Below are 407881 nucleotides of genomic sequence, written 5' to 3'. Positions count from 1 at the left end.
TCACGCATTACTCACCCGTTCGCCACTCTCACCACCAAGCAAGCTTGATGGATCCCGTTCGACTTGCATGTGTTAAGCACGCCGCCAGCGTTCATCCTGAGCCAGAATCGAACCCTCCACAAAAAAAATGCGAAGAGACATCGACAGATGACTCTCAAAACAAAAATTGACGAGCACGTCCTTAAGGAAGGACGCCCTCAAAAAACCTCACCCCTCATCAAACCCTCCCGGGTACCCGACCACCACGACAGGCAATCAGGCGAGGAATGAACTGGCAATCATTGACTATAAAGAAGTAGTACAAACACGCTCTTGAGTTCTCAAACCACCACCACACCAGCCAGACGGGAAACCAACCAGAGGAAGGAACCCGCCGCGCTGAGCGGCAACAGGTGAATAACTTACACGCATGTCCGGATTCACGCAAATCAAGGCACACAAAAACCCCAGGAATCGGCATAACAGCGCGGTTCCCTCGGCGTGTCGCACAGAGCCCACTTTGCTCTGATGAGGCTAGGTTAACCCCTCAAATGTTTCTGAAAAGCATCAAATCCACTATTCGGCTGGCGTGTCGCGAGAGTTTTCAGCTTGTCGGCCCTGCGTTCATCTCTCGGCAACCACACTGCCGGCGCACAATCGGCGCATGACAGCGCTCCGTCATCGGATTTCGTTCATGAATCGCGGGTATACCTGTAGTTATGACCAAGAAGATTGCTGTATTAACCGGGGCGGGCATTTCCACGTCCGCTGGCATCCCTGATTTCCGCGGTCCAGACGGTGTGTGGACCAAGCATCCTGACCAAATGAGCGTTTACGACATCGATCTGTTTCTGCGTAACAAAGAAGACCGTGAGTACTCCTGGCGCTGGCAGAAGGAATCACCAGTATGGAACGCACAGCCCGGCACCGCGCATAAGGCGCTGGTCAAGCTGGAACAAGCCGGCATGCTGACGCTGCTGGCCACGCAGAACTTCGATGCGCTGCATGAGAAGGCCGGCAACAGCGACAGCGTCATCGTGAACCTGCACGGCACCATCGGCACCTCGCATTGCATGAAGTGCCATCAGGAATATGCCACGGCGGACATCATGGCCCGTTTGGATGAAGAACCCGATCCACATTGCCATCGCAAACTGAAGTATCGCGGCGATATGCCATGCAATGGCATTGTCAAAACTGATGTGGTGTATTTCGGTGAGGCACTGCCGGACGGAGCGATGGAGAAGTCGTACGGCTTGGCCACCAAAGCCGACGAACTATGGGTAATCGGATCGACCCTTGAGGTGTACCCGGCAGCGAGCATTGTGCCGGTGGCCGCGCAGGCGGGCGTGCCCATCACCATCATGAATATGGGTCACACGCAATATGACCATCTTGCGAGCCGCTTGATTCATGAGGATATCGCCGTCGCGCTGCCGAAGTTGGTGGACGAGACGATTGCGGAGAACAAGTAGTCCTCAGCATAACGAAAGCGCCGGTGGGTGGTTAAGCAACTGATGATTGTTGGTTAACCATCCACCGGCGCTTTCGCGCCACCTCCCGCTAGCGGGAGGTATTGGAGCACACTTCTGCGCGGCCTCCCGCCAGCGGTATTGGAATCAGTAGATGCGCTTGGGCTGGAATCCAGCTTCCCTGAGTGCCACGAGGATGCGGTCGATGTGCTCGGGGCCGTTGGTCTCGACCGTGACGCCGAGAGACACCGCGTTGGTGTAGTGGCCGGATGCCTTGAACTGGTCGTGGTCAAGCTGAATGACGTTGGCGCGCTGCTCGGCAAGCAGGGTGGCCACCTTGACGAGCTGGCCCGGAGTATCCGGCAGCTCGACCTCGAAGTTCATGATGCGACCGCGGGCGATCATACCTTTCTGAATCACCGCACCCATGGTCACGGTGTCGATATTGCCGCCGGACATAATCGGCACCACCACGTGCGGGCCGGTGGCGGCGGCGAACTTGCGCGAACGCAGGTTCAGGTGTTCCAGCGCGGCCAGCGAAACGGCGCCGGCCGCCTCGACCACCAGCTTGTGCTTCTCGAGCATGAGCAGAATCATTTCGTTGATGTCGCGCTCGGTGACGGTGACCAGATCGTCCAGGAACTCGTTGATCAGAGCGAAGGGCAGGTCGCCGGGGTGCTTGACCGCAACACCTTCGGCGGAGGTAACCACATGGTCAGCCGGAGACACACGACCCGCGGCCAGCGAGTCCTTCCAGGCCGGGGAGCCCTCCGGAATCGCACCGATTACGCGCACTTCAGGCTTGAACGTCTTGATGGCGAGCGCCACGCCGGCACCCAGGCCACCACCACCGAGCGGCACGACCACGTCAGTGACGTTCGGCACGTCTTCGAGGATCTCCAGACCGATGGTGCCTTGGCCGCAGATGACTTCGTAATCGTCGAATGGCGGCACGTAAATCATGCCTTCCTTGTCGGCGAGCTCAGCAGCGTGGGCGGCGGATTCGTCGAACACATCGCCGTACAGCACCACATCGGCGCCGTAGGCCTTGGTGGCATCGACCTTCAGCGGCGGGGTGATCTGCGGCATGCAGATGGTGGCCTTCGCACCACGCTCACGGGCCGCATAGGCCACGCCCTGGGCATGGTTGCCTGCGGATGCGGTGACGATGCCACGGGCGATCTGCTCTTCGGTGAGCGATGCGATCTTGTTGTACGCGCCGCGAATCTTGAAGGAACCGGTGACCTGCAGGTTTTCCGGCTTCAGGAGAATCTCATGACCGGTCATCTCGCTCAATACCGGCGAAGGGATAATTTCCGTATGACGGGCAGTCCCTTTGAGACGTTTGGCGGCCAGCTTCAGTTCGGCTGCATGATCACGCTGCAGCGCCTTCAAAACATCCTTTTGTTCCATAGCTTTCCATTGTAAGCACCACAATGCCGAGAGACACCGGCTATCTCGCTTCACAGAGGTACATTCGGCCTCTTGCAGACAGCTATCTGTTTTCATAGGGGTACCGAGAAGCAAAAACCCCGGGTATAAGCCTTGATTTTCAATGCTTATACCTGGGGTTTCGACGTTACGGTACCTCTCTCAAGACAGATAGCATTTCGGGATAGCCCCGAAGTACCTCTTTGAGCGGAGAAAGGCACTCAATGCACTACAACTGGATGACGGCTGCCTCCCACGGGTCGAGCTCGCGGTTGGCAAGGGAGGCCACGGTGTGCGGAGCGTCATACGTGCTGATCACCACATTCGGCTCGGCGATTCCGACGGCGGTTAGTTCGGCAGCCTCACGTGGCAGGTCAACGGTTCGACTGGACATATTGACTACGACCAACAACTTCTCAGCGTCGAGCTCACGGGTAAAGGCATAGACGTGCGGATCAGCGGCGTCAATCAGTCGCCAGTCGCCGGCGGCCACGACCGGGCTGTTGTGACGCAGCGCAACGAGTTGCTTGTAGAAGGAGTACACCGAATCCGGATCATCGAATTCACCGGCGGCGTTGATCTCGGCATGATTCGGATTCACGGAAATCCATGGCTCAGTGGCGGCGTCCGGAGCGGTGAAACCGGCGTAGCCGGAACCGTCCCATTGCATCGGAGTACGCGCGTTGTCACGGCTGCGCGCGGCCAGACCGGCCATCATTGACTCAGACGACTGCACCTTGGCCTCCTCGACCCTCTGCCGGTAGGCATTCAAGGATTCAAGGTCACGGTACTGGTCGAGACGCGTGAAGTGGGCGTCGGTCATGCCCAGTTCCTCACCCTGATAGATGTACGGGGTGCCGCGGTGCATGTGCAGCATCAGGCCAAGTGCCTTGGCCGAACGGACGCGGGATTCCTCCGCGGAGTCGTCGCCCCAGCGGGAGACCACGCGCGGCTGATCATGATTGCCGGTGAACAAGCTGGCCCATCCTGCGTTCTGCACGGCAGTCTGGTAACCGGCCATAATGCTCTTGAATTTCGGCAGGTCAAGCGGCAGCGGCTTCCACTTGGTACCTTCGCAATCAAAATCAACATGCTCGAACAGGAAGAGCATGTCCAATTCACCGTTGCCCGGATCAGTGATGTGCTCGTTACGCTGAGCCGTGACGCCTGGCGCCTCGCCCACAGTCAGGAAGCCTTCACGCCCCTCGAATACCTCACGTCGCATTTCAGCCAGGAATTCATCCTGACGGGGGCCGTCCGCACAGAACGGATTCGGGTTGGAATAGCCCTCCTCGCCCACAGGAAGATCCTCAAGCTCCGAGCCGTACTCGCCCGGCAGCTTGCCGTTCGAATCGGTGCGCTTGGAGATCAGGGTGATGACGTCCATGCGGAAGCCGTCGACGCCTCGGTCAAGCCACCAGTTCATCATGTCGTACACAGCGCGGCGCACGGCAGGGTTCTCCCAGTTGAGGTCCGGCTGCTTCTTCGAGAACTGATGCAGGAAGTATTCGCCACGCTCGGGGCAGTATTCCCATGCGGAGCCGCCAAAGTAGGAGCCCCACTGATTGGGCTCGGCGCCGGGCTCGCCGGGCGTGGTGCCGGGACGAGCCGGACGCCACCAATACCAGTCGGCGTGTTCGTCGTCTTTGTTCTTGGATGCTTCAAACCAGGCGTGTTCATCGGAAGTGTGATTGACAACAAGATCCATCACGATCTTGAGCCCACGCTTGTGGGCCTCGGCCAGCAGCTCGTCCATATCGTCGAGCGTGCCGAACAGAGGATCAATGTCCTGATAGTCGGAAATGTCATAGCCGTTGTCGTCTTGCGGAGACTTATAGACCGGGGATAGCCACAGCACATCCACGCCAAGATCAGCTAAGTAATCAAGACGCGACGTGATGCCCTTAAGATCGCCGAATCCATCGCCGTTCGTGTCTTGGAAAGAGCGCGGGTAAATCTGATAGACCACCGCGTTGGACCACCACGGATTGGGGGTGGCGCCGTTGGTGCGGATGGCGTCGGGGATTATTGCGCGGTTGAAAGTAGTCATCATTGGCTCCTTATTGATATCTATATTGCTCGTTGCTCACAGTCTAAAAATTGGCGAATTACATTCCCATTGGAGAACTGCGTTGGTGTGCCGGAAAATAAATATCAATCGGCATATGCGCTTTCATGATTGCACCCGGAAAACACGCAGTCGGCCGTACTCGATCTCGCAAGTATGGGTTTCTCCCGGATTCATATCAATCGTCGCACCATGGTCATCGATGATGCGGCAAGAGCGACCGCTAGCCGTAATAATGCCGATTTGTGGCTGCCGGCGCAATCCGACGAAAGCGATGACCTGTTCTGCGCCGAATCTTGCTGTGACACCGAGCGCATAGTCCGTATGTTCGGGGTCATTGAGCAGTGACGCAATGACTGGTCGGGCCGGCTCATCAGGACGCGGTAATGTACCATCTTCGGCAAGTAAATCACGCAAGACAGCCGCATCAGTGTGACCGCAGGCATCGGAACAATACACTGGTCCGCCGCTAAGCAATCGGAGCACGGCATGGACTCGCGCATGGGGATGCTCCGTCCAGAACATGTCCCAATCACAGTGGTACAGCTCCCCCATCAGCAGTGCACAGTATGCGTTCTGGATAAGGTGTTCGCCCAGCGAATCAGGATTGTGCGGTAGATAGTCGTCGCTACTACGGGTGATTGGCGATGAAGGACGATGCCAATAATCCTCCGGTGCCATGCCCATGCAGTTAATCAATGCGCCGCCGAATCGTCGTGAGGTCACTTCATCAAGCGCCTGATGGCGTCCCCAGGTGGCTTCACCGTAACTTTCGGTGCCACGAACCATTACTGACGTGGAACTTTGCGAATCCACTTTGACGAAATCGACGCCGGCTTCGGCGAGTTCGCCGTCCCAGGCATCCCAGAACTGTGCGGGTTGTTCAGCACGACTTCCAGGAATCAGGCAACCATTCGCCGTGGTGGTTATTGCGGTCGGGCAGCTGGCCGCGGCTACACCCGATTCGTCCAAACCATTCCAATAGCCTTGGAACGCCTGCCACACGCCTACGCTGCGCACGCCATAATGCGTTTTGAGCAGCGCAATGGTGTGGGCAAGCCCGTGGGGGAAACGTTGGCGATCCGCGCCAAAGTCGATCAGGGTTTCCTTTGTGCGATCCGTGTTGGACCAACCGTCATCGATAAGCACCCAGGAAATGGGCACATGCTTGGCTTGGAACTCCTCCATCTTGTTGACGATAGCCTGCTCGTTGACATCTCGCCCCAATGAATCCCAAGTACACCATCCCAACCCGGTGAGCGCATCCGGGAATGGACGCTCCTTACGGGTGCGAATACCCAGCTGGCGTGCTGCCGTTTGTGTGGCAGCTCGAATGGCCATATACGGGTCGGATGCGCAAGCGATATATGCGGCAGTGTCACATAGAGTCGTGCGACCAACCCGGTTGGAAGACAGCACGAGCCGCAAAGCCGTGTCATCAGATTCTGTTGCGGGCTGCCCACTGAAATCAGCCCGAATATCCGTGCCGCAGATAGCGACCAACACTAGCCACTCGGCATCTTCGGCATCGTTGTTGCGGCGTAACAATAACTGCGTGCGTTCAGGCAGTTCAGATGGTGTACGCACCCAGGTCGGGCGCATCCACCACTCCTTGTGCTGGTATAGCGCCAGCATGGTGTCATCGTTGCCGCTGTCGACGCCGGCCATGGTGAGCGACACGTCAATCGCATGGTGGGGCTCAAACGCTTGTTGTTCCTGAAAGGCAGCGGCGCGGTCCTTGGGCTGGGGTGCATGCGCGTTCACATCGATACGCCAGAGTCGCACCTGAGCATCACCCTGGATACCCGCACTGGACGTGCACTCATCTTCGCATGATTCGGGAACGATTGTGACGGCTTCTACCGGCAGTTCACAGATTGCCGAAGCCTGTTCGCCATAGACGGCACGACCGGTATCAAGATGGGCCGTTACCGTGCGAACGGTTATTGGACAGGTTTCGGCAATCATTGGCGTAACTCCTTGGTGTTCTTCAATGAGATTATGCTGGCAAGGCCCAGACGGTAGCAGCTGGAGGAACGCTCTCGACCTGAGTGTTCGCCTGCACAGTCGCGTCAGACACAAGTAGCACGGTCATCGGCTGCGGCAAGGCGACTGGTTGACTGTCAGAGAAGTTCGCCATCACAACCATGCCGGACGGCAAGCGCCAACCAAGCAGCGGCGCCGGACACTCTTCGTTGGTAAGCCACGAGAACTGGAAGTCCGTGCCGTTGGCCACCCACTGTTTGCGCAATGCGACAGCAGCACAATACAGGTGCAGGACGGAAGCCCCGTCACCAATCTGACGATTAGTGGCATACTGCGCAAACCATGCCGGCTGGGGCAGCCACGAAGCACCGGTGGCATTGAAGCCGAACGCCGGGCCGTCTGACTGCCACGGCAGCGGTACGCGGCAACCGTCGCGCCCCTTGAAATAATGACCGGAACGTTCCCAATTGGGATCCTGAATTTCATCTTCGGTCAAATCAAAGTCCTCCGGCAAACCAAGCTCTTCACCCTGATACACAAAGGCGGTACCTGGCAGGCCGAGCATCACCAGCGCTGCTGCACGGGCACGACGAGCGGCGAGCGCGGGGTCAATCGGCGGATTCGTGCCGTTGGACGTCACCCACTGCTCGATGTTTGCACCGCTCGGCAGTCCGAGACGCGAGGCGATACGTGGCACATCGTGGTTGCCGAGCACCCAGGTGGGGGCGGTTTCGGCAGCGAGAGCATAGCGATGCGTGCGCTCAATCGTGGTGCGGTATTCTTCGCGATTCCAGGCGGCCTTTGACATGGAGAAGTCGAATACGGCACCAAGTTCATCAGGCTTGGCGTATTGGAAAATACGGGTGGTGAATGGCGACCACGATTCGCCGACCGCATACTTGGCTGGCGTGTACTGATTGAACAGGTCGCGCCATTCACGGTAGATATCATGCACGGCGTCGCGGTCCCAGAGCGGATCGGAGCCATCGGTAGCCTGTGGAGACATCAGTGTCGGGTCGATACGGTCGCGCAGCGGCTCACGCAGGTCTTTGGCCAGACCGTGCGAGACATCGATGCGGAAACCGTCCACACCGCGATCGCACCAGAATGTGAGTACACGCAGGAACTCATGCCGCACCTCGGGATTGTCCCAATTGAGGTCCGGCTGCTCCTTGGCGAACAGATGCAGGTAGTACCAGCCGTCTCCACACGACTCCCATGCGGAACCGCCGAAGTTACTCAGCCAGTTGGTAGGCGGCAATTCGCCGTGCTCCCCCTTGCCCTGCCGGAACACATACCGTTGTGCCGCTTCCGATTCCGGACCTTGAGCCAGGGCCTCTTGGAACCAACGGTGCTGATCGGACGTGTGGTTCGGCACGATGTCCACGATGATGCCGATACCGCGTTCGTGCGCTTTGGCCACTAATTCGTCGAACTGATCGAGTGTGCCAAGGCGGGGATCCACATCACAATAGTCGGCAACATCATAACCTCCATCCGCCAGCGGCGATGGATAGAATGGAGAAAGCCAGAGCGCGTCCACCCCGAGCGCCTGCAGATAGTCGAGACGATCGATCACGCCTTGGAGATCACCGTTGCCGTCTCCATTGGCATCGCTGAATGAGCGGGGGTAAATCTGGTAGATGACGGCGTCGCGCCACCAGTCATTGTTGGTGAAAGTCATATCGTTCCCCTGTCCGATTGCTCGGTACGTATGGTTTTACCAGTATGGCCGCACGAAACACTGTTCCGGCGGCCATACCCTACATCCTCTTGCCTTCGGATCAGCCCTTAACCGAGCCGGCAAGCATGGCGCGGATGAAGTAGCGCTGGAGGAAGATGAACAGGATCATCGTCGGTGCCATGATGAGCAGTGCGCCCGCGTTGAGCAGCACCACGTCGGTCTGATACTGGCCAACGAACGACTGTAGGGCACCTGCCATCGTGCGCTTGTTCGGGTCGTTCTCCAACACCACAGCCAACAGGAACTGGTTCCAGGTGGCCAGGAAGGTCAGAATACCGAGCGAGGAGATGGCTGGCAGTGCCAACGGCAGCTGAATGGAACGGAACGTGCGCAGATGGCCTGCACCATCGATGGATGCGGCTTCGATCAGATCACGCGGCATCTGCTCGAAGCAGGAGCGCATCCACACAATACCGAACGGAATATTCAGGCCGATGAGCGGCAGGATCAGGGCAAGACGGGTATTCAGCAAGCCCATGCCACTGATCTCGTAGTACAGCGGAGTGACCAAGGTTTCGAACGGAATGGTCAGACCGACGAGGAACAGCACGTAGATCAGGCCCTTGCACGGCACCTTGAGCTGAGCGAAGGCATAACCGCCGAGCGAGCAGAAGATCACCACGCAGGGCACGACCACGATCACCAGAATGCAGCTGTTGAGCAGCAGCGGGGTGATGTTTGCCATGTTCCAGGCGTCGATGAAGTTCTCCCAGTGCGGGTGGGCAGTGAACTGGATACCTTCGGGCATGGAACCTTGCGGCTGCAATGCCGCGGAGAGCATGCTCAGGAACGGCAGTACGCAGAAGAGGACGGTCAGAGCGAGCATCGCCGTGCCGGTGATGCGAACGGCTTTGGATTGCTGCATGGTCACTGCTCCTTTCCGTTGACCAGACGCTGCAGAGGTCCGACGACCAGCAGCACGAGAATCATCAGGGTGACGGCGAGTGCGGAGGCCAAGCCAACGCTCTGCTGGGTGAAGGCCAAGCGGTAGACCTGCACGCCGGGCACCATGGTGGAGGTGCCGGGGCCGCCCTGAGTGGACATGTACACCACGTCGAAGCTGGCGAGCGCGGAGATGATGGTCATGGTCAGGCATACGCCGATTTGGCCGCGCAGACCGGGCAACGTGATGGAGAAGAGCTGACGCCACCAGCCGGCACCGTCAAGACTTGCTGCCTCGTACAGGGACTGGTCGATGCCGCCGATGCCCGAGAGCAAGAGCACCACACAGAAGCCGAGCTGCAGCCAGAAACCAATCACGCCTACCGCGTTCAGGGAGGTGGATTGGTCGCCGAGCCACACGTGGGCGAAGTCGCCGAGGCCTACTGCGCGCAGCAGCTGATTGGCGGTGCCCTTGTCGGCCAGCATCCAGGTCCAGGCCACACCGGCTGCAGCGCCTGGGATAACGCGCGGCAGGAACAGGCAAACCTGCGCGAAGGAACGACCGACCTTGGACTTCATGTCTTTGATGAGCACGGCAATGATCAGGCCGAGCACAATCGGGATGATGGAGAAGAAGATGATCAGGTAGAAGGAGTGCAGAATCGATCCGTACAGATCGGGGTCGGTGAACACGGTGATGTAGTTTTCGACACCGATGAAGGTGCTAGCATCGATACCGTTCCACTCGTAGAACGAGTACCAGATGGTCTGAATGATCGGCCACAACTCGAAGGCGATGTAGAACACAAGCGCCGGAGCGAGGAAAAGCAGGCTGACCAGACCGAGGGACATATTGCGCTTGGGCTTGACCGCCTTGGCTGCCTTATGGGAATCCATGATTGTCACCACGCTTTGCTGGTTTGGTGTGAACTGGGAATCGAACATCGCACACAACGTCGTGCGCGCGATGGGAAGGAACCAAGCGGAGCGGGAAAAAGGGAAGAACACTCCGCCCGGTAAGTGCAAGGGTTACTTGACCTCCTTCTCGTACTGAGCCTGAATGGATTCGACGAATGCCTTGGGGGTCATCGTGCCGTCAATCAGGGACTGGAAGCCGGGGATAATGGCGCTGGCCTGCATACCTGCGGTGGCGTTGTTGATGTAGTCGGTGGTGTTACCGGTCTTCACCAGACCTTCGTAGGCGGTAAGGACCTGGCCGAGAAGCTGGTTATCGGTGCTCGGAGTCTCGCCTTCGCCGACCGGCGGGTAGCCGTTGTCAACTGCGATCTGGCGGGCTTCGTCGGACTGGAGGAAGTCGAGGAAGGCGGCTGCAGCGTTCTTGTTCTTGGCGTTGGCCGGGATACCGAAAGCGGTCACGGCGTTGGCTGCGGCAGAACCGGAATCGGCCTTTTCGCCGGGGAAGGCGATCCAGCCGGCGTCATCGCCAAGTGCATCGTTGATGGAGGCGGAGTACCAGCTGCCGGAGGGGAAGAACAGGGCTTCGCCGTTGCAGAAGCGGCTCAGTGCAGTGGAACCGTCAAGGGCGAGCGCGTCGGAGGAGAAGTAACCGGCATCCTGCCAGTCCTTGATCTTCTGTGCAGCCTTCACGGCACCGTCGGTGTTGAAGGTGGCGCCATCCTTCTGGATAATCCAATCCTGCACGGTATCGCGACCCTCATAGTTGGTGAGCAATGCCTGGTAGATGTAGGAAGTGCCGCCTTCCTTGGCCGGCATCATCATGGCGAGCTTGCCAGCGTCGGAGGCCTTCTTCATATCGGCCTCGAGCTCTTCGACAGTGGCCGGAGCCTCGGTGATGCCGAGTTCCTTGGCGACTTTCTTGTTCCAGTACAGGCCGGTCATCGAGACACCGTCCGGCACTGCGTAGAGGCTGCCGGAACCGATCTTACCGTCGGAGCCCACGCGGTAGACCTGAGTCTGGGAATCCGGCAGCTTCCAACCGTAAGCATCGGCGTAAGCGTCAAGATTGACGACATGGTTGCCACGCACAGCGGAGTTGATGTCGGTGATACGGGCAATGTCCGGGGTGTCGGCGGCGGAGATGATGCGCGGGCCATTCTGCTGGGAGGTGTTGTCCGGATCGTAGGTGGCCTTGATGGTGATGTTCGGGTACTTCTTCTGGAAGGCTTCGATCAGCTGGTCATCAAAGGTCTTCAGGCCAGCGCCGTCCCACAGCTTGAGCTCATACTTGGTATCGCCAAGATCAGTGCTCACCGCTTCGGTTTCGGTGTTGGCTTTGTTGCTGGACGAGCCCGGGCCGCAAGCGGCGACGGATGCCAGGCATGCCACAGACATCAGACCGGCAATAACGGTTTTGGCGGTTCGTTCAATCCTCATTGATCATTCCTTTCTTCCTTCCGGGCGATCCCGGCTATGTCTTCCTTGGCTATCTCGGCTTAGCGTATTTGCTAAGCGCTTATGCATGAGGATAACAGATGTCGAACCGGTTCGTCAAATCCGCAACACGCAAACAAATGGCCGATTCCCGAAGAAATGAGGAAGGCTTGACGTTCCCCATAGGCAAGCACTTCCTTCTCGCGAAATTGCAACATCGGTCCCTTAAATACCTAAGCGCTTATTCATTCACCTAGGATGACGTTTCGAAGGCTCGGGCAGCTCGGGAAAAATTGAATGTGGCTCAATTTGATACCAGTACGCCACGCTAGACACATCATCCTGACGCTCAAATGCACCTTCATATCCTGAACCAATTTGTTGAAGCGTGACTCTAAGCTCACTATCAAACCTGATGGGATCAGGAATATGCCATCGGTACAAGCCACGCATAGGTGGACAATAATCGTCATGATATTGGTTTGCTATAGCCCCATCGCGCACAGAATAAAATGGATATCCTACATATGGGGCACAAAAAGTACGCTCGCGCGTATGACCATCTCGCTGCTCAGCGAAGCTCCATGCACCGCCAAAATAATCTTCGGTGCCGGTACTACACACTGTGGGATAATCGTTATCGCCATCTAGGAAAAACTTAATCTCTCCCTCACCCCACCAATATCGTTGCAACGTAGAAATAGCAAGATATGTGCCGACGTAATGGCCCCGTCCGCTGACTCCATCGAGGATTACATAGTCCTCGCCTAAAGTAGTGATTGGCTGTCTGCGCCATTGCGCATGGAAATAAGCCATTTCACGGGAGGAATACGCATTACCCAATGCATAATCAATCTGATAAAACAAAGCCGGAATAGCATGAGCGTGGTCATTGCGCACTACGATACGTGCCCGTTTACGAAACGGCATCGTGAAATAACAATTCATACCTCGTGTAGGTGCCACCACAATAGGCTCTGAGAACACATCGCAACTTTGTCCAAAGCCGCAACAGAAGAAGTCTCCTAGGGGACATTCCACAGAAGGTCGCTTTTCATCATCCCAATAGATGGCAAGCACCGCATCGCGCAGAACGTATCGATCAGCGTCACTGGTGCGATCCGTAACGGTAAACCACATGTGCCGAATACAACCGGGGCCTTCAATATCTGCCAATGTCACAGACTGCCCGGGAGCAATGTCATTCAAACACGGCTTTCCCTTGCGCGACGGCCCCAACGGACCAGTTTCACGGCAACCAAAACCCTTGGCTCCCGTTGGGTTCTCCGCATTAATCGAACATGTTACTTCGTCGCGGACAGTCGGCAAATCCGATAAAGTTCCCGCGTACGGTCCTGCCATCATCATAGGTTGACTCTCCTCAAATCAAGCGTCGCTAGCGAAAGCGGCATATAAGTTGAAGCTGTTTCTACCGCTTCGCTTCTTTGTCATATTGCGCCTGCACATTCTTTGTGAATTCCTGAGGCGTGATGCTGTTATCCAGCAGTAACTGGAAGTTAGGGATTAGCCCACTTGACTGCATTCCCGCAGTAGCATTATTAATGAAATCGCTAGTATGACCGCTCGTCAGCACGTCGGCATAGGCATCAAACATACTCTGCTGCAATGCGCTATTCGCCTTGAGATCCAAAGTAGATGATTTTGGCAAATAGCCAGAATTGTCAACAATAATCTGTTGCGCTTCGGCACTTTGCGTATAATCGAGGAACGCCGCAGCAGCATCACGGTTCTTAGCATTCACCGGAATACCATAAAATGCACCTGCATTAGCAGCAACGTTCGGCTCATCTTCACTGGTGGCACCCGGGAAAGCAAAGAACTGAACATCATCACCCAGCGCTTTGGCCACAGTATCCAGATTCCAATTACCGCTCGGGAAAAATAGTCCTTCACCATTGCAGAACCTGCTCAGAGCAGTAGAGGCATCCACTGCGTTAACACCTTCAGGCATATATCCCTTGTTATTCCAATCCTGCAAGGTGGACGCAGCGTCCTGCGCCGCCTGATTGTCGAAGGTACCAGATTTCTGCAAAATCCAATTCTGCACATCTTCCGCAGAACTGTTATTAGCCATTAACGCCTGAAAGACAAAAGAGGTACCGCCATCCTTGGCATATGTCATCATCGGCAGTATGCCGGCATCCTTGGCTGTCTGCATATCCGCCTCAAACTCCTCGACAGAGGTAGGAGCTGCATCAATACCTAGCTGCTCGGCAAGCTTGGTATTGAAATAAATGCCAGTCACCGAATAGGAGTTCGGCAATGCGTACAAATCACCGCTGCCGAGCTTGCCATTTGAATCCACTCGATACAATTCAGTCTGCGAATCGGGAACATCCCAGCCGTACGCATCCACATATGCCTCTAAAGACACCAAATGGTTGCCACGAACCGCTGAATTCATGTCGGTGACGCGGGCGATATCCGGCGCATCTTTTGCTGAAATCACACGCGGGCCATTTTGTCCAGAGACATTATCCGGATCATATTGTCCCGTGATGGTGATGTTTGGGTATTTCGCTTCGAACCCGGCAATCAGCGCCTCATCTACAGCCTTCAGACCCGCTCCATCCCACAAAGTCAGCTCATATTTTTTATTACCTAAATCAGTGCTGACCTCAGTAGGATTTGTATCACTTCGTGAGCTACTTGCCGAGCCGGGACCACATGCAGTCAGACTTCCAGCGATAAATATCGCAGCAAGCGCCGCGCCGCTGTTACGCATAATCCTATTCATCGGTTACCTCCTTGCATCCTCATCATATGCAATCGATATTTCTCTTTACTGTCACCATTTTTCGGCGGCAATAAAATATATTTGCGATATCGATTACGCACATCGTACATCTTTTTGCGGAACCCGTCAACCTTGCATCACACCAATGGTGGCCTTAACTTCAAAATCCAGATACAATACAATCGATTACGCAATGCAGGAGATCCCATGAGCGAACCAACAATCTATGAAGTAGCCAAGGAGGCTGGAGTCTCTGCGGCGACCGTATCTCGTGCAATCAACGGACGTGACCGCATATCGGAAACTACTAGGCAAAAGGTATTTGATGCATGTGCAAAGTTGGGGTTTTCAGCATCGAAAACAGCCTCCATGCTGCGAACGGGAAAGACAAATCGTATAGCACTTACCGTAGGTAACTCACTGGCTGGCTGGTTCAGTTCACAACTAGCCGAAGGCGTATATTCCGTGCTCGCATCCCAAGGATATGACTTGCTATCATACCGACTTGCAAACGCCGATCAAAGACGCGATTTCTTTTCCTCAATGCCAGTGAAGCGCAACGCAGACGCGGTCATCATCTCCTCCTTCGACATCAGCGAGACAGAGAGGCGAACCTTAGAACAACTCGGTATGCCAGTCATCGGTGTCAACACCATCGGGCTTACGGAACAGCGAGATATGATTTCCATCGGCGTAGACGAAATTATAGCAATGCGACAAACCGTTCATCAGCTCGCAGGACTGGGACATCGCAATATCGCCTTTATCTGCAAGCAGCAAGACAGTAACGGATTCATATGGGAAGCTGACCAACGTATAGAAGGGTTCCGTCTTGGCATGGCGGCTGAGGGACTCAACTTGCCCGACGGATACATCATCGCAGTACAGGACAACGAATTTGCCGGAGCAGAGGCACTCAGTAGCCTGCTCGCACTCTCCCCTCGCCCAACCGCCGTATGCTGCATCAGCGACGAGAATGCCATTCCTCTAGTCCATGCGCTTCGCTCATACGGATTCCGCGTACCTGAGGACATATCCGTCATCGGATTCGATGACTGGCCAATGGCACAAGCGCTCAATATATCAACCGTTCGGCACGACCCTCGGTCCTACGGAGCATTAGCGGCAGATGCCGCAATCCGATTATCACGAGGCGAAATTCTGACAGAAAGTTGCATCGTTGTTCCCACGACGCTCATGTTGCGCGGCACCACAGGCCCAGCACCTCGAGATTAAACATCGACAACGTCCGCATTTGATGATGTGCATATCATTATTGCAACAGCGAAACAACAGGTACCAGCCAGAGGAAGGACGACCGGGTAACAGCCACAAGGCGGCCACCCATTCACCATGAAACGCGCGACCATCAACGACGTAGCTCTCACGGCCGGAGTCTCAACTTTTACCGCATCCCGCGCTTTGCGAGGTAAGGATCACGTGGCAGCAGCTACGCGGGATAAGGTGCTGAAAGCGGCCAAAGAGCTGAATTACACCGCGTCTCGCTCGGCGGCGGCGCTGGCAAGCGGACGCACCAATCGCATTGCCATGCTGGCTCGCGAACGGCTGGCCGGCTGGTTCATGGGCGAATTATTCGACGGGCTGTATGACGAACTGAGCCGCGCACGCTATGACTTGACCGTATACCGAGCCGGCAGCGTCGAGGAGCGTGCGGAATTCTTTACTCGGCTGCCAGCCAATCGTAACGCCGACGCCCTCATCGTATCCGGATTTTCCGCCACCGATGAGGAAGCCGACACGTTGGCCAGCATGGGTATGCCCATCGTCTCGGTGAATTCGCCGTATATCAGCTGCTGCCAAGCCTCCGTGGCCATTGATGACGAGGCGGCCGAAGCCATGGCAGTGCGTTATCTTGCGGCCCTCGGGCATCGTCGTTTCTGCTATGTGGGGCGCACCGATCCGCTGACCGGCAAGGAATGGGGATTCGATGCACGCGCACGCGGATACAAAGATGAGATAGTCTCGCTTGGCCTCACCGACTGCGGCATCCACTTCATCGACTCGGAATCACCACGCTCGGCCAAACAAGTCATCGCCACCATGCTCGCGCAGCCTGAGCGGCCGACCGCTATCTGCGTGTGGTCTGACTACTACGCATTGCGCGTGGTACATGAGTTGCAGGCAATCGGAGTACGAATCCCCGAAGACGTTTCGGTCTTTGGCTTTGATGGGTCCGACGTGGCGGAATCCATTGGATTAAGCACCATGGTGCCAACTCCCCCGCGCGAAATCGGACAGATTGCCGCGCGCAAGGCACTGAATTTGGTTGAGGGGAAGACCTTGGACGACCCTCATACGACTGTACCTGTGGCGGTCGAGCCCGGCGCGACCAGTGGGCCAGTGCGGGAATAGGCGATATGGGAAAAGCCCCCCTCGGCGGAAAACCGAAGGAGGCTTGGGTGGAGCTGCACTACTTCACAGCGCCTCGCATGACTCCACCGACGACCCACTTTTGGGCGAAGATGTAGACGATGAGGATCGGGGCCATGGCCATCAGGTAGCTGGAGAAGGCCATCGGGTAGTTGGTGGCGAACTGCGAGCTGAAGACGTACTGGGCGAGCGGGATGGTCTGGTTCGACTGGTCGGTCAGGATGATCAACGGCAGGAGGAAGTCGTTCCAGGCCCACAGTGCGGTCAGGATGGCGATGGTGGCGTTAATCGGGCTCATCAGCGGGAAGATGATGGTCCAGAAAATGCGCCACGTGGATGCGCCATCGATTCGGGCCGCCTCTTCCAGCGAAACCGGAATCGAACGGATGAAGCCAGTGGCGATGAACAGGTTCGTGCCCAGGCCGAGCACCGTGTACAGAATGATCAGGCCGACCTGGTTGTCCAGGTGCAGGGAGCCCATCTGCTTCGCAATCGGCAGCATGACGACCGGGAACGGCACGAACATGGCGGCGATGAAGAAGTAGTACAGGAAGCGGAAGAAGCGCTTGTCCATGTTGCGGGCCACGGCGTAGGCCACGAAGGTGTTGGTCAGCAGGGTGAGCACCACGGCGGCCACCGTGATGATCGCGGAGTTGAGCGCGGCCTTCGGGTAGTTGACCTTGGCGGAGGCGTCGGCGAAGTTGTGCCACTGCCACGAGGTGGGCAGGGCGAAGGTGCCGGCTTCGGCCGGAGTCTTCAGCGCGGTGACGATGGTGAAGTAGAGCGGGATCAGAATGGTCAGGCTCAGCACGGCCACGGCGGCGGTCAGCCACCAGTTGATCTTGTGGTCCCTGCGGAACTTGGCGGGCTTGCCGGACTTGGACGGGGTAACTGTTGCAGTAGTCATTTCTTATCCTCCCCTAAATCAGATCTGTTCCTGGCTGCGGGAGATGCGCAGCTGTACGAAGGCGATGATCGCCAGCACGATGAAGAAGAGCACGGCGTTTGCGGTCTGGTAGGCGTACTCGCCACCGGTCAGGCCACCCTTCCAGATGAGGTAGGTGACGGTTTCGGTGGAGGAGTTCGGACCGCCCTCGGTCAAGGCGACGACCTGATCGAAGGTGCCGAGCGCGTTCTTCATGGACAGCACGAGGTTGATGGTGAAGAACGGTCCGATCAGCGGGAATGTGATCTTCCAGAACTTCTGCCAGGCGTTGACGCCGTCGATGGCGGCGGCCTCGTAGATTTCGTCGTCGATGGTCTGCAGGCCGGCGAGGTAGATGAGTACCGAGTAGGCGATGCCCTGCCAGACGGCGAGGAAGACGATTGGGATCCAGCTGAGTTGCTCATTGGTCAACAGCGAGGTGGACAGCCACTTGATGCCCAGCGCCTTGCCGAGCTCGGGCAGCGGGTTCATGAAGATGTACTTGAACACGTAGCCGATGACCAGCACGGAGAGGGTGTAGGGGATGAAGAAGATGGCTCGGAAGCCATTCTTGAAGGCGATCTTCGAGTTCAGCAGCACCGACAGGAACAGGGCGATCACATTAATCAGCACCGTGATGAGAATGGCGATGAGGAACGTGAACAGGTAGGCATGGCCCACTCGGTTGTCCTGGAAGAGGGCGATGTAGTTCTTCAGTCCGATGAACTTGTAATCGCCGTAGCCCTGCGAGTTGGTGAAGGAATACTTTACGCCATCAAGAAATGGCAGGTACAGGAAGAAGGCGAAGATGATGGCCGCCGGAACCACCATCCAGTAGTAGGCGGGGTCCACTTTGCGGGTGGAGAAGGCGGAGACCTTCTTCTTGGCCGGTTTCTTGGCAGCGGTCTTGGTTGCGGTTGCGTGTGACATGATGTTCTCCTCTCCTACCGATCACTCGAAGGTCCTGGCTTGGACCTTGTCCCATTCGGTCTGCATCTGGTTCAGGAAGCGGTCGGTGTTGCCGGAGGTCACCATGGTCTGCAGGTAGCCGCCGATGTTGATGGACGAAGGAATGTAGTGGTCGCAGAAGTCGGCCAGTCGGTTTTCCTCGAAGAACGGGCGCACGGTTTCCAGCGCATCGTTGCCGAAGTAGGTGTCCTTCAGCGGCGTGATGGCGGACTGGGCGTCGGCGTAGGCGTCAAGCTGATCCTTCTGCATGAGGAACTCGACGAGCTTCATCGCTTCCTTGGGGTGCTTGGTGTTCGCACCGATGGTGAGCATCACGTCGTCGCCGGCGGTGAGGATCTGCTCGCTGGCGTCATCGGTGGCCGGCATCTGGGCGAAACCAAGTTCGATATCGGGGTTGATCAGCAGGATCTGCGGGATGGCGTAGGTGCCGAGCGGGATGATCGCGGCCTTGCCTTGGGCGAAGTTCTGCGTGCCCTGCTGGTAGGTGACGCCGGTGTCCGCAGTGGAGTAGGTGAAGAGCTCGGATTCCTTCTCGACTGCGGTCTTCCACAGTTCCTGGAACGTGGTCTTGCCTTGCTTGAGCTCGGTGTACTTCGACTCGGGAACCAGCGTGCCGGTCAGGGAGGCGAGCGGTGCCTGGGTGGTCCAGGCGTCGGCCACGGAACCCTGCAGCGGGTTGATGCCGGCGTCCTTGAAGGTGTTGAGCATATCGGTGAACTCGCTCCAGGTGGTCGGCGGATTCTCCGGGTCAAGGCCAACCTTGCGGAACAGAGCCTTGTTGTAGATGTAGCCGGAGGCGTTACCCGCGAAGGGCAGGCCATACAGGCGCTTCTTGGAGGAATCGGTGGTCTGCACCAGATTCTTGGCGATCTGCACCATGCCGGGGTTGAGGGTGTCCACAATGGGTTCATCGGTGAAGTCGTAGAACACACCGGAGGCGGCGAAGTTGCCGAAGCTGATGTCGCCGTTGAAGGTGATCACGTCCGGCACACGATTCTTGACGAAACGGGTGCGCAGATCGGTCTGGGCGTTGGCGGAGTTGTTGATGTTGACCTTGATGGTCGGGTTCTGCTTCTCAAAGTCGGCGACCATGGACTTGAACTGGTCGGCGGCCTCGGACTTGAACTGGAAGAAATCCAGCGTGACGGTGCCTGCGGTGCTGGAGCCGCAGCCTGCCAGGCCGAACCCGACGGCGATCGCGCACATCACGGCGGCGGTGCGCACGGCCAGACGCTTCAGTCTAGGCGTTGCATGCGGGGAATCGGACAGCATAATTGTTGACTCCTTTATCTTTCTTTTCCTCCGGCTTCGGTGCCGGCGGTTCTTCCACTTTCCAAGGTAACGGTTCGGCCATTTCATTCCCAGCGCCAGCGAGCCCACTTGCGCAAGCAACAAAAAGCGCGGTATTTTGTGATTAACGCAATAAATACAGCGAAGGGGCTTGCATGTCTGATGTCAACGCGATTCCACAGTGGTTTTCCGGATCCGAGCATACGCATCGCGTGGCGGCGGCAATTGCCCAATACGGGCCGATAGCCCGCACTACGTTGGCACAGATGCTGGGACTGAGCCAAGGGGCCTTGTCCCGCATCACCAGCGATCTGATCTACGCCGGGGTGATCGAGGAGCTTCCGGCCGAGGCCGGCCCGTCAGGCAAGCTGCCCGAGCGATTCACGCCAAGGGAAAGTTCGGATCGTCGCGGACGCCCGCAGACTTCGCTGGTGTTGTGTTCGAACGCACGCACCTTCATTGGTGTCAAGGTTCATGGGATGTCGATTGTGGCCGCTGCGGTGAACGCGCATGGCGAGGTGGTGTCCGGCCGGCACGAGGTGCCGATCGGGGCGGATCAGTCGGCTGAGTATGTGGTGTCGGCCATCACGCGGCTGGTGCGCGAATGTTCCGCCGATATCGCCTCTTCCGGACTACCCTCCCCCACTGCGGTGGGCGTTGCGGTAGGTGGGCATGTGGTCGACGATTCGATTGTGACGTTCGCGCCGTTCCTGCATTGGGACGGGGCCACGGACTTGGGGACGATGGTCACAGAGGCGACCGGCCTGCCGTGCGGGGTGTTCAATGATATCGATTCTCTGCTGGTGGATGCCTCCTGGTTCGGGCCGGGTGTCGGCGTGGATATGTTCGCCGTGGTGACCATCGGCGTGGGTGTTGGTTATTCGCTGGCCGTGAACGGCAAGCCAGTGCAGTACCCGGATAAGAGCTATGGTCTGGTGGGCCACGTGCTTATCGATCCGGAGGGGCCGCGCTGCACCAGCGGACATATCGGCTGTTCACAATGCTTGACTGACGATTCAATCGCCGAACAGTACTCTGCGATTGTGGGTCGCGCGGTCAGTTTTGAGGACTTTGCGCGCGATGCCAAGGAACGCGTGCCGCAGGCCACGCAGTTGGTGAACCGGACGTGTTTCCGGTTGGGATCGCTGGTGGCTACGGTGGCGAATATCGCGATGCCCGGGCATGTGATGATTGCCGGGGAGTCCGCGTTTTTGGCCAAGCTCGGCACCGATTCGCTACGTGACGGCATTCGTTTCTACCGTCACAGCCAGACCCAGCCGGTCAAGTTCACGATTATGAACCACGACTGGCAGCTCTGGGCCAAAGCCGCCGCCAGTCGCGTGATTGTGAAGCATATTGGGTAGGCCGTTCTTGGCTCCCCTCAGAGAGGGGAGCCAAGAACGTTGCTTCGCCACAGTTACTCCGCCACGACCAGCAATTACGGACTTGCCTATCGGCAAGGCTCAATCCCACCTTCGCTCAGCTGTCGCTTCGCTCAGGCCGCGGCTACTGACAGCCTACTAGGCTGTCAGCTTAACGCCACAGCCTTGAGCAATACTGCCTGCTGGGGGTGGAGGGACGGGGGACGAATGCCGTAGCGCTGCAGGGCTTCGCCGGTCAGGACTACGCCTTCCTCGTTCCACCAGCCGAGAGTGCTCTGGCCGTTGGTCAGACCGGTCAAATCCAAGCTCGGGTCAAGCGGGCTGACACGGTAGGTGCGCTCGGGGTCAAGTCCGGGCAGATGCACGGGCGCGGCCGGATAGGTCTGGCTGGTGGTCAGCTGGGTGAAGCGGTAGATGGCGGCGTCACGGTTCGGCATCACCATACCGTCCAGACGCACGGCCGGATCGTTGGAGTCGGCGTGCACGCAGGTGTCGATGGCGAACCAGTCGCGGTGCTTCTTGAATTCGGCCACCCACACGGCCAGCTTGGCGAGCGCCTCGTCCGGCTCCTTCAACAGGTTCCATTCGATGCCCATGTGACCGAAGAACGCCATGGCCATGCGCAGTTCCTGGCTGGTGGCGCGCTGGGTGGAGTGTGCGGGGCTGGCGCCCACGTGCTCGCCCATCATCGCCGGCGGCACCAGCAGCGAGGTGTAGCGCTGGATGTCCGCGCGCTCGACCGGGTCCACGCAGTCGGAGACCCAGATACGATCGGCGTGCTCCAGGATGCCAAGATCCACGCGGCCGCCACCAGAGGAGCAGCTTTCGATCTCAAGGCCCGGATGTGCGGTCTTGAGGCCCTTGAAGATGTTGTAGACGGCAAGGGTCTGCGCGTGCACGGCCGGGCGGCCGGAGCGGCGGGAACCGGGCTCGGTGACGAGCTTGTTGTGGTCCCACTTGATGTAGTCGATACCAAGCTCGCCGACAAGCTGGTCCATGCAGCCGTAGATGTAGTCGAACGCATCCGGATTGGTCAGATCGAGCACCTGCTGAGTGCGGCCCTGCAGCGGCAGTCGGCCAGCGGTGGGCGAGAGAATCCAATCAGGGTGGTTACGGGCCACATCGGAATCGGGGTTGACCATTTCCGGCTCGAACCACAAGCCGAATTCCATACCCTTGGCGTGCACGTAGTCGGCGAGCGCCTTCAGGGACTTCGGGCCATCGGGCCAGACGTCCTGCGCAATCTGCCAGTCACCGAGGCCGGAGGTGTCGTCGCGGCGGGAACCGAACCAGCCGTCATCCACCACGAATCGTTCCACGCCGGAGTCGGCGGCCTTGTCGGCGAGCGCCTTCAGCGTATCGAAGTTGTGGTCGAAGTACACGGCTTCCCACGTGTTGAGGATCACCGGACGGCCGTGCGAGAACAGGCGCGGATGCAGGGAGCGCACGTAGGAGTGGAATCGGGCGGCGATCTCATTGAGGCCATCGCCATAGGAGCCGAACAGCCACGGGGTGTCGTAGGAGTTCTGGCCTTCGCCAGGGCCAGCGAGCGTCACTTCGCCGCCGAACAGGAGTTCGCCGCCGCCGATCACGCCGGTCGTGTAGGGCAGACGTTCGGCGGACAGCACGGAGTTGCCGCTCCAGCCCACGTGCACCGAATAGGCGTCGCCATGCTCGAAGCCGAAACCGGGCACGCCGGCGGTCAGGAGCAGGGATGCGTCGAAGTCAGGGCGGCCGGCGAGCTGCGGCTTTTCGAAACGGCCGACGGTCAGCGGCTGGCGCTGCGGACTGCGTTCACGTAGATGGTGACCGGTGGTGGTGAGGATTTCGCCGGCGGATTCGGGCAGCGGGAAGCCGAGCTCGATCTTGCCGATCTCGAGCGGGGCTCCGGCGTCTGCACCGAACAGGTTGGTTACGGTGGCCTTCTGACGGACCAGGCCGCCGGGGAGCAGTTCAAGGTGCCATTCGACTTCCACGCCCTGCTCCTCATCGCGCGCGGTGACTATGACGCCGGGCACGCGGACCGGACCGGTGGCACGGGCATGGCCGGCCACATCGGTGTAGCTTTCGCCGGACACGGCATCGAGGGTGGCTTCCAGCACGCCGCCGGTCTCGATGTTGGTCACGGTGAACTTGGGGAAGAGCTCGACGCCGGCGCGGCGCAGCACCACGCGTTGCTCGCCGATCCAGCTTTCGGCCTGGGTGGGCAGGATGGACGGCCAGACGGTGTCGTCGAGCGCGCCGGACACGCGCTGCGGCTTCAGGGCGTCATAGGCGGCCAGCAGGGTGTCGGGCTTGGCCAGCGGGCGACCCCAGTGGACGATGCGCGGCAGGTCGCTGCCGGCAAACACCAGACCGATCGCCACATTGGCGGCGGGCTGGGTCAGGTAGACGGCGGTGAGTGCGGTACCGTCAGCGGCGGCACCGGTGAAAGTCGAGGTGTTCTCGGCCATATTGTCTCCTTCGACGTGTGTGGATTGGCATTGCACTACTGGTTTCGATGGTAGAAGAAATGGAATATGTTGCCTTGGTGCCGCGTGTTGGTTGCGTGAGGTAAGTAATGCGTCCGTGTCTATCGCCGCTGGGCGAAGAAATCAGTCAGGATGGACTGACACTCGCCTTCCAACACGCCGCCGTGCACTTCAGGACTATGGCCGATATGCGGATCGCGCGGAATATCCCAAATCGAACCGCATGCACCGAGCTTGGGATCCCAGGCACCGAACGCGATGGTGCCGATATGGGTCTGGATGCAGGCACCCGCGCACATCGGGCACGGCTCAAGTGTGACGGCCAGCGTGCAATCGGCGAGATTCCAGGCGCCCAAGGCTTGGGCCGCCTGACGCATGGCGATGATTTCGGCGTGGGCAAGCGGGTCACCATCAGCCTCACGCGTGTTGTATCCGCGCCCGACAATCTGGCCGGCCGCATCCAGCACCACCGCACCAACCGGTACGTCACCAGCGGCTGCAGCCTGACCGGCCAGTTCCAGTGCGCGGCGCATCGCCTCGTCATATTCCATACCAACGAGTGTATGCCTTTTCTCATATCGTCTCATGATGTGCATAATCGGCCGCAAGCTTAACGTTTTCTTCATGGTTCCCATATACTTTTGGTGGAGAAAAATTTAAGGGAGAAGGCGGCAACATGGCGGTATTTGAGCTCATCCTATGCATCATTGCGGCGGTGGTGGTGAGCTCGTTTGCCAGTCGCTTCGTACCGAAGGTTTCCACACCGCTGGTCCAGATTGTGCTGGGCGTGCTGGTTACGTATCTGCCGTTTTTCCCGGATGCAACGCTCGACCCGGAACTGTTCATGGTGCTGTTTATCGCGCCGCTGCTGTATCTGGAAGCGCACGAAATCGATAAGTCGGCGTTGCTGAAAACGCTGGATCTGAGCCTATCGCTGGCTATCGGACTGGCTATCGTCACGATGGCGGCGGTCGGATTCACTTTGCATGCCGTCTGGCCGTCCATCACCTTAGCCTCAGCCTTAGCACTCGGCGCGGCACTCGGCCCGACCGATGCGGTGGCCGTCAGCTCCCTAGGTAAAGAAGCCTCGCTGACGCAGCGTCAGCGCAGCGTGCTGAAAGGCGAATCACTCTTCAATGACGCTTCCGGCATCGTCGGCTTCCAGTTCGCTCTGGCCGCCGCCTTCACTGGCGAATTCGCCGTGGGGCAGGCCGCCGGCGAATTCGTGATCTCCTTCTTTGGCGGCACCTTATTTGGCCTGGTGATAGCAGCAGCGGCCAACTGGCTATTCGAGACCGTGCGATCCCTCGGTTGGGAAACCACCACCACACGTATTCTGATGGAACTGTTCCTGCCCTTCCTGCTGTATTTGGGCGCGGAGGAATTCAATGTGTCCGGCATTCTGTCGGTGGTGGCCGCTGGCCTGTTCATCCGATTCGACCGTACCGGCGTGGGGCCGAATGTGGCACGTACGAATATCGTTTCCACTTCAGTATGGGGTGTGCTGAGTTTCTCGCTCAACGGTGCGGTGTTCATTCTTCTGGGCATGCAGCTGCCGCGCGCCATGAGGGCCAGCTGGTCTGACCCGTATATCAGCAATACCGTGCTGATCGGCATTATTCTGCTGGTCACTCTGGTGGTAATCGCACTGCGGTTCTTCTGGATAGTGGCCATGCTGCGCGTGGCGCGCGACGTGCATACACGGCGACGGCGCAAGATGACCCCCGAACGTTGGCGGTCCGCGACGGTCATGACCTTCGGCGGACCCAAAGGCACCATCACCCTGTCGCTGATGTTCACCATCCCGTATTATCTCGCCGGGGGCGCGCCGTTCCCCATGCGCAACGAGTTGATCTTCATCGCATCGGGCGTCATCGTCGTGACGCTGATGCTGGCCAATTTCTTGCTGCCTTTGCTTGCACCGAACCACGGCAAGGACCCGGTCGCCGAGATGATTCCGGTGACCATCGATGTGTTACGCGCCACCGTGGAGGAACTGACCGGACGCATCACGCCAGAGAATCGCCGTGCGATTCTGATGGTAATCGACCAGTACACCAAACGCATCGGGCGATTGCAGCAGCGCATCGGCGATACCGATCCTCAGGGATTCGAGCAATTGCAGATCGAAGCGCTGCATTGGGAAAAGGAATTCGTGCGCGACCGGCTTGCCGACACCAAGGCGCATCCAGCGGCGGATACGGCCACGCAAGAGCTGAACGTCGAAGCCTGCGAGCGCATGCTTGACCAGATTATGAATACGCTGCGTCACACTTCCACTGATCCTACTTCGGGGCATGCGGTATCGCAGATTCGCGGTCGCTTACGCATGTTCCAGCGGCAGATGAGCAACTACGCCAAACGCACGGTGTCCAAGATTCGCCATACCACGCCATTGGTGAGCGAGGATCGGATTTTCGCGCGCACCCGCGAACTGCAGGTCGAGGCGATTCATCATGTTATCGGCCAGCTTATTGACGAGATGGGCCAGGATACGTACAACACCGAGCATTGTTCGGCGCTGTTGCTGGATTATCGTCGCGCGGCGGCTTCATTGCAGGCACGTCCGAATATGAGCGGCACTACGGAAACCATCACGCAGGTCGAGGACGTAAAGCGCGAGAGCTACGGCATCGAACTCGGTGTGATTCAGGACATGTACGAAGCCGGCGACATCAACCGAACCCAAGCCCGCTCCCTGAGGCGCAACATCTACGTTATGCAGGTCGATGCTGATTCCGGCATCTAGTTTCCTTGGCTCCCTTCTCTGAGGGGAGCCAAGTTGGGGATTGCTATTTCCGTGTGATTCTCTTCAGTATGTGCAGTAGTGCTTGCAGTGCTCACTTCGCCCATGGGAGAACAGTCTATGACCGAGTCAGCCACAAGCGCCCTCGATGTCCGATTGCTGCGACGGCCGCGCCAATTCCAGTGACGGCGGCTGACTACAGCACGCCAGAAGTAATGTCGTTGTCAAGTAGCCACTGGCGCAAATCGGCGAACTCCTCAAGACTCACATTGTGATCCAGACCGTGGTAGCTCTTGGTCTTCAGCCACGTATGCTCTTCCAGCCAAGCGGCGGTGGCGAACAGTTCGTATTTCGGGATTACGCCATCGTTCTTGCCGTACGTATAGAACACGGGGATATCGTAATCGGCCAGGCGAGAGTCGGCGGGGGCCGTGCCGGGCACCTGACCGGGTGTATTGAAGCCGGACAGGGAGACGACGGCCCGGTACCGCTCGGGATTGATACGCAACAAATGCACGGCGACCAGCCCACCTTGTGAAAACCCAAGCGGCACCACGTCACGGTCGGCGGGAATGTTGTCGGCCACCCATCGGTCGACTGCTGTGGCGGCGGCATACGCGTCGTAGTCACGATCATCGCCGATAGGCAGGGCATCGTGGAACCACGCGTAGTTGCCGGGGTCGGGACTGCCCTCACGGGCCGACGCGAGTGTCAGCGGCCCGCGCAATGCCACGAAATCGTTATATGGAGCGATGAGGCGCATGATGTCCGCCATGTCTTCTTCGCTGGATCCCCATCCATGCAGGCACAGGAACAGCGGATGCGTGGCATGCTGGTCGAAGCCGCCGCGCGAGGTGACGCTGTGTTCCACGGTGAGTGGCTCGCCAAAACGTCCGGGTACAGTGGTGGATTCGCGGCCGATCAGGGGCTGGCTGGCATTCGCTTCTTTGCTCATACCAATCCAATATAGAGGTCTTGCGCGCTGTGCGAAAAACGATGGACCATGATTTCAATCACATTGGGTAATCCGCGCCGACTCGCCTTGGGACTTTCCAAGGGATACCGGCAATCTATCAGGCGTTACCGCTGTTTGCGGCTGCGGTGTCTGCGGCTGCGGTGATTGTCTCAAGTTCGCCGCCCCACTGCTGCTGCAGTGCGGTCATCTTGCTGGCCTCGCCGAACACCATCCAACGTTTGCCGCTCAGCAATCGCCAATCACCTTTCGTTTGCTCATTATCAGCGTATTGGCTCAGCAGTTCGGAAATCTTGCTTTCGATAGGTGCCCGGCTGATGGCTGCGGACGATTCCGATTCAAAGGACACGAAGGCCACTCTCGGATCAGTGCACATCTGTACGGTGGTGATGCCTGGCAAACCGCCCGTATCAAGCCCCTGCCATCCTTCTTTGCACGCGCCAGCAGCTTGTTCTATGCCTTGCTCCATCTGTGCGGTATCTTCGACGGGTGCCTTGTCGTTCGACTGCTGAATCAGTCCTTCCGGGAACAATACGCCCATGGCCACGCCGATAACCAAGCAAACTATGGCGCACACCAGTGCGATGATGCCGCCCGCACCCACTCCCCCGTGAGTGGCGTACCGAGGCATGGTAGCTCGCGCAGCGATGACCAGAATCAGGGTGATGCCGATAAGCACCGCCGCCGTCAACGCAATGTATCGTCCTGGCACTGCCGTCATAAAGGAAATGGCGTAAGGCGCGATTTCATGAACCGCCGAGGTGGCCGATACCACGACGGCTAGCAGTCCGCTGACAACGGCAAGTCTGCGGCACAACATCGACGTTGGGCTGCTGGCTTTTGTAGCGGCGAATCGCCGGCCGGCATTCCGCCTGGATGGGCGTCGATTCTGTGCGCGACGTGATCTGCGCGAATCGTCATACTGACCATCGCCGAAGAAATCGTAGTCCTCATCGTTGCGCGCCATCGGTGCCCCTTCCTGCCGATTACACAGCCAGTGTACCGCTATGGCTTGGGAATGGCGGTCATTCGGGGGAATGATTCAGGGCAAAAAAAGAACCCCGGCGGTTGCCCGCCGGGGAGAGAAAGGAGAGAGAAGAAGAAAGGGGATTCAATTGTCGGGAACTGCTGCGGCTCCTGATCAGCTTTCCGCTGACATCTTTTATATAACCACTGCTTTCTGGGTCTACCTCTAAGTTTCTCTGAAAAAAACCTGAGAATACTTGCGATTGATGGACCGCGGAAGCGTGAGGAGCCTCTCATGTTTCCGCCCAAGGCGCTAGACTTGAAGGCAGTATTTATTTGCCCAAGGAGTTTTTTCACATGCTGCTGTCCGACCGCGACATTCTCGCCGCACAGTCCGCAGGTCATATCTCACTTGATCCGTGGACCCCCGAAATGGTGCAGCCCGCCTCCATCGACGTACGACTGGATCGGTACTTCCGTTTGTTCAATAACCACGCCTACACCTATGTCGATCCGGCGGAAAACCAAGGCGCACTTACCGAACAGTTCGAGGTGGCTCCCGACGAACCGTGGATTTTGCACCCCGGCGAGTTCGCACTGGGTTCCACGTGGGAATACGTCAAGTTGGACCCGTCCATTGCCGCCCGCTTGGAAGGCAAGAGCTCACTGGGTCGATTGGGTATTCTGACCCATTCGACTGCGGGCTTCATTGACCCCGGTTTCGAGGGGCATATTACGCTTGAGCTGTCTAATGTGTCGACGCTGCCGGTCAAACTATGGCCTGGCATGAAAATCGGCCAGATGTGCTTCTTCCAGCTGAGCTCGCCCGCTGAGCACCCTTATGGCTCCAAGGGCACCGGCTCGCATTATCAGGGCCAGCGGGGTCCGACGCCGAGCCGTTCCTACGAGAATTTCTACCGCGCGCACATCGACGACTGAGCGTTGCGACGTACCATTCGGCCGGCGGATGCCGGCCATTTGCTTAATCCCAAGGAGATGTCATGACCAACAGCGATGGTGGGTTCCAGTTCGACTTCCAGCAGCACGAAAAGCCGGTCAGGCCAACGGTTCCTCCGATTCCCGGGCAAGAGACGGCAGCATATAGCACGGAGCCCACGGCACAGGCCACACCGGCTCTGCAGTTCCCGCAGTCTGTGCAGTCTGTGCAGCCGACGCAGTTTGCACAGCCGACGCAGCCCATCGATCAGGCCATGACGCAACCGTTCTCGCCGCAATTCCCGGCTGCGGTTGCCGCACAAGCACCACAGCCGGCGGCAGCCACACAGCCAGCAGTATCCGAAACACCAATCGCCGCTGCGCCCGGCCAGCAGCAATACGTTTGGGATCAGGCGACGCAAAGCTTCCGCCCGGTGGAACCGACAGCGCCGGTGACACCAGCAGCACCAGCGGCACCGGCGACATCGCCTGTTTCGGCAGCTTCAAACGCCGCGACACAAGCGTTCCAGCCCAGTCAGGCCGAGCAGCCTGCGGTAGATGCCGAAGCAACACAGGTGTTCCAACCTGATTCAGCTGCGGCCACACAGGCATACGGCGCATCATCCACCGTATCCGGTGAGACCGTTGCCATGCCTGCAACGCAAGTAGCGTCTGCCGATGATGCCGCAGCCACACAGGTGTTCCAACCGGCCGCCCTGGCCGCTTCGGCACAGGCTCAGCCTGCTGTGATGCCTCCCTCCATTCCGTTGGCTCAGGTCTCCGATGAGGACGATTCCGATGGCGCCGAGCCTCGTCACGGCGGTAGCGGCAAAAAGAACACCCTCAAAATCGTCGGCATTGCCGTAGCGGTAGTCGCCGTGATAGCGCTGGTTGTCGCCGGCCTGCTCTGGTGGCATTCCGACAGCAGTAAGGCGAGCCAAGCCGTGGCATTGGCCGAGTGCAAGGTAGCGGCCAAGCAGTACACGAATGCGCAGAAGAAGCTCACCACCGCCATATCCAATGGCCAAACCAGCGCGCAAATATCCACCAGTGATGTGGCCGATGCCAATACGCTCACCACGCTGAATCAGGCGTTGCAAGACGCCGGCAACCCGGCTGACACCGCCAAGTGCGATTCCAGCCTCAACGCCACTGAGTTGAAGTCTCACATTAAAGAGCTGCAGAATGATGCCAGCGACATGGCTGACAAGACGGATGCCATCAACAATGCGATCAAGGCCGTTAACACTTCAAAGGCGACGGCCGATACCGACACACTGAAATCGAACCTGAGCTCGGCTATTTCGCAGGCGCAGGGCACGCTGGATAATTCCGCGGGCAGTGTGGCCGATGAAAACACCCGCACCGCGCTGCAAAACGCCATCACCGAGGCCAATACGGTGATGAACGGGACCAGTCCGTCCGAATCCGACGTCAACAATGCGATTTCTAAACTGCAGAAAGCCGAGTCCGACATCACCGCCTCGATGCAGGCCAAGCAGCAGGCAGATGCCGCCAAGCAAGCTCAGGAAGAGGCTCAGCGGAAGGCCGACCAAGAGGCACAGCAGAAGGCCAAGCAGCAGGCACAGCAGAAGTCTCAAGACGGGTCCACCTCTACTGACGGCCCCGACGGCAGCCACAACTGAGGTCTGCAGCGTTCTCCCGTTTCCCATGGGGCGGTAACTTCCCCATGGGGCGGTTAGCGCATTTTCCTTTTTCGCGGAATAATGCCGTTTTCAGCGACCGCCCCATGAGGAAATCACCGCCCCATGGGATAATTACCGCCCCATGAGGAGCCGTTTGGATATAGCAGTGGGCCGGGCCCTGAACACCAGAGCCCGGCCCACTGCTATATGCCCACAATCAGGGCTATTGCGATGGCTTAACGCTTGGCCATCGCGCGTAGCACAATCTTGCGCAGCTCGGAGGCGAGCAGCACGATTGCGGCCAAGCAGATGCACTCCACCCACGCCATCGGGCTCAGCGCCACGGTGCCGAACGGGCCATTGAGGAACGGCACATAAATCACCGCAAGCTGCAGCACCACGGACAAACCAATCGCCCCCCAGAGCCACGCATTGGAGAACAATCCCACGAACGCGGACTGCAGATGCGAACGGGAGGCAAGCGCGTTGAACAACTGGGCGAACACCAGAATCGTGAAGCCCATCGTACGGGCCTCGGTCATCTGCGCCTCATGGCCGATGGCCTCCACCGAACGGTCGGTGAACAAGCCGCCGGACAAGTGCATATCCATGCCAATCAACGTAACTACCGCCATGATGACGCCGACGAAGATGATGTCGCCCCACATCGAAGCATCGATCACACGATCCGTCATCTTGCGGGGTTTGCGGCCCATCACATCATCGGTCTGAGGATCGACGCCCATGGCCAACGCCGGAGCGGCATCGGTCAGCAGGTTGATCCACAACAGCTGGGTGGCGAGCAACGGCACCGTGACACCCACGGTCTCCGGCTGGCGGATGCCGAGGAAGCCGGCAAACACCACGCCAAGAAACACGGTGAACACCTCGCCCACATTGGAGCTCAGCAGGTAGCGCAAGAACTTGCGGATGTTGTCGAAGATCACGCGACCCTCGCGTACGGCGGCCACGATCGTGGAGAAGTTGTCGTCCGCCAGAATCATCTTGGCGCTCTGCTTGGTCACCTCGGTGCCGGTGATGCCCATGGCCACGCCGATATCCGCGGACTTGACGGCCGGCGCGTCGTTCACGCCGTCACCGGTCATGGCCACGATATTGCCTTGCCGCTGCAAGGATTCGACGATCCTGAGCTTATGCTCGGGCGCCACACGCGCATACACGGACACTTCGGCGGTGGCCTTGTCGAACGCGGCCTCGTCGGGCAGGCGATCAAGCTGGTCGCCGGTCAACGCCTGACCGTCCTTGGCGATGATGCCAAGATCGGAGGCTATGCGGGCGGCGGTCAGCGGATGATCGCCCGTGATCATCACCGTACGGATGCCCGCACGATGGGCCTCGGCCACGGAATCACGCACCTCGGTACGCGGCGGATCGATGATGGCGACCATGCCGTTCCAGATAAGATCGGTTTCGATGGCCTCGGCCTGATCGGCGATGTCGGACACCTGGCCCGCGGCGTTGACGCTCACACCGGGAACATCGGCCAAGACGCTGGTCTCCAGCGGACGGCACGCCTCACCGAGCGTGCGATACGCCTCGGAGGAAAGACGTTCGACGGCGGCGAGAATCGACTGACGGTCGCCTTCGGTGAGTTTGCGGACCTGTCCGCCCACGCGGATACGCGAGCAGTAGCTCAACAGCACGTCCGGCGCACCCTTGGCGAACACGGTGAGATTGTCGGCATCGGCGCTGTCCTTGGCGATGATGGACATGCGCTTGCGCTCCGAAGTGAACGGGATCTCGCCCACGCGCGTGTATCGCGTGATCTTGCGATCGGCCTTGACCTTGCGGGCGGCCACGATAAGCGAGACTTCGGTGGGGTCGCCCACGATCTCCCAGCGGCCGTTCTCCTCACGCAGTTCACCGTCGTTCGCAAGCGTGCCGGCCACAAGCGTGGCGACGACCTCATCGGCCATGATCCGGGCCTGCTCGGACTCGGGATCGACGCCGCCGGCCAGTACCATACGCCCTTCGGGTGCATAGCCGGTGCCGGTGATCTGCACTTCGCCGGACGGGGTGACCACACGTTCCACGGTCATCTCGTTGCGGGTCAGCGTGCCGGTCTTATCCGAGCAGATCACGGAAGCGGATCCCAGGGTTTCCACCGAATGCAGCTTCTTGACGATCGCGTTGTGGGCCGCCATGCGCTGCACGCCAAGCGCCAGCACCACGGTCAGAATGGCGGCCAAACCTTCCGGCACGGCGGCTACGGCAAGCGAGACGGCCAGCAGCAAGGAATCAATCACGTCATGGACGTCGTTGAAGCCTTCCAGCACGGCGAGCGCCACCAGCACCACGACGGCGATGACGCACACCGCAATGCCGAGGATCTTGGAGACGTAATCCATCTCCTTCTGCAACGGGGTTTTCTCGTCCTCTGTGGCGGAGAGCATGTCGGCGATCTTGCCGACCTGCGTATTCATACCGGTGCCGGTCACGATTGCGCGGCCGGTGCCTTGCGTCACGGAAGTACCGTTGAAAATCATGTTGGCGCGGTCGCCCAGCGCCTTGGCCTCGGTGAGTGTGTCCGGCTTCTTGCCAACCGGCACGGATTCGCCGGTCAGTGAAGCCTCGGCGATGCGCAGGCTGGCCGCGTTGACCAGTCGGCCATCAGCGGAGACCGAATCGCCTTCCGCAAGGACGATGATGTCGCCGGGAACCACGTCGGCGGTGTTGATGCGCATGACCTTGCCATCGCGCAGCACCGAGGTCTGCGGGGCCGTCATTTGTGCGAGCGCTTCGACGGCCGCCTCGGCCTTGGCTTCTTGCATGTAGCCGAGCACAGCATTGACAATCAGGATCAAGATGATCACGATGGCGTCGAACGGAAGCGCCTCGCCGCCTTCCGCGCCGGGCTGCGCATTGGCTTTTTCGATGAACCAAGCGATCACCGAGATAATAGTGGCCGCGATCAGCAGGTAGACCAGCGGATCCTGGAATTGGGCCAGGAATTTCTTCCATTTCGGTACGGGCGGGGCGCTGGCGAGCTCGTTCGGGCCGAATTTGGCCAGTCGGCGCTTGGCTTCTTCCTCGCTCAGGCCGTGGGATGGGTCGACGTTCAGGGCTTTGGCCACGTCGTCGGCGCTGGTCAGACTCGGATCGGCATCCCCCAATAACGCTTCCTGTGCGCGCACTTCTTCCGATTCCACGACCCCGTTCGTTGCGGTCGCGGACTTTGCGGATTGATCGTTACGATCATCCATGGTGTTCTCCTTGGTATCGCCGCGGAGTAGTCAGCCTCGCGCCGGCACCGGGTTGTCTCTCCCGGGCGGCGCAGGACTGCGCGGTTATGGGCATCGACGCAATTGCAGCCGATGCGTACGATGCCATTATTCCATAACCCGGCGGCACACTGGTCAAGCCATGACGGGCGAGCTGGGCGCGGACATCGTCGAGCGGTACAACGACTCGTCCATCGCTGCGGCCGCGCTGCCCGCCCTGACCTCGGTGCGTCCGCCGTACGCGCGTATCGTCACCGAGGTCTTGCGTCTCATCGAAATCGGGCCCGGGAATCCCACGCACATCTCGTTGCCGCCGGAACTCATCGTGCGCGTCTCGAGCTCGAATCGGTTTATCTGACGGTGAGGGCGCCCACTTGCGCGCCGACGGCCACCGTACCGGAACCGGTAAGATCCAGAGCGGCGATGCTGGCCGGATTGGTGAACACCACGATGACGTCGGTGGCTTTGCCCGCGGCCTTGACCGCATCGAGATCGACCTTCTCGATGGGATCGCCGGCCGCGACCGTCTGCCCGGCACTCACCAGCATCGTGAAAGGCGCACCCTTGAGCTGCACGGTATCGACGCCGATATGCACCAGCACCTCGACGCCGCCCGGAGTGGTGATGCCCACGGCGTGTTTGGCATCGGCCACGGTGGTCACCGTTCCGGAAACAGGGGCGACGACCAGTCCGGAGGACGGCACCACGCCGAACCCATCACCCAGAATCCTGGCAGCGAACGTATCGTCGGGCACCTTCTCGATGGACTCCCACACACCGTCGCATGGGGCGAGAACCGAGGTCGCGGCGGCGGGGGCGGGCGACGTCTCATCGCTGTTGTGGAACAAACCGGAGAACAATCCCATAATGACTCCTTGAAAATCAATGATGGACGATAACGGACGGTTGCGTGACGCCGATCATGTCGACGTCACGCAACCCGATCATCATGCCATGCGCCAGACTGCCAAGCGCTAGGCTTTGTGCAGCTCCTCCATGGCATCGGCCACGGCCTGTACCTGCGTGCCGACCACGACCTGGACATTCTTGTCGTCGATGACCTTCACGCCGGGCACCAGCTTGCGGATGGCGTCCACATCCACCTTGGCGGTGTCCTTGACGCCCAGACGCAGACGGGTCACGCAGTTCTCGATGTCGACGATGTTGGCCTTGCCGCCAAGCAGCGCGTAGAGCTTCGCGGCCAACGCGGCGTACTTGTCGCGGGAGACCGCGGCGGCCGGGGCGGCGGGGGCGGCACCGGTGTCGAGAATGCCCGCCACGGCGGCGGCGCCTTCGTCGTCAACGCCATCGCCACGACCCGGGGTCTTGAGGTCGAACTTCTTGATCATGAACGTGAACACGAAGTAGTAGATGACCGCGAAGACCAGGCCCTGCACGATGAGCATCCACGGCATATGCGCCTGCGGCACACGCAGCGAGAGGAACCAATCGATGAAGCCGGCGGAGAAGTTGAAGCCGGCGATCCACTGGAAGGATGCGGCGATGAACACCGACAGGGCGGTGAGCAGCGCGTGCACCACGTACAGCGGGAAGGCGGCGAACATGAAGGAGAACTCCAGGGGCTCGGTCACACCGGTGAGGAAGGCGGCCAGACCACCGGCGAGCATCAGGGAGCCGACGGTACGACGATTCTCCGGCTTGGCGCAGCGGTAGATGGCGAACGCGCCCGCGGGCAAGCCGAACATCATGATCGGGAAGAAGCCGGCCTGGTACATGCCGGTGACGTACTCGCCCCACGGCTGGAATCCGCCGGTGGCCAGCACGGCCTTGGTGGTGCCGTTGAGACCACCCACACCGTTCCAGAACTTGGTGATGTCGTCAATGCCGGCAAGGTTGAACCAGAACACGTTGTTGAGGGCGTGGTGCAGACCCGTGGGGATGAGCAGACGGTTGAAGAAGGCGTAGATGCCGGCACCGACCGCACCCATGCCCATCAGGGACTCGCCGAAGGCGACCAGACCGTTGTAGACCAGCGGCCACACGAACAGCAGCACCAGGGAAATGACCGACATCAACGCGGCGGTCAGAATCGGCACGCAGCGACGGCCGGAGAAGAAGGCCAGGAAGTCGGGCAACTTGGTCTTGCTGAAACGGTTGTACAGCGCACCGGACACGCAGCCGACCATGATGCCGAAGAACACGTTCTTGTTGCCGATGGCGCCAGGAGCAAAGGCGGCCGGCGGGTTCTCGGCGTCGAAGCCCAGGAACATGGAGGCCGAGCCCATGATCGTGGTGATGGTCATGAAACCGACCAGACCGGACAGGGCCGAGGCGCCGTCCTTGTCACGGGCCATGCCGACGGCCACGCCAACGGCGAACAGCAAGCCCAGATTGTCGAGGATCGCCGAACCCGTCTTGCACAGATAGGCGGCGATGACGTTGCCGCCACCCCAACCGCTCGGATCGATCCAATAGCCGATGCCCAGGAAGAGCGCCGCGGCGGGCAGGCAGGCGACGGGCAGCATCAGCGCGCGGCCTAGTCGCTGAATATAGGCTTTCATTTCTTTCTCCCTTCATGCGGGTTTTCCAGCGGTGGAGTACTTCTCTGTGCCCTGCTCCGCCGTCACGCGCCGACCCTCCATTGGACCGGCCGATATCCGGCGGGGCGAGTACCGCTTTCAACGGATAATGGTACGCCACAGACGTCATACGTCGCAACTCGCAGCAGTACGCAGCGGCATGCCGAAGATGTAGAGGAAGGAAACATGCCGCCGCGCACGTATTGTTCATGGGCGGGCCGCAATCGCCTGGGCAATCGCCTGATTGATGGCGTCCCGCCGGCCCAGCAGCCAATCGGCGCTTTGCGGATAGTCGGCAAAGGTCAGCGGCGTGCCCAGCCCCTCGCTCACGATGGCGAGCGTGCGTTCACGGCCTATCAGCGATTCGAGCAGACGGCAAGCGCGCAGGTCGTTCAAGGCCTCCTCCACCACCATGATTCTGATGGATTCCTCCGGCGCACCGCCAGGCCCCGGATAGACCAAGAACGCGTCGCCCGCGGCGAATCCCTCCGGCGTGCCCGCCTCGGTGTACGGGTTGATGGGGCGCAGCGAGTACTGGGCATTGTAAAAGTTGAAGCCCCAGTGCAGGAAGCCGGCCAGATCGTAGGTGTACAGCAGCAGGCCGAGCACGCGATTGCGGTACGAGGGCATGGCCATGAACCGGTTGGGCACGTTCGTGGTCTGCGCGCAGCAATAGTAGGTCCACAGGTCCGGCACGTGGGCCTGAACGAACGGCTCGATGGCGTCGTCCGCTGGAATCGGGTGCTCGCACGCGCCGCTTTCGTAGAATTCTACGTGACTCAACGCGTCCATGATCCGGTAGTCCTTGAGGTACGGGGCCACCACGGCTTTGGCCTTGAGGTACGAGCCGAGCTGGTCGGCGGTCGGTTCGTCGGACACATGAAACACGGTGTTGTCGGCGATGCCGAGCCGGTGCAGCTCCCGGTCCAGCGCCGTCAGGAACGCGGCCAGAAACTCCGGGTAGCCGTCGGCCGGGTCGGTGGCCGAGGCCCGCCAGCCGAACGGCCGCCGTTCTTCACCGTCGATGGCGGCGATGATTTTCGGGCAGTGTGCGGCACCCCACTGGGTGAACAGGTGGCTCATCTCGAACCAGCGGATGCCGGCCGCTTGGGCCATGCGTACCCAGCGTTCGAGTTTGGAGAAGTCGAATTGCCAGGCTGCGGTCGGGGTTGCGGCGGAATCGCCAGAAGCCCCTACAACACCGGGGGCGATGTCATCGGTGTCAGCTGTGCCAGTGGCGGCGGCAGAGCTCTCAATGCGCGTGACGCCGACCAGCTGCGTGGTCAGGCGTTCGCCGCCGACCACCGTGTCCAGCGGCGGCGTGAACAGCGGGGTGTAGAGCATGGTCATGCCGCGTTTGGCGGCCAGACGCACGAATCGCTCGACGATGCGCCAGTGCTCCTCGCTCCACACCGGCACCCCGTACCATTGCGCCAGACAATCGGCGTGCAGCCATTCGGTATGGGCGATGGTCAGCTCCGGCAGTTGCGCGGAAATACGGTGGACGCTCACGGCGGTTGCGGCGACTGTCGTGCCGGCCCGGTCGGTAAAGGTGAAGGTGAGATCGCTCGCGTTCGGAATCTCCTGCGGCTCATCCATCGCCGGCAGTTCGACATCGACCCATAGCGAGCGCCACTGGCCCGGCATGAACGCCACCCAACCGTCCGTGTCCTGCAGCAAATCCGGGTACTGGCCGGGCTGGTCGGACAGGTAGGCGTCGTCGACGGTGCCGGGGTAGGCCGCGAAGTCGACCTGCACATTGCGCACCGCACGCACGCGGGTGCGGTCGGCGAGCGCGCCGGACACCGTGACATGCGTGACGAACTGGTTGACGCAGGTCTGGCGCAGTCGGTCGGCATCGTTCGGATCCTGTGTCTCCGGCTCAACCCGGTAGGCGAGCTGGAAGGAGACGGTCTCCCCCGCCAGGCCGGTCACCTCGCGAATCAGCGCGACATGCAGCGGGTTAGCGGTCGCCGGTCCGGCGGGTGATGGCCCGCCGGCCGATGGTCCGGCTGCCGTTGGCCTACTGGTCGGGAAGATCTTTTCCAGTGCGCTGACTGGGGTGACGGTGAATATTGCCACAGTCATGGGTCCTTTCTGCAGTCGGGCTTGGGTCGGCTTCGATGCCGGTGACCGGCTGGGTACATTTGATCGGGTTGTGCTGCGGAAGCGCAATTTCGCGTGGGGAGCGGTGCGGATGCGCGTTATTGCACCGCAATCACGCCGCCGACGTCGAACATCTCGCCGCCAGACAGCAGGCAGCGTTTGAGGTTGCGTTGCAGGCTGGTGCGTTCGGGCAGGTCGGCCGTCGCAAGATTGTCGGCGCCCCAGCCGAAGACGCGCTCCACGATCATCGGGCGGGCGGAAAAGACCGGGAATTTCGCGAATCGGCGCATGAAGCGGCAGATGTTGCCGTCGGGCGATTCCAGTCGTTCCAGGTTGGGGTCCAGCAGCCAGCTTTCGCAGAACCATATCGAAGTGCGACGGTGCAGTCGTGAGAGGAGCTGCACGGCTTCGGCGAACGAGGCGCCCACGGCTTCCGGGGACAGCGAGCCGTCTTCGGGAATGTGCACGCTGGTGGTGGGCAGGCCAGGGGCCATCAGCAGGTCGTATTCGCGCTGGTCCAGATTGACCTGCTCGGCCTGGATCGTGCCCTGGGTGGTGTCCACGGGATAACCGATTACGGTGGTTGCTTCGGCGGTGAGCGTCGTGGTGAAGCCTGCATCCGTACGCACGCCGTTGGTGCCTTGGAGGCGGCCGTCCGGGCGGACCTGCAGGCCGAACGCCGCGAGTATGGCGAGGCGGCCGCTGGCTTGGTGCCGGTACACGTAATACGGATCGAGGAAGGTGATCGACTCGTATTGCAGGCGTCCGATGCGCAGGATGTTGCCGGTCAGCGACAACAGGTTCCAGTCCGTCTCGCCAATGCCCAGCCGGCCGGTTTTGTCCCGATAGACGCGGGCCCAGATGGCAAAGTCGCGCAGAGTGGCTTCGATGATGTCGTCCGGCACGCCGGCGGACTGCATGCTGCGCACGGCTCGCGGCAGGCAGTAGGCCATCGCGGCGGCCAGGGTCAGGTCTTCGGCGGTGGTGTGAGTTGGGGCGGACGGGTCACGGTCAGTGTCGGACGGATAAAACACGACGGCATGATCGCGCAACCGACTCAGCACGGCGCCGGCGGCAGGCACGTTGCGCTCATCGAGGAGCAGATCGCGCACACGATCCAGCATCGCCGCGCCGGCCTCATCCGCCTGCAGCCATTGCAAGAGCCGCGCCATCGGCTCGTACATGGCCCGCTCCATACCAAAGTAGCGGGCGCACATGTTGTATTCGGCCAGCTCGGTTTGTGTCATGGTTGCCCTCATTTCGTCGCTCCCTGCAGAATGCCACTCACAATATGCCGCTGCAGGAATATCACCACGATGAATGGCGGCGCAAGAAAGTGCGGAGTACGCTTGCGCCGCCAATATTTATGTAGTTGTCATTTCCAATACATTCATTAGGGTGTGTTTACACTATGTAGGTTTTGTGTGATGATTGTCGTATGTGTACGCCGGGGTATGGCATCACGCTTGACCGGTTCATGAGGATTGCGCACCTGCTGCCGCGCCAGAGGGGCAACGTGGCGGTCGACAACTACACGTTCGTCAACGCCCTGCTGTGGATGTGCCGCACCGGGGCTCCGTGGAGGGACCTGCCCGACTGCTATGGCAAGTGGATCACCGTCTACCAGCGGTTCAACCGCTGGTCCAGGAACGGCGCGATCGAGCGCCTGTCCGCGGCATTGCAGGAGGAGCGGATCATCGCCGTCGAGGTCAGGGTGCCTGCCATGGACTCCACGAGCGTGAAGGTCCATCAGCACGCCGGGCGACGCGACCCGCCTGTTGGCCGAATCGTTCGGCCCGGCACCGGTCGTGCCGCCCAAGAGGAACCGCACGGACCCATGGGACTACGACAGGCAGGCGTACAAGGGGCGGAACATGGTCGAACGCGTCTTTCGACCGCATGAAGCACCACCGCAAGGCCGCCACCCGCTACGACAGGCTCGACGCCACCTTCCTCGCCAACCTCCAACTCATCCTCATCGCCATCCAACTCAAAAACACCAGCAAAAAACAACTAGCGTAAACACACCCTAATATCCCCAATCACATCTTGACTGCACCGGAGGCTAATCCGGACTTCCAATACCGCTGGGAGAAGATGAAAATCAAAACCAGCGGAATCAGGGAGACGAATGCTCCAACTAGCGAGAACGTGCCAAGCTGAGCCACAGAACCGGATTGGTTGTTCCAGTCGACCAAACCAACCGTCAATGGATATAGCTTCGAGTCATTAAGAATCATCAACGGCAACATGTAGTTGTTCCAACTAGCGGTGAACGCGAATAGAAACACCGTTGTCATGCCAACACGCATCATCGGCATCGCAATTTTGAAGAAAATGCCCATCTCTCCAGCACCGTCCACACGTGCGGCCTCGACAATCTCTACCGGTATTGCAGTTTGCACATTAAGCCATGACAGCATGACACCAAATGGATATACCAAAGCCGGCAACAGTATCGCCAAGATATTGTTGCTCAATCCCATCTTGACCAGCAACAGGTACAACGGTTGCGTAAGCGCAGCACCAGGCACGAGAAAGCTTAAGGTGACGGCAGCCAGCACTACTGACCTTCCGCGGAATCGGTATATTGCCAAACCGTAGCCGCACATGGTGCTTACCAACACAGTGAGTATCGACCCGATGACCGAGTAGATCACTGAGTTGATGATCCATCTCAGGAAGATGCCATCCTGATAGGAGAACACCGCCTTCAGATTTTCAATCAACCGGAATCGGGCAAAGGCGAAGCTCGGCGTGCTGTACAGGTCACCCGCACTTTTCGTAGAAGCAATGAACAGCCAGATTACCGGAATAACAAAGTAGATAAAGGCAATCACGAAAAGCAATACTGTCAATGTTCGCGCCCACAGCGGTGATGAGACGATGCGCGATCTCTCTGATCGCACAACTGCAAATCCCGCATGATGTGGAAGACGAGCATTTTTCCGTACATTCATCTGAGTCTTGCTCATTGATGGTCCTCTCCCTTGCGCTGTGCCAGAGAAACCGATGCTGACAATACGAATGCAACGATTGCGATGATGATTGACATTGCAGATCCCATATTTTGGTTCTTCTGGGCTACGGTGGTGTCGATCACGCTCATCATCGGAGTGAAACTGCTAGTAACATTGCTAGTGACAGCTTTCAACACAGTTGGCTCATTGAATAGCTGTATCGTGCCTACAACAGACATGAATAATGTGACAATCAGCGAAGGCATTACCATCGGAATTTTGACGGACCATGCGATACGAAATTCACTAGCACCATCGATACGAGCAGCCTCGTACAACTCATGGGGAATGGACTGCAACGCTGAAAAGATAATGACCATATTCACGCCGACATATACCCATGTGGTGATGTTCGCAGCCGACCATAGCACTGAACCCGGAGCCAAGAAATCGGCATCCACGCCTATTAAATGCAGACCTTTGACGATAGGACTGACACCAGGCTGGTACAGAAAGCCCCAGAGTAGAGCCGCGACTACAGTCGGTACCGCGTAAGGCATGAACACTATAATCTGCGCAGTCTTTTTAAATCGGACCAGCGAGGAGTCGATAAGCAAGGCGAACAACAACGACAAACCAAGCATGACAGGCACCTGGACGACACCGAACAGCAGCATGCGACCGAACCCAGTAATAAACTCTTTGTTCTGCAGCGCTGTTATGTAGTTGCCCAGTCCCACAAAATGCACTGTTTTCCCAGCATCGCCAAACCCTAGTCCAGAACGTTTGACCGAAAATAACGAATCCCATATCGCGGTGATAAGCGGAACCATCATGAAGACAATGAACGCGATGGAGAAAGGACCCACAAACACATAGGGAATCCACGCTCCTCGCCGCTTGTAACGACGCGAAGATACCGTCTTAATGTCGTTGCTCATTGCACGCTCAATCCCTTGTCAACTGCAGCTTTCTTTAACTTGGCACTGGTATTGGTCAACGCTTCCTTGAATGTTTCCTCACCATTGCCCACTTTGCCGAACTCGTCTTTCAAAGCCGTGTGGCCGACTCCGATGGCTGGGCCGCCAATACCGCCCTTGGTATTCAGATTATTGGCTGATTCAATGAACTTTTCATACAACGGCTGGCCCCCAAAGTAATCGCTCTTCGCAACCATCTCGCTGCTTTTCAACCCAGTCTTGGCCGCAGGGAACAGACCACCCTTGGTAATCAGAATGTCCACTGACTCCGGGTCAGAATTTAACCACGTAATGAACTTGGCCGCCTGTTCCGGGTATTTGCAGTTTTTGGTAATCCATTGGCACCGCCGCCATCATCACTCCACGGGCCATTACCACTGTCAGACGGAGACTGTGCGATCGCCCATTTCCCCGACAGGTCAGGCGCATGTTCCTTGAGAATAGTCGTGAACCACGGAAGGTAGTTAAACGAGGCAATTTCACCGTTGTTGACAGCGGACCAGAACTCCGGAGTGGAACCCTCCATCGTTTTCACCAGACCTTCATCCAACAGGGTTTGATATCGCTCAGCAATTTTTCGAGTCTGAGGGCTATCAAGAGTTACTTTCCACGTATCGTCTGCCACGGTGTACCAAGAGCCTCCCTCTTGGAGAAACTCGCTTTCGAAAAAATCGATAACATTAGGCGTGAATGCTGCGATATACACGTTCGGGTTAGCCTTATGCAACTTGCGTGCGGCAACTAAGTATTCGTCCCATGTTTTTGGCGCCCTAACGCCGTATTGTTCGAAGATATCTTTACGGTACATAAATGCAGTGGGGGCAGAATCTTGAGGAATCCCGTAGATTCCACCGTTGATTGAGACCGTGGACCAAGTACCATCCGTGAATAAATCTTTTTTATCACCGACATACTTGCTGATATCCATAATCTGTTGATCAATGACATAATCAATCATTTCGAAAGCAGACATCTGCAAGATATCTCCTGCGGTTCCTGCTTCAATCAGCGTCGAGTAGTTCTTACGCGATTCGCTGGCGATACGCTTAAAGTTCACGTGAATATTAGGATTATTCTTATTCCACAGGTCCACGGCTGATTCAATTCCCGGAACCCAACCGGTAAAAGTGAGTTGAATCTTTCCGTTAGATTGCGACGCATTGTCGTTCTCACCAGCCGTACCGCAAGCTGTCATCGTCAACATTGACGCAGCCACACCTATCGCAATAATTGCACTTCCGACTTTTCTTCCATTACGCATGTGATCATCCTTCCTTGATGTAGAGTGACGCCATCATCACTCCGTTGCAATCACGCGTTTATAGTAACGGCCCCGTCATGTTGACGTCAACATTTTCGGCGTGTTGACGTCACATTCACCAAACTATCTAGAACTTATTGAGGAAAGAGCCTTTGAGACTCACGCTCCCTTCAGACGGGCTGTCGATTCACGTACAATCAGCTCCGGTGAAATCACTGCACGGGAACCCCGCAATGTGACATCTCGCAACATTTTCATCAGAAGTTCCATCGCGCAGTACCCGGCCTCCAAGAAATCACATCTGACTGAAGTCAGAATGTTGTTAGGCACGAAGTCACCCAACACATCATCCACGCCGACTACGCTGACATCCCGTCCAACCACCAGGCCTCGTTCCTGACATACCGCCATAGCACCACTTGCGATGGCATCATCAGACGCATAAATCGCCGTACAGTCAGGATATCGGTTGAGCAGTTGACACGCAGCCCGATAACCATCATCAGGAAACCAATCAGCGGACTCCACTGGCTTTGGGATAGGCGCACCATGCGCCTGCAACGTTCGTTGCCAATACTCCACTCGGGTCACCGCAGCCGGACTGAACAATGGACCACTGATATGATGCACGGTCTTATGCCCCAAACCCAATAGATGCTCGACGGCCAATTCACTGATACGCGACCCTTGCGTGTCTACAAACGACCACTCGTTCGGAAAAGTGCGCAGAGACCCCAGCACCACCGTCGGTAGGTGCCCCACATGATCAGCTGAAGACTCAGAAATATCCTCGTCAGAAAACACAATCAGTCCGGCAAGGTTCAAACTCGCGATATAGCCGGACTGTCTTAACAGTATTTCCTCAATATCTTCTCCCGCGGGCACTATCACAATGCCGTATCCGAGTTTCGCCGCCGTGGAAGTAATTCCTTCCAGCAAATCTGACAGCACATTATTGCGATGATAGTTAATAACCAGGCCGATCATCTTGGAGCGGCCGTTGCGCAGGGCGCGCGCTTGACGGTTGGGGGAATAGCCCAGTTCCTTCATGGCCGCCTGAACTTTGGCGCGGGTCGCTTCACGCACCAGATTGCTGCCGTTGGCCACGCGGGACACGGTCTGTTGGGAAACGCCGGCCAGTCGTGCGACGTCAATGATCGTTGCCGTCTTCTTTGATTTGGAACCGCCTGCCGCCATCGTCCGCCTTTCCTATGTTGACGCCAACATTACCGGCCGAACCAAACAAAACCGCACATCACCACCGACCATGCAGAGCAGTTGTCAATAAGCCCGATGCGGGATACCGCACCGCCTAATCCATAACCTAGAAATCGTGGAAATCAGTACAATCTATAACTTAGGAATCGTGTGTATATCAGCATTTTATAACTTAGGAATCGTGATAAAATAGCAGGAAAATCCTTGAAGATATTGAGAATGTGAGCTCATCATGTATAAGCGGAAAATATATAACCGCTTGCGGCAGTGGAAATCTGAAAGCAATGGGGCTACCGCACTGATGATCGAAGGAGCCCGCCGCGTCGGTAAAAGCACAGTTGCCGAGGAATTCGCGAAAAACGAATACCGCTCATACATCCTTATCGACTGGCAGAAGGCTCCGCAGGCGGTACGAGACTCGTTCCGCAACAATCTGGATCATTTGGACACGCTGTTCATGGACCTTTCCGTCTATTACGGCGTACGCCTGTATGAGCGTGACACCCTCTTTATTTTCGACGAAGTACAGCTCTTCCCATTTGCCCGCAGCGCGGTTAAACAACTCGTTGCGGATGGTCGATATGACTTCATGGAGACTGGCTCCCTGATCTCCATTAAGAAGAATGTCGAAAACATCTTGATTCCCTCCGAGGAAGAATCGGTGAGCATGTTTCCCATGGATTTTGAGGAATTTCTATGGGCCAGAGGAGAAGAACTACTCGCCGATGCGATACGGCAAGCTTTTGCGGACAGGCGAGCGATGTCTCCGCTGCTGGACAACAAGGCGGAACGCCTGTTCCGTGAATACATGCTGGTGGGAGGCATGCCGCAGGCCGTAGAGCGTTATCTGGGAACATCCGATATGGGCAATGTCGATCGAGTGAAACGCCAAATTCTGCGCCTGTACGCTCAGGACATCGAGAAATACGGCGGAGATTCGAAAGAACGAGTCAAACGTATCTTCGATGAAATTCCAGGGCAACTTTCCAAGCATGAAAAGAAGTTCACGCTTTCGTCTTTAGGCGAAAACGCACGCGAACGTGAATATGGCGATGCTTTCTTCTGGCTGGATGAATCGTTCCTGATCAACCGCTGCATGAATGCCACGGATCCGCATGTAGGCCTGCGCCTACACCAAGAGGACTCCACGATGAAATGCTATATGGGAGACACCGGCTTGTTAGTAACGCAAGTGTTTGCCGACCGCGCATACACGTCGAATGAGTTGTACCGCGATATCCTGTTCGGCAAGCTGGAAGTGAATGAAGGCATGCTGGTGGAGAATGTCGTTGCGCAGCAGCTCCGGGCCTCAGGCCATCGTCTGTTCTTCTATTCCCGATATTCCCGTCAGGCGAAGGACCGCATGGAAATTGATTTTCTCCTTATCGGGGAGTATTCAAATGCTGCCATGAAGGCCAGGGTCTGCCCCGTGGAGGTCAAATCGACAAAGAGATACAAAACCTCATCGCTCGATAAGTTCAAGAATAAATTCGACAGCCGGGTCGGCATGCAATATGTGCTGCATCCTAGACCAATGCGCGTTGAAGGAGACCGCCTATATCTGCCGTTGTATATGGCGCATTGCTTGTGATGATTCTAGAACGTATCGCAGAGAATGGTTCTCAATAAGAAAAGCGTGAGGATTACGGTGCCTCAATCGCACATGCAGAGCGTCATATCAGTGAGATCCCGCCGTTGCGGACCATGTTTGATTGTGCGGAAAAGTTCGGATGCCTCACACTTTTCTTGACGGGAATTATTTACTGTGAGGCATTGCGCAGGTTGGCGGCCATGGCGCGGTCGCGCGAGCCTTTGGTGAGCTTGAGACCGAGGGTTACGGCGATCAGGACTATCGTGCAGGCAATCCACAGCGTTCGACCGCCGAAGTTGCTGATGGCCCAGCCACCAATCAGCGGCGCCAGCGCAATCGATACCGACCACACCACGTTATAGACGCCCTGGTACGTGCCGCGGGCGGTGGCGGGCGCCATGGCGGCGACCGTGGTGGTGGCGATGGGGAACGTGCCCAGCTCGCCCAGCGTCCACAACACCACGGCGATGGCGAACCCGCCCCATGAATGGGCCACGGCCTGAACCGCGTAGCCGATGGCGGTCACCGCAAGGCCCATCACGAGCACACGCGAATTGCCCATGCGCGCGAACAGTTTCATGGCGGGAATCTGCAGCAGACACAGCATGCCGCCGTTGATGGTCAACAGCACCGAATAGTCGCCCAACCCCAGACCAAGGTCCGTCATGGCAATGGGCAGGCCGGAGGTGCTTTGGAAGTACACAAGGAAGTAGCCGAACATCAGCAGGGAGAAGCCGAGGAACGGCATATCGGCAAGCACGCGCCGCCAATTGCGCGCCATGGAACCCTCGGGGCGGGCCGCCGGCGCCGAAGTCGTCAGATGCCTCACTTCGCGGAAGAACACGATCAGCAATATCGTGACGGCGATCATCACCGCCGCCTCGACGTAGAACATCAGCGAATAGGAGATCTTGATCAGCTGATTGGCCACGATCGGGCCGATCGCATACCCGAAATTGATGGCCCATGATTGCAGCACGTAGGCGCGCTGTTGACGCTTGGGAGGCACCACGTCGGCGATGTATGCGGCGATGGCCGGACTGGGCAGCGAGGCGAACGCGCCGTATACGAACAGGGCCGCACCCAACGCCACGGGATCGACGAGGACGGAAACGACCAGAAGGGCGGCGGCCGCGCCGATTTCGCCGATGATGATCATCGACTGGCGGCCGAACCGGTCGGACAGCGCGCCACCGAAAAGACAGCCGATGATGGCGCCGAAGCCGTACATGGCCACGACCGCGCCCACAACGCCTTCGTCGAGGTGCAGCGCGGAGACCAGGTAGATCGACAGGAACGACGTCACGAAGCGGCCCATCCACAGGATCAGAATCGCCAACCACAATCCCCAGTACAGCGGGGATAGTCCGAATATCATGCGTTGCTTCTTCACTCCCAATACCTTACCGGCTTCCGATGGCGGAATGGCCGTGTCTTGGCGCGGGGTGCTGGGACAATGGCACCTATGGCTAACAAAAAAGGACCGACCAAGGGGTCGGGTGGCAAGCATCGCAACAAACTGAAGGGTTACGGCCCCACTCCGAAGGCCGAGGACCGCGTCTACCACAAGGCATACAAGGCCAAGAAGGCGGCGGAACGCCGGCAGATGGCCGACCCGCGTCTGGCGGCTCGCCGCCGAGTGGACAAGTTCGCTTCGGCGGACACCTCGGATCTGGTGTACGGCCGTAATTCCGTGTTGGAAGCACTGCGCGTAGGCGTACCTTCTTCCACGCTGTACATCATGTCTCGTATTGAGCATGACGACCGCACCCGCGAAATCGTGAAGATCGCCGGCATGAACGGCCTGCACATGCTGGAGGCCGATCGTCTGGAGATGGATCGTATCGCCCGTTCCGGCAACCATCAGGGGGTGATCCTGAAGGTGGATCCGTTCCAGTACTCCTCGTTGAACGAACTGGCCGATCGCGCGGAGAAGAAGGCCAAGGCAATGGAGGCCGCGAATTCGGCGGCCGCCCGTATTGCCGCCCGCCCGCTGTTTATCGCCTTGGACGGCGTGACCGATCCGCAGAACCTGGGTGCCGTGATTCGTTCGGCGGCCGCATTCGGTGCCAATGGTGTGATTCTGCCGGAACGCCGTTCCGCTTCAGTGAACGCCGCCGCTTGGAAGGTGTCTGCCGGTGCGGCCGCGCATATGCCGGTGGCGCGCGTGGTGAACCTGACTAAGGCACTTGAGGGCTTGAAGGAGCGTGGATACTACGTTGTCGGCCTTGACGGTGGCGGCGATAAGCTCGTCGGCGAGACTGGCTTTGAATCCGATCCGCTCGTTGTAGTGCTCGGTTCGGAAGGCAGCGGTTTGGGCCGACTAGTGCGCGAAACCTGCGACGCGATTGCCGGCATCCCGATCAGCTCGTCTGTTGAGTCGCTGAACGCTTCAGTGGCGGCGGGTATCAGCCTGTACGCGGTGTCCAACGCACGGCGCAAGGCTGCGGCGGAGTGATTGTCGCTTGAGGCCGTAATAGGTTGTACATACACGGAAGCCCCTCTATTTGAGGGGCTTCTTTGTGTGATGGGCTCACCTACAGACAGTCCATTGGATTGTCCGCTTAATGACTCCACACTGCCGCATCCGGATCGTCATCGGGGTTGTAGCCGTCGTCGTCCGGGTCGCTGTAGGTGGATTCGTCGTCAATGACGCCGGAATCGGCCTCTTCGTTAAGTTCGGCGAGTGCCTTGGAATCAAGGTTGTAGCTCGGCAGAACGTTGTCGATGTAGCTGGTCACGGCCTCGCCCATCGGCACGTCGTGGCCGGCCTTCTCCGCCAGGAACCAGCGATGGTCAAGCACCTCATGGAAGAACTGAGCAGGCTCGATCTGGGAGCGATATTCACGCGGAATCATACGCACGGTCGGCTCGAACACCTCACGCATCCAATCGGTGGCCACGATCTCCAGCTCCTCGCCCTCACGCCATGTGGAGGCACGGTAGGCGTCAAGATCGTTGAGCAGACGACGGGCCTGATTCTCCTGCACGTCAAGGCCGGTGAGGCGCAGCAGCTTGCGGTTGGCGTATCCGGCGTCCACCACGCGCGGGCGGACCAGCACACGCTTGCCGTCCTCGGCGGTCTTCATTTCCAGCTCGTCCACATCAAAGCCCAGATCGTTGAGCTTGTTGACACGCTGCTCGATCTTCCACATCTCGTCCGGGTTGAACTTGTCGGTGTCGGTCAAGGCGCTCCACAACGAGTGGTAGCGTTCGACCAGCCGGTTGCCCACCTCGATCTCATCCACGTCGCCGGGCAGCAGCTTGCCGGACGCCAAATCCATAAGTTCGCCGATGATGTTGGTGCGGGCCAAGTCGATATCGTATTCGCGCTGGCCATCGGTGAGCTGGACTTGCAGGTCACCGGTTTCGGCGTCCACCAGGAAGGCGGAAAAAGCGTCGGCGTCGCGCAGGAACAGGACGTTCGACAGAGACACATCGCCCCAGTAGAAGCCGGCCAGGTGCAGGCGCACCAGCAGCACGGCAAGGGCGTCAATCAGTCGTTCGGCGGTGTCCGGGCGCAGGTTGCGGGCGAACAACGCACGGTACGGCAGCGAGAACTTCAAGTGCCGGGTGACCAGAATCGCCTCCAGCGGCTCCCCTTCACGGGTGTGACGGCCGGTGACCACGGCGATCGGGGTGACGGTCGGCAACTCGAGCTTCTGCAGTCGGCGCAGGATCTCGTACTCTCGCTCGGCCACCTGGCGCGTGATCTCCTTCATGGCGTACACCTCGTCGCCCACGTGCACAAAACGCACCACGTGGCGGGAGATGCCTCGCGGCAGGTTGGCCAGCAGGTCCTCGGGCCAGGTGGCCAGGGGCTTATGCCAGGGCAGCGTGAACATCTTCGGGTTCGAGCTGGCGGCGGTGATCTTCAATGCTTGCGGCTCAGCTGAACTGGCGTGATCGTCTTCGGCTTTGACGGACGTGGCCTTCAGCGCACGCGGATCCATCTGGGGTAATTCGTTCAACTCCATGTGTTCGATTTTACGTGTCGTTCGCGATGTGTGCTCCTTGGCCACGACTTCGGCGCGTTATGTTTACGGGAAAACACCGTTTGGTCTCTCCCTCAGACCGTCTAGAAGGCAAAAGAAAAGCCCCGCAGCTATGCAGGGCTTTTCCAACGAGGCCATAAGAGAGGAAGAGAATAACCTCGTTTAATGGTTGACGAAGCGATTAGACCTCGCCAAGTATCTACTAGTTCAGACGCAGCTCAGTCGACGGAGCGAACAGGTGCATCTTGGCCGGGTCGATCTTGATCTTGACGGTCGCGCCGACCTTCGGCAGCGCACGCGGATTCACACGAATCGTGGTGAGCTTGTTCTGATCGGACATGACCTGGGAGGCCTCGGCGGCGGAACCGTCGGTGACGATGGTGCCGTAGATGTAGCCATCGGAGCCCAGATCCTCGACGTTCACGACCTTCAGGGAGAAGGCGTTCGGGTCATCGACCGGCGCCAGGCCCGCGTCCTCGGGACGGAAGCCGACCACGATCTGGCCGTTGTCTTCGGCGGTGAGCTTGTTGACGGCCTCAGCCGGCAGATCCACGGTGTCCTCACCGATCTTCGCCTTGCCGTTGACCACCGGGTGGGTGTTCAGGTTCATCGACGGGGAGCCGATGAAGCCGGCGACGAAGACGTTGGCCGGACGATCGTACAGCTCGGTCGGGGCGCCGACCTGCTGCAGGATACCGAGCTTGATGACGGCGATGCGATCGCCCATCGTCAGGGCCTCGGTCTGATCGTGGGTCACGTACAGGGTGGTGACGCCCAGCTGACGCTGCAGGGCAGCAATCTGGGTACGGGTCTGGACACGGAGCTTGGCGTCGAGGTTGGACAGCGGCTCATCCATGAGGAAGACCTTCGGCTCACGGACGATTGCACGGCCCATGGCCACACGCTGACGCTGACCGCCGGACAGGGCCTTCGGCTTGCGGTCGAGGTACTCGGTCAGGTCGAGGATCTCAGCGGCCTTCTCGACGCGCTTGCGGATCTCGTCCTTCGGAGTGCCGGCGATCTTCAGGGCGAAGCCCATGTTGTCGGCAACGGTCATGTGCGGGTACAGAGCGTAGTTCTGGAACACCATTGCGATGTCGCGGTCCTTCGGCTGCATCGTGGTGACATCCTTGCCACCGATGAGGATGCGGCCCTTGTTGACCTCTTCCAGGCCGGCGAGCATACGAAGGGTCGTAGACTTACCACAGCCGGAGGGGCCGACGAGGACGAGGAACTCGCCATCCTTGATATCAAGATTCAGGTCATCCACGGAGGGCTTATCGTTGCCCGGGTAGATACGAGTGACGTGGTCGAAAACGACTTCTGCCATAGTTACTAATCCTTTCAGAGGCAGGTACGTGCCTCACGATCCGTTGTAAAGGGATTCGTTCTTTACTGTGCTTCCGCCCTCGCCACCGACGTACAACTTTGCTTTCGGAAACTGCAAGCTTCAGCGTTTACTTTTTTCCGGTTCAGTGAAGGTTCTCTTCGTTGAGCCGAGAACTACTATACACGGGCCGTGGGCCAAGGCAAGTGGCGTGTCTGAAATGTAGGTAACATTATGGGCGTTTCTGGGGGTGTTGTGTGGTTCGGCCCATGACACGCCTGTTTCTCGAACGTGCGAACCGGTACGCCCGACGTAGAGCAGGCCTGCTCTTCCCGGACTGATGGATTCCATCAGTCGCCGACTAATGCGATACAGACTCGAAGGTGACGCCGTTGCGGGCGGCTTTGCGCTCGGCCCTGCGCTCCTCGGCGTTTTCGATGCGCTGGATGCGCAGCTGGCGCCAGTCCTCGCGCATGTCGCGGAAACGGTCGGCCAGCGTTACGTCATCGTTCTCGGCATCGTCATCAGTACTGCTGCCATCGGCCTTACCGAACGTGCCATCGGCCACCTTGGTGATGCCCAGCTTGAGCAGTCCGAGCAACTCACGCAACGTTTCCGGTACTGGCTCATCGCCCTCATCGGCGGACTTGGTCAGACCCTCGATGCGGCGACGAAGCGCATCGGCGTCCTCGGGATCGATCTTGAGCCCGGCGATCAGCGACTGGCGCATGGTCTCGTAATCGAGGTTGGCAAAGAAATTCAGCTGTTGCAGCGTCATGAAGCCCTTGAGCTCGGGGAATCGGTGGACGATGTATTCCTCGCGGTCGTCGGCGGCGCGGGTCCAGTCGCGGGTGAGCTGCGGATCCCAGCTGGCGGTAATCGACCCCTCGCGCATGCGGTAGTGGTACAGCGCCTTGGGCAGACGGACCACGCGCGTGGCCTCGCCGATCACGTTGCAGATACGGGAGAGATCCTCGATTTTGCGACCCACCGGGAAGGAGAATCCGGTGCCCTGATAGGTGGAGGCGGGTGCCAGGAAGGCCCAGAAATAGCCGTCAATCTCAGCCTTGACTTGCTTTTTGATGGCCTCGACCGGGGTCAGGACCTGCACCTCGGTGAAGTCGTTGTGGCGATAGTTGGACAGCAGCGGCTTGTTGTTCTCGGAGATGGTGTCGAACTGGAACATCACCAGATCGGCATCGTATTCACGCATGGCATTCAGGCAGTCTTCCACCAGCGTGGGCGCCACAGTGTCATCCGAGTCCGCAAAGTAGATGTATGAGCCGGTCGCCTGGGCGATGCCGGCATTGCGTGCGTCGGACAGTCCGCCGTTGGGCTTGTGAATCACCCGCACGCGCGGGTCGCGGGTGGCCCAAGCGTCGCACATGGCCGGGCAGTCGTCAGGCGAGCCATCATCCACCAGCAGAATCTCGAGGTTGCGATAGGTCTGCGCAACCACAGACTTCACGCATTCATCAAGGAATTTCTCGACCTTATATACCGGGATGATGATGCTGACCAACGGCTCCTGTTCCATGCCTCCAGCGTAGCGCCGTCGCGCGAACGCGGCGGCGCTGCGGGTTCGCGGACCGCGAAACCCTTAGAAGTCCCAGTCGTCGTCATCGGTTTCTTCGGCTTTGCCCATCACGTAGGAGGAGCCGGAGCCGGAGAAGAAGTCGTGGTTTTCGTCGGCGTTCGGGCTCAGGGCGGCCAGGATCGCGGGGTTCACATCGCAAATCTCAGCCGGGAACAAAGCCGGGTAACCGAGGTTCATCAGCGCCTTGTTGCCGTTGTAGCGCAGGAACTTCTCGACGTCATCGGTCAGGCCCACGCGATCGTACAGCGACTGGGTGTACTCCACCTCGTTGTCGTACAGCTCGTTGAGCAGGTCGTACGTGTAGTCCTGCAGATCCAGGCGCTCGGCATCGCTCAGCTGGGCGATGCCCTTCTGGTACTTGTAGCCGATGTAGTAGCCGTGGACGGCCTCATCGCGGATGATCAGACGAATCACGTCGGCGGTGTTCGTCAGCTTGGCGTGCGCGGAGAAGTACATCGGCAGATAGAAGCCGGAGTAGAAGAGGAAGGACTCGAGCAGGGTGGAGGCCACCTTGCGCTTGTACGGGTTGTCGCCCTCGTAATAGTCGAGCACGATCTCCGCCTTCTTCTGCAGGAACTCATTGTTCTCGCTCCAGTCGAATGCGGCATCGATCTGCTCGGTGGAGCACAGGGTGGAGAAGATGGACGAGTAGCTTTTGGCGTGCACGGATTCCATGAAGGCGATGTTGGTGTACACGGCCTCCTCGTGCGGGGTGAGCGCGTCCGGAATCAGGGAGACGGCGCCGACCGTACCCTGGATGGTGTCAAGCAGGGTCAGGCCGGTGAACACGTGCATGGTGAGCGTGTGCTCGTCCTCGGTCATCTTCTGCCAGCTGGGGATGTCGTTAGAGACGGGGACTTTTTCGGGCAGCCAGAAGTTGCCGGTCAGGCGGTCCCAGACCTCAAGGTCTTTCTCATCTTCGAGGCGGTTCCAGTTGATTGCGGAGACGCGGTCGATGAGTTTCAGCGGTTTGCGCGGAATGGAGATAGGTGCCATGAGTAGTGTTCCTTTTACTCGTTGTCGTTATCGTCGTTGGATTTGTTTTCGAACTCCTCCGGCGCGGTCAGCCGGAGCAGTGCTCTATAGACGGTTCGTGACATTGTTGGTTCCTTAGATGGTGGAGCCCCCCCTCAGTCCGCTTCGCGGCCAGCTCCCCTCTCTGAGGGGAGCTGTCGGCGTTAGCCGAGTGAGGGGAGTAACAACGGCTCTCTGGTTGTTCAATGCGTGCGGAGACCGCCGTCTGAGGCCGAAGGCGTACGAAGGTACGTCGAGTGCCGAAGAAAGGCGGTATACGCTCCCTCGAACGATCAGAGCATGCAGGAGACGCAGCCTTGGACTTCAGTGCCTTCCAGGGCTTGCTGGCGGATGCGGATGTAGTAGAGGGTTTTGATGCCCTTGCGCCAGGCGTAGATCTGGGCCTTATTGAGGTCGCGGGTGGTGGCGGTGTCCGGGAAGAACAGCGTCAGCGACAGTCCCTGATCCACGTGCTGGGTGGCCTCGGCGTACGTGTCGACGATGGCCTTCCAGCCGATCTCGTAGGCGTCCTTGTAGTACCCGAGGTTGTCGTTGGTCATGTAGGCGGCCGGGTAGTACACGCGCCCGATCTTGCCTTCCTTGCGAATCTCGATCTTGGAGGCGATCGGGTGAATCGAGCTCGTGGAATGGTTGATGTACGAGATCGAGCCGGTGGGCGGCACGGCCTGCAGGTTCTGGTTGTAGATGCCGTCCTTCAGAATCGCGTCGCGCAGGGCCTCCCAGTCGGCCGCAGTCGGGATCGCGATGCCGTACTGTTCGAACAGCGCACGGACCCGTTCGGTGCGCGGAGTGAGCGAACGACGACCATCGGTGTACTTGTCGAAGTAGTTGCCCTGACCGGCCGGCTTGGCGTAATCGGATGTGGCGAAGCTCTTGAAGGCCTGCCCGTGTTCCACGGCGAGCGCGTGCGAGGCACGGTAGGCGTGGTAGGCCACGGTCATGAAGTACATGTCGGTGAAGTCGAGGCCCTCTTCAGAACCGTACTGGATGCCTTCGCGGGCCAGGAAGCCGTGCAGGTTCATCTGGCCGAGACCGATGGCGTGGCCCTCCTCATTGGCGCGGCGAATCGAAGGCACCGCGTTGATGCTGGTGTGCTCGGCCACCGAGGTGAGTGCGCGGATCGCCGTCTCCACCGTGTGGCCCAAGCCGCCATCCATCGCCTTAGCGATGTTGAGCGAACCCAGATTGCAGGAGATGTCGCGGCCGACATGCGCATACGTGAGGTCCTCGTTGTATGCGCTCGGCTCCTGAACCTGCAGGATTTCCGAGCACAGGTTGGACATGGTCACGCGACCTTCGATCGGGTTCGCGCGGTTGACCGTGTCCTCGAACACGATGTACGGGTAGCCGGATTCGAACTGCAGTTCGGCGATGGTGGTGAAGAACTTACGGGCGTCGATGTAGGTCTTCTTGATGCGGTCGTCGGCCACCATCTCGTCGTAATGCTCGCTGACGGAAATGTCGGCGAACGACTTGCCGTATACGCGCTCCACGTCGTACGGGCTGAACAGCGCCATCTGGGCCTTCTGCTTGGCCAGTTCGAACGTGATGTCCGGAATCACCACGCCGAGTGCCAGCGACTTGATGCGGATTTTCTCGTCCGCGTTCTCTCGCTTGGTGTCCAGGAAGCGCAGGATATCAGGGTGGTGGGCGTTGAGGTACACCGCGCCTGCGCCCTGACGTGCGCCGAGCTGGTTGGCGTAGGAGAAGGAGTCCTCCAGCATCTTCATGACCGGAATCACGCCGCTGGACTGGTTCTCGATGTGCTTGATCGGGGCGCCGAGCTCACGCAGGTTGCTCAGCAGCAGGGCCACGCCACCGCCGCGCTTGGAGAGCTGGAGGGCCGCGTTGATGCCGCGCGAAATCGACTCCATGTTGTCTTCGATGCGCACCAGGAAGCAGCTGACCGGTTCGCCACGCTGGGCCTTGCCGAGGTTCAGGAAGGTCGGGGTGGCGGGCTGGAATCGGCCGGCGAGCATTTCGTCGGCGTATTCGGTGGCCTGCGCTTCGTTGCCGGCGGCGAGTTCCAAGGCCACTGCCGCACAACGCTGCGGGAAGTCTTCAAGGTAGAGATGGCCGTCGAATGTTTTGAGGGCGTAGGACGTGTAGAACTTGAAAGCGCCGAGGAAGGTGCCGAATTCAAAACCGGCGGACTCGACGTGCTCGTAGAAGCGGTCGAGGAATTCAGCGGAGTACTGGGCGAAGACGTCGGGGTTGTAGTACTGGTTGCTGATGAGGTAGTCAAGGCGTTCGGCGGTGGAGGCGAACTGCTTGCTGTTGGCGGCCACGTGCCCAGTCACGTATTCGCGTTCGGCGGCCTTGTCTTTGTCGAACTGGATCTTGCCGTCGGCGTCATAGAGGTTGAGCATCGCGTTGAGCGCGTGGTAATCGTGCGCCGGGTCGTACTGTTCCGCTGCGGTATCGGCAGTGTTGTCGAGCGGCAGGACGGTGGCGGTGAGGTCAGTCATTGGAAATCCTTGGAATATGGCAGAAGTGTGTTTACTCAGACAGTTGCTCCCCCAGTCAACTTCGTTGACAGCTCCCCTCGGAGAGGGGAGCCAATGCCTCGAGGGGGTCAAGATTTACTGTTCGGTGAAGAAGCGGACAAGGCCGTTTCGCACGGCGGCGGTGTCTTCTGGGGTGCCCATGAGTTCGTAACGGTAGAGGTAGGGCACCTTGCATTTGGCGGCGATGATGTCTCCGGCGGCACAGTAGGCCTCACCGAAATTGGTGTTGCCTGAGGCGATGACGCCGCGAATCCACTCGCGGTTGGCTGGATCGTTGAGGAAGCGTTTGACCTGAATCGGCACTGCTTTCTTGACCACGCCGCCGCCATAGGTGGGCACCATGATGACGTACGGTTCGCGGACGTTCAGCGCCGGGTCGGCGGCCCGCAACGGGATGCGGTAGACATTGATGCCTTCGTCCTGCAAACGGCATCCGGACACGAACCGTGCGGTGTTTTCGGAGGCCGACGAGAAGTAGACCAATGCGCCGATCGTCTTGCCTTCGGCCGCGAACTCGGCCTGGCTCACGCGGATACCGTGGCGGCGGCGCGGTTGTCGGCGGCCACCTGCTGGGCGACTTCGCGAATCAGGTCGGGGCGGTAGCCGGTCCAGGAGTTGTCCGGCGTGATGACCACCGGAGCCTGCTGGAAACCGGCGGCCTGCAGCTGCTCAAGGGTGGAGGGGTTCTGCGTCAGGTCCACAGTTTCAAACGGCACACCCAGCTTGGTGAGCTGGCGCTTGGTGGCATCGCACTGCGGGCAATGCGGCTTGGTGAACACGGTGACGGTCATGGCGACTCCCCTTAATGTGGTTCTGATGGACAGTGAAGCGAAGGCCATATTACAGCGATGTGATTTGAAATCAAGGCACTATATGTAGTGGCGTGTACCATACAACAAACCTAGATATAGTGATTTCGTTGATATTCCGCCATTCCTAAGCAGCCCCGAAAATCGGCGTGCAGCGACCCGCCCAATCACATGTGGCATTGTTCACATTTGCGCTTCAACCGCCATACTCGCGTTTCGAGGGGCTGATTTGGCCTTTTCCGGAGATCTATCTCCGTTTCGAGGGGCTGGTACTCAAGTAAGCGCATCCCCAAAATGGCGGAATGGCGGTGGGGCGAAGCCGTTTATACCCGTGTTCTAGCGGGCCACCAGCCCCTCGAAACGGGAGTAAACCTCTACGGAAGGCCAAATCAGCCCCTCGAAGCGGAGAACGGATACCTCGGCACCCCGTGTGGAGCCAGAAGACCCGGTCGGATGTCCAAACGAGCATCCGGCCGGGCCTTAAAAGTAGTTGTTCAGTTATCAGAATCGATGCGGCGCGATACTACTCCGCGTCTTTACGGCTCCAACAGATCTTCGATGCGGCAGCCAAGCGTGCGGGCTAAAGCGAGCACGGTGGAGACGGCAGCTTTGCCGAGGTCTTTGCGGCGCTGCTCGTACATTTGGATGGAGCGTAGGGCAACGCCGGAGTGACGGGACAGTTCGGATTGGCTGAGTCCGGCGCGAACGCGGACTGTGTGCAGCCGGGAGTCGCCCTCGGTGCGATTATGGGCGGCCCGCTCGTCGTACACGTCGACGAATCGGCTTTCGTCGGCTTCGTGCAGAGTCGGGTACAGTCGCACGATATCGTCGAACGACAGCACATCGAGAATGTCCGCGAACCGCACTCCCCTGGCCCATTGGCAGTATGCGAGCGCCCAGCCGGCCCAGTATTCGGGTGTTGCGCCGGTGCGCAGTGCGGCTGGCGGCATATCGATAATGCGCGCCCAGCCGGTCTGTCGCATGATTTCGACCACCAGCTCCTCGCCGGACATGCCACACACATATTTGGGTACGCCTCGCCCGAAAAGCGCGGCCGCCTCGGAGGTGGCGAAGAAATCCGTGAATAGGCCGACCGGCAACCCGCAATCGTTCAGCGCGTAATCGAAGGCGCCGGCCAAGTTGGCCATGGCGTCCGGCAGATACGTCTTATCGTAGGCGAGGATCATCGTTGGTCACTTTCTCGCGGATAATGTCGCGCATGAACAGGCCGTCGAGATCGGCTTCCACACTTTTGCGGCGGTAGGCCTCGCGAGCTGTGCGGTCGCGCTCGTTACGCAATACGTGGTAGGTCGAAGCGTGGGCGATTTCGCAGCCTTGGAACCGCAGTGCCGCGAATGCCTGAGGACTGGCGAGTACGATCTGCTTGCCGAGCTCACCCAACCGCATCGCCTCGGCGAGTTGGTCGAGAGAAATCGCGTTATTGACAAAAGCGCGGGCGAACGAGAAATACGAATCGTCGGCACGATATCCGACGATGACGTCAGCCTGACTGGCATCCGGCAGAAACACTTGTTTCAGATATTCGATGCCTTGCGCGGCGACGGCGGCGGTCGGCTGGAAACGACGGTTTTCGACCAACAGGGCCAACCAGTTCAGGATGGTGTAGGGCGACTGGGATAGGTCCAGGAAGGTGAGCCCGTTGGTGGCCAATGTGTACCGATTCGCGAAACCGTCATCTAGTCCCGCGCACGCCCATTCCTTGGCCAGCTCGATGCTGCGCGTGCAATAGAATCCGCGGCCATAATCGTTGTTCGGCTTGACCAGCCCGTATTCAGGATGCTTGATGACATGCGAAGAGCCATGCCACAGTTCGATCGATGCGGTCTCCATTGGCCGGCTCCTTCTCTCTCCTTACATGTTCTTGATTATATCACTGTGGTGATAGTCATAAGGGAAATACGAGATGAAAAATACCGCTGTATACGTTCGTACACAACGTGAAATGTATACGAACGTATACAACACTGATGTCCGGAGTCATGCTCCGCAGTGGCGCAGCGGACGCGACACTACAATCGGAATATGGGACTGAAGACGTGGAAGAAGTGGACGGACTGGCCGCTGATGGTGCTGTCCGTGGTGTTTCTGGTGGTGTATTCGTGGGAAATTCTCTCCCGCACGCATATCGCGCTGTGTGAAACCGTCATCAACGTGATCTGGGTGGTGTTCGTCGTCGATTATGTGGTCTCGCTGTGGTTGGCCGACGATCGCTGGCGGTGGTTCAAGCACAACCTGTTCACGCTGCTGACCATCGCGCTGCCGATGCTCCGGCCCTTGCGACTGTTGCGTTTGCTGACCGTGCTGCACGTGCTGAACCGCACCTCCGGCATGGCGGTGCGCGGGCGCATCACCGTATACGCGGTCGGCGCGGTGGGAATGCTCATGTACGTGGGCGCGCTGGCCGTGTATTCCGTGGAGCGCGGGGCGTCCGGATCCACGATCACCGACTTCGGCACGGCGTTGTGGTGGGCGTTCGTGACCGTGACCACCGTGGGATATGGCGACTTCTCGCCGGTCACCTTCCAAGGCAAGATCATTGCGGTGGTGCTGATGTTCACCGGCATCGCGTTGATCGGTATTGTGACGGCCACGCTGGCTTCGTGGATCGTGGATCAGGTCAATCTGGAGACGGATCGGCGCGAGGACGCTCGGGAGAAGGAAGTGGCCAAGGAAGCCGCGCAAGAGGCTATTGCAACATCAGCCAATCCCGAAATCGACCTATTGCGCGAGGAAGTGCGTGAGCTGACCGCTACGGTAGCCGGTCTGCGCACCGAACTTGAGCGGCGTTGATTGGCGAAGCGGGACAAACAACGATTCTGCCAAGAAGGTCCGCGTCAGTTGTTGTCACCGCGGATTGCGGCAGAATCATTGTCGCCACGGCTGTTTTCTTCAGTCGGCTCAACCCAACTTTTGATATTTTTTATTTTTTTGATATTTTTGATAATTTTTATTTTAGGTTGATTCAGCGAGGAGGCGGTCCACATGAAGGCAAAGGAAAACCCATTCAAGCCAACGGCAGGAGGGGAACCGCCCCACTCCATACCGATGTAGTTGAAGGCGCTCATCACGGCACCCGCGCCGCCCTGCTTGACGCTCATCTCGAAGGGCTTCAGGTAGATCTCGCGAATCGACTGCTCGTTGGCCCAGGTGGCGAGCTCGCTCAGTCGGTTGGTCTCCTGGTCGTTCAGCGCGAAGTGCTTCATGAAGGCGTACACGCCCTTGGCCTGAGCGCCAGACCTGCTGGGAGGCCATCACGCCGAACAGGTAGCCGTCTTCGGAGAAGTATTCGAAGGTACGACCGGCGAAGTCGCGGCATTCGAATCTGATATCGTTATCGATTCGATCAGCGGCTCACGATACTGCCCTTGCATCGCTGTGCCACTGTTGAATGTGCCCGGCTGGCTCACCTTTGGGTCACCGCCGACACATCCTTGATGCCGATGGTTATAGAGTCGCAAATTCACGACTGGCGTACCTGCCCACGCACCTATCCTGTCATTTCGAGCGCATAATTTGCTACCACATCCGGTCAGGGCAATCGACCTTAATGGCGTAAACGGCACTTCTCAATACGTAAACGGCACTTATTCTTGGCTCCCCTCTCAGAGAGGGGAGCCAAGAAATATCAAGCTCGGCCTCCCAGGAGAGAGCCAGAATAATGCACCAGCAAGGCATTAGGATGGAGGGCATGAGCGATTTGAACGCGTTGAATCTTGAGCCCGGCGAAGTGGTTGGTGGGTATACGCTGATTTCCCGGCTCGGCTCAGGAGCTATGGGGTCGGTGTGGCGTGTCCGCGACGGCGGTGGCACCACCTATGCGATGAAGATTCTGCGCGATTCGCTGGCCGACGAGTCGGTGGCAGGCTCCGGCTCTGCGTCCGCGGCCCTGCACGACCCCGACCTCAAGCCCGATGTCACGCCGCGCGAACGTCTGCGGCGCGAGGCCATGGCCTTGAAGAAGGTCAATCATCCAGGCGTATGCGGCATCGTGGATATGGAACTCGACGATACGTTGGCGTTCATCGTCACTGAACTCATCGAGGGCAAGAATCTTAAGGATGATGTGGCCGCCAATGGCCGGTATGTGGGCGACGATCTGGAACGCTTGGCCCGCAAGCTCATCGAAGCCACCAAAGCCGTACATGCGGCCGGCATCGTCCATCGCGACATCAAACCCACCAATGTGATGGTGTCGGCCGCCGGACCGGTATTGGTCGATTTCGGTATCGCGATGGGCGAGGGCGAAAGTCACGTGACCCGCACCGGCCTAGTGATGGGTACACCCGGATTCATCGCACCCGAGATTATTGACGGTGCCGAATCCGACGACGCCACCGATTGGTGGTCGGTGGCGTCCGTGCTCGCTTTTGCCGCAACCGGCGCGCCTGTGTTCGGCACCAAGCCGATGATGGCGGTACTTGAGCGCGAGGCCTCGGGCAACGCGAATCTTTCCGGACTACCGGCCGGCACATTGGCTGCCTTCCGTTCTGCACTGGACCCGGATCGCAGGGATCGTTGCACGCCGGATCAATTGCTGAATGCCATCGCCTTGGATGCGTTGAATCCCAACGCTTGGCAGGGCGAGCAGGCGGGACCGTTCGCCGCGGGAGCCGTGGCTGGACAACCGGCTGCGATCGTTGCCGAAGCCGCGGAGGCGATGCCCCCTTTTGGCGCGGCCGGCGACGTTGACCGCAATAATCCCCGAACCATCTGGCGCGCGGCCGAGGAAGCCGCTGAGGCTCCCACCATGGCCGTGTTCTCCGGCAATAAGGGCGATAACGGCGATGGCGAAACCGCCGTATTCTCGCCGGCTGGCGCCGCTACCGCCACGCTGCCCTTAGCCGATATGCCGCCACGTCCGCCGGCCGGTGCGGAGCAGGCCACGCAACTGTTGCCCGACGCTGCTGCCGATTTCACCGACGACGCCGGCACACAGGTACTCACCGGCGCGACCACACCGATGCCGGACCAAACCACACCAATGGCCGGCGCCACCACACCAATGACCAACACCGATTCGACTCCGGCCCCGACCACGCCGCTGGCCGAGCGCACCACCGTACTCCCCACGCCGCAGCCGTCATCATTCCCCCCGTCCGGCACCGCCCAGAGCAGCTGGGATCCCGCAAGCAACCAGCCCACAGCGGTGGACCCCGCCATTCGCCCGGCATTGCAGCGCATCATCGACCAAACCGCCCAAGCGGCCCCCACCGAAACCATGGTCCAAAATCCTCCCATGCCCAATCCGGTGGACGTGAAGCGAGGGGAATATCTGCAGCGCGGCACCCTGCCATTGATCCTGCTGGCGGCGCCGCTGGCGGCACTGGCGGCAAATGCTCCGCTCGTGGCCATCATCGCGGCCACTGCGTTGTTGTGGCTACTGCTCACCCTGGCCTATAACACCGAACCCCAGCTTGAGCGCGAGGGCAAACGCGGCGGCGAGCGCAAAAACTCCGATTCGTGGATTCGCGTGGCGACTTTTCCCTGGCATCTGGTCAAAGCCCTGCTGCTGGCCATTCCCCGCATACTGCTGCTAGTCATCATCTATATGGCGGGAACCGCCGTGGCCACCGCGGCTCTGGCACTGCCCGTTCACACCATCTCCTGGTATTTCACCGCGGATTGGGGTATTCCGGTGCCGTTGCTCAATGATGTGCCGTTCTCCGCTTCCGGGCTGGCGCTGGGCGGTTTCATGGCCATCGGCTGGCTGGTCACTGTGTTCGCCCCACAGTCGATGATGATTCGGCTGGGGGGCGGTGTACTGCGCGGGCTCAAACACAGTCGCCCGGCGGGCGCGCCATCCACCGAAGTGGGTGGGGCTCCACCTGCTCCAGTGGCGCCGGCGCCCAAGGGCGGCGGGCGCGGCACCGTGCTGTTCACCATATGGGCCATCATCACCGTGGCCTTGTGCGCGATGCCGATTCTGGGCATGCCGATCAACTGGATGCCGTTCGCCTAGAGCGGGGCGGAATCTCACACATCAGCCATCCGCACACATGGCCGTTGTGTATCCGATACGTTCGTTCCGTCACACTTTTACAGGGAATTCACCTCAGATCAGCTCTGGGCGCAGTCCTCCTCAGGCCCGGTCATTATGATGGGGCCCAAACATTGAAGCGATTGCAAGGGGATAGCTATGTCAGATCCGAAGCGTCAGGCCAAGCGTGTCACACGCGCTGAGCGCCGAGCGGCCGAGGAGGCCGCCCAGCAGGCACGGGCCGAGCAGGCGGCTAAGGAACGTAAGCAGCAGACCATCATCGGCTGCATTGTGGTGGCCATTATTGTGGTGCTGGTGGCCATCGCTGGATTCGCCGTATACAAGGCTATGCGGCCGTCCAACACCAGCAGCAGTAGCCAGCAAAGCAACATGACCGTGGACGAGGCCTATAGCAAGCTCAAGAAAGTCAGTACCCAGCCGGCCAACGCCGATGACAAGGCCGGCTTCGTGATCTCGAGCAAGGGGTACGGTCAGAAGGCCGAAGGGGCGCCCACCGTTTCCATCTACATGGAGCCGCTGTGCCCCGGCTGCGCCTCGGTGAACCGCCAGCTTGACCCGACGCTCGTCAAGCTGATGAACGCCGGCCAGCTCAACATCGATTTGCACTTCCTCAATTTCCAGGACAACAAGAGCTCCGACAACTACTCCAACCGCGCGTTCAACGGTGCCATCTATATCGCCGAGCATGACGACGATCCCGATCACCTGATGCAGTACCTCTCCAACATCTACGCTGAGGATTTCCAGCCCGGCGAGCTGTCCAACTATGTGTCGGTCAGCGACAACAAGCTGAAGAAGCAGGCCATCAATGCCGGCGTAAGTGAGGACGTGGCCGCCGCCGCCTTCAGTGGCGACAACGAATATGTCGACTGGCTGACCGCCTCCAACAACTACACCATCCTTCGCCCCGAACTGTTCAACAGCTCCGGCGCGTTCTCCTCCCCCACGCTCACCATCAATGGCGAATACTGGGATCTGAAGCAGCTCACGCTGGCGGACACCAGCATGGTGGACGGATTCCTCAAGTCCATCGGCTTGGACTCCGATCAGGTGGGCGTGGAAGGCCAGATGCCATCGATCGGCGCCAACAAGAAGCCGATTTCGCTGGCCGATTAATTACCGGCGCGGCTCGGCCTGAATTGACCACTCGAGAACTACCGGTATACTAGAGATTTGTTCAAAACGATTTACGCGTTAAGAACAATCGCCTCTTTAGCTCAGATGGCCAGAGCGGCCGCCTTGTAAGCGGCAGGTCGTCGGTTCGATCCCGACAAGAGGCTCGCCGCGCAGAAAAAATGGCGTATTATGTGATACGTAGGCTTTTCTACGCATATAATTCTTACCTTGGGTAAGTACTCCAGGAGCCTTCCCCCAATTATGGGCTTCCTGGAATGAGGGCGGAGCGTCCCCCAACCAGCTCCGCACCTTCAAGGGGGCGGGAACATCCCCTTCTCTCCCGCCCCCTTTTTTCTTTTTTTGAGTTCAGAACAATCTGACGAGCAGGAATGGTGACGGTGGCCGGTGAAACCGCAGTACGGGTCCGAACAACCGTTACGATGGGTGGCGTAATCGTTCACCCAGCAGGAAGAGTATGGCAATGGCACGGCGTTGGACCCCGCAGCGGTTTGTTACACTGCGTCGCATCCGCGTAATCGCCTGTATCGCGGCGACCAGTATCGCGCTGGCTGGATCATTCGCGTTCACCGCGCGTAAATCCGTAGCCCTGAACATCAACGGGCAAACCACCCAAGTCACCACATATGCGATGACGGCCACCCGTCTTCTGGAGGAACAAGGGGTGGATATCAAGACCCACGATATCGTCACTACCTCGTCCGGCGACCAACTCGCCAATCATGCCGTGGTCACCGTACAGTCCGCCTACCAGACCACTATCAACATCGACGGCACGTCCGTTCCCTTCTGGACCGTGGCCACCAGTGCCGACCAGCTGCTGGGATTTTTCGAGGAAAACCAGAACAACGCCACAAAAATCACCGTCGACATCGACAATGTGTACAACCAGCTCACCGGCGGACTGGTCATCAATCAGGATGGCCCGGTCACCGTCATTGCGGACGGCAAGACTTCCGTGGCCCCCAACGGCAAACTGCCCGCGGCCTCCATTCTTGACTCCAAAGGCATCGTGCTGAACAAAGAGGACCGTGTGAGCGTCGAAAAGGACGGCGATACCACTATCCTGCGCGTACGGCGCGTGACGCATGGCGAGGAAACACGCACAGCCATAGTGCCATACTCCACACAAACCATCATCGACTCCAATCTTCCTGAAGGCCAGTCGGAGATCCGCCAGCAAGGCGTCAATGGCGAGAAAACCCAGGTGTATAACGTCACGTATGTCGATGGCGTGGCCGAATCGGAGACGCTGGAATCCGAAACCGTCACCACGATGGCCATCGACCAGATCATCGCCGTAGGCGCCGCCAAGTCTGATACCGATAAAGGTTCCGACAAAAAATCCGACTCCGCCGATAACGGCAAGGCCGATTCCGGTTTCAACAATCAGCACGAGTCGTCCGGTAACAATGCCAACAACACAGGCGACAAGAACAACAGCAGCTCTGGCAGCAACACGAACACCGATACCAACAACAATGCCGGCAACACCGGCGGCAACAACTCCGGTAACTCCGGTAACACCGGTAACACCGGTAACACCGGCAACACCGGTAACACCGGCAATTCCGGTAACACTGGTAATTCCGGTAACACCGGCGGCGGTACGAACAACAATTCCGGCTCTTCCGGCTCCGATTCAGGAACAACCACCACGCCCTCCGGCCGACTCTGGCACGCCACCGTAGCCCAGGCTCAGGCCTATGCCGCCGGTGCCGCCGCGCAGCGCGGGTGGACAGGCAACGACTGGGATTGCCTGGTCAAACTATGGAACCGCGAGTCCAGGTGGCTGTGGTATGCCGAAAACGCGAGCTCCGGTGCCTACGGCATTCCTCAGTCGCGACCAGCAGACAAAATGGCTGCGTTCGGCGCCAATTACCGTGACGATGCCGCCGTACAGATCGATTGGGGTCTGTGGTACATCGCACAAGCCTACGGCAGCCCGTCCAAGGCATGGCAACATTCCGAACAAATCGGTTGGTACTGATCGGTTACGAAGCCCACAAGGAACACACGCTTATGAACGACACCATTCCCGCCACCGGTCACCTGTTAGGTGCCGCCGATATCCGTCGTATCGCGGCCGATGCCGGCATCAGCCCCACCAAGAAATTCGGGCAGAACTTCGTCATCGACCCCGGCACGGTCCGTCGTATCGTACGCGAGGCGGGAGTGACCGCTGCCGATCATGTCATGGAAGTCGGCCCCGGCCTGGGATCGTTGACGCTGGCGATTTTGGAAACCGGCGCCACCATGACCGCAGTCGAAATCGATCCGCCGTTGGCCGAACGACTGCCGGGCACAGTCGCCGAATTCATGCCCGAAGCCACGTCACGACTCACCGTCGTCAATCGGGATGCCTTAACCGTCACCCCGGAGAACGTGCCTGATTTCAGCGATGCCGCATCGTTTACGCTGGTCGCCAATCTGCCGTACAACGTGGCCACACCAATTCTGCTCACGCTGTTGGAGCGTTTCGACAACCTCGTCTCGTTCTTGGTGATGGTGCAGAAAGAGGTGGCCGATAGACTCGCCGCCAAGCCCGGTTCCAAGATCTACGGCGCGCCGAGCGTGAAGCTCGCCTGGTATGGCACCGCCGAACGGGTGGGCACCATCGGCCGCAATGTGTTCTGGCCGGCTCCCAATGTGGATTCCGCGCTCGTCAAATTCACCCGGTATCAGGCCGATGACCCGGCCGCCCCGGGAGCCTCGAACAGCACGGCCGACGGCGGCGCACAACGGGAACTCGTATTTCGTCTGATCGATGCGGCGTTCGGTCAGCGTCGCAAGACCCTGCACGCGGCATTGAAGACCATTGCGCCCTCCGAGGCATTCTCCATCGCCGGCATCGATCCGACCCGTCGAGGAGAGACGCTCACCATCGCCGAATTCACCGCTCTGGCCAAGGCCATCGAATCGTGTGGAGATGGAGATGAGGCACAATGAGTCCGGTAATTTCACATCCACGCCCAGCCGCTGCCCGACATCAGTTCGATGAGCTCTCCCCCATCACCATTACGGTGGATTGCCCGGCTAAAACCAATCTCACCTTGGAAGTGGGGCCTGCTCACGACGAGTGGGGCGGACGCCACGAACTGGACACCATCTACTGTGCAATCGGTGTATACGACACCGTCACCGCAACCGCCAAGCAACCCGGAGCAGGATTCTCTCTGGAGCTCGAAGGCGCTTATTTGGGCGACTTGGCCTCCTCACGCAGCGACATGCGCCGCAACCATGCGGTACTGGCCCTCTTCGCCATGGCCCAGGCGGCCGAGCGCGAGCCGGATGTGGCGTTGACCATTACCAAGCGCATTCCCGTGGGTGCCGGACTAGGCGGCGGTTCAGCCGACGCCGCGGCGACCATGCTGGCGGTCAATCGTCTCTGGGATCTGAACTGGCCTATAGAGCGCCTGCGCACCATTGCCGCCACGTTGGGCGCGGACATGCCGTTCTGCCTGACCGGTGGCCTTGCATACGGCACCGGTTTCGGTGAACGCATCACGGATATCACCCCCGGCAGCCGCGATGAGCTGGCGCTGATAGAACAGGGATTCAGCGGCGAAGTATTGGTCGGCGCATACCAGTCGCAACTCAGCACTCCTGAGGTCTACCACACCTTTGACATCGTGGGAGCCGCAGAAGGCGACCGCAATCATCTGCAGGCTGCGGCAATCAGCCTGCATCCCCGCAGCGGGCAGGCCATCGACGCCGCCACGCAGGCGGGTGCCAGCCATGCATTCGTCTCCGGATCCGGCCCCTCAGTGGTCGCTTTCGCCGCCGACGAGGCAGCGGCACAACGCATTATCGATGGGTGGCGCGATACGGCTGTGGTCGATCGCATTATTCGAGCCAAATCTCCCGCACACCCCAATATCGGCGTCAGACAGTGACGCTAAGGTAGCAACCAGCCACCCGACCCATGAAAGAAGTCCACCGATGACGTATCAGGTTGATGAACGTGAAGCCCGCAAGGCGTACGTGCGCCGCCGCCAGACCATCGTCTTTTCCATCAGCGGCGCGGTATTGGCAGTAGTGATGGTCATAGCCCTACTGTTCAATTTCCACGTTTTCGGCCTCGGCGAAGTGGAGACTCCGGCCCGCCAGCCGAATTACGGCAACGCGGCGCCGTGCGCGGTCAAGGACAGCAGCGGCAAAGCGCAATACGTGTCCAACGCTTCGGTCGGCATTCGCGTGATGAACGGCACCTCTCACGGCCAATTCGCCAAGGCCGTGGGTGAAGCTTTGGCTGATCGTGGATTCAGCGTGCAGAAAATCGATAACTATTCCAGCACCAACGTTGAACGCACCACCATCTACTTCGGCAAGAACGCCATTAATCAGGCGTATACGCTGATCGGCAATTTCACCGACGCCACCATGATCATGACGGCTCGCGAGGATCAGCTCATCGATGTGGTCATCGGCGCCACGTTCAACGATCTGCAGGACACCAAATCCTCCCCGCGATCCGGTAAGACCATCACCAATATCGAGGGTTGCAAGGCCGCAGATAGCATGACCAAGCTGCCCGCCGACACCAAACACGACGCATACACGGCGAAGTAAGGCGCATACAGCTTCATCTTCGCGAAAAACCGTACGCTGACACGTATTCAGCGTACGGTTTTTTGGTATCGGGCTAGTATCGGACTACTGAATCTCGGCGTACCAGCGCTTGAGTTCTTCGACGGCCACATCGTGGTCCACCGGACCGTTATCCAGGCGGTATTCCAGCATGTGCTTGTAGGCGCGGCCGATCATCGGGCCAGGCTCCAGGCCCAGCAACTCCATAATTTCGTTGCCGTCCAGATCCGGGCGAATCGCGTCGAAGTCCTCCTTCTTCTTGAGTTCGCGGACGCGCTCCTCCATCTCATCCATGGCCTGGGAGAAGATCATCGCCTTGCGCTTGTTTTGTGTGGTGGCATCCGCGCGCGTGAGCCTGTTCAGCCGCTCGTAGAGGTGCCCGGCATCCTTGACATACCGGCGTACGGCCGAATCGGTCCACGGCTCGTCCACATAGCCGTGGAAGCGCAGGTGCATATTCACCAGTTCCGAGACGTCCTCGACCAGATGGTGGTCAAAACGCAGCGCCTTCAAGCGCTTGCGGGTCATTTTGGCACCCACCGCGTCATGGTGGTGGAAGCTCACCTTGCCGCCCGGCTCGAACCGGCGGGTCTTCGGCTTGCCGATATCGTGCATCACGGCGGCCAAGCGCAACGTCAGGTCGGGGGCGGGCACCGGGCCGTCCGGGCCGGTTTCCAGGGCGATAGCACGTTCGAGCACAATCATCGTGTGCTCGAAGACGTCCTTGTGGCGGTGGTGTTCGTCGATCTGCAATTGCAGGGCCGGAATCTCCGGGAAGACGATGTCCGCAAGACCGGATTCGACCAACGCCTCAAGGCCGGCGCGCGGACGGTCGGAGAGCAGCAGCTTGGTCAGTTCGTCGCGCACGCGCTCGGCGGATACGATGTCGATGCGGTCGCGCATCGAGGTAATCGCCTCGGCCGCGTCCGGCGCGATACGGAAGCCCAGCTGGGCCACGAATCGCACGGCGCGCATCATACGCAACGGATCGTCGTCAAAGGACTGTCGCGGGTCCACCGGCGTGCGCAACACACCCTTGGACAGATCACTGGCACCACCGAACGGGTCCACGAATTGCAGGTCGGGCACGCGCAGGGCCATCGCGTTGACGGTGAAGTCGCGGCGGGACAGGTCGCCCTCAAGCGTGTCGCCATAATTGACCTCGGGCTTACGCGAGTCCGGATCGTACGTGTCGGAGCGATAGGTGGTGACCTCCACCTTGACCTCGGTGCCGTCCGGGCGGCGGCGCATGGCACCCAGCGTGCCGAACTTGCGCCCCATGTCCCAGAAGCCGTCATGCCCCCACCGGCGCAGTATCGGCTCGAACTGCTCAGGCCGTGCGGATGAGCAGAAGTCCAAATCGTGGCTCCTTCTATGGAGCAGCAAATCCCTGACCGGGCCGCCGACCAATGCCAGCTCGTAACCCTGTTCGGCGAACAGTCGACCAAGTTCGATGGCTTCGGGCCATACTTCGAAATCCAATGGGCACCTTCCCGCGTGCGACGTTTTTCTGCCCTACCAGCATACCGTTACCCCACCTGCACACGGGGTTGAGTAAGGTGGAGAATATGATTACGCCCGCCGACCTTGCCCGCATGCTGGGGCAAACACCAGATTCGGCGGATAGCCATACCCAAGACCACCTGCTGTATACGTCCGAAACTCCGCATCATTCCGCCGATTCGGGCGATTCTTCCGATGTCGGCGGCACCGCGAGCCACTCCACCAATCAGGCCGTTCATCAAGACGAAGTAGACGCAGTACCGACTGCGCAACATTCCGGTGTGCCCGGCACGCCCGCAACGCCCGTCACGCCCGCACCATCCGAATCCGAAATATCGGACGCCGCCAGCGACATGCCCGCACCGAAGCCGATGATGCCCACACCGGCCACCGTCTTCGGCATGCATGCCACCGTCACCATCGCCACTACCAGCGGCACTATCGAAGGGCAGGCCGATGGTATCGCCGGCGAGGCCGGTGCCGAGACGATTGCCGAGGTCGGGCCGATTATCGCCACGGCACAAACGTCCGTAACCATCGTCACGAACGATCCCGCGGCGACCGCCCACGCGGCCGTAGATGCTGCCGTTGCGGTCGCCAAGGCCGCCGCCGCGCACACCACAGCGATACCGACTCCGCGCGACGTGCTGATGCCGCCTGCGGCACGTACCGCACCGGCCGCAGTGCCGGTCTCAGCGCCGTCTGCAGCACCGTCTGCAGCACCAGTGAGGCCCGTAACGTCAGCGCATCCCACGCCGGCCACGGTCTTCGGCCGGCATCCGTCCGCGGATGTTGCCTCGCCGGAACCGGCAGTGCCAGTAGAACCGGTGACGCCATCCGGCCCGACTCCGGCCATGATGCCGCAACGCCGTACGTCGGACGGTCCGACCACATTCGCTTCACTGGATGCCCAGGAACTGCCGGTCGTACGCGAATATTCGGCAGGCGGTCTGATTTTCGATGACCAGAACCGCGTGGCCATTATCGCCCGTCATTCCCGCTCCGGCCATCTCGAATGGTGCTTGCCGAAGGGGCATATCGAGAAAGGCGAGACCCCGCAGCAGACCGCTGTGCGCGAAGTGCATGAAGAGACCGGCATCCTGGGCGAGGTGATCGATTCCATCGCCACCATCGACTACTGGTTCACCGGCACCACGCAGCGCGTGCATAAGCTGGTCCATCACTTCGCGCTCAAACAGACCGGCGGCGAACTGACGGTGGAAGGAGACCCGGATCATGAGGCGGAAGACGCCCTCTGGGTACGTTTTGAAGATTTGGATGACGTGTTGAGCTATCCCAACGAACGCAAAATCGCGTGGCTCTACGCCAGGAAGAAGAACAGGCAGGCAAACGAGTGAACCTACCCGGAGTCTTACGACATTGCACACGTCTGGCACACGCACTGGCGGCTGGCGTCGCCGTTGTGGCGATGCTGGCCGCTCCATTGACCGTCTACGCGAACGATACGACGGACACGACCGATTCATCATCCGATACGACGGACGCAACGGGCAATCAGACCGAGAATCAGCCCAAGCAGAGCATTGCCATCACGCAAAGCACCCCCATCGTCACCTCCAAATCGGGCTATCATGTCACCGCGGTCATCAGCAATACGGACAGCACGGCCACGTCAAGCGGCACACTGCACCTGACCACCAATACGCTGTTCACCTTTGTCTCGCGCACCGATATTCAGAATTGGGCCGAGAACAACGCCCCCATCCCCACCCCCAACGAGTTGGGTTCCGTTGACGTGCCATCGATTCCCGCCGGCGGCACTGCCACCGTTACCGTCGAGGTGAACGCCAATCAGCAGACCCTTGCCTCCATAGGGAGCTGGGGACCAAAGCCGCTGATGCTGTCGTATATCGTTGGCAATCGGATACTCGCCGATTTGCCGAGTTTTCTGACCCGATCTTCGGATGGGCTCAACACCGCGACAACACCGGCCATGAACCTGACCGTGGCCATGCCCTACACCGCCAGCGGCTGGCAGGTCGATAATAAGGCCATCAGCAATCGCATTGCCGAAACCACCACTTCCTCGACATCAACATCGTCCAAGTCCAACGGCACGGACAAGGCCGACAAGTCCGATAACGCCGACGCCAGCAACGCGGCCAAAGGCACTGATACGCAAGCCATATCCTTATCCGGGCAGGATGCCGATACCGCGCGATCCCTTGGGCAGACATTCGCCAAGCACCGCTCGCTGCAAGTGATCGCGGATCCTCTGTATTGGCGTCAGTCCGCAGTGCAACCGTCCATTGCCGGCATCATGCAGCCCGCCGACTTTGACATCACCGCCTATACCGCGCTGGGTGATACCGCGGCCTACGAAAAGGCAGGCATCACCACTGAGCAGTGGAACGCCAAGCAGGCGGCCGCATGGTATGCCGACGGAGGCGACTCCGAAACACCCTCCGCGTACGCATGGCAGGGCAACAACTGTTGGACGTTGGATGCGCTGACCGCAGCACGCGAGCAGGGCTATGACACGGTGATTGCCGATGCCTCTTTCGATGCCGACCAGACTGAAGCCGTACACACAGGCACCTACGTGGTGGATACGCCTGCCGGCGATGTCACCGTGCTGAAGGAGCAATCGACCTTGGGCACGCTGGCCAAGGGCCAACCCACCAGCACGGACGCGCAGGCCGAGTCCAGCGATGCCGGTCGGTTGGCCCGACTGGTCGCTCAGAGCGCGTTCTACCAGATGGAACAGCCCTATACATCCCGATACCTGCTGATGACGTTCTCCCGCACCACGGAGGCCAGCTGGATCGATCAGGTGATGAGCGCCTTCGAGCAGGCCTCTTGGTTGAATCTGACGGATCTGAAGACCATGGCCAAGGCCGATCCGTACAATGTCAGCGGTTCGGTCAATCCCGACAAGGCCGATGATGCCAACACCGCCAATACCCGGTCGGCATTGAGACAGTTGGCCGACAGCCGGCATGACATCATGCGCATGGCCACCTCCATATTGAGGAACGAGATTGATTCCGACGAGGTCTCGTCGTTGGCCCCGCAGGCCCTGGCCCGGCAGGACGCCAATGACACCGCCTCACATAGCAACGATCCGATGCAATGGATTGGCTCTCTACTGGTGCTGCATGACGATATGGCGCTGCGGTCCATGTCTGGCTCCCCCCAGCCGACAGCCACGCGAAAAGCCATGGTCAACGCCGCGAAAACACTGGCCAGCGATCTTCTGAACGGCGTACGCATCAACCCATCGGAATCGGTATCCGTGTTCAGCGAATCCGCGAAAATGCCAATCACCATCAGCAATGACCTTCCCTACGCCGTCAGCGTGCAGGTCAACTCACTGACTGACTCCATGCAGATCGTCACCTCGCGAACCGCTGACATCGATATTCCCGCGCATAGCGACGCTCAGGTGACCTTCACCATCCGCGTTTCCACTTCCGGCTCATCGACGGCCCATGTGTCGTTGACCGACCGGGAAGGCAACAGATTCGGCAACACGCAGGACACCGCGATCACCAGTGTGATGCGCATCAGTGATGCCAGCGGCTTCATTATCATTGGCTTCGCCGTGCTATTGGGCATTATCGGCCTGTGGCGGCAGTTCCATCGGAAGAAGGACCCCGACGAATGAGTTCAACCGTAGGTCGTAATTCCCTGATCATGGCCACGGGAACTGCTGCTTCCCGTGTGACCGGTCAGCTCCGCACGATTCTTCTCGCTGCGGCCATCGGCACCACCGGATTGGCGGCCAACGCCTATCAGGCCGGTTCCATGATTCCCCAATCCGTGTTCACGCTGGTGTCCGGTGGTATTTTCAACGCCGTGCTGGTGCCCCAGATCGTGCGCACGTTGAAAGAAAAAGACGCCCAAGAACGACTAAATCGTCTGGTCACGTTGGCCATCGGCATCCTGTTGGCCATGACCGTGGTGATGGCGGCGGCCAGCCCTCTGCTTGCCCGCCTGTACGTGGGTAGCGACGATCACCAGATGATAGCCCTGACCACCTCGTTCACCCTGTGGTGTATGCCTCAGGTGTTCTTCTACGGCCTGTATACGGTATTGGGTCAGATCCTGGCCGCCAAAGACCATTTCCTCACGTATGCGTGGAGCTCAACCGGTGCCAACATTATTAGTTGCGCCGGTTTTACTGGTTTTATTCTGCTGTTCAGCAAGGCCAATGAACAGCCCCTCGAATTCTGGACCGCCGACAAGATCGCGCTTACCGCAGGCACCTGGACTTTGGGCGTGGCCTTCCAAGCGCTGATACTGTTCCTGCCACTGGCCCGTATCGGGTTCAAGTACAGACCCAGCTTCGGGCTTGGCGGCTTTGGACTCAGGTCTATGGGTCCCGTGGCGTTAGGCTCTTTGGGCGTGGTGGTCACCAGCGAGATCTGCGGCATTATCCTTACCCGTATCGCCACATCCGCACCGCAGCGCGCCCACGAACTGACGGGTGCCAGCCTGTTCAGCGTGGCAGGCAACGCGACCTATCAGAATGCGTACACACTGTTCATCCTGCCCTATTCGCTCATCGCCGTATCGGTATCCACGGCTATGTTCCCCAAAATCTCCCGTTCTGTCGCAGCTGCGAATCTGGATGAGGCACGGCACGACCTAGTCAACGCACTGAATAATGTGGGCCTGCTCATCATATTTTTCGCCGCCGCCATGATTGTGTTCCCCGAACCGATTATCCGCGCATTGCTTCCGTCCGTCTCGATGGACGAGACCATGCTGATTTCCTACGCGCTTATCGCCCTATCTGTGGGCACTCCTTTGGGATCGGCGTTCCTGCTGATTCAACGTACATTCTATGCCTTTGAGGACGGCCTGCACCCCTTCCTGTCCGCGGTGATGCAGTATGGGTTCACCTCGGTATTCATGATCATCGGCATGATGGTACTTCCTCCTGAGCATTGGGTACTCGGCATCGCCTGCTCGGTGACACTTGGCGGATTACTGGCGTTGCCGCTGACGTTGATGATGTTGCGCCGCAAGTTCGAAGGCAATCTTGGCGGTCGGGAGATCACGAGGACATATGCCAAGGCCATTGTGGCGGCACTGGCTTCCGGAGTTGTGGTCTGGCTGATCAAACGACCGGTAGTCGCACTGTTCGACGCGGATATTCGACCAGTAGGCGGGCACATGAGCTGGTGGTCTGCGCTGGCTATCTGCGTGGCGCTCACCATCGTGCTGACCATAGTATATGTGGCTGTGTTGTGGGTGGTACGCACCCCAGAACTCATCAGCGCCTATCACTCGATACTGGCCCGTCTACACAAGACTCCGGCCAGTGAGGACGTTGCTGTGACAGCCCAGCCGGAAAAAGTCGACGATACGCAAATCAATCCTGAGACGGAGCCCGTCAAGGATAGCCCCGCACGTAGAATATCTAAGACCAGTCTCGAACACCAATCACACGGAGCCGAACGCACTATGAAACCGCAACTCGGAGACACAATTCTCAACCGATACACCTTGGTATCATCGTTGCGTGCGGAGCCTGGCATTCAGGCATGGAAAGCCAACGACCGTGTGCTGGCAAAGGATTGCCAGCTGTTCATCATTACCAATCGCAGCGCTTTCGCCGCAATCGATGAGATCGCTGGTCGCATCGCCGCCACTCGCCCTGATCGTGTGATTCCCGTACTGAAATACCGTATGGAATCCGACGTACTTCTCATTGTCATGCCGGTGGATAGCGGCCAATGCCTGACTGACTACATGGTGGATACCGCCAAGCCGCTCAGCTACAGCGCCATCCGGTCGATTATCGGAGAATGCGCCAACGTGCTGCGCGAGATCATTGCGGATACTCCCAGCAGCATCGTCATCACAACCGACACCGTTCGAGTGACTACCTCCGGTGTGCAAATTGCCGATGCACCATGTGCCACGATGCTGGCCGATACGTCCGCTACCGATCTGCGTACGGACAATCCTGAACGGTATGCGATCCGCCAGCTTGCGGCATTACTCTATACCCTGCTGACACGCACGCCAAGCCAAGCGACACCCACATTCAATCTGCGTGCCTTGCCGCAAGACACCCCTGGCGAATTCCGCGTGATTTGCAAGCGTGGATTGGCCTTGAGCGAGCCCGACGAGCATACGTTGCCAATGGCTGCCCTTGTAGAACTCGACGCCTTGTTGGGTAATTGGAAGCCGCTCTCTGAACTGAGCGATGCTGATATTGCTTTGCCGAGCGTGGAAAGCGATTGCTCGATTACCAAGGCGATACTGAAGCCTGCCAACGAGACTGATATCGTGCCTATTCCCAGCACGTTGATTAACAGCAGCAGTCTTCCGGAGTTGTCTATTACCCCTTCCCTGCCGGTTCAGCCGGCCGCCGTCCCCGCTCCGCACGTGATGTCACCGGTTCCTCTGACTGATGGGTCCAGTATTGCTGACGGCGACCAGTCTCAGTCTGATGCCCACCGTCTGTTTGACTTCAACCTTTCTGACGCCTGGGAGCACGAGAATCTTTCCGGTGAAGACACCGGTGACTGGTACAGCGAAATGAATCCGGCCCCCATCGGCGGTCCGGGTGATAATGCTCGGTTGACAGTGCCTATTGTTACCGGCGGTATTTCCGACGCCACCGTGGGAGAGACAACCAGTCGTATTCCCATGTTCCTCGCCAGCGGCCGTGCTGTGGCTCCTGGTGAGGAATCGCTGCGTGCCTTGGAAGAGGAGCAGGCCCGCATTGCCGAAGTAAGCGCCATTCCTCCGAGCTTCACACCGAAGGATGTGCCGGATGACGAGGATGACAGCAAGCTGCCCGATGAACATCTGTTCGGTAAACTGTCGACCAAGGTCGTTGCCATCATTGTGGCTCTGATATTGGTAGTGGCAGCGGCTGTTTGGGCAGTGTATGCGTTCCGATCCTCCGGAGACAATCCTGCCGATGCTTCCAGCAACTCCAGTGAAGGTGACTGGCCTGATATCAATGCTGACGCTGTGCCATTCGGTGGCAGCAAGAACGCGACGAACGGTGACACCACTGACGATTCTTCAAAGTCAAGTGATGCCACTCAGAGCGAATCCAAGGACTCGGCATCAGACAAGTCCAAGAAGTCCGAGACTGCTGATTCGTCGTCCAAGAAGACCAAGGCCAAGAAGTCCGGCGATAAGGATTCCAGCGCTGCTCCGCAACCGCGCCATGAGAACAACACGGCGTTTACGATTTCCAGCGCCAACTTCCTGTCGAATCCTGGCGGCCAATCCGGGTACGCATACTACATGCACCTTGACCAGCCGCAGGATGCGTACCGCATGGTTATCACCATCCGCACATCCGGTGGTAAGGGCTATATTCGCGCGAATACCACTGGAGACCCCACTCAGGGCGAGCAGGTGGCCGAATTCACCTTTGCTGAAGGTGGCACCACTGAAGTGAAGTTCACCAAAGCCGTCAATACGCAGGATCTGCTGCTGTGGGTGCCATCGGGTAGCCTGCCGCAGAACCAGCTGTACATCGAGAAGGTGGAGGTCTTCTAATCGGCATCTATGCCGATAACTGACCCAAGAAGGGCGGTACCGTTCGCATACATTCGACGGTGCCGCCCTTTCTTCGCGTCTGGCTGAATGACACGGAATATCGTATGGGGGTGTGACAATGTTTCACGTGAAACATAACGTCATCATTATCGGTTCTGGTCCCGCTGGCTACACGGCCGCCATCTATCTTGGCCGTGCAGGTCTTAATCCTGTTATGGTCACTGGTGCGTTGTCGCCAGGTGGACAGTTGGTCAACACCACTGAGGTGGAGAACTTCCCTGGATTCCCGGAAGGTATTCTTGGCCCGGATCTTATGGATCGCATGAAGGAACAGGCCAAGCGCTTCGGTACAACCTATATCGCAGACGATGTCTCTTCCATCGAGGCGTGTGAAAGTGATTCGGTCAAGCCGACCTATCGTGTAACGCTCTCCGATGACTCCCAGTTGGAGGCATCGGCGCTTATCATCGCCACAGGGTCGTCATTCCGTAAGCTTGGGGTGCCTGGCGAACAGGAGCTGTCCGGACATGGCGTCTCGTACTGCGCCACCTGCGATGGCTTCTTCTTCAGGAACAAGCCTATCGTGGTCGTAGGCGGTGGCGATTCGGCTTTTGAAGAGGCATTATTCCTGACCCGGTTCGGTTCTTCAGTCACCTTGATTCACCGACGCGATAGCTTCCGTGCCTCGCAGATCATGGTGGACCGAGCCAAAGCCAATCCGACCATCACCCTGCTGACCAACACAGTGGTGACCTCCATTACCGGCACCTCCTCCCCCACACAGAACACCGGTGCACCTATTGCCATTCCTGGCTTGACAATCAAACGACCGGCTGTGGCACCGGCCAGTGTCAGCAGCATTGCCGTACGTAACGTGGTGACCGGAGAAGAAAGCACGCTGGACACCAACGCCGTGTTCGTGGCTATCGGCCATACGCCGGCCACTGATTTTGCGGCCGGTGTTGTGGACCGTGACGATGATGGGTATGTCGTGGTGCAGGGTGCCAGCACGGTGACCAGTGCGCCAGGCATCTTTGCTGCAGGCGATTGCGTGGATCGTACTTATCGTCAGGCGATCAGTGCAGCGGGCATGGGCTGCCGTGCAGCGCTGGATGCGCAGGCCTATCTTACGGACTGATTGCGGCGGACTGATTGCGGCTTGCTGTTCTGTCTGCTGCCTGTGACATAGGAGCAACGTTAGGTCAGTGTTACAGCATGCCGCCCTTGGATAGTACGTACCAGTCAGAGGCATAGAAAGACCCCTCAGGCGACGGAGAATCATGATGTGTGATTGTCCGTCGCCTGAGGGGTTTTCTATTGCGACAGGGGCTACAGCGCGGGCATACGCCCCTGCCAGGAATCACGCAGAGGCTATACGTCTTGTGTTGTACACCGCACTGCACAGCAATAATGCCAGTGACAACACGAATGTTCTTATCGCGTTACACCCATTTGGAATCGGCATCGCCTTGGCTCGGCACCAGCAGCTGCAGGATACGATCCATATCCTCTGGTGACGAGAAGACGATTTCGATGCGACCATGCTTGGTGCTGCCCTTAATCGACACCTTGGTATCGAAATGATTTTCCAAACTCTGCTGGATGGCGGAACCAACCCAAGGATTGGTCTTAGACGTCTTAGGCTTCTTCGGCTGCTCACCCGACGCAACCTTCATGGCGACGATCTCTTCGGTGCTGCGTACAGAAAGACCTTCCGCAATAATACGAGAAGCCAGCTTGTCCATTTCCTCCGGATCGCTCAGGCCCAATAGCGCACGCGCATGACCGGACGATAGCACACCGGCAGCCACTCTCTTTTGCACAGCGGCCGGCAGGTTCAGCAGTCGCAAGGTATTGGCGATTTGCGGGCGAGACTTGGACACCGACTTGGACAGTTGTGCTTGCGTCAACCCGAACTCTTCGATCATCTGCTGGTAGGCAGCCGCCTCTTCCAGCGGATTCAAGGCCACACGGTGCAAGTTTTCCAGCAACGCATCGCGGAGCATATCATCATCCGCAGTGGTTTTGACGATGGCGGGAATCGTCTCCAACCCAGCCAACTGAGAAGCACGCCAACGGCGTTCACCCATAATAAGCTCATACGGGCTGTCCAAATGACCGGCAAACGGATTCGTGCTGGATTCCGTCTCGTCGTGCTTGGCGGCTTTGGCCGCAGCAATCCGGCTTGCCGGACGCTTGCGCACGACTATCGGTTGCAGCACACCAACTTCCTTAATGGAAGCAGACAGCTCATTCAACTCATCCTCGTCGAAGATGGTACGAGGCTGATGTGCATTGGGCCCGATATCAGACAGTTTGAGTTCAGCCAGATAACCACCGGCTACCGGCTTGAGCTCGTCCTTCTTATCTGTGTCAGCGGTCTTTGCCGCCGATGCAGTCTGAGATGTTTCACGTGAAACATCTTTGACAGTGACGGATGCACGATGTGCCGTCTGAGGCACAGACGACGTGCCGCCCTGCTGAGGCGCGGCGACCTTACCGGTTTGAGGTTTCTCCGTACCGAAAAACAGGTCGCTAGGATGAGTAATGATGTCCAATGCGGGCATGGATGCGCGTTTACCGGCGGCTTTCTTGGCTGCCTTGCTGGATGATACCGTCTGAGGCACGGCAGGCTTTGATTCCTGCTGGGCAGTAGCCTTCTTGGCGGGGGTTATGTCAGCAGTGGCCGCCGGAGTAGACGAATCCTCCGCAATCATTGCGGGCTGCTCCGCCACTGGTTCCTCCCCTGGCAATGTGGGGAACAAAGCGCCAAGGCCCTTACCGAGTCGTGATTTTGATGCCATTACTTGTTCCTCCTCGCATCAATGGTGTCAAGGACTTGTTGCGAACGCTGTGCGATTTCCAAAGCTGCTTCACCATACGATATGGCACCTATGCCACGAGGATCATAGGCAATCACCGATTGGGAGAAACTCGGCGCTTCGGAGATCTTGACTGAACGCGGGATGGTAGTATTCAGCACAATGCTGGGATAGTGTCCCTTAACCTCGTTATATACTTCACGGCTCAATAACGTTCGGCGATCAAACATCGTGACGAGCATGGTGGACACCAGCAGTACGGGATTGAAATGCTCTTGCACCAAACCAATCGTGTTAATCAGCTGGCCAAGACCCTCCAATGCGTAATACTCAGCCTGGATAGGAATCAGCATCTCGGTCACTGCACACATGGCGTTGATGACCAACAGGCCCAAGCTGGGCGGGCAATCAATGAACACGTAATCATAGTGTTTATCTGATTGACGTAGGTAGAGGTCTAGGGCCTCCTTCAGCAAGGTGTTTCGGTTGGGCAGATCGGCCACTTCCAACTCAGCACCGCTGAGATCGATTGATGCAGGCACAACATCAAGTGTGGGAAAATCAGGACAGACCGTGATGACATCCCCCAGATCGGAACGCCCCTCGATAACGTCATAGACCGAGGGCTCTCCCGATGCATGAGATACACCCAACGCCGTAGAGGCATTGCCCTGCGGGTCCATATCGATGACCAACACCTGCGCGCCCTTGTCTGCCAGCGCCGCAGCGGTGTTCACCGTGGATGTGGTTTTACCCACTCCCCCCTTCTGGTTGGCCACGGCAATACGACGGGTACGTTTAGGTTTGGGGAAATCGGTTTTCTTGAGTACATCGTAGCGTGAGCTTTCATCAGCCATCTGGCTACCAAGCACTGAACCGTGACCATCGAATATTCGCTGAAGCGTTTCGGAAGCCGATTCTATAGGTTCCGACTGATGATCCTTGGTGGCCATCGCTCCTCCTTGCACAGACGTAAGTTCCAGTGTTCTCATTCGTATGGACATGATGCTCGTTATCCACAATTGCGATATGCAATGTGGATAAGTGTGGATAAGTGTGAATGATGTTGGGTGTTAGATTGTGTATTCACAGACGAAAAGCATTGAAAAATCAATGTTTTCATCATTGTGCACATCGTCCCGTAAAAATGTGGATAATTTTTACGCACATACGGAAATGTGGATAACTTAATCAGTACTCCACTCATCGCTTATCCACAATCACCACGTGGGTAGGCTCAAGATCCGGTCCGACAGCCGCTTCAACGACGCGTGGACGACGACCACCGAATTTTGCAATCTCCTTGCCAGCCTTGTCAATTTCAGCCTGAGCAGACCGTCCCTTCAATGCGATCAACTGTCCTGACGGTTTCAGCAACGGCAACGTCCAGCCAGAGAGTTTGGTCATAGGAGCAACCGCACGACACGTGACAACAGCGAACGGATGAATTTCCCGCTTCCGTACCTGCTGGATGACGGCATCGGAGCGTCCACGAATAATCTCAACGTTCTGCAGTTGCATCAGGTCAACACATTCATGCAACCATTCGATTCGCCGCTCCATCGGTTCAATCAGCGTGAAGTCATGATCCGGCAAACACGCGGCAGCCACCAATCCGGGAAAACCACCACCACTGCCGACGTCGGCAACTGTTTTGAAGCGAATACCATTCGTTGCATTCCGAACGTACGGCACAATCGCAGCGGAATTCAGAATATGCCGTTCCCAAATGATATCGACGTCACGGGGGCCGATCAATCCACGAGGTTCACCCTCTTCGGCAATCTTGGCATGGAAACGCTCCAACTTCGGCAACGCATCACCCAAGACCTCAGCAAGTACAGGTGACTCCTGCAGCTGATCCGTCATAGCCATCTCCCTCACCATGTTTCACGTGAAACAATCAACATGGAAAAGGCGTCGCTCATTACGACGCCATTCCCCCTGCGGTCACTCTTGTCTGTTTAGAGACGACATCCGTTGAACGTCCCTGTCATCTCAAAAACTCGTCGACCTATTACTCCTGATCAAGCTCGTCTTCTTCGGCAACATCCTCGACTTTGTTCTTGAGATACACCGTCACGTAACGATGAGGCTCCTCACCGTGCGAGCGAGACTTCAGCCCTTCTTCCCGAACCACATCGTGAACGACTTTACGTTCGAAGGAATTCATCGGCTTCAAGTCATACGGCTCGCCGGAATCCCTCACTGCGTCAATGGCATCCAGGGCGATATCACAGAGGTGCTGACGCTTGCGCTTCAGGAAACCGTCGACATCCACAATCAGATGAGAACGCTCGCCGGTCTTCTGCTGTACAGCCAGACGAGTCAATTGCTGCAGAGCATCAACGACTTCACCATTACGGCCAATAAGATGTTTGATGTCGGTATCGTCATCAGCAACGATTTGCACGGTGGGGCGGTCATTACGCACGCCCATCTCAATGTCGCCCTCATAGTCGGCGATATCCAGTAGGCCCTCAAGGTAATCCGCGGCGATATCAGCCTCTTCGTTGAGCTGATCAATCGACTTCACGTCATCCTGTGCCATACGCTACTCCTTCATGTCGTGTTTGAATTACAAGTCTAAGCCCTGCTCCCCCGAACAGAGAAAGTAATGTCGGTGTGTGTTCGATGTTTCACGTGAAACACCGAACACACGCCGACATAGTCGTCACTTCTTTCTGCGCTTACGCACGGGCTGTTGACGCTGGTAGCCATGAGTGGCCTTACGCTCGGCCTCTTCCTTGGCCTTGGCCAATGCTTCTTCTTCCAGAGAGGGCAAGCCGGCCTTTGCGCGGCGAGCATTCTCATTACGATGATCGCGCTTTTCCTTGTCCGCCGCAGCCGGAGAGCCAGGGGTCGGGAATGCGTACACCTGCCACAATGTGCGGCAGAGGTTGCACACGTTGTTGGTCAGCCAGTAGACCAGCACGGCGAACGGCATGGTGGCACCAGAGAAGATGTACATCACCGGGAAGAGCCACAGCATAGCCTTCTGCATGGTCTCGGCCTGTTTGTTCATCGATGCGGCGGGCATGTTGCGCTTCATGTTGAAGTACTGCATAAACCACAGGCAGAAGCACATCAGGAACACGAAGGTACCGATGACCACCTTGCCACTAGTGGCAGCCCTAGAGAAGTTATCGGTCACGCTGACAATGCCGAACACATCGGTTTGGGTGAATTGCTTGGCGGTTGCTACGTCGAACGCGCCCAACGCACCGCGTTTACCGTTGGCAATGTAGGGAATGGCCGACAGCGTATAGAACATGGACATGAACACCGGGCCCTGAATGAGCATAGGCAAGCAGGAGCCAGCCGGATTGGCGTCATTGTCTTGATACAGTTTCATGGTTTCACGGCTCATGGCCTCCTTGGAAGCCTGATCCGTCTTGCCTTTGTACTTGTTCTGGATGCGCTTCATCTTCGGCGCCAACGCCTGCATCTTGCGCATCGACTTCATCTGCTTGCAGAACAGCGGGAAGATACACGCCTGCACCACCAGCACCAGGATGATAATGGCAAGCACCCATGAGACACCAATCGGGCTCATGCCCAGCATCACGAAGAAGTCATGCACGATCTTCATGATCCAGGTCTGTAACCACTCAACGGGAGTCAGGATTTTATATAGAAATCCCCAAAACCCGCTATCAAGCAGAAATTCATTTGAGTTCATCGTTGGGCCTCTCTTTGGGTTGTGGCCAATGGTGTCAGTCGGGGCTCTTCATGAGCCTTCGACCACGAAAATCTGTAAAAAATGGAATACCGTTGTGGAACATCGTCGATTCCCCCACGACTCCACGGCCGGCAACGCAGTAATCTCAGCACGGCGAGCACTCCCCCTTTGAACGCGCCATACCGTTCCAACGCCTCAATGGCATAATTCGAGCACGTTGGATAATACTTGCAACAAGGCGGTGTGTTTGCCGAGATGCGCTGTTGATACCAGCGCACCCCACCAATCATCACCGCCTTGAAAGAAGCTGTCATGCCTCAGCCACCTTATGCGCCACTGTGGCAAAAGCCTTCGCGATCTGCTGATCTAGCGAAGCGAACGATGCGGTCGCGGCACTGGGCTTGGCGCGCAAAACGATATCGCAATGCGTGGGCAACAGATCCTCATGGGCTCTGGCCAATACACGAAACCTACGCTTCACCGTATTACGGGTGACCGCATGTCCTACCGATTTGGAGACAGCTAATCCCAAACGGCGATGCACCGTCCGGTCGTCATCATCATGATGGTCGTCGGGCACCAAATAGTGCACGACGATATCCTTGCCACCTGCTTTGCGCCGGCGTTTCAGCACGGTGACGAAATCACGATGGCTTTGAAGCCGCTCCACCTCGACTATGCCTGTGGCACTGATCGGAATGATCAGGCGGAGAGGGACTTGCGGCCCTTGGCACGGCGACGGTTGATCACCGCACGGCCAGAACGGGTGCGCATGCGCAGGCGGAAGCCGTGCTTCATGTGGCGACGACGGTTGTTCGGCTGGAACGTCCTCTTCATAATCCATTGCTCCTAGGTCTATTCGGCAACGCTTCGCGCTGCCCTCACGTGAGTCAAGCTATATCAAAGTACTCTCACCCCTACCCTCAAGTCAAAACGGACGGAGTATTTTCACATTTCGACACGTTGCGAGACACGCCTCAGATCTCTTATAATCGGCGGAATACCAACCATTCACGGCCAAAAGTTATCCACAAATTACATGTTTGTTATTCACAATCCAATTATTTCAACACGCGACACGGTGGATAACTTGTCTAAACCAGAGTAAATATTATCTGTTGTACATATTTCGCCACAGCGACAGAAGGGGCCACCATGGTTAACGCTTCCGGCGACCCCGTAATCGAGGCCGCCCACATCTGGTCAGACACGCTGACGGTGCTCAAACACAGCGCTTCGCTCAGCCCACGAGAAAAAGGCTGGTTGGAAGGCGTTGTTCCTGAAGGCGTCTTCGGTTCGACCATCGTGCTGTGTGTGGACAACAACGACACGCTTCAAGCCATTCAGGGTGATTTGAACGATTCCCTGCTTCAGGCATTGCGTACGGTAACCGGCGAAAATATGTTTCCCGCGTTCAAGGTCGTGCCGAAAACCGAGCCAGAACCGCTTTCGGCGGCAAAGCCGGCGCAGCCATATCCTTCGGAAATTTCTCCGACTGTCGCCGAGTTCGGTAAAGAATCCTATGGCGCAAAGCCGGTAGCCGCACCGCGGGAACCGATGCCCGCCACCGAGTCGCAGTTCCCGGTCGGTCAGCAGAAGATGAATCGCGATCCCGAGACTCATCTCAATAAGAACTTCACGTTTGATTCCTTCGTGCCCGGCGATTCCAACCGTTTTGCCCGTACGGTCGCACTGGCCGTGGCCGAAGGTTCCGGTCAGGATTTCAACCCGTTGTGTATCTATGGCGGATCGGGACTGGGCAAAACCCACTTGCTGAACGCCATCGGCAACTATGCACTGGTCAAGGATCCCGGGCTGAAGGTTCGATACGTCACGTCTGAGGAATTCACGAATGAATTCATCGACGCGCTGCAAAACCCGAACCAAAGCCAAGGTCAGATTGCTGAATTCAACCGTCGATACCGACAGGTTGATGTGTTGCTTATTGACGATATCCAGTTCCTCGGCGGCAAGGAAGCCACCTTGGATCAGTTCTTCCATACGTTCAATGCACTACATCAGGCAAATAAGCGTATTGTCATTGCTTCCGATGTGGCGCCCAAGAATTTGAAGGGTTTCGAGGCTCGACTCATCTCGCGCTTCGAATCCGGCCTGACCGTAGACGTCAAGCCGCCGGATCTGGAGACCCGAATCGCCATTCTTCGCATGATCGCCTCGATGAACGGGTCGAAAATCCCCAGCGATGTGTTGGACCTCATCGCCGAACGCTTCACCGAGAACATTCGTGAACTTGAGGGCGCGCTTACCCGTGTTACGGCCGTGGCCTCGCTGAGTAATCAGCCGGTGACCCGCGCCTTGGCCGAGCAGACGTTGCAGGACTTCTTCACCACCGATGTGGAAATCAAGCCCACGGACATCATCAGTCAGGTGGCGAAGTACTTCCACCTGACGTTTGAGGATCTTGTCGGTAAATCACGAACCAAAAACGTGGCTGTTCCTCGTCAGATCGCCATGTATCTGGCTCGCGAAATGACCAGTATGAGCCTGATGGATATTGGCCAGGTCTTTGGCGGACGCGATCACACCACAGTAATGCATGCCTGCACTCGAATCAGTGACCGAATGCAGCAAAAACAGGAGATCTATAACTACGTTATGGAGCTCACGGTTCGCCTCAAGCAAAGCAACACCAACTGACACAACGCTTCTGAGAGACGAAAAACGGCACTTTTTGGACTGACTTTCCGAAAAGTGCCGTTTTTGGTTGCTCAGGCGGATTCTGGTGGATACGTCGAGGCAACGGATTCGAGACATCAGATTCCTCATGGCTCCCCTTTGTGAGGGGAGCTGTCGTCGCAGACGACCGAGGGGAGTTTCGAAGGGGAATACGCAAAAACCCGTGAAACGAGAGAATCGATTCTGAGGACCGATTTTGCGGGTTTGGGCGAGCGAGACGAAAAAAGTGCCGAAAACGGTCTCCAGAATCGATTCTCCTCGACGAAAAACAGCCTTCAACACGCCGTGCGAAAGTACGAAAACCAAAAAAGTTATCCACATAGTTGTGCACAGATGTGGGTAAACTCGGCGGATAACTCGTGGATTACCCACTATTTTGTTGTGGAAAACTCGTGCATAACTGCGACCTCGATGTGGAAAACCCAAATCCGACGAACTGGCTGTGGAAAACTCGCCCACTTATCCACAAGCCATGCAGAATTTGTCCACAATTTTCAGGGACTTATGAACCGTTGCATTTGCAGGGCTCAACCCTACTTATCCACACTATCCACCGGCCTTATTATGGCGATTACTTACTCAGTTACGTGAAAAGCATCATCGCCACAGTAACAGCCGGTCACCCATCGTACGTAAGTTCGCCACCCAACGGCTAGAATATTTCTCAGCCAATCCGACGAAGGGAACAATCACACATGAAAGTCGAAATCGATACCGCAGCCCTGGCCGACGCCGTAGCCTGGACCTCCCGAGTCATCGACGCACGTCCCTCCAACCCGATTCTCGCTGGCGTCAAGCTGGAAGCCATTGAAGGAACGCTGCAATTCTCCGCCTTCAACTACGAGATTTCCGCTCGCCACCACATCGAAGCCGGCGTTGACGAAGCCGGTTCCGTACTGGTTCAGGGCAAACTGCTGGCCGATATCACCAAATCGCTGCGTTCGGAGAAAACATACCTGGTTACCGACGGCTCCACGCTGACCATCACGTCCGGCAAGTCGAAGTTCACCTTGCAGCTCATGCCCGACACCGAGTACCCGGATCTGCCTGTGGTACCGGCCATGCTCGGCCAAGTCGATGCCCCGACTTTCGTTCAGGCAGTGAACCAAGCATGCGTTGCCGTCTCCCGCGAAGAGAACCGCCCGGTACTGACCGGCGTGCGCATGCAGTTCCAAGGCGACAAGGTCGTCATGACCTCCACCGATCGCTTCCGTTTGGCCCGCGCCACCTTCACTTGGACTCCGCAGAACCCGGACGTCGACACCACCACGCTGGTTCGCGGCTCACTACTCAAGGATGTGGCCCGCGCTCTTGACGAGCACCAGAACATCCGCCTTGATTTCGACGCCGATAGCCCGACGCTGCTCGGCTTCGAAAACGCCGGCCGCGTCTCCACCTCCCAGCTCATCGACGGTGAATTCCCGGCGGTCGACCGCCTGTTCGCCGACGAATACCCGATTCAGGCCGTAGTCAACAAGCAGGATCTGCTCGACGCCATCAGCCGTGTGGCTTTGGTCGCCGAACGCAATGCTCCGATTCGCATGACCTTCACCGGTCAGGAAGTGGCGCTGTCCGCCGGATCGGTCGACGAGGCCCAGGCCAACGAGACACTGGACATCGACATGGATGGCGACGATATCACCGTGGCATTCAACCCGTCCTACCTGAAGGAGGGTCTGTCCGCCGTGACCGAACCATTCGTGCGCATCAAGATGACGACCCCGGTCAAGCCGGTCGAGTTCAACGGCCAGCAGGAAGCTGATTCCGACGAGTCCATGGACTACCGATACCTGCTCGTGCCGATGCGCTTCAACAACTGAAGTCCCTGAATTTCCAACGATTCGCTAATGCACATCTCCCGTCTCGCACTCGACCACTACCGCTCATGGAGTCAGGTAGTGGTCGATTTCGTACCAGGCGTGAATATCCTGTTCGGCAAGAATGGCTTGGGCAAAACCAATCTGGTGGAAGCCGTCGAAGTGCTGTCCACCGGATCGAGTCATCGCACGTCCAGCACGTTGCCGCTGATCGAACGCGGGCAGACCACGGCCACCATCCGCGCGAACGTCGCTGATGATGCCGGTCAAACCACTACGTATGAAGCGTCGATTCATGCGCGTGGTGCCAACCGAGCCCGCATCAACTCGGGGTCGTCGCTGTATCTGCGCGATATCATCGGCAAGATTCCCAGCGTTTCCTTCACTCCCGAAGATCAGCGATTGGTGTCCGGCGATCCGGGAGCACGCCGCGTCATGATGAATCAGGCTGCGGCTCTGCTCGAGCCCGGATACATGCAGACGTTGCAACAGTTCACGCGCATCGCCAAACAGCGTGCCACATTGTTGAAGCAATTGAATGCCAATGCCAACAATGGACAGCCGATGGATGCGGTTCTGAGCGGTTTGGAAATCTGGACCGGCCAGTTCATCGAAGCCGGTGTGGCGTTGACCCGTATGCGAGCCCATGTGATTAGCCTGCTTGCCGAGCCATTTGCCGCGATTTACGCCGACTTGGCCGGTGCCGACGAGCAGGTGACGCTCACATATGCGCCTTCATTCGACGAAGTGCTGATGTTCAACGATCCGCATCCGCAGATCAGCGAGCATTTCCAACGCATCTACCCCGGTGAAGTGGCTCGCGGCGTGAACCTTATCGGTCCGCAGCGCGATGACATGAACCTTGACTTGGCCGGTATTCCCGCCCGCGAGTTCGCTTCGAACGGCGAGATGTGGACGATGGCGTTGGCCTTGAAAATGGCATTGTTCGAAATCGTGCGTGACCGGTTGGGATTGCAGCCGATTGTGATTCTCGATGATGTGTTCGCCCAGCTTGATGACAGCCGGCGCGCGCAGATTCTTGATTTCGCCAGAAAACAGGATCAGGTGCTGATTACCGTGGCCGCTGAAGGCGATGTGCCCGACTATGAATCGGCCCATCGCATCGACGTGGCCGCACTGGCCGAACCAGCTTCCGTGATACTGCCAACTCTGGGCAATTTGTCCGATTTGCGGGAAAACGAGAGTTTGGGTAAGTATGACGGAAAAACCGCGGTGGACAGCGCGTCCGTAGAACGGAAAGTGTCATGAACCCGCCGATCGCCCGCCAACTCAACCTGGACGAGACCAAACTGCCGGCCGAAATATTCGAGCGGATCTCCCGTCGCGGGGCGACCTTGAAGGACTACAGACGCCGCCGTGAAGAGGCCATCGAAAACTTCGGCAAACCGGGGCGCGATCCGGCTGAACTGGGCAGCGTGATGACCACCATCGCCGGCAATGGCGTCTGGGCGGCGAATATGAAGCTTGCGCAATTGCGCAACCATTGGGACCAAGTGGTGGGGCAGGCCATCGCCAGCCATTCGGCAGTCGCCGATTTCATGGACGGTGTACTGACCATCCGTGCCGAATCCACGGTCTGGGCCACGCAGCTGACCTACCTTATCCCCCAACTCACCGATACCATCCGTCGCAATCTCAGAGGATTGACCATCACCGAGATTCGCGTGACCGGCCCGGCCGCCGGATACACGCGCAAATGGGCTCGGCGGCGGTAGCCAAGATACCAAACAAATTCGCAGAAGCCTCGCTATGGCGCTCGTCGGGTTAGACGAGTAAAATCACATGCAGTATGGTCAAATGGCTAGAAGAGTCCTTTACGGGCCTCGTAAGCCATATCACCTCCGTGAATGACCTTCATGACGGAGGTTGACCCTGTAGTCACGGAAGGAAGCCTGTTGGCAGACGAAACCAGCAAAGAGGAGCAGCTGAAGGCGGCTGCGGAACGCATCAACAATGCGGAATTGACCGAAGGCGAACTTGACGAATCCATGGCTCCCGAGCATTATGAGGCCTCTGATCTGAGGGTGCTCGAAGGACTTGAGGCCGTGCGTATCCGCCCCGGTATGTACATCGGTTCCACCGGGCCGCGCGGTTTGCACCACCTGGTCTATGAGATCGTCGACAACTCGGTCGACGAGGCGCTGGCCGGATACGCCAGCCATATCGAGGTCTCCATTCTGCCGGACAACGGCATCCGCGTGGTGGACGATGGTCGAGGCATCCCGGTCGATGAGGTGCCCGGCGAGGGCGTCTCCGGTGTGGAGACCGTGATGACCAAGCTGCACGCCGGCGGCAAGTTCGGCGGCGGCGGTTATGCAGTGTCCGGCGGTCTGCACGGCGTGGGCATCTCCGTGGTCAACGCACTCTCCACCCGCGTGGACATCGAAGTGCGCCGTCAGGGCTTCCACTGGACCCAGACGTACATCGACCAGCACCCCACCGCGCCCTTGAAGCAGGGCGAGCCGATGACCGAAGGCGAGTCCACCGGTACGTCCGTGACTTTCTGGGCCGACCCGAAGATTTTCGAGACCACCATCTACGACTTCGAGACGCTGCGTTCCCGCTTCCAGCAGATGGCCTTCCTGAACAAGGGCCTCAAGATCAGCCTGACCGACGAGCGTGAGAACGACCAGGCCGGCGACGAGGTGGCCGGCGACGCGGCGGACGAGCCGGGCGCAAAGCACCAGACCGTCACCTACCAGTACCTCAACGGCATCAAGGACTACGTCGACTATCTGGTCAAGGTGCGTAAGGCCACGCCGGTGGAAGAGGACGTCATCAGCTTCGAGGCCGAAGACTTGAAGCTCGGCATCTCCGCCGAACTCGCCATGCAGTGGACCACTGCCTACTCTGAGGCCGTGCACACCTTCGCGAACACGATCTCCACCACCGAGGGCGGTACCCACGAGGAGGGCTTCCGCGCCGCGCTGACTTCGCTGGTCAACCGTTACGCGCGAGACAAGGGCATCCTCAAGGACAAGGACGAGAACCTCTCCGGCGACGACGTGCGCGAGGGCCTGACCGCCGTGATCTCCGTCAAGCTCACCAACCCGCAGTTCGAAGGCCAGACCAAGACCAAGCTCGGCAACTCCGAGGCCAAGACCTTCGTGCAGCGCGTGATGACCGACAAGCTCGGCGACTGGTTCGATGCCCACCCGAACGAGGCCAAGAACATCATCCAGAAGGCCATCGAGGCATCCCGCGCCCGTCTGGCCGCCAAGAAAGCCCGCGAGAACACCCGCCGCAAGTCCATCTTCGAGTCCGCCGGCATGCCCGACAAGCTCAAGGACTGCCAGTCCTCCAACCCGGAAGAGTGCGAGCTGTTCATCGTGGAGGGCGATTCCGCAGGCGGCTCCGCCATCCAGGGTCGTAACCCGATCACGCAGGCCATCCTGCCGCTGCGAGGCAAGATCCTCAACACCGAGCGTGCCAGCCTGGACCGCATGATGAAGTCCGACACCATCGAATCGCTGATCACCGCGGTCGGCGGCGGCTACGGCGAGGACTTCGACATCTCCAAGGTCCGCTACCACAAGGTCATCATCATGGCCGATGCCGATGTGGATGGTGCGCATATCGCCACCCTGAACCTGACGCTGTTCTTCCGTTACATGCGCCCGATGATCACCGCCGGCTACGTGTACGTGGCCATGCCGCCGCTGTACCGCCTGAAGTGGACCAAGGGCCCGCACGACTTCGTGTACACCGACGCCGAGCGCGACCGTGTGCTCGCCGAAGGCAAGGCCAACGGACGCCAGCTGCCCAAGGGCGAAGGCATCCAGCGCTACAAGGGTCTGGGCGAGATGAGCTACCAGGAGCTATGGGAGACCACCATGGACCCCGAGCACCGCATTCTGAAGCAGGTGCATATCGAGGACGCCGCCGCGGCCGACGAGACCTTCTCGATGCTGATGGGCGATGAGGTCGAACCCCGCCGCCTCTTCATCCAGCGCAACGCCAAGAACGTGCGTTGGATCGATGCGTAACGGAATCCTCCAACCTCCCTCGTCAGAGGGAGGTACACAACGGACTTAGACAACTAAAGGAACAACAGTGGCAGATGAAAACAACACCGGCGACGAGCAGTTCACGCCGGACGGCTCGATGGAGCCGTTGAGCCCGCAGGAGGCGGACACCACCGACTACGGCCTGATGGACACCGGCGAACGCATCCAGCGCAAGGACCTGCAGCAGGAGATGCGCGAGTCCTACCTGGCGTATGCCCTCTCCGTGATCGTCGAGCGCGCCCTGCCGGATGTGCGCGACGGCATGAAACCCGTGCATCGCCGCGTGATCTACGCGATGTACGACGGCGGCTACCGTCCCGATCGCGGCTACAACAAGTGCTCCCGTGTGGTCGGCGACGTGATGGGCAAGTACCATCCGCACGGCGACTCCGCCATCTACGACACCTTGGTGCGTATGGCCCAGTCCTGGTCGATGCGCAACATGCTCGTCGACGGCCAGGGCAACTTCGGCTCCCCCGGCGACGACCCGGCCGCCGCCATGCGTTACACCGAATGCCGCATGGCCCCGCTGGCCATGGAGATGGTGCGCGATATCGACAAGGACACCGTCGACTTCGTGCCCAACTACGACGGCAAGACCCAGGAGCCGACCGTGCTGCCGGCCCGCTTCCCGAACCTGCTCGTCAACGGTTCCGCCGGCATCGCCGTTGGTATGGCCACCAACATCCCGCCGCACAACATGCGCGAGGTGGCGGACGGCGTCCACTGGGCGCTCGACCACCCGGACGCCAGCCGCGAGGAACTGCTGGAAAACCTGATCCGCATCATCAAAGGACCGGACTTCCCCACCGGCGCCACCATCCTCGGCCACAAGGGCATCGAACAGGCCTACCGCACCGGCCGTGGCCTGATCACCATGCGCGCCGTGGTCAACACCGAGGAGATCAACGGCCGCATGTGCCTGGTGGTCACCGAACTGCCGTACCAGGTCAATCCGGATCGTCTCGTCGTCTCCATCCGCGAAGCCGTGCGCGACGGCAAGATCCAAGGCATCGCCGACATGCGAGACGAAACCTCCGGCCGCACCGGCCAGCGTCTCGTGCTGGTCCTGAAGCGCGACGCCGTGCCGAAGGTGGTGCTGAACAACCTGTACAAGCACTCCCAGCTGCAGCAGACCTTCGGCGCCAACATGCTGGCCTTGGTCGACGGCGTGCCGCGCACGCTGAGCCTGGACGCCTTCATCCGCCACTGGGTGAACCACCAGCTCGACGTGATTGCCCGACGCACCGCGTACCTGAAGCGCGAGGCCGAGGAGCGCGACCACATCCTGCAGGGGTATCTCAAGGCCCTGGACATGCTGGACGAGGTCATCGCCCTCATTCGTGCCTCCGAGGACACCGATACCGCCCGTACCGGCCTTATGGAGCTGCTGGACATCGACCAGGTGCAGGCGGACGCCATCCTGGCCATGCAGCTGCGCACGCTGACCCGCATGAACCGCGACAAGATCGTGGCCGAGCATGAGGAATTGCAGCGCAGGATCGCCGACTATATCGACATCCTCGCCAAACCGGAACGCCAGCGCAAGATCATCGGCGACGAACTCGACGAGATCGTGGCCAAGTACGGTGACGAACGCCGCACCCGAATCCTGCCGTTCTCCGGCGAGATGAACGTCGAAGACCTGATCGCCGAAGAGAACGTGGTGGTCACCGTGACCCACTCCGGTTTCATCAAGCGCACCAAGGCCGACGAATACCGCGCCCAGCATCGTGGCGGCAAGGGCATCAAGGGCACCAAGCTGCGCGAGGACGACGTGGTGGATCACTTCTTCCTGACCTCCACGCACAACTGGCTGCTGTTCTTCACCAACAAGGGGCGCGTGTACCGCATCAAAGCCTACGAGCTACCCGAAGGCTCGCGCGATTCCAAGGGCCAGCACGTGGCCAACCTGCTGCAGTTCGCGCCCGACGAGACCATCCAGACCGTGCTGTCCATCCCGAACTATGAGGTGGCCAGATATCTGGTGCTCGCCACCCGATCCGGCAAGGTCAAGAAGACCCCGCTGGCCGAGTACGATTCCCCGCGTCAGGGCGGTCTGATCGCCGTGCGACTCATGGCCGACGAGAACGGCGAGAACGCCGACGAGCTCATCGGTGCCGCGTTGTGCAACGCGCAGGACGACATCATCCTGGTGTCCAGGCTTGGCATGAGTCTCAAGTTCCAGGCCGACGACGAACAGCTGCGCCCGATGGGCCGTCAGACCGCCGGTGTGCAGGGCATGAAGTTCCGTAACGACGACAGCCTGCTGGCGATGGATGTGGTGCCGAGCGACTCCGACAAGGACCTGTTCGTGGTGACCAACGAAGGCTTCGCCAAGCGCACCGCCATCGGCGAGTACCGTCTGCAGGGGCGCAATGGTCTGGGCGTCAAGGCCGTGCAACTGGTCGAAGGCCGCGGCGCGCTGGTGGGTGCGCTCGTGGTGTCCGAAGACGATCAGGTCATGGCCATCATGAAGTCCGGCAAGGTGATCCGCTCCAACGTGGATGAGGTCAAGCGCACCGGGCGCAACACCCAGGGCGTGACCTTCGCCAAGCCCGACAAGGGCGACATGATCCTCTCCATCGCCCGTAACGAGGAGAAGGACGAGCCCGAGGAAGACGGCGGTACGGCGGCGAACGGAGCCGGTGATACGGCGGCGAACGGAGCCGGTGAGACCGTGCAATCCGACAAGAATGTGAACAACCCGGACGAGGCGTGAGCAGCGTCCCGAAAAGCTGGTAGCCTCGCATACAACAGAGGCTGCCGTCCAGCCTGGTAAGGAGAAACGATGAGCGAGAATCTCGAAGACAACGAGACCCGGATCATTCCGTCGGAAGACGGCAATACACAGAACGATTATGCCGAGCCGCTGATCGGCGCCGACCGCGCTCCCCGTGTGGCCCGCTCCGTGTCCAGTGATCCGGAGGAGTCCGCGTTGCCTTCGGGAGGTGCCGCCACTCCTGTGCGTCCGGCACCTCGCCGTAGCGCCCCCAGGGCTCGCCGCATGAGCTTGTCACTGACCCGCGTGGATGCTTGGTCCGTGGCCAAGGTGACGTTCATGCTGTCCATCGCCGTGGCGATTATTCAGGTCGTTGCCTCCGCGATCGTATGGGTGCTGCTTGATGTGGTCGGTGTATTCAGCCAGATTACGCAGATTGTGTCTTCCACCGGTCTTGATGCAGGCGGTTTCGATCTCAAGAACGTGTTGTCCCTTACCACCGTGGTGTCCGGCGTCACCATCTTCTCGATTGTTGAAGTGGTGATCTTCACCCTGCTGGCCACCATTGCGGCACTGATCTACAACGTGGTCAGCTCGCTGGTCGGCGGCGTGCACGTCACGCTCGGCGACGACTGATATAGCGATACTGACGGAACTCCCCTCAGTGAACCGCACCCCGGTTGTTGGACTGAAGTCATTCAGATTCGATGATCGGAGGTGCGGTTTCTTATATGTGGGGATCGCAGGCGTCGTTGCTGGGCCGAGACTTGGGACTCCGGCGACGCTGGGGGTGGCAGGCGTCGGTGTTGGGACAGATTTTGTATCTCTGACGACGCTGTGGAGGGCTTACCGTCGTCAGCGGTACAGATCTTGGAGTTCTGCCGACGCTGAGGGTGTGTTCTGTGTCGTTTGCGTCCAATTATTGGCCCTCTGCCGACGCTGGGCACAGCAAGCGTCGTTGCTGGGCCAAGTTTTGGACTGCCGTCGACGCAGAGAATGCACACAGCGGTGTTGGTCTGCCAGCGTGTGGCAGCTTGGCGCCGTTGAGGAAGGTCTATGTGGTGTGGTTCCACCAAAGGACTGGCAGGTTGGCGCTACTGAGGGGGCTTTACGGGCTCTTACACACCAAAATGCGAAGAGCCGGTTTCGCTAACTAGTGCCTATATACCTGCAATCAGGCTGATTTGTGCTGTCAGGTTGGCTGGCGTCAGCGGTTGATCTGCCGATGTTGTTGCTCGTCAGTCTGGACTGTTGGGCTTTCGTTTTGACAGCGGAAGGAAGATCCTCCTCGCGGTAGGGCAACAATTATTAGTATCGTAATTAAGGTAATCGTGATTACATTAACCATGATACTCTTATTATTGGGCGGTATACGGATCGGAGGGCTGCAATGTTTGTCGCACGAGAGCACGAGTTACAAGTGCTGGAAAAGCTGTTTACCAGTGATTCATTCGAAATGGTGGTGCTGTACGGTAGGCGGCGTGTAGGGAAAACGGCGTTGATCGACGAATTTGTCAAAGATAAACGCGTGCTGTACTTCACGGCCATACAGCAAAGCGCCAAGATGAATCTTGAAGATTTCTCAAGAGCGGCATTGTCGTTCTTTGGTATGCCGGATTCCACCCCGTCGTTTGGCAGGTGGTCTGATGCGTTATCGTTTGTTGCTGAACGTGCTGCACAGACTGACGAACGTATGGTGTTCGTATTCGATGAGTTCCCTTATGCGGCTGCCGCCGAGCCGGCATTACCCTCCATGTTGCAGATAGCAATTGACCATGGATTCCTCGCCACAAAAGTGACGATGATTCTATCCGGTAGTAACGAGGGATTCATGGAAAACGACGTATTGGGGCGTAAAAGCCCGCTATACGGGCGTCGTACAGCACAGATTCGACTCCTGCCATTCGACTATGCGGATGCGGCAAAATTTCTAACGAACACATCTCCGCAAGAACTGGTCCAATACTATGCGACTTTCGGCGGTACGCCATATTATCTGGCCCGTATACAGGAAGCCGATGGCTTTGGATCCAATGTGCTGCGCTTGATGTTCGACAACTTGGGCGTACTGCGTGAGGAACCTATGATGCTGTTGCGTCAGGAGCTTCGTGAACCGGCATCGTATTATTCGATATTGCAATCTATTGCGGGTGGTAATTCCTCGCCAAAGCTTATCGCTGAACATGCGGGTGTCGAATCTGATTCGATTGGAGCATATCTGAAAACGCTGGTCGATTTGCGCTTAATTGAGCGAAAAGTGCCGTTTGGTGAAGATCCGAGTAAATCGCGCAAGGGAATGTATGTGGTGAGCGATCCCTTCTTTGCATATTGGTTCCGCTTTGTGGGGCGCAACATGAGCATTTTGGATGGTAATATCAGCGAGGAGGTTACGAGCAGACTCGCTTTTGGACCATCGTTTGATACCTATGTTGGGCAACAATTTGAGACGATTTGCCTGCAATGGCTTATTCGAAACAACGCTATGGGCAACCTCCCCTTTGTTGCCACTCAATTCGGCAAATGGTGGGGCAATGATCCGATTGCTCACGAGCAAACCGATATCGATGTGATTGCTGCGGATTCGCTCGATAAAACGATTCTGTTCGGTGAATGCAAATGGCGTAATTCATTCAACGAAACGGAGGCTATTGAAAGGCTCCATCAGCGTGCTGGCTTAGTCCGCGGCTATCAGGCCGGTAATGCGTGGCTTATGCTGTTCACCAAGAATCCGGTGAGTGAGTCCACGCGAACCCGCTACATGGATGATGAACGAATGGTATTCGTTTCTGCGGAAGAGTTATACACTGCGTGATGCATTACTGGGTGATTGTGACGCGGGATATCCAGAGTCCTGCCGACAGCCACGTGGCAATTACGCCGACTCACGCACCGCCAAATCGGTGTTCAGGTGCATCACGTGCGGTGAAGAGACTCCGTTGATGGCTTTGATGACCACGTCGGCCATGGTCCAGCCGCACTGATCCATGTGCTGATCGACGGTGGTGAGTTTCGGGGTTATGGAGGTGGAAGCTGAGCTGTTATCTGCAGAAGGCCGAATGTACCCCTCTGAAAGCAGATAGCTTGGATTGATGATCATATCCAAGAATTCACTCGTATAGTGGTGCGTAATGCTTACGTATTTGGGGATAGCACTTGTTGCTCGTTGTACATATAGCAATGCCCTTGCCTCCTCACGGGGAAGCAAGGGCATTACGCTACTGCTCAGTACTGCTTAGTACTGCTTAGCGGCAAGCGTCACAGCACGCCCTGGGCAACCATGGCGTTGGCAACCTTGACGAAGCCGGCGATGTTGGCGCCGGCCATCAGATCGCCTTCCTCGCCGTACTCCTTGGCGGCGGCCAGGGAGTTGGCGACGATGGATTCCATGATGGACTTGAGCTTGGCGTCGACCTCCTCGAAGGTCCAGCTCAGACGGTAGCTGTTCTGGCTCATCTCCAGGCCGGAGACGGCCACGCCACCGGCGTTGGCAGCCTTGGCCGGGCCGTACAGCAGCTTATTGGACTTGTAGACCTCGATGGCTTCGGGGGTGGAAGGCATGTTGGCGCCCTCGCACACCACCTTGCAGCCGTTGGCTACAAGAGCCTTGGCGGATTCCTCGTCGATTTCGTTCTGAGTGGCGCACGGCAGCGCGATGTCGCACGGCACGGTCCACACGCCGGAGCAACCCTCGTGGTATTCGGCGGACGGAACGCGCTCGGCGTACTCCTTGATACGGCCGCGCTCGACTTCCTTGATCTGCTTGACCACGGCAACGTCGATGCCGTTCGGATCGTAGACATAGCCGTTGGAATCGGACACGGTCACGACCTTGGCGCCCAGCTCCTCGGCCTTCTGCGCGGCGTAGATGGCCACGTTGCCGGCACCGGAGATCACGACGGTCTTGCCCTTGAAGGAGTCGTTGCGCAGCACGCGCAGGGCTTCCTGGGTGTAGTAGCACACGCCGTAACCGGTGGCCTCGGTGCGGGCCAGGGAGCCGCCGAATTCCAGACCCTTACCGGTCAGGACGCCGGAGTACTCGTCGCGGATGCGCTTGTACTGGCCGAACAGGTAGCCGATCTCACGGCCGCCCACGTTGATGTCGCCGGCGGGAACGTCGGTGAACTGGCCGATGTGACGGCACAGCTCGGTCATGAAGGCCTGGCAGAAGCGCATGACCTCGGCGTCGGACTTGCCCTTCGGGTTGAAGTCGGAGCCGCCCTTGCCGCCGCCCATCGGCAGCGTGGTCAGGGAGTTCTTCAGGATCTGCTCGAAACCGAGGAACTTGATGACGCTCTCGTTGACGGTCGGGTGGAAGCGCAGGCCGCCCTTGTACGGGCCGATGGCGGAATTGAACTGCACGCGGTAACCACGGTTGACCTGCACCTTGCCTTCGTCGTCGGTCCAGGCGACGCGGAACTTCACCACGCGCTCAGGTTCGACGATGCGCTCGAGAACACCGTTCTTCTCGTATTCCGGGTGCTTTGCGACGACCGGCTGAAGGGTGTCGAGCACTTCGTAGACGGCTTGCAGAAATTCGGGCTGATCGCCATCGCGGGCCACGACCTGGTTGTAGACGCGCTTGACGTACTCGTCAGTGAGCATTGTTCTCCTCGATTCGATAGATAGATAAGACGTTCTTATTCTATGCACCCGACCCTGTGTTGCATAGAGGGCGCTCGGATAACGGGAAAGCGTTCAGCGCAGCGCGGAAGAGACGTCATGGCTCAGGTTGAGTGCGATGCGCAATCGCATGGTTGTGGACCGGACGCCGGCACGATTGACGGAACCTTGGTGTTGCTGGGTTTTGGCATGAAAAAGGGCTTTCGGACTCCGCCGAAAACCCTGACCGTGGAGCCAGGGATTCCCGGTGTTTGTTGCTATTTCGCCGTTTTCTCGGTGTATCACGACATTGGGTGCCTTGCTGCCCACCCTGCCTTGGTCGGGCCCCTGTCCCGGCTTTCCTTTGTCCGTATCCCGTTATTTTCCGAAAAGGTCACTATGGGTGCCCGTTCGGGTCAGAGTGAGCACCAGCACGTCCTTCTCTATGAGATAGACCAACAGCAGGTCTGGTGTGATATGGCACTCCCTGAAGCCGGTCATATTGCCTGTAAGCGCATGGTCATGATATCGGTCGGGCAGTGTGCCGCCCTCGGACAGAATGGATACAACCTGTTTGAAAAGGCCGGCGTCCAGTCCGCGTCGTCTGGCGAGTTTGAAGTCCTTCCTGAATCTGGACGTGGTCTTGACCGTGTACTGGATGCCGCTCATGCGTCCAAGTCCTTGAACAAGGCGTTCAGGTCCCGGTAGCCCTTCACGTTCCCGTCCCTTGCGATTCGCTTCGCCTCCAACATGGCGGAGACGGTCTCCCTGTTCGGCTCATCCAACGAGACGTTGAACGGTATGCCGCCCTGTCGCAGGGATTGGCGGATGAATATGTTGACTGCGGTGGTCAGGTTCATGCCCAGCTCCCCGAACAGTTCCTCGGCTTGTTTTTTCAGCTCAGCGTTCATTCGGACGTTGACGGTGGTTGTCGTTCCGCTCATCTTTGGCTCCTTCCTTGGAAGACGTTCATATCATATATCCCTTGTCTATAGAAAACAACACATCATGTATATAGCGTTTTACATCGTATGTAAAACGCTGGTTTCTATTAGGCTCTGTTGCACCAGAATTGGTATGACGGAGTCGAAAGATTTCTTTCCTGTGCGTATGGTTCCAGTGTCGTTCATCGGGTACCCATTTTGAGTATCTCGGTGGATACCCAAAACGCCGACATCTACGGACTTCCGTATGTTCGCCGTTCTCACCGTATACTTTGAAATCATTGGTACTTCGCCGTTTTGATATGAGAAAGGGCTTTCGGACTCCGCCGAAAACCCTGACCGTGGAGCTAGCCGGGTTCCCACGCCGCAGCCTCATGGTCCCGCCCCTCGAGGCCGGGTCCCACGAGCAACCCGCCCGTGTCATGCCCGGACGCTGCGACGAACCGGCCCGGACCCGATGCCATTACAAGCTATTGGACGTGCCCATTATGGAATGCTTCGACGAGGACCGGAAAGCGTTGATGCCCCTGCCATCCACACGTTTCGACCCGATCCGTTGGGAAAGCGGGAAAGCCGACAGGTACGGGCGTATCGAGATCGACTCGAACCGGTACCTCGCCGGCGGCAAGTGGCACGGCGGGAAACTTTTGGCCGCGGCCGGGTGGGACAGCGTGCGGATCACCGATCCCTCGTCCGGCGAGATGATCGCCGAATATCCTAGGCGATACGGCGGAGCATCCAGCACGCTGCAGGACCCGGCTCTGGTCATGCCGATGCTCACGGCCTGCCCGGGCTCGTGGAAGGAAACACCGATACGTCCTGATTTCCCCGAGGACGTGCGCGCATGGCTCGACCAGGCCGACAAACAACGTTTGCATGACAGCCTCAAAGCCATCGCCCGAGCCACGAAAGCAGCAGGCTTCGATAACGCCATGCTCGCCGCGTCCGATTCGATCGACCTACGTCCAGAGACCGGTCCGGCGGACACGGACCTGGTCTCGCTCGCCCTGCGCCGCCGGGCCGACACCATCGCCAAAAGCGAACGCGTCCATCGCCACGACCCTCACACGCTCGCGGAACGCCTGGCCGCGTTCCTGGAGCCATGTGGCGAACGCCTTCTCGCTCCTGCCTTCGACCATGTCCAGCAGGCGGGCCGTCCCGCCTTTCTTCCTGGGCGTCAGGTCCACGATGATGGTCACTTACCTACTGCCGAACGGGGTGTGTCACCACACGTGCTCGTCCACGCCGATCTCCTCGACCCCGTCGCACTGGGCGCAACACCGTGCGGCGGGCCCCTCCGGCTCGCAGCGTATCTGCCACACGCCCCCGCGAGTGCCCATGGCCAGGTGCCGTTGCACCAGGGGACGCAACTCCAATCCGTCCAGGCCGAGCAACACCCATCCGTCGAACGTGCTAAACTCAATGCCAAGCCGCCCGGTATCCTTCACTTTTTCTTTCACACAACGAATGAAACCGCACGGCCCTTACACACCAAAATCGGAAGAGCCGGGTAAATCAACGATTCAAGGAAGAATCAAATGAAAAAAGTAAGGAAATACCTCGCACGAATCATCGCATGTATCTTGTCGATGGCGACATTGTTGGTGGTGGCTCCCGTTGCGAATGCAAGTGTCCCGGATGCTCAGTCCGATGGCTACGTTCCTTGTGCAGTACCGTCAGTGGATACGGAACTCGAGAACCTGCTCTGGAAAATCGTTGATGTCGGTGAATATTTCAGCTTTGAAGGTGATCGTCTCACCGTCTCGCTGTCAGAGGAGCAACTGAAGACCGATTACGGTTTCTCCGATGCAGAATATGTGTTCCTAGTCGATAACGTCCTCAATCCACCCACGGAGGACATCCAAGACATAGAGTCGCTTCCAACGACCTATGCCAGTTGCAGCGGCGTATACATCTCCTACATAGATTTCACCGTAGGATTCGCGGCAGCGCTTTTCGCGGCTTCCTCGGTTAGCCCGGCGGCTCTTGCCGCAGCATTCACCGCAGTTGCCTCGGCAATCAGTGGGCCCGTCGGTACCATAATCGCTGGAGGCGTCGCTGTCTTGGGCATCGGATTCTTTGCTGATCTCGCCACAAAAATCATCGGCGCAGTTGCTCAAGGAAAGGGAGTATGCCTCACACTGGCTTGGGAATTCCCACCGTTGAAATCTGAAATCATATGATGCAGTTGTAAGGCATTACTGTGATGAAAAAGTGGGATTGGAAGTCATGGCTCTGTGCATGGCTGTTCGCTTCTTGCTCAATTAGTGGAGCAACGGAGATCAAGCGCGGGGCCATGACCCCATTCGCAGTCGCGTATCTGATTACTGCCGTTGTGGCATTGATATTGTTTGTGTGGTCGTGCCTTAAAACACAGAACATAAAGCTTTCGGTTATTCTTACGACAGCGCTTATAGTGCCAGTAGCCGTTATGTTGATATTCAACGGGTCTCTCAGCAGATTTCTCGTCTACATCTATTTCGTAGCAATACTTTTGGCCGCGTTAGTGCACAAGTATGGCAGACCACAGAAAAAGCAGTAGCAGCCATGCACTTGCAAACAAGAAAGGCCCGTCCGGGTGTTGAAACTCGGACGGGCTGGCCGTTATCGACGGCTGGGTGTCATCGCCCAGATGGCGATTGCCATCACGACGATGTCGGCCGCGATGGAGTGCATCGCGGGTGCGAGGCTGATGACGATGACCGCCATCAGCCACACGTGCAGGCTGACCACTTCTCCGATTCGTAGGTCAAGGATAGCCCCCAGCCATACGGAGATTCGTGTGGTGTTGGGCATGGCGGCATAGATGGTTTGAAGTTCCTCGGCTGTGGCCGGTGGTATTTGAGCTTGCCGGGATTTTGGGATTGCGGGGGCTTTCATGGTGACGGGTGATTTGTCTACGGCTCCTTCGGCCACTGCTTTCGTGTACACGGCTTTCAAGAGGTGGAACGTTTTCTTGCGGGGCGTCGCTCCCCCGAAATTGTCTAAATTGGCTAGCCACCGGTTTATGTCTTCGGTCGTTATTTTTGTTAGGGGATATTTCCAGAAGAATGCGTGGGGCAGATGCGCAAGGTATTACCGATGCTTTCTTTTGCTTCCTGCGGTTAGTTCGGCTCCGTCGGAAGAATAGTTGAGCCATGTGGGTGCGAATTCTTCCATGACGTAATCGCATAATAGCGTTCTACGCCGTCTTACGGCCTCTTCCTGCCGTTTACGGTCGGCTGGGCTACTCCACCCCGTTGGATTCCAGCCCTATCGGCCTCTACGAGGGCTTTTTCGGCGCTCAGCCACGCCTGTGCCGAACGTTCGTCTTTGAATGTTTTCGTGATGACCTCACCGTTGTGGGTGTATTTGGCCCTGTAGGAATCCCGGTCGGTCCGGTGGGTGACTGACCCAAATGTTTTTTCTTTTCGGTGCGCATGGTTCCAGTATCGTTCGTTGGGTACCCATTCCAGGTACCTTGCTGGGTACCGGAAAAGTTGACATTGGCCGCCTTTTCCGTACATTCTCTGTTTGCGCTGTATGCCCTGAAATCGTTGGTATTCCGCCGTTCTGGCGTGAAAAAAGGGCTTCCAGATTTCTCTGAAAACCCTGACCGTGGAGCTAGCCGGGTTCGAACCGGCGACCCTCTGCTTGCAAAGCAGATGCGCTACCAGCTGCGCTATAGCCCCGTGAGAAAAAAAGAGCGGCTCGCGGCCGCTTCATTTTTCCTGTGGGCCCGGGAGGACTTGAACCTCCGACCTCATCCTTATCAGGGATGCGCTCTAACCAGCTGAGCTACGGGCCCGATCCATACGCTTCAAAAGCGCACAAGTGATTACAATACCATTGAACGGCGGTATGTCAATAACGGCGTGTCGTGATTGTCGCTTGCGCCATGATTGCCGGCGCGGCGGTCAATGTCCAGCAACACAGCGGTCAATGTTCAGCAACGCCACAGCCAATGCCCAGCTACGTAACCTTGCGTTCTCACACCGTAATGCTGCGGTTACACCTCCCGCCCTGCACAGAAATGTCCAATACACAGCCAAAAAACCAACTAGTGTAAACACACTCTAGAAAAGGGATACGGGGTTGCGGACCCTATATTTCTATGATCAGGGCGAGCCACCAAAGAATCACCGCATGTGACCGGCACTGCGAATCCAGGATTACATGCGGCGCGTAGGCTCATGGCCCATAGCGCTGTTCGACATGATCGTCGCGTGCATACGTCATATGAAACTGAGGTTTAGGGAGAAGAAGCCGGAGCACGACTTATCTCCCCAAACCCTTATTGCTTCAGCCAGTGTAGGTATTCGTCGAAGAGGTTGTCTACTGTTCGGCTTTCCAGTCGGTATGTGGGGAATGCCTCGGGTGTGTTGGTGATGACTTGGTATCCGCCCAACGGTGCTTCCGTTGCGGGGATCATGTCGGCTTGTATCAGGCCTTGGTCGATGCAGGTCCGGAGTTCTTCCCAGGTCAGGCGGAACACGGATGCGGTGTAGGGTTTGGGGAAGCTGTGGTGGAATTCGCGGATGGTCGTGGTTCCGTCGCTGGTTTTCCGCCAGATGAATCGTTGGAGTCTGATGCCGGTTTTCAGCGTGATGTATTCACCGAACCGTCCGGTGTCGATGGGCTGGTCCAGCCAGGTCCTGTATTCGTCCAGCTTGAGGTTCATCGTCGTCGGATCCAATGGTTCCAGCTTGTCAGTGGTCGGGTGCAGCATCGCGGTCTCGTGCCGGCTGATTCGCCTTTCCTTGAACTGGTAGGAGATGAATCCGACGGAGTTTCCCTGGTATCCGGGTTGCACGTAGGGGATGCCGTGGCATTCGCCGTGGTTGGTGCGGTGTTGGTGTCCGCAGATCAGCCCGTCGATGCCGGGGATGGTGGAGAGGATGCGGTATGCCTGGTCCTCGCCGGTGTCGTATTGCGTGGGTCGTCCGCTGGCCATGTCGCATTCGATGCCGCCGTGGTAGGCGACGATGAGCAGGTCCACGTCCGCGCGTATCCGGTTGACGGTGGTCCTGATGCTTTCGACCGCGTCCAGGACGTGGATGTGCTGTGTGTTGCGGAACGCGGTGAGTTGGGGCAGGGCTCCGGTAACCGCGCCCACGATGCCCACACGGATGCCCCGGGCTTGGACGAGTCGGTATGGATGGAAGATCGGGTGGCCTTCCTCGTCCGTCACGTTGCAGCACAGGAGCCGTTCGTGCAGGTGGGGGTTCTGGCTTGCGGGCAGTGCGGTGCCGTGGTCGAAGTCGTGGTTGCCCAGGGCCATGGCGGTGTAGCCGCAGGCGGAGGCGACGCGGGTGAGCGGGGATTCCCTCTCGGCCGATTGGGCGGTGAAGGTGGCGTAGGCGCTTCCTAGCAGGTAGTCGCCGGCGTCGATGAGCAGCGTGGCGTCGTCCACGCCCGTCATCCGCTTGGCGGCGTGTGCGGCGAGTATGCCGGCCGCGTGGGCGTTCGCGGCGGACGGGTCGCCGGGCACGTCCGCGAGGGTGTCGGGCAGGAAGCCGTGCAGGTCGCTGGTGGCGAGGATCGTGATCGTGGTCATGTGGCAGGCCTTTTAGAGGAGTTTCTTGCGTAGCCATCCGGTCGCCGCGTCGATGAGCGCGACCACGATGATGATGCCCAGCAGGATGATGCTGACCCTGCTCCATTGGCGGCTTTGGATGGCGAAGATCAGGGGCGCGCCGATGCCGCCGGCGCCGACCAGGCCGAGGGTGGCGGCGCTGCGCACCGCAATCTCGAAGTGGTTGAGGGACAGTGACGCGAAGATGGGCATGAGCAGGGGGATGCGTCCGAAGAACGTGGTCTTCCAGAAGTTGGCGCCGACCGATTCCATGGCTTCGGCGGGCCCGTTGTCCATGGATTCGATGTTCTCGGCGTACAGTTTGCCCAGCATGCCGACCATGTGGACGCCCAGGGCGAGGACGCCGGCCGCGGGGCCGGGGCCCACCACCTTGACGAAGATGATGGCGTACACGAGTTCGGGGAACGCCCTGAGCAGGTCGGTCACGAACTTCGCCGCGCCGGCGACGGCGGGGGTGTGCCGCCACAGGGTGGTCGCGCTGATGAAGGACCAGGGGAACGCGATGACCGTGGCGATGACCATGCTCAGGAAGGCGATGCAGATGGTCTGGAGCATGAGGCTGACTAGGTCCTCGCCGCTGCCGTCGTAGACGTACGACCAGTCGGGGTGGAACAGTTGGCTGATGGTGTCCGACAGGGAGGTCCAGGACATGGGGGCCTTGTCGGACCAGTTGGTGGTCGCGAAGCAGACGATGACCGCGATGCCTATGAGGGCGGCCATGAGGTGGTGTGCGGTGAGACGGATACGCATCAGCGGAGCCTCTTTCTGATGATCTCGCTGACCCAGTCGACGATGACGACGAGCACGAGAACGGTGAGTATGACGAGCGACACGCGGTCGTAGCGCATCAGGCTGAGTGAGGAGTTCAGCAGGACGCCCACGCCGCCGGCTCCCACGTATCCGAGGATCACGGAGGCGCGGATGTTGATCTCGAAGGCGTACATGGCGTAGCTGGCGATGTCCTGCCCGATCTGCGGGAGGATCGACCATGTGGCGATCTGCATGCGGTTGGCGCCCACGGAGCGGGCGGCCTCGACGGGGCCGGGGTCGGAGATCTCGATCGACTGGTAGATCAGCTGGCCGACGATGCCGAAGGTGAACACGGCGATGGTGATGATGCCGCTGACCTGTCCGATGCCCATGAACGCGACGACCAGGGCGGCGAGCAGCAGCGTGGGGATCGTGCGGATGATGTCCATGACCACGCGGGCGACCATGGCGACCACGCGGTTGCCCGTCACGTTGCTGGTGCACAGGAACGCGAACGGCACGCCGAACAGGAGTCCCAGCGACGTGCCCACCACGGACATGCGGATCGTCTGGACGAGGGGCATCCACACCTTGGCGAAATACGCCCAGTCGGGCGACAGGAGGTTCGAGAAGAAATCCGCGGCCTGCCCCATGTTGGCGATCGCCTCGCCGAAGTCGGTCTCGGTCGCGTCCTTCGCGGCGAGGAAGCAGACGACGAACACTATGACGGTGGCGAGCCGTTTCCACAGGTTCCGGTGCACCGTGTCCTTCAGGGGGCGGCCGGCCGACGGTGTGCGGGTCATGATCGCTCACCCGTCTTCCCGGCGTCGTCGCCCTCGTAGATGTGGCGGAACATGTCGTCGGTGAGTTGGGCGGGGGTGCCGTCGAACACCACCGTTCCCCGGCGCATGCCGATGATCCGGTCGGCGTATTTCTTGGCGAAGACGACGGAGTGGATGCTGATGAGCACCGTGGTCCCGTCGTCCTGGTTCATGCGTTTGAGGTCGGTGAGGATCGTCTCGGAGGTGACCGGGTCCAGGGAAGCGACCGGCTCGTCGGCGAGCACGATCCTGGCCTGTTGGACGCGGGTGCGGGCGATGGCGACGCGCTGCTGCTGGCCGCCGCTGAGCTGGTCGCTTCTCGTCTGGGCCTTGTCCGCGAGGCCCACGGTCTTCAACGCGTTGTCGATCAGCTGGTAGTCGGACTCCGGGAAGAGGCCGAGCAGTGACTTGAGGGTCCCGTACCGGCCCAGCCGGCCGGACAGCACGTTCTTCTGGACGGTGCTGTTGCCCACGAGGTTGAATTGCTGGAAGATCATGCCGATCGAGCAGCGCATCGCCCTCAGTTGTCTGCGGCTGGCCTTGGTAATCGACTGGCCGTCGATCATGATGTCGCCGCCGGTGATGTCGTTGAGTCGGTTGATGGAGCGCAGCAGCGTGCTCTTGCCCGCGCCGCTGGGGCCGATGATGGCGACGAACTCGCCGTCCCGGATGGTCAGGTTGACGTCGTTGAGGCCCAGCACGCCGTTGCCGTATTCCTTGGTCACGCCACGTATCTCGATCATGGGTTTTCCTTTCCCCGTAACGGGCGAAGGGGCGGCCGCCGGCGTCGCGTGGACGGGCGGCCGCCCCCGTCAACGGTCAGTTGGCCGCTTCCTTGATGTATTCCTCGATGGTGTCGTAGTTCTTCTCCTCGGCCTGCGTGTAGCCCTTGTGGCCCCACATGGCCATGGCGGTCTTGCCCTCCTCGTCGTTGGGCATGTCGAGGAACGCCTGCTTGATCTTGTCCTGCAGGGCCTGGTCCATCGACGGTTGGACGGCGATGGCGTCGTTCGGGATGTCGCCCTCGGTCAGATAGAGGACGCGCAGCTCCTTGAACAGGTCCTTGCCGGCGAACTTGGAGGCGAACACGTTGCGCGCGCCCTCGAACACGAAGCAGGCGTCCTGCTGGCCCTCGAGCACGGAGGTGATCTCGCTGGGGATGTCGTTGACCGTGGTGAGCGTGGACTGCGTGGTCGGGTCGACGCCGGCCTTCTTCAATTCGACCACCGGGTAGATGTAGCCGCTGGCGGAGGAGGGGCTCAGCGTGGCGATCTTCCTGCCTTTGAGGTCGGTCAGCTTCTTCAGGTCGCTGTCGGCGCGCACGAGCACCTCGCCCTTGAACGATCCGGACAACTTGCCCTCGACCGGCTTGCCGGTGGTGCGGTCGTAGGCACCCAGCTCGGAGGTGAGGATGGCCTTGGCGGCCTGCTTGTCGCGCGCCTGCACGTAGGCGGCGGGCGGCATGATGCCGATGTCGACCTTGTGCGAGGACATGGCCTCCACGATGGTCGTGTAGTCGGTGGCGAGGGTCACATCGACCTTGCGTCCGAGCTTCTTCGACAGGTAGTCCGCGAAGGGCTTGGCCTTGGCCTGCATGCTGCCGTCGTTGTTGGTGGGCACGAACTGGAGTTCCAGCGCCTTGTCGGCGGAGTCGGAACCCTTCGACGAGCCGCAGGCGGCCATCGTGGCGCACAGCGCGACCGTGGTGGCGGCGACCGCGATGGTCCTCAGCATCTTGTTCTGGATGGAAAAAGGCATGGTTCGACCTTCCTCAATGGGTTTTCGTTGTGAAAAAAGGATTTCCGCGTGATGATGGATGATGCGCGGGCCCACGGCGGGACCCGCGGCGGATGATGAAAGGAAGACTGGCGTCCGGCCGATGCCGGCACCGGATGATGGGTGAGGTGTGGTGTTGCGGCTCCTATCTGTCCAGGTGTTCGGAAATCTGTGAGATGACCCCCGGGTCCTCCTCGCCCCTGCCCAGCTGCCCGGTCAGGGATTCGATGACGATGTCCAGGGGAAGACGCGACGTGTCGATGAGCTCGTCGTTGAACGTGGTGGCCGGCGTGGACGCGACCAGGGTCGTCGTGGCCCGCGTGGCCAGGGAGGAGTTCGCGAAGCTGGTGACCGCCAACGCGTCGGCCCCGTTCGCCGTGGCGACCTCGACCGCGTGGACGGTGTGCCTGTTCTCCCCGGAACCGGAGATCGCGATGATCAGGTCGCCCGGTTTGAGCAGGGAGGCGCTGATGTCCTGGCCCAGCGGGTCCCGGACGAAGGTTACGAGACGGCCGTACCGCAGGAGACGGCTTTCAAGGTTCGCCGCGACCCCGCTGGACAGGCCCGATGCCACGATGACGATGCCCCGCGCGTCGCGGATCATCTCCAACGCCCGGTTGAACGCCCCGGCGTCGAGGCAGTCGGGCAGCTCCCGCAGCATGTCGAGCATGCCCTGGATCCTGGCGATGATCCGCTCGCCCTCCGAGCCGGCCTCCCCGTCGGCCCGCGCGTGCCCGCGCTGCTCCAGCAGGCTTCTGATCGCGTTGTCGCGTGCGATGAGGATCCTCATCTCCCGGTACCCGTGGCACCCCAGATCGGCGCAGGTCCTCACCACCGTGCCCGCCGACACGCCCGTCTCGCGCGCGACCGTCGCGATGGGCAGGTCCCCGATGACGTCGGAGTTCTCCAGGAAGAAGCGCGCGACCTTGCGCTGCGCCGGATCCAACGCGTCCAACGCAAGCCGGATGCGGGCGAGGATCGATTCGGCCGGCCCGTTCGCGTTCACCTGTCCCATGACGCGCATCCCTCCAATATCGCCCCGTACATGTCGGGGAGGAGCGCCGCCCGGTACGTCGCGCCGCCATGCCGGCCCGTGCCGCCGATGTACGCGGCCTCGCGGCCCGCGGCGAGCACCGGGGCGATGTCGTTGTCCCAATGGTCGCCGATGCTCAACAGGCGCCCACGTCCCGAGAGACGGTCGAACGCGGCGATATGATCGCCCCAGCGTCCGGGTTTGCCCGCCCCGTCGACGATCAGGTCGAAACGACCCTCCAGCCCGAACCGTCCGACGGTCTCGCGCACCCCATGCAGCGGCGAATTGGTCAACAGCACGCGAACGCAGCCCAACAAACCCAGATCGTCCAGGAAACCGGGAAGACCCTGCGGCATGTCCACGTGGACAAGACCCCGGGCCAGCTCGTCCCGGCTGGAAAGATACGCCTGCTGCAACCCATCCGCCGGCACATGGCCCGCGCACATGTCGCTCACCACATCGTAACCGTCGTTCCAATGCCGGCCATCATCCGTGACGGCGCCGCCAAGATAGAGATCCAGCGTCCTGACGGCCCGTTCGCGCAACCCCGCGGGCAACCGGGCGAAGGCATGGCGCGCGTAGGAACGCACAGGCCCGTCGCCCAGGCTGATCGTCCCATCGAAATCGAAGACGACCGTGCCGACCGGCCGGCGTCCGTCGGTCCGTGACCGCTGCTCTTCATTGCTCATGCCTCCATTAAAACACGAAATGAAAAACGTTCAATGACTTTTGAACATAATTTCGACATGGTTGGCCTACTGTTCATCTTCCTCTGCTTGACGTGGCGCGGATCGAATGGCGGGATGATTCTCGGTGCCTTGCGATTCCGAAGTGCGGCCGGGCACCCCGATGTGACTTGGTATCTTGCCATGTGCCACTTGAGTGTTTGAGGTTTGCGGCGGACCGGGCGGATACGTGATGATGCCAAGCCCCGATAAGGGGGTCTGCGTTCCGGGGCATTTGCCGACCGTCCGGCGTCACATCGTCAGGCTGTCCGGGTCGAGGAGGAAATCGTAGACGCTCATCGTGAGGATGCCGTGCTCGTCGCGGACGGGTTTGACCACGTCGCATACGAGGACGATCTTCTGGAAGCTGTCGTCGATCTCGAGCAACGAGGCCTTCTCCTGCGCGACCTTCTCCGGTGTGGGCAGTTGGTACGCGGATTGGATGTAGCAGCGCCGGTTGCCGAGGTTCGCCACGAAATCGACCTCGAGGCGTTTGCGGTACGGCACACCTTCACTGGCACCGCGCCGGTCGACCACGCCCACATCGACGTTGTAGCCGCGTGTTCGCAGCTCGTTGTACACGATGTTCTCCATGATGTGCGTCTGCTCGATCTGGCGGAACCCCAGTCGCGCGTTGCGCAGCCCCATGTCCTCGAAATAGTATTTCTTCGGGCTGCCGATGTACTTGCGTCCCTTGACGTCGAACCGTCTCGCCTCCTCGATGACGAACGCGTCCTCGAGATGGCCGATGTATTGCATGATGGTGTTCGTGCTGATGCCGGAATGCAGCACGCTGGCGAACGTGGCCTTGATCTTGGGCGGATTGGTCAGGGCGCCGATGGAGGAGGCCAGCACGTCGACCAGGTCGTCGAGCTCCTGCGACCTGCGCAGCCCGTTGCGCGAGACGATGTCCTTGAGATAGGTCTCCTCGAACAGGTTCTTCAGATAGAGGGACTTCTGCTCGTCGCTTCTCATGGACAAGGTGAGCGGCATGCCGCCGAACATCACGTATTCGGCCCAGCCGTGTTGGACGTCGCCGTCGTACGCCTGCATGAACTCGACGAACGACAGGGGGCGGACGCGGACCTCGTCGCCGCGGCCGCGGAACTCGGTCATCACGTCGGTGGACAGCATCTTCGAGTTGCTGCCCGTCACGTACACGTCCACGTTGCGCATGCGCAGCAGCCCGTTGAGCATCCCGTACAGACGGGGCGGTTCCTCGCCGCGCATCTCCTCGTCCGAGATCGCGTACTGCACCTCGTCCAGCAGCACGTAGTACGGTTCCTCGCGATTCGTGATACGGGATCTCACATAGTCGTACAGGGCGAGCGGGTCGCGGTAGCGCTCGTACATCAGATCGTCCAGTGCGATCTCGATGATGTGGTCGTCGTCCACGCCCTGCGCGCGCAGATGGTCCTCGAACAGGTCGAACAGGAGATAGGTCTTGCCGCAGCGCCTCGCGCCCGTGACGACCTTGACCATGCCGTTGCCTTTGCGCGCGACGAGATCGTTCAGGTACTTATCCCTGGAGATGCGCATCGTGTTCTCCGATCAATGTCCTGTTCCCATGCCGCTATCGCGTGGATTTGACATTTATGTCAGTTTCACTCAATAGGAACTCATTCTATTGCGCGATTTTGACATAAATGTCACTTTCGCTCAATAGGATGGGTGAATCATGGGAGGACAGGGCGTGCGCGTGGGGGTAAGTGGCGGTTGCCGATTCGTGAGGGGCGGCATTGTGTGCCGCTTGTTGTCCGCCGTTGTGTGAGAATGACTTGCATGCCTTATCGCCGTCGTCAATCCACCGCTCCGAAGTCCGGTGCGCCGAAATCCGTTCGGTCCGCTGCCGCCGAGCAGTCGTTGGATATTGATGGCATCCATCTGCACCTGACGCGCAAACCCATCAAAAACCTGTATCTGCGCATCAAACCGCCGAGCGGCCGCGTCGAAATCTCCGCACCGATGCGGATGAGCGAGAGTCGTATCGCGGATTTCGTCAAAGAGCGACATTCGTGGATTCTTGCCCAGCAGCAGCGCATGGCTGAGGCGCAACGGCGCTCCATCATGGCATTGAACGAGGGTGCCGGCTTCGAGAACGGAGGTCGTGGCGTAGCTGGTGCCAGCGGCCATGATGGAGGCGTTGCCGGTCGTCCGAAAACCGGTGATATCAGTCGTCCGGGAATTGGTGACGCCGGGCCAGGCCAAGCTGGTACGAATGTCCAACCGTATTTTGACCGCTCCCAAATCTGGACCGACGAACGCAAACGACAAGCGGCGGCCGCGATCAACGCCGCGTTGCCACAGCTGCTGGCCAAGTGGGGGCCGGTTATTGGCCGGCAGCCCACGCATATCACGCTACGGGTCATGACCTCGCGCTGGGGATCGTGTACGCCGCGAACCGGCCGCATCCGTCTGAACCTTCAATTGGGAGTGATGGAACCGCAATTCCTGGAATACGTCTTGGTCCATGAGATGACGCATCTGTGGGAAAGCGGCCACGGCGCAGGATTCCAACGCCGCATGACCGCCTACCTACCCGGCTGGAAGACGCTACGCCGCGACCTCAACCGCCGCGTGGTGCTGTGACGATGACAGGTCAGGCTTCAGTGCCGGCGATGTGGCTGATGGCCTGATCGGATTCGTTCGCATGGTCCGAATGCGCCACCATCTCGATGGCCGCCGGACACCCGCTCACCGACGAAGACCGCTGGCCTTGGCTCGACACCATCGCCGCGTGGATCGACGAGCGCGTGGTCGCCGGCGAGCCCGCCGTGGTTACCTGCTCGGCGCTGAAGAAGATCTACCGCGACAAGCTGCGCCGCCAAGGCGCGGTGTTCGTCTACATGCAGGGCACATTCGACGAGGTAATGGAACGCCTCTCCCACCGCCAAGGCCACTTCATGAAACCGAGCATGCTGCAATCCCAGTTCGACATTCTCGAAGAGCCGGGCGATGACGAAATTCACGTCAACGTACACATCGGCCAGGCCGATCCCGAACACGAGGCCGTGGCCGTGGCCGGTGCCCTCGGCCTGTGAGCCATCTCTCGGCTCCCCTTAGTCTCACTTCGCCACAAGTGCGGCGCATCGATGAACTCGAACGGCGCATCAGCGAACTTCAGCTGGAGCTGAAGCAGTGTGAAGGCCAGCAAGGGCGAACCGATCGGTCCAGCCGAGCTACTCAGACCAACCAGCCCAGCCAGTCCGTTCAGACCAACCTAACTATCAGAGCGGGCCCTCTGACCAGTCCGAACCATCTGACCGGCCTGTACTTGTTGACTAAGTGTGCGGCCCGTCATTCGTTATGGAACATGCCGGCCATGTATACAGGCAGGTAGGTTACATTCCCTTCGACTGAGACGTTGCACGGGCCAAGCACATAGCCTGTATTGAGATGGTATTCAGGGTGGGCGAGCACGTTGTCCATTGCGCGATGGCGTTTGTAGGATTTGCCGGACTTCACCTCAATCGGCAGCACGTGATCGTTGCGGTCTTGGATGAGGAAATCGAGCTCGCCAAGCTTCTTACTGTTGTAGTAGTACAGGTCAAATCCGTGAGCGCGTAGCTCTTGGGCCACCGCATTTTCATAGATTGAACCGTAGTTGATATCAGGGTTGCCGTCGAGTACGTCGAGCGCGGTTTTCTTGAGAAACGAGCCGGTAAGCAGACCCACGTCGTTGTAAAAGAGTTTGAAGAGGTTACGTTCCTTGCTCATCTCCAACGGTGTGCACGGTTCATCCACGTTGTACGCGGCGACGGCTACATCCGCATTGACCAGCCAATCGAAATCGGAAGCAACCGATTGGAATCTCATGTTCTTTTCGATTTTGGCGAAGGTGAAGCGCTTGTTTGGGTTATTTAACTCGCTGGGCACCAAATCGTAGATAGCGCGGATATGCAGCCGGTCTTCTTTGCGCGCGTATTGGCTGATATCGCGGCGATATTCACGCTTTATGTTCTCTTGTATAGTGCGCACGTCCGCAACGCTGCCGTTTGCCACGAACGAGTCGACCGCGGCAGGCATGCCGCCGATGACCAGATATTTGGAGTACAGCTCCATGAGCTGTTGATGGATGAACTCATCCACTTCCTGGTGCTTGGCAAAGCATTCGGCAAGCATGTTGAATACGTCGTTGCCGATATGCTGCGACCAGCAGAACTCTTGGAAATCCAGTGGATACATATCCAGCTCGGTCAGGTACCCGACCGGTACCGAGCGTATATCTTCGAGCTCGACTCCAAGTAGCGAGCCGGAAAGCGCGTAATCGAACCGACCATCATCTACAAGGAACTTAATTGCGGTGACCATTTCCTTGCAACGCTGGACCTCGTCAAAGAAAATCAGGGTTCTGCCGGGTACTAATGGCGTGTTTACGGCCAGTTCCAGCCTCATCAGTAGGTTTTTGGCATCGCGGGGCCGGTTGAATAATGCAACGAGGTCGGGGTTCTCGATGAAATTGAGCTCGGCGATATGGTCGTAATGCTGTTGGGCAAAGTGCCTGATGATATAGGTTTTGCCAATCTGACGGGCTCCGGTGACCAGCAGTGCAGTGCGTTTCGGTGCGGATCTCCAAGCTTCCAGCTGTGTCTCGATTTTTCTTCGCAGCATGAGAGTCTCCAGTCATTTGTAGGCCTTGCATCTATGCTGGGCACGTTTTCCAACTGTTTATAGAGCATATTTTACACTTTTCCAACCATAAGAATGCGGTTTTGGCTACGTTTTCCAACCTCAGAATGGGGAGTTTTATACACTTTTCCAACTTATGTATGTGGAGATTCTCTATTTCACGTGAGACGAAAGTGGCTCCCCTCTTTGAGGGGAGCCATGGAATACAGCTTTTACTTATGCCAGGTGAGAGCGCATGAACCACTGGAACTTTTCGAGTTCCTGCACGTGATCCTGAATAACGTTGGAGCTGATGACGTCCAGCTCATCCAGCTCAGCGATGGCCTTGCGGTCGTCGGCGATGAAGGCGTCGTAGTACTCGATCAGCGCCTTGAGGTACTCCTCGGTGCCTACGCGGCCCTCGGCGTCGAACGACTTCCACGTGCGGTTGCGCACGATGGCGTCCGCGCGGCCGTCCGGGGTGCCGCCCAGCGTAGCGATGCGCTCGGCGGTTTCGTCAGCCTGGGCCAGCAAGGCCTCGACCTCGGGGTCAAGCATCTCGTGAACGGCGATGAAGTTCGGGCCGGTCACATTCCAGTGAGCGTGCTTCAGGACCAGAGCAGCCTCCTGCTCCTGGCTCAGTCGGTTCTGCAGAATCGCGATGGCCTTCTCGCTGGTCGCCTCATCGAGTCCCGGCACAACAAATGCAAGTGTCATAATGTTCCTTCTTTCTATCGGTGGAACGTTGCTCTTCAATTCTACGATCTGCGGTTCTGCCCCGGGCCGAACAAATAGGTGGTGAATATCACGTGACTATTAGGACCAATTGCAAAAAACTCTCACTGGCAGCGGCTCAGTGAGAGTTTTTGCAAAACGCGGTTAGTTGGCGTCGTCGGTTTGGGGTTTCTCCGGCAGCGGCGCATGGTCCGGGGCGCCGGCTTTGCGGACTTCGATGGTTTCGATGCGGCGGCCATCCACCTTGGTGACGACCATGTTGTAGCCGTCGTCGGAATGCAGCACGTCACCCACCGCACCCATCTTGCCGGTCTTGGACAGGAAGTATCCGGCGACCGTCTCATACGGGCCGTCCTCCAGCTCGATGCCGGTCAGATCGGCGAAGTCCTCAATGGTCATGCTGGCTTCGATCGTGGCCACGCCATTGACGAACGCGGTGCGGGTGGTGCGTTCGCCGCCCTTCTCGCTGGGCAGATCGTACTCATCGCGAATATCGCCCACAAGCTCCTCAGTCATATCCTCAAGCGTCACGATGCCGTCCGTGCCGCCGTACTCGTCGATGACCACGGCCAGATGGATGCCGCGCTTACGCAGCAGTTCCAGGCTCGGCAGCAGCTTGGAGGTGCCGGGCAGGGAGATGCCTTCGCGCACCACATCGCGCACGATCTTGGCGTTCGGATCGCGCACGTCCAGCAGATCGCGCACATGCACGAAGCCGATCACATCGTCGAAATCCTTGCCGGTCACCGGGTAACGGGAGTACGGCTGGTCGCGTACGAACGCGGCGGCCTCGGCCAGGGGCTGGTCGCCCTCGATGAAGACCACGTCGGCACGCGGGCGCATCACCTCGGCGACGATGGTTTCGGACGCATCGAACACATCGTCGAGAATCGTGCGTTCGTCCTTGGAGAGGTTGGTGTTGGAGCTGACCAGCACGCGCAGCTCGTCGTCGGACACCTCGGACTCGGTCTGCTGCGGGTCGAAGCCGAGCAGGCGGACGATGCCGTTCGTGTTCTTGCCGATGAGCCAGATGATCGGGCGGCAGACGGCGGCGAAGGCGTCGATGGCGGGCACCACGGCGCGCGCGATCTGCTCGGTGCGCTGCATGGCGATGCGCTTGGGCACCATCTCGGAGATCACGATGGAGCAGTAGGAGATGATGAGGGTCAGGATGATGTTCACCAGGCCGCCGGCGATGCCGGGGTGCACACCCCAGCTTTCGACCACCGGAATCAGGTAGGGGGCGATGGAAGAGGCGCCGAACGAGGCGGACAGGAAGCCGGAGAGCGTCACGCCGATCTGCACGGTGGAGAGGAAGGTGTTCGGGTCACGTGCGATTTTGGCGACTTTGGCGCCGCGAGCGTCCTCGTGCTCCATTTGCTCGATCTGCGAGCCGCGCAGAGAGACCAATGCCAACTCGGTGCCGGAGAACACGGAACCGATAACGAGAAATACAAAAATCAGGAGGATGTTCAAACCAAGTGACATGCCTTTAACTCTAGGGGAGTGGCACGTCAAATTGGGGTGTGCTGGCTGGGCAGGGTTTGCTAGCTGCGCTGGCTATGTGAGGCGTGATGTGTGTTGACGTGTGTGATGGTGTGAAAGAGTACGCAATGATACGCAATCGTGTCATATGGTGTAATTTCGTGTAATTTGGTACGCAATCGTGTAATTTGGTACGCAATCGTGGCAGATGGTATGTGTTGTGGGCAGGAGTGTGGTCATGGCAGTCAATCCCTTCAAACCAACCGCCGGTAAAATGCCGCCGATTCTTATTGGCCGGCACTCCATTATCGAAGATTTTTCCGAGGCGCTGACCAACGGGGTAGGGGCTCCTGGGCGCATCATGCTGGTCACCGGGCAGCGCGGCTTCGGAAAGACGGTTATGCTCACCGAATTTCGGCGCATCGCCAAAGCGCAGCATTGGGAAGTCATTGGAGAGACGGCGTCCGCAGGACTGGTCACGAGACTCATAGCGGCATTATCGCCTTCGGGATTGCGTCTGGATCAGGCCAATATCAGTCCTTCCATTGGAATTTCCGGCATTGCCACGGCGAGTCTCGGGCAAGCGCACTTTTCCGCGGAATCCAATCCACTGACGTTGCGCAACGCGTTGAACAAGCGGCTGGGCAGTAAGAAACTTGGCAAAGGGAAGGGCATTCTCATCACCATCGATGAGACGCAAGCGGCCTCACACGATGATTTGGTTGCCATTGCTACAGCCGTGCAGCACGTCATTACGGATGCCGATGAAAGTGATACGCCTGATGAGGATAAGAAGGGCGTTGCCATCGTATTTGCCGGCTTGCCGTATATGGTCAACGATTTGCTGGATAACGAGGTAACCACATTCCTGCGCCGTGCGCTACGCCGCGAATTGGATAATGTGCCGCTTCCAGACGTCAAGAATGCGTTCCTGGAAACAGTTGCGGATTCCGGCAAGACCATCAGTGGGGAAGATGCGCTTGAAGCCGCTCGCCAGTCTGAAGGATACCCGTACATGGTGCAGCTTGTTGGCTACTACATGTGGCAATCTGCGCAGCGTCGAGGTTCAGATGTCATTACCGCGGACGACGTGTCGACCGGTGTTTCCGATGCGTTGCTCGCCTTCGACGATGCCGTATGCGCTCCAGCGCTGGATGGCACCACCAGTGCAGAGAGGCTGTTCCTCGCGGCCATGGCCAAGGATTCGCCAAATCCCACGCAGGTGGGTGATATTGCGGATCGCGCGCGCAGAAGTCGAAGCTGGGTGAGCAAGTACCGGGCGGTTCTTATCAAGGATAACCTCATTCGCCCGGCAGGTCATGGGCAGCTGGAATTTGCGGTGCCGCATTTGGGGCAGTATTTGCAGTCGTTGTAGCACCGAATATCGGGTTGGGTTCATTCATTAGGTCAATTATGCGTTCATTTGGTGGGTTGCCGGCATGGTGAGGCGTTGGAATGGCAGCATTTCAATAGTCGGTATCGGGGTCCAGCGACCAAATGAACGCATAATTGACCTAATGAATGAAGTAAGCCGGTTGCAGGCGAGTTGCAATCCGGTTCTACGAATGCCGACGCATCTTGGCCACGGCATTGCTGACGCAAATACGCAGCACAATGGTGAAGACGACCACCATAATCCCCAGAATGCCAATGTTGAACCAGAACTGATCCGTGGTGTGCTCCCATAGATCATCCTTTTTTTGAACATCGGCACCTTGGTGGGGCCATACAGCAGATCGTTGAGCCCGATATCCGAGGCGGCGGCGGAGAAGCCCCAACGCCCGGGGAAGATCATGCTGACCAATTCGAGACTGTCGCGGCCAGTGACCGGAATCATGCCGCCGGAGAACACCAACTGGGCCATAACCAGCACCACCAGCAATGGCATCGTCTGTTCTCCTGACTTCACCAACGCCGAGCCGACCTCGCCCAACAATGCGGAAGTCCACGCAGCCAGCCAGATCGCCAACACCAGTTCGGGTATGCCGGAATCAGTGACCACACCATGGTCCGGGCCGGGCTTGCCGAGGCTGACCGCAGTGGTCAGAATCGCCGCCTGCAACAAGGTTTGCAAACCCATCACGATGAGTTTCGAGGCGGTGTATGACGTGGGCGCCAAGCCCACCGCGCGCTCGCGGTCGTAAATCGCTCGCTCGAAGACGATGTCTCGCACGGACAAAGCCGATCCCATAGAACAGGCGCCCAGTATGACGAGCACAAGCAGTTGACGAATCACCAGAGTGATGGTCTGTTTGATGCGGAATGGCTTTGCCGGTTACTCATGCTCGGTGTGCCGCATGATGGTGGATTCGGCCTGCATCCGCCAGCTGGCGCAACATGGTCATCACCATAAGATCCAGCGCCGGGTCGAGGCCCGAGGTCGGTTCGTCGAGAATCAGCAGTTCGGGGCTGAAGGACCCGTGCACGCGGTTGGCTGTGAGCTGGGACTCGAGCCTTACCGCTTGCGTGCTGCCTGCCAGAACAGTGCCGACGGCATCCGATGGGGAAGGGGATGCGGAGGAAGATGCGGGTGACGGGGATACGGGTGATACTGGCACTGGCGATACTGTCGTCGTTGCCACTGCTGCTGGGCGGGGTTGCTGTTGCAGATGTGCGAGGGCCGGGTTGGCGGTATATGTGGCAGATCCATAATGGATAGTAAGGGTAGGCGGCATTGGTTCAGATTTCCGTGTACTTCAATCTCTCTTAACACAGATGTACCGCGAACACATTGTACCCGGCAAACAAGTCCTGACTGATGGTCAGAAACTCAGCACCTCGACCTTGCCGGTGCTGAGCTGGTAACGGGCGCCGACGATCATGAGCTTGTCAGCGGCGAGGGCCTGCTGGATGACAGGAGACTGTTCCACCAGCGTCTCAATGGTGTGGGCCACATGCACACGCTCGATATCTTCATGCGTGTCGAGCTCGGCTTCGCGCGCCTGCCAGACGGACATGCCGGCCTGGCGCAGAATAATCGATTCGGCGGCGGCGATGTGCTCGTCGAGATCGTCCATCGCGTCCGCGGCCTCCAGTGAGCCGTCGGCTTCGGAAGTGATGGTGTGCATCAGGTCATCCAGCTCCTGCTCGGCGGCCTCGATTGCGCCGCAGTGCTCGTGACCGAGCACACAGATCAGGCTGACATGCAGTTTCTTGACCGCGTACTCCAGCGAGGCGATAACTGCACTATCGATGAGTTGCCCAGCGGTGCGCACGGTGAACAGATCGCCCAGGCCCTGATCAAAAATGATTTCCGGAGGCACGCGCGAGTCCGAGCAGGAAAGCACCGCGGCATCCGGGTTCTGGCCATCAAGCAACGTTTGACGGGTCTCCTGATCCTGCCATGGATGGTCGGGCTTGCCCTCGGCAAAGCGCCGGTTGCCTTGCAGCATGCGACTCCACGTTGCGTTTGCGGTCGATTCCTGTTCAAAGTCTGACTGAGCCATGAAACCTCCATTATCAGCGGGCTGCTGATTGCCATATTAGCGAGTATTCGCGCATAGTCGTGATTGGGGCAACGGCCATTTGGGCACAAGGGTTGCGGGTGGTGTGATAAGGCTCATACGTTACACCCGCGCGAGCCGTGGCTCACCACATTACGATAGGTGGTGGTAAACGCTTGAAGATTAACAATTCCCGAAAGGACCGATGATGACTCTTCTGCAGCATGAACTGACCGATTTCAAGGTGAACGCATTCCAGAACAACGAGTTCCACGAAGTGACCAAGGACGATGTGCTCGGCCACTGGTCCCTGTTCTTCTTCTACCCGGCCGACTTCACCTTCGTGTGCCCCACCGAGCTTGAAGACCTGGCCAAGAACTACGCCAAGTTCAAGGAAATCGGCTGCGAGATCTACTCCGTCTCCTGCGACACCCACTTCGTGCACAAGGCTTGGCACGACGCCAACGAGAAGATCGCCAAGATCGAGTACCCGATGCTTGCCGACCCGACCGCCCTGCTGGCCAAGGATCTCGACACCTACAACGAGGCCGATGGCATGGCCGAGCGCGGCGACTTCATCGTGAGCCCCGAGGGCAAGGTCGTGGCCTACGAGGTCATCTCCTCCAACGTGGGCCGCAACGCCGAGGAGCTGCTGCGCCGCGTGCAGGCCTCCCAGTTCGTCTACGAGCACGGCGACCAGGTCTGCCCCGCCAACTGGACCCCTGGCGAGGAAACCATCGAGCCCAGCCTCGACCTCGTCGGCCAGCTGTGATCGACACTGAATAGGCGGTAACCTTGGCTCCCCTCTCTGAGGGGAGCTGTCGCTGAAAGCGACTGGGGGGAGTGCTCGCGAGAGCTAGCCTGATCCGATATGCTTCCCTCAGTCTCACTACGACAGCTCCCCTCAGAGAGGGGAGCCAGTGTATGTAAGGGAGTTTTCATGACTCAGACCAACAATCTCTATGACGTCGTCGTCATTGGTGGCGGGCCGGCTGGCCTGACGGCCGGCCTGTACTTGGCCCGCGCTCGCTACCGTGTGCTGATTCTTGAAAAAGATGATTTCGGCGGCCAGATCACCATCACCAACGAAGTCGTCAACTATCCGGGCGTGGGCCGCACCACGGGCCGCGCGCTCACCCAAACTATGCGTCAGCAGGCTCAGGACTTTGGTGCCGAATTCCTCTCCGCCGAAGCCACCGGTCTCGACGTGGATGGTGACATCAAAACCATGCACACCTCACGCGGCGACCTCAAGACGTTCGGCATCCTCATCGCCACCGGCGCCAGCCCGCGCAAGCTGGGCTTCGAGGGCGAGGCCGAATACGCCGGCCGTGGCGTGGCCTACTGTGCCACCTGCGACGGTGAGTTCTTCACCGGCAAGGAAGTGCTGGTGGTCGGCGGCGGATTCGCCGCGGCCGAGGAATCCGTGTTCCTGACCAAATACGCCTCCAAAGTCACCGTGCTCGTGCGCGAACCGGACTTTACGTGCGACGCCGCAGTGGCCGCCGAAGCCAAGAACAACCCAAAGATCGACGTGCGTTATCAGGTCGAGCTGAAGGGCGTCACCGCCGGCCAAGGCGGCCTGCGAGAAGCCTCGATCCTGAACCTTGCCACCGGCCAGACCGAAACGTGGAAGCCCGCCGACGCCGGCACCTTCGGCGTCTTCGTGTTCGCCGGCTATGTGCCCGCCACCGATCTGGTGCGCGGCGTAGTGGAGCTCGATGATCACGGTTACGTGGTCACGCACGACTACCTCGAAACCTCGGTGCCGGGCGTATACGCGGCCGGCGATCTGCGCGTCAAGAACCTGCGCCAGGTGGTCACCGCCACCGCCGACGGCGCGATTGCCGCCGTGGAACTGGAGCGTTATGCCAAGCAGATGAGCGAGAAAACCGGCTTGGTGCCGCCGCGTCCCACTGCTTCCGCTTATGAGGAGTCCGAGGCCAAAGCCGCCTCCGCCGCCTCGGCCGCTGGCACGACGCCCGCCCCGGCTCCCGCCAAACGCAGCGCCGATGCCGCAGCCGCAGCCAGCGCCGCCAAGAAGCCCGGCGAACTGTTCTCCGCCGCCATCAAGCAGCAGCTTGGCGTGGTCTTCGGCCGCATGACCCGCCCGGTCACCCTTGCCCTTGAGCTGGACAGCACCCCGCTTTCAGCGGAATTGCAGGGCTTCATCGGCGAGATAGTCGCGTTGTCGAATGGCAAGCTGAACTCGGTCGCCGTCGATGCCGCAGGGCTGATCACGGCGGTGGATGGTGCTTCTGTGCCTACTTCTTTGGTGGTTGGCGAGCCATTGGCCGTCACTTTGCCGGACGGCACCGAACTGCCCACTTATGGTTCGTTGGACGATTCCGGCCGCGCCACATTCGACGTCGCCGGCGTCCTGCCACTCGCCCGCCCAACTGTGCGCATCTGCGTGCCGGCTGAGGGCGACGGCAAGGCCGGCAAGGACGGCAATGGTTCACTGGTCTTCACCGGTCTGGCCTTCCACGGCATACCTTCCGGCCACGAGTTCAACTCGTTCGTGCTTGGCCTGTACAATGCGGCCGGTCCCGGCCAGCCGCTGGGTGATGACCTGGTCGAACGCGCGAAGTCCATCACGGACCCGCTGAACATCATGATCCTCGTCTCGCTCACCTGCACGATGTGCCCGGAAACCGTGCTTGCTTCCCAGCGTATTGCCTCCCTGAGCCCGGCCGTGCGCGCCGAAGCCTACGACGTCTCGCACTTCCCCGAACTTAAGGACCAGTACGGCGCGATGAGCGTGCCCTGCATCGTCATCACCCACGCCGACGGCACCCAGCAAGTCGAATTCGGCAAAAAGAGCATCCCCCAAATGCTCGAACTGGTTGGCGCGTAAGCCGCACGACCTCAGGTACTCAACAGCAACAACAACGATTCTGCCAAAATCGTGACGTACATCGATTGATGCGATCGATGCGCCCGACTCCGGCAGAATCGTTGTTTTGCGGCAGCTCAGCCTCGGTCTTCGACGGCCTTCGTGACGTTTCTGTCGCCGAGGTACTTGACCAGGCTGATGCTGATCAGGGCCACAACGAACAGGCCGGTGAGCACCGGGATGAGTGCGGCGTAGCGGTGGGCCTGATCAGGCGCGTGGGCAACTACGAACGAGGCCAACTGGTTGCCGGACAGACCGGCGAACGCCCAGGCGCTCAGCGTCAGACCGTGCGTGGTGGAGACGGTTTTGGTGCCGAAGTGCTGATCAAGCAGCACGGGCAGCGTCGAGAAACCGCCGCCATAGCCCGCGTTGACGAGGAACAGCATGGCCAGCACGGCCCACAGCAGAGCGTTGTCGATGCTGTTGGTGAAGATCTGCAGCAAGCACACGGCAATCGACATGATGAAGATTACCTGATAGACGGTCTCGCGGCGCTTCAGGTGGTCGGAGAGTGTGGAGAAGCCCACGCGGCCAGCCGTGTTGAACACGGAGTCCACGGCGAGCACCAGTCCGATGATGCCGGAGATGGCGGCGGCAAACTTGGCGGGGCTCAGGTTGGCATACTGCGGGAAGGCCTTGAGCACATCGTGCAGGATGTCCTTCTCTTGACTGATGAGGGCCAGGCCGCAGGTGATGTTGATATAGAAGGCTATCCAGATGCCCCAGAACACGGGCTTCTTGAGGATTGTCTTGCGGCTGACGTGTGAGGTCGCGGGATCGTACACCCAGCCGGCCGGACGCTTGATGAGCAGGAAGCCGACGAACATCATCACCGCGTAGACCGCGGCGAGGATGAAGAACATGCTGACCAGGCCAACCGTGCCGATGAGATATTCCATCAGTGGGCTGGCAATGGCCTTGGCCAGGCCGAAGCCGGCGACGGCGATGCCGGTGGCGAGGCCCTTGTTGTCGGCGAACCAAAGCATCAGGTTCTTGACCGGAGTCAGATAACCGACGCCCAGGCCGATGCCCATGATCGCGCCATAACAGATGAACACGCCCGGCAGGAAGTTCAGGGCGATGCTCACGCCCGTGCCGGCGAAGCCGACCACGAAGCAGACCATGGAGACGAGTGCGGATTTCTTGATGTTTTTCTCCACCATTGGCCCGGCAAACGCGGCGGACATGCCGAGGAAGAAGATGGCGAGTGAGAAGCCCCATTCCACGGAGGCGGGGCTGGCGTGGAGATGGTCAGCGATAAGCTGCTTGAACACGCTCCAGCAATAGACGGTACCGATTGGGATATGAATCAGCAGTGCGGGAATAATCGCGCTGGTCCAACGATTCTCGGTAAACCTTGCCATATATGGACGGATCCTTTCGTAACTGGTGTACGATGACCTGCCGACCCGAACGAGAGTCGTATCGCCCATATCCACGCACATCACGACGGCATGCCCCCGTGAACCATCCGGGCTGCACGAATCGAATCAAATCGAATCGTGCGAACTGCGAACAATTCGCTAAACATCCTTGGTGTGCATTTCATCGGCGCTGCTGGCTCTTGTCGACGCCGACAAACAGAACTATAACGCTGTTATGGGGTTGCTGTGGCTGGTTTCTGCGGTTGGAGACCGTGAGCTTTCTCACATCGAAAACAGTTATATGAGGGTATTGATGTGGTCGATACACGACGTCTGCTCGTGGACGCGGCATATTCCTTGGAACACAACGGTTCTGCCAAAATCGCGACGTGCATCGATTGACACGCCCGATTTTGGCAGAACCGTTGTTTCACCCCTGGCAATGCTATGGTCTAAGCGTTCTGATGGGGGCCACCATGACACCGTCTCGGCGGGTGAAACTGTATTCACCTGTGCCTGTCGCCACCATAAGGAAACTGGGTTTTGACATGGTGGTGGTGTCGATTTTGTCGGCGAGCTTTATTAGGTTGGCAGCACCTTCTTCAATGAGTCGGTTCCCTCCCAGCTTGACTTCGATGAGCCCGTATCGGCCATCCCGCAGGTGAAGGACCGCATCGCACTCAAGCCCAGTTCTGTCGCGGAAGTGGAACACATCGCCATCGAGGGCGTCTGCGTATACGCGGAAGTCTCGTACGCACATACTTTCAAACAACAGTCCAAAAGTCTCGAGATCTTTGATGAGGCCGGCTGGCCCGATTCCTAATGCTGCCGCTGCGATGGAGGGATCGACAAAATGTCTGGTATCTGAAGTGCGTATTGCACTCTTGGAGCGCAAATTTGGATTCCACGCAGGCATATCCTCAAGAACGAATATTTTTTCTAGTGCGGATATGTAGGATTGCACGGTTTTGTCGCTGGGACTTTCGGCACTGCCTCGCACGTCCGCGGCAATTTGTGCTGACTGAGCCTGCGATGATTCCATACGGGCATACGAACGCAATAAACGACGTGCCAGATGAGAATCTCGTTGCACATCATCCACTCGGGAGATATCCGACTCGACAATGGCATCCAAGTAATCTCGAGACTGTTGTAGCGCGATGCGCTCTGTTTGGTCGATTGCCTTCGGCCATCCGCCACGGCACAACAGGAAAGCAATGTGTTCAATGTTGGAGTCCACTCGGGAGAGCGGCATAGATTCACCTTCGAACAGTGAAGCGAACGATACCGCACCTGTAGAATCTCCGGACTCATACAAGCTCATAGGCCTCATGCGTAGGCGAGCTATCCTGCCGGTTCCTGTGTGGGCAATGTCTGTAAAGCTGGGCGGCACACTTGAGCCGGTAAGGAGAAACTGATTGAATTCGTCGCGTTGATCGACTTCGAAACGGACAGCATCCCACAGTTTGGGTGCAATTTGCCACTCATCGATGAGTCGCGGTGTCGCTCCTTGCAGAAGCAGCGAAGGCTGCATATCCGCAAGCATGATGTTTTGCTCGCGGATATCAGGTTGTGCCATGTACAGCACGCTTTGTGCTAATTGCAGACAAGTCGTTGTTCTCCCGCACCATTTCGGTCCCTCGACCAAGACCGCACCTTTGGCTTCAAGACGGTGCCGCAGCACTGTATCGTAAATTCACTTTCTATATTGCTTCATTGCGGCAAACTCCTGAAAAATCAACGATTATCTGTTCTTGCTTCCTACTATGACATAGTTTCGTTTCCCGGTTTGACATGTTTTCGTTTCCGACTTTGACATGATTTTGATTCTTAGGATGACAGAAATTATAAGAGATTATAAAAACTTTCAGGTGGATGGCGATGAGGATGAGCCGGAGATTGGCGAGGGAGGTCTCGTCGAGCCTGTCGTGGCGGGTGGCGGCTTGCGGTAGTGCTTCATGCGGTTGAAGACGTGTTCGATCATGTTCCGCCCTCCCGGGAGACGCCGACGGACCGGGAGCCCCTTTTTCGACGCCCCGGCCGTGTGCCGGTGGACCTGTGGAATCTGCTGCGGCATGGCTTCGTGCCCTCGTCTCCAATCGCGGTTTGTTTTGTTTGGCGACAGAAAATCGTACACAGGACACGGGCCATGCCCCTATCCCAAGCCCAGACCAAAGTGCGCAAAATCCCGGGCGTTGGGGGCTGCGGACGTTTTCTTGGAGATAATCACGCGGCCATTCCTTGGCTTTGACGGTATTGTACCGGGCTCATCCAACCAAGCGACTGTTTGATGCGCTCGTGGTCGTGCCAGCGTATGCACTCATCGACCAAGGCGAGCACCTCGTTGCGGGTGTGTTCCTCCCACTTCTCGGGGTGGACCGCCTCGGTCTTCATCCCGCCGAAGAATCCCTCCGCGGCCGCGTTGTCCGGCGAACAGCCCTTCGCGCTCATGGAGCGCGTCAGCCCGAAGCGTTCCATGAGCCCGAGCCATCCGGGCCACCGGCAGTGGCGGCCACGGTCGGAATGCACCAGGGGACGCGCGTTCCCCGGCAGCGTCGAGGCCGCTTTCTCCAGCATCCGGTTGGCCGGCTCCGCGTTGGGGCTGAAGCCGGCGGTGTATGCGACGATCTTGCCATCGAAGCAGTCGATCATCGGCGAGAGGTACACCTTCCCGTCCCTGGCCTTGATCTCGCTGATGTCCGTCAGCCACTTCTCGTTCGGACGCTCGGCCGTGAAGTCCCGGTCGACGAGATTGGCGGGAGCCGGCGTACTTGTCAACGCCGAGCCGGGCGTGGTGGCAGTAGGTGGCCGCTCGGCGCGATGCCGGGCAAGCATGTCATCGAGCCGGGCGAATACGCCGGCCTCAACCGGTCGATCAACAGGGTCTTCTCCCTGTTCGACAGGCGCCGCAGGTCGGCGCCGGGGTCTTTTTCTGCGAGCCTCCACCACCTCCCGCATCAACGCGTTCCCCCGGTTCCGGTTCCTCGACCCTGCGGCGCGACGCCTCCGCGTCATCATCATCGGCTGCGGACGGCCGGCGGCGGGAGTCAGCGGGCTTATTGCCCTGCGCGGCGTTCCTGTTTTTGGGCTGCAACGCGGCCATGCCGCCCTTGCGGTACGCCCTGACCCAGCCATGCACCGCGCCGACGCCCGCGCCGAGCCTGTTTGGCGGCCTGCTTCTGCACGCTACCCGGCACCAGCTCGACTGCCCTTCGCCGTGTCTCCAGTGGGATGATGGGTTTGGCCATATGGCCGGCATACCGGGAATCCATCGCCAGCCAACGCTCCAGGCACTGCCTGGTCGGATAACCCAGATGCTCCACCACCTGGGCCGTCGTCATCGACGTGGTGAAATACAACCCCACCGCACGCTCTCGTTCCTCAAGACCGGACATACGAAAATCTTTCCGTTCGGTCTCCAAGAAAACGTCCGCAGCCCCTATTCCGAAAGCATAAAAGAGTTGTTATCTTCGTGTGAAGGTATCATTGAGGTACAAACTTTTGAAAACCTTGTCCGTATCGGCTTGCCGGTCGGTCGGAACGGGCTGAGAAGGTTTGCAAATCCGCAAAGAGGGTTTCCGCCGTACTACTTGTCCTACGTTAGAAGTGGCTAGGCTAGGGGCGGGTCGAAGCGACCTTGTGTCGAGCGCCTCCTAGGGTCCGATGGGAATGGGATCGTCCGTGCGGAGGGACGGTAAACAAAGCCTTCGATGGCGCGGTAATTCCGGGAGCAAGACCCATCGTGCTCCCGGTTTTTATACATATGGCAAGGGGTTGCGTTGGCGGATGGCGGCAGGTGGAAGACAATCCGCGCGCAAGCAGTTGCATATGCGCAGCGTTTATCCCAGAAGAGAATGGTGTTGCGCTGCTCAAACAATGTTGTCATCGAAATCAACTAGGACGCAGATAATTTTCTGCACCTTCTAGGGGTGGATTGTCTGCTGCCACGAAGCGTATATCAAGACAAGAATAATCGACGGAAATCGGTTTCTAGGCTTTTCGTTGAGTTATCTCAAAGTACTTTGAGTGATGAGACGTTACTTTCGGGTATGCGCTGTCTTCATGACGAGGCGACCATTGACAAGAAAATCGCGGTCATGAATTTCATGCTACAAGCCGAGTCCGCTCGATTAACGTCGGTGCTAAAATGCGCGGAAAATGATTCAGTTTATTCGTTTTTCATAGGCGATGGCAATCATTGCGTTGGAATCACGTTGCATAAAGTGCAAAATCCGATCGATCCAGATGGAAAGGTCTATTTTCCGAGATCTTTTCAGTATTATGCCCGCGGAATTGAGTCCATGAAGGATTTTGCAGACAAACTTGACGTGTCGAGCATAACTTTGGTGCCTGTCCCATCGCCGGTTGATACAAAACCTGTCCGTCACAGAAAGCGAAAGAAGTAGCTGCAAAATCTGCGGTAGTTTGTTTGTTCCTCTTATTATCGGGGAATGATGGGCAGGCGTGTCAAAACGTTTGACAAATCGGAGTTACTGTTTTACGATTAGTGAAACGTTTCGACGAAACGATTCGATAAATTTGTCGAACAGGGTCCGTAGGAGAGATTCCGGGAGACTTGGCGGATGGTTTCGTTGGATGATGAGTGAGGATTGCGGCACGCGCAATGTGTGGCGCAAGCGATTTGGAGAGCCGAAGGAGGCGGAAGATGGCGGGCATCAAAGATGTAGCCCAGGAGGCGGGAGTGTCGGTTAGCACCGTTTCGTACGTGCTTTCCGGCAAGCGTTCCATCTCCGCCAAAACCACCGATAAGGTGATGGCCGCCGTTGAACGACTTGGATATACTCCGGATGCCAGCGCCCGTAAAATGCGTGGTATGCGCAATCATATTTTTGCGCTCAGCGCGCCGATTCGCGGTGATATCAATCAGGCCAAATACAACGCTTACTTTCTGCAGACCGCATGGCAGGCAAAGAACCGTGGCTACGATGTGCTGTTGCTTACCGGCGAGGACGCGGTGGCCGACATTCGGCGCGTGACGCAAAGCAACTTGGTTGATGGCGTGGTGCTGCTCGACATTGAGGAACATGACGAGCGTACCGCCCAGGCTGGCTCATATTCCAAACCCTGTGTGGCCATCGGTTACCCTGCAGAGCATGAAGGCTGTGCCTGTGTCGATATCGATTTTGCCACGGCTGGTCGTATGGCTGTGGATTGCCTGTATTCCAAGGGGCATCGGAGTGCTATGTTTTTGCGTGACAATGAGACCGATTACGATCGCGGTTCGGGCTATGTGCTGCTGTTCCGCAAGGCTTTGCTGGAACGTGCCGAAGAGTTGGGCATGACGATTCATGAATCCTCCAAGCATCGTGACGATCGCTTTGATGCCGTGGAATTCGTGCGTGAGCTTTGTTCTTTGGATGAGCGCCCCACGGCGATTGTCAACCAGGCGAACGCCAATGTGCTGAAGTTGGTATTGCAGCAATTACAGGCTTCGGGATTGCGGGTGCCAGATGATATTTCGGTATTGTCGTGCGGCACGTATTTCGAGGGAGAGCTGATGCCGCAGCCGATTACCGAGATGCCGGTCATGCCGCAGGAATTATGTTCTAAGGCTGTGGATCTGCTGGTCGACGCCATCGATGAGCGTCGCGACATCAAGGGATTGGTGGAGCTGTCCGCTCCGGTCATGCATAGTCGAGGTTCCGTTACCAAAGTTGGTGACGTGTGAAAAGAAAACTGTAGGAGTATGTCCGTGAAAGGCGGACGGATTTCCGTATCCATAATCGAAACGATTCGAAAGTAAGTGAAGGCGTTGTAGCCGAAGCGAAGATGGTGATTGCCGAATTGAAAAGCGCTAATCCGCGGCCATCGTCGAAACGTTTCGAAAAAAGGAGGCGACACATATCAATCTTCATAACTGAAAAACAACTTGAGACATAACTCAACAACACAACCACCAATAACAAAGGAGAAACCATGAAGATCACACGAGGCATCGCACTTGCGGCCGCGGTGGCAATGTCGCTGACCACGCTCGCTGCATGCGGCAGCGACACCGCGCAAGATGAGGAAACGCCAGACAGCCTGTCGTTCTGGTATTACGAGGAAGACGACGCTGGCCAGACCCAGGCATGGCGTCGCGCCGCGGAAGCCTTCGAAAAGGAAACGGGTGTCAAAATCAATTTCGAACGCAAGTCGTTCACGCAGATCGCGCAGAACGGCAGCCAATTCCTCAATTCCGATGAGGCGCCGGATCTTATGGAATCCAATCGCGGCAACGGTTCGGCCGGCGTGCTCTCCACCATGGGGCTGCTCACCGATTTGGGTGATTACGTCGATCAATACGGTTGGGACAAGAAGGTGACCGGCGCCAATGCGGCCGTGGCCAAGTATGATGAAAACGGCATCATGGATGGTGACACCTGGTACGGCATGACCAGTTACGCGGAATTCCAGCGCGTCTACTACAACAAGGATCTGTTCGCCAAGTACGGGCTGGAGATTCCGACCACCTATGACGAGTTCGTGGACGTCTGCCAGAAATTCGTGGATGCCGGAGTGACGCCGATCGCCGCCGACGCGCAGGAATACGGCGTGATGTGGCTGTGGTGGCAGCTGGTTTCCAAGGAGGCCGACGCCAAATTCATCGACAACTGGCAGCTCTACAAGGGCGATGTCGACTGGAATTCCAACATTCTCACCAATTCCGTGAGCACCATCAACGACTGGCTCGACAAGGGCTTCATCTCCCGCAACGCCACCGGTATGAAGGCCGAAGACACCACGCAGGCATTCATCAAGGGGGAGTATCCGATCTATCAGACCGGCACCTGGAATCAGGGACGTTTCGTCAAGCAGATCACCACTTTCGATTGGGACGCCGCGGTGATGCCGGAATCGAATTTCGCGATTGGCTGCGCAGGCAATCTGCTGGTGATTCCGGAACGCTCGCACCACAAGGATCTCGCTGCGAAGTTCATTGACTACGTGCTTTCCGACGATGTGCAGAACTACCTCGGCAACGCCGGCGGAATTCCGGTGGCGGGCGACGCCAGCAAGATCAACGACGAGAAGAGCAAGGCCATGATCGAGGAATACGCCTCCTACGCCAATGATGGCAAGCTCAGCTACTACCCGGATTACGCCGCTTCCAACCTTACCGATGCTGTTCCGGCGGAATTCCAGGAACTGGTGAACGGCACCAAGAAGCCGGCCGACGTGCTCAAGGGTATCCACGAGAAGTACGACGTCGGTGTGGAAGACATGGGCGTCAAGACCAACTGATCGTATATCTGATCTCATATCCGACATCGCACGGGATTATTCCGGTTTTGCTCAGTATCAATCATGAATAATCCCGTGCGGTATCGCAAATTACAACTTGCGAACCAATATCGCAATCGTCAATATTCACAGGCAACGCAGCGCAACCAAAGGAAAAGCCAAAATGTCAAAGAAGACCAAAAACGGGGGAGTCTCAATGTCAAGGCTTCCCGGAAACCGTTCCGCAAAATTCGTACCATATCTTGTTCCCGGACTGGTAGGTCTGCTCGTTATCGTCGTTATTCCATTCGCATGGAACATTTATTTGAGTTTCACTCGCTGGCGCGGAGTTGGTCCTGCTAAATTCGTCGGATTGCAGAATTGGAAACGTCTGTTCGCTGATTCCACGTTCTGGATCTCATTCGCTAATTCATTCTGGATTATTGTGGCTATCGTAGTTATTCCTACGATTCTCGGACTTTTTATTTCGTCACTGTTGACTGACGTTATTCAGAAGAAATTCGGTGGAAAGACGGCTTCTTTTCTGCGGGCCATGTTCTACCTGCCGCAGCTGCTGCCAGTTGCGGTCGCGGCCATCATCATGGGCTGGATTTTCCGCCCGGAAGATGGTGCGGTGAACGCGCTGCTCGTTAAGCTCGGCCTGGGATCACTGCAGCATAATTGGCTCGGTAGTCCTGATAGCGCGCTTCCGGTACTGATGTTCATCCTGGTGTGGATTCAGCTGGGCTATCCGATAGTGATTTTCATGTCCGGTCTGCAGCGCGTGGATCCTGAACTTTACGAGGCGGCTGGTCTTGACGGAGCCAACTGGTGGCAGAAATTCCGTGTGGTCACGCTGCCATCCATTATTCCCGAACTGCTGGTGGTCATCCTTACTGCCACCATCGGTGCGCTGAAAACCTTCGCACCGGTCTATCTGCTCACCAAAGGCGGGCCGGGAACGGCAACTACCGTGCCATCGTACTATTCCTACAATCAATTCTTCCAAGTGCAACAAGTCGGCTACGGCGCGGCCATCTCCACAGCGCTCACCGTGGTCATCATCGTGTTCTCCATCGTGTTCACCATGGTGCAGAAGCACGTCGAAAAGGAACTGGTCTGAACGGTCCAAACCGTAACAGACCCGCCAAATGTAAGACTCGCAAGACTTCGAAAGCCGAGGAAAACAACCATGACGCAAACCATGACCGCATCGGCAGCGCGGAAAGCATCCAAGAAAACCCAACATGTGCGCTCGACCGGCGATTGGATCACCCTCATTGTGCTCATCGCAGCCGCACTGCTCGTGCTTTTCCCGCTGCTCGTACTCACCATCAACGCATTCAAAACGCCTGTCGATTACAATGCCACCGGTCCGCTTTCTCTGCCGAAACACTTCACCATGGATGGCATTATCTCCTTCTGGACCACCACCAAATTCCCGCTGAAATTCTGGAACAGCCTGGTTATTTCACTGGTAGTGGCAGTGGCCGCCGTCGTGCTTTCCGTGCTGAACTCTTTCGCGCTCGGCATCGGCAGGGTCAAAGGCAACACATGGATTGTGCTCGCCATCATGCTCGCCAATATGATGCCGCAGGAAGCGCTGCTCTACCCGCTGTACACCATGTTCAAGCAGGTCGGACTGTACAACACCAAACTGGCGATCATCATCATCTTCACCATCATCCAAAGCGCATACGGCACATATCTGCTGTCGTCCGTATACGGTACGTTTCCGCAGGCCATTCTCGAAGCGGCGGCCATCGACGGCGCCTCGCGCTGGCAGATTCTGCGCAAGGTGGTGCTGCCGATTTCCTGGTCGACCATCAGTGTGCTGTTCGTGTTCTTTTTCGTGTGGACATGGAACGAATACATGATTCCGATGGCGTTCCTGATGAGCGATGACGTGCAGACCATTCCGCTGGCGCTCGCCACCTTGCAGGGGCAGCGCACGATGGATGCGACCACGCTTGCTTCGGCTTCGCTGCTCAGCATTGTGCCGACCATTATCTTCTTCATTATTTTCCAGCGCAAGTTGTCGCAAGGCATCACCGCCGGTGCCGTAAAGTAGCAGAAAAGGGGCGCCGATGACTCAACATAACGATTGGAGAGCTATGCAGCAAAGTTCGTATCATGATATGCAGGTCGATTCGTCGGGTGCGTTCGCCGCGCGCAGTCCGATGGACTCGCTTGCGGTTGCGGTACCAGGGCGCACGCGTTGTGTGAACGCCGAGAATCCCACGGGCGGCAAGGGCACTGCGGCCAGTGCGGCCAGTGCACTTGGCCCGTCGCGCAAAGGCAGCCCCTGCATCCAAACCGTGAAAGCGGGGGAGAACGTCACTTTGATGGATGTGGACGGTCCGGGCGTGATCCGCCATATTTGGATGACCGTCACTGACCGCACGTCGCCTACCGGTCCGAACGTGCTTCGTAACCTGATCTTGGAATTCTATTGGGATGGCGAGAAAACCCCGTCCGCGCAATGCCCGATCGGCGACTTCTTCTGCTGCGGCCACGCGCAGGCCTGCCGAGTCAATTCGGTGCCGGTGGTGGTCGTACCCAATCGCGGCTTCAACTGCTATTTCTCCATGCCGTTCGAACATGCGCGCATTGTGCTCCGCAACGATCATAATGAAGACGTTCCCGCGTTCTTCTACCAGATCGACTACACCGAATATGACTCGCTTCCGGCCGGCACCATGCGCTTTCATGCGCAGTGGCGTCGCGAGCGCGTCACCGAACCGGCCCGCGATTATGTGGTGCTTGACGGCGTGCACGGTCGTGGCGCGTATATCGGCACGTATCTGGCGCTCACCGCGTTAGAAAGCCGATGGTGGGGCGAGGGCGAAGTCAAGATGTACATCGATGGAGACGATCAGTACCCTACATGGTGTAGCACCGGTGCCGAGGATTATTTCGGTGGCGCGTGGAGTTTCGCTGATTTTGACGAGCGTGGGCGCATGCATGAGCAGACATTCTGTGCGCCGTACGTCGGATTCCCGTTCTACTCGCAGCGTCTCGCCTCGCATCGCGAGAGCGCGTATTGGGATGTGAATACCCCTGTGACCCGCGGACTATATCGCTGGCACATTCCCGATCCGATTTATTTCGAGCATGATTTGCGCGTGGAATGGCAGCAGATCGGCACTGAAGAGGGTGGCAATTTCGAACGTCAGGACGACGTCGCTTCCGTCGCGTACTGGTATCAGCTCGAGCCGCACACGCCGTTCGATCCGATTGGAGATCGTCATTTCCGCCAGCCCCGCTGATTTTCACCCCCGAACCTGTGATTTCCGGTCTATCCGGTCGGTCCGGGGGTGTTGTGCTGTCTGCACGACTTGCGTTCTGTGTCTGCACAACCCGGGTTTTAACCCGATTTTGTGGGTTGTGCAGACGCAGGGTGCGGGTTGGTGCAGACGGGAAATGCGACTTGTACAGACGGGGTCAGATATCACGGCGTCTGCGGCGCTGATTATCGTGCGAACGTTCTGCGCATCCACGCGACAGCCAGTTGCGTCCAGATCTGCATGCTCGGTTCGATGCCGTCGATGCCCTGCCATGCGGTTTCCGCAATGCCCAACGACAGTCCGTGACCGCCCTGCGGGAACAGGTGCGCCTCCACACTGACGCCAGCCTTCTTGCAGGCGTCGATCAGCATCAGTGTGTTCTCATATGGCACGACTTCGTCGGGAACGGTGTGCCATACGAACACCGGCGGTGTTTTAGTGTCGATATGGTGTTCGATCGATACGGATTCGAGCGTTTCCGTATCGTTTCGGCGCTCGCCAAGCAGCGAGTCGAAGCTACCGCGATGCGCGAGCGGGCCGGACGTGATCACCGGATAGGCGAGCATTAAACCATTCGGGCGCACCGCATCCGGATCGTAACCATGGGCGGCGAGCACGTCGTCGCTGGCGGACGTGGCGAGATTCGCAGCCAGATGACCACCTGCGGAAAAACCGATCACGGCAATCGCTTCCGGATCAACATGCCATTCGGCTGCATGCTCGCGAATCATCTTCATCGCATCAGCGGCTTCCAAAAGCGCAACTGGAAAAACGGAAGGCTTCACCGAATATCGCAGCACAAAAGCGTTAAAACCTGCCGCCAGAAACTGCATTGCAATCGGCTCGGCCTCGCGATCCGACGTCATTTCGTAACCGCCGCCCGGAATCACGAGAACGGACGGACGCACACGATCGGGAACGATTTCTTCACTGTTATCAAGGCAATATCCGACGAATTTCACTGCGCTGCCGTCGATGCCGGAAATTTCTATTCGAAATATTTCATATATCCATCATAGGTGGAACACGGCGCACGTTATGCAGGAATTATTTGGTCCCGCTATTTTTCGTACGGGGCTGCGGACGGCCGGCGACGGGAGTCAGCGGGCTTATTGCCCTGCGCGGAGTTCCTGTTTTTGGGCTGCAACGCGGCCATGCCGCCCTTGCGGTACGCCCTGACCCAGCCATGCACCGCGCCGACGCCCGCGCCGAGCTGTTTGGCGGCCCGCTTCTGCTGCATGCCGCCCAGCACCAGCTCGACTGCCCTTCGCCGTGTCTCCAGTGGGATGATGGGTTTGGCCATATGGCCAGCATACCGGGAATCCATCGCCAGCCAACGCTCCAGGCACTGCCTGGTCGGATAACCCAGATGCTCCACCACCTGGGCCGTCGTCATCGACGTGGTGAAATACAACCCCACCGCACGCTCTCGTTCCTCAAGACCGGACATACGAAAATCTTTCCGTTCGGTCTCCAAGAAAACGTCCGCAGCCCCTTGTCCCACTGTTCCCCATTTATGGAAGCGTAATTTACTAAATCATGATTCCATAAACCGAACGATGGCTGTATTCATCTTCGAGAGCGGTTGAAACCACGTCGACACGCCGAAGGGGTGCTCGCAGAACCGCTGTTGCCGAAAAGCAACTATTGGAATTCCGCCATTGTGCGAAACCTATCCGCCGTTCTGTGAGCACCCCTTCGGCGTGTCGTCGTATCCGGCGCGTTCCTACGAGCAGAGCCAATCCATGACGTTGGTGATATGGATGCCTTCGTCGGTCATGCCCTCGCTATGCCAGTCGAGGGTGAGCACCGTGCGGGGGAATGCGTCGCCCAATCGCCGCAGCGGGGCTAATTCCCGCTCCCGGGTCTGCTCCTCGGTCATGTTCAACGTGACCTGAATGTACTGCTTGTCGTTTCCGCGCTTCGCGATGAAATCGATCTCGCCGTCGGGCAGCGATCCGATGGTGACATCGTAACCGCGTCGCTGCAGTTCCATGAAGACGATGCCTTCGAGCTGTGCTCCGCGATCCGAGCCGTTGAAACCCGTGGCGAGATTGCGAAAACCGTTGTCGACGGGGTAGAACTTGCGTTGCGGGCGCAGCAGTTCCTTGCCTCGCATGCGTTCCTGTTGCGCGCTGTAGACGATGAACGAGCGTTCGAGTGCGCTGATCTGGTTGTCGACGGTGGCGTAGGAGGCGTTCGCGCCGGCGCTTGTGAGCGTGTTGGCGACCTTGTTGACGGAGAACAGGTTCCCCGACGTTGAGAACAGATATCGGCTGAGTTTTTCCAATGTGGCGATGTCGCGGATGCCGTACCTTCCCGCCACGTCCTTCATCACAATGGATTCGTAGATTGAGGTGAGTATCTCGGTCGCCTTGTCCTGATCCGGCTGGCCGGTGACGAACAGGCCGGGCATGCCGCCGAACATCATGTATTCGGAGAACAGCTGGTCCGTGGAATCCGTGGTTCCCTGAGCCCGATGATGGCGTTGGTATTCGTCGAAGGAGAGCGGATATACGGGGATGGTGATGTAGCGACCCGTCAGATGGGTCGCCAGTTCGCCGGATAGCAGTCGTGCGTTCGATCCGGTGGTATACACGTCGGTGTCGTCACGGGAATGCAGCCGGCGAACCACTTCCTCCCATCCGGGAACGTCCTGTATTTCATCAAGGAAAACGTAGAAGTGGCCGGGTTGAGCTTCTTGCGTGGCTTGCATCAGGTCGGCGTGCAGGTCGGTCGCCGAATATCCGATGGGCGTGTCGAAGGAATCGAAGCGACGGGTGAAGATATTGCTCGCGGGAACGCCGTCGTCGAGCAGTGATTGCGCATAATGTTCCAGCAGCGTGCTTTTCCCGCACCGTCGGACGCCGGTAAGCACCTTGATCTCCGGGGTGTTCCGGTGGCTGCGCAGCGTGTCGGTGAGCTTGTCTCGTGCGATATATCCCGTCATCTCCACGCCTCCGATTTCTAGTGTATTGCAAAACAGTCGTTAAATCGACGTTGATTTTCAGTATACTTGAAATTGTGCGTTCTGGGGTAATGATTCTATAGTGTACTCGAAATCGTGTGGTGGGTGTCGTCCGTCGCTGTCGGCTGACGGATGCTGTGATATCAGGGTTCCGTTACTGTTTGAGCGGCGCTGCCACTGCCGACTCACACATTTCTTCTTTGATCTCGGCTTCATACTTGCCGACTATCGGCCATCGGCTGATAGCGAATATGTCGAAAGCGGCGATGATTAGATTTACGTTACTGGATATGGCAGTATGGGTGTCTTTTTGCCCCTTTCACCATCTTGCAATAATTCTTACATGTAAGAACTCTCTGTTAACATGTAATAATTATTGCAAGATGGTGAAAGGGGATGCTCATGTTGCCGACTAAAGAAAGTTTGACAGTTGAGTTCAAGAGCGAGCAGAAGCGTCCTCAATCGCATGATGAAATTGTTGACAACGTAGTGGCTCTAGCCAATACTGAAGGCGGCACACTGTATCTCGGTATTGAAGACGATGGCACTGTGACCGGCGTATGTGAAGAGCATCGCAATATCAATGGACTTGCGGCACTAATTTTCAATAAGACTGTTCCGCAGCTTCCCACTCGCGTGACGCTCTTGTATGAGAACGAGGTGCCGATAGTCAGTATTGAGGTGGATAACAGTCAGCAAATCGTGTCTACCAGTCAGGGGAAGACATTGCAGCGCCGGCTGAAAGCAGACGGCTCGCCTGAGGTCGTTCCGCTGTTTGTTTCCCAATTCATTAGCCGTTTATCTCAGCAACGGTTCTACGATTTCAGTGCGCAACCTGCCCCAGAGGCTCGGTTGGACGATTTGAATCCAGACTCACGGAACAAGTTGAGAAGCCATATTCGCAGTGCCAATGCGCAAAACTCGTTGTTGTCTTTTACTGATGAGGATTTCGATCGGGCACTTGAGCTGGTTGTTGATGGCCCGTATGGATTGCAGCCATCTGTTGCTGGTCTGCTCACCATTGGTTCGGTTGATGCTATTCATCGATCGGTTCCAGCCGCATCGGCTGTTTTTCAAGTGATGAAAGGCATGTCTCCAAAGGTCAATATGGATCCGTTCGTGTTGCCCTTGGTGGATATGTTTGATCGTGTAGGCGAGCTGATGGAGCCGTGGAATCCCAGCCACGAAGTCATGAGCGGCTTGATTCGTGTCGATCTGCCAGACTTCGATCGAGGGGCATTCCGTGAGGCAATGATTAACGCTTTCTGTCATCGCGATTATGCACGAATGGGTTCGGTGAGGTTCCTGGTTGATGATGATGGGTTGACCATAGCCAACCCCGGAGGATTCATAGAGGGTGTCTCCGAAGATAACCTGCTTACTGCACAACCGCGTTCCCGTAATCCGCAGCTTGCTCTGATTTTGAAAGCTGCCGGATATGTTGAACGTACCGGGCGAGGTGTGGATACCATCTATGCCGGGTCGATTGCGGCAGGCGGTTCTTTCCCGGATTACTCGCAGTCCAGTGCCGAAGAAGTCATTCTGTTCCTCCGCCGTGTGGTGCCTGACGAGGCATTCGTGACCATGATTGGAGATGAGGAGCGTCGGCGAGGAGCGCCGTTGCCAGTCTGGTCGCTGATTGTGCTCTCACTACTGCGCGAGCATCGTAGGCTTACTATGGTCCAGTTGTGCGACTTCTCCCATTTGGAGCATCGACGCATCGTGTCTGCTGTTGAGAATTTGGTGGAAGCTGGTTTGGTAGAGGGGGTCGGCAGTGGGAGCTCTCGCTCGTATATGCTGAGTGCCCAAGTGTACAAACGTTCAGAGGGGTTGGCGTCTTACGTGCGTCAGCGTGACATCGATGCCACCCGGCGCAGTGGCCTTGTTCTGGAGTTCGCTGAAAAAAATGATGGTGTCGTCACTACGGCGGATGTCATGGATCTATTCGGCCTGAGCTATATCAGCGCATACCGGTTGTTGAAGAAGCTCGAAGATGTGGGCAAGTTGCGCCGCGAGGGGAATGGGCCGTCATCCCGATACGTGTTGGGATGATTGACGCGCGTGAAAGTAAGTTCTTTCATCACCTTTCAATAATTCTTTCATGTAAGAACTCTCTGTTTACATGTAAGAATTATTGCAAGATGATGAAAGATGCACACAAAACGGGGAAGCCCCGCTCGATGTGAGCGAGGCTTCCCCATATGCGCTGGTGTGTAGATCAGCCTGTGTTCTGCAGGCCGGCAGCAACACCTGAAACGGTGCAGAGGATCAGATAGATGAATCCTGCCTGCTGGCTTTGCGAGAGCTCTTCCTTGTCCACCTTCTTGCGCAGCGACTTGAGCGCCAGCACCTGGGTGACGGACAGCGCGTCCACATACGGCGAACGAATGCGGATGGCCTGGCCGAGCACGTGGCGGTGCTGCAGCGGCCACTTGTCGTCCACGATGCGCTCAAGTTAGTCCGGTCGAATGGCTTTGGAAAATCATGGGGAGTGCGGCTGCACGGGTTCGCTCCTCGACAAGGTGACTTGATTTGGGACCGCCGTTAACTTTCGTCAGACACATCGTAAATCCCGTCCAAGTATCCGTATCGTCCGTTGTGCTTGTCTTTTGAAAATCGCCGGATGGCGTCAATCTATGACCGATGTTTCCGGCGAGCAGGTGGACTTGGCCCATATGTGCGTCACGACGCTTGGTTATCTCAACGGCCTGCTCATCCCAGACGTATGGACCGGGTGGGCGGGCGATCTTGCGTCCGCTATGGGGAACGTGAAGACCGTCATGGAATGGAATCCCGGTGCTGACCTTGCCGCCGTCTGTGAGGCATTGGTTGGACAAGGGGATGTGACTATCGTTCCCATCCCGGCATCAGGAACCTTGTTCTTGGAAAATACTAACGTTCATCATCAGAGACTGGTGCTTCGTTTGATCAGGCTGCGGAGCGCCAGCCCAATCCCATAGATGATGGTGGGCCATCCTTGCAATCCATAAAAGGTAATCGCCGGTGTTGGCTGATCGATAAAAAGCCAAATATTCCGCAAACCTTCGAGTGCTGCGTCTTTCCGCCAACACCACAACTCGTTCAGAAATACACCCAATATGGTCAAACAGTAAGACAGGACTATGATGCAGATAATCTTCTTCCAAGACAGCCTGTCATGAAGGAAAGCCGTAACCAAAAGGGCCGTCATTGGGGTTATAAGCAGGCCGGGGAAGAAATAGAGAATATAGGCTAGGCTTAATCTGCTGAGAAGGTAAGTCTGACCGAACCAGTTGTATAGGACCACGATGGCTGTCAGTGTCGCGGCGTGGGTAAACACGGACAGCCCCGGGTTACGTCGGATGATCGCGAGTTTGTCGCCCGGCCTAGTGTCTGGCTTGCCGCCCTCGCCCTCCATCCCGGCACTGTTCGTGGGCGTGTGGTTCCCCTCGTGCGCGTCCATCGTCCCGTCCGTGTCCTTCTCCTCATTCATATGTCCCCTTTCGATCATCCGAGTCTGTCGCTCGGCCCGCGCGCCCGCCCGGCGTGCTCCGTCGCCGGCCAGTCTAGGGCCGTATGACGCGAGCGGGGAGGTTCCGCGCCGCTTATCGGCATGGAACCTCCCCGCTCGTCAAGCGGTCGGTCAGCCGCGGATCAGCCCGTGTTCTGCAGGCCGACGGCACGCGACGGGTCGAGTTCGGCAAGAAGAGCATCCCGCAGATGCTTGCACTGGTCGGCGCGTAGGCACGGCTCGGCGCGGACGTTCCCGGGCCGTGCGATACTGGTGAGGAAGCCCGTTGCGAAATCACCATCATGGAATCCTATACTATCAGGAATCCTGATGGCCTCCCATAAGAAACGGTGAGTACCTACAGCGAGTGTCTGCTTTCCACCTTACGTACACTGTGCACAGATACATCGAGAAAGGGATTGTGGATGTATCTCAAGGTAAGGGATTCGCGGTTCGGGGGATTGAAAGAACACTGACATTCTTTCGGTGACGCGAATCCCCGATACAACGCAAGGAGGGATTATGCGTAAGCATCTTGTGGCTGTGGTCGCGGCGGCGGCAGCATTGCTGCTGGTGGCTGGTTGTGGCGGCACGAGCGGCGGCAGTAATGCGGAATCCACGGAAACCACCGTCGACGGCAGCCTGAACAAGGTCGTGGTCAAGGGCGATCCAAGTAAAAGCCCCGCCAAGGCCAACGGCCGTAAGGACACATTCATCGCCACGATCAATTCTCCGAGCGGTGTGTTCTTGCCGGGGTTCAATGACAATGGCTGGGATGGCAACGCGCAGCAGCCGATTTTCGCGAGTCTGGTGGTGACCGATGATTCGGGACAGTATATTCCCGACTTGGCCGAGAAATGGGATATCTCCAGTGATCAGCTCACGTACACCTTCCATCTGCGCGACAATCTGAAATTCTCGGATGGGTCGCCGCTGACCGCGGACGATGTGGCTTTCAGCCTGACGCTGTTCAATGACCCGGCTTACTCGGGCGGCAGTGATTTCTCCGACATCGGCATCAAAGGCGTTGATGCATACAAGTCGGGCAAGGCTGATTCCATCTCCGGCATACGGGTGATCGACGAGCGGACCATCACCATTGAGACCACGAAAGCGAACCCGCTGACATTGGGCATTCTTGGCGGCCAGGTGCTGTCGAAGGCGTATTACGGCAAGGACTACCAGCGAGGGCACCTTGATTATCTGAAGGATCTGTACGGCAAGCCTTTGGGCGCCGGCCCCTACAAGCTGTCCAAATATGTGGATGGTCAGGAAGTGCGGTATGTTGCCAACAAGTACTACTATGGCGGCGAACCGAAGATCAGGAATCTGATTTTTAAGGTCACCTCCAAGGACACGGCGCTGTCGAACTTCCAGAACGGAGAAACCGATTTTGATGGTTTCAGCCCGGACAAGGATAATCTTGACGCACTGAAGCAGCTTGGCTTCGCCAGTGTGCGCGAAAGCACGGTGCCGGACATGAGTGAGATCTGGATCAATAACCTCAAGGCCCCGTTCAACGACAAGCGAGTCCGTCAGGCGTTGATCTATGGTCTCAACCGTCAGCAGATCATCAACGTGGCGTATAAGGGATTCGGCCAGGTGGCGAACGTGTATGCCGCTCCTACGCAATGGTCGTACACCGATAAGGGAGTCAACAAGTACAAGTTCGATCCGGACAAGGCGGGCAAGCTGCTTGACGAGGCCGGTTGGAAGACCGGCTCGGACGGGATTCGCGAAAAAGATGGCAGGAAGCTCACCGTCCGGTACCTGACTTCCAAGGACACGGATGAGACGATTCCGATTGCCACGGAGAACTACAAAGCCATCGGCATTGACTTCCAGCCTGAAGTGCTCGATGGCGACACCATCATCGAACGATGGACGCAGGGCGGCGATTGGGATTTGGTCGGCGGATTCCGCACCAACGGTTTGTCGGATCCGAACGACGCGATTTCCGAATTCGTCTCGCACGACAAGTCCATCAACCTCACGGGCTACCACAATGAGGAAGCCGACAAGCTCGCCAAGGAAGGGCTGTCCACTCAGGATAAGACAAAACGCAAGGCCATCTATGCGGAGCTCTACAAGGTTCTGAACAATGATCCGCCCACCATTCCATTGAGCTATCGGCAGTCCATCACGGCATGGAACACCCGTGTCAAGGGTGTTGAGAACTATTCGACCGGCAATAGCGATGCGGCGCTCGTCCTCGCGAAGCTTTCGATCGAATAGGCGGTCGGCTGCGTTTCGTGTCCAAAGCGTCGGATAACCGCTGATCGGCATGCATCATCGTCGTGGCCCCTTGCGAGGTCGGCTTGGGGCCACAACGTTCTGCGGTGTTTGGATACGCCGCTGTGATTGTTGATCATGCCTGAAAGGAAATTCGGTTCATGTTGCGATATACGTTACGGCGATTCGCCCAGATGGTGTTCATGCTTTTCCTGCTTTCCATCCTGGTGTTTTTCCTCTTTGCGTTGATGCCCGGTGATTTCTTCTCGGGAAACAGGAAGCTGAAACCCGCTCGACTGGCTGAGCTGCGCGCATTATACGGACTTGATCAGCCCACCATCGTTCGCTACTTCATATGGCTGAAGAACGTCTTCCACGGTGACTTCGGATGGTCGTTGCAATACAATGAGCCGGTCACGCGCCTCCTGAAGACGTACATGATGAATTCCTTCATCGTCGCTTTGGCCGCTGTGGTCATTGCGTGGACCGTTGCCGTGGTCATTGGCGTGTTCTCCGCGACTCACCAATACTCTCTGGTCGATAAACTGGTCACTGTTGTCGTCTTCGCCTCATTGTCGTTCCCTTCCTTCTTCATCGGTCTGCTGGCCATCAAATTCTTCGCGGTCGATCTTCGTTGGCTGCCGACCGGAGGCATGGTCGATACGGGGTCGAACAGTACCGGGTTCGCGTACGTTCTTGAGGTATTGCGGCACATGATCATGCCGACACTACTGTTGGCGTTCTTCTCAGCCGGTTCGTTGACCCGCTATTTCCGTTCCGGAATGTTGGATGTGCTGCGCATGGATTTTGTCCGTTGCGCGCGCGCCCGCGGCATCTCCGAGCGGTCGGTCGTCTTCGGCCATGCGCTGAGAAACGCCTTGTTGCCGGCTATCACGCTGCTTGCCTTCGAGATTCCCGGATTGTTCTCAGGCGCGATCATCACCGAACAGATATTCAATTGGCCGGGTATCGGCAGCATTCAGCTGGCGGCCTTGAACGCGCGTGACTATGAGGTGCTGATGACTTGTACGCTGCTGCTGTCGTTTTTAACGATTCTGGCCAATTTCCTGGCCGACATCATGTATGCCGCTGCGGATCCACGTGTCCGGTTGGCGCAGAAAGTTCAGGGTTGACATGGAACTACGTCGCAGTGAATCACGATCACGGTCGCAGCGATCAGCCAATGGGGGAAAGATGCGGAATTCTGGCGTTCGACCGTTATGGTATCGCAATCTTGTCCGGTTGGCGCACACACGTGCCGCGGCCGTCAGCATCGCCACGCTGGTTCTCGTGCTGTTGCTCAGTGTTCTGGGGCCTTTGTTCAGTCCATACGGGCAAAACCAGTTGGATGTTCCCAATGCCGAACAGGGCCCTACTCTGGACCATCTGCTTGGCACGGATGATTACGGGCGAGATATCCTTACACGATTGATGTATGCCGGTCGTATTTCCTTGACCATCGGATTGGCGTCCACGGTCCTTTCCGTGGTGCTTGGCGCCACGATCGGCATTGCGTCCGGTTATTTTGGCGGATGGGTCGATGCCGTTATCATGCGTTTGGCGGATTTGCTGATGTCGATTCCAAGTCTGCCTTTGTTGATCATCATGGCCGCATTGCTCTCGGAGTTCAAGGTTCCCGCGAGTTCCCGCATCTATGTGGTGATGGTCATGTTGTCGATTATCGGCTGGCCGGGTATGTCGCGCATGATCCGCGGTGAAGTGCTTTCATTAAGGGAACGTTTGTATATGAAAGCCACCGAGGCGTTGGGCCTGAGCACAAGGTCGAGGCTGCTTCATCATCTGCTGCCCAATGTGCTGCCGCTGTTGATTGTGCAGACCACGTTAAGCGTCGCCGGCGGCATTCTCATGGAATCCACGTTGAGCTTCCTGGGGCTTGGAGTCGTGCCGCCGAATGCGTCGTGGGGAAATATGATGGCGGCGGCTTCCAACCTCATGGACTTTCAGAAACGTCCATGGCTTTGGATTCCGCCGGGGGTCGCCGTATTCGTTACGGTGGTGGCCATCAATGTCTTGGGTGATCGGCTACGCGACATCTACGATCCGAAGAAGGAAAGGGCGTGAGGCATGGTTATTGCTTACGATACGGGAAATGGTTCGGATACGCATGAGCCGTTGCTGCGCGTGCGTGATCTGTGTGTCGAATTTCCTCTGGATGGAGGAGAGGTCCGCCATGCGGTCAATGATGTGAGCTTCGATGTTCCTCAAGGTTCGGTGACGTGCTTGGTGGGTGAGTCCGGTTCCGGAAAATCCGTCACCGCCATGTCCACGATTGATTTGGTGGATGAGCCTGGACGAATTGCGAGTGGAACCATCACCTTTGATGGTCGTGACGTGTTATCGCTCAACCACAAGAATCTTGAGCGGCTGCGTGGTGAAGGAATCTCCATGATCTTCCAGGAACCCATGCATTCATTGAATCCGGTGCTGCGCGTAGGAAAGCAGCTTAGCGAGACCATACAGGTGCATAGCGGTGCCTCCAGGGAATCCGCCTGGAAGCGTTCTGTGCAGTGGCTGAAGCGTGTGGGATTACCGAATCCCGAGCGCGTCATGAACATGTACCCGCACGAATTGTCGGGAGGCATGGCCCAGCGTGTGATGATCGCAATCGCCTTGTGCTGTGGCCCGAAACTGTTGATTGCCGATGAGCCTACGACCGCGCTCGATGTGACCATCCAGGCTCAGATCATTCATCTGCTGTTGAAACTGAAGGAGGAGATAGGCCTTTCCATCCTCTTCATTACGCATGATTTTGGCGTGGTCGCGGAAGTGGCGGATTACGTCGTGGTGATGTATGAGGGCAAGGTCGTGGAACATGGCGATGTGTATGGTATCTTCGACCATCCGCAGCATCCATATACCAAGGCATTGCTGGAAACTCGTCCGATGATCGGCGCGCGTCGTCATCGCCTGCCCACGGTCCATGATCTGGTGCCTCAGTTCTCGGCGTTGTCTGGTGGGAATTCCCTGGCTGTGCTCGATGATGCCTCGGTGCCCGAGGACGGGGAATGGAATCATGGGCGCAATGATTCCCGCGAAAGCCCGATAGCGTTGGCGAAGCCGGATGAGCCTTTGGTGGAGGTCAAACATCTTAAGAAATACTTTGTGCCGCAAGAAGGTTTCTTCTCTCGCACCACCCATACGGTGCGTGGTGTCAATGACGTCAGTTTCGAGATATTTCCCGGAGAGGCAGTGGGCTTGGTGGGAGAATCAGGCTCGGGTAAGACGACTTTGGGGCAGACCATCCTCCGACTGCAGAACAAGACCAGCGGGGAAGTCAGGTTCCGGGGGCGGAATATATTCGATCTGGACCGCGATAGTCTGCGTGATTTGCGCCCGCAGATGCAGTACATCTTCCAGGATCCATATAGTTCCCTGAATCCTCGTCTACCCATCATCACGGCGATTGGCGAGCCGATGCTCGAGCATGGACTCGCCGACAGGACGAACGTGCGTGATCGGGTGGCGGACGTATTGCGGCTATGCGGCATGGATGCCGATGCCTTGGATCGATATCCGCATGAGTTTTCGGGCGGTCAGCGGCAGCGTATCGGCATTGCTCGGGCGATGGGTTTGAAGCCGGATTTCGTGGTGGCCGATGAACCCGTGGCTTCACTGGATGTATCCGTGCAGGCGCAGATCATCAATCTTTTCAGTGATCTGCAGGAGCGGCGAGGCACGACTTTCATGTTCATCTCGCATGATCTCAGTGTTGTGGAGCACTTGTGCTCACGACTGATGATCATGTATCTGGGTGTGATCGTGGAAGTCGGAAGTCGAGAGGAGATTTTCTCCAATCCGATCCACCCTTATACGAAGGAGCTTTTGGATGCGATTCCTGCGGCGAATCCGAAGGGGAGGCATGCTCTGCGGAAGTCGGATTCCGAACCCTTTGCGGTTCGAAGATCGTATGCGCATGACATTCGTGAAGGGCAGGTGCCGGAGTTACGCAAGGTCAATGAGCATCATTGGGCGGCTTGGAGCTGATACCTGCAGGATTATGCATTGCGTCTTTCCTCTGTTGGAGTGGATCGGGTTCACAACGAGTGGGAGGCGGTGCCGGTCCTAGGTCTCGGTGATCTGGGCGGATGGGCCCTGGATTTGTTGCAGATCTGGGGAAGCTACCTGGCGAATACCCCGAAAGAGGACCTGGCGTCATGGCTGCACACTCATCTCGGCGAGCAAGACGCCCGTATGGGATTCAGTTACAGCGATGTTCTCGCGGACTGTGATGCATGGTTGCTGGCGCGGTCCATGCAGAGCAATTCCTCCGAAAGGTCTTTGTCCACCGCTATGCGGGACGCTTTCGCGCACTACTTAAGATTTGGGCAGGCCTGTTCGTTTATATATGCATTGTAAGTATGCCTAAAAAAAGAAGAGGCAAAGATACGCAGAGCATGAAAAATGACACAATTCCGATTACGACATGTGAAGCCATCGACGTATCCAAGTCGGGCACATTGGGATATAAGCTTCGAATGACGGATTTCACGCAAGAAACAACCGGTATCATCACCCAACAGAGAAAACCTAAGCCCAGCACTGCTGTAAGTCTGGAGCCATACGTATTCAAATCACTGCAGGGTGGGGGAGAAAGTGTCAACACGCTGCAAACGAGGCTGTAATTATCGCGTTCAGCCCATGTCATTACTGCTGGTGAAAGCAGCAGTAATCCCAGCCACCACAGCACACGTCTGGCCTTGCCCAAAACCACATAGCATCTACTCGCCTTATGGAATTTGGTAGCTGCTTTCGGTGCCAAAGCACATTTCTTGCCGGAAAAATTTTCTGACGTATCTTCCAAGCCATGTTTCTTCCCAATGTCATCGATCATAGCCGGATTCGCTTTGCAAGCGTGGCGTTCGTTCCCGGCGTCGCCCCCCGTCCTGATGCCGTCCGTGGACCCGGTGTTCCCGCGCCCGTCCGCTGGCTTGCCCATGTCCCCTCCGATCTGTCGAGGTGCCCGTTCCGCGCGTCCGTTCTCTGCGCGCCCGCCCGGCGTGCGCCGTCGCCGGCCAGTCTAGGGCCGTATGACGCGAGCGGGGAGGCCCGCGCCGTTTATCGGCACGGAACCTCCCCGCTCGCTTTTGTCGATCGGTCGGCCGGGAATCAGCCCGTGTTCTGCAGGCCCGCGGCGACGCCGGAGACGGTGCACAGGATGAGGTAGATGAATCCTGCCTGCTGGCTTTGCGAGAGCTCTTCCTTGTCCACCTTCTTGCGCAGCGACTTGAGCGCCAGCACCTGAGTGACGGACAGCGCGTCCACGTATGGGGAGCGGATGCGGATGGCCTGGCCGAGCACGTGGCGGTGCTGCAGCGGCCACTTGTCGCCCACGATGGCCAGAACCCACTTGCGGGTGAGCTCCATCTCGTTGAGCACCTTCTCATTGAGGTCCTCGCGGTCGCCGAGGGCAAGGTACATCCTGGCGATGCGCTCATCCGTCTTGGCGATGGACATCTCGATGTTGTCGATGAACGTGGAGAACAGCGGCCATTCCTCGTAAGCCTGACGCATGGTCTCCAGATCGCCGAACTTCTCGCATGCGGTGCCGAGACCGTACCAAGCGGCCAGGTTGATGCGGGCCTGGGCCCAGGAGAAGATCCACGGAATCGTACGCAGGTCGTCGAGTGACTTGGCGCCGAGGCCACGCTTGGCCGGGCGGGAGCCGATCGGCAGCAGGCCGATTTCGGTCAGCGGCGTAACGATCGAGAACCACGGAGCGAAGCCATCGGTGTTCAACAGGTCGAGGAAACGGTTGTGCGCGGCCTCGTCGAGCTGAGCGGCCATGTCGGCGTACCTCTCGGTCATCTCGGTGTTGCGCTTCTCCACACTCGGCGCGGACTGCAGCAAGGTCGCCGCAGCCACGGACTCGACGTGGCGGATGGCCAGCACCGGGTTGCCGTAACGGGCGAAGATGACCTCGCCCTGCTCGGTGAGCTTGAAGCGGCACTTGACGGAACCGACCGGCTGGGCGAGCACCGCGCGGTTGGCGGGGCCGCCGCCACGACCGACGGCACCGCCGCGGCCATGGAACAGGGTCAGGTCGATGTCGTGCGACTCAGCCCATTTGGCGATGCGCTCCTGAGCGGAGTGCAGGGCCAGCGTGGCGGAGGTCGGGCCGGCGTCCTTCGAGGAGTCGGAGTAGCCGAGCATGACCTCGAGCTTGTTGCCGGTGGCCTTCAGACGAGCCTGAACCTCGGGGATCTTGATCATTTCCTCGAGCACGTCCACCGAGTTCTGCAGATCCTCAAGCTGCTCGAACAGCGGGATCACGTCGATGGTGGGCACGTCCTCCGGGTGGGAGAAGGCCAAGCGGTTGAGCTCGTAGACATCCTTGATGTTCTGGGCGCTCTTGGTGAAGGAGATGATGTAGCGGCGGGCGGCCTTGAGGCCGTTGCGCTTCTGGATGGCGCCGAGGGCGCGGAAGGTGTCGAGCACCTCGTGCGTCATCGGCTGCAGTTCGCCGCGCTCGCCGTGCAGGCCGTGCTCGCGGATATCCGCAAGGGCGCGGGCGTGCACCACGGAGTGCTGACGGAACTCCATCTCCACCATGTGGAAGCCGAAGGTCTCGGTCTGCCAGATCAGATCCTGCAGCGGGCCGTAGGCGGAACGCTTGGCACCGGCGGCGGCCAGCGAACGCTGGACCACCTTGAGGTCGGCGAGGAAGTCGTCGCAGGAGTGGTACATGAGGTCGGCATCGCGCTCGATGGTGTAGTGCAGACGATCGGCCATCACCAGCATGACCGCGCGGTGCATCTCCTTGGTGGAGATCAGGGCGGCCTTGTCGGTCAGGCGCTCGCTCATTTCCTTCTGGTGGCTCCAGAGGCTCTTGAGCTCGGCGCTTGGCGGCGTGGTCTCGGCTTCCATCGTGAGGTTGCGGCCCACGGTGCGGGTGGCTTGCTCAAGGGCGGCGATCACGTGATCGGAGAACTTGCGGGCCACGGCGCGGCTCACCTTGGCGGTGACGTTCGGGTTACCGTCGCGGTCGGAGCCGATCCAGCTGCCCGGGTGGAAGAACGCGGGGCAAGCGGGCTCGACGAGACCGGCCTTATCGCCCAGGACCCAGTCGTCGAAGCGACGGTAAACCTTGGGGATGGTGTTGAACAGCGTGTTGTCGAAGATGTCGAGAATCGTGTCCGCTTCCTCAACCGGGGTCGGCTTCTTCAGCGCGATTGGAGAAGTGCGGAACAGGGCGTCGATCTCGTTGTAGAGACGGCGCAGGCATTCCTTCTTATCCGAGCCGCCGAGGCGCTTGTACTCCTCAAGCAATTCGGAAACGCGGCGAATCTTGCCTTCCACGGCCTTGCGACGGGCCTCAGTGGGGTGCGCCGTGAAGACGGGGTGGAATTCGAGCTGGTTGAGCAGTTCCTTGGCCTTGGCCGGGCCAGTCTCATTGATGAGCTGGTGGTAGGCGACGGTGAGCTCGTTGATCGGGTCGACCGCCTGGTCAACGGACACGTTGTTCTCGCGCTCGTGGAGCACGGAAACGCGGTAGTTCTCCTCGGACAGGTTTGCCAGATGGAAATACGTGGCGAACGCGCGGGCCAGCAGCTGGGCGTCGTGCAGCGTCATGTTGTCGATGACGTTCACGGCCTCCTTCAGGCCATCCTGGTCGGGGTTCGGATCCTTCAGCTCGGCGAAATGCTCGGCGCTGGCCTCCACCGCGTAATGACGCACGGTGTCGAACGTAGACAGCAGTTCGGGGTTGTATTCGCCCAGTACGTTACGCAGGATCTCAAGACACAGATCCATGTCGTACTTCAGGCTTTCGGGAAGATCATGCTCCTCCGGGCCCTTTCGGCCGGTCCCGGTAGTGACGATGGCGGCGTCAGCGGGAGTGATCTGTTCTTCAGGTGTTGCCATATAACCTCCTTTGCCGAATAACAGGTTGCTCGGTCTACCGGTCGTCTGCGGCTCCTCCGCAGTTGTTGAGGCCAGTCGTTGCGAGCCCACAGCCCATATTCAACGTGGTTGTTGTGTGGGCAATAGTGTATCCCCGCGAAATCGCTATTTGCGTTACGAAGTCCATATAGTGCTCCAAGTTGTCCACCTATAGAGACCGAATATCGGACAGCATATGAGATACTGTCCGATTCGCGGAAGATTTGAGCACCTTACGATTGCTGGCGGGGAAGGCAGGGAGTAGTAATGAAGGATGTGAGCGAACAGAAGAAAAAAAGTGCGCCCGAAGCGAAAGGCGCAACGGCTGTACGTAAATTCCACACCCACTCCATTCCGCTGGACATGGAAGATATTGCACGCGATTGGGAAAAACCGGTGGTGGACGCCGGTATCGCCGCCAAAGCCAGCGTGATTGTACGGGTCGGCATGCTGGACTTGGGAGCCGGCACCGGCTCCTTCCGCGTGCGTGAAATGATGCACCGCATCGCCTACCCGCTGGGCGTGCACGTACGCGCCGACGTGAACCTGACGGATATCGAGGCCACCTGCACGGATGGTCGTAACCGCATCACCGAAGTCGTGGATTTGCCGACCACCGGCGTGAACACCGAACGTATCTGGCTGCTGGAACATTTCGCCGACTGGTTCTCCGTGAATCTCGGCAAGGGGTCGATGTATCACGTCGATTCGCAACTGTCCGATGGCGTGGTCAAGCATTTGGACGAACGTGACGCTTCGCAGTATTCTGCTGATCTGGCCAAGCGCCTGCGCGAACGTGCCAAGGCCGAGGCTGAGGCGGCCAACGGCAGCGTGGACGAGGCGCTGGATCTTGCGTTGAAAACCAAGGTACTCGTGACCTCCGTGGCCAAGTCCTTGGATGATGACAATGAAGAAGCCCACCGACTTTTGGCGGACAGCGCGGAAATCACTCCGGTCGAAGACAAAGCGGCCGAAGAGAAGGCCTACGACGATGCCGAAGTGTTTACCGGTGACTCCAATGAGTCGGTTGAATCGGCGAACGCGGCGAATGCCAAGGCGGGCGCTGAGGGCGCGGCGGCGAACGGCGCAACCGCCGAAAGCCCTGCTGCAAGCAGTACGAAGCGCAAGAATCGCGTGCCCAAGGAATACGCCGAACACTTCAACGAGCGCTCCGACGAAGAGAAGGCCAAGGGCGGTATCACCGTGCGGCAGGCGCACGAGCGGCTCGATCTGATTGAGCGTCGCAAGCCGCTGTACAAGCCGTGGTTCTCCGGTCTGGCCTCCGCCTTGGCCTGCGCGGCCTTCGTGTTCCTGCTCGGCGGCGGCCCATACGACATGGTCGGTGCGTTCGTGGGCGCGGGCCTTGGCCAGTGGATGCGTCGCCGGCTGTTTGCATACCATCTGAACCAGTTCTTCGTCACCTTTGTGTGCGTGGCCGCGGCGGCGCTCGCCTGCACCGGCACCTTGCGACTCATCGGCATTTTCGACCCAGTCGCGCTCTCGCACGATACGGCCTACATCGGCGCCATGCTGTTCGTGATCCCCGGTTTCCCGCTCATCACCGGCGGACTCGACATGGCGAAAATCGACTTCCCTTCGGGCATCCAGCGCGTGGCGTACGTGCTGTGCATCATCCTGATGGCCACACTGGCAGGCTGGGCCGTGGCCGTGATGGTGCACCTGCACCCGGAAGGCTTTGAGCCACTGGGGCTTGACCCGTGGGTCAACGGATTGCTGCGGTTCGTAGCGGCGTTCGTCGGCGTGTGGGGCTTCTCCGTGCTGTTCAATTCGCCGCAGCGCATGTGCCTGACCGCCGCCCTAATCGGTGCGATCACGGACACGCTGCGCTTGGAATTGCAGGACTTCAACGTGGCACCCGAGATGGCTACCTTCATCGGCGCGTTTCTGGCGGGCATTCTGGCATCGGCGTGGCGTTCATCCGTGCGACGTGGCTGGCTACCGCCGCACCTCGGCTACCCGCGCATCTGCCTGACCGTGCCGTCGATCGTGATCATGGTGCCCGGTCTGTATATGTATCGTGCCATGTGGTACCTCGGCAGCTTCCAGACCATGAATGCGCTGGACTGGGCGTTCCGTGCGTTCATGGTGATCATCTGCCTGCCGATCGGCTTGGCGATGGCCCGCGTGGTGACCGACAAGTCCTGGCGCTACGACGTGTGACGTTTTGGCGCGCGTGGCGTGCGTTGAGTCATTGAATGGACGGTCTGATCGGCCGTTCAATGGCTCAATATATCTACAACTCGCATTGTGCAACCATCGTTGTATGATGTGTGATTATGGGACAGAACATCGATCGCACCAAGGCGAAAGCCGAAGAAGTTACTGAGATTGCCAGGGAATCCGTCCTTCTGGCGATTTCAAATTCTCAGCGGATGAGGGTGTTGGGTTTGCTGAGAGTGAAAGGGCCGATGACCGTCGGCATGATTAGCGATGTCACCGGCATGGCTCCGGGCAGTGTGAGTTTTCATTTAAAAAAACTTTTCGATGCCGGTATGGCAGAGAAGACAGATTCTGCAGATGGTGATAAACGAAAAAGCTGGTGGAAAGCCAATCATCGTTCTATGCGTCCTGCTCCTCGTGATGATGGGCGTATAAGTGATGCGGAATATACTTATTTCCAATCCGTTGCCGTGACTTATGAGTCGTTGTATGAGCGATATTTGGACTCTGTCAATGACCTTCCTCAGGAGTGGAGAGAAGTGGGTCTATGTGAAGATCGCACATTTGATTTGACCCCCGAAGAGACAGAGCAAATGTGTCTGGAATTGGATGCGGTGGCTCAAAAATGGCAGCAACATTCATCCGGGGAGCAGCGGAATACAGCCAGACATAATATGCGGAAAGTGCAGATTGTCATGCAGGCTTTTCCGTGGATTCCGTGATTCCGATAAGTTCTATGGCGTTGACAGGCAAAGTTTTCAGCGGATGTGAAATTGACGATGAAGATTGAATGTTGGCCGAGAACGAGGCCAATGATGGGGAGGATGGGTGAAAGATGTCAACTAATCTGTGGAGAACGCCGGGATATCCGTCATGGTTCACTTCGGACACGGCCAGTGCTATAGGTGCCGCGATGCAGGGCTTCGGCGTATCGCTTGTAGCCTATAAGATATCCGGCTCCCTGATTGCGGCCGGATGGGTACCTACATTAACCGGTATCGTGCGGCAGCTTGCAAATGTATTAGGCGGTACGGTCGTTGATCGTCATGATCGCAAGCATTTGGTTATAGCCAATTGCATAACCGGTGTTCTATTATGGGGGACCACGGGGATATTGCTGCTTTCCGGGTCGCTGACGTTCTCCGTGTTCCTTGCCATTATGCTTACTTCGTCATTGTTTACGGGCTGTTTGGGTGGGGCGACTGATGCGATGTTGCGGTCCATTATCGATATCCGCGAATATCCGAAGGCGAGAAGCGTCAATGAGGGCAGAGATGCGACCATCACCATGATTGGCAACCCCGTTGGCGGAATGCTGTATTCATTTGGCGCATGGATGCCATTTATTGTTTCGGCAATTCTGTATATGATTGCTGGAATTTCTGCTTCCCAGATACGGATCAGTAAAAAATTGACCATGAGAAGCAAATTATCCTCTGAGGATGAACACATTGGGAAAGGGGCTATTGCGTCATTCTGTACTGACTTTGTTGATGGGTGGCGTTTTGTTCTTACCAGTAGACTCATGCTGATTTTTATAATCACCACAGCATTGGTGAATTTCGGGATGAACAGCGCGCAATACAGCATAGAACTGTCCTTGGTTGGCAAGGGGATCAATCCGGTGCTGCTCGGCTTAGTGGGACCTGCAACTTGCGTTGGATTGCTTGCCGGATCGTTCTTCTCGGGGCATTATGGAGACAGAATGCCAGCAGGCTTATGCATATGCGCTACCGGAATCATTTCGGCTGTCGCATATATCCCGCTATGTTTCACGGATTCTTATTATGCGATTGTACTTTGCTCGATAATAATTGGACTCCCTTTCCCCTTGTATAACGCGATGATTATGGGTTTTGTGTTCTCTAAGACTCCTGATGAGTTACAAGGAAGGGTTAAATCAGTGATGTCTGTGGGAGTCCAACTGTTGTCCATGTCCAGTGGCTCTGCAGCTGGGTATGCAGTTACGCATTTGGGCTTCATTGCTACGATTAGGTTGTTTGTCATGGTTCTTTTCGTTGCGGCGGTGATTGTACTTGCTTCGAAGCGGGTTCGTCGTATTCCTGTGAGTTCCTCATGGGCCGAAATCGATCTTCATGCCTAAACGTTTGCGTTGTCTTGCCTGAAATCTCCATATACGTCAGATTGATGCTCTCCTTTCATGGGATATCCGCGTATTTGTTCGGCCATTCCGGTTATGGTGATGCTGTGCTTGCCCCGTGACGCGCATGGCTGTCGATATGTTCGGTGTCGGGCATCAGAGCTCAGTGATACGCGAGAACATGAGGAAAGGGATTACGTGGTTTCCAAAGACATCTGGGTGCTCATGGCGATGGGCATCTACTTCGTGGCCATGCTGACCATCGGCTTCGTCTACTCCAGGAGGTCCAACTCCTCCACCAAACAGTACTTCGCGGGCGGCCGCGGCGTCGGACCATGGTTGACGGCATTGAGCGCGGAAGCCTCCGACATGAGCGGCTGGCTGCTCATGGGCCTGCCCGGTGTCGCCTACTTCACCGGCGCGGCCGACCCGATGTGGACCGCGATCGGCCTAGCGCTCGGCACGTACCTCAACTGGAAACTCGTCGCGCGCCGGCTGCGCCGCTATTCGGTGGTTGCCGGTGACGCGATCACCATTCCGGATTTCTTCTCGAAACGCTTCCATGACGATCGCAATATCGTCTCCACCATCGCGGCGCTCATCATCCTCGTATTCTTCTGCGTGTACGTGGGCAGCTGCTTCGTGACCGTCGGCAAACTGTTCGCCACGCTGTTCGGCTGGGACTACCACCTGACCATGGTGATCGGCGCGGCCATCGTGTTCGCCTACACCATCATCGGCGGCTACCTGTCCGTGGTCGTGACCGACTTCATCCAGGGTCTGCTCATGTTCTTCGCGCTGGCGGTGGTGTTCGTAGGCTCCGTGGCGTCCGCCGGCGGCATCGACCACACCGTCGCCTTCCTCAAGGGCATCCCGGGTTTTCTCGACGGCACGCATGTGGCCACGCCGATTCTCAACGACGCCGGCGAACAGGCCATCAAGGCCGGGCGGGCCATGTTCGGCGCGCCCGCCGACTACGGCATCATCACCATCATCTCGATGCTCGCGTGGGGTCTGGGCTATTTCGGCATGCCGCAGGTGCTTGTAAGGTTCCTGTCCATCCGCAGTTCTGAGGAAATCAGGAAGTCCCGTATCATCGCCACCACGTGGTGCGTGATTTCGCTGGCGTGCGGCGTGTGCATCGGGCTGGTCGGGCGTGCCATGATGCCGACGCAGTTCGTCACGCAATCCGCGGCGGAGAACATCTTCATCGTGGTGTCGCAGGCTCTGCTGCCGAGCTTTATGTGTGGCATCGTGGTGTCGGGCATTTTCGCCGCGTCCATGAGTTCGTCATCGTCATACCTGATTATCGGCGCTTCCGCGGTCAGCGAGAATATTTTCCGCGGATTGCTGCATCGCAAGGCCACCGACCGTCAGGTGATGATGGTGGCGCGCATCACGCTGCTGGTCATGTTCATTTTCGGCATTGTGGTTGCGTTCGACCAGAATTCGTCGATTTTCCAGGTGGTCTCATATGCGTGGGCCGGTCTTGGCGCCTCCTTCGGCCCGCTGATGCTCGCCTCGCTGTATTGGCGCCGCACCAACAAGTACGGTGCGGTCACGGGCATGCTGTCCGGCACGGCGGCTGTGCTCGTCTGGCACAACTTCGTCAAACCGCTCGGAGGTGTCTTCGCCATCTACGAACTGTTGCCGGCGTTCCTCATCTCACTGCTGTTCATTGTGGTGGTGTCACTGCTGACTCCGGCTCCCGATACTGAAGTGCTGCACGAGTTCGATCATTATCTTGATGATCCCGATGACCGCAAGGTGGATGACGATTTGGTCGCAGCGGAAATCGCTTCCGGCGAAAAGCGCGCGCAAATCTAATCAAACATAATGTGGCACATGCCACTCAGACGCGACAAAGGCCGGATTGCACAATACGCAATCCGGCCTTTGTTGATGCTGAATTCTCATTGCCGTTGCAAGACCTCACTATACGTGAATAGTGACTTTACACACTATTCACGTATACTTATAAAGTATGAAGCAAAGTGAGGCAGTCAAAGTATTGAACCAGTGGGATCTGCATGGCAAATATGTGTATCTCAAACGAGATTTGCGTAAACTGTTCCGCGACGAACCCAAGGAAACGTTCGATGATTCGTTGTCTCGATTGGTCAAGTCGGAAATCCTCGTACGAGCGGCGCGCGGCGTGTATGTGTACGGGCTGACCCGCAATTTCAGTGATGCCACCATTGATCTGATTGCACGTAATCTTCGACGCGGATACGCTACTTACGAGTCTTTGGAAAGTATGCTCAGCGCTTATGGCGTGATCAGTCAGATTCCAGTGGATCGGCGTACTTACATGACCACAGGTCGTTCTGGCGAATATCAGACTCCGTACGGTGCGATCGAGTTTACGCATACGGCACGGCCAATTACGCAGACCATTCCCGAACTGTTGCACCCTGAAGGGCGTGGCGTTCCGCTGGCGTCGAAGCAGCTCGCGCTTCGTGATCTCAAAGCCACCCGCCGTAATCTTGATCTTGTGGATTATGAGCTAATGGAGGAAACCTATGAGTGACATTGACGAGTTGCACCAGTATGCGATTCGCCTCGCGCAGGAGCAGAATAGTTCCGGCATGGTCATGACCATTGAGAAGGAGCTTCTGCATTACGAAATCCTCAATGCGATGGACGAAGGTGGATTACTTGACCGTCTCGTATTCCAAGGCGGCACGAGCCTCCGTCTGTGCTATGGCGCAGAACGCTACAGCGAGGATCTCGATTTTTCTGGCGGTCGTGACTTCGACAGAAAAGGATTGGACACGCTTAAGGATTGCGTTGAGCATGCGGTGGGCGATCGCTATCACGTCTCCATCAATGTGAAGGAACCTCGTCAGGCGGAATCTCTGGTCAGTGCGTGGACTGTCATTGTGGACACGACGCCCCAGTACAAGGACGTTCCGCGGCAGCGTATCAAAATCGAGGTTGCGTCAATCGATGCGCACGATCCGGTCATTCGCCCTCTGAAGGTAAATTATGAGGGGTTGGGTGACTATGCCGATATCATGCTGGTCGTGGAAAGTAAAGAGGAGATTCTTGCGGATAAGATCGAATCTTTCGTTTGCTCGGACCATGTGAGATACCGAGATTTATGGGATCTCGCGTGGCTGTCCAAGCAGCCGGGTGTTCAGCAGAACAAAGTTCAGGACCTCAGAAAACAGAAGGCTTCGGACTATGGCGAGATAAACAAATACATGGAACGTTATCCACTTGTGCAGGAGAAGATCGCGAATGCATTCGATTCGGATAAATTCGTTCGGGAGATGAGTCGTTTTTTGCCTGCATCGCGGGTTAACCGTACTGTTGCTAAGCCGTTGTGGCTTCTCGGTACAAAGCAGCAGCTTGCTGACTTGTTTGTCGCATACGCTCCTGATCTTGCTTGATGAGTTTTTAAAGGCCGGATTGCACAATACGCAATCCGGCCTTTGCTGATGCTGAAACGCTGTTTAAAGCGTGATTATGGCGTTTCTGGAGCTTTAGTAGCGCATGCCCATGGCGTCGCGCACCTGGTCAAGCGTCTCGTTGGCGATGGCGTTGGCCTTTCTGTTGCCTTCGGCGAGCACGTCGCGCACGTAATCCATGTCCTTGGCCAGCTCGGCGCGGCGCTCGCGGTGCGGGGCCAGGAACTCGTTGACTGATTCGATGACGTATGCCTTGAGTGCGCCGGCGCCGGAATCACCGATCTCCTCGGCGATGTCCTTCGGGTCGCGGCCGGTCACCAGACCGGCGGTGGTCAGCAGGGCGGAGACCTGCGGGCGGACAACCGGGTCGAAGGTGATGCGGCGCTCGGAATCGGTCGGGCTCTTCTTGATAAGCTTGGCGGTCTCCTCGGCGGTGGCGCCCAGCATGATGGAGTTGCCGTACGACTTGCTCATCTTGCGGCCGTCGAGACCCGGAATCTCCGGTGCCTCAGACAGAATGGCGGCCGGCTCCGGGAACACTGGGTTCTTCTTGGCGTAACGCTCGTTGAAACGGCGGGCGATGGTGCGCGTGATTTCCACGTGCGGCAGGTTGTCCTTACCGATTGGCACGACGTTGGCCTTGCAGAAGAGGATGTCGCACGCCTGATGCACCGGGTAGGTGAGCAGCAGACCGGTCAGCGCGTGGCCGGACGCCTCCATCTCGGACTTCACGGTCGGGTTGCGGTGCAGCTCAGCCTCGGTGACCAGGGACAGGAACGGCAGCAGCAGCTGGTTCTCGGCCGGCACGGCGGAGTGGGTGAACATCATGGTCTTGTTCGGATCGATGCCGGCGGCCATGTAGTCGAGCACCAGGTTCAGCACGTTGTCTTGGATGTGCTCGGTGGTGTCGCGGTCGGTGATCACCTGGTAGTCGGCGATGATGATGTTCGTGTTGACGCCGCGCTCCTGCATGGCGACACGCTCACGGATCGAGCCGAAGTAGTGGCCGAGGTGCAGCCGGCCGGTCGGACGGTCGCCGGTCAACATGGTGAAGGACGACGGCTTGGCCTCCAGCTTGGCGAGCGTTTCGTCCGAACGCTTTTTGGCCGCGAGGAAGCTCGCGCTTATCTCATTGCCTGCCGCTGTCAGTTGCTGCTCGTCGGTCATGCGAAAATCCTTTAAATAGGGCTCAGATAAACGCTTTTTATGGTAAAAGTGTGAGCCGACAACGAACAAGCCACTATTAGTGGTACTCTCTATTGTTGATGAATCGAACAGCACAGTAATCGCAGGGGGTCAGATGGGCCGCGGACGTCAAAAAGCAAAACAGCAGAAAATTGCCCGAAAGCTCAAGTACCTGACCACCGATACCGATTACGATGAGCTGGCAAAAGAGCTGAGCGAGCAGGAGCCGGGAACGGGCTCTCCTGACCCGTTCGCCGATATTGATGATCAGTATGCGGACAAGGATGTGGATTCTGCTGCTGACGCCGACGCCGCCAAGGTCTCGCCCGCCGCGCAGGAGGACGACCTCGACGAGTACGCCAAGTGGGCAGCCGAAGCCGCCGCAAAGGCGACCAGCAGCGAGTTCCCGGCCTCCGCGCCGGCTGCGCCCAAGCCGAAGCCGGCCCCGCGCAAGCCGGTTCCGATGCCCATGCCCTCAGCGCTGAAGCCGAAGAAGAGCTGAGCGCACGTAGGCATATGTCGGATATCAGCGGGCGGGATGGATCGAAGCCCACCATGCTCATCATGGACAACGACCGCATGGCCTTGATGGCATTACAGTCGATTTTGTCGAAGGCCCTGCCCGACTTCGAATTGTTGCCGCCGGTGAGCGAGGGCAGCAAAGCCATTCAGCTGTGCACGGCCACCAAACGCCCGCCTGCTGTGCTATTGGCCGATATCGCGATGAACGACATCAACGGCCCGGATGTGGTGCGTGCAATCCGCAGGGAAAACGCGACCACGGCGATACTGGCCATTACCGCCTCGATTGTGGGCCGACATGCCAAAGAGATGGCCCGGGCCGGCGCGCAAGGCATCATGAGCAAGAACGATGATGTGCGGTTGCAGGCCGTGGCGATTCGTCAGGTACAGGCCGGCAAAACATGGGGCGATGGTGGCGACGTGCGGTTCGAGACCGCGGCCATTGCGTCCGCGCGCATCAAGGCCGAGAAGGACAACCGGTTGAGCGCGCGTGAGATGGAGGTTGCGGAACTGTGGTCCCGCGGCCGGACCATGCCGCAGATCGCCGCCGAACTGTCCATCACCGAAACCACCGTGCGCACGCATTTGATGCGTGCGGCCGACAAGCTCGGCGCCGGCAATCTCAAGGAACTTATCGGCGCATGGATTCGCATGAACCTGCACTGATGAAGGCACCGACGGGTGTGTGGGGGGCACGGTAGAAGAAGCGCAAGACGCATAAGGGGAGCGGCCCGGTGAAACGTCCGATTATCATTTCGCAGCATTCGTCGTATTCGTATAGTCACGCCGACGGCAAGAAGCATCATCAGATTGATATCGATATAGAACTCAAGCATCCGCTGGCGATGTTCGGCCCGATCGGTGTGCTTGCGGTGGCGGCCATCGTCTATGCGGTGACCGGGTCGTGGCTGGTTACGGCGTCGGCGGCGCTGACGGCAAGCGTGCTGCTGGTATTACTGGGCATTGCGTTGCGCTGGCGCAAGCGCGTGGTGAATCAGGAGAACGAAAACGAGCAGATGGAATCGGCGCTGGCCGATCTGCGCCACGGCAACCAGCTCGCGATCGAACTGCACGACACGCTGTCCAACGATCTGACGTATATCTCGACCATCGCCCGGAATAATCTGGCCGCGCCAGCCGGCATCGATGGTGGCGACTGGCAGCGCGTGCTGGATCGCAGCCAACGTGCCTTTGCGGAAGTGCATGGCATCATCGATTTTCTGACCGAGCAGAGCGGAATGGACGCCGGCTTCCGGGACGAGTCCTTGCCGGTCGGTGGCACCGGGACATCTGAGGTGGCGACTGCAGAATCAGGGCAGGTTGATTCGCCGACGAAAGAATCCGCCCTGGCTCGTGACCCGGTAGGCACCGGGAGCTGTCCAGCGATTGCGAATGAGGTGGTTGACAATGCCGTGCCCGAGAACGCCGGTGGCGATGACCGTACGCAATCCACAGCGGGCATGCCGCAGTCCTTCGTCACGCGTGTGAAGGCGCAGATCACCGATACCGAGGAGTTTCTGGAGGCGCAGGGCTATCGGGGGACGGCCGCGGTCAACGGCATCGCCATGGTCGTGGACCCCGAGGCGGCGGCCGAGGCGCTGTCGCTGATGACGGAGATCGGCACGAATATCCGCCGCCATGCACCGGCGGGAGATGATTCCTATCTGCTGTTCGTCACGCTGTCTCCCGAATGGATTGAGATTCGTGAGACCAACGATATCCGTGACGATGCCGACGCGCAGAGTGGCCTGTCCGCGCAGGAGCTGTCGGGGCGTGGGCTGGCCATGCATCGCACCCGTGTGCAGGAGTTGGGCGGTGAATTGACCACCCGTTCGGATGATGGCACGTGGATGATTTACGTGCGTATCCCGTGCGTGCGGGGCTGATGGGGCAGAAGCTGCGATGTCCGGCGTCCGGCGCTGATTGTGCCCTGTCCTCACAAATGAGGACGACGACCGCAGCCATGTCCCCATAACCGAGGATTGCGGGTGTTCGGCTCGGCGGCGGCTCCCTATGGTGGCGTCCATAAGGACCAATCCCAGGGAGGGCAACGATGGCAAGTGATACGGAATTATGGCGGGGAACTGATTACGGATGGTGGCTGGCTGCGGACACGTCCGGTGCGGTCGGTGCCAGTCTGATCGCGTTCGCGGTGCCGCTGATGATGCTCGCCACGACAGGATCTTCTGCCGCCGCCACCACGACGGAAAGCATCTGCGTGGTGGTGCAGACGGTGCTGGGCCTTGCCGGCGGCGTGATTCAGGACCGGTATGATCGCCGTACGCTCATGCTGATCTGGGGTGCGTCCGGTGTGGTGCTCTCGGCGGTGGCGGCGGCAGCGGTGATGCTGTTCGGCAATGCGCCGAAGACGAGCGGCCATGGGGTTAACGGGGCAAACGCTCCGGCATTCGGCGGACCGTATGCCCACGTGCTTCCGATCGCGCTGCTGTGTATCGTCGTGCTGTTTTCGGTGCGCGATGGCCTGTTGGAGAATACGTCGAATGCCATGCTGCGTGGCATGGTGCCGGATGAGCAGCTGCCGCACGCGATGGCGCTGAACGACGCCAGGGATTCGACGGTCACGCTGGCAGGCGGGCCGTTGGGCGGTCTGCTGATGACCGTGGGACATGCGGTGCCGTTCCTGACCAGCGCGGTGCTGAGCGTGCTGGGCATGGTGTCCGCATGGCGTATCCGCCGCTATTGGAAACGTGCGACTGTGAGCGATAGCGGCCGTCCGGGCAATGTTGATACCGGTTCGGAGGTCGGGGCCGTCTCGGACGCCGATGATGCCGATGACTCCGCCCCACGCTGGCGCGACGCACTGGACGGCATGATCTGGCTGCTGCGCGACCGGTTCCAACGCCATCTCATCATCGCAGCGGCCATGGTGACCGGTGCCAGCAATGCCTTCCTACTGCTGACCGCGCTGGACATCTCCCAAGGTGGCAGCCAGCTGATATCCGCCGGATCCATCAACGCCGCCTCCGCCGTTGGCATGTTGCTGGGCGCACTGATGGCCTCGCAACTGGTCAACCGTGTGCCCGGCGGCGTACTGGTGGGCGTGATGTTCGTCTTGCTGGCTGTAGGATTCACCGGTGCCGCGTTGGTGCCCTCCATGGTTGGCAAGGCCATATTTGTGGCCTGCTCGGTACTGGCATTGCCCGCGGGCAACGCGGTGCTTGGAGGCCTCAGCAATACCTTGGTGGGCAAGGACAAGCTCGGCCGCGTTGGAGCGGGCAGCATGGTGTTGCAGTACGGTGCCTATGGCGTGGCCGTGGCACTCGCCGGCTGGGGTATGCAGACCATCGGCTACGGGCCGACCTGCCTGATTCTGGCCGCCGTGCTGGTGGCCGCCGCCCTCTATGCGCTGACGATGCGCAGCCTCGTCACCCTGCCCACGCCGGACCACTGGGCCGAGCATATCCAGCGCTGGGGTATCGCCCAGTTCTGATGGGCGGCCTGCGGCGGCGATTACAGCGGCAGCAGGTCGCTTAGGTCGTCGCGCTCGCCGACCGCGCTGATGTGGCCGGCGTCCTTTTCCTCTGCCCACGTGGTGATGCCGCAGGCCAGTCGCAGCCAGACTTCCGGCTCCAATTCGATGACGTCCGGTGGGGTCAGATTGTGCGGGTCCGATTCCGGTCCGTCCAGAATCTTGACCGCGCCCCACGGCGCAACGCGCACCTCCACGCCGGGGCCGGGCGCGCGCCGCTCCAGCAGGAACAGCGAGTAGCGCACAGCCATCGCCCATACCGGGCGCGGCAGAATGGGGGAGGCGGTCAGGCGATGTGGCGTGTTGTCGGCCAGTTCCAGGGCTGCAGCACGCCATTGCACCAGTGCGTCGTGCCCTCGTTTCAAGTCTTTTTCGAGAATTACTGCCATATGCTCCATCATGGCACCGGATCCGGAAGATCTTCCGTAATGCAAACGATGGCATACGGTGTGATGCGGAACTGTGAGACATGTGATACGCTTCTCAATGAGAACGTATGCAAGAGCGCTCCGCCATCGTCGTTACGGAGAGTTCATGCTTACGTTTGTGAGACGATACCTATCGCGCGGCATAATAATTACGGGCACTTATCCCGGAAGGAAAGTCAGAATGACCGAAATCACCGCACCGAAGTCTCCCGTCACGGCGGAACAATTCGCCGACGAGATTCGTGAACAACTGAAATACACTCAAAACGTCACCGCCGAGCAGGCCACCCCTGCTGACGTGTATGTCGCCGCGTCCAAAGCCGTGCGCAACCACCTTGCCGACTCCTGGTTCAAGACCCAGGCCGACACCGTCAACGGCAACACCAAGGCCGTCGGCTACCTGTCCGCCGAGTTCTTGATGGGCAAGCAGCTGGAGAACGCACTGCTGAACGCTGGCCTGACCGACCAGTTCGACAAGGCTGTGGAAGCCCTTGGCTTCAAGCCGAAGGACATCGTGGACGCCGAATACGAGCCGGGCCTCGGCAACGGCGGCCTCGGCCGTCTGGCCGCCTGCTTCATCGACTCCCTCGCCTCCCTCGGCGTGCCGGCCTTCGGCTACGGCATCCAGTACAAGTACGGCATCTTCAAGCAGAAGTTCGACGAGAACGGCAAGCAGGTTGAGACCCCGGATTACTGGCTGGCCAACGAAGAGCCGTGGGGCCACACCGACTACAACCGTGATCAGAAGGTCTCCTTCGGTGGCAAGGTCGTCGAAAACGCCGACGGCACCAAGACCTGGGAACCGGCCTGGTCCGTGCGCGCCGTGCCGGTGGACTACATGGTTCCCGGCTACAAGTCCGGCCGCGTGAACACCCTGCGCCTGTGGACCGCCAAGAGCTACGACGAGTTCGATCTGCTCGCCTTCAACCGCTCCGAGTACATGGACGCCGTGGCCCCGCAGGTCAAGGCCGAGAACATCTCCAAGATTCTCTACCCGGAAGACTCCACCAAGGTCGGTAAGGAACTGCGCCTCGAGCAGCAGTACTTCTTCGTCTCCGCATCCCTGCACGACGCCATCCGCGTCTTCTACCCGGGCCAGGACAAGCCGGACCTGACGACCTTCCCGAACAAGATCGTCTTCCAGCTCAACGACACCCACCCGGTGATCGGCATCCCCGAGCTCATGCGCATCCTCATCGATGAGTACGGCTACGACTGGGATACCGCGTGGTCCATCACCACCAAGACCTTCAACTACACCTGCCACACCCTGCTGCCGGAGGCCCTTGAGGTCTGGCCGGCCAGCCTGATCGGCGAGCTACTGCCGCGTCACCTCGAGATCATCGAGAAGATCAACGAGCAGTTCGAGGCCGAGCTTGCGGCCAAGGGCGTCGACAAGGACACCATCAAGGACATGGCCATCTACACTGGCGACGCCGTGCGCATGGCCTACCTGGCCACCTACGGCGGCTCCCACGTCAACGGCGTGGCCGAGCTGCACTCCCAGCTGCTGAAGGACGTCACCCTCAAGAACTTCTCCGACGTCTACCCGGACAAGTTCACCAACGTGACCAACGGCGTGACCCCGCGTCGCTTCATCAGGCTCGCCAACCCGCGCCTGTCCGACCTCATCACCGAGGGCCTGGGCACCGACAAGTGGGTCGCCGATCTGGAACTGCTCAAGGGTCTCGAGCCGCTGGCCAAGGACGATGAATTCGTCAAGAAGTTCGCCGCCGTCAAGAAGGCCAACAAGCACGCATTCGTGGGCTTCGCCAAGGACCACTACGGCATCGATATCGACGAGAACACCCTGTTCAACACCATGGTCAAGCGTCTGCACGAGTACAAGCGCCAGTCTCTGAAGATTCTCGCCGTGATCTCCAACTACGCCGACATCAAGTCCGGCAAGGTCAAGGCCGAGGACATCACTCCGCGCACCGTGTTCTTCGGTGCCAAGGCCGCTCCGGGCTACTACCTGGCCAAGATGACCATCGAGCTGATCAACAACGTTTCCCGCGTGATCAGCAGCGATCCGGCCGTCAAGGGCAAGCTCGCCGTCCACATGCTGCCGAACTACAACGTCGAGATGGCTCAGAACCTCATCCCGGCCACCGAGCTTGACGAGCAGATCTCCCAGGCCGGCAAGGAAGCTTCCGGTACCGGCAACATGAAGTTCGCTCTGAACGGCGCCCTGACCGTGGGTACGCTGGACGGCGCGAACGTCGAGATCCGTGAGCGCGTCGGCGCCGAGAACTTCTTCCTGTTCGGCATGACCGTCGACGAGGTCGAGAAGAAGTACGCCGAGGGCTACGATCCCGCCTCCTACTACGAGGCCGATCCGCGCCTGAAGCAGGCCATCGATCTGGTGGCCGACGGCACCTTCTCCAACGGCGACCGCAACGCCTACTCCCCGCTCGTGGCCGACTGGCTGACCAAGGACTGGTTCATGACCCTGGCCGACTTCTCCGCCTACATGGGCATCCAGTCCGAGATCGAGGCCCTCTACGCCGATGAGCTCGAATGGAACCGCAAGGCCCTGCTCAACGTGGCCAACTCCGGCTACTTCAGCTCCGACCGCTCCATGGAAGACTATTTGGAACGTATCTGGCACACTGCTCCTCTGGCCTGACGGCCGCCGGAGCAGCGCGCCGGCTCCCCTCAGGGAGGGGAACCAGAACATAAGAAGCCCCGCAACCGACATCCATCGGTTGCGGGGCTTCTTGCGTTGAAAGACCGCCCTATCAGGCTTCGGCCGGGGCGGCTTCCGCCTCGCCATCGGCCTCATCCTCGGCCTTGTTCAGACCCAGGTCGACCGGCGAGGAGCTGTTCTCCCACGGCTCCTCCCACGGATCGTAATCTGGGTTCTGCTGCTTGTAGATGTACAAACCAACAAGCGCGGCGAGCAATCCGCCGAACAGCAGCGCGAAGAACTTCCAACCGTTAGAAGACTTGTTCTCCATGACGGCTCCTTTCCCTAGGGATCGTCTGGTCGGTATGCCCATTCAGACCGACTCTGCTCCCTATTCTAGGCCGCTGTTTGTGACGATTGGGTGGAATGACATTCGTGGGCGATTCATCCACGCCCGCATGCCCTCGGTCGGCTCAGCATCTTCGCGGCGCGTGGAACGCATCCGAGACCTTCGATACAGTGGACTGCATGCATATTCCTACACAGCGGGAGATTCGAGACCAGTGGGAGCGCGGTGGTCCGGTGATGACCTGGGCGCTGATTGTTGCGTGCGTGGCAGTGTGGCTACTGGAGGTATTGCTGGGATTTATTGCCCCGGGCCTGAGGACTTGGTTGATGTACCTCGGCATGGCGGCTCCGGTCAGACTGGTGGCTGAGCCGTGGACGCTCATCACTTCGATGTTCCTGCATGCGCCGAACTCGCTATTGCATATCCTGTTCAACATGATTGCCCTGTATTCCGTGGGCCCAGTGCTGGAACGAATGATCGGCCACTGGCGGTTCTTGGGACTGTATGTGATTTCCGGCCTTGGCGGCTCTCTGGGACTTATGGTGTGGGCTGCGGTGGCTCCGGGAGGCATCGGCTGGCAGATGGCAGCCTATGGGGCTTCTGGAGCCTTATTTGGCCTGTTTGCATCATTGCTGGTGGTATATCGCCGTATCGGCGCCGATATCCGCTCCATGTTGATCTGGATGGCGGTGAACTTCGCCTTGCCGTTCGTGGTCGGTGGCGTGGCGTGGCAGGCGCATGTCGGCGGCTTTGTAGTGGGTGGAATACTCACATGGCTGCTGGTGGGTGGTGTGCCGGCGTGGCGCGGTAAAAGCCTGAAATGGCGCATGCAAGTGTACGGCTGGGTCATGGTGGTGCTGGTCATTGCGTTGATTCTGTTGTGCAATATGGCCAATCCTTATGGGTGGATGAGTTTCGGCTCCCTGCACTGATATGGCTTGATATGGCTGTAAAAAACGATTGATGCCGGGTATTGCGGAACATGCAGTGCCCGGCATCAGTGTATGTGCGGAAAGCGGCGATGTGGATATTGGCGATGTGGATATCGTCGTTCGGCGAGTGGGTGTGTGCCGTATGAAGATATCCACAGTAATGAGATACGCACAATGACGAGTTATCCACGATAACGAGTTATCCACAATGGTGACTTGTGCACAAGTGTGTAGAAAAGTGCATAAGACTGTGGATAACTTATGGGGATAAGTTAGGAATACCGCGGTATTACTGGGTTTGTTGCAGTGGATAACTCGGGTGTATAACTGTTCCCTCGCTGTGGCGATGTATGCCAAGCCAAAGTTATGCACGAGATATACACCGAGAAACGCCGCTTATCCACCACTTATCCACATGGTTTTCCACATTCGGTGGAAAACCACATGGGTGTAATTCATCCACAGGCTGTGGATAACGTCGTGGATAAGTCGTGGATAAGTGGTGGATAGCTGTGGATGAACAGGCTAAGGCACGAAAAAGGCCGACCTCCGCATACGGGAGGTCGGCCTTTCGTATAAGAACTAAGAACAACCTAACGATAGAAAAACGATCTACCGATAGATAAGCGCAACGAGTCGGAACTCAGCGCCATCCCATCGTCATCAGGAATCCGATCATGATCAGGGCGAAGCCGATGCCCAGGTTCCACGCGCCGATGTTCGGAATCGGCCAGGAGCCAGACGGGGAGAGGTAGTACACCACGCACCAAATCAGGCCGATGATCATAAACGCGCAGAACAGCGGCACGAACCAACGCGGGTTCGACTTGGTGCCCTTAATGGTTTCTTCAACACGCTTGGTGTTCTCCGCTTGACGGTTCATCATGCGCTGCATCTGCGGGGTCAGCGTGGCCTTATCGGCAGTGGCGTTGAGCACGGCCTGCACCTGCTCCATATTCACGCCGTAAGCCGCGTCTTCCTCGGCAGAAGCGTTCTCTGCGTTCTGCTCGGTGTCTTTGTTGGCGGTCTCGTCAGCAGCGGTGCTGGATGAGGTCTCGCTCTGCCAGTCCTTCTGGTTGTTCGAGTCGGTCTCGTGCAGCTCTTCGTCAGCCATCAGCATAGTCTCCATTCAATAGGCTAAAAGTCATAATAGTGGCTACACTCGAAAGCGGCGACCAGAGTCGGCAGGAAGACGGGAAATTCATGGCCAGGCATATCGGCAAGCATGGCGCACGGCGCTCCCTATGGGGTGGTGTCGCGGTGTTCGTCGTCGTCGCCCTGACCGGTTTTCTGCTGAGCACCAACGTGAGGGTCAATCGTACGGCTGACGTCACCAGCGATACGGCCGGTCTGGTGGAGCAGGGCGTGGACGAGGCCAACCAACTCCAACAGGACGTCAGCGACCTGACCGAACAAGTCGCCAATCTCACGGACGCGCTCAAAGCCGATGGCAGCGGTGCCACGCGGCGTCAGGGCAAGGACTCCAGCAATGTGGATTCCAGCCTGATGCTGCCCGCGCTCAGCGGCAGCGGCGTAACGGTAACGCTGGATGATTCTCCGTTATGGGAGAACGCCGTCAACAACAATGGCACGACCGCCAATATCAACGATTACGTGATTCACCAGCAGGATGTCGAATCGGTGGTGAATGCCTTGTGGGCCGGCGGTGCCGATGCGCTGATGATTATGGATCAGCGGGTGCTGTTCAATTCGGCGGTCATCTGTTCTGGCAACGTGCTGTCGTTGCACGGTAAGAAATACTCGCCGCCGTTCACCATTTCCGCTATTGGCGACCCGCAAAGACTTCGCGCAGCGTTGAACGACTCCGAAGCCATTACCATTCTTAAGCAATATGTGACCGCGTTTGGCATTGGCTACAAGGTGGAGAATGCCGAGGACCTTCAGTTCCCCGCTACCGCCGCCTTGCTGCAGCAGTTGAAATATGCCACGGTCGATACATCAAAGACCACAGATGAGGAGCAGACTCAGCAATGAGACACGGCAGGCACGACAGCTGCGCACCGGCGCCCATTGATCTCGCGTCCGTGTCGGACGTGCAACCCTTCCCCGAGGACGATGCCGCACGAATGGTGGCAGACCCGGCCAATGCCAGCAGGGCAAGGTCCCGTCGTACCGCAGTACGCGGCGCGTCTTCGCCCCAGCGGAGCCTGGTCTGGCAAGCACTCGGCATCTGCGCCGAACTGCTGATTACCGCTGCCGTGATTTGCGCCCTGTACATCGTCTGGCAGATGTGGTGGACCGGTGTCGAGGCGGAGCGAGCCCAGAACGAAACCATCCAGTCCGTCGACTGGAGCGACCCCAGCAACAACGGGGGAACGGTCACCATCGCCAAAGCTCAGGAGGGCGATGCGCCGGTACAGCCGAAAGACGCGAAATATGGCGACTTGATTGCGCAGATCTACATTCCGCGCTTCGGCTCCCAATGGCACCGCAACATCGTGGAAGGCACCACGCTCGAGCAGCTCAATCGCCACGGTCTGGGCCATTACGACACCACCCAGATGCCGGGGCAGGTCGGCAACTTCGCCGTCGCCGGCCACCGCAACGGCTACGGGCAGCCGTTGGGCGATGTGGACAAGTTGCAGGAAGGCGATCCCATCATCGTTCGTACCAAGGATTACTGGTACGTCTACCACTACACCCGGTACGAGATTGTGCTGCCCACGGACATGTATGTGATCGCCCCCAATCCGGAAGACTCCACTGCCAATCCCACCAAACGCATGATCACACTGACCACCTGTGAGCCGAAATACTCCACCCCCACCCATCGATGGATCAGCTATGGTGAGTTGGCGTACTGGGCCAAAGTGTCTGATGGCGTGCCCAAAGAGCTGGCTACTACTGATTCGTCCGGTGCAGTGAAGTTCTCCACCACTGAAACTCCCTCGATCGCTTCCCGCATTGGCTCGCTGGACAAGGTGGTATTCGGCGCGCTGGTAGTGTGGCTGGTTCTGTTCATCGCCGCTGCGGTGGCATGGCGCTGGCCGGTGCTGCGCGAGATTCGCGCGGGTGAGCGTCGCCGACCGGATGCCAGCATCTATGGCGGACTGTTGCGTCTGCAGCCCGGCGTGGCACCGATTCGATGGCTGCTGCTGGCTCTGCTGTTGTTCGCAGCCGCCGCGGCGCTGTTCCAGTGGGGATTCCCTTGGGCCGCCGCCAATATCCCATTCCTACAGCAGATGTCGAACTTCGTGGCAGTGAGCTGACGGCAGCCTAGTACTATGTCTTGCAGTACACGTCCCTCAAGGAGAGCCCTATGACCGATTCCGCGCATATTTTGGTGGTGGATAACTACGATTCCTTCGTCTACACGATCGTAGGCTATCTGCAAACCCTTGGCGCCACTGTTGATGTGGTGCGTAACGACGCTATCGACCCAGCCGCGCCGGGTGTACTGGACGGTTACGATGGCGTGTTGATTTCTCCCGGCCCGGGCGCTCCGGCCGAATCCGGTGCCAGTGAGGATATGATTCGCCTGTGCGCGGCCACCGGCATGCCGATGTTCGGCGTATGCCTGGGATTGCAGGCACTCGCCGAGGTGTACGGCTGCACGGTGGGCCACGCGCCCACCATCATGCACGGCAAGACCAGCCCGGTGGAGCATGTCGATGACGAGATCTTCGAGGGCGTGGCCAATCCCATGACCGCCACCCGCTACCATTCATTGGCCGTTGAGCCCGATTCGGTGCCGGATACGCTGGTGGTCACCGCGTGGACGCAGGATGACCACACCATTCAGGGCATCAAGGTCAAGGACAAGCCGATGTATGCCGTCCAGTTCCATCCCGAGTCGGTGATGACCCAGGACGGCTACCGTCTATTGGCCAACTGGCTGAGCGTGTGCGGCCAAGACAACGCCGTGGCCAAGTCGGCCGGCCTTCAGCCCAAGGTCACGAAGTAGCAGTCGTCTACTTGTTGCCGCCTGGGCCGGTGCTACCGCTGCCGCCAGCGTTGTCTCCTGTGTTGCCGTTGTTGTCGCCTGTGGCGGCGGCCTTCGTGGTGATGGTGACGGTCGAGCCCACGTCGACCTGGGCGCCGGCGCCGGGATCGATGCCGACCACCACGGCGGTGGGGTCGGCCGGACCGTTGGCCTGGGCCTTGAGGCCGACGGCCTTCAGCATGAGTTCGGCGGTGGCGTATTTAGTGCCTGCGGCGATATTCGGTACAGCGACCTTCTCCTTGCCCGTGGACACCCAAATGGTGATGGACCCGCCCTGTGCGATAGAAGAGCCCGAATCAGGGCTTACACGGGTAATCAGACCGGCCTCCACCGTATCGGAGCTCTCCTGTTCCACAGTGAAGCTGAACCTGCCCTCATACTGCTGTAGCACGCTGTCCTTCGACTGACCGACCAAATTGCTCGGTACGGTGGTCATGCCGGAAGAAACATATATGGTGATGGTGGTGCCCTTGGGAACCGACTGGCCGGCGGCAGGATCGGTTTTCGTCACCATATCCTTGGCGATGTCGGCGCTGTCTTCGGTTCTGACGGTGGCATTCACCTTGAATCCGGCGCTTTCCAGAATGCTGCGCGCCTCTTCCTGGCTGCGTTCCTTGACATCCGGAACCTGAGTGGACTGCGGGCCTGCGGAGAACCACACCTTCACGGCAGATCCCTTGGCCACCTTGGAGCCGGCATCCGGGCTCATCTTGGTGCAGGTGCCTTCCGGCTCGGTGGAGTCGGTGTCTTGCTTTTCGGTCATCTTCAAGCCCAATGTCTCAAGCTTGAGCTTGATGTTGTCCTTGGAGGTGGAGGCGTTGCACACCTCGGGTATGGTGACCTTGTCTTCGGCGGACTTGTTGGGCGCGCCGCTCATGGCGAACACGACGCCCGCGCCGACAAGGGCCACGGCGAGCACCGCGATCACCGAACCGATAATGATCTTCTTGCGCTTCTTGGCCTTGGCCGCCGCCGCACGCTGCTGCGCGCGGGACTGCAACGCCGCTGAGTTGGCACCATTGGCCGGTGGAATCTGCTCGAACTGACCGGTCACCGGGTTGAATGCCTGGGTGGGCTGCTGCTGCGGTTCCACCGGCGTGGTGGGCAAATCACGTTCGGCTTCCTTGCGGGCCTTCATATTCGACAGGTCCGTCAATGGGTTGAACGCGGCCGCCACCGGCACGCCGCCGTTCATGTAGGTCAGGATGTCGGTCTTGAACTCGGAGGCCGTGGCATAGCGATTCTGGCGGTCCTTGGCCATGGCCTTGGCGCAGATCGAATCCCACATCTTCGGCAGCCCCGGCACCACGGCGGATGGCGGCGTGGCGACTTCGGAAACATGCTGGTAGGCGATGGCCACGGCGGAATCGCCGGTAAATGGCGGGCGGCCGGTGAGCATCTCGTAGAGCACGCAGCCAGCGGAATACAGGTCGGAACGCATGTCGACGGTCTCGCCGCGCGCCTGCTCGGGAGAAAGGTACTGAGCGGTGCCCACCACGCCCTGCGACTGGGTCATGGTGGCTGCGGAATCGTCCAGAGCGCGGGCGATGCCGAAGTCCATGACCTTGACCACGCCCTGCTCGGAAATCATGATGTTGCCGGGCTTGATATCGCGGTGGATAATGCCCATGCGATGCGAATAGTCGAGCGCGTTAAGCACGCCCAACAGCACCTGTTCGCAGTCGCGCTGGCTGAGTGCGCCGTTGACCTTGATGATGTCGCGCAGGGTTTGGCCCTTGACGTATTCCATGACGATGTACGGCAGACGCTCGGTATCGCCGCTTTCGGAAGAAACCAGTTCTTCGCCCGAATCGTAGATGTTCACGATGTTCGGGTTGTTCATCTGGGCCACGGCGTGTGCTTCCCGGCGGAAACGGGCCAGGAAGATGTCGTCGTTGGCCAGATCGGCGCGCATGATTTTCACGGCCACGGTACGGCCCAGACGGGTGTCAAGGGCCACGTGGACCTCGGCCATGCCGCCACGACCGATGAGCTGGCCAAGCTGGTAGCGTCCGCCGGCCAATGCGGTGGGCATACTGGTGCTCATTGCTTATTCCCTCCCAATCTTGAGGCCGGGGCCTCCAAAACAATGCGTGGCGTGCTGGTCACTCGGCGCGGCAGTCGATTGCCGGACGTGACCATGGCGGTGTCGGCCATTTCGGTCTGCTGATCCAGCAGACGGCGTTCGATGCGTGCCAGCGTGCGGGACACCACCAGCGCGTCATTCGGGCGATCCAACGGGTCCTTGGCCAGCATTGACATGACAAATTCGCGTAACTGGACGTCCACCGAGTCCGGCAGTGGAGGCACGGGATTGTTCACGTGCGCTGCGGCGATATCGACCGGAGTGGTGCCGGTGAACGGACGCTGCCCGGCAAGGCCCTCGTACGCCACCACGCCCAGTGAATAGATGTCCGATTGCGGCGTGGCCTGCTGGCCCTGCGCCTGCTCGGGGGAGATGTATTGTGCGGTGCCCACCACCATGCCGTCCTGGGTGATCTGGCCTTGGCCAGTGGAGTAGCTCACGCCGAAATCGGTGATCTTCACTTCGCCGGTGTCGGAGACCATGATGTTGGCCGGCTTGACGTCACGATGAATCACGCCGTGCGAGTGGGCCACGAATAGGCCTCGCGCGGTCTGAATCAGAATGGGCAGCAGTTCGACGGGATCCATCGCGCCCTTGCTGTGGAACAGATCCGCCAACGATTTCGAGGGGACGTATTCCATAATCAGAAAGCCGATGCCGTCATGCTCGTAGTATTCGAACAACGCAGCGATATTCGGGTGCGCCAGATTGGCGGAATTATGGGCTTCGGCACGCAGGCGGCGCAGCTTGGCCTCGGCGTTGGTCACGTCCGAGCGCAGCGCCTTGATGGCCACTTCACGGCCGAGCTGAATATCGTAGCCTTTCCAGACCTCGCCCATACCGCCTTGCGCAAGACGCGAATCAAGACGATATCGGCGGTGAATAAGCTGTCCTTCGATAAGTTTCACTGCTGCAAAGCCTCCTGCATCATCGCGCGCATGATCGGGCCAGCGGCGAGCGAACCGTATACATCTGTGTTATGCACCAACACCGCGACGGCGATCTGCGGATCGTCCGCCGGCGCGAAACCGATCACCCAGCCGTCGATGGCAGAGTTGTCGGTACCGATTTGTGCGGTACCGGTTTTGGCCGCCACCTTGATGCCGTTGATGGCCAGCTGCGGATTGGCCTCGGTCACCACGCTTTCCATCATCGTGGTGAGCTTGTCTGCGGAATCCTTGTTGAACGCATTGGCCATGGTTTGCGGTTTGGTCTGCGAAAGTACGGTGAGATCGGCGGCGCGCACACGATCGACCAGCGTGGGCTGCATCAGTTTGCCATTGTTGGCGATTGCCTGCGCGACCATCGCCATCTGCAACGGCGTGGCCGTGGTGTCGCCTTGGCCGATGGACGCCAGCGCAAGCTTGTCGTCGGTCGGATCAGAGGGGAATGTGGACGCGGTGGCCGTCATCGGGGTGCCCGTGGATTCGGTGCCGTCAATGGTGATGGTGCTGCCAAACCCGAGCTTGGTGGCCATGTCCGAAACCTTGCTCGCGCCGAGTTTCACGCCAAGCTGGGCGAACGCGGTGTTGGACGACCACGCGACGGCCTCTTGCAGGGAGATCTGCCCGTTGACGCCGTCGGCCTGATGCTCGTCGTTCGGCAGCTGTGTGGCGGTGCCGGGCAGCGTGTAGCCGGCGCCTGCAGGAATCTTCGTGTCCGTCTGATATTCGCCGGTTTCCAGCGCAGCCGAGGCGACGATGGTCTTGAACGTGGACCCTGGTGGGTACAGCTGCGAGGTGGCACGGTTGATTAGTGGGCTATTTTGGCCCGCAGAAAGTTCGTTGTAGGCCTGAGACGCGGCTTTGGTGTCATGGGTCGCCAGTTTGTTCGGATCATAACTGGGCGTGCTCACCATGGCGAGGATACGACCGGTGCTGACTTCGATGGCCACCGCCGCACCATCGCGCGTACCGAGCTGATCGTAGGCAACCTGCTGCAGCTTGGGGTCGATGGAGGTTTCGATGGACGCGCCCTGATTCGTAGCGCCGGTGAGCATGGCCTTGGCCCGCTGCCAGATCAATGAATCGGCCTCACCGTTGAGCAGCATGCTGCGGGAGGCTTCCAGGCCGCGATCGGCGGTCTGGTTGATGGAGAAGAAGCCGGTGACCGGAGCATACAGCGGACCGTTGGAATAGGTACGCAGGTATTTGAATGCGTCGTTGACCGGCTCGGATTTGGCCATGACCGTGCCGTCCGAGGCCAGGATGGCACCGCGGTAGGCACCGAGCTGGTGGTACAGCGAACGGGCGTTGCGCGGATCGTTGTTCAGCGCGTTGGCCCGTACCGCCATGATGATGGTGGACGACAGGCCGAGAATCACGAACAGCGCGACCACGGCGGTGAAAAGCTGACGAAGATATTTGTTCATACGCGAGTGCCTCCGTTAACGGGAGGAAGCGGGGGAATCGTGCCGGTAGGCGTGTACGGTTCATCGGCGTCGGTATACGACGGAGTGGTGGTATCCACAATGGGGTCGTCAAACGATTCCGACTCGGACTGCGACGCCGTAGCCGACGCGCTGCGAGGCTGAACGATCGGCTCAGTGGCGCGGGCCCTGGCCTCAAGTTCCTTGTTGCGCAGCACGGCCAAAGCCTCGTACTGGAACGTATCCGAGGTCAGCTCCGGCTCGGGCGCATTGGCCGAGTTCGAGATGATGATGAGCAGGGTCGCGAGAATATAGTTGGCGATCAGGCTGGACCCGCCGGCCGCCATATAAGGCAGGGTCAGGCCCGTCAGGGGAATCACCAGCGTGATGCCGCCGACCACGGTGAACACTTGGAACGCCATGGTGAACACCAGTCCCGAAGCCAGCAGTTTGCCGAAACCATCCTTGATTTTCATGGCCGTGATGAAGCCGGAGGCGATGATGAGCAGGTACAGCATCAGCATGGCCAGCACGCCCATCAGGCCGAGTTCCTCGCCGAGCGAGGCGTAGATGAAATCGGAGTTCGCGAACGTGACGAGCGAGGGATGCCCCTGGCCCAGGCCGGTGCCGAGCATGCCGCCCGCCGCCAGTCCGAATATGCCGGTGACCAGCTGCCAGGAGCCGCCGGGGGTCTTGTTGTATTGCTCATTGCTGAAAGGGTGCAGCCAGGCGTCGATGCGCTGACCCACGTGGCTGAACGCGCCGGCGGCCAGCACGGCGCCCGCGGCGAACGCGATCAGACCGATGATGATCCAGCTTTTCCGGCCGGTGGCCGTGTACAGCATGGCCACGAACATGGCGAAGAACATGAGCGAAGTGCCCAGGTCACGCTGCATGACCAGCACGCCCATCGAAGCGATCCACACCACGATGATGGGGCCGAGGTCCTTGATGCGGGGCAGTTGCAGCCCCAGCACCTTCCTGCCGCCCACGGCCAGCCGGTCGCGGTGATCGAACAGGTATGCGGCGAAGAAGAACGCGAGGAACAGTTTGGCGAACTCGCCCGGCTGGAACTGGCCCAATCCCGGAATCCTGATCCAGATGCGCGCGCCGTTCACCTCCATGCCGATGAACGGCAGCATCGGGGCGAGCAGCAGCACTAGGCCCACCACCATCGACACGTAGGAGAAGCGTCGCAGCACGCGGTAGTCCTTCAGGAAGATGATGAGCAGCGCGGAAAGCACGATGGCGATGCACAGCCACACCAGCTGGCGTTGGGCAACCGCCCAGCCCTCGCTCTGGTCAATGCGAGCGATCATGGTCACGCCGGTGGCGGTCAGCAGTAGCACGCAAGGCAGAATCGACTGGCTGGCATACGGCTGGAAGTGTACGATCAGCCCCCACAGCACCAGAAACAGCACTACGACCAATGCCAGCATGCCGGCGTATTGCATAGGGAATTCGCCGGCGGTGCGTTGGAACATCTGGATGAACGCCAACGCACTGATTGCCATGGCAATCAGCAACAAGGAAATCTGACGTAGACGGGTAGCGATCATCGTGCATCCCCCGTGGCCGCGTTGTCGGCCGCTCCGATACCGGATTTATCTGAGGAATCGGATGAGCTTGACGAACCGGACTTGTCTGACGAGGAGCCGGACTGGCTGGACGAATCCTTGGTGCTGTCCTTGGAATCGCTCTGGGAACTGTCTTTGGAACTGTCCGGGGAATTGGACGCCTCAGCCTTCTTGGCGACGTCGGCTTCCTGCTGCTTGGCCAGTTTGCGCATTTCGGTGCGGATGATGCCCACATGCGACTGTGCTTCGTCCAGCGAACCGACCGTGATGCCTTGGCTCAGTTGGTCGCGCCATGATTGCGGCAGCTGCGCGATGGCGATGTCGGTGGTCTCGACTTCGTGCGAAAGCTCAAGCCCGAAAAGATTGGTCGGCACGCCACGGTAGATGGCCACCGTGCCGTTGGCGTTGCCCACGTAATAATGCGCCTGGCTCCACGTGTACGCGCCCCAGCCGGCACCGGCCAACGCCAGTGCGGCAAGAATGCAGGCGACGATCACGGCGAGCCTGTTGCGGCGTTTCCTGGTGCGTGTGACCTTCTTCTGCTCGATCTGCTCGTCGCGGATGGCCTTGGCCACGTCCGGGTCGTTCGGATCGGCGGACAAGCGCCCGTCCGGCTTCTGCACCACCGGAATCTCACCGGTATCGGGATTGGCCCGCTCGCCGGTCTCCTCGCGGACCGTGGACGGCTGGACCACGCGCGCGGACGACGGTTCGGCCGTGGTCTGCGCGGGCTCCGCCTCATGCGCGCTGGCTGGCTGGATCAGCGCCGCGGCGCGTTGTGCGGGCGAATCGTCCTCGCGCAGCGCGGGAGCGGTGGCCACCGGCGCGTTGACGATGTCCGCGATCGGCTCGAGATTGCGGCTGGCGGCGCCGCCGACCAACGGCGTTTGATGGGGCAGGTCGAACGCGTCGGCGTCCAGCGCCAACGTGGCGTCCGCGATGACGGCCGTGACGTTATCGGTGCTGCCCGCCCGCAGCGCCATCTGCACCAGACGCTGCGCGCATTCGCCCTGATCGGACAGCGCGGTCATCGTCTCCGCGATGGTGGAGTCCTCCAGCACGCCGCACAGGCCGTCCGAACACAGCAGCCAGCGGTCGGCGGGATGGGCGCGGCGTATGGAGATGTCCGGGTGCGGGTCGATGTCGAAGTCGCCGAGCACACGCATCACGACGTTGCGCTGCGGGTGGTTCTTGGCTTCGGATGGGGTGATGCGGCCGGTGTTGATGAGATGCTGCACGTAGCTGTGGTCGCAGGTGACGCGGCCCAGATGACCATCGCGCAGCAGATAGGCGCGCGAATCGCCGATGTGGGCGATGATCCAGTAGCCGGCCACCAACGCCACCGCGGTGACGGTGGTGCCCATGCCGGCGAGTTTGCGTTCGCGCTTGGCCTTGCCGACGATGGCGTCATGCGCGGCCATGACGGAGGTCTCCATCATATGGGCGATCGCCGCGACATCGCCGTCGGTGTCGTCCCGTTCGATGTGGGCCAGCGACCGGATGGCGATGGAGGATGCCGTGTCGCCGCCGGCGTGACCGCCCATGCCGTCGCAGATGGCGATGAGATGCTCGCCGGCGAAGGAGGAATCCTGGTTGTTCGCGCGCACGGTGCCCACATCGGACACCGTGGTGGAATACAGGAACAGCGGTTGTGAAGCGGCGGATTTTGGCATGCGGCTACCTCAGTTCGAAGGTGGTGGCGCCGATGCGCACAGGGATACGGGCGGGCAGGATGGTAGGACGGTTGATGCGCTGCTGGTTGACCACGGTCCCGTTGGTGGAGTTCAGGTCCTCGATGGCCCACTGCCCGGAACGGATGTCACGGTACACGCGGGCGTGACGGGAGGAGACGAACTCATCGTCCAGCACCACGGTGTTCGAGGCGGCGCGTCCGAGCGTGATGTCGGCGTCGGACAACGGCACGGAACTGCCAGCGAGCGGGCCGTCGATGATGACGAGCAGGGTGGGCTGCGCCGGAGCGGCGGATGCCGCGCCCGCATGGGAACCGCGATGCGGGCGCGGCATCCGCGGCGGCTCGGTCTGGGTCTTGTGCGCTTCACGCTCACGGCGGCGGCGTGCACGCGAAGGCCGCGGACTGAACGTCTCGATGTCCTTGCGTAGCGAACGCACGGCCAGCCAGATGAATATCCACAGCAGGATCAGGAATCCATACTTGAGCAGGGCGAATGTCAGTTCGGTCATGGGTGGACGGCTTTCGGGCGTGTGCTCGACTACTCCTGGGCTTGGGCGGAGGCCCAATACAGGATGCGGGTGCGGCCGATGGTGATGGTGTTGCCGTCGAGCAGCGTGGCGGCGGGCACTTGGTGGCCCTCCACGTACGTGCCGTTGGTGGAGCCTAGGTCGCGGGCGATAACGCCGTTGTCGGTGATGTCGATTTCCAGGTGCTTGCGGGAGATGCCCGGATCGTCAATGACGATATCACAACCGGAACCGCGGCCGATTACCGTCTTGTCTTTGGTGAGCAGGTACTGGTTGCCGTTCACCTCGAGCACTGGGCTGTCCTCGGTCTGCGCATCGGTGGTGACCGGCACGGCATTGCCTTGCACGGATTCGGAGGTGAGGTTGAAGTTGCCCTTGGACAGGTCAAGGTCTTCCTCGAAGATCACAATCACCGGGCCTACGAAGGCGTAATGCTGGCTCTTCGCGTACTCGGTGAGGTTGTCGGCCAGCTCATTGGCCAGGGTCTCGCTACCCCATGCCTCGATACGGTCGAAGTCAGGAGTACTGAGCTTGAAACGGTATTCATTCGGGGCCACCGTGCGGTCACGGCCCACGGGCATGGCCTCGGCGTCAATCTCGCGCTCCAAGGCGCTGGAAAGATCGACAGGCTGCAGGTCTTTGGAGCCAAACTTGGCGAATACTCCGTTGACTGCACCCTCCACGCTTTTTTCAAAACGGTCGAGAACGCTCATAGTCCTCCCTTTCTAATCCTCACCCATCCTACGCGGTGATGGGAATATGAGGCAAAAAACCGGTCTTTTGTGTGGCGATGAGTGCAAAATATCCAAAAATATCCAAGAATTCAGGGCGGAAATGGGTGCGGCGCACCACCTACGCCGTTTTTCCGCATGCCGTGCGGGTGCGGACCCCGGGCGTGCCGCGGACGTCACGGCCCACGGCACGCCCGGGACCGGTCAGGCCAGGGCGTCGCGCAGGAAGTCGCGCTGGAGGGTGAGCAGGTTCTCGGCCACGGTCTCGTCGTTGGTCATGTGGGTGATGCCCGTCAACGGCAGGAAGGTGTGCGGCCGGCCCGCCGCCATCAGGGCCTGCGAGAGGCGCAGGCTATGGGCGATGGTGACGTTATCGTCGGCGAAGCCGTGGATCAGCATAAGCGGGCGGACGAGTCCCGGCGCATCCTGCACGATGCCGTTGCGGCGGTACACATCCGGGTCGAGGCCCAGATAGCGCTCGGTGTAGTGCGTGTCGTACAGCGTCCAGTCGGTGGGTGGGGCGCCGGCGCACGCGGCCTTGAACACGTTCGGCGCGTCCAGCACGGCCAGTGCGGACAGGAAGCCGCCGTAGGACCAGCCGATCATGCACACCTTGTCGAGGTCCGGCGCGGGAATCGCCTCCCGCTGGCGGGAGGTGGCGCGAAGCACCGGTGGGCGGTTCTCGGCGTCTGCCTGATCGCTCGCAGCAAGCTGTGCCGCAGGTGATTCCGCATCGGCGTTCAACCGGGCGACGGCCTCGGGAAGGGCGCTGACGGCTTCAATCTGGTCGGCCAGTGTTACGTCCTTCATATCCTCGAAGATCGCGCGATCCCAGGCCGGGCCGCGGCCTGTGGTGCCGCGGCCGTCCGCCGTGACCACCAGGAAGCCCTGGTCGGCCCACCACTGGCCCTCCCAGTAGAAGGATTGGGAGGCGACGACCTGCTGGAACCCGGGGCCGCCGTAAGGCTTCATCAGCACCGGCAGTTTGTCGGCATGGGCGTACGGGCTGGACGGGCTCGGCGCGATGATCGCCGTGTACAGCTGGTGCTCGCCCAGTCGCGTAAACGTGACGTTCGGTGCAAAGCCGGGTTCCGCCGCCGTGGACGAGATAGTGGCGCTCTGTTCTCCCAGAATATGCCGCATCTGGGCGCGGGCGGAACGCATATCGCGGCCGGAGACCACGATGCCGCGCTCGCCGCGCGAGGCGGTCCACTGGCCGGGATCGGTCGTGACCGGCGTGATCGTGCCGTTGTAATCGATACTCACCACGTCGAAACTGCGGGCGTCATGGCCGCCGAACAGAGACTCGGCATCCGAATCGGCGTCCGAGCCGGCCCAGGCGCGCGGCACCTCGGTCGCGATCTCGGGCGCACGCTGCACCACGGCCAGCACGTTGTCGTCGGTCACGTCGAGCACCGCGCGCACGTTCCACCCGGCCGGCGTGAACGGGCGGCCGTCCACAGTCAGACGGTTGGTGTCCGCGGCCATGTCGTTGAGCGGGCACACCAGCTGGCCATCCGGTGTGTAGGCGGGCGTGCCGTGAATCAGGTCGATCCACTGGTCGTTCGCATGCTCCTCGAGCACGCGCGTGGCACCCAGCGCGGCCCCATCCGCCGCGACCGCCACCTCGAGCACCTGGTCGCGGGTCTGTCGGCGGTTCTGCACCAGCACCAGCGGATCGTGGCCGCGACGCCAGTTCACGGCGGCCACATACTCATACGCCTCACGATCCCAATCCACGTCGGCGTTGCCGGTGATGCCCGCGTACCGGCCGTCTCCGTCGAACGCCATGGCGATCACGGTCAGATACACGTCGGCGTTGCGGGTCAGCGCACGCGGATAGCGGCGGCCGTCCGCGCGCTTCTCGGGGTCGGCCGGGTCGCTGATGTACCAGGTCGGCTCGTCGGCGGTGTCGAAGGACTCGAACAGCACGTGCTGCGAATCCGGGGCCCACCAGAAGCCGTCGTACCGGTCCATCTCCTCGCCGGCCACGAACTCGGCCAGACCGATTTTCCACGTGTTTTCGGCCGGATTGCCGTCCTCATCCTCCACGCTCACGCCGTAGACGGCGGTGATGCGGTCACCTAGCTCGCCGCCGATATCGACCAGCATCAGGTAGCTGCCCGTGGTGTACAGCACATGTTCGCCATCCGGGGCGATGCGCGGGTTCAGCACCGGCGTGTACATCGCCGGGTCCTCATCGAGCCATTCACCGGCCAGTTCACGGGTGTGCGGCTCGGGTGCGCCGGTCTCGGCATTCCAATCGATGTCGGTCAGGAACAGGCGGCCGTTGATGGTGAACACGATGCGATTGCCGTCGTCATCTGACGAATAGCCGACGATGCCGGTGCCGCCTTCGCGTGCGCGTTCGCGGCGGGCCTTCTCCTCGGCCGGCACGTCCTCGCTGTCGGCGGTTGCGCCCAACAGTTCGCGCGGGTCGGCCAGCTTGGTCTCATGGTGTTCGCCGGACTCGTCGAACCAGCTTAGCCACAGTGCGGTCACCAGATCCTCGGGGCCGTCGGAGCGCAGGAACAGGGCCCGCGAGCCGTCGCCCACGGTCTGTGCGGAGCGCGGCGCGCCGCAGCCGAAGCGCAGCGTGCGCGCCCTGAGGCGTGGAAAATGCTTGATTGCGTCATTGACATCATTGGTTTCGCTCATACTCACAACCTACGCGCTCGTACGGTCAGTGGCGTGACACATCAGCCGGGGCCGCGGCGCGGGACTTGTCCTAAGATGGGGAGCATGCAGGTGACGATGATCGACGAGAACAAGTACGCCGAAACGATGGCCGACGTGGTGTTGCCCGCGCTTGAGCAGTGCCGCGAGGAAGGCTGGTTCGATCCGTCCGCCGCCGAACGGTCGGCCGGCATCGAGCCGTTGTCCGGCATTATGGACACCGGCGGCCGCTCGGGCCAGCTGCACTACCTGTGCTATGACGCCGCCAGGTTCGACGCGATCCGCGAACAAGGCGCCACCGCCGTCTTCCGCGGGGCCATCGTCATCAGCCACGGCTTCACCGAGTTCGCCGAGAAGTACGACGAACTGGTCTGGTACTTCCTGCTCGCCGGCTATTCGGTGTGCGTGCTCGAACATCGCGGCCACGGCAAGTCCGCGCGCGACGTGGACGATCATTGCATGGTGTGGATCGATGATTGGCGGCGTTATGTGGCCGATCTGGCCGGTTTCGCCGAAACCGTCGGCCAGCAGTACGCGGCCGGCATGCCGCTGAACCTGTTCTGCCATTCGATGGGCGGCGGCATCGGCGCGGCCCTGCTCGAACGCTACCCCGCCCTGTTCGACAAGGCGGTGCTCTCCGCCCCCATGATCGCCCCCGCCACCGGCATGCCGTTGGGTGTGGCCCGTGTGCTGGTCAATGCGCTGTGCGGACTCGGCTTCGGCAAGAAGCGCGTGTTCGGGCAGTCGGACTTCACGCCGGAATTCTCCATGAAAGGCAACGAGGGCGCGTCCGAGGCGCGTGAACGCTGGTATTTCAGACTGCGTTGCGAAAACCGTGAATACCAGACCTACTGCGCGACGTTCGAATGGGTGCGTCAGGCGCTCAAGCTCAACCGGGCCGTGCTGCGCCCGTCCGCCTGCGCCGAAGTGGAGACGCCGGTGATGCTCTTCCAGGCCGGCCGAGACGTGTGGGTGCTCAACAAACCGCAGAACCGTTTCATCCAACTGGTCAAGGACGGCGGCGGCGAGGCCGATCTCGTGCGGTTCCCCGAATCACGCCACGAGATCTTCTCCATGCCCAACAGCACCTACAAGCCCTACCTCGAAAAGATCCTTGGCTTCTACGACGATCCGACGATCGCCAGCGCCACGTACTGAGCGCCGCTGTACCCATCCGATGGGTAGAGTGGCTTGCGGAACAAGGCGAGAGAGGCGGACCCATGGCGAACGGCGTACGGCACACGAAAGGCGCACCGGCACCGCAGACCGGTCGGCGAGGCGGGCACGTCGTATCCGCGCACGCCACGACCATCGGTCTGATGGCCATCCTGTTGTGGAGCGTCATGGCCGCCGCCGTGCGCATCGTCGCCGAGGATTTCGGCGCCACGCTCGGCTCGGCGCTCATCTACACGGTGGGCGGCATCCTGCTGCTGGTGTTCCGGCGGCCTGCGCCGATCCGAGAGTTCCCACGGCGATACCTGATCGTCGGCGGCCTGTTGTTCGTCTTCTACGAATCGTCGATATCCCTGTCGCTGGGTCTGGCCCCCACCGCCGAAGCCTCGGTGGAGGTGAGTCTGGTCAACTACCTGTGGCCCACGATGATGGTGCTGATGTCGGCCGCCATGTCCCATCGTCGGCACGCGGTCCGCGCCGTGCTGCCGGGGGCGGTCGTGGCCACGGCCGGCGTGATGCTGGCGGTCGGCGGCAATTCCGGGCTTGACTGGCAGGCCGCCGTGCGGCACGTCGCCGCCGACCCCCTGCCGTACGCGCTGGCGTTCGCGGGGGCGCTCGCATGGTCGGTGTATGCGGTGTTCACGCCCGCCATGAGTCATGGCGTGGACGGCACCTCGCTGTTCTTTCCGTGGGTGGCCGTGGCGTTGTGGATCATCCACGCCGCATCCGGTCAGGGATGGCCGTCCACGCCGCCGCGCCCGTCCGCCTGGCTGTTCGTGGTGATCGCCGCGGCGGCGATCGGCGGCGGCTACGCCTGTTGGGGCTATGGCATTCTGCATGGTTCGATGGAACGGCTGGCCATCGCCTCATACGCCACGCCGGTGCTGTCCACCGGGGCCAGCGCGGTGCTGCTGGGCCTGTCGTTGTCGCTGCCGTTCTGGTGCGGCGCGCTGCTGGTGGCCGCCGGCTCGGTACTCAACTATCTGGTCGGCGCACGCGAATAACCCGGTGCCGGGCATGCCGGGCGTATCGCCCGTGGGACGCTGGGCGAAGCCTGTGGAAATCATGAAAACTCGTGGCAGGTTCCGTGAAACTCGTCGATGCTCCAGAATCACGGGTTAGTGTGGCGTGAGCCTGCAAGTGATGGCCTGAAGCGCGAAGGTGAGGAATGGAAGACTCCGTTTGGAAGACGGTCATGGGATTGTCGCTGATCCGGGGGATCGTGCCCCGGACCTTGTTCGGACTGACCGCGGTCGCGGCGATCATACTGATCGGCATACTGGCATTCGGCGGCAGACGCCGCCGCACGCATCCGCTGGTCGCCTCACTGGTTGCCGCCGCGCTCGCCGGCACGGGCGGACTACTGGCCACATGGCTGATGTCCGACGTGTTCATGGTGTTCGGCGTATCGCTGGGCTGGCCGGTGATCCTCACCGTCGCGGGAGGCTTCGCGGGCCTCGGCTTCGTGCTAGCCGCCGCCGTGACGTTGCGGGGAGCCCGTCGCGCACTGGCCGTCGTGCTGGTGCCGCTGGTGCTGGCGTCCACCGCGCTCGGCGTGGACTTGATCTACGGCGAATACCGGACCATCGGCAATCTCGTCGGCTATACGCCGTACCCCCCGCTCGGTTCGGTCACCGTGCGCAAAGCCTCGATGAGCGTCGGCGAGTGGCGCGACAAGGCGCGCAAGGACGCTCTGCCATCCATGCCCGACTCGGGCAGGGTGTTCGCCGTCGACATCCCGAACACCGAATCCAAGTTCAAGGCGCGCAAGGCGATGGTCTACCTTCCGCCCGCCGCGCTGTCCGACCGCCCGCCGGCCCTGCCGGTGATGGAGCTGCTCGCCGGTCAGCCGGGCAGTCCCGGTCGCCTCATCGACGCCGGCAACATCGCCGCCACGATGAACGCTTACGCCGCCGAACACGACGGGCTGGCGCCGATCGTGCTCGCACCCGACCAGAACGGTTCGGCCATGCACAACAGCCTGTGCGCCGACACCACCCGAGGCAACGCCGAAACCTACCTCACCAAAGACGTGGTGAACTGGGCCACAACGACGCTGCCGGTAGCCAAGTCGGCCCGTATGTGGGCGATGGGCGGGTTCTCGCAAGGCGGCACCTGCACCACGCAGCTGGTGCCGCGTCACCCCGACATCTACGGTGCGATGCTGCCGGTGGATGGTGAGCTCGAGCCGACCGACGGCAGCGTCGAGACGATGGTCCGGCGATATTTCGCCGGCGACCGCAAGGCCTACGACGGGCAGGTGCCGGTCAACGCCATCGCCGCCACCGGCACGGCCGGCCAGGCGCTGTTCGCCGGCGCCGGCAAAGGGGATCGGAAGTCGGTCGCCAACATGCGCACCATCGCCGCGGCCGCGCGCGCGGCCGGCATGGAGACCACCGAACTGGTCGTGCCCGGCGCCGACCATGACTGGCATGCGGTGCAGGCGGTCTGGAACCCCGGTCTCGACTGGTTCGGCGCGCGAACCGGTCTGGGCGAAATGACGAAATCGTTGGAGGAATACCCACAAGTGGAGGTGTTGCAATGAGCGAAGAACAACAGCATGGGAACGCGCGGCCGGCGGCCATGCCGCAGACTCGGCGGCCCCTGCGGGACGCGGAACCCTCGCGGACGAAGCCCACCACGACCTCCCGAGCCACCAAACCGCATACGGCAAGGTCCAGCCATGCGGCGGAAAGCTGGCGTGAACTGGCCGGTGACATGCGGCAGTGGGCGGACGACCACCGGTTGGCCGTCACCGCCACGGCGGCGCTGGTGGCGCTGAATCTGGCGTCGTGGCTGGTGGCCGCGATGGCCGGATTCGCGTTTCCGCTGCGGCTCAGCACCAGCATGGCCACATTCAACGCCGGCAAACTCATCTGCTCGCTGTTCCTGGCGCGCGGCGTCATCCAACTTATGGTCGACGCCGTCCTGTGGCTCGTCATGTTGTCGATAGCCGAACCATGGCTCGGCCGTGTGCGCACCGTCGTCACCGCACTCGCCTGCGCGGCCGGCGGCGTGCTGGCGGGCCTGACCCTGTGCGCGGCGGCCGGATGGATGTTCCAGGACTCCCTGTTCGTCTCCCGCATGCGGTTCGCATTGAGCCCGCTGGTGTTGCCGGTCGGCGCGCTCATGGCGGCCAGCGCGTTCTGCAGCCACCTATGGCGCAGGCGCATCCGACTCGTCGGCTATGTGGCGATCCTGGTCACGTTGCTCTACAGCGGCAACCCCAGCGGCTACTGCATACTTGCCGCCGCGCTGATCGGCCATGCCGCCGGCCGTGTGATGGCCGGGCCGCCCGCGCACGTCGAAGCCGAATGGCACTGGCTGCGCAGCACCTCCTTCGAGGCACGACGCATATTCGCGGCCATCGCCGTGGTACTGGCCCTGGGGCCGGTCATCGCCATCACCTCCCATAACCATGCGGGCCCGCTCAGCACGATCGGCCTGCTCATGAGCCCGGTTTCCGTCGACAACAGCATGCTGGCCAAATGCCTGGCTGGTGACACGCACGGCGGATGCTTCCTGCAGTTCAATCTGCTGCGGGCCTCGATGCCCGGCGCGGTGCTGCGCTCGCTGCTGCCCACTGCCGTGACCTTGGTGCTGGCGTGGGGCCTGTATCGCGGACGTCGGTTCGCGGCCATCTGCACCGTGGCCATCAACCTGTTCACGGTGGCCATCGCCGTCGCCTACTATCTGGTCGTGCCGCTGAGCTTCGCGCCGGATGGCATGGCCTCCCTGCTACAGCACGGCGCGATCGTGGCCTGCGTGGCGAACGTCCTGCCCCCGCTGCTGTTCGCCGTCGCCCTGCTGGCGGCAATGAAACACTTCCCGATTCGCATCGGCTGGCGCAGGCTGGTCGGCGGCATCGGCGCCATCGTGCTGGCCTGGCTGGCGTGCGCCGCCATATACCTGATATACGGTATTGCCCAACCCGCCACCTTCTCGCCACGCGCCACCGCCTCGTCGCTGCTGGCCGAACTGCCGGGCCGGTTCCTGCCCATAGGCTTCCTGAGCCATATGAAGCTGTCGTTCGTGCCGCGCACTCCGATGGCTTCGATCGTGTACCAAGGCGTCGGCCTGGTGTTCTGGATCGTGGTGCTGGCCGTGGTGATCCACTGGATGGGCGACGTGAGCGAATCGAACGAGCTGGCCCGTGCGCGCGCCGAACGTCTGGTCGAAACCGGCGGCGAATCGATGAGCTTCATGACCACATGGGAAGGCAACAGCTACTGGCTGTCCCCCACGGGCAGATCGGCCGTGGCGTATCGCGTGCTCAACGGCATCGCCCTGACCTGCACCGGACCATTCGGCGATCCAGCGGAATGGATGGACGATCTGAACGGTTTCACCCAGTACTGCGTGGAACGTTCGCTGTCGCCGGTGTTCTACGGCGTGCATCGGGAACAGCGCGACGCGTTGCTGGAAGCCGGCTGGAACTCCATCGAGGTCGGCAGCGAGATGGTGGTCGACCCGCGCAACTGGAAGACGACCGGCAAGAAGTGGCAGGATGTGCGCACCGCCATCAACAAGGCCAAACGCGATGGCGTGAGCGACGTGCAGTCCACCTTCCTGGAAGCGTCGCTTGACGTGCGCGAGCAGATCGAGGACATTTCCGAGGAATGGGCGCAACTCAAGGCGTTGCCGGAGATGAGGTTCACGCTCGGCGGCGTCGAGGAGCTCCGCGACCCGCGTGTGCGGCTGCTGTACGCCGTCGACGCGGACGGGCGCGTGTTGGGCGTCACCAGTTGGCTGCCGACCTGGCGCGAAGGGCGCATCGTCGGCTGGACGTTGGATTTCATGCGCCATCGCACCGACAGCCCCAACGGCATCATGGAGTTCCTGATCGCGCGCATGGCCGAGCGTCTGCGCGACGAGGGCGAAGCCGATCCCGCGCACGCCGTGGAGTTCATGAGCCTGTCCGCGGCGCCCCTGGCCGGCATGAATCCCGATCGGGACAACGCCGGGGAGGACGGGGCACCGGCCAGCGAAGGCACGCAGGTGCTCCAGCACGCGCTGCAGATCGTGGCCGACTGGATGGAACCCGCCTACGGCTTCCACTCGTTGTTCAACTTCAAACGCAAATTCCAGCCCACCGAGGCGCCGGTCTACGTGTGCTATCCCGATCCGGCCGCGTTGCCGAAGATCGGACTCGCCGTGGTGCGCGCCTATGTGCCCAGCGTGACGGCCGCCGAAGTGGCCGGCATGCTCAGCACGCTGCGGTCGTGAACGGCGCGCGCCGTCATGGCGTAGTAACGTGGGACGCATGAACGAACGAAACAACGAGCGCGGCGACGGCACCGCGCAGGTCGCATACTTCGCCGGCGGCTGCTTCTGGGGTCTGGAGCGCTACTTCCAGAACGTCGACGGCGTCACGGACACCACGGTCGGCTACGCGCAATCCACCGTCGAATCGCCGACCTACGAGCAGGTATGCGCGGGCGGCACCGATGCGGCCGAAACCGTGAAAGTCGAGTTTGACCCGGCACAGGTCAGCCTGCGGACGCTGACATTGCTGTTCCTGGAGGTCATCGACCCGTTCTCCGTGGACCAGCAGGGCGAGGACCGCGGCCGGCAGTACCGCACCGGCATGTTCTACACGGACGAGACGCAGCGCGCCGTGTATGTGGCGGCTCTGGAGCAGCTGGTCGACCGCCAGCCGCAGCGCCCGGCCGTACTGGTCGAACCGCTGCGCAACTTCTACCCCGCCGAGGCGCATCATCAGGACTATCTGAGGAACAACCCGTCGGGGTATTGCCACGTGCCGATCGCCGCAATCGCGAACGTAAAACGCCGTCAGAAGTACGTGGAACGCATCTGGGATCTGACGCTTGAGCAGTTCGCCGTCACGCAGAACGCCGCTACCGAGCGCCCGTTCGTCAACGAGTACGACGAGAAGTTTGAGCCCGGCATCTACGTGGACATCGTCAGTGGCGAACCGCTGTTCTCATCGCGCGACAAGTTCGATTCCGGCTGCGGATGGCCCTCGTTCTCCCGCCCGATTGCCGGTGACTTGCTGACCGAGCATGAGGACCACCGTATTCCGGGCCGCGACCGCATCGAAGTGCGCACGTCGGACACACAGATTCACTTGGGCCACGTGTTCACCGACGGCCCGGCCGACCGCGGCGGCCTGCGCTACTGCATGAATTCCGCCGCCCTGCGCTTTGTGCCGCGCTCGCGCATGGCCGAGGAAGGCTACGGCGACTGGATTGCGGTTGTGGATGGGGATGATCAGGCGTGAGCATGGAGAATATCGCGGGCGCTCGCAAGCCCGCCAAGCGTGAGGATGAGCACACGGTCGCCGGCGAGCATCGCATGATGCGCCGTGCGGACCGCGAGGTGACCGATCCCGAGCGGATCGCCGCGATCATCGCCGCCTGCGACATCGTCGAAGTGGCATATGCGGATGCTGAGGGCCTGGCCATCGTGCCGCTGAATTTCGGCTTTGATTACGACGAGGCGACTGGCAAGCTGACGCTCTGGTTCCACTCCGCGCCGCGCGGCCGCAAGCTCGACGCGATTCGCGCCGCCGCCGGTGGCCGACTGCCCGTGGCTTTCACCATGCAGACCGACTGCGAGGTGGTGGCGGGCCGCACCACGTGCAATTGGGGTGAGGCGTTCAAGTCGATCGTCGGCAATGGCACGGCGTCACTGGTCGAGGATCTGGATGAATGCCGCCACGGCTTGCAGACGCTGATGGCGCAGCAGGCGCATATGCCGAATGTGGAATTCACTGATGCGCAGGTCCGCAGCGTCACGGTGTGGAAGATTGAGTCCGACTACTTCACCACCAAAGTCCGCACCAAACCCGTGCCCGCACACATGCATCAGCGTTAGCCGGGGATAGCGCGCCACCTCCCCACTGTCGGGAGGCAGCGCGCAGCGCCGGTGGATGGCCCACGTCCGGACCCGATAGACTTGCCGCCATGGCAGCAGTGACAGTGGTAATTACCAGCTACAATCAGGGCCCGTTGATTCACGAGGCAGTCGAGTCGTCATTTTTTAGTGGCATTCGCAGCTATCGAATTATCGATGATATCGGCTATCGCAGTATTCAAGTCATACCCAACAGAACGCATGGACTCCAGCAGGTTGGGATTTGGCGCACATGTTCGTTCTCTCACAGTGATACCTCGATGTGCTTAAAGTTGCTTGCAAAATCTAATGTAACGGACGTTAAGAACGGTTTTCGGATAATCAATTAAGATTGGCGGCTAGTATAAGCATCTTTCTAATTACTGTACTCAATACGCAAGCTGGGGTCTGTCTCGTATGTGTCAATAATCTTGTTGTAAGAGGTGACCAAATCAGTGAGCATTGTTTTGCGTTCATCTTGGCTAAAATGACCATGCTCATGGACATTGGTTGACAGGAATGACTGAATATCCCAGACCTCCAATCGTTCAGCGAAGCCCATATCCGCTGCCAAATCCCAAGCAGTTTTCACTCGGTCTTTCACCGTGATAATGATTGGATGAAGGCCATTCTTGATATTGCGCTGGCATTTCTCCATAAGCAACGTGGCTGGAGCGGTAGTGCAGTGTATGGCGGTATCTCCGATATTGAAGTCGCCGCCTCGCCCGGTGGGGTCATCTGCTACTGAAGCTCCGTTGATTTCCACTTCCGGCATGATAATAGACAGCTTTGCTGCCACGAGCTGCTGCAGCACCGTGCCCTCGTACATGGTACTGGGATTCTCTTTTTGCCGCTTCTTGGCCTGCTCTAACAGATTGCCTACTGCTGCGGTGATTGAGAGTGACTCATCGGCCTCTAGCCTGAATGGCTTACTATTGAAGAACTTGCGTATACGATCAATCCAAAAACGCTCTATCTCGCTGAAATCTTTGCTGGACGGCCGCTCTTCATTAATGAGCGCTGCATAATCTTTCATTATGCCCATAAGGCCGCGGCTAGTTCGACCACCTTCGGACGCGAGCACCCTCTTGATGTGGTACTCCTCTAAAATGCTTTGGCAGTTCGCACCACTCAGTCCTTTGACCTGTCCTTCTTTACCCGTGAGATAATCATCGGGATTGATTGGCAATGTATCTTTCGAGAAGGCGCGGTTGAGCTGCAGTATGCCGGCTAGGTTGCCTTTGGTGTTAATGCCGTGGCTCTTTCGAAACTCCTCGATGGCGTCAATACCCATGCTCGCTCTCCTTCGACGACTATCAAGCTGACCGTAGCTCGTGTTGCTGCTTTGCCTTGTCCAATGTACCGCGAAGTGCTGGCATGAAGTAGTGCTCGCCAAGCCATTCGACTACAGGTACTGCCACTGCGTCACCGAAGCCGAACAAGGCTTGGTTGGTGCGCAGACCATTAAGGTTGTAATGAGATGCGCCCATAAGTGCCGCGTACTCCTTTGGAGTCATCCAGCGCACTGCCGTCGACCCCTTGCCGAGTCGTACCACGGCTTGTCTTGAAGAACCCCCGCGAGCTGTTCGTAGACATCCCGAAATGTCATCCGCTCGGACTTCCCACGTGGGTTTCCCGTTCCGAGTGCGCCTGTATGCCGTTCGATAAGAGATGAACGGATTGTCCTTCAGCTTCATCACTCTCTCTGATTGCACAGCGGACAGTGAGTCAAGAAATGCCGTTAGCTTGCCCTTAGGCCACCATCGGGAATCATCGTCTGACATCTCTTCGGCGTACATGCCAAAGCCCGCCATAAGTGGTTCCGGCGGTTCCGGCAGAACTGCCCTGTGCATACGCAGGGAGGTATCGGCAAACACCTGTTGCAACCAATCTGGCCGTAGTGGGGAATTGGCTTGCGAGCCCTCAGGAGGATTGGTTAGGCCGACCAAGAACAGTCTGGGGCGGGACTGGGGCACAAAACGCCGAGCGTCGATTGACAGCGCGTCAACTGAATATCCCAGTTGGTTGAATGCGCTTACTGCTGCTGCTATATCCTCGCCTGAGTGAGACGTAGCAAGACCTGCGACATTCTCAAGTACGGCTACAGGTGGCCTATTGTTGCCCATCTCTTCCAGGAGGCGGATATACTGCCAGAAAGCGCTGGACTGTTTGCCGTTCAACCCTGTACGGGTTCCAGCCAGAGATATATCGGTACAAGGGGAGGAGCCCCAAGCAATGGAGATATTGTGAGGCAAGTCAGAGCCATGTAGCTCACCCATGTCCCCCTCGATCAGGGTATGTTCCTGCTCATTGTTGCCGAACTGGTTCCTATACATCTGGCATTTGGCGTGATCTATATCGTTCGACCACGCCACGTGGAAGCCAGCCTCTTCGAGGCCTAGGCGGGCAAGCCCTATGCCGGCAAAGAACTCAAGCGCTTGTGGTGCGGTTGAGCCGATACGGGTAGCCCCGCTGGATGCACCAGTCATGCCCTGTTCCTTTCCGATTTCTGACATTCACTGGTACTAGTGTACGTGCTGCTTGCTATGAAATCGTATGCGTATTCGCTGTGGCGCGCTCCTCTTATGACATCTACCAGCATTTTTTGGCGGCGAAACGCGCATTTGATTACGCAATCGCGTGGATTGAAGATGTCGGGAAAGGCGCTCTCGACTATTGTGGTAGCCAAGAGAAGCGATCCGTTTCCGAGGTGAGATTCGGGAACGGTCCGACTCTCGGCAGTGATTTATCTACGCAGACAAGCCAAAGGAGCCTCGCCATGATTCTCGTCACCACCACCCCGTCCGTCGACGGATACACCATCACCAACTACCAGGGCATCGTCTTCGGCGAAGTGGTATCCGGTGTGAACATGTTCAAGGATCTTGGCGCGGGCCTGCGTAACATGTTCGGCGGCCGCAGCCAGGGCTATGAGGAAGAGCTGATGCGTGCCCGCAACGAGGCCATCGCCGAGATGCAGCAGCGTGCGGAGGCGATGGGCGCGCACGCCGTGGTCGGCGTGGACATTGATTACGAAGTGCTCGGCGCCGACAACGGCATGCTTATGGTCACCGCATCCGGCACCGCCGTGCAGATCTCACGGCGTGCCTGAGGATTTGAGCGGGCTGCGCGGAGGTCGCGCGGGTTATAACGCGCAGACGATAAGGTAGATCGCCACGATGTGGCAGGCGTACCCGATGACCGTGCCCAAGTGGAACACTTCATGGAACTCGAACCAGCCGGGCACGGGGTTGGGTCTGCGCAGCGCGAAGCATACAGCGCCGGCGATGTACGCGGCGCCTCCGCACGCGATGAGCACGGTTGGCGCCGGGCCTACTGCGGGAGCCGTCCAGAGCTGCGGAATAAGCGTTACCGGTGCCAGTCCGAGCACGATGTACACGGTGGTGAACACCCAATTCGGGGTTCGCAGCCAGACGATATGCAGTATCGTGCCGATGACCGCGGTCACCCAGATCACCGTGAGGTATGGGCGGCGCGTGCCCGGGTCGAGCGCGAAAAGCACGGGTGTGTTGGTGCCTGCGATAATGAGGAAGATATTCGAATAGTCGATGCCGCACAGCACGCGGGTCACCGCCGTGCTTCGCCACGGCACGACGTGCAGGAGCGAGCTGTTGCCGAACAGCAGCATGGCCGATGCGCCGTACACCGCGCACGCCGCTTTGACGGGGCCGGACGGTGCGATGCAGATCAGCACGATGGACGCTGCGATGCACAACGGCAGGGTGGCGAGGTGCAGCCATCCACGCAGTCGGGGTTTGCGATTGCCGAATGCGTCCACGGGGACGATGCGGCGTCTGACCGTTTTCAGTGCTGCCTTGGCTTGGCGGTAGTGCGACTGCGCGGCCCGGTATCGCGCCGACGCGCGATTCAGTGCGGCGATGGCATCGTCCATCCGGTCGCCGGTGTGCGGAGGCGTGGTCGTTGCGGCGGGGGACGCCGCCCGTGCCGTGTCGGTGGGAGCGCTCATATCGATCACCTCGCTGTGGCCGGCTCGTTCCCGGCCGCTAACTTACGTTACCGTAACGTAGTACGGGGCGGCGCGGCAGTCAAGGTCGGCAACGGCAATCCGGTGCATGTTCGATTATCCCGAATCGGCCGCGCCGCGGACGAAGGTGCACGGAGCGCTTCACCGTGAGCGTAATTACGGAATGAGAGCCGCCGGCAAGGGTTGGGTGGAGTGAAAGGTCAAGGTCGGGAGCCCGGAAGGGTTCCGGATGCGGCAACGAACCCGGTCGGCGGCGTCGCTGGATGGTGACATCGCGGCGGCGGTCGCACGGTCGGCTGCCAAGCCGCATTACTCCGCGCGTGCAACGCGTTGATTGAAGGAGTACCGATTATGGCGATGTTTCCATCTTTGATGAATGAAACGATGTTCTCCGACCTGTTCGACGATCCGTTCTTCGAAGGTTGGCGCAACGTGGATCATGCCGTTGCGGGCGGTCCGACCATGCAGACGGGCATGATGAACACCGATGTTCGGGAGACCGATAAGGACTACATCGTCGACATCGATATGCCCGGCTTCAGGAAGGACGATATCTCGCTGAATCTGCAGAACGGCTATCTGACCGTTTCCGCGCGTCGCGACGACTCCCACGAAGACAAGGACGGCAATGGCCGTTGGCTGCGTCGTGAACGTTATGCCGGCTCCTGCTCGCGCAGCTTCTACGTTGGCGAGGACGTGAAGGATTCCGACATTCACGCCAGCTACAAGGATGGCACGTTGTGCTTGGAAATGCCGAAGCCGGATATGCGATAACCCTTTCCGTCGATCTTCAGGGGAATATCAGCCTTTCGTGTTATGTTTTCTCCCTATGAAAAAGGTGTATGTATACGTATTGAACGACATGGCGGAATGTGAAATAGGTTATATTCTACAAGCGTTCAGTATGGAAAAACTATTAAAAAATGGAACAAAAGAATTTGAAGTAGAAACGGTTGCTTGTAATAAGAAACCCATCCTAACTTTGGGCGGGTTGACCATTATTCCGGATTGCGCTATATCGGAAGTCGATTTCAGCAATATCGCGGCTCTGCTTTTGCCGGGTTCTTCCGCTTGGGGCAGTGAAGACAATCAGGAGATATTGAAAAAGGCGCAGGAGTGTCTACGTAATGATATTCTGGTTGGTGCTATTTGCGGGGCAACTCTTGCGCTTGCCGATTATGGTATATTGGATAGATTCAAACATACAAGCAACTCTCTGGAATATCTGAATTTCTTCTCAAAGAACTATGCAGGGCAGGACTTGTATGTTTGTTCTAATTCTGTTTCGGACAGGAACCTGGTGACGGCAAATTCGGCAGGTTCATTGGAATGGACAAAAGATATTTTAAAGAATCTTAATGTATATTCCGATAAGAAGATTGAAGCATTTTATAATTACTATTCAACAGGCGATGCGAAGTATTATGATGAGCTCCTACAATAGAGGGTGGTCACGGGTCGTTGGCTTTCCCGCGGGGGCCGGATCACATGCATGATTTGTTCGCAGTGAGCCGTATGCACTACGATATGGCTGGTTATCGTAGTGCTCGCCCTCCCATGGGGTGGGCCGACTCCTTTTGGCTGTTGCTGCTCGCTCTACACGGGCCGATTCTCGCAATCGCACTTGTCCTGATATTGGTGGCGATGACTCTTTACGCTATACTTGGCATGCAAACCCATCAAAGGAGCATGCGACATGAACGCCGTTAAACATATCCTTATGACGGTCTGCACAGGCATTGTCCTCTGGCTCATGACATTGGTGGGAGGACTCGCCTGGGCGATGTTCTCCACCCCGGGCAGCCGGCAGCGCACAGAGGCGCTCTGGGGAGCCGTCTACTTCGAGACAAGCCCCTCCAAGAACGGGGTCCTGATGCAATTCGGATTGGAGAACATGCGATCAGTCCTGCTGTTGCTGCTCGCTTGCCTTGCGGCGTGCGCTGCAATCAGTCTGATCGCGAAGGCCTGCATCAAAGGCCATGCGGCAATGTGCAAGCCGAAGCGAATCACCCGCTAGCAGGCGCTTGCATGTGCCGTACTTGGACCATGCGCCGGTGCCACGGCCGCCATATGCCTGACAGGATTATACGGCCCTCCCTTCGGTCGGCTGGTCGTCGTGCAACAGATGAGTGGGATATGAATTCTATCTGGTGCGCTTGTAGGGCAACGAGTCGCTGGTCAATTCCAAGCCGTCGGCGACTTTGGCCGCGTCACTATTGGACAGCGAACCAAACCACTTGTATAGATCACCGGGCAGGAACTCGTAACGCTGCCCGCAACGGACGAGCGATGGCTTCAACAAACCGGCCTGCTGCCAGTCGGCAAGAACAATGTCGCCCGGCTCGTTCCAGTTGATGTTGCCAGTGACTTTGACGATCACGCCCGATACACCGTCGTCGCCGACTTCGGTGACGACCACCGGCCGGACTTTGCCGACGCCCGGATGGTCGGGGAACTCGACCCACATCAGCCACACGTCATAGGGCTTCACATCAGAGGTTGTCATAGATGTCATCTTCCGGGTCGTCCCAATCGGCCGGCATGATCGCACGCCCCGATGCGGAACGCTCGAACCTGCGCACCGTGTTCACCTTGACCACGCGTCGCGGACCATAGCCTCCGGCGACATAGCCGGCCAAGTACGCGCCGATGAGCGACGTGAGATTGTCGCCACGGCTTTCCGCAACCTCTTCGGCGGTCTTGTACACAGGCAAAGACTCAACAGCTGTCATCACACACCACCTTTCCTGATTGCTCCAATTATATCGATTGCGCTTGGCGGTTTACGAGCGTCATGCGACGGACTTGCGCAAGAGACCACATAACCCAGCCGGACAGGGAACGTCAGTCGTCGTCATCGTCCCATCCGCGCGGATATAGTCCGACTCCATCCCCGCGATACGCAACTGGCCTGATGATGCAGTCGGCGTCGTGATTGACCTTAAGTTCCGGATATCCATCCGCGTCGCGGCGGATGTCATCATGCACAGCATCAACGGGATGGATCGGGCCGCGCATGACAGGCCCCCGGCTTCCGCCGTAATCACCACGCTCGGCGGATTCGCTCCACTGTTCAAACTTTTCGTCTGGAATATTCATAGCACGCCTCCATCGTCACCCAACTTGTATAGAAGAATTTAGGGTGTGTTTACACTAGTTGTTTTTGCTGGTGTTTTTGAGTTGGATGGCGATGAGGGCGAGTTGGAGGTTGGCGAGGAAGGTAGCGTCGAGCCTGTCGTAGCGGGTGGCGGCCTCGCGGTAGTGCTTCATACGGTTGAAGATGCGTTCCACGACGTTCCGCCCCTTGTGCGCCTGCCTGTCATAGTCCCATGACTCCGCGCGGTTTCTCTTGGGCGGCACGACCGGCGTCAGGCCATATCAAAATGTGTTGTCACGAAGCTGGCTGTTGTCAAAACAAAAGGGCTGGAATCGTTGGTATTTCAACGATTCCAGCCCTTTACTTGCTGGTGCGAGTGGGGGGAGTTGAACCCCCACGAGCATACACTCACTGCCACCTGAAGACAGCGCGTCTACCATTCCGCCACACTCGCAGACAATCGACTAACTTACACCCAGATGCGCAATCATACAATCTTCGGCGTGTCGCGGTTGGCGGTTGGCGGCATGATGCCGCGGCCGTCGGCGCGCGACGGCTACGACGTCACAGTCCCGGTCTGCGTTCGCCGTTGCCGTAGAAGTGAGCCATCGCGTCGTCGCGGAACTCATCGAAGTATCCGCCGTCGATGGCGGCGCGGATGTCGTCCAGCAGCTTCACGAAGAAATGTTCGTTGTGAATCGTGGCCAACGTGAAGCCGTTGAATTCGCGTGCGCGAAGCAGGTGGTCGACGTATGCGCGCGAGTAGTGACGGCACGTGTAGCAGTCGCATCCTTCCTCCAGCGGGCCGAAATCGAACTTGTGCTGGGCGCGTTTGATGTTGTATCGGCCCGACCTCGTGTAGATCGCGCCGTTGCGGGCGCAACGTGCGGGGGCCACGCAGTCGAAGGTGTCGCCGCCGTTTTCCACGCAGGCGAAGATGTCGTCCACGGAGGCGATGCCGAGCACATGACGTGGACGGTTCTCCGGCATCGCGTCGCAGATCCACGCGCATGTGTCGCCGATGAGACGCTTCTCGATCGCGCCGCCGATGCCCACGCCGTCGAAGTCCAGAGAGGCGATCTGCGAGGCCGCGTGTCGGCGCAGATCCTCGTAATTCGCGCCCTGCACCACGCCATACAACGCCTGATACGGCTTCCCGACTCGATCAGCCGTCAGCCGCTGGTGCTCGTCCACGCATCGGCGGGCCCAGCGGAACGTGCGCTCCACCGAATCCTCCTGGTAGGAGCGGGTGTTCATCAGCGTGGTGAGCTCATCGAACGCGAACATGATGTCCGCGCCGAGCTTGTGCTGGATGCCCATCGAAATCTCGGCGGAGAAACGATGTGCGTCACCATTCAGAGGCGACTTGAATGTCACGCCGTCCTCGTCCACCCAGGCCATGCGTTCCTTGCCCTTGGCGATGATGTCGTCCGACTTCATGCCGGTCACGTCCATCGCCAGCGTCTTCTTGAAGCCGACGCCCAGCGACATGACCTGGAAACCGCCGGAATCGGTGAACGTGGGCCCATCCCAGTTCATGAAACGCGCCAAGCCGCCGGCCGCGTCCAGCACGTCCTCGCCCGGGCGCTCGAACAGGTGGAAGGCGTTGGCCAGCAGGCATTGTGCACCTAGATCCTTCATCTGCTCGGGCAACACGGCCTTCATCGCGGCTTGCGTGCCCACCGGCACGAAGGCAGGCGTGCGAATATCGCCGTGGGGCGTGTGGATGATGCCGGTGCGTCCATATCGGGCACCGTCTCGCCCAAGCCCGCTGGCCGTGGATGGCAGGCGGGTGATCGTTTCGAAATGGAAGGCGCTGCGGTCGCCGGGCTGGCCGGGCTGTGCGCCCAACGGATGTTCAAGAAGGCTGATCGTCATATGTTCACTTTAGGCAGAAGGGCCAGAAAAGGGCTGGAAATTGTGAAGAACTCGGTTTCGAGGGGCGGATTTCGCCGCTCTCGAACGTCTACTTCCGCTTCAAGGGGCTCCTGGCCAAGTAGGCCGTCTGCAAAAATGGCGGAATGGCGTTAAATGAGGGCTCTTGATACTCGGAATTGACCGCGCGAACAGCCCCTTGAAGTGCAAGTAGATGTTCCCGAAACAGGAAATCAGCCCCTCGAAGCCGAGATGTCCATAAGACTCTGCGATGATTACGCATAGACTTTCAATCAACGTTCAGAAAACCCTCAGATTAACTGCCTTTACTAATGAGGTAGCACACGAGAAGCGGCAATGAGCAAGCGCCCGAATAGCCGCCGAACAGACGTGATAAGAATTTAGGAAAAGGAGTAGCAATGGCTGACGAATTCAACCCGCAGGGCGTCGACCAGACCCCGCGGAATAATGAAACCCCCGATGATACTGCCGATGCCGGCAACGCCGAGCCGAAGAACCCGTTTGTAGGCGGCGACTCGGTCGATGCCGGCAACGCCAGCGATTCCAACGAGCAGCAAGCCCCGGTTTCCCCGGCCGCCCCCGCTGCCGATCAGCAGCCTACGCAAGCCGCTACCGACACCGCCGCCACTGAGCCCATCCCGGACTACGCCTCCGCCAAGGGCGAGAGCACGGTGGTCTCCTCCTCGCCGGCTTCTCCGGCAGCGCCGGCCGCAGACCAGACCTCGGCCACAACTCCGCTGTACCGCCCGGCCCCGGAATACGGCGCTTATGGTCCGACCCCGACTCAGGCACAGGGCCAGCAGGGCGGCCAGGCCGGCAACAATGCCCAGCCCACGCAGCAATTCCCGTTCGGTCAGTCTGTACAGCAAACCTCACAGGGCCAGCAAGGCAACCGCAATCCCTACTACACCAATAACCCGCAGCCGCAGGGCAACGGCAATCCGTTCAATCCGCCCACGCAGCCGCAGCAGAACATCGGCAACCCATTCGCCAGCCAGTCCGGCCAGAATGGCCAGAATGGCCAGCAGCCCCAGCAGGGCGGTCTGTTCGGTTTCGGCACTCCCGGTACCGGTACGCCGAACGGTCAAGGTCCGACCCAGCCGGGACAGCCCGGTCAGCCCGGCCCCGCCAAGCAGGGCATGTCCAAGACGGCGAGCAACATCCTCATCGCCGTGGTCGCCGCCGTCGTGTCCGCGGCCCTGTGCCTGGGCCTCGGTTACGGTGCCCTCACCAGCGGCCTGATCACCTTGCCGACCAGCAATTCGCTGTCCAACGTCAGCTCGAATAAGTCCGGCTCCGGGTCCGCCACCGCCAAGAGCGGCGAAGCCCCCGACTGGCAGACCGTCGCCAGCGATGTCTCCGGCTCCGTGGTCTCCATCCAGACCGCGTTGAGCAACGGCACCGCCAAGGGCTCCGGCGCCATCATCGACACCGAAGGCCACATCATCACCAACAACCACGTGATCTCCGGCGCCCAGCAGATTCAGGTGACGCTTGCCAACGGCAACATGTATTCCGCCACGCTCGTCGGCACCGACACCACCACCGATCTTGCGGTCATCAAGCTCGACAACCCGCCGAGCGACCTCAAGGCCGTGAAATTCGCCGATTCCGACAAGCTCGCCGTCGGCGAGAACGTGATGGCCATCGGCAACCCGCTCGGCTACGACGACACCGCCACCACCGGCATCGTCTCCGCCCTGAACCGCCCGGTGACCGTGACCGACGATAACAACAATGAGATCGTCACCAACGCCGTCCAGATCGACGCGGCCATCAACCCCGGCAACTCCGGCGGCCCGACCTTCAACGCGGCCGGCCAGGTGATTGGCATCAACTCGTCCATCGCCTCGACCGCCACCTCATCCGACTCCGCCGGTTCGATCGGCATCGGCTTCGCCATCCCGTCCAACCTCGTCAAGCGTGTGGCCGACGAAATCATCAAGGACGGCAAGGTCAAGCACGTTGCCCTCGGCGTGGTCATCAAGTCCGACACGGTTGAAGCCGACGGCGTGACCCGCGGCGGCGCGACCATCACCAAGTCCAGCGCCACCGGCAGCGCGGTCGTCTCCGGCGGCCCGGCCGACAAGGCCGGCCTCAAGGAGGGCGACACCATCGTGGCCTTCAACGGCAACGCGGTGAACAACAACTACTCGCTGCTCGGCTACGTGCGTGCCGCGGCCCTGGGGGACAAGGTGAAGCTGACCATCGTGCGCGACGGCAAGGCCATGGACGTGGACGTGACGCTCGATCGTGAGGAATCGTCCGTGAACGGCTCGTCCGGCGCCAACGGCAACAGCAACGGCCAGAACAACAAGCGCAACCGGAACGGCGACGGCGCCAACGGCAACAACGGCGGCGACGATGGCAACGGCCAGAACGGCAACGGCCGCAACGATGGAGGCACCGGTGACGGCGGCGGCTTCACCGATCCGTTCGGCCTGTGGTAAAGGCCTGCGGTAAAGCGGATGGCGCGTCGCGCGACGGTGGACGATAGTCGCTGAACGCGCGTCGGGCCGGTCAAGGGCCGTGGCGGTGAGCGAGTCTGCTGCCTCGGCCCTTTCGCATATCCGATGCGTTCGGCGTGCCGCGCAGACTCGGCCATGCGGCGGATTGGGGGCGCGATGCGCGGGGCAGGATGTCCCGAGCGATACCCATAATTATGGATACACATAACTGAATACGAACATCTTTACGCCGTGTATCGGAAGGTCACGCGGGAGCTGAGCGATGCGAGGCCCCAGGCATGGACGCCGGTGGGTTAACAAGGCGTGACCGCAGCGCCGATTGCGCGGGCCACGCTTGCCGTACCGCAATCGACTCCGTATACGAGCGTAAGGAGCAATGATGAGCAAACTCATCAGATTCTTCACCAAAATCCTCGATATTTGCCGGCTTGTACCGATGCTGCCGGTCGTCGTCATCGCCGCGATTCCGTTGGCTTTACTAGGCGATTGGCGTCCGTGGGGCAATGCGATGGCGATTCCGGTACTCTGCAATCCGGGCTTCGGCCAGTGGCTGGTTATCGCACTGGTGCTGATCATCGTGGCCGACACCGTGCGCGGCATGATCGACGATCTGCGGCACGGGCAGGTCGGCGTCGATCTGCTGGCCGTGGTCGCGATCCTCTCCACTGTGGCCGTCCACGAATACTGGGCGAGCTGGGCGGTGATGCTGATGGTCACGTCCGGTGAAGCCATCGAGGAGTACGCCCAGGCCAAGGCCGAACACAGTCTGACCGCGCTGATGGAGGCGGCGCCGCGGACCGCGCACGTCGTCAGCCTCCCCGGCGTGGGACGCGACTCGGCAGGCGATGCCGGCGATGCATCCGAGGGCTTCCGCCGCGTGGGCCAGTTTGCGACGGCGTCGGCCGCGCATCGATTCGATACGGTGCCGGTCGAACAGGTGCGGCTCGGCGACGTGCTGATGGTGTTGCCGGGCGAAACCGTGCCGGTTGACGGCGAACTGTTGTCGGGCTCGGCCACGCTTGACCTGAGCAACATCAACGGTGAACCGGTGCCGCGCGAAGTGTTCGCCGGCGCCCGCATGATGTCCGGCGCGGTGAACGGTTCATCGGCGCTGACCATGCGCGCCACACAGGTGGCCGCCGATTCGCAGTATCAGCGCATCCTCGAACTCGTGGCGTCCGCGCAGGAGTCGCGTCCGGCCGTGGTGAAAACCGCCGACCGTCTGGCCGTGCCCTTCACCGTGCTTTCGTTGGTGATTGCCGGCGTCGCATGGGCGGTGTCCGGGGTGCCGACGCGATTCGCCCAGGTGCTGGTGTTGGCCACGCCCTGCCCGCTGCTCATCGCCGCACCGGTGGCATACATCGCCGGCACGGGTCGTCTCGCCGCGGCCGGCGTGCTGATCAAAGCACAGGACGTGCTGGAAAACCTCGGCCGCGTCACCCAGGTGTTCTTCGACAAGACCGGCACGCTCACCGTCAAACAACCGCAAGTGGTGCGCGTCGAGATGTTGCCCGGCGCGGCGACCCAGTTCGACGGGGACCACGTGTTGATGATGGCCGGCGTGGTGGAAAGCTATTCGGTGCATATCCTGTCCAAAGGCATCGCCAAGGCCGGAACGGAGGCGATGGCCAGACTGCGCCGGCAGTCCGAGAACGATGGGCGGCCATGCCCCGAGTCGGACGCCGTCTGGTTCGGCGTCGGCCGCGAGCATCCGGTCGTCAAGGGCATCAACGAGGAGGCCGGCAAGGGCGTTTCCGGCGAGGTGAACGGACACGTGGTGCGTGTGGGCCGGCTGTCGTTCGCCGCCGCCGGGAAGGACGGATTCCTGACGGCCGGCAACGCCGACCCCACTGGCCCGCGTCACGACCCGCGGCCCGGAACGGAGGCCGCCGGCGGAACGGAAGAGGATGTCCGCACGCGCTTCGGCCTGCTGCAGCCGGACGAGATGGCGTCCTACGTGTCCATCGACGGCCGATTGATCGCACGCATCGTGCTGCGTGATGTGCCGCGCGCCAATGCCGGGACGGCGCTCGCCAAACTGCATGCGCTGGGCGTCGCCAAACTCGCCATGCTCACCGGCGACAAGCGCGCCTCGGCCGACATCATCGCGAACGAGGTCGGTATTGACGAGGTCCACGCCGAACTCTTCCCCGAAGACAAGGTCGCCGCCGTCAAGTCCGCCGCGGAAGACGGCAACGCCGTCACGATGATGGTCGGTGACGGCGTGAACGACGCCCCGGTGCTCGCCGTCGCCGACATCGGCGTGGCCATGACCGACGGCACCTCCACCGCCGCCTCCGAAAGCGCCCAGGTGGTCATCATGACCGATGACATCGCGGCCGTGCCGCGCGCCATCGCCATCGCCCGCCGCACCAAGCGTGTGATGCTGCAAGCCGTTATCGTCGGTCTTGCGCTCGCCGTGATCGGCATGATCGCCGCCGCGTTCGATCTCATTCCGGTCGTCGTCGGCGCATTCCTCCAGGAGGCCATCGACGTGGTGAGCATCCTCTGGGCCCTCACCGCCCTGATCGATCGAGATTAGGGGACACGGCCCGCCGCGTACCGCGACATGGAGCCGGCCGTCGCACCGATCGCATATCGGTGCGACGGCCGGCTTGTTTTTTGTCGTCGCTCTTCTTGCGTTCATGCTGTAAGGCCCGTTCCGGGCGATGCCGATGCCGCCCGTCTCGAAGCGCGGAACCGCGCCCGTCGGCATCCGGGCGAAATCCATCCCCGTGTATTCCCTTGTGAACACAGGGTTTTCGGCGTCTCGTTAACGAAGACGTCATACGTGAGACGTTTTGGAAACACAAGGGCAACACGATGCGCGAAAGGGGTTGGGATAAATGGGCATGTAACTGCTTGGGCGTCGTACGAGAGAGGAACAGGCGTATGGCGAAGTTGGGAATGATGCGACCGGTCGCGGCCGCTATGGTGCTCGCCGCGGTGGTCGCCTTGACCAGCGGCTGTGGCTGGGGCCGCACCGTGGCCGACAGAAAGGCCATGGAATCCGATGGCTCCGGCACTCCTGCGCAAAGCTGTGTGGATACCAGCGCAAAGAGCATCGCCATCGGTTTCGTGAACTCGCTGAGCGGCACCATGGCCCTCTCCGAGAAGACCGTGTCCGATTCGCTGCATATGGCGGTCGATGAGATCAACGCCAAGGGCGGTGTGCTCGGCAAGAAATTGGAAGTCGTGCAACAGGACGGCAAGTCCGAACCGGCGGTGTTCGCGGAGAAAGCCAAGACCTTGATCGAAAAGAACTGCGTGGCGGCGGTGTTCGGCGGATGGACTTCCGCGTCCCGCAAAGCCATGAAGCCGGTGTTCGAAGCGGACGATGCGCTGCTGTTCTATCCGCTGCAGTATGAAGGCATGGAGGCCAGCCCCAATATCTTCTATACGGGTGCGGCGCCGAACCAGCAGATCGTTCCCGCTCTCGACTATCTCAAGGAGCAAGGCCGCAGAAGGCTGTTCCTTGTGGGATCCGATTATGTGTTCCCCCAAACAGCGAACCGCATCGTGCGCGCCTATGCGAAACACAATGGCATGCAGATCGTCGGAGAGGAATACACGCCGATGGGTGCCACGGACTTCAGCACCATCGTCAATAAGCTCAAGGCCTCGGGGGCTGACGCCGTGGTCAACACGCTGAACGGTGATTCCAACGTCGCGTTCTTCAAGGAATACAAGGCGTCGGGTCTGCAGGCGGACAGTCTTCCCGTCATCTCCATGTCCATCGCGGAAGAAGAAGTCGCCTCGATCGGCTCGGACAACGTCAAAGGCCAGTTGACCGCATGGAACTACTACCAGACTTTGGGCGACGGGGAAAACAGGACCTTCGTGAAGGATTTCAAAGCCAGGTACGGGCATGACAGACCGACCTCGGATCCCATGGAATCCGCCTACACTTCCGTGTACCTGTGGAAGGAAATGGTCGAGAAGGCGAAGAGTTTCGCCGTGGATGACGTAAAGCGCGCCGCCGACGGCATCACGTTCGATGCCCCTGAAGGCACGGTCACCGTCGATGGTGAAAACCACCACATCTACAAGACGTCGTATATCGGCCGGATTGGCGATGATCGTCTGATCCATACCGTGTGGAAGTCCGATGGCCCCATCAAGCCCGATCCGTATCTCAAGGCGTATGCGTGGGCCGGGAGCCTGCAGAGCCCGGGTTCGGATTCGTCCAAGTGAGTGAAGGGAGAAGGAGGGATGAACATGCTTGCACCGCGGATTGTCGAGGGACTACCAAGCGGCTCGATATGGTCCCAGCAGGCCCGATTCGTATCTCAAGGCGTATGCGTGGGCCGGGAGCCTGCAGAGCCCGGGTTCGGATTCGTCCAAATGAATAAAAGGAGATAGAGGGATGAACATGCTTGTACCGCAGCTGGTCGCGGGATTGTCCAATGGCTCGATACTGCTTCTGGCGGCGCTCGGTCTGTCGTTGACCTTCGGGCAGATGGGCGTGATCAACAACGCGCATGGCGAATTCATGATGGCCGGTGCGTACACGGCGTATGTCATGAGCACGGTCTTCGCCAGCAAGACGCTTGCACTGGGCCTCGCGCTGGTCGCCGGTTTCGTGGTCGCGGGTCTGCTCGGCCTGCTGCTGGACGTGCTGCTGCTTTCGCGTATGCGCACCCGTCCTTTGGACACGTTGCTGGTCACATTCGGCGTTTCGCTGGTGCTGCAGCAGGTGGCGCGAGACATCTTCGGCTCCACGGGCGTCTATGCCCAAGCGCCGGAAGCGCTGACCGAGCCGGTCACGTTGTTCGGGTACGATTTCCCGGCATCGAGGCTGTTCATCTTCGTGGTGTCGGTGGTGTGCGTGGCCGCATTGTACGCGGTGCTGAAGTTCACGCCGCTGGGACGCCGTATCCGTGCGACCGCCGAAAACCGCGATCTTGCCGAGGTCTCCGGAATCTCCACCGCAACGGTGGATCACCTGACCTTCTTCATCGGATCCGGTATCGCCGGTATCGCCGGTGTGGCTTTGAGCCTGCTCAACTCCATCAGCTATAACTTCGGTACCTCGTTCATCGTGCAGGCGTTCCTTGTGGTCGTCGCCGGAGGCGTCGGACAGCTCAAGGGCGCCGTCATCGCATCCTTCGCGCTTGGCCTGTGCCAGTCCGCGATCGAGTTGCCGACCTCGTCGTCCATCGCGCAGATGTCCATTTTCCTGATCGTGGTGATCTTCCTGCAGTTCCGTCCTCAAGGTCTGGTCGCGGTCCGTTCCAGGAATCTGGCATAAGGCAAGAAGGGAGTGCATGTTATGGGATCTGTTGCCGCATTCGTCACCAAGTACCGTTCATGGATCGGTTCCATCGCCGCCGTCGCGTTGATCATCCTCGCGCCGATGGTCATGAGCGCGTACAGTCTGGGGCTGTTGTCCAAATATCTGTGTTACGCGATGGTCGCGGTCGGCATTGGCCTGGCATGGGGGCAGGGAGGCATGCTGACCTTGGGCCAGGGACTGTTCTTCGGACTCGGCGCCTATGTGATGGCCATCCACCTGAAGATCGAAGAACTCGGTCCAAACGCGGTTCCCGACTTCATGGCGCAGTACGGCATCGACAGACTTCCCGGATTCTGGGAACTTTTCCGCAATCCGGTCGTCACCATCATCGGCGTCGCCGTGGTGCCGGGCGCCGTTGCGGCGGCCCTCGGTTGGGCCGTGTTCGGCAGAGGCGTGCGTGGTGCCTACTTCGCGATCCTTTCCCAAGCGTTGGTCGCCGCGTTCGCCGTGCTGCTTGTCGGCCAGTCCAAGACCACGGGCGGCACCAATGGCCTGAACGACTTCTCCGGTTTCTTCGGCTACGATTTGACCGACCCGGCCAACAAAAGGATGATCTACTACATTTGCGCGTTCTGCGTGCTGGGCATGGTGCTCATCGCCGATTGGATTCGTCATTCATTCATGGGCGAGCTCATCATCGGCGTGCGGGATCAGGAGAACCGCATGAAGTTCCTCGGCTACAATCCCGCTTCCATCAAAGTGTTCACGTTCTCCCTCGCGGCCGTGTTCGCGGGCATCGGCGGCGCCATGTTCGTACCGGTCGTCGGCATCATCTCCCCCTCCGACATCGATGTGATTCCATCCATCATGATGCTTGCCGGCGTGGTGATCGGGGGAAGAAGCACCTTGCTCGGTCCGGTCATCGGCACGCTGATCATTCGATTCGCCGAAACGCAGCTCTCCGAGGCCTGCCCGTCCGTTTGGACGTACGTCGAAGGCGCGATCTTCATCCTGGTCATCGCCTTCGCCCCGATGGGCCTTGGCCAGATCAGGAACTTCCGTCCATGGCTGGCCGGAAGGCTCGGCCATGATGGCGTGAAGGCCACGGTGCCGAACGAGGCGGCAACGACCACAAAGGCGGTGAACGCATGAGCGACGAAAACAAGACCGAGGGCGCCGAGCTGGATCAGCTGCGCGATGAGATGCGCAGGATGCGCGATGAAGCCAGACGCTTCCGCGATGAGGCCGCCAGGATGAAGGCCGAGATCGCCAGGGAGCGCCAGGAGCTTGCGAGCCAGCTTGCGACTTTGGACGCCCAGGGCGGCCAATGGAACGACTACCTCGAAATCCGTGGATTGCATGTCGAATTCGACGGGTTCGTGGCGGTCAAGGATATCGACCTGACCGTCATGCACGGTGATCTGAGGTTCCTGATCGGTCCGAACGGCGCCGGGAAGACCACGATCATCGATGCCATCACCGGACTGGTGCCGGCCGCAGGCTCGGCCATGTTCGGAGGGGAGGAGCTTATCGGACGCAAGCCGAACGATATCGTCCGGCTGGGGGTCGGCCGCACCTTCCAGACGGCCTCCGTCGTGGAAGAGCTGTCCGTGCTGCAGAATCTGCAGCTCGCCGAAGGCCTGCACAAGAAGATGTCGGAATTATTCAGAAGAACCGAGGGAACGTCGCGCAACATCCAGAGCATCATGGAAGTGTGCGGTCTCGTCGGCGATGCGGATAAGACGGCGGGTATTCTGCCGCACGGCAAGAAGCAGTGGCTGGAGATCGGCATGCTGCTCGTGCAGGACGCGCGTCTGCTTCTCCTCGATGAACCGGTCGCCGGCATGACGCCGGCGGAACGTCAGGCCACCGGTGAACTGCTCACGCGCATCAGCCGCAATCGCACGGTCGTCATCGTCGAACACGATATGGATTTCATGCGTCAATTCGCCGACTCGGTCACCGTGCTCAATCAGGGGCGGATCCTCGCCGAAGGCAGCGTCGAGGACATCCAGAACAACGAGGAAGTGGTCAGAATCTACCTTGGCGGAGGAGAAGATCGATGATGGCAGAGAACATGTTGGAGATCAGGGGGTTAAGCACAGGCTATGGCAAGGTGTCCGTGGTCAACGACATCGACGTGTCCGTCCGCCCCGGTGAGTGGGTGAGCATCGTCGGCAACAACGGCGCCGGGAAGACCACCCTGTTGAAATCGGTGGTCGGTCTGCTCCCGGCGACCGGTGGATCGATCACCTTCGATGGCGTGGATGTCACTCGCGTCGCGCCGAACAAACGCATCCGCATGGGCATGGCGTTTGTTCCGCAAGGCCAGCAATCCTTTGGGCAAATGACCGTGGACGAGAATCTGCGCGTGGTAGCCGACCGTTACGGCGCCGAAGCGCAGAGCCGGTATGACGAAGCGATGGAGGCGTTCCCCGTGCTGAGGGAGTTCGCCGACCGTCGTGCCGGTCTTCTCTCCGGCGGCCAGCGCCAGCAGCTATCCATTGCCAGGGCGTTGATCACCAGACCGAAACTGATGATCCTGGACGAGCCCACGGAAGGCATCCAGCCGAATATCGTGGCGGAGATCCAACGGTCCATCCGTTCGATGGCCGAAGACAAGGGCATCGCCGTGATGCTCGTCGAACAGAAAGTGCAATTCGCGGTCGAACGTGCGGATCGCTACTATGTTCTCGCCGCAGGCCGGTTCATCGGCGCCGGAGATGGCGGCGCCGGCGCGGTCGGGGAGGCGAAGGACGCCATGCGCGTCTGACGTGCCGGTCGCAGTCGGGCGGGGATGCCGGCCGCTCCACGGGCCCGGCAGTCCCGCCCGCGGCTTCGGCCGTGATTCGCGGAAACATGGTTGTAGCCGTGACGTAATACGCGGTCCCTATGGTTGCGCCCATAACGGATTCACGGATGGACGGGTCGGCGCGCGGTGCCCGATTCCGGTTCCCGTGACCTGCAAGGAGAGTGTTAGTGAAAGGTCTGCGACGAATCGTGAAGGCGGGATTGCCGTACTATATGGGAACGGCGATGCTGCATATTCTAGGCATCGGCATGCTGCTCATGGCGGCCGGAACGGCTCCCGTGCTGCTCGGGTTGGGAATGCTCGCCTACACGCTGGGTCTGCGCCACGCGTTCGATGCGGATCACATCGCGGCGATCGACAATACCGTGCGCAAGCTTATCCAGCTGAAAAGAAACCCGAACGGCGTCGGATTCTTCTTCTCTTTGGGTCATTCGACCATCGTGTTCCTCATGGCGCTGCTTCTGGGATTGTCGTCCAAGTGGGCTCAGGCGCATATGGCCGCGTTCCAGCAGATCGGCGGATACGTCGGCGCCACGGTCTCCGGAATGTTCCTGATTCTCACCGCGGTGTTCAACGCGGTCGTGCTCGTGGACATGGTCCGGGTCTTCCGCTCCATGAAAGGCCATCGCAAGGATTACGACGACAACGCGTTCAGCGCGATGCTCGACTCGCGAGGTTTCATCAACAGAATCTTCGGCAGGCTTTTCGCCTTCGTGACCAGAAGCTGGCATGTGTATCCGATAGGGCTGCTCTTCGGACTCGGATTCGACACCGCCACCGAAGTCGCGTTGCTGGCCATGTCGGCCGGCGCCACGCAGTCGAACATCCCGCTGTACGGCACGCTTTGCCTTCCGATACTGTTCGCCGCGGGCATGAATCTCATGGACACCACGGATTCGGTGATGATGTCCAGCGCATACGAGTGGGCCTTCGACACGCCGGTGCGCAAGGTCTACTACAACCTGACCATCACCTCCGCTTCGGTGCTTGCCGCGGTGATGATCGGCGTGGTCGAACTGTTGCAGGTCATCGCCACGGCCATGAATCTTCGGAGCGGATTCTGGAACTGGGTGCAGGGAATCGACTTCAATTACCTCGGTTATGCGATGGTCGTGCTGTTCATCGGTTTCTGGCTCGTCTCGGTGCTGATCTGGAAATACGGCAAGGTCGAGCAACATTGGGCGTGACCATCGCCGCCACGCGATCCGCGGCATCATCGACGTGCGGGCGAGGAGAATCCTCCCGCGCACGCGCAACGGCAACACTGTGAGGCAATCAACGACAAGGGGTCGAATATGAGACTGGCGCCAAGGGAAACCGACAAGCTGCTCCTCCATCTGGCGGGGGAATTGGCCAAGGAGCGAAGGGGCAGGGGGGTGAAGCTCAACTACGCCGAGGCGATAGCGCTCATCAGTTCGGAGGTGATGGAACGTGCCCGCGAAGGCAGGACCGTGGCGGAGCTCATGCACTATGGGCGCACCATCGTATCCGCGGATGACGTCATGCCCGGTGTCGCCGAGACGATCTCCGAAGTGGAGGTGGAGGCCACCTTCCCGGACGGCACCAAACTGGTCTCCATCCATGACCCCATCGAGACGACCGAGGAGCTCAAGCCGGGTGAATATATTCTCGCCGATGACGATATCGAGCTCAATCCAGACAGCGAGCCCATCGCGCTTGATGTGACCAATACCGCGGATCGCCCGATTCAGGTCGGTTCCCATTTCCACTTCTTCGAGGTCAACAAGTATTTGAGATTCGATCGCAAGGCCGCATACGGGAAGCATCTTGACATCGCGGCCGGCACCGCCGTGCGCTTCGAACCCGGTGAATCCCACAGGGTCGAACTCGTCGATTTCAGGGGCAGCCGTGAAATGCACGGCTTCAACGCGCTGACCGAAGGAAGGCTCGACGATCCCAAGGTGCGCGAGGCGGCGTTCGCCAGAGCCAAGGAGCAGGGTTTCCTCGGCTTCGATGAGGAAACGGAGGACTGAACATGAGAACCATCACCAGAAGCGACTATGCGGGCATGTTCGGGCCGACCACCGGCGATCGGGTGCGCTTGGGGGATACGGGTCTGTTGATCGAGGTCGAGAAGGATTACGCGCGTTATGGCGACGAATTGAAATTCGGCGGCGGAAAATCCTTCCGGGACGGCATGGGGCAGTCATCCGTCCAGAAGGACTCCGAATCGCCGGACACGGTCATCACCAACGCGCTCGTCGTCGATTACACCGGCATCTACAAAGCGGATATCGGCATCAAGAATGGGAAGATCAGCGCGATCGGCAAGGCCGGCAACCCGCAGACCATGGACGGTGTGACCCCGGGTCTTGCAGTCGGCGCGTGCACGGAGGCAATCGCCGGTGAAGGGCTCATCCTCACCGCCGGCGGCATCGACACCCATATTCATTTCATCGCGCCGCAGCAAGTCCGCACGGCTCTTGCCGGCGGCGTCACCACCATGGTCGGCGGCGGCACCGGGCCGGCTGACGGCACCAACGCCACCACATGCTCGCCGGGCGCGTTCCACATCGCCCGCATGATCGAAGCCGCCGAAGCCATGCCGGTGAACGTCGCGTATCTGGGCAAAGGCAACGGATCATCGCCGGAACCATTGCGCGAGCAGATTCGTGCGGGAGCGGCCGGATTGAAGATCCACGAGGATTGGGGCGCGACCCCGGCCGTCATCGACACATGCCTCGGTGTCGCCGACGACATGGACGTGCAGGTGGCCATCCATACGGACACCCTGAATGAGGGAGGATGCGTCGAAGACACCATCGCCGCATTCAAGGGCCGGACCATCCACACCTATCACACCGAAGGGGCGGGCGGCGGCCACGCGCCCGACATCATCCGCGCGGCCAGTTTCCCCAACGTGCTCCCGAGCTCCACGAACCCGACCATGCCGTTCACCCGTAACACCATCGATGAACATCTCGACATGATGATGGTCACGCATCATCTTGACCGCAATGTGCCGGAAGACATCGCCTTCGCCGATTCGCGTATTCGCCCCGAGACCATCGGGGCCGAGGATGTGCTTCATGACCTTGGGCTGATCTCCATGATGAGTTCGGACTCGCAGGCCATGGGGCGGGTCGGTGAGGTCATCACCCGTACCTGGCAGACGGCCGACAAGATGAAAAAGCAACGCGGCCCGCTCCCCGAGGATGCGCACGACAACAACCGCAACGACAATTTCCGTGTGAAGCGGTACGTGTCGAAATACACCATCAATCCGGCCATCACGCACGGCATCTCCGATTACGTCGGTTCCGTCGAAGTCGGGAAAATGGCCGATCTGGTGCTTTGGCAGCCGGCGCTGTTCGGCGCCAAACCGGAGATGATCATCAAGGGAGGATCGATCCTCCATGCGCGTATGGGCGACGCGAATGCGTCCATACCTACTCCCGAGCCGGTGCTGTACCGCGACATGTTCGGCGCGATGGGCAAGGCCTTGGGCTCCTCATGCGCCACATTCGTCTCGCAGGCCGCCCATGACGACGACATCGCCGGCCGGCTCGGTCTCGAACGGCAGGTGCTTCCGGTGCGCCACTGCCGTGGCATCGGTAAGAAGGATCTGAAGTTCAATGACACCATCGCGGATATTCAGGTCAACCCCGAGACGTTCCAAGTGAGCGTCGACGGCGAGCCGATCCACAGCGAACCGGTGGCGGAACTGCCGTTGGCGCAGCGGTACTTCCTGTTCTAGGCGTCGAAGAACGGGTGCCCGCGTCGCCATGCGTGAGGACGCGGGCACCCACACCGGAAAGGAGGGCCTCGTTGCCGAATCGTTTCCCCGTGTTTACATGCCCGCCCTTTTCGGCGTCTAGCGTTCTGCGTGACCATCACAGGCAATGCAAACGAAAGGCGGCAGCAGGCTCATGATCGCCAACCGCATCTCCGGCAACATCATTTCGGACACATTCTCCGACGGCAAGCTGAACGTTCCGATCGAATTCGAATGGTTCGAGGCCGATAAGAAGCGCATGCGCAAAGTCGCCGCCGACGGCACCGAGTTCGGCGTCGCGGTCGGCACCACCATCGCAGACGGCGATGTGCTCGCCGAAACCGCCGACAAACGCTATTTCGCCCGTATCCGCACCGCGCAGCTCATCGAGATTCCGGTGCATTCCATGAAGGAGATGGGGCGTCTGTGCTTCGAACTGGGCAACCGCCATCTCAGCCTGAAGGTGGAGGACGGCCGCGTGCTGGTGCCATACGACCATCCGACCATGGAATACACGAAGAAGATCGGATTCGATCCGCGCGTCATCGAGGGCGGATTCGATGGATTCCTCATCGTCAAAGCGCATGCCGGCGCCGGCACCATCGTTCCGGGCACGAACAAAACCACCGGCGATCTGGCCGAAGAAGAGCAGGAGGCCGAACGGCATGGGCCCCACGCCCATGCCATCGGCGAACATCACCACGAGAAAAGCGAATACGAAGCCAACGGCGTATTGCATCGCGCCGACGGCATGCATTCGCACGATCACGGCCAAACCTGGCATATGCACTGATGCCGTCCGTACACATGAAGGAACACACGATGCCCCATGCCGGCTCCCCGGCTGATGAATGCGCCCTGCGTCATCTTGCGATGCTGCAGGTGTGCGACAGTGTTTTTCCCGTCGGCGCATTCGCCTTGTCGAACGGCATGGAGACCTTCGTGCAACGCGACCTGCTGCGGTCCTCGGCTGATTTCGAGCAATATCTAAAAGACTATGTGGAGGTTGCCGCATACCGCGAGATCGGGCAGATGGTGATCGCGGGCAAGATGGCCGCGGGCCGTGACCCCGATGACGCCGGTTTCGTGAACGGACTCGCCGAGCTCGACGCATTGTGCGTGGCCTTGCAGTCGGCGAGGGAGATTCGTGAGGGGCAGAACCGCATGTGCATGCGCATGATCAAACTCGTCGATCAGATGGAGGCCCAACCGTTGCAGCCCGTCGATTCAAGGCGCGGGCATGGCGTCGACCGCGGGGAGGCGTCCAAACGGGGAGGCGCCGCCCGTCCGCGCACCATTCCACACGTCGACCGGTACAAGCGACTCGTGGATGCGGGAACCTGTTTCGGCATGCACTCGATAGTCATGGGTCTGTATGCCGCCGACAAGGCGGCGTCGCTGCGGGACGCGGCCGTCACCTATTGCTACTCGCTGCTCAGCGCACTCACCGTCTGCGCGGTCAAAGCCGTGCCGATCAGCCAGTATGCAGGGCAGGTGGCGCTCAGTCGTGCGTTTCCCGAAATCGTCGCCGCGGTCGATCTGGCGCTCACGCTCACTCCCGATGACCTGGGTGTATCCGGGGCGTACATCGACATCGCGGCCATGCAGCACGAAACGTTGTACTCACGGTTGTACATGAGCTGAGCAGACGGAAATACCACAGTGTTGAAAGAAAGGAACATCATGAGTTATGTGAGAATCGGCGTGGCGGGACCCGTTGGCTCCGGCAAGACCGCTCTGATCGAGCGGCTGACCCGCAAGATGGCCGACGATTATTCGATATGCGTCGTGACGAACGACATCTACACGAAGGAAGACGCCGAATTCCTGATCGCCAATTCGCGCCTGCCCGAGGACCGGATCGTGGGCGTGGAGACCGGAGGATGCCCGCACACCGCCATTCGCGAGGACTGCTCGATGAATCTGGAGGCGTGCGAGGCGATGGCCGCGTCTCACCCGGACGTGGACATCATCTTCGTGGAATCCGGCGGGGACAATCTGTCCGCGACGTTCAGCCCCGATCTGGCGGATGCGACGATCTATGTGATCGCCACCGATGAGGGAGACAAGATCCCCCGCAAGGGAGGGCCGGGCGTGACGCGGTCCGATCTGCTGGTCATCAACAAGACCGATATCGCGGATCTGGTGCACGCCGATCTGAATGTGATGGCGCGCGATTCCGAGAGGATGCGTAACGGCCGACCGTACCTCTTCACCGATCTGATGAACGACAAAGGCGTGGACGACGTCATCGCATGGATCAGGAAATCGGTCTTGTTCGAGGACATGCGGTGACGGCATGAATCACGCCATCGCACGACCACGCACCGCACGACCGTAAGAGGGGCGTATGCCGGAAAGCACATTCCGCATGTCCACGGCGTTCCGTCATGGGCGCACCAAAGTGGACGACCTGTATTTCGAGGCGCCATTCAAGCTGATGACGCCGTTTCATGACGGCGCGCACACGGATTGCATGGTCATGCTCGCATCCCCCGGTTTCCTTGGCGGCGATGTGGCGCATATCGAGTGCACGTTCGGAGCCGATACCGATACGACGATGCGCACGCAGAGTTACGAGAAAGTACTCGACACGGCTGACGGCGAGGCGAAACGAACCATCGACCTGACGGTGCTGGACAACGCGAGAGCCGTGTTCCTGCCGTTCCCGGTCATCCCGTTCGCGCACTCGGTGTTCTCGAACGTCACGAACGCCCATATCGGTGCGCAATCGTCATTCATGTATGCGGATGTGGTCACCTGTGGTCGCGTGGGCATGGGGGAGCGGTGGAAAATGCGGCGGTTCAGCAGCTCCACTCGCGTCTATGTGGACGAGACGAGCGAGGAGGGCGGTCCCCGGTCTCGCCCCCGTGGCGACGGGGAGGAATCCGCCCCGCGTCTGGTCTTCGCCGACCGCCTGCTGCTTGAACCGGACCGCTTCACGTATACGGATACGGCCATGTGGCGGGAGTTCACCCACTGCGGCATGGCCTATCTGCACGTTCCCCGCCGGGAGTCAAGGCGGACGCAGATGACGGCGGAGGACGAGCTCGTCGAACGGATTCGTGCACTGGCGCACGATCGTGGGCCGAGAGGCGAGATCGGCGTGAGCCGCCAGAACGAGGGGATCGCGGTGCGTCTGCTCACCGACCGTGGGGACGACGCCTTCGGGTTCCTTGCCGAAGTCGCGCAATTGCTGCGGTAGATAACCGAACACTCGCGCACGGCGTGTCGAATAATGGGTTCTCGGGGGGGTTCTCGGGGGGGGGGGCTCCCCGGGCGAATGAGTGAACACCGAACGCCGCGATGATCATGCGGATGTGGGGAAGGGGGTCCGCACATCCATGAGATGAACCATGGCCCGGTTGTTCGGCTCTCCGGCCAATATAATGTTTCCCCAACGAAGGAGCGGCATGAATTACCTTGGAGGTCGCGGATGGGGCTTTCCGGGAGTGTCGGTCAGGAGTGGTGGGCAGTTCTGGGAATCGATGTGATTCGCGCTTCCTGGAAGGCCAGACGCCGTCTGCTGATGAGGAGAAAGCTGCTCTCCGTTACGACCATTGTGCTGGTGGTGTTGGGATTGGGGGTGATTGCCATGCCGTCCGTGTTGCAGGCAAGGGCCGCCGCGGCCCAGTCCAGCGTCGTCATGCGTTCGGAGCGTGAAGTCTCCGGCTGGTCGAACCAGCGGACGGAGGGCAAGCTCAAGGAGGCCCGTGCGTACAATCGCGCCCTTGCCGCCCACGGCCAGTACATCTTCGGCGAGACGCGCGACCCATTCACCGATTCCACCGGATCGGTTTCCGACAAGGCATACGAGTCGGAGCTCGATACCGGCGATGGGGTCATGGGCTCGATCGTCATTCCGAAAATCGGCGTGAACCTTCCCATCTACCACGGCACCTCGGAATCCGTTCTCGAACTCGGAGCGGGACACCTGTACGGCAGCAGCTTGCCGGTCGGCGGCGCCGATACGCATACGGTCATCACCGGTCACAGGGGTTTGGTCAAAGCACTGATGTTCACCCGTCTCGACGAATTGAAGCCGGGCGACGTTTTCCGTATCACGGTGATGGGGAAAACCCTCGGATACAGGATCGACCGTATCAGCGTGATCGAACCGTCCGATGTGTCGAAACTCAGAATCGTCACAGGCGAGGATCGCGTCACCTTGATGACGTGCACGCCATATGGCGTGAACACGCACCGGCTGCTCGTCTCCGCCCTGCGTGCCGATATCCCGGCCCAGACGTCCACTTCGATGGGCCATGGGCTGTGTCCCCTGCCTGCCCCCGTGCTGATGATGTATGCCCTTGCCCTGCTGGGCGCGCCCCTGATACTGCAACGCCCGATTGAGGTGTCCCGGCACAGCTCCGGCGTGATGATCGTTCATGCCCATGGAAGGGTCTCGAAATGAGAACGCCGATGAACCGACGGGGAAATCTCCTCGGGGGGGGGGTATCGCATTGGAGCCGCAGACGCGGGGAATAGGCCTCGCGTTCATCCGCATGTCGTAGACGGAGGCGATGCCGCCCCGCCCATTCCGGTCGTTCATACCCATAACGGCGTAAGCATAGGCGCCGACTGGCCTGATCGTCACAGATCATAGCAACAGGATTTCGCGTGTCCCGTATGTCACGGCGCGCGGCCCGTTCGGCCAGCAGACCGGGCGGTTCCATGACAAGAAGGAGAGTTCCATGAGGCTCAAGAACATCACGGCGATGGTGGCTGCCATCGCCACCGCCGCGAGCCTGGGCACCGTCGCCGTGGCCAGCGCCGACGCCCAGACCGTCACCACCGGCGACGCGACCATCACACTCAATGCCCAGACCGCCGGGCAGCTGACCGGTCACACGTTCAAGGCCGTGAAAATCGCGTCCTACGACGTGTACGGCACCGAGCCGAACCAGAGCGTCACCCTCAGGACCGAGGATGACGTGAAGGCGGAAGTCGTCAAGTATCTCACCGCCACGAGCCACTACGCCGAGGCGGACGGCGACCCGCTCGCCTGGGCGCAGCAGCAAGACGCCCCCAAGCTCGACCAGTCCGTCGCGAGCCCGTGGCTCGGAGATGGCACCACCCGCGGCCTTGCCGATGCACTCGCACCCCAAGCGAAGAGCGCCTTCACTCCGGTCATCAACGGCACGACCGCCACATTCACATTGACCAGCCCGGGCCTGTGGCTGATCGTGGACCAGGCCGCGACCGACGCAAGCAGCAGGTCGCTGCCGATTCTCGCCGGCACGCCGCTGACCATCAACGGCAAACAGGTGTCCACCGGCCGGATCGCCATGAAGAACCAGACCGCATCGGTCAGCAAGACCGTCGCCGACCAGACCGTCGCGGCCGGACAGGACGCCTCCTATACGATCACGACCGCGATCCCGAACTACGTGGGGTACAAGGTCCAGGGCTACCAGTTCACCGTGTCCGATACGTTCGACGCGAACGCGCCGCTGTCCTATAAGCCCGGCACCCTGACCGTCAAGGTCGGTGGCCAGGTGCTGACTGCCGACAAGGACTACACGGTCACCGGTTTCGGCGCCACGTCGAAGACCTTCACCATCGACCTGAACAAGTACATCACAGCCAATGGTTTCTTCGGCACTTCGGCGCCCAAGCCCGAGTCCACGTTCACGGACGCCGATCTGGTCGGCAAGACCGTGACCGTCGAATACAAGGCCACCGTGACCGGCAGCACCGGCAACGCCGGCGCGGCCAACAAGCCGGCGATCAAGTACCCGAACGATCCGACCAACAACGAGAACAAGCAGGAGGTCCCGGGCACCCCGGTCAAGGTCTTCAACTTCGACTACACCCTGCTCAAGAAGGATAAGACCACCAACACCACGCTCGAAGGCGCCAAGTTCGCCATCAAGCAGAACAAGGCGGACGGCAAGTACCTCGCCTACACCACCGGTAAGGACGGCAAGGGCGCCTGGAGCGAATTGGCCGCGAAGCCAGAATCCACCGCCACCGGCACCGCCGCCGGCGTGTTCGCCACCGGCCAGGACGGCAAGGTCAGGTTCCCCGCCCTTGACGAAGGCAAGTACACCATCGAGGAGATCGCCGCCCCGGCCGGCTACACCAACGTGGGCGTGTCCTTCAGCTTCGAAATCAAGGCCAACCTCACGGGAACCGGCGCCGCCCAGACCGCAAGCCCGACCTATGCGATCGACGCCGATAGCGCCACCGGCAGCGACAGGTGGGGGCTGGTCTCGAACGGCAACGGCGCCGAAGTGACCGTCGAGAACGTGAAGAGCATCACCCAGCTGCCGCTCACCGGTGGCGCGGGCACCATGCTGTTCACCGTGGTCGCGGTCCTGCTGATCGGTGCCGGCGTGACCGTCGGCGTCAAATCCCGCAAGACGAGCGCCATCGCCTGAATGATGTGACGGACCTTCCCCGATCGCGCCCTGTTCGGGAGATGTTCGTCCGGCGCGAGGTTGGTTCCCATGCATCCATCATGGGAACCCACCTCTATCGCATATGCCGTCGCGTGTGAAGAGAAGCAATGATGACAAGGGAATTCACCGACTCTGAAATCAGATACCTGCGGAGCCTGCGGGCGGTCGATACCGTCACGCCCACCAGAATCATCTACTCATCGGAGTTCAAGAAACGGTTCCTGCGCGAATACCTGAACGGCAAAAGCCCCTCCGCCATCTTCCGTGATGCGGGACTGCCGAACGTGATCGTCGGAAGGAAACGAATCGAACGATGCACGCATCGTTGGATCACCGTCGAACGCGAGAAACGCGCCGCGGCCGCGGGCGTCCCCGCCCCCGATCCCGATTCGGAGAATGTCGACATGCTCCTTGACGAGACCCGGAAACTGGTCGATGATCTCTCCGCCGCACTGTTGCGCGTCGAACGCATCATCGACATGCTCAAGCGCGAACACGACCAAGAGGCGAACCGGCCGGGCGCGAGATGCGCCCGCACCCCCACGAATGACCCCTATCGCAGCGGAAGGCTTTGCGCTAGGCTAGAGCGCGTGACTGAATCCGTGAATACTGAACTCCGCATTGCTGTAATCGGCGCCGGGCCGGCCGGCGTCTATTCCTCCGACATCTTCCTGCGCCAGCTCAAGAAGTTGGGTGAGGGACTCGGCCTTGGCACCGAAGCGCGCATCGACCTGTTCGAGAAGCTGCCCGTGCCGTTCGGCCTGGTGCGTTACGGTGTGGCCCCGGACCACCCGTCCATCAAGTTCATCGCCTCCGCGCTGGAGAAGACGCTCGATAACCCGAACATCCACCTGTACTGCGATGTGGAATTCGGCAAGGACGTGACCCTCGACGAACTGCTGGCCCGCTATGACGCCGTGCTGTTCGCCACCGGCGCGGTCAAGGACAAGCCGCTGAACCTGCCCGGCGCCGATCTCGAAGGCGTGTACGGCGCCGCCAAGTTCGTCGAATGGTACGACGGGTACCCCACCGGTGCCCGCGAATGGCCGCTGACGGCCGAGAACGTCGCCGTGATCGGCGGCGGCAACGTGGCCATGGATGTGGCCCGCGAGCTCATGCGTAACGCCGACGACCTCAAGGCCAAGACCGACATTCCGGACAACGTGTACGAGGGCATCGGCCAGAACAAGGCCAAGGTGCTCCACCTGTTCATCCGCCGTGGCGTGGCCCAGGCCAAGTTCAGCGTGCAGGAACTGCGCGAGATGGAGAAGCTGCCCGGCGTGCAGCTCATCATCAACGAAGGCGACTTCGACTTGGACGACGAGACCATCGAGGTGGCCGGCAAGGACAAGCTCACCCGTCAGATGGTCGAGGAACTGTTCGCCATCCGCGAGATGGCCGAAGACATGGAAGATGACGGCGACGTCGACTTCGAAGGCAATCCGGCCGACCGCAGGTATTACGTGCACTTCAACTCCGCCCCCACCGAGATTCTCGGCGAGGACGGCAAGGTCAAGGCCATCCGCGTGGAACGTACCGAGACCGGCGCCGATGGCAGGATGCACCGCACCGGCGAGTTCACGGACTACCCGGTCGAGGCCGTCTACCATGCCATCGGCTACCGGCCCGCCGAAGCCCCCGGCATCGCCTACGATGCGAAGGGCGCGCACCTCGCCAACGCGAACGGCGACGGTCGCGTCACCACCGAGGCCGACGGCGGCGAGATCCGCGAACGCCTGTATGCCACCGGTTGGGCCAAGCGCGGCCCGGTCGGCCTGATCGGCTCCACCAAGTCCGACGCGCTCGCCATCGTGACCAACATGCTCGAGGATCTGGCCAAGGCCGCTGAAGGTGGCCGTGTGGCAGCCAACCGTGACCCCGAATCCATCGACCGACTGCTGGCCGGGCGCGGCATTCGCCCGATCGACTTCGCCGGCTGGAAGAAGGTCGATGCCTTCGAGCGTGCCGAGGGCGCCAAGGAAGGCCGCGAACACAAGAAGGTCATCGATCCCGAGCAGATGCGCGAGCTCGCCCACGCCTGACGGTTCGCCCACGCCGTCCGGCACCCGTCCGTACCCGCGCCCCGTGTGGGCGCGGCCGGGCGGGCCGGGCGAATATTCGACATTGCGCTTGGCGCATATCCAGCAATCATTCAGCCTGCGACTTTAGTGTGTGCAATATGGATGCCAAAGTACGGGTGCACGGCCACTTCAACGGCCTGAAAACGACGTTGCTCTTTACCCTGATGTGGGCCGTCATCATGCTCATCTGGTGGGCCACGGGCGGCAGCAGGCAGACGTTGGGCGTCTATATCATCATCGGATTGGTCACCACGTTCGGCACCTACTGGTTTTCCGACAAACTCGCCATCGCCTCTATGGGCGCGCGGGAGGTCAGCGAACGGGAAGCCCCCGAAATCTACCAGATCGTGCGCGAACTGAGCGCCAAGGCCGGCAAGCCCATGCCGCGCATCTACATCGCCCCCACCATGAGTCCGAACGCCTTCGCCACCGGACGCAACGAACGGCATGCGGCCGTATGCTGCACCCAAGGAATCCTCCAGATACTCAACGCCCGCGAATTGCGCGGCGTGCTGGGCCATGAACTCATGCACGTGTACAACCGTGACATCCTGACCTCCGCCATCGCCTCCGCCATGGCCACCGTCATCTCCTACCTGGGCTACTCCCTGATGTACTTCGGCGACGACCGGAGCGACGACCGTAACGATTCCGGCGGACTCGGCCTGATTGGTGCGCTGCTGAGCATGATTCTCGCGCCGATCGCCGCCTCCCTGATCCAGATGGCCATCTCCCGCACGCGCGAATACGACGCCGACGAGGACGGCAGCCTGCTGACCGGAGACCCCGAAGCCCTCGCCTCGGCGCTGAACAAGATCTCCTATGGCGCGCAGGCCGAGCCGATGCGCAAGACCGCGGGCACCCAGTCCGTTTCCGCGATGATGATCGCCAATCCGTTCTCCATGGCCGGCTTCTCACGCCTGTTCTCCACGCATCCACCGACCGAGGACCGCATCGCGCGTCTCATGCAGATGGCCAACGAAATGAACGGCACGCCGATCGCTCCGCCCACCTACTCCACACGAACTATTCGCTAAGTGCCTCCTACGTAGGTCTCCATCATTGTTTTTTCGTTGTTCATGGGTGAGCCACGTCTTTGTCGGGCAACTGTAATCGCTGTTTTCTAGCGTGTACTCGCTGATGTCGCTGAACCATGGAAACACGTGAGCGCATGAGCATGAACACAAGGAGAAAACAATGAAAAGACGTTACGCTGTACCTGTGGTGTCAGCTGTGGTTATGGTGCTAGCTAGCGTTCTGGCAGCTCCGTCCGCGCATGCCGAGCAGTCTGCAACATGGGATTTGCCGCGAGATAAGGATGTCGTGGCGCGATTCGGTTTCGGCAGTGATATTCACGTGGGGCGCGACAGCGGCAAATATGGTTCTGCTGTAGACAAGCTCAAGAATGCGTTGAACGCTTACCGCCAATCGGGCGTAGATGCGGTCGGTTTTTCCGGCGATCTTACTGATTCCGGTCAAGTCGGCCAGTACCAGACCTTGATGGATACGTTGAACACCGGCACGGATGATTCCGAACAGGTCATTCTGGCTATGGGCAATCATGAAACACTTGATGCGGGTGTGTCAGATTCGCCGCAACGTTTCAAGAAGTACACCGGGCAAGATATGAACAAACTGGTCGAAGTCAACGGCGTCGATGTCATCACGATGGGACCGCAGAACGAGGATGACGATTATCGGGCGGATTACGATTTCCTGAAGACTACGCTTGACCGCATCACCTCTCGGGCGAACTACGATCCGAACCGCCCGATTTTCGTGCTGACCCATCACGGCGTGCAGAATACCGCCTATGTGACCAACGAATGGTACGGCGAGTACGGTGCCGGTACCGACCACGACCTGGTGAAACTCATGCAACAGTATCCTCAGATCATTCAGGTTTCCGGACACTCCCACGCCACGTTGGAAGACGCGCGCTCAATTGATCAGAGCTTGGGGTACACCAGCATCCAAGACGGTACGATTGGCGCCTATTTCGAGAATGAAAGCGGCAAGGTGGATCCTATTACCGGTACTGCCGCCACTCGGCCGGCCGATTCCGAGCTGGCCTCGCAGGGGTTGTTGGTCGATGTGTATCGGGACGGCACGGTGAAAGTGCATAGGATGAATTTCGCAACCGGCACGTGGATATATCCTGACGAACCATGGACCATTACCGCCGATGGAGCCAAGGCTAACGTGTATGGCAAGAATCGTCCAAGTACCCCGGCCATGTTCCCGGACGGCGCGTCGGTAGGCTTTGACACTGCGAAGACCACCGGGAACAGTGCTGCTGTCACCTTCCCGGCAGCCAAGCCCGCTGACGGCACGAACAACAATATGATTCACTCATATCGCATCACGATGACGCCTAAGAACGGCGGCGAGGCGGTATCCAAATCCGTGTTCAACGATTATTACTATGCCAAGGCTGGGGTCGGGGCTGCTGGAGCCGTGCCGACCCAGAAAAGCAGGTGGTCCGTTACCGTTAAAGGCCTGACGCCGCAGACGGAATACACAGCCACGGTCGAGGCGCTGACCTCGTTTGAAGAGGAGAACGGGGCTGCCGGTGCCGTGATCGCCAGCGGCCAGACAAGTGTGACCACCAATGAGGCCCCTGCTCCCAGCCCGATGTTCGATGTTGATTTTGGCAGTGGCTCGGCCGATGACTACTACGCTCACCAGTCCGTTAAGCAGGGTGGCGTTTCCACAATCGAGGATAACGCCGAGCTCGGCCAGCAAGTGCTGCGTGTGCGTGGCGGAGATGGTGGATACCGGTACACGATGGAAGACGAGGACTACAACGCCATCGCCAACGGATTCACCACGGATGTCGTATTCTCGATTGCGGATGTGCAGAAGGACCAGTGTGTCTTTTCCAATCAGCAAAATGCGGGATTCGGCTTTGAAGTCGAGAACGGCAAACTGGAATTCTGGCTGAATGCCGGGAGTGGCCGAGCCAAGCCAGCAGTGGCTATTCAGCCCGATACTTGGTATCACGCCAGTGCCGTATACGATGGCAACACCGTAACGCTGTATTTGAATGGCGAGAAGGTTGATTCGGCGTCGGCTAAGAGCGGCTTGGTGATTCCGTCCAACGGCGCAAAATACTTCTTCATCGGTGCGGATACCAGCGGCTCTGGCGCTCCGGAATACCAGATGAAGGAAGGGTACGTTGCTCTTGCGCGCATCTCCAGCCAAGTGTTCTCTGACGATGAAGTTGCCGCATCATATACCAACGCGATGGGCGACGGCCCGGCCGCCAAGCAAACGGTGCGCCAGGCCTTGACTGCGGCTAAGCGTGTGGTTGAAGCTGGCCAGGGAAACTATAGCGATGCAACGTGGTCTGCGTTCGCCGATGCCTATACCACGGCGCTGGTGCGGGTCGAAGACTTCCGTGCCGCCCCGGCCGACCTCAGTGCCGCTGCGGTCGCCCTGCGTTCAGCACAGCAGGCATTGCAGGAAACGAATAGCGGAGATGACGGGAATGGCGGCAATGGCGGGGACGGTGGATCAGACGCTGGTGGCCAGGATGCTAATCAGCCAGGCGGTTCGCACGATTCCGATTCCGGCGCGGACAAGTCCTCCGCCAGTCAGGAAGCCAATGCTGCTGACCGTTTGAGCGCAACAGGTGTGAACACGGCTGGATTGTTGGCCGTAACACTGGTACTTGTTGGTGCGGCGCTGACGCTGAAAGTCGTTCGGCGTAGATAGGCCCGGAAAGGCAATTCGGGCATTGTCTAGCTGTGAATAACACCAAAGGCGTGTGGTGGAGCATTGTTCAAGTTCCGGCACACGCCTTTTCCAGGTAGAGAAGTCATGCTAAAGTGACTCTTCGTGCAATACGCCAAGAGTGTTGGCAGCGCACGTGCGGACATAGTTCATCGGTAGAATGAAAGCTTCCCAAGCTTTAGAGGCGGGTTCGACTCCCGTTGTCCGCTCCACTTGTCTCAAATGGTGAGACCATCCAATCATTCCAACGTTTTTTTTAATCTTGTAGACACCTGCTCAATCACTTGGTCTTTTGATGAGATAGTGATTCCTGCGGACATGAGGGGAGGCTTCTAATGCGTGGTCAACAGCGCGCCACTAGGGTTTTGTTTGTTGCGCAGGGACTGAGTCTCGCTGCGATGAGCGTTGACTTAACGGTCACTGCGCTCGTGGGCAGTGAGCTGGCCCCGTTCGCGTGGATGGCGACGATACCGATCGCCTTGATTGCGTTGGGGACGGTGTTCGCCAATACCTTCGTCAATCGCCTCATCGCCCGCATCGGGCACAAGCATGTGTTCGAGGCTGGGGCGGTCATCGCCATATGCGGCGGAATCAGCTCGTTCTGCGCGGTATGGTTCCACAATTTCCCGCTTCTGTGCGTCGGCACGTTCGCGGTCGGCATCTATCAGGCGGCCTCCAACTACTACCGTTACGCGGCGGCCGATCTCAACACCGATAAAAAGGACCGGGCCGTGTCCGTGGTGCTGTCGGCAGGCGTCATCGCCGCGATTGTCGGCCCGTTGCTGGCGACGTGGGCCGAGGGACTGTTCCCCGTCCACTACGCAGGCTCCTATCTCATCGTAAGCGTCCTCGGCATACTCGCTCTGGTGACGGTGGCGATGTTCCCGGCAGACCAGCAGATCGGAGGCACGCGGCAGCCCGTTGGTTCGGCGCAGAAGGTCGGCCTGCTTGAGCTTCTGCGCCGCCCGCGCTTTCTGCTCGGCATCGCCCTGGGATTCACCGTGTGCTGCGCCATGACCATGATCATGGCCGGCGCCCCGCTGGTGATGGAACATGTGCTGCACGAATCCGACGGCACGCGCATGCAGGCCATGCAACTGCACATGCTCGGCATGTACCTGCCCATGGCATTGATTCCACTGCTCAACTCCAAGAAACGCTCTCACACGGTCTTTGTATCTCTTGCTCTAGGGCTAGGTCTTGTCAGCTGTCTGTTGGGTCTAGGTCAGAACGCTCCGCTCGTCGCGATGGCATTGCTGGGCATCGCCGTCGCCTGGGCACTCGGCTACAACGAGGGCACGGTGTTGCTGGTGAGCTCGTATTCCGCCGACGAAGTGGCGTCGGCCAGAGGCAAGGGCGAGTTCTTCCTCGTATGCGGACAGGTCATCGGCAGTCTGTTGGCCGGCTCCGTCATCGAATTCCTCGGATGGCGGACCATGCTGGCGATCCTGACGCTGCTGTTTGTGCTGACATCCGGTATCGCCATCAACAGTCGAAAGGCTATCGCCTAGCTTTAAATCGAAGAACCAATAGGAATCGGCGAAAGGTCTTGGAACGGGAATTCCAAGACCTTTCGCCGACTTTGCTTCTCAGTAGCTTGTATTCTTGCGATGATCAGCGGCTTTTCGGCATCGGCCAGGTAGGGTTCGACTCCCGTCGTCCGCTCCACTCGCTTCAACGCTGAGGCTGCAAAACCTAATCATTCCAATGATTCTCAATTATGTAGGCACTTGCTCGATCACACGATTTTTGCCGAATTGTTGTCATCGTGTTGTCACGAGAGCGCTTGACTGTTCAGGTTGGATGATTTCTCTTGGTAACCTATTTTTTGAATGGTTATGAGTAATTCTGGGATCTAAGAGAATTCGTGTCGCGAGACATCATCGCATTATCATCTGGTATGGTAAACGATTTTGGCCTAGGCAGGAAAGGAGTGCATTATGGCTGAAATAACCGTTTATCCAGCCACGCTCCGTTGGGCCGTTAAAACAAGTAATGCTGATCCTGCTGCTGTGGCTGCCAGACGAGGTTTGGCAGATTTTCCGGAATGGCTGAGTTCTAGTGAACCGCTTCGTCTCTCCTTCAGTAAGCTGTCGGATATAGGGAAGGCGCTGCAAATGCCATTCGGCAGTCTTGTGCGCTCCTCCGTTCCTGAGCAGCATGAGGATGAGTTGGTTCAGTACCGTACCATTAAGAATCACGGAGTCGAGCCGAGTAGAGATTTGCGAGACGTGATCCGTCTAATGCGTAACCGTCAAGATTGGGCTAAAGATGAGCTCTCTGCACGGGGGCTTGATGAGAACCAGCTTGTCGGCAGCGTTGCTTCTGACATATCCGCTGAAGAGCTTGGGAAGGCGATTCGTGAGAAACTTCAGCTGGATGATGCATGGTATGCGCGCAAAACTGTGGAGGAGCAGTTCCGATACATTAGGCAGCGAGCCAGCGAAAATGGTCTGATTGTGATGGTTGATTCCAAAGTGGGGACTTCTCACAGGCGCTTAAGCGTACAGGAATTTCGTGCATTTGTTCTCTTGGACCCGACGGCCCCATTGATTTTTATCAATCGCAATGATTCCTATTCTGCGATGCTTTTTTCGTTGCTTCATGAGATTGGTCATGTCCTGCTCGGAAGTAACGAAATCTTTAATGATGATTTTGCAATGGGTGAAACGCGGGTTGAGAGGCTTATTAACCGGGCTGTCGTTCAATCTGTCGTGGATAATCAAGATTTTTGTAGCTACTGGAAAGAGTCCAGCCGCAGAAGTAACGATATATTGATGATTGCTAATGAATGTGCGAGGCGCTATGGCCTTAGTGCGTTAGCGCTCACCATTCATGCCAGGTACTTGGGGCTGGCTGCTGATGAAGATGTGCAGACTGTGTCTGAAGAGATGCGGGAGCGTCTTAGTAAAACACGCAGTAGTGATGCAAAAGGCGGCAATCAGAACAACACGAATGCATTCCATCTAGATAGCGGTTTCGTTGGATTAGTGAAGAGCAGCATTGACCGTGGTTCTCTGAGTTACTCTGATGGTTTTTCTTTGCTGGGTGTGAAATCCATCCAGGCTTATGATGGCCTACTCCAGGTGAAGGGGATGGCGAATGAGTGATTTATTTTTGCTTGATTCAGATATTTTTATTAGCTCATTTCGTACCCATCATCCTTTTTCATATAAAGAATTTCATTCTTTCTGGCGTTGGCTAGAGAAATTGGCTTCTGAGGGGAAGGTGCTTCTACTTGATTCCGTTTATAAGGAAATAACGCATAAGAATAGTAAAGGCCAAATCGATGAATTAGGGCAGTGGGCTGAAGCTATTTTTAGTGAACGCCAAATTAGTCATAAGACCGATGAGATTGGTGCGGCTTATGCCCAGGTGCAAGATTATTTGGCTACATGTGGCTGTTATCGTTCTGCCTCGTATGCGCAGTGGGAGCCTGAAGATAAAGCCGATCCTTGGCTCATTGCTGCTGCCAAAGTCCTTCATGCCGCCGTCGTGACAAATGAGCAGGCGGTAAAGCCGACGCGTAATCAGCCTTTAAAAAGGGAGCCCAAAATTCCCGATGTGGCTGAAGCTTTGGGCGTGCATACCATGGGTTTGCGTGAATTTTATGACGCAAGTGGCGGTCTCACCCATAGTGCTTATCCGATACAACCGGCATTCTAGTTAAGGTCTGATTGACTTACATAGTTCCTGCGGTTGCGATCTTGTTGCTGATAGATGTTGCCACGTCGTCAAGATCGGTGTCGAATAGGTCTGCATAAGTATCCAGCGTCATGGCCGCGTTCTGATGACCCAACATACGTTGTACGGCCTTGACATTGGCTCCGGAGCTGATGGCGATAGATGCCGCTGTGTGGCGAAGGTCATGGCAGGTTAGCATGGGAACGCCGGAATCGCGCAATGCTCTTGAGTGCCAACCGTGGTTTTCGCGGATTGCTCGCGCAGGTGGCCGCCAGAAGGTGAGGTGAACACCAAATCCTCGGCATCCTTACCTTCGCATTGCTTTTTTGAGGGCCTCCATTACTTGCTTTGGAACGGGAACGTCCCGTATCTCCCATGTTTTCGGAGCTCCCTCAAAATGTTTTCTGCCAGAACGCACCCAACTTAGGCGCACCTTAAGTCGGTTGTTCTGGACATCCACATGCTTGACGCGCAATGCAGCCGCCTCGCCCCATCAGAGGCCGCAGAAGCCCAGCGTCAAGATTAAGCCCGGTAATTGCCGGATGCATTGGCAAGACTAACGTCGGTAATGGGAGTGGTAGCATCGGCAAACCCGGCTGCTCTTCGGAATCGTAGCAGGGCAAACCCAATCAGCGGCACGTCAATGCCGATAAATCGGGCAACCTACCGAATACCGGTGTTTCGGTGGTAGGTGTGCTATCGGTGATGGCGTTACTGTCCACTGCTGCCGTCGCCATCGGTCGTAAGGCGTCATTCCATGAACGCAACTAGCATTCGATTGGCTCGAGGGTAGGAGCATTCCGTACACAACGAGCAGGCTGTGCTTTGCAGGCGCGTCTGCCCGTTTTTCCATCGGCGGAGGTGTTGCCACATATTCGATATTCGCACTGATCCGTATCATAATGACTAATCGGTGAGGTAGGCACGGCTCATCGCGGCGTATGTCGGGTGCAGATAGATTACAAGTGAGGCGAAGAAGAAGGTCGCGGATGACGATGTTCGGTCCGTCGCCGGACGTCGCGTGCGTCGGCGTCACGCACGACGATGGCACCGTGTTCGCCCGCGCGCCCGATCGCGCGATGAGCCGACCATGGCCATGTACTTCTGATTCGTGCTCCAGCCGTCGGCGGGGAGGTGACGAGAACCGTAACGGCATGATCCGCCGGTACCTGTCCAGACGCTGCGAGATCAGGATGGACGTGGCGAAGAAAATCAGGGAGATTGTTGACGAGACCGACAGCCGTCCCATGCGCGTGCCGAACTACCTGACACCCAATGAGGCGTTCGTCGACGAATTGCTGGAATTACAGGACCAATAGAGGCGTTGCAGTTCTAAACAGACAACGAGGATGACGCAACTTGTACAAACCTGTGTTATCCTGTATACAGTTGTTCAATGTCAATGCCGATTGTATCAGCGTTGTTCTGGAGGTCGAAGATGACTGCTTACACCCGGACGGAACATCTGCGGCACGAGCTCGCCTCGCAGATTAGGAATGGCACACTCAAGCCAGGGAACAGAATCATGTCCGAAACGCGCCTGGCCGAGGAGTACCAGGTCTCCCGCGGCACTGTGCGCAGGGCCTTGGAACAATTGAAGAAGGCGGAACTAATCGAAACCCGTATGGGATCGGGCAGTTATGTGGCGTTCAATGGCGGTAGCATGAGCGGGCCGGACGGATGGACTTCGGCCTCGTTGCGTTCAGGAGCGCCGACTACAACAGAACTGCTGTCCATCGCGTTGGTTGATCGTCCTTCGTCGCTGGAAGGGGAGAGTGAGTGTGAACGCTTCTATAAAATTGCCCGCCGTCGGCTTTTCAGGTCGGCACCGGTCTCGTACGAGGTCTCATACTTACCTGCCATCCCGGCGTTATGTGGAGTAATCGAACGTGCGGGGGGTCTTATCGACGGTTCCATTTTGAAAACCATGGAACAGGCCGGGCTTCGGACAGCCTCCGGATATATGAACGTATCCGCCGATAGGCTCGGCCCGATTGCCGAAACGCTGGAAAAGACCCCGGGAACGGTGTTTCTGTTGTCCGAACGGCACAACTTCGGAGATGACGGCGCGCTGGTCGAATACGTGCGTTCGTTCCTCGATCCGGGCCACTTCACGCTGCATGTCACCACAGGAGAAACTGGAGGAAACCATGGTGATCGATGAACATCTGACCGAACGTGCCCGTGGCGCAATGATAGGTCTCGCCGTCGGCGACGCGCTTGGGATGCCTACCCAAAGTATGTCAGCCACGCAAATCGTCGAATATTACGGCGGTCTAATCCATTCGCTGATGGACGCTGTGCCGCAGCAGCCAATCGCGCCGAATATGCCGGCTGGGTCGGTGACCGACGATACGGAACAGGCATTCGTACTGGCCAATCGCCTTATCGAGGATGACGGTCGAATCGACAACGACGCGTACGCCCAAGATCTCCTGCGCTGGGAGATGAAAATGAAGGCGCGGGGCTCGCTCGATTTACTTGGCCCGTCCACCAGAGCCGCGTTGCAAGCACTGACGGATGGCGTCGAACCGGAACATACTGGTCGATTCGGCACCACGAACGGTGGCGCTATGCGCGCCACCCCAGTAGGCATAGCTTTTAGACCGGGGAAGGCTTTGGCCGAGGAAGCCTGGCGATCTTGCGTGGTGACTCACAACACGGTCCAGGGCATCGAATCGACCATGCTTGTATCCGCCGCCGTGAGCTTCGCAGTTGAAGGGAGACGTGATTTCCTTCAGAAGGCGTTGGAGTTCGTGGAATCGCAGCCGCCGCGCGGCAACTGGTCGGCCAAAGCGTCCGTCGTGGCTCGCGTGAAGATGTTCATGGAACGGGTCATCAGCGAAGGCGTCACCATATCCGATGATGACTTCGCCGTCATCCTCCGGCGCGACTGTGGCACCAGCGTGGAGGCCAACGAATCCGTAGCTGCGGCGTTCGCCATCGCAACCCGTTTCTTCGACAGACCCACCGAGGCACTGTGCTTTGCGGCCTCCCTCGGCGGCGACACAGACACCATCGCCGCGATTACGGGCGCGATGCTCGGTGCGTGGCATGGGGTGGATGGTTTCGACCAAGCTATTGTCGGCCAGGTGCTACGCCGGCTCAAGGACGACAACCGGCTTGACGTGAGCCGAACGGTGGCGGGACTACTCGCCTTGAGGGAACGGGAAGGCTGAACCATGGGACGTGGAGCCGTTATCTCGCTGGGGCAGGTGATTGTCGATCTGACCATGAGCGTCGGTAAAATCCCCCAACCAGGCGAGGATGTGTTCGCCGACAAGGTCGGAATCTGCGTCGGAGCGAGTTACAATACCTTGCATGCGGTACGTCAGATGGGCGTCGCAGCATGCCACGCCGGCGTCCTTGGCATTGGTCCTTGGGCGGACATGATTCGTGAAGTCTTCAAAAATGAAGGAATTCGTCACATCGGTTCCGATGATGTGGACAGGGATTCCGGATTCTGCGTAGCACTGACCGACGCCGCAGCCGAACGAACCTTCATCTCGACGCGCGGTGCCGAAGCCTACGGCGACGAAGACACCTTCCATAACATCGATCCGTCTGACGGTGATGTCTTACATATCAGTGGATACACCTTCGCGCATCATACTGGTGAAGGATTACGGGCTTTCATACGGCGGACCTCGGTAGGACGGAACTTCACTGCGTTGTTCGACCCGTCGCCGGTGGTGGCTCATATCAACGACGAGACGTTTGACGAAGTGGTCAGATACCGTCCGATTTGGTCATGCAATGAACGGGAGGCGGCTATTGTCGCGAAGCGTCTGGGATTGCCGGGCGACCGGTTCACGTCCCGTGCCCTAATCGAACAGATGGCGCGGTTGCTGGACTCCACGTTGATCGTCCGTATCGGCAGGGGCGGCGCATGGCTGGCTCGGCCGGACATGGATGCTGAACTCGTTCCAGGATGCCCGGTCCATGCCATCGACACCAATGGTGCTGGTGACTGCCACGCTGGTGTACTGTGTGCCGAACTGAGCTGTGGAATAGTGCTCCATGAGGCGGTCAGAACTGCAAATGCGGCGGCCTCCATTGCAGTGACACGACGGGGGCCGGCCACATGCCCTACAAGAAAGGAGGTGAGGGAAATGCTCTCGTCATGAGAGCGTTTGGTCAGTTTGACCATAAGATGATGTGCCCGCACGGTGTGAGAGCATGAGGGAAGGACGTTCTCACCGGTCTGGGCGCTTTCTGCAAAGTGCAACGAAGCAAAGGAGACCTTACGAAATGAGTAAGGATAGAGGAGCCCTCACTGTCGAGGAGCAGGGCATTGACACAATTTCCGAAGACGAGCGCAAAGGCACACCGGGCAGCTTGTTCTGGCCTTGGTTCGCGGCGAACATCTCCATGTTTGCCATGTCATACGGCGCATGGGCTCTGGGATTCGGTATCTCCCTCTGGCAGGCCACCATCATGGCCATCATCGGCGTGGTCGTATCATTCCTGCTGGTAGGCGTTATATCCATAGCGGGCAAGCGCGGCAACGCGCCGACCATGGTGCTTACCCGTGCCACCTTCGGAGTGGAAGGTGCCAAAGTGCCGGCTGCGTTGAGCTGGATTGCTACACTGGGCTGGGAAATTTCCCTGACCACCACTGCGGTGCTTGCTCTGTCTTCCACCATCACCAAACTCGGCTGGGGTTCTGGTGACGCGCCGAAGCTCATCTCCGCCATCGTGGTGGTCGGTCTGGTGGTGGTCGCCGGCATCTTCGGCTATGACTTGATCATGCACTGCCAGCAGGTCATCACTATCGTGACCGGTGTGATCACCGTCGGATTCTTCATCCTCGGCTGGGGACACATTGACTTCGCAGCCATCGGACGGATTCCGTCTGGCAGCCTGCCGGCCATGCTCGGCTGCTGCTTCTTCGTCATGACTGGCTTTGGCTTGGGGTGGGTGAACATCGCGGCAGACTATTCGCGCTATCTGCCGCGCAAGGCGTCTAATGGTGGCATCGTCTTCTGGACTACGTTCGGCGCATCCATCGCCAATGTGTTCCTCATCTTCTACGGTCTGCTGCTGGCTGGGTCGAACGCCAAACTCGCTGAAAACGTCGGCAACGACCCGATTGGGGCCATGGCGTCCATTCTGCCCACTTGGTACCTCATCCCATACACCCTTGTGGCTGTGCTGGGCCTCATGTCCGGATCTATCATGGACAACTACTCCAATGGATTGGCACTCCTGAGCTTTGGCGTCAAACTACCCCGTACGGCGGCCGCTGGGCTGACCGCCGCGCTCACCGTGGCGGGCGTGGTCTACGTGACCTTCTTCTCCGATACCTTTATTGGCCCGTTCCAAGGTTTCCTAACCACCCTAGGTGTGCCCATGGCCGTGTGGGCAGGCATGTTTGTGGCCGATGTGATTCTTCGCAAGAAGGACTACAGCACTCCCGACCTGTATGATCCGAACGGTCGCTACGGCAAGTGGAACGTTAAGTCGTTCATCATCCTCGCCGTCGGTACCATCCTCGGTTGGGGCCTCGTGATTAACACCGCCGCAGATTGGTTGACCTGGCAAGGTTATCTTCTCTTCCTGATCGGAGGCAAGGATGGCAGCTGGGCTTCAGCTAACCTTGGCGTAATCGTAGCGCTGCTGGTTGGTCTGCTCGGTGCATTGATCTTCCAGCGTGAGGACATCGCCAAGCAGGAGGCGGACCTATCAGAGTTTGAAACGACTCTGTCTGAAGCCAACTGACAAGCGGCGTAACTGTAGGAAAGGAGCGCATGATGATCGCAGAAGACGAGTGGCTGGTTGTCATCGACCGCCAGAAAGTATTTGCCGAAAGTAAATGGTCCACTTGGGCCTGTGCTGGAGGGAGCTACTACAGTACCGACGAACCGTTCGGAAGACTGGCCAAGGCGTTTGGCGACCGCGTGGTCTACACTCGCTACATCGCGCCGATTCCGCCAAAGGGCGCCTGGGTTGACTACTTCAAGAACTGGCCGCAATTCCTGGTACCGCCGGACGATCCGATGTACGACTTCACCGATGAGACCGCGGCGCTCGCTGAAGGACACCAAGTGGTGGACCGCACCACATTCGGCAAGTGGGGTTCGCAGTTGATTGGAGCAATCGGCGGAGCTAAGAAGATCACGGTCTGCGGCGTGGCCACTGACTGCTGTGTGCTCACCACCGTGCTCGCCGCCGCCGATAGTGGTGTGGCAGTACGCGTGCCAGCTGATGCCTGTGCCGGCAGCACTCCGGAGAACCAGGAGTTGGCACTCAACACAATGCGCTTGTTCGAGCCACTGGTCACGGTGACCGATACTGAATCAATTCTGGCATAGCAGCATTCGACACGCATTCACGGGCGAATGGGCCTTGCGTTGTTCCTCGAACCAACATATTGCGGAACAACGCGGGGTCTTCTTGTTTTGCTGCACCCCGTTGTCTAAATGAAAGTGCAACACCCGTTAGATTGGTAACTGTCTAGGAAACCAGCCCGAAGGGATGTTGCATCTATGGGAGAAGCATGTTCGCACCTGTCGGAAGAGGAGTGCAGGATTGCCTAGGGTGTGTTTACACTAGTTGGGTTTTTGGCTGTGTTTTTCAGGTAGATGGCGATGAGGATGGGCCAGGGGTTGGCGAGGAGGGTCTCGTCGAGCCTGTCGTGGCGGGTGGCGGCCTTGCGGTGGTGCTTCATGCGGTTGAAGACGCGTTCGACCATGTTCCGCCCCTTGTGCGCCTCCCTGTCGCGATTCCATGGGGCCGCACGGTTCCCCTTGGGCGGTGCGGCCGGCGTCAGGCCGAACGACTCGGCCGGCAGCCGGGTGGAACCCCCGTACGCGCGGTCCATGAGCGGGCGCGTGCCCATGGACCGCGTCGCGCTCGTTGCCCGGGCTCAGACGGATCTCGACGACCGCGCTCCCGCCGTCGGATGGCACGTGAACTTTGGTATTCCACCCTCCCCGGGAGACGCCGACGGACCGGGAGCCCCTTTTTCGGCGCCCCGGTCGCGTGCCGGTGGACCTTCACGCCCGTGGGGTCCATGGCGGGCACATACGACAATTATCACGCAAAACTTAAATCGTTAACAATGTCTGGCTCCCCTCAGAGAGGGGAGCCAGAATTAACAAACGAATCAACGGCGTGGGACACTAGCGCGCGGCGGCGAGATCCAGACCGGCCGCGTCGGCGACCCTGCGCCACCAGTCGACCAGCACCGGCATGGTGGCGTGCGCGTTCAACCCGCTGGGCTGGGGAATCACCCACAGCTGCGCGCCTCCGAACCGGTCGGTCTCTTCCGCGGTGAGGTCCTGCAGCCCCAGTGCGGCGGACTTATCGGCGAACGCCTGTCGGTACGCCGTGATGCCCAGTATCGCAATGGCCCGGGGATGGACCCTCGCGCACAGCTCCCGCAGCCGATCGGCGCCATGACGCAGCTCGGTGGTGTTCAGCTCGCTCGCTTTCGCGGTGGCGCGATTGACGAGATTGGTAAGCCCGATGCCGCGGTCAATCATCATGCGCTCATCGCGAAGGCGCAGGCCGTAACTGGCGTCCACCTGCCACGGCGTGAGCCCCGAGGCGAAAAGCGACGGCCAGAATCGGTTGCCGGGATAGGCGAAGGGTGCGTTGACCGCGGCCGTCCATAACCCGGGGTTGATGCCCACGATAAGCAGTTTGGGGTGCGGGCAGCGGATGTCGTCGACCGTGCCGTCGACGAAACCGGCGAGCTCGGTGCGCTTCGGCCGCCGGCCTTCCAGCGGAGAATGTCGAATATCGCTCACGGGTTCCATGGTAGTCGTGCCCCGCTTACGGCGGCATACCGCCATTCGGTGAGCTCCGCGCCTCGCGGGCAAGGTGATCTTGCGCACATTCGCCGCCGAGGCCTCCCCGACAATGCGATTCGTCACTCGGCGGCGGGATAATGGAAGCCATGACTATCGCAACTGCCGAACGCTATGCCGAAATGCTGGATGCCGCCCGCCACGGCGGATACGCCTATCCCGCGATCAACGTGACCAGCACGCAGACGCTCAACGCCGCGCTGCAGGGATTCGCCGAGGCCGAGTCCGACGGCATCATCCAGGTGTCGGTCGGCGGCTCCTCCTACTTCTCCGGCCAAAGCGTGAACGACCGCGTGGTCGGGTCGCTCGCGTTCGCCGCATTCGCGCACGAGGTGGCGAAGCGCTACCCGAACATCACGGTCGCGCTGCACACCGACCATTGCGCCAAGCAGTACCTGGACGGCTGGGTCCGCCCGCTGCTCGCGCACGAGGCCGAACAGGTCAAGCGCGGCGAAGAGCCGACGTTCCAGTCGCATATGTGGGACGGCTCAACTGTGCCGCTGGAGGAGAACCTGGACATCGCCGCGGAGCTGCTCGAGAAATCCGTCCGCGCGCATACGGTGCTGGAGATCGAGATCGGCGCGGTCGGCGGCGAGGAGGACGGCCATTCCGCGGAGATCAACGAAAAGCTGTATTCCACGCCGACCGACGGCGTGCGCGTGGCGGAGCGGCTCGGCCTCGGCGAGCACGGCCGCTATATGGCCGCTTTCACCTTCGGCAACGTGCATGGCGCATACAAGCCGGGTGTGGTCAAGCTCCGCCCGGAACTGCTGCGCGACATCCAGTCCGAAGTGTGGGACGCGGCCCTCGACGGCCGTCTTGGGTCGCTGGGCGCGTCGGCGGTGTCCACGTGCGCGCTGCCGGACATGCCCGAGCGCAAGCCCTTCGCGCTGGTGTTCCACGGCGGTTCCGGCTCCACGCCCGACGAGATCGCCCGCGCGGTGAGCTACGGCGTGGTCAAGATGAACATCGACACGGACACGCAGTACGCCTTCACGCGCGCGGTCGCCGGCCACATGTTCGCGCATTACGACGCCGTGCTCAAGATCGACGGCGAGGTCGGCAACAAGAAGCTGTACGACCCGCGCTCCTGGGGCCGCGAGGCCGAATCGGCCATGGCCGCCCGCGTGGTCGAGGCGTGCCGGCAGCTCGGCTCGGCCGGCAAGGCATTGAAGTAGCGAAGCGGCGGGCGGCACCGCTGACGGGCTGCGGTCATGTGATGAGATCAGGGCATTGATGGATTGTTCGCCAGCCGGATGGGGACTGCAATGAGCGCACCGGCGGAGGATGATCGTATCATGAGGCCGGATGTAATGCGCCTGCGGCAGTTGTCCCTGCATAATTACCGCATGTTCTCCGACCTGTCGATCACCTTCCCGGATCTGTCTGACGATCGCGCCGATGGCGATTGCGAGGGCGCCGTCGAGGTAGAAGGCGATCGAGGTGCCGATGGCCGTGGCAATTGGGTGACGGTGATCGTCGGTGAAAACGGCTCGGGCAAAACGTCGATTCTCGATGCCGCCATCATTGCCTTGGCACGTATCTGGTGAAGATCCCCGACATCGACAAACCGACATTCAACCGTACGGATGCGCGGCTGGCCCGTATCGAAATGCACAATACGTCGACGGTGGATTACCAGCAGCAATTCCCGATTTCGGTGAGCGCGCACGGCGATGTCATGGGGAATTCGCCGTCTTGGGCTCGTTCGCTGAAAAGCGCGAATGGTCCAAGTGGGCCACGCATTCCACTGCTTATTTGCACACGCAGGATCGCCGGGCACATGCTGGAGCGGTTCCCACGGTCCCGGATTCTGGGCCCCGACGACATGGACCGGCCGGTTGACGCCCATGTGGAGCACTATGTCCCTCGGCACCCCGGACCTTGGTATACCGGCAAGGGCAGGTCCTCCGCCGACGCGCTGTCGACAAGGTGCTGAAACTGAACGTCGAGCGGCTGCGGGCAAGGCGTGCCGGTGTGCAGCAGATGCTGTACGACATGCTTAAGGGTCTTTCCGATGAGGAAACGGAGGAATTCTGCGAGGACATACTGCGTTCCTTGGAGAGTGACGGCCGCCCTCCGTCGTTTGCCCCCATGCTGGTGCAGATGCTGGAAGACAAGATCGCGGCTCTGCGCGGACTGCCGGAGGCTGCCGTGCCGGCGCCGGACGCGTGAGGGCGCGCGGGTAGCTTGGACAGGCCGGCGGCTGCATATGGCGTGGCAGCGGTAGAGGCTGTACGGTAGTCTGTGTTCGGCGGAAAAGGCGATGTTGCGGAGGTGTGTTATGCCTGGAATTGTTCTTATTGGTGCCCAGTGGGGCGACGAGGGTAAAGGCAAGGCTACCGATCTGATCGGCACCAAGGTCGATTACGTCGCGCGCTTCAACGGCGGCAACAACGCGGGCCATAGCGTGGTAGTCGGCGATGAGTCGTACGCCCTGCACCTGCTGCCCTCCGGTATTATCAACCCGAACCTGACCCCGGTGATCGGCAACGGCGTGGTCGTGGACCCGGAAGTGCTCTTCGAGGAGATTGACGGCCTGGAATCCCGCGGCATCGATTGCTCCCACCTCAAGGTGAGCGAGGCCGCGCACATCATCGCGCCCTACCACCGCACACTCGACAAGGTGACTGAACGCTTCCTTGGCAAGCACAAGATCGGTACCACCGGCCGTGGCATCGGCCCAGCCTACGCGGACAAGATCAACCGTGTCGGCATCCGCGTGCATGACCTGTTCAACGCCGACCATCTGCACGACAAGGTGGAGGCCAGCCTGCACCAGAAGAACCAGATGCTGGTCAAGCTCTACAACCGTCGTCCGATCGACGTGGACCAGACCACCGAGGAGCTGCTGAAGCTCGGCGAACGCCTCAAGCCGTACGTGGCCAACACCGGCCTGATTCTCAACAAGGCGCTTGACGAAGGCAAGACCGTACTGTTTGAAGGCGCTCAGGCCACCATGCTTGACGTGGACCACGGCACCTACCCGTTCGTCACCTCTTCCAACCCGACCGCCGGCGGCGCCTGCACCGGCACCGGCGTGGGCCCCACCAAGATCACCCGCGTAATCGGCGTCTCCAAGGCCTACGTCACCCGCGTGGGCGAAGGCCCATTCCCCACCGAACTGCTGGACGAGTCCGGCGAATGGCTGCGTCAGCAGGGCCACGAGTTCGGCGTGACCACCGGCCGCCCGCGTCGCTGTGGTTGGTTCGATGCGGTCGTCAACCGTTACGCCTCCCAGGTCAACGGCCTGACCGACATCGTGCTCACCAAGCTCGACGTGCTCACCGGCCTGAAGGAGATTCCGATCTGCGTGGCCTACGACGTGGACGGCGAGCGTCACGACGATATGCCGACCGATCAGGCCGCTTTCGCCGCCGCCAAGCCGATTTACGAGACCATGCCCGGCTGGGACGAAGACATCTCCGACTGCCACTCCTTCGACGAGCTGCCCGCCACCTGCCAGGCCTACGTCAAGCGTTTGGAAGAGCTGAGCGGCTGCCGTATCTCCGCGATCGGCACCGGTCCGCAGCGCGATCATGTCATCCAGATCAATTCGCTGGTCGACTGACCGTCTGCAACGAATTTCCCGGCTTGACTGGTAACGACGCGGCACATGATATCCGCCGGCTGATTCCGCGATTCGACCACTTGAAGTGGAAGATGGCGGCGGCCGGCATAGTCATTGGTCTGGTTTCAGGATTGCTGGTTGTCGTATACCGTCTCGGCATCGAATACGGCACGGATGCGTCCCGTTGGATATATGCGCGGATTCGCGAGACCCCGTGGCTGATTGCGCCGTGGGCGGTTGCCGCGGTGGCGGCCGCGCTGGCGATCGCGTGGATGGTCGGCAAGGAGCCGATGGCTGGTGGCAGCGGCATCCCGCAGACCAACGGCGTGGTGATATGCGGCTTGAAGATGCGTTGGCAGACGATTCTGCCAGTCCGTTTCGTCGGTGGACTGTTGGGCGCGTTGTTTGGTCTGTCGCTCGGCCGTGAGGGGCCGTCCATTCAGATTGGTGCGTCGGGCGCGCAGTGTGTATCCCACCGTTTGCGCGGCCGCCGCCGTGAGGACATGCAGGAGCATTATCTGGTCACCGCTGGTGCCGCGGCCGGCTTGTCCGCCGCGTTCAGCGCGCCGCTGTCCGGCATGATGTTCGCTTTGGAAGGGGTGCATCGGAGTTTTTCCCCTGCGATTCTGATGGGCGCCACCGCCGCATCGCTGACCGCCGATTTCGTCTCAAAATACTGTTTCGGTCTGCGTCCGGTTTTGGATTTCGGTGATATCGGTCAGCTGTCGTTGGAAGAGTATGTGTGGCTGATTCCGTTGGGATTGGTGGCCGGTTTGGTTGGTTCGCTGATGAACCGCTCGTTGCTTGGCTTCCAGACGCTGTACGGCAAACTGCCGGCATGGAGCCGCCCGATGATTGCGATTGCGATCGCGTTGCCTGTCGGCATCTGGTTGCCCGATGTGCTCGGCGGCGGCTCGAATCTGATTGATACCGCCGAACATGCGCGCGTCGGCTTGGGAATGCTGTGTCTGCTGTTCGTGGCGAAGATGCTGTTCACATCTACGAGTTTCGGCTCAGGCGCGCCTGGCGGTATTTTCATGCCGATTCTTGCGGTCGGTTCGTTGGCCGGCGGCATCTGCGGTGAAGTGTTGCATCGATTCGGTGATCTGCCATCCGACGCAGTGGCGGTGTTTGCGGTGTGCGTGATGACGGGCACGCTCGCCGCGTCCGTGAAAACGCCGATCACGTCGATTCTGTTGGCTGTGGAGATGTCTGGAACGTTGACGCACATGCTGCCGGTCGCGGCCGTCGCTTTCATCGCGCTGTTGGTGTCCGATTTGCTGCGCACCAAACCGATTTATGGGGAGTTGCTGGAGCGGTACGTGCGCGCGCAAGGCATGCAGATGGCGATCGCAAGCCATGTGGGCAGCGGCATTATGGAACTGCCATTGGAAATGGGAGCGATTGCGGACGGCAAGCGGGTGCGTGACGTGCGTTGGCCGTCTGGGTGCCTGATCATCGGCCTGCGTCGCGGCGAAAGCGAGATCGTGCCGCGCGGCGATACACGGCTGCGTGCCGGCGACTATCTGGTGGTGCTGTTCAGTGGCGAGGAGGAGCGCGAGGTGCGACCTGCGATGCGGCGGCTGTGTGATGCCCGGCTTGACTGAGCCTGGCTGAATTCGGCTGGACTCTGGATGTACGAATCTGCGGAATCGGACATCCAGGGTGCATACGTTGGCGCTCCGTGTAAACTCATATGCGTTAGGAAGGTGGCAACCGCGGCCCAGCTCGTTGTTGCACGGCCTATGGGCGGAACAACGCTGTCCGCGGAAGGCCAGTACAGGGGGAGCGCAATGGAATCGCAAGAACAATCGCCGGGAGACGTGGTGACTGCGGGTGAGGACTCGCATCCCATCACGCAGGCAATCGACGCTGTTGAGGTGACGCATGCTGGTGCAACCGCGCCCGCCGCTAACACCATGGATCCGCCTACGATTCCCCTGGCACCGATGAAACGTGTGCAGGCGCGGTTCAATCCGCTCGCCGACGGACTGATGTATGTTGTGGTGTTCGTCGGTGGATTTGTTGGAGTCGGCTGTCGGCATGCGTTGGATATGCTCCTGCCGTCGGTCAGCGGGACGCCATTCGTTGTGGGCACGTTTGTGTCGAATATGGTCGCCTGCTTCCTGTTCGCGATGCTGACCGAATTCATGGCGACCGCTTCGTGGCTGCGTCGCCGGGTGCGGCAGGTTGTCAGCCGTGGCGTTGGGCTCGGCTTGCTCGGCGGGCTTTCGACGATGTCCGGCGTGATGCTGGAAACGATGGAAGGTCTGCACGAGCGGCATATCGCCAGTGCGCTTGGCTATCTTGCGGGAAATTTTGCAGGCGGTTTGCTCACTGCCGCCGCCGGCGTGGTTCTGATGCAGGCACTGCTGTCACGGAGTACTCGAAAGCGGGTTCGGGGTGCGTTTTCAGCTGTTTCCGTGTCTGATTCTGCCGAATCGGACACGCAGGGCGTACGCCATGTGAAAGTGGCCGACGTGGCGCGTTCTGCCGCGCAGGCCGCAATGGAAGCCGCGCAGGCGGCCCAGCAGATTGCACAGACGGGACAGGTTCCGCGAGTCGAAACGCCAACCGTGCCGCCGACTGCCATCCAGCCTATGCAGACAGGCCACGTTCCGCAGATTCCTCCGCTGGCCGTTCCTCAGCTGGCACAGTCATCGCAGCCGTTGTTGCGCGAGCCGGATACTCCAGACTTGGGGCAGCTGCCCGAGCCGATTCAGCAGTCGCAGCCGATCCAGCAGCCGGCCAACCCGCTTCCGCCCAGCTTCGAGCCCAAACCGATCACTGCGGAGATTTCGCTTGTCGCCGACCCGACTACCGGGGAGGTGCGCTGATGATGTGGATGATCTGTCTGTTCGGCGGTCTGGGAGCCATGGCCCGTTACGTGCTCGACGTGTCAATTCAACAAGGCTGGAACCGCGAGAATCGAAGAACGAACCGCAACTTCCCGCTATCCACGCTCGTCATCAACGGCGTCGCCTCGCTATGCGCGGGCATCGCCATGATGTCCTACTATTCGCAATCGGTGGATATGGACACGGTCATGATGTTCGTTGTCGGATTTCTCGGTGGTTTCTCGACATTCTCCACGGCGCTCAACGAAGTGGTTTCATTGATTCGCCAGCGTCGTTTTACGCTGGCTCTGGGCTATGGAATAGCAACCGTCGCGGTGCCTCTCATTTGCGTGGCCACCGGTTTCGGCATTGCGCTGCTCGCCAATCCGGCGTAATTTTCACGTTACACGGACGGTCGCTGAGTAACGTGAAAGAGACTGGGCGCAACCGCCATCAAGGCCGCCAGTCCGGATGCAACGCTGGTGATTGCATTCGACCAGACCAAGCCGCTGCTGAAGGCCCTCGCCTCCGCGGGAGTCGACACTAAGAAGCTGTATTTCGTTGCCGGACTGTCGAACAGGTTCGAGAGAATGTAAATGAATGTAATATTAGCGGTAAGCACGTGAGCATACAACGATAGAACAGTGATGACGGGGAAGGTGCGATCATGGTCGGCATGCGCGATGTGGCGAAGAAGGCCGGGGTGTCTCTGAGCACCGTCTCGCTGGTGGTGAACGGCAACGGGTACGTGTCTGATGACATGCGCGAACGTGTGCGCAAAGCCATGCAACTGCTCAATTATGTGCCGAACGAGCTTGCCCGCAATCTGTATCATGATCGTACGAATCTGGTCGGTGTCATCGTGCCCACCATCCGCCACCCGTTCTTTGCAACGTTTACCGCACATCTGCAGCATGCGCTCGCCGCGCAAGGATTACGCACTATGCTGTGCTCTACCGCAGATGAGGCGGACGGCGAAATCCAGTATGTCGACATGTTGCGTCGGCACATGATGGACGGCATCGTCATGTGTGCGCACACTTCGCATCCCGGCGATTATTGGACGTCGATTCATCGCCCGATCGTCGCGTTCGACCGTGTGCTTGGAGACGGTATTTCGTCGATTGGATCCGACCACGAGCAGGGTGGGCGATTGATTGCGCAGATGCTGATCCGCAATGGTACCAAACATGTGGTGATGATTGGCGGTCCGCGAGATCAATTCTTCGATTTGGCTGCGCGCGGAGAAGTCGAGGAAGGACCGTTCGATTTGGGAAAGACCACGTTCCCGACGGTGCGCTATTACCTCACGTTGGAACAGGAATTGACCTCCGCAGGCGTGAAATACGAGTACGTTGAAGCTGGCGAAGTGATGGATTTTGCCGGCTATCATCGTGCGGTCAGCAATGCGCTCGACAAGGTGACGACCGACGGCGTCGATGCCGTGGTCAGTTCCGATATTGGCGCGTCGTTCTGCGTGCGCGAAGCGTTGAGCCGCGGAATTTCCATTCCTGACGAGCTGCAGATCGTTGCCTACGATGGTACGTATTTGACTGATTTGGCTGGCATGAAGCTGACCGCGGTCGCGCAGGATTTCTCGGCGATCGCACAGTCGGCGGCCGACCATATCGTGCAGGCTATTGCCAATGAGGAAGTGGCTGCGGCTAACGCTTCACGCAGGAACATCCCCAAGCCGTTCGAGCCGAACGTGCTTATTCCCATGACGCTGGTGCCAGGCGATACCACGCGTTGATGCTGCGCGTTGGAACGCTGAGTGGGGATTGGACAGGCTGGGTTGTGTAGAACACCGCATCAAACCGGTTCGACACGCGCATTTTGCGGTATTACTGGACCTCAACGTCCCTTTCGAGGTAATATCAAACCGGTTCGATACGTATAAGTATGTAAAAGCACGCATACACTGCGTACACATTGCACCTGCATCCATGAGCCAAGGGAGGTCCCATGAAAAACAAAGTGCAGCTCATCGCTTACGCCGATCGTCTCGGCGATGGCACTCTTAGCTCGATGACCGACATCCTGCGCACCCGCTTCGACGGCGTGTATGACGGCGTGCATATCCTGCCGTTCTTCACTCCGTTCGATGGTGCGGATGCAGGCTTTGACCCGATCGACCACACCAAAGTCGACCCGCGTCTCGGCAGCTGGGACGACGTCGCTGAACTTTCCAAGACCCACGGCATCATGGTCGATGCCATCGTCAACCACATGAGCTGGGAATCCAAGCAGTTCCAAGACGTGCTTGAAAAAGGTGAGGAATCCGAGTATTACCCGATGTTTCTGACCATGAGCTCCGTCTTCCCGAACGGTGCCACCGAAGAGGATCTGGCCGGCATTTACCGCCCGCGCCCGGGCCTGCCGTTCACCCACTACAAGTTCGCCGGCAAGACCCGTCTGGTCTGGGTCAGCTTCACCCCGCAGCAGGTTGATATCGACACCGATTCCGACAAGGGCTGGGAATACCTCATGTCCATCTTCGATCAGATGGCCGCATCCCACGTCAGCTACATCCGTCTCGACGCCGTGGGCTACGGCGCCAAGGAGGCCGGCACCAGCTGCTTCATGACCCCCAAGACCTTTAAGCTCATCTCACGCCTACGCGAGGAAGGCGTCAAGCGAGGCCTCGAAATTCTCATTGAGGTGCATAGCTACTACAAGAAGCAGGTTGAAATCGCCTCCAAGGTGGACCGCGTCTACGACTTCGCCCTGCCTCCGCTGCTCCTGCACTCGCTGTTCACCGGTCACGTGGAACCCGTGGTCCACTGGACCGAAATCCGCCCGAACAACGCCGTCACCGTGCTCGATACGCACGACGGCATCGGCGTGATCGACATCGGCTCCGATCAGCTCGACCGCAGCCTCAAGGGCCTCGTGCCCGACGAGGACGTCGATAATCTGGTCAACACCATCCACGCCAACACCCACGGCGAATCCCAGGCCGCCACCGGTGCCGCCGCCAGCAACCTCGACCTCTATCAGGTCAACAGCACGTACTACTCCGCGCTCGGCTGCAACGACCAGCACTATCTGGCCGCCCGCGCAGTCCAGTTCTTCCTGCCCGGAGTGCCGCAGGTCTACTACGTGGGCGCGCTCGCCGGCCGCAACGACATGGAACTGCTGCGCAAGACCAACAACGGCCGTGACATCAATCGCCATTACTACTCCACCGCCGAAATCGACGAAAACCTCGAGCGCCCGGTGGTGAAGGCCCTGAACGCCCTGGCCAAGTTCCGCAACGAACTGCCTGCATTCAATGGCGAGTTCAGCTACGAAGCCGACGGCGACACATCCATCACCTTCCGCTGGATCGCTGCCGACGGCAAGACCAAGGCCGCCCTCATCTTCGAGCCCGGCCGCGGACTCGGCACGGATAACACCACTCCGGTCGCCAGCCTCGCCTGGACCGATGCCGCCGGTGACCACAAGACTGATGATCTGCTGAGCAACCCGCCGATTGCCGATATCGACTAACCGTTGGCCCATAAACGCCACTCCGCTGTGCGCGCTCCAAGTAGTGCGTCCGGCGTAAGCTGGGTCCATGGAAAACAAACCGCCCGCAGTGCACTGAAGCTAGTGCGCTCGGGCGGTTTTGCATGTGGCGGGGTTGCGGGTCATGCTCAGTCGGAGCTGGCCGGTACCTCCCGCCGGTGATGAGAGCAAAGAAAGAGCAGCAACATGTTGGAACCGTACGTGCGCCCGGGTATTGACGACCGCCCGGATCTCGACAAGGCATTGAGTCCCGAAGACAAGGATGCCGTGGCCCGACTGGCCATCAAAGATCGTCGGCGTCCTCCCGAGGCATCCGCCGATCAGCCCGAGGCCCAGGCCGTGCGTCTGGCGGCCGCCGGTTCGTCGGCTGCTGCCGCTGCCGCGGCCAGCGTGGATGCCCCTGCGCCTGATCTGTCGTCTGCATATCTCGATATGCGCGATCCGATGGTCGCCGCCAATGGTCAGCGACCCACCACGGGCCAGGTATCCCGTCTCAACTGGGGGTTCTTCGCCGCTTCCATTCTGGTCGGCGCACCTTGGATAGCATTGAATACCATCGCCATGCCCAACGCCGTGGCGCGTTTGTTCGGCTACGACACCGCTTCTGCCATATCGGTCACCATCAATCCGTCCACCGGCCGTCCGCTGCCCGTCGCCACTGACTTGGTGGTGCCTCTGGCCGTGCTGGTGGTCGTTGGCGTGGTGGCCTCCATGTTCGCGATGCCCTTGGTCTCCGCGCTGTCCGACCGCACACGTATTCCTCTGGGCCGCCGTACCCCGTGGATGGTGGCGGGTGGCGTGCTGTGCGCGCTGATCACGCTGGTTCTGGGGCAGAACACAGGCCTCGTAGTGCTGTGTTTCTTCTGGGCGCTCATGCAGTTTGCCTATGCGATGATTTCCGTGCCGTTGGCCAGCGCCATCAGCGAACGGGTTCCGGACAAATTCCGTCCGCGAATTGAGCGCTGGCACGGTATCGGCGTGATGCTTGGCCAAGCGCTTGGTGTATGCATGGGTGCGCTCGGCGTGATGTTCGACTCCTTCACGCCGTTTGCCTACACCGCCGTGCTGTTTGCGGTTTCCGGCATCCTGACCGTGATCATGCTGCCCAAGGAGCCTTCCAGCCAGGAGCAGCCACATCAACGATTCGAGTCGAGCCAGGTGTTTGACCAGCTGCGTCCGCCGGCACATGCGCCTGCATTCGCCCGTGTGTTCGCCGCTCGCGTGTGCATGATGACGGGCGTTGGACTGACCGGGGTCTTTCTGTGGTATCTCGTGCGCTTTTGGGTGTATGGCAAGGCTGTGGTGTTCACTTCCGCGCCATTGACCATTCCCGCGGGCCTCCTCATCGCCGGCATGGCCGCGGCAACGCTCATCGGTGCTGCGCTCGCGTCCTGGGCCGCTGGGCCGATCTCCGAGAAGATCGAGGAACGGAACATCGCCACCACTGCAGTGGTGGCGGCATCCTGCCTGCTGTATGCCATCGGCGTGGCGGTGGCATGGGGGCTCGGCGTCTGGTCCACCGGCACGGCACGCGAAAACGGCATGCTGCTCTTCGCGCTGATCTCCGGATTCGCCTTCGGCGTCTACGATGCGTTAGGCCTTGAACTGGTAATGAATGCCCTACCCGACCCGCGCAACGCCGGTCATGATCTCGGCATCTATGCACTGTCCAATTCGGTCGGACTGGCGCTCGCCGCCATCATCGGCGCGCTACTGGTGAACGCCTTCGAGCACAGCTTCGGCTATTACCTGCTCTTCCCGTCCGCCATCGTCATGGTGCTGCTGGCCGGAATCGTCACCCTCACCGCCGAGTCCGAGCAATGACGGGCCGGTCCGGTTCCCCGGCCGCCGGCGGCGACGTTCCGTCCCGCGGCCGGGCCGTCCGTCTCGGCGACGTGGCGTCCACAATGTGAACCGTTACTGGATTGGAGCGATGGTCGAGCCTATGGTTGCATTCCAGTTCGGGCCGGACGGCCCGGGGAATACCGAAAGGAGGCCACGCGATGACTGGATTCAATGCTTCTGCGTTTGTATCCGCACGAATTATTAGCCCGTCTTCGCTGGCGGACTAATTCGGCATTGATGCTTGAAGCCCCGTCAACGAAGGCAGGGCCAATCAAGCTGACACAATCGGTAAGGCCCTGCAAGATGCGGGGCTTTTTTTGTTGCGCTCACAAGGCTTACGGCAGAATCCCGCAGACGGAAACGGTAGCGGACAGTACACGGCAACAACACAGCAACAGAACAACAACCTCCCTGTGAGACGAAATAATCGCCCGCCAATGAGAGTGAACGAGAGCAAAACAGGAGTAACAATGACTGCAGCAGTCGAAGAGACTGGCTTAGGGCAGGCGGCAGGTAAAGCCGCTACCTTGGTACGCGATTCTGTCAAGACCGTGATCGCCGCATCGATGGTCGGTACCGCCATCGAATTCTATGACTTCTACGCCTACGGCACCGCCGCGGCAAACTACTTCCCGCACATCTTCTTCTCCGCGAAGGACAACCCCACCGTCGCACTGCTGATGAGCTTGCTGACCTTCGCCATCGCCTTCATCGCCCGCCCGCTGGGCTCGCTGATCTTCGGCCACTTCGGTGACCGCATGGGCCGCAAGACCACGCTGGTCGTCAGCCTGATGACCATGGGTGTCGGCACCTTCCTGATTGGCTGCCTGCCCACCTACGATCAGGTCGGCGTTGGCGCAGTCGCTATCCTCTGCCTGCTGCGCTTCATCCAAGGCATCGGCCTGGGCGGCGAATGGTCCGGCGCGGCACTGGTCGCCACCGAGAACGCGCCTGAAGACAAGCGCGCACTGTACGGCTCCTTCCCGGAGCTCGGTGCCCCGATTGGCTTCTTCCTGTCCAACGGCACCTACTTCGTGCTCGAATCCTTCAACAATCAGGACGCGATGCTGGCTTGGGGCTGGCGTGTGCCGTTCCTGCTGTCCGCCATCCTGGTGATCGTCGGCCTCGTGGTTCGCGTTCACATGGAGGAGACCCCGATCTTCCGTATGGCTCAGGAGCAGAAGAAGGTCGTCAAGTCCCCGCTGACCGAGGTCTTCCGCAAGTCTTGGCGTCAGGTGCTGCAGGCCACCTTCCTCGTGGCCGTGACCTACACGCTGTTCTACACGCTCGCCACCTGGTCCCTCGCTTGGGGCACCAAGGAGCAGGGCGAAGGCGGCGGCGGCCTTGGCTTCACCAACCAGGAATACCTGCTCATGCTCATGATCTCCATCTGCGTGTTCGCCCTGTTCATCGTGCTGTCCTGCCTGTACGCGGACAAGATCGGCCGCAAGCGCGTGCTGACCTTCTCCTCCTGCGCACTCGTCGTGTTCGCCGCGCTCTTCCCGTTCCTGCTGGACGGTGGTCTGGTCGGACAGAAGAACTTCCTCGCCACCATGGTGTTCCTGTGCGTTGGCTTTGCCCTGATGGGCGTCGCCTTCGGCCCGATCGGCGCGTTCCTGCCTGAACTGTTCGAGGCGAACGTGCGCTACTCCGGGTCCGGCATCGGCTACAACCTGGCCGCCATCGTCGGTGCGGCGTTCGTGCCGACCATCGCCACTTGGCTGAGCTCCCATTGGGGCGTTCACTCCGTGGGCCTCTACCTCGCCGTGATGGCCGTGTGCTGCCTGGTGTCGGTCCTGACCTGCCGCGAGACGAAGGACGCTGACTTTACCAAGTGAAATCCTCCATAACTAAATATCGCCAAGTTCACAACGTGAAAAATCTCAATTCCACTAAGTGAACCTCTGCAGGGCTTTTCCGGGTCAACAGGACTAAACCTGCATATCGGAAAAGCCCACAAGGAAAGCCAAAACTAAAAACAGTTTCTGCAGAACCAGCAGAGCACAATAACAATTAAAGATTTCACCCCCATAAACAAATAAATAAAAGGAGCGCCAAAAATGGCAGCAACTATCTGGTACGAGAAGGACGCCGATCTGTCCGTGTTCGATGGCAAGAAGGTCGCCATCTTGGGCTACGGCTCTCAGGGTCACGCTCACGCACTGAACCTGCGTGACTCCGGTGTCGACGTGGTCGTCGGCCTGCGTCCGACCTCCAAGTCCGTCGAGTTCGCCAAGGAGCAGGGCCTCGAGGTCAAGCCGGTTGGCGAGGCCGTCGCTGAGGCTGACGTTGTGATGATCCTTCTGCCCGACCAGTACCAGGCCAAGGTCTATCAGGAGGAGGTCGAGCCGAACCTGAAGCCGGGCGCCGCGCTGGCCTTCGCCCACGGCTTCAACATCCACTACGGCTACATCAAGCCGTCTGAGGATCACCCGGTGTTCATGGTTGCCCCGAAGGGCCCGGGTCACATCGTTCGTCGTGAGTACGCCGCTGGCCGTGGTGTCCCGGTCGTCGTTGCTGTTGAGCAGGACCCGGACGGCAAGACCTGGCCGCTGTGCCTGGCTTACGCCAAGGCTCTGGGCGCTCTGCGTGCAGGCGCCATCAAGACCACCTTCACCGAGGAGACCGAGACCGATCTGTTCGGTGAGCAGGACGTCCTTATGGGCGGCATCAACCACCTGTGCGACCTCGGCTTCGACGTGCTGACCGAGGCTGGCTACCAGCCGGAGATCGCTTACTTCGAGGTCTTCCACGAGCTGAAGATGCTGGTCGACCTGGCTAACGAGGGTGGCCTGAACAAGGCTCGTTGGTCCTGCTCCGACACCGCTCAGTACGGCGACTACACCTCCACCGTCATCACCGACGAGANCAAGAAGCGCATGCAGTACCAGCTCAAGCGCATTCAGGACGGCTCCTTCGCCAAGGAGTTCATGGACGACCAGGCTGCTGGCGCCCCGAAGTTCAAGAAGCTGCAGGAAGAGTTCTCTCACCCGCACCTCGAGACCGTCGGCCCGAAGCTGCGCGCCATGTTCTCCTGGAACAACGCCGAGGCCAAGGACAAGGATGAGGCTGAGTCCTTCAACGGCAAGATCGCTCGTACCCAGGTTCAGTGACCTATGACCTCCTTCTGATGAGGGAGGTGGCATCGCGTAGCGATGGCGGAGGGAGAGATCGTTAGGATTAAATCCCTTTGTACAAGCAAGAAACCGTCGTTCCCGTTCATACGGGAGCGGCGGTTTCTTGTGTTCAGTCGAATCAGCTACAGCCCACGACTATCGAGCGCATCGGCCAGCTCGTCGGACTGCTTCAGGATAAGCACCAGCAGAGGCACCGCCCATGCGGTCACGCCACCGTGACCTCCACGGGCCTGATTCGCTTCCCGCACAATTCGCACATTGCGATTAATCAGTGGAATCGCTGAGATGGTCAATGCGCACAGTAGCCCAATGCGGTCTGGATTGACGCCGAATCGTCGCAATGGCCGCAATGCTGCCAGCACGGTATCCAGCATGTCTTCAGTGCGGGTGGTGAGTGTTACCAGATTTGCGATCATGACCAGTTCAAGTACGCGCACCGCATTGAACGCCGTGGTTTGCCATGGCACAAAGAACACCTGCACCACCACGGTGAATGCCACCACCCACCACGCGCTCCACAATTGACGAGCAAAAACGTGCGGACCAAGGCCGGACATGGCATACCATATTGCGCATAGCGCGCCGCAGACGGCTATCGCCCACCACGATAGGTGCGGAATCACCAATACCGTTGCCATCACCAGTGACACGATGAGTTTCACTGCGGCAGGGCATCGATGCAGCACGCTATCGCCTGCGATATACAGCGAAATCATAGGGATGCCTCGGCTTCTTCGTTGTCCGCGACGCTGCAGTCGGCAAGATATCGCGCGATAACGTGGCGTGGCTCGCCGGTTTCGATAATGTGCCCATCGGCAAAGCGAACTGCCATATCGCAGCGTGCGGCAAGCCGAAGATTATGGGTGGAAACAATCAGCGGGCAGGCGATATCGTGTATCAGCAGATTTTCGATGCGTGTCGCGTTGGGCAAATCGAGCATGGTGGTCGGCTCGTCGGCAAGCACCAGCTCCGGGTTGCGCACGAGCACGGCGGCAAGGGCCAGCATTTGTTTCTGCCCGCCAGACAGGCTGTGCGCCGGAGTGCCAGCGTGAGGCGTTAGGCCGAATGATTGCAGCTGACGGTCAACCAGTGCCGAAGACTCGGATTTGCTCAGCCCCATGCCCCGCAGCGAAAAGGCCACGTCTTCGGCTGGCGTGGGCATGATGATTTGCGTGTCAGGGTCGGTGAACACGAACCCCACTTTGCGGTGCAGCTGCTTGGCTTGCCGTGTGGGGTCGAAGCCCATGACACGTATGATGCCCGATGTGGGCTTGGCCAGACCGTCGATCAGACGGAGAAAAGTGGATTTACCTGAGCCGTTGACGCCAATGACGGCAATACGACGAGGGCCTGAGCCCCCAGCAAGACCAAGGTCAAGCTGGCAACTCAGGTCATCAATAATACGTTTGCCTTCTGCCTCGACGCTCACATGGTCGAAGACGATCATTTGCTAGCGCGCAACGATTCGGGGAATGCGGCCGGGTATGCGCGCATCAGCGCGGTGGCAATCAACGTGGCAATCACCACTTTGGCGATATCACCGGGAACAAAGATCATGCCGGAGATAATAACACCCTTGAGAGGAGCGCCCATAACCAATGCCTGAACCGGGAATCCGATGGCATACGGAATCAGTACGCCGCCAACCAGGCTGGCCAGCGCACTCTTCCACCACACCAGACGATGGCCCTGATGTGCGATAAGTCCGATCACCAAGGCTCCAAGAATCCAGCCGTACAGATATCCAGCGCTTACACCCACGAAAATCGCTGGACCGCCGTTGCCGCCAAGCAGGGGAATGCCGACGAAGGTGAGTACGAGCATCAGCAACACCGACAGCATTCCATTCACCGGTCCCAGAATCAGACCCGCTAACATCACAGCAAGGGTTTGCAGAGTAATCGGTACCGGACCAACAGGAATGCGGATAAAGCTGAACACACTGAGCAACGCGGCGAACATGGCAATGCGCACCAAGTCGCGGCTCGTGAAATGAACATGCGAAGCCATAATAAATACAGTCCCTTCATAGTAGTTGCCATGTGCTTTCGGCCGAATCTGTCCCTCCGCCCGATGCTCCCCATGGAGCTCGTGCGGCATATTGCTTGCACGAGTGTGGGTCGCAGACCGCTGCACATGACGAGTTGTAATAACGAGCACTCATGCTAACGATGATGAGCGGCGTGCGATTGGTTGGCCTGTACAAAAAATAGTGCATCTACTTGTGCAACACTGAATATTGGTCATAGCCGGAAAGGGGAGGCATGGTGAACGGCGTGCGTGACGGATTGCAGGACAAAGGCTGGAATCCAGCCATTCGCGGGCGTCTCGTGGATGGTCAGGGGCGATGTGTTCACTGGCATTCGCCATTGGATGTTGTTGCGAATCGTTTCGCCTGCTGTGACGAATATTACGCTTGCTACCGGTGCCATGATGAACTGGCTGGACATGATCGCATCGCGTGGCGAGACATGGATTCGCTCGCTGTGATGTGCGGTGTCTGCCGGCACCAGATGACGCCTCGCGAATACGGGCGGGCGATGGAGTCTGTTACTCCGTGCTGCCCTTGCTGCGGCGCACGGTTCAATCCTGGATGTGCCCTTCACCACGATATTTATTTCAGTGATTGATGGAGGCGGACGCTGGCGCAACTCTTGTTTTGGAATTGCTATGCGAGGGTGGCAAGTCTATTTCTCATGCTCTGGCGTGAAATAGCTCACGTTGTGGACTCTGACCGGGCTGTGGCCACGTTGTCGGTAGGATTGAACTCGGTTTGAGGGACACAATCCTTGCAAAACAGGACTCATCTGCACACCGTAGATACCCCGGCGCCCGTGGCGCCACACCCCACTACTGAAAAGGAGTGCCAATAATGGCAGCACAGATCTGGTATGAGAACGACGGTGATCTTTCTGTTCTCGAAGGCAAGAAGGTCGCAATCATCGGCTACGGCTCCCAGGGCCACGCCCACGCGCTGAACCTTCGCGATTCCGGTGTCGACGTGGTCGTCGGCCTGCGTCCGACCTCCAAGTCGGTCGACTTCGCCAAGGAGCAGGGCCTCGAGGTCAAGTCCGTGGCCGAGGCTTCCGCCGAGGCCGACGTGATCATGATCCTGGCCCCCGACCAGTACCAGCGCACCATCTGGGCCAACGACATCGAGCCCAACATCAAGCCGGGTGCTGCTGTTGCGTTCGCTCATGGCTTCAACATTCACTACGGCTACATCAAGCCGTCTGAGGATCACCCGGTCTTCATGGTCGCTCCGAAGGGCCCGGGTCACATCGTTCGTCGTGAGTACGCCGCTGGCCGTGGCGTGCCGGTCGTCGTGGCCGTCGAGCAGGATCCGCGTGGCGATGGTTGGGCTCTGACCCTGGCCTACGCCAAGGCCCTCGGTGCTCTGCGCGCCGGTGCCATCAAGACCACCTTCAAGGAAGAGACCGAGACCGATCTCTTCGGCGAGCAGAACGTGCTCATGGGCGGTGTGAACAAGCTCGTCGAGATGGGCTTCGAAGTCCTGACCGACGCCGGCTACCAGCCGGAGATCGCCTACTTCGAGGTCTGCCACGAGCTCAAGATGCTCGTCGATCTGATGAACGAGGGCGGCCTGAACAAGGCTCGTTGGTCCTGCTCCGACACCGCCCAGTACGGCGACTACGTCAACACCGTCATCAACGAGGACTGCCGCAAGCGCATGGAATACCACCTGCAGCGCATCCAGGACGGCTCCTTCGCCAAGGAGTTCATCGACGATCAGGATGCCGGCGCCCCGCACTTCAAGGAACTGCAGGAGAAGTACTCCAACGAGCGCATCGAGACCGTCGGCCCGAAGCTGCGCGCCATGTTCTCCTGGAACAAGGATGGCGTCAAGGATGCCGACGAGGCCAACTCCTTCACCGGCAAGATCGCCCGCGCCCAGGTTCAGTGAGCCCCTGTAGCTCCCGCTGGCGCATAAGCGCCTGAGGAGAGTACCCAGCACGTACCAAAAGGCCGCCGCTCCGATTCATTCGGAGCGGCGGCCTTTCGCATGGTCCCACCATATAGTCAAACCTCCACCACGTAGTAAAATCCCCACGACGTAGCAAACTACACACCACGTGGTGACGCAAAACGGCTTTATTCCGCGGAATACAAAATTACGCTGACATCGTGGTAGAAGATTCATCGCGTGGTGGGATAGACAGTTGATATACGCCGGCTATCAAATCAATGATGTCTTGCTGTGTTCCCCGTATGCCGAGCTGCTTCATCGGAAGCGTTTCATGGGATATTTCCCCAAGAAAATCAGCGAGATCATGGTAGGCCTCGTCGTTGAGAGACACGCGATCCTCTGGAGCAAGTAGTTGAGCCAAACGGAATACATCATATTTATGCTTCTTGAGATCTTTTCCGTCTACGTGCTCGCCATGTTGTTCTCGGGCGTTGAGATCCAACCATGCTTTCGCCTTGAAAGGAATGAGATATTTCTCGTTAAGCACGCTGATGCCTTGTATTGATTCGCGGCCTTGCTGCAGTAGTCGATAGTAGCTGTCGTTCAGCATGATGGCTGACAGGCTGGAAACGTCGTTTGCAATATGCAATGGCGTCAGGAACGAGTTCGGCACAATAGGGAAGTCAGGGTGACGTGAAAATAGCTCGATCATAGTGGGATACCCGTACGTACTGGGGTGCATGAAACGGTACAGGTGAGGCTGTGCGGAGTTCTTCGTGATAGAGGTGTATCCGCCATCGCGAATGAAAGACCACAATCGTTGTGCAAACTCGCGAAGATGTCCCTCGGCAATCAGCACCATGTCAATATCTTTGGTGATCTTTGGTGGCTCGGAAGTCCAGGTCGTTGTCGGTCATGATGATGTCACAAGCGGTGCCGCCGATGATTACGTAAGAATCTTCGTAGCCGGCAAAGGCCGTTCTGATGAGCTGCAGGCCTTGTGTCATATTGTCGCTCCTGAGAAAGTATTGCGGATGGATTCTTGTATGGCGTCTTCCAAACGTTCGTCGGCAATCTCACCAAGAGTCAGGGCCGTGGAAATGGGGTCGGCAAGGTAGTCTTCCTGCGTATATTGAGCAAGCAGGCGGGGATCGTACCTCCACAGCTCCAGAATATATGCATTATCTGGCACCTTTTCCAAAGCGGGGTCGATAATGCATAGTTCCTTGTTGTGCTGCTTGAGCCAATGACGTTCAACGGCATAGATTCGCAGTTTTGGGGTGGACAGTTGCGTCCTGCGCGAAAGAGCAAATTCGCCGGCCGGAATCAGCTCGTCGGCAATCATCTGGCGATTGCGATTCGTGACGGTATATTTGCTGAATATTGGTGACTTCAGGAGATGCCAAGATGATTTCAGTAAATCAAGTCGGCTGGTCTGCCTTGAAGTCAGTAGTTCGACGCTATTGCTGCGGCCTTGCTTGGTGCGGTGCACGAATGCCAGCTGTTCTAACAGCGTCACGGCAACGCTGACCTGAGCTTCGGTAAACTGAAGCGCTCGGGCAATATCTGATTGGACTTTGCTCTCGTTGGAGTAGAGCAAATACAGCCAGACCAGCTGTGTTGCGGGGGAGAAGGGTCGCACCTCGATATCCTGTGCGTTCTCCAGCGGCCGTGAGGAGATGCGCTGGGTGAACACCATGCCCAGTGCAGGGATATACAGTTGGGTACCGGGCACGATGAAAGGAACGTGATTCTGAATCAGGGCTTTTCGCTGGTATGCAGAAAGCCGGGGAAACTGAAAGACAATGGGCAGATCCGTCCGCTGCTCAAGCCTGCTGGCGTCGGCGGTGACGCGTGTGATGCTGAATGGGTGAGCCTCTCCGCTCGCGATTAGCATGCTCGTGTTGTCGATGGTGAGTTTGCTGAATGTCCGTCCGTTGGCCAGAAATAGCGGCAGTGAGGCAGTGCCATCCCAAGAAGTGATTTGGCAGGGCAGACCAAGTGTCTCGCGAATGTAATGCTCGGCATCCATGTCGACCTCAATCCTTAACGAAAATCTGTAAGATTCACATCTCTTGTTAAGTATATAGAATATTATTAAGTATTTCGGGGTTGGCATGTCGCGAATGGAAAGAAAGGGCAGTCATCCCCGAAATGGAGACAGCTTAGCCGGGAAAAAGGACGACGCCAGCATCCGGAGAAGATGGATGACTGGCGTCGGGTAAGCTCGCAAAAGCACTACTGAACAACCCACGCAGAAGTGTCGGTGGGGAGCTGGCCTTCGGGGGTCAGCGGGCCGGACGCCAGCACCACGGAGCCATCGGGCAGCGCGACCGGGGCATTGCCGAAGTTGGTGATTGAGGTGAACACCCACCCGCCAACCGCCGCGCGGGTGTACGCCACCACATCGTCGCCCATGTCCACCTGCTCGGCCGTGGTGTCGCGCGTGGCGGTCAGCGACTCCTGGCGAATCGCCAGTGCGGCGCGATACAGCGCGAGCATCGAGTCCGGGTCGGCTTGCTCCACGTCCACCGCGTAATCCTTGAACCACAGCGGTTGCGGCAGGTGCGGGTCGGCGGCCGGCGTCACGCCCTCAGCGCGCGTAGCCGGCGAGAAGCCGAAGGAAGCGCCCGTGCCGAACTGGCCGGCGGCGCACAGCGGCACATGGTTCTCGCCGGTACCGTCATCGGCCGGAGTCGGACGGCTGAAATCGGCCAAGGCCGGCTCATCGGCGGCGGTCCACGGCAGCGGCACGCGGCAGCCGTCGCGGCCCTTGTCCATCGTGGCCTGAGCGGTGTGGAAAGCGGTCGGATCCTCCAAGTGATCCCACGGAATATCGGCCACCTCAAACAGGCCCAGCTCCTCGCCCTGATAGATATAGGCGGCGCCGGGCAGGCCGAGCTCCATCAAAGCGGCGGCGCGGGCGCGGCGAGTGCCAAGCTCGCGATCCTCGGGATAGGTAGTGCCGTTGCGCAGCAGCCAGTCGTGCGGCAGCTGGTGGTAGGGCGCGCCCTTGATCTGCGGCAGGCCGTAACGGGAGGGGCTGCGCGGCACGTCGTGATTGTTCATGACCCACGTGGTGGTGGAACCGCCGGTTTCGGCCGCCGCCTTGAGTCCGGCGGCGATGGCCTCGCGGAACTCGTCGGCATACCAGTTGGCTTGCGTGAAGTCGAAGTTGAAGGACTGGCCCAGCTCGTCCATCGAAGCGTACAGGTGCTGGTGCTCGGGCACCACCCACGCCTCGGCCACGGCAAAGCGCGGCGGGTCGTACTCGTTGAACACCTTGCGCCATTCGCGGTAGATATCGTGCACCTCGCGACGGTCGAACAGCGGGTGGCTGAAGTCATGATTCAGCACGCCGACCACGCTGTATTCGCGGCCGAGCTCTTCCAACGGCTTGGATTCGAGGTCCTTGGCCAGGCCGTGCGCCACGTCGATGCGGAAGCCGTCGGTGCCGTGGTCGGACCAGAAACGCAGGGTCTTCTTGAACTCCTCGTGGATGTCCGGATTCTTCCAGTTGACGTCCGGTTGCGCCTTGTCGAACAGGTGCAGATACCACTGGCCGTCGGCCACGCGCGCCCAGGCCGGGCCGCCGAAGAAGGATTGCCAGTCGTTCGGGGGCAGTTCGCCATGGTCGCCGCGGCCGTCGCGGAAGATGTAGCGGTCGCGCGCCGGGGAGCCAGGCTCGGCGGCGAGGGCCTCCTGGAAGAACACGTGCTTGTCAGCGGTGTGGTTGGGCACGATGTCCACGATCACCTTGATGCCGGCCTCGTGCGCGGCCTTGGCCATCGCGTCGAAGTCGTCCATGGTGCCCAGTCGCGGGTCGACGTTGCGGTAGTCGATTACGTCGTAGCCGCCGTCCGCCAGATCGGAGGGGTAGAACGGGGAGAGCCAGATTGCGTCGACGCCGAGGTTCTTCAGGTAGTCCATCTTCTCGGTGACGCCGGCGATGTCGCCGAGTCCGTCGCCGGTGACGTCCTTGAAGCTGCGCGGGTAGATCTGGTAGACGACGGCCTGCTTCCACCAGTCGTCATTGAGATTATTTGCGGTCATGCCGATTCCCTCCTGTTCCGGGTGCGTTGTGGTTGGATTGTTCCGGTCGCGCCCGAACTGCTGTGTGAAGGCCCAACCGTTGTATTGATGATGACAACGATATCATGTGAATTACGCATGCAACAATCGATTTATCGGCGTTTTGCGGTGGTAACGTGGTCACGCCTGCGCAGGCGCTGCTGTCGCGGCAGGCGGCGCGGTGGTTTCGCGCAGTATTAGCGGAGTGTCCGGCCGTACGAATGCCGGTTCGATTGACTTGCCGGCAATGGCATCCAATACCATGTGCCCGGCAGTCGCGCCCATTGCGAACGGGTCCTGATGCAGCGTGGTCAGTCCCACGGCGGCGGACAGGGTGGAATCGTCGAAGCCGATGATGGAAATGTCCTGAGGTACCCGCCGCCCGTATTGACGCAGGCGATACAGCACGGGCGCGGCCATTTCATCATCCTCAAAACAGAAGGCGGTGATGCTGGGGGAGGCGTTCAGTACGGCGTTCAATGCCGCGTTGCTTTCGCCAAGACCGCGTTGAATGCTCAGGGGCGTTAGCTCGATCCCCGGATGGGCGGCAGCGGCATCAATGACGCCCTGCAAACGAGCCTCGGCACTGTAGCGCATATTGGTTTCGGTCGGTGCGCTGCCGACGAACGCGATATGCCGGTGGCCGAGTGCAATCAGGTGCTCGATAGCCGAACGTGTGGCGGCGTAATCATCAATGCTCACGCCTGCGTCGAACCCATCGGTGGAGGGGATGTTGATGCCGACAATCGGCACGTGCATATGCTTCAGTCGCTCCACCTCAGCCGGTTCGATGTCGAAGGAGCTGACAATCACCGCATCCGCATTGCGCCGCACGGGCAAATCCGCAAAGAAGTCGTGGCGCTCGGCGGCGTTGCGCATGGGGTAGGGCACGGTGTCGTAGCCGGAGGGGCGCAGCGCCGAGTCAAGGCCGGCGAAGATGTTCGAATTGAACCAGCTGGCGATGGTCTCGCTGGCAAGCAATGCGATACGGAACGATTGGCCGGATTTCAGGGCGGCGGCCGAGCGAGAGACTGAGTAGTCGAGCTTTTCGGCCGCGGCCATCACTCGGTCTCGAGTCTCGGGAAGCACCAGATCCGGCTTGGCGAAGGTTCGGGACACCGTGGATACGGAAACGCCGGCCTCGCGGGCCACTGCCTGAATGCTTGCCTTGGTCATATGCCGTCGCTCCTTCGCCGTCGCGAACAATCATTGTCATGACAACGATAACATGCCCATAACAAGTCGTCGTCTTCGGCTATCTCGATTACGAGGGGCTGATTTAGGGTGTCCCGGACATCTACTTCCGTTTCAAGGGGCTCCTTGCCGGTGAAACCACAAGTGCAAACGACTTTGTGCCAACGTCATTCCGCCGTTCTCGCGTTGGGTCTACTTGGGCACCAGCCCCTTGAAACGGAAGTAGATGTCCGGGAAAGGCCAAATCAGCCCCTCGAAGCCGATTTAGACCAATTCCCCATTGCGGAATCGATCACTGCTTCTCTCGGCGCATCACGGCGGCTAGGGACTGCACGCGTGGCAGGTCGAAGACCTCGTCGGTATGCACCACGTGGCCTGAGCTGTCCGCCAGCGGCACGCGCCAGTTCGAATACTCGCTGGAAGTGCCCGGCTGATTCTGGGAACGGCATTCGCCCACGCCGTCCACCAACGCTGCCTGCAGCAGCAGCGACGGCGTATCGGTGAGCATGGCGTGCATCGCCTCCACGATCTCCTGCACATGGCCTTCCACATCATCCGCCACGGTCTGCGAGATATAGCCGTTCTCCACCAGACGGGTCATCATGGCCGTGCGTTCGGCCATCGCCGAGGCGGCGAACGCCTCCACCGGCTCGCTCAGGAGATGCAGCTCCTCGCGCAGCTTGACGTGTTCGAAGTTCAGGTAGCCGGCGGTGGGTGGCAGATCGTGCGTGGTCACCGAGGCCAATGCCTGCTTGCGGTAGTCCTCGGGTGCGCGGTACGGGTCGCCGGCGTTCGGCGAATCGTCCATGCGGTTGAACCATTCCACGTCAGTGCCGAGTACGCCGTGATCTGCCAGAATGCGGCGCACGTAATCCGGCACGGTGCCCAGATCCTCGCCAACCACCATGCCTCCGGCGCGCGTGGCTTCGATGGCCAGTACTCCCAGCATCGCTTCGTGGTTGTACGTTACGTATGCGCCGTTGAGGGCGCCGAGCCCCTGCGGAATCCACCACAGGCGGAACAGGCCCAGCACATGGTCGATGCGCACCGCGCCCGCGTGCTCGTACATCGAATGCACCATCTCGCGGTACACCTGGTAGCCGGTGGCCTCCAGATAGCGTGGGCTGAACGGCGGCTGGCCCCAATCCTGGCCCTGCTGGTTATAGAAGTCCGGCGGGCAGCCGACCGTGACACCGCCGGAGGCGAAGCGTTCCGGATTGGCCCAGGCATCCGCGCCGAGCCCGTGCACGCCCACGGCCATGTCTTGCATCAGACCCAGTGTCATGCCGTGGTCCAGCGCCTCCTGCTGCGCGGCGTTCACCTGCTCGGCGGCAATCCACTGCAGCCAGCGGTTGAACTCGAACAGGTCGTGGTGCTCCTCGACGAGCTGGCGCACGGCCGGGTCGTCGATGGTCTTCTCGAAGAACCAACGGTTCTCGCCCCACGGCGCGCCCCATACCTCGAAGCACAGGCACCAGGTGGCGAAGGAATCGAGGTCTGGGCCGGCGGTGGTCTTGAAATGCTCGAATTCGAGCTCGCGCTTGTTGTTGCGGCCCGCGTCGAAGATCAGGCGCAGCGCCGGGCGTTTGGCCGCCCACGCCGCGTTGATGTCCATCGGGTTCGATTCGTCGTTGCGTGCGGCCACTGAATCATGCAGCGCATCCACCTGCGCTCGGATATCGGCCGGCAGCGTGCCGTATTCGGGGATGTCCTGCGGGCGGATGTACGTCACGTTGAGGAATCGGCGCGATTCCGGTAGATACGGCGATGGCTCAAGCGGCGGAATCGGCGCGCCGGCGTGAATCGGGTTGATGAGCATGAAGTCGGCTTTGGACTTGTCGGCCGCGTCCGCCAGCAGCAGCTTCAGATCGCCGTAATCGCCGATGCCCCACGATTCGCGAGACCGCACGGAATACATCTGCGTCATCCAGCCCCACCGCTGGTGCTCGGCGACCGCCTCCGGCACGGGAATGCGCGCGGGGGCGGCGATGATGGCCGCCTTGCCCTCGCGCCCGTCCACCGTGACGGTCAGTGTGTGGTAGCCCATCGGCAGATCGGGAGCGATGGTCAAGTCCGGCTTGCCGGAATTGAGGTGCGGCAGCAGGGCAAAGTGGCCAAACGCGGTGCCGTCCTCCAGTTCGATGGAGACGGTGATGTCCGCGTCCGACGAACAGTTCAGGGTGATGCCGGTCGGTTTGCCGGTGGTGGCGACGATGGTGGAGGGGAGCAAACGTTTGCTGTTTTCCACCTCAAGTTGGGTCATGGAGCGTGCGATGGCCTCGTCGCTGGATGCGTCCACGTCGAGGGCATTGAGTACGGCGACCAAGGCCGCGTCGCTGATTTCGGTGTAGGTGCCGAGCTGGTCGATGAATGAGGTGGCAAGCCCGCAGGTTTTGGCCAGCTTGACCAGCGGACGGGTGAGTCGTTCAGTGCTTTCCGTACGCTGCGAGGCACCGGAAGCGGCGTCGTTGGTGGCGTCTGCGATGGTGCCGGTGCTGGTCGCTGCGTCGTTGCCGTGCGCGTCGGTCATGATGACTCCTTGCTTGCAGATCGGGTACTGCTAGTCGTTTGCATTGCTGTTCGAGGGCCGCTCTGCGTTGAGGTTCCGGCAATCTGGCAGACCAATGTCCGAGCTGTTCTGTCTTTACCGTAACTCATATTGACAACGATTGCAATACATTCGGTGAGTTGGGTAATTAGCGGGCTATCCGAGCACGACGAACGACTGCGGGGAGAGCGTCGGGTGGTCGTCCCAGCGCCAGTCGAGGTAGAAGTTCATGTCGAATCCGGCCTGCATCGATTCGTTCGGTCGGCCCACATTCGGCGACGAACGCCGCCTCGGGGAATTCGGGGCGGATTTTCGAGAACATGTACTGCCAGGTGCGGATCGTGTATGGCTTTGCCGGTTCATGCGGCGATGATGCCGTGGCCCGATTCGACGAAGAATGTTCACCCGGCGTTCTTCCGGCGGTATCCGGACGTTGGCTTGTGAGGCCTACCGTGAAATCCGGAATCGAAAGATCCAAGCAATGCAGGTGCGGAACGGTTCCGCGAAGCTGGAAGGCGTGACGACGACGGACGTGGCCAAACGGGTGCGGCCGGAGGAGTGCGGGCCGGACGGCGCAGATGACACTGCATGGAAGAAGGAAGAACAATGGGCAATCACAAGGCTTTGACGAGCGCCGTAGCGGCGATCGCCTCCATCGCGACGCTCGGCGCGCTCGCCGCTCCGGCGTTTGCTGTCGATGCCGCGAACGGCACCTACAGCCCCAACGGCAAGTCGGTCGCCGAGCTCGCCAAGCACGGCGCCGCGCAGCGCATCGCCGCCATCGGCAACAAGAGCGCGAAGAACGTCGTGCTGTTCATCGGCGACGGCATGGGCGATTCGGAAATCACCGTCGCCCGCGACTATCTGAAAGGCGCCAACGGCCACTTCGATGGTCTGGACGCGGTCGGTCAGCCCGGCGCGCTTGACGACGTGCAGGCGGGCACCGGCCAGTACACGACCTTCTCGCTCGGCGACGGCAGCAAGGACAGCGCCGTCGGCAAGGATGGCGCCGGCAAGCTGGTCGCCAACCCCAACCCGGGTAAGCTCACCCCCGTCACCGATTCCTCCGCGTCCGGCTCCGCATGGGCGACCGGCACCAAGACCTACAACAACGCCGTCGACGTCGACATCTACGGCAACCCGCAGCTGAACCTCTTCGAGCTGGCCAAGGCCGCCGGCAAGGCCACCGGCAACGTGTCCACCGCGGAGATCCAGGACGCCACCCCGGCCGTGCTGGAATCGCACTCCACCGAGCGTGCCTGCTACGGCCCGCAGGGCAAGACCGACGGCAAGACCAACAACGCCTCCAAGCAGTGCCTCGCCAACCAGCTCAAGGAAAACGGCGGCATCGGCTCCATCTCCGAGCAGCTGCTCGACACCCGCGCCGATGTGACCATCGGCGGTGGTTCCAAGTACTTCCGCCAGACCGTGCAGGGCGGCGAATACAAGGGCAAGACCGTGTGGGAGCAGGCCAAGGACATGGGCTTCCAGACCGTTGAGAACGACCCGGCCGCGATGAACGCCCTGCAGTACAAGGATGGCCAGCCGGTGCTCGCCCTGATGAGCGACGGCAACATGCCGACCAAGTTCAACCCGTCCGAGGCCACCGCCAAGGATCCGGCCAAGGACGCAAACCCGACCGTGTGCACCCCGAATGACGCCTGGCTCGGCAACCGTGGCGCCTCACTCAAGGACATGACCAAGAAGGCGCTCGATCTGCTCAACGCCAACCCGAACGGTCAGAAGAACGGCTTCCTCCTGCAGGTCGAAGGCGCTTCGATCGATAAGCAGGACCACAACGCCAACGCTTGCGGCCAGATCGGCGAGACCGACGACTTCGACCAGGCCATCGCCTACGCCATCAAGAACGTGGACCTCACGAACACGCTGGTGATCGTCACCGCCGATCATGCGCACACCTCCCAGGTCCTCAACGCCCAGCCGGCCTACGCGCTGTCCACCGTGCTCAAGTCCGCCGACGGCAACAACATGGTCGTCTCCTACGGCACCGCCCAGGAAGCCTCCACCGACGCCGAAGGCGGCTACAACGGCGGCGACATGGAGCACACCGGCACCCAGCTGCGCATCGCCGCTTCCGGCCCCGGCGCCCAGCGCGTCATCGGCCTGACCGATCAGACCGATAACTTCTACACCATCGCCGGCGCCCTGGGCCTGGCCACCTCCCCCGACGAGCAGAACGCGCTCTCCAAGGACGGCACCGTGAAGGTCTCCCGCACACAGGCCGGCAAGTACGTCGCCAATGTCGACGGCTTCAACGGCGACGCGCTGCTCAGCTACGAACTGAAGGACAAGAACGGCACCGTGGTGTCCAAGTCCGATTCCAGCACCCCGTTGTCCGGCGTGCGCGTCAAGCCCGCGCAGACCACTTCGATCGCGCTCGACAAGATGTCGGAAGGTGCCGAGTACACGCTCACCGTCACCGGTCGCCAGTCCGGCAAGGTCGCGACCGTCGCCATCCAGGCGCCGGCCGCCGGCTCCGCCGACAAGAAGCCGGGCGCCGACAAGAACGGCGTGATCGCTTCGGGCAAGGTACCGAACGATTCCGCGGTCTCCGGCCCGCTGGGCGCCACCGGTACCGCCGTTATGGCCATCGCCATCGCGGCTGTGATGCTGGTTGCGATCGCGATGCTCATCAAGGCCGCGCGTAACGCCAGGAACAACTGATTCGGCCTTGGCCGACCGGTAATCCCGAGTCGTCCAGCCGCCGGAAAACCATCGCCCGCCGAGCCGATGCCCGGCGGGCGATGGTTTTCCGGCAGCTTTTGGTTGTGACGCGATACGTGCCGTGTGCCGCGCTTCGCAGAAACCTGAGTGAGAATCGCTCAAGTTTTTTGCCGAATCCGGGAATATGCACTTGCGGTTTAAAGTTGAGTGGTGTAGGCTCAAGTTTCGGAAGCACGGGAATGGGCGGCTGCGAATGCAAACCCCACAACCGAGAGGAACCGCACAAGGAACCGACCGAAACCCGGGCGAAGAACGAAAGAACGAACACGTGCGAGACGGCTCGCGCACACCGCGCGTCACAACCCGAACAGGTCGTGGCGAACGGCGGCGCCGGCCGGGCAATCGCAAGTCCCACAAAGGAGCACACATTATGGCACGCGCAGTTGGTATCGATCTGGGAACCACGAATTCCTGCATCGCAACTCTTGAAGGTGGCGAGCCCACCGTTATCGTCAACGCTGAAGGCGCGCGCACCACGCCGTCCGTGGTGGCCTTCTCCAAGTCCGGCGAGATCCTTGTCGGCGAAGTGGCCAAGCGTCAGGCCGTGACCAACGTTGACCGCACTATTTCTTCCGTCAAGCGCCACATGGGCACCGACTGGACCGTCGACATCGACGGCAAGAAGTGGACCCCGCAGGAGATTTCCGCGCAGATCCTGATGAAGCTGAAGAGGGATGCCGAGGCATACCTCGGCGAGCCCGTCACCGACGCCGTCATCACCTGCCCGGCATACTTCAACGATGCCCAGCGTCAGGCCACCAAGGACGCCGGCAAGATCGCCGGCCTGAACGTCCTGCGTATCATCAACGAGCCGACCGCAGCCGCTCTGGCCTACGGCCTTGAGAAAGGCAAGGAAGACGAGCGCATCCTGGTCTTCGACCTCGGCGGCGGCACCTTCGATGTCTCCCTGCTGGAGATCGGCAAGGATGACGACGGCTTCTCCACCATCCAGGTTCAGGCCACCAACGGCGACAACCACCTCGGTGGCGATGACTGGGATCAGAAGATCATCGATTGGCTGGTTTCCGAAGTCAAGAACAAGTACGGCGTCGACCTGTCCAAGGACAAGATCGCGCTGCAGCGCCTGAAGGAAGCCGCCGAGCAGGCGAAGAAGGAACTCTCCTCCTCCTCTTCCACCAGCATCTCCATGCAGTACCTGGCCATGACCCCCGACGGCACCCCGGTGCACCTGGACGAGACCCTGACCCGCGCGCACTTCGAGGAGATGACCTCCGACCTGCTGGGCCGCTGCCGCACGCCGTTCAACAACGTGCTGCACGATGCCGGCATCTCGGTGAGCGACATCGACCACGTGGTGCTCGTCGGCGGCTCCACTCGTATGCCCGCCGTCAAGGACCTGGTCAAGGAGCTTACCGGCGGTAAGGAAGCGAACCAGTCCGTGAACCCGGATGAGGTTGTGGCTGTCGGCGCCGCCGTGCAGTCCGGCGTCATCAAGGGCGACCGTAAGGACGTTCTGCTTATCGACGTGACCCCGCTGTCCCTCGGTATCGAGACCAAGGGTGGCATCATGACCAAGCTCATCGATCGCAACACGGCCATCCCGACCAAGCGCTCCGAGGTCTTCTCCACCGCTGAAGACAACCAGCCGTCCGTGCTGATCCAGGTCTACCAGGGTGAGCGTGAGTTCGCACGCGACAACAAGCCGCTGGGCACCTTCGAACTGACCGGCATCGCTCCGGCTCCGCGTGGCGTCCCGCAGATCGAGGTCACCTTCGACATCGACGCCAACGGCATCGTGCACGTGTCCGCCAAGGACAAGGGCACTGGCAAGGAGCAGTCCATGACCATCACCGGTGGTTCCGGCCTGCCGAAGGACGAGATCGACCGCATGGTCAAGGAAGCCGAGGCTCACGAGGCTGAGGACAAGCAGCGCAAGGAGGACGCCGAGACCCGCAACCAGGCCGAGGCCTTCGCCTACTCCACCGAGAAGCTCGTCAACGACAACAAGGACAAGCTCTCCGACGACATCGTCAAGGAGGTCACCGACAAGGTCAACGCCCTGAAGGAGGCCCTGAAGGGTGACGACACCGAGAAGGTCAAGACCGCTCAGACCGAGCTGATGACCGCCGCCCAGAAGATCGGCCAGGTCCTCTACGCCCAGCAGGGTGCCGAGGGTGCCGCGGCTGGTGCCGGTGCGGCTGGCGCTGCCGGCGCTGGCGCTTCCGCTGGCTCCGCCTCCGGTTCCGACGACGACACCGTCGAGGCCGAGGTCGTGGACGACGATGACGACAAGGACAACAAGTGATGTCCGAGTTCAACAAGGACGACTACCTGAACGACCTGCCGGATCCCGACCAGGCCGCTGAGGGTGCCGCTTCCGCCGCGCCGCAGGACTCGGCCAAAGCCGAGACCGCATCCCAAGCTTCCTCTGACGAGGGAGCTGGCGCGGCGAAGTCCGCGACTGAGGGAGAGACCCCGGCGAACGCCGGAGCGGAACAGCCGAGCGATAGCTCGTCCGATTCCGCTCCCTCCGATTCCGAAGACACCCTCACCCCCCTCGGCAAGGCCAAGAAGGAAGCCGCAGACTACCTCGAAGCCCTGCAGCGCGAACGTGCGGAGTTCATCAACTACCGCAATCGCACGCAGAAGGAGCAGGAGCGCTTCCGCCAGCACGGCATCATCGACGTGCTGACCGCGCTGCTGCCCGCCCTCGACGATATCGACCGCATTCGCGAACACAGCGAGATGGACGACTCGTTCAAGGCCGTTGCCACCAAGATCGACAAAGCCTTCGAGAAGTTCGGCGTCGAGAAGTTCGGCGAAAAGGGCGAGGACTTCGACCCCACCAAACATGACGCGATCCTGCACAAGCCGGACGCGAATGCCGAAAAGGAAACGGTTGACACCGTGGTTGAGGCCGGCTACCGCATCGGCGACCGCGTAATCCGCGCCGCCCGTGTGGTCGTGGCCTCCCCGCAAGACCGATGACATGTTGGCTCCCCTCGATGAGGGGAGCCAACGCGAAGAACGTATACGAAAGGAGACATGAATGGCTGAAAACGAATGGCTCAGCAAAGACTTCTACAAAGTCCTTGGTGTCTCCAAGGACGCTTCGGACGACGACATCAAGAAGGCGTACCGCAAGCTCGCCCGCAAATACCATCCTGACGTCAACAAGACCAAGGAAGCCGAGGAGAAGTTCAAGGACATCTCCGAAGCCTATGACGTGCTGAGCAAGAAGGAAGATCGCCAGAAGTACGACGCGATTCGTCAGTTCGGCATGGGCGGCGCCCGCTTCGCCGGCGGTTCCGGCGCCGGCGGCTTCGATGCTTCCGGTTTCTCCGACATCTTTGGTTCCATGTTCGGCCAGGGTGCCGGCGGCAATGGCTCGCGCATCCGCTTCTCCACTTCGGGCGGCGGCCCCAACAACATCAACGACATCTTCTCGATGTTCGGCGGTGCTGCAGGCCAAGGCGGCTACAGCCAGCAGGCGTACGGCAATGCCGGCGGCTATGGCTATGAGGAGGCCCCGCGCCCCGAAAACGGCGAGGACCGCAACTCCAAAATCAGCCTGACCTTGCGTCAGGCGGTCAAGGGCGCTACCGTGTCCCTGTCCGTGGACGGCAAGAAGTTCAAGGCCCACGTGCCTGCGGGCGTCAAGGACGGCCAGAAAATCAAGCTTGCCGGCAAGGGCAAGCCGGGCATCAATGGCGGCAAGGCCGGTGACCTGTACCTGCACGTCACCGTCAAGCCCGATGCCGCGTTCTCGATGCGCGGCCACGACATCGTCATGGACCTGCCCGTCACCGTGGGCCAGGCCGTGGCCGGTGGCAAGGTCGAGGCCAAGGACATCGACGGCAATCCCGTCACCTTCAAGGTGCCGGCCGGTTCCAGCTCCGGCGTGGAGGTCAAGCTCGCGGGACTCGGTGTCCAGCGCGGCAACCAGCCGGGCGACCTGATCGGCCGCGTGCAGATCATGATCCCCGCCAAGCCGGGTCTGGCGGTCAAGCACGCCGCCAAAGAATTCGACGAAAAAGCCGGCGACTATCTCAGCCTGTAATCAGGAGGTGAACAATGGCGCGGTTAGCCAACCAAATGAAGCAGTTGTACGCAATGTGCGCAACCGCGCTGGTGATGGGCAGGGCCGATCTCGACGGAGCCGATGATGTCGGCTTCGATATCGAACTGCCCATCTTCACCGTCGGCCAGGCCGCCGAACTGGCCAACATCCACCCCCAGACCCTTCGCCAGTACGACCGGCTGGGTCTGGTCCGTCCGCAGCGCACCGATGGCGGCGCACGCCGCTACTGCCTGCGCGACATTGCCCGCCTGACCCGAGCTCAGCGCCTAAGTCAGGATGAGGGCATCAATCTTTCCGGTATCGCGCGCATCCTTGAGCTCGAAGAAGAGAATCGACAGTTGCGCCGTGAAGTCAAGCGCATGCAAACCGGCGACCAGGAAAGCGTCTTCGCCGCTGGCCGAGACGGCAACATCGTGGAGGTGCAACGCTCCAACCGCGCCCGCCTCTGGCGCAACGCCATCCGCCGCGAAACCCGCGAACTGCCCGGTCGCGATACCGCCGCCGATACCGCTGCCTGCACCACCGGCGACTCCAACTTCACTCCCGCCGACTCCAAGTCCATGGTCCTGTGGGGTTGGTGAGTCTGGCCGCATTGCTTCGATTCCTTCTCCATTCGTAAAACTGTTTGTTATCTCACATCGGGCAGCTGCCGAAAAGAGCACGAATTTTCTTGACGGAGATGTCAAGGTTTGTTACGGTGACGTGCGAAAACCGATTCGTAAGGGGTGCTTTAGGCTGAGACGGTATGTGCCGAGCCCTTCGAACCTGTGAGCTAACACTCGCGTAGGGAATACGACGGTTGAACTCCTCTGTTCGGCTCGGCATCCCATATGCGCGTTGAGAGAGAGGAAGCGTATGTCAATACGCAAGGAGCTGACCGCCCAGAACATACTGCTGGGTTTCCAGCATGTGTTCGTTTCCAATGTTTGGCTTGATCCGGTATTCGTGGCCGGAGCAATCGGCTTACCTATTGCCCTGTCGTCGAACATGATTAACGCCATCTTCATCGTCTCCGGCCTGGTTACTCTGATCCAGGCCACTCGGCTGGTTCGCCTGCCGGTGGTGCAGGGGCCGTCAGCCGCGTTTGACGCGTTGATGATCGCGGCAGGTACGGCTGGCATGCTGGGGGCGGCGAGTTCGTCCATTCTCATCGCTTCGCTTGTGTTCCTGTTGCTGTGCCTGACCGGTGTGATAGAGCGGATGAGGTTCCTGTTCTCTCCGATGATCTCGGGCGTGGTCATCTTTATGGTCGGTGTTTCGCTGTCCGGATTCACGCTGAGCGAGTTTCTAGGCGGGGCTCCCGGCGACAAGACGTTTGCCGATCCGCACATCCTGACCGTGTCGATCCTGACCACGGCGATTGTGCTTGTCCTGTCGCTGCTCGGTAAGGGTCTGCTTAAGTCGTTCTCATTCCTCATCGCGCTTGTCGTCGGCACCGTGGTCGCCGCAGTGTTTGGCATGGTGGACTTCTCTCCTGTGGCTTCCAAGGGATGGTTGGGCCTGCCGACCTTCATGCCTTACGGGCCGTTTACGTTTGACTGGAAGATCTTCATTCCGTTCTTCATCGCCTATATGGTTGCCGTCATGGAGGCTCTCGGCGTCTATCAGGCGGCTTCCGAGATTCAAGGCACGACCCTCGAACGCAAGCAGGTGCGCTACGGCCTCGCCGGCGAGGCGGCAGGTTCGGCCATTTCCTCGCTGATTGGTGGATTCACCACCACCGCATACCCGCAAAATGTCGGCCTGCTCAACCTGACCGGCGAAGGCAAGCTGCGCACGCGCACGCCTGTGATCATCGCCGCCATTCTGTTGCTGATTCTGGGCTTCGTGCCAAAGGCGGGCGCGCTGCTGTCCGTCATTCCCTCGGCAGTCGTCGGAGGCATCTTCCTGCCGGCTGCGGCCAGCCTGATCGTGACCGGTCTGCGAGCCTTGCGCAAGGTCGCTGATGACGAGCGCCGTCAAACGGTCATCGGCATGTCTCTGCTGCTCGGCATCGCCCTGCCCAAGGCGCTCTCCGGCCTGACCGGCGGCGCAAGCGTGTTCTTTGGCAACAACATCATGGTCGGTGTATTCAGCGCCATCATTCTCAATGCGCTGTTCATCGCTCTTCCGGATTTGGTGGCGAAGCATCGTGCGCCGGCGTCCATGGATGTTCCAGCAGCCGATCCGGCGGATGGGACTGGCGTTGCGGCGCACGATGAACGATAATGCTGGTTGATATTGGATATTGACAGGAGCGATGCAATGACTGATGTGATGGATGACGCGCGTCGTATCAAGCGCGGGATTCTGGATTTTATCCATACCTATGGCTGTGAGCAGGCCCCGGAAGAGGCGTTTGGTGCGTTGGCGCGCGACGTGTTCATCTATCAGTACACGTATGATCTGCCGTACCGTCGTTACTGCGCGGCTAAACGCGTCACCCCCGCAACGCTCAAGGATTGGCGGGAGATTCCGCCGATGCCGGTGGACGGGTTCAAGCACCTTGACCTTTCGACCATACCGACCGAGCAGTGCAAAGCCGTATTCATGACGAGCGGAACCACGCATGGCGGCAAGATGCGTGGGCGCAACTTCCACCCCGATCTTGAGGTGTGGGATGAATCGATGATTGTGCCGTTCCGCCATTTCATCATGCCGGATCGTGAACGCATTCGCATTGCTGTGATCTCTCCGGCGTGGGACATGAACCAGAACTCCTCCCTGTCGCGGTATCTCACCAAGGCCGTGGAACTCTGCGGCAGCGAAGGCAGCGGCGTGTTCTTCGATGAACATGGGCTCAAATTCGATGGCATCATCGATTTCCTCAATCGTGCGGTGTCCGACGGCGAACCGGTGATGCTGATGGGTGTCTCGTCATCCTACCTGTATCTGCTCGATTACCTGCATGAGCATGATCTGACGTTCGCGCTGGCCCCCGATAGCCGCTTGTTCGACACTGGCGGCTTCAAGAGCACTAAGCGTGACATCACCGAAGACCAGATGCTTGATGAGCTGGAACAGACACTGGGGGTGCCGCGCCACCACTGCGTCAACATGTATGGCATGACCGAGTTGAGCTCGCAGATCTATGACCAAAATATTCTGTCGTGGTATACGGATGGCACCAGCAACTATCTCAAGGCGAACCCCGCCTGGGTGCGCACGGTCTTCCTTGATCCGGAGACGCTGACTCCCGTCAAGGATGGTGAGACTGGTGTGATAGCCCATTACGACCTTGCCAATTGGAATTCCTGCATCGGTATTCTGACCGAGGATCTTGGCCATCGGACTCCGAACGGATTCCTGCTGCAGGGCCGGGCGAAGGGAGCCGAGGCCCGTGGTTGCTCAATCGCAGTGGACGAGGTCATCAGTGCCAACCGCTGACGAATCTGTGAGTCAGGCCATTGATGTCTTCCATCTGCCCTCGGGAGCGGATGTTTCGGATTACGAAATCTATGAGGTCGCCACATCGGATGGGGTGAAGCGTTTGCGCTATCCGCGACTGGATGGCCCAAAGGTGACTTCCCTTGCCAAGCAGCTTGCCGATGTTCGCAACCGCACGCTTGCCGCGATGAGTGTCAACGATATTCTCGACATCGTGGCCGACGCGGCCCAACTATGGGCCGATTCGGATTTTGAGCTGCGGCGTCAGGCTGAACTGCTGATTCCCGCAATCACCGGATATGAGCCTGACATGGTGCGGATTGAGCTCAAACGGTATATGCGCCAGTTCAGGCGTCGTGAACTGCTCCGGTTCCTGGACTCCGAAATCGGTCAGCCGTCCATGCTCGACGAATTCCGGCCGAACAAGGCGGGGGGATACTCTAAATATGTGGGCCCGGCGCTCACCTATCAGGTGTTCTCCAGCAATGTGCCGGGGATTCCCGTGTGGAGCATGGCGATGACCCTGCTGGTCAAAGGCGCGATTCTTGGCAAATCTTCATTTTCCGAACCGGTGATGCCTGCGTTCTTTGCTCGCAGCATTGCGATGGTCAATTCCGACCTCGCTGATGCCATTGCGGTGGTTCCATGGAAGGGCGGCTCGCAGCAGCTCGAGGATTCAGCCATCGATGTGGCCGATGCCGTGATTGTTTACGGTTCTTCGCAGACTACCAAATTGATTGCGGGCAAAGTCGCCGGATCCAAGCCCTGTCTAGGTTACGGAGCAAAAGTCGGGTTGGCGTTCATTGGTCGAGAGGCTTTGCGCCCTGATACCTATGCCGATACCGTGCATCGTGTGGCTGTTGACATCGCCACATATGACCAGCAAAGCTGCCTGGCTCCGCAGACCGTGTTCGTGGAGACTGATGGAGCCCTCACCCCTCGTGAAGTGGCTCAGCTGCTCGGTGGCGAGCTTGAGAATCAGCAGCGCAAATATCCGCGCTCCGTATTGAGTGACGCCGAGAACGTGGCCATTCAGCGGGCGCGCACCGACGCTGAGATGAGAGCCTTGATGGGCGGGAAGGCCGCGGTGTTCGCCAGTGGCCATAGCACGGCATGGTCGGTGCTGTATCGAGAACTTGACGGTAGTGGTGCCGACGAGGATGTTGCTTCGCTGATGTCGCCGTTGAACCGCACCGTCAACGTGGTGGCGGTGCCAGATTTGTTGGACGCTGCCAGAAGATTGACTTCCTGCCGTGGCTGGCTGCAGAGCTGCGGTGTCGCTGTGGATTCGACCAGACTGTTTGGTCTTGCAGATACATTGGCCGAGGTCGGTGTGAATCGTATCTGTCCGCTCGGTGAGATGGATCGGGCGAAATCCGGCTGGCATCATGATGGGGGCTTCAATCTCATCGATCTGTTGCGCGCGGTGGATGTCGAACGCGACAGCGACACGTACGGCGATTCGTTCGATATGGATATGGAATAGGCCTGTGCTGTTGCGGGCAGCAGGGGCTGGTAGCGGGGCGAAAGGCAAGGGTGATGACAGAGCAAAGCGATATGGCACGGCGTCCAATGGTGAATCTGGATGGCAGAACAGCGATCATCACCGGTTCCGGCAAGGGCATAGGAGCGGCCGTGGCGAAATGCCTGGCATCGCACGGAGCCGCTGTCGTCATCAATTACGTACATGACGCTGCCAGCGCGCAGCGCACTGTTGAAGACATCCACTCGCTGGGAGGCTTGGCTATAGCTGTACAGGCGGATGTTTGCGATGAATCGCAATCTTCCAAGCTGGTGGGTGCCGCTGTCGACTCATTCGGCGGCGTGGACATCTTAGTGAATAATGCTTTCGGGCGCTTCTCCTTTGACCCGCGTCGCCGTTCCACTTTTGCTGGAGGCGATTGGGATGAGTTTAGCGCACAGATCGAGGGATGCCTGCATGGTGCATATCTGATGTGCTCACATGTGGTGCCGCTGATGCGAGCCCAGACCTCCGGGCGTATCATCAACATCTCCAGCAATCTGGTCGATTCGCCCATCGTGCCCTACCATTCGTATATCACTGCCAAAGGCGGCTTGGTCGGCATGACCCGCTCTCTGGCCCAGGAGCTGGGCGGCTTCGGCATTACCGTTAATGCCATTGCCGCAGGTTTGACGGCCGGAACCGCATCCAGCGCAGCCACCACCGAGGATGTTCGTGAACGAATCATTGCCATGACGCCTCTTGGCCGCCTTGCCCGTCCCGATGACATCGCCGGAGGGGTCGCGTTGTTGGCGTCCGACATGGCCGGCTTCATTACCGGGCAATGTCTGCACGTCGATGGTGGTTTGACCATGCGCTGAGGCGCAGGGGCGGTGTGCTGACGCGCTATGGTTGTCGCATCCGGTTGGTGCAATGGAATGCAGCAAGAGTAAAGGCGCCAATTGGCGTGCGGGCATGCGAACGGAGGTAACCATGTTGCTCAAGGCCGTGTTTTGGGATTTGGATGGAACGCTTATCGATTCGGAACCGCTTTGGCATGACGGCGAAATCGAAATCGCGCACAACAATGGCGGCGAGTGGAACGAGGACCTCGGTTGGGCGTGCTCCGGCACTCCGGTGGCTCACGTGGCAGAGGTCATGATTGCGCATGGCTGCACATTGAGCGTTCCCGAAATCGACAAGCAGCTCAAGGATTATGTGTTCAAGGCGGAGGTCGAACGTCTGCCGTGGATTCCTGGTGTGCAAGACGTGTTGCGCTCGCTCAATGAGGCCGGCATCCCATCCATGCTGGTCACTACTTCGCCGCGCCGTATGGCGGAGAACATCATGAAGCAGTCTGAGGGACTGTTCGCCGGCTACGTCTGTGGCGACGATCCGTACGAACACAAGCCGAACCCCGCGCCCTACCTGGCCGCAGCCGACAAGCTTGGCATCGCCCGTGAAGACATGGCCAAGTGCGTGGTGCTCGAGGATTCTTCGGTTGGACTTCAGGCCGGTGCGGCATCGGGCGCGACTCTGATTGCGCAGACCGGCTGGATTCGCACGGATACTTCCGGCCTGGGCCAGTTCGCGTCCATAGAATCGTATGACGGTATCGATGCGGCCGCGCTGGACGGTTTCGTGCGCCAGCGTCTTGGTGAGTAATTGATTACATCACCGCGCATGCAGTTCTCTTCATGAGCGGTGGAATGTGTTGACGATATACCAGCGAAGCACGCCATATTTGTAAGGAAGATGGCAGTAATGGCTGCTATGAGGTTCCGGTGGCCCCCTCTTGTATCGGGGCGACTGGTAGAGTGGTTGACGGTTTTCAGACGAATGTCTGGTTATTGGACAGATTGTTCACACATATAGACGTATAGGACTCATAGGAATCACATGGGCTTCGTTAATTTCATCCTCGAACTGCTGAAGGATCCGCGTGCCGCGATTGCCGGTTGGATTGCCATGGGCGTGGCGCCGACCCTCGGATTCATCTTCCTCATCGTATTCATCGAAACGGGCGTGGTGTTCTTCCCGTTCCTGCCCGGTGATTCGCTGTTGTTCGCGGCCGGCGTGTTCGCAGCCCCGGATGCTGCGACCGGCAAGGCCGCGCTGCCGCTGTTCTGGTTGCTGCCGGTGGTTTGGTGCGCGCCGATTATCGGCGACCAGTGCAACTACTTCATCGGTCATTTCTTTGGCCGCCGTATCATCCAGTCCGGCAAGGTGAAGGCCTTGACCCCGGAGCGTTTGGCCAAAACCGAGCACATGATTGAGAAGTGGGGCCCGCTGGCTGTGTTCCTGGGCCGCTTCTTCCCGTTCATTCGTACGTTCATGCCGTTCATTTCCGGTATTTCCGGTATGCGTTGGAGCCGTTTCACGCCGTTCTCAGTGCTCGGCGGCCTGTGCTGGTCCACGCTGTTCACGTTGCTGGGCTACTTCTTCGGCAACATTCCGGCCGTGCAGGATCACTTCGAGCTGGTGATCGTGCTGATTCTGCTGGTCTCGCTCGCCCCGACCATCATCGGTCTGTTCAAGGCCAAGTTCGGCAAGAAGAAGCCGGCCAAGGTGACCGATGCTCAGCTGGACGTCATGGAAGACGGCATCAAGAACCTCGATAAGTAAGCAAGAAATGTAGATTACCGCATAAGGAATCGTCGTGAAAATGAAGGCCCTGACCGTGCATATGAGGTCAGGGCCTTTTGCATGAGATGGGCGTGAAACAGCACCGTGGTTATCCACATTTGTCGTGGACGACATGCCGGGGTGTGGATAACTCGGCAAGCTAGAACCACAATGGTCGATTCGTGTTGAGCATTGAACTCGGACACGTTTCAATCGGCTTATGAATAGCAATACCTCACCCCGCGTGGCGCGTAGGATCACCTCGCCAGCGGTAGCACCTCCGGGCATTCCGCTGCCCACGGACGATGCGCCGATTCCAGCGCATCGCTACTACACTCCGCCGCCCAGGCCGTTGGCCTCATGCGAACGGCAGAGATCGGGCGAGGCTCCGGCACTCGCCCTAACTACAGACTCCAGCTTTCATAACATTGTGACGATGACGTCAGGCCATGGAGGCGTGGGGTTGAGTGTCATGGCTTCCATGCTTGCATGGACATTGGCGAGACGTGAACACAGCTGCGTTCTCATAGACGCTGATTTCGTGGCCGGATGCCTTGATCTGCTACTTGGTGTAGAACGAGAGCCGGGCTTACGGTTCAGCCAAGTCGACGCGCCCCTCGGCCGTATCGAGGGTGAGGCGATGAACCATGAGCTGATGACGTGGGAGGGTGTGCGAGTACTTCCCTACGATCCTTGGAGCGCGCGCCAGCCTGACTGGTGGGAAGTCCAAGCGGCCATCCGGGCTTTGGCGGAAGCGAACGACGTCGTCATCGTGGACGCCGGGCAAGGGGGACTCATTGAGACCGTGCCCGATTTACGCAGTGGCATGCAGGTGATTGCCGCGGAATTGTCGGTAATGGGATTGGCTAGGGCCAAAGCGCACCGGTCCAGACTGGATTCTTGGGGCTGTGAAGCGCCACATATTGTCGGCGTGGAACCACGTGGCGCTCCACGTGGGAGAGGGCACGTGGGTATTGGCGAGGCGCAGGACTACTTGACCGCCACGGTATTGGGTCCTGTCAAGCCAAGTGTCAATCTGTGCGGAGACGTACTGGAAGGCCTCGGCATCAGATCGGTGACCAAAGGCAGTCGTAAAGCCATGAACTTGCTTGCCGATCTCGTAGAACAGGCCATTCGCCCGGTTTCGGGAACTTCTCACAAGGACCAGTGATGCTATGGCTGCCGTAATCACTCGGGCTGATGAGCCCGGCGCAGTGCCCAGAACTGTGTTCTTCGGTCTATTGAATGATGTGGCATCCGACCCGCAGGTTACCGATTTGGCGGTGACCTGTGATGGCCGCGTTTGGGCGGACCGCGGCAATGGCATGCGCGAAACAGTATTGCATGTGCCGTTCCGCTCGCCGCAAGTAGTTCGAGAATACGCCGTCCAACTGTGCGCGCAGCTTGGGCGCAGACTGGATGATGCCTGCCCGATAGCGGACGCCGCCAGTCCAGATGGCATCCGCGTGCATGCGGTGATTGCCCCATTGGTGCCACAAGGTGCCGCGATTTCCATACGATTCCCTGACCGAACCATGGCATCGCTACAGCACCTGAGCAAATTAGGCGTATTCCCGGCTGCTTGGCTGCCGACGTTCGTGGGATTGGTGCGCAAACATGCCACAGTGCTAATTACCGGCGGAACAGGAGCGGGCAAGACCACCTTGCTCAAGGCGCTGCTGGCGCAATGCGACGTGAACGAGCGCATCGTCACCGTAGAGGAAGTTCGTGAACTGGGGGAACTGGGACGCGGCGATCACGTCTCGTTGGTAACACGCGAGGCGAATGTGGAGGGCGTCGGAGCCATAAGCCTGGCGGACTTGGTCAAAGCGACATTGCGAATGCGCCCCGACCGCGTGGTGCTGGGCGAATGCCGTGGTGCGGAAATCGTTGACCTACTGCGCGCGTTCAATTCCGGTCACCACGGCGGCATGACCACCGTGCATGCGGACGGCGTGGACCGAGTGCCGTCCAGGTTGATTTCGCTTGGATTGCTTGCCGGAGTCAGTCCACAGGCGTTGGCCATGCTGGCGGCAGGTGCTTTCGACGCGGTGGTGCATTTGGAGCGAGTGAACGGACAGCGGCGTATCACGCAGATCGGCGAACTGCGCGTAGCACATGGTGAACTGGCAGGAACACCGCTGGCGGTATGGAATGGCCGCCATCCTCCTCGGTATGCCGCCGAATGGGGGCGCTTCATTGAACGATGGGGCATCGTTCCCGGGCCGAATGGTGGTGGGTGATGATGTGGTGTGCTGTTCTGGCGGCGCTCGCGGTGCTGATATGGCCGGGGAAGAAGTCCGGAAGATTGCGCCAGCTGGCTGGTAAAGAGCGCACGGTCGATTCCGCAGCCATAAACGAACCTCGATATGCCGACTCACCTCGCGTGGGCGTTGCACAGGTGATTACGTCCGCCATCGCGCGATTGCGAGGTGGCGGCACATTGGTTGAAGCATTCGAGGAACAATCCAGCAGACGCTTCGCCACTCATCGCATTACTGTGGAACGGCTCATAGCAATGTTCGAACAGCGGCGTCTGCCCGACGAATCACCAGCGCAGGTACTTGAAGCTGCACGCGGGGTCACCGCCGCAGCGGTTTTGAGCGATGAGCTCGGTTGCCAAGCGGTGCCATGTCTGGAAGCGGTATTGACTGCTTACCGGCAGATGAGGCTGATGCAAAACCTGCGATCGCAAGCATGCGCCGTGCCTAAAGCCACTGTGGGGCTGCTGAGCGCACTTCCGGCCGTCACCGTGGCATTGGGCGAGCTTCTGGGAGCTGGACCATTGGCGTTCTTGATTGGATCGCCGCGCGGTGTGGTCTGCCTGACATTGGGAGGATGTTGTTATGCTGCCGGCTTGGCATGGATGCGGGCATTGTTGAAAGGCAGCGGATTATGAGTACGGTGTGGGTGCACGCCGCGGCAGGCTGTGCGGCGATTGCTAGTTGGCTGTATAAGGTTCCGGTTCGTCATGACAGCCGCTTGCCGTGTGAGGAGCCGGCTGCAGCGCATGATTGCGGGTCGTCATGGACCATACTCATATTGCGCATGTTGCAGGTGTCATTGCGGCAAGGCTCTTCGATTCCCCGGGCGCTTGACATGGTGGGCAAAGCCGTCGGCGACGACTGCGGTGCTCGCATGAGCGAGGTCGGGAGCTCCCTGACCAGAGGGGTTCCCTGGGCTGATGCGTGGCATGCCGCTATGGCTGTTCAGCATGAGGGTGCGCCAGCTGATAGTCCATCCGGGGAAGATACGAATACCACGCAACGAGATCTTGGACTGCTGCAATCGGCTTTGGAATCGTCATGGACGCATGGCGATATGCCTGGCGTGCGCCTCGAATCCGCCATTGAACAGCTGGACCGTGACGAGCGTGCTGCCATCGAACGGAATGCCGCGAAGCTGTCGGTAAAGCTACTGATGCCTACAGGGCTATGTTTTCTGCCGGCATTCGTGCTGGTAGGAGTCATTCCGGCGATTGCGTCCTTCATGATGTGAATGTAGGCGTGAACCGAGTGCGCTTGGGCTGAATTTTGTTGTATCGCTCGGTATTGCACTTGGCTGCGTTTGGTTATCCACATTTGTGGTGGACGACACGTCGGGGTGTGGATAACTCGGCAAGCTAGAACCACATCCCCCGTTTTTCCTGGTGCATGAAGCGTTGATAGTCCACAGTGGTATGCACCCCGCGTCAACCCGGCGCGGGGGCCAACCACTCACACACGCATGGGGAAGGTGCGAAGCCACTGCGCAGCTTCCCCTCCTTACCGAAAGGAACGCCAATGAATACCCCTATCCCCGTCATCGTCGACGGGCAGGCCGGCATCTTCGCACACAGCAAGGCTCGTGTGGCCACGCTGAACGCCAAGGCAAAAGAACGGCTATGCCTCATGGACGCACGCTTCCGCACCCTCATGGCTGAGCCCGAAGAAGGCGCAGCCACTGCGGAATACGCAGTCGTGCTCGTTGCGGCTACAGGCTTTGCGGCAGTGCTGGTCGCCATCCTGAAATCGGACGCCATCAAGACGTTGCTGACCAACATCATCAAACAGGCTCTGAAAGTCGGGTGACAGCCATGAAGACCATGACATGCCGATGGTGGCTCGCCAGACTGCCGCCAGACCTATGCACAGGATCGGCCACCGCCGAATTCGCGATCGTATTGCCCAGCGTTATCGCCATCGCCGGGCTGATACTGGCAATAGGACGTGTGGTCATCGTTTCCATGGACTGCCAAAGTGCCGCGGCAGCGGCTGCACGCGAGTTTGTGGTTACCGGTGACGAATCATCCGCGCGCAGCATAGCTGCGGACGTTGCCGGGGGAGATCCCCGCGTCAGCATTGCCCACAACGGCCAATCGACGAGCGTGATGGTCGAATGTTCGGTACTGCCCGGTCCACTGGATGTCACTCCAACGCAGGTTACCGGCAACGCTACGGCGATAAGCCAATAACTGGTCGGCTGCTGGCTGGGCGGCCGCAATAGAAAGGAATTGCGGTGCAGGGAATGCGTTATGAGGAGGGATCGGGCACGATGGCCGGAGCCATGCTGGTTATGGCGGTGAGCATTGCGCTCGCGGTGGCGGCAAGTGTGGGCAACCTCATGATCTGCCAGAATCGAGCGCGTTCCCTCGCCGACCTTATTGCCGTTGACGCCGCGTATGCGCTGTGGCATGTGGATATCGGTGATCCATGCGCGCTTGCCGCAAACATGGCTGAAGCGAATGGCGTCACGCTGGGCTCCTGCTCCGTGCGGGATGAAGACGTGTTGGTAACCATCAAGGTGGAAACCATGGTTCCGGTGGCATCATCCGTGGAGCGGACGGCTCGGGCCGGACCGGTGAATTGTACGGAAGGAGACAATTATCACAATAATGGACCGTAAGCACTGATGCTCTGGCGGGCTTCTGGACCTTTGGTTAAGGTGAGAGCATGAGCGAGAGTGAACGCACAGAACGCCGTCGCGTGGTGGCCATGGTGGGCAATCCCACTTCCGATAAGGGTCGTGGTGCCAAGGTGGATGCGCGAGTATTGGGACTGCTGGAGGACGCCGGCCGTGCCCATAACTTCGACGTCATCGACATCACCGGCACGAGTTTCGACGATTCCCTGAACCAGGCGCGTGAACGCGCGCACGAGTACGACTATCTGGTGGTGGTCGGCGGCGACGGCATGATCGCACTCGGTGCCAATGCCGTGGGTTGCGGCGGTAAGCCGTTGGGCATCGTGGCCATGGGCTCGGGCAATGATTTCGCTCGGGGACTTAAGCTGCCGGTCAATCGCATCGAAACCGCAGTGGAAGGTATCGTCGGCGCTATCGTGCGCGGATCACACATTGATGTGGACATGGGACGCGTGACCTCTTTAGACGGTGGCTATGCCGTGAACCCATCCACCGGCGAGGAATACGAGTACCAGGAGAGCAAGTCTGCCGAGCATCCGATTGACCGGTACTATGCGGGCATGCTGTCCTGTGGTCTCGACGCGAGCATCAACGATCGTGCGAATCATTCGCATCTGCCGACCGGCACCATGCGCTACTTCGTGGCGGTGCTGGTGGAGCTGACGCATATGAAGCGTTATGGGTACCACATCAAAGCCACGCTGGCGGACGGTACCACGGATGAGCGGGACATCATCACGCCGTTGCTGACGATTGCGAATTCGCGTCATATCGGTGGCGGCATCGAGGTCTCGCCGTACTCCTGCTTCTCCGACGGGCTGTTGGACCTGGTGTGGATGAATCACGTGCCGAACTTCGGTGAATGTGCGGTGGCCATCTCGAACGCCTATAATGGCAAGCTGCTCGCCTCGAAGGTGTTCGGGTGGAAGCGCATACGCGAGATCGAAGTCACGCGGGCAGCGGAAGGAGACGAGCCGCCGGTGCTGATGGCGGACGGCGAATACATCGGGCATCTGCCCTTCAGGGTGGTGGCCGAGGACTGCGCACTGCGCGTGCTGGTGCCGCCGGCCGTAGCCGCCCGTGAGGTGGACTCCCGACAGGAAGTGCTTGACGCCATCGCCCGAGACGGTCGCGACCCCGTAACCGGCCAGTTCGCCTGACCTGATTATATTGGCTCCCCTCATTAGGCTGAGCCGTAAAGCAAACAGCCCAGTGCTGTTTGTAGGCGAGGGTTCGACGATAGTCGAACCAGAAGAGAGTCAGCCGTAGGCTGTTCGCAATTGCGGACGAGCTGGCCGCGAAGCGGACTGAGGGGAGTACGGGAGAGCGGTACCAGAGCCAATGGCCGTCAGACTTCAGACGACATAGTTTTCGATATGCAGCGTCTGCGCCATGACCTCTTTGATGGTTCGGTCGCTGATGTTCGGATGCGAGCGAACCAGCGAGATAAGCCCCACGATTAGCGTGAAGAATGTCTCATGGACGTTGGTGATTGGCAGACCATGCATCTGCTCGAAATCACGTACGGTGGTCTGGGCAATGTAGTCGGCAATACGGTCCGCCGCACGGTCAATGAACTTGATATACAGTTCGGCGTTGCCATCTTGGATCATACGGTTCGAAAAGGGGCTCTCGTCGGCGATCAGGGAACGGAGCACGCGCACGATGTCGTCTAATGCCTTGTTCACGTTGCCTGTTTCGCGCGCTTGGTTCCACTGCTTCAATGTGGTGAGGATTTCGTCGATGACGTCGTCGAGTACTGCGTCGGCTACGGCTTCCTTGTCTTCGAAGTAATGGTAGAACAGTGAACGCGTCATACCGACTTCGCTTGCGATGTCGGAAACGGTGATTTTGGAGAAGCCTTTTTCCAGACACACTTTGCGCGCGGCTTGCACGATGGCGTCGCGCCGGGCATCGCCACGGGTGGGGCGTTTCTCGTCGAGGATATCGCTCATGGGTACCTCCTGACTACAACCGTTATTGACACTATGTTAATACAAAGAAAGCGGTTAATAACAATAAAAATGCGGTAACCGTTGTCAGATGAATGTCGTTGGAATATCAAGAGTTTTCCCGATTCGGCAACTATGAGCCCGGTTTATCTTGACTTTTTATCGGTTAATTCTGAGGGCAAAGGTAGGTTAGTAGCTATGGCACTTGCATTGTATCGTCGCTATCGTCCGGACACCTTCGAAGGGGTCATCGGTCAGGACCAAGTCACGGTCCCGCTGATGCGCGCCTTGGACGAGGGCAAGCTTACGCATGCCTATCTGTTCTCAGGGCCGCGAGGATGCGGTAAAACCAGCTCCGCGCGTATCCTGGCCCGTTGCGTCAACTGTGCCAAAGGGCCGACTTCCCACCCCTGCGGCGAATGCGAAAGCTGCAAGGACCTGGCCACCGGCGGTCCGGGTTCCATCGACGTGGTCGAAATCGATGCGGCCTCGCACAACGGTGTGGATGATGCTCGAGAATTGCGAGAACGCGCTGGGTTCGCCCCTGCGCGCGACCGCTATAAGATTTTCATTCTCGATGAGGCCCATATGGTCACGCAGCAGGGCTTCAATGCGCTGCTCAAAATCGTTGAAGAGCCGCCTGAACATGTGATGTTCATCTTCGCCACCACCGAACCAGACAAGGTGATCGGCACCATCCGTTCGCGCACCCACCACTATCCGTTCCGTCTGGTGCCGCAGGAAGTCATGGGTCCCTACCTGGAGACGATCTGCGACAAGGAAGACATCAAGCCCGAGCCCGGTGTGCTGAAACTGGCGATGCGCGCCGGTGGCGGCTCCATGCGAGATACCCTGTCTGTGCTTGACCAGCTGATGGTTGGTTCGGTCGAAGGCGTTATCACCCATGATGCCGCTGTAGCCCTGCTCGGCTTCACGCCGGAGGCGCTGATCGGTGAGGCCGTGGATGCGGTAATCAATCACAACGGCGAAGCCCTGTACGGCGTTATCCAGAAAGTCGTGGTCGGCGGATTCGATCCGAGACGATTCGTCGAAGACCTGTTGGCTCGTGTGCGTGATCTGCTGGTGCTTACGTTGGCTGGGGACCGTGCGGAATCCGTGCTGTCTGACACGGCCGAGGCCGAGGATATGGACGACTTGCACCGTCAGGCCAAGGCGTTGGGCCTGGGAGCCCTGACCGCCATGGCAGACATCATCAACACTACGTTGGGTGCCATGACAGGAGCCATTTCTCCGCGTATGCGCTTGGAACTGCTGGCCGCGCGATTGTTGGCCGGCAGTGAATCGGGCTTTGCGACAGCCGCTCCCGCGCCAGTCGCTTCTGGTATGCCGCCTGCGGCTGCTTCTTCGACTTCGACTACGTCAGCCGCTTCCGGTGCGGGTGCCAGTGGTTTTGCCGGCTCATCGCGAGGCGGGTTTGCCGGAGCCTCACATGGCGGATTCTCCGGTGCTGCACGCAACCAGCAAGCAGCCGCGCCTCAGAGCACCGCTTCCCATGAATCTGTTGGAGGCAATGGCCCTGTCAACGGCCCGGTCAGCGACCGACCCGCGGGCTCTCCGTCTGTGCAACCTGCTGTAGCAACTGCTGCTGCCAATGCCGGGTGGGGCGCTCCCGCCGCGTCGCCGGCCGCCCCGGCCCAACCGGTGGCCTCGCCTGCGGCATCGGATAATCGGTCCATCGACGAGAAGTGGGATGCAGCCGTCGCCGCTTTGCCGGAAACCATTCGTGAATATGTGTCACGAGACAAGGTGCCGACCGTAAAATTCGGTCCCAACCGTAAGGGTCTGCCTTGCCTGTCAATGACGTTCGATAAGTCGCTGAGCCAGCACGCTTTCGCTTTGGCCGTGGATAACAGCGGTAAGAAGGCGGCGGCCGTGGTGATGGATGCCGTGCGCAACGAGTTCGGTGCCAATGCGGTTATTGCACCTTCTGCGGTCGCGGCGAATGGCGAGCGAGTCGAATCCGTCAAACGTATGAGCCCGGAGCAATTGGCCAAGGTCAAGCAGCAGATTGCCATGGCCAAGGCCGGATTGGCCGCGTCGAGTTTGGGCGCGGGCCTGGGCATTCATATGGGGAGCGAGCCGAAAGCTCCGAAGCTGGCTGCAACAGGCCAAGCCGAGGATACGGACGACAGCCATCGAGCCGATCAATCCGGTGCATCCACGGCGGCGAAGAGCTGGAGTAACGATGACCCTTGGGCCAAGCCGGCCGTAAGCAACGCTTCGCCGCAATCTGCAGACGGGTTCGCACCTAACGAGCCCACTACTACGCCTGCGCCCGAAGAACATCACAAGAAGCATGTTGCGGTTCCGGACATCAGTGATGGTGTTGATCCGTGGGCCGCTCCGGCCGCTCCTGTTGCACCCGCTGTGTCCGTTGCGTCCGCTGGACCCACTGAACAGTCCACGGGGCAACCAGCCACCGCATCTTCCGCTACGGCAGCTGCCGGCGCGAGCGATGATCCGTGGAATCAGACGCAGTCTCAGGCCGCGGTCTCACCGGCGTCGCAACCGGCCGAAGCCGACCCGTGGAACCAGCCATATCAGCAGTCTCCTCACGATGATCCGTGGAATCAGCCGCAGCCCGCACAGCCGACGCCGAATGCCGACCCGTGGAATAGCCAGCCGCAGCCGCAACCGCAAGTCGCGGCCGAGGACGACGAATACTCGATGAACGACCAGTCGCTCGGCGAGGCGACGGCCATGAATCTTGACGATCTGAAAAAGCTATTCGAGGTCAAAAAAGTCGAGCAATTCGCGGCAGATGATCCGAAGAACCCCAAGAACATCCAGCCTGCCAAGAAGCACTCGGATGAATAATGAGGACGAATAACGAGGAATACCCATGGCACTTGCTTATGACGGCGCAATACAGCGACTGATCGACGCTTTCGGGCGGCTGCCCGGCATCGGGCCGAAGGGCGCGCAGCGTATCGCCTTCTACATGCTGTCCGCGCCCGAAGATGAAGCGCGCGATCTGGCCGAGGCCATCGAGGAGGTCAAGGCCAAGATCCGCTTCTGTGATATTTGCGGCAACGTGTGCGAATCCAGCCCCTGCCCGGTATGCGCCGACCCGAGACGCGACCGTTCGGTGATCTGCGTGGTCGAAGAGCCCAAGGATGTGATGAGCATCGAGCGCACGCGCGAATACCACGGCCTATACCATGTGCTCGGCGGCGCAATCAACCCAATGGCCAACGTTGGCCCTGCCGACCTGCGTATTCCCGGTCTGCTCAAACGCTTAGAAGGCGATGAGGTCAAGGAAGTGATTATGGCGCTCGACCCGAATATTGAAGGCGAGGCCACCACCAGCTACTTGACCCAGCTATTGCGACCCGTAGGTGTCAAGGTCACCCGACTTGCCAGTGGCCTGCCGGTGGGCTCCGACTTGGAGTACGCCGACGAAATCACGCTGGGCAGGGCGCTGGCCGGTCGGCGTGAGGCCTAGGCCAGCGTATCATTGACGCTTTCGCCCTTGCGGCGCATCCACGGCCAGAATGCGCCGTGGCGGATGATGCGCGCGGCCTTGTGCCGTCGTGCCAACCAGATGATGAACAGTCCTGCCGCCAGTATGCCTAGACCAACACCAAGGGCGATATTGCGCGCGTCAAGCACGTCATTCGGCTCGGGGGCCGGCATCGGAATTGCCACTCGGTGCCCGGAGATAAGCAGTCGGTGCGTGTTCACGCCGTATGGCGTACAGGTCATCAAGGTGACACGGTCCTCATCTGGCACGATCTTGAGCTTCGACGTGTCATCCGGCAAAATCACTGAAATGCGGTCCACTTTGTAGCCCAAAGTTTCGCCCATGACTTCGATGTAGAAGAAGTCGCCCTCTTTCACCTCGTCCAAACGGGTGAACATCAGCGCTTCAACCAACCCGCGGTGCCCGGTAATGACCGAATGGGTGGACTTACCTCCCACCGGCAGCGACGTGCCGTACAAGTGGCCGGCGCCAGAAGCCAGTGCTTCCTCGGAAGTGCCGTGATAAATCGGCAGATTGATGGACTGTTTGGGCACCTTGATTGTGCCCATCACGCCGTTTCCGGTACTAAGCAGTGACTGGTATTCCTTGTCTTTCTTTGAGGCGGAATCCTCGCCGCTGGCTTGGGATCCTCCTTGGGCGGCGGAGAACGGATCGACGGCTTCACCCAAGATGGGCTGGCCGGATTCAGCGAGTTTCTTGTTGTATGTGCGGGCCGCCGTGAGCTTGTCTTCCGCCTGCGGATAAGGCCAGCCGGCTACTTCTTTGGCTGTGGTGGCGGTGGTGGCGGCCAAGTTGCGGTCGGACTCGAATTGCAACGCTAGCGGGAAGCAGGCCACGGCGATTGCGGCGATCAGCAACACAATGGTGATGATGCGCATCGCCCACAGGTTGCGTTGCAGGCGTCGGCGCTCGGCCACGAGATCGCTGATATCGATGACTTCGTCAAATGGTGTTGGAGCGAATGCTGCGGGCTCGGGACACGCTGAGGAAACGTTGTCATTTGCAGATGTGGCATCCGGCATGGCCGCGTTGTTTTCCCGCATTTCCTGTGAGGCACGCTTACTCGTCGAACGTCGATGCAGCAATGCCATAGTCGCCTGTTCCTTCGCTTGATCTGCTCATGATTTGCTTATACAAGACGGCCGGCCCGTCTTAGTCGTGGTTGGCATAGGTGCTGCCGCAAATGGCAACGCCGCACGTGCCACACTGCGAGACGTTACTCCGCACCAAGCCTTTCATGCAACATGCCGACGAGGGCCATAGGGGGCAATGTAGGGGGCATAAGAAGTCCGAAAAATGCGATATGAACAACGTTGCTACGGCTGTAAGTGATGTGGCTTACTTTGGGCAAGCCGTTGAGATGCAAGGGACTGCAAAGGATTGCAAAGTATGGCAACATGATAAGCCGCGGTGCCGGCAATATTTGACAGAGCTTTCAAATAGGGGGTATGAATGCATAAAGAGGGAATATATTGCCCCGATAAAAATCAGTTCATATCATTACGTTCTAAGACTGCAGTGAGAACGAGCCCAACCAGACACTTCAGCGACCCGTCGATAGCTTGTGCGGTACTGCACGCGACCCCGGAGAAACTCCTTAATGATTTCGAGACCTTTGGCTTGCTGTTTGAGTCCATGTGTATTCGCGACCTGCGTGTGTATGCTGATGCGCTTGGCGGAGATGTGTTCCATTATCGGGATAAGACGGGATTGGAATCTGATGCGGTCATTGGCCTGCATGATGGACGATGGGCTCTCATTGAGGTCAAGCTCGGAGAAAAGCGGGTTGATATTGCGGCGGCCCATTTGAAAAAGTTGGCTGACGGAATTGATCAAGATCACGAAGGCCGTCCGTCATTCTTGATGGTGCTGACCGCTACGGCTGCCGCTTATCGCCGGGATGATGGGGTATTGGTAGTGCCGTTGGCCACGCTTGCTCCGTGAGCTCGTATCGTGCGTTTGACCTATCGTTCTCAACCCAAAAGGAAAAGGCCCGGGCTGCGGAACCGGGCCTTGAAAAGGAGAGAGGAAGAAGAAGGTATTCAGTTATGGGGGTTCTGCGGAAACCTCGCCGGTTTGCTTTCGTTTGCCGGTAATTGATAGTTAACCGCTCGAATCTCAAAGGATGGATGCGGCTGCCTTAAAGAACCACCGGTGAAAACTTGAATATTTGCTGAACAACGTAGGCCATGCCCGTGTCCACATGCCGGCGCGGGGTCGCGGGGTGAACGCGGCAACCTTTATAATCGTTGCGTTTGCGTAGAATATCGACCAAACAAATCTCTAAGAGAAGAACAAAAGGACAGCAGTGGCTCTCATCGTGCAGAAGTACGGCGGCTCGTCGGTCGCCGATACCGAATCGATCAAACGCGTGGCCAAGCGCGTTGTTGAGACGGAAAAGAAGGGCAACAAGGTGGCCGTGGTGGTCTCCGCCATGGGCGACACCACCGATGACCTTATCGATCAGGCGCTGAGCATCGACTCCAACCCGCCCGAGCGCGAGATGGACATGCTGATGACCGCAGGCGAGCGAATTTCCATGAGCCTGCTGGCCGTGGCCATTCACGCCGAAGGCAGCCGCGCCCACTCCTTCACCGGTCAGCAGGCCGGCTTCTTCACCGACGCCCGTTACGGCGCGGCCCACATCAAGGCCGTGAGACCGGACCGCGTGAAGAACGCGCTCTCATTGGGAGACATCGCCATCGTTGCCGGCTTCCAGGGCATCAACGCCAAGGGCGACGCCACCACGCTCGGTCGCGGTGGTTCGGACACGTCCGCCGTGGCACTCGCTGTGGCCCTTGGTGCCGACATCTGCGAGATTTACACCGACGTGGACGGCATCTTTACCGCTGATCCGCGCATCGTGCCTTCTGCCCGCCGCGTTCCGTCCATCGATTATGAGTCGATTCTGGAGATGGCCTCCTGCGGCTCCAAGGTGCTGGCACTGCGCTGCGTAGAGTACGCTCAGCGTTTCAACATGCCGTTGCACGTGCGCTCTTCGTTCTCCCGTCGCCCCGGCACGCTGGTTGTGCCTGACGGCATTGACCCGCGCACGCTGCCGAACCTCGACTGAGTGCGGCTACAGCGAACAATAATCGTAAGTAATTTCAACCAAGACAAGGCAAGACATGACTGAAGAAGAAGCGAAATCCATGGGCGACCTGTTCCCTGACCTAGGCCCCGAGGCGCCGGTGATTTCCGGCATTGCCCACGACCGTTCCGAGGCGCTGGCCACCGTGCGTGGCGTGCCGAACGAGCCGGGTATGGCCGCCAAGGTGTTCACCGAGCTGGCCACCGCCGGCGTGAACGTGGACATGATCGTGCAGGCCGGCGCATCCGTTGGCACTGCGGACATCTCCTTCACCGTGCCCGAATCGGCCGTCAAGCAGGTGCAGAACACGCTGCTCGACAAGCAGGAAGTGCTGGGTTACCACTCCTTTGATGTGAACACCAACGTCGGCAAGGTAGCCGTGGTGGGTGTTGGCATGAAGACCCACGCCGGTCTGGCTGCCAAGTTCTTCCAGGCCCTGAGCGATGAGGGCATCAACGTGCTGATGATTTCCACTTCCGAGATCCGCATCGCCGCACTCGTGCCGCTCGATCAGCTCAACGATGCCGTCAAGGCGCTGCACACCGCATACGGTCTCGATGCCGATCAGATCGAAGCCGTGGTGTACGGCGGTACTGGCCGCTGAGCCACTGAGCCGCGTTTTTGCGGTATATACGACGAAAGCCCTCCTCACGGAGGGCTTTTGCGATTTTAACGAGTTTCAACTACTTCTTGGTGATGTAGCCGAGAGCCTTAAGCATTTCGGCGCATTCAAGGGCACCGCCGGCTGCACCGCGCAGAGTGTTGTGGGCCAGACCCACGAACTTCCAGTCAAAGATGGAGTCCTCGCGCAGACGGCCGATGGAGACGCCCATGCCACCCTCGTAATCCACATCGAGCTTGACCTGCGGGCGGTCATCCTCGGTGAGGTACTGGATGAAGTGCTTTGGTGCGTGCGGCAGCTCCAGCTCGGAAGCCTTGGACGTGTAGTTCACCAGACGGTCGATAAGCTCTTCCTTGGTGGCCTTCTTGCCGAAGTTCAGGAACACGGTGGCGGTGTGGCCGTTGAGCACGGGCACGCGGATGCACTGGGAAGTGATCTTGAGGTCGCCGTCGAACGGCACGATCTCGCCCTTCTCGGCGTCCACATGACCGAACACCTTGAGCGGTTCCTTCTCGGACTTCGCTTCTTCACCGGAGATGAACGGGATGATGTTGCCCACCATCTCAGGCCAATCCTTGAAGGTCTTGCCTGCGCCGGAAATCGCCTGATAGGTGCTCACAACCACCTCACGCGGTTCAAATTCCTTCCACGCGGCCAGTGCCGGCGTGTAGGCCTGAATCGAGCAGTTCGGCTTGACGGCGATGAAACCACGAGTAGTGCCCAGGCGCTTGCGCTGGTGCTCGATCACCTCGAAGTGCTCCGGGTTGATCTCCGGCACCACCATCGGCACGTCCGGGGTCCAGCGGTGGGCGCTGTTGTTGGAGACCACCGGGGTCTCGGTCTTGGCATAACGCTCTTCGATGGCGCGAATCTGGTCCTTCGGCATGTTTACCGCGGAGAACATGAAGTCCACGTTCGCGGCCACGGACTCGGCATCGTCGCCGTCCGCGACCACCATGTGCTTGGCGTATTCGGGCATCGGCGTTTCCATCTTCCAACGGCTGCCGACGGCCTCCTCATACGTCTTGCCGGCGCTGTGTGCGGAAGCGGCAAGCGTGACCACTTCGAACCACGGGTGGTTTTCCAGCAGCGTGATAAAACGCTGACCGACCATACCGGTGGCACCAAGGATGCCGACCTTTATCTTTTCGGGCATGATGACCTCTATGACCTTCGGGTTTCGATGGGCTGATACGTTCAAGCGGCCGTCTTGCAATGGCCGCAAACACACGGTAATTGTACGAAACATGCAGAACAACAGTGGCCGTCTTCCCATATGGTGGCTCGGCGGCACCCCATGGCGTACCCCGCGCCGCGCAGCCCGATATCCTCTCCATAACTGGCAAAGTGACTAGCGATGAGACGGCAGTGTTCTACACTGGTAGCCATGTCTATCGCATCAGTAGAGGCGCAAAAGCAACTCAATCGTATCGTGGCCCTCGGCTACCCGGACGTGGCGGATATGAGTGCCGCCGCATTCCGCTCGCTGGCCCGACCCCTGATCGGGGCGCTCGAGCATTCCGATCTCGGCTCGAACATCCTACTGGTGCCTACGCGCGAGCTAGTCTCGCCCGAATCGCTGATTGCGCGAACCTCCATCAACCGCATGGCCGGCTTTACCACCATGCCTCCGCGAGACATCGCCAGCTTCCTGCCTCAAGACGGCTTCATGCCGCCGGAAGGCCCGTTCTATCTGGTCGTCAATCCACACACCGGCACGTGCTATATCAATCGCGAGCCGGATGTGGCCCGCAAGCTTATCGACTCCGATGAGCGCCTGCCGCTCACCCTCGAGGAAGGCTTGGCCATCGCCACCCAGCACCCGGAGTGGCTGCTGGAAAAGAACGGTTTCAATCTGCTCGGCTCACGCTCCGCAGACGGCCGTGTGCCGAGCATCTGGATGAGCCAGAACGCACCGCGACTGGGAGCCGTCTGGCCCAATTCCCGCCATACCTGGCTGGGCAACGCGTATTGCACGGCCCGTCGCGGGGTGAGTCTGTTTAAGTAGGTTTAGCGCGCGGCCTTGATCAGCGAACGGATGATGGCTATAAAGCCAAGGCTCATCGCGCCGGCCACCACGGCGAACACCTGCGGGCGGCGCAGCTCGTTGCGCGCGCTGACCGCTCCGGTAACGCAATGATCCTCGAACCAGACGCGCAGCTCGTTGCTGGAGTAGCGGCCGACCAGATTACCCCATGTGAGCATGCGGGTCACATAGCCCGCCGGATTGCTCTCATGGAATTCAAACAGGCGAATGCCGCGGTACCGCGACTTGGGACCATAGCATTCGAACCCGCACGTGGGCGCATAGCCCAGATCGATATCATGCACATGACCAACGAAAGAGTTCTTATGGTCATGCCCGCAGAACAGCGCGAAATAGCCGCCAGCCTCGCGCAAGGCATCCACCTCGCCCACATTCTCGTCCGCGCAGCCGATTGCCTCGCCGAGCCGCGAGCCGGGGCGGCAGACCTCATGGTTGAGCACATAGCAACGCCCGGCGTGCGTGCGCGCGCCTTCCACGGCGTTCGGCGTCCATGCGGGCACTTCCTTCAGACAATCGTAGAATTCCTGCGGCGGAATGTGCTGGAAGGCGATGGCCGGCACGGGCTTGCCGTCGCCATTGCGCTCGCCCAACTCGGTTTGGATGGACCCCAGCCATTCGATGGCCTTGGGGGTGGGGGTGCCGTACCCGTCGGCGTCGGCCAGGTCAAGTCCTCGCGGATTGACCACATACGCCGGGTATTGGGCGTCGTTTTCTTCGGGTTTGCCGGCATAATCGCCTGAATTGACCATCATAACGGACATGGCCACGCGGCCGGAACCATCGGAGGACTCGACGGGCAGCGCGAACGTGCCGGGCTCGAGACTGTCGTCGGGGTTCAGGCAGCCGGGGTATTCGCGGTAGATGTCATCCTGTTCGTCGGCCAGAATGCCGCATTGGAAGTCGTGGTTGCCGTAGGTGGCGGCAAAGGGCACGCCGGCCTCGACGACCGGACCAAGGAAACCGGAGAACGTGCGGCGGACCTTTTCGCGGGTCTCATTCATGAGTTCGTCGAGGGTCGCCGGCGTCTCGTGTGCGGGGCTGGCCTTGCCGGATTGCGTTGAATATACGAGGGTGGAAACCGTCTCGGGCGTGGGGCTGGTCTCAACGGAATCGCCTACTTCGGAAGTCGTGATCACGTCGGTCGAATCGGCGCCGGCAGCGGCGACGGCGTTCGTCACGGTATCGGGGTCAAGCAGCGCGGCTGGTACAGGCTTGCCGGCTTCGGTGAGACGATCGGCCACGCGATCGGATACTTTGCGAATTACGGGGTGACGCTTGATCCCGCGGATTTTGGCCTCGATCTCGGTGACCGCGCGCACGCGAGCGCCCGGCTCCTCGCCGCGGCGGCGCAGGAACGTGTCGATGTAGGCGGGATCATAGCCGCGGATCTGGTCGCCGGTGAACACCACAAGATCCGGATCGGCTTCGCGGATGGCCTCGCGGATGAGGCGGATGGTGTCGGGCAACACATCGGGGCCGTCCTGTACGTCGGCCATTTGCAGCACGCGGAAGCTGCCGTCTTCGCGGAATCGCAAGCTCGTCATAGCTCTTCAGTCTATGTTGCCGGGCGGCGGATCGCCCGCGCGTTCACAGGACTGGCACAGCAAGGGACGGGGCAGGGCGGGGTGCCGCAGCCGTGTTGTTGCTTGATGGTGCCGCGATTTTGTCATGCAGCGTCGGTGGAGATCCAGACAGCGTCCCTATGCTGACGTTCTGAGACCATTGGCGTCGTTACTGATTCATAGAATGGCCCGGCGCCGACGCTCAAAGAGGCTAGCGTCGGCGGTGGGCCAATATTTGTCGCGTTGCCGATGGTTGTGGGCCTCGTAGCGTCGGTAGTGTGCCATAGCCTGGCAATTTGCCGACGATAAGCTTTCCCAGAGTCGGTATTTCGCCATAAGTTGGTCCGCTGACGACGCTGAGCAGTTTGGCTGTCGGTGCAGTACCAATATTTGGCCCGCCGCCGACGTATGGAGGGCCATCTGGTGGGGTATCGCAGGCGGGGTGTTGTGCCGGAGTCAAAGCGTGGCCCGGCGCCGACGCTGAGTGCCCTCATATCAGCCAGGTGCATAAGCAAATGCCACGATACGGCATTTCCCGCGGGTTTGCCCGAACCGGCCTGTAGGATGTTACGTGCGTATTGACAAATCCGCGTGGCCCGGCGCCGTCCTGGCACAACGCCGCAGTCGCGTCCGCAAGAGGGCCCGCGCAATAACCAGTAAAGGAGGAACAATGGGTCAGGATCAATCATCCGTTTTTGATCTCGCAGCGGTAGCCGCAGCGTCCAATGGGGGGAACAACGACCCGCTGCTGCCTCCGGCGCGATTCATCGGCGATCCGCAGAAGCCGAGTCGTATGCCGTACAACAAGTACGCCTCATACAGCGAGCAGATCCCGTTTGATTACCCGGAGCGCACGTGGCCGGGCAAGCGACTGCAGCGCGCGCCGCGCTGGTGCTCCGTCGATCTTCGCGACGGCAACCAGGCCCTCGTCAATCCGATGGATTCCGAGCGCAAGCTGCGGTTCTGGAACCTGCTCGTCTCCATGGGATTCAAGGAGATCGAGGTGGGCTTCCCGTCCGCTTCCGAGACCGATTTCGACTTCATCCGTATGCTCATCGAGCGTGAGCTTATCCCGGACGACGTGACCATCGTGGTGCTCACCCAATGCCGCGAGCACCTCATCCGCCGCACATACGAGGCGCTTAAGGGTGCCAAGCGCGCCATCGTGCACTTCTACAACTCCGTGTCTGTGCTGCAGCGCGAGGTCGTGTTCCGCAAGAACAAGGAAGAGATCAAGAAGCTCGCCACCGACGCCGCCGAACTGTGCAAGGACCTCGAGAACGAGGCCAAGGGCATCGACCTGTACTATGAGTACTCGCCGGAATCCTTCACCGGCACCGAGCCGGAGTACGCCGTCGAGGTGTGCAACGCCGTGATCGGCGTCATCAAGCCGACTCCCGAGCACCCGATGATCATCAATCTGCCCGCCACCGTGGAAATGACCACGCCGAACGTGTTCGCCGACGAAGTGGAGTACGTCTCCACCCACCTCGACGACCGTGACTCCGTGGTGCTCTCCCTGCACCCGCACAACGACGAAGGCATGGGCGTGGCTGCCACCGAGCTGGCCGTGTTGGCCGGCGCCGACCGCGTGGAAGGCTGCCTGCTGGGCAACGGCGAGCGTACCGGCAACGTCGACTTGGTCACGCTGGGCCTCAACTGGCTCACCCAAGGCATCGACCCGCAGCTTGACCTGTCCAACGTGCCCGAGATCCGCAAGACGGTCGAATACTGCAACCAGATCAAGATCTCCGAGCGTCACCCGTACGCCGGCAACTTCGTGTTCACCGCGTTCTCCGGCTCGCATCAGGACGCCATCAAGAAGGGTCTCGAGGCTCGTCAGGTGGCCGCCGAGCGCGCTGGCGCTGATCTTGACAGCTTCGTGTGGCTCGTGCCGTACCTGCCGATCGACCCGAAGGACATCGGCCGCACGTACGAGGCCATCATCCGCGTCAACTCGCAGTCCGGCAAGGGCGGCATGGCCTACCTGCTCAAGACCAACCACAATCTTGACCTGCCCAAGCGTCTGCAGATCGAATTCGACAAGATCGTGCAGAACTACGCTGACACGACCAAGAAGGAAGTCAAGGACGGGGATATCTGGCGTCTGTTCAAGGACGAGTATCTGCCGGTCGAACAGTCCGGCATGACCGCGGCCGGTGTGGTTGTGGGCGATACGCATGACGCCTCGCTTGAGCCGTGGGGTCGGCTGAAGCTGCTCAAGGTGGCCGTCAGCTCCGGGGAGGATGGTTCCGATACCGTGCTCAAGGCCCGCCTGCTCGACCGCGGCGTGAACGTCGGGGACGATGAGCCCGTGGAGCGCGAGGCGTCCGGCATAGGCAACGGTCCGATCGCCGCCTTCCTGAACGCCATTTCCAACTTTGGCGTGGAAGCCTCGATTATGGATTACGTGGAGCACACCATGTCCGTCGGTACCGACGCCATGGCCGCCTCGTATGTGGAATGCCAGATCGGCGAGGCCGATGACGCGCAGATCGTGTGGGGCGTAGGCATCGACTCGTCGATTACCACCAGCGCCCTGAAGGCGATCATCTCCGCCATCAACCGTTCTCAGCGTCAGCGCTGAGCGCTAACAGAGCAAAACGAAGCTCCCTCTGATTGCGTCAGAGGGAGCTTCGTTGTCTGTGTCTACTTACTACTTGACGCCGTTGGTGTCGGTGTTCCCGCCGGTGCCTCCGGAATTACCCATTATCGTTACCGTTTGTTCTCGTTGTCAGCGCCGGTATTGCCGGGATAATTCGGGCACTCGGTGGAATAGCTCGGATTGGCGAGGCACTGCTGGGCGAACTCCTGGGCCTGCTGTCGCTTCTTGGCTTCCTCTTCGGCCGCCTTCTGCTGTGCGTCCTGCTCAGCCTGCTTCTGCGCATCTTCGGTGGACTGCCTGTTGGCGTTGGACTGGTTGTTGACGTAGGGTTGGACGCCGCTCTGCCCCCTGGCCAGGCCCCAAGTGCCATCGGGGCCGCCGATCTTGCCGTTGTCTTTGGCCGTCGGGAACTGCTCCACCGCCGTGCCCTGCAGGGCCTGGGCCATGAATTCCTGGAACAGGTGCGCCGGATATCCGGTGGAGGAGATGCCATATCCCGAGAAAGCCGGCACCACTTGAGGATTGCCGTTGCCATCCGGGTTCCAGATGGCCCAGACATTCATCATGCTTGGGGCGTACCCCACGAACGATGATGCCAGTTCGTCGTTGGCGGTGCCGGACTTGCCGGCGATGGGACGGCCCAGCTTGGCCGATGTGCCGGCCGCGGTGCCGTAGGTGGTCGTGCCCTGCATGGCTTTCTGCACCAGGGCGCAATCATTGGCGTCGAACACCTTGGTGCCTTCGCTGGGCGCGTTGTACATGTCCTTGTTGTGGGAGTCGAGCACTTTGGACACCATATGCAAGGTGTTCCTCACGCCATTGTTGGCGATGGTCGAATGGCCCTGCGCCAGATCCCATACGGTCAGGGCGTTGATGCCCAGCACGTTGTACATGGAGGCCTCGTCGATGTCGCCCTGGATGCCAGCCTCATGGGCGATATCGGCCGTGCGTTTCGGCGTCAGATGCTCATTGACGTTCATGAACACCGTGTTCACCGAGTTGGCGGTGGCCTGATACAGATTGATGCTGCCCCAGTTGTTCTCCAGAGCGTTATTCACCTCTTGATCCAAGCCGGTGAAGTGCTGGTGGGAATTGCCGTTGAACAACGTATCGAAGCTGACGCCGGATTGCGCGGCCCCCAGCAAAGCGAACGGCTTCATAGTCGAACCCGGTTCGAACAGGGCCTGATCGGCGTTGTTGAGCTGCTTGGACAGATAATCCGAACCGGCGTACACGGACAGCACCTCGCCGTTCTTGGGGTTGAGCGCTATGCCGCCGATCTGCAGGGATTCGGGCATGTCGCCCAGGCGGGTGTCGCCGATGGACTGCATGAGATCCTGCTTGCTCTTGTCAATGGTGGTGATGATCTTGTATCCGCCGGTATCCAAATCCTCTTTGGTAAAGGCCTTGGACTGCACCAGCTCACGGCGCACCATATCCAGCAGATAACCGTTCGGCCCCGCGTACTCGTTCTGCTGCGCCACCGCGGCGGTCTGCGGGAACTTGGCATCAGTGTGCTGCCTGGCGGTGATGTAACCATCCTCCTGCATGATGTTCAGCACACGCTTGAAGCGCGATTTGGCCATATCGGCGTTATCGGCTGGATCCCACGTGGACGGTGACGGAATAATGCCGGCGATCATCGCCGCCTCAGACAGCGTCAGATCCTTGGCGTCCTTATTGAAGTATGCCTTGGCTGCTTCCTGGATACCGTAGGAGTTGCGGCCCAGATAGATGGTGTTCATGTAGTTGCACAGCACCTCGTCCTTGGGCTCGGTCCGTGCGATCTTGAGGGCCATGATGGCCTCGCGCGCCTTGCCCGCATAGGATGTGGTTTCGCCCATGTAATACCGCTCGGCATACTGCTGGGTGATGGTGGAACCACCTTGGCGCGTGCCCTTGGTCACATTATTAATGAATGCGCGGGCGATGCCCTTCAGATCAAGACCTTTATCCGTGTAGAACGTACGGTTTTCGGACGCCACAATCGCGTTGCCGATGTAGTCCGGCAGCCCCTCGCAAGAAATGATTGAACGATTCTGCTCCGCGTAGGAGCCGATCGCGGTGGTGCCGTCCGCGTAATACACGGTGGTTTTCTCGGCCAACGCGAACTTCTCGGGTTGCGGGACCTCAGTGGTGGTGTACAGATATGCGAATACTGCGATACCGGCCAGCACGCCCAGTCCAAGCAGGGAGAAGAAGATGCCCAGCACCCATTTCAGTACACGGTGCTTGCCTTTTCCCGTGTTCTTCTTCCTGTTCGGAGCTCGATGGCTATTGGAAGCCTTGTGGCTTGCGTGGCGGGAACGGCTCTCCTGGGGCGCATAGGGGCCCTCCTGCGCGGAGTGGTCGGCTCTGCTTTGCGCGGTGCGCGGTTGCCTCAGAGCGGGGCCATTGCCTCCCGAATGTGCACGACGAGTATAAGAAGCCATGGTGTCCACCGTAACTGTTGGCCTTGAACAATCGTTTGACGTGAGCGTAACCACACGCGTTGATACCGGTATTTTTCCGGAATTCTTACAATTGGGAACGCTTCTTGATGCGGCGTGAATATTGCCTGAATGCGCTGGTTGGCCTGCCGCGCGACCCGGCACGCACGTTTCGTGTCGTTGCGCTGGTCCATACGTCTCCATAGACTTATCCCCAGCCTCCACGCGGCGCTATGTCACCCAACTCCCCCAGGGCAGGAATGCAGCAAGGGTAAGTGGCCTCTGGCGGGTGCGTGGAGGTTTTCTTTATGTGCGGATTTGGCTGTGAGCTGGCACTAGCGTGGTCCCCTGTCCGGGGCGCGGCCGTACAGTCGAACGTATGAATGACGCACAGACCCCTAGAATTCGTGACCCGCATGCGGCGGTCAATCTGGTCGGCTCAGGCGCAGCGCAGCCTGACTCGTCGTCGAACGTTGTTGACCCATTGGCTGCGCTCGGCCCGATCTCCGGTTCAGATGCATCGGCATCCACATCAGGCTCCTTACGGGATTTCAGGCCGCTGGACATGAACGATGCGGATGGGGCATCTGATATCGACCGTGGCTTGGCCCGGCTTGACCCGCTCACCGTGCGCCCGCGAATCTCCAGCCGCGTATTGTGCGTGGTATTCGGTCTGCTCCTGATCGCTGTCGGCTTCGGCGTGTGGTGGGGGTGCGTGTTTACCGAAAACGGACAATCGTATGACGAACTGGTTTGGAAAAACCTGCACAACGATGTACCGTCCTGGACCACCGGCGTGATGAACGCCGTCGCACAATCCTGGCTGGTTATCGCTGTCAGCTGCACAATTGCCGCAATCGGCATTATTACGGCGCTGATTCGACGCCGCTGGTGGTTGGCCGGGCAAATCGCCGTGTTCGCCGTGGTCTGCTTGGCCGTCACCCGTATCAAGGGTCTGTTGCCGCGTCCGTTCATCATCAACACTGAATCGCCTGCCGCTAATTCCGCGCCTTCCGGGCATGCGATGCTGGCCGCAGCCTGTGCTGTGATTCTGCTGCTTGCCGTGCCTCGTGCGGTTCGAGCTTTGGCGGGCGTCATCGGCGTGGTTTGGGCGGTGACCGTGGGCGTTTCCGTGATATACGGACAATGGCATCGCCCTTCGGATGTGGCGATGTCCATCCTGTTGGTGGCGGGATTGGCCCTGCTCGCTCTGGCGGTTACACGCAAGTCCGGCATGGACGAGCCGGGCCACCGCGTCTCCTCAGTGAGCGTGCAAATCGTCGGCAGCGTGCTGATTACCGGGGGCCTGCTGTTGCTCGTCTACAGCGGTTATGTGATCTGGCAGGTGGTGCCGGGGCTCAACGTCAGCGCCAGCTGGGCGGTTCAGGGAGCGAATGTCAGCGCTGTTGTAGGCATTATGGGCGTGGCCATGCTCGCATTCGGACTGTTGCTGGCCCTGCGTCAGATCACCGCAGCGCCCTTAAGCCGGCTGGGGCTGATCGGCGCTCCGCCGGCACCGCCCAAATGATAAAACATGGGGTGCGAACGGCCGAATTTGCCCGGCACAACGGCGGAATTTGGCAGTTGGACATGATTCATGAGTATTATGACGCCAGAAACGTCGTGTGTTTCGCGCAATACATAAGGAGTGGGTATGGCTACCAAACTGGTGATTGTGGAGTCTCCGACCAAGGCCCACAAAATCGGTGACTACCTGGGCAAGGGGTATACCGTCATGGCGTCGGTCGGTCATATCCGCGACCTCGCGCAACCCAGCCAGGTGCCCGTGGCAGACAAGGCCAAGTTCGGCAAGTTCGGCGTGGACGTCAACGACGGGTTCAAGCCCTACTACATCGTGGACGGCGATAAGAAGCGTACGGTCAGCGAACTCAAATCGGCCCTGAAGAACGCCGACGAACTCTATCTGGCGACTGATGAGGATCGCGAGGGCGAGGCCATCGCGTGGCACTTGGTGCAGACCTTGAAACCCAAGGTGCCGGTCAAGCGCATGGTGTTCCACGAGATCACCAAGAACGCCATCAACGCCTCGCTGGGCAAAACGCGCGATGTCGACAGCCATATGGTCGACGCTCAGGAGACTCGCCGTATTCTCGACCGTCTGTACGGCTATGAGCTGTCGCCGGTGCTGTGGCGCAAGGTGGGACCGGGCCTGTCCGCCGGCCGCGTGCAGTCCGTGGCCACCCGACTGATCGTGGAACGCGAGCGCGAACGTATGGCGTTCAGGCGCGCGCCGTACTGGGATATCGTCGCCACGCTGTCCGCGCCTGACGCGCTGGGGGAGCGTGGCGAATTCTCCGCCCGCATGATCGCGCTCGGCGGCAAGCGACTCGCCGGCTCCAAGGATTTCGGTGCCGACGGTCAGCTGACCCCGGACGGGTTCGCGGCGAACGTTCGCCAGCTTGATGAGGCTGGTGCCACCGCCGTGGCTTCGGCACTGAAGACCGCCGATTTCACTGTGATGTCGATGGAAACCAAGCCGTACCGCCGCCGCCCGCAGCCGCCGTTCACCACCTCGACCCTGCAGCAGACCGCCGGCAATCGCCTCGGCATGGGTGCTCGCGCCGTGATGCGTGCAGCACAGAGCTTGTACGAGAACGGCTACATCACCTATATGCGAACCGATTCGGTGACGCTGTCGCAGGAGGCCATCGCCGCCGCCCGCAACGCCGTCTCCTATCATTTTGGCGACGCATTCCTCTCTGACGAGCCCAAGCAATACGCCACCAAGACCGCCGGCGCGCAGGAAGCCCACGAGTGTATTCGCCCGGCGGGCTCGCGCTTCCACGACCCGGATGAGCTGGCTTCCAAACTTCCCGGCGACCAGCTGCGCCTATACACGCTGATCTGGCAGCGCACGCTTGCCTGCCAGATGGCTGACGCCACCGGTTCCACCGCCACCGTGCGCCTGTCTGCGCCGGCTGGCCCCACCGAGGGCGAGGCCGTGTTCCAGGCGTCCGGCACCGTCATCGAATTCCCCGGCTTTATGAAGGCCACGGGGGAGGGACGCAAGCCCAAGGCCGCCGCTCCCGGCGCTGGGGCTGGCTCGGACCAGGCTGCTGCCGCCGGCAAGACGGACGCCAAGGCCGTCAGGGGTGACGCATCCGAATCCAACACCTCCCTGCCGCCGATGAGCGTCGGCCAGCAGGTCGAGGCAAGCGACATCGAACCGGACGGCCATGAAACCCAGCCACCGGCCCGCTACACCGAGGCCACGCTGGTCAAGACGCTGGAGGCCAAGGAGATCGGCCGCCCGTCCACCTACGCGAGCATCATCTCCACGATTATGGATCGCGGCTATGTGTATGAGCGTGGCCGTGCGCTGATCCCCAGCTGGCTGGCATTCTCCGTGACCAAGCTGCTGGAAACGAACTTCCCCAAGCTGGTCGACTACCAGTTCACCGCCGAGATGGAAAACGGCCTTGACCGCATCGCCCACGGCGAGGAATCCGGCCGCGACTGGCTCACCCACTTCTACTTCGGCTCCGGCGAGGGCGCCGCCCGCAACGCCGACGAGGCGCACGAAGGCCTGCAGCAGCAGGTCGCGCAGCTCGGCGAGATCGACGCGCGCGCCATCAACACCATCGACATCGGCGACGGCCTGCACGTGCGCGTCGGCCGTTACGGCCCGTATCTGGAAGATATGGAGCATCTGGACGCCGAAGGCAACCCGAAGCGCGCCTCCCTGCCGGACGCCATCGCGCCGGATGAGCTGACGGTGGCCGTGGCCCGCGATTTGATCGACAACCACTCCGGTGGACCGCGCGAGCTGGGCGTTGACCCGGTATCCGGCGGTACCGTCGAGGTGCGCAATGGCCGGTTCGGGCCGTATGTGGCGTTGGTGCCGCCGGCTGAGACTTCGGCTGGCGCTGCTGGCGATACTGCTGGTGCTTCTGCGGCCAAGAAGGGTTCGAAGATGGCCGCGGCCGCCGCCGCGTCGCGCCCGAAGATGGCCTCGTTGTTCAAGACGATGAGCCCTGAATCGCTGTCGCTGGAAGACGCGCTAAAGCTGCTGAGCCTGCCGCGCGAAGTGGGCACATACGAGGAAACCAACGCCGAAACCGGCGAGGTATCCGAATGCACGGTGGCCGCCAACAACGGTCGCTACGGCCCCTACCTGACCAAGACGGGTGCCGACGGCAAGTCGGAGACCCGATCGCTGGCTTCGGAAGACGAGATCTTCACGGTCGATATCGACAAGGCCAAAGAACTGTTCTCGCAGCCCAAGTACGGCCGCGGGCGTGGCCGTGGTGCCGCCAAGCCGCCGCTGCGTGATTTGGGCAAGGACCCGAACACCGGCAAGAACGTGACCATCAAGGACGGCCGTTTCGGCGCGTACATCACCGATGGCGAGACCAACCGCACGGTGCCGCGCCAGTACACGCCTGAATCCATCACCCCTGATGACGCCTTCCGACTGCTCGCCGAAAAGCGTGCGGCTGGTCCCTCCACCCGTGGCCGTCGCGGTGCTGGGCGTGCCGGTGGCGCCAAGGCCGTTGCCGGCAAGGGCAAGAAGGGCGCTGCTTCGGCTGCGGTTTCGGCGCAGGAGGCCAGGCGCGCCGAACGCCGTGCCGAGGTGAAGAAGCTGGCGAACAAGGGCTGGTCCAACCAGCGCATCGCCGAAAAGCTCAGCTCCACCGCCGCCACCGTCAAGAAGGATGTCGACTGGCTGACCGCCAACGAGGGCTACGAGCGCCCCGCCGTAATTCCCAAGCGTGGCTGAGCGGAATTATTGCTCTACTTGCGTTTCAAGGGGCTGATTTCTCGTTTTGAGAATATCTACTTCCGCTTCAAGGGGCTGGTCATCTGCTGAACCACGAGTATGAACGGCTCCGCGCCAACGTCATTCCGCCGTTTTGGAACGTTGTCTACTTGGGCAACAGCCTCTCGAAACGGAAGTAGACCTTCAGAAAAGACCAAATCAGCCCCTTGAAATGGAGGTAGAGCTGGTTTTAACTGCCTGTTGGGCGCAACTCTGCGCCTAACGCTAAGGTCAATAGCATGAGCGGTCTGTTTGTTTCGTTTGAAGGTGTCGATGGCGTGGGCAAGACCACGCAAGTCGAGCGACTGCGTGCGTATCTTGAGGCTCAGGGGCGTACCGTGGTCGTTACCCGTGAGCCGGGAGGCACTGCGTTAGGCAAGGCCATTCGCCAACTGCTGTTGCACGGTGTGGATGGGGGCGCCGTCGACATCGCACCGCGCGCCGAGGCGCTGCTATTCGCTGCAGACCGAGCCCAGCACGTTGCCGAAACCATCCGCCCGGCATTGGAGCGCGGTGAAGTGGTGATCACCGACCGCTATCTAGACTCTTCCTTGGCCTATCAGGCTGGTGGCCGCGAACTCACGCCAGAAGAGATTCGATCCTTAAGCATGTGGGCCACCAACAACCTGCTGCCCGACCGCACATATCTGCTGGACATGGATCCGGCGCTTTCCCACAATCGTCTTGAGCATGCCGAAGATCGCATGGAGTCGGCCGGCAGCGACTTCCAGTCCCGCACCCGTCAGTCGTTCCTCGACTTGGCCGCGGCCGAGCCGAATCGTTTCCACGTGATCGATGCCAGCCAGTCCATCGAACAGGTGTGGTCCGCCATCGAAGCCGACATTCAGACACTGCTGCGGGACAATGTTGCAGATGTGGATACGGTGATGGCGCGATCCGGGGCGTCTACAGGAGCCGTGACGATGGGCGGTGTCCGATGAGCGTATGGGATTCACTAGTCGGCCAGCAGCCGGTAATCGACATGCTCAGTCGCATCGCGCAGGGCGACCCGGGGCAGATCACCCAGTCGTGGCTGATTTGCGGGCCTCCCGGCTCCGGCCGTTCCAATATGGCCCGAGCATTCGCGGCGGCGCTGGAAAGCCCCGACCACGGCATGAACGATGAGCCCACGCGCGTCACGCAGCAGGTACTCGCCGGCACCCACCCGGATGTCACGGTGCTGGCCACCAACAAAGTGACCATCGGCATCGACCAGGTGCGCGAGATCATCACCACCTCCGAGCAAATGCCTGCCACGGCACCATGGCGCATCATCATTATCGAGGATGTGGACCGCATGCTGGAGCGCACCACCAATGTGCTGCTGAAGGAGATCGAGGAGCCGGCCGAACACTGCATCTGGCTGCTATGCGCGCCCAGCGCCCAGGACGTGCTGCCCACCATCCGCTCGCGTACGCGCATTGTGAATCTCGCCGTGCCCTCCGCATCGGCGGTGGCTGAATTCTTGACCTCCACTACCAATGTTGAGCCGAAAATCGCCCAGCGTGCGGCCCGTCTGGCCGAGGGGCACATCGGCATCGCCAAGTTGTACGCCACTGACAAGCAGGTGATGACGGATCGCGATGAATTGGTGGTGGGCGTACTGAACCTCGCTCGCGCCTCGGACGCGGTGCTGCTGGCCGGCAACCTCATCGACAACGCCAAGGCCCAGGCCGAGGTGGACGCAAGCCGCACCGCGGCCGATCAAGAGGCGGAATTCCGCCGTGTCAACGGTCTTGAGCCGGGGGAGCGGATTCCGCCGAAACTGCGCGGCGCGTTCAATCAGATCGCTAAGAAGGACGATCTCAAGCGGCTGACCACACGTCGCACGCGCGATGTACTTGACCGCGCGCTCAATTCCATCGCCTCCATTTACCGTGACGTGGCGGTATTGCAGAACAACGCGGAAGATTCGGTCGGGCTTATCAACCTGGAGAATCGGTCGGCCATCACCGAGCTATCGGTACGACTGAACCGTGCCGGGGCAGTGGCCCGTCTGGACGAAGTGGCGCACACCCGCAAGCGGCTTGCCGGCAATGGCAACCCGTTGCTGGTGTTTGAATCGCTGTTCTGCGCGCTGATTCCGTAAGGTTCTTCCCGCCGCCCGATTTATTCGGCGTCCTGCGAGTCCGGAGCAATCAGGCGCGAAGGCAAGTTGACATGTACTGGGGTGCTGGATTGATCGGCAAGCAGCCGCAGCAGCTCGTCGGCAATCTGCTGCAGCGCTGGCTGAACCGGCTCGGAGTCAGGCGTGAACGTGGTGTGCTGCAACCCTCCGATTTGCACGGCAGGAATCTCCTGCGCATATTGCGCCAGCACATCGCCCAAATCAATGCCGGGCAGTGGCACGACAATCAGTCCATCCACATGGCGCGCGGCCATCAACACAATGCGTTCCTTCTGCACTTCCGGCGTTCTGCCGACGCTCAGCGCTAATTGCCGGCCGCTCCTGTTGACCAGCGGCTCAAGCGTATCGATGAGCCGTGCGCTGAACGGATCCTGAACGCTCGGCACAATCAGGCCGATGGTTCTCGTCACAGTGGAACGCAGCGCACTGGCCGCAAAATTCACCGAATAATTGAGGCTGTGAGCCGCGGCTCGCACGCGGCGGGCGATGTCGTCGTCCTTGGTGCGTTTGCCGGAAAGCACACGGGATACCGTGGCCGTGGAAACATTCGCGATGGCGGCAACATTGACGATTGAGGCGGATGATGATTCCGCTGGCTCGTTCGCGGTCATGTGTGCCTCCTCTCCCAGAAAGCAAGCCGGCTCGGTGAAATTACCGGCAATCACTATAGAACAAAAGACGGCCGCCCGGACAGGCGGGGCGGCCGTTTGGCAAGTGAGAGAAGTTTCGCCCGTTTACTCGGCGGCGAGCAGGGTCTCGGTCAGGGAGTCGGCAACGGTCTCGGCGTTGTCTCCCTCGACGGTGATCTGCACGGTGTCGCCCTGCTGAACGCCCAGTCCCATGATGGACAGAATCGAGCCGGCGGGGACGGCCGCGCCGCCTTCCTTGGCGATGGTGACGTTGCAGCCGGAGGCCGCCACGGCCTGAGCAAACTGTGCTGCAGGACGTGCGTGAATGCCGACCGGATCAGTGATGGTGATGTTGCGGGTAACCATAAGGACACTCCTTTGCGTCTGTCTGAAATGGAAGTCATGCGGCCAATTGCGGCAGCTGCTTGATATCGAGTATACCGAGACGTAGAATAAAATCCAGAAAACGATTACCGTTGGCGTGTTGCAGATGATAGACCACCATAATAGGGGAACTAACAAGGAAGAACTTGCCGGCAATGGCTGCGGCTGCATACTCCGAAGTAGGCATCGAGGCCACTGCTCCAAAGAACTACTACCCTACGAACAAAGGAGAACCATTATGGAAATCAAGGGTGTTGGCATTGGCCGCGGCGTGGCGGTCGGCTCGGTTATTCGTATGGCGGCCCCTCTGCCGGAGCCTTCCGACGCGCCCCGTGCCGATACCGTGCCGGCGCAGAAAGAGATCGACCGCGTCACTAAGTCGCTGGCCGTGGTGAATGCCGACCTGAGCCGTCGTGCCGAAGAAGCGGCCAACGGCGACGAAGGCGCCAAGCAGGCCGCCCCGATTCTGCAGGCCATCTCCATGTTCGCGTCCGACCCCTCGCTGGCGGCCAGCATCACCTCGCTGATCAACGGCGGCAAAACCGCAGAGCGCGCCGTACTGGAAGGCTTCGCCGCAGTTGAGGATATGTTCCGCGCCATCGGCGGATACCAGGCCGAGCGTGCCGCCGATCTGCACGATGTGGGCCAGCGCGTGATCGCTGACCTGATGGGCGTGCCTGCTCCCGGCATTCCGGAAAGCGAGACCCCGTTCGTGCTGGTGGCCGAGGATCTTTCCCCCGCGGACACCGCCGCAATCGACCTGAACAAGGTGCTGGCCATCGTCACTTCGCAGGGCGGCCCAACCTCGCACACCGCCATTCTGGCCCGCGCTCGCGGCATCGTGGCCGTGGTCTCCGCCGCCGAAGCCGAGAACCTGGCCAATGGTGAGCAGGTCATCGTCAACGCCGCCAAGGGCGTGGTGGTTACCAACCCGACCGCTGCTGAGATCGAGGATGCCGAGGCCGCCAAGGCCCACGCCGCCAAGGCCAAGGAGCTGCGCGGCAAGCCGGGCTCCACCAAGGACGGCCACCACATTCCGCTGCTCGCCAACGTGGGCAAGCCCGCTGATGCCGACCCGGCCCTGGAGTATGGCGCCGAAGGCGTGGGCCTGTTCCGCTCCGAGTTCCTGTTTATCGGCAACTCCGAGCCGCCGAGCGTGGAAGAGCAGACCAAGGCCTACGCCGAGCTGCTGAGCCGCTTCCCCGGCAAGAAGGTCGTGATTCGTATGCTGGACGCTGGCGCAGATAAACCGCTGCCGTTCCTCACCCCGGAAGACGAGCCGAACCCCGCCCTCGGCCTGCGTGGTCTGCGCACGCTGAAGGCTCACATGAACGTGCTCGAAGGCCAGCTCAAGGCGCTCGCCGCCGCCGATGCCCAGACCGAGGCCGACCTGTGGGTCATGGCCCCGATGGTCGCTGACGAGCATGAGGCCGATTACTTCGTCAAGCTCGGCAAGTCCTTCGGGCTGAAGAAGGTCGGTGTGATGGCCGAGGTGCCGTCCATCGCGCTTATGGCAGACAAGGTGGCCGAGGTGGCCGACTTCGTTTCGATCGGCACCAACGATCTGACCCAGTACACGCTGGCCGCCGACCGTACGCTCGGCTCGGTCGCCAACTACCAGACCGCATGGCACCCGGCGGTGCTGCGCGCCATCAAGCTCATCGCCGACGCCGGCAACGCGCACGGCATGCCGGTGGGCGTGTGCGGTGAGGCTGCCGCCGATCCGGATTTGGCCGTGGTGCTTGCAGGCATCGGCGTCAACTCGCTGTCCATGACCCCGGTGGCTCTGGACGATGTGCGCGCCGAGCTGGCCAACTGGACGCTAGAAGAAGCGCAGGAGAAGGCCGCCAAGGCCCTCAACGGCGACTTCTACACTCCGGCTGAGTGACTGTGGCCGAGCGATCGGCTGAATAATTGGGATGATGCCTTGTTTTCTATCTCTTTGAGAATGGGAAGCAAGGCATTTTCGGTATTCCAGGGCTTCCCTTCCGTCGAGGGGAGGCCCTCAGTCGTGTTTGGCTATCACCATGTATTGTGATGGCGTTTTGAGTTGCCGCAGACTGAAATCTGCAACATGGCTCGCGATACACTGGTGGGTATGAAGATTTCCGCCGATTTCACCGTCATTCCGGACGATTTCGCCAAGGCCGCGGCCCCTGAATATTTCAATGGTGGCGTGCCTGTGGTCTCCTTCCCGTTCTACATCGATGATGTGAACCCCGAAGCTCGTTACCTGCACTGGGAGTTCGTGGATCCGGATTCGATTCCGGTCTGCGGTTTCGAGTGGATTCACTGGTCCGTGGCCAACCTGCCCATCGGCGCGCTGATGTACGACTTCAACGACTCACATGCGCTGGCCATCCCGCCGGACTTCTCCCGTCAGCTGCCGGCCATGATTCCCGAGACCGTGCAAGGCCGCAATTCTTCGGCCTCCAAGTTCTTGGGCCGCAGCACTGACCCAGCGGTGATCATGCGGTACAACGGTCCGCAGCCGCCGGACAAGGACCACGAGTACTACCTGCAGGTGTGGGCCACCAAGAAGCCGTTGCCCGGCTTGAATCAGGGCTTCTGGCTCAACGAGCTGTTGCACGCGCTGCGCAACAGCGGCGAAGCGCCCGACACCGACGGCATCTTCCTGACCGGTAAGGCGTGATTTTTAGTTGGCGTATGTGAGCTCCCTCTGATGAGGGAGCTGGCCGCCGTAGGCGGACTGGGGGAGAGACAGCTAGAGTGACTACCCCTCAGTCTCGCTTTGCGAGACAGCTCGTCCTGCAATTACGGACGGGCTACCGCCCGCAACATCTGTGGTGGGACTTATCTCCCACCCTCGCCTACAAACAGCCCACTGGGCTGTTTGCTGAACGGCTCAGCCTGACAAGGGGAGCTTGAATAAGAGAAAGGACACCATCACACTATGGCCTGCACCACGATTCTGGTAGGCAAAGACGCGAGCTATGACGGCTCGACCATCATCGCCCGCAACGAGGATTCCTCGAACGGCGAGTTCAATCCGAAGCGCTTCATCGTCGTCAAACCAAGCGAGCAGCCGCGTGAGTATAAGTCGGTGATCTCCCACCTGACCATCACCCTGCCGGACGACCCGCTGCAGTACACCGCCGTGCCGAACGCGGACCTCAAGGAAGGTATTTGGGGCGAGGCCGGCGTCAACGAGGCGAACGTGGCGATGAGCGCCACCGAAACCCTGACCACCAACGAGCGCGTGCTCGGCGCCGACCCGTTCGTGGAATACACGCCGGCCAAGGGCGATGAGCCCGAGGTGCCCGGCGGCATCGGCGAAGAGGACTTCCTGACCATCGTGCTGCCGTATGTCAAGACCGCGCGCGAGGGCGTCCAGCGCCTCGGCTCACTGCTCGAGGAGTTCGGCACCTACGAGATGAACGGCGTCGCCTTCTCTGACTCCAACGAAATCTGGTGGCTGGAAACCGTGGGCGGCCATCACTGGATTGCCAAGCGAGTGCCGGACGAGGCCTACGTGACCATGCCGAACCAGCTCGGTATCGACGAATTCGACCTTGAGGACGCCCTGGGTGACCAGGAAGCGCACATGTGTTCCGAAGACCTTGCCGAATTCATCGAAACCAACCATTTGGACCTCGCGGTGGAGAACACCACCCCGTTCAACCCGCGCGACGCCTTCGGCTCCCACTCCGACTCCGACCACGTGTACAACACTCCGCGCGCCTGGTACATGCAGCGCTTCCTCAACCCGTACGACGAGGTGTGGGACGGCCCGGACGCCGACCACAAGCCCACCTCCGACGACATCCCGTGGGCCCGCCAGCCGGAGCGCAAGGTGACCATCGAAGACATCAAGTACGTGCTGAGCTCCCACTACCAGGGCACTCCGTTCGATCCGTACGGCCAGCTGGGCGATGAGCGCACACGCCACATGTACCGTCCGATCGGCATCAACCGCCAGAGCCAGCTTGCGGTGATGCAGATTCGCCCGTACCGCCCGCAGGCTTCCCGAGCTATTCAGTGGATGGCATACGGGTCCAACCCGTTCAACACGCTGGTACCGTTCTTCCCGAACGTGGACGCCACGCCCGCCTACCTCGAAGACACCACCACCCGCGTGACTTCCGAGAACTTCTACTGGGCCAACCGCATCATCGCAGCCCTATGCGATGGCGCCTTCCGCTCCACGTCCAACGCCGTCGAGCGCTACCAGGAGAAGACCGGCGCGATGGGTCACCGTTTGGTGTCTGCCACCGATGAGCAGGTGGCACGCCTTGGCTTGACGGCCGCCGAGGAAGCCTCGCAGTCTGCTGCCGAAGAGGAATTCGAGGCGGATAACGTAGACGGTGATGTGCAGCCGATGACCCCGGACGAGACCATCGCCGCGCTGCGTAACCCCGAAGTGCGCGAGATTCTCGCCACCGCCAACCAGACCATGGCCGACCAGCTCAAGGAGGAAACCGACAAGCTGCTTGACTCCGTGCTGTACACTCGCAGCATGGAAATGAAGAACGGCTTCCACATGTCCGACTTTTAGTCCGTATTGAGCTCCCCTCCCTGAGGGGAACTGACCGCGAAGCGGACTGAGGGGCTAAGCTGTTAAGAAACAGCCCAGTGGGCTGTTTCTAGGCGAAGAGGCGGCGGCGGCCGCCCCACCACCCCGCTCCGCCATCATCAACACAGAAAGGCATTAAATGACCACCATCGAAGACTTCACCAGCCAGTACGGCCTGGTCCAGAAGATCGACGCATTCGGCTACATGAAGTACCTGGCCGAGAACCCGGACGCCCCGTGCAAGCACGGCAAGGTGGTGCTCGTCACCGCCGATACGCCGCTCAAGGCATCGCGCGGCGAAGGCAAGACCACCACGACCATCGCCTTGATCGACGCCCTGAACAAGCGTGGCATTGATGCGGCCGCCGTGCTGCGTCAGCCGAGCATGGGCATCACCGCAGCCGGTTCCAAGGGCGGTGCCTCCGGCGGCGGCAAGGCATCCCTGACCCACCCCGAGCTCATCGACTGGGGTCTGTGCGGCGAAATGGGCGCCATCGAGGCGGCCCAGAACCTGCTCGTCTCCTTCGCCGAGAAGGCCATCGATGAAGGCAAGCTTGACACGATTCTCGTGCCGCGTGTCTCCGAGGTGCCGAGCCGCTCCCTGCGCTCCACCGCCGTGGACTACGGCAAGGGCAACGTGCCGGAGAAGGTCGTGCTCACGCCGACCTGCGAGCTCATGCAGATCATGGTGCTCTCCCGCTCGATGGACGAGATTTCCGAGCGCGTATCCAAGATGATCGCCGGCACCAAGGACGGCAAGGCCGTGACCTTCGGCGAGTTCGTGGACCTGTGGCGCATCACCGGCATTCTGGCCGACGCGGTCAAGCCGGCCAAGACCGAGACCGTGAACGGCTCCCCGGTCTACGTGCACGGTGGCCCGTTCGCCAACGTGTCCATCGGCATTCCGACGCTAGTTTCCGTGGAAATGGCCTGCGCTCTGCATGATGTGGTTGTCGTCGAAGCCGGTTACGGCACCGACGCCGGTGCCCAGAAGTGGCTGGACATCGCCTGTCGCGAGTATGGCGCGCAGTGGCCGTCCGCCGCCATCGTGGTGACCCGCGCCTCCACCTGGCGCGACGATCCCGAGCTGGCCTGGCGCTACCCGTTCCACGTGCAGCGCCTGGAGAACCTGGACATTCCGACCTTCCCGCTCATCAACCTGTGGGAAGGCGAGGACGATCAGGTCCCGTCCCTGCAGGCCACCGCCGATGAGCTAGGCTTCCGCACGCCGATCGTCGGCAATCTGTTCCGCGACGGCGGCGAGGCGCTGGTCCCGCAGCTTGACGGTTTCGTCGATGCGTTGCAGAACGGCTCCATGCCGGCCAAACCGCATTCGCACAAGGGCATGGCCCTGACCGAGAACGCCAAGTGGGTGGCCGAGAACGCCTACGGCGTACCGGCCGAGCGCGTGATCTACAAGCCGGGCTTCACCGAGTCTGTGTCCGAGGCCATGGAACTGTGCCAGAGCGCAGGCATCTCGCTGGACAATCTGACGTTCGTGGCGGTCAAGTCCCCGGCGACCATGACCGACAACGACCGTGCCCCCGAAGAAGAGCGCACCGTGACCCTGAAGAAGGTCGAGGTGCATGCCGGTGCCGGTCTGGTCCACGTCAACCTGACCACCAGCCTCACCACCCCTATGCCCAAGATCGTCTGATGACAGGTACGAGGTGAGGTAACTCGCTTTCGAGGGGCGGATTTCCGGTTTTCCGGAGGTCTATCTGCGTTTCGAGGGGTTCTTCGATTGCGAAACCCGGAGTATGATCATTGAAACTGCAATGTTTATACTCCGGGTTTCTTGTTTTAAAAGCCCCTTGAAACGCTAGTAGAGCTTCTGAATGTTGGAAATCAGCCCCTTGAAACGTAGAAAGCCCGGTGGGCTTTCCGTAGGCGATGCGAGCAGCTATGCTGCGAGGGGAATGGTGGCAACTAGAAGTTGCCGCCATTCCAGCCCCAGTCGGTGGTGGCGGTGTAACGGATGTAGGTGCGGTCCTCGGGAATGCCGAGCGTGGAGTTCAGCGCGGCCATAATGCTCTCGGTCAGCTTTTCCCAAGCAGAGCCCGGCACGGAGCGGCCGAACACGTTGACCTCCACATAGGCGGCGGGCTGGTCATCGCTACCACCGAAGTAGATCGGCATATTGTCTTCGAACGGGCACATCAGCCAGCCCTCGGACTTGCCCGGCACGGCGGTAATCGCCTTGCCATAGGCGGCCTTCAACGCCTCGCGCTGCTCAGGGGTGGTGGACACGGACACATGAGTGTGAATAACGGGCATAATTCCTCCTTGATTCGGTTCGCTTCCAGTCTAGCCTCAGCGGCTGCTGTTGAACATGGCATGCGGACGTAGGAAGCTGCTCGCAGAGCGGACCGGGGCAAGGCCAATTGGGGAGATTATTGGCCTTTTCAGCCAATATATGTTCCGCAGTCAGCCCAATAGTGTTGAATACCCTTGTGAGAAAATTGATTGAACAGCTGATGAAGTTCGGCATTGTGGGCGTCATCGCCTTTGTTATCGACTGGGGTATCCTCAACCTATTGGTTGGCATATTCCACATGCACAACGTGCTGGCTGCCACCATCTCTTTCATCATCTCGCTGATTTTCAACTATCTGGCGAGCATGAAATTCGTATTCAAGCATCGTGATGACATGGCGCGCTGGATGGAGATTCTTATCTTCGTGGTGGGCGCTGTAGTCGGTCTGTTCATGAATGACGCGATTATCTGGATTTCCACCTATGGCATGAACCACGATGCCTATGTATCGCAGCATGCCGAATATCTGTTGCGTACCAATATCGGCAAGTTGGTGGCCACTGCCGTGGTGATGATCTGGAACTTCTTGATTCGCAAGTGGCTGCTCGACGATACGCACACCAATGCGATGAACCGTCTGAAGTCCGCTGAAAATCGACTGAATGCTGAGGAGCTTGAAGCCAAGTGGCAGAACAGCTTCTCCCACAAGCTCGGCATCTGGTCCCTGGAACACACGCCCAAAGGCTGGTCGAAGTAGCGTTTTGACGTATAGCTAAGCCCCCTCGTCAGAGGGGGCTTAGCTTTTGTCTCACACACTCACTTCAGTCAAGGTCGGCTGCTCGGTGGAGCCCTTGATCTGTTTGAAGCCAATCAGCGCAATCACCAGCGAGGCCAGTGCTAAAGTGGTCACCACCATGAAGCCGCCATGCGAGCCCATGCGGTCAATGAACTGGCCGGCAATCGCCGAACCGGCGGAGGAGCCGATGGAGTTCATCGCACCCATCCACGCCATGCCCTCGGTCAAGCGAGAGGGCGGCACCAGATGCAACATGAGCTGGTTGCCGTTGATCCACGTCGGGGCCTGGCATACGCCAATAATCAAGTAGATGATCATGATTACCCACAGATGCTTGGCGAACAGGAACGTACTGATGCCGATGTTCACCACGGCCAGGCAGAAGTAGAAGCGCTTCCACAGGGCAATCGACCAGTTCTTCGCGCCATACACCAATGCGCCCATCAGCGAGCTGAAGGAGAAGCAGGCAAACACAAAGCCCGTGTACTGCTTCATATTCGCTTCGGTGGCGAACGCAATAATCGAGATGCCCGTGGCCGACTGGAACGCGCCCAAACCGAACCAGGTGACGCACACCGCAATCAGACCCGGACCCCAAATGGACGCCTTCTTGCCCGAACGCGCATCGGCGACCGCCTGCTTAATGGCTGCGTTAATCGTGGCCTCATCGGTCACGCCTTCACGCTCAAGACGGCGGCGGGTCTCCTCGGCGGCGGTTTCCAACTTCAGCGCCTCAGCTTTGGCGGCCTCGCGCTCACGGTATTCCTTGCGGGAGATGCCCTCGGCGCGCGCCAGCGCGGTCTGCGATGGCGGCTCGGTGGTCAGCTCGGTCAGGAACATCAGCGCACCGATCACCACGCACATGCCAGTGAACGAGAACGCCAGCAAACCGGAGATCACGGCCAGCGTGGAGGCCAGCGGATTGCCGATCACCCACATGCATTCGTCGAGCACGCCGCACAGCGACAGCGCGCGGTTCGTGCGCTCCCGGTCACCCTTAAGAATCTTGGTCCAGCGCGCGCGGCTCATCGCGCCCCACGGCGGAATGGCGGCCAGGAACGGCGTCAGACAGTACAGCACCCATTCCGGCGCGCGGTTGGTAATCGCCGTCACCAGCGCGATGGCGGCCACAATCCAAACGATGATCGTCGGAATCGAGACCTGTCTCTGGCCGAACTTGTCGGTCAGCTTGCCCAGCAGCGGCGTGGCCACGGCCAGCGCAATCGCCTGAATGGCGGTGAGCATGCCGGCCAGCGAATAGTTGCCGTAATAATGCTGTACGGAAATGGTGATGGTCATGCCGACCATCGGGAATGGCATGCAGGCGATGACCGAGCCGATGGAATAACGGGCGGTATGCGGAATGCGCAGTAGTTCCGCATACCCACCAAAGACTTTGTGGCCTACTTCCTTGATGCCGGCCAGAATGGTGCTCGAGTTCGAGTTGGACGAGTTATTGGACATAACAGCACTACGCTCCTTTCCGCTCCCGATTGGATGTCCCCCGCTGGCGTGGCGTTGCCGGCGAAGCCCTCATCGAATGATGTGTTGTCCATGGTCGCGCAAAGTTTGCGTCGGATTTTCCCATCCGCATATTTGCGTCACGGATACTCTACGGGTGTCCACTCCGCGACACGCGGTAGATTGGAGATATTAAGACAACGTTCTCATGCCCTTCAGGGCGGGAAGCAGAAAGGCGGCTCATGAGCGCTACCACCATCCATTTCGTCCGGCATGGCAAGGTATACAACCCCGACCATCTGCTCTATGAGCGACTGCCCGACTTCCATCTTTCCGACCTTGGCCGTCGCATGGCCCAAGCCACCGCCGCGTACTTGGCCAAGAATCCCCAAACCAATACGATTGCAGCCGTCTACTCCTCGCCGCTCGACCGTACGCGCGAGACCGCCGGCGCGATTCTCGATGCGCTGAACCCCGTGCGCGAGGCTCGTGGCGAGGCTCCGCTCACGCTCACCACTGATGAACGGGTGATTGAGGCCGGCAACGAGTTCCGTGGCAAGCGCATCGGCCATGGCGAGGGCGCGCTGTGGAAGAACGGCAACTGGAAGCTCGTCACCAACCTGTACAAGCCGAGCTGGGGCGAGTCCTATCAGCACATCGCGGCGCGTATGGACGACTTCGCCCGCGAGAAGGTGGCCCAGCACCCCGGCGAGCAGATTGTGGTGGTCAGCCACGAATCGCCGATTTTCAGTTATCGACATTATCTGGAGACCGGCCACCCCGAGCACTGGATGTTCCTGCGGCACACGGCGCTCGCCTCCGTGACCTCGGTGACGTACGACAACGAAACCGGCCGTGTGATGTCAATCACGTATGTCGACCCAGCAGCCAATGTCAAGTAACGGCACACTGGTGTTAGGACATTGGCTCCCCTCGGAGAGGGGAGCCAAGACGCACTACAATCGAGTGGTGGACGCGAAGGAGCATAGATGACCATTGAACTCAATCGTGAGGCAATCGCACAGGTCGCGGCATTGCCGGCGGTAACTGAGGCCGCCGAAGCCGGCTCGGCGCTTATCGGCCTGTGGCCGCTGACCGAAGCCATGCAAATGGACAATGACGCCAAGTACGCGGAGAATCTGCAGGTGCGCCTCACCCGCGCGTTCGCCCGCGTACTGACCGGTGAGGACGTCACCGTGCCCGACGCCGAATTCGTGTATGAGGGCGCCGATGAGATTCCCGGCCGTCCGCAGAACATCGTTGATGCGCTGCTTGCCGCCAATGACGCCTACGATACGATGGCCGGGTATTGCACATCCGGTGATGCGCGGCTGGTCTTCGACGCCGCCGCGACGCTGGGCGTCCATTGGAGCGACTCCGTCGCGCACGCCGTCCGCGCCACGATAGCCGACGTGGAGTCGCAGATCGAAGCCGACGCCGTTCAGGGCCGCCTGGCCGCGTCCGGCGAGCCTGAGGACGTCGCAGACCGTTTCGCCACCGCACTCGCCGTATGCGATGCGCTGCTGGGCGTGGTGGCCGAAGACGCCGGCGCCGACGCCCGGGCTCGGGCGACCGCCGTGCTGCCGATTCTGCTGTACGTCAATGAGTTGCGCGAACAGTGCTCGATTCCGCGCATCTGCCTGACCGATCGGCAGATTTCCGAGCTTCTCGATGCCCGTGCCGGGTCCGGGGACGCCGGGACCCTGGCCGCCACCGCCGCATACATCGCCCCTTTGGCCCGCGACGAATGGACCAGGCATCGTGACGATGTGCTTTGGGATCCGGGCGAGGCCAAGAGGAGGGCCAAGGAGGAGGACGAGAAGCGCAACAAGGAGGCTTTGGCCGCCAAGTTCGCCCACATCAAGGACGATCCGGGCAAGGAGGCCGTGGAGCTGTAGCCGGTGCCGGGCGTCGCGGGCGGCGTCGCGCGCCGCTGGTTTGTGATCGTCTTGCCATCGTTTTCGCCGTGGCGGTATCCTATGGGGTGAACAGTATCGTCCGTGCAATGGAAGTGGAAGATTTATGGACAACGATGTCAATCTGCGCACGCTTGTCAACGATGGCGGCAGCGCGGTAATCAGCGATTACGGGGCGCATCTGCTGCGCTGGGCCCCGACAGGACAGCCGGATGTGGTATGGACGCCGAGCACATGGCGCATCGAACCCGGCAAGCCGCTCGGCGGCGGGGTTCCGATCTGCTTTCCGTGGTTCGGGCCCGGATTCGCGCATGGCCGGCAGCTGGCGATCACGCCATCCCACGGATTCGCAAGGGTGCGCCGGTGGACGCTGGATGAGGAGGGGTTCACCGATGACCGGGTGCGGTATGTGATGGATTCCGAGCGTCTGACGGATGGCGAAGTGCCGTGGCTTGACGACGAGCCTGAGGTGCGCTTCCGCGCCACATACGACGTGCACGCCGCTGACACGCTGACGATGAGCCTGACCGTCGTCAATACCGGTGATGTTCCGATGTCGTATGAGGCCGCGCTGCATTCCTATCTGCATGTGGGAGATGTATCCGACGCCGGTCTGGTGGGTCTGCGGGGGGCGACGTATCTGGACGCCACCGAGACCGGTTTCCCGCCGCGATTGCAGGAGCCGGAGGCGGTGACGTTCGGCGAACGGCCGGTGGATCGCGTGTATTATTCGGATTCGTCCGTGCAGTTGCGCGACGCCGTTCTGGGCCGCGTGGTGCATATCGTCAAATCCGGCTCGCCGCAGACCGTGGTATGGAACCCGGGCAAGGAAGGGGACCATATGCGTTGCGCCAGACCGGGCGAATGGCGTGGTTTCGTGGCGGTGGAGGCGGCGGCATGCCGCGACCGCGGTGTGACGTTGGCGCCGGGGGAGTCGCATACGCTTTCCCAGACGTTGTCGGTGGAGACGCTTGACGTGTGATGATGCACGGCGGCGCGGCATGCGGCCGACGATGACGGTGAGGCCCCGTTCGTCTCGAGCGGGGCCTCACCGTTGATGCACGTCGCTTCAGCGGGTTTCGCCGGAGTCCGGGCTGGCGTTCTCGTGTTCGGGCGGCACCTGGCCGTATTGCGGGGCCGGTGCGTATTGTGGAGTCTGCCCGTATTGCTGTGGGTTCTGCCCATACTGCTGGTTCTGCCCGTATTGTGGGTTCTGCCCATACGTGGGGACGGTCTGGCCGAAGTCTTGGGCGGGGGTGCCGGGAGCCGGGAATCCCGGGGCGGCGGAGGCACCGTACGGCATACCGTAGGCGTTTTGGGGTGCGGTGCCGATCGCCGCGTCGTCGTCGAACCGTGCGCCTTCCGGCTTGGAGGGCAGGGCCATGAACACAATGCCGGTGACCGCGCTGGCCAGCATGATCAATCCGCCGATGGCCAACGCGCCGAAGCCGCCGGTTGCCAGAGCCTCATAGCCGTAGCCATAACCGTAATCGTAATTGTGGCCGATGGCGCCGATGGCGCCGTACAACGCCGCGCCGCCGCCGACGATCATGATGAGCAGTCCCAGAGTCATCATGCCGCAGAAGACGGCGACCCACCAGCCGGGCTTGTTCGTATCGTGCAGGCGGCGGACGGCGAGCGCCAGGCCGGGGACGACGATGGCCAGGTTCCACAGGCTGGTGAGGAATTCCAGCCTGCCGTCCGTGACGTCGCCGAGCAGGGACAGCAGGGCGTTGATGATGACGGCGGCCAGCGTCCACCACCAGAATTCACTGCGGGAGGCGCGTCCCCTGAACACCGTGTATTTCTGCCAGAAGCGGAGGAAGGCTTCGGAGAAGGGGCATCCGTAGTACGGCTTGTTCAGCGGCACCGCGCCGGTGGGGGCCGCGTACTGGTTGTAGGTGGGGGGAACCTGGCCGTAGGCGGGGGACGGCTGGGCATAGGGATTGGCGTTCGGAGCGGACTGGCCGTAGGACTGCTGGCCGTAGATGGGCTGGCCGTAGGGTTGCTGCTGCGCCGCTGACGCCGGGGCGGCGAAACGACCATGATCCTGCCCCGCAGGCGCCGCGGTGGGGGCTCCATATTCGGGCGTGCCTGAGTGGTGTTGGATGGGGTCGCCGTTGGGCGTGGGCGTGGGCGTGGGTGGTGCGGGCGCGTTGCTGGGATCGGTCATTGATTCCCCTTTCATAAGACGATTGCGTCCCTCCATTCTCTCATTGAGCGGGTGCGGCGTTCAACATCCACGCCGAGTGGCGTTCCGCAACGGTTTCGGCCCCGCCGCCGCGGGCCGTCGCGTCCGGCGCGCGCGGCACAATAGGGGACTATGACTGATGCTGAAAACACCAAACCCGAACTGCCCAAGAACGTTCGTGTTCGCTTCTGCCCGTCGCCGACCGGAACCCCGCATGTCGGCATGATTCGTACCGCCCTGTTCAACTGGGCGGAAGCTCGCGCCACCGGCGGCACGCTGATCTTCCGTATCGAAGACACCGACGCCGTGCGCGACTCCGAAGAAAGCTACAACCAGATTCTCGAATCCCTGCGTTGGCTGGGTATCGACTGGGACGAGGGCATCGATGTGGGTGGCCCTCACGGCCCGTACCGCCAGTCCGAGCGTACCGCCATCTACAAGGATGTTGCCGCCAAGCTGCTCGAAGCCGGCTACGCCTACGAGTCCTTCTCCACTCCTGAGGAAATCAAGGAGCGCAACCTTGCCGCCGGCCGTCCGGCCGAGTTCGGCTACGATGGCTACGACCGCAACCTGACCGATGAGCAGAAGGCCGCCTTCCGCGCCGAGGGCCGCAAGCCTGCGCTACGTATCAAGATGCCTGATGAAGACATCGCCTTCGACGATCTGATTCGTGGCACCATCGAGTTCAAGGCCGGCTCCGTGCCGGACTACGTGATCGTGCGCCCGAACGGCGACCCGCTGTACACGCTGACCAACCCGGTCGACGACGCGATGATGGAGGTCAACGTCGTGCTGCGTGGCGAGGACCTCCTGAGCTCCACCCCGCGCCAGATCGTGCTGTACCGTTACCTTATGGAACTTGGCATCGCCAAGGAGATGCCGCTGTTCGGCCACATGCCGTACGTGATGGGCCAGGGCAACAAGAAGCTCTCCAAGCGCGACCCGGAGTCCAACCTGTTCAACCACCGCGACAACGGCTTCATCCGCGAGGGCCTGCTCAACTACCTGGCCCTGCTCGGCTGGTCTATCGCCCCCGACCGCGACGTGTTCTCCATGGACGAGATGGTCGAGAAGTTCGATGTGCGCGACGTCAAGGCCAACCCGGCCCGCTTCGACATCGACAAGGCCATCTCCATCAACGCCGAGCATATCCGTATGCTCGAGCCCGAGGACTTCCTGCGCCGCTCGGTGCCGTACCTGCACCGCGACGGTGTGGTTTCCGCCGATTCTTGGGATGCCCTGACCGACCGTGAGCGTGAGGTGCTGACCGCCGCCGCTCCGCTGGTCCAGCCGCGTGTGCGTCTGCTGGGTGAGGTTGCCGGCATGGTCGGCTCCCTGCTGTCCACCGAGGAGTATCTGGAGCCTGCGGATGACGCCAAGAAGCAGCTTAAGGATTCCGCCGGCGAAGTGCTGGATGCCGCCATCGCCGCTCTCGAAGGCGTGGAGGAGGTCGATTGGAAGACCGACAACCTGCATGAGACCCTGAACAAGGCTCTGGTTGAGGAGGGCGGCTACAAGCCGCGCCTCGCTTTCGGCCCGGTCCGTGTGGCCATGTCCGGACGCCGCGTCTCCCCGCCGCTGTTCGAGTCCATGGAGATCGTTGGCAAGCCGGTTTCCCTCGCTCGCCTGAAGGGTCTGCGCGAGCACCTGTGAGCTAAGGTTCCTTCCGTGCTCGGCTGAGCTGTAAGGACACTCAAGGTGGGCGTCTGCATGTGCAGATGCCCACCTTTTCTTGTATTCAGTTGTGGCGCCACTATATGCTCTCGCGGAGCGGTATCAGTTTTGGGACTGTAGCGCCCACTTCCATGCTGGAATTACGTTGATATCTCCCGCATCAGTGGGGATGGTGCCTTCCTCCCTGAGGGTAATAATGGTTCCGGTAACATCACTCATTCGGTGCATGGTCTGCTCAAGGGCTGTGATTTCACGCTTTTGAGTATGTGCGTTAGTCATATCCGCTGTGACTTGAATGGCGCTATATGGCTCCATGCCGAGTGCGTCACCTATGAGAAAATCAACTTTTTAGGCGCCTTGTGTGCGACTGGAGGGGTCTTGCCTCCAGAATTCCGTAATGACTTGGTCGAGCATGTCTTCGGGCATGGGCTGTAGGCGCTCATCCGAGAAGTTGAAATAGAACATGCGCTCGCGAGGAACCCCTGATTGCATCAAATCATTGATGAGCTGGAACAGCTGGAAAGTCTTACCGCTGCGCCACATGCCAGTGAGAATATGTTCGAGGTTGAACATGGCTGGTTTGGACAGTGAGGTCATGAAACATGCCTTGTAGGTGGTTTCGCCTTCATGTGTCCATGAAACGGTTGATAGGTAACCGGGGGGCGGTCTTTAACGTGACATTGCATTACAAGCATCGCGACGCGCTTGCTGTCGCAAGGGAACATAAGCGCCTCATTTGGTTCTTGAAGGCTGATTTGCCGGCTATGAATGCGCAAGGCAAAGATAGTCTTTGGCGGTGATGGTCCTGCCGTTCTTGCTGGTGAAGCTCTCAGTACCTCGATAAACGACGATTCTGTGGTCGGTGGGCACGCCAAGTTCCTCTCCGATTGTGGCGAGGTGCTTAAAGAAATCTGGCCGTGCGGTCATTCCTGATTTGATCTCTATCAGGGTTGGATTTCGGCGCTGCGTGGTATCAATAAGGTCGATTTCACGTTGGTTGGTGTCGCGGTAGAAGCATAGCTCGCAATCCTTGTTGCGGTTGCGGTACCGTTTCACTGTTTCCGAGATAATGAGATTTTCGAATATGTCTCCACGTTTGGGGTCGTCGGCGAGTTCTTGTGGCGAGTGGATGCCCAGGAGGTAATTCAGTAGTCCATTATCGTAGAAATAGAGCTTAGGGGTCTTAATGAGTCGTTTGCGCGTATTCGCGGAGTAGGGAACAAGCCTGAACACAATAAAACTCGCCTCCAAAATCGAGAGCCACTCTTTGGCGGTATTGAAGGATACGTTGGCGTCTCTAGCCAAGGCGGTCAGATTCAACAAGTTGCCGGCGTTTTCCGCGCAGAGTCGTAGAAAAGTATTGAAATCAGTGAGATTGCGGACATCAAGGTATTCCGCTACATCGCGGCTGACATAGGTGGCCGTGTAGTTTCGGAAGTAGATGTCTGTTGGCGTCGGCACATCATAGAGATGCGGGTAACCGCCATGGAACATGAATTCATCTACGGTAAGATCAGTCTTTGCCTGAAGTGCTTCTTCGTAGGAGAGCGGTAACAGTTGAAGCATACCGACCCTGCCGGCCAATGACTGTCCGATTCTCTTCTCCATCAGAAAGTTTTGGGATCCGGATAGCATGTATTGCCCCATAGTGCCACGTTCATCGGCCATGACTTGGATTTGTGAGAACAGGCTTGGGGCATATTGCGCTTCATCGATGATGAGTTTGCGTTCATGTGCATGAATGAATCCGACTGGGTCTTCGATGGCGCTGAGGCGAGTGGTCTCGTCTTCAAGGTTGACATATTCGTAATCAGGCAGCATGTTTTTGATGAGCGTGGATTTTCCGCTTTGACGCGGGCCTGTTACTGAAACGACCGGGAACCATGACAGCATGGGGGTGAGTTCCTGCGCAATAGTCCTAGGTATCATCATTGCCTCATCTGCAATTTCATCAGTGCATTAGATGGTAATTCATCAGTAGAGCTTATGATAATCCGTCAGTAGAGTTCATGCAAATTCATCAGTAGAGTTTATGATAGTTCATCAGTAGTGGTAGCGTAGCCCTTGAAATCATTGGTTTTGAACTATGTGCTGCATGGAATGTCATTTGATTCCGATGTTGGGTGGAATATGGATATGCCATTTGTATTGATGTGGAACTGACGCTTGCGGTTTTTCCGGTTGCGCTGAATACAGAAGCGGAGTCTACGGGGCGGGGTGAGCGGCTACTTCGCCGCGTAATCGGGGTATGGGCCATTTGGGTGCTGGCGAGAGCTGTGGCGTGAAATCGTTGAAATTCTGCGCGACACGCCGTAAGTTGCGTAAGGGTGAATACCTGCGTATATTTATCACTCGTTGCGCGGTTCGCCTCGCAGCCGGTTGAAAAACTGAATATGCCCCCATCGTCTAGCGGTCTAGGACTACGCCCTCTCACGGCGCCAACACCGGTTCAAATCCGGTTGGGGGTACGACGAACAACTCTTCGGAGTTGCTGCGCCAAGCCAAATTGGGGTGTGGTGTAATTGGCAACACAGCTGATTCTGGTTCAGCCATTCTTGGTTCGAGTCCAGGCACCCCAGCCAATAACCCTCGCGGATCAGCGAGGGTTTTTTGTTTTTACACGTCCTGCTCATGAGATACGGCCGAGAGGGTAATCCTGAATAGACAACTCTGGGGCAAAGACTGGGCTATAGTCCCAATCCGTGACTCAAAAACGGCAGAAATCCCGCGTCCGAACGTAAGGGGCGCGGGATTTCTGCCGTTTCGGGCCGTGCAGGACCGGCCGACATCGCGCGTTGCCGCGACTTGAGCGCTGTCCGATCCTGAAAACGTGAGGGAGACCGCCCTCGTCTTACTTCTTGACCGCGTTGACGGCGTCAACAGCCTTCTGCAGCGACGTGGTGTGCTCGTGGTACCACGTGACCTGCTGTTCGAGTTTCTTGGTCGCGGCCTGGTAGCCCTTGGTGTCGTCGGCCACGCAGCCTTCGTACGTCGGCAGTTCCACGGTCAGTTCCTTGGACAGCGCGTCGAGAGCGGAGGCGTCCGAGACGTCTGCCTTGGTCAGAGCGGCGGCTTCTGCAGCATCGCCATTGACCAAGTTGTTGTAGTCGTTGGTGGCGTTACGTACGTCTTCCGAGGCGGCGGCGCAGGCGGCCACTGCGCTATCGTACTGAGACGCGCTGTATGCGCGGGTGCCGAACACCGCGACCGCGGCGATAATCGCCACCGCCACGATGGCAATCACTATAGCGACCCACTTCGTCACTCGCTTGTTGTGCGGCTGTGCCGTCGCTTCTGCTTGGTTCTGGGATTCGGGCTGGTTGCCGTTCGCCTGCTGTGCGTCAGTCATATTTACCTCTCCTTCTCACTGCCCCTGTTTGTATCTTGCGGAGGGCCTGTTTCAAACAACGGGTATCCAACATATCGAGGAGAGCCGAGATTGCCGGGCGTTTCCTACTGGTTACGCTGTGGCGTGGCCGTTTTTGTCTCATATGGCGAAAGTATGCGCCAGAGGCTATTGCCGGCCGGTGACCCACGGCGCATCCGAATGGACGTGCGGAATCATCATCGCGATGACCGCCAGCAGACACCCGAGCATCACCATCAAGATGATGTTCTCGTGTCCGTGCGCCTGCAGAAGCGCGCCGGTCAGCGCGCCAGACGCCAGCGCCAGCATTACGACCGCACGCCGCCCGAGCTTCGACTGCTGGTGGCCGTGTGCTGAAGCGTCTGCGACGACGCCGGTCAGCGTCATCGTGAGCACGGTGGTGGGCAGGTCCGGCACCGACAGCTTGCGGGCGGTGGAGTTCTGGATGCCCATTGCCGGGGCGAGCAGCACGATCAGCAGGATGATGTGCAGGTCGATGTGCCGTGCGGTGGGGAAGTTCAGGCTCGGCTGTGAGGCCTGTGAGGCCTGGGTGGTCTGTGCAAGCCGTGCAATCGAGGAGACGCCGGACGCATCGTCTGCGGGGCCGGTGATGAGCTGGTTCAAAAGATAGACACCGATTAGCGCGGCGAGTACGAACGACGCCTGCACGCAGGTAGAAACCAACAGATGCTTGGCCCGGTTCTCCTCGAATCGCCGGATGATGCGCCCGCCGATAAGCGCGCCGACCATGAAGGAGACGAGCGTCAGCGCCGACGTCCACCAGACGAAGCCTTGGGCATGGGCGATCGAAAACCCAAGAAACACGATGTTGCCGGTCACGTTGGCCACGAACACATGCCCCAGCGACAGGTAGCTCAGCGCGTCCACCAGCCCGGCGACGAACGTCAGCACCACCAAGGCGGGGGAGAGCAGACCGTATCTGTCTTCCTTGCGGGGAACCAACGTGCGTCCTGCTTCGGCAAGATGTGATGTCATGGTTGCGACGAGGCTCCTTTTCGGGATTGAAATTATGGCGAGAACGTGCGTCGGTCGACGCCGCCACTCTACTCCCTACTCCCGTACGGTTCCTCCGGTTTCCGCTCGTGCGCAGATCGTCGGGACGGAGAAGACGCCGGTGATGCAGATCGATGTGCCGAAATCCCGCAGCGTGGTCTCGACCAAGTCGGGCAAGGTGTTGCGACGCCGTATGAAGGTGGATGGTACGCCGGAGAGCGTGCCGATGTACCCGTACGAGATCGCCACGCGCCTGTCCGATTTGGGACGTTTGGACTTTTCCGCGCAGCCGGTGCCGGATGCGACCCGTGATGATTTCGATCCCCTTGAACGCGACCGTCTGCGCCGGATTATCGGCACCTACCAATCCAGTGACCGTAATTTGTTGGAACTGACCGATGAGGAGCTGGAGAAATCCCTGCAATTGACGGTGACCGTCGATGGCAAGACCATGCCGACGCTGACCGGTTTGCTGCTGCTGGGCAAGGGGGAGTCTCTGAAACGCTTCGTTCCGACTCATCAGGCGTCTTTCCAAGTCATGTCTGGTACGGATATCAAAGTCAACCAAGACTATGCCGGACCATTGCTGAAGACCATCGAGCAAATCAACGACATGTTCTCTCCTTGGAATCCAAGCGTCGAGCTATCCATCGGTCTGTTCTCAATGATGGTGCCGGAATTCGACCATCGGGCGTTCCGAGAGGCGCTGGTGAACGCCTTCGGCCATCGTGACTACACCCTGCTGGGACGTGTGCGCGTGCAGTTGGATGATGCGGGGCTTACCATCGCCAATCCCGGCGGGTTCGTGGAGGGCATCAACATCCATAATCTGCTTACCGCCGAACCGCATGGCCGCAATCCATGCCTGATGGATGCGTTGAAGCGAACCGGTCTCGCCGAACGTACGGGGCGCGGCATCGACCGTATATTCGAGGGTGCTTTGAACTATGGTCGTCCTCTGCCTGATTATTCGAGGTCCAACAGGCGTGGAGTGTCGGTGCTGTTGCCTCGTAGTGTGCCCGACAAGGCGTTTGTGGAACTGCTGGCCGAGGAACGTGAGCGCAGCGGCAAGTCCATGTCTCTCGATGGTCTGCTTATTTTGGACAAGCTCAAGAGTGAACGTCGTTGTGGCTTTGATGTGTTGTCGGGCTCCCTGGACATGAGTGACCAGCGTCTGCGCACCGTATTGGGGCAGCTGACGGAGGCGGGGCTTGTTGAAAGCGCTGGCGTTGGAGCTCGCCGCACGTATATGTTGGGTGCGAAAGTGTATCGGCGCAGCGGTAGGGCGATGGATTACGTTCGCCAATCAGACATCGATAGGGTGCGGTATCCCGAACTGATCATCAAGTTAATGCATGAACAGAAATCAGTGAGAAAAAACGATGTGATGGAATTGCTGCATCTTGAGGGGAATCAGGCGTACTACCAGTTGCGAAAACTAGTCCTTGAAGGACGCGCTAAGAAGGTCGGCAGTGGACGCAACGTGCGGTATGCGGCAGTACGTTGAATGAGATACGCAGATCATTCTTGAACGGTTTTCTCTGAATCCCGAGATTTATCTCTGAATTCAGAGAAAGAATCTCGGAATTCAGAGAAAACCAGTGTGCGATGTGGCTATTCCGCTTCAGGAATTATGTACGACTTGAACGCGGCCTGCACCTGCGATGCCGTCAGCCGCTTTATCGGTACGCTTCCTATGTGGGGCTTGATGTGGTTCCCGTAGCTGTTCCCATAGCGCGTCCTTGTGCTGTCGGCGATGTTCCAGATAGTTCACGTCATGCTCCTTTGCGTGATGATTCACATGATTCGCGTCTTCATGGTGGCGTCTCCCGCCGGCGCATGAGTGACTGGTCACGCTGTCAGTGGAATCTCCCCGACGGATATCCCGCCTATGCGAGATATCCACGCCGGCGTACGGAGATTCGCATGTTCGGGCGTACGATGGACCCGGTTTTTTGCAGGATGCGGCCAACGCCTTGGATGGGCATGGGCCTGCAACCATCGTGAGCCGCCACGGGCGTTCGGCGATCGCCGGGCGGTGGATCGAGAAGGATCGGGCGATCGGGACCGCCCACCATCCGAAACCATCGTCGGCGTCGCTTCAGCGGGGCATGCCGACGGTTCGCGTTTTCCGGCAAAGGGTCGGCCGGCGCTTTCCTCATTGAAGTTCGACGGGTCATGGTCCCGCCGTGAGGGTTGGACCGGTAATCGGGTGATGCTGAAAGTCCCGACGGGACGGCGGCCGTGTCATCAAAGCGACCGCACGAACTCTCCGCCCGGAAGCGGACGGCGCTGATTTTGGAGGACCCATCGGCCGTGGCATTCCCGGGCCCGGAACATGCCATGGGGTTTGCGGACCCCGGGCGACGCCGCATGGCCTTCCCGTTCCCGCGCCACGGGCGGCGGCATGGTTCATGGCGCCGACGGTGGGTCCGTCCGCACGCGGAGCACTTCCATGCCTCGCTGACGGATGGTGGCGATCCCCCACGGAGAGGAGTATTGTTTCATTTGTAGATAACATTGTTACACAGTAGGAGAGCATTGATATGCAATCTGAACGTTCGTTGATTCCCACCCCCATGCCGGTCCGGAGACACGCACGGTCCGGGAACAGGGGGCTGGCCCTCACCGCCCTGTGTCTGGCGGTGCTGCTGGTCGTGATGGACAACACCATCGTCAACGTCGCGATTCCCACGATGAGCGACGCGTTGAACGCCTCGTCCACGGACCTGCAATGGGTGGTGGACGCCTACACGCTGTCCTTCGCGGCGCTGCTCCTGCCCGCCGGCAAACTCAGCGACCGATGGGGAAGAAGACGGATGCTGCTCGTCGGATTGGCGGGATTCGCCGTGGTCTCCGCAGCCACGGCCTTCTCCTGGGCCCTGTGGCAGCTGGTGACGCTGCGCGTGGTGTTGGGGGTCTGCGCCGCGCTGATCTATCCGGCGACGCTGTCATCAATCATCGTCATCTTCGAAGGCTCCAGGTACCGTAGCCTGGCCGTTGGCCTGTGGGCGGCGACATCAGGGGTCGGCATCGCCCTGGGCCCGATCATCGGCGGCGTCCTGCTGGAGCACTATGCGTGGAATTCCATTTTCTGGGTGTGCTCCGTCATCGGCGTGGTGGCGCTGGCCTGCATCGCGGTGGCGGTGCCCGAGGTACGGGCGTACCGTTCCGAGAGGTTCGATTTCCCCGGCACCGTGTTATCGGTGGCCGGCGTGGGCCTGCTGGTGTGGACGATCATCGAACGCCCGACTTACGGCTGGTTCTCCTGGCAGGTCATAGGCGGCATCTGCGCGGCCCTGATCATACTTGCGGTGTTCGCGGCGGTCGAGGGGCATACGCACGCCCCGCTCATCGATGTCGGCCTGTTCCGAAGGGCCACGTTCACGAGCAGCACCTGCGCGATCTGCGTCGCGTTCTTCTGCCTGTTCGGCTTCATCTTCATCACCACCCAATGGTTCCAGGCATTGCGTGGATACACCGTATTGCAGACGGCGGTCGCGACGCTGCCCTTCGCGGTGGTCATGGCGGCGGTCGCCCCGCTCGCCACGCAATTGGCGAAACGTTTCGGATACCGGTCGGTCGTCTCGACGGGACTGCTGTTCCTGTCGGCGAGCATGTTCGTGGTCACGCGTGTCGACGCCCATTGCAGCTACTGGTTCGTGGTCGTACCCACCATGGCCCTGATGGCGGCCGGCATCGCCCTGATCCAAGGGCCCGCCACGGACGCCCTGATGAGCACCGTTCCGGAAAGCTCGACCGGCGCCGCATCGGCCGTCAACGACACGATCCGTGAGATCGGCGGCACGCTGGGCGTCGCCGTCATGGGGTCCGCGATCTCCTCCGTCTACCCCGACGAGCTCTCGGACTCGTTGTCCGGACTGCAGATCCCGTCTTCCATCGCGAAAGCAGCGGAGGATTCGGTGATGGCCGCGAAATCGATCCTTCCGCACCTGCCGGCAGGTATCCGACAGACCGTGGAGCAGTCCGTCTCGACCAGTTTCATGAGCGCCACGCATGCGGCATGCTGGATCGCCTGCGCCCTCGCATTGGCGTTCGCGCTGCTCTGCTGGATCACACTTCCCAAACACGATTCAGGCAATCTCCCCCAATAGAAAGGAACATCCATCATGAAAGACGACGGACGGATCCCACGGATCAAGGACACGGATATGACGGACCGTCTCCTGACGGCCGGCGCGATAGCGGAGGACACACGCAACCCCATCGGTGACATCGCGGCATGCTCCCCCGGTCACGGCAGCCAGAGCGTCGGCATGTTCCACGCCCGCGCCGGCCAGCGTTCCCCGACATGTCTTGGCTCGGTGGCAATCTCAATGCGGTGGGACCAGCCATCACACCCATCGAGGCGCGGTCCAAGAGCGTGGCTGGACCTTCGACCCCACCCATCATGGGACGGTGCAGGGACCTACGGGCCGGATGGCGTTTTTCATCCGTAACGGCGGGATGATGCGGAGAAGCATATGAGGACTATTCGGAAAACGACAAAAAGCCAGCGGACGCCCACCACCGAGATCAGGGGCCTCATACTCGACGCCTCGAAACGAATCATCGAAGAGGACGGCTATGACGCCTTCACCATCCGGCTTCTCTCGGAAAAGGCGGATGTGTCCCCCGCGAGCATCTACCGGCATATCGGCGACAAGCAGGCCGTCATCAACGCTCTCATCGACGACAGTTTCCAGACGTTACGGGAGAAGCTCCTGCGCGTCACCACCGAGGATCCCCTGCAAAGACTCTACGATGCGGGAGTCGTATACCGCGGGCACGCCAAGGCGTCGCCCGGTATCTACGCCCTGTTGTGGCGATGGCATGCGGGCGAGGCTTCGGAGGCATGCCTCGCCGCCATGACCGAGCTGGTGCGCTACGGGCAGGCCGCGGGAAAGATTCGGAGGGATGACCCGCACCTCATCGCATGGTCCATATGGTCCGCCGTGCACGGATTCGTCCAATTCGAGACACGACCCGAACATGATACGCCCGTCGACGATGACGATGCGGCCTATTCCTTTCTGCTCCGGCTGCTCATTCGAGGGGTCCGCGCCCCTGAGACGGTCTCCGAGGGAACGGCGACCATCGCGGATACCAGCCGATCGTAGAATCGCCATTGGCCGCGCAACGCCACATCCCGTCTCACAGCGGTGAACGTTCCATCCGTCTTCAGGCTCACGGATACCTTACGGAAGTCTCCCGTCCCGTCCAATGCGGACAACGCCTTCGAGGCGGCCTCCTTCGCGCAGAAGGCCGCCCTACGTTCCACCGAGGAGGCCATACGCAATGATGCGAGCTCTTCGGAAGAGAACACGAACCGCATGATCCCGTCGGACAATCCGTCAGAATCGTCCACGTCCACTCCCACGGCACGGATTCTTTCCGCCGACGCCACGGCGGCGACGCACAGCGACGGACAATGCGACAGCGATCCCACGATGCCGGATGGCCAGAGCGGTTCACCATCCGAACCTTTGAGTATGGGCCCGTCATGGCCGATACGTCGTAAGGCCTCGTGGGCCAAAAGACGCGTCTCCGTGAATTCCCTTCTTCGTTTGGCCGTGGCGTTCCCGACCAAGGCCCGCTCACCGTCGAACAATCGCACGCGGCGCGTCCCCTCCCCCGAGATCAGCACCTCGCAGCCGGAGGCGAGCAGCGGCCCGAACAGGCGAGCCCGTCGCATCATGAGGTCTGCGCACATCATGGAGACTCTATCTACCGAAACCCACAAACCCAGCAACAGCAAGGCTTTCTACCAATTCCCAGAATGAGTGTACCACTCTGTTCGCCGCTCAAAGCCCGCCAGAAGGAAATTTGCGCTTTTCCGTACCTTCACGCCGACAAGAGGTGTCACGATTACCTATATCTCCCATACTTTCTATGTTTTCTTAAAAACAATCTATACATCTAGCAGAACTGGGGAGACCGTAGTCCCATGGTCCGCTGCTTGTATCTATGAGGAAGTCATACGGCAGGAAGGCTACCGTCTCCGACGGCATATGCACCTTCATAAGCGGCCGCCACGCAAAAAAGTGGCGCCGATCCCAGCGTCATCGAAGACTGAGTGTTTCAATATCCGGTGCGGACTTGTGTGCATCAGACGTCTGTGCGATTGAAGCAAACCGACATCGAATCCATAGGCCATACGGCCCGGATCATTTGAATCACGATTCAGAGTCAACAGATCGTCGACATGAAATGTGCGTGCGGCAACGAAACGAGTGAATGACCGACCGCAAAAGCCGGATTGCGGGTGGACACCTTACAAGGAAAGCTCGCGATAGACCAGGTCGTCTCGGATTGCAAAGCCCTGCTGCTCCCAGAAGTCGTTGCCGGCCTTGTTGTCCGCATATACGCCGACGGCAACCTTCGGCAACCCGAGTGCGCGAAGCGCCTCGACCGCATGCCCGGCCAAAAGTGAGACAACACCCATGCCGCGCGCTTCAGGATGGACCGCAGTGTGATAGATGCGTGACCGTCTGCCGTCATGGCCGGCGAGGATAGCCCCGATGATGTTCCCGCCGTCGCCCTCGTCTTGCTCACCACGATTCTGGGCGGTTCCCAGTCGCCGAGTCTTATATGCCGTTCAACGTCAGCGAGCCAGGCCTCCGCCATTGCGGTGTAGTCGGCGTCGAATCGTCTCGAATAATGCTTCGGCAAATCGGGCCATTTGGCATAGGCCCATACCGGCGGCTGGTAGCGTGCCTCCACATACCTGCGTTTTCCGTCCCTAGAGGTTCTGGACACGACCGAACCGAATCCTACGGCGCCCGCTCATCGCATTCCTCCGGATCCCTGAATCCCAAAGATTCCAAGGATTCCAACGCATTTTGAGGATCCCTTGTGCAATAGACCCGCGAAAAGAGCAAAAGTGTAAAGGAAAATGGTCTTCAATCCCAATGATTCCAATACTTCCAACACTTTTCGACCTGAAGGAAAAGTGTAAGAAGGTGTAGGAAGATGTAAAAGTGTAAACACCGTCGGAATCGACGGAGACGTTCTCATATGGCACACCGATCGATCATCGAATGTCATGAGTGGCTCCCTTCAGGCATAGAGTGGTGCACCGATTTGGCCTACCGGATGCACCACGTAACGTGCCACCGACATCGTCGGGCCGAACACCCTCTGAAGACACTACAAGGAAACTATTGTCCAAGCCGTTCGGAATCGTTGAAAGGAAGCTGTTTTCGGCAAAAGAAAAGGGCTTTCGAATTTCTTCGAAAGCCCTGCTAGCGGAGGATACGAGATTCCGGCGGCGACCTGCTGTTTTCGGCTTGATTTCAACGTTTCTGGGCTGCCGCTTAAGTGCTTCGCCGCTTAATTCGCCGCCTCTCCGGCGTGTCGTGACGGGTTGAAACGGACGGTTATGAACAGGTGTTTTTTGGGTTGCGTGAAACAGGGGAGACTATTGAGGATGCTTTTTCCATGAAGAGCGTGTAGTTCAACCAGTATATAGAACGGCCTCCCTTTGCCAGCAGTAGTGATGTGCTAAAGATTACGATTCCGAAAGAGGTAATGCGATTTGTCTCCCATAGGCAAAGTGAAAATAAAGGTAAAATGGCCGTCGTTAAAGTCCAGATGATAATACTTAGCCAGTTTCTTGCTAATTCTTCGGGGAATCTCTTTCGTGCTTCTACCATAAAATGTGAATTTGACTGGTATAGCATCGTACATATAAATGTTGCTGTAGCCATGACTAATCCGGAGAGGGTCGATAGCCCGATGAATAAATCATTGGGACTGCCATCTCCAGGTAGTTGAGGTACTGGATTGCTGAGAAGCCACCAAGTAGCGGTTATTATGGTTGCGCCTAGGATGTCAGTGGCGGGATGCGCCATAATTCCATTTATTAATGTTAAATGTGGCATTAATTACTCTTTGAAATATCGTATAAATAAGTCTCTTTATCAACTGAAACAGCAATTAAATGATTGATTAGGCCAGTGAATAATCGTGGTTCGTCATTGGATATTGTAATCTCGCTTTGTTCTACTACAGGATGGGATACTAAATTTAATTCCAACAGTTTGTCTGCGAAATCAGGTCCACTTACTTGAACTTTTCTGTTCTGATTTACTGCAGATATGATGAAATCTTGCATTATGTCTTTAAAAACGCGACGAGCTTTTCCATATGCTGTATCGTCTGTCAGGCTAATCCTAATGTCGATATCAAGATCGGCTCCCACTTTTTGTGCAATTTCTTGATAAAATTCTCCTGCGTTACCTTTTATTTCATAAGCTTTATCAATAAAATTTTTTGTTGTGAATGATGCTGTGAGGGAATCTATTCCGCGAAGTTCTTTTTTGAAACGCTCGATGCTATCTGCTGTGATGACGGGAATAACATCCCATTCATAATCTTCTTCAGGCCAGTAATAGTTTAGTGCTTTTTTGAGGGGGTCTACGCTTTTACCAGCATTGCCACTTACTCTGCTGACAAGAGAATATTTTGGGAAGAAGGCGAATGCTGACGATTTTGCTAAATTGTTTGTGTTGCTATATGCCTCGCTGTCCATGAAATCAGTGACTCTCTTGTGTTCCTGATCAATGAGCTGCATAAAATTTGGCTGGAATTGTTCAAAAACTGTAAGTACTGGATAATGCTTGTCTGTTACAGAATCAAAAATAATATTATCGAGTATTTTATTTTCCCAAGGGAATTCACGAAATTCACTGAGACGCTTCATCCAATTGATATGTCCCGTGGTTCCATTGCTGATACCATCACGAGACCTCAGCCGGAGCCAGTAGAACTGCACTGTTCTTTGAATCACGCTTGTCAAGTTGTTCACCTGCTTAGTAAGTCATATCTACCTAATGCCAATCATTGTACTTCATTTTTCTGGTGCGACGATTGGGATGAAGGACTCTACGGCCCTTCCTAAAGAAAGTGTTTGTGGCAGCCGCCGTAGTTGTATTGAGCGCATGCTTTATGTGTGGAAAATAACGGGGAGAAATCTGCCCAATACTCCGGGGTGGCGTGGAGCAGGCCGGGGAGGAGTATCCTCCCTGGTGTTGTTAAGCGGCGTCGGCGAGGAAGATGTGCTTGTGGTGGTATTCGATGAATTCGTGTGAAGGTTGGCTGATTGTCGGTAATGAGATTTCGCGTCCTTCGAAGTTGTAGAGCCATTTGTCGTTGATGTCAGAGTGCCGAACCTTGTCATGATTGACCATGATGCGATAGTCATCATCGATGGAGATAAGGCCCTGATCGAAGGCACGGTCGTGGAAGGCGTTGAGCAGCAGCCCGTTGGATGCGGCGGTTTTCTCAACGGCTGACGATGCCTTCCACGGTTTGATGTGGCTGGCGATCAGCAGCTTAGGAATCTGCATACCGGTTATACAGCAGGTGCTGTGGTAGTTCTGCAATAGTGAGTTGCGGAAATAGGATTGGTTGACTCGCTGAAGTGTTGTTATTGGTCGTTCCTCTCCGGTGGGCGTGTGTTCGGCAACGAGTAGGGTCGTTGCGGTTTCGAGAGGGGAATAACGGTCGGAGGCCAGCGGTGCTGGGTTGAAGTTGTTCGCGTCCGCTTGCAGGAGCGCGTGCCGAAGTAGATTCAGACATTGCTCCATGAACGTATCGGGGTCTTCGGCATACCACTGCCAGACTTGGGAGTCGAGTTTGCTGCCGTGCTTCATGCCTACGCGCCCACGGGCCTTGCGGTTGGCATCATAAGCTGCGATGTTCCAGATCTTCAACACCACTGAGCTGGGAGTGCGGTGCAAGAACGATGCGAGACGTTGCACGTCAAGTCCTTTGTCATCGCATTCGCGTGGTTTAAGCACGATGTACAAGGCGAACGCCATCATTGTTTCCTCGCGTGACCAATTACGGCGAGGTGTTGATGTACTGACGTCTGATGCCATGAATCCAGGATAGTGCGGAATGGTTCGTGTCTGTGCTTTGTATGCGGTATGTCTTGTGAGTCTTAGCTTGTACTCGCTGCTTCGTGTCTGAAATCTAGTGGGAAGCAGTGGTAAGCGGACTGATTTTCTTGAAGCTGCCGTAAGGACTATGCTTTCAATGATTTTGGGGTTTGCTTTGCGTGCTGGTCGTGCGTTCTACAGCGACAAGAGCGACAAGAGGGAATCTAGTGAGAAGTGCGAGGTTGAGGGGGTCAAGCATGCTAGGAATCCTAATGTTTTCAAGGGTTATTAACCCATTGGAAGAGTTCGATCGGCTTTGAATCTTCGGCATATAGAGCGATTACAGAGAATCTAGTGGGAACTAGAGCGAATCTAGTGAGTCTACATGGAAATCAAGTGCTAGTCGGAGAGACGCGTCGAAATCCCAATAATTTCAACGATTTCAGGGGAATCAGACAATGCTGTCTTACGACAGCATTGCGGCTAGATGGAAATCTAGAGTGCGTACATGGAAATCCGGTAGGGCTGCATGGAAAGCAATTCATGTTAACCAATGGGTGCGCGAAGTATGCGTACAGTCCTTGGGTGCATTGAGACCAGTATGAAGAGCAGTTGGCATTGATATGAACTGATTTTTGTTCCGTATTTCCTCTGACTCGATGGGAGATGATGGAACCATGGCAAAGGGCGCTCGATATGCGCCGGAGTTCAAGGCGAAGGCGGTCAGGCTGCTGGCGGAGTCGCGTTCCTCGTATTCGTCGGAGACGAACGCGATCTCCGCGGTGGCGAAGGATCCGGGGATGGCGCCGGAATCGCTGCGGTGTTGGCGCGACCAGTCGGACGCGACGGTCGCGGAGGAGACGAGGCAGTCGGCCGAGGACGCGATGGCGGAGCTGAGGAGGCTGCGGGCCGAGAACGCGGAATTGCGTCGGGCGAACGAGATTTTGACGACGGCGTCGGCTTTTTCGCGGCCGGGCTCGACCCGACACGGCGTTGATGGCCGCGTACGTCGACGGGCATGAAAGCCGTTTCAAGGTCGGGCCGATCCGCAGGGTCCTTTCCGAATCGTTGGACTGCGGGTTTCTCACGCCGCGCGGCTGCCGCATGTTCGAAACACGTCCCGTCAGCCGCATGCGGGCGGGGCATGGGGCGCCGGCCCGCGACATCCTCCGGATCCACTCGGATTTCTTCATGGCCGTGTACGGTTACGGGAAGATGCACGCGCAGCTGGTCGCCCAGGGCCGGGATCCGGCCGAGGCCGGCCGCGACCAGGTGATGAACATCATGCGCGAGCTTGGCATCCGGGGCGTGCGCCGCGGCAGGACCCCGGTGACGACGGAACCCGCCAAGGGCACGGGCGGCAGGCCGGATCCGGTGGACGGGAGGTTCGAGGCTTGTGCGCCGAACCGTCTGCACGTGGCCGACATCGCCTACGTGCGCATGGCCAACGGCTCGTTCGGCTACACGGCGTTCGCCGCCGACGTGGACGCCCGTCGGATCGTGGGATGGGCGTGCGCCATGACCATGAACACGCAGGAGCTGCCGTTGCAGGCGTTGGAGCAGGCGGTCTCATGGGCCGCGTCCCGCGGCGGCGCGGATGGTCTTATCCGCCACAGCGGCCATGGCACGCAGTGCATCGGCACGGTGTGCACCACCAGGGTCATGGAATATGGGATGCTGCCGTCGACCGGCACCGTCGGCGACTCGTGTGACAACGCCATGGCCGGAAGCGCCGACGGCGCGTACAGGACCGAGCTGGTATGGCGGCGCAAGCCCTTCGCGGATCTGAAGGACCTGGAGTTGGCGACGTTCCGGTGGGTCTCGTGGCGGGGACTCGAAGCGCCTGCACCGGTCCCTGGGCTACAGGACACCCGAAGCGGTGGAAACCGAGTATTATCAACATCAAGCGGCACAAGCCGCCTCACTGTAAGGGCGGAACAAAAATCAGGCCACTTCACATTGACCTGGTTACGGGATGCTGGGCGGATTAAAACAAATCAGCCGTTGTATTCGATGTGTAGGCTGGGGTCGCTTTCATGTTCGTCAATGATTTGGTTGTAAGCCTTGACCAGACGCGAAAGGGTTTCGTGACGTGCTGCGTTGGTGAAGTGGCCATGCTCGTGCACATTGCTGGAAAGAAACGATTGCAAGTCCCAGACTTCAAGGCGGTTTTCGAAGCCCATGTCGGAGGCTAAGTCCCATGCGGTTTTGACGCGGTCGCGCACAGTGATGATGATTGGATGCAGTCCAGCCTTGATGTTGCGCTGGCATTTATCCATGAGCAGGGATGCTGGGGCAGTGGTGCAGTGTATGGCTGTGTCGCCGACGTTGAAATCGCCTCCGCGCCCGGTCGGGTCGTCAGCAACGGACGCGCCGTTGATTTCCACTTCTGGGGCAACGATGGTGAGCTTCGCTGCGACAAGATGTTGCAGAACGGTACCGACGTACATAGTGCCCGGATTTTCCTTTTGTCGCTGCGCTGCCTGTTGCAGCAGATGTTCTACAGCCGCATCGACGGAAAGAGAGTTGTCGGATTCCAGTTTGAATGGTTTGCTGGTGAAGAATGCCTGAATTCGTTTGACCCAGTATTGCTCGATCTCGTTGAATTGCTCCGCTGTTGGGCGTAATTCGTTAATGAGCTCGGCGTAGTCGTGCATCAATGCCATGGTGCCACGGCTGGTTCGTCCGCCCTCTGCTGCGAGGAGTCGTGTGATGCCATATTCGGCAAGGATTTTCTGGCAGTTATCTTTGCTGATTCCCCTGACTTGACCTTCCTTGTTCGTGTGATAGTCGCTGGCGTCAATGGGAAGCGTGTCTGCGGAAAAGAAGCGATTGAGCTGGATGGCAGCAGCCAAAGCGCCCTTGGTGTTTACCTGATGGGACTTCCGGAAATCATTGATGGGAGTCAGATCCATTGTTTGCCTCGCTTATGCAGTGTGATTTGAGAGCAGAGTTTGCTCCACGTATAGGTCTTTGCCTAGGGTGCCGTTCAGTGCAGGCATGAAGTAGTGCTTGCCAAGCCATTCCACGACGGGGACGGAGACGGCGTCGCCGAATCCGAACATCACTTGATTGGGGCGTAGACCCGTAATGTTGTAGTGGGCTGCGCCCATAAGAGCAGCGTATTCGCGTGGTGTCATCCAACGGACAGCGGTTTTGCCATTGCCCATGCGAATGATCGCTTGGCGAGAGGAGCCGCCTCGTGCGGTGCGTAGGCAGCCGGAGATGTCGTCTGCGCGGACTTCCCACACGGCTTTGCCGTTGCGGGTGCGGCGATAAGCAGTCCGGTAGGAATCGGTTGCCCCATTGCGCAACGTTTCTACACGAGTTGCCTGAACCGGCGACAGCGAATCAAGGAATTTGGCAGTTCTCTCAGCGTTCCACCAGCGTTCGTCGTCGTTAGCCATGCTCTCGACGTACATATTGAGGCCAGACATCAGGGGGGACGGCGGTTCGGGCAGTGGTGCGCGATGCGTGCGGAGAGAGGTGTCCGCAAAGACCTGCTGCAGCCAGTCAGGGCGCAGGGAAGAATCAAACTGTTCGGCGGCCGGCGGATTCTGCAGGCCCACTAAAAAGAGTCGCGGTCGGGACTGAGGGATAAATCGACGAGTGTCGATGGACAATACGTCTACGGAGTAGCCCAGTTCATTGAAGGCATGCACTGCTGCGGCAAGGTCTTCCCCAGAGTGAGAAGTGGCCAATCCGTTCACATTCTCGAGAACGGCAATCGGCGGCCGGGTGTTCCCAAGTTCTTCGAGCAGTCGCACGTATTGCCAGAAAGCGCCGGATTGCTTGCCGTTCAGGCCCGTACGAGTGCCTGCAAGGGAGAGGTCCGTGCAAGGGGAGGATCCCCAAGCGATGGAGGCATCGTGGGGCAGATCGTCGCCGGAGAGCTCACTCATATCCCCCTCGACAAGGGTGTGGCCCGGCGTATCCGTGAAGTTATTGCGATACATTTCGCACTTGGCGGCGTCGATGTCGTTCGACCATTCGACCTGGAAGCCGGCTTCTTCGAGTCCAAGGCGTGCTAGGCCTATTCCTGCAAAGAATTCGAGGGCTTGCGGGCGTGCTGTGTTGGTAGCCGCGTGCGTGCGATTATCGTCCATGTCCCCACCTTACCTCGTCTTGTATGCATATTAGTCCATGATAGCTCTAGGTGTAGAACATTTGTTCGACTTGCAGCCGTGTCCTGGAGCCTATTGAAGATCACCTAGATTTGGGAACTGGATATTGTTTGTTTTACTTGCTAGGCCTGCGAAATCGGGGTAGATGAAGGACTCGCGGTATCCAAACGCGCCTTCTAGGTAACTTCGTATCTCTTTCTTAGCTTTCTTGGCAATGACGAATGAATACGTTGGTGCTAGATTGCGTTGATTCGGACGTGCGTTGTGATTCGGCGAGAAGGGCTTTGCATAAATTGAGGAAGCTGCGAGTATATCTGGCCTCTTCCAATATTCTTTGCCCGTAGGCTTGCGAAAATATTGAAGGATTCGACTATTTGTAATTGGAATTCCATCGAGGATAAATACTGCATTTTGAGCAGCGATACGTGATTCGTATTCTGGTGGACGCCATACGATACGGCGTGATCCGGTTCCCCAGTTGGCTGCTGCGCGTTGCTCGTAATCGTGCAGGTTGAACCAGAAAGGGTCGCGACTTAGCAGTTCTTCGGAGTAGTCTGGTTGCTCATTATTGCCTGATGCGTATCCAGCTAAAGCGAATAGGCGCGCGTCATGATCTTCGTGCTCGTGCGTTGGGTCATAGACGGCGAACCAAGCAGCTATATATGGGTTGCAGGATGCGTCGAGTAGGCGTGTGGGGCCGCCAAAGTGCTGAATGCGTGCGAATATCTCTAAAGCAGACATGTTTCCATATCGCCAGTCTTGACGAGCAAGATTAAGAATCTGCTTCTCAGCTTGAATCATCTGGTCTTCGGTCGGATAGGGCTGTTTGGTTTTGGGCTTCTGTTGAGGGGAAACAACTCCATTTTGCGTCATTAGTAGGCGAAATAATTTGCTATGTAGTCCCCAAGAGGCATTATTCTGTCCTCGCCAGTATAACGGTATATTTGATACATGCTTTTGCAGTAGAAGGATTGCATTATTTAAATCTTCTATACTCTCGATGCGTCCACTTTTGGAGTCAAAAAAATCTGAAGGACTGGTCATCTCAGGAGAGTAGTAATGAGGTGACTCGTTAGAGCTATGGAAATAACTAGGGGTTATGGATCGATAATATTTTTGCAGGTTTGATTGTGTCTCTTCATATTGTTTTAATACTTGCGAAATCCCGGAATATACGTTCAGATATTTTTCGTCGTAATGAGCAAAATCAAATTTTGCTAGTGCGTCACGAAGGCTGTCCTGAATAGGTTTTATGGAAGACAGGATTGTGCTTGAAGATAAGTTAGAGATTGTTTTGAGGGCTTTCTCTTGCTGCTCTAGGAAAGTTTGAATTGCTGAAGTGCTTGTTTCGAGGGGAGTGGATATAAGTCGCAGGTTGTTGCTGATTTCTGGGGTTTTTTGAATGGTATCTAGCAGCTGATGCGTCATGTTGGGGCTTATTGCCATTAGATTCGGCGTTGCTTGCGTTATTTTCGCTATAGACGGCAACGCGCTTACATGTTCATGGTGTTCTTCATCCTTAAGCATGGCTTGATAGTATATCGAGTTGTTGCCATTGGATTGTGCTGATCGGTTCTTCATTCTTAAAAAGAAAGGCCGCTATTGTTTTTAATAGCGGCCAGATGTTTGAGTCGTCTTCTGCGATGGATACACTGGGCATCTTTCATCTCAGAAAGTTGGCTATCTGTAATTGCGGTGCCGCATCTCCTGTTTGGCCTTGCTGGCCCACAGGCCTCCCTTGCCGATGAGCTCATTCAATTGCGTGGCGTTGAGCTGTTGGTAGTGCAGGTCTGTTGCGTAGGGAGGGAGACTCGCCTTCCATCCGGCAATGTCTGTGACGGAACCGTCGGTTTCGCCTGTTGCGGGATGATGAGTGGCGTTCTCGCTGGTGCCATCTTGCCGTCTTGCCAGTTCAGATGTCGGTTCGTTTGCCGTAAGGCCTTGCAAATCTTGCGTTTTCTCCGGGATCGCCCACGGATCGGCATCGTCGGACAAGGTGGGAAACGCCGTCTTGTCTGGTTCGTGCAGAACGTTGCAATAGCTTGGTTTTGACGAAGGCGGCAAGATGGCAGTAGCTCTTGTGACAGCGACCGGATCCGGCACAGTTGCTTCTGGAGTCTCAGTTTGTTCACCGCTGAGGGTGTCCGTGGCTTCCGCATTCAAATCTTCAGAGCTCTCCTGATTCGGATGATCCGCATAATCCGGCGACAGCCACCACCACATGTTGCCGTACTTCTTGCTTGCCAGCAGTGGCTTTGGGCGTCGTCTGCCGTCCAGAACTTGCTGCTTGCTGAACTCGCCTTTCGCTTCGTTGATTACTCTGTACGACGGCACACCCCAATACAAGCCATCCGGTGTGAGCTCCTTGTTGTGGTCGAAGTAGTCTTGGATGATGGCCCGGCCACAACCACAACGGTCGCTCCGGTTCCACATCAGCTAAACGGGTCAGCGAATAGGCGCGGGGCGTCAGTTCAGTCTTAAGCTCAGACTCAGGCTGGCTGCTTTCGCTTGGCAAAATCTCAAACTCCAAGCCGCTCATCGCCGCGTCGGAAGCGTCGTGAGCCTCACCAGCCGCCTGGATAAACGTCAACGACCGCACGAACGGTGTCAGCGTCTGCGCCACTTGCTCCTTCCAGCGAGTGCCGGTGTCGTCCTTATCCATAATGGCAACCACATCAGCTCCACTAAGGGCTAAGCACGCTGAATCAAGATCCAGTTTCGCGGCGAAGTTGCCGCCGCCTCCCGATGCGGTTACAGCGGCATAGCCGAGCGCTCGCAATGTGCCGGCATCTTTTTCTCCCTCTATCAGATACACTGGCTTGCCCGATGCCACGGCACGTTTCGCGTCGGCGGCCATCCACAACGGGTGCTTGCCGGCGGTGTTGCCGCTTTGCGAGATTCGCTTGGTGGGAGAGCGACGAACAATCAGACCGTCCGCATATTCATATGCTGTGCCGCGCTCGCTGTCGTAGATCATTGCTTCATAGCCATTGGAACGAGCCAGCGTAGCGGGAGCGTTCAGCGCGTTGAGCACATCGTCGGCTTGGCAAGTGCTGCAGCGGAGCAATGTGGCGCTTTCCAGCGGGGAATACAGCACAGTGAGCGAGTCGGCTGTGCCGCAGTTTGGGCAAGCGCCGTGCAACAGGCCGGTATTTGGCTGAACTGCAATAGCTGCGCAGATGGCGGCGAACATAGGGGATTGGCCTAGGGCCAATGGTTCCAAGTACGGTTTGGGCATCGCGTACTGTTGTCTGATTTCCGCAGAGTTTTCCGTGTGCGTAGGTGTAATCGTCGTTGTCTCATTTCTGTTGAGAAGTGGAGCATTCGCATGCCGTATGGCCGCCAAATCGGCGGCAGTGAGCCGGCTATCGCAGCTGTAACTGTTGTAGCCGCTGTAATCGGCATGGCCTTGAGGTCCGCTTTGTTGATCGAACAGGTCGATGATTTTCAATCCAAGTGCACCGGCAATGGAAGCGGCATCGCAGTGTTCCGCTCCGAAGCAGTGCAGCATGGTTTTGCCGTTGGACTGGTCGTAGGTGATGTGCAGCGAAGTGCCGCCGTCTCCGTCATGGGCGGGGCAGCTGCACTGAGCGTGTTGTCTTCCGGAGGTGTCGCGCGGAAGCTCTTGGAGCCTAGGATCTCGAGAATAGCGTCTCGCGGCTTCGAGCACTCGCTCGTATGAGGTTGCCATGCTCACTCCTCACCTGCGAATTCGCGCACGCTGGTGAGAATCACCAGAAACGTGTTGCCTACCTTGCGAGCGCGTATCTTTCCGGTTCTGATCAATCCGTAAACGCTTTTCACGTCCTTGTAGCCCAGCATCTCCGCCACTTGCGCTGGCTTGGCGGTGAGGCGCGGGTAGTCATTCTTCGTTGGAATTGCAGCCATATGTTTCCTTGCTCTCGTGCGGAACAGAGCCTGAGGAGCGAAGTGCTTCCGTCGAATTCGGACGCACTTCGCCCTAGATGGTTCTGTTGTGGTTGTTGGCTGCACCGGTGCATGTTCCCCAGGTTTTTGCCGGCCCCTGGGAAGCTGGAATTCAGAATATGACGTTATTCCAAGGAGCGCAAAGGTTGAAAACGGCTGAAGCTTGAACTAGATGTGTGGTCGTGAAATCGTTGGAATTTCAACGAAAACAAGTGATTCTGCGGTGAAATAAGGCGTTCAGAATAAGACGAATAGGCTTTGTTGGTTGCAATGAGATTGGCTTATGGCATGTTGTCTTTGATGAGCCCGTTTGTCTTGGTTGAGTCCAGTGGCCTTGGAGTTTGTTGGCTTCTGGCAGAAATTGGTTGAATTTGTTAAGTGGATTTCTCCGTATCCGCGCTTGTGATCTCAAGCATTCCTTCATGCTCGTCGAGGTTGGTTACGCGGGTGTCCTTCAGCAGTTCCCGCAGGGTCGGAATACCCGTCTGCGGGGTTCGTGCCTCCGCGTTTTTGATGGCCCGCAGCTTGCGGAAGAATGATTCGGCGATGCTGATGTATTCCTTGGCCGTCCGTATGCGCGACACCGATCTGCCGCCGACCCACGCCGCCGCCGTCAATTCGTCCCGGATGTCGCGCGCCTCCTTCTTGGTGGGCAGCCCGATGATGCGCGACCTGTCCACGGCTTCTTCCAGGTCGGTTAGGGAGTCGTATATCTTGGCGAGTGTCTTCCTGCCTTTGCGGCGGATGGGGTCCGGGCTCATGTCTTCTCCTTGGCGGTCATGGCGGTGCCGGTGCCGTTCGCTGGCGAATACCCGGGGGAGGGATGCCGGCGGGGTTTGCCGTTATCTCCTCGGACCCATCCGACCGACGGACGTTCCTCGGCTTCCTGTCTATGTATCAAGGAGTCGATTGACGGTTCGAATGGGCTGTTATGGCACCCGTATGCGTTCGTGTGGCGTTCATCGGAGGGGGTCAGGGGGAACCTTCGCGCTGGGCCGGACCGCATGGGGCGCATCGCGCTGCGCGGCGGGCGTCCGGGATTGTTGCGAACCAAAACGAAAAAACTGCGCGGAAAACATGAAGGGATTCGAATCGGCCCACTGACGGGACACATGGGACGCGGTCGGACTTCGATGACGAACACACGGCGGGCGAAGGCCCGAAGGCGTTTTCGGAATCGTCGGTTCCGATATGTGACACGCGCGGCGGGTCGGGGCCAAAGGTGTCCAAACGGAGGGTACCTGGAGGGAACCGACAATCGGGGGGAATCAAAGCGAAACCCCGGAAACCGAATGATTTCAACGGTTTCCGGGGCTCCAATCCGGGCGGAGGATACGAGATTCGAACTCGTGAGGCTGTTACACCAACACGCTTTCCAAGCGTGCGCCATAGACCACTAGGCGAATCCTCCATGCTTTGCAGTGCGCAGTTGAACTGTGTTCCGCAGGCAACTCGAATAAGTTACCACAGGTTTCGGATAAGTGCACGCTTCGGCGTGGCGCGTGTCGCGACGCGGATGTGAAGAATGATCACTGCGAGTGAAAGACTCACTGGAAAGTCCCGCGCAACACCCGCACAAGGACCGCATGCTTGTGCAGGGCCCACACACCCGCGCGCACCTACACAACCCCCGGTAAAGAAATCACCGTATCCGGGTGAATTTTCGATGTTCGTCCGGCGCGCGCCCGCAATCGCGCCTAGGCTATGGAGTCATGAACGAGGGGACAGCGGCCGACGTAACCGCAGCACATGGCGGCCGGTCGCGCCAATCGAAGAAACACTCAAAGACGTACCGCAGCATATCCGCGATCCTTAGTTGGCTCACGGCCCGCCGCCCGACCACGTTATCCACATCGCTGCGCGCGCGATTCCTCCCTTACCTGCTCACGCTCGCTATCGCCTGGCTGCCGTGGCTCATACTCACCTGGCCGGGCTCGATGCGCGACGATACGCTTGCCCAATATCTGCAATCGTCCGGTCTGCACAACTACTACACCCAGCATCCGCTGTTTGATACTCTCACGTTCGGCTTGTTCTGGCATATCGGCAGCGCACTCGGCTCCCCTCTGATCGGGCAGGCCCTGTACACCGTGACCCAAGCGGTTCTACTCGCCGCCGGGTGTGCGCTTCTGCTGTGCTACATCCGCAAAATCGGCTCGCCGCGCTGGCTCATCGGTCTCGGCCTCGTCTATCTTGCCTCCAACTATGTGGTGGTCGGTGCAATCACCACGATGGGTAAGGACTCGTTGCACGCCGTGTTCTATCTGCCGTTGGCCGTGCTGTTCGTGGAGGCTTGTCTGACGCGCGGCTCGGTACTGGCTCGCCGCCCGGTGGCATTCGCGTTCGTCATCCTGTTGTTCGCCACCATCGTCTCCAAGCGGACGGCGCTCATAATCGTGCTATGCGCCGGCTGCTGTTTGCTCGCCGTCTGCACGCCCAAAGGCGCGCGGCGTCGTGCGTTCGCGTGTCTTGCGGTTGCCATCGTTGTGGCGCAGGGCGTGTGGACGCCATTAAGCGCGGCCGCCACGCATGCGAATCAATCGCCTGGACGTGAGGTGTGGGGCCTGGTCACCCAGCCCGTGGCCCGGCTCGCGCACGATGATCCCAGTGCGATAGACAAGGTTCAGCGGCGGCGACTGAACGCGATCATGGATCTCGACTGGGCCGCCGCCGGCATCAACCCGCACCGCACCGATGAGACCTTCCGCACTTTGCGCGAGCATCCTAGGCCAACCGTGGCGCAACAACTCGCGGCCCTGCAGGTCTGGGCGCAGCTCGGCCTCGCGCATCCGACTGAATATGCCACGGCCTATGCCGGGGTGACTCGCGGATGGTGGGACCCGCGCGTCAATTTCGCGTACCCCACTGATTCCGACTACCTGTTCACGCCCAGCTATCTCAGGCAATGGGCGTCTTTCCTGACTGAAGGTGCTTGGAAGCATACTTCCGACGGCGATGCCGATACCGTGGCAGCCGAACGGCTTGCCGCCATCGAACATGACCTTGCGCCGCTGAGGGGTACCTCCGATAAGCCGCAATGGCAGAAAAATATATTGCGGGCGATTCATCGGTGGGCGCGTTCGGATGGTCGCATCGGTGTTCGTAAAGGCAATCTGCTGACTTCGATGGCCCTGTACGTCACGTGGATTCCGCTGGCTGCGGGTCTTGCGCTGGTGGTGCGGCCTGCGCGACGACGCTACGGCCCCGCACTGGCCGCTTACGGTTTGTTGGCATTCACGGTGCTGTCGCTGTATGCCTCACCCATGGCACTATTTTGGTATCCGATTCCGGTATTCCTCGCGTTGCCGCTTTTTGTGGTGTTACCGTTCACATTCCGGGAGAGCCATCCTCTCTGAGCATAGTTATCTCAGATGGTGAAATAATTACGGGGTTAAAAAGCACTAAAACGCCTCTTCTATTACCTCGCACCCGTCAGAAAATCAAGACTGTTGTTCAAGAATTTTTTTCTATAGAGTTCATAGTTGGTTTTGGACCATTCGAGTACTTGAAGTGAGAGGAATTCAGCATGGTTCGTCGCGCCTGCGCACAGTCCGCTGAAATGAACACGATTCGGGAACGTGATACGCGCGTTGCCGTTTCTCGCGTGCGCGCGAAGTCGGGCAGCACCGGTCGTCTGCAGTCGGCCACGGTCTCGGCTCGTGCATTTGCGGCCATCGTTTTTCTGTTTGCGATGATCGCCGCGACCTTCCTCCCCTCCGCCATCATTCCGCAGTCCGCGTTCGCCGTGACGCCGGCAACCACTGCCACTGCTGCCACCGTCAAGAGCGACGACACCACCAGCGTCGATTACGCTACCTGGGCCGACGTTGCCAAGGCCGTCGAAGCGCAGTTGCAGGAAGGCCTTAAGGAATACAAGGACGGCAACCCAATGGGTGCCAAGTCCGATTTCGGGACTGCATACACCACCGTCTACGTGACGTCCAACTTCAACAAAGTGGTGAGCGACACCATCGGCGCAGACAAGCAGACCGCGCAGCAGCAGGCCTTCCAGGACCTGCAAAGCCAGGTGTTCACGTCAGGCCAGGCCGATCAGCTCACCCAGAAGGTCAACGACCTGACCGCCGACCTCGACGCCACGGCCCAGCAGCTCGACGCCAACACCAACCTCGCCAACCCGAAGCAGTACTCCGAAGACCTCCAGAAGCAGATCGCCAAGGAGCGCAAGGAGCTCGACGCCAAGAAGAAGCGCACCAAGGAAACGGCCAAGACCTGGAAGGAAGTCGCGGACGCGATGCTTCCGATCTTGGACAACGCCTACAAGGCCTACGAGGGTGGCGACGCTGCCAAGGGCACCACGCTCGTGAACGACGCCTACTACCAGCACTACGAGAAGCTCGGCTTCGAGAAGACCGTGCTGAGCGCCATCAGCGGCAACCGCGTCTCCCAGGTGGAATACCAGTTCAAGCTGTGCCGCTCCTCGATGAACACCGGCAAGCCTGCGTCCGAAGTCAAGAAGTACGTCGACGACCTGAAGAACATGCTGACCACCGATGCCGCCAAGCTCGACGGCGGCGCGGCCGATGAGGAGGGTGGCTTCCTCAAGTTCATCACCAGCTCGGTCGGCCAGGCGTTCCTGATTCTGATTCGCGAGGGTCTTGAGGCCCTGCTCGTGGTCGCCGCTGTGGTGGCCTACCTCGTCAAGTCCGGCAACAAGCGTTTCACCAAGTGGATCTACGTGGGCGTGCTCGCTGGTCTGGCCGGTGCCGGCATCGTGGCGGTCATCTTCATGCTCGCATTCGGCGGCTCCAGCCCGCTGCAGGAGATCATGGAAGGCGTGTGCGCGCTCGTCGCCATGTGCATGCTGTTGTGGACCAGCAACTGGATGCTCAACAAGTCCTCGGTGGAAGCGTGGAACCGCTACATCAAGGAAAAGACCGAAGCCGCGGTGGCCTCCGTCTCCTCGCAGGTCGAATCCGGCAAGAAGGTGGCTTCCCGCACGGTGATTTCGCTCGCCATGCTGAGCTTCCTCGCCGTGTTCCGTGAGGGCGCTGAAACCGTGATCTTCTACCAGTCAATCTACACGATGAGCCAGGATACGCATGGCATGGTGGTCGGCGCACTCGCCGCCGCCGTGGTGCTCGTGATCATCTTCCTGGTGATTCGCTTTACCTCCGTGAAGATTCCGATTGGCCCGTTCTTCCTGGTCACCTCGATCCTCATGTCCGTGCTGGTGGTTGTCTTCGCCGGCGGCGGCGTGCACGCGCTCATCGAGGGCGACCTGCTGCCCGCCAACTACCTGCCGGACGTTCCCACCAACGACTGGCTCGGATTCTACCCGTACGTCGAATGCATCATCGCCCAGGTACTGGCAGCCATCGCCGTCATCGCGCTGTTCGTGGTCGGCTTTGCCAAACAGCGTAAGGCCAAGGCCCGGCTTGCGGCCGGTGCGAGCAAGTCGGACGCGAAGGCTGACGAGGAGAGCGCGCAGGCGTAGCACAACGCCCGGTGCGACCATCTCGCGCAACACAACTTGCGACATGGCAACGGAAGCGATTCCAGCCCACGCCGCCACAACTAAAAACAGATAATAAATAATCCATTCACCACAACAAAAGGAATAAGAGAAATGATGAAGAACAAGAAGCTTGCCGCTCTGCTCGGCGTGCTGCTCGCCGGCTCCATGGCTGTTTCGATGGCTGCTTGCGGTTCCACCAACAACGCTTCCGATACCAAGTCCTCGACCAGCTCCTCCGACACCGCCAAGAAGGACGACTCCAAGAAGGCCGACGCCCCGACTGAGACCTCCGGCTTCGAAGAGGTCCCGGTCGGTCCCTCCGGCACCGCCGAGGAGCAGGACAAGGCCGCTGGCCCGCTGACCGTGGGCGCCGTCTACTTCCAGCCCATCGACATGTACCCTGCTTCCATGGGTCTGAAGGCTGCTGACGCTTCCTTCCACCTGGAAGCCGACATCCACGCTTCTGAGGAAGGCACCGACTACGGCTACGGCAAGGGCGACTTCGTCCCTGACCTGACTGTGAACTACACCATCATCGACAAGTCCACCGGCAAGGAAGTCGAGGGCGGCCAGGCCACCTCCGGTACCTTCATGCAGATGAACGCCTCCGACGGCCCGCACTACGGTGCCAACGTCAAGCTCGACAAGGCCGGCACCTACCAGCTCAAGCTCTCCATCGAGTCCCCTGAGAAGAACGGCTGGATGCTCCACGTTGACCCGGAGACCGGTGTCAAGAACCACAAGTTCTGGACCGAGCCCATCGAGGTCACCTTCGACAACTGGGACTACACCCCGCGTCAGTGGTGATTGACTAAGCAGAAAGCCCCTTCGTCAGAGGGGGCTTTACGCCGCTTTAGGGAGATAATTCTTAGGACGGTCTAAAAACTCCCCTCAGTCCGCTTTGCGGACAGCTCCCCTCAGGGGTGGGGGAGCCTAAGGTGAACAGAGAAAGGACGCGAATGCTTGAACAATTCGTGGCAGTGATGCCGGGCACCTTGGCCCCCGCATTGCTGGTGATGAGCCTGAGCGTGATGCTCACGGTCGGCGAGGGGCGAGATAAGCCGATAAGCTCGCATTGGCGTCTCATCGGCCTGACCGTTGGCCTGATCGCCGCTACCATATTCGCCGGCCTGCGTGCCTCGGCCGTGATCAACCAGCGCACGTTCGTCAACTATCCGGTGCTGTGGTGCGCGATCATTGCCGACATCCTCACCATCGTCGTGGTGGTGTTCGCACGCCGCATCACCACCAATTGGCAGCAGCACAAGGTGTTCATGCACATTGCGAACGCCGTGGCCGCCATCGACATCGCACTCACCCTGTTCTACGCGCTGCCGGACGTGATCCTGCAGCTGACCATCTGGGTGGAGCCCGGCGACCCGATCTTCACGTCCGACATGCTGCTGCGCGCGCTCGGCTTCGCGCTGGGCCTGGCCATGTCGATCATCGTGGCCGCGATCTTCCGCACGATGCGTTCGACCGCGGTGCGTGCCTCGTTCACCGCCGCCGTGCTCGCGGTGCTGGCGATTCTGTTCGTCCGGCACCTGACCGGTGTCATGCAGATCCTGCAGGCACGCGGTTTCCCGATGGGCCACACGGGATTCGTGGCCCTCGCCTGGTCGATCAACCACAACGACTGGATGATCATGGCCCAGGCGTTCGTGTTCCTGATTCCGGCCGTCGCCTCCGTGGTGGCCGGCTTCCGCATGCCGCTGACCGGCGCGAACGAAGCCATCGGCCGCAAGCACAAGGCGTTCCGCCGCCGCGCCGTGGCCTCCGCCGTCTGGAGCCTCGTGGCCATGATCGGCGTCACGCTGACCCTCACCGTCGGCGTCGCCGCGATCCATCAGACCATCACTCTTTCGCCGCCGGAAGCCTACTCGCTCAAGGACGGCGTGGCCACCATCCCCTTCAGCCAGGTCGAGGACGGCCACCTGCACCGCTTCGAATACAAGGCCAAGGACGGCACCGTCATGCGCTTCATCATCATCCGAAAGAACGGTGGCGCGTACGGCATCGGCCTGGACGCCTGCGAGAACTGCGGTGACGCCGGCTACTACGAGAAGGACGGCAAGATCATCTGCAAGAAGTGCGAGGTGGCCATCAACCTGGCGACCATCGGCTTCAAGGGTGGCTGCAACCCGATACCATTCCCGTACAAGACCGGCCACGGCAAGATCACCATTCAGACTACGGATCTGGACGCGCTGAGCGCCCACTTCCAGTGAGTCAGGCAGGAGACAAGAATCATGTTCTTTCTGCGTATGATTACTCGCTCGTTCACCCGACAGCTGCGCCGGCGCCTGCTTATCGCGCTGACCGTATGCCTGTCGGCGACCGTGTCCGTATCGATGCTGGGCGTCGTGTTCGACGTGGGCGACAAGCTCAACGCCGAGCTGTCCACCTACGGTTCGAACATCACCGTGCAGCCCAAGGCGGACGCGGTCGTTTCCGACCTATACAACACCGAGTCGGGCGGTGCGGCGTCCACCAGCGACCCGACCGCCTTTCTGAAGGAGTCGGACGCGGCCAAGATCAAGACGATCTTCTGGTCGTTCAACATCACCAACTTCGCGCCGCAGCTCAACATCCACGCCATGGTGAACGGCACCAACGTGCCGGTCGTCGGCACGTGGTTCAACAAGGACCTCAAGATTTCCACCGGCGAGACCACCGTCGTGGGCGTGGAAGGCATGCGCTCGTGGTGGCAGCTGGACGGCAAGTGGCCCAAGGACGATTCCGATCAGGGCGTGATCGGCAAGACGCTGGCCTCCGAACTCGGTGTGACCACCGGCGACACCATCACTCTCAACAAGACCACCGCCTCGGGCAAGAAGAACGAGCAGAAAATCAAGCTCACCGGCGTCTACGATTCCGGCGACGAGGACAACGGCTCGCTCTACATCGCCTCCTCCACGGCCCAGGTGTTCGCCGACCTGCCCGATTCGGTCGACAAAATCGAGGTCAAGGCCCTGACCACGCCGGAGAACGACCTGGCCCGTAAGGCCGCCGCGAATCCGGCCGCGCTGAGCCAGGAGGAATGGGAGACCTGGTACTGCACCGCCTACCCGAGCTCGATCGCCTACCAGATCGAAGAGGTGATTCCGGGCGCGGTGGCCAAGCAGGTGCGCCAGGTGGCCGCGTTGCAGGGCAATGTGCTGCAGAAGACGCAGGCCGTGATGATTCTGATGACCGTGCTGAGCCTGATCGCCGCAGCCGTGGCCGTGGCCAACCTGATGGTCGCCTCGATCGGCGAACGGTCGGGCGAGCTGGCGTTGCTCAAGGCGCTTGGTGCCACCGATGCCGCGGTATCCCGTCTGATGCTGGCCGAAACGGCGGCAATCTCGCTGCTGGGCGCGATTGTGGGCGCGCTGCTCGGTTCCGGCGTGGCCCAGCTGATAGGCCGGGTGGTGTTCGGTTCCGGCATTACGATGCGGCCGATGGTGTTCGCGCTGGTGTTCGTGCTGTTGGCCGTCACCGTGCTGTTGGCGTCCGCCTCATCGATTCGTTCGATTCTGAACCTCAAGCCTGCGGAGGTGCTCCATGGTCGCTGAGTTTATCTACGTAGGTGTGGAAGGAGGAAACCGATGACCAACACCGGTATGTTCTTCAGAATGCTGTTCAGCGCCGTGTTCCGCCGGCGTTCGCGCGCGGTGATGGCTGTGGTGGCGTCGCTGGTCGGCGCGGCCACACTGTTCTGCCTGGCGATGATCTGCCTCGCCGTGCCGCAGCAGATGAACGAGGAGATGCGCGCGTACGGCGCGAACCTGATTGTCACGCCCACCGAATCGACCAATGCCGACGGCAAGGCCGGCATCGACAAGGCGATGGTGCAGCACACCACTGAAATGGTCAAGGCCAAGGGTTCCGCGAAATACGCCACCTACCGCTACGAGAACGTGCGTGTCAACGCCTCGCCGTACGTGATGGCCGGCGTGAACGCGGCGCAGGTCAAGAACCTCAACCATCACTGGGTGGTCGATGGCTCGTGGCCGACCGACGGCAAGGTGCTGGTCGGACGTGACATCGCCGACGCCATCGGCCTGAGAATCGGCTCCGCCATCACCATCGGCTACCGTGCATCCGATAACGCCAGCGCCAACGGCACTTCGTCGAACTCTTCGATCGACCAGCAAACCAAAGACGGCCGTGTCTCCAGTGACATCATGGACACCTCCGGCACCGAATTCCGCGTGGCCGGCATCGTGGACACCGGCGGCAGCGAAGACTCGATCATCTACGCCACCAACGCCGACGTCAACAAGCTCACCGGCATCACGCGCGGCGTGGACGTCATCGAGTATTCGGCCGGCTCCAGCGACCTCGCAGGCCTGGTGTCCAGCATCAACGACATGACCTCCATGCACGTCAAGGCGCAGCAGGTCACCAAGATCACCGCCTCCGACACCCGTATCATCACCATGCTGCAGACGCTGTTCTGGATCGTCTCGTTGGTGGTGCTGGTGCTGACGCTCGTCGGCGTCGGCACCACAATCAGCTCGATCGTCTCGCAGCGACGCAACGAGATCGGCCTGCGCAAGGCCCTCGGTGCCAGCTCGCGTGCCATCGGCACCGAGTTCTACATCGAATCATCGCTCTACGGCCTGATTGGCGGCCTCATCGGCACCGCAATCGGCTACGGACTCGCCAGTTGGCTGTGCGTGGCGGTGTTCGAACGCTCCATCGGATTCAACTGGTGGCTGGCGCTGATCTCCGTGCTGTTCAGCGCGCTGGTCGCCATCGTCGCCTCCATCCCGCCCGTCCACCGCGCCACCCGCATCGACCCCGCCGTCGTGCTTCGCGAAGAATAAAGAAAGAGAAACGTCATGCTACTTGAACTCGACCACATCTCGAAGATCTACGGCGACCTGCATGCCGTGGACGACCTCAATTTGACCGTGCCGGAAGGCGAATGGCTCGCCATCGTCGGCTCCTCCGGCTCAGGCAAGACCACGCTGATGAACATGATCGGCTGCATGGACACGCCCTCCAAGGGCTCCGTGAAGCTGGAAGGCCGCAAGCTGGAGGACCTGAACGCCACGCAGCTGGCCGACGTGCGCAAGAACCTCATCGGACTGGTGTTCCAGAAGTTCTATCTGGTGCCGCACCTGACCGCCGTGGAAAACGTGATGGTGGCCCAGTACTACCATTCGGTGGTCGATGAGAAGCAGGCCATGGAGGCGCTGGAAAAGGTCGGCCTGAAGGACCGCGCCCACCACCTGCCCGGCCAGCTCTCCGGCGGCGAGCAGCAGCGCGTGTGCGTGGCCCGCGCGCTGATCAACGACCCGAAGCTGATTCTGGCCGATGAGCCCACCGGCAACCTCGACGAGAAGAACGAGAAAATCGTGCTCGACCTGTTCCGCAAGCTGCACGAGCAGGGCACCACGATTATCGTGGTCACCCACGATGCGCTTGTCGCCAGCTGCGCGCAACGCGAGATCATGCTCAACCATGGCGTGCTCGTCGGTGAGAAGTGGAATGACGAGGATGCGCGCAAGGCCTACGAGGCGGCAGGCGGCAAGCCCGCCTCCACGGGTGCACAGGTCGAGGGCGCGCAGAACGGCGAGACCGCCATTGGTTTCGCTGACCCCACCAAGGCCGCGAAAACCGGCGGCGAGGAGTAGGGCCGTCAGGGGCATCGAGCAGTATGTGAGGAATACATGGCAAGCTGATGGTCTCTCCCCCAGTCAGCTTCGCTGACAGCCCCCTCGTCAGAGGGGGCTTAAGGAGCGTGAATATGACCGAAAAGAATACGTTGAAGAAATCCGCGACATTGGCGGCGGCCGGACTGGTCGTGGCTGGCGCGCTGCTGGCCGGGTGCGGCGAATCCAAGGCCACGCCGATGGACGATGCGTACGCCGGCAACTCGGGCGAGACCGAGAAGTCGCAGGAAGAGCAGTCGCAATCCCAGTCGAACGGCTCCGATAGCTCCGACGGCTCCGATTCCGGCTCATCGCACAACGACCCGTCCACCACCACGTCCGACAAGAAGGACACCGGCAACTACAAGGACGGCAACTACTCGATCAACGGCCAGTACGGCCCGGTCGGCGAGGATTCCATCGACGTCCATCTGACCATCAAGGACGGCAACGTCGAGACCGTCAAAATCATTGGGCACCCGTTCACCACGATTTCCAAGAACCATCAGGACGACTTCGCCAAAGCCATCAACGGCGTAGTGGACGGCAAGCCCCTGAAGGGACTCAAAGTGGACAAGGTCGCCGGTGCCAGCTGGACCTCCGACGCCTTCAACAAAGCCCTCGAAGTCGCCCGCCAGGAGGCTTCGATTCAGGAGTAAGACCGCTACTTCAGCAATGCTGGCCACAGCAGATCGGCCATGCGCGAGGCCCAGGCGGTGTCGTCGTCCATCGCTTTGCCCTCGATGGCCTCATACGCCACCAAAGATCCGATAATCGTGGACAACAGCAACTTCTCGTCAACGTCCTCGCGAAACACGCCCTGCGCGACTCCCTGCTTGAGGAACGCCCCCACATGCTCCAGCCACGGGGTCACCACCTGGTCGACGATGTGCTGGAAGAACTCGGCCTCGCTGGACAATACAATGCCCACGCGCTTGACGTCGATGTCGTTGTCGCGCACCCAATCGACCAATCGCTGCAATAGTTGCGTGAAATGCTCACGCGTGGGGCTGGGCACTGGGTCGGAATCCGGGATGGCCAGATACATCGCGCTGATCTCGCGCAGCAGCTCGTCGGCATTATGGTATCGACGGTAAATCGTGGTTTTGGCCACGCCGGAGCGCCGGGCCACCTCCTCGATGGTCACGCCGCTGATGCCGCGGTCCACCGCAATCTGCAGCGTGGCTCGCATGAGCTTGCGATCCGTCGCCTCGCGCGTGCGCTCACCGCGCGGTGTCGCCGTCGTACCTGTCATCTCCGTCATCTCTTCTCTTCGAAATATGCTCCCGTACGCTCCCGTTGGCGGGAGCTGACTGGCAAAGCCAGACTGAGGGTGGTAAGTCCATGCCGTTTGTAGGCAACCCCCGGATAATACCTACTAGCCCAGCACTTTAGTGCTCTCGACTTTGGCTACATACCACTGGTTGAACCGCACCAGTGGCTTCCTGAGCAACAGCCCAAGCAACAGTAGCGGCGGCACGAATGCAAGCAGCATTCCGGCGGCCCGCCAGTAATCCATGTCGTAGATGCCGGCGATGGTCGCACGCATCATCGTCACCGCATGGGTGAGCGGCAAGAACGGACTGACTTTGGCGATGAAGTCGGGCAACATCTGCACCGGGTAGGCAGCGTTCGCACCCGAAATCTGCACGATGAGCATAAGCACGCCGATTGCCTTACCCACATTGCCGAAACTCACCACCATCGTATAGGTGAAGAACGAGAACACCAGCGAGGCCAGCCATCCAGACAACATAAACAGCAGCGGATGCACGGCCTGCACGCGCAGGAACAGCAGATCGCCGCCGAGCGACACCGTGGATTGCAGCAGCGCAATCAGCGCGAACACCCCGTAATGCCCGAAGAAGAGCCGATGCGGCCGCGGATCGCCCAAGGCTTTGCGCGTCCGGCGAGACACGGTGGTTTTCAGCGTCACTACCATCAGCAGCGCGCCCACCCACAGCGGCAGCAGCGTGTAGAACGGCGCCATCGACGAACCGAAATTCGCCACCGGGAATACGGCCTTGCGCCTGAGCTGCACCGGTGCGGCCAACGTACTGGCCAGCGTTTCGGGATCATTGCCCAGCACCTCTTTGACCATGCTCATATCGTCACTGTTTAGTGCGTCGCTCAGTGTGCTGTTGAACGAAGCCAGTTCGGCACCGGCGGAACGCAGTTTGCCGGACACCTTGTCCAACGTGGTGCGAGCGTCGCTGAGCATATCGCTGGCGTCGTCGGAAGTCCTTTTCAGGTCGCCGAGCGTGGAGTCCAACTGGGTGGCGCCGGAACTCAGTATGCCGGAGGCGTCAGAGACGGTGGACGACAGGGAGTCGATTTGCGGTTTCACCGTGGCCGTGAAATCCGACTTGATATTGGCGATACTGTTCTGCGCTTGATCGGCCAGATCCTTGACCTGCGCATGTTGATCCTGCGCGTCCTGATTACCTTGGCGAATATCGGTCGCCGCCGTATTCAGCGCTTGCCGCAGCCTGTTCTGCCGTGCGATCGAACGGTCAATCGCCGTGATGATGGATGAGTCGTTGCCCAGTATGCCGGCCAACGTGTTGCGAATTTCAGTGTATTTCTCCGTCTGCTTGCCAATGGCCGTGGCTTGACGGTCCAATTCGTCGGCGGCCGTGGTGGCACCATCATTCGCGTCGGAATACAGCTTGTCTATGGAATCGGACACCGCGCCGAAACTGGAGGCGCTCGCGTCCAGTGCGCTGCTCATCGCGTCAGCGGTGGTGCCCAGGGCTCCGACCACGTCGGTGACTCCCTGCTTGGCGCTGGCGAGATCCTTGCCTCCTTGTTTGGCGGCAGAGGAAACCTGAGTGATCAGCGAGTTCGAGGTGTCGAGCAAGGCGCCGGCCGTATCGGTCAATGCGCTGTATGTGCCAAGCAAATCCGCCGTATCGTCAAGCCGTGTGGCGAAATCGGCGATATTGGCGTTGAAGGTATTCAGTTGCTCTTTGGCTTCGGGCTTGGACAGCTGATCGGCCAGCGAAGACGCGATTTCCAGCCCTGCCGAAGTGATGGTCTTGGCGAACGTGGTGTTGATTTCCGCCGCCACCTCGTCCGTGCCCTCGTTGAGCAGATTCGGTGCCAGCGCGTTCTTCTTCTCGTTGCGGTAATAGGTCAGTTCGGCATGCTGCACATCGTCGGAGAAGAAGGTCATCATGTCTTTGCTGAACGACTTCGGAATTACGATGGCCGCGTAGTATTTGCCGGATCGTGCGCCCTCGACGGCATCGGCTTTGGACGTGATCGTCCAATCGAGCTGACTGTTGGCGCGCAGCGCGTTCACCACCTGATCGCCGACCGTGACTTTCATCGGGATCAGGTCGGAACGATACCCCTCATCCACATTCGCCACCGCGAATTTCAGGTTCTTCATATTCGAGAACGGGTCCCAGCATGCGGCCACGTTGAACCAGGTGAACAGGCCGGGAATCATCACCAAGCCGATCACGATGATGATGGAGACCACGTTGCTGGTCAGGCGTTTGATGTCGCCGGTAAACAGTTTCCACATGGTGTTCATCGTGCGTGCCTGCCTTCCTTGGTCGGCGGAATAGTGGGGATGATCGCGGTAACGGCGGCGCTCGGGTCCGCTTCTTCGTGGCGTTCGGCGGAGGTGTCGCGACGCTTGGCCTTATGCCCGTACAGCATGGCGCGGATCGACTCGTCGGAGAGGTTGCCGAGCTCTGTTTGGCGGCGGATGGAATCGCGCATGAATTCCACGACCATCAGGAAGCCCATGATGATGAGCACCCATGCCAGCCATGTGCCCATGACCACGATTTTCTCGCTGGTGGTCAGTGCAAACACGATAATGAGCGCGGCCGGCACCACAAATCCGGCGATAAGCGCACCCAGCAGCAGCCGGGGATACTGGTAGGCGAATTTGGCGGCCCGACGTTCGATGGCATGACGGTATTCGTCGCGGTCGGCCAGTGCCGCAATGGCCTGAGTGACACGGTATTCGCTGCCGGGCAGGTGCACCGGCTCGCCGATAATCATGTCGCTTTCCTTGATTTCCCGCGCGAACAGGCGGTTGAGATTGGCCAGTTTCGGCCGGGCGCCGAGGCCAAGCACAAAGGCCAGAACCGCGAAAACCAGCAATTTGCCGATATAGGCGAACCAGAGGCCGTCGTAGAAGCCGCCGATGGTTTCACGCATTGCGTCAATCGAATAGGTGAACGGCAGCAGCGGATAGATGGCGCGGAAGAACGCGGGCATCATTTCAATCGGGTACAGGCCGGAGGCGCCCGGCACCTGCAGAATGACCAGCGCCACGCACACGCCTTTGCCCACGTGCATGAACGTGGTGGAGAGGGCGAAAATCACCGACATATACACCAGTGAGGTGATGACGCAGGTGAGCAGAAACACCGGGGCGCTCGCGCATTGAATGCCGATGACAAGATCGCCGATGGCTGTGACCAGGCCTTGGACGGCGGCCAGCGTGGCCAGCAACAGGAAACGGCCGAGATAGCCTTGAGTTGGCGTGAGATCGTCGATGCCCTCGTCGTCGGTTTCGAGTTTGGGAATGACCACGAGCACGAACGCGCCCACCCACAAAGACAGGGTGGTGAACAGCGGTGCCATGCCGGAACCATAGGAGGCGACCGGGTAGACGGTCCGTTCGCTGATAACACTGGGGGAGAGCATGAAGTCGGCGATTGTGGCGGCATCCAGCTTGCCGTCGGTGTCGATCAGGGAGCTGAGTGAACTGGAGACGCTCAGGGTTTTGATGTCGGTGGCCAGCGTTTCGAGCTTGGTTTGCATGCCGGCCAGCGCCTTATCGGTGTCGCGTAGCGCGGTCACCGTGGTGGAGGCGGCTTTGTCGAGTTGATCGAGGGTGCTCTTCGACTGATCGATGAGTGAGCCTTGCGACGTGATGCCGGTCGACAGAGTGTTGGCGGTCGAGCTGAGGGTGTTGAGGCCGGTGTTGAGCTGAGGAATGGCGCCGGAGGTGATGGTGCCGCGAGCGGTATTGGCCTCGCGCACCGTGGTTTGGGTGGCGGTATTGAGATGCTGCGCCAATCCGGCGGTGTCTGTGGAGGCGTTGCCGATAGTGGTGTTCAGGCTATCGAGGTTGCCCAGTGCGCCGGCAAGCTCGCTATTGCGGCTTTCCAGTGTGGCAATGGCGGATTGCAGCGGTTCTCGATCGGCGTTCGGCAGCCCTTTGAGTTGGTCGATGATGTCGGCGTTCGCTTGGTTGATGTCTTCCGCCGTATTGATCAGTCCGTCTACCTGCTGATTGGCGGCGCTGATGGTTCCGGCTACCGTGCCCACGCTTTGGTTGGCCTGTGCTGCGGCTTGGCTCAGCAGGCTTGAGCCTTGGTCAAGCGCTTCGGACGTGGAGGTGACGAAGCCGTTCAGGCTGGTCTGGGTAGTGCCGATCAGGGTGGAGACGCCGGCCAGGCCTTCCGCGGTGTCGATGCCAAGTGTGCGCGCGTCGTCCAGCGCCTGACGTGCGGTGCGTGTCTGCTCTGGGGTATCGGTGAGTTTGGTGGTGAGCTTGGCGATGGTGCTGCGTGTGTGCTGCACATCGCCGGAGGCCTCGGCAAGGGCCGTGAGGGCCTTGGCTTTGGTGGTGTCTTCGGTGCTGATGACTTTGTCGCCAACCGTATTGATGACTTCGGTAAGTACTTTGGATACGGTGGAGACGAATGTGGAATTGACCGTGCGGTCCACAGTGGACGCGCCGACGTCGGTGACTTTGGGGGCGATGGCGCTGGCTTTTTCGTTGACGTAATACTCCAGAGTGGGCCGACTCTTGCCGCCGGTCACCACGCCGGCGAGATCGTTGGAAAAGTCTTTGGGGATGATGATGGCTGCGTATGCCTTGCCGGATTCCACCTGGTCCATGGCCTCGGCTTCGGTGACGAAGGTCCAGCCGAGCTGGTCGTTGCTTTTCATTTGCTTGACGATCTGATCGCCGAGGTTTTGCTTGCCGATGAGCGCGTTGTCGGTGCCGTCGTCATTGTTGGCGATGGCGACGGTGATGCCTTTGGTATTGCCGTACGGGTCCCAGAAGCCGACGATGTTGTACCACGAATACAGTGGTGGGATGAACACCATGCCGAACAGGATCACCCATGCGGCCGGCACCTTGAACAGGCGCAGGAAGTCGCGTTTGAGGACCTTGAAGATATTGCCCACTGATACCTCCGGAGCTTGGTGTTGCTTGGTTGCTACGTTTTCCGTAGCGATACGTTAATCGTAGCGCTACGGGTGTAGTAGCGTAATATGGCTGCCGGAGATCAATGGGGTGATTGATGATGTCTTTGGCGGAATAACGCCGCTGCCCAGCGGCTTATCGTGCGTCGCTGGGCATTGTGCCTAATTTTTGTGGCTGGGGTGCTGTGTGTGTTGGTGTGAGGCTGCCCTCCATGGGGCGGTAAAACCTTCATCGGGCGGTAAGTGGCCCATGGGGCGGTGAAATCCCCATGGGGCGGTGGCTTAAAATGGCTTTATTCCGCGGAATGCGGTTTTGGGCTAACCGCCCCATGGGGTAATTACCGCCTCATGAGAGAGCTACCGCCCCATGGATAAACCGTTGTATCAGCTTTCGATGGTGCCGGATTGGCCATCGATGGCCGACTGCTCGTTCTGGCTGGATGACTGGTCGGAGCTGGAGTTGCCGGAAGTGTCAGAACCTGTGACGGCCGTCCATCAAGTTCGGCAAAACTGCAATCGGGTGATAGTGTAAGGGGACGCTATGTGGGGAGGAAACCATGGTTGAATTCAAGGACGATGGCACGGCCACTACCCTTGGCAAGACGCGAGAGAACCGTGACGCCGAGTCCGCAGTCGTGGCCGATCTGGTGGCCGTCGAATTGGACGACGCCGGCTTGAACCTGAACGCCAAGCGATTACCGATTCTGGCGCGCATCTATGGCGCGGTCGTGCTGCTGGACGGACTTGCCACATTGCCGATTATGGTGATTTCCATCCTCTATGCCGTGCGCGAGATTCTGGATGGTCATGTGCACGTCGATGCGATGAGCCTGACCTTCATCCTGTCCGCGGTCCGCGCGGTGGTGTTGGTGGTCAGCGCCGTCTGCCTGATCGTGTTCGGCGTGATGCTGCTGCGCAACCATCGCCGGTATGCCGCGCGCTGGACCTACGTGCTGATGCCGCTGACGCTGGCGGATGGCATGCTGTCACTGGCGTTGACCGGCCTCGGCCCCAACCTGCTGATGCCGCTGGTCCAGATGATCATTCTCATCGTGATTTCGGTGACCGCCGACCCCTCCCTGAGCGAGGAACGGCGCCTGCAGCGCGCGCTCAAGCGCATGGACGATCGAGATGACTATGAGTCGGCGGTGGCGGCCGGCATGCTGGGACGCGACCAGTCCGGCAAAGGCTACATCGCACTGGACTTCTTCAACATCTTCTGGCTGTTCACCATCGCCTCGGTATTCGGTCTGATCATGGAGACGATCTATCACATGGCGTTGTACAACGGTGAACTTCAGGACCGTGCTGGCCTGCTGTGGGGACCGTTCTCGCCGATCTACGGCTGCGGCGCGGTGCTGGTGACCGTATGCCTGAACCGCCTGTGGAAAGCGAACCCGTTCCTGATCTTCTGCGCCTCGGCGGTGATCGGCGGCGCGTTCGAATACTGCACGAGCTGGTTCATGGAGGCGGCCTTCGGCATCACCGCGTGGGACTACACCGGCCGATGGCTGTCGATCGACGGGCGCACCTCGGGCCTGTTCATGTTCTTCTGGGGCCTGATCGGCGTGGCGTGGGTCAAATGGCTGCTGCCGCGACTGCTCGCCCTGATCAACCGCATTCCCTGGAAGGTGCGGTATTCGCTGACCGCTGTATGCGCGGTGCTGATGGTGATCGACATCGCCTTCACGCTGATGGCCTTGGACTGCTGGTACGGGCGCATGGCCGGCCAGCCGCAGGATTCGCCGGTTGCGGTGTGGTTCAGTGAACGGTATGGCGATGCGTACATGGCCAATCGTTTCCAGACCATGCACATCGACCCTTCCAAGGCCGGGCGTATGTGAATGGCAAGTAATTACGCTTCGCGGGCAGAAGGTGCGTAGAGCCTAAGACAGCCCTCGTGCGTGGGTGATAAGCGGGATACACTTTCAAGCGTTGAAGGAATGATTCCCTCCGCTGATGCGCTGTTTTGTGACGCGCGTGATGACGATGGGACAACCAAACGAAAGAAACGAAAGGCAAGGCACATGGCCGAAGCTACAGCAAACATTGGTGTGATCGGACTGGCCGCGATGGGCTCCAATCTGGCGCGTAATCTGGCGCACCATGGCAATACGGTGGCGTTGTTCAACCGTCACTACTCGCGTACCGAGAAGCTCATGAACGAGCATGGCGCCGAAGGCAACTTTGTGCCGGCCGAGACGCTCGAGGAATTCGCCGCGTCCCTGAAGCGTCCGCGTACCGCCATCATCATGGTCAAGGCCGGTGCCCCGACCGACGCGACCATCGCGCAGCTGGAAGAGGTGTTCGAACCGGGCGACATCATCGTCGACGGTGGCAACTCCTTCTTCAAAGACACCATCAAGCGTGAGAAGGAAGTACGTGCTAAGGGCTTCCACTTCGTGGGCTGCGGCGTGTCCGGCGGCGAGGAGGGCGCGCTCAACGGCCCGTCCCTGATGCCCGGCGGCACCGTGGAATCCTGGAAGACCCTGGGGCCGATTCTGGAATCCATCGCCGCCAAGGTGAACGGCGAACCGTGCGTGACCCACATCGGCACCGATGGTGCCGGCCACTTTGTCAAGATGGTGCATAACGGCATCGAATACGCCGACATGCAGGTGATCGGCGAGGCGTACGACATTCTTCGCCGTGGACTCGGCATGGACGCCGAAGAGATCGGCGACGTGTTCGCTGAATGGAACAAGGGCGACCTCGACTCCTACCTGATCGAGATCACCGCCCAGATCCTGCACCATAAGGACGCTGAAACCGACAAGCCGTTCGTGGACGTGGTCGTGGACCATGCCGGCATGAAGGGCACCGGCACCTGGACCGTGCAGACTGGTCTGGAATTTGGTTCTCCTGTGGCTGCCATCGGTGAAGCCGTGTTCGCTCGTGCACTGTCTTCGCACGGTGAGCTGCGTGAAGACGCTCAGAAGGAAGGTCTGGCTGGCCCGAACAAGACCATCGATCTGGCCGGAGAAGACAAGGCCGCGTTCGTCGATGACGTGCGCAAAGCCCTGTTCGCTTCCAAGGTCGTGGCCTATGCTCAGGGCCTGAACGAGATTCAGGACGGTGCCAAGGAATACGGCTGGGATATCAACCTGTCCGAAGTGGCCCGCATTTGGCGTGGCGGCTGCATTATTCGCGCCCAGTTCCTGCTCGACCGCATCACCGAGGCCTTCAAGGGCGATAACCCGCCGGCTTCCCTGCTGTTCGATCCGTACTTCGAGAAGATCATCGGCGAATCGCAGGATGCATGGCGTCGCGTGATTGTTCGCGCGGTGGAGGCCGGCATCCCGACCCCGGTGTTCTCCAGCTCCCTGGCTTACTACGATGGTCTGCGCTCCAAGCGTCTGCCCACCGCGCTGACCCAGTCCCAGCGTGATCTCTTCGGTGCCCACACATATGGCCGCGTAGACAAGCCCGGCGTGTTCCACACCCTCTGGGCCGAAGAGGGCAAGCCCGAGATCGAGGCGTAGCCTCGCGATCTCGGGCTTAGGGGAGCCCGGTGGGCTCCCCGGCCCTCTTCGGAGCGAGGCGGCTATGCCGCCGAGCCAACACTGAGCCTCGCCGCAGGCGAGTCCCTAATTGCAGGGGCCGGAGGCGAAGAGGGCAAGCCCGAGATCGAGGCGTAGCCATAGACGAATTAAGCCCCCTCATCAGAGGGGGCTTAATTCACTCACAACTCGGTGACAGTTTCTTCGGTGGAGAACCAGGTGAACTCGTCCACTCCGTTGGCGTAGGAGGACGGGTAATCCAAGTTGTTGGGCTGCTCGAAGACATGGGCCAGCGATTCGGCTTTGCCGGCACCGGCGGCGAAGAACCACGTATGGCGTGAACGTGCGATGAGCGGCGCGGTCAATGAAACACGCAGCGGCGGCATCTTGGGGGAGTGGTTCACCCCCACGGTGAGCCTATCGGTAACCTTGACCTCATCATGACCAGGGAACAGCGACGCATAGTGACCGTCCGGTCCCATGCCGAGAATCATCAGATCGATTACCGGTTCCGGACCAAGCTCACGGATGAGTTCGGCCCCATAATCGCGGGCGGCGGCGTCCAGCAATGCATCATTCGCGGCATCGGCGGCGGCGCGAACGGAATCGTCGGCGCTGTCGGCATCGGACATAACATCGGCGATCTCGTCGGCGGAACGAACGTCGGCCGCCATCTCATGGATATTTGATTCCGGCAGCTTGCCGTTGGCCACGAGCTGGTCAAGCAGCAGGCGACGGGCCTCCAAAGCATTGCGATCGGTGTCGTAAGCCGGCACGAAGCGTTCGTCGCTCCACCAGAAATGCACGCGCGACCAATCAATCGCATCAGCCAGCGGATCGCTCAGCACCAAGCCCAACGGCTGCGCGGCCGAACCGCCAGACAGCGCCACATCCACGCGCGTGCGGTGCGTGCCATCCGGCAGTCGCTCGGCGAGCAGGTCCAGCAGCACCAGCACGAATCGTTGCGCGCCAGCCTGAATCATCAGATCCTTGTTCGGATAGACGACGAGTTTACGAGTTGCCATAAGTGTTCCTTCACGAAAAAAAGACCCCCCTCAGTCAGCTTGCGCTGACAGCTCCCGCCAGCGGGAGCCAGTATGCTCCTCCCGCTGGCGGGAAGTGGCACGAAGTGCCGGAGGATGGCCAGATGAATATGCTCATCAGTGACGAATCAGATCCCATCCTTCGTTGATGACCTCGGCGTAGATCTCATCGGGATCGATACGACGCAGTTCCTCGGTCAGGCAATCCTCGATGGTGCGCATCGGCACGGATACTTCTTGCGGGGTCTGGCCGGGCATCGAGATCAGCGCTTGGTCCTCATACGGGCGTTCCAGCGAGATCACACCGTCCTCACGGGTCAGGTACACGCCGGTCACAGCCTCGGCATCGGGTACGAATTCGGTTTCGACTGGCACTCCGAGCTTGAGGTGCAGCCATGCGCACAGCAGTTCCATCGGCAGGAAGTCGGCCTTGCCGGTCACCTTCACGGCGGTGATGGGCAGGTGCGGCGGCTGGTCGAGCATCGAGGCAAGCATCGCGCGCCAGACGGTCAGTCTGGTCCACGACAAGTCGATGTCTTCCGGCGTCCAATTGCGGCGCAGACGTTCGATCGTGGCCTCAGGGTTGTTGGAATGCAACGCATCGGTGATGCGGCTTCGGGCCATCGCCCCCATCAGATCCTTGGCTGGGTTCGACGGCGGCGTGGTCGGCCACCACGCCACTACGGGCGCGTCCGGCACGAGCAGCGGGATGACCAGCGTATCCGGATGGTTGATCAGGCCGCCGCGCGGGCGCAGGATGATGATCTCTCCCGCGCCGGCGTCCGCGCCGAACCGCACCTGGGCGTTCAGGTTGGAGCCGCTCGGGTCGTTCGGCCCATCGGTCAGGTCGACGGCCGGATTGTCGCGATCCGTGCTCACCTCGGCGGCCGCTTCGGCCGCGTCCGGCTCGCCATCGGCGGACCGGGCGACGGGATCGGTGTCCGGCACCACGGCGATCACGCGGCACGGATGCTCGCGGCTGGCCGAATTCGCGATCTCCAGCGCATGCTCCAGATCGACGTCCTCGGTGGCGATCAGCAGCGTCAGTACGCGGCCGGTCGCCGATTCGCCGCGCTCCTCATGCAGTTGTTCGATCTTGTGCGCGATTTCGCGGGTGCGGGTATTCGGCATGTCGATGATCATGGCATCCTCCAATGGCGTCCGTCGCGTGCCAGCATGTCGTCGGCTTGGGTTGGGCCCCATGTGCCGGAGCGATAGGCTTGTGGCTGGCCGAGCGTGGACCAGAATCGTTCAATCGGGTCGAGGATCTCCCAGCTGAGGTTCACCTCTTCGGTGGTCGGGAACAGCGGCGGATCGCCGAGCAGCACGTCCAGAATCAGTCGTTCGTAGGCTTCCGGCGAGTTCTCGGTGAAGGAGCGACCATAGCTGAAGTCCATGTTCACGTCTCGGACCTCCATGGTGGAGCCGCCCGGCACCTTGGCGCCGAAACGCATGGTGACGCCTTCGTCGGGCTGAACGCGAATCACGATGGCGTTCTTGCCGAGTTCGCGCACGGCGGTCTGTTCGAACGGCAGGTGCGGGGCGCGTTTGAACATCACGGCGATCTCGGTGACACGCTTACCCAGACGCTTGCCGCAACGCAGGTAGAACGGCACGCCGGCCCATCGGCGGGTGTCGATGTCAAGACGGATGGCGGCATACGTCTCGGTGGTGCTTCGGGGGTCGATGCCCTTCTCCTCCAGATAGCCGACCACCTCATGCGATCCCTGCCATCCTCTGGCATACTGGCCGCGCGCGGTGTTGGCGGCAAGATCCTTGGGTAGACGCACGGCGGAAAGCACCTTGGTCTTCTCGGCGGTCAGATCCTTGGCGGTGAAGCTCACCGGCTCCTCCATGGCGGTCAGGGCCATGAGCTGAAGCAGGTGGTTCTGGATGACGTCGCGTGCGGCGCCGATGCCGTCGTAATAGCCGGCGCGGCCGCCGATGCCGATGTCCTCGGACATCGTGATCTGCACATGATCCACGTAGTTGGCGTTCCAGATCGGCTCGTACATGGCGTTGGCGAAGCGCAGGGCCAGCAGGTTCTGCACGGTCTCCTTGCCGAGGTAGTGGTCGATGCGGAACACGGAACTCGGGTCGAACACCTCGGACACCACGCTGTCGAGTTCCCTGGCGCTGGCCAGATCATGGCCGAACGGCTTCTCGATGATCACGCGACGCCACGCTCCCTCGGATGAGCGCGACAGGCCGGAGGCGGCCAGCTGCTTGGCGACCTGCGGGAAAGCCCGCGGCGGCACCGACATGTAGAAGGCATGGTTACCCTGCGTGCCGCGGTCGCGGTCAAGCTCCTGCACGGTGGCGCTCAGACGCTCGAAGGCCTCCGGGTCGTCGAATGTACCCTGCACGAAGCGGATTCCGGCGGCCAGATTGCGCCAAGTCGACTCCTTGAACGGCGTACGGCAATGCGCCTGGATAGCGGCCTTGACGAATTCGATGAACCGTTCCTGTGTCCAGTCGCGGCGGGCGAAGCCGGTCAGACCGAAGCTTGGCGGCAACAGACCGCGGTTGGCCAGGTCGTAGACGGCCGGCAGCAGTTTCTTCTGCGCCAAGTCACCCGTGACGCCGAAAATGACAAGGCTGCACGGGCCGGCGATGCGGGGCAGTCTGAGATCGCGCGAGTCGCGCAGTGGATTGCTCCAGTTGGGGGATTCACTCATATAGCCAAGGGTAGTCGTTCATGGCCGTGCATGGCCAGAGGGCGCGTGCGATGTGGGCGTGATATGGGCCATACGCGCGGACGGGCCGACGATCGTCGCGGCAAATCGCCGATTTGGTTTGTCGGATGAGCGCGTGTATCCTAGTAGAGTTGCCCCTCTAGCTCAACGGTTAGAGCAGCGTCCTTTTAAGTCGTGGGTTGTGGGTTCGAATCCCACGGGGGGCACCGAAAACCCTTGGAAACACTGAGTTCCAAGGGTTTTGTTTTACCCGGCGATATGGTTTCCAGACGCAATTAGACGCAATGACCGCACTACCTATGCCCTCCGTTGGGCTGTAGCCGTCAGGCAAAGACCTGTCTAACCGCTAGTATCGAAACCCTTGGCGGATTACATAATCGGAGGGATGGTTCGATGGCCACGGCATGGGGCGACGAGAGCGTTCGCAAGTCGAACGTGCCCGAGTCCATGTATCTCATGGGGGCGTGCGTCTGCGACCTCGACGAGGATTTCACCCGCTCTCGGCTCAATACCGTCAAACCCAGAAACGCAAGCAAGCTCCATTGGCGGGACATGCAGCCCAAGCTGCGATTCAAAGCCATCGACGCCATCTCCGGCCTCGGCTCACTCACGTCATCGTCGCGGCGATTCCCCTAGGCGATTGGAACACTGCCGAACGTGCGAGAAGGAAGTGCCTGGAAACCCTGCTACCGGTGCTGGAACGCGAGTATTCGGTTGATCGCCTCGTGCTGGAGCGGCGCGACAAGGCCCAGGACGCCAGGGACATCCGTTTCATCGACGCGTTGAGAAGCCGGCGCTTCATCGACTCCATCCGGGTCGATCTCGTGGCAGGTGCCGCCGACGCCAGGCTGTGGCTGCCCGACCAGCTGCTCGGCTCCTACGGCGACTGGCGGGCCGGCGAGCACTAATATGATGGATTCCTTGCCTCCGTGCGCACCATCGTTATCAGCGCCGGATGAACGTCTTTGAAAGGCGTTACACTGTAACCAAGCCAACCCCGCTGGGGAAATGGAAGTGAGAGCCGGACGCCCCGAGTATCTTGGGGGCCGGCTCTTGCGTTACTTGCCGCCGTTCGTTGCCTGTCTCCCGATTCAGCCCACGGGCGCGGCGAGCTTGCGGCGCATGTATTCGCTGCGGCTGATGTGGTAGCGCCTGGCCGTTTCGGTCAGCTCGTCGAGCGTGGACTTGGGCACGCGGATGCTGACGCTGATCATCTCCTCGTCCGGCTGGTCAAGATGCAGCCCATAGTGGACGCGCCCGGTCAGCCCGTCCGGCTCGGTCTCCGACTCGGCCATCCTCTCGTCACGCTCCACCTGCTCCTCGGTCATGCCGAACTTCGCCAGCAGTTCCCTGTCGCGTTCGCTGAAGTCGCTCATTGCTGCCTCCTCAGATGGTCGATTTCGTTCATGAACTTCTTGGTCGGCGGCCAATGGGAGCCGGCAGACCAAGCTCCAAGGGCATCGTCATGAGAGCGGGGCGCGTCGGTCGCGTCGCCTGCCGACCAGTCCGGCTCCTACCATGGTGTTCCATGTCATGCACCACGATCCTTGTCGGCAAAAACGCAAGCTACGACGGCTCCACCATCATCGCCCGCGACGACGATTCCGGTTCCGGCCGTTACGATCCCAAACGATTCATCGCAGTCGCCCCCGCCGATCAGCCGCGCCACTACCGCAGCGTGCTGAGCCATGTCGAAATCGACCTGCCGGACGATCCTTGCCGGTACACCATCGCCCCCAACGTTCTGAACAATCGTGGCATTCTGGCCGAAGCCGGAGCCAACGAACACAACGTGGCGATGAGCGCGACCGAAACCATCGCCGTCAACGAGCGCGTGCTCGGCGCGGATCCGATGGTCGAGCTCAAGCCGGCCCACGGCGAGCCCGGCGACGTCGATCATCGCGACGAACGGCCGGGCGGCATCGGCGAGGAAGACATCATCACCCTCGTGCTGCCATACGTCACCACCGCGCGCGAGGGCGTCATCCGCCTGGGCGAACTGCTCGAAACCTACGGCACGTACGAGTCGAACGGCGTGATCATCTCCGACGTGGACGAGATCTGGTACGTCGAGACCATCGGCGGGCATCATTGGATCGCCCGCCGGGTTCCCGACGACTGCTACGCCACGATCCCCAACCAGCTCGGCATCGACGATTTCGATCTCGCCGACGCGTTCGGCGAACGGCGCGAATACCTGTGCAGCGCCGATCTGCGTGAGTTCATGGCCGCGCATCATCTCGACCGCACCATGGACGCCGCGCCGGGCCATTTCAACCCGCGCAAGGCGTTCGGCACGGCGACGCCGAAGGATCACATCTACAACACGCCCCGCGCCTGGTACATGCAGCGCCATCTCAACCCCAGCGAGGATTGGGATTCGCCGGCCGCCCGCCACACGCCGGAGTCCGACGACATTCCCTGGTGTCGCGTGCCGGAAGCCAAGATAAGCCTTGAAGACATCGATTTCCTGCTGTCCTCGCATTTCGAAGGCACGCCATATGATCCGTACGGCACGGCAGGCACGGCGGAAAGCCGCCATCGTTACCGTCCGATTGGCGTCAACCGCACCGGGCATATGGTGGCGATTCAGGTGCACCCGTATGCGCCGGCCGTCAACCGCACGGTGATGTGGGTGTCGTTCGGTTCCGGCCCGTTCACCGCCGCGGCGCCGTTCTACGCGAACGTCAACGATACGCCCGCCTACCTGCGCGACACCACGCCGGAAGTCTCGACCGGCAACCTGTACTGGGCGAACCGTCTGATCGCCGCGCTCGCCGACGCGCATTTCTACGAAACCAGCAATGCGATCGAAGAATTTGCGGAATCGGCCCGCGCGTACGGCCATCGTCTGGTGGAACGTACCGATGCCGAATCGCGTGAGATGACCGCGCAAACGAGCGCGTCCGAATCGCAAGAGAGTGCAGGGGCCGCGGATATTACGGAAAACGCAAGCATTGCAATCGTCGCCAGACTGCAGCAGTCCAACGAGGAAATGGCGGAATACTTGCGCACTCACGTTACGAAACTGCTCAACGACGTGCTCTACACGTCCAGCAACCTCATGCACAACAGTTTCGCCATGTCCGACCGCTGGAACTGAGCATAAAGCCCCGAAATCCGGCAAACCCGTCCCAATGAGCCAGGTTTCCGCGCTCGTGGAGGTTCCGCATGAACGTAGGCTGCTGGAAGCGTCAGTGCTGCTTCCAACAGCCTCACGACTGCATCCTCACCCCCGTACGTCAGTTCTGCCATATATAAGGCAGATAGTGCCATTCGGACCGTCGATTGACCATCAAATCGTCGGAAATCGTGATCAGTTGAACCCGACGACGTGTTCCGCCACGAAATATCCCTTGCGAATCACGAAACGACCGATCGACCCGCGCAAATTCAGCGCACGAGACATGGCCTTCTTGCGCACATCCTCGTAAATAGTGGGGGAGTACGCCTTGATGTCATCCCACATATCCTTCTTCTTCTCATAATTTTCCGGATCGCGAGACAAAATCATGAACACGCTTGCCACGGAACTTTCAATCGCCAGGAAGTGGATCATATAACGGTACAGGCCGTCCGGCACCATGTCGCGTTCCGGGGTGGCACGCACCATGCACTGGTTGACGAGGCGTAGCTGGTCGACGCGGCGGATCATCACATCGGTCTGCACGCTTTGCCCGTCGCGCCCGATGAAATAGTGGTAGAACGGCGTATCCAAATATTTCATGGTCTTCACCCACGGGAACGGCTGGTACGCGTAAATGAAGTCCACGTAGAACGTGTGCTCCGGCAGTTGCATGCCGGACTCTCGCACCACGGCGGTGCGGTACGTCAGCGCGTGCATGAGAATGTATTCAGCCAAGCCGAAATGCCCAAGATCGTTCCAGGTCAGGCGCTCGCCGGCCTTCATGGCATGGCGGAAGTTCACCACATGCTTGTTGCGTTTGCCAACCTTGTCATACACATAATTGGTGACGAGCATGTCGATCGGCTCGGTGGAATCGGCCTCTTCGCGCAGCACGGTCATGACCTGTTCGAGCGATTCGGGGTCCACCCAATCGTCGGCGTCCACAACCTTCACATACATGCCGTTCGCCGCCGCGATGCCGGTGTTGACGGCCCCTCCGTGGCCCTTGTTCTCCTGGTGGATGGCGCGCACGATGCCTGGATAGCGGGCCTCGAATTTCTGTGCCATTTCCAGCGTGCCGTCTTTCGATCCGTCGTCGACGACCAGCACTTCAATGTCGTTGGTGTTCGTCGCCGAAAGCAGCGAGCTTACGCAGCGATCGAGATAGGATTCCATATTGTATGCGGGGATCACAAAGGTGAGCGTCTTTGCCGTGCGGGCCATGAAAGTCTTTCGTCCTCACATATTCAGTCGTTGCGTTCAGTTTCCTGTTCAAACCGTAGCACTTCGTCTCCCGGCCCGGCGGGGCGGTGTGCGGTCTGCGCCGCCGAACCAGTGTCTCGCGATTCCGAATCCTCGCCGGTACCCTGACCGGGATCCGTCCGGACTTCATTCGACCGGCCCTGGTCGGCGCCGTCGGAATCGGCCAGGCGTTTGGCCCGGCGCCTGGCCTCCTTGCGTGCCTTGGCACCTTCGAAGAGCAGTTGGGGTTTGGAGTCGAGCCGGCTCAGCCCATGCCATGCCAGATCCACGATATATGCGGCCAACTGCTCCTTGTTCACCTTCGGGCGGTCCGCCCAGTATTGGCCGGTGAACACGGTCATGCCCACCAGCATCTGCGCATAGTACGGCACGCCTTTGGTGGAGAGTTTCTGCCGTTTGAACGTTTCGGAAAGGATGTCTTCGACGCGCACGGCGATGTCTCCCAGCAGTGAGCTGAACGAGCCGGACGGTTCGGTGCTGGGCGAGTCGCGCGCCAGCACCTGGAATCCCTCGGCGTCCTCTTCGATATAGGTGAGCAGTGCGAGTGCGGTGCGTTCCACGATCTGGCGTGGGTGCACGGTCGGATCATCCAACGCGCTGGTGAGCGTGCCGGTCAACGCGCGCATCTCGCGGTCCACCACCACGGCGTACAGGCCCTCCTTGCCTCCGAAATGCTCGTAGACGATGGGTTTCGACACTTTTGCGGTGGCGGCGATCTCCTCCACGCTCACTGCTTCAAAACCCTTCGACGCGAACAGCGAACGACCGATTTCGATGAGCTGCTCGCGCCGCTGATACGACGTCATCCTGGATGTATTGGCCATGCTGTCCAGTTTTTCACGCCCCGTGGATAGCTCCCTGACCGTCCGCCCCCACGTATCGTCCGATTCTGGTGAATCGGACGTGTGTGTCATATTGACAATGCTTCATTGCGGCTTTAATATATTTAATAAATAATAAATTTTATTAAAGGGGGTGATGTGGACCGTCTACCAGAATGGTTGGCCAACCTTGCGGAGGAGGATTTGGCCTTCATCAAGAACTTCATGCTATCGTCAGGATCTCTGAAGCAAATGTCCCAGCTGTATCAAGTCTCCTACCCGACCATGAGGATCCGGCTTGACAGGCTTATCGAAAAAATACGATTGAACGACAACGAGACGGAGGATCCATTCATCCTCTTGGTGAAGAGTCTCGCCATTGACGATAGATACGACGTCGACACGGCTCGAATACTCATAGACGAGTACAGAAAGAGAAAGGATGAATCATGAGCTGGACATGGATCGCATTATTGATTGAGATCCTAGGCGTAATCGCCGTATTCGTTCTGGTCTTCCTCATCGCGAGGAGCCTGATTCGCTACGCAAATTCCCTAAAGAAAGGAGGCGGTCCTTCAAAGCAGGCAGCCGAAGACAAAAAAATCACTCTTCATGATTTATAAAAACGTTACCAGATATATCACCTATACGCATAGCTACAATGAGGTAAAAATGCATAGTTATAAGTATTCACTTCTAGGTGTCGTCGCAGCAGTTGCAATGTCACTTACCGCTATAGCGCCAGCCAGTGCTGAGCCTATTGAGTCGTCAAACCCTTCTTCCAATTCCATCACTTTGTCTGCGGAAGACAAAATGGAAATTTCCGATATTTTAACAAGTTATGGAGTTGATGAAGGGAAGGCACAATATCTTGTTTCGCGTTATGAGCACGGATATGCATGGGATTCTTTTACTCCGGGGAAGCAGCCAATAGCTGCTACTCAGAGAAAGACGCTTTATTCGGTTGAAACTGTTAAAACATACGAAGATGGTTCAATTGCAGTCTCAACGGTTCCCAATTTTGAGGCTCTTGCCGATGCTCCGCAAACGCGAGGCATTACTGGATGCCAGTATCGTCAATCTGGTTCAACTCGATATTGGAAGAATTGCGATGGGACGGTTAATCTTGCGGTTATTTCCATGGGATTCAATTTCAACTATCAGAATGTTAACCACTCAAATCCGAAAATAACACATTACGGGCCATATCATCATCACATCATTGGAGGTGCGCTCAGTAATTTCCGATTCGACCGGATATCGAATTCCCAAGTTCGGCTAAGTGCGGATCTTGATGTGGCTTTTAGGGGATTTCCCGCTGGATGGACTGCTTGGATGCAGGTCAACGTAACAGGAGACAATGCCTGGACTAGCAATAACTAGTTAGGTTTCATGCTGCTGGGATGTCATTTTGATTCGAGAACCGTGTTTCCAATTGTCGCATCGAGAGATGATTGAAGACACGGTTTTACGTGAGAGGTGTGGAAAATAACATGATGATGCGTTTCTTCGAAAACGTCGAACGTTTGCGGAGTTTATTTCGAAGTCAAAAATCGCATTATCGATGTCTTGCATGGTAGAGCACCTTATTCTTCTGACGAATCGGACATTCGTGGTGCGTTCGCGGGGCGGAGCCGGTGTGTCCGTTGCGCTTTTTAGGCTGGAGTCATGGATACGAATGTGATTATTGCGATTGTCGCCGTTGTCGTTATCGCGGCAATTCTGGTGATTGGCGGTTGGTGGCTCGGTAAGACCCGCAAGAACGCCGTCGATAAGTCCACGGAGGATGCGAAAGCCAAGGCTGACGCCCGTCTTGCTGCGGAAGCAAAGTCGGCTGCGGCTGATTCTTCCACGGTGAAGCCGTCCGTTGATTCCAATGTTGATGCAGCTGAAAAAGCTCCGGCTGAAAGTCAGCAGAAGTCCTCGGCTCAAGCTTCCTCTTCCGAAACGGCGGCTCCTGCACCAGCCACCGAAGCCAAGCCCGAACCGGTTCATGACACCCCCGAATCCGCCGGCACGCGCATGCAGCGTCTTAAGGCGCGGCTGTCGAAATCCGGCAATCCGTTCGGCAAGGCCCTGTTCAACATTCTTGCGAAGGATCAGCTCTCCGAAGCCGATTGGGAAGACGTCGAAGACACCCTTCTGCTCGCCGATGTTGGCGCGGAAGCCAGCGAACAGCTCGTCGAGGAACTACGCAACGACGCCCGAATCGCAGGCCAGTCCGATCCGGCCGAAGTGCGCGCGGCGCTGAAAGACAAACTGCTCAAGCTCGTCGGCACTGACATCGACCGCCGGCTCAACGCCGACAAGGACGGCGCGAACAAGCCGAGCGTCGTCATCATGGTCGGTGTGAACGGCACCGGCAAAACCACCACCGCGGGCAAGCTTTCCCGCCTGCTTGTTTCCGAAGGCAAGCAGGTCATGCTGGGCGCCGCCGATACCTTCCGCGCGGCGGCCGCCGACCAGTTGGAAACCTGGGGTGCCAAGGTCGGCGTTCCGGTCGTGCGTTCCGACAAGGACGGTGCCGACCCGGCATCCGTCGCCTTCGAGGCATCCGCCAAGGCCAAGGAAGCGAACGCGGACGTGCTCATCATCGACACCGCCGGCCGACTGCAGAACAAGTCGAACCTGATGGACGAGCTCGGCAAGATTCGCCGCGTCACCGAAAAGAACCTGCCGGTGGACGAGGTGCTGCTCGTGCTCGACGCCACCACCGGCCAAAACGGCATGGCCCAGGCCAAGGTGTTCGCCGAAGCCATCGGCATTACCGGTGTGGTGCTCTCCAAGCTTGACGGTTCCGCCAAGGGCGGCATCGTGATCAGCGTGCAGAAGGAGCTCGGCGTGCCGGTCAAGCTCGTCGGTCTGGGCGAAGGTCCGGACGATTTGGCACCTTTCGATCCTGAAGGTTTCGTGGACGGCATTCTCGCGTAAGCCAACGTCCACGTTGTGAGAGCGCAAAACGCGCGACTTACCTATAAACCAAGCCCCGAATCATGCTCGAAACATGGTCGGGGCTTCGTCATATCCGTTGGAATCGCGCCAAAATTTCCTCGAGTGGTCGCACGTACGCTTCCAGCCACGCTTAACAATCGCGTAACTTGACGTAACGAAACCAAAACGAGACCGGCTTTAACTGGCAAACTGTTAGCCCCCATAAGGGGGACGGCATTGTAGAGACAAATAAGACGCCGGCCGCACAAAGCCCCCGGTGCCATGAACGAAAGAGAGGGAGGTAGACATGGGAGCGATTGATTCCGGTAACACCGCATGGATTCTGACATCCGCGTCCTTGGTTTTCCTCATGACGCCTGGTGTGGCGTTCTTCTACGGTGGTATGGTTCGCGCCAAGGCCGTACTGAACATGCTGATGCTTGAGGCGGCCGCGCTGTCGGTCACTATGATTATTTGGACTTTGTGGGGTTGGTCCATCGCATACGCCGGTTCCGACATCGGAGGCATCTTCGGTGACCCGGCCAGCGGCTTCCTGCTGAAGGACTCCATGGTCGCGCAGGACGGCGTGTTCACCGCCACCGGTCTGAACGGCAACAACTACCCGGTTTCTGTGGACGTCGCCTTCCAGGTCGCCTTCGCGATGATTACCGTAGGCCTGATCTGTGGCGCCATCGCCGAGCGTGTGAAGTACAGCACCTGGATGATCTTCGTGGCGCTGTGGGTTACCTTCGACTACGCTCCTATGGCCCACATGGTCTGGAACGGTGGTCTGCTGTCTGCTGACGGCGCCATCTCCAAAGCCATCGGCGCGGCCGCCCACGATTTCGCAGGTGGTACCGTGGTGCACATCAACGCCGCAGTCGCCGCCCTGGTTATCGTGCTCATCATCGGCAAGCGTAAGGGCTTCGGCACTCAGCCGTTCCGCCCGCACAACGTGCCGTTCGTGATGCTCGGCGCCTTCCTGCTGTGGTTCGGCTGGTTCGGCTTCAACGCTGGTTCCGCCTTCGCCGCCAACGGTACCGCTGGTTATGCTTGGGTTTCCACTTCCGCCGCTACCGCCGCCGCAATGCTTTCGTGGGGCTTCACCGAGAAGATTCGCTCCGGCCACTACACCGCAATGGGTGCCGCTTCGGGTATGGTCGCCGGCCTGGTCGCCATCACCCCGGCCGCCGATGTGGTTTCCCCGCTGTGGGCCATCGTGATGGGTGCCATCGCGGGTGTTCTGACCTGCCTGGCTTGCGGTCTCAAGTTCAAGTTCGGTTACGATGACTCCCTCGACGTCGTCGGCGTACATGGCGTGGGTGGTTTCACCGGCACCATTCTCGTTGGCTTCTTCGGCGAAGGCACCGGTCTGCTGGCTGGTGGCGACTGGCGTCAGCTCGTCGTCCAGCTGGTCATCGCTCTCGTCGCCATCCTCTACTCCGCGGTGATCACCGCGATCATCGCCTTCGCTCTGGAGAAGACCATTGGTTGGCGCGTCACCGAGGCCCAGGAAGTCGGCGGCATCGACCTTGCCGACCAGGGCGAACGTGCTTACGATTTTGCTGGTACTGCCAGCTCCGTCCTCAAGGAGGTGAAGTGAAATGAAGCTGATCACCGCTATCATTCAGCCTCATAAGCTCGACGATGTCAAGGAGGCCCTCGCGGCCGCCGGCGTGCACGGTCTGACCGTGTCCGAGGCCAACGGCTACGGCCGCCAGCGCGGCCACACCGAGGTCTACCGTGGCGCTGAGTACACCGTGGACCTGATTCCGAAGATTCGCGTTGAAGTGCTGTCCGATGACGCGGATGCCGAGACGCTGGTCGGTGTGATCATCAAGTCCGCCGGCACCGGCACCATCGGTGACGGCAAGGTGTGGGTCGCTCCGCTGGACTCCGTGGCCCGCGTGCGTACCGGTGAGACCGGTTCCGCCGCGATCTGATAACACAGACGTCCATGCCTAGAAGGGGATGGACTGCATAGGAAAGGTCCCCGCTCGCCGCGAATTGACGCCGTGCGGGGACCTTTTTGGCAATGAAAGATGAAGCAATGACTTCAGCAGTCGATGGCTTGAAACAACGATTCATGGATATGAGCCAGCCGGATGACGACGGCGTCTACCGGAATGGTGCGACCAAGCGCAAAGCTCGCACGGAACTGGCCATGCAATGCCTCACGGAGCTGTGGAATGCGGCCTGCAAGGATGTCTCTTTCCCTGTGCCCGACTCCGGCATCGGCTTCGCCGCGGTAGGCTCGCTGGCACGTGGCCAACTGGGCCCCAGCGCCGACCTCGACCTGGTCATCATCTACGAGCCTCGCACGTTGAACGACCAGCAGCTCAACGAGTTGGCCAACAAACTCTGGTACCCGCTATGGGACAGCGGTCTGGACCTCGACCACTCCATCCGCACGCGCGCCCAATGCGAGGAAGTCACCGACCATGACCTTCCCGCCGCCATGGGCTGGCTGGACGTGAAGCCCATCGCCGGCGACACCGCTCTGATCACCACCACCGCCACATCCATCCTCGAACGCTGGCGCAAGGCCGCCCGCAAGCGCCTGCCCGAACTGCTCGACTCCGCCAAAGCCCGACTCGACGAATTCGGCCGGCTCCAATACGTCAATCAGCCCGACATCAAGGAGGCCCGTGGGGGTTTGCGCGATGCGGTGCTCGTCTCCGCGCTCGCCGCCTCATGGCTGGCCGACCGCCCGCACGGCATCTACGACGAAGCCGTGGAACGTCTGCTCGACGTACGCGACTGCATCCATCTGGTGGCCGGCAAGGACACCAACCTGATGCTGACGCCCTATCAGGCCAAAGTAGCTGTCATGCTTGGCCTCGCCGATCCGACTTGGCCCGAAAACGAGCGTGCCGCCTACTCGATCGACGATTTGCAGACACTGCTTGCCCGTATCGGCCGGCGCATCTCCTTCTCGCTTGATTCCACCGCATCCCGCGCCGAACATTCGCTGACCCACGAAAAGCCGCGATTCGCGTTCTTCCAGATGTTCTCTCAGCGTTCTGGCGGCAAGCGCGAAGCCCCGCAATTCGACGTGGTGGCTCCCGGCGTGGCCAAGCACGAAGGCGAATTGGTGTTGGCGCCCGGTGCCGAGCCTGCCAAGGATGCCAAGCTGGCATCGCGTATGGCCGTGGCGGCCGGCGAATTCGGTTTGCCCATCAACCCGTCTACCTTGGTTAATCTGAAGCGCTGCCCGATTCACGACAACCAGTGGGATGACGAATCGCGCGAGCTGTTTATTCGTCTGCTTGCATGCGGGCCGAATCTTATGGAAGTGTGGGAGAGCATCGACTTCGTGGACATTCCGGGTCGATGGATGCCGGAATGGCTCGGCGTCCGCAACCGTCCGTCCGCCTCGGCCGCCCACCGATACACCATCGATCGGCATATGGTGGAGGTCACGTCGCGTCTGGGGCGCGAGACACCGTCCGGTGGACGGTACGATGACGATCATTTCAAGGCGTTGCTGTTGGCCGGTATTACCCATGACATCGGCAAGCGCGCGTTCGTGGCCGATCACGCCGCTGAGGGTGCCCGCCATGTGCCGGTGATTCTCAAGCGTATGGGCTACGCGCCGGACATCGTCGACTGGGCCACCGTGCTGGTGCGTGAGCATTTGACGCTATCCGAATTTGCCACGGGTAAGGACCCTTATGATCCGGCCGTGGCGGAGGAGTTGGCCGACCGTTTGCACCACGACAAGATGCTGTTGGATATGCTGTTCGACCTGACCCGGGCCGACGGCTCCTCGCTCGGTGCCACCGCCGGTGAGACCATCACCAAGCAATACGGCTGGTCCAAGTGGCGCGAACAAATCGCGCGCGGCATGTATTCCGCCGCCCGCGCCGCGATGTAAACGGAATCGCCCAGCGCTTTGCGCGGCCGATACCTACTTCATCCATGCATCCGAACGCATGCGCAGCCCGTTGGACAGGCCGCGCCCGCCCATGAGCACCACGTTGAACGCGGCCCAGAGTACGGCGGTACGCATCAGGTCGCTCGTCAGCGCCGGCGTCACCATATTGGCCAGTATGAGTATGAGCGTCACATACACCACGGCGGTCAGCGTGCATGTGACGGCCAGATAGCGGTAGTCGCGCGCGCCGATAAGAATGCCGTCGATTGCCATCATCCAGCCTTGCAGCGGGAAGAAGATGCCCATCGTCACCATGCCAATGGCAATCAGCGTCTGAATATGTGGCGTAGGGGAGAAGAAGTGCCCGGCGAACAGGCCGACTACCGCAAAAGCCGTGCCGATTACCGCGCCGGTGACCAGTCCCGCACGCCCGGTCGCCCGCGTCAGCCGCCGCGCCTGCTGCACGCTGCCAGCGCCCAGCGTTGTGGCCACCAGCGTCTGGCCGGCGATGCCCACGGAATCCAGCATGTTCATCGCAAAATTCCAAGAGGAGTTCACAGCCTGAAACCCGGCCAACACGGCAGTACCCATGCGCGCGGCACAGGCGACCGTAGTCACCATGGCCGCACGAATCGCCAATGTGCGAATGAACAATGGCAGTCCGTCGCCCCCGGCTGCCGCAATACCGGCCAAACGAGGCCGCAGACTCGCACCATCCGCCCGGGACCACAGAATGGCGGGGATTACCAGGAACAGCCCCATGAACCACTGAGCCACCAGCGTCGCCACTCCGGAGCCGGCAATGCCCCAATTCAGCACAATAACGAACAACACATCAAGCACCGTGTTCACCACCGCGCCGCCCACCGCAGCGATCAGCGTGATACGAACCTTCTGCAAACCTCGGAAAATGCCGTTCGCCGCATATACCATCAGCATGCCTGGCGCGCCCAGCACGATTGCGCGCGTATAGGTCACGGCTTGTTCCAATACTTCGCCCTGACTGCCCAGTGCCCGGCATAATGGCTCGGCAGCCGCGAACAATCCCAATCCCAGCACGGTGCCGATACTCAAGGCCAGCCACAGGCCGTCAATGCCTGCCTGCAGTCCCTCGCGACGACGACCAGCTCCCAGCAGGTGCGCCACCTGCGCAGTGGTCGAGTAGGCCAGGAATATGCATAGTCCGACTGCCGTGAGGATGATGGTGGAGCCGATTGACAGGCCGGCCAACGCCGCATCCCCGATATGGCCGACGATGGCTGTGTCGATAAGGATGAAGGTCGGTTCGGCGATGAGCTGGCCGAAGGTCGGCAGGGCCAGCGCCACGATCCGGCGGTTGATGGAGCGGGCGTCGGTCGGGCCGTTGCTGACGTTTGTGTTTGCGCCGGCATGCGGGGTGCCGAAGCCATCGCGGCGTGTGGTATCGCCGGAACTGGTGGCTTTGGCGTCGGAAGAGTCTATGTGCACGCTCACACGCATATCACGCCTGACCACGTTGCGCAAGCACCTGTTGTGGGCGCGGAATGTTATCCCCAGACTATCCACTAAGTTATCCCCAGTATGTGGATAACTTAGTGGATTATCCCCAGAATTATCCCCAAAATGTGGATAACTTATTTTTCTATCCACATTTTGCTTTCTGCGTGTCGCGGCGCTGACTCATAGGTGAATGAGAAATGAACCGATGCGGGCAGCCGTTTCGTTTCCACGCGATATCGTTCACCTGCCACGCCGCATCCTATACTTGAAAGCTATGGCAGAAGGAAGTGAACACTCGTATCAGAATGGGTTCGGCGGTGGCTTGGATCGTGGCGATCGTGGCGACCGCGCGGGCCGGGGCGGCGCACAGACGTCGGCGGCGGCCGGCGACCCGATTTTCGACCGTGTGCCCCCGCATGATGACGACGCGGAAATGGCCGTGCTCGGCGGCATGCTGATGAGTAAGGATGCCATCGGCGAGGTCTCGCAGACCATTGACGTCACCGATTTCTACCAGCCCAAGCATCAGACGATCTATAACGCGATCATCGATCTGTTTTCCGCCAGTCAGCCGGTGGACGTGGTGCTCGTGGCCAACCAGCTGTTGGCGGATGGCAACCTCGACAAGGTCGGCGGCGCGGACTATCTGCACAGCCTCGTCGCATCCGTACCGACCGCAGCCAATGCCATGTACTACGCGGAAATCGTCCATCAGCGGGCCATTTTGCGCAATGTGATCGCCGCCGGCACCAAAATCGCCCAGCTCGGCTATTCCGCCGAGGGGTCGCAGGCCGAGGACGTGGTTAACCTCGCCCAGTCCGAGATCTACGAGATGTCGATGGGCAAGGTGCGTCAGGACTATGCCGCCATCGGCCCGGTGGTCCACGACGCGCTCGACCAGCTGGACAAACTGCAGCAGGGTCTCGTCAACAAGGGCGTGCCGACCGGATTCCGCGACATCGACGACGTGACCCAGGGCCTGCAGCCCGGACAGATGGTCGTCGTCGCAGGACGTCCGGCCATGGGTAAGTCCACACTCGGCATCGACTTCGCCCGAGCCGCCGCGTTGCACCACAACATGACTTCCGTGGTCTTCAGCTTGGAGATGAGCAAGGTGGAACTCGCCCAGCGCATCATTTCCGCCGAAACCAATATTCCGATGGCCGCCCTGCGCCGCGCCGACGACATCACCCCCGAACGCTGGAACACCCTGAACCAGTTCTGGACCAAGATGCAGAACGCGCCGCTGTTCATTGACGACAGCCCGAACATGAGCCTCATGGAGATCCGCGCGAAATGCCGTCGCCTGAAGCAGACCAACGATCTGAAGCTCGTGGTCATCGACTACCTGCAGCTCATGACCTCGGGCAAGGCCGTGGAATCCCGCCAGCAAGAGGTATCCGAATTCTCCCGTGCCCTGAAGCTCTTGGCCAAGGAACTCGAAGTGCCGGTTGTGGCCTTGTCCCAGCTGAACCGTGGCCCGGAAATGCGTAACGACAAGAAGCCGCAGCTCTCCGATTTGCGTGAATCCGGCTCAATCGAACAGGACGCCGACGTGGTGTTCCTGGTCCACCGCCCGGACTTCTACGACAAGGAAGACCGCCCCGGCGAGGCCGACATCATCATGGCCAAGCACCGTAACGGCCCGACCGAAACCTTCCACCTCGCCTTCCTCGGTGCCACGTCCAAATTCAAGGACATGCCGCAGGACTACAACAGCAATCAGGGGGTGTGAGGATGGCAAACAACGTTTCACGCGATGTTCCGCAAGACCAATCGTCCGTGGCACAGGCCCGCAAACCGTGGTATGCGTTCGCCACCGTGGCCGCAGGCCGCTTCGTGCGGTTTGCATCCCGCGTCACCAAACATGGCGGTTCGGCTTTGCCCGGCAAAGTCGTAGAAAAGATTGACCCTGGCTTCCTGACCCGTACGCTCGGGCAGTTGCCGCTTGGCGTGGTATTGGTGTCCGGCACGAACGGCAAGACCACCACCACCCGCATGGTCGCCTCGATGCTTTCCGATCTGGGATTGAAGGTGTTCACCAATCCGACCGGCTCGAACTTCGTGCGCGGCGTGGTTTCCGCACTGCTTACCGAAGTCACGCTCGGCGGCAAATTGGACGCGGACATCGCCGTACTTGAGCTCGATGAGGCGTACGCCGTCCACTTCGTCAAGCAGGTCAAGCCCCGTTATGCCCTATTGCTCAACGTGATGCGCGATCAGCTTGACCGATTCGGTGAAATCGACACCACGGCCAAACTGCTCAGCCATGTGACTGCGGCGACTACCGGCACTGTGGTACTGAACCGCGAGGACCCGCGTATCGCCGCGCTCGCCGCAAAGGCCCCGGCTGGCACCACAGTGCGATACTTCGGCCTCGCCGACGATCTGCGCCACTATTTCCCGTCCGATGACGATATGGCCACGACCGTGTCGGTGGAAGGTGTGGCCGGGTCGCTCCCTTCAGTCAGTACTCCCCTCAGTCCGCTTCGCGGACAGCTCCCCTCGGAGAGGGAAGCTGCCGCAGGCACGGCAGAACTCCCCGCTGACGTGACACTTAGCGCCGTGGGCGACCACAAGGCCACCTTCCAGATGGACGGCCAGGACTACGCCACCGACGTCAAACTTGAAGGCGTCTACAACTTGTACAACGCGGCCGCCGCCCTCGCCGTGGTACGTGCGGTGATGCAAGACAATGCCGCCGCATCCAAGGCTACCGCCGCAGCCAACGCTTGCGCCGTGTCCGCCGACGAGCTCATCGCCGCCGTTTCCCGCGTCACGCCGGCTTTCGGCCGTGGCGAGGTCATCGACGTCAACGGTTCCCCGGTCGAACTGCTGCTGGTCAAGAATCCGATGGGCTTCCGCCTCTCGCTCGCCAGCTTCGACCCGGCCAACGCGGACACCATGATCGCCATCAACGACGAATATGCCGACGGCCGCGACATGAGCTGGCTATGGGACGTGGACTTCACCTCTTTGCGCGCGTCCGGTGTCGCCATGGTCTCCGGCGTGCGCGCCTGGGACATGGCACTGCGCTTGGGGTATGACCAAGTGCCAGTCGCCGATACGAACACCGACCTCGAACAGGCCGTCACCTCATTCGTCAACGCCAATCCCGGCACACGCAAGCACATCTACTGCACCTACACCGCCATGCTCAAAACCCGCGCCGTACTGGGCCGCATCACCGAAGTACGGGACGCTGGCGTGGGCAAGTAACTATCCTCTAGCGCCCGCGCGCCACCTCCCGCCTGCGGGAGTACATGGTGAGGAATAAGACTTCCCCTTAGCGGGAAGACATCGACAAGGAGAACGTGACATGGCCAGAACAATCGATGTGGTGTCCCTGTATCCCAAAGACATGAACATCTACGGCGATTCCGGCAACGTGCTGACTATCCGCCGCCGGCTGGAACTGTACGGTTACGAACCGGTCGTCCACCAGTACAATCAAGGCGACGACTGGCCCGACCAGGTGGACCTTATTCTGGGAGGCGGCGGCCAAGACACCGGCCAGAAGAAAATCATCGACGACTTCTACCATCGCGCCGACCTGCTGCGCTCGCTTGCCGCAGACGGTACGCCGATGCTGATGATCTGCGGCCTGTACCAGCTGTTCGGCGAGTACTTTGAAACCGTGGACGGCACCCGTCTGGATGGCATCGGCGTTATCGGTGCTTATACCGTGGGCCAGAACGTGCGTATGATCGGCAATCTTGTTGAGCATTCCGACCAGTTCGGCGATGTGATTGGCTACGAGAACCACTCCGGCCAGACCTTCCTGCGCGAAGGCGTTCAGCCACTCGGCACCGTCGATCAGGACAGCCGAGGCAACAATGGCGAAGATCATACTGAGGGCGCGCGCGTGCACAACGTGATCGGCACCTACATGCACGGCTCGTTGCTGCCTAAAAACCCCGCCATCAGCGATTTCCTTATCGAAACCGCCGTGACTCGTCGTTACGGTACGTTCGATACGTCCGATCAGACCCCCGAACAAGCCAAGGAGCTCGCCCGGCTCGATCAAGTAGCCACCAACGCGCGCAAGGCTGCCGCCGAACGTCCTCGGTGAATTCTCGGTGAGTCCTCGGTAAGTACCAATCAGCGAAAAATCAGTCGAAATCAGTCTGAGGGTCTAGTACATTGCCCTGTTGTTTGCGCTAGGCTTGGTGGTACGAGACATGGCACCAGGCCATGTCGGACCTCGAAGGAGGGGTATCATGGCTGATTTTAATCTTTTGGGTGATGGCCTGCGCAAGGTCCTGCTGGCGGGCATCGGAGCCCTTGCTACCGGATATGAGAAGAGCAGCGAGCTCGTCGACGAACTCGTCAAGAAGGGTGAGATTACGGTCGAGCAGGGCAAGGCGCTGAACACCGAGCTCAAGCGCAAGGTGAGCGAGACGGTGGATGACGCCAAGAAGGCCGCCGCCGAAGCCGGCGACAAAGCTGCTGCCGCAGCCGACACCAGTGCCGCCGACAAGCCCGCTGACGAGGGCAAGGCCGAGTGACCAAGCCCACACGCACTACGCCGGAATCAGAGTCGACCCCGCTTTCCAGCAGGGTCGACCCTATTCTGACGCCTGCGAAAGCCGAACGTGAGGCGGCGGCGAACCGGTCCGTCGACACGTCGGACACGCTCAAGCAGACCGTTACCAAGGCGACTCCGAGCGTATCCGACGAAACGCTGGCACTGTTCGGACGCAGGAACGATTTCGCCACGCGCTACCATCTGACGCGCCGTGGCAAGATCAAACGACTGGGGCAGATCACCAGAATCGTCGAGCAATTCGACGTGCTGCACGGCCTGACTCCGGTCAAGATGCGCCTCATGTTCGAGGCGCTCGGTCCCACGTTCGTCAAAGTGGGCCAGATTCTGTCGATGCGCTCCGAGATTCTGCCGCAAAGCTTCTGCGACGAACTCGCCAAACTGCGCGCCGACGCCGACCCAATGCCGTATTCCACGGTGTTGGATGTGCTTGCCGCCGAATACGGGCGTCCCGCCGACGAGGTGTTCGCGCATATCGACCCCAAGCCGTTGGGCTCTGCTTCACTGGCGCAAGTGCATCGCGCCACGCTGAAAACCGGCGAAGATGTGGCCATTAAAGTGCAGCGCCCGGGTGTGCGCGAAATCATGGCCCAGGACGTCTCCATCATGCGTTCCATAGCCAAAGCCGCCACTAAGGTGATTCGCACCTCACAGATCGTGGACCTGAAGGGCGTGGTCGAGGAGCTGTGGGACACCTTCGAATCGGAGACTGACTTTCTGATCGAGGCCCGCAATCTCGCCGAATTCAAGCGTTTCGCCGCCCGATTCAAATACATGGACTGCCCGACGGTGTACGCCGAACTGTGCACCGAGCATGTGGTGGTCATGGAGTACATCGACGGCATCTCCGTCTCCCACCCGGGCCAGCTCATCGACGCCGGTTATGACTTGAAGGAGATCGGCACCAAGCTCGTCGACAATTACGCCACACAGATTCTCGACGACGGCTTCTTCCACGCCGACCCACATCCCGGCAATATCCTCATCCGGGGCGGCCAGATCATACTTATCGACCTCGGTATGACCGGTCGGCTCGACCAGCGCACCCGTGCAGTCCTCAAAGAAATGATTTTCGCCGTCGCCAAACAGGATTCGCCCGCTCTGGCCGAGGGGCTGCTGCGATTTGCCGGCACCGAGGCCGATCCGGAGGACTATCCCGCGCTATTGGCCGATCTGGACGTGATCGTCAAGGAATTCGGCACCGTGGATCTGGCCGAACTGGACATTGCCGCTTTCCTGACCGCACTGACGCAGATGGCCGGCCGCCACAACATCGAGGTGCCCAGTACGGTGACCACCGTCGGCCGCGCGTTGGTTACGCTCGAAGGCTTACTGGACGAGTTCATTCCTGATGTGAATATGATCGAAATCATTTCCGACCATATCGCCACGTCGAAATCGCTGAAGAACGCCACCGAAGACGAGATCAAGTCGCTGGGCGTTGAGGGGCATCAGGCTTTGCATGCCACGCTCGGCACCATGACCGAACTCAAGACCGTGGCCCGTATGCTGACCCGTGGTCAGTTGCGCGTCAACATGGAACTGGTCGGCTCCGAAGAGCCGTTCCAGCTGCTTTCGGATATGGCGAATCGTCTGACGATGGCCCTGATTGTGGTCGGTTTGTTCGTTGGCTCGTCGATTGTCTACTACGCCGGCATGAAGCCGATTATCTTCGGCATTCCGGTCATCGGCTTCATGGGCTACGTCGTGGCCTTCGCCCTCGGCGTATGGATCGTCATCGACATCTACTTAAAGGGCCGCAAAACCAAGAAGCGGTGAGGCGCCGGCGCAACGCCTTCCCGTATGGGTATGATGGAATGTCGATTCACCGGGGAGAACAGCAATGACGGCATACATGGAGCATAAGGACCTGACGAACGAGGTCATCGAGCGCGGGCGCGCGAATGAGATCGCCGATGGCGTGCATCGGGTGCTTGACCGCATCGCCGAATCCGAATCAGTCGCCGGGCGTGAAGCCGGGTCAGTGCATCTGCTGGCCGCCACCAAAACCCGTGACGTGGGTGAGATCCTGGCCGCGATCGACGCCGGCGTGCGCTGCATCGGCGAGAACCGTCCCCAGGAGGTCACCGTCAAGGTTCCGGGCCTGGCGAAGCGCCTGGCCGAACGAGGGTATGCGCTGGGCGTGGTCCGCGACGCCGCTTCGGGCGATGATGCCTTGGCCGGGGCCGGACGGCATGTCCCGTTCCATCTCATCGGCCAGTTGCAAGCCAATAAAATCGGCAAGGTGTTGCCGGCGGTGGACACCATCGAATCCGTGGATTCCATCGAACTGGCGGAGAAGATCGCCCGCCGCGCCACCATGCGCGGCATCACGGTCGGCGTGTTGCTGGAGGTGAACGAATCCGGCGAGGAATCGAAGTCCGGCTGCGCACCCAGCCACGCCATCGACTTGGCTCAGCGCATCGGTGCGATGGGTGGACTGCGCTTGCAGGGATTGATGACTATTGGTGCCCATGTGGATGATGAGCGCACGATTCGTGCGGGCTTCGCGCATCTGCGCCGCACTCGTGACCAGATTCTTGCCTCCGGTGCCGAAGGCACGGCCGACTGCACCGAACTGTCAATGGGCATGACCCATGACATGGCCTACGCCATCGAAGAAGGCTCCACCATCGTGCGCGTCGGCACCGCCATCTTCGGCGAGCGCGCTTTCATCTGATTGGAGCTATACGAAAAAACGCCGCTTGATCAATAGTCAAGCGGCGTTTTTCCATAAGGATTTTCGGCGTATCAATCACGCATAGATATTGCGCGGACGCATGTCTTCGGGCAGGCCGTCGAGCAGAATCGCCACAGAACCTTCCTCGAACACGGAGCGAATACCCGCGGCCAGCAGCGGTGCGCAAGACAGCACGGTCATATTCGGCAGGCGCTTCTCTTCAGGAATCGGCACGGTGTCCATAAACACGATTTCATGCGCGCCACAGTTGGCCAGTCGCTCCACGGCCGGGCCGGAAAGCAAGCCATGAGTGGCGACCAAGGTCACCGACTTGGCGCCGGATTCGTTCAGTGTGCGCACGGCTTCGCAGATAGTACCGGCGGTATCGACCATGTCGTCGATGACCACGCAGTCGCGGCCGTCGACATCGCCGATAATGCCATGTGCCTCGGCATGGTTCGGGCGGGTGATATCACGCTGTTTGTGGATGAACGCCAGCGGCAGATTGCCTAGCTTGGCGGCCCACTGTTCGGATACCTTGATACGGCCGGCATCCGGGGACACGATGGTGGTGTTGCCCAGATCAAGGGTGGAACGCACGTAATCGAGCAGCACCGGCATGGCGGTTAGATGATCGACCGGACCATCGAAGAAACCCTGCTCCTGAGCGGCGTGCAGATCGACCGTCATAATGCGGTCGGCACCGGCGGCGTGGAACAGATCGAAAATCAGACGGGCGGTGATGGGCTCACGACCGCGGTGCTTCTTATCCTGGCGCGAGTAGCCGAGGAAGGGCGCCACCACGGTAATCGACTTGGCGGAGGCGCGCTTCAAAGCGTCGATCATGATGAGCTGTTCCATGATCCACTTGTTGATATCGCCCGAATGACACTGCAGCACGAACACGTCCGCACCACGCACCGGTTCGGTGAAACGCACGTACATCTCGCCATTGGCAAAGTCATAGGACGTGGTTTCGAGGATTTCGGTTCCCAAGCATTCGGCCACCTTCTCAGCTAGCTCGGGGTAGGCGCGGCCCGTGACCAATACGAGTCGTTTATCCGGAGTGCCTTCAAGAATCGCCGACATGCTTTCGCATCCTTTTGTGTTGCAGTGTTTTTAGCCTTAACCAGTGTACTAGCACCCCACCGCAGCGCGTGCCGTGAAGTGGGGCTGTGTTGTAAGAGTGCTGCAATCGTTGATGAACATGCGGCACTGTCCCGCCCTGACCATAAGATGGGCAAGTTGCTCACAGGGTGAAGTGCATCTGCATCGCCCTATGATTAACACGCATACACACTCCTGCCACGGAACGTCCGTGGCCGAATAGTCCGAAGGAGGTGGGTGATGTCTGCGCACAAGTACGAACTGATGTTCATCGCCGATCCTGAGCTGGATGAGCGCGGTCTGAAGAAGCTGACTGAGCAGTATCTGGAACTCGTCACCAAGGAAGGCGGCTCTTTCGATGAGCCCGATTACTGGGGCCGTCGCAAGCTCGCCTATGAGATTGCCGGTAAGACCGAAGGCAACTACGTCGTGGTGAAGTACACCGCCGAGCCCGCTACCAGCGATGAGCTCGACCGTGTTCTGAACCTCAACGAATCCGTGATCCGTACGAAGATCCTTCGTAAGGGCTGAATCAAGCGTTTAGTCAGCTGAACAGCTGGTATTCAAGGTAAGTAAGAAGGACCGTTATGGCAGGCGAAACCGTCATCACCATCGTGGGCAACCTCACTGCGGACCCCGAGCTGCGCACTATTGGCAGCGGCGCGACCGTGGCGAGCTTCACGATTGCTTCTACCCCGCGAACCTGGAATCGTCAGACCAACCAGTTCGAGGATGGTCAGGCGCTGTTCATGAGGTGCTCCGCTTGGCGTGATCTGGCCGACCATTGCGCTCAGTCCCTGAAGAAGGGCATGCGCGTGATTGCCACCGGTCGCCTCCAGCAGCGTTCCTATCAGGCACAGGATGGTTCCCAGCGAACCGTCGTGGAGATGCAGCTCGATGAAATCGGGCCCTCCCTGCGTTACGCCACCGCACAGGTGACCCGCCAGTCGTCCGGTCAGGGCGGCTTCCAGGGTCGTTCCGGTGGTCTCCAGGGTGGTCAGCAGCCCAATCAGGGCTATGGCAACCAGGGTGGCCAAGGTGGTTATGCCGGTGGCCAGGGCGGTTACAACGGTGGCTATCAGGGTGGTGGCGCTGGATACTCCCAGCAGCCTGCCGCTCCCGCCAACCCGTCCGCTCCTGCGGCTGACCCGTGGAGCAATGCCGGTGCATCTGATGCCGGTAGCTTCTCCACGTTCGGCGCTTCCTCCGATTTCGGCGGCGGCGACGATTCCGACCCGGAGTTCTGATCAGTACTTACCTCCCCGCTGCCAGCAGCAATCAATATCAAGATTTATAAGGAGAACATCATGTCACGTAAGAGGCCGCAACCGCCGGTCAAGCCGTTCAAGAAGAAGCCGAACCCGCTGAAGGCCGCCAAGGTCACCGAGATCGATTACAAGGACGTCGCGCTGCTGCGCAAGTTCATTTCCGATCGCGGCAAGATTCGTTCCCGTCGTATCACCGGCGTGACCGTGCAGGAACAGCGCGAGCTCTCCAAGGCGATCAAGAACGCCCGCGAGATGGCCCTGCTGCCGTACGCCACCTCGGGTCGCTGAGTTAGGGAGGCTTTGAACAATGGCTGAAACCAAGGTTATTCTCACCAAGACCGTGTCCAACCTGGGCCACTCCGGTGACGTTGTCGACGTGAAGGCCGGCTACGCCCGCAACTACCTGTTCCCGCAGGGCCTCGCTTTCGCGTGGACCAAGGGTGCTGAGGCTCAGATCACCGCTATGAAGCGCGCTCGTCTGGCCAAGGCCGTCGCCACCCGCGAGGACGCCGTCGCCGCCAAGGCCGCCATCGAGGGCACTACCGTCGAGATCGCCGCCAAGGTGTCCGAGTCCGGCAAGCTGTTCGGTGGTATCTCCAACGAGGCCATCGCCATCGCTCTGTCCGACAAGGCCGCGGTGAACCCGAAGGCCATCGAGGTCGAGACCATCAAGACCACCGGCGATTTCCCCGCCAAGGTGGCCCTCCACCCGGAGATCACCGCTTCCTTCTTCGTGAAGGTCGTGGCCGAGTGAGTCATTCCGGCCTAGTGCTGGAATCACACAGACCAAGAGTCTGAGCTTAAGCATCATCCCCCGTGCGGTTCGCGCCGCATGGGGGATTTTTGTATTGGTGTTTAAAAACGCTGGAAATAGGCGCGACACGCCGAGAGTTGCATCCGCTTCAAATCTGAGTATATTTAACACCTGTTGCAAGGAACACTTCAACATCTAACCAAGCCCCTGTAGCTCAGTTGGTTAGAGCAGCTGACTCTTAATCAGCGTGTCCAGGGTTCGAATCCCTGCGGGGGCACAGTTCGGAAGGCTCCGGTCGATTATCGGCCGGGGTCTTTTTGTTTTCCGGCTTAATTCTGCTGATGAAATCCTCATCCTGGCGATAGTAGGTATCGTCGGTCAGATCGCTAATGGTTACGCCGAGTTCTTTAGCGGCGAGATACATCTTCTTCGGTCGAATTTCTGATCCCCCGTTGGGCCGTTGGCGGCACCGGGATCTCGGCTGCTGGAGGGTGGGGCCGGCCGCCATGATGCCGCGCGTCGACTGCCCCATGTGCGGCGTGGTCGTCGCATCGGCGCCGGGGGGCGGAGCCCGGCGGCCGGTTCACCCGGGCTGTTCGAACGCGGGGCTCGAGGCGTTCAACAACGGGATCAAGGTCGCCATCCGCATGGCCTACGGCTTCCACCACGTCACCAACCTCATCGGCCTGGTCATGCTCAGATGCGGCGGACTCGACATCCGACTGCCACAACCCGCAATCTAACCCACGAAAACAGCATAAGCCTTACTTTTTCTGGGGATGCGCATTGGTCAAATTACGTCTTCTTTCGTGATATGTCGAGCTTTGTTGATTGTTGCGCAGAGCGCCGTAATCGCAAAAACGAGGCAGGTTCCGATTTCGATGACAACCGTCCAGCCTTTGGCGTCGCTGTTGGCAAAGCCGTTGGCGGCTATGGAGCCGAGGATGATTGCCGCTACGATTGCGGTGACGCCCGAGCCTCGCAGCAGTCCAATCAGCCCGCTGATGACGCTTACGCTGGCGGATAGTATGGCAACGCCGAGAGCTTCGACCATCATGCTTGCCAATGCGGGGAGACGGGAACCGTCTCTGGTCAATAGTGCGTAGGGAATCAGGGGCGCCGACATGCCTGCCCATGTGGCGAGGAACGTGCCGGACCAGATCATCGCGTTTTTCACCAAGAACAATGGGGCTCTGCCGCAGGGCCATGCATAGGTGATTACGCGGCCCGTGCCGGAGTAGGCCGGAATGATGATACGGGCGTAGTGGGCGGTTGAGGCGATGGAGCAGCCGGCGGTGGCGACCGCGCAGGTCACGGCCACCGTTAAGTCGGAAACCAGGAAACCGAGATGATCGACTCGGGCGATACCCACGATCCTGAAGAACAGCAGCGACAGCGAGCTGCCGATAAGAGTGGCGGCCAGTAGAAACAGGTAGAACCTATACGAGGTGTATTGTCGTTCGATGCGGTAGACATCCAGCATGGGACATGCTCCTTGGTTGTTTGTGTTAGTCCTGAGTGTGGCGGAAATAGTAGGATTCCAGATCGCTGATGTCGCTCATGGCATGTTGCGCTTTGACGGAACCGTGATTGATGACGATGACCTGGTCTCCGATGGTTTCGAGTTGGGCGAGCATGTGCGCACTGATGATGGCCGTGACTCCTCGTTTGTTCTCTTCCCGGATGATGCGGCAAAACAGCTTCATACCCGTGGGGTCTAACCCGTTCATCGGCTCATCCAGGAGCAGGAGCGTGGGATGATGCGCCAGGGCCGTTGCCAGTGCAAGGCGCATGCGATTGCCCATGGACAAGGTATCGGCCGGTAAATCCCCCATGGAGGCCAAGCCGACCCGTTCCATTGTTTCGTCGGGGGACCAGTCGCATCGCATGAACGCTAGATGCTTGTGGAGGATGGCCCGTACGCTCATGCCTCGCTCGAAGACGGGAATGCCGATCAGCATGCCGACCTGTCTCAATAGCATGTCGCGGTTCTCGGGGTTCATGATACGGCCGCGGATATTAGTTTCACCTTGGTCGGGGGCGATCAGGCCACCCAAGGTTTTGAGCAGCGTGGTCTTACCGGCCCCGTTCGGGCCGATCAGGGCGATGGTTTCTCCGGGATACGCGCTGAATGATATGTCGTTCAGGACCGGTTTCCCGCCGATAGTTTTCGACACCCTGTTGCAGTAGAGAGTTGCCGACAGTGATTTCATTTCATCTCCTTTTGGATAATCCCGCAAGGCAACCGGCCACGCCGGTAAGACACCATTCCCCGGACTGTTGTTCCCGTCCATTTGAGCGGGTATTCGTTAGGTTACGGAGAGTCTCGCCATGAGCCAAGGTCTCATCCTCGAAAATGAGGATTATCCGCTGCTGACAGGCCGTCGATGTACCTTGCAGGCCTTGGCAGATGATGGGATGGCAGGCGTGGCCTTGCTATCTGCATCGATGTCAACAGCCATCTGTGGTGTTTCTAGGGGGGCATATCGGGCGTCAACGTGTTTTGCGCCTGCGTCCTTCTCGCTTTAGCACATGTGCCGATTCCCGGATGGGGAACCGCACTACGAAATTTGGCCTACACATCAAGAGGCGCCGTGAAATCGGCCGCCGGCTTAGACCGAACTCGTGTAGCTGTCGAGGCGGCCACTGGAGAGAACATGTATCATATGCGTGTCAGACTTCCGATGACCCTTGGCCGTCCGTTCCTGTTTCGCCACATTTTAGGGGGATTCATGAGATCTTCACCGACACTCTTGATCATGGATAACGACCGGCTGGCATTGCGATTGCTTTCAGCCAGTCTCAAACGCCTACTTCCCGGCTGTACGGTTCTTGCACCAGTCGATACTGGCGCTGAGGCCATAGCCGTCTGTACTTCGCATCACTGTCCGGATCTGTTGTTGGCGGATGTCTCCATGTCTGATATCAACGGATTGGTGGTGTGCCGGACGATTAGAAAAGAGAATTGGAAGACATCCGTACTCATGATGACATCATTCAGCGTCGCCGAATATGCTGCAGAAGCGGTGGCTTCGGGAGCCCAGGGAATCATACATAAGGACAATCCGAAAACAATCGCCGAGGCTTTGCTGCAGATAAAGGAAACAGGAATCTGTTCTGATCGTTTTCTGAATGCCCACGATTCGTTTTTGCGGCTGAAGTCAGAGAAGAACAAGGATCTGTCCCCTCGTGAAATGGAAATCGTTGATCGATGGGCGCGAGGGAGATCGATGTCCGACATAGCGGAGGAATTATCGATCGGTCAGACCACGGTGCGGACCCATCTTGAACATGCCGCGTCCAAGCTGGGGGTAGCGAACAACCGTGCATTGATTTCCGCCTGGATGCATCTCAATCGCTGATGAGGATTTCCATGAATACGGCGTTTACGTTTCCGTCAAAAATAATTCGGCGCTATGTGGCACATCCCTGCTTGTCCCTTCTGTCGCTGCTGGGGCTGTCTCTTGCCCTGATGGAGATAATCCAGATTGGTCCCATGCCTCTTCTGCCGGCAATGCTCTATGGAGTGCTTGCGGTTTCCTTTGTCCTTCTTCCTGCCATTGGAGGCCAAGCATGTTGGGCCATCATTGTTGCAGGTTCCGTGATCTCCATCTCCCTCACTCAGGACAGTCCCTTCGTTATCAGCGGCATGCTCATCGCTCTCGGCATTCTTGCGTTCTCCGGAACCGTGCCTGAATGGCTGATCGCAATGCTGATTTGTTCCTGTACGTATATAGCGCGAAGCGTTATGGTGGAGAACTTCAATGTTTTCGTTTCCGTGTCGGTCACGGTCATGTTCTTGGCCAGCTTGCTTGCCGGCAGATTGGTAGCGCTTCGCCAACAGGCTTTTATCAGAGAAGAGCAAAGGCTGAAATTGCAGATTGAGCTTCAGCAGCTTGATTATATGAGGCAAAAGAATCGTCTTGCGATACAGATACATGATTCCTTGACCAATAATCTTTCGGATATCTCATTAATGGCCCGGGTTCATATCGATGAAAACATACCTGACAGCGATGATTGGGCAATCGTTCTTGAACATAGTCAAGAGGCGTTCACGCAAGTGCACGACATCATAGACATCCTTTCCTCGGAAGACAAGGACGCGAAATCAGAAACGACGTTCATGGTTGAACTGCGTAATCTGCTGGATGAAAGATGCAGCCATCTTCATGCGCTGGGGTATGACGGAAATACGGCCATCGACGGATGCTGCATCAAAGCTTCGCCGGAAGAAAAGGAAGAAGCGTTATCCCTGATAAGAGAACTCTGCAACAACATACAGCGTCACGGTTCCCCACGCAATGGCTCGTTCGAGTTGCTGGTCAAGCTATCACCATCGTCAATGGAAATTAGCGAGATGAATGATATTGCAGCCGGATCGGCGCTGACTGCATTCGAACAATCGGGAAGGGGCCTTTCACTGCACTCAAAACGAATACAGGAAATGGGAGGCGAACTTAACTATAGAAGCGATGATGGATTGTGGGTGCTCTACGCCAAAATTCCGCTGAGTCATATGGAGACAACAAAAACTTGAAACCAAGTACAGCGAGAACTTTTAAAAAACAACAAATAATCCATCACAGATTAATACTCCAGTATGACGAATACAACAATCAAAACGCGGAAATATCATTTTATTTTGTATTACTCGGAGGAGGAGCCAGGTAATGATTCAGCGCTATAGTCAAGGGACGTCAGCAAGAAGAATCTTCCCCATATTGCTGATTGCGGAAGGATTATGCCTATCGGGCATGAGCGTGGATCTGACAATCACCTCACTGACCGGTTCGTCCCTCGCGCCAGCACCATGGATGGCAACATTCCCGATAGCGTGCATATTCATCGGTACGGTGATCGGCACACCGGCAATGGGACGCTTGGTGGGGCGATTCGGCTATCGGCAAGTATTCGTCTTCGGCGCCCTTCTAGCCGTCTTGGGTGGAATATCCTCAGCCACGGCTTTGCGATTCCACCAGTTCCCATTGCTCTGTATAGGGACGTTCTGTGTGGGCATATACCAGTCGGGGACGAACTACTACCGGTATGCCGCAGCCGATTCCATGCCCGGCAAAGAAAGCAAGGCAATCAACGGAATCCTATCGGCAGGAGCCATAGCAAGCATCATCGGCCCGGTTCTGGCGACATTCTTCGGCACTGCGACCAACATCGAATACGAGGGATCATATTACGTCGTCAGCGTGCTCGCCGCCTGCGCGGTAATCGTGCTGCTGGCGCTCCCGAAAATTCAGTCGCCAACTCCCGCGCATATGCGCGACAAAGCTACCGCGAGCACAACCCCCAATTATCCGGCATTGCTGACCCGACCCCGGTTCGTGCTGGGCGCGACCATCAGCTTCGTCGCATCATTCGTCATGGTGCTCGTGATGAGCGGCGCACCCATAGTCTTGGAGAGCACGTTCTCCCAAAACGCGCAAACCAGAATGGTCGCCATGCAACTGCACATGGTCGGCATGTACCTGCCAACCCTGTTCGCCATCTTCATTTTCCACAAGAAAAACAGCGAAATGGCGCAGGCGTTGACGGGGTTGATCATCGGCATGCTCGGCACAGTCGTCGCACTCGCCGCGTCGGCTTCGTATGCCGTCACTCTGGATCTGCTGCTGATCGGAATATCCTGGTCGCTGTGCTACGCCGCAGGCAGCGCCCTGTTGACAAAATCCTATACGGAGTCGGAACGTTCGTGGGCGCGAGGCGTCGGCGAACTCGCTCCCGTATTGGGACAGGTGCTGGGAAGTGTGCTCGCTGGCGTGCTGCTGGCCGCGGGGTGGAAAACCGTATTCGTCACCGTGCTGGCGATGATCGTATGCGCGCTCATCGCCATGGCAGGATATCGCAATAAAATCAAGTCATGAGCGCAAATGACATGTCCTTAGACGACATAGCCTAAGGACGTATATTGTATACCGTTGCAAACTAGAACAAACTAGCTTGCAACGGCGAGCGAGGAACCAACCCTAGTCCCAGGTCAGCGAGTTCCTCGGGAGCTTGAGCAGGTATTGCATTTTCCGGATGACGGCCTGCTGGACGTGTTCGACGTCGTGCCCGTCGGACGGGTGCAGGAGGATCGTGAATCGTGTCGAGCGTTCCACGAGCGTGCCGATCGCGCTTTTGTTGGCCGCGCCGCGCACATCTCGCCACGCGTCGCGTACTCCACACCCTCGAACACCCACCTGTTCACTTGGCCCTCCCGTCAGTCAGCCAGGCGTTGCGACGATCACTGGAACCCGCCACGAAAGTTTTTTGTCGGGGGGGGGGTAGCTTTTCCTAGTGACGGCAGCCGGATGGCGTGCAGTCGGCAAGATACAGAGAAGTATGTGCAATATACGGAGAAGTATATGAATGCGATAAGTATTGCGCTTCCATTCAGACAGTGGAATTACTTGCGTTGTATGGCGAAAGACGACGCCGTCTTCCGCCGAATGGAAAGAAAGGAGTCAAATTGGCATTAGATGTTGGTAAAGCGTTGAAATCCAAGACCTTGGTGGTCGGCGTCTTGTCGATGTCGTTGCTGATGTCCGCCAGTAATGCAGTCAGCGGTACCATACCGGCGATGAAGGAGGCGTTTTCCGACTATTCCGCGGCGAACGTCGAGCTGCTGACCACGGTGCCGACGATCGGCTCGATGGTCGGCACGGCATTGACCGGCCTATTCGCCAATGCCATCGGCAGGAAGAAAATCGCGATGGCGGGATTCCTCATATCCGCCGTCACAGGCGTGATTCCGGCGTTCTTCCCGTACTATTGGCCGATTCTCATATCGCGTATGTTCTTCGGCTTCGGGTCGGCGCTGTTCGTCACCTTGAGTGTGTCGTACATCACCGACCTGTATGACGGCGATATGCAACGCAAGCTGCTTGGGTGGAGACAGGCGGTCGGCAATCTTGGCGATGTCGTGCTGCTGTTCGTCGCCAGTCTGCTGATCACCATCAACTGGCAATCCACGTACCTCATCTTCTTCCTGTTGTTCGTCCCCATGGTGCTCGTGGGCATGTTCATTCCGAAGGAGTTCGATAACTTCAGCATTCGCAGCGCGCTCGTCGACGATGAGGGCCACGTCGTCGACAAGAGCGCCTCGCAGAAGCAGACGACGAACTGGCAGGTGCTGTGGCTGGCGTTCATCTTCCTGGTGGTCTCCATGCTTTACAACGTCATGTCCATCAAGCTCGCCAGCTATGTGGTCGATGAAGGCATCGGTTCCGCATCGCTCGCCACATTGATCTTCAGCTTCCTCGTCGTCGCCACCATCCTCTCCGGCGTGGTGTTCGACAAGGTCGCCAAGGTCACCAAGCGCCTGACGGTGACCATCTCCGAAGTGGTCATCGGCATCTGTTTCATCGCCACTGCGCTGACGAAGAACGTGCCGCTGATGTTCGCCCTGGTGCTGATCGCCGGCTTCGCATGGGGCATCATCAACCCCGCGCTGACCGCACGATTCGTGGACTACTCGCCCGCGCACTCGATGAACCTGACCACGTCCATCGTGATTATCGGCATCAACATCGGCTGTCTGATCTCCCCGTACTTCTTCGCGCTGACGGCAAGCGTCTTCGGCAATTCCTCGGCCGGATTCGCCATCATCGTCGGTGGTGCGCTCTACTTCGTGATGGTGGTCATCGAGCTGATCACCCTCAAGGTGGACAAGAAGCTCACGGTGTGATTCCCGCGGCGACGGAGCCGTACCGGAATCGGACGACGGCAACCAACAACCAGCAACCAATCAGACACACAGACAACGAACAAAGGAGTTTCAACATGGTGTTGTTCATGGCCAATCCGCAGCGTCCCAAGATGTATGAGAAGTTCGTGCACGACACACCCGAATGGTTCAAGGGCGCCGGTCTCGGCATCTTCGCCCACTGGGGTTCGTATTCGGTGCCGGCATGGGCGGAGCCGATCGGTGCGCTTGGCACCTTTGACGACCCGGTGTACTGGAACACCCACTGCCCGTATGCGGAATGGTATTGGAACACGATGAGCATCAAGGGCTCGCCGGCGGCCGAGCATCAGAAGGAAGTCTACGGTGACATGCCGTATGAGGACTTCATCG

The 407881-nt window shown here is 59.5% G+C and carries 340 protein-coding genes, 10 tRNA genes, 1 rRNA gene, 1 other RNA gene, 10 pseudogenes and 1 riboswitch; of the genes and pseudogenes, 207 read left to right on the top strand and 155 right to left on the bottom strand.

Annotation, left to right across the window (positions count from 1 at the left end; genetic code table 11):
- Positions 1-123 (bottom strand): 16S ribosomal RNA (locus tag FYJ31_RS01810); the annotation flags it as partial.
- A 575-nt stretch (positions 124-698) separates the two neighbouring features.
- Between FYJ31_RS01810 and FYJ31_RS01805 the strand changes: the two genes are divergently transcribed.
- The gene (locus FYJ31_RS01805) at positions 699-1454 is read left to right on the top strand and encodes a Sir2 family NAD-dependent protein deacetylase (protein ID WP_154535790.1); all 756 of its coding nucleotides are present in this window, start codon (positions 699-701) and stop codon (positions 1452-1454) included.
- 144 nt (positions 1455-1598) lie between these two features.
- Here the strand turns inward: FYJ31_RS01805 and ilvA are convergent, their stop codons facing one another.
- The 9 genes from ilvA to FYJ31_RS01760 all read right to left on the bottom strand — a co-directional run bounded on the left by ilvA (position 1599) and on the right by FYJ31_RS01760 (position 14672).
- Entirely contained in the window at positions 1599-2864 is a 1266-nt protein-coding gene (gene ilvA, locus FYJ31_RS01800) for a threonine ammonia-lyase (protein ID WP_029680071.1), read from the bottom strand.
- Positions 2865-3111: 247 nt separating this feature from the next.
- A complete protein-coding gene (locus tag FYJ31_RS01795; RefSeq protein ID WP_007057515.1) occupies positions 3112-4932 on the bottom strand; it encodes a glycoside hydrolase family 13 protein in 1821 nt (606 codons plus the stop codon).
- A 123-nt stretch (positions 4933-5055) separates the two neighbouring features.
- Positions 5056-6918, bottom strand: a complete 1863-nt coding sequence (locus tag FYJ31_RS01790) for a Sip1-related alpha-galactosidase (protein ID WP_007054605.1) — start codon at positions 6916-6918, stop codon at positions 5056-5058.
- Between the two features lie 31 nt (positions 6919-6949).
- On the bottom strand, positions 6950-8620 hold the full coding sequence (locus FYJ31_RS01785; RefSeq protein ID WP_007057512.1) for a glycoside hydrolase family 13 protein: 1671 nt from the start codon (positions 8618-8620) through the stop codon (positions 6950-6952).
- A 100-nt stretch (positions 8621-8720) separates the two neighbouring features.
- Positions 8721-9545 (bottom strand): carbohydrate ABC transporter permease, encoded by an 825-nt coding sequence (locus FYJ31_RS01780; protein ID WP_007054607.1) that lies wholly within the window; start codon positions 9543-9545, stop codon positions 8721-8723.
- Positions 9546-9547: 2 nt separating this feature from the next.
- Positions 9548-10459 carry a carbohydrate ABC transporter permease gene (locus FYJ31_RS01775; protein WP_007057508.1) on the bottom strand — a complete coding sequence of 304 codons (912 nt, stop codon included), beginning with the start codon at positions 10457-10459 and terminating at the stop codon, positions 9548-9550.
- Positions 10460-10591: 132 nt separating this feature from the next.
- Positions 10592-11917, bottom strand: coding sequence for an ABC transporter substrate-binding protein (locus FYJ31_RS01770; RefSeq protein WP_007054609.1), 1326 nt, complete (start codon positions 11915-11917; stop codon positions 10592-10594).
- 246 nt (positions 11918-12163) lie between these two features.
- Positions 12164-13282 carry a glycoside hydrolase family 172 protein gene (locus FYJ31_RS01765; RefSeq protein WP_007054610.1) on the bottom strand — a complete coding sequence of 373 codons (1119 nt, stop codon included), beginning with the start codon at positions 13280-13282 and terminating at the stop codon, positions 12164-12166.
- Positions 13283-13343: 61 nt separating this feature from the next.
- Complete coding sequence (locus FYJ31_RS01760) at positions 13344-14672, bottom strand: ABC transporter substrate-binding protein (protein WP_007054611.1); 1329 nt, start codon at positions 14670-14672, stop codon at positions 13344-13346.
- 207 nt (positions 14673-14879) lie between these two features.
- Between FYJ31_RS01760 and FYJ31_RS01755 the strand changes: the two genes are divergently transcribed.
- Positions 14880-15908: a LacI family DNA-binding transcriptional regulator gene (locus tag FYJ31_RS01755; RefSeq protein ID WP_013583019.1), complete on the top strand. Its 1029-nt coding sequence runs from the start codon at positions 14880-14882 to the stop codon at positions 15906-15908.
- A 117-nt stretch (positions 15909-16025) separates the two neighbouring features.
- Positions 16026-17045, top strand: a complete 1020-nt coding sequence (locus FYJ31_RS01750; protein ID WP_012472085.1) for a LacI family DNA-binding transcriptional regulator — start codon at positions 16026-16028, stop codon at positions 17043-17045.
- 58 nt (positions 17046-17103) lie between these two features.
- Here FYJ31_RS01750 and FYJ31_RS01745 read toward each other — a convergent pair whose 3' ends face one another.
- Genes FYJ31_RS01745 through FYJ31_RS01735 form a run of 3 tightly spaced genes read right to left on the bottom strand, consistent with a single transcriptional unit; the run spans position 17104 to position 20229 of the window.
- Positions 17104-17970 carry a carbohydrate ABC transporter permease gene (locus FYJ31_RS01745; RefSeq protein WP_007051830.1) on the bottom strand — a complete coding sequence of 289 codons (867 nt, stop codon included), beginning with the start codon at positions 17968-17970 and terminating at the stop codon, positions 17104-17106.
- 18 nt (positions 17971-17988) lie between these two features.
- Entirely contained in the window at positions 17989-18918 is a 930-nt protein-coding gene (locus FYJ31_RS01740; RefSeq protein WP_007051829.1) for a carbohydrate ABC transporter permease, read from the bottom strand.
- 21 nt (positions 18919-18939) lie between these two features.
- Positions 18940-20229 carry an ABC transporter substrate-binding protein gene (locus FYJ31_RS01735; protein ID WP_007051828.1) on the bottom strand — a complete coding sequence of 430 codons (1290 nt, stop codon included), beginning with the start codon at positions 20227-20229 and terminating at the stop codon, positions 18940-18942.
- Positions 20230-20402: 173 nt separating this feature from the next.
- On the opposite strand from FYJ31_RS01735, the gene FYJ31_RS01730 reads away from it, so the two are divergent.
- On the top strand, positions 20403-21611 hold the full coding sequence (locus FYJ31_RS01730; RefSeq protein ID WP_047379305.1) for an ROK family transcriptional regulator: 1209 nt from the start codon (positions 20403-20405) through the stop codon (positions 21609-21611).
- A gap of 164 nt (positions 21612-21775) precedes the next feature.
- On the opposite strand, the gene FYJ31_RS01725 is transcribed toward FYJ31_RS01730, so the two are convergent.
- Both FYJ31_RS01725 and tadA read right to left on the bottom strand, forming a co-directional pair.
- A complete protein-coding gene (locus FYJ31_RS01725; RefSeq protein ID WP_154535789.1) occupies positions 21776-24082 on the bottom strand; it encodes an alpha-galactosidase in 2307 nt (768 codons plus the stop codon).
- A gap of 119 nt (positions 24083-24201) precedes the next feature.
- On the bottom strand, positions 24202-24651 hold the full coding sequence (gene tadA, locus FYJ31_RS01720; RefSeq protein WP_007051825.1) for a tRNA adenosine(34) deaminase TadA: 450 nt from the start codon (positions 24649-24651) through the stop codon (positions 24202-24204).
- Between the two features lie 125 nt (positions 24652-24776).
- Here tadA and FYJ31_RS01715 point away from each other — a divergent pair, with 125 nt between their 5' ends.
- On the top strand, positions 24777-26849 hold the full coding sequence (locus FYJ31_RS01715) for a cation:proton antiporter (RefSeq protein ID WP_154535788.1): 2073 nt from the start codon (positions 24777-24779) through the stop codon (positions 26847-26849).
- A 193-nt stretch (positions 26850-27042) separates the two neighbouring features.
- Here the strand turns inward: FYJ31_RS01715 and FYJ31_RS01705 are convergent, their stop codons facing one another.
- Positions 27043-27801: an alpha/beta hydrolase gene (locus tag FYJ31_RS01705; RefSeq protein ID WP_032743474.1), complete on the bottom strand. Its 759-nt coding sequence runs from the start codon at positions 27799-27801 to the stop codon at positions 27043-27045.
- Between the two features lie 118 nt (positions 27802-27919).
- Complete coding sequence (locus tag FYJ31_RS01700) at positions 27920-28786, bottom strand: hypothetical protein (protein ID WP_154535787.1); 867 nt, start codon at positions 28784-28786, stop codon at positions 27920-27922.
- 356 nt (positions 28787-29142) lie between these two features.
- On the opposite strand from FYJ31_RS01700, the gene dcd reads away from it, so the two are divergent.
- Together dcd and FYJ31_RS01690 are read left to right on the top strand one after the other, a co-directional pair.
- The gene (dcd, locus tag FYJ31_RS01695) at positions 29143-29724 is read left to right on the top strand and encodes a dCTP deaminase (protein ID WP_007051821.1); all 582 of its coding nucleotides are present in this window, start codon (positions 29143-29145) and stop codon (positions 29722-29724) included.
- Between the two features lie 62 nt (positions 29725-29786).
- Entirely contained in the window at positions 29787-31367 is a 1581-nt protein-coding gene (locus tag FYJ31_RS01690; RefSeq protein ID WP_154535786.1) for an FIVAR domain-containing protein, read from the top strand.
- Positions 31368-31603: 236 nt separating this feature from the next.
- On the opposite strand, the gene FYJ31_RS01685 is transcribed toward FYJ31_RS01690, so the two are convergent.
- The gene (locus tag FYJ31_RS01685) at positions 31604-34591 is read right to left on the bottom strand and encodes a cation-translocating P-type ATPase (RefSeq protein WP_154535785.1); all 2988 of its coding nucleotides are present in this window, start codon (positions 34589-34591) and stop codon (positions 31604-31606) included.
- 160 nt (positions 34592-34751) lie between these two features.
- Between FYJ31_RS01685 and FYJ31_RS01680 the strand changes: the two genes are divergently transcribed.
- Positions 34752-34967, top strand: coding sequence for a substrate-binding domain-containing protein (locus FYJ31_RS01680; protein ID WP_154535784.1), 216 nt, complete (start codon positions 34752-34754; stop codon positions 34965-34967).
- On the opposite strand, the gene FYJ31_RS01675 is transcribed toward FYJ31_RS01680, so the two are convergent.
- The 4 genes from FYJ31_RS01675 to FYJ31_RS01660 all read right to left on the bottom strand — a co-directional run bounded on the left by FYJ31_RS01675 (position 34960) and on the right by FYJ31_RS01660 (position 40502).
- Positions 34960-35475 (bottom strand): PTS sugar transporter subunit IIA, encoded by a 516-nt coding sequence (locus FYJ31_RS01675; protein WP_154535783.1) that lies wholly within the window; start codon positions 35473-35475, stop codon positions 34960-34962. The two genes, FYJ31_RS01680 and FYJ31_RS01675, sit on opposite strands and share 8 nt — an antisense overlap.
- A gap of 108 nt (positions 35476-35583) precedes the next feature.
- Entirely contained in the window at positions 35584-37131 is a 1548-nt protein-coding gene (nagE, locus tag FYJ31_RS01670; RefSeq protein WP_154535782.1) for an N-acetylglucosamine-specific PTS transporter subunit IIBC, read from the bottom strand.
- Between the two features lie 225 nt (positions 37132-37356).
- Positions 37357-39237, bottom strand: a complete 1881-nt coding sequence (locus FYJ31_RS01665; protein ID WP_136500121.1) for a DUF4091 domain-containing protein — start codon at positions 39235-39237, stop codon at positions 37357-37359.
- A gap of 116 nt (positions 39238-39353) precedes the next feature.
- Positions 39354-40502 (bottom strand): acyltransferase domain-containing protein, encoded by a 1149-nt coding sequence (locus FYJ31_RS01660; protein WP_154535781.1) that lies wholly within the window; start codon positions 40500-40502, stop codon positions 39354-39356.
- A gap of 191 nt (positions 40503-40693) precedes the next feature.
- Here FYJ31_RS01660 and FYJ31_RS12405 point away from each other — a divergent pair, with 191 nt between their 5' ends.
- Both FYJ31_RS12405 and FYJ31_RS13015 read left to right on the top strand, forming a co-directional pair.
- On the top strand, positions 40694-41158 hold the full coding sequence (locus FYJ31_RS12405) for a transposase (protein WP_174772585.1): 465 nt from the start codon (positions 40694-40696) through the stop codon (positions 41156-41158).
- Positions 41155-41277: a hypothetical protein gene (locus FYJ31_RS13015; RefSeq protein WP_268234323.1), complete on the top strand. Its 123-nt coding sequence runs from the start codon at positions 41155-41157 to the stop codon at positions 41275-41277. Before FYJ31_RS12405 ends, FYJ31_RS13015 begins: the two co-directional genes overlap by 4 nt.
- A 20-nt stretch (positions 41278-41297) precedes the next feature.
- Here FYJ31_RS13015 and FYJ31_RS01650 read toward each other — a convergent pair whose 3' ends face one another.
- The 5 genes from FYJ31_RS01650 to FYJ31_RS01630 form a co-directional block, all read right to left on the bottom strand.
- Entirely contained in the window at positions 41298-42230 is a 933-nt protein-coding gene (locus FYJ31_RS01650) for a carbohydrate ABC transporter permease (RefSeq protein WP_081292334.1), read from the bottom strand.
- Positions 42227-43156 carry a carbohydrate ABC transporter permease gene (locus tag FYJ31_RS01645; RefSeq protein ID WP_065436562.1) on the bottom strand — a complete coding sequence of 310 codons (930 nt, stop codon included), beginning with the start codon at positions 43154-43156 and terminating at the stop codon, positions 42227-42229. The genes FYJ31_RS01650 and FYJ31_RS01645 overlap by 4 nt, the downstream gene beginning before the upstream one ends.
- Positions 43153-43458, bottom strand: a complete 306-nt coding sequence (locus tag FYJ31_RS01640) for a hypothetical protein (RefSeq protein ID WP_154535780.1) — start codon at positions 43456-43458, stop codon at positions 43153-43155. The genes FYJ31_RS01645 and FYJ31_RS01640 overlap by 4 nt, the downstream gene beginning before the upstream one ends.
- A 17-nt stretch (positions 43459-43475) precedes the next feature.
- A complete protein-coding gene (locus FYJ31_RS01635; protein ID WP_154535779.1) occupies positions 43476-44456 on the bottom strand; it encodes an ABC transporter substrate-binding protein in 981 nt (326 codons plus the stop codon).
- A gap of 159 nt (positions 44457-44615) precedes the next feature.
- The gene (locus FYJ31_RS01630; protein ID WP_065436564.1) at positions 44616-45653 is read right to left on the bottom strand and encodes a LacI family DNA-binding transcriptional regulator; all 1038 of its coding nucleotides are present in this window, start codon (positions 45651-45653) and stop codon (positions 44616-44618) included.
- A 253-nt stretch (positions 45654-45906) separates the two neighbouring features.
- Between FYJ31_RS01630 and FYJ31_RS01625 the strand changes: the two genes are divergently transcribed.
- Positions 45907-47265, top strand: coding sequence for an ATP-binding protein (locus tag FYJ31_RS01625; RefSeq protein WP_065436565.1), 1359 nt, complete (start codon positions 45907-45909; stop codon positions 47263-47265).
- 169 nt (positions 47266-47434) lie between these two features.
- Here FYJ31_RS01625 and FYJ31_RS01620 read toward each other — a convergent pair whose 3' ends face one another.
- Entirely contained in the window at positions 47435-48643 is a 1209-nt protein-coding gene (locus FYJ31_RS01620; protein WP_154535819.1) for an MDR family MFS transporter, read from the bottom strand.
- An 87-nt stretch (positions 48644-48730) separates the two neighbouring features.
- Between FYJ31_RS01620 and rlmB the strand changes: the two genes are divergently transcribed.
- Entirely contained in the window at positions 48731-49723 is a 993-nt protein-coding gene (rlmB, locus tag FYJ31_RS01615; protein ID WP_060620286.1) for a 23S rRNA (guanosine(2251)-2'-O)-methyltransferase RlmB, read from the top strand.
- Between the two features lie 106 nt (positions 49724-49829).
- On the opposite strand, the gene FYJ31_RS01610 is transcribed toward rlmB, so the two are convergent.
- The 9 genes from FYJ31_RS01610 to FYJ31_RS01565 all read right to left on the bottom strand — a co-directional run bounded on the left by FYJ31_RS01610 (position 49830) and on the right by FYJ31_RS01565 (position 60386).
- On the bottom strand, positions 49830-51242 hold the full coding sequence (locus FYJ31_RS01610) for a DUF4032 domain-containing protein (protein ID WP_154535778.1): 1413 nt from the start codon (positions 51240-51242) through the stop codon (positions 49830-49832).
- A 220-nt stretch (positions 51243-51462) separates the two neighbouring features.
- Entirely contained in the window at positions 51463-52590 is a 1128-nt protein-coding gene (locus FYJ31_RS01605) for an ABC transporter ATP-binding protein (protein ID WP_012578687.1), read from the bottom strand.
- A 358-nt stretch (positions 52591-52948) separates the two neighbouring features.
- Entirely contained in the window at positions 52949-54124 is a 1176-nt protein-coding gene (locus FYJ31_RS01600) for a glycosyltransferase family 2 protein (protein ID WP_174772584.1), read from the bottom strand.
- A gap of 63 nt (positions 54125-54187) precedes the next feature.
- Positions 54188-55180 (bottom strand): class 1b ribonucleoside-diphosphate reductase subunit beta, encoded by a 993-nt coding sequence (gene nrdF / locus FYJ31_RS01595; RefSeq protein ID WP_007054635.1) that lies wholly within the window; start codon positions 55178-55180, stop codon positions 54188-54190.
- Positions 55181-55491: 311 nt separating this feature from the next.
- A complete protein-coding gene (gene nrdE, locus FYJ31_RS01590) occupies positions 55492-57687 on the bottom strand; it encodes a class 1b ribonucleoside-diphosphate reductase subunit alpha (RefSeq protein WP_154535777.1) in 2196 nt (731 codons plus the stop codon).
- Positions 57688-57801: 114 nt separating this feature from the next.
- Complete coding sequence (gene nrdI / locus FYJ31_RS01585; protein WP_174772605.1) at positions 57802-58260, bottom strand: class Ib ribonucleoside-diphosphate reductase assembly flavoprotein NrdI; 459 nt, start codon at positions 58258-58260, stop codon at positions 57802-57804.
- Complete coding sequence (locus FYJ31_RS01580) at positions 58251-58517, bottom strand: glutaredoxin family protein (RefSeq protein WP_007051803.1); 267 nt, start codon at positions 58515-58517, stop codon at positions 58251-58253. The genes nrdI and FYJ31_RS01580 overlap by 10 nt, the downstream gene beginning before the upstream one ends.
- Positions 58518-59071: 554 nt before the next feature.
- A complete protein-coding gene (locus tag FYJ31_RS01570) occupies positions 59072-59722 on the bottom strand; it encodes a helix-turn-helix transcriptional regulator (RefSeq protein ID WP_174772582.1) in 651 nt (216 codons plus the stop codon).
- Entirely contained in the window at positions 59703-60386 is a 684-nt protein-coding gene (locus FYJ31_RS01565; RefSeq protein WP_154535776.1) for a DUF3990 domain-containing protein, read from the bottom strand. The genes FYJ31_RS01570 and FYJ31_RS01565 overlap by 20 nt, the downstream gene beginning before the upstream one ends.
- Positions 60387-60578: 192 nt before the next feature.
- Between FYJ31_RS01565 and FYJ31_RS01560 the strand changes: the two genes are divergently transcribed.
- Complete coding sequence (locus tag FYJ31_RS01560; protein WP_007054642.1) at positions 60579-61346, top strand: potassium channel family protein; 768 nt, start codon at positions 60579-60581, stop codon at positions 61344-61346.
- Positions 61347-61567: 221 nt separating this feature from the next.
- Here FYJ31_RS01560 and FYJ31_RS01555 read toward each other — a convergent pair.
- Positions 61568-61862 (bottom strand): annotated as a pseudogene (locus tag FYJ31_RS01555) (glycoside hydrolase family 3 N-terminal domain-containing protein); the annotation flags it as partial.
- Between the two features lie 373 nt (positions 61863-62235).
- Between FYJ31_RS01555 and FYJ31_RS01545 the strand changes: the two are divergent.
- The 7 genes from FYJ31_RS01545 (at position 62236) to FYJ31_RS01515 (ending at position 70260) form a co-directional block, all read left to right on the top strand.
- On the top strand, positions 62236-64515 hold the full coding sequence (locus FYJ31_RS01545) for a serine/threonine-protein kinase (RefSeq protein ID WP_174772581.1): 2280 nt from the start codon (positions 62236-62238) through the stop codon (positions 64513-64515).
- Between the two features lie 177 nt (positions 64516-64692).
- Positions 64693-65670 carry a DsbA family protein gene (locus FYJ31_RS01540; protein WP_154535774.1) on the top strand — a complete coding sequence of 326 codons (978 nt, stop codon included), beginning with the start codon at positions 64693-64695 and terminating at the stop codon, positions 65668-65670.
- Between the two features lie 90 nt (positions 65671-65760).
- Positions 65761-65834, top strand: a tRNA-Thr gene (locus tag FYJ31_RS01535).
- Between the two features lie 311 nt (positions 65835-66145).
- On the top strand, positions 66146-67678 hold the full coding sequence (locus FYJ31_RS01530) for a G5 domain-containing protein (protein ID WP_154535773.1): 1533 nt from the start codon (positions 66146-66148) through the stop codon (positions 67676-67678).
- 32 nt (positions 67679-67710) lie between these two features.
- Entirely contained in the window at positions 67711-68637 is a 927-nt protein-coding gene (rsmA, locus tag FYJ31_RS01525; RefSeq protein WP_154535772.1) for a 16S rRNA (adenine(1518)-N(6)/adenine(1519)-N(6))-dimethyltransferase RsmA, read from the top strand.
- Positions 68634-69584: a 4-(cytidine 5'-diphospho)-2-C-methyl-D-erythritol kinase gene (locus tag FYJ31_RS01520; RefSeq protein WP_053496183.1), complete on the top strand. Its 951-nt coding sequence runs from the start codon at positions 68634-68636 to the stop codon at positions 69582-69584. Before rsmA ends, FYJ31_RS01520 begins: the two co-directional genes overlap by 4 nt.
- Positions 69585-69630: 46 nt before the next feature.
- A complete protein-coding gene (locus tag FYJ31_RS01515; protein ID WP_065472934.1) occupies positions 69631-70260 on the top strand; it encodes a LytR C-terminal domain-containing protein in 630 nt (209 codons plus the stop codon).
- A gap of 84 nt (positions 70261-70344) precedes the next feature.
- Here the strand turns inward: FYJ31_RS01515 and FYJ31_RS01510 are convergent, their stop codons facing one another.
- Positions 70345-71760, bottom strand: coding sequence for a CCA tRNA nucleotidyltransferase (locus FYJ31_RS01510; RefSeq protein WP_144098823.1), 1416 nt, complete (start codon positions 71758-71760; stop codon positions 70345-70347).
- A gap of 86 nt (positions 71761-71846) precedes the next feature.
- On the opposite strand from FYJ31_RS01510, the gene FYJ31_RS12400 reads away from it, so the two are divergent.
- From FYJ31_RS12400 to FYJ31_RS01490, 4 genes are all read left to right on the top strand, one after another.
- Complete coding sequence (locus FYJ31_RS12400) at positions 71847-73139, top strand: NUDIX hydrolase (protein ID WP_195839407.1); 1293 nt, start codon at positions 71847-71849, stop codon at positions 73137-73139.
- Positions 73140-73210: 71 nt separating this feature from the next.
- The gene (locus FYJ31_RS01500) at positions 73211-75409 is read left to right on the top strand and encodes a DUF6049 family protein (RefSeq protein ID WP_154535814.1); all 2199 of its coding nucleotides are present in this window, start codon (positions 73211-73213) and stop codon (positions 75407-75409) included.
- Positions 75406-79278: a murein biosynthesis integral membrane protein MurJ gene (locus tag FYJ31_RS01495; RefSeq protein ID WP_154535771.1), complete on the top strand. Its 3873-nt coding sequence runs from the start codon at positions 75406-75408 to the stop codon at positions 79276-79278. The genes FYJ31_RS01500 and FYJ31_RS01495 overlap by 4 nt, the downstream gene beginning before the upstream one ends.
- Positions 79279-79396: 118 nt before the next feature.
- Complete coding sequence (locus tag FYJ31_RS01490; RefSeq protein WP_154535770.1) at positions 79397-80416, top strand: NAD(P)/FAD-dependent oxidoreductase; 1020 nt, start codon at positions 79397-79399, stop codon at positions 80414-80416.
- Positions 80417-80720: 304 nt separating this feature from the next.
- On the opposite strand, the gene FYJ31_RS01485 is transcribed toward FYJ31_RS01490, so the two are convergent.
- The 8 genes from FYJ31_RS01485 to rpmH form a co-directional block, all read right to left on the bottom strand.
- Positions 80721-82082 carry a ParB/RepB/Spo0J family partition protein gene (locus tag FYJ31_RS01485; protein ID WP_154535769.1) on the bottom strand — a complete coding sequence of 454 codons (1362 nt, stop codon included), beginning with the start codon at positions 82080-82082 and terminating at the stop codon, positions 80721-80723.
- On the bottom strand, positions 82082-83053 hold the full coding sequence (locus FYJ31_RS01480) for a ParA family protein (protein WP_012578703.1): 972 nt from the start codon (positions 83051-83053) through the stop codon (positions 82082-82084). The genes FYJ31_RS01485 and FYJ31_RS01480 overlap by 1 nt, the downstream gene beginning before the upstream one ends.
- 250 nt (positions 83054-83303) lie before the next feature.
- Entirely contained in the window at positions 83304-83969 is a 666-nt protein-coding gene (gene rsmG / locus FYJ31_RS01475) for a 16S rRNA (guanine(527)-N(7))-methyltransferase RsmG (RefSeq protein WP_065436607.1), read from the bottom strand.
- Between the two features lie 148 nt (positions 83970-84117).
- Positions 84118-84651: a Jag family protein gene (locus FYJ31_RS01470; RefSeq protein ID WP_154535768.1), complete on the bottom strand. Its 534-nt coding sequence runs from the start codon at positions 84649-84651 to the stop codon at positions 84118-84120.
- A 123-nt stretch (positions 84652-84774) separates the two neighbouring features.
- The gene (gene yidC / locus FYJ31_RS01465; protein WP_012578706.1) at positions 84775-85782 is read right to left on the bottom strand and encodes a membrane protein insertase YidC; all 1008 of its coding nucleotides are present in this window, start codon (positions 85780-85782) and stop codon (positions 84775-84777) included.
- Positions 85779-86096, bottom strand: coding sequence for a membrane protein insertion efficiency factor YidD (gene yidD / locus FYJ31_RS01460; RefSeq protein WP_012578707.1), 318 nt, complete (start codon positions 86094-86096; stop codon positions 85779-85781). The genes yidC and yidD overlap by 4 nt, the downstream gene beginning before the upstream one ends.
- A complete protein-coding gene (rnpA, locus tag FYJ31_RS01455) occupies positions 86093-86452 on the bottom strand; it encodes a ribonuclease P protein component (RefSeq protein WP_143723932.1) in 360 nt (119 codons plus the stop codon). The genes yidD and rnpA overlap by 4 nt, the downstream gene beginning before the upstream one ends.
- A 32-nt stretch (positions 86453-86484) precedes the next feature.
- A complete protein-coding gene (gene rpmH, locus FYJ31_RS01450; protein ID WP_007054596.1) occupies positions 86485-86619 on the bottom strand; it encodes a 50S ribosomal protein L34 in 135 nt (44 codons plus the stop codon).
- A gap of 318 nt (positions 86620-86937) precedes the next feature.
- Here rpmH and dnaA point away from each other — a divergent pair, with 318 nt between their 5' ends.
- The 8 genes from dnaA (at position 86938) to FYJ31_RS01400 (ending at position 99858) form a co-directional block, all read left to right on the top strand.
- Complete coding sequence (gene dnaA / locus FYJ31_RS01445) at positions 86938-88440, top strand: chromosomal replication initiator protein DnaA (RefSeq protein ID WP_007057882.1); 1503 nt, start codon at positions 86938-86940, stop codon at positions 88438-88440.
- Between the two features lie 734 nt (positions 88441-89174).
- Positions 89175-90299, top strand: coding sequence for a DNA polymerase III subunit beta (gene dnaN / locus FYJ31_RS01435; RefSeq protein ID WP_012576463.1), 1125 nt, complete (start codon positions 89175-89177; stop codon positions 90297-90299).
- Between the two features lie 27 nt (positions 90300-90326).
- Positions 90327-91565, top strand: coding sequence for a DNA replication/repair protein RecF (gene recF / locus FYJ31_RS01430; RefSeq protein WP_154535767.1), 1239 nt, complete (start codon positions 90327-90329; stop codon positions 91563-91565).
- Complete coding sequence (locus FYJ31_RS01425) at positions 91562-92032, top strand: DUF721 domain-containing protein (RefSeq protein ID WP_012576465.1); 471 nt, start codon at positions 91562-91564, stop codon at positions 92030-92032. The genes recF and FYJ31_RS01425 overlap by 4 nt, the downstream gene beginning before the upstream one ends.
- Positions 92033-92164: 132 nt before the next feature.
- Positions 92165-94303 carry a DNA topoisomerase (ATP-hydrolyzing) subunit B gene (gyrB, locus tag FYJ31_RS01420; protein WP_171843781.1) on the top strand — a complete coding sequence of 713 codons (2139 nt, stop codon included), beginning with the start codon at positions 92165-92167 and terminating at the stop codon, positions 94301-94303.
- Positions 94304-94370: 67 nt separating this feature from the next.
- Positions 94371-97046 carry a DNA gyrase subunit A gene (gene gyrA, locus FYJ31_RS01415; RefSeq protein WP_326831156.1) on the top strand — a complete coding sequence of 892 codons (2676 nt, stop codon included), beginning with the start codon at positions 94371-94373 and terminating at the stop codon, positions 97044-97046.
- A gap of 69 nt (positions 97047-97115) precedes the next feature.
- Positions 97116-97682: a DUF3566 domain-containing protein gene (locus FYJ31_RS01410; protein WP_032743433.1), complete on the top strand. Its 567-nt coding sequence runs from the start codon at positions 97116-97118 to the stop codon at positions 97680-97682.
- Between the two features lie 754 nt (positions 97683-98436).
- Positions 98437-99858, top strand: a complete 1422-nt coding sequence (locus FYJ31_RS01400) for an ATP-binding protein (RefSeq protein ID WP_154535766.1) — start codon at positions 98437-98439, stop codon at positions 99856-99858.
- Positions 99859-99918: 60 nt separating this feature from the next.
- Here the strand turns inward: FYJ31_RS01400 and FYJ31_RS01395 are convergent, their stop codons facing one another.
- The 4 genes from FYJ31_RS01395 to FYJ31_RS01380 all read right to left on the bottom strand — a co-directional run bounded on the left by FYJ31_RS01395 (position 99919) and on the right by FYJ31_RS01380 (position 102589).
- On the bottom strand, positions 99919-100143 hold the full coding sequence (locus FYJ31_RS01395) for a hypothetical protein (RefSeq protein ID WP_154535765.1): 225 nt from the start codon (positions 100141-100143) through the stop codon (positions 99919-99921).
- A 158-nt stretch (positions 100144-100301) separates the two neighbouring features.
- The gene (gene gdhA / locus FYJ31_RS01390; RefSeq protein WP_032743429.1) at positions 100302-101648 is read right to left on the bottom strand and encodes an NADP-specific glutamate dehydrogenase; all 1347 of its coding nucleotides are present in this window, start codon (positions 101646-101648) and stop codon (positions 100302-100304) included.
- 375 nt (positions 101649-102023) lie between these two features.
- Positions 102024-102314 (bottom strand): type II toxin-antitoxin system YafQ family toxin, encoded by a 291-nt coding sequence (locus FYJ31_RS01385; protein ID WP_060620320.1) that lies wholly within the window; start codon positions 102312-102314, stop codon positions 102024-102026.
- Positions 102311-102589, bottom strand: a complete 279-nt coding sequence (locus FYJ31_RS01380) for a type II toxin-antitoxin system RelB/DinJ family antitoxin (protein WP_012576473.1) — start codon at positions 102587-102589, stop codon at positions 102311-102313. The genes FYJ31_RS01385 and FYJ31_RS01380 overlap by 4 nt, the downstream gene beginning before the upstream one ends.
- Before the next feature lie 302 nt (positions 102590-102891).
- Here FYJ31_RS01380 and FYJ31_RS13260 point away from each other — a divergent pair.
- A pseudogene (locus FYJ31_RS13260) lies at positions 102892-103311 on the top strand (hypothetical protein); the annotation flags it as partial.
- 318 nt (positions 103312-103629) lie between these two features.
- On the opposite strand, the pseudogene FYJ31_RS01370 reads toward FYJ31_RS13260, so the two are convergent.
- Positions 103630-103854, bottom strand: a pseudogene (locus FYJ31_RS01370) (transposase); the annotation flags it as partial.
- A 273-nt stretch (positions 103855-104127) separates the two neighbouring features.
- Here FYJ31_RS01370 and FYJ31_RS01365 point away from each other — a divergent pair.
- Complete coding sequence (locus tag FYJ31_RS01365; protein WP_154535764.1) at positions 104128-104772, top strand: hypothetical protein; 645 nt, start codon at positions 104128-104130, stop codon at positions 104770-104772.
- A 421-nt stretch (positions 104773-105193) separates the two neighbouring features.
- On the opposite strand, the gene FYJ31_RS01360 is transcribed toward FYJ31_RS01365, so the two are convergent.
- From FYJ31_RS01360 to FYJ31_RS01310, 11 genes are all read right to left on the bottom strand, one after another.
- The gene (locus FYJ31_RS01360; protein WP_143081248.1) at positions 105194-105385 is read right to left on the bottom strand and encodes a hypothetical protein; all 192 of its coding nucleotides are present in this window, start codon (positions 105383-105385) and stop codon (positions 105194-105196) included.
- Positions 105386-106187: 802 nt separating this feature from the next.
- Positions 106188-106260, bottom strand: a tRNA-Ala gene (locus FYJ31_RS01355).
- Between the two features lie 42 nt (positions 106261-106302).
- Positions 106303-106376 (bottom strand) — tRNA-Ile (locus tag FYJ31_RS01350).
- Positions 106377-106862: 486 nt separating this feature from the next.
- Positions 106863-108125: a metallophosphoesterase gene (locus tag FYJ31_RS01345; RefSeq protein WP_154535763.1), complete on the bottom strand. Its 1263-nt coding sequence runs from the start codon at positions 108123-108125 to the stop codon at positions 106863-106865.
- A gap of 12 nt (positions 108126-108137) precedes the next feature.
- The gene (gene phnE / locus FYJ31_RS01340; protein ID WP_032743421.1) at positions 108138-108914 is read right to left on the bottom strand and encodes a phosphonate ABC transporter, permease protein PhnE; all 777 of its coding nucleotides are present in this window, start codon (positions 108912-108914) and stop codon (positions 108138-108140) included.
- Positions 108914-109717, bottom strand: a complete 804-nt coding sequence (gene phnE, locus FYJ31_RS01335; RefSeq protein ID WP_032743420.1) for a phosphonate ABC transporter, permease protein PhnE — start codon at positions 109715-109717, stop codon at positions 108914-108916. Before phnE (FYJ31_RS01335) ends, phnE (FYJ31_RS01340) begins: the two co-directional genes overlap by 1 nt.
- On the bottom strand, positions 109714-110478 hold the full coding sequence (gene phnC / locus FYJ31_RS01330; protein ID WP_154535762.1) for a phosphonate ABC transporter ATP-binding protein: 765 nt from the start codon (positions 110476-110478) through the stop codon (positions 109714-109716). The genes phnE (FYJ31_RS01335) and phnC overlap by 4 nt, the downstream gene beginning before the upstream one ends.
- Positions 110479-110554: 76 nt before the next feature.
- Positions 110555-111493, bottom strand: coding sequence for a phosphate/phosphite/phosphonate ABC transporter substrate-binding protein (locus FYJ31_RS01325; protein WP_012576481.1), 939 nt, complete (start codon positions 111491-111493; stop codon positions 110555-110557).
- Between the two features lie 163 nt (positions 111494-111656).
- Complete coding sequence (locus tag FYJ31_RS01320; protein WP_154535761.1) at positions 111657-112526, bottom strand: MurR/RpiR family transcriptional regulator; 870 nt, start codon at positions 112524-112526, stop codon at positions 111657-111659.
- Positions 112514-113233 carry an HAD family hydrolase gene (locus FYJ31_RS01315; protein WP_154535760.1) on the bottom strand — a complete coding sequence of 240 codons (720 nt, stop codon included), beginning with the start codon at positions 113231-113233 and terminating at the stop codon, positions 112514-112516. The genes FYJ31_RS01320 and FYJ31_RS01315 overlap by 13 nt, the downstream gene beginning before the upstream one ends.
- A 288-nt stretch (positions 113234-113521) precedes the next feature.
- Complete coding sequence (locus FYJ31_RS01310) at positions 113522-114808, bottom strand: ATP-binding protein (RefSeq protein ID WP_154535759.1); 1287 nt, start codon at positions 114806-114808, stop codon at positions 113522-113524.
- Between the two features lie 243 nt (positions 114809-115051).
- Between FYJ31_RS01310 and FYJ31_RS01305 the strand changes: the two genes are divergently transcribed.
- Both FYJ31_RS01305 and FYJ31_RS01300 read left to right on the top strand, forming a co-directional pair.
- Positions 115052-115858 carry a YgjP family zinc-dependent metalloprotease gene (locus tag FYJ31_RS01305; RefSeq protein ID WP_065472893.1) on the top strand — a complete coding sequence of 269 codons (807 nt, stop codon included), beginning with the start codon at positions 115052-115054 and terminating at the stop codon, positions 115856-115858.
- An 86-nt stretch (positions 115859-115944) separates the two neighbouring features.
- Positions 115945-116310 (top strand): gluconokinase, encoded by a 366-nt coding sequence (locus FYJ31_RS01300; protein ID WP_154535758.1) that lies wholly within the window; start codon positions 115945-115947, stop codon positions 116308-116310.
- A gap of 256 nt (positions 116311-116566) precedes the next feature.
- Here FYJ31_RS01300 and FYJ31_RS01295 read toward each other — a convergent pair whose 3' ends face one another.
- The 3 genes from FYJ31_RS01295 to FYJ31_RS01285 form a co-directional block, all read right to left on the bottom strand.
- Positions 116567-117880, bottom strand: a complete 1314-nt coding sequence (locus FYJ31_RS01295; protein ID WP_154535757.1) for an ATP-binding protein — start codon at positions 117878-117880, stop codon at positions 116567-116569.
- 234 nt (positions 117881-118114) lie between these two features.
- Entirely contained in the window at positions 118115-118594 is a 480-nt protein-coding gene (locus FYJ31_RS01290) for a Dps family protein (protein WP_003833096.1), read from the bottom strand.
- A gap of 162 nt (positions 118595-118756) precedes the next feature.
- Positions 118757-120100, bottom strand: a complete 1344-nt coding sequence (locus FYJ31_RS01285; protein WP_195839406.1) for a hemolysin family protein — start codon at positions 120098-120100, stop codon at positions 118757-118759.
- 235 nt (positions 120101-120335) lie between these two features.
- On the opposite strand from FYJ31_RS01285, the gene FYJ31_RS01280 reads away from it, so the two are divergent.
- The gene (locus tag FYJ31_RS01280; protein ID WP_071477778.1) at positions 120336-121472 is read left to right on the top strand and encodes an AAA family ATPase; all 1137 of its coding nucleotides are present in this window, start codon (positions 120336-120338) and stop codon (positions 121470-121472) included.
- Between the two features lie 36 nt (positions 121473-121508).
- On the opposite strand, the gene FYJ31_RS01275 is transcribed toward FYJ31_RS01280, so the two are convergent.
- A complete protein-coding gene (locus FYJ31_RS01275; protein ID WP_326831155.1) occupies positions 121509-122333 on the bottom strand; it encodes an ABC transporter permease in 825 nt (274 codons plus the stop codon).
- A 526-nt stretch (positions 122334-122859) separates the two neighbouring features.
- Positions 122860-123543, bottom strand: a complete 684-nt coding sequence (locus FYJ31_RS01270; protein ID WP_143724177.1) for a carbonic anhydrase — start codon at positions 123541-123543, stop codon at positions 122860-122862.
- 205 nt (positions 123544-123748) lie between these two features.
- On the opposite strand from FYJ31_RS01270, the gene ahpC reads away from it, so the two are divergent.
- Both ahpC and FYJ31_RS01260 read left to right on the top strand, forming a co-directional pair.
- Positions 123749-124312 (top strand): alkyl hydroperoxide reductase subunit C, encoded by a 564-nt coding sequence (gene ahpC, locus FYJ31_RS01265; RefSeq protein WP_012472063.1) that lies wholly within the window; start codon positions 123749-123751, stop codon positions 124310-124312.
- Between the two features lie 168 nt (positions 124313-124480).
- Entirely contained in the window at positions 124481-126397 is a 1917-nt protein-coding gene (locus FYJ31_RS01260) for an FAD-dependent oxidoreductase (RefSeq protein ID WP_143724178.1), read from the top strand.
- A gap of 116 nt (positions 126398-126513) precedes the next feature.
- On the opposite strand, the gene FYJ31_RS01255 is transcribed toward FYJ31_RS01260, so the two are convergent.
- The 4 genes from FYJ31_RS01255 to FYJ31_RS12640 all read right to left on the bottom strand — a co-directional run bounded on the left by FYJ31_RS01255 (position 126514) and on the right by FYJ31_RS12640 (position 131195).
- Positions 126514-127800 carry an OFA family MFS transporter gene (locus FYJ31_RS01255; RefSeq protein ID WP_154535754.1) on the bottom strand — a complete coding sequence of 429 codons (1287 nt, stop codon included), beginning with the start codon at positions 127798-127800 and terminating at the stop codon, positions 126514-126516.
- A 445-nt stretch (positions 127801-128245) separates the two neighbouring features.
- Entirely contained in the window at positions 128246-129484 is a 1239-nt protein-coding gene (locus FYJ31_RS01250; protein ID WP_326831154.1) for an ATP-binding protein, read from the bottom strand.
- 542 nt (positions 129485-130026) lie between these two features.
- A complete protein-coding gene (locus FYJ31_RS12645) occupies positions 130027-130746 on the bottom strand; it encodes an IS3 family transposase (protein ID WP_326831153.1) in 720 nt (239 codons plus the stop codon).
- 110 nt (positions 130747-130856) lie between these two features.
- Complete coding sequence (locus tag FYJ31_RS12640) at positions 130857-131195, bottom strand: helix-turn-helix domain-containing protein (protein ID WP_229773809.1); 339 nt, start codon at positions 131193-131195, stop codon at positions 130857-130859.
- A 627-nt stretch (positions 131196-131822) separates the two neighbouring features.
- Here FYJ31_RS12640 and FYJ31_RS01240 point away from each other — a divergent pair.
- From FYJ31_RS01240 to FYJ31_RS01215, 6 genes are all read left to right on the top strand, one after another.
- On the top strand, positions 131823-132206 hold the full coding sequence (locus tag FYJ31_RS01240) for a hypothetical protein (RefSeq protein WP_131214479.1): 384 nt from the start codon (positions 131823-131825) through the stop codon (positions 132204-132206).
- Between the two features lie 260 nt (positions 132207-132466).
- Positions 132467-133489, top strand: coding sequence for a LacI family DNA-binding transcriptional regulator (locus tag FYJ31_RS01235; protein WP_131214477.1), 1023 nt, complete (start codon positions 132467-132469; stop codon positions 133487-133489).
- A gap of 248 nt (positions 133490-133737) precedes the next feature.
- Positions 133738-135045, top strand: coding sequence for an ABC transporter substrate-binding protein (locus FYJ31_RS01230; protein ID WP_012576497.1), 1308 nt, complete (start codon positions 133738-133740; stop codon positions 135043-135045).
- Between the two features lie 163 nt (positions 135046-135208).
- Positions 135209-136147 (top strand): carbohydrate ABC transporter permease, encoded by a 939-nt coding sequence (locus FYJ31_RS01225; RefSeq protein WP_014484463.1) that lies wholly within the window; start codon positions 135209-135211, stop codon positions 136145-136147.
- A 69-nt stretch (positions 136148-136216) separates the two neighbouring features.
- The gene (locus FYJ31_RS01220; RefSeq protein WP_012576499.1) at positions 136217-137095 is read left to right on the top strand and encodes a carbohydrate ABC transporter permease; all 879 of its coding nucleotides are present in this window, start codon (positions 136217-136219) and stop codon (positions 137093-137095) included.
- 67 nt (positions 137096-137162) lie between these two features.
- A complete protein-coding gene (locus tag FYJ31_RS01215) occupies positions 137163-138293 on the top strand; it encodes a glycoside hydrolase family 172 protein (RefSeq protein WP_136500140.1) in 1131 nt (376 codons plus the stop codon).
- A gap of 203 nt (positions 138294-138496) precedes the next feature.
- Here FYJ31_RS01215 and FYJ31_RS01210 read toward each other — a convergent pair whose 3' ends face one another.
- From FYJ31_RS01210 to FYJ31_RS01200, 3 genes are all read right to left on the bottom strand, one after another.
- The gene (locus FYJ31_RS01210) at positions 138497-139321 is read right to left on the bottom strand and encodes an alpha/beta hydrolase (RefSeq protein WP_185968310.1); all 825 of its coding nucleotides are present in this window, start codon (positions 139319-139321) and stop codon (positions 138497-138499) included.
- Between the two features lie 50 nt (positions 139322-139371).
- The gene (locus FYJ31_RS01205; RefSeq protein WP_154535753.1) at positions 139372-139761 is read right to left on the bottom strand and encodes a helix-turn-helix domain-containing protein; all 390 of its coding nucleotides are present in this window, start codon (positions 139759-139761) and stop codon (positions 139372-139374) included.
- 276 nt (positions 139762-140037) lie between these two features.
- On the bottom strand, positions 140038-141261 hold the full coding sequence (locus FYJ31_RS01200) for an ATP-binding protein (RefSeq protein WP_065472873.1): 1224 nt from the start codon (positions 141259-141261) through the stop codon (positions 140038-140040).
- A 414-nt stretch (positions 141262-141675) separates the two neighbouring features.
- Between FYJ31_RS01200 and FYJ31_RS01195 the strand changes: the two genes are divergently transcribed.
- Positions 141676-143331: an RNA-binding domain-containing protein gene (locus FYJ31_RS01195; protein WP_195839405.1), complete on the top strand. Its 1656-nt coding sequence runs from the start codon at positions 141676-141678 to the stop codon at positions 143329-143331.
- A 166-nt stretch (positions 143332-143497) separates the two neighbouring features.
- Here the strand turns inward: FYJ31_RS01195 and FYJ31_RS01185 are convergent.
- Both FYJ31_RS01185 and FYJ31_RS12395 read right to left on the bottom strand, forming a co-directional pair.
- Positions 143498-143728: pseudogene (locus FYJ31_RS01185) on the bottom strand (phosphoenolpyruvate carboxylase); the annotation flags it as partial.
- A gap of 456 nt (positions 143729-144184) precedes the next feature.
- A complete protein-coding gene (locus FYJ31_RS12395; protein WP_195839408.1) occupies positions 144185-144751 on the bottom strand; it encodes a hypothetical protein in 567 nt (188 codons plus the stop codon).
- An 83-nt stretch (positions 144752-144834) separates the two neighbouring features.
- On the opposite strand from FYJ31_RS12395, the gene FYJ31_RS01175 reads away from it, so the two are divergent.
- The 6 genes and pseudogenes from FYJ31_RS01175 to FYJ31_RS13150 form a co-directional block, all read left to right on the top strand.
- Positions 144835-145002, top strand: a complete 168-nt coding sequence (locus tag FYJ31_RS01175; protein ID WP_154535751.1) for a hypothetical protein — start codon at positions 144835-144837, stop codon at positions 145000-145002.
- Positions 145003-145291: 289 nt separating this feature from the next.
- On the top strand, positions 145292-147004 hold the full coding sequence (locus FYJ31_RS01170; RefSeq protein ID WP_012576505.1) for an ABC transporter substrate-binding protein: 1713 nt from the start codon (positions 145292-145294) through the stop codon (positions 147002-147004).
- Positions 147005-147162: 158 nt separating this feature from the next.
- Positions 147163-148134 (top strand): ABC transporter permease, encoded by a 972-nt coding sequence (locus FYJ31_RS01165; RefSeq protein WP_012576506.1) that lies wholly within the window; start codon positions 147163-147165, stop codon positions 148132-148134.
- Positions 148103-149083 (top strand): ABC transporter permease, encoded by a 981-nt coding sequence (locus FYJ31_RS01160; protein WP_326831152.1) that lies wholly within the window; start codon positions 148103-148105, stop codon positions 149081-149083. The genes FYJ31_RS01165 and FYJ31_RS01160 overlap by 32 nt, the downstream gene beginning before the upstream one ends.
- Positions 149084-149086: 3 nt before the next feature.
- Positions 149087-151006 (top strand): ABC transporter ATP-binding protein, encoded by a 1920-nt coding sequence (locus FYJ31_RS01155; RefSeq protein WP_154535750.1) that lies wholly within the window; start codon positions 149087-149089, stop codon positions 151004-151006.
- A gap of 81 nt (positions 151007-151087) precedes the next feature.
- Positions 151088-151330: pseudogene (locus FYJ31_RS13150) on the top strand (hypothetical protein); the annotation flags it as partial.
- 31 nt (positions 151331-151361) lie between these two features.
- Here the strand turns inward: FYJ31_RS13150 and FYJ31_RS01145 are convergent.
- Both FYJ31_RS01145 and FYJ31_RS01140 read right to left on the bottom strand, forming a co-directional pair.
- Positions 151362-151853, bottom strand: a complete 492-nt coding sequence (locus FYJ31_RS01145; RefSeq protein ID WP_229773808.1) for a hypothetical protein — start codon at positions 151851-151853, stop codon at positions 151362-151364.
- A gap of 275 nt (positions 151854-152128) precedes the next feature.
- Positions 152129-154882 (bottom strand): phosphoenolpyruvate carboxylase, encoded by a 2754-nt coding sequence (locus FYJ31_RS01140; protein ID WP_013139971.1) that lies wholly within the window; start codon positions 154880-154882, stop codon positions 152129-152131.
- 285 nt (positions 154883-155167) lie between these two features.
- Here FYJ31_RS01140 and FYJ31_RS01135 point away from each other — a divergent pair, with 285 nt between their 5' ends.
- The 6 genes from FYJ31_RS01135 (at position 155168) to FYJ31_RS01110 (ending at position 162577) form a co-directional block, all read left to right on the top strand.
- On the top strand, positions 155168-157081 hold the full coding sequence (locus FYJ31_RS01135) for a threonine/serine ThrE exporter family protein (protein ID WP_154535748.1): 1914 nt from the start codon (positions 155168-155170) through the stop codon (positions 157079-157081).
- A gap of 116 nt (positions 157082-157197) precedes the next feature.
- Entirely contained in the window at positions 157198-157803 is a 606-nt protein-coding gene (locus FYJ31_RS01130; RefSeq protein ID WP_154535747.1) for a winged helix-turn-helix domain-containing protein, read from the top strand.
- A 113-nt stretch (positions 157804-157916) separates the two neighbouring features.
- Positions 157917-159185: an MFS transporter gene (locus FYJ31_RS01125; RefSeq protein ID WP_154535746.1), complete on the top strand. Its 1269-nt coding sequence runs from the start codon at positions 157917-157919 to the stop codon at positions 159183-159185.
- 228 nt (positions 159186-159413) lie between these two features.
- Positions 159414-161009, top strand: coding sequence for a sodium/proline symporter (locus tag FYJ31_RS01120; RefSeq protein WP_174773625.1), 1596 nt, complete (start codon positions 159414-159416; stop codon positions 161007-161009).
- Between the two features lie 157 nt (positions 161010-161166).
- A complete protein-coding gene (gene abiEi, locus FYJ31_RS01115; RefSeq protein ID WP_032745107.1) occupies positions 161167-161712 on the top strand; it encodes a type IV toxin-antitoxin system AbiEi family antitoxin in 546 nt (181 codons plus the stop codon).
- Positions 161705-162577, top strand: coding sequence for a nucleotidyl transferase AbiEii/AbiGii toxin family protein (locus tag FYJ31_RS01110; protein ID WP_065472858.1), 873 nt, complete (start codon positions 161705-161707; stop codon positions 162575-162577). Before abiEi ends, FYJ31_RS01110 begins: the two co-directional genes overlap by 8 nt.
- A gap of 93 nt (positions 162578-162670) precedes the next feature.
- Here FYJ31_RS01110 and trpS read toward each other — a convergent pair whose 3' ends face one another.
- The gene (trpS, locus tag FYJ31_RS01105; protein ID WP_032745104.1) at positions 162671-163762 is read right to left on the bottom strand and encodes a tryptophan--tRNA ligase; all 1092 of its coding nucleotides are present in this window, start codon (positions 163760-163762) and stop codon (positions 162671-162673) included.
- 133 nt (positions 163763-163895) lie between these two features.
- Between trpS and FYJ31_RS01100 the strand changes: the two genes are divergently transcribed.
- From FYJ31_RS01100 to FYJ31_RS01085, 4 genes are all read left to right on the top strand, one after another.
- Entirely contained in the window at positions 163896-164282 is a 387-nt protein-coding gene (locus FYJ31_RS01100; protein ID WP_154535745.1) for a DUF3073 domain-containing protein, read from the top strand.
- Positions 164283-164296: 14 nt separating this feature from the next.
- On the top strand, positions 164297-164968 hold the full coding sequence (locus tag FYJ31_RS01095; protein WP_154535744.1) for a response regulator: 672 nt from the start codon (positions 164297-164299) through the stop codon (positions 164966-164968).
- 68 nt (positions 164969-165036) lie between these two features.
- A complete protein-coding gene (locus FYJ31_RS01090) occupies positions 165037-166188 on the top strand; it encodes a histidine kinase (protein ID WP_174772559.1) in 1152 nt (383 codons plus the stop codon).
- Between the two features lie 167 nt (positions 166189-166355).
- Positions 166356-167753, top strand: coding sequence for an MFS transporter (locus tag FYJ31_RS01085; protein ID WP_154535743.1), 1398 nt, complete (start codon positions 166356-166358; stop codon positions 167751-167753).
- A 20-nt stretch (positions 167754-167773) separates the two neighbouring features.
- Here the strand turns inward: FYJ31_RS01085 and FYJ31_RS01080 are convergent, their stop codons facing one another.
- Positions 167774-168193 (bottom strand): sterol carrier family protein, encoded by a 420-nt coding sequence (locus FYJ31_RS01080; protein WP_014484474.1) that lies wholly within the window; start codon positions 168191-168193, stop codon positions 167774-167776.
- A 208-nt stretch (positions 168194-168401) separates the two neighbouring features.
- Here FYJ31_RS01080 and FYJ31_RS01075 point away from each other — a divergent pair, with 208 nt between their 5' ends.
- On the top strand, positions 168402-170849 hold the full coding sequence (locus FYJ31_RS01075; RefSeq protein WP_174773571.1) for a glycogen/starch/alpha-glucan phosphorylase: 2448 nt from the start codon (positions 168402-168404) through the stop codon (positions 170847-170849).
- A gap of 112 nt (positions 170850-170961) precedes the next feature.
- On the opposite strand, the gene FYJ31_RS01070 is transcribed toward FYJ31_RS01075, so the two are convergent.
- A complete protein-coding gene (locus FYJ31_RS01070; RefSeq protein WP_012576523.1) occupies positions 170962-171180 on the bottom strand; it encodes a hypothetical protein in 219 nt (72 codons plus the stop codon).
- 197 nt (positions 171181-171377) lie between these two features.
- On the opposite strand from FYJ31_RS01070, the gene FYJ31_RS01065 reads away from it, so the two are divergent.
- Entirely contained in the window at positions 171378-172130 is a 753-nt protein-coding gene (locus FYJ31_RS01065) for a rhomboid family intramembrane serine protease (RefSeq protein WP_071478799.1), read from the top strand.
- Positions 172131-172773: 643 nt separating this feature from the next.
- Here FYJ31_RS01065 and crgA read toward each other — a convergent pair.
- On the bottom strand, positions 172774-173250 hold the full coding sequence (crgA, locus tag FYJ31_RS01060; RefSeq protein WP_013139983.1) for a cell division protein CrgA: 477 nt from the start codon (positions 173248-173250) through the stop codon (positions 172774-172776).
- An 83-nt stretch (positions 173251-173333) separates the two neighbouring features.
- Between crgA and FYJ31_RS01055 the strand changes: the two genes are divergently transcribed.
- The 3 genes from FYJ31_RS01055 to FYJ31_RS01045 are packed head-to-tail and all read left to right on the top strand — an operon-like array spanning position 173334 to position 176055.
- Entirely contained in the window at positions 173334-174125 is a 792-nt protein-coding gene (locus FYJ31_RS01055; protein ID WP_077424948.1) for a DUF881 domain-containing protein, read from the top strand.
- Positions 174122-175360, top strand: coding sequence for a class E sortase (locus FYJ31_RS01050; protein WP_077424950.1), 1239 nt, complete (start codon positions 174122-174124; stop codon positions 175358-175360). Before FYJ31_RS01055 ends, FYJ31_RS01050 begins: the two co-directional genes overlap by 4 nt.
- Positions 175361-175410: 50 nt before the next feature.
- On the top strand, positions 175411-176055 hold the full coding sequence (locus tag FYJ31_RS01045) for an anthranilate synthase component II (protein ID WP_154535740.1): 645 nt from the start codon (positions 175411-175413) through the stop codon (positions 176053-176055).
- A 7-nt stretch (positions 176056-176062) separates the two neighbouring features.
- Here the strand turns inward: FYJ31_RS01045 and pknB are convergent, their stop codons facing one another.
- The 8 genes from pknB to FYJ31_RS01005 all read right to left on the bottom strand — a co-directional run bounded on the left by pknB (position 176063) and on the right by FYJ31_RS01005 (position 187734).
- Positions 176063-178141, bottom strand: a complete 2079-nt coding sequence (pknB, locus tag FYJ31_RS01040) for a Stk1 family PASTA domain-containing Ser/Thr kinase (RefSeq protein WP_154535739.1) — start codon at positions 178139-178141, stop codon at positions 176063-176065.
- Positions 178138-179088 carry a serine/threonine-protein kinase gene (locus FYJ31_RS01035; protein WP_032745087.1) on the bottom strand — a complete coding sequence of 317 codons (951 nt, stop codon included), beginning with the start codon at positions 179086-179088 and terminating at the stop codon, positions 178138-178140. The genes pknB and FYJ31_RS01035 overlap by 4 nt, the downstream gene beginning before the upstream one ends.
- Positions 179085-180551: a peptidoglycan D,D-transpeptidase FtsI family protein gene (locus FYJ31_RS01030; RefSeq protein WP_154535738.1), complete on the bottom strand. Its 1467-nt coding sequence runs from the start codon at positions 180549-180551 to the stop codon at positions 179085-179087. The genes FYJ31_RS01035 and FYJ31_RS01030 overlap by 4 nt, the downstream gene beginning before the upstream one ends.
- The gene (locus tag FYJ31_RS01025) at positions 180548-182107 is read right to left on the bottom strand and encodes an FtsW/RodA/SpoVE family cell cycle protein (protein WP_077424956.1); all 1560 of its coding nucleotides are present in this window, start codon (positions 182105-182107) and stop codon (positions 180548-180550) included. The genes FYJ31_RS01030 and FYJ31_RS01025 overlap by 4 nt, the downstream gene beginning before the upstream one ends.
- Positions 182104-183798 carry a BofC C-terminal domain-containing protein gene (locus FYJ31_RS01020; protein WP_071478668.1) on the bottom strand — a complete coding sequence of 565 codons (1695 nt, stop codon included), beginning with the start codon at positions 183796-183798 and terminating at the stop codon, positions 182104-182106. Before FYJ31_RS01020 ends, FYJ31_RS01025 begins: the two co-directional genes overlap by 4 nt.
- A 4-nt stretch (positions 183799-183802) precedes the next feature.
- Positions 183803-184327, bottom strand: coding sequence for an FHA domain-containing protein FhaB/FipA (locus FYJ31_RS01015; protein WP_071478669.1), 525 nt, complete (start codon positions 184325-184327; stop codon positions 183803-183805).
- A 29-nt stretch (positions 184328-184356) separates the two neighbouring features.
- On the bottom strand, positions 184357-185058 hold the full coding sequence (locus tag FYJ31_RS01010) for an FhaA domain-containing protein (RefSeq protein ID WP_007051707.1): 702 nt from the start codon (positions 185056-185058) through the stop codon (positions 184357-184359).
- Positions 185059-185280: 222 nt separating this feature from the next.
- Complete coding sequence (locus FYJ31_RS01005; RefSeq protein ID WP_154535737.1) at positions 185281-187734, bottom strand: prolyl oligopeptidase family serine peptidase; 2454 nt, start codon at positions 187732-187734, stop codon at positions 185281-185283.
- An 84-nt stretch (positions 187735-187818) separates the two neighbouring features.
- Here FYJ31_RS01005 and FYJ31_RS01000 point away from each other — a divergent pair, with 84 nt between their 5' ends.
- From FYJ31_RS01000 to FYJ31_RS00975, 6 genes are all read left to right on the top strand, one after another.
- Entirely contained in the window at positions 187819-188910 is a 1092-nt protein-coding gene (locus FYJ31_RS01000) for an alpha/beta fold hydrolase (RefSeq protein WP_154535736.1), read from the top strand.
- A 62-nt stretch (positions 188911-188972) separates the two neighbouring features.
- Positions 188973-189929 (top strand): aromatic amino acid DMT transporter YddG, encoded by a 957-nt coding sequence (gene yddG / locus FYJ31_RS00995; protein WP_154535735.1) that lies wholly within the window; start codon positions 188973-188975, stop codon positions 189927-189929.
- Between the two features lie 164 nt (positions 189930-190093).
- Positions 190094-191470, top strand: a complete 1377-nt coding sequence (locus FYJ31_RS12390) for an alpha/beta hydrolase (RefSeq protein ID WP_195839404.1) — start codon at positions 190094-190096, stop codon at positions 191468-191470.
- A gap of 173 nt (positions 191471-191643) precedes the next feature.
- A complete protein-coding gene (locus tag FYJ31_RS00985) occupies positions 191644-194151 on the top strand; it encodes a bifunctional lysylphosphatidylglycerol flippase/synthetase MprF (protein WP_229773816.1) in 2508 nt (835 codons plus the stop codon).
- A 37-nt stretch (positions 194152-194188) separates the two neighbouring features.
- Positions 194189-195166: a peptide-methionine (R)-S-oxide reductase MsrB gene (msrB, locus tag FYJ31_RS00980; RefSeq protein WP_154535734.1), complete on the top strand. Its 978-nt coding sequence runs from the start codon at positions 194189-194191 to the stop codon at positions 195164-195166.
- Between the two features lie 2 nt (positions 195167-195168).
- Complete coding sequence (locus FYJ31_RS00975) at positions 195169-195762, top strand: pyridoxamine 5'-phosphate oxidase family protein (RefSeq protein WP_154535733.1); 594 nt, start codon at positions 195169-195171, stop codon at positions 195760-195762.
- Positions 195763-196156: 394 nt separating this feature from the next.
- Here FYJ31_RS00975 and FYJ31_RS00970 read toward each other — a convergent pair whose 3' ends face one another.
- Together FYJ31_RS00970 and FYJ31_RS00965 are read right to left on the bottom strand one after the other, a co-directional pair.
- Positions 196157-197074 carry a DUF4928 family protein gene (locus FYJ31_RS00970; RefSeq protein WP_154535732.1) on the bottom strand — a complete coding sequence of 306 codons (918 nt, stop codon included), beginning with the start codon at positions 197072-197074 and terminating at the stop codon, positions 196157-196159.
- A 22-nt stretch (positions 197075-197096) separates the two neighbouring features.
- Positions 197097-198269: a DNA cytosine methyltransferase gene (locus FYJ31_RS00965; RefSeq protein WP_012576543.1), complete on the bottom strand. Its 1173-nt coding sequence runs from the start codon at positions 198267-198269 to the stop codon at positions 197097-197099.
- Between the two features lie 290 nt (positions 198270-198559).
- Between FYJ31_RS00965 and FYJ31_RS00960 the strand changes: the two genes are divergently transcribed.
- The gene (locus FYJ31_RS00960) at positions 198560-198892 is read left to right on the top strand and encodes a putative heavy metal-binding protein (RefSeq protein ID WP_077424970.1); all 333 of its coding nucleotides are present in this window, start codon (positions 198560-198562) and stop codon (positions 198890-198892) included.
- Positions 198893-198925: 33 nt separating this feature from the next.
- Here the strand turns inward: FYJ31_RS00960 and trhA are convergent, their stop codons facing one another.
- A complete protein-coding gene (gene trhA, locus FYJ31_RS00955; protein WP_154535731.1) occupies positions 198926-199768 on the bottom strand; it encodes a PAQR family membrane homeostasis protein TrhA in 843 nt (280 codons plus the stop codon).
- A gap of 369 nt (positions 199769-200137) precedes the next feature.
- Between trhA and FYJ31_RS00950 the strand changes: the two genes are divergently transcribed.
- The 3 genes from FYJ31_RS00950 (at position 200138) to FYJ31_RS00940 (ending at position 201803) form a co-directional block, all read left to right on the top strand.
- Entirely contained in the window at positions 200138-200560 is a 423-nt protein-coding gene (locus FYJ31_RS00950) for an Hsp20/alpha crystallin family protein (protein WP_154535730.1), read from the top strand.
- A 55-nt stretch (positions 200561-200615) separates the two neighbouring features.
- Positions 200616-201230, top strand: a complete 615-nt coding sequence (locus tag FYJ31_RS00945) for a DJ-1/PfpI family protein (protein WP_154535729.1) — start codon at positions 200616-200618, stop codon at positions 201228-201230.
- Positions 201231-201482: 252 nt separating this feature from the next.
- On the top strand, positions 201483-201803 hold the full coding sequence (locus FYJ31_RS00940) for a hypothetical protein (RefSeq protein ID WP_012576548.1): 321 nt from the start codon (positions 201483-201485) through the stop codon (positions 201801-201803).
- A 126-nt stretch (positions 201804-201929) separates the two neighbouring features.
- Here the strand turns inward: FYJ31_RS00940 and FYJ31_RS00935 are convergent, their stop codons facing one another.
- The 6 genes from FYJ31_RS00935 to tgt form a co-directional block, all read right to left on the bottom strand.
- On the bottom strand, positions 201930-202292 hold the full coding sequence (locus FYJ31_RS00935) for a type II toxin-antitoxin system PemK/MazF family toxin (RefSeq protein WP_229773807.1): 363 nt from the start codon (positions 202290-202292) through the stop codon (positions 201930-201932).
- Complete coding sequence (locus FYJ31_RS00930; protein ID WP_012576550.1) at positions 202279-202518, bottom strand: hypothetical protein; 240 nt, start codon at positions 202516-202518, stop codon at positions 202279-202281. The genes FYJ31_RS00935 and FYJ31_RS00930 overlap by 14 nt, the downstream gene beginning before the upstream one ends.
- 112 nt (positions 202519-202630) lie before the next feature.
- Positions 202631-202885, bottom strand: a complete 255-nt coding sequence (locus FYJ31_RS00925; RefSeq protein ID WP_014484483.1) for a hypothetical protein — start codon at positions 202883-202885, stop codon at positions 202631-202633.
- Positions 202886-202939: 54 nt separating this feature from the next.
- Positions 202940-203146, bottom strand: a complete 207-nt coding sequence (locus tag FYJ31_RS00920) for a transposase (RefSeq protein WP_157860784.1) — start codon at positions 203144-203146, stop codon at positions 202940-202942.
- A 105-nt stretch (positions 203147-203251) separates the two neighbouring features.
- Positions 203252-203337: transfer RNA gene (locus tag FYJ31_RS00915), tRNA-Leu, on the bottom strand.
- A gap of 110 nt (positions 203338-203447) precedes the next feature.
- Positions 203448-204761: a tRNA guanosine(34) transglycosylase Tgt gene (tgt, locus tag FYJ31_RS00910; protein WP_071478680.1), complete on the bottom strand. Its 1314-nt coding sequence runs from the start codon at positions 204759-204761 to the stop codon at positions 203448-203450.
- Positions 204762-205177: 416 nt separating this feature from the next.
- On the opposite strand from tgt, the gene FYJ31_RS00905 reads away from it, so the two are divergent.
- From FYJ31_RS00905 to FYJ31_RS00795, 24 genes and pseudogenes are all read left to right on the top strand, one after another.
- Positions 205178-207229: a S1C family serine protease gene (locus tag FYJ31_RS00905; protein WP_154535728.1), complete on the top strand. Its 2052-nt coding sequence runs from the start codon at positions 205178-205180 to the stop codon at positions 207227-207229.
- 397 nt (positions 207230-207626) lie between these two features.
- On the top strand, positions 207627-209789 hold the full coding sequence (locus FYJ31_RS00900; RefSeq protein WP_154535804.1) for a heavy metal translocating P-type ATPase: 2163 nt from the start codon (positions 207627-207629) through the stop codon (positions 209787-209789).
- 350 nt (positions 209790-210139) lie between these two features.
- Complete coding sequence (urtA, locus tag FYJ31_RS00895; protein ID WP_144099191.1) at positions 210140-211441, top strand: urea ABC transporter substrate-binding protein; 1302 nt, start codon at positions 210140-210142, stop codon at positions 211439-211441.
- 178 nt (positions 211442-211619) lie between these two features.
- Positions 211620-212498 carry an urea ABC transporter permease subunit UrtB gene (gene urtB, locus FYJ31_RS00890; protein WP_229773806.1) on the top strand — a complete coding sequence of 293 codons (879 nt, stop codon included), beginning with the start codon at positions 211620-211622 and terminating at the stop codon, positions 212496-212498.
- A gap of 21 nt (positions 212499-212519) precedes the next feature.
- Positions 212520-213635 carry an urea ABC transporter permease subunit UrtC gene (urtC, locus tag FYJ31_RS00885; protein ID WP_154535727.1) on the top strand — a complete coding sequence of 372 codons (1116 nt, stop codon included), beginning with the start codon at positions 212520-212522 and terminating at the stop codon, positions 213633-213635.
- Positions 213632-214549: an urea ABC transporter ATP-binding protein UrtD gene (gene urtD, locus FYJ31_RS00880; protein WP_174772539.1), complete on the top strand. Its 918-nt coding sequence runs from the start codon at positions 213632-213634 to the stop codon at positions 214547-214549. Before urtC ends, urtD begins: the two co-directional genes overlap by 4 nt.
- Entirely contained in the window at positions 214546-215256 is a 711-nt protein-coding gene (locus tag FYJ31_RS00875; protein ID WP_214646444.1) for an ATP-binding cassette domain-containing protein, read from the top strand. Before urtD ends, FYJ31_RS00875 begins: the two co-directional genes overlap by 4 nt.
- 206 nt (positions 215257-215462) lie before the next feature.
- A complete protein-coding gene (locus FYJ31_RS00870; RefSeq protein ID WP_174772538.1) occupies positions 215463-216482 on the top strand; it encodes a HoxN/HupN/NixA family nickel/cobalt transporter in 1020 nt (339 codons plus the stop codon).
- 108 nt (positions 216483-216590) lie between these two features.
- The gene (ureA, locus tag FYJ31_RS00865; protein ID WP_154535726.1) at positions 216591-217289 is read left to right on the top strand and encodes an urease subunit gamma; all 699 of its coding nucleotides are present in this window, start codon (positions 216591-216593) and stop codon (positions 217287-217289) included.
- Positions 217290-217291: 2 nt separating this feature from the next.
- Positions 217292-219013: an urease subunit alpha gene (ureC, locus tag FYJ31_RS00860; protein WP_154535725.1), complete on the top strand. Its 1722-nt coding sequence runs from the start codon at positions 217292-217294 to the stop codon at positions 219011-219013.
- A gap of 172 nt (positions 219014-219185) precedes the next feature.
- Positions 219186-219824, top strand: a complete 639-nt coding sequence (locus tag FYJ31_RS00855; protein ID WP_229773805.1) for an urease accessory protein UreE — start codon at positions 219186-219188, stop codon at positions 219822-219824.
- A 29-nt stretch (positions 219825-219853) separates the two neighbouring features.
- On the top strand, positions 219854-220675 hold the full coding sequence (locus tag FYJ31_RS00850; RefSeq protein WP_154535723.1) for an urease accessory protein UreF: 822 nt from the start codon (positions 219854-219856) through the stop codon (positions 220673-220675).
- A gap of 39 nt (positions 220676-220714) precedes the next feature.
- Entirely contained in the window at positions 220715-221326 is a 612-nt protein-coding gene (ureG, locus tag FYJ31_RS00845) for an urease accessory protein UreG (protein ID WP_012576564.1), read from the top strand.
- 55 nt (positions 221327-221381) lie between these two features.
- Positions 221382-222236 carry an urease accessory protein UreD gene (locus FYJ31_RS00840; RefSeq protein ID WP_154535722.1) on the top strand — a complete coding sequence of 285 codons (855 nt, stop codon included), beginning with the start codon at positions 221382-221384 and terminating at the stop codon, positions 222234-222236.
- Between the two features lie 288 nt (positions 222237-222524).
- Positions 222525-223445 carry a class C sortase gene (locus tag FYJ31_RS00835; RefSeq protein ID WP_406797998.1) on the top strand — a complete coding sequence of 307 codons (921 nt, stop codon included), beginning with the start codon at positions 222525-222527 and terminating at the stop codon, positions 223443-223445.
- A gap of 280 nt (positions 223446-223725) precedes the next feature.
- Positions 223726-225414: a SpaH/EbpB family LPXTG-anchored major pilin gene (locus FYJ31_RS00830; protein WP_154535720.1), complete on the top strand. Its 1689-nt coding sequence runs from the start codon at positions 223726-223728 to the stop codon at positions 225412-225414.
- Between the two features lie 128 nt (positions 225415-225542).
- Positions 225543-225734 (top strand): annotated as a pseudogene (locus tag FYJ31_RS13145) (HTH domain-containing protein); the annotation flags it as partial.
- 291 nt (positions 225735-226025) lie between these two features.
- Positions 226026-227477, top strand: a complete 1452-nt coding sequence (locus tag FYJ31_RS00825) for an FAD-dependent oxidoreductase (RefSeq protein ID WP_326831158.1) — start codon at positions 226026-226028, stop codon at positions 227475-227477.
- Positions 227478-227614: 137 nt separating this feature from the next.
- Entirely contained in the window at positions 227615-228553 is a 939-nt protein-coding gene (htpX, locus tag FYJ31_RS00820) for a zinc metalloprotease HtpX (RefSeq protein WP_154535719.1), read from the top strand.
- Between the two features lie 160 nt (positions 228554-228713).
- Positions 228714-231233, top strand: a complete 2520-nt coding sequence (locus FYJ31_RS00815; RefSeq protein ID WP_154535718.1) for a LamG-like jellyroll fold domain-containing protein — start codon at positions 228714-228716, stop codon at positions 231231-231233.
- A gap of 156 nt (positions 231234-231389) precedes the next feature.
- A tRNA-Gly gene (locus FYJ31_RS00810) sits at positions 231390-231463 on the top strand.
- A 186-nt stretch (positions 231464-231649) separates the two neighbouring features.
- Positions 231650-232762, top strand: coding sequence for an MFS transporter (locus FYJ31_RS00805; protein WP_229773804.1), 1113 nt, complete (start codon positions 231650-231652; stop codon positions 232760-232762).
- A 429-nt stretch (positions 232763-233191) separates the two neighbouring features.
- A complete protein-coding gene (locus FYJ31_RS00800) occupies positions 233192-234361 on the top strand; it encodes an ImmA/IrrE family metallo-endopeptidase (protein WP_032745044.1) in 1170 nt (389 codons plus the stop codon).
- Positions 234354-234917, top strand: coding sequence for a DUF4411 family protein (locus FYJ31_RS00795; RefSeq protein WP_154535716.1), 564 nt, complete (start codon positions 234354-234356; stop codon positions 234915-234917). Before FYJ31_RS00800 ends, FYJ31_RS00795 begins: the two co-directional genes overlap by 8 nt.
- Positions 234918-234933: 16 nt before the next feature.
- Here FYJ31_RS00795 and FYJ31_RS12635 read toward each other — a convergent pair whose 3' ends face one another.
- Complete coding sequence (locus FYJ31_RS12635) at positions 234934-235134, bottom strand: tyrosine-type recombinase/integrase (protein ID WP_229773812.1); 201 nt, start codon at positions 235132-235134, stop codon at positions 234934-234936.
- A gap of 790 nt (positions 235135-235924) precedes the next feature.
- Between FYJ31_RS12635 and FYJ31_RS00785 the strand changes: the two genes are divergently transcribed.
- The 6 genes from FYJ31_RS00785 (at position 235925) to FYJ31_RS00760 (ending at position 241249) form a co-directional block, all read left to right on the top strand.
- A complete protein-coding gene (locus FYJ31_RS00785; protein WP_229773803.1) occupies positions 235925-236254 on the top strand; it encodes a hypothetical protein in 330 nt (109 codons plus the stop codon).
- A gap of 119 nt (positions 236255-236373) precedes the next feature.
- Positions 236374-237099: a GntR family transcriptional regulator gene (locus FYJ31_RS00780; protein ID WP_032745042.1), complete on the top strand. Its 726-nt coding sequence runs from the start codon at positions 236374-236376 to the stop codon at positions 237097-237099.
- Positions 237086-238114, top strand: a complete 1029-nt coding sequence (locus FYJ31_RS00775) for an ADP-ribosylglycohydrolase family protein (protein WP_154535715.1) — start codon at positions 237086-237088, stop codon at positions 238112-238114. The genes FYJ31_RS00780 and FYJ31_RS00775 overlap by 14 nt, the downstream gene beginning before the upstream one ends.
- Positions 238115-238117: 3 nt before the next feature.
- Positions 238118-239062 (top strand): PfkB family carbohydrate kinase, encoded by a 945-nt coding sequence (locus FYJ31_RS00770; RefSeq protein ID WP_154535714.1) that lies wholly within the window; start codon positions 238118-238120, stop codon positions 239060-239062.
- Positions 239063-239186: 124 nt separating this feature from the next.
- Entirely contained in the window at positions 239187-240656 is a 1470-nt protein-coding gene (locus tag FYJ31_RS00765) for a purine-cytosine permease family protein (RefSeq protein WP_032745036.1), read from the top strand.
- A gap of 32 nt (positions 240657-240688) precedes the next feature.
- Complete coding sequence (locus tag FYJ31_RS00760) at positions 240689-241249, top strand: cysteine hydrolase (RefSeq protein ID WP_060621539.1); 561 nt, start codon at positions 240689-240691, stop codon at positions 241247-241249.
- 221 nt (positions 241250-241470) lie between these two features.
- On the opposite strand, the gene FYJ31_RS12630 is transcribed toward FYJ31_RS00760, so the two are convergent.
- Positions 241471-241629, bottom strand: a complete 159-nt coding sequence (locus FYJ31_RS12630; RefSeq protein WP_229773802.1) for a hypothetical protein — start codon at positions 241627-241629, stop codon at positions 241471-241473.
- 430 nt (positions 241630-242059) lie between these two features.
- Entirely contained in the window at positions 242060-242698 is a 639-nt protein-coding gene (locus FYJ31_RS00750; protein WP_154535712.1) for a mismatch-specific DNA-glycosylase, read from the bottom strand.
- 140 nt (positions 242699-242838) lie between these two features.
- Here FYJ31_RS00750 and fbaA point away from each other — a divergent pair, with 140 nt between their 5' ends.
- The 14 genes and pseudogenes from fbaA to ilvC (FYJ31_RS00690) all read left to right on the top strand — a co-directional run bounded on the left by fbaA (position 242839) and on the right by ilvC (FYJ31_RS00690) (position 257625).
- On the top strand, positions 242839-243927 hold the full coding sequence (gene fbaA, locus FYJ31_RS00745; protein WP_012576570.1) for a class II fructose-bisphosphate aldolase: 1089 nt from the start codon (positions 242839-242841) through the stop codon (positions 243925-243927).
- A 90-nt stretch (positions 243928-244017) separates the two neighbouring features.
- Positions 244018-244299: an AAA family ATPase gene (locus FYJ31_RS12625; RefSeq protein WP_229773801.1), complete on the top strand. Its 282-nt coding sequence runs from the start codon at positions 244018-244020 to the stop codon at positions 244297-244299.
- On the top strand, positions 244296-244688 hold the full coding sequence (locus FYJ31_RS12620) for a hypothetical protein (protein ID WP_229773800.1): 393 nt from the start codon (positions 244296-244298) through the stop codon (positions 244686-244688). Before FYJ31_RS12625 ends, FYJ31_RS12620 begins: the two co-directional genes overlap by 4 nt.
- Positions 244689-244735: 47 nt before the next feature.
- The gene (locus FYJ31_RS00735) at positions 244736-244924 is read left to right on the top strand and encodes a hypothetical protein (RefSeq protein ID WP_154535799.1); all 189 of its coding nucleotides are present in this window, start codon (positions 244736-244738) and stop codon (positions 244922-244924) included.
- Positions 244925-245033: 109 nt separating this feature from the next.
- The gene (locus tag FYJ31_RS00730) at positions 245034-246320 is read left to right on the top strand and encodes an adenylosuccinate synthase (protein ID WP_007055899.1); all 1287 of its coding nucleotides are present in this window, start codon (positions 245034-245036) and stop codon (positions 246318-246320) included.
- A gap of 23 nt (positions 246321-246343) precedes the next feature.
- Positions 246344-247927: a ClC family H(+)/Cl(-) exchange transporter gene (locus tag FYJ31_RS00725; protein ID WP_003833659.1), complete on the top strand. Its 1584-nt coding sequence runs from the start codon at positions 246344-246346 to the stop codon at positions 247925-247927.
- Positions 247928-247954: 27 nt separating this feature from the next.
- Positions 247955-249157: a fluoride efflux transporter FluC gene (locus FYJ31_RS00720; RefSeq protein WP_195839403.1), complete on the top strand. Its 1203-nt coding sequence runs from the start codon at positions 247955-247957 to the stop codon at positions 249155-249157.
- Positions 249157-249552, top strand: coding sequence for a fluoride efflux transporter FluC (locus tag FYJ31_RS00715; protein ID WP_003827961.1), 396 nt, complete (start codon positions 249157-249159; stop codon positions 249550-249552). Before FYJ31_RS00720 ends, FYJ31_RS00715 begins: the two co-directional genes overlap by 1 nt.
- Before the next feature lie 48 nt (positions 249553-249600).
- Positions 249601-249726 (top strand): annotated as a pseudogene (locus FYJ31_RS13140) (ABC transporter substrate-binding protein); the annotation flags it as partial.
- Positions 249727-249824: 98 nt separating this feature from the next.
- Complete coding sequence (locus tag FYJ31_RS00710) at positions 249825-250910, top strand: LacI family DNA-binding transcriptional regulator (protein ID WP_154050195.1); 1086 nt, start codon at positions 249825-249827, stop codon at positions 250908-250910.
- Positions 250911-251122: 212 nt separating this feature from the next.
- Positions 251123-252649, top strand: coding sequence for a sucrose phosphorylase (gtfA, locus tag FYJ31_RS00705; protein WP_154535710.1), 1527 nt, complete (start codon positions 251123-251125; stop codon positions 252647-252649).
- 204 nt (positions 252650-252853) lie between these two features.
- Entirely contained in the window at positions 252854-254491 is a 1638-nt protein-coding gene (locus FYJ31_RS00700; RefSeq protein WP_154535709.1) for an MFS transporter, read from the top strand.
- A gap of 491 nt (positions 254492-254982) precedes the next feature.
- Positions 254983-256350, top strand: coding sequence for an MFS transporter (locus FYJ31_RS00695; protein WP_154050198.1), 1368 nt, complete (start codon positions 254983-254985; stop codon positions 256348-256350).
- A gap of 222 nt (positions 256351-256572) precedes the next feature.
- Positions 256573-257625 (top strand): ketol-acid reductoisomerase, encoded by a 1053-nt coding sequence (gene ilvC / locus FYJ31_RS00690; RefSeq protein ID WP_154535708.1) that lies wholly within the window; start codon positions 256573-256575, stop codon positions 257623-257625.
- Positions 257626-257771: 146 nt separating this feature from the next.
- On the opposite strand, the gene FYJ31_RS00685 is transcribed toward ilvC (FYJ31_RS00690), so the two are convergent.
- From FYJ31_RS00685 to FYJ31_RS00675, 3 genes are read right to left on the bottom strand one after another with little or no spacing between them, the layout of a single operon-like run.
- On the bottom strand, positions 257772-258365 hold the full coding sequence (locus FYJ31_RS00685; RefSeq protein ID WP_012576582.1) for an energy-coupling factor transporter transmembrane component T family protein: 594 nt from the start codon (positions 258363-258365) through the stop codon (positions 257772-257774).
- A complete protein-coding gene (locus FYJ31_RS00680; RefSeq protein ID WP_154535707.1) occupies positions 258362-259096 on the bottom strand; it encodes an energy-coupling factor ABC transporter ATP-binding protein in 735 nt (244 codons plus the stop codon). Before FYJ31_RS00680 ends, FYJ31_RS00685 begins: the two co-directional genes overlap by 4 nt.
- The gene (locus FYJ31_RS00675) at positions 259093-259659 is read right to left on the bottom strand and encodes a biotin transporter BioY (protein ID WP_012576584.1); all 567 of its coding nucleotides are present in this window, start codon (positions 259657-259659) and stop codon (positions 259093-259095) included. The genes FYJ31_RS00680 and FYJ31_RS00675 overlap by 4 nt, the downstream gene beginning before the upstream one ends.
- A gap of 254 nt (positions 259660-259913) precedes the next feature.
- Between FYJ31_RS00675 and FYJ31_RS00670 the strand changes: the two genes are divergently transcribed.
- Together FYJ31_RS00670 and ilvC (FYJ31_RS00665) are read left to right on the top strand one after the other, a co-directional pair.
- Positions 259914-260279 (top strand): CHY zinc finger protein, encoded by a 366-nt coding sequence (locus tag FYJ31_RS00670; protein ID WP_154535706.1) that lies wholly within the window; start codon positions 259914-259916, stop codon positions 260277-260279.
- 242 nt (positions 260280-260521) lie between these two features.
- Positions 260522-261574, top strand: a complete 1053-nt coding sequence (gene ilvC / locus FYJ31_RS00665) for a ketol-acid reductoisomerase (protein WP_007051650.1) — start codon at positions 260522-260524, stop codon at positions 261572-261574.
- Positions 261575-261782: 208 nt separating this feature from the next.
- On the opposite strand, the gene FYJ31_RS00660 is transcribed toward ilvC (FYJ31_RS00665), so the two are convergent.
- The 7 genes and pseudogenes from FYJ31_RS00660 to FYJ31_RS13255 form a co-directional block, all read right to left on the bottom strand.
- Positions 261783-262439: a hypothetical protein gene (locus tag FYJ31_RS00660; RefSeq protein WP_229773799.1), complete on the bottom strand. Its 657-nt coding sequence runs from the start codon at positions 262437-262439 to the stop codon at positions 261783-261785.
- Position 262440: 1 nt separating this feature from the next.
- Complete coding sequence (locus FYJ31_RS12615; RefSeq protein WP_229773798.1) at positions 262441-262584, bottom strand: hypothetical protein; 144 nt, start codon at positions 262582-262584, stop codon at positions 262441-262443.
- Positions 262581-263609, bottom strand: a complete 1029-nt coding sequence (locus FYJ31_RS00655) for a membrane protein (RefSeq protein WP_032745017.1) — start codon at positions 263607-263609, stop codon at positions 262581-262583. Before FYJ31_RS00655 ends, FYJ31_RS12615 begins: the two co-directional genes overlap by 4 nt.
- 206 nt (positions 263610-263815) lie before the next feature.
- Positions 263816-265630 (bottom strand): glycoside hydrolase family 13 protein, encoded by a 1815-nt coding sequence (locus FYJ31_RS00650; protein WP_154535705.1) that lies wholly within the window; start codon positions 265628-265630, stop codon positions 263816-263818.
- A gap of 159 nt (positions 265631-265789) precedes the next feature.
- Positions 265790-266824, bottom strand: a complete 1035-nt coding sequence (locus FYJ31_RS00645; RefSeq protein ID WP_154535704.1) for a LacI family DNA-binding transcriptional regulator — start codon at positions 266822-266824, stop codon at positions 265790-265792.
- Positions 266825-267134: 310 nt separating this feature from the next.
- The gene (gene malQ / locus FYJ31_RS00640; protein WP_154535703.1) at positions 267135-269372 is read right to left on the bottom strand and encodes a 4-alpha-glucanotransferase; all 2238 of its coding nucleotides are present in this window, start codon (positions 269370-269372) and stop codon (positions 267135-267137) included.
- A 210-nt stretch (positions 269373-269582) separates the two neighbouring features.
- Positions 269583-269751: pseudogene (locus tag FYJ31_RS13255) on the bottom strand (alpha-amylase family glycosyl hydrolase); the annotation flags it as partial.
- Between the two features lie 245 nt (positions 269752-269996).
- On the opposite strand from FYJ31_RS13255, the gene phoA reads away from it, so the two are divergent.
- From phoA to FYJ31_RS00545, 19 genes are all read left to right on the top strand, one after another.
- Positions 269997-272075 (top strand): alkaline phosphatase, encoded by a 2079-nt coding sequence (gene phoA / locus FYJ31_RS00635; protein WP_154535702.1) that lies wholly within the window; start codon positions 269997-269999, stop codon positions 272073-272075.
- Positions 272076-272505: 430 nt separating this feature from the next.
- Positions 272506-274401 carry a molecular chaperone DnaK gene (gene dnaK, locus FYJ31_RS00630; protein ID WP_154535701.1) on the top strand — a complete coding sequence of 632 codons (1896 nt, stop codon included), beginning with the start codon at positions 272506-272508 and terminating at the stop codon, positions 274399-274401.
- A complete protein-coding gene (gene grpE, locus FYJ31_RS00625) occupies positions 274401-275084 on the top strand; it encodes a nucleotide exchange factor GrpE (RefSeq protein WP_143723848.1) in 684 nt (227 codons plus the stop codon). The genes dnaK and grpE overlap by 1 nt, the downstream gene beginning before the upstream one ends.
- A gap of 61 nt (positions 275085-275145) precedes the next feature.
- Positions 275146-276156, top strand: a complete 1011-nt coding sequence (locus FYJ31_RS00620) for a DnaJ C-terminal domain-containing protein (protein WP_154535700.1) — start codon at positions 275146-275148, stop codon at positions 276154-276156.
- A 14-nt stretch (positions 276157-276170) separates the two neighbouring features.
- On the top strand, positions 276171-276758 hold the full coding sequence (locus FYJ31_RS00615) for a heat shock protein transcriptional repressor HspR (RefSeq protein WP_060620421.1): 588 nt from the start codon (positions 276171-276173) through the stop codon (positions 276756-276758).
- A gap of 130 nt (positions 276759-276888) precedes the next feature.
- Positions 276889-276985: riboswitch (TPP riboswitch) on the top strand.
- A 47-nt stretch (positions 276986-277032) separates the two neighbouring features.
- Positions 277033-278385, top strand: coding sequence for a solute carrier family 23 protein (locus tag FYJ31_RS00610; protein WP_154535699.1), 1353 nt, complete (start codon positions 277033-277035; stop codon positions 278383-278385).
- A gap of 36 nt (positions 278386-278421) precedes the next feature.
- Positions 278422-279543 carry a LuxE/PaaK family acyltransferase gene (locus FYJ31_RS00605; protein WP_154535698.1) on the top strand — a complete coding sequence of 374 codons (1122 nt, stop codon included), beginning with the start codon at positions 278422-278424 and terminating at the stop codon, positions 279541-279543.
- Positions 279530-281029 (top strand): acyl-CoA reductase, encoded by a 1500-nt coding sequence (locus tag FYJ31_RS00600; protein WP_174772517.1) that lies wholly within the window; start codon positions 279530-279532, stop codon positions 281027-281029. The genes FYJ31_RS00605 and FYJ31_RS00600 overlap by 14 nt, the downstream gene beginning before the upstream one ends.
- An 86-nt stretch (positions 281030-281115) precedes the next feature.
- On the top strand, positions 281116-281886 hold the full coding sequence (locus FYJ31_RS00595) for an SDR family oxidoreductase (RefSeq protein WP_162859229.1): 771 nt from the start codon (positions 281116-281118) through the stop codon (positions 281884-281886).
- A 112-nt stretch (positions 281887-281998) separates the two neighbouring features.
- A complete protein-coding gene (locus FYJ31_RS00590) occupies positions 281999-282670 on the top strand; it encodes an HAD family hydrolase (protein ID WP_154535697.1) in 672 nt (223 codons plus the stop codon).
- Positions 282671-282904: 234 nt separating this feature from the next.
- On the top strand, positions 282905-283630 hold the full coding sequence (locus tag FYJ31_RS00585; RefSeq protein WP_012576600.1) for a DedA family protein: 726 nt from the start codon (positions 282905-282907) through the stop codon (positions 283628-283630).
- 352 nt (positions 283631-283982) lie between these two features.
- Positions 283983-284801 (top strand): P-loop NTPase, encoded by an 819-nt coding sequence (locus FYJ31_RS00580; RefSeq protein WP_268234324.1) that lies wholly within the window; start codon positions 283983-283985, stop codon positions 284799-284801.
- Positions 284802-284805: 4 nt separating this feature from the next.
- Positions 284806-285873, top strand: a complete 1068-nt coding sequence (locus tag FYJ31_RS00575) for a CpaF family protein (RefSeq protein ID WP_154535695.1) — start codon at positions 284806-284808, stop codon at positions 285871-285873.
- Positions 285873-286529 carry a Flp pilus assembly protein TadB gene (gene tadB / locus FYJ31_RS00570; protein ID WP_174772516.1) on the top strand — a complete coding sequence of 219 codons (657 nt, stop codon included), beginning with the start codon at positions 285873-285875 and terminating at the stop codon, positions 286527-286529. The genes FYJ31_RS00575 and tadB overlap by 1 nt, the downstream gene beginning before the upstream one ends.
- Entirely contained in the window at positions 286526-287128 is a 603-nt protein-coding gene (gene tadC / locus FYJ31_RS00565) for a Flp pilus assembly protein TadC (RefSeq protein WP_143723840.1), read from the top strand. The genes tadB and tadC overlap by 4 nt, the downstream gene beginning before the upstream one ends.
- Before the next feature lie 284 nt (positions 287129-287412).
- The gene (locus tag FYJ31_RS00560; RefSeq protein ID WP_012576605.1) at positions 287413-287700 is read left to right on the top strand and encodes a DUF4244 domain-containing protein; all 288 of its coding nucleotides are present in this window, start codon (positions 287413-287415) and stop codon (positions 287698-287700) included.
- Between the two features lie 5 nt (positions 287701-287705).
- Positions 287706-288083, top strand: a complete 378-nt coding sequence (locus FYJ31_RS00555) for a TadE/TadG family type IV pilus assembly protein (protein WP_154535693.1) — start codon at positions 287706-287708, stop codon at positions 288081-288083.
- Positions 288084-288136: 53 nt separating this feature from the next.
- Positions 288137-288514 (top strand): Rv3654c family TadE-like protein, encoded by a 378-nt coding sequence (locus FYJ31_RS00550; protein ID WP_012576607.1) that lies wholly within the window; start codon positions 288137-288139, stop codon positions 288512-288514.
- A 47-nt stretch (positions 288515-288561) separates the two neighbouring features.
- Positions 288562-289692: a diacylglycerol/lipid kinase family protein gene (locus tag FYJ31_RS00545; protein WP_012576608.1), complete on the top strand. Its 1131-nt coding sequence runs from the start codon at positions 288562-288564 to the stop codon at positions 289690-289692.
- 195 nt (positions 289693-289887) lie between these two features.
- Here the strand turns inward: FYJ31_RS00545 and FYJ31_RS00540 are convergent, their stop codons facing one another.
- On the bottom strand, positions 289888-290487 hold the full coding sequence (locus FYJ31_RS00540; RefSeq protein WP_012576609.1) for a TetR/AcrR family transcriptional regulator: 600 nt from the start codon (positions 290485-290487) through the stop codon (positions 289888-289890).
- A 195-nt stretch (positions 290488-290682) separates the two neighbouring features.
- Here FYJ31_RS00540 and FYJ31_RS00535 point away from each other — a divergent pair, with 195 nt between their 5' ends.
- Together FYJ31_RS00535 and recR are read left to right on the top strand one after the other, a co-directional pair.
- Positions 290683-293322 (top strand): DNA polymerase III subunit gamma and tau, encoded by a 2640-nt coding sequence (locus tag FYJ31_RS00535; RefSeq protein ID WP_154535692.1) that lies wholly within the window; start codon positions 290683-290685, stop codon positions 293320-293322.
- Between the two features lie 25 nt (positions 293323-293347).
- Positions 293348-293950 (top strand): recombination mediator RecR, encoded by a 603-nt coding sequence (recR, locus tag FYJ31_RS00530; RefSeq protein WP_007051621.1) that lies wholly within the window; start codon positions 293348-293350, stop codon positions 293948-293950.
- Here recR and FYJ31_RS00525 read toward each other — a convergent pair.
- Positions 293947-295080, bottom strand: a complete 1134-nt coding sequence (locus tag FYJ31_RS00525) for a class C sortase (RefSeq protein ID WP_154535691.1) — start codon at positions 295078-295080, stop codon at positions 293947-293949. The two genes, recR and FYJ31_RS00525, sit on opposite strands and share 4 nt — an antisense overlap.
- A 409-nt stretch (positions 295081-295489) precedes the next feature.
- On the opposite strand from FYJ31_RS00525, the pseudogene FYJ31_RS00520 reads away from it, so the two are divergent.
- The 3 genes and pseudogenes from FYJ31_RS00520 to FYJ31_RS00510 all read left to right on the top strand — a co-directional run.
- A pseudogene (locus FYJ31_RS00520) lies at positions 295490-295933 on the top strand (DUF4143 domain-containing protein); the annotation flags it as partial.
- A 364-nt stretch (positions 295934-296297) separates the two neighbouring features.
- Positions 296298-297062, top strand: coding sequence for an aspartate kinase (locus FYJ31_RS00515; RefSeq protein WP_174772515.1), 765 nt, complete (start codon positions 296298-296300; stop codon positions 297060-297062).
- A gap of 55 nt (positions 297063-297117) precedes the next feature.
- Positions 297118-297684, top strand: a complete 567-nt coding sequence (locus FYJ31_RS00510; protein WP_012576615.1) for an ACT domain-containing protein — start codon at positions 297118-297120, stop codon at positions 297682-297684.
- A gap of 79 nt (positions 297685-297763) precedes the next feature.
- Here FYJ31_RS00510 and asd read toward each other — a convergent pair whose 3' ends face one another.
- Positions 297764-298858, bottom strand: a complete 1095-nt coding sequence (gene asd, locus FYJ31_RS00505) for an aspartate-semialdehyde dehydrogenase (protein ID WP_154535690.1) — start codon at positions 298856-298858, stop codon at positions 297764-297766.
- A gap of 231 nt (positions 298859-299089) precedes the next feature.
- Here asd and FYJ31_RS00500 point away from each other — a divergent pair, with 231 nt between their 5' ends.
- Positions 299090-299710 carry a DUF5701 family protein gene (locus FYJ31_RS00500; RefSeq protein WP_154535689.1) on the top strand — a complete coding sequence of 207 codons (621 nt, stop codon included), beginning with the start codon at positions 299090-299092 and terminating at the stop codon, positions 299708-299710.
- A 2-nt stretch (positions 299711-299712) separates the two neighbouring features.
- Here the strand turns inward: FYJ31_RS00500 and FYJ31_RS00495 are convergent, their stop codons facing one another.
- A complete protein-coding gene (locus FYJ31_RS00495; protein WP_174772514.1) occupies positions 299713-301293 on the bottom strand; it encodes a metallophosphoesterase in 1581 nt (526 codons plus the stop codon).
- Positions 301294-301981: 688 nt separating this feature from the next.
- Here FYJ31_RS00495 and leuA point away from each other — a divergent pair.
- The gene (gene leuA / locus FYJ31_RS00485; RefSeq protein ID WP_012576620.1) at positions 301982-303898 is read left to right on the top strand and encodes a 2-isopropylmalate synthase; all 1917 of its coding nucleotides are present in this window, start codon (positions 301982-301984) and stop codon (positions 303896-303898) included.
- Between the two features lie 128 nt (positions 303899-304026).
- Here the strand turns inward: leuA and FYJ31_RS00480 are convergent, their stop codons facing one another.
- Positions 304027-306348 (bottom strand): transglycosylase domain-containing protein, encoded by a 2322-nt coding sequence (locus FYJ31_RS00480; protein WP_229773797.1) that lies wholly within the window; start codon positions 306346-306348, stop codon positions 304027-304029.
- A gap of 210 nt (positions 306349-306558) precedes the next feature.
- Here FYJ31_RS00480 and ffs point away from each other — a divergent pair.
- The 5 genes from ffs to FYJ31_RS00455 all read left to right on the top strand — a co-directional run bounded on the left by ffs (position 306559) and on the right by FYJ31_RS00455 (position 313214).
- Positions 306559-306653, top strand: an RNA gene (ffs, locus tag FYJ31_RS00475) — signal recognition particle sRNA small type.
- A gap of 71 nt (positions 306654-306724) precedes the next feature.
- The gene (locus FYJ31_RS00470) at positions 306725-307873 is read left to right on the top strand and encodes a phosphatase PAP2 family protein (RefSeq protein ID WP_154535688.1); all 1149 of its coding nucleotides are present in this window, start codon (positions 306725-306727) and stop codon (positions 307871-307873) included.
- Between the two features lie 126 nt (positions 307874-307999).
- Positions 308000-311086, top strand: coding sequence for a type I DNA topoisomerase (gene topA, locus FYJ31_RS00465; protein ID WP_154535687.1), 3087 nt, complete (start codon positions 308000-308002; stop codon positions 311084-311086).
- Between the two features lie 278 nt (positions 311087-311364).
- Positions 311365-312066 carry a dTMP kinase gene (tmk, locus tag FYJ31_RS00460; RefSeq protein ID WP_136500001.1) on the top strand — a complete coding sequence of 234 codons (702 nt, stop codon included), beginning with the start codon at positions 311365-311367 and terminating at the stop codon, positions 312064-312066.
- Complete coding sequence (locus tag FYJ31_RS00455) at positions 312063-313214, top strand: DNA polymerase III subunit delta' (protein ID WP_154535686.1); 1152 nt, start codon at positions 312063-312065, stop codon at positions 313212-313214. Before tmk ends, FYJ31_RS00455 begins: the two co-directional genes overlap by 4 nt.
- Positions 313215-313234: 20 nt before the next feature.
- Here the strand turns inward: FYJ31_RS00455 and FYJ31_RS00450 are convergent, their stop codons facing one another.
- The 3 genes from FYJ31_RS00450 to FYJ31_RS12385 form a co-directional block, all read right to left on the bottom strand.
- Complete coding sequence (locus tag FYJ31_RS00450) at positions 313235-313864, bottom strand: LacI family DNA-binding transcriptional regulator (protein ID WP_060620445.1); 630 nt, start codon at positions 313862-313864, stop codon at positions 313235-313237.
- A gap of 123 nt (positions 313865-313987) precedes the next feature.
- Positions 313988-314248 carry an HPr family phosphocarrier protein gene (locus FYJ31_RS00445; RefSeq protein WP_012576627.1) on the bottom strand — a complete coding sequence of 87 codons (261 nt, stop codon included), beginning with the start codon at positions 314246-314248 and terminating at the stop codon, positions 313988-313990.
- Between the two features lie 34 nt (positions 314249-314282).
- Entirely contained in the window at positions 314283-314453 is a 171-nt protein-coding gene (locus FYJ31_RS12385; RefSeq protein WP_162859228.1) for a hypothetical protein, read from the bottom strand.
- A gap of 51 nt (positions 314454-314504) precedes the next feature.
- On the opposite strand from FYJ31_RS12385, the gene ptsP reads away from it, so the two are divergent.
- The 4 genes from ptsP to FYJ31_RS00425 all read left to right on the top strand — a co-directional run bounded on the left by ptsP (position 314505) and on the right by FYJ31_RS00425 (position 320457).
- Positions 314505-316154 carry a phosphoenolpyruvate--protein phosphotransferase gene (gene ptsP / locus FYJ31_RS00440; protein WP_065474260.1) on the top strand — a complete coding sequence of 550 codons (1650 nt, stop codon included), beginning with the start codon at positions 314505-314507 and terminating at the stop codon, positions 316152-316154.
- A 210-nt stretch (positions 316155-316364) separates the two neighbouring features.
- Complete coding sequence (locus tag FYJ31_RS00435; protein ID WP_154535795.1) at positions 316365-316919, top strand: YbhB/YbcL family Raf kinase inhibitor-like protein; 555 nt, start codon at positions 316365-316367, stop codon at positions 316917-316919.
- Positions 316920-317180: 261 nt separating this feature from the next.
- Positions 317181-318782, top strand: coding sequence for a C69 family dipeptidase (locus tag FYJ31_RS00430; RefSeq protein ID WP_154535685.1), 1602 nt, complete (start codon positions 317181-317183; stop codon positions 318780-318782).
- A gap of 157 nt (positions 318783-318939) precedes the next feature.
- Entirely contained in the window at positions 318940-320457 is a 1518-nt protein-coding gene (locus tag FYJ31_RS00425; protein WP_032744968.1) for a formate--tetrahydrofolate ligase, read from the top strand.
- Positions 320458-320729: 272 nt separating this feature from the next.
- Here FYJ31_RS00425 and FYJ31_RS00420 read toward each other — a convergent pair whose 3' ends face one another.
- A complete protein-coding gene (locus FYJ31_RS00420) occupies positions 320730-321077 on the bottom strand; it encodes a phenylpyruvate tautomerase MIF-related protein (protein WP_012576632.1) in 348 nt (115 codons plus the stop codon).
- Positions 321078-321277: 200 nt separating this feature from the next.
- Here FYJ31_RS00420 and FYJ31_RS00415 point away from each other — a divergent pair, with 200 nt between their 5' ends.
- Complete coding sequence (locus FYJ31_RS00415; protein WP_032744967.1) at positions 321278-321814, top strand: GtrA family protein; 537 nt, start codon at positions 321278-321280, stop codon at positions 321812-321814.
- A gap of 51 nt (positions 321815-321865) precedes the next feature.
- Here FYJ31_RS00415 and FYJ31_RS00410 read toward each other — a convergent pair whose 3' ends face one another.
- Positions 321866-323317 (bottom strand): MFS transporter, encoded by a 1452-nt coding sequence (locus FYJ31_RS00410; protein ID WP_154535684.1) that lies wholly within the window; start codon positions 323315-323317, stop codon positions 321866-321868.
- 239 nt (positions 323318-323556) lie between these two features.
- Here FYJ31_RS00410 and FYJ31_RS00405 point away from each other — a divergent pair, with 239 nt between their 5' ends.
- The 3 genes from FYJ31_RS00405 to FYJ31_RS00395 all read left to right on the top strand — a co-directional run bounded on the left by FYJ31_RS00405 (position 323557) and on the right by FYJ31_RS00395 (position 326212).
- The gene (locus FYJ31_RS00405; protein ID WP_007055549.1) at positions 323557-324216 is read left to right on the top strand and encodes a histidine phosphatase family protein; all 660 of its coding nucleotides are present in this window, start codon (positions 323557-323559) and stop codon (positions 324214-324216) included.
- A gap of 87 nt (positions 324217-324303) precedes the next feature.
- Positions 324304-325212: a hypothetical protein gene (locus FYJ31_RS00400; RefSeq protein ID WP_136499996.1), complete on the top strand. Its 909-nt coding sequence runs from the start codon at positions 324304-324306 to the stop codon at positions 325210-325212.
- Between the two features lie 124 nt (positions 325213-325336).
- The gene (locus tag FYJ31_RS00395; protein ID WP_154535683.1) at positions 325337-326212 is read left to right on the top strand and encodes a D-hexose-6-phosphate mutarotase; all 876 of its coding nucleotides are present in this window, start codon (positions 325337-325339) and stop codon (positions 326210-326212) included.
- A gap of 87 nt (positions 326213-326299) precedes the next feature.
- Here FYJ31_RS00395 and FYJ31_RS00390 read toward each other — a convergent pair whose 3' ends face one another.
- Positions 326300-327403 carry a DUF805 domain-containing protein gene (locus FYJ31_RS00390; RefSeq protein ID WP_154535682.1) on the bottom strand — a complete coding sequence of 368 codons (1104 nt, stop codon included), beginning with the start codon at positions 327401-327403 and terminating at the stop codon, positions 326300-326302.
- A gap of 150 nt (positions 327404-327553) precedes the next feature.
- On the opposite strand from FYJ31_RS00390, the gene gltX reads away from it, so the two are divergent.
- Complete coding sequence (gene gltX / locus FYJ31_RS00385) at positions 327554-329074, top strand: glutamate--tRNA ligase (RefSeq protein ID WP_154535681.1); 1521 nt, start codon at positions 327554-327556, stop codon at positions 329072-329074.
- Positions 329075-329443: 369 nt separating this feature from the next.
- On the opposite strand, the gene FYJ31_RS00380 is transcribed toward gltX, so the two are convergent.
- Positions 329444-329692, bottom strand: a complete 249-nt coding sequence (locus FYJ31_RS00380; protein ID WP_065474248.1) for an AAA family ATPase — start codon at positions 329690-329692, stop codon at positions 329444-329446.
- Positions 329693-329857: 165 nt separating this feature from the next.
- Positions 329858-330988 (bottom strand): ATP-binding protein, encoded by a 1131-nt coding sequence (locus tag FYJ31_RS00375; protein ID WP_229773796.1) that lies wholly within the window; start codon positions 330986-330988, stop codon positions 329858-329860.
- 502 nt (positions 330989-331490) lie between these two features.
- Here FYJ31_RS00375 and FYJ31_RS00370 point away from each other — a divergent pair.
- Positions 331491-331563 (top strand) — tRNA-Glu (locus FYJ31_RS00370).
- A gap of 39 nt (positions 331564-331602) precedes the next feature.
- Positions 331603-331677 (top strand) — tRNA-Gln (locus FYJ31_RS00365).
- A 269-nt stretch (positions 331678-331946) separates the two neighbouring features.
- On the opposite strand, the gene FYJ31_RS00360 is transcribed toward FYJ31_RS00365, so the two are convergent.
- Positions 331947-332444, bottom strand: a complete 498-nt coding sequence (locus FYJ31_RS00360) for a hypothetical protein (RefSeq protein WP_013140100.1) — start codon at positions 332442-332444, stop codon at positions 331947-331949.
- A 165-nt stretch (positions 332445-332609) separates the two neighbouring features.
- Positions 332610-333458 carry a YoaK family protein gene (locus FYJ31_RS00355; RefSeq protein WP_012576643.1) on the bottom strand — a complete coding sequence of 283 codons (849 nt, stop codon included), beginning with the start codon at positions 333456-333458 and terminating at the stop codon, positions 332610-332612.
- Positions 333459-333492: 34 nt separating this feature from the next.
- On the opposite strand from FYJ31_RS00355, the gene FYJ31_RS00350 reads away from it, so the two are divergent.
- Positions 333493-334983 (top strand): ATP-binding protein, encoded by a 1491-nt coding sequence (locus FYJ31_RS00350; protein ID WP_229773795.1) that lies wholly within the window; start codon positions 333493-333495, stop codon positions 334981-334983.
- A gap of 107 nt (positions 334984-335090) precedes the next feature.
- On the opposite strand, the gene FYJ31_RS13250 is transcribed toward FYJ31_RS00350, so the two are convergent.
- Positions 335091-335186, bottom strand: coding sequence for a hypothetical protein (locus FYJ31_RS13250; protein ID WP_350029032.1), 96 nt, complete (start codon positions 335184-335186; stop codon positions 335091-335093).
- 836 nt (positions 335187-336022) lie between these two features.
- Between FYJ31_RS13250 and FYJ31_RS00340 the strand changes: the two genes are divergently transcribed.
- Both FYJ31_RS00340 and FYJ31_RS00330 read left to right on the top strand, forming a co-directional pair.
- Positions 336023-337591 carry an MFS transporter gene (locus FYJ31_RS00340; RefSeq protein ID WP_065473403.1) on the top strand — a complete coding sequence of 523 codons (1569 nt, stop codon included), beginning with the start codon at positions 336023-336025 and terminating at the stop codon, positions 337589-337591.
- Between the two features lie 369 nt (positions 337592-337960).
- Positions 337961-338596, top strand: a complete 636-nt coding sequence (locus FYJ31_RS00330) for a TetR/AcrR family transcriptional regulator (RefSeq protein WP_065473407.1) — start codon at positions 337961-337963, stop codon at positions 338594-338596.
- On the opposite strand, the gene FYJ31_RS00325 is transcribed toward FYJ31_RS00330, so the two are convergent.
- The 4 genes from FYJ31_RS00325 to FYJ31_RS00310 form a co-directional block, all read right to left on the bottom strand.
- A complete protein-coding gene (locus FYJ31_RS00325) occupies positions 338500-339192 on the bottom strand; it encodes a 4'-phosphopantetheinyl transferase family protein (RefSeq protein WP_081292520.1) in 693 nt (230 codons plus the stop codon). The genes FYJ31_RS00330 and FYJ31_RS00325 overlap by 97 nt on opposite strands.
- 558 nt (positions 339193-339750) lie before the next feature.
- Positions 339751-340002 (bottom strand): GNAT family N-acetyltransferase, encoded by a 252-nt coding sequence (locus FYJ31_RS00320; protein ID WP_326831157.1) that lies wholly within the window; start codon positions 340000-340002, stop codon positions 339751-339753.
- Between the two features lie 1356 nt (positions 340003-341358).
- On the bottom strand, positions 341359-342267 hold the full coding sequence (locus FYJ31_RS00315) for an ImpB/MucB/SamB family protein (RefSeq protein WP_230473952.1): 909 nt from the start codon (positions 342265-342267) through the stop codon (positions 341359-341361).
- Positions 342268-342511: 244 nt separating this feature from the next.
- Complete coding sequence (locus FYJ31_RS00310; protein WP_015438305.1) at positions 342512-343303, bottom strand: HNH endonuclease; 792 nt, start codon at positions 343301-343303, stop codon at positions 342512-342514.
- 734 nt (positions 343304-344037) lie between these two features.
- Between FYJ31_RS00310 and FYJ31_RS00300 the strand changes: the two are divergent.
- Positions 344038-345313, top strand: a pseudogene (locus FYJ31_RS00300) (IS3 family transposase); the annotation flags it as partial.
- Positions 345314-345357: 44 nt separating this feature from the next.
- On the opposite strand, the gene FYJ31_RS00295 reads toward FYJ31_RS00300, so the two are convergent.
- From FYJ31_RS00295 to FYJ31_RS00260, 8 genes are all read right to left on the bottom strand, one after another.
- Complete coding sequence (locus tag FYJ31_RS00295) at positions 345358-346275, bottom strand: DUF4928 family protein (protein ID WP_071474441.1); 918 nt, start codon at positions 346273-346275, stop codon at positions 345358-345360.
- 12 nt (positions 346276-346287) lie between these two features.
- The gene (locus FYJ31_RS00290; RefSeq protein ID WP_013140109.1) at positions 346288-347466 is read right to left on the bottom strand and encodes a DNA cytosine methyltransferase; all 1179 of its coding nucleotides are present in this window, start codon (positions 347464-347466) and stop codon (positions 346288-346290) included.
- Between the two features lie 90 nt (positions 347467-347556).
- Positions 347557-349011: an FRG domain-containing protein gene (locus FYJ31_RS00285; RefSeq protein WP_227976738.1), complete on the bottom strand. Its 1455-nt coding sequence runs from the start codon at positions 349009-349011 to the stop codon at positions 347557-347559.
- A 153-nt stretch (positions 349012-349164) separates the two neighbouring features.
- Entirely contained in the window at positions 349165-349707 is a 543-nt protein-coding gene (locus tag FYJ31_RS00280) for a hypothetical protein (protein ID WP_143249464.1), read from the bottom strand.
- Entirely contained in the window at positions 349652-350995 is a 1344-nt protein-coding gene (locus tag FYJ31_RS00275; protein WP_229773794.1) for a toprim domain-containing protein, read from the bottom strand. The genes FYJ31_RS00280 and FYJ31_RS00275 overlap by 56 nt, the downstream gene beginning before the upstream one ends.
- A gap of 182 nt (positions 350996-351177) precedes the next feature.
- Positions 351178-351372 (bottom strand): helix-turn-helix domain-containing protein, encoded by a 195-nt coding sequence (locus FYJ31_RS00270; RefSeq protein ID WP_029679823.1) that lies wholly within the window; start codon positions 351370-351372, stop codon positions 351178-351180.
- A gap of 413 nt (positions 351373-351785) precedes the next feature.
- Positions 351786-352172, bottom strand: a complete 387-nt coding sequence (locus tag FYJ31_RS00265; RefSeq protein ID WP_229773793.1) for a hypothetical protein — start codon at positions 352170-352172, stop codon at positions 351786-351788.
- Between the two features lie 565 nt (positions 352173-352737).
- A tRNA-Ser gene (locus tag FYJ31_RS00260) sits at positions 352738-352822 on the bottom strand.
- A gap of 301 nt (positions 352823-353123) precedes the next feature.
- Here FYJ31_RS00260 and FYJ31_RS00255 point away from each other — a divergent pair.
- From FYJ31_RS00255 to FYJ31_RS00220, 8 genes are all read left to right on the top strand, one after another.
- Positions 353124-354767, top strand: coding sequence for a DUF6020 family protein (locus tag FYJ31_RS00255; protein WP_154535679.1), 1644 nt, complete (start codon positions 353124-353126; stop codon positions 354765-354767).
- A gap of 170 nt (positions 354768-354937) precedes the next feature.
- Positions 354938-356866, top strand: a complete 1929-nt coding sequence (locus FYJ31_RS00250) for an FTR1 family protein (RefSeq protein ID WP_154535678.1) — start codon at positions 354938-354940, stop codon at positions 356864-356866.
- Positions 356867-356998: 132 nt separating this feature from the next.
- Positions 356999-357694 carry an iron transporter gene (locus tag FYJ31_RS00245; protein ID WP_077425103.1) on the top strand — a complete coding sequence of 232 codons (696 nt, stop codon included), beginning with the start codon at positions 356999-357001 and terminating at the stop codon, positions 357692-357694.
- A gap of 152 nt (positions 357695-357846) precedes the next feature.
- Positions 357847-359115: a DUF2318 domain-containing protein gene (locus FYJ31_RS00240; protein WP_143724251.1), complete on the top strand. Its 1269-nt coding sequence runs from the start codon at positions 357847-357849 to the stop codon at positions 359113-359115.
- 21 nt (positions 359116-359136) lie between these two features.
- A complete protein-coding gene (locus tag FYJ31_RS00235; protein ID WP_143724252.1) occupies positions 359137-360441 on the top strand; it encodes an ABC transporter permease in 1305 nt (434 codons plus the stop codon).
- Positions 360442-360474: 33 nt separating this feature from the next.
- Positions 360475-361698 (top strand): ABC transporter permease, encoded by a 1224-nt coding sequence (locus FYJ31_RS00230; RefSeq protein ID WP_143723814.1) that lies wholly within the window; start codon positions 360475-360477, stop codon positions 361696-361698.
- Between the two features lie 15 nt (positions 361699-361713).
- Positions 361714-362511 carry an ABC transporter ATP-binding protein gene (locus tag FYJ31_RS00225; protein ID WP_011068491.1) on the top strand — a complete coding sequence of 266 codons (798 nt, stop codon included), beginning with the start codon at positions 361714-361716 and terminating at the stop codon, positions 362509-362511.
- A 113-nt stretch (positions 362512-362624) separates the two neighbouring features.
- The gene (locus tag FYJ31_RS00220; protein WP_012576651.1) at positions 362625-363188 is read left to right on the top strand and encodes an FMN-binding protein; all 564 of its coding nucleotides are present in this window, start codon (positions 362625-362627) and stop codon (positions 363186-363188) included.
- A 5-nt stretch (positions 363189-363193) separates the two neighbouring features.
- Here FYJ31_RS00220 and FYJ31_RS00215 read toward each other — a convergent pair whose 3' ends face one another.
- From FYJ31_RS00215 to FYJ31_RS00205, 3 genes are all read right to left on the bottom strand, one after another.
- Positions 363194-363793, bottom strand: coding sequence for a TetR/AcrR family transcriptional regulator (locus FYJ31_RS00215; RefSeq protein ID WP_061870073.1), 600 nt, complete (start codon positions 363791-363793; stop codon positions 363194-363196).
- Positions 363794-363907: 114 nt separating this feature from the next.
- Entirely contained in the window at positions 363908-366070 is a 2163-nt protein-coding gene (locus tag FYJ31_RS00210; protein ID WP_154535677.1) for a YhgE/Pip domain-containing protein, read from the bottom strand.
- Entirely contained in the window at positions 366067-368697 is a 2631-nt protein-coding gene (locus FYJ31_RS00205) for a YhgE/Pip domain-containing protein (protein WP_326831151.1), read from the bottom strand. Before FYJ31_RS00205 ends, FYJ31_RS00210 begins: the two co-directional genes overlap by 4 nt.
- 575 nt (positions 368698-369272) lie before the next feature.
- Here FYJ31_RS00205 and FYJ31_RS00200 point away from each other — a divergent pair.
- Together FYJ31_RS00200 and gndA are read left to right on the top strand one after the other, a co-directional pair.
- On the top strand, positions 369273-370559 hold the full coding sequence (locus tag FYJ31_RS00200; RefSeq protein WP_154050238.1) for a putative ABC transporter permease: 1287 nt from the start codon (positions 369273-369275) through the stop codon (positions 370557-370559).
- A gap of 183 nt (positions 370560-370742) precedes the next feature.
- Positions 370743-372197: an NADP-dependent phosphogluconate dehydrogenase gene (gene gndA, locus FYJ31_RS00195; RefSeq protein ID WP_154535676.1), complete on the top strand. Its 1455-nt coding sequence runs from the start codon at positions 370743-370745 to the stop codon at positions 372195-372197.
- Positions 372198-372397: 200 nt separating this feature from the next.
- On the opposite strand, the gene pgl is transcribed toward gndA, so the two are convergent.
- From pgl to zwf, 3 genes are all read right to left on the bottom strand, one after another.
- Complete coding sequence (gene pgl / locus FYJ31_RS00190) at positions 372398-373240, bottom strand: 6-phosphogluconolactonase (RefSeq protein ID WP_154535675.1); 843 nt, start codon at positions 373238-373240, stop codon at positions 372398-372400.
- 135 nt (positions 373241-373375) lie between these two features.
- A complete protein-coding gene (locus FYJ31_RS00185; protein ID WP_144099133.1) occupies positions 373376-374401 on the bottom strand; it encodes a glucose-6-phosphate dehydrogenase assembly protein OpcA in 1026 nt (341 codons plus the stop codon).
- Positions 374398-375936 (bottom strand): glucose-6-phosphate dehydrogenase, encoded by a 1539-nt coding sequence (gene zwf / locus FYJ31_RS00180; protein WP_154535674.1) that lies wholly within the window; start codon positions 375934-375936, stop codon positions 374398-374400. The genes FYJ31_RS00185 and zwf overlap by 4 nt, the downstream gene beginning before the upstream one ends.
- Positions 375937-376087: 151 nt before the next feature.
- Between zwf and FYJ31_RS00175 the strand changes: the two genes are divergently transcribed.
- The 3 genes from FYJ31_RS00175 to FYJ31_RS12605 all read left to right on the top strand — a co-directional run bounded on the left by FYJ31_RS00175 (position 376088) and on the right by FYJ31_RS12605 (position 376862).
- Positions 376088-376160: transfer RNA gene (locus FYJ31_RS00175), tRNA-Lys, on the top strand.
- Between the two features lie 187 nt (positions 376161-376347).
- A complete protein-coding gene (locus FYJ31_RS12610) occupies positions 376348-376590 on the top strand; it encodes a hypothetical protein (RefSeq protein ID WP_229773792.1) in 243 nt (80 codons plus the stop codon).
- A 56-nt stretch (positions 376591-376646) separates the two neighbouring features.
- Complete coding sequence (locus FYJ31_RS12605) at positions 376647-376862, top strand: hypothetical protein (protein ID WP_229773791.1); 216 nt, start codon at positions 376647-376649, stop codon at positions 376860-376862.
- Positions 376863-377045: 183 nt separating this feature from the next.
- Here FYJ31_RS12605 and FYJ31_RS00165 read toward each other — a convergent pair whose 3' ends face one another.
- Positions 377046-377330, bottom strand: a complete 285-nt coding sequence (locus FYJ31_RS00165) for a ribbon-helix-helix protein, CopG family (RefSeq protein WP_154535673.1) — start codon at positions 377328-377330, stop codon at positions 377046-377048.
- A 152-nt stretch (positions 377331-377482) separates the two neighbouring features.
- Between FYJ31_RS00165 and FYJ31_RS00160 the strand changes: the two genes are divergently transcribed.
- Positions 377483-379057: a C69 family dipeptidase gene (locus tag FYJ31_RS00160; protein ID WP_154535672.1), complete on the top strand. Its 1575-nt coding sequence runs from the start codon at positions 377483-377485 to the stop codon at positions 379055-379057.
- Positions 379058-379270: 213 nt separating this feature from the next.
- Here the strand turns inward: FYJ31_RS00160 and FYJ31_RS00155 are convergent, their stop codons facing one another.
- Both FYJ31_RS00155 and FYJ31_RS00150 read right to left on the bottom strand, forming a co-directional pair.
- Complete coding sequence (locus FYJ31_RS00155; protein WP_154535671.1) at positions 379271-380305, bottom strand: glycosyltransferase family 2 protein; 1035 nt, start codon at positions 380303-380305, stop codon at positions 379271-379273.
- 23 nt (positions 380306-380328) lie between these two features.
- Positions 380329-381150, bottom strand: a complete 822-nt coding sequence (locus FYJ31_RS00150) for a TetR/AcrR family transcriptional regulator (protein ID WP_186278016.1) — start codon at positions 381148-381150, stop codon at positions 380329-380331.
- Between the two features lie 174 nt (positions 381151-381324).
- On the opposite strand from FYJ31_RS00150, the gene FYJ31_RS00145 reads away from it, so the two are divergent.
- The 7 genes from FYJ31_RS00145 (at position 381325) to FYJ31_RS00115 (ending at position 387973) form a co-directional block, all read left to right on the top strand.
- The gene (locus FYJ31_RS00145; RefSeq protein WP_065435774.1) at positions 381325-381618 is read left to right on the top strand and encodes a DUF2089 family protein; all 294 of its coding nucleotides are present in this window, start codon (positions 381325-381327) and stop codon (positions 381616-381618) included.
- On the top strand, positions 381615-381788 hold the full coding sequence (locus FYJ31_RS00140; protein ID WP_151918497.1) for a hypothetical protein: 174 nt from the start codon (positions 381615-381617) through the stop codon (positions 381786-381788). The genes FYJ31_RS00145 and FYJ31_RS00140 overlap by 4 nt, the downstream gene beginning before the upstream one ends.
- Positions 381778-382548 carry a hypothetical protein gene (locus FYJ31_RS00135; RefSeq protein WP_229773790.1) on the top strand — a complete coding sequence of 257 codons (771 nt, stop codon included), beginning with the start codon at positions 381778-381780 and terminating at the stop codon, positions 382546-382548. Before FYJ31_RS00140 ends, FYJ31_RS00135 begins: the two co-directional genes overlap by 11 nt.
- A gap of 285 nt (positions 382549-382833) precedes the next feature.
- The gene (gene ftsY, locus FYJ31_RS00130; RefSeq protein ID WP_154535670.1) at positions 382834-384096 is read left to right on the top strand and encodes a signal recognition particle-docking protein FtsY; all 1263 of its coding nucleotides are present in this window, start codon (positions 382834-382836) and stop codon (positions 384094-384096) included.
- A 307-nt stretch (positions 384097-384403) separates the two neighbouring features.
- A complete protein-coding gene (locus FYJ31_RS00125) occupies positions 384404-385699 on the top strand; it encodes an ammonium transporter (RefSeq protein ID WP_065473455.1) in 1296 nt (431 codons plus the stop codon).
- Position 385700: 1 nt separating this feature from the next.
- The gene (locus FYJ31_RS00120) at positions 385701-386039 is read left to right on the top strand and encodes a P-II family nitrogen regulator (protein ID WP_007051565.1); all 339 of its coding nucleotides are present in this window, start codon (positions 385701-385703) and stop codon (positions 386037-386039) included.
- Between the two features lie 107 nt (positions 386040-386146).
- Complete coding sequence (locus tag FYJ31_RS00115) at positions 386147-387973, top strand: nucleotidyltransferase domain-containing protein (protein WP_154535669.1); 1827 nt, start codon at positions 386147-386149, stop codon at positions 387971-387973.
- A 33-nt stretch (positions 387974-388006) separates the two neighbouring features.
- Here the strand turns inward: FYJ31_RS00115 and FYJ31_RS00110 are convergent, their stop codons facing one another.
- Entirely contained in the window at positions 388007-389452 is a 1446-nt protein-coding gene (locus FYJ31_RS00110; protein WP_154535668.1) for an MATE family efflux transporter, read from the bottom strand.
- Positions 389453-389657: 205 nt separating this feature from the next.
- Here FYJ31_RS00110 and dnaB point away from each other — a divergent pair, with 205 nt between their 5' ends.
- The 6 genes from dnaB to FYJ31_RS00080 all read left to right on the top strand — a co-directional run bounded on the left by dnaB (position 389658) and on the right by FYJ31_RS00080 (position 396678).
- Complete coding sequence (gene dnaB, locus FYJ31_RS00105; RefSeq protein WP_136500057.1) at positions 389658-391187, top strand: replicative DNA helicase; 1530 nt, start codon at positions 389658-389660, stop codon at positions 391185-391187.
- Between the two features lie 2 nt (positions 391188-391189).
- Positions 391190-392671, top strand: coding sequence for a Mur ligase family protein (locus FYJ31_RS00100; protein WP_136499968.1), 1482 nt, complete (start codon positions 391190-391192; stop codon positions 392669-392671).
- 100 nt (positions 392672-392771) lie between these two features.
- Positions 392772-393524: a type 1 glutamine amidotransferase gene (locus FYJ31_RS00095; protein ID WP_131287561.1), complete on the top strand. Its 753-nt coding sequence runs from the start codon at positions 392772-392774 to the stop codon at positions 393522-393524.
- A gap of 148 nt (positions 393525-393672) precedes the next feature.
- Positions 393673-393960, top strand: coding sequence for a phasin family protein (locus tag FYJ31_RS00090; RefSeq protein ID WP_012576678.1), 288 nt, complete (start codon positions 393673-393675; stop codon positions 393958-393960).
- Positions 393957-395777 carry an ABC1 kinase family protein gene (locus tag FYJ31_RS00085; protein ID WP_136499967.1) on the top strand — a complete coding sequence of 607 codons (1821 nt, stop codon included), beginning with the start codon at positions 393957-393959 and terminating at the stop codon, positions 395775-395777. The genes FYJ31_RS00090 and FYJ31_RS00085 overlap by 4 nt, the downstream gene beginning before the upstream one ends.
- A 64-nt stretch (positions 395778-395841) precedes the next feature.
- Entirely contained in the window at positions 395842-396678 is an 837-nt protein-coding gene (locus tag FYJ31_RS00080) for a YggS family pyridoxal phosphate-dependent enzyme (protein WP_136499966.1), read from the top strand.
- A 75-nt stretch (positions 396679-396753) separates the two neighbouring features.
- Here the strand turns inward: FYJ31_RS00080 and FYJ31_RS00075 are convergent, their stop codons facing one another.
- Positions 396754-397767 (bottom strand): ribose-phosphate diphosphokinase, encoded by a 1014-nt coding sequence (locus tag FYJ31_RS00075; RefSeq protein WP_015713259.1) that lies wholly within the window; start codon positions 397765-397767, stop codon positions 396754-396756.
- A 258-nt stretch (positions 397768-398025) separates the two neighbouring features.
- Between FYJ31_RS00075 and rpsF the strand changes: the two genes are divergently transcribed.
- The 6 genes from rpsF (at position 398026) to FYJ31_RS00045 (ending at position 400550) form a co-directional block, all read left to right on the top strand.
- Positions 398026-398316, top strand: coding sequence for a 30S ribosomal protein S6 (gene rpsF, locus FYJ31_RS00070; protein ID WP_003828111.1), 291 nt, complete (start codon positions 398026-398028; stop codon positions 398314-398316).
- A 56-nt stretch (positions 398317-398372) separates the two neighbouring features.
- Complete coding sequence (locus tag FYJ31_RS00065; RefSeq protein WP_071478763.1) at positions 398373-399032, top strand: single-stranded DNA-binding protein; 660 nt, start codon at positions 398373-398375, stop codon at positions 399030-399032.
- A 60-nt stretch (positions 399033-399092) separates the two neighbouring features.
- Complete coding sequence (gene rpsR / locus FYJ31_RS00060) at positions 399093-399341, top strand: 30S ribosomal protein S18 (protein WP_007051545.1); 249 nt, start codon at positions 399093-399095, stop codon at positions 399339-399341.
- 19 nt (positions 399342-399360) lie between these two features.
- Positions 399361-399807 carry a 50S ribosomal protein L9 gene (gene rplI / locus FYJ31_RS00055; protein WP_012576683.1) on the top strand — a complete coding sequence of 149 codons (447 nt, stop codon included), beginning with the start codon at positions 399361-399363 and terminating at the stop codon, positions 399805-399807.
- Positions 399808-400010: 203 nt separating this feature from the next.
- A tRNA-Lys gene (locus FYJ31_RS00050) sits at positions 400011-400084 on the top strand.
- Positions 400085-400313: 229 nt separating this feature from the next.
- Complete coding sequence (locus FYJ31_RS00045; RefSeq protein WP_003828118.1) at positions 400314-400550, top strand: transposase; 237 nt, start codon at positions 400314-400316, stop codon at positions 400548-400550.
- Positions 400551-400597: 47 nt separating this feature from the next.
- Here FYJ31_RS00045 and FYJ31_RS00040 read toward each other — a convergent pair whose 3' ends face one another.
- Both FYJ31_RS00040 and FYJ31_RS00035 read right to left on the bottom strand, forming a co-directional pair.
- On the bottom strand, positions 400598-401290 hold the full coding sequence (locus FYJ31_RS00040) for an export protein (protein WP_065473470.1): 693 nt from the start codon (positions 401288-401290) through the stop codon (positions 400598-400600).
- 25 nt (positions 401291-401315) lie between these two features.
- The gene (locus tag FYJ31_RS00035; RefSeq protein WP_229773789.1) at positions 401316-402101 is read right to left on the bottom strand and encodes an ABC transporter ATP-binding protein; all 786 of its coding nucleotides are present in this window, start codon (positions 402099-402101) and stop codon (positions 401316-401318) included.
- Positions 402102-402566: 465 nt separating this feature from the next.
- On the opposite strand from FYJ31_RS00035, the gene FYJ31_RS00030 reads away from it, so the two are divergent.
- The 3 genes from FYJ31_RS00030 (at position 402567) to FYJ31_RS00020 (ending at position 405686) form a co-directional block, all read left to right on the top strand.
- The gene (locus FYJ31_RS00030) at positions 402567-403169 is read left to right on the top strand and encodes a response regulator transcription factor (RefSeq protein ID WP_012576686.1); all 603 of its coding nucleotides are present in this window, start codon (positions 402567-402569) and stop codon (positions 403167-403169) included.
- 11 nt (positions 403170-403180) lie between these two features.
- The gene (locus FYJ31_RS00025) at positions 403181-404347 is read left to right on the top strand and encodes a sensor histidine kinase (protein WP_013140531.1); all 1167 of its coding nucleotides are present in this window, start codon (positions 403181-403183) and stop codon (positions 404345-404347) included.
- 217 nt (positions 404348-404564) lie between these two features.
- On the top strand, positions 404565-405686 hold the full coding sequence (locus FYJ31_RS00020) for an MFS transporter (protein WP_229773788.1): 1122 nt from the start codon (positions 404565-404567) through the stop codon (positions 405684-405686).
- Positions 405687-405788: 102 nt separating this feature from the next.
- Here FYJ31_RS00020 and FYJ31_RS00015 read toward each other — a convergent pair whose 3' ends face one another.
- Positions 405789-405962: a hypothetical protein gene (locus FYJ31_RS00015; protein ID WP_439951419.1), complete on the bottom strand. Its 174-nt coding sequence runs from the start codon at positions 405960-405962 to the stop codon at positions 405789-405791.
- A gap of 311 nt (positions 405963-406273) precedes the next feature.
- Between FYJ31_RS00015 and FYJ31_RS00010 the strand changes: the two genes are divergently transcribed.
- Positions 406274-407491, top strand: coding sequence for an MFS transporter (locus FYJ31_RS00010; protein WP_154535667.1), 1218 nt, complete (start codon positions 406274-406276; stop codon positions 407489-407491).
- A gap of 95 nt (positions 407492-407586) precedes the next feature.
- On the top strand, positions 407587-407881 hold a 295-nt coding region (locus FYJ31_RS00005; RefSeq protein WP_195839402.1), incomplete at its 3' end, for an alpha-L-fucosidase.

The sequence above is a fragment of the Bifidobacterium sp. WCA-178-WT-4B genome, from assembly GCF_009696495.1.
GTDB lineage: Bacteria > Actinomycetota > Actinomycetes > Actinomycetales > Bifidobacteriaceae > Bifidobacterium > Bifidobacterium infantis.
The sequence above is the reverse complement of the archived record's forward strand: the minus strand, read 5'-3'. Positions and strand labels throughout refer to the sequence as shown.

Bases quoted from the DNA above. Each gene is read 5' to 3' on its own strand.
- FYJ31_RS01805 (WP_154535790.1), top strand. From the start codon at position 699: ATGACCAAGAAGATTGCTGTATTAACCGGGGCGGGCATTTCCACGTCC.
- ilvA (WP_029680071.1), bottom strand. From the start codon at position 2,864: ATGGAACAAAAGGATGTTTTGAAGGCGCTGCAGCGTGATCATGCAGCC.
- FYJ31_RS01795 (WP_007057515.1), bottom strand. From the start codon at position 4,932: ATGACTACTTTCAACCGCGCAATAATCCCCGACGCCATCCGCACCAAC.
- FYJ31_RS01790 (WP_007054605.1), bottom strand. From the start codon at position 6,918: ATGATTGCCGAAACCTGTCCAATAACCGTTCGCACGGTAACGGCCCAT.
- FYJ31_RS01785 (WP_007057512.1), bottom strand. From the start codon at position 8,620: ATGACTTTCACCAACAATGACTGGTGGCGCGACGCCGTCATCTACCAG.
- FYJ31_RS01780 (WP_007054607.1), bottom strand. From the start codon at position 9,545: ATGCAGCAATCCAAAGCCGTTCGCATCACCGGCACGGCGATGCTCGCT.
- FYJ31_RS01775 (WP_007057508.1), bottom strand. From the start codon at position 10,459: ATGGATTCCCATAAGGCAGCCAAGGCGGTCAAGCCCAAGCGCAATATG.
- FYJ31_RS01770 (WP_007054609.1), bottom strand. From the start codon at position 11,917: ATGAGGATTGAACGAACCGCCAAAACCGTTATTGCCGGTCTGATGTCT.
- FYJ31_RS01765 (WP_007054610.1), bottom strand. From the start codon at position 13,282: ATGATGATGGCAGGACCGTACGCGGGAACTTTATCGGATTTGCCGACT.
- FYJ31_RS01760 (WP_007054611.1), bottom strand. From the start codon at position 14,672: ATGAATAGGATTATGCGTAACAGCGGCGCGGCGCTTGCTGCGATATTT.
- FYJ31_RS01755 (WP_013583019.1), top strand. From the start codon at position 14,880: ATGAGCGAACCAACAATCTATGAAGTAGCCAAGGAGGCTGGAGTCTCT.
- FYJ31_RS01750 (WP_012472085.1), top strand. From the start codon at position 16,026: ATGAAACGCGCGACCATCAACGACGTAGCTCTCACGGCCGGAGTCTCA.
- FYJ31_RS01745 (WP_007051830.1), bottom strand. From the start codon at position 17,970: ATGACTACTGCAACAGTTACCCCGTCCAAGTCCGGCAAGCCCGCCAAG.
- FYJ31_RS01740 (WP_007051829.1), bottom strand. From the start codon at position 18,918: ATGTCACACGCAACCGCAACCAAGACCGCTGCCAAGAAACCGGCCAAG.
- FYJ31_RS01735 (WP_007051828.1), bottom strand. From the start codon at position 20,229: ATGCTGTCCGATTCCCCGCATGCAACGCCTAGACTGAAGCGTCTGGCC.
- FYJ31_RS01730 (WP_047379305.1), top strand. From the start codon at position 20,403: ATGTCTGATGTCAACGCGATTCCACAGTGGTTTTCCGGATCCGAGCAT.
- FYJ31_RS01725 (WP_154535789.1), bottom strand. From the start codon at position 24,082: ATGGCCGAGAACACCTCGACTTTCACCGGTGCCGCCGCTGACGGTACC.
- tadA (WP_007051825.1), bottom strand. From the start codon at position 24,651: ATGGAATATGACGAGGCGATGCGCCGCGCACTGGAACTGGCCGGTCAG.
- FYJ31_RS01715 (WP_154535788.1), top strand. From the start codon at position 24,777: ATGGCGGTATTTGAGCTCATCCTATGCATCATTGCGGCGGTGGTGGTG.
- FYJ31_RS01705 (WP_032743474.1), bottom strand. From the start codon at position 27,801: ATGAGCAAAGAAGCGAATGCCAGCCAGCCCCTGATCGGCCGCGAATCC.
- FYJ31_RS01700 (WP_154535787.1), bottom strand. From the start codon at position 28,786: ATGGCGCGCAACGATGAGGACTACGATTTCTTCGGCGATGGTCAGTAT.
- dcd (WP_007051821.1), top strand. From the start codon at position 29,143: ATGCTGCTGTCCGACCGCGACATTCTCGCCGCACAGTCCGCAGGTCAT.
- FYJ31_RS01690 (WP_154535786.1), top strand. From the start codon at position 29,787: ATGACCAACAGCGATGGTGGGTTCCAGTTCGACTTCCAGCAGCACGAA.
- FYJ31_RS01685 (WP_154535785.1), bottom strand. From the start codon at position 34,591: ATGGATGATCGTAACGATCAATCCGCAAAGTCCGCGACCGCAACGAAC.
- FYJ31_RS01680 (WP_154535784.1), top strand. From the start codon at position 34,752: ATGACGGGCGAGCTGGGCGCGGACATCGTCGAGCGGTACAACGACTCG.
- FYJ31_RS01675 (WP_154535783.1), bottom strand. From the start codon at position 35,475: ATGGGATTGTTCTCCGGTTTGTTCCACAACAGCGATGAGACGTCGCCC.
- nagE (WP_154535782.1), bottom strand. From the start codon at position 37,131: ATGAAAGCCTATATTCAGCGACTAGGCCGCGCGCTGATGCTGCCCGTC.
- FYJ31_RS01665 (WP_136500121.1), bottom strand. From the start codon at position 39,237: ATGACTGTGGCAATATTCACCGTCACCCCAGTCAGCGCACTGGAAAAG.
- FYJ31_RS01660 (WP_154535781.1), bottom strand. From the start codon at position 40,502: ATGACACAAACCGAGCTGGCCGAATACAACATGTGCGCCCGCTACTTT.
- FYJ31_RS12405 (WP_174772585.1), top strand. From the start codon at position 40,694: ATGTGTACGCCGGGGTATGGCATCACGCTTGACCGGTTCATGAGGATT.
- FYJ31_RS13015 (WP_268234323.1), top strand. From the start codon at position 41,155: ATGAAGCACCACCGCAAGGCCGCCACCCGCTACGACAGGCTCGACGCC.
- FYJ31_RS01650 (WP_081292334.1), bottom strand. From the start codon at position 42,230: ATGAGCAAGACTCAGATGAATGTACGGAAAAATGCTCGTCTTCCACAT.
- FYJ31_RS01645 (WP_065436562.1), bottom strand. From the start codon at position 43,156: ATGAGCAACGACATTAAGACGGTATCTTCGCGTCGTTACAAGCGGCGA.
- FYJ31_RS01635 (WP_154535779.1), bottom strand. From the start codon at position 44,456: ATGCGTAATGGAAGAAAAGTCGGAAGTGCAATTATTGCGATAGGTGTG.
- FYJ31_RS01630 (WP_065436564.1), bottom strand. From the start codon at position 45,653: ATGGCGGCAGGCGGTTCCAAATCAAAGAAGACGGCAACGATCATTGAC.
- FYJ31_RS01625 (WP_065436565.1), top strand. From the start codon at position 45,907: ATGTATAAGCGGAAAATATATAACCGCTTGCGGCAGTGGAAATCTGAA.
- FYJ31_RS01620 (WP_154535819.1), bottom strand. From the start codon at position 48,643: ATGATATTCGGACTATCCCCGCTGTACTGGGGATTGTGGTTGGCGATT.
- rlmB (WP_060620286.1), top strand. From the start codon at position 48,731: ATGGCTAACAAAAAAGGACCGACCAAGGGGTCGGGTGGCAAGCATCGC.
- FYJ31_RS01610 (WP_154535778.1), bottom strand. From the start codon at position 51,242: ATGGAGTTGAACGAATTACCCCAGATGGATCCGCGTGCGCTGAAGGCC.
- FYJ31_RS01605 (WP_012578687.1), bottom strand. From the start codon at position 52,590: ATGGCAGAAGTCGTTTTCGACCACGTCACTCGTATCTACCCGGGCAAC.
- FYJ31_RS01600 (WP_174772584.1), bottom strand. From the start codon at position 54,124: ATGGAACAGGAGCCGTTGGTCAGCATCATCATCCCGGTATATAAGGTC.
- nrdF (WP_007054635.1), bottom strand. From the start codon at position 55,180: ATGGCACCTATCTCCATTCCGCGCAAACCGCTGAAACTCATCGACCGC.
- nrdE (WP_154535777.1), bottom strand. From the start codon at position 57,687: ATGACTGACCTCACCGCCACCGTCCTGCCGCTCGACAACACTGCCGAT.
- FYJ31_RS01580 (WP_007051803.1), bottom strand. From the start codon at position 58,517: ATGACCGTCACCGTGTTCACCAAGCCGCATTGCCCGCAGTGCGATGCC.
- FYJ31_RS01570 (WP_174772582.1), bottom strand. From the start codon at position 59,722: ATGATCCTCGCCTACGATAAGACGTATCTGCCGGACGCCATGGCCAAC.
- FYJ31_RS01565 (WP_154535776.1), bottom strand. From the start codon at position 60,386: ATGGAGACCGCATCGATCGAACTGTGGCATGGCTCTTCGCATGTCATC.
- FYJ31_RS01560 (WP_007054642.1), top strand. From the start codon at position 60,579: ATGGGACTGAAGACGTGGAAGAAGTGGACGGACTGGCCGCTGATGGTG.
- FYJ31_RS01545 (WP_174772581.1), top strand. From the start codon at position 62,236: ATGGAGGGCATGAGCGATTTGAACGCGTTGAATCTTGAGCCCGGCGAA.
- FYJ31_RS01540 (WP_154535774.1), top strand. From the start codon at position 64,693: ATGTCAGATCCGAAGCGTCAGGCCAAGCGTGTCACACGCGCTGAGCGC.
- FYJ31_RS01530 (WP_154535773.1), top strand. From the start codon at position 66,146: ATGGCAATGGCACGGCGTTGGACCCCGCAGCGGTTTGTTACACTGCGT.
- rsmA (WP_154535772.1), top strand. From the start codon at position 67,711: ATGAACGACACCATTCCCGCCACCGGTCACCTGTTAGGTGCCGCCGAT.
- FYJ31_RS01520 (WP_053496183.1), top strand. From the start codon at position 68,634: ATGAGTCCGGTAATTTCACATCCACGCCCAGCCGCTGCCCGACATCAG.
- FYJ31_RS01515 (WP_065472934.1), top strand. From the start codon at position 69,631: ATGACGTATCAGGTTGATGAACGTGAAGCCCGCAAGGCGTACGTGCGC.
- FYJ31_RS12400 (WP_195839407.1), top strand. From the start codon at position 71,847: ATGATTACGCCCGCCGACCTTGCCCGCATGCTGGGGCAAACACCAGAT.
- FYJ31_RS01500 (WP_154535814.1), top strand. From the start codon at position 73,211: ATGCTGGCCGCTCCATTGACCGTCTACGCGAACGATACGACGGACACG.
- FYJ31_RS01495 (WP_154535771.1), top strand. From the start codon at position 75,406: ATGAGTTCAACCGTAGGTCGTAATTCCCTGATCATGGCCACGGGAACT.
- FYJ31_RS01490 (WP_154535770.1), top strand. From the start codon at position 79,397: ATGTTTCACGTGAAACATAACGTCATCATTATCGGTTCTGGTCCCGCT.
- FYJ31_RS01485 (WP_154535769.1), bottom strand. From the start codon at position 82,082: ATGGCATCAAAATCACGACTCGGTAAGGGCCTTGGCGCTTTGTTCCCC.
- FYJ31_RS01480 (WP_012578703.1), bottom strand. From the start codon at position 83,053: ATGGCCACCAAGGATCATCAGTCGGAACCTATAGAATCGGCTTCCGAA.
- rsmG (WP_065436607.1), bottom strand. From the start codon at position 83,969: ATGACGGATCAGCTGCAGGAGTCACCTGTACTTGCTGAGGTCTTGGGT.
- FYJ31_RS01470 (WP_154535768.1), bottom strand. From the start codon at position 84,651: ATGGCACAGGATGACGTGAAGTCGATTGATCAGCTCAACGAAGAGGCT.
- yidC (WP_012578706.1), bottom strand. From the start codon at position 85,782: ATGAACTCAAATGAATTTCTGCTTGATAGCGGGTTTTGGGGATTTCTA.
- yidD (WP_012578707.1), bottom strand. From the start codon at position 86,096: ATGACAGCTTCTTTCAAGGCGGTGATGATTGGTGGGGTGCGCTGGTAT.
- rpmH (WP_007054596.1), bottom strand. From the start codon at position 86,619: ATGAAGAGGACGTTCCAGCCGAACAACCGTCGTCGCCACATGAAGCAC.
- dnaA (WP_007057882.1), top strand. From the start codon at position 86,938: ATGGTTAACGCTTCCGGCGACCCCGTAATCGAGGCCGCCCACATCTGG.
- dnaN (WP_012576463.1), top strand. From the start codon at position 89,175: ATGAAAGTCGAAATCGATACCGCAGCCCTGGCCGACGCCGTAGCCTGG.
- recF (WP_154535767.1), top strand. From the start codon at position 90,327: ATGCACATCTCCCGTCTCGCACTCGACCACTACCGCTCATGGAGTCAG.
- FYJ31_RS01425 (WP_012576465.1), top strand. From the start codon at position 91,562: ATGAACCCGCCGATCGCCCGCCAACTCAACCTGGACGAGACCAAACTG.
- gyrB (WP_171843781.1), top strand. From the start codon at position 92,165: ATGACCTTCATGACGGAGGTTGACCCTGTAGTCACGGAAGGAAGCCTG.
- FYJ31_RS01410 (WP_032743433.1), top strand. From the start codon at position 97,116: ATGAGCGAGAATCTCGAAGACAACGAGACCCGGATCATTCCGTCGGAA.
- FYJ31_RS01400 (WP_154535766.1), top strand. From the start codon at position 98,437: ATGTTTGTCGCACGAGAGCACGAGTTACAAGTGCTGGAAAAGCTGTTT.
- FYJ31_RS01395 (WP_154535765.1), bottom strand. From the start codon at position 100,143: ATGATCATCAATCCAAGCTATCTGCTTTCAGAGGGGTACATTCGGCCT.
- gdhA (WP_032743429.1), bottom strand. From the start codon at position 101,648: ATGCTCACTGACGAGTACGTCAAGCGCGTCTACAACCAGGTCGTGGCC.
- FYJ31_RS01385 (WP_060620320.1), bottom strand. From the start codon at position 102,314: ATGAGCGGCATCCAGTACACGGTCAAGACCACGTCCAGATTCAGGAAG.
- FYJ31_RS01380 (WP_012576473.1), bottom strand. From the start codon at position 102,589: ATGAGCGGAACGACAACCACCGTCAACGTCCGAATGAACGCTGAGCTG.
- FYJ31_RS01365 (WP_154535764.1), top strand. From the start codon at position 104,128: ATGAAAAAAGTAAGGAAATACCTCGCACGAATCATCGCATGTATCTTG.
- FYJ31_RS01360 (WP_143081248.1), bottom strand. From the start codon at position 105,385: ATGCCCAACACCACACGAATCTCCGTATGGCTGGGGGCTATCCTTGAC.
- FYJ31_RS01345 (WP_154535763.1), bottom strand. From the start codon at position 108,125: ATGACCACGATCACGATCCTCGCCACCAGCGACCTGCACGGCTTCCTG.
- phnE (WP_032743421.1), bottom strand. From the start codon at position 108,914: ATGCGTATCCGTCTCACCGCACACCACCTCATGGCCGCCCTCATAGGC.
- phnE (WP_032743420.1), bottom strand. From the start codon at position 109,717: ATGACCCGCACACCGTCGGCCGGCCGCCCCCTGAAGGACACGGTGCAC.
- phnC (WP_154535762.1), bottom strand. From the start codon at position 110,478: ATGATCGAGATACGTGGCGTGACCAAGGAATACGGCAACGGCGTGCTG.
- FYJ31_RS01325 (WP_012576481.1), bottom strand. From the start codon at position 111,493: ATGCCTTTTTCCATCCAGAACAAGATGCTGAGGACCATCGCGGTCGCC.
- FYJ31_RS01320 (WP_154535761.1), bottom strand. From the start codon at position 112,526: ATGGGACAGGTGAACGCGAACGGGCCGGCCGAATCGATCCTCGCCCGC.
- FYJ31_RS01315 (WP_154535760.1), bottom strand. From the start codon at position 113,233: ATGAGCAATGAAGAGCAGCGGTCACGGACCGACGGACGCCGGCCGGTC.
- FYJ31_RS01310 (WP_154535759.1), bottom strand. From the start codon at position 114,808: ATGCGCATCTCCAGGGATAAGTACCTGAACGATCTCGTCGCGCGCAAA.
- FYJ31_RS01305 (WP_065472893.1), top strand. From the start codon at position 115,052: ATGCCTTATCGCCGTCGTCAATCCACCGCTCCGAAGTCCGGTGCGCCG.
- FYJ31_RS01300 (WP_154535758.1), top strand. From the start codon at position 115,945: ATGGCCGCCGGACACCCGCTCACCGACGAAGACCGCTGGCCTTGGCTC.
- FYJ31_RS01295 (WP_154535757.1), bottom strand. From the start codon at position 117,880: ATGCTGCGAAGAAAAATCGAGACACAGCTGGAAGCTTGGAGATCCGCA.
- FYJ31_RS01290 (WP_003833096.1), bottom strand. From the start codon at position 118,594: ATGACACTTGCATTTGTTGTGCCGGGACTCGATGAGGCGACCAGCGAG.
- FYJ31_RS01285 (WP_195839406.1), bottom strand. From the start codon at position 120,100: ATGTCACTTGGTTTGAACATCCTCCTGATTTTTGTATTTCTCGTTATC.
- FYJ31_RS01280 (WP_071477778.1), top strand. From the start codon at position 120,336: ATGGCAGTCAATCCCTTCAAACCAACCGCCGGTAAAATGCCGCCGATT.
- FYJ31_RS01270 (WP_143724177.1), bottom strand. From the start codon at position 123,543: ATGGCTCAGTCAGACTTTGAACAGGAATCGACCGCAAACGCAACGTGG.
- ahpC (WP_012472063.1), top strand. From the start codon at position 123,749: ATGACTCTTCTGCAGCATGAACTGACCGATTTCAAGGTGAACGCATTC.
- FYJ31_RS01260 (WP_143724178.1), top strand. From the start codon at position 124,481: ATGACTCAGACCAACAATCTCTATGACGTCGTCGTCATTGGTGGCGGG.
- FYJ31_RS01255 (WP_154535754.1), bottom strand. From the start codon at position 127,800: ATGGCAAGGTTTACCGAGAATCGTTGGACCAGCGCGATTATTCCCGCA.
- FYJ31_RS12640 (WP_229773809.1), bottom strand. From the start codon at position 131,195: ATGTCCGGTCTTGAGGAACGAGAGCGTGCGGTGGGGTTGTATTTCACC.
- FYJ31_RS01235 (WP_131214477.1), top strand. From the start codon at position 132,467: ATGGCGGGCATCAAAGATGTAGCCCAGGAGGCGGGAGTGTCGGTTAGC.
- FYJ31_RS01230 (WP_012576497.1), top strand. From the start codon at position 133,738: ATGAAGATCACACGAGGCATCGCACTTGCGGCCGCGGTGGCAATGTCG.
- FYJ31_RS01225 (WP_014484463.1), top strand. From the start codon at position 135,209: ATGTCAAAGAAGACCAAAAACGGGGGAGTCTCAATGTCAAGGCTTCCC.
- FYJ31_RS01220 (WP_012576499.1), top strand. From the start codon at position 136,217: ATGACGCAAACCATGACCGCATCGGCAGCGCGGAAAGCATCCAAGAAA.
- FYJ31_RS01215 (WP_136500140.1), top strand. From the start codon at position 137,163: ATGCAGGTCGATTCGTCGGGTGCGTTCGCCGCGCGCAGTCCGATGGAC.
- FYJ31_RS01205 (WP_154535753.1), bottom strand. From the start codon at position 139,761: ATGTCCGGTCTTGAGGAACGAGAGCGTGCGGTGGGGTTGTATTTCACC.
- FYJ31_RS01200 (WP_065472873.1), bottom strand. From the start codon at position 141,261: ATGACGGGATATATCGCACGAGACAAGCTCACCGACACGCTGCGCAGC.
- FYJ31_RS01195 (WP_195839405.1), top strand. From the start codon at position 141,676: ATGCTCATGTTGCCGACTAAAGAAAGTTTGACAGTTGAGTTCAAGAGC.
- FYJ31_RS12395 (WP_195839408.1), bottom strand. From the start codon at position 144,751: ATGAATGAGGAGAAGGACACGGACGGGACGATGGACGCGCACGAGGGG.
- FYJ31_RS01175 (WP_154535751.1), top strand. From the start codon at position 144,835: ATGACGCGAGCGGGGAGGTTCCGCGCCGCTTATCGGCATGGAACCTCC.
- FYJ31_RS01170 (WP_012576505.1), top strand. From the start codon at position 145,292: ATGCGTAAGCATCTTGTGGCTGTGGTCGCGGCGGCGGCAGCATTGCTG.
- FYJ31_RS01165 (WP_012576506.1), top strand. From the start codon at position 147,163: ATGTTGCGATATACGTTACGGCGATTCGCCCAGATGGTGTTCATGCTT.
- FYJ31_RS01155 (WP_154535750.1), top strand. From the start codon at position 149,087: ATGGTTATTGCTTACGATACGGGAAATGGTTCGGATACGCATGAGCCG.
- FYJ31_RS01145 (WP_229773808.1), bottom strand. From the start codon at position 151,853: ATGATCGATGACATTGGGAAGAAACATGGCTTGGAAGATACGTCAGAA.
- FYJ31_RS01140 (WP_013139971.1), bottom strand. From the start codon at position 154,882: ATGGCAACACCTGAAGAACAGATCACTCCCGCTGACGCCGCCATCGTC.
- FYJ31_RS01135 (WP_154535748.1), top strand. From the start codon at position 155,168: ATGAAGGATGTGAGCGAACAGAAGAAAAAAAGTGCGCCCGAAGCGAAA.
- FYJ31_RS01130 (WP_154535747.1), top strand. From the start codon at position 157,198: ATGGGACAGAACATCGATCGCACCAAGGCGAAAGCCGAAGAAGTTACT.
- FYJ31_RS01125 (WP_154535746.1), top strand. From the start codon at position 157,917: ATGTCAACTAATCTGTGGAGAACGCCGGGATATCCGTCATGGTTCACT.
- FYJ31_RS01120 (WP_174773625.1), top strand. From the start codon at position 159,414: ATGGGCATCTACTTCGTGGCCATGCTGACCATCGGCTTCGTCTACTCC.
- abiEi (WP_032745107.1), top strand. From the start codon at position 161,167: ATGAAGCAAAGTGAGGCAGTCAAAGTATTGAACCAGTGGGATCTGCAT.
- FYJ31_RS01110 (WP_065472858.1), top strand. From the start codon at position 161,705: ATGAGTGACATTGACGAGTTGCACCAGTATGCGATTCGCCTCGCGCAG.
- trpS (WP_032745104.1), bottom strand. From the start codon at position 163,762: ATGACCGACGAGCAGCAACTGACAGCGGCAGGCAATGAGATAAGCGCG.
- FYJ31_RS01100 (WP_154535745.1), top strand. From the start codon at position 163,896: ATGGGCCGCGGACGTCAAAAAGCAAAACAGCAGAAAATTGCCCGAAAG.
- FYJ31_RS01095 (WP_154535744.1), top strand. From the start codon at position 164,297: ATGTCGGATATCAGCGGGCGGGATGGATCGAAGCCCACCATGCTCATC.
- FYJ31_RS01085 (WP_154535743.1), top strand. From the start codon at position 166,356: ATGGCAAGTGATACGGAATTATGGCGGGGAACTGATTACGGATGGTGG.
- FYJ31_RS01080 (WP_014484474.1), bottom strand. From the start codon at position 168,193: ATGATGGAGCATATGGCAGTAATTCTCGAAAAAGACTTGAAACGAGGG.
- FYJ31_RS01075 (WP_174773571.1), top strand. From the start codon at position 168,402: ATGACCGAAATCACCGCACCGAAGTCTCCCGTCACGGCGGAACAATTC.
- FYJ31_RS01070 (WP_012576523.1), bottom strand. From the start codon at position 171,180: ATGGAGAACAAGTCTTCTAACGGTTGGAAGTTCTTCGCGCTGCTGTTC.
- FYJ31_RS01065 (WP_071478799.1), top strand. From the start codon at position 171,378: ATGCATATTCCTACACAGCGGGAGATTCGAGACCAGTGGGAGCGCGGT.
- crgA (WP_013139983.1), bottom strand. From the start codon at position 173,250: ATGCTGATGGCTGACGAAGAGCTGCACGAGACCGACTCGAACAACCAG.
- FYJ31_RS01055 (WP_077424948.1), top strand. From the start codon at position 173,334: ATGGCCAGGCATATCGGCAAGCATGGCGCACGGCGCTCCCTATGGGGT.
- FYJ31_RS01050 (WP_077424950.1), top strand. From the start codon at position 174,122: ATGAGACACGGCAGGCACGACAGCTGCGCACCGGCGCCCATTGATCTC.
- FYJ31_RS01045 (WP_154535740.1), top strand. From the start codon at position 175,411: ATGACCGATTCCGCGCATATTTTGGTGGTGGATAACTACGATTCCTTC.
- pknB (WP_154535739.1), bottom strand. From the start codon at position 178,141: ATGAGCACCAGTATGCCCACCGCATTGGCCGGCGGACGCTACCAGCTT.
- FYJ31_RS01030 (WP_154535738.1), bottom strand. From the start codon at position 180,551: ATGAACAAATATCTTCGTCAGCTTTTCACCGCCGTGGTCGCGCTGTTC.
- FYJ31_RS01025 (WP_077424956.1), bottom strand. From the start codon at position 182,107: ATGATCGCTACCCGTCTACGTCAGATTTCCTTGTTGCTGATTGCCATG.
- FYJ31_RS01020 (WP_071478668.1), bottom strand. From the start codon at position 183,798: ATGCCAAAATCCGCCGCTTCACAACCGCTGTTCCTGTATTCCACCACG.
- FYJ31_RS01015 (WP_071478669.1), bottom strand. From the start codon at position 184,327: ATGACCGAACTGACATTCGCCCTGCTCAAGTATGGATTCCTGATCCTG.
- FYJ31_RS01010 (WP_007051707.1), bottom strand. From the start codon at position 185,058: ATGAGCGTTCTCGACCGTTTTGAAAAAAGCGTGGAGGGTGCAGTCAAC.
- FYJ31_RS01005 (WP_154535737.1), bottom strand. From the start codon at position 187,734: ATGAGCGAAACCAATGATGTCAATGACGCAATCAAGCATTTTCCACGC.
- FYJ31_RS01000 (WP_154535736.1), top strand. From the start codon at position 187,819: ATGCAGGTGACGATGATCGACGAGAACAAGTACGCCGAAACGATGGCC.
- yddG (WP_154535735.1), top strand. From the start codon at position 188,973: ATGGCGAACGGCGTACGGCACACGAAAGGCGCACCGGCACCGCAGACC.
- FYJ31_RS12390 (WP_195839404.1), top strand. From the start codon at position 190,094: ATGGAAGACTCCGTTTGGAAGACGGTCATGGGATTGTCGCTGATCCGG.
- FYJ31_RS00985 (WP_229773816.1), top strand. From the start codon at position 191,644: ATGCGGCAGTGGGCGGACGACCACCGGTTGGCCGTCACCGCCACGGCG.
- msrB (WP_154535734.1), top strand. From the start codon at position 194,189: ATGAACGAACGAAACAACGAGCGCGGCGACGGCACCGCGCAGGTCGCA.
- FYJ31_RS00975 (WP_154535733.1), top strand. From the start codon at position 195,169: ATGGAGAATATCGCGGGCGCTCGCAAGCCCGCCAAGCGTGAGGATGAG.
- FYJ31_RS00970 (WP_154535732.1), bottom strand. From the start codon at position 197,074: ATGGGTATTGACGCCATCGAGGAGTTTCGAAAGAGCCACGGCATTAAC.
- FYJ31_RS00965 (WP_012576543.1), bottom strand. From the start codon at position 198,269: ATGACTGGTGCATCCAGCGGGGCTACCCGTATCGGCTCAACCGCACCA.
- FYJ31_RS00960 (WP_077424970.1), top strand. From the start codon at position 198,560: ATGATTCTCGTCACCACCACCCCGTCCGTCGACGGATACACCATCACC.
- trhA (WP_154535731.1), bottom strand. From the start codon at position 199,768: ATGAGCGCTCCCACCGACACGGCACGGGCGGCGTCCCCCGCCGCAACG.
- FYJ31_RS00950 (WP_154535730.1), top strand. From the start codon at position 200,138: ATGGCGATGTTTCCATCTTTGATGAATGAAACGATGTTCTCCGACCTG.
- FYJ31_RS00945 (WP_154535729.1), top strand. From the start codon at position 200,616: ATGAAAAAGGTGTATGTATACGTATTGAACGACATGGCGGAATGTGAA.
- FYJ31_RS00940 (WP_012576548.1), top strand. From the start codon at position 201,483: ATGAACGCCGTTAAACATATCCTTATGACGGTCTGCACAGGCATTGTC.
- FYJ31_RS00935 (WP_229773807.1), bottom strand. From the start codon at position 202,292: ATGACAACCTCTGATGTGAAGCCCTATGACGTGTGGCTGATGTGGGTC.
- FYJ31_RS00930 (WP_012576550.1), bottom strand. From the start codon at position 202,518: ATGACAGCTGTTGAGTCTTTGCCTGTGTACAAGACCGCCGAAGAGGTT.
- FYJ31_RS00925 (WP_014484483.1), bottom strand. From the start codon at position 202,885: ATGAATATTCCAGACGAAAAGTTTGAACAGTGGAGCGAATCCGCCGAG.
- tgt (WP_071478680.1), bottom strand. From the start codon at position 204,761: ATGACGATCAGCCTTCTTGAACATCCGTTGGGCGCACAGCCCGGCCAG.
- FYJ31_RS00905 (WP_154535728.1), top strand. From the start codon at position 205,178: ATGGCTGACGAATTCAACCCGCAGGGCGTCGACCAGACCCCGCGGAAT.
- FYJ31_RS00900 (WP_154535804.1), top strand. From the start codon at position 207,627: ATGAGCAAACTCATCAGATTCTTCACCAAAATCCTCGATATTTGCCGG.
- urtA (WP_144099191.1), top strand. From the start codon at position 210,140: ATGGCGAAGTTGGGAATGATGCGACCGGTCGCGGCCGCTATGGTGCTC.
- urtB (WP_229773806.1), top strand. From the start codon at position 211,620: ATGCTTGTACCGCAGCTGGTCGCGGGATTGTCCAATGGCTCGATACTG.
- urtC (WP_154535727.1), top strand. From the start codon at position 212,520: ATGGGATCTGTTGCCGCATTCGTCACCAAGTACCGTTCATGGATCGGT.
- urtD (WP_174772539.1), top strand. From the start codon at position 213,632: ATGAGCGACGAAAACAAGACCGAGGGCGCCGAGCTGGATCAGCTGCGC.
- FYJ31_RS00875 (WP_214646444.1), top strand. From the start codon at position 214,546: ATGATGGCAGAGAACATGTTGGAGATCAGGGGGTTAAGCACAGGCTAT.
- ureA (WP_154535726.1), top strand. From the start codon at position 216,591: ATGAGACTGGCGCCAAGGGAAACCGACAAGCTGCTCCTCCATCTGGCG.
- ureC (WP_154535725.1), top strand. From the start codon at position 217,292: ATGAGAACCATCACCAGAAGCGACTATGCGGGCATGTTCGGGCCGACC.
- FYJ31_RS00855 (WP_229773805.1), top strand. From the start codon at position 219,186: ATGATCGCCAACCGCATCTCCGGCAACATCATTTCGGACACATTCTCC.
- FYJ31_RS00850 (WP_154535723.1), top strand. From the start codon at position 219,854: ATGCCCCATGCCGGCTCCCCGGCTGATGAATGCGCCCTGCGTCATCTT.
- ureG (WP_012576564.1), top strand. From the start codon at position 220,715: ATGAGTTATGTGAGAATCGGCGTGGCGGGACCCGTTGGCTCCGGCAAG.
- FYJ31_RS00840 (WP_154535722.1), top strand. From the start codon at position 221,382: ATGCCGGAAAGCACATTCCGCATGTCCACGGCGTTCCGTCATGGGCGC.
- FYJ31_RS00830 (WP_154535720.1), top strand. From the start codon at position 223,726: ATGAGGCTCAAGAACATCACGGCGATGGTGGCTGCCATCGCCACCGCC.
- htpX (WP_154535719.1), top strand. From the start codon at position 227,615: ATGGATGCCAAAGTACGGGTGCACGGCCACTTCAACGGCCTGAAAACG.
- FYJ31_RS00815 (WP_154535718.1), top strand. From the start codon at position 228,714: ATGAAAAGACGTTACGCTGTACCTGTGGTGTCAGCTGTGGTTATGGTG.
- FYJ31_RS00805 (WP_229773804.1), top strand. From the start codon at position 231,650: ATGAGCGTTGACTTAACGGTCACTGCGCTCGTGGGCAGTGAGCTGGCC.
- FYJ31_RS00800 (WP_032745044.1), top strand. From the start codon at position 233,192: ATGGCTGAAATAACCGTTTATCCAGCCACGCTCCGTTGGGCCGTTAAA.
- FYJ31_RS00795 (WP_154535716.1), top strand. From the start codon at position 234,354: ATGAGTGATTTATTTTTGCTTGATTCAGATATTTTTATTAGCTCATTT.
- FYJ31_RS12635 (WP_229773812.1), bottom strand. From the start codon at position 235,134: ATGCTAACCTGCCATGACCTTCGCCACACAGCGGCATCTATCGCCATC.
- FYJ31_RS00785 (WP_229773803.1), top strand. From the start codon at position 235,925: ATGACGATGTTCGGTCCGTCGCCGGACGTCGCGTGCGTCGGCGTCACG.
- FYJ31_RS00780 (WP_032745042.1), top strand. From the start codon at position 236,374: ATGACTGCTTACACCCGGACGGAACATCTGCGGCACGAGCTCGCCTCG.
- FYJ31_RS00775 (WP_154535715.1), top strand. From the start codon at position 237,086: ATGGTGATCGATGAACATCTGACCGAACGTGCCCGTGGCGCAATGATA.
- FYJ31_RS00770 (WP_154535714.1), top strand. From the start codon at position 238,118: ATGGGACGTGGAGCCGTTATCTCGCTGGGGCAGGTGATTGTCGATCTG.
- FYJ31_RS00765 (WP_032745036.1), top strand. From the start codon at position 239,187: ATGAGTAAGGATAGAGGAGCCCTCACTGTCGAGGAGCAGGGCATTGAC.
- FYJ31_RS00760 (WP_060621539.1), top strand. From the start codon at position 240,689: ATGATCGCAGAAGACGAGTGGCTGGTTGTCATCGACCGCCAGAAAGTA.
- FYJ31_RS12630 (WP_229773802.1), bottom strand. From the start codon at position 241,629: ATGGTCGAACGCGTCTTCAACCGCATGAAGCACCACCGCAAGGCCGCC.
- FYJ31_RS00750 (WP_154535712.1), bottom strand. From the start codon at position 242,698: ATGGAACCCGTGAGCGATATTCGACATTCTCCGCTGGAAGGCCGGCGG.
- fbaA (WP_012576570.1), top strand. From the start codon at position 242,839: ATGACTATCGCAACTGCCGAACGCTATGCCGAAATGCTGGATGCCGCC.
- FYJ31_RS12625 (WP_229773801.1), top strand. From the start codon at position 244,018: ATGAGCGCACCGGCGGAGGATGATCGTATCATGAGGCCGGATGTAATG.
- FYJ31_RS00735 (WP_154535799.1), top strand. From the start codon at position 244,736: ATGCTGTACGACATGCTTAAGGGTCTTTCCGATGAGGAAACGGAGGAA.
- FYJ31_RS00730 (WP_007055899.1), top strand. From the start codon at position 245,034: ATGCCTGGAATTGTTCTTATTGGTGCCCAGTGGGGCGACGAGGGTAAA.
- FYJ31_RS00720 (WP_195839403.1), top strand. From the start codon at position 247,955: ATGTACGAATCTGCGGAATCGGACATCCAGGGTGCATACGTTGGCGCT.
- FYJ31_RS00715 (WP_003827961.1), top strand. From the start codon at position 249,157: ATGATGTGGATGATCTGTCTGTTCGGCGGTCTGGGAGCCATGGCCCGT.
- FYJ31_RS00710 (WP_154050195.1), top strand. From the start codon at position 249,825: ATGGTCGGCATGCGCGATGTGGCGAAGAAGGCCGGGGTGTCTCTGAGC.
- gtfA (WP_154535710.1), top strand. From the start codon at position 251,123: ATGAAAAACAAAGTGCAGCTCATCGCTTACGCCGATCGTCTCGGCGAT.
- FYJ31_RS00700 (WP_154535709.1), top strand. From the start codon at position 252,854: ATGTTGGAACCGTACGTGCGCCCGGGTATTGACGACCGCCCGGATCTC.
- FYJ31_RS00695 (WP_154050198.1), top strand. From the start codon at position 254,983: ATGACTGCAGCAGTCGAAGAGACTGGCTTAGGGCAGGCGGCAGGTAAA.
- FYJ31_RS00685 (WP_012576582.1), bottom strand. From the start codon at position 258,365: ATGATTTCGCTGTATATCGCAGGCGATAGCGTGCTGCATCGATGCCCT.
- FYJ31_RS00680 (WP_154535707.1), bottom strand. From the start codon at position 259,096: ATGATCGTCTTCGACCATGTGAGCGTCGAGGCAGAAGGCAAACGTATT.
- FYJ31_RS00675 (WP_012576584.1), bottom strand. From the start codon at position 259,659: ATGGCTTCGCATGTTCATTTCACGAGCCGCGACTTGGTGCGCATTGCC.
- FYJ31_RS00670 (WP_154535706.1), top strand. From the start codon at position 259,914: ATGGTGAACGGCGTGCGTGACGGATTGCAGGACAAAGGCTGGAATCCA.
- ilvC (WP_007051650.1), top strand. From the start codon at position 260,522: ATGGCAGCACAGATCTGGTATGAGAACGACGGTGATCTTTCTGTTCTC.
- FYJ31_RS00660 (WP_229773799.1), bottom strand. From the start codon at position 262,439: ATGGTGCTGATTGCCGAGGGACATCTTCGCGAGTTTGCACAACGATTG.
- FYJ31_RS12615 (WP_229773798.1), bottom strand. From the start codon at position 262,584: ATGACACAAGGCCTGCAGCTCATCAGAACGGCCTTTGCCGGCTACGAA.
- FYJ31_RS00655 (WP_032745017.1), bottom strand. From the start codon at position 263,609: ATGGATGCCGAGCATTACATTCGCGAGACACTTGGTCTGCCCTGCCAA.
- FYJ31_RS00650 (WP_154535705.1), bottom strand. From the start codon at position 265,630: ATGACCGCAAATAATCTCAATGACGACTGGTGGAAGCAGGCCGTCGTC.
- FYJ31_RS00645 (WP_154535704.1), bottom strand. From the start codon at position 266,824: ATGACCAAGGCAAGCATTCAGGCAGTGGCCCGCGAGGCCGGCGTTTCC.
- malQ (WP_154535703.1), bottom strand. From the start codon at position 269,372: ATGACCGACGCGCACGGCAACGACGCAGCGACCAGCACCGGCACCATC.
- phoA (WP_154535702.1), top strand. From the start codon at position 269,997: ATGGGCAATCACAAGGCTTTGACGAGCGCCGTAGCGGCGATCGCCTCC.
- dnaK (WP_154535701.1), top strand. From the start codon at position 272,506: ATGGCACGCGCAGTTGGTATCGATCTGGGAACCACGAATTCCTGCATC.
- grpE (WP_143723848.1), top strand. From the start codon at position 274,401: ATGTCCGAGTTCAACAAGGACGACTACCTGAACGACCTGCCGGATCCC.
- FYJ31_RS00620 (WP_154535700.1), top strand. From the start codon at position 275,146: ATGGCTGAAAACGAATGGCTCAGCAAAGACTTCTACAAAGTCCTTGGT.
- FYJ31_RS00615 (WP_060620421.1), top strand. From the start codon at position 276,171: ATGGCGCGGTTAGCCAACCAAATGAAGCAGTTGTACGCAATGTGCGCA.
- FYJ31_RS00610 (WP_154535699.1), top strand. From the start codon at position 277,033: ATGTCAATACGCAAGGAGCTGACCGCCCAGAACATACTGCTGGGTTTC.
- FYJ31_RS00605 (WP_154535698.1), top strand. From the start codon at position 278,422: ATGACTGATGTGATGGATGACGCGCGTCGTATCAAGCGCGGGATTCTG.
- FYJ31_RS00595 (WP_162859229.1), top strand. From the start codon at position 281,116: ATGGTGAATCTGGATGGCAGAACAGCGATCATCACCGGTTCCGGCAAG.
- FYJ31_RS00590 (WP_154535697.1), top strand. From the start codon at position 281,999: ATGTTGCTCAAGGCCGTGTTTTGGGATTTGGATGGAACGCTTATCGAT.
- FYJ31_RS00585 (WP_012576600.1), top strand. From the start codon at position 282,905: ATGGGCTTCGTTAATTTCATCCTCGAACTGCTGAAGGATCCGCGTGCC.
- FYJ31_RS00575 (WP_154535695.1), top strand. From the start codon at position 284,806: ATGGCTGCCGTAATCACTCGGGCTGATGAGCCCGGCGCAGTGCCCAGA.
- tadB (WP_174772516.1), top strand. From the start codon at position 285,873: ATGATGTGGTGTGCTGTTCTGGCGGCGCTCGCGGTGCTGATATGGCCG.
- tadC (WP_143723840.1), top strand. From the start codon at position 286,526: ATGAGTACGGTGTGGGTGCACGCCGCGGCAGGCTGTGCGGCGATTGCT.
- FYJ31_RS00560 (WP_012576605.1), top strand. From the start codon at position 287,413: ATGAATACCCCTATCCCCGTCATCGTCGACGGGCAGGCCGGCATCTTC.
- FYJ31_RS00555 (WP_154535693.1), top strand. From the start codon at position 287,706: ATGAAGACCATGACATGCCGATGGTGGCTCGCCAGACTGCCGCCAGAC.
- FYJ31_RS00550 (WP_012576607.1), top strand. From the start codon at position 288,137: ATGCGTTATGAGGAGGGATCGGGCACGATGGCCGGAGCCATGCTGGTT.
- FYJ31_RS00545 (WP_012576608.1), top strand. From the start codon at position 288,562: ATGAGCGAGAGTGAACGCACAGAACGCCGTCGCGTGGTGGCCATGGTG.
- FYJ31_RS00540 (WP_012576609.1), bottom strand. From the start codon at position 290,487: ATGAGCGATATCCTCGACGAGAAACGCCCCACCCGTGGCGATGCCCGG.
- FYJ31_RS00535 (WP_154535692.1), top strand. From the start codon at position 290,683: ATGGCACTTGCATTGTATCGTCGCTATCGTCCGGACACCTTCGAAGGG.
- recR (WP_007051621.1), top strand. From the start codon at position 293,348: ATGGCACTTGCTTATGACGGCGCAATACAGCGACTGATCGACGCTTTC.
- FYJ31_RS00525 (WP_154535691.1), bottom strand. From the start codon at position 295,080: ATGGCATTGCTGCATCGACGTTCGACGAGTAAGCGTGCCTCACAGGAA.
- FYJ31_RS00510 (WP_012576615.1), top strand. From the start codon at position 297,118: ATGACTGAAGAAGAAGCGAAATCCATGGGCGACCTGTTCCCTGACCTA.
- asd (WP_154535690.1), bottom strand. From the start codon at position 298,858: ATGCCCGAAAAGATAAAGGTCGGCATCCTTGGTGCCACCGGTATGGTC.
- FYJ31_RS00500 (WP_154535689.1), top strand. From the start codon at position 299,090: ATGTCTATCGCATCAGTAGAGGCGCAAAAGCAACTCAATCGTATCGTG.
- FYJ31_RS00495 (WP_174772514.1), bottom strand. From the start codon at position 301,293: ATGACGAGCTTGCGATTCCGCGAAGACGGCAGCTTCCGCGTGCTGCAA.
- leuA (WP_012576620.1), top strand. From the start codon at position 301,982: ATGGGTCAGGATCAATCATCCGTTTTTGATCTCGCAGCGGTAGCCGCA.
- FYJ31_RS00480 (WP_229773797.1), bottom strand. From the start codon at position 306,348: ATGGCTTCTTATACTCGTCGTGCACATTCGGGAGGCAATGGCCCCGCT.
- FYJ31_RS00470 (WP_154535688.1), top strand. From the start codon at position 306,725: ATGAATGACGCACAGACCCCTAGAATTCGTGACCCGCATGCGGCGGTC.
- topA (WP_154535687.1), top strand. From the start codon at position 308,000: ATGGCTACCAAACTGGTGATTGTGGAGTCTCCGACCAAGGCCCACAAA.
- tmk (WP_136500001.1), top strand. From the start codon at position 311,365: ATGAGCGGTCTGTTTGTTTCGTTTGAAGGTGTCGATGGCGTGGGCAAG.
- FYJ31_RS00455 (WP_154535686.1), top strand. From the start codon at position 312,063: ATGAGCGTATGGGATTCACTAGTCGGCCAGCAGCCGGTAATCGACATG.
- FYJ31_RS00450 (WP_060620445.1), bottom strand. From the start codon at position 313,864: ATGACCGCGAACGAGCCAGCGGAATCATCATCCGCCTCAATCGTCAAT.
- FYJ31_RS00445 (WP_012576627.1), bottom strand. From the start codon at position 314,248: ATGGTTACCCGCAACATCACCATCACTGATCCGGTCGGCATTCACGCA.
- FYJ31_RS12385 (WP_162859228.1), bottom strand. From the start codon at position 314,453: ATGCCTACTTCGGAGTATGCAGCCGCAGCCATTGCCGGCAAGTTCTTC.
- ptsP (WP_065474260.1), top strand. From the start codon at position 314,505: ATGGAAATCAAGGGTGTTGGCATTGGCCGCGGCGTGGCGGTCGGCTCG.
- FYJ31_RS00435 (WP_154535795.1), top strand. From the start codon at position 316,365: ATGAAGATTTCCGCCGATTTCACCGTCATTCCGGACGATTTCGCCAAG.
- FYJ31_RS00430 (WP_154535685.1), top strand. From the start codon at position 317,181: ATGGCCTGCACCACGATTCTGGTAGGCAAAGACGCGAGCTATGACGGC.
- FYJ31_RS00425 (WP_032744968.1), top strand. From the start codon at position 318,940: ATGACCACCATCGAAGACTTCACCAGCCAGTACGGCCTGGTCCAGAAG.
- FYJ31_RS00420 (WP_012576632.1), bottom strand. From the start codon at position 321,077: ATGCCCGTTATTCACACTCATGTGTCCGTGTCCACCACCCCTGAGCAG.
- FYJ31_RS00415 (WP_032744967.1), top strand. From the start codon at position 321,278: ATGAAGTTCGGCATTGTGGGCGTCATCGCCTTTGTTATCGACTGGGGT.
- FYJ31_RS00410 (WP_154535684.1), bottom strand. From the start codon at position 323,317: ATGTCCAATAACTCGTCCAACTCGAACTCGAGCACCATTCTGGCCGGC.
- FYJ31_RS00405 (WP_007055549.1), top strand. From the start codon at position 323,557: ATGAGCGCTACCACCATCCATTTCGTCCGGCATGGCAAGGTATACAAC.
- FYJ31_RS00400 (WP_136499996.1), top strand. From the start codon at position 324,304: ATGACCATTGAACTCAATCGTGAGGCAATCGCACAGGTCGCGGCATTG.
- FYJ31_RS00395 (WP_154535683.1), top strand. From the start codon at position 325,337: ATGGACAACGATGTCAATCTGCGCACGCTTGTCAACGATGGCGGCAGC.
- FYJ31_RS00390 (WP_154535682.1), bottom strand. From the start codon at position 327,403: ATGACCGATCCCAGCAACGCGCCCGCACCACCCACGCCCACGCCCACG.
- gltX (WP_154535681.1), top strand. From the start codon at position 327,554: ATGACTGATGCTGAAAACACCAAACCCGAACTGCCCAAGAACGTTCGT.
- FYJ31_RS00380 (WP_065474248.1), bottom strand. From the start codon at position 329,692: ATGACCTCACTGTCCAAACCAGCCATGTTCAACCTCGAACATATTCTC.
- FYJ31_RS00375 (WP_229773796.1), bottom strand. From the start codon at position 330,988: ATGCTGTCATGGTTCCCGGTCGTTTCAGTAACAGGCCCGCGTCAAAGC.
- FYJ31_RS00360 (WP_013140100.1), bottom strand. From the start codon at position 332,444: ATGACTGACGCACAGCAGGCGAACGGCAACCAGCCCGAATCCCAGAAC.
- FYJ31_RS00355 (WP_012576643.1), bottom strand. From the start codon at position 333,458: ATGACATCACATCTTGCCGAAGCAGGACGCACGTTGGTTCCCCGCAAG.
- FYJ31_RS00350 (WP_229773795.1), top strand. From the start codon at position 333,493: ATGGCGAGAACGTGCGTCGGTCGACGCCGCCACTCTACTCCCTACTCC.
- FYJ31_RS00340 (WP_065473403.1), top strand. From the start codon at position 336,023: ATGCAATCTGAACGTTCGTTGATTCCCACCCCCATGCCGGTCCGGAGA.
- FYJ31_RS00330 (WP_065473407.1), top strand. From the start codon at position 337,961: ATGAGGACTATTCGGAAAACGACAAAAAGCCAGCGGACGCCCACCACC.
- FYJ31_RS00325 (WP_081292520.1), bottom strand. From the start codon at position 339,192: ATGATGTGCGCAGACCTCATGATGCGACGGGCTCGCCTGTTCGGGCCG.
- FYJ31_RS00310 (WP_015438305.1), bottom strand. From the start codon at position 343,303: ATGATGGCGTTCGCCTTGTACATCGTGCTTAAACCACGCGAATGCGAT.
- FYJ31_RS00295 (WP_071474441.1), bottom strand. From the start codon at position 346,275: ATGGATCTGACTCCCATCAATGATTTCCGGAAGTCCCATCAGGTAAAC.
- FYJ31_RS00290 (WP_013140109.1), bottom strand. From the start codon at position 347,466: ATGGACGATAATCGCACGCACGCGGCTACCAACACAGCACGCCCGCAA.
- FYJ31_RS00285 (WP_227976738.1), bottom strand. From the start codon at position 349,011: ATGCTTAAGGATGAAGAACACCATGAACATGTAAGCGCGTTGCCGTCT.
- FYJ31_RS00280 (WP_143249464.1), bottom strand. From the start codon at position 349,707: ATGTGGTGGTGGCTGTCGCCGGATTATGCGGATCATCCGAATCAGGAG.
- FYJ31_RS00275 (WP_229773794.1), bottom strand. From the start codon at position 350,995: ATGCTGCACTGCTTCGGAGCGGAACACTGCGATGCCGCTTCCATTGCC.
- FYJ31_RS00270 (WP_029679823.1), bottom strand. From the start codon at position 351,372: ATGGCTGCAATTCCAACGAAGAATGACTACCCGCGCCTCACCGCCAAG.
- FYJ31_RS00265 (WP_229773793.1), bottom strand. From the start codon at position 352,172: ATGAGCCCGGACCCCATCCGCCGCAAAGGCAGGAAGACACTCGCCAAG.
- FYJ31_RS00255 (WP_154535679.1), top strand. From the start codon at position 353,124: ATGAACGAGGGGACAGCGGCCGACGTAACCGCAGCACATGGCGGCCGG.
- FYJ31_RS00250 (WP_154535678.1), top strand. From the start codon at position 354,938: ATGGTTCGTCGCGCCTGCGCACAGTCCGCTGAAATGAACACGATTCGG.
- FYJ31_RS00245 (WP_077425103.1), top strand. From the start codon at position 356,999: ATGATGAAGAACAAGAAGCTTGCCGCTCTGCTCGGCGTGCTGCTCGCC.
- FYJ31_RS00240 (WP_143724251.1), top strand. From the start codon at position 357,847: ATGCTTGAACAATTCGTGGCAGTGATGCCGGGCACCTTGGCCCCCGCA.
- FYJ31_RS00235 (WP_143724252.1), top strand. From the start codon at position 359,137: ATGTTCTTTCTGCGTATGATTACTCGCTCGTTCACCCGACAGCTGCGC.
- FYJ31_RS00230 (WP_143723814.1), top strand. From the start codon at position 360,475: ATGACCAACACCGGTATGTTCTTCAGAATGCTGTTCAGCGCCGTGTTC.
- FYJ31_RS00225 (WP_011068491.1), top strand. From the start codon at position 361,714: ATGCTACTTGAACTCGACCACATCTCGAAGATCTACGGCGACCTGCAT.
- FYJ31_RS00220 (WP_012576651.1), top strand. From the start codon at position 362,625: ATGACCGAAAAGAATACGTTGAAGAAATCCGCGACATTGGCGGCGGCC.
- FYJ31_RS00215 (WP_061870073.1), bottom strand. From the start codon at position 363,793: ATGACGGAGATGACAGGTACGACGGCGACACCGCGCGGTGAGCGCACG.
- FYJ31_RS00210 (WP_154535677.1), bottom strand. From the start codon at position 366,070: ATGAACACCATGTGGAAACTGTTTACCGGCGACATCAAACGCCTGACC.
- FYJ31_RS00200 (WP_154050238.1), top strand. From the start codon at position 369,273: ATGGTTGAATTCAAGGACGATGGCACGGCCACTACCCTTGGCAAGACG.
- gndA (WP_154535676.1), top strand. From the start codon at position 370,743: ATGGCCGAAGCTACAGCAAACATTGGTGTGATCGGACTGGCCGCGATG.
- pgl (WP_154535675.1), bottom strand. From the start codon at position 373,240: ATGGCAACTCGTAAACTCGTCGTCTATCCGAACAAGGATCTGATGATT.
- FYJ31_RS00185 (WP_144099133.1), bottom strand. From the start codon at position 374,401: ATGATCATCGACATGCCGAATACCCGCACCCGCGAAATCGCGCACAAG.
- zwf (WP_154535674.1), bottom strand. From the start codon at position 375,936: ATGAGTGAATCCCCCAACTGGAGCAATCCACTGCGCGACTCGCGCGAT.
- FYJ31_RS12610 (WP_229773792.1), top strand. From the start codon at position 376,348: ATGGCCACGGCATGGGGCGACGAGAGCGTTCGCAAGTCGAACGTGCCC.
- FYJ31_RS00165 (WP_154535673.1), bottom strand. From the start codon at position 377,330: ATGAGCGACTTCAGCGAACGCGACAGGGAACTGCTGGCGAAGTTCGGC.
- FYJ31_RS00160 (WP_154535672.1), top strand. From the start codon at position 377,483: ATGTCATGCACCACGATCCTTGTCGGCAAAAACGCAAGCTACGACGGC.
- FYJ31_RS00155 (WP_154535671.1), bottom strand. From the start codon at position 380,305: ATGGCCCGCACGGCAAAGACGCTCACCTTTGTGATCCCCGCATACAAT.
- FYJ31_RS00150 (WP_186278016.1), bottom strand. From the start codon at position 381,150: ATGACGTCGTATCAGCGGCGCGAGCAGCTCATCGAAATCGGTCGTTCG.
- FYJ31_RS00140 (WP_151918497.1), top strand. From the start codon at position 381,615: ATGAGCTGGACATGGATCGCATTATTGATTGAGATCCTAGGCGTAATC.
- FYJ31_RS00135 (WP_229773790.1), top strand. From the start codon at position 381,778: ATGATTTATAAAAACGTTACCAGATATATCACCTATACGCATAGCTAC.
- ftsY (WP_154535670.1), top strand. From the start codon at position 382,834: ATGGATACGAATGTGATTATTGCGATTGTCGCCGTTGTCGTTATCGCG.
- FYJ31_RS00125 (WP_065473455.1), top strand. From the start codon at position 384,404: ATGGGAGCGATTGATTCCGGTAACACCGCATGGATTCTGACATCCGCG.
- FYJ31_RS00120 (WP_007051565.1), top strand. From the start codon at position 385,701: ATGAAGCTGATCACCGCTATCATTCAGCCTCATAAGCTCGACGATGTC.
- FYJ31_RS00115 (WP_154535669.1), top strand. From the start codon at position 386,147: ATGACTTCAGCAGTCGATGGCTTGAAACAACGATTCATGGATATGAGC.
- FYJ31_RS00110 (WP_154535668.1), bottom strand. From the start codon at position 389,452: ATGCGTGTGAGCGTGCACATAGACTCTTCCGACGCCAAAGCCACCAGT.
- dnaB (WP_136500057.1), top strand. From the start codon at position 389,658: ATGCGGGCAGCCGTTTCGTTTCCACGCGATATCGTTCACCTGCCACGC.
- FYJ31_RS00100 (WP_136499968.1), top strand. From the start codon at position 391,190: ATGGCAAACAACGTTTCACGCGATGTTCCGCAAGACCAATCGTCCGTG.
- FYJ31_RS00095 (WP_131287561.1), top strand. From the start codon at position 392,772: ATGGCCAGAACAATCGATGTGGTGTCCCTGTATCCCAAAGACATGAAC.
- FYJ31_RS00090 (WP_012576678.1), top strand. From the start codon at position 393,673: ATGGCTGATTTTAATCTTTTGGGTGATGGCCTGCGCAAGGTCCTGCTG.
- FYJ31_RS00080 (WP_136499966.1), top strand. From the start codon at position 395,842: ATGACGGCATACATGGAGCATAAGGACCTGACGAACGAGGTCATCGAG.
- FYJ31_RS00075 (WP_015713259.1), bottom strand. From the start codon at position 397,767: ATGTCGGCGATTCTTGAAGGCACTCCGGATAAACGACTCGTATTGGTC.
- rpsF (WP_003828111.1), top strand. From the start codon at position 398,026: ATGTCTGCGCACAAGTACGAACTGATGTTCATCGCCGATCCTGAGCTG.
- FYJ31_RS00065 (WP_071478763.1), top strand. From the start codon at position 398,373: ATGGCAGGCGAAACCGTCATCACCATCGTGGGCAACCTCACTGCGGAC.
- rpsR (WP_007051545.1), top strand. From the start codon at position 399,093: ATGTCACGTAAGAGGCCGCAACCGCCGGTCAAGCCGTTCAAGAAGAAG.
- rplI (WP_012576683.1), top strand. From the start codon at position 399,361: ATGGCTGAAACCAAGGTTATTCTCACCAAGACCGTGTCCAACCTGGGC.
- FYJ31_RS00045 (WP_003828118.1), top strand. From the start codon at position 400,314: ATGATGCCGCGCGTCGACTGCCCCATGTGCGGCGTGGTCGTCGCATCG.
- FYJ31_RS00040 (WP_065473470.1), bottom strand. From the start codon at position 401,290: ATGCTGGATGTCTACCGCATCGAACGACAATACACCTCGTATAGGTTC.
- FYJ31_RS00035 (WP_229773789.1), bottom strand. From the start codon at position 402,101: ATGGACGGGAACAACAGTCCGGGGAATGGTGTCTTACCGGCGTGGCCG.
- FYJ31_RS00030 (WP_012576686.1), top strand. From the start codon at position 402,567: ATGGATAACGACCGGCTGGCATTGCGATTGCTTTCAGCCAGTCTCAAA.
- FYJ31_RS00025 (WP_013140531.1), top strand. From the start codon at position 403,181: ATGAATACGGCGTTTACGTTTCCGTCAAAAATAATTCGGCGCTATGTG.
- FYJ31_RS00020 (WP_229773788.1), top strand. From the start codon at position 404,565: ATGAGCGTGGATCTGACAATCACCTCACTGACCGGTTCGTCCCTCGCG.